Below are 454,955 nucleotides of genomic sequence, written 5' to 3' on the forward strand. Positions count from 1 at the left end.
TGACCGTCAAAGTCTATTCATAAGCTCGATATCTCTACCGAACCCGTCAAGCTCCGCCGCCCACGTTTCTCTTTCTTCTCTATATTCAATTGTCAAAAAACCGACTTGAGTTCTAAAACTCAGTCAAAACCTTACCGACGAGATAACCGCCTTTCAGCAAATCACCCCAACAAAGTCTGCAGTTTCATTCGAAACACCAGAGCGAAGTCGTTCGTCAGCGCCAGAAGCGCCGCCGTCTTCGTCAGTGAGCGGCTTATAGGCCCTCACCCTCGGAATAGTCAACAGGGGATTTGAAAGAAAATGAAATTGGTCGCCGAAATCCGCAGTTTTTATTCCCGGGCTGGACCCGCCGCACCCTGCAGATGCGATCTTTCGGGCAATTTACGGCAATCACAAGAGATTTCACGCTGTGCCACGCCCCACCGGCACCCGACAGCCAAATGATTGTGTGTGATTCGTGACGGTCGCGCGAATCACCGCCGCCCCTCTTGACCCGATCGTTTTGGCGTCACCTTCAGAATGGCAAGATAGCTGCTTGACAAATGTCGTGCGTAAACTGACTATTGTCAGCAGCAGCGTCGAAATGGAGATAGACGCTGCGACTGCCGTCCACCCGCCACCTGGGTCGACGGCCAGAGGAGGACAACAGCGTGGATTATCTTCTCGACGTCGAGGGGCTGAAGAAGTCGTTCGGGGGCGTTGCGGCGCTCAAGGACGGACGCTTTCAGCTGAAGGCCGGGTCGGTGCACGCGCTCTGCGGCGGCAACGGCGCGGGGAAGTCGACCTTTCTCAAGATCCTCATGGGAATTCACAAGCGCGATGGTGGCTCGATCCGCCGCAGCGGCAGGCTGGTGGAATTCGCCGGTCCCGGCGATGCGCTTGCTTCGGGCATCGCCATCATCGAGCAGGAACTCAGCCCGGTCCCGCACATGACGGTGGCCGAGAACATCTATCTCGGGCGGGAGCCCTCCCGGCGCTTCGGCGGCATCGATTTCGCCACGATGAACCAGAATGCGCAAAAGCTGCTCGACCAGCTGGAATTCCACATCCGCGCCAACCAATATATGATGAACCTTTCCGTGGCGCAGATGCAGCTGGTGGAAATCGCCAAGGCGCTCAGCCACGATGCCGAAGTCATCTTCATGGACGAGCCGACATCGGCCATCGGCGAGAAAGAGGCGCAACAGCTTTTCAAGACGATCGTCCGTCTGAAGGCCGCCGGGAAGGGCGTGGTCTATGTCTCGCACCGGCTGTCGGAAATTTTCCAGATTGCCGATGCCTATACGGTGTTTCGCGATGGCGCCTATGTCGGCAGCGGCGACCTTGCCGATATCGACCGGCCGAGCCTGATCCGGATGATCGTCGGCCGCGAGCTTGGCGAGGAATATATCAAGACCAACGTCCCGACGGACGACATCGGTTTCGAGGTTAAGGGCCTGACGGCTGCCGGCAAGATCGAGGATATTTCCTTCTCGGTGCGGAAGGGCGAGATCTTCGGCATCTACGGGCTGATGGGCTCCGGACGGACGGAGATCTTCAACTGCCTGTTCGGGCTCGACAAGGCAGATGCCGGCGGGGTGAAACTGCATGGCGAGGCTATTACCGTCTCGAAGCCGTCTGAGGCGATGAAGCACGGGATCGCCTTCGTCACCGAGGATCGGAAACTGACCGGGCTCAACCTCGACGACAGCGTGCGCGGCAATATCGCCATGGCGAGCCTGCCGGAGATGAGCCCCAATTTCCTCATGCGGCGGCGGGAAGAGCAGGCCGCCAGCACGAGGATGATCTCGCATTTCGGCATCAAGGCGGCGCGCGACACCATGCCGGTTTCCGGCCTTTCCGGCGGCAACCAGCAGAAGGTCGTGCTCGGCAAGTGGTTCCTGCGCGATCCGAAGGTGCTGCTGCTGGATGAGCCGACGCGCGGCGTCGACGTGGGAGCCAAGCGCGAAATCTACCGGATCATCTGCGATTTCGCGGCGGCCGGCGGCACGGTGGTGATGATTTCCTCCGAGATCGACGAGGTGCTCGGCATGTCGGATCGCATCCTCGTCATGCGTGACGGGCGCTCGGCCGGCATCTATCCACGCACCGAGGCGAATGCGGAGACGCTGGTTCATCTGTCGACTTAGCGGCCCCATGGGGCCTGCCCTAAATCATTCCATGCCCGGTACGTTCAAGAGGTTATGAAAAGTGTCACTCTCCGATAACAACACGACAACCGGCTGGTTCAATTCCGAGCGCCGGAGACTGCTGCTGCAGGAATACGGGATCTTTCTCGCGTTTCTACTGCTCTCGCTGATCCTGTCGGTTTCGAACGAATACTTCCTGACCTCGGGCAACATCTCGAACATCCTGTTGCAAACCTCGATCAACGGTGTGCTGGCAATCGGCATGACCTTCGTCATCCTGACGCGCGGCATCGACCTTTCGGTCGGCTCGGTCGTTGCCTTCGCCGGCATTGTCAGCGCCAGCCTGGCGACGACATCGGCGACTGCAGGCGTTTTCGGCGCACCCTATCCGCCCTATGTCGCGCTTGCCGTCGGAATACTCGTCGGCCTTGCCTGCGGGACAATCGTCGGGATCATCGTCTCTCGCTTTTCCGTCCCGGCCTTCGTCGCTACCCTCGGCATGCTGTCGGCGGCACGCGGCATGACCCTGATCTATGGCGGCGGCAAGCCTGTTCCGGGCTTGACGCCAGAATTCCGCTGGATCGGCACCGGCAATATCGTCGGCATTCCCATGCCGGTCGTCATCCTTGCCATCGTCTTCGTTGCGTCATGGTGGGTTCTCAACCGGACGCGGTTCGGCCGCTACATCTACGCCGTCGGCGGCAACCCGCACGCGGCCAAGACATCCGGCATCAACGTCACCCGCATCCGCTTCGTGGTCTACACCATCTCGGGCGCGCTAGCCGGTCTGGCCGGAATGATGCTGTCGGCGCGGACGGGGTCGGCGCTGCCGCAGGCGGGCGTCGCCTACGAGCTGGACGCCATTGCTGCAGTGGTCATCGGCGGCACGAGCCTTTCCGGCGGCGTCGGGCGGGTCACCGGCACACTGATCGGCGCCCTCATCATCGGCGTGATGAACAATGGCCTCGATCTGCTCGGCATCCAATCCTACTACCAGCAGGTCATCAAAGGAGCGCTCATCGTCGGCGCCGTGATGCTCGATCGCAAACGCAATCATGGTCAGTGACCAGGACATTCGGGTGGCAAACGCCGCCCGCAACGAAACGGCATGCCACAATGGCAGCCGGGAATCTCTATGGAGGAGAAAGAGATGAAGAGACTGCTGATTGGCCTTATCGCCAGCGTTGCCATCCTTGCCGCACCGGCGATGGCACAGGACAAGAAACTCAAGATCGGCGCCACGACCTATGGCCTGAACGCCGAATTCATGCAGCTCTGGTCGGCCGCGCTGAAACAGCACCCGGCCGTCAAGAGCGGCGATGTCGAGCTGACGGTGTTCGACGGTCGTTATGACGCGCTCGTCCAGCAGGAGCAGTTCAACACGATGATCACGCAGAAATTCGATGCGATCATCTTCGTGCCGATGGATGTCGAGGCCGGCGCGGCTGCTGTCCAGGCAGCCCATGATGCCGGCATCCCGGTCGTCGGTTCCAACGCTCGCGTCAATTCCGACCTGCTGACGTCCTATGTCGGCTCGAACGACGTGCTCGCCGGCGAGATGGAAGCCAAGGCCGTTCTCGACAAGATGGGCTGCAAGGGCAATCTCGTCATCCTCGAGGGCCCGATTGGCCAGTCCGGCCAGATCCAGCGGCTGGAAGGCAATCAGAAAGCACTGAAGGCCTGCCCGGACGTGAAGGTTCTTGAAATGCAGACGGCCAACTGGTCGCGCGCAGAAGCCCAGACGCTGATGGAAAATTGGCTGACATCCCATCCTGGCCAAATCAAGGGCGTCATCGGCCAGAATGACGAGATGGCACTGGGTGCGATCGAAGCCATCAAGGCGGCCAAGCTCAACGTCGCTGACTTCGCCATTGCCGGCGTCGACGGCGTGACCGATGCGATCAACGCCGTCAAGGCCGGACAGATGGCATCGATCCTGCAGGACGGCAGTGCCCAGGCGCAGGGTGCCCTCGATGTCGCCATCAAGGCAGCACGACCTGACTACAAGCCGGTCTCCAACGTCTGGACCCAGTATCCCGACATGAAGTGGGCCGACGGCAAGGAAAAGGACTACCTCGTCCCCTGGACCCAGGTCACAGCCGAGAACGCCGACAAGCTGCTGGAATCGCGCAAGTAGGACATGGGTGAGAGGGGCGGCCATGCCGCCCCGATCCCATCAGACCGAGAATGGAAACGATGACCGACACAGCCCCACAGATTGACCTCAACTTCCCGCTGACCGGCAAGATCGCCCTCGTGACCGGGGGAGCCTCCGGCATCGGCGCGGCGATCGCGGATGCCTTTGCCGCCAAGGGTGCCACCGTCGCGGTGCTCGATATCAATGCCGAAATAGCTGGGCAGAAGGCCGATGCGCTTGGCAATGGCGCACGACCCTTCGTCTGCGACGTATCGAATCCCGGCTCGGTCAGCACAGCGGTGGCCGATGTACTCTCCGCTTTCGGCGGGATCGATATCGCCGTCAACAGTGCAGGCGTCGTCTTCCTGGCGCCGGCCGAGGATCTGTCGCTCGATTATTGGGACAAGACGATCAACATCAATCTCAAGGGCAGTTTCCTGGTGACGCAGGCCGTCGGACGCGCGATGATCGCAGCCGGCAAAGGCGGCAAGATCGTCAACATGGCGTCCCAGGCGGGAACGGTTGCGATCGAGGACCATGTCGCCTATTGCGCATCGAAGTTCGGTGTCATCGGCATGTCGAAGACTTTCGCCGCCGAGTGGGGCAAACATGGAATTTGCGTCAACACGATTTCGCCGACCGTCGTGCTGACGGAACTGGGCAAGAAGGCCTGGGCCGGCGAAAAGGGCGAAGCCGCCAAGAAGAGAATACCGACAGGCCGTTTCGCCTATCCCGAAGAAATCGCCGCCGCCGCCGTGTTCCTGGTTTCGGAAGGCGCGAATATGATCAACGGTGCCGACCTGCTCATCGATGGCGGCTATACAATTCTCTGAGCGGCAGCTTCGGAGCCAAGGAGATATCATGCAACGATTTATCAATGATCCGGACCAGGTTGTCGAAGACACCGTCAAGGGGTTCGTCAAGGCCCATTCCGATATCCTTCGCCTCGGGGCGAACCCGCGCGTTGTTGTCGCCAAGGATGCCCCCGTTGCCGGCAAGGTCGGCGTTGTCACCGGCGGCGGCTCCGGCCACGAGCCCGGCTTCATGGGCTATACCGGGCGAAACATGTTGGACGCGGTTGCCGTTGGCGAGCTTTTCTCATCGCCGACCGCGAAGAGTTTTCACGATGCCATCCGCGAAGCCAATGGCGGCGCGGGCGTCGTCTGCCTCTATGGCAACTACGCCGGCGACAACATGAATGTGAAGATGGCCGTTCGGCTGGCCGCGAAGGACGACATCGAGGTTGCGACCGTGGTCGCGAACGATGACGTCTGCTCCGCACCGCCGCACGAGCGGGAAAAGCGGCGCGGTGTCGCCGGTGAAATCTTCATGTGGAAGATCGGCAGCGCGAAGGCTTCGCAGGGCGGCAGTCTCGAGGAGGTTCGCGCGATCGCGCAGAAGGCTATAGACAATTGCCGGTCCATCGGTGTCGGGCTCGGGCCATGCACGCTGCCGGCCGTCGGTCATCCGAATTTCCAGATCGAGCCTGGCACCATGGAGGTCGGCATTGGCCACCACGGCGAGCCCGGCGTTCGCGTCGAGCCGCTGAAGACGGCCGAAGCCATAGCCAAGGACATGGTACAGATCGTTCTCGACGATCACAACCTTGCTCCCGGAACCGAGGTCGCGGTACTGGTATCGGGTCTTGGCGCCACGCCGCTGAACGAACTCTACATCCTGAACGACACCATCGAGACGGAAATCACCGCCCGTGGGCTCGTCATCCACAAGACCTATGTCGGCAACTATTTCACCTCGCTCGAGATGGTCGGAGCAACGCTCACGGTGCTGGCGCTCGACGAGGAGATCAAGCCGCTGCTCGAGGTCGAAACCAACTGCACGATGAAGCTCTGAGGGTATCTCCATGCAAACATTCAAGAACGCGGCGAGCGCATCGATCGTCATTTCGATCGCCGACCGTATTATCGAAAATCGGGCCTATCTCAGCGAAATCGATGGAAAGATCGGCGATGGCGACCATGGCGTCAACATGGCCAAGGGCTTCGGCATGGCAGCTGAGCGGCTGAAGGGCCAGCAGGATGCGACGCTGGGAGAGGCTTTCGAACTTCTCGGCTCCGTCCTGATGAACGAAATCGGCGGCTCGATGGGGCCGCTCTATGGCGTCATGTTCACGGAGTTCGCCGAGCATCTGGCTGGCCGCGAAGACATCGATCCCCCGATCTTCAGCGCGATGCTGCATGGCGGGCTTGAGGGCATACAGTCGATCGGTTCCGCCAAGGTGGGCGACAAGACGCTGCTCGATGCCCTCGTTCCGGCCATCGACGCGTTCGACGCTGCGATTGGGGCGGGCGAGCCGTTCGACAGTGCCCTCGGCAAACTGGTGGTGGCGGCCGAGGACGGCCGCGATTCAACGCTCAATCTGGTTGCCAAAATCGGCAGATCGGCGCGGCTGGGCGATCGTTCGCTGGGCGTTCTCGACGCCGGCGCGACGTCCTGTGCGATTATCCTGAAACAGCTCTGCCAGTCGGTCCAGGAGCGACTTCTGTGATATTCAACGCTGAGACCGTCGCTATCCATCACGATCGGCCTTGAAGGCAACGGCCCTGCCCTCGGCTTGGCCGTTGCTTTTCGGCGATGTGCTTGATCTCTTGCAAAGCCACGCTATTGCTTCCAAACTCGGAGAGCGAACAGGGAGACGGCGCGGTTAAATGACAGTGAAACCATCCCAGCCGCGCAAAGCAGGGTTGTCCAAGCCGGAGCTCTCGCAAGCGCCGGAAGGCATGCCGCTGCGCTACGGCGACGATCCTTATGTCTGGGCCTGCTGGCTCTACTACGAAGACCGTATGACGCAAGGCGACATCGCCGATGCGATGGGCATCTCCCGCGCGACAGTCAACAGCTACCTGGCTGAGGCGCGTGAGCGCGGTATTGTCAACATTTCGATCGAACCCGGTCGGCTGGCGTCGCTGACCGTGGCCCAGGAAATCAAGCATCATTTCGGTCTTGCCGACTGTCTGGTCGTGCCGAGCGACGACAGCGCCCGCCCATTGATCGAGCGGCTCGGCGCGGCTGGCGCCCAGGCTCTGCAGCGCTTGCTAAAATCGGGCGATACGCTAGCCGTTTCCTGGGGCCGCACGGTGCTTGCCGTCGGCGAGCGCGCCTCCGCACCGGGGCTGCAGGACGTGACAGTCGTCCAGGCAACCGGCGGCACACGCGCCACTTTTGCCTATACACCGGAACTCTGCGCCTCGTCGATCGCCGAGGCGGTCGGCGGCCGGTTGATCAATATCTCCGCGCCGGCGATCGTCACCAACCCCGAGGTTCGCGACCTGCTGTTGCGCGAGCCGCTGATCGAAGGCCAGTTCGATATCCTCGCGCGCGCCAACAAGGCACTCTTCGGGATTTCGTCGTTGCGCCCGAACTCGACCATCCACACCAGCGGTTTCTTCGAATCGGTATCGCTGCAGGATTATCTGGCAAGAAATGCGGTCGGCGTCATTGCCGGCCGGTTCATCGACGGTCACGGGCGAGCGATCACCGGCCCACTCGATGATCGGACCATCGGCATCTCGCTGGAGACGCTGAAAAACATAGGGCTGCGTATCGCTATCGCCGGCGGCTTCGACAAGGTGCCCGCCATTCTAGCAGCGCTTCGCGGCGGTTACGTCGACATGCTCATCACCGATGCCGCGACGGCTCGGGGTATTCTTAATGCCGATGGCGTGCCGGACGTCGACCGGCGGATGTCGCAGCGGTCGAAGCCGGACGCCGCGCCGTCGCCGCCGTCGCACCAGCGGATCTACACGAAAAAGTTTCTGAACAACCCCGACAAGGTCGTCGAGCAGATGCTCGACGGGATCGTCAGGGCACATCAACGTCATCTCCATCCGCTCGACCGGGCAAAGCGGGCCCTGATTGCCCGCGATGGGCCGCGGCCCGGCAAGGTCGGTCTGGTGATTGGCGGCGGTGCCGGTCACGAGCCGGGTTTCTACGGCTATGTCGGCAAGGGGCTTGCCGATGCGGTTGCGATTGGCAACATCTTTTCATCACCGCCGCCCGCCCCCATCCTGCAATGCACGGAAGCCGCCTCCGGCGGCGAAGGCGTTCTCTACGTCTACGGCAACTATGCCGGCGATGTCATGAACTTCGAGATGGCGGCAGAACTGGCCGAAGCGAAGGGCATCCCGATCCGTACGGTATTGACGACCGACGACATTGCCTCTTCGCCGCTCGAGGACCGGGAGGGAAGGCGTGGCGTCGCCGGCAACTTCTTCACGTTCAAGGCGGCGGGCGCCGCCTGCGATCTGGGTTTTCCGCTCTCGAAATGCGAGGCGCTGACGCGCAAGGCCAATGCGCGTACCTATACCGTTGGCGTCGCCCTGGAACCATGCTCCATGCCGCAGACCCGTCGTCATAATTTCGATATCGGCCCTGACGATATCGAATTCGGCATGGGCATCCACGGCGAGCCGGGCGTCTCGCGGGAAAAGATGATGACTGCCGACGCGATCACCGACAAAGTCATCGATCGTATCTTCTCGGAAATGAAGCCCGCTGCGGGGGACAGGGTCGCCGTGCTTGTCAACTCATTTGGAGCGACACCGCTGATGGAGCTCTACATCCTGTTTCGAAGGGTCGAGCAGCGCCTGGCGGCCAGGGGTATTGAGATCGACGCGAATTGGGTGGGGCACTATTTCACGTCGCTCGACATGGTTGGCGCGTCGATTTCCTTGCTGCATCTCGATGACGACCTCAGCATGCTGCTGAACCATCCCTGTGACGGCGCGGCTTTGAAGGTTATATAATTTTGGATCGGGGAGGAGCCCGACCGATGGAGGATCGCAGATGTCTGTCAACACCGCGCGGGTTCTGGTGCGCATGTTCGGTGATATATCGTCGGCAATCGACGCCGAAAAAGATCGTCTGACCGCGCTCGACGGCGCGATCGGCGATGCCGACCATGGGATCACCATGTCGCTTGGCTTCAACGCCGTGACGATGGAGCTGGCTTCGATGGACCTCGAGCAGGCAACGGGCGGAGCAATTTTCACCCGTGCAGCCACGGCCTTCCTGAATGCCGTCGGCGCCTCCACCGGCCCTCTCTATGCAAGCGCATTCCTGAGAGCCGCCAATGTGCCCGAACCTGACGAAAGACTGACGACCGCCTACCAGGTCGGGCTGATTGAAGCCTTGGCTGTCGGGATAGGGGAACGCGGAAAAGGCCAGCGCGGGGACAAGACGATGCTCGACGCCTGGATCCCGGCGATGGAAGCGGCCATCCACGCCGAAGCCTGCGGCCTGTCGTCCGATCAGATGTGGCGCAAGATTATCGAGGCGGCGGATGCAGGCGCGCAGGCCACAGCATCCATGATCGCCGCCCGCGGTCGCTCGGCGCGGCTTGGCGAGCGATCGCTCGGCCATATCGACCCCGGCGCCGCTTCTGCCGCCATCATTCTCCACGCAATGAAGAGAAGTTTCGTCAATGGTGAGGAAGGGTGAGCTGGCAACATCACCGCACGGCTTCGCAGCGGCCAGCCACCACCCATAAACGCAAAAATCCCGCAGCCTTGGCTACGGGATCGTGTGATTGATTTGGTTGCGGGGGCCTGATGGCATGGAGACTTGTAAAATCGACTGCCTTAGTGGGATGCGGATAGAGGATCAGGATATTCCTGGTCCGCTTTCGAAGAGACTAAACAACCATAACAAGCCTTTAGCCTCGTCGCTCGATGCCGCTGCATGATGACTGTCAACAATAGTCGTCGATCGAGTCGCCAAGTTCCTCCCCGGCCAATTCGCAGAAGTGCTTGAGGGCACCGTTGAGACCAAAGAAAGTGTTTTCGCTTCTGTGATGGAAAAAACCGTCCTGGATTGAGATATGAGCCACCGCTCAATCCTTCACTGTTTTTCCAGCGAAGCGAGTGAGAACGATCAGATCATCGTCCTTAAGACGCCGGTCGACCACGAGGCTTGTGGAAAAATGATTGCGTGCGAACACGCTTCCGAAAGAGAGGCGCGACTCGTAAAGAAGTAGGGCGTCATCGGTTAATTCCTCTGGGCACGCTGGGAATTCGGTTGGGATCTTCCAGCGGACCTGAAGCGCAAGCGGGGTCAAGGAAGGATAGAGTTTTTCTGCCTCGTTGAACACTCCTCAATCCTCGCCTACAAACAACAATTCAAAGTTCTGGTATCCCGGCTTTCAAATGCCGTGCCGCCGACCGGCTGGTTCTCTCATTGGATTGTGAGACAACTCAACGCTCATGTTTCTTGAACAGGTCGTCTACACCGCGTAGATCCAACGTAAGCATCTGGTCGATGACGTCCAGCAGACGCCTCCGGAGTGCCGGATCACGCTCGGAATTTACATATTCCCGGTTCAACAAATCGTTGAGCTGATGCAACGACATATCATGTTGGCCTGCTCCCTCAGTCGCCACGGCTTGCAAGACCCTCTCCGCAGCCGCTACCACGAAGTTCGACACCGAAATTTGTGCTTCCTCGAGGAAGTGAAGAAATGCGAAGGTTTCCTCTCGAAAGGCATCGCTCGCAAGAAAGGGCGTCGCTAGTTCATCTGCTAGTTCCGGTTGATCGCGCGGAACATATCGGAAGACCTCAGCCGCCTTCCTGCGGACGCCCTCGTCCCCGTCATTGAAAAACTTCCGTACCTTATTGAAAGCGCGATCCCTGAAAGTTGCCTCAGCGACGGCGTTACAGGCGATATCTGCTGACAGGAGACGCGCGTTGATGTCTTGGTTTTCCAGCCGGTCGGCCCATTCGACATAATCGCCTTCGTGATAACTAGAGCGCATAACATGCCACGCAGCCACAAGTCTGATGCGTTCTTCGTTTGACGCTGCCATCCGCTCGATTAGGCGGCGACCAACATCCGGTATCTGGTGGACAATGTATGGCATCAACGACACCGCAGGTCGGGTCAAAAGAACGACAAGGCCGCTTTGTGAACCTGAGACCTCTCCGACGAGGGCCTCCAACAACTCGGCGCATCGTATCTTGTCGATATTGAACATTGGTGCCAGAGGCCCAACAAGGCAACATCGAACACTGAGGTCAGATTCCGCAACCACCCTTCGCTCAACCAAATCTCGGGCTTCCGCAGTCCGCGCCGGCACCTTCCACAATACCTGTGTTAGTGCTTCCAGCGCCGATCCCCGGACACTGTTGATTCCGCGAATAAGAATGTGCCCGCCTTGCTCCAGAAGATATTCGATCGTCACAAGTTCGGTGCTGGCAAAGCTTTCGCTCAGCTCAGCTTTTCCGGGTGCGCTGCCGTTTTCCGCGTACCATACAAGAGCGGACCAGAGTTCGTCACGTTCGCAAAGCTCAGGGTGATTGTGAAATGCGCGACATATGATGTCTCCGAACGGCCGATCTTGCCAACCATGAGCTATGAGCACGGCCGCCTCGAGATCGTTGACCTCTATTGCCTCGGAATCGAGTAATCCTTCGATGAATGCGCGGATGTATGAGTCGTCGGCATCTGAAGGCAACCTGCCTAATAGCGACCTGAAACGGCATGGATCGACTTTAACCGTGGCTTTCAGGACGGACGAGAGCTGACGCGCACCACCGATGTATCTGTCTTGCTGTTTCGATCTATGGTCGCCACCATATCGAGCCATTGCGTCGATCCAATTATCGTCGCTCATGTACCTGGCGCGACCAAGCGAAATCGGAGAATCAACGGACCTCATACGCGTGCTTGTTGGCTCATCAACCTCGTGCGTCTTGAATTTCCTACCAAGTTCCGCCAACCGCTTTCTCGCGGATGCTCCGAGATTTTCCTCTCCAATCGTGTGCAGGATGCAGAACTGTCTGTGCCCGGATACGGAAAGGTAGTGCATCGCGTGGGAGCGCTCTCCGGCGGAAGCCCTGGCTTGGGTGACCTCTGACGCTGCTTGGGCCGCGTAGTCTATCTCGGGCCAGTAACGTAGAAGGAAACATTCTACGTCGAGTGCCGAGACTGCATCCAAATGCGGGAGCGCTGCGCCAGCGGCGTCCGCGAACGACCTCCATTTGGCCCCCTCCCAGCCTGCTTCGAGAACTTCCGGCAACTCGACAAGAGGAAGCAGGAGATCGGCAAGTTGTTTCGGGTTTGCGCTAATTGTCTCGAGATGCAGGTGAATTGCGACCTCGTGCAGCCGCGGATCTATCCTGCCGAGCAACACCCGCGCTGTGTCAGGGTTGGTTGCTGCAACAGCCTGTAGAGCAGCGCGCATCAATTGGATCAAACGGTCCGCGCCGAAGCCGGCAGTCCCCATCTGACGGAAATAAAACGTGTAGTCTCGTTCGCCCCCTTCTTCTTTGGCATTGATCACAGCGAAAGATCGAGTCAATGCCTCAACAGTGCCCTCCAGCAAGGCAATGGGCGATTTCTTCCCCAGTTCAGCCAGAGAATGGATGTCTCTTTGCTTGAATACGTCGCGCGCGAACGGCTGATCACCCGGATTGGCGTCGTACCAGGTGTTAAAGTAAACCTTCAAAATCGAGGCTGCATCTTCGGCAGCTTCACTCGAAGCCCATCGCGCGATCAACAACTCCTGGCGAATGTCGTCGCCTGCGAATAGGTTCGAAGGTCGAGATGCGACGACGCGGCAACAAAGGCCCACAAGTGACGGCGCGGCAGTTTGCTGTCGCATATGGCTGAACCAGTTTAAAAGCTCGCAGCCTCGCGCGTCGTTTCCATCCCACCAATTATCGAGGAGCTTCGCTATAGCCTCCGACCTTTCGCCTGCGATTTTCTCCAGAAACCAAAGCAAAGCTCTCTTACGTGGCTCGGCTTCGCTATCCAGTTGCCTTGCGAGCCATTGGTGTTCAACAAGAACGTCGAACCAGCCACCAGTCCCCAGAATTGCATCCCGCACCAAAACCGGAAACGCGACATCCGGAGTGTCGAACGCCAAAACAATGTCTCGTTCTTCCGGGGCTGGCGAGGCTAAAGCGGCCAACCACTTGGCAACCGCGACCTTAATATGAACGCGGACGTAGCTGGAATTGAAGATGCCACTGAGTTCATCGAGATATCTTGAGAAGTCACTCTGCCTAATGCTCTCCAAGATCTGACGGACCTGCGTTCGTCGGAAAAGGTGTTGCTCGCTTGAAGTGAGGAGATCAACAATCGTCTGGTTTTTTGCCACGAAGGACCGGGCAAACATGTAGTCAAAGAAGCTTTCGTGAAAGAAGCTGACCGTGCCACGTGATCGCGAAATCAAGTGCTCCGAGGACAGAATGTCCGCGCTACGCGCATAATCGTCGAGTACCGCGACCGGAGCGTCAAGTTTTTGCCTTGAGCTCATCCAGTCACTCAAAGCGCGCAGGGGCAACGCCAGGGGCCAGTTTGGCGGCTCGCGATTGTCGTTTAAAGCCCGCTCCTTTTTCAATAGGAGCTTGCCGAACAGATCGTTGCGGCTGGAAAACTGGGTGTCCGTTTCGTTAGCAAGCTCGGCGAAGACCGCAAGGTTCAGCGGCAGGCAGAGTAACTCGCGCTGCGCCGCGTCCAGTTTATCGGCCTGCACACCGAGTTCTCCAAGCACGGGAGCAACATCGCTGTTCCACTGGAGCAATGGAACATCGAACTGTCGGAAATCCTGCCGTTGCCGCAGTAACTTAATGCGTTCATCGTTCTCTATGTCGAAGCTTCGACAGATCAGAACAACCCGAACCGTCGAATATCGGCGTGCCTCCTCCACAATCCTCATGACGGCATTGCGAGTAGTGCCGTTCCGGCCAGATATTTCACTGATCGCGTCGAGCTGATCGATCACAAGAACCGATAGTTTGTCCGGAGATAGTCCTTTCAAAATCGTCGCGGGGCTTTCGCATATGCCAAGAACAGATTCGCCGAGGGCTTCTGGCGACCGACAGTTCAAATGATAATCCACTCGAAACACCAGGTGCAGTATATCGCGCTCGGCTAGTCCGTTGACCAAATCCCGGACGATTCCCGATTTCCCCGACCCGGCAATGCCCGAAAGCATTACGACACCCGCTCCAGCTTTGTCTTCGAGAGAAGCGATTATCTCGGCCGCATGCGCACGCTTTATGAGGTGACCGGCTGCGCCGAATGGAATGTAAGACTCAAGATAACTCTTATTCTCGGAGGCAAGCCGCGCCCGAATTGTTGGGCGCAGAGACCAGTCTTTAAAGCGGAGCTCGGTCTTCGCGGTGAGCTCTTGCCGCACAACATCTGTGGTGAGGTCGCGGTTTAGTCTTTCCTCAAGGTACCCACGAACTACAGAAAATACAGTTTCCGGGTCATTCTGGAATAAGAGACCGGCATAATTCTCGATTGCCGCCTTGATTTCTTCCTGTGGCAACGTGCGAAATTCGCAATGTCGGAGAAGATTGAATGCACGCTCGGCATCCATCTCGGCGACCACTAGGAATTCTTGGAATTTTTGCCTTGGCGTTGCTGCCAAAGCGCCGTCAAAGTCTTGAAAATCTTCCGCGTACCGTGCCTTCGAAGCTAGTTCAAACAAATCGACGGCAGGGCTTTGGGACACGAAAACACAGTGATCGCCGGCAGCAATTCGCGACGAGAACGCCTTGACCACTCCCTCACGATGAAGTGCGCGAGGCGTCCAGTTCTGTCCCTGAGCGGTTATCTTGGTTTGGTGCCAAGCCTTCTGTTGTCCGTCATCGACGACGAATTCAAACCCGTTAAAAGCTTCGCTGATGCCTTCGAGGCGCATTGACACCGCACGCCCTTGAACGACATCCAAAAGCTGGCGAACCGCCCAATAAGCCTCGTAGATGTTCCCGAATTTGTCTGCTACGCCGCCGCCGAACAAGCTCCCTCCCAATCGACTTTTATGACGCCGCGTATCGACCAAATGCACGCGACTTAGCGGCCAATCACCTTGTCCACCATTCCGTGGAATCTAGTGCGTCTACCGAGTCGTTCTGGTGGCCCCGTGCTGCCCTAACCAACGCCCGATCCTCTTTCACCGTCGCCTATTTCTTGTTCCCAAGAGAGACCATTTGCAATGTATTGCCGAGAAAACGCAACCTACATCTGCGACTTGTTCAATGGTATCCGGGAATTCATTCCAGAACTGGTCGCACCCTCCGATAAAAAACGAAAGCTAGCGCGCCCTCATGTTACAGCAAGTTTGCAATTCTCGACCAAATGTCGGCAGCCACCTCCTCCTCTGCGCGGTCAGCATTCACTAGATGGCAGCGGTCGGGATCGTTCGCTGCGGCCGAACGGAAGCCATCTGCAATCTGCACGAAGTTCCGCCTGTCCTCAGCGGGATCGCCGGGACCGTCCTTCCGGATTGTCCTGCGTGCCGCAGCACTGTCTGGCGGCAAATCGAGAATAATAGTCGCATGCGGGCGGGCGTCACCGACAACAGCGTGCAGAACGGCGTCGTGGAGAGGTCTGAGATCCTCCGCCGCGCCAAAGACTTGCAGGGCGTAGGTCGAATCGAAGTAGCGATCCGAAACGACCCAGTCCCCGCGGGCCAAGGCAGGGCCAATCACGCTCCTGGCGTGGTCGTACCGTGCCGCGTTGACCAACAGCAGTTCCTCCACACGCTCAAGCTGCCGGTCACCTTGGGTCAGGATGGCGCGAATTTCTTTTCCGAGCCGGCCGCCGTCGGGTTCTTTCGTTTGCACGACGCTCCTGCCTTCTGCGCGCAAGCGCTCGACAAGGCGTTTGACCTGCACGGATTTTCCGCTTCCGTCTATTCCCTCAATACTTACAAACGGCAAGTTGAACTCCTATATTACTATGCCGCGCCGAAGGAGGGCAGCTCATGGCTCTATCAAATGTTGTTGTCTTTGTCTCCGCGGGTATGTCCGCCCCTAAAAAGCGCGACCACTCCCTCGCCCGCAGACAGCTCTATCTCAACTACGGCGCCTTGTCGTTGGCAACGACGTTGCAACTCAAGGGATATGAAACGTTTCTGCTTCATGGGGAGCATAATACGCCGGAGGTGGCAATGGAGCGCCTCGTGGCAAGGGGCGCGCTGCCCTCGTCCTTTCCACTTATGGTGTCTATCCCGAGCTTCTATGCCCTCGATTGGGCCAAAGCGTTCTGCGCGCTTGCAAAGAAGGCGGATCCAGACTGTCGGATCATTGTCGGAGGCAGGTGGGTGGTCGGGCCCGATGTCGCGTGGTTGCGGACCAAGTTGCCCGAGGCCGATATTCTCGTCGAAGGGCTTGGTGAGCCGATGGTCGAAAGCCTTCTGAGCGGGAATCCAGATCTTCGCAGACTGTCGGCGCCGACCCCCGGGTTCACTTTGAATCACCTGCTGGTGGACGGCTACGAGAGGTATCAACCGAGCGTGGAAACCTCTCGCGGTTGTGGCATGAAATGCGTCTTTTGCGAGGAGCGCGATATCCCGCTTGAGAAGCTGTGCGATCCGGACGACCTCGCCGCATCGATGGCTCTCGTCCAGGAGCAGTACCGCGGAGCTGCGATCCACCCTTACCTTCAGGCGTCGATGTTCGCGCCCAGCCGCCAATGGAGCGAGCGCCTCGCTTCGGCCATCGAGCGCATGGGGCTCCGAATCGAATGGCGGACGGAGACCCGGGTGGACGCCATGACACCTGAAACGGTCGCGGCGCTGGCGCAGGCGGGGCTGAAAGTCATCGACCTTGGGCTAGAGACAGCGTCTCCGACCCAAATTCTGGCCATGGGCAAGTCCCGTGATCCGGACAGGTATCTCCGACGCGCATCCGACCTCGTTGAGGCGTGCCGCAAACACGGCGTGCGGGTCAAAGCAAATGTGCTGCTCTATGCAGGTGAAACACAGCGGACCCTCGATGAAACGACGGCATGGCTTGACAACCACGCTTCGGCGATCGCAGGCGTGTCCGTCGGGCCCGTCATCGCCTACGGTCCGCCCAAGACGGCCGACCCGTTGCTTAGCGATTGGATTGCCCGAGGGGCAAGTCCTGTTGATCCGGCGAGCGCCGAAGCAACCGGCATCACGGTGATGCACTTGAGCAAGGACTTCGACGCCAGCGACGCCGAGGCGGTAAGCCTATCGTTGTCTCGCCGATTTATGGATACGAATTCCTATTTCGAGCTCAAGTGTTTCAGCTACTATCCGAGAGATTACACCCGCGCCGATTTCGACAGGGACGTCGCCGCTGCCGATCCAGCTCGACTGCCCTTCACGCTGGAGCCCGCGTGAGCCACTGGCAATACCTGCGAACCGACAGCGGGTGTTCGCATCGCACTCGCTGGCCAATGGCGGCTGCGCCAGACACGCTCTAATTCTGTATCTGCGCTTACATAACTGTCTTGACGGCGACTAACGTGATAGTTGTGGCGCACTGTTATTTGGAGAAACCCCGTGGATTGGCAAAACCTCCTCTACCGCAGGCGTTTATGCGACGCGAATTACGTTGAGAAAACCGATCGACCGACGTTCATTCAGGACGCCGACCGAATTACTTTCTCTGCTCCCTTCCGTCGTCTTGCCAACAAGACGCAAGTCCATCCCCTGTACGAAAACGACCACCTACACCATCGACTGATCCACAGCGTCGAGACGGCGAGCGTCGGCCGCTCCCTGGGCATTGCCGTCGGCGACTGGCTCGAGAAGGAGCACGGCCTCGGTGCCGGCGAAAAGTACGTCGTCGCCGGGATGACGCAGGCAGCTTGCCTTGCCCATGATATAGGGAATCCGCCCTTCGGACACTCGGGCGAGGCGGCTATCGGAAGCTGGTTCGCGGAGAGCTTCCGCGGTCCGTCCGAACTGTTCGGCGCGATCGAGACGCCGCTTCGATTGGAGTTCCAGGATTTCGAGGGGAACGCGCAGGGCTTCAGGATCATCAGCAGGCTTGAGATGTACCGGAACGAGGGCGGCATGCGCCTCTCGATGGGCGTGCTTGGCGCCTTCGCGAAGTATCCGGTGACCGCCAGGGTCCGCGCCAAGGCAAAGCAACCGTATCGCGGGCTCAAGAAATTCGGCGTGTTCGAAAGCGATGCCGAGCTGTTCGCCCAAGTCGCCGAAGCGGTGGGGCTGCCCGTGGAAACCATAGGCGCCGATCGCTGGTGGCGCCGCCACCCGCTTGTCTTCCTCGTAGAGGCCGCCGACGACATCTGCTACAACATCCTCGATCTTGAGGACGCCTACGCGTCCGGCGACTTCAACGAGGACATCGTCCTGAAGCATCTTCGGTCGCTCGCCGGCATCCCCAACGTCGACCTAGCCGACCGAACGACCGATGAGATCATCGCCTATGCCCGGGCGCGCGCTATCGGCTCGGCCATTGATGCCTGTGTCGCGGCCTTCAAGGAAAACTATGAAGCGATCATGTCGGGTTCTTTCTCGGGATCGCTTATCGAGGTCTCCGCTAGAAGCGGGGAATTCGCCGCGATTGAGAAGCTGTCCAGGCAGCGCCTGTTCACCTCTCCCCGCAAGACGGAGCTGGAAGTCTTCGGCCGGAACGTCGTACATGGGGTGCTTGATGGACTGATCGGCGTCATCGAGCAGTTGCGCGCTGGGAATTGGGAGCAGGCCGGGCTTGACGGTTACCACGAGCAGCTTCGCCGGGCGGCCAACCTCGATTTGCGCGACGTTAAAGACGAATACACAGCTCTCCACGCGCTGACTGACTATGTGTCCGGGATGACCGACCGTTACGCCGTCAAGATCGCCAAGCTCGTCGCCGGGGTCTAGGCGTCAAGTAAGCTGGCATTTAACTTGCGCGTGTCAATCCGCTCACTACGCGACGAGCGTCCCAAGATTCAGAAACCTACTGGATTTTCAATTTCTTGGATCATAACAGCACTCTCAACATGCTCTGATTGCTCTGCCCCCAAGACTGTCCCGAGAACTGGAGGGAAAGTTGGTCTCAGGTCACTTTGGAACGGCAACTTTGGGGCCGAGAGCAGCCCGTCAGCTTTAAGACTGTGGACTGACAAAGTGGACAAGTTCTATCGTAGTCGAGTGGCTTTACGACCATGCGTAAGTCATCACCTTTTTCCAACGGAGTGATGTAACGCCATGCTTTACGGCATAGGATGCACCGAGCGTACAGGCATGCAGATGGACGATCCGTGCATTCTTGACAATTGCTGTCTGCTGCGCCTCAGCGCCAATGTACCGCTCAATCAGGAAAATATGGGATACGTCGTTGGCTTGGTCTTGCCCGATTAATTCTGTGACTGCGAGGATATATCGGTTGGGGATCACCTTTGTATTTTCCAGATCGCGCGCGCCGTCGATCAGGCTGGTTATCGCCTGCTGGTAGAGTCGGTTGGCGTACTCGCGTACCGGCATGAAATGACGCGGGGCTGTGCCACCGATAAGACTTGAACTCCATGCGGCGAACGTAACCGGAATGGGAACCAAGGGCCTGAGCGGCGTTCCTTGAGAGATCGCCTCCTCTCGCTGAGCACCCCATTCCTCGAAGCGCTCACCAAGTGAAGCATCTTCAGGCATATAGATTCGAAATTTGGCCCACTCGTTGCGATCGAGTTCAGGAAATGTAAGCCCCACGATCGGGCTTCTCTCGCTCCCAGTGCTGTTCAGACGCGGCCGACCACTGAGGTAGAAATCGGAGCTCTTTCCCATCGGAGGCGCGGGTTTGACGAAGGTCTTGCCGTCGACCTCAAAGGCCGTATCAAGGATTGGTCCCTTCGTCATATCGGCTGACACGCCATTGATGATCGCATCCGTCATTGCGCACTCGGCGTAACCATGAAACGCCTTCCGCAGCGCTTCGTACTCCGGGAAGGCCATATCAAGGGAGATAGGAACATAATTGATCGGCCATAAAGCGATCGTATCGAAACCATCGCTGTGAAGGTAGGCGCCGGCAACAACAACGCCGTCGATTTGTTCAGTATCATTTCGTGCACGGCGGCCCGCCATTTCAACGATTTCATCATGATCAAGCGCCGTGTTGGCGTTGTTGACGATCATCAGAATTGATCGTTTCGTCTCCGGAAATTCGGATCGAGATTGTGCGAGCTGCCCCTTCGCGCTCTTAACCGCGCCCTTAATCGGGCCTTCCATCGTGCGATCGTAACTCCGCCGTCCGGCCAGATCGAGACGCTCGCGATCTAGGACATGAACCGGTCTTTCCGGGTCGAGCACGGTGAACAAAGCAGCAAGCTTGGCCTGCCGATCTGCTTTGCTCAGGCCTTCGTCATCAAGAATCTTTAGCTCGATCACTGCATTGCCGACGACGTAGTCGGCGTTTCTAGCAGCTCGCCGGTCGTGATCCGGATGGGCGCGTCGGCCACCTGCACGCTCCACAATATCATTCACAATCTCTTCGGTGAGAGGGCGAATCCTTGTTGTCGCAATCCCTAACATGCGTCGTAACCCGTTGGATGCTGTCCGTCCTCAACATGTGGGCCGATTGCGGGGAGAAGGTCGCGCCAGACCTGTGGTGGAACAGGCAGTCGGTGACATCGGCACGCTGTGAGCACGATCGGCCAATGGCCAAAGCGGACCGCGGACAAAGCATCGTAATGTGGGTTGTTGGTGGCCTCTTCTAATACGAAATTCAGTGCATCCCGCGAACCCGCTGTAACAGGAATGTCGGTGAGGACGGCACCGTGATTGTCCTGCCCCAGGTAAATGTTGTCTTCGCTGTCGTCGTCCGGGAACCATGTCTGAAATGTGCAATGGGCGAGCGATTTAGTCTTGAACTCCGCCAGTTCGTCGAAGACGTCCTGTTTGCCCCTAGCTGCTGCCCATTGCGCGAGCATCGGATACAGAATACTGCCCTCGGTGGAATTTTGACGATATTCCTCGCTACGTTCGGACGGATGAACGATAAGATCCCAATAGGACGGACTGATCACTGGATACCGACCATGAGCGTTGAATGCGAAAATACTACGGCTGACCAGTTCTTCCGTCCATTGATCTATCGCGCCGTGCATGGCAGGGCGGCAGGCGAGAAACGTGAAGGCAAGGCCAATATCAATTGCCTGCCAATCACCGATCGGAGACAATAGCGCGCGATTGTTGCTGACGATTTTCATAAGCTGTATGCAGAGTCCGTCGATCCGTGCCAGCGTTGCTTTGTTGACTTCGGCGAGCATTGTGGGGAGCGTTCCGAAATAAACCTCATCGAGCACGACAGGACCTCTGGTTGGCGCGAGTTGCCACACGAGCCATAAGCCTCGCAGCGCCAGGCGCCCGACCAATTCAAATAGCTTAAGGTTTACATCAAGCGATGCATAGGATCCAACTGCCGATGAAAGCGCGTGCCTGGCATCGGCGTGCGGCAAGATTTTTTTCTCGAACAATTCGTCCCAGATCGCGAAATGAAGCTCGAAAAGCTCGTTGATGACAAAGCCCGCTGCTTCTGCCGTCTTTCCTGAGCGCGCGACATCGGTCTTTAGCAGATGCCAGACCTCAAGCTTGGCGCGTTCACTGGCCCGATAAGGCGCTTCCACATTGTTCGCCTCGCGTGCCCACACGAACATGATCCACAGGCAAATATTTATCATCCGGGCCTGAGACAGCCGTGCCGTCGCGGTAGAGCCGGGCGTATCCGCCACCGCGCGCAGGAGCTTGCCAAAATGATCGAGTGCGATATCGGGTTCCTCAACCATCGCGACGCTCTTGCGCAGATGGCTTCGCAGTACGTGCGGCAGCAAGCCTTCGCGCAGTATACCGCGGAGGATGACGTCCGCTAATCGGTCTCCATTCCATTCTTCGTAGCTGACGCGTGCGGTGGTGTTTCGGGTCATATAGCCGGTCACTTCAGCTCGAACCTGCTCATCAATCGCACCGCCGAACGTAAGGCAAATAGCGATCGGCAGCGCTGCATACTCGGGCGGAATACGGCTAGCGATGTAGTGATCGAGTATTTCGTCGAGGGATGGCCTGAGACTTTGCGGCGAGGACGTATTCCACTCATTGCGGTCGAGGTCGCCAGATTTGACCGAGAACAGATGGACGCGGCGAACACCATCACGTCCGTTGCCGACTGCCGCGACGTCGACGCCATATTGGCGCGTTCCCCGCGCGGGACGCGAGTACACTGTAAATCCTAGCTCGGTAAGCAAATCGGGCAACACGGCGTCAAGTTCACCGCGTTCGCGCAAGGAAGCGAGATATTCACGAATGACAAGCTTCACGGCTGCGGGCCTCGCATGGCGCGGAAAACCCGCAGTTTGTAGTCAAGATCGAACGGTTCGAGAATGTCGAGACGTGGCGCCTCGATACTATGGCTGAAGCTGTGCATCTTGGTTTCGTTGCGTTGCTTCTTGCCGTCTGACCCTCCGAAGTAGCTGATCGAACGATTGCCATAAAGCAGGACCGAACGGCTCACAAGTGACATGAGCACCGACCTCTTCTCTGCTTGCTTGTGTACCTGCCGCATAGACTGTTGCTGGCGATGACCCTCGATCAGCCGCTCGCGTTCCGAAGGACGCAACTCCTTGATCCGACCAGCTTTGCGCAGACCCTCAATGTAAGACTCCAGCCGAGCGAGCAGATCTGTAATGATGTGATGTGCAGTGTCGTTTTCATCTTTGGCGCGTTCTTTTAGCCAATGCGCCAATGCGCCCGAAAAGTTGATCAACAATGGATCAAAGAGAAGCTCGACGAACACTTCGCGGCGGGCCTCACTGACGCTCGGAATAAGCCCGAGTATCAGTGAGGCAGCCGTGATTGGATGAATGAACAGATAGCCGATCGCACGATGGGCGAGCACGATTTTATCGGCATCTGGTCGCTCGAGAGTGGCATGGTCGACCCCAAGAATTAGCGCCGCATCGCCATGATGACTTCCAACAAGCGACATAGCTGCATGGCCCAAATTGTAACTGAGAGACAGCAGCCAGGCGATGATCACTTTCGCCAGTTGATCGGGTGGGAGTTGAAGCAGCGAATAGGAAAAGCTATCGAACTCTTTAAGTGAGCTAAGCTCGTCATGTGCCACGATCAGCGGCGAGATCAAAGAGAGCGCTTCATCCAGCCGTCCACTTGTAACAAGTTTACTGCCCGCGGCGTCGATATTGTCGAGCGTCCCGCGGTTGCCAGGCGCAACCCGTTGTAGAATTGCTGTGACGCATGCCACGATTTTCGGGGACAGTTCCTCGCCATGAAACATCAGTTCGAGCGAAAGCTGATGGATTGCGTGATCACCGACTCGTAAAGTAGCAGCCTTAAGCAACCTGACCGCCGAGGCTTCCACATCGGGATGGGTACGAGCTATCTCGCACATGGCGGTGACGATATGGCCGAGCGAATTGTCGTCGGCAGTAGGACTGGCGGAAAACAGCGCATCGACAGCACGGCCACACATCTCCTGGCTCCCGAGGGCGATGGTTCCGACTACTTTCGCTGCGGCCGAGCGCGCTGGTGCAGCCGCGCCTCCGAGGTATGCAATCGCCCTGGTGAGCGCCTCGTCAGGCGACCGCGTTGCGAGAACCTGGAGGCCTAGGAAAATATAGCTAGCATCCTCTGGGTCTTGTTCGTTTACCGCGGAGAGCGTTGCCCGAGCACGGTCACCTTGCTCGGCCCATGTTCGAAAAGCGCCATTCGGGCTTCCGGAGGCAAGATCATCACCCGCGCGTGCAACCAAAGACTTCACTGCGGAAACCATCGCGGGCACCTCGGCCTGAAGAGCCGGAATGAGTTCGCAATAGACGTGCATGGCCACAAAGAAGTCATGTTGATTTATCGAAGAACTGGAAATCGTACGTGCGGGTTCGAGAACGTCGATCATCCCCTCATTGTGGAGCTTGATAAGCGTTGCTTTAAACACTTTGCCAGCGTCATCACGGTGATGGCGTCGCATGCGCTCGACGAATAGCTCGAGGAGCTCGCCGCTCGCGTAACGCTCGATGATTTTTTGCTCGTCTGTCATTGTCCTCGTGCCGCCGAGCGGAAACTCCGCCCCCTCAGTATAGCGGACACTCAACCCTTAATGGAGGCCGCGTTACCGAACAATCACTTTGTCGTCGAAGAAAAAAGTGCTCTTCTGGACTAGCTCAAGCTCATCGTAGCTTTTTTCTCGACGCCAAATTTTTATATCGGCTGTCCACCCTACCTTCAGCCCAAAACGATCTGCGGCGGCGATTATGTCGGCGGGCCGCATTTCGCTAACGGAGCCACAGCGCGTGTTGCCGCCTTTTGGATAAAGATAATTCCAATGATCGTTCCAAGTCGTCCAGCGCCCAATTGGTTGGCCATTCATTTCTGTGAGGATCCCACCTCCTTTGCAGTGATAGGAAATGGGCTTATCGAATATATAGCTCGCTGGTAGGCTTAAGCCGAGGTGCAACAGATCGCCCATCCAATAGCCGAAAGGGAATGGGAAAATGTCTACGCAAAATGGCAGCCGTGTGCCCTGAAGTGTCGGCCGTGCGTAGTCATCGGCGGGCAGTGGACGTGACGAACCTGAAAAAAGCGATCCTTCAGGAAGATCCCACGCTGATGTCCGTAGTTCGGCATAGTCCGCATCTGTAGCGGGTGTAAAGTCTTCGCTCAGGAGCGCGCATGACACCGTCAGAGAGGAAAACTCCGAGATTTTCAATGAAAGCGGCGTCCGCAAGTGAACAGGAACTAAGCCGTCAGTTTTTGTCGCTGCCTTCAGCATCGCTTTGATGATGGGCTCAAGCGATGCGTTGTACGGAGCGAATTCATCGGGGAGTTCGCCGATCCACTGAGGGCGATCAACTGACCTTGCCCCCAAGTTTTATCCAGTTTTGAGTTCGCTCCAGCGGTTTTTGGTTTCTGTTGTTGGGTCGGTAGCGGCGGGTTGCGGTGCGGAGCCATTTCGGCTGCGCAGCACCGCATCACNTGAGTGTCCGAGCGAATTCGGCCGGTGTCAGCCAGCCAAGGCCTGAATGCGGGCGTTGATCGTTGTAATCGCTACGCAGTTTGAAAGTGCAGACCGGGCATGAGCAAGCGACGAGAACAGCGTTTCATTCAAGAATTCGTCGCGCAGCCGAAATGGCTCCGCACCGCAACCCGCCGCTACCGACCCAACAACAGAAACCAAAAACCGCTGGAGCGAACTCAAAACTGGATAAAACTTGGGGGCAAGGTCATCGTTTACTTTTGGTTGCTTGTTGGAAGCAGGATCAAATTCAAGCCGCGTTCAGCGGCCCTTGGTGAATTTGCGCCGCCGCCCGGTAATTTTTCACAGACCGCTACAATGACTCGGCGTGGTTTCCATTCGGTCCTTGTCGCGGTGGCGCGGTTACTTGGTAGGCGGTCGCGGTTTGAGCACTCGTTTGCGCATGGCTTTTTTTATGGGCTTGGTCGACGACCGTGTAACAACAGGGCGTTCTCTAATTTGCTCGTCGGTCGCTCGATTGAATTCCTCTTCCTCTTGGGCTGCGACATCGTCCCACAATTTGGTGGCGTATCTCCACTCTTCCCATAGTTCGAGTGGAGGCCCTACAGCATCGATCTCGCGCACGATGACGGCCCAACCGGAGAAAGAGATAGTCTCCCTAACAAAATAGCGACGTTGAACGGCGTAGAACTTGGGTTCTCCCAGCGTGCTGTCCACCACGGTATCGCCGACGTTCGGGCATGAGCCGTAATAGTCGAGAGGAAAGCAGGACAACTCATCAAGGGTGCCATCGGCGTTGATCCGGAGGATGCGGACCTCGATCCTGGGACGCTCGCCTGGAGGTGAAAGAGGGAATTTATCCCTGGGTGGCATGGTGCTGCCTGGTCATCGATGCTTACCTTTGCTCGCTTGTGGATCGGAGGATTACTGCTGCGCGTCGTTGGTCATTCACCTCCATCCTCATTAGGCCATGTAGGAGAGCAGTTTCTGCGCATCGTTGATCGCGTCCTCTTGTGTCGAAAATCTGCGGCTCGGCTGTGACTTAGTTTCCTTGAGATGGATGATGTAAATCCATTTGCCAAAGCGCGTTTGCTTTGTTTCGATTTTGCGGTCGGAAGCGAGATGGTGAATTGGCATAAAACACGGCCTCAATGCGCCAATAAATCTAATCTGCGGCAGGCAAACCATCAACGTTCACTTGCATCCAGGGTTAACGCGCTTCGATCCTGCGCCCTGCCCACAAATAAGGGCCCAAGTTGGGACAGGAAGCACTAATGTATCGTATTGGGAAACTGAATCGCAATTAACCATCAATGACTTAAGTTCTCGACAGACCATTAGGACAGGTTAATTGATAGTTACCTCATAGATTGAGTCCACCACATGACGTGGCTGGTCAAACTAAAGCATCGGCTCCGTACATGACGTTCGAGATCGTTCAGATCATCCAGGAATTCAATACCGCTGGGGGAGCGGAACGGGTCGCCTGGGACCTATCTATCGCCTTCAGCCACGTGGGCCAGGTGAACTCCGTGGTTGCATCGCATGTGCCGCAACATCCGCCGCAGCACGTCAGGATGCGGCCGATCGCTCCCTGGCTGTCGCACCTGCCAAAGAGGGGCCTGTTCCGGCACGTCGGCCGGTTGATGGTCGTGCCGGCCTTTACCATTGCTGCCAGCTTCGTGACGTTGCCCAAGCGCGACAATATCCTGATTAGCCATGGCGATACGCTCTATGGCGACATTCTCGTCGTTCATGCCGTCAATGCAGAAAACCTCAAGGAAAAGCGCCGGGCGGGACAGTGGGGCTGGATTCTCAATCCGCTGCATGCTTGGGTCGCGATCCGTGACCGCCTGATGATCGGGGGCCTGCGCTATCGCCGCTATGTCGCGGTATCCGACCGCGTCAAGCACGAGCTGATGGTCAACTACAGCGTGCCGGCCGAGCGCATCGAGATTATTCCGAACGGTATAGATCTGGCCAAATTCCAGGATACGCCCGATGTTCGGAAGGCCGTACGCGCGGAATTCAAAATACCGGATGGCGCCAGGCTGCTCCTTTTCGTCGGTCATGAATTCAGCCGCAAGGGTCTCGCCTATGTCATAGAAGCGATGCAGGCGCTGGATGACCTGTCGGTGTGGCTGCTGGTGGTAGGCTCTGATAACCGCAAGCCCTATATCAACATGGCAGGCTCGCTCGCCAACCGGATCGTCTTTGCGGGTGAGCGCCGGGATATGGAGAGGATCTATCCGGCAGCAGACGTCTTCGTCCTCCCCACGGCCTATGAAACGTTCTCGCTCGTATGCATGGAGGCGATGGCCTGCGGCATTCCCGTGTTGGCGACCAGGGTGGGCGGTATCGAGGAATATCTAAAGGACGGCGTCAACGGATACGGCATCAGCCGGGACGGCGGCGATATCGCAAAGAAACTCACGCGCGTCTTGTCTTCGAAAGAACAGCTTGAGACTCTGAAGGCTGGTTCAATTGCCACTGCGCGCAGCTACAGCTGGGTTGAAATCAGCCGACGCTATCTCACCCTGGCCGAGGATGTGCGCAAGGAGAAATATGCATGAGGCAGACGTTGCGCGGCTTGTCGGGTGCCCGCTCGACTATATCTGCAACCCGCTGCAGAACTTCATCGGTCCAATCCATGTGGTGTCGCCGCGCGGATACCATTCATCATTACGCCGAGCGACCCGCCGGCACCGGTCGAGCCCGGGCCGGATGGCTGATAATTCAGCTTTTTTAAGCGAAGAAGAGCCATTGTGTCTGTTAAAAAAGCCAACCAAGGCCGTGCCCGACTTGAAATAATGCCCAGACCGACCCGAAAAGCCATGCAACGGCGATGGCTATGATCAAGGCGGTATTGCGTATTGATTTTCTCATCTCAGATTCTCCGAGCCGGAGAACGTTTGAGCTCAGCTAAAGGTTCGCGGACAATTACGTGGAAAGCAGAGCTTCCAGCCGCACCCTTACTGGCTCTGGTAGGCAAAATAGAAGGCCAAGCCCCAACTGAACGCTGTCAAAATACCTAAGAAAAACAAGCCCGTTTTCAAGTGCGTCTGTCCTAGCTCTGCAACCTACCAAGGAGGTACGTGCATGAGCTAGACAAAGTTTCAGTGCGCACCCGAACGAACGTCACCGGTCTAGTGGGCAGTCGCGACCGTGGGCGACGCCGAGCTGTCAACCTGTCATCGCGTCTCAAAGAGGTCAGCAAGGAGATCAAGCACTGCAACTACCTCACTTGAGGAACAGGAATAGTAGATGTTGTTGCCGTCTCTGCGCGTGGTGACAAGCTTGGCCCTGCGAAACTTTATGAGTTGTTGCGACACTGTGGATTGGGACATCTCGAGCGTTGCCGCTAAATCAGTTACCTTTGTCTCGCCTTCGCGCAGCGCTGTGAACACTCGGAGGCGGTTTAGATTTTGCATATAAAGTAGTAGAGCTGCGCGCTCGTGGAACCCGTCTCCGGATCGAGATTTTGTTTTTCCCATCGGCAGTCCCAATTTTTAATTATGTGCTTATATACCAACAACCAAGCTTTTAGGACGAGCCGGTTCTATTTCCTTTCATTAGGCAAAATCAATACTATCAACACGCGACTGCATCGTAATGATGCCGAGCGAGCGTAGTAGGCAACTATGTTCTCTCAACGCAAAGCAGAGATTTTTATGAATAATAGCCCTCACGCCATCGACCTCCAAGTTGGCGCCAACATTCGCTCGCTCCGCCTTCGCAGTCGCGTATCGCAGGAAGCATTGGCCGAACGTCTCGGCATAACATTTCAGCAGGTGCAGAAATATGAGAAGGGAGCGAACAGGATCAGCGCGAGCCGAATGGTAATGGTGTGCCGAGCGCTTGGTTGCGAGATCGGCGACCTATTCGAGGGCACCGAAGATGTCAGCCTCGGCTCGAGCACCGACGCTGCCCCACTTCCCTCTCGCGCTCGGCAGTCTCAGGCCTCCATGAAGGGAGGGCAGTTGCTCGACGCCATATCGCGTAAGCAGCGGACTGCTGTGCTGTCGCTGCTCCGGACGCTTGCCAAGTCTGGTTCAACATCCGACGATGAGGGCGAAATCGACGACTAAGTGTGGCCGCTAGCTACTACTTTGCCGGTTCACTTTGCGTCATCACTTTCGCAAGTAGCTCTTGCCGCCGCTATCGGTGGTGCAAAAGTGTCCACCCCTCGGGCCTGTGCAATACTTGCCAGACCGGCATAAGCATTCGACGGCCGCCGTAGTTGGTCCAAATCGCTGGGACAAGATGAAAAGGGGTATTGTGCCTGTCGCTTCCAAAAGGCTGATAGAGCTTCGGCACTGGCGGCGGGACTTTTTATTTGCTGTGTTTTCTGCGACCAGTTCGCATGGTTACTTCGTCATGGATTTGGCGGCGCTTAATTTGATCAACCTCAGATACCGAAGACGTGGGGTCGATCGTCGTAGGCTCGAGGTATTCCGCAGGAATGTTGCCCTTGCCGAATATTTTCTCGAGCGAGAGCCGACGGAGTATTTCCGCGACCTCAGGGGTGTCGTCCTTGTTCGATTTAGGTGGCGTGGCTTTGGTCTCTGAAGGCGCCGGAACATCCAATCTAAGCTCCAATGTAAGGGCGACATGGATATCCTCGATAGGGTAGGCAATTTTTCCGCTTTTGCCGTGAAGATACCTGACACGGCCGGCAGCCCGCCACTTGTTCAACATTTGAGCGCTGAGCCACGTGTACTTCTCCAAGAGTTCATCGTGACCCACCATGTCTGAAAGCGTTACTGGGCCGAGGTTACCCATCCCGGTAGTCGTTCGCTGATCCGTCAAACCCTTTCCCCTTAGCCATTATTCCCCCTTCGGCTTTGCCAGCCGCACACCAGCGCCGCCACCGTTTTCGGGGATAAATTGGACCCCAGCCGCTTCAAAAGCTTGCTTCACTGCGGCCAGGTTATTGTGAGTTGGTACGCGGCGACCTTTTTCAAAGTCACGGATTGTAGAAAGCCCAAGGTGCGACGCGTGGGCTAACTGTTCTTGAGACCATTCGATAAGGCCGCGAGCGGCGCGAGACTGTGCTGATGTAATCATCCGGCAACCCTAGTCCAATAAACGATTTAAGTCCACAACCAACGAAAACCGTTGACTGGTAACGTTAATCAATGGTAATCGTTGGCAATAGACGAAAATCGTCGATTGGATATGGCAATGGTTACCGCATTTTCTTCGAAGTTTGATGTCCGCTCCATCATGTCAGAGGCTTGGGCCATTTACCGCCGCGACACGCGTATGAGCCGGCCAAGCCTCACCGCTGACCGCCGCAAGCTGTTTGCCCGCTGTCTCCGCACTGCCTGGGCTTGGGCAAAGCAGCGGATTGCCGACGCTATGAAGTCCCTGCAGCAGCGCGCCGCCGACCGCATCCACGAACTCACTCTGGAGCTGACGCGCATTGAAAGCCGTGGCTGGAAAATGCCGACGCTTGCCGATCGGCGCACCGTTCTCGAGGAAATCGCATCACTAGAAGGGAGAGCATAATATGACCTCACGCAAAGCAGGAAGGGGCCAGCAGCCCCGCCATGCCGTCGAGCTTTCGTTCATGGCGCCTAGATCGATCGGCGGCGGCGTCAATCACTTTCGCGCACAGACGACGGGCAGCTATTCCGGCGACTGGGACCATGGCCGCGCTTTGGCAATGGAATACCTCGACTATGTCGGCAAGCATCCGACCAACGGCAACACGACGCTGCTCGCCTGCATCGTGCTCGACATGATGAAGGCCGATACCAGCAAGGGCCTGATTATTGGCTTCATGGGCGCCGTCAACGAATACGCCATGTCGGTCGCTCGGCTGCTGTCCGACGAGACGCTGGCGAGCAATCAAGCCGCATCCCTGCCCAAATAATCCACGCGTGCCATCCGCATACCCGAAGCAATCGAAGGAGGAAACCAAATGCCAAAGACAACCCAGGCTGCCGGCACGCTTACCGCCGATGACATTCACAGCGATATTTCGCACCTGTCCCACCTTATCGGGACAGTGACCAACATCGTTATTGAGATACCTCGCGGGAGCGACGAGGGCGCAAATGCTGACCTCGACCGGGTGGGCTCTCTCCTATGGGTGGCGCGAGACATGGCAGAACTCAGCGAACGCAACATGGCCGCGAACATCGCCCGCTTTCGCTCGCCCAAAAGCCAAGCCACCTCAGAAATTCCAGCGCTGTTCCGCGAATGGAGCAAACAGTTAGAGCTTGCGAGCGACCCGCAGGAGTCAAAGGACGCAGACGCGGCACATGACCGCATGTTTGCCCTAAAGGCCCTGATTATGGCCATCCCTGCTGCCACTTTGGCAGATTTCGCTATGAAGGTCAGCGTCAGCTCTCAGGGTGGCAATAGTCAGCTCGACATGGCCATGATTGAAGAGGCAGACCGGATTGCCACCGCCCGCGCCGACACTATCACGGCAGCCGCCGCGTCGCGCCTTATGGGCGTTGAGGACAAGCTCACGTCAGCCCGTTCTCTCAATGAGGCAATCTTTCTCGCGGCCGCCGGCATAAATGATCCGACCCATATGCAGGCAATCCAAACGGTTGCCAACATCGTCAATGAAAAGCTAGGCGAGGTTCTAGCCGAGCTGCAGGCCATAGGGGAGGGCGTGTAATGAAGTCCGCAAGCCAAACCGTCTCAAGATACGCTGACAAGCTACACGACGCAGTCGCACGCTATCTCTCAGCAGAGCGGGCTTTCAACTGCCTCGACGTTATTCAGGGCGGGCCCGAAGAGGCGGCGCTACAGGCTATGGTCGCGGAAATCAGGAGCGCCGGCTATGTGGCCAGCACCGCGCCGGGGGCCATGGCAGCGCTACGCCTGTCAAAGAGGGAGCTGGAGGCCGTAGGCGACGGATCGATGGCGCAAGCCCTTGTCAGTGGCGCTATGGCCTATTTCGATAACATCGAAGGGGCGCTTGGCCGTGAAGGGCTCTGCGACGGGTTAAGGATGATGGAAGACATTGCTGCAGCTCCCCCCATCGCCGGCGGCGGCTACGCGGCGATCTATGACGGCCTGTCCACCTGCATACAAATGCTCGACGGCATTCTGTCCCAACCCCGTTGCGTGGAGACGGGACCGGACTGTAACCGCCTGACGTCTGCAGGCGAGTATCTTCACGTCATTGAGCAATACCTGAATTGCGAGCGTCGCCGCGTGATGGCGGCAGCAGCCAAAAACCTGCCATCCAATCATGGCGAGTGCAGCGACGCTTATCTTCAGGCTCTATTGGTTTTCTCGCTCGAAGAGGCCGATTTGTCTTTCGGTCAGAAAGTTGGCCTTTTCCATCAAATCAAGGCTATGGAGGCCGCCCAATAAACTATTCGATTGCGGCGGGCCCGCCTGCCTAGATCCTATCCAAAGCCACCCACGGTTAGCCGTCCGGGTGGCTTTGTCTGTAATCGAGTATGGTTGTCGCAACCCATCGGAGCTCATCATGGCCAATTACCGTAGTACGATATGCCATTTCATCTGCATCATGGCAGTAGCTGGCATTGCGCCGATCTCGGCATATGCCGGCAATTCATCTGTAACCGTCGCCACTTCGGTTTGCTTCACGCCAGCCCAACATTGCGAGCCCCAAATCGTCGAGGCGATCGACGCTGCCAGGAGCGCTATCAAACTGCAGGCATACGGCCTCACGTCTCTGCCCATCATCCACGCCCTGCAGCGCGCCGCTAATAGGGGCGTCGAGGTCCTGGCAATCTTGGACAAGGTCAACGAACGGCGGTATTCAGGCGCCACGCTTCTGGAGGCTGCCGGCATCCCCGTCTGGATTGATAGCCAGCCATTGCCCATAACAAGACCATCATAATCGATGACCATTTAGTAATCGGCGGGTCTTTCAATTACACGGCATCTGCAGAGAAGCGGAATGCCGAGAATGTTCTATTTATGGACAGCCAAGCCCTAGCGGGCCAGTTCACTGCAAACTGGCAAAGCCGGCTGACAGCCTCGAGGGAATTCAGCCCTGCAGAGAAGCCGGCAGATTAACGCAGCACTAGCGGCCGGGCTCGAAAGCGTTCGTCTGAAGTGGGCAGTTTAACGCACACCTACCGGCACTGTAATTGATGCTTTGAAAGCATCCAAGTCAAATCAAGAGCACCACTCGAATTCCCCTGAACCGACATGTCTTCACGGGAATGTGAAAGGATATTCGGGAGCGCCTATGGTCGCCACGTGGGGGGATACTAAGGGGGATAACCAGGAACAGCGTCAGCTAAAATGGTAGGAATTTCAATATATTGAGCCGGGAAAATGGTGCCGCTTAGAGGACTCGAACCTCTGACCCCATCATTACGAATGATGTGCTCTACCACCTGAGCTAAAGCGGCGATTGCGCTGTTTGAGGCAGCGCTGCGGTGTGATTGGGGCTGATACAGGCTCTGGATGGAGAATTCAAGGGCTCTGTCGGTGGATTGGAAAAAAACCGTACGCGCCTTGTGCCGCCTCAGGCGAGCAGCCGTGAGCGGGCGGCGTGATATTCCCGCTCCAGCCGGTCGACGAGGCTTTTGACCGGAACGACTGCATCGACGGCGCCGATGCCCTGGCCGCAGCCCCATATGTCCTTCCAGGCTTTTGCCCCTGAGGTCGCCTCTTCGAAATCCATTCTTGCCTTGCCTGCGGGCAGCGCCTCCGGATTGAGGCCGGCGGCAAGGATCGAAGCTTTCAGGTAGTTGCCGCTGACGCCGGTGAAATAGTCGGAATAGACAATGTCGGCAGCGCTCCCACTGACGATCGCCTGCTTGTAGGCCTCGCTCGCCCGCGCCTCGATCGTGGCAATGAAGGGCGAGCCGACATAGGCGAGATCGGCGCCCATTGCCTGCGCTGCCAGGATGCCGCCGCCCGTCGCAATAGCGCCGGCCAGAAGCAGCGGCCCCGCGAACCATTGGCGAATTTCCTGCACCAGGGCGAAAGGCGACAGCGTTCCCGCATGGCCGCCGGCGCCCGCCGCCACCGCAATCAGCCCATCGGCCCCCTTGGAGACGGCCGAATGCGCATGGCGCAGTGTGGTCACGTCATGCAGCACGATACCGCCATAAGAATGAATTGCCGCGTTGACCTCGGGCACTGCCCCGAGCGACGAGATGACGATCGGCACCTTGTATTTCACGCAGAGTTCCAGATCGCGCTCCAGCCGCCGGTTGGATTTGTGGACGATCTGGTTGACGGCATAGGGCGCCGCCGGCCGGTCCGGATGGGCCGCGTCATGGGCTGCGAGCGTCTCGGTGATCTCCGCCAGCCACGCGTCGAGCTGGCTTTCAGGCCGGGCGTTCAGCGCCGGAAAGCTGCCGACGACCCCGGCTCTGCATTGCGCCAGGGTCAGCGCAGGATGCGAAATGATGAACAGCGGTGAGGCGACCACCGGCAGCCGCAGGCCGTGTGTGAGGACAGACGGAAGAGCCATGGGCGACACCCTTTCCTGACTTGCCGCTGGAACAGCCGCAAACGCCACCTGTTGATAGCAGCTTAGAGGCGCCGGCAAAAGCAGCGCTCGGCTCGACGGCATCAGAGGTGCTGTCGACCATACCCTTGATGGTGGCTGGAGGGCCGCTATCTTGCTGCGAATGCCCAGCGGGCGTTTATCCCCGACCGAATGGCGTGGGGAAGGGACCGACACTTGCGTATCGGCGTATGGGGCATTACCGATTTTCGTTAGTAATGTGTAAAGATTGCGTGGCGTCAGAGTGAAGGACCGGATGTGAGCGGATTAGAGACGGCCATCAGAAATGCTCTGGAGCGATCCGAGCGCGATAATCCCGAGGTCCGGGCCCGCGTCTACCAGTCGGCCCGCCAGGCATTGGAAGCCGGTCTGCGCAAGCAGGACATCACCGATGTCGAAATCATCACCGCGCAGCGCCAGCGGCTGGAGATGACGATTCGCGGCATCGAAGGCGAAGAACGCGCGCGCCTGCGTGCCGCCGCGCCGACCGCTCCCGAGCCCGTTCAAGAGCAGCCGGTCCCGCCGGCTCGCCCTGTCGCCCCGCAGCCAGTCCCCCCTGCCGCCCCTGCTGGACCGATCGAGCCGCCCCTGGCGCCACCACCGCTCACGGGTGTCTCGCGCCAGGCGCCGCAGCAGGCAGCCTTGAGCGAGCCGGGTATGGAGTTGCGCGGCGAAACGCGCGGCACCGTTGCCTCCGCTGCCGATGTCCCGGATGACGGCGATCTTGGCGGCATGCGTGCAGACCCAACGGACCATCTTGCTGCCGATATTGGCGCCCCGGACGCTCCCGCGCGACCGGCCGCATCGCCGGGCCTCGATTTCAAGCCCGAGCGCGCGGTCAGCCGTCGCAAGCCTCGCAAGTTCTTTTCGCGCCTGCTGGTGTTCTGCATCCTCATTGCCTTTCTCGGAATGGGTGCCTGGTGGATCAAGACGTCAGGCGTGCTGCTGACCGCGGCCCAGCGCGATACGGCCGTGCACAACCAGCCGGCCCAGGTCACGCCGGAGGACGACGACGCCAACGACAACAATGCGGATCTCGATTCCGGCAGCAATGCAGGTCTCGCCACGATCGACCCGCAGGACAGGTTCTCGGCCGACTGGATCGAGATCCTTGGGCCGACCGATGCAGGCAAGGCCACGAGCGGCACCGAAGCCAAGGTCGAGAATGCCTCGGAGAACGAGGGGCCGACGGTCCGGGTGACTTCGCAGTCGTCGGGCACGACCGGCAATGTCGCCATCCCGGTGCCGACAGCGGTGCTGCAGAAGCTGTCGGGTAAGCCGGCAACCGTTGCCATGACGCTGCAGGCCATCACCGATGCACCGACGCAAATCACCGTCGAATGCAGCTTCGGTTCCTACGGCGGCTGCGGGCGCCACCGGTTCGATGTGACGCGCCAGAAATCCGACGCGCTCTTCCAGTTGCGCTTCAACGCGACTCTGCCCGCCGACGCATCCGGCAATCTGGTTTTCAACACGGATGTCGACGGCAAGTCGACCGGCGTCAATATCTATGCGATCCGCGTGCTGCCCGGAAACGCCGCGCCCTGAGGCGCGGCTGGCCGCCTATTTGAGGAAGGCAGGACCGGAGCCGAGGATCTTTCCGTCGATCTCGCCGATCGCGTCGCGGTCCTTGCCGGTATAATCGAGCGTCGTCAGGATATGGCGGATGAGGTTCAGCCGCGCCCGGCGCTTGTCGTTGGCGTGCACCACGGTCCAGGGCGCGTAGTCGGTATGGGTGTCCTTCAGCATCCTGTCGCGTTTTTTGCTGTAGTCGTCCCATTTGTCGAGCGCGGCGATATCCATCGACGACAGCTTCCACACCTTGCGCGGGTCGTGTCGTCGATCGTGGAAGCGCTTCAGCTGCATTTCCCGGCCGATATCGAGATAGAACTTGAAGAACAGAATGGCTTCATGGTCGATGACCTTTTCCATCTGCGGCGCCTGGTGCAGGAAGGCCTCGTATTGCTCCGGCGTGCAAAAACCCATGACCGGCTCGACGCCGGCCCGATTGTACCAGGAGCGATCAAACAGGACGAATTCGCCTGAGGTCGGAAACTGATCGACGTAGCGCTGGAAATACCACTGTCCGGCCTCGCGGTCGTTCGGCTTGCTCAGCGCCACCACGCGCGCCAGGCGCGGGTTCATGTGGGATGAGGTCGCGAAGATGGCGCCGCCCTTGCCGGCCGCGTCGCGCCCCTCGAAGATGCTCATGATCCGCTTGCCGGTTGCCTGCAGCCAGAACTGCACCTTCACCAACTCGATCTGCAGCGACTTCAGTTCCTTCATGTAGTCGCTGCTCTTCATCTTCTTCTTGTAGGGAAAATCCCCGGAGGAGAGCGCCTTCTCTTCGACCCAGTCGGGCAGGATCGGATCGTCGACATCAAAGATGCGGCTCTTGCCATGCAGCTCGAGTTCGACGGCCCGGCTTTCCCCTTGCTCGCCCATGCTTCCTCCTCGGCCACGCCGGCCCTCGCCCCTGAAAGGTTTAGTAATAATTTATACACAAGCCTGAAAGGCACATATTTGCTGTTTTGTTTCAAGCCTTCAGGCTCTTTGAGACGTCGATAGGGAGGAACCTCGGCAGTAGAGTGGATGGAGCCGGAAACTTCTGTCATGAATTTGCTATATGAGTCCGAGCCTTGGGCAACATGGACGGAAGAATCGGACAAGCGGCGTTGGAAGAAAACAGACCACTTTGGAAGACGCTCGCGCGAAGGCTTAGGCAGGAAGGGATAATCCTGCTTTTGGCCCTCATGGTCGCATCGCTGGCGCTGGCAGAAGGCGCCGATGCAACGCTCGTTTCCGTCGTGCTGCTGCTGGTCGTGATCGTCGCCCTGCTGCGTGCGCCGCTTGTCGCCGACGACAAGCCGCAGGAGAGTGCCCAGCCGGTGCCGATCGACCTTGAGCGCCTGCTGCAACCAATGACAGCCGGTCTTGCAGGCCTCGACATGCCGGTCCTGGTGCTCGACCGGGAGGCGTCGGTTGTCTACCAGAACCCTGCGGCCGAGCGCGCCCTCGACAGCTTTCCGCTCGGCGCCCATCTCTCCGCCAAGCTCCGCTCGCCGGGCATTCTCGACATGGTGCGGGAAACGATTGCCACCGGGGTGCCGAACCAGATAGAGCATTCCGAGCGGCTGCCGTCCGAGCGCGTTTTTATCGTCCGCATAAAGCCGATCGATCTTCCGCCGCATGAATATGGCGGCCATTCCTTCTTTCTGCTGAGCTTCAAGGATGTCTCCGAGCTTCGCCACATCGACCGCATGCGCTCCGACTTCGTCGCCAATGCCAGCCATGAGCTGCGCACGCCGCTGGCCTCGCTGCGCGGCTTCATCGAGACGATCCAGGGCCCCGCCCGCAACGATCCGAAGGCCCAGGAGCGGTTCCTTGCCATCATGTTCGACCAGGCAACGCGCATGAGCCGTCTGGTCGACGACCTGCTGTCGCTGTCACGCCTCGAGCTGAAATCGCACCTGGCGCCGGACCAGAAGGTCGATCTCGTGCCGCTGCTCGGACATGTCCGGGATGCGCTGTTGCCGCTCGCCATGGATCTCGACGTCGCCATCAATCTCCACATGCCATCAGGCAAGGCGGAGGTCACCGGCGACCGCGACGAACTGGTGCAGGTGTTCGAGAATCTCATCGAGAATGCCTGCAAATACGGCCAGGAAGGAAAGCGTGTCGACGTGACGTTGCGCAATGCACCCGGAGAGCCGATCGAGGTTACCGTGTCTGATCGGGGTGGCGGTATCCCGGCGGAGCACGTGCCACGCTTGACGGAGCGCTTCTATCGCGTCAGCGTCGAAAACAGCCGCTCGAAAAAGGGTACAGGTCTGGGCTTGGCAATCGTCAAGCACATCCTTACGCGCCATCGGGCCCGCCTGATCGTGAAATCGGAAGTGGGTCGCGGCACCGATTTCACAGTCCGCTTCTGACGGTGCCGGACGAGTAAAAGTTTAGTTATTGGATCACCTTGTAAATCAGTGATTTAGCCTGTCATAATTGTTTCATTGCCCTGACATAAAAGGGCGTGGATTAGCCCGATAACAAAGAAGGCCTCGAATAGGCGAATTGCGATGTCGTCGCCGCGACGAGCAGACCAGCTTCCCTTGACGCCCTTCAATTTGAGGATAGAAACATGGCTTCGACACATATTCATTCAGCTTATGACGAAGATCTTAAGTTCCTGACGCGCCGCATCTCCGAAATGGGCGGTCTGGCAGAACAGATGGTTGGCGAATCCGTTCGGGCGTTGGTCAATGGCGACGTCGGTCTGGCCCAGAAGGTCATCTCCGACGACACGATTCTCGATCACGCCGAGCGCGAAGTCGGCGACAAGGCGATCCTGACCATTGCCCGTCGCCAGCCGATGGCCGCCGACCTCCGCGAAATCATGGGCTCGATCCGTATCGCAGCCGATCTGGAGCGCGTCGGCGATCTTGGCAAGAACACAGCCAAGCGCGTCTTGGCCGTGCAGGGCACCGGCGTACCGCGCAGCCTGGGCCGCGGCATCGAGCATCTCTCCGAACTGGCATTGGTCCAGCTCAAGGAAGTCCTCGACGTCTACACCACCCGTTCGCCCGACAAGGCCGTCTCCATCCGCGAGCGCGACGAGGAAATCGACGCGATGTACACCTCGCTGTTCCGCGAGATGCTCACCTACATGATGGAAGATCCGCGCAACATCACCACCTGCACGCATCTGCTGTTCTGCGCCAAGAACATCGAACGCATCGGCGACCACGCGACCAACATTGCGGAAACCATCTTCTACATGGCGACCGGCGCACTGCCCGAGGGCGACCGCCCGAAGGACGACACTGCCAATACCGTCGGCGCGATGACGGAATAAGCCCAAAAGGCTGTTGAAGGAGAGCGGGCCCCATGGTTCCGAGAGTTGCCGTCGTTGAAGACGAAGAAGCGCTCAGCGTCTTGCTGCGTTATAATCTCGAGGCTGAAGGCTTCGAGGTCGACACGATCCTGAGGGGCGATGAAGCCGAGATGCGCTTGCAGGAGCGCATCCCTGACCTCCTCATCCTCGACTGGATGCTGCCAGGCGTTTCCGGCATAGAGCTTTGCCGCCGGCTCCGGATGAAGCCGGAGACTGAGCGTCTGCCGATCATCATGCTGACGGCGCGGGGCGAAGAGAGCGAGCGCGTTCGAGGCCTTTCCACCGGTGCGGACGATTATGTGGTCAAGCCGTTCTCGACGCCTGAACTGATGGCACGCGTGCGCGCCATGCTGCGCCGCGCGCGTCCGGAAGTCCTGTCGAGCGTTCTTCGCTGCGGCGACATCGAGCTTGATCGCGAAACCCACCGCGTTCACCGCAAGAGCCGCGAAGTCCGGCTTGGGCCAACGGAATTCCGCCTGCTGGAGTTCCTGATGACCTCGCCTAGCCGCGTATTTTCTCGCTCGCAGTTGCTCGATGGCGTCTGGGGCCATGACATTTATGTCGACGAGCGGACTGTCGACGTCCATGTCGGGCGCCTGCGCAAGGCATTGAATTTCTCCAACATGCAGGACGTCATCCGCACCGTGCGCGGTGCCGGCTATTCGATGGAAGTCTGACGCACTACCAGCCATCAACAATTGGAAACGGGCCGCTTGGCCCGTTTTTTTATGGGTTCTCCGCGTTTGTCCAGGCGTTCAGGTCCTGCGCGAGGCGGCTTCCCTGCGGCGATGGCCCCAAGGCTCGAACTCGCTCCGTCCCAAACGCAAAACGGGCCTCGCGGCCCGTTTTCGTTATTCCTGACGGCCTTTGCCTAGCGGGCAGCGCGACGGCGCTCGTGGACCGGCTGATAGGCCATTTTCTGGTGATAGGTGCAGTATGGCGACTGGTCAGGCGATTCATGGCCGCAAAAATGGAAATCGTCCTTCAGCGGGTCGCCGACAGGCCACTTGCAGGTGCGCTCCGTCAGATCGGTGAGGCCGAGGCGGCGAGCGACCGGGACGACGGCGTTCGAGGTTGGGCGAAACTGCACGGGGGCCGTTGCGTCGAGCTCGGCGTCTTCCTTGACCATCGTAGCGCCTTCGGCACGAACGGTCGTGCGCGGGGCGGCAGGGCGGGTGCCGAAAGTGGTCGGACGGGCGGGTGCGACATTCCGCTTTGTCGAGCGTGCCGTCGAAGACGTGCCGCCGGCTTTCGCGCGCCCTGGCAGGCAAAGACGATGAACCTTGCCGATGACGGCGTTACGGCTGACGCCGCCCAGCTGCGCGGCGATCTGGCTGGCGCTCAAACCCTCGGCCCAAAGTTTCGTGAGCCTTTCGACGCGCTCGTCTGTCCAATTCATGCTTGTCTCCGACTGCGTTCCCAATGGCGGAATCCTTCGCCATTGCCTCGCATTCAATCGAGGCACAAAACGCTTTTAAATTGTGGTGACTAGGTCCGCCGCATTGCAGTCTAGTAATCAAGATTTAACCTAGTGTGAGGCTGACTCCGTGACAAGAGTCGCAGGAATCGCGGGGAATCGATTTCCGGGTTTTCCCCAACTTGCTGCCTAGTGTGATATTTCTGCAATAGCTTTATTACAGTCTCGAAGACCACATGAAACGCCATTTTCCGCAAGGCTAAAATCAACTATTCGTTGACCAATCCCCCGTTTGTTGACATCGTTCTGCGAAACGACAATAGTGCCCCGGCCGCCGCAAGGCGGCATTTTTCATTGCCGACGGCGGCTTTGCGGAACTGCAGCCGTCACGTCCTGATCGATCGAAGGAATAGCGCCATGGCTGAAGCCGCGCCACTCTATGACACCTACATGCGCGCACCCCTCAGGTTCGAGCGAGGCGAGGGCGTATGGCTGATCACGGAAACCGGCGAACGATATCTCGATTTCGGGGCTGGCGTTGCCGTTTCCTCGCTCGGCCATGGCCATCCGCATCTGGTGGGTGCGCTGAAGGCGCAGGCCGACAAGGTCTGGCATCTGTCGAACCTCTATGAGGTTCCCGGCCAGGAAATGCTTGCCAAGCGGCTGACCGACGCGACCTTCGCCGACAAGGTGTTCTTCACCAACTCCGGTGCGGAAGCGCTAGAATGCGCCATCAAGACGGCCCGCCGCTACCAGTTTTCCAAGGGCCATCCGGAAAAATTCCACATCATCACCTTCGAGGGTGCCTTCCACGGCCGGACCCTGGCGACCATCGCTGCCGGCGGCCAGGAAAAATATCTCGAGGGCTTCGGCCCGAAGGCCCCCGGCTTCGACCAGGTGCCGTTCGGCGATCTCGAAGCGGTCAAGGCTGCCATTATCGAGGCCACGGCAGGCATCCTGATCGAACCGGTGCAGGGCGAGGGCGGTGTCCGCCCGGTCGCCAAGGAATTCATGGTGGCCCTCCGCGAACTCTGCGACGAGCACGGGCTGCTGCTGATCCTCGACGAGGTGCAGTCGGGCGTCGGCCGCTCCGGCAAGTTCTTTTCGCATGAATGGTCGGGCATCACGCCTGATATCATGGCCGTCGCCAAGGGCATCGGCGGCGGTTTTCCGCTCGGCGCCTGCCTTGCAACCGCAGAAGCCGCTTCCGGCATGAAGGCCGGCACCCATGGCTCGACCTATGGCGGCAATCCGCTGGCCATGGCCGTCGGTGGCGCGGTGCTGGACGTGATCCTGGCTGAGGGCTTCCTGCAGCATGTCAACGATGTCTCCCTGGTCTTCCGCCAGGGCCTGGCATCGCTCAAGGACCGCTACCCTGACATCATCGAAGAGGTGCGCGGCCAAGGCCTGCTGCTCGGCATCAAGGCGGCCATCCCGGCGGCCGAGCTGCTGCAGGCGATCCGGGCCGAGCACCTGCTCGGCGTTCCGGCTGGCGACAACGTCATCCGCCTGCTGCCGCCGCTGATCGCCACCGCCGAGGACGCCCGCGAGGGTCTGGCCCGCGTCGAGCGTGCCGCCGAAGCGCTGCGCGCCCGGACATCCCGCAAATCGGCTTGATTTCTGCGTCCGTGGCTTCTGGGCTTCGTGCCCGCCACGGGCGTTTTCATTTTTGGAGCACAGGTAGACATGGCTTCCCCGAAACACTTCCTCGATCTCTCGGCTGTCCCGGCAGGCGATCTGCGCAGCATTCTCGACGATGCCATCCTCCGCAAGAAGGCGACCAAGGACGGCACTGCCGGCCGCCCGCTGGAAGGCAAGATGCTGGCGATGATCTTCGAAAAACCCTCGACCCGCACCCGCGTCTCGTTCGACGTCGGCATGCGCCAGCTCGGCGGCGAAACGCTGTTTCTGTCAGGCACCGAAATGCAGCTCGGCCGGGCCGAGACCATCGGCGACACCGCCAAGGTGCTGTCGCGCTACGTCGACGCCATCATGATCCGCACGACCCAGCATTCGCGCATGCTTGAAATGGCCGAGCACGCCACCGTGCCTGTCATCAACGCGCTCACGGACGATACCCATCCCTGCCAGGTCATGGCCGACATCATGACCTTCGAGGAGCACCGCGGCCCGATCAAGGGCAAGACGGTCGCCTGGACGGGCGATGGCAACAACGTGCTGCATTCGCTGATCGAGGGCTCGGCCCGGTTCGGCTATCGCATGAATATGGCGGTGCCCCTTGGTTCGGAGCCGAGCGATCACTATTTGAACTGGGCCCGCAATCAGGGCGCCGAAGTCATGCTCACCCATGAAGCCGAACGTGCGGTTAATGGCGCCGATTGCGTGGTGACCGATACCTGGGTTTCCATGAACCAGGAGCACCGGGCCCGTGGTCACAACGTCTTCCAGCCCTACCAGGTCAATGCCGCTCTGATGGCAGAGGCCAGCAAGGATGCGTTGTTCATGCATTGCCTGCCTGCCCATCGCGGCGAGGAGGTGACGGATGAAGTGATCGACGGCCCGCAATCCGTTGTGTTCGACGAGGCGGAAAACCGTCTCCATGCGCAGAAGTCCATTCTTGCGTGGTGCCTGGGCGCGATCTGAGATCAACCAAGCCGCCGTTGCAAACGGTGGCTGCCGTGGCGCGACCCGCCCGGCAGCAAGGAGTAGACCCATGGCAGACAGTGCAGCAGCGCTGGGAGAGTTCGGTTATGCCGGCGACGATCATGTCGTGCCGTTCCAGGTGGAGAGCCTGGATGTGCGCGGCCGTGCCGTCCAGCTCGGCCCGATGCTCGACAGCATCCTCGAGCGCCATCATTATCCGGCACCGGTTGCAAGGCTGCTCGCCGAAACCATCGTGCTGACGGTGCTGCTCGGCACGTCGCTGAAGTTCGAGGGCAAGTTCACCGTGCAGACCAAGGGCGACGGACCTGTCGACCTGCTGGTGGCCGATTTCTCGACGCCTGAAAATGTCCGCGCCTATGCCCGCTACGATGAGGAGGCACTGGCCGCAGCGGTCAAGGCTGGCCAGACCGAACCGGAGCAGCTGCTCGGCAAGGGCATCCTCGCGTTCACCATCGACCAGGGGCAATATTCGCAGCCCTACCAGGGCATCGTGCCGCTCGACGGCTCGTCGCTGGAAGATATCGCCGGCGTCTATTTCCGTCAGTCGGAACAGATCCCGACCCGCGTGCGCCTGGGTGCTGCCGAACTGTTCGACCGCGACGAGGCCGGCAAGCCGCGCCATCGCTGGCGGGCCGGCGGTGTCATCGCCCAGTTCCTGCCCGATGCACCCGAGCGCATGCGCCTGCCGGACCTGCATGGCGGCGATGGCGACGAGAACGCCGTCGACCACACCGACGACGATGCCTGGGCCGAAGCCCGGTCGTTGCTGGAGACCGTAGATGCCGACGAGCTGACCGATCCCCTTGTTGGCACCGAGCGGCTGCTCTACCGGCTGTTCCACGAACGCGGTGCGCGGGTTTATGCGCCACAGGCGGTCTTTGACCGGTGCAGCTGTTCACGCGACAAGATCAAGGGCGTGCTGCAGGGGTTCTCCGCCGAGGAAATGGCAGAGAGCGAGGAAGACGGGTTGATTTCGGTGACCTGCGAATTCTGTTCGACAACCTACCGCTACGAGGCGGCGGAAATCCTGGTCAAGTCCTGAGGCCGCTGACGTCGCCGCCTGGCGGCGTCAGTTCAACGTCCGCATCAGGCCGGGCGAATCCAGCGAGAAGGCCGGGATGTCGACCTCGAACGTCTCGCCCTCGTCGTTCTCCATCGAGTAATGGCCGAACATCATGCCCGAGGGCGTGTCGAGCGGGCAGCCTGACGAGTATTCATAGGTGTCGCCGGGGTTGAGCTGCGGCTGTTCTCCGACGACGCCGGGACCGGTGACTTCATCGACCTGTCCGTTCTGGTCGGTGATATGCCAGTAGCGCGTGATCAGCCGCACCGCAGTCGTCGAGTGGTTGGAAATGACGATCCGGTAACCCCAGACATAGCGGCTGTCTTCCGGGTCGGATTGCTCCTCCAGATAGAACGGCTCGACGATGACTTCGATATCTCGTGTAAGGGCGCGGTACATCCCAGCCACCTTCAATGAATTTGGTTACGATATCCTATAGGCTTCAACCTTGGTCAAGGAATTGAAGGCGAATATGTGTCCAAATGGGAAGGCTGATGCGGCCTTTTGAATATTAAGGGTAATATCTTCAGTTAATTGCTGACGGAGTAATGCCGGAACGCACTGCCCGGCCTAGCCGGGCAGCGCTGCAAGACATGCGATCAGGCCGAGACTTTCGCCAGCGCCTTGGCAAAATCCTCGATCAGGTCGTCGGTGTCCTCGATGCCGGCCGAGAAACGCACCGTGCCCGGCGAGATGCCGAGCTCGGCGCGGGCCTCGTCGGTCAGGTTCTTGTGGGTGGTGGTTGCCGGATGGGTGATCAGGCTCTTGGAATCGCCGAGATTGTTGGAGATCTTCACGATCTCGAGCGCGTTCTGCAGCGCAAACGCCGCTTCCTTGCCGCCCTTCAGCTCCATGCAGACCAGCGTCGAGCCGCCGGTCATCTGCTTGGCGATGATATCGGCCTGCGGATGGTCCTTGCGGCCGGGATAGATGACCTTGGCGACCTTGCCCTGGTCGGCCAGGAAGTCGGCGATACGGCTGGCATTTTCGGTCTGCTGCTTGACGCGCAGCGGCAGGGTCTCGATGCCCTTGAGCAGCGTCCAGGCGGTAAAGGGCGACATGGCGGGGCCTGTGTGGCGGTAATAGTCCTGCAGGTGCTCGTCGACCCATTCCTTGTCCGACAGCACGACGCCGCCGAGCGAGCGGCCCTGGCCGTCGATATGCTTGGTGGCCGAGTAGACGACGATATGGGCGCCGAGTTCGAGCGGCTTCTGGAAGAGCGGTGTCGCAAAGACGTTGTCGACGACGAGCTTGGCGCCGATCTGGTTGGCAAGCCTGGCAACGCCGGCAATGTCGACCACTTCGAGCGTCGGGTTTGTCGGGCTTTCCAGGAAGAACACCTTGGTGTTCGGCCGGATGGCCTTTTCCCAATTGGCCAGATCGCGACCGTCGACCAGCGTGCATTCGATGCCATAGCGCGGCGCCAGCGTTTCGACGACCCAGCGGCAGGAACCGAACAGGGCGCGGGCGGCAACGATATGGTCGCCGGCCTTGACCTGGCAGAGAATGGCGGCGGACACCGCAGCCATGCCCGAGGCGGTCGAGCGTGCCTCTTCGGCGCCTTCCAGCATGCACATGCGCTTTTCGAACATGTCGTTGGTCGGGCTGCCGTAGCGGGCGTAGATAAAGCCCTCGGTTTCGCCCTTGAAGCGGGCTTCGGCCGCTTCCGAGCTGTCGTAGACAAAACCCTGTGTCAGATAGATTGCTTCGGATGTCTCGCCGAACTGCGAGCGCAGCGTGCCGCCGTGAACGAGTTGCGTTGCGGGGCGCCAAGTCTTGGTCATGCCATCACCACCTTCGTGATACAAAAAAACCGGTCGCACAAGCAGACCGGTTTTCAACCCGGCCTTTTTAGCTACTTATTTAACGTGGCTGCAAGCCGACCGGCCAAATCACCACGGGATAAGACTGCAATACTGCCGTTGGCCGCTTGCGTCAATTCCCTGCATTTGGTTTTGTCTGCGGCAAAACAAGGCCCGTATATGGTTTTGTCTGCGACAAAACAAGGATTGAGCAGATGGCTCGCGACACTGGAATCTTGGCGGATCGCGCCATTGCCGCCCTCTTCGATCAGGGCCGGCTGACGACGGAAAGGGATCTCGATTTCGATCAGATCCAGCCGGCCAGTCTTGACCTCAGGCTCGGGGCCAAGGCCTTTCGCGTCCGCGCCAGCTTCATGCCGGGTCCGAAGAACCTCGTCTCCGACAAGCTCGACCGCCTGAGCCTGCACGTCATCGACCTGACCGAAAGCGCCGTGCTCGAGACAGGCTGCGTCTACATCGTGCCACTGATGGAGCGTCTCGACCTGCCGCAGGACATGTCGGCCTCGGCCAATCCGAAGAGCTCGACCGGCCGTCTCGACATCTTCACCCGCGTCATCACCGATTACGCCCAGGAGTTCGACAAGATTCCTGCGGGCTATTCCGGTCCGCTCTATCTGGAAATCTCGCCGCGGACCTTCCCGATCGTCGTGCGTCGCGGCTCGCGCCTGTCGCAGATCCGCTTCCGCATCGGCCATGCGATGCTCTCCGAGCCGGAATTGCTGGCGCTGCACGAGACCGAGACGCTGGTCGCCAGCAAGAAGCCGAACGTCACCGGCGGCGGCATCGCCCTGTCGATCGACCTCACCGGCGACCGAGACGGCCTGATCGGCTATCGCGGCAAGCACCACACGGCCGTGGTCGACGTCGACAAGAAGGCCCAGCACGACATCTTCGATTTCTGGGAGCCTCTCTACAGCCGCGGCCGCACCGAACTCATCCTCGACCCCGACGAGTTCTACATCCTCGTCTCGCGCGAGGCCGTGCACGTGCCGCCCGACTATGCCGCCGAGATGACCCCCTACGACCCGCTGGTCGGCGAATTCCGCGTTCACTACGCCGGCTTCTTCGACCCCGGCTTCGGCCATGCGCCGGCCGGCGGTCGCGGCAGCCGGGCGGTGCTCGAGGTCCGCAGCCACGAGGTGCCGTTCATCCTCGAGGACGGCCAGGTCGTCGGCCGCCTCGTCTACGAGCACATGCTCGAACTCCCCGCCAGCCTCTACGGCACCAGCGCCGGCTCGAACTACCAGGCGCAAGGCCTGAAACTCTCCAAGCATTTCCGGCTTTAGAAGGCAGCGCGGACTGAGCGTTGCGTCTTGACAGCCCGCCCGAACTGTTGGAAGGCTTGCCGCTGCGCGGGTGTAGCTCAATGGTAGAGCAGCAGCTTCCCAAGCTGAATACGAGGGTTCGATTCCCTTCACCCGCTCCAGTTTCAGCAACGACTTAAAGAAAAGTGGTGTTGCTCGTGGTTCTCGTTGCGAGCTTCAGCGACTTTACTACCACGGTCAATCCGTCGCCTCCGCATGGCGTGTTGCCATCCCATCGTTCTCAGGTCCATGCCGGCGACTCAATTCGCTTGCCAATAATCGTAGTAGATGATTTTTTGTTGAGACTGCGCAATCTGAAGATGCTTGTTGCAATAGAGAGGGAAGCTCATGCCGGAGGACGGTTCAACTACTTCTTCCCAAGACCTTGATTTTTTGCGTCCGTTTCTCGGAGACAAGGTGGTCGATACGATGCGCGCCATCAACGAGATCTCAGGTCATGAGATGAACACAGATCAGCGAGCGCCATTCGTCGGATTTCTAATGTGGCTCAATACGAGACCTTATTTCATCGAGCAATGGCGCTCATCGGAAACCGACGAAATCGAAAAATACGGAAGATTTGCCAATGGCGTGGAATATTGTGGGCGCGCCATGGCAGAGTGCTATTACAGGCTCGAATTGATCAGCGATATGGACGCTCGCTTACGCGAAGCGCTTTCGCAAAGCGGCATTTCAAGTCAAATGACTCCCGGGTCGACAATGTCCCTGGGTAATACAGCAAAGATCGATTTCGAATACAGGTCATTCGTGATGGCGTACCGTAGGGCCCTAGAATATCTGTCCTACGGCTTGTCGACATATTTCAAAGAATGTCAGCATTCGTTCAATAAATTCGCGAAGAATATCCTGAAGTCTCGTCCCAAGGCTGTCTCCGCAGCGCTCGATCCTATTTTGCAAAAGTACCTACCTGACTTCTCTTTCGTGATAGGGGATGAGAGAGGCTGGTCTACACGCGACATCATCGCTCACAAAGCTGCTCTGGACGCTGGCACCATCAACATCACCAGCAATGGTTTCGTGATATTCGGCGGCGGCGAGAACCTAGGGATGAACAAGGAACGCGGTGACGATTTTCACAATCCGCCGAATTTGCCCAATATACTCGCGACCAGAATGGCGTTACTGCAAGGTTGCGTCAATGAATTGTTAACAGCTTCCCAGGCTGCAGTCTGCGAACATGAAAAATCCCAGGGATGGCGTTAGGGAGCCGGAGTTCACAACCCTTTCATATGGTACACGATGCTCGCCGCCAAACCTCGAGAAATATTAAGGTCGCGCTCGGTCAAAGGCTTCGTTTCTTGTGAACGGGTAGCGGCTTTCAGGGCGTGCGATTTCGTGTGAAATTGGCCCCTTGCCGGTGTTCGAATGCAATTTCAACGTTTCGACGCTGTTATAAAAAAAAAGGGTGAGATTAAATTCTCTCGCCAAACTAAAATGGTGCTCGTGAATTACCGCGTCAAAGATTTGGATGGCCGCACCAGCAGACCAGCTAACGATCAGCTCCCTGGCCGTTTCAAAAGAAATAGAAATAAGGCTCGTCAATTTGAGCCTTTAAGCGGGAAAATTTATGGATCCGTTGCAAATTTCTTCACCCGCTCCAGTTTCAGCAGCGAGCTACAAGTAGCCCCTTCACGCCATTTCAGCACCAGTTTCCGGCTGTCGATTTACGACGATCGCCACCGAATTTTCATCCGGTGGCGATCAGGACCTGAAACATGACGGACAGGCTGACCTATTCAGCCGGCACGATCTTGCCGTCGTTCCACTTGTAGAGTTCGAAACTCTGCGATGTCAGGTCTCCGGTCTCGCCATAGGTCACGCTACCGATTGCGGTGACGATAGGCTCTCCGGTCTTCAGCGCCTTGGCAACTGCCTCAGCGTCATCGGCGCTGCCTGCCTTCTCTATGCCTGCCTTCAGCACCTGGACTGCAGCGTAGGCATTGAGCGTAAACGCCTCGGCCGGAATGTTCCTGGCTTTCAGCGCATCGGCAGCAGCTTTGGAATCGGGGCTCTTGGTGGCATCGGATGCGTTGGTGAACAGCGTTCCCTGCGCTACGTTGGTCCCGATGTTCCAGAATTCGGAGTTCGACAGGCCGTCGCCCCCAATGAGCGTCGCCTTGACCGACAGATCGGCGAGTTGTCGCACCAACAGGCCACCCTCAGGATGGTAGCCGCCGAAATAGATGACGTCGGCCCGCTCGGATTTGAGGCGGGTGGTGAGAGCGGAGAAATCCTTGTCGCCCGGAGTAAGAGCGTCGTCCATGACTTCCTTGGTGCCCGCTGCATTCAGGGTCGCCTTGAACGCCTCGGCGAGACCCTTGCCGTAGGTTCCCTTGTCATTGATGATCGCGATCCGTTTGCCTGGGAAGTTTTTGAGGACATACTTGGCAGCGACTTCGGCCTGCTGATCGTCGCGGCCGCAGGTCCGAAGCACATTTGTCAGGCCACGCTTCGTCAGATCCGGAACGGTCGCGGTAGGCGTGATCATCAAGACGCCGTTCTCGGCGAAGACGTCGGACGCCGGGATTGCGACGCCTGAGGTGACGGGACCGACGACAAAGCGAATTCCTTGACCCACCAGCTGGTTTGCCGCGGAGACGCCTTGCTTCGGCTCACCCGCGTCGTCGGCAGCCTTCAGGATGACCTTCTGGCCGAGGATGCCGCCGTTCTTGTTGATCTCCTCGACGGCGGTTCCGGCGCCGTTCTTCACCTGATCGCCATAGGCGGCAACCGGGCCGGTGAGCGGTGCCACCAGGCCGATCGTTATGTCAGCGCGCGCTGCCGAAGCGAATGCGACGCACGAGGCCAATGCGACGCCAGTCAAAATTCTAAGTTTCATTCTCTTCCATCTCCCTGGACCGAGGTTTCCATCCGATATTCAGAACTGCGCCTGTATCGGAATTTTTTTCGTGCATATAGCGCCCCACACATGGATAGATAGGGTGCGGTTGCTGGTTCTCCCGGCCATTTTCAACCTCTGGAAATCACGGACGCCTCTTGGACACGGTTCCAGTGGACCCGCTCCAGTAAAACTTGCAGACCGAAGCAATGTGCAGTGCTGCACGAACAGCGCCGGCAAGATCGGGATGCGTCTTCAGCGCAACGTCCCGTCTGGACGTGTTCGTGGAACCCAGCGGCTGGAGGGTTATCTTTGTCTCCTCGGCGAGGGAGCGGCCCGAGGCACAGGAAATTGCCTGGACAAAGGATTTTATTCCTCATTCCATCTTTACGAATGTTAACGCCTCGGATAATCTCCTTCCCGGATAGGGATAGGACGCCCGGATCCAAGGGCGAAGCGATGACGCTGTCACACGATCAGATCTGGAGTGCGATCGACGGGCTTGCCGAAAGGCACGACCTGACGCCGTCGGGCCTTGCCCGGCGTGCTGGCCTCGACCCCACATCCTTCAACAAATCCAAGCGGCTGAGCGCCGATGGCCGGCAGCGCTGGCCGTCGACGGAATCGATCGCCAAGGTGCTGGAGGCGACCGGCGCCAGCGTCGAGCAGTTCATGGGTCTGCTGCGTCCCGGCTCGACGCCGCTCGGCATGCCGGACGGCGCCTTTCCGCCGCAGGCAGGCTCGATCCCTCTGCTGGGTTTCGCGCAAGCCGGCGCCGGCGGCTTCTTTGACGACGGCGGTTTTCCGGCGGGGCAGGGCTGGGATGTCGTCGAGTTGCCGGCGCAGAAGGCGGGGGTCTATGCGCTGGAAGTGCAAGGCGACAGCATGATGCCGCTTTATCGCGACGGCGACGTCCTGATCGTCGAGCCCGGTGCCCAGGTCAGGCGCAATGACCGGGTGGTGGTCAAGACGCGTGAAGGCGAAGTCATGGCCAAGGTGCTGCTGCGTCAGAGCCCGAAGTCGATCGAATTGCTGTCGCTCAATCCGGCCCATCCCAACCGCAGCATCGAGCTTGTCGACGTGGAGTGGATGGCGCGGATTATCTGGGCGAGCCAATAGGAAGTGTTGTGATGCGTTCCCCCACTCTTCTGACCGGCGTCACCGGCGCCGTTGCCGTTCTGGTGCTGGTCTATGTCGGGCTGACGGCCATGAACCTGCAGCCGCACATCACCTTCGGCGATCCGCCCGTGCGGGTCGCAAATGTCGACCAAACGCCCGCAAAGCCGGAGGCACAAGTGGCCGCAGCGACCGCGGCGCCGACGACGCCCAATTTTCCAGCAGCAGCGCCGGCCCCCTCCGGGCCACCGGTATCAGCTCCCCCCGTCTCGTCAGCGCCGGCATCCTCGGAGCCCGCATCGCCAGGCCCAGCGGCGGCTGTGGTCGAGCAGCCATCGCAGGGAAGCAATGCGCCTGTTGCGCCCGCGACCTCGGCCGCTGCGCCCACGGTTACCGCTGGGTCGCCAGCAGAGACCCCTTCAGCCCCGTCTTCCAATCCTTTGCCACCGGCCCCGGCGGCCCCAGAAGCCACGCCGCCCGTTGCGGCAGTTGCATCACCTCCGCCGCCATCGGTCGCTGTGCCTGTCGTACCTCCGCAAGCCGCGGCGTCGAAGCCTGAGCCAACAGGCGTCGGTACCCCAGCTTCGCCACCCCTAGTGGCTTCGCCACCCCCGGTCGCGATCGCACCGCCAACGGCCCCCATCACCGTGACCGGTCGTACGGACAGAGATGAAGTGCCCCAGCCATCGGCTTCGATAACGACACCGTCTGGCCCCGTCGCCTCAGTCACGGCGCCGGCCACTGATGCCGAGAGCCGCAGCCTGTCCGAACGGATGGCGCCGCCTGTGTCCTCGGCCCCTTCGTCCATACCGCTTGCATCGACCGTGCCCACGCCGCTGGCAAGACCGCGGCCGCCGGAGGCCGAAAAGCTGGCCAGTGCCGAGACACGGCCGGTAGGGGACAAGGCCGAGAAGGAGAGGGCTGGAAAGGACGGAGCGGAGGAGGACAAGTCGATCCAACCGTCGCCGCCCGAGACCAAGCCGGGCCCCGTTCAATCTGCCGCGCTGGCGCCGCAGCCGGAAAAGCCGGATGAAGGAGCCACAGGCGAGGCCGAGCCAAACGGTACTCTCAAGCCTGTGGATCTGTCGCGTCCCTTCGCCGAGCGTGCCGGGGTCCTCACCGTGGGCGGCAGAAGCGTGCAACTGGCGGGCATCGTCCCCACCGATCCGCAGCGCACCTGCACCGGAACAGACGGCAAGGAATGGCCCTGCGGAACCCTGGCACGCACGGCTCTGCGCTCGTTTCTGCTTGGCCGCACCATCACCTGCGACGTCTCGGACCCGGCCTGGAAAGGATCGATCACCGCCGAATGCCGCTTTGCCAAGCTGAGCATTGCCGATTGGCTGGCGCGCAATGGCTGGGCCGAGGTGGCAAGCGGTTCGCCCTTGACTGCAGCTGCCGAGGAAGCGCGCAAGGCCGGTCGCGGTGTCTATGGCAACGATCCACGCAAGAGGCACCAGTCGACGCTGGCCCCGGAGCCGCCGAAGGAGGATCCGCTCAACCCGATCTGATGTCGGCTTGGGCTATGTGCCGCCCCGAATGCGATCTTTGCCCTTGTCATCGTCGAAGCGACCACCCACTCTCCGGGAACCCACACTTTGAACAGCAAGAGAGACATCCTGTTATGAAGACACCGCTTTCCGCTCAGGAAGCCATGATCTATGTCATGGTGATGGCATCGGCCGTCGACCGGAAGATGAACGATCGGGAGCTGGGCCGGATCGGCGAGTTGATCCATGCGCTGCCGGTTTTCAAGGGCTTTGACGAGGAGCGGCTGATCACCGTCGCGCGCGATTGCGCCACACTCCTTGCGGGCGCCGAGGGGCTCGATATTGTGCTTGAGACCGTGCGCGACACCCTGCCGAAGCACCTCTACGATACCGCCTATGCCGTTGCCGTCGAGGTTGCTGCGGCTGATCTGTCGGTGACGGCCGAGGAACTCCGGCTCCTCGCGCTGCTGCGTGATCGCTTGGATCTCGACAAGCTCACCTGCGCTGCCATCGAGCGCAGCGCCATCGCCCGCTACCGGCATCCGTGAGTTCTGCGCCTGCTGCCTTGTGCGGCATGGTGCTGCAACGGGCTGCGGCGCAATCAGCGGATAAAAGGCTTAATACAGGCTGTTCGGGAAGTATCGTCGATAGATTTCCTGCAGCCGGCCATTGCGCGAAAGCGACGCCAGCGCGTGGTTGATGGCGGCCGTCAGGTCGCTGTCCTGTTGCCGGAGCATGACGGTCATGCCCTCACCAAGGAAATTTTCTGACATATAAGGTCCGTCAAACAGGGCGCAGCATGTTTCCGCAGCCGGTGACGCGGTCCAGAAGGCCAGCTGCAATCCGTCGCCAAACCCGGCGTCGATCGCTCCGGTCTTGACGGCGGTCAGCAATGCCGCGCTGTCCTTATAGGCCACCGGCGTGATGGCGGGGAAGAATGCCGTCAGCATGGCGGCATGGGCGGTGTCCTTGACGACGCCGACCCGCTTGCCGGCAGGGGCGGCGGCAGTGGTGCCGCCGGGATCGTTCTTCAGGTTGCGAACGAACCGTGCCGGCAGCATCAGATAGGGTCGTGAAAAGGAAAACTCCGTCCTCAATGCCGGCGTGACAGCAATGCCGGCCAGAATGGCATCGCCCTGTGAGGTGCTGAGGGCCTGCTGTAGATCGGCAAAGGGCAGGGTTTGGATCTGGCATTTGTCGGCGATGCCCAACTCGGCGCAGATTTCCCGGGCGAGATCCACATTGAAGCCGCCGAGCTTTCCAGCCTGATCAAGGAAGTTGAAAGGCGGGAAATCGGTCGCCGTCAGGAAGCGAAGCCGCACCAGCGAAGACAGATCCGGCTTTGGCAGGCGTTCACGTGCATCGAACAGGATTGGCAGACTGGATGCCGGCTGTTCCGCTGCAGCAGCGGGAGGCACGTGCAAAGAGGAAAAAATAATCGCGCATGCCGTGTAAAAACCCCGAATACTGAGAGGTGAAATAGGCCAGCGCATCATTATCATCCAGGCGTTTTCAGCGTTGCGGGTTCTATCGGGTAGGGATGTATCAGTTTGATGCGCTGGGGGGAATATCCACTGAAGGGACCGCAGGTGCTGCCGCCAATTCCGGTGGACCTTACAAGCGAAGTTCTCTCTACAAGCGCGGCCGTTCCTTATATCTTTGGGCGCCTACAGTCGGAAGTTGCGGCGTTGGCCAGACTTGGCATAGGCCGCCCCACCCTGGAAAAGGCAGCGGCAGCCGCGGCCCTTAACGGCACGTCGGTCGAGCAAGAGCTGCTGGCCGGGACATTTCTCCAGGAGGCACCCTATTACGGGGCCATTGCCCGCGAGTTGCGGCTACCATTTACCGACACCATCCGGGACGGCGGCATGGTCGATCTGGCCGGGCTCGACAGCCAGTTGCTCCGTCCCACCACGGCGAGGGTCCAGCATCCGCTGCATCTGCCACTGACCCTCATTGCACCCGAGATCGGCCGCCTGCAGGAGGTCCATGATCTGCTTGACCGCCACCCCAGCCTCAGGCGCAGCCTGATGGTAACCACGCCCTCAGCCATTCGCGCCGCCACCTGGCGGGCCGGGGCTGATCGTAGGGTTCGCGAAAGCGTGGGCAAGTTGTTCGAGAGCCAGCCGCAACTCAGCGCCCGTGTCGTGTTTCACGGACGCCAGGGCTTTTATGCCGGCATCGGCCTCTGCTTGCTGGTCGGCTGCCTCGCTTCCGGTTCCACGACCCAAGACCTACTGCATGTGCTGCTGTCGACGGTCTATCTTGCAACCCTGCTGCTGCGGGCCCACGCAGTCGTGCAGCGTCGCCGCCGGCGCCCTCGGGCGCCAGCTACGCCGGGTGGACCCTGTCCTGTCTACACAGTCATGGTGGCTGTCTACCACGAGGCGGAGGTCGCGCGGCAACTGGTGGCGACCTTGAAGCGGCTGGATTGGCCTGCCTCCAGGCTCGACATCAAGTTCGTCTGCGAAGCCGACGATGTCGCGACGATTGCGGCCCTCAGGGCCGAAACCCTTGGTCCGCAGTTCGAAATCGTCGAAGTGCCGCCGATGCACCCGCGCACCAAGCCGAAAGCGCTGAGCTACGCGCTCGCCGGTGCCCGTGGGCAATATGTCGCGGTCTACGACGCAGAGGACCGCCCACATCCCCAGCAGTTGCGCGAGGCATACGCAAAATTCTCCTGCGCGTCCTCCGATATTGCCTGCCTGCAGGCGCCGCTGGTGATCGGCAACGGCGGGGAGAGCTGGATCAGTGCTTTGTTCGCGTTGGAATATTCCGCCTTGTTCCGGGCACTCCTCCCGATGCTGGCGCGGCACCGGATGCCGCTGCCGCTCGGCGGCACATCCAATCATTTCCGCACGGACATCCTGCGTTCATCGGGAGGGTGGGACCCTTTCAATGTCACGGAGGATGCCGATCTTGGCATGCGGCTTTACCGCCTCGGCTATCGCTCCGACGTGATAGAACGGCAGACCATCGAGGACGCGCCGACCACGATCGGTGTTTGGTCGCGGCAGCGGACGCGCTGGTTCAAGGGATGGCTGCTAACCTGGCTGGTGCTGATGCGGGCGCCGCGCAGCCTTTGCAGGGAGATGGGCTTCAAGGCGTTCTGCGTGTTTCAGCTGCTTATCGGCGGAATGCTGCTGTCGTCACTCGCCCATCCGCTTGTCATGTTCTTCCTGCTACATTCGATAGCGACAATGCTGGAGGCGCCGACTGAGAGCGTGTCGCTGTTTGACAGCGCGATGTTCGTCGTCGATTCCATCAACATTCTCGGCAGCTACGCAATCTTTCTGCTGCTTGGCACTGCCGCGATGATCGCGCCCGAGAAGAAACGTATCGGTCGGCGCTGGCTTGCCGTGCCTTTGTACTGGATGATGGTCTCGGTTGCAGCCTGGCGCGCCGTCATAGAGCTACGCACCAATCCCTTCCACTGGCACAAGACACCGCACCGCGCGTCGAATCCGTCTCCTTAAGGTACAGACGGCGCGCGAGCGTCTGCACCTGTCATGACTAAAATCGGCCGAAAGTTGTCGGTGCGCTTTAGTCCCTTCCCGATAATATTACTGGCACGGCAGTGGACATGACGCCTGCTTTTCGGCAAAGCGCTAGGGAACATTAAACTTGCCGCGGAGGCGCCTCAGATGCCCTTGATTTACAAGATCGTGCCGGAAATGGCCTGGGAGGAAGCGAAGGCGGAGGGCATTTTCCACGGCGCGTCGATCGACCTGGCCGATGGCTACATCCACCTCTCGACATCGGCGCAGGTAAAACAGACGGCCGCGCTCTATTTCGCTGGCCAGGCGGACCTGCTGCTGGTCGCCATCGATAGCGATACGCTCGGCGACGGACTGAAATACGAGCCATCGCGAGGCGGTGAGCTCTTTCCCCATCTCTACGGGCTGCTCCCGATGACATCGGTGCTCTGGGCTAAACCGCTACCGATCGACAAGGACGGGACGCACCAATTTCCGGAGATGTCGGCGTGATCGATATCTTCAAGACAGTCGGGCGGCGCGGTCTTTTCATGTTCGATCCGGAAACAGCGCATGGAATGTCGATTGCGGCATTGCGCTCCGGTGTGGTTCCGGCATGTCGCCTGCCGGCCGATCCGCGCCTGCGCCAGACGGTGGCCGGCCTCGATTTCGCCAATCCGCTCGGCATGGCGGCCGGTTACGACAAGAACGCCGAGGTGCCCGAGGCTTTGCTTAGGCTTGGTTTCGGCTTTACCGAAATCGGCACCGTGACGCCCAAGCCGCAGCCCGGCAATCCGCGTCCGCGAATTTTCCGCTTGGTCGAGGACGAAGCCGTCATCAACCGGCTCGGCTTCAACAACGAAGGCCATGATGCCGCTTATGCAAGGCTGGCAGCGATCCGCACCCGCGGGATGATCGGCGTCAATTTCGGCGCCAACAAGGACAGCGCCGACCGTACTGCCGACTACGTCGCCGGCATCCGCCGCTTCTATTCGGTAGCCGGCTATTTCACGGCCAACATCTCGTCGCCAAACACTCCCGGCCTGCGCGACCTGCAGGCGCGCGAGAGCCTGGCCGCACTGCTTACAGCCGTCCTTGGCGCCCGCGACAGCGAAGCGGCGAAAGCCAACAGGCGGGTCCCGGTCTTCCTGAAGATCGCTCCCGATCTGACCGAGGAGGGCATGGACGACATCGCCGACGAAGCGCTGGTGCACGGTCTCGACGGGCTGATCGTCTCCAACACGACGTTGGCGCGCGACGGGTTGAAGGACCCGCGCCAGGCCGGCGAGGCTGGCGGGCTCTCGGGCAAGCCGCTGTTCGATCCGTCCACGGCGGTGCTTGCCCGGATGCGCAAGCGGGTCGGCCCGTCGATGGCGATCATCGGTGTCGGCGGCGTCTCTTCGGCCGAGACAGCCCTGGAGAAAATCCGCGCCGGCGCCGATCTGGTGCAGCTCTATTCCAGCATGGTCTATGGCGGTCCGGGTCTTCCCGGCAGCATCGTCGCCGGCCTGTCGAAGCTGCTGGACCGCGAACAGGTCAAATCGATCGGCGAACTGCGCGACAGCCGCGTTTCTTACTGGGCAAGCCGGAAGGTCTGATCGGCCTTCGGCCTGACGCGCGTCAGCAGGAAGACGCCCCGAAACAGTAGGAAGCCGTTTATCGAGAGCCACAGGCCGGTGTTGCCGAACAGCGGGACCAGGACGGCGAGCGCCGCGAGGTAGCAGACGAAAGAGAGCAGCATACGGTTGCGCATCTCGTCGGACCACGTGGCGCCGATGAAAACACCATCCATCAGATAGGCCAGCGCACCCGTGAGCCCGGTCACGGCCGCATAGGGCAGATATTGCAGCGCCACGGTCCGCACCTCGGCAGACGTGGTCAAAACGCCAACGATCGCCGCTCCGAAGACCAGGAAGACAAGGGCGGCAATGGCGGCAAGGCCGAAGGACCACAGCATTGTGAGCTTTAGCCCGCGATCGAAGGCCGTCCGGCTGCCGGCGCCGATCGCCCGTCCGGTGATCTGCTCGGCGGCGTTGGCGAGACCGTCGAGGTAGAAGGCCGAGATCAGCACGAAATTCATCAGTACCGCATTCGCCGCCAGCGTGATCGCGCCGAAATAGCTGCCGATGCGCGTCATCAGCGTGAAGGCAGCCAAAAGTACGAAGGTGCGGATGAGGATGTCGCGGTTGAGCGCGAAAAGCTGCAAGAGTTTCGACCGCGACAGGATATCGGCGCGGGCAGGGCGGTTGCGACCGGCAAAGCCGCGCAGCACGATCAAAAGGCCGGCAAAAGTGCCGACCGTCTCGCCAATCATCGTGCCCCAGGCGACGCCCGCCACACCCCATCCGAGCCAGAGGCCCAGGGCTAGGGCCAGCACGATGTTGATGCCGTTGATCAGCGTCTGCAGGAAAAGCCCGATGCCGCCCTGGCCGCGTCCGAGCACGAAGCCGAGAATAGCGTAGTTGGCCAGCGCCGCCGGCCCCGCCAGCATGCGGATCGAGAAATAGCTGCGCGTGGCAACCGCGACGCCCCCATCCGGCCCCATCAGCGCCAGGCCTGCGGAGAGCAGCAGCGGTGAAAGCAACAGCAGCACGCAGCCGCAGGCCAGCGCCGAAAGCAGCGCTCTCCAGAAGATCGCCTGCTGCTCCTTGGCATCGCCGCGACCGAAGGCCTGCGCCGTCAGGCCGGTTGTCGAGGCGCGCAGGAAATTGAAACTGGAGAAAATCAGGTCGAACAGAACGGCGCCGATCGCCAGACCTGCCAAGGCATCGGGCTGGCCAAGCTGGCCGACGACGGCTGTATCGGTCAAGCCCAGCAGCGGCGTCGTCATGAAGGCAAGGGTCATCGGCAGCGCAATCGACAGCACCAGCCGGTGCGTGACCGCAAAGGCAGGGCCGGGAGTGCCGTTCGCGGTGCGATCCATCGTCGTGCCTTCAGGACTGGGTGGTTAGATGCGCGAGAGAACCATGGACCAATAGGGCATCTGGCCGGGGCCGAAGCCCGGCGAGACCGCGACACCGAGGCCGGTATAGGGGCCGAGCATGTTTTCGAGGTGATGCGGCGAGTTGATCCAGGCATGCACCACCGCGTCGACGCTACGCTGGCCCTCGGCGATGTTTTCCGCTGCCGGGAGTTTGACGCCGCTGGCCTTGACGCGCCGGCCGAAATCGTCGCCGAAGCCGATCAGATGGGCCATCTTCTTGAGGTTCGCCATGCGCTTGGCCTGGTAGAGCGCCGCGTCGGTGGCCGCCGGGTCGATGGAAAGCGGCGGCAAGCCGTGCTTGGCGCGCAGGGCATTGACCAGCGGCAGCGCCGCCGCCGTCTGGTCGGCGCCGGGCAGGTTCAAGGCGACAGGCAGCGGCTTGCTGGCGCAGCTGGCGACGCCGGCGGCCAGCGCAACGAAGCCGAGGCGCAGGGCGTTGCGCCGGGTGAGGAGAGAATTGTTCTGGGTCATGATCAGCGGCGATAGTTGAAGATGCGGAAGAGGACGAAGAGCGGAATGACGATGGTGGCACCGAGGATCAGGTAGTCGCCGATGCTGCCGAGGGCTGCAAAGCCCGTATGCCAGAGATCGAGGATGAAATGGCGGACATTTTCGATCAGATCCATCGGCCGCCAGCCGAAGATCTTCATCACGAAGCCGACGATCAGCGACACGACGATGAGCTTGACGATGGTCCGCCCCAGCGAGTCTCCGAGAAACCTGTTCACCTGATCCGACATTGATCTCTCCTGTTCGCCCTGAAATAAGCCGGGCAATCGCGACCCGCAAGCGGTTTCGGACCGCTGCTGCGATCCCTGCCTGAAATAGGACTTGAGTTTTTTTGTGGCCGCGCCCACAGCCTGTGGCGAACAGGGGTTGCCCATCATGCTGCCGAGCCAGCTTTCTTCCGGAGATGTCACGGCCGACCGGCGCGCCGACTACGCAAAAATGCTCGACGAGAACGGCGAGCCGGCCAGCGCCGCCGAGCTCATGGAACAGGCGCTGGAGCGGGCGCCTGCCTGGGCGGCCGGCTGGTTCAACCTCGGCGTCTACCGTGAAAAGGCCGGCAATGTCGCAGGCGCTGCGGCCGCCTTCGAACGCGTCCTGCCGCTCGACCGCGACGATCTCTTCGGGGCGCCGCTGATGCTCGCCTCGCTCGGCTCCGCCGCCGTCCCGGACCATCCCTCCAGTCTTTATGTCGAGCGCCTGTTCGACGACTATGCCGAGCGCTTCGAGCATGCGCTGCTCAAGAAGCTCGCCTACAGTGTGCCGCGCAAGCTGGCGGCGCTGATCACTGAAACGCCTGGCCTGCCGCAGCATTTTCGGCTTGCTGTCGATCTCGGCTGCGGCACCGGCCTGCTCGGCCCGGAAATCCGCAGCCGCACCGACCGGCTGGAGGGCTTCGACCTGTCGGCCAACATGCTGGCCAAGGCGGCGGAAAAGCAGGCCTATGACCTGCTCGCCGTGGCCGATCTCTCCAGGCCTGCCGAACGCTCCGGCCTGTTCGGTCCCGGCATGGACGAGCACCGCGCCGACCTCGTCACCGCCTCCGACGTGCTGATCTATCTGGGCGCGCTGGAAAATCTCTTCGCCTTGCTGCAGCCGCTCTCGGCGCCCGGTGCCGTCTTTGCCTTTTCCGTCGAGGATGCGGGCGAGGGGACGGGCTTCCGGCTGGGCCGCTCGCTGCGCTATGCCCATACGCCGGCCTATGTGTGCGACGTCTGCGCCCGTTTCGGCTTTGCGATTCGGGCCGAGGTGCGCACCGTCATCCGCCTCGATGCTGGCCTGCCGGTCAATGGCCTGCTGTTTATTGCGCAAACGGCCGCCTGATATCCGCTTTGTTGCAAAGACGAGATAGGTCAGCACCGCTTACGTTTTAGCGCTTGATTGTCGAAGCGGCTTTCCGCAGAATTTTGAAAAAAAGGGGATGCCTATGTCGAAGATCAGAAGTGCCTTAGGCGTCTGGAACACCAGTGCCACCCGTCATTCGCTGGTCGAGGACATCCAGGGCGTGCTGACCGGCAGCATTGTCTCGTCACTGGGTTTGTTCATCCTGTCCTCCGCCGGGCTCCTGACCGGCAGCACCGCCGGCATCGCCTTCCTGCTCCATTACGCCATCGGCGTGAATTTCGGCCTGGCCTTCTTCGTCGTCAACCTGCCGTTCTTCTACCTGTCGCTGAAACAGCTCGGCCGCGCCTTCACCATCAAGACGTTCGTCGCCATCGCGCTGACCTCGCTGCTGACTAACCTGCAGCCTCGGATGTTCGAGATCGCCCATATCCATCCGCTATGGGCAGCCATCCTCGGCGGCGTTCTTCTCGGCTTCGGGCTGCTGGCGCTCTATCGCCACCGCGCCAGCCTCGGCGGTGTCGGCATTCTCGGCATCTATCTGCAGGAGCGCTTCGGCATCCGTGCCGGACTGGTGCAACTGGGCGTCGACATGGGCGTGCTTGCCGTCGCTTTCGCCGTCACCACCCCCTATATCGTGCTGTGTTCGGTGGCCGGCGCCGTGGTGCTTAATCTCTTCGTCGCCATCAACCACCGCTCCGACCGTTACATCGCCCTTTAAATCGGCATCAGACTAAAATCCGTTCACCTGCGTCAAACCGTCGCTCTTGTCGTCCGATTAACCATTGTGGCAGCCGTCACAAAGGGTTGACAAGCCGGCCGGCATATCGGACGTTTTCAATCAGGTTTACGAGAAGGTAGAACGCACAGGCTTTGTCATCCGCCTGTCGCAGAATTTACCCTACACGGGGCAACGTCCCGGTGTCTGCCGAAGCTGTTCCCGCAGTCTTTGGGCAACCGAGCGAAAGCAGGCCGCACCCTTGGGTGACGGCGTGTTTCACGACAGCGGCAATGAGGGAAACGATGCCTAAAACCGAAGAACGTCTGCTCGACGCCATCAAGAGCGCCACGGGATTTCACGGACAGGTCTATCCGATGCGTCTCGCCGACCGCCAGATGGCCCGCAAGCTGGTGTCCGACGGCCGTATCGTCGAGACTGCAGGCTCCTGGGGCACGACCATGTGCATCGGCTATCGCCTCAAGTAGGCGAGGCGAGAGCCTTTCGCGTCGATCCTTCTTCCTGACCAACATGACGCGTGCCTTGTCCGTCTCACGCAGCGTCGGATCGTATTCTGGACGTTCGGGCCTCAGTTGTGAGTGCTGAGACGCCCTGTTCCGGCAATTTGCTCGTGTTGGAAGGCAATTAAGCTGACATAGACAACAAAACCGTCTGGCGTCCTGGACGACGGGAGGTTATCGCTTGGCTAAAGACTGCTCCATGCAGTCGCGAGGCCAATTGGAAAAGACTTTAGGCATGAGCAGTTTCATCCCGTCACCCCTGATCCAGGAAAACATCAATTCAGCCGTGGACTGGATGACCGCCGATGACGACTTCCTGGCGGAAGTGCATCTGAGCTCGCCGACCGGCCGTCAAGTGCTGCGTTTCGGCGATACCGAGATGCATGGCGGGGTGTCGAGACTGAAGGCCATGATCAAGGCGATTTCAACCGGCAAGGATCACATCAAGGCCATCCCGCTCAAGCAACGCTTCCTGTTCAAGCTCGATCACGCCGGTCGCAGCAATCACGCGCTCGCCAAGGACCTGCAGCAGACACTGGCCTGGGCGGAAGAAAACGGTCTTTTGACCAGCGGCATGATCTTCAACCAGCTGCTCAGCAAGAATATCGCCGAAGGCTTCGTCTGGTTTGGCTTTCCAGACCCGCAAAAGGCCGTGCTGTTCAAGCAGTCCGGCTATGAGCCGAGCTCGATCTAGACGGGACCGCGTCATTTGGCGGGCTCTCTTGGGTCTGCCGAAACCCCAGGGCGGACGGCGCCACGCTAAGCCCCGATGAATAAGCTGCTGAACTATCTGGTCGCTGACAGATAGCGCGGAAGAGAGCAGTCGTCCCGCAGAGCTCCCCTTTTAGGTTTGCATCCCGTGCGGGTCGCTCTAGATCTACTCCCCAAGGCGCTTTCCGCGCATCGTTCCTACACCCCGGGAGGAGAAAATCGTGTCAGACCCATCCGGCGCTGAAGCAGTGCCCCATTATACGCCTGAGGAAACGCGCCACCGCATCACCGCGATCATGGCGGCATCGTCGGGCAATCTCGTCGAGTGGTTCGATTTCTACGTCTACGCCTTCACGGCGCTGTATTTCAAAAGTTCGTTCTTCCCCAACGAAGATCCGACCGTCCAGCTGCTGCAGACGGCTGGTGTCTTTGCGGCTGGCTTCCTCATGCGGCCCATCGGCGGCTGGCTGTTCGGCCGCGTCGCCGACCGCCTGGGACGCAAGACGTCGATGCTGATCTCGGTGTCGATGATGTGCGGCGGGTCGCTGATGATTGCGATCTTGCCCACCTATGCGCAGGTCGGCGTCCTCGCACCCTTCCTGCTGCTGGTCGCGCGGCTGATCCAGGGTCTGTCGGTCGGCGGCGAATACGGCACCACAGCCACCTATATGTCGGAGGTCGCGCTGCGCGGACGTCGCGGCTTTTTCTCGTCCTTCCAGTATGTGACACTGATTGGCGGGCAGCTGCTGGCGGTTCTGGTGATCGTCGTCATCGAGGCTCTGATGACCACCGAGCAGATCACCGCCTGGGGTTGGCGCATTCCATTCGCGATCGGCGCTGTCGCCGCCGTCGTGTCGATCTTCCTGCGTCGCACCCTGACCGAGACGCAGAAGGCCGAAACCCGCAACAGCAAGGAAGCAGGCTCGCTCTCGGCCCTGTTCCGCAATCACACCCCGGCCTTCCTGACGGTGCTCGGCTATACCGCCGGCGGGTCGCTGATCTTCTACACTTTCACCACCTACATGCAGAAGTATCTGGTCAACACCGCCCATATGCCAGTGAAAACAGCCAGTTACGTGATGACCGTGGCGCTGTTCCTCTACATGTGCATGCAGCCGGTGTTCGGCGCCCTGTCCGACCGGATCGGCCGCCGCAACAACATGCTGCTGTTCGGTGCGCTAGGAACGCTCTGCACATTGCCGATCCTGCTGACCCTGCACACGGTCACCAGTCCGGTGCTGGCCGGTGTCCTGATCGTGTTCGCGCTGGCCATCGTCAGCTTCTACACGTCGATCAGCGGCATCGTGAAAGCGGAGATGTTTCCCCCGGAAGTCCGCGCGCTCGGCGTCGGCCTTGCCTATGCGGTCGGCAACGCCATCTTCGGCGGCTCCGCCGAATTCGTGGCGCTCTACATGAAGTCGGCCGGCAACGAGCAACTGTTCTACTGGTACGTCACCATCATGATGCTCATCGCCTTCCTCGTCGCGCTGCGCCTGCCGCGCCAGGCACCTTACCTGCACCACGATCACTGAGATCGGGGCGCAGGCGCACCAGGGGGCCGCGGCTGGCGTAGCGAGCCGCAGCCCTCTGTCTCCGCTCAGGCAGCAGCGGCGATGCTGTCGACCGGATGTTGGGAGCGGAGCTAAAGCCGACAGCCAGCCGGTTCCAGACATTGATCGCGCCGATCGCCACGGTGATCTTGACCATCTCCTCCTCGGAAAAGTGCTGCAGAAGCCCTTCGTAGGCCGCGTCCGGTATGCCGGTCTGGGCAATGTTCGTCACAGCGTCCGTCCAGCCCAGCAGAGCCCTTTCGCGGGCGTCGTAAACAGGCGACTCATGCCAGACGCTGAGCATGTTGATCCATTGTTCGCCCAGTCCGTCGTGGCGCGCTTCCTTGACGTGCATATCGACGCAGAAGGCGCAGCCGTTGATGATCGAGGCGCGCAGCTTGATCAGGTGTATGAGGCGTTTTTCCAGGCCCGAATGCTGCACATGGATTTCCAGCGCTGAAACGGCCTTGTAGGAGGAGGGAGCAGCTTCGAAAAAATTGAGGCGCGGTTGCATGATGTTCATCCTTTGCTTTGAGCTTCACGGCTTGTTTTGCGTTCATGGATTGCCACAAAGGCGCAGCCTCTGGCGGCTATGCTGCCGTCGTCGAGGGCAGTGAGTTCGTCGATGAGATCGGCGATCGTCGTCTTGGCAAGCTCCGCCCTGTAAACCCGCTCGGCCCGCAGCATGGCCGAAGAGATGTTGCAGGGCTTGTCAAAGAAGCGCCCCGGCACCGGATTGGGCCCGCGCTGGCGGATCTCGCTGCAGCGGAAGGCGGGTGCCGGTCCTTCGACGGCCAGAACCACGTCGAGCATCGTGATCCCCGAAGCTGGCTTCGCCAGCCGGTAACCACCCTTCGGCCCCGGAAAGGTCTCCAGGATGCCTGCTCCCGAAAGCGCCTGCAGATGCTTGAGCAGGTAGCTCGTCGACACCCCATGAAATTCCGCCAGCGCTGCGGCCGATAGCACGCCGCCATCCGTCAGTCCGGCCAGCATCGCGACGCTGTGTAGAGCCTGCTCGACCCCGTCTCCCAGTTTCATCAGACGCCCTTTCATATCGTAGATAAATAATATCGATGATATGAAAGGGTGTCAACCGGCCCTTTCGTTTGTCTGTCGTGACAGCCGCGTGCCGCTAGGATTTTCCGCCATCTAGCCTACATATGTCGCGTGGATCGCATCGAGACTGACACGCTTCCGGCCCTGCCCATTCCCTTCACCCGCTGGTTTGCGGAAAAGGGCTGGCAGCCGCGCGCCCATCAGCTGGAATTGCTGGCCCGGGCGGAGGCCGGCGAGAGCACGCTGCTGATCGCGCCGACCGGCGCCGGAAAGACACTGGCCGGTTTCCTGCCATCCCTGACGGACCTCGCGCGGCGCGGCAAGATCCCGCCCGGCTCGGCTTTCACCGGTATCCACACGCTCTATATTTCGCCGCTGAAGGCACTGGCCGTCGATATCGAACGCAACCTGATGAAGCCGGTCGACGAGATGGGGCTCGCCGTCACCATCGAGAACCGCACCGGCGATACGCCGAGCGGCAAGCGCCAGCGCCAGAAGCTCTCGCCGCCCGATATCCTGCTGACGACGCCCGAGCAGGTGGCGCTGCTCTTGGCCAACACCCAGGCGACCCGGTTCTTCAAGGACCTGAAATACATCGTCCTCGACGAGCTGCATTCGCTTGTTTCCTCCAAGCGTGGCCACATGCTGGCGCTCGGCATCGCGCGGCTGCGGCGGCTGGCACCTAGCCTGCAGACCATCGGCCTGTCGGCCACCGTCGCCGATCCCATGGATCTGCAGAAATGGCTGGTCGGCCAACGCGAGGGGGAGGACCGGCATGCCGGCCTCGTCACGGTCGCCGGCGGCGCCAAGCCCAATATTTCTATCCTGTCCACCGATGAGCGCATTCCCTGGGCCGGCCATTCGGCGAAATACGCCATCCCCGATGTCTACAAGCATCTGCTCGACCACCAGACGACGCTGCTGTTCGTCAACACCCGCAGCCAGGCCGAGATGTTGTTCCAGGAGCTCTGGACCGTCAACGACGAAAACCTGCCGATCGCCTTGCATCACGGTTCGCTCGACGTCGGCCAGCGCCGCAAGGTCGAGGCTGCGATGGCGGCCAACAAGCTGCGCGCCGTTGTCGCCACCTCGACGCTCGATCTCGGCATCGACTGGGGCGATGTCGATCTCGTCGTCCATGTCGGCGCGCCGAAGGGTGCCAGCCGGCTGGCGCAGCGGATCGGCCGCGCCAACCACCGCATGGACGAACCGTCGAAGGCGATCCTGGTGCCGGCCAACCGCTTCGAGGTGATGGAGTGCCAGGCAGCGCTGGATGCCAACTATCTCGGCGCGCAGGATACACCACCGGTCGGCCACGGCACCCTCGACGTGCTGGCCCAGCATGTGCTCGGCATGGCCTGCGCCGAACCGTTCGATCCGCTGGAACTCTATGACGAGATCACCAGTGCTTCACCCTATGCCGATCTCTCCTGGGAACGTTTCGAGCAGATCGTCGACTTCGTCGCCACAGGCGGCTATGCGTTGCGCGCCTATGAACGCTACGCGCGTATCCGCAAGCAGGAGGACGGGCGCTGGCGCGTTTCGAACCCGGCAGTGGCGCAACAATACCGGCTCAACTCCGGAACGATCGTCGAATCGCCGATGCTGAACCTGAAGATGGTCAAGCGCGGCGCTGGCGGTCGCATCGGTCGCGGCGGCGCGACGCTCGGAAAGATGGAGGAGTATTTCTTCGAGCAGCTTTCGCCCGGCGATACCTTCATCTTCTCCGGCAAGGTGTTGCGCTTCGAGGGTATTCGCGAGAATGAGGCGCTGGCGAGCCAAGCCTATTCCAACGATCCGAAGATCCCGTCCTACAATGGCGGCAAGTTTCCGCTGTCGACCTATCTCGCCGACCAGGTCCGCTCGATGCTGGCCGACCCCGACCGCTGGCACGAGCTGCCCGACCAGGTGCGCGACTGGCTGGCGCTGCAGCGCGAGAAGTCGATGGTGCCGAAGCGCGACGAGTTGCTGATCGAGACCTTCCCGCGCGGCAGCCGCGCCTACATGGTGGCCTATCCCTTCGAGGGCCGGCTGGCGCACCAGACGCTCGGCATGCTGCTCACCCGCCGCATGGAGCGGGCCGGCGCCAAGCCGCTCGGCTTCGTCGCAACCGATTATTCGCTCGGCATCTGGGGGCTGGAGGACATGGGCGCGATGATCGCCTCGGGACGGCTCAGCTTGTCCTCCCTGTTCGACGAGGACATGCTGGGCGACGATCTCGAGGAGTGGCTGAACGAGTCCTTCCTGTTGAAACGCACGTTCCGCAATTGCGCCGTCATTGCCGGGTTGATCGAGCGCCGCCATCCTGGCAAGGAAAAATCCGGCCGCCAGGTGACGGTGTCGGCCGATCTGATCTATGATGTGTTGCGCAGCCACGAGCCTGATCACATTCTTTTGCAGGCAACCCGGCAGGATGCGGCAACGGGGCTTTTGGATATTGCCCGGCTTGGCGATATGCTGCGGCGAATCAAGGGCCACATTACCCACAGGGCGCTCGACCATATTTCGCCGCTGGCCGTGCCGGTCATGCTGGAGATCGGTCGGGAATCCGTACCGGGCGAGGCGCATGACGCACTGCTGGCCGAAGCCGCCGACGATCTGATCGCCGAGGCAATGAGCTGATAGTGGTGTTCAGTCCGGGTGAAGGGGAGGGTTCCATTCCTCATCCCGTGCCTGTCATAAGAATGAAGAAAACGGGAAGAGCATAATTGATAACCCGCCTGGCGCTCGCGCGTGACATGACCAGCCTTGCAGCGATTGCCGGCGCCGAGACCACTGTCCATGGTGTCGCTGCAGTCTGCGATCCGCTCGGCGCGCTGTATCTGCCGGATGCCGCCATCCTGGTCGTGTCCGACCTGCACCTGGAGAAGGGGGCCGCCTTTGCGCGTCGCGGCATGATGCTGCCTCCCTATGACACGCTGGCGACGCTAACGGTGCTATCCGCCGTCATCGCGCGCTACGATCCGAAACTGGTCATCTCGCTGGGCGACAATTTCCACGACCGCAAGGGCTCGATGCTTCTGCCTGATGCCTTCCGGCAGCTGATCGTCGGCCTGGCGCGGGGCCGCGAATGGATCTGGATCAACGGCAACCATGACCCCGACGGCGCGGTCGATCTTCCAGGCCAGTCGCTCGACGAACTCGTTCATAGCGGACTGACATTTCGCCACGAACCGAAAGCGGGACGCCAGGTCGGCGAGATCGCGGGCCATCTGCATCCCTCGGCCACCGTGCGCCGCCGCGAGAAATCCATCCGCAGGCCTTGTTTTGCCACGGACGGCGGTCGGTTGCTGATGCCGGCCTTCGGCCTTATGAGCGGCGGCCTCGACCTGCGCCACAAAGCGATGGCTGGCCTCTTCGATCATCCGAGCCTGATCGCCCACCTTCTCGGCCGCGACCGGATCTACTCCGTCCGCTTCGGCAGCCTGCTAGCCTAAAAGGCCACCCGCCGTTGCTGTGCCGCAGGAGCGGCACGCTTTTGATCGGTAGATCTTCGTTGGATCAATTTTCGAACTCGACGACCACGCCCGGCTTCACCATCCCGGCCAGTTCCTCTGCATCCCAGTTCGTCAAGCGGACGCAGCCATGCGATCCGCCCTTGCCGATCATATCGGGTTCCGGAGTTCCATGGATGCCGTAGGTCGGCTCGGTCAGATCGATCCAGACGGTGCCGACAGGGCCATTTGGGCCCTTCGGGATCGTCAGGACCTTGTCGTTCTTGCCCTGCTTGAAATTCTTGTCGGGATCATAGCGATAGACGGGCATACGAGCCACGCCCTTGACCTTGTGCATCCCTTTCGGAGAGGGGTTCTCGTCGCTGCCGACGCTGGCGGGATAGACGGCGATCGCCTTGCCGTCTTCGTTGTAGGCAAAGACCTGACCGATCTTCTTGTTGGCTTCGATGCGTTTCACCTGGCCCTGCATGGCAGGTCCCGGCACTACCGCCTGGATGGTCTTGCCCACCGCAAAATCGTTGCCTTCGTTGAGTTTTTCCAGCAGCGCCTGGCTCATGTGAAAGCGCTCCGCCAGCTTTTCGGCAACGCTGGTATAGCCCATGCTTTCCATCTTCGCCTTCTCGGCGTAGTCGTCCGGGATATGGTCGACCAGCCCGGCTGCGTCCTCGGCCGTGATGACATAGCTCTCGACAACAGGCGTTTTGCTGTCGAGGCGGCTCGTCACATCGGGGCCGACCTTTCCGTCCGCCGAAAGGCGGTTCATCGCCTCGAAGCCGGCGATCGCCTTGCTGACATTCTCCCCGTAGAAGCCGTCAATCACACCTGGCGAGGCACCGGCGCGGTCCAGCAGCACCTGCAGACGAACAATGGCGGGATCCGGATCGTCGGTAGCCGTGGCGGGACGCGTCGCGGCGATGGACGCCAGCGACGAGGCGTTGATGGCCTCGGCCTGCAGTGCCTGCGCAGAGGCCGAGAAAGGGACGAGGAGGGCGAGGGTAGTGATCAGCGCTGATGTCTTCATGGCTGCTCAATGGTCTCGGCCTCATCTTGTTCCGTCGCGCATAAAAGAGAACAGAGGGTTGCTCTCCGAAAGCACGGCAGGGTGTTGGTCAGCCATAATGGCTAGCCCGATCAGCGCCGGAAAAATCTGTTCGGCTAGCTCTTGCGGAAGACGAAACTCGCGGTCCAGCCGGTGAGGACGGCAAGCAACACCGCAAAACAGCCATAGGCGATCGGCTGCTCGTGGGCGGCATCGGTGATGGTCTGCTCGATGCCGGTCTTGATGACCCGTAGCGGCAGTGACTTCTCCGTCACGAACTTGCCGCTCTTGAACAGGTAGGCCCTCACCGTATGGACGCCGTTCGGCACGTTCGCAGGCAACCTCAGCGTCGCCTTGAACAGGCTGGACGAGACGAAGCGCACACCGCTCGGATCGCGCTCATAAAGCCCGCCGGTTTCCTGCAGCCGCCGGAAGGCGTCGCGGAATTCCCGCATGTTCGCAACGTCGCCGATGAAGCCGATCGGATTGAGCGGGATATGGTCGAGGCCGATGCCGCGGTCGTTCAGTTCGAGCGGCGTGGTGACGCTGTCTATGGCGCGTGTGCTCGAAAGCGAATAGGCCTCGGGCACGTGCTCGAAGGTCATCGACTGGGTGTTGACCCAGATCCCGAACACCCGCTCCTTCTTGCGAACCGTGGCGTTCTCGCGTGGCCCTTCCAGGAGAACCACGACATCGTACTGGCCGATTGCCAGCAGAAGCTGGTCTGTATTGCCGAGCGCGCCGAAGATGGTCAGATCGGCGCCGGCGAAATCGGAAGTGATGGCGATCTCGCCGGTCGAGGTTCCGATCTCCATGGTTTCAGGGAGCACTGCCGTCGCCTGATCAAGCATCACCTGCGCGCTGGCAACAAGCGGGGCAAGCAGCAGTGCCGCGCTGAGGAGGAGGGTGCGCACGATCATTTGTTGATGCCCTCCATGACGATCGAATAGATGTCGGTGGGGGTAACTATCAGCGCGATCGCGAGGCGCACCCCGACTGCAAGCACCAGCAGCCCAAGCAGGGCGCGCAACTGCTCGCCACGCAGCCTTTGGCCGACCCGGACGCCATATTGCGCGCCGATGACGCCGGCCACCATCAGCACGAAGGCAAGCACGATATCGACGGAGTAGTTGGTCGCGGCCTGCACGATGGTGGTGTAGCCGGTGACGAAGATGACCTGGAAGAGCGAGGTGCCGACCACGACATTGGTCGGGATGCGCAACAGATAGATCATCGCCGGCACCAGGATGAAGCCGCCGCCGATCCCCATGGGCGTCAACACGCCGACGAAGAAGCCGAGGCCGAATACGGGGATGACGCTGAGATAGAGCTTCGATTTCTTGAAGCGCATCTTCAGGGGCAGCCGTTGCACCCAGTTGTGGTGGCCGGGCTTCCGCGCCAGCGGCTTGCCCTTGCCGGCTGCGCGACGCATCGCATTGACGCTCTCCCACAGCATCAAAGTGCCGACAGTGCCGAGCAGGAAGACATAGAGCAGCGAGATGATCAGGTCGATCTGGCCGACCCGGCGCAAAACGACGAAAACCCAGAGGCCGAGGGTCGAGCCGACGAGACCGCCGGCCAGCAGGATCGATCCGAGCTTGAGATCGAGGGATCCCCGCCTGAAATGGCTGATGGCGCCTGACACGGAGGAGGCAACGACCTGGTTTGAGCCAGTGGCAACGGCAACGACGGGTGGGATGTTGTAGAAGATCAAAAGCGGCGTGATCAAGAATCCGCCGCCGACGCCGAACATGCCGGACAGGAAGCCAACGGCCGCACCCATGCCGAGGATTACGAAGATATTGACCGATAATTCCGCTATCGGCAGGTAAATCGACACGGCCGGACCCCAACTGAACTGCGCTCGTCCAAGACACCCGGCGCCTGTGAAATTTCCCCTGTGAACGCGCAACGCTCAGCCGAAACCCTAGCCGGAACCCGTTAAGGAAAGTTTGGGTTTGGCAGTGCGAAGTCAATCTTCATGTTTGGGCGGACGTGTTTTTCCGCGGGACTGTGGCAAAACCCGCCCCTTGCGCGCACTGCACCTCCCGTAAAGCCCGAATTCCTCTGCCGCGAAAACGAAAACGCCCGGCGGGACCATGTCCGACCGGGCGCTTATGGGCTGTTCAGGCTGCTCAGGCCGGCTTGTTGCGGGCCAGAAGCTGCTTGACGACTTGGTCGGTGATTTTGCCGTCTGGCGTCAGGCCGACCGACTTCTGGAAGCTCTTCAGCGCCGAGACCGTCTTGTCGCCCATGTTGCCGTCAGGGGTGCCGGCATCAAAGCCATTGTTGTTGAGGATCGCCTGGATGTTACGGACGGCTTTCTTCATGTCGATCGAGGCCGTGTGGACGCCTTTGCCGGACCACGCGTCCGGGATCTCGGCGCGATTGGCCTTATCGTCGAGCGGCTGTGGCTTCCAGAGATCGGCGTTCGCCTTGGCAGCCTGGAGCTGGTCGTTGGTGAGGGCATTGGCGACCTCGTCGCGCTTCTGGGCGGCATCCTTGTCGCCGGCCTTGGCGGCAATGGCGAACCACTTGTAGGATTCGCCGAGGTCCTTCTTCACGCCGTTTCCGCGTGCATAGAGAATGGCGAGGTTGAACTGGCTGTCCGAGACGCCGAAGTTGGCGGCCTTGGTGAACCAGTCCGCTGCAGCTGCATAATCCTGAGGCCCGACGGCGCCCGAGGCGAACAGCACGGCGAGATTGTGCATGGCGCTGGCATTGCCCTGATCTGCGGCCTGCTGATAATATTGCTTGGCCTTGGCGAGATCGCGATCGATGCCATTGCCTTTTTCATACATGCTGGCCAGGCGGTACTGGGCAGGCGCGAAACCCTTGTCGGCCGACAGCTGGTACCAGCTTGCCGCCTGCTTCAGATCGGTCGGCAGGCCGCGGCCTTCGGTGAAGCGTGCACCGATTTCGAACAATGCCAAGCCGTCGCCATTGCGGGCCGCGTCGGCGAGCGCCGGCGGCTGAATGCTGTCGGGAACCGTGATCGCGGCTGCGGGAGCAACGGGCGTTGCCGCGGGTTGGCCGCCGGCGCTGGCGGCTGCGGGATCGGCTGTTATCGTCGCCGCTGCCGGCTGTCCGGATGCGCTGGTATCCGGCGACATCAGTGACTGGCCTGCAGGATCGCTGCCGGCTGGAACGGGCGACGTGAGCGGATTGGCCGGTGCCGCCGTTCCCGTCTGCGCGGGGACAGGGGGTGTCGTGTCCTGCGAGGTCGCGGTCGTCTGGCTCTGTTCGGCGGCGGGGCGATCAGCGGCGGCCGGAACGGTTGCTGGAGGGGTCGGTGTCGCGGCGGAGGTCAGGGCCGAGACTTCGGCGGGCGCAGGCGCTGCCTTGTGGGTCAGCGACTGGACCAGAGGGAAAGCCATGAGGGCGAGCAGCGCCGCACCGACGGCCAGCAGGATCGGCCGACGGTAGCGCGCGAATGTGCCCGATTTCCCGGGTGCTTTGGCGGCCGGCGCGGCCCGTGTCTGGCCGACTTCCATGGCGGCGGCCTGCGCGGCGCGGCGGGCAGCGGCGATATAGTCGGCACGTTCGTTTTCGGTCTGTGGCTTGGGGGCTCCGTTGCGCGCAGCGTTCTGGCTTGCCCTGACCTTCTCGAGGATCTTTTTGATATCGGGCGCGCCGGAGCCTGGCTCCAGCAGCTCGTTGCTCTCGTCCGCATGCATCATGTCGCCGGAATCGATCGAGGGGGTCGGATCGATCAGCTGGCGGTCGGCGACAACGCCGGCTTCCGGCTTGCGGCCCGGACGCAGACGTTTGCCGAGGGCCGCGAAAAGGCTGCTCTTGCCGCCTTCCTTGCGAACATCCGCCTTGATGCGCGCCTTGCTTTCCGCATCCATCGGAATGCTGTCGGCAGAGGCGAGCTCGGTCTCGTTGGTGCTGGCAACGGCAGCGGTACGAATGATCGGGCCGCTCTTTTGAACAGCCGCCGGCGCGGCGGCGCGAGCTGCTGTGGCAGGTGCGGCGCGGGCCTGGGGTGCATCGGCAAATTCGAGCGGCGGCGGATTGAACTCGGCAACCGGCATGCGGGCCGCTGGCTTGCTGCGCTCCATATTGTCGAGCCGATCGGCGATTTGCACCAACGTGTCGTGCAGCGCCTCGAAGGTCCGCTGGGTGCGCTCGTCGCTGCTGCGGCTGATGGTCTCGAGATGGCGCAGATCCTCGGCAAGCGCTTCGAGCGCCGCCATTTCGGCAGCCGGCGCGGCGCCATTCATCGAGCCCTGCCGGGAATAGGCCTGGACGACTGCGTCGGCAGCCTGACGGGCAGCCTCGATGACGTATTCGTCGTTGGTGCTCATGTAATCTTCGATGGCGCTCATGCGCTGATCGAATTCGGCGGGGAAGCCAGAGCGTGGTTCGCTGAGCAGGTCCGAGAGATGGGCGATCTGGTCTTCCAGGCTGCGCAAGGCATGGCTGTCGGTCGGAGCTGCGGCGGTGCTCTCCTCCAGCCGCGCGGCGATGTCGGCAAGCCGGCCTTCCAGGCGAACGACCACAGTATCGTCGAAGGCGGATGCGGGGGGAGAAAGGTCGATCTGATCGATGCGCCGTGCGAGATAGTCCAGCCGCTCGGCAAGCGCCTCGTTGACCGCACCCTGGTCGAGCGCGTCGATCTTCTGCGAGATATCGGCAAGATAATCCGTCAGATCCGGCTGCGGCGCGTGGCTGTGCGTCGCTTCCATCAGCCGCGAAAGCTCGTTCAGCCTCTCCTCGAGATTGATGGCCGTCTCGGCATGGGCCATGTCGTCGATACGAGTGCTCAGTCCCTCGATGCGATTTGCCAGATCGACCGTCGGCTCGTAGCGCAGCATGGCCTCGCTGCTCATCACGTCTATCTGGTCGGCAAGGCTGCTGATGCGGTTCTCCAGCCGCTGGATGAGCGCCGGATCGGCATTGGTGGAGGCTGTGCGGCCACTGGCGGCGATCGCCCGGCTGATCTCATCCAGGCGCATGTCGATGGCTGTGAACTGTTCGGCCATGGCACGGTCGCGCGGCTGCATCAGGTTGCCCAGCTGCTCCATCGCCGTGGCGATCGAGATCAGCTTTTCTTCGAGAGCGTGGACGGCAGGGCTGTCGTTCATGCCACCGAGCTGACGCTTGATGTCATCGATCCGGTAGGCGAGCGATACAAGTTCTTCCTGCAGGCCCGATGTGTCGATCGCCTGCAGCCGGTCCTCGATGGTGTCCCAGCGGGTTTCCATGCCGCGCACCGAATCCTCGCGGGCAAGCCCATCCATCAGGGCACGAAGATCGTCGAACTCTGCCTTGAGCGCTGATGCCTCCGAACCGTGGCCGGTGCCGCTGTCGCCCAACTGGTCGATGCTGGCAGCCAGACGTGCGAGGTCGGCGCGCATGCTGTCGGCGAAGTCGCGGTCTTCGGCGGCGCCCTTGATGGTGCGGATCTCCGATCTCACGGCTTCCATCTCGCGGGCAACGCCTTCGGCGATATCCTTCTTGAGGTCGTGGCGAAGATCGACCAGAGCCTGGGCGATCTCGGTCATGCTGTCTGTGGCAGGGCGGCGGGCGGTGGCAACGGCGTGCCGGGTTGCAACCGGTTCTGCTGCGCGCTGCATCATCGGCGCGCGGATGGATGCCGTGTCCTGGACGGCGGGGGTGCGTTCGCGGCGGCTGTCGAGCGAGCGCTGGCGCTGGCGGATTTCGGCAAAGGGGTCCGCCCGGGTAGGGGCAGCCTGCGTGGGCGCGCGTGCCGGGCGCTCATAGGTTTCGCGGCTGGTCGCCGGACGTGCTGGTCGCTCCGCCTGGACTGGCCGTTCCTCGGGCTTGTTCGCATGGGTGGCCACGGGTGCGCGCGGCGCAGCGAGACCGGTGGCTGCGCCCACCAGGCCTTCTATGCGCGCCTCCAGTCCCTCGATGGTGCGACTCAGCGCATCCAGCGACGTCCTGTCGCGCATCAGGGGAGGATTTGATCGAGTTCCGCTCATCATGTTGCTCGCTTCGACATTTGACCCTTGCGGGCTTTTCCCCCGACGCTCCCAATCGCTGCCATCGAAATGGCTTCGACTGTAACGCACCAGACGCCAGGGAAAATTATAGGCGCTCCTGAAATCGGATGACGACCCGGTAAAGCCGTGATGCCGGACGACGACACGGATTACGGACCACACCGCTCACACTGCAAAATCGCAAAACGTGGTAAAGAAGCCGTTAACTTTTGCGAAATTTCTTTAACCTTTGTTAGTGCGGCACCAACCGCTCATGGTTACGCAGACGCTCTCATGCATTGAGGTTGTCGAAGGGATGGTGACCGATCTCGATAGGGTTTCTCTTGACCGGACACACAAAATTTATCCTCGGAAAACCGATTTGACGTTTACGCGCACGTCAATATTTTATAGGCTCAAAGTTGCTCCGGGCTATGGGCAGCCCTTTTGCGATTGGGAGGATTTGGAAGATGCCGGTCTACCGGGCACCTGTCAGCGATACGCTCTTCATTCTCAACGACGTGCTCGGCCTCGAGCGCTATAGCGACCTGCCGGGCTTTGCCGACGCGACGCCAGAGATGATCGAGGCGATCCTCGGCGAAGCCGCCAAGATGGCCGAGGAAGTACTGTTTCCGTTGAACTATTCCGGCGACCAGGAAGGCTGCCGGCGCAGCGACGACGCCAGCGTCACCACCCCTACTGGCTTCAAGCAGGCCTATGATGCCTATTGCGCCGCGGGCTGGACCGGCCTTGCCGTGCCGGAAGAATTCGGCGGCCAGGGGCTGCCCTATACGCTGCATGCCGCCGTCGGCGAATACACGTCGGCCGCCAACATGTCGCTGATGATGTATCCGGGCCTGACCCAGGGCGCGATTGCCGCGATCCTCGTGCACGGCACGGAGGAGCAGAAGCGCACCTATCTGCCTAAGATGGTCGAGGGCAGGTGGTCGGGGACGATGAACCTCACCGAACCCCATTGCGGCACCGATCTCGGCATGCTGCGCACCAAGGCCGTGCCGCAGCCGGATGGCAGCTACAAGATATCCGGCCAGAAGATCTTCATCTCGGCCGGCGAGCACGATCTGACGGAAAACATCGTGCATCTGGTGCTCGCCCGCATCGAAGGTGCGCCCGAGGGCACCAAGGGTATCTCGCTGTTCATCGTGCCGAAGTTTCTGGTCGGTGCCGACGGCACGCTCGGCGCCCGCAACGGGGTGACCTGCGGCGCGCTCGAGCACAAGATGGGCATCCACGCCAATGCGACCTGCGTGATGAACTACGACGACGCCACCGGCTATCTGATCGGCACCGAGAACCGCGGCCTGCCCGCCATGTTCGTGATGATGAACGAGGCGCGCGTCAGCGTCGGCCTGCAGGGCGTCTCGATCTCGGAAATCGCCTATCAGAATGCCGCCGCCTACGCCCGCGACCGCATCCAGGGTCGCTCGCTGTCGGGCCCGAAGGCGCCGGATAAAAAGGCCGATCCGATCATCGTCCATCCCGATATCCGCCGGACGCTGATGACCATCCGCGCCTTCAACGAGGCCGGCCGCGCCTTCCTGCTGTGGACGGCGCTGCAGTCCGACATCGCCCATCGCTCGCCGGACGAGAAACAGCGCCAGGTGGCAGACGATATCCTCGGCCTGGTCACGCCTATCCTCAAGGGCGTGATGACCGACAAGGGCTTCGACCACGCCGTCATGGCCCAGCAGGTGCTGGGCGGCCACGGCTATATCGAGGACAATGGCATGAGCCAGTATGTCCGCGACGCTCGTATCACGATGATCTACGAGGGCGCCAACGGCATCCAGGCACTCGATCTGGTTGGCCGCAAGCTCGGGCTCAATGGCGGCCGCGCGGTCATGGCGCTGTTCAAGGAGATCGGCGATTTCTGCGCTGAAAACCGCGCCGACGAGGCGATGACGCCGTTCACCAAGGCTCTGAAAAAGAGCCTCGACGACGCCCAGGCAGCAACCATGTGGTTCATGCAGAACGCCATGGCCAAGCCCGACAACGCCGGCGCCGGCTCGACCGACTACATGCACCTCCTCGGCCTCGTCGTCCTCGGCTACATGTGGGCAAGAATGGTCAAGGCGGCCCAGGCAGGCCTTGCCTCCGGCGACGGCGCGCGCACGGATTTTCTCGACGCCAAGCTTATCACCGGACGCTTCTTCATGGAGCGCCTCCTGCCGGAAACGGCCTTGCGCCGTCACCGCGTGGAGGCTGGTGCCGATACGATGATGGCGCTGCCGGCGGAGGCGTTTTGAGATGCCATTGAAAGTCGAGTCGAAAAGTTATACATAAATATAACTTCTGATGGAGGTGATTATGGTGGCATCGACTTTACGCAACGTCGGCGGCTCTTTGGTGATGACTGTTCCAAAGGCGATCACCGATGAGCTCGGCCTCCAGGCCAATACCAAATTCGACGTGACGGCGCAGGATGGAAACATCATTGCCGCACCACGCCGTAGGCCAAAATACACGGTCGAGCAGCTCGTTGCCGAATGGGAAGTTTGGCCTGAACGGACAGCCGAAGAACAGGAGTGGCTCGACATGCCATCTGTTGGCAACGAGATTATCGAGTGATGGAACGAGGTGAGATCTGGTTTGTCGATCTGGAGCCGACACGCGGGCGCGAGCAAGCCAATGAGCGTTACGCCATGATCTTGTCCCCGAAGGTCGTCAACCAGCACGGAACCCAGATCATTGCGCCTATCACCAGCGGCGGCCAGTTTGCGAGGACCTCCGGCTTTGCCGTCTCGCTATCCGGCGCTGGAACGCGATCGACCGGAGTGGTGCTGTGCCACCAGATTCGCGCCGTCGATATCAAAGCAAGAGGGGGGCGTTTCGTGGAGAAGGCTCCAGACTTCATCGTCGACGAGGTCTTGGCGAGGGTCGCGGCGCTGTTCGACTAGACGTGAAAAATCGCTCGGCGGCCCACCGTCGACAGGGAGAGAGACGATGACCGAGGTTTTCATTTACGATCATGTCCGCACGCCGCGCGGCCGCGGCAAGAAGGATGGCGCGCTGCACGAGGTGCCGTCGGTCCGGCTGGCCGCCAGAACCCTTGAGGCGATCCGCGACCGGAACGGGCTGGATACGTCGACCGTCGACGACATCATCATGGGCTGCGTCGATCCGGTCATGGAAGCCGGCGCCGTCATCCCGAAGGCGGCTGCGTTCGAGGCCGGCTATTCGACCCGGGCGCCCGGCATGCAGATCTCGCGCTTCTGCGCCTCGGGCCTCGATGCCATCAACCTTGCTGCCGCCAAGATTGCGCAGGGGGCCGACGACATCGTCGTTGCGGGCGGCGTGGAAAGCATGTCGCGCGTCGGGCTCGGCATGGGCGGTGGCGCCTGGTTCATGGACCCTTCGGTAAACTTTCCGGCCTATTTCATGCCGCAGGGCGTGTCCGCCGACCTGATCGCCACCAAATACGGGTTCTCGCGCAGCGATGTCGATGCCTATGCCGTCGAGAGTCAGAAGCGCGCGGCGCATGCCTGGAAGAGCGGCTGGTTCGACAGGTCCGTCATCCCGGTCAAGGACCAGAACGGCCTGACCATCCTTGCCCATGACGAGCACATGCGCCCCGGCACGGATATGCAGGCGCTCGGTGCCCTCAATGCCTCTTTCCAGATGCCGGGCGAGATGGGCGGTTTCGAGGCCGTCGGCATCCAGGCCCATCCGGAAATCGAGCGGATCAACTATGTCCACCATGCCGGCAATTCGTCGGGCATCGTTGATGGCGCGGCTGCCGTGCTGCTCGGTTCGAAGGCCGGCGGAGAGAGCATGGGCCTGAAACCGCGGGCCCGCATCAAGGCCTTTGCCAATATCGGCTCCGATCCGGCGCTGATGCTGACTGGCCCCGTCGATGTCACCCAAAAACTTTTCGAGCGCTCCGGCCTGTCGCTTGCTGACATCGACCTGTTCGAGCTCAACGAAGCCTTCGCCGCCGTGGTTCTGCGCTATATCCAGGCCTTCGAGATCGATCCCGAAAAAATCAATGTCGCGGGCGGCGCCATTGCCATGGGCCATCCGCTTGGTGCCACCGGCGCGATGATCCTCGGCACCGTGCTTGACGAGTTGGAACGCCGCGACCTCAACACCGCGCTGGTCACGCTCTGCATCGGCGCCGGCATGGGCACCGCAACCATCATCGAGAGGGTTTGAGCATGGCGTTCAATACGGGGTCCATCGAAGCCGAATATGCCGGGATCAGCGAGCACTGGTCGCCGCGGGTCATCGCCGATCTCAACGGCCAGAGCGTCAAGCTCGCCAAGGTCCGGGACCAGCTGACCTGGCACGCCCACCAAGACGAGGACGAGCTGTTCCTGATCTGGAAGGGCGCGCTCACCATCGAATATCGCGATCGGCCGCATGTGCATCTCAAGGCCGGCGATTTCCACGTCGTGCCGAAGGGTGTCGAGCACAATCCGGTGGCCGAAGAGGAGTGCTGGATCATGCTGTTCGAGCCCTCCGAGACGAAGCACACCGGCGATGTCGTGGTCGAAAAGACCAGAACGCTGGACGCGCAACGCAGCCATCTGTCGGCCTGACCGCGGCGCCTCGTCCTCCTCGGCCTTGAGCCGAGGATCCAAGCCGGGAGGCTGGAGGGGCGGCAGCGCGGAACGGGCGAGTGAAAAACAGTCAAAGGGAGAGGAATCCCATCATGAGCAGCTATACCAATTTCACCGTTGAGACGGACGAGGACGGCATCTCGCTGGTCACCTGGGACATGCCGGGCAAGTCGATGAACGTCTTCACCGCTGCTGTCATGGACGAACTCGACGCGATCATCGACGGCAGCGTCGCTGATCCCACTGTGAAGGGCGTCGTCATCACCTCGGGCAAGACGAGCTTCTCCGGCGGTGCTGACCTGTCGATGATCCAGTCGATGTTCAGCTTTTATCATGACGAAAAGGCGAAGGACCCGGCGACGGCGGCCCAGAAACTGTTCGACCTCGTCGGCCGCATGACCGGCCTGTTCCGCAAGCTCGAGACCTCCGGCAAGCCCTGGGTCTCGGCGATCAACGGAACCTGCATGGGCGGTGCCTTCGAGATGTCGCTTGCCTGCCACGGCCGCGTCGTCTCGAACGCCAAACACGTGAAGCTGGCGCTGCCGGAGGTCAAGGTCGGCATTTTCCCGGGCGCCGGTGGCACCCAGCGCGTCTCGCGGCTGGCCAATGCCCAGGACGCCCTGCAGATGATGACGACAGGGGCCTCGCTGTCGCCGGCCCGCGCCAAGGCGATGAACCTGGTGCATCAGGTGGTCGAGCCTGACCAGCTGATCCCGGCTGCCAAACAGATGATCAAGGATGGTCTCAAGCCCGTCGCTCCCTGGGACGAGAAGGGCTTCAAGGCTCCGGGCGGCGGCATCTGGACGCCGGCCTCGGCCCAGCTCTGGCCGGCAGCGCCCGCCATCCTCCGCCGCGAAACTTCAGGCAATTATCCGGGTGCCCTCGCCATCCTGAAATGCGTCTACGAAGGCCTGCAGGTGCCCTTCGACACGGGCCTCAAGATCGAGCAGCGCTATTTCACTGAAGTGCTGCAGACCACCGAAGCCTTTTCGATGATCCGCTCGCTGTTCGTCTCGATGCAGGAACTCGGCAAGGGGGCCCGGCGCCCGGCCGGCCAGCCGAAGACGGTGCTCAACCATGTCGGCATCGTCGGCGCCGGCTTCATGGGCGCCTCCATCGCCTATGTGACGGCTGCCGCCGGCATCCGCGTGACGCTGATCGACCGCGACATGGATGCTGCCAGCAAGGGCAAGGCGACGGGCGAGGGCCTCGTCAAAGATTCCGTCAGCAAGGGCCGGCTGACGCAGGACGAGGGTGCCGCCCTCATCGCCCGCATCACGCCGTCGGCCGACTACAACGACCTGCGCGATGCCGATCTGGTGGTCGAGGCGGTGTTCGAGGATCGGGATGTCAAGAAGGCTGTCATCGAGGCCGTCGAGGCCGTGCTGCCGGAAACCGCCATCTTCGCCTCCAACACCTCGACGCTGCCGATCTCCGGTCTGGCCGAGAGCTCCCGGCGCAAGGAAAGCTTCATCGGCATCCACTTCTTCTCGCCGGTCGAAAAGATGATGCTGACCGAGGTGATCATGGGCCGCGAGACCGGTGACCGGGCGCTCACTGTCGCGCTGGATTTCGTTGCGGCGATCCGGAAGACGCCGATCGTCGTCAACGACACCCGCGGCTTCTACGTCAATCGCTGCGTCTTCCGCTACATCCACGAAGCCTACGACATGCTGATCGAGGGCGTGCCGCCCGCGATGATCGAGAATGCTGCAAAAATGGCCGGCATGCCGGTCGGTCCGCTGTCGCTCAACGACGAAGTCGCCGTCGATCTCAGCCAGAAGATCCTGAAGGCCACCGTTGCCGATCTCGGCCCCGAGGCCGTGGACCCCGCGCATCTGCAGCTGATCAACCGGATGGTCGACGAACTCGACCGCCGCGGCCGCAAGAACGGTCGTGGCTTCTATGATTATCCGGCCAAACCGGCCAAGAAGATGCTTTGGCCCGGCCTCAAGGAATTTTATCCGCAGCGCCGGCCCGAGGATGTCGACGTCGCGGTGCTGAAGCAAAGGTTCCTCGTCACCATCGCGCTCGAAGCAGCGCGCACCATGGAAGAGGGGATCGTCACCGATCCTCGCGAGGCCGATGTCGGCTCGATCCTGGGCTTCGGTTTCGCCCCTTATACCGGCGGCACGCTGTCCTACATCGATGGCATGGGCGCGGCAGCCTTCGTTTCGCTCTGCGATTCGCTGGCGGAAATGTATGGCCCGCGCTTCATGCCAACGCCGCTGCTGCGGGACATGGCCGCCAGGGGCCAAACCTTCTATGGGCGGTTCGATCCCTATGGAGTAAAATCAGCAGCCTGAATCTCTTGGAAGTTGGGCGGGCAAAGGCGTTCGAGGAACACTCGTTCGCCGCTCGACGCCTTCTCGGTAAAGTCAGTCGCAGCCGCCCGAGCTCTGACTGGTGCCATCGCACGGTTTCGACTGGGCCAGCGCAAGGCAGGCGCTGCTAGAGACTGCTCCAGACGATAAGCCCGATAGCCGCCCAGATGCAGGCCGACAGCTCGAAAGCTATCATATAGCCTTTCACACGATCGCTCATATCCACCTCCCACGACGGTCCTCCAACCGCCCGACCATTTTATTGTAGTGATTTTCTATATGTCAAACAACTATCCGGCAGACAGCTTGTGAATGCATTGCCTATCCTAACAAGCGACAGCCCCGGCGTGGGCCGGGGCTGGTGAGCTGACATCGTCTAGGGGCGCGCAGTTACTTGCAGTTGGCTGCCTGCGCCGCGTCGGCTTCCGCGCCGGATTTCATGTTCGTGGTGTTCTTGTTGGTGACAGTGGCGTTGCAGTCTTGCGACTTGCCGCTGCCGTTTGCGCCACCGGCTGCATCAGCTCCGCCGTTCGTGCCGGCTGCGCCGCTGGAACTGCCGTCGCTCGAGCCGGACGTGCCGGTGTTGGAGCCGGGCGAGGTGCCGTTGGCGCCAGTTGCGCCGCTGCCGCTGGCGCCGTCAGAGCCGCTCGAACTGGAGCCACCAGAGCTTGTGCCATTCGAACTGCCTGGGCTGCCTGTCTGGGCCATAGCTGAGGTTGCCATGGCCAGCGAAAGCGCGGCTACAGCGAAGATCTTCGAATAATTCGTATTCATTGTTTCTCTCCCTGTTCAGTTGTTCACGGAAGAGAAAACCAGTGGATTCCCCAGATGTTCCTCAAAAATTCTGCGGCTTTCCGACACTTATTTCAATTTTCATCCGGAACTTCCGGTGTCGTTGCGTGTTCGCGCACCTCGCCCGCCAGCATAAATCGACCGTTGTCGAAGCCATCCATTGTCAATGGCGGAGGGCATCTGCCGGCGGCGCCTCTGTGTCGTTGGAACCAACGCAGGCGGTAACGGTTATTGACGGTAAGAAAAAGGAGCTTCCCATGCCACGCGATGTAGAAAATGAGCCAGGCCTTGCGCCTTCGGCAGACACGCATGCGGAAAAAAGCGAAAAGGTTCGTGCCGGCAAGGGTGCAGCCGGTGTCCTGGGTGGAGTAGCCCTGGCTTTCGTCCTGGGCTTTGTCGTCATCATCGTTGGCGCGCTCTTGTTTGGCCTGCATATTCTCTGATCCGGAAAGCCGGCCGCCAATTGCTTGGCGACCGGCTTCCTGGTGATCTCGGCGGAAAGACCCGCCTGCAAATTTCAGATCGCCGTCTAGAACTCTTCCCAGCTTTCCGCTGCGGCTGCGCTGCCGCCTCCCATCCCGACTGCACCCGCCACCTTAGCAAGCATGCGTCGCGCTGGCGACGTCACGGCCTTATGGTTGCTGTGGGCAACCTCCGGCCTGCGCGAAGCGGGCGCTTCGCGGGCTCCGCCGATGTTGAATTCGCCAACGATCTCCCGCAGGCGGTCGACTTCGCCTGCAAGCGCCGCGCTTGCGGCTGTCGATTCCTCGACCATCGCTGCGTTCTGCTGAGTGACCTGGTCCATCTGGTTGACTGCAGTGTTGACTTCCGCGAGGCCCACCGACTGCTCCTTGGCGGATGTAGCGATGGAATCAAGCTGGTTGTTGATGGCGACGACCTGTTCCTCGATGACTTTCAGGGCCTGCCCTGTCTCCTGCACCAGCTTGACGCCGTTGCTGACTTCGTCGCCGGAATTGCGGATCAGGTCCTTGATCTCCTTGGCCGCCTGCGCGGAACGCTGGGCCAGTTCCCGGACTTCCTGGGCAACGACAGCAAACCCCTTGCCCGCCTCGCCGGCACGGGCGGCCTCGACGCCGGCGTTGAGTGCCAGGAGGTTGGTCTGGAAGGCGATCTCGTCGATAACACCGATGATGCTGGAGATCTGGTTGGAGGATTGCTCGATACGCTGCATGGCGATGACGGTGTTTGAGACGACCTCGCCGGAACGCCGTGCCGATTTGTTTGCCTCAATCGCGACGTGCCGGGCTTCTTCCGTCCGCTTGGCGGAATTCGTCACGTTGATGGTGATCTGGTCGAGGGCTGCGGCGGTTTCCTCCAGCGAAGCGGCCTGTTGCTCCGTGCGCTTGGAGAGATCGTCGGCGCTACGGCTGATTTCGCGAGACCCGCTATCGATAGAGCCCGTGGCTGCAGACACGGAGCGCATGCTGGTTGCCAGCTGGTCGACGGCGGCGTTGAAGTCCGCGCGCAGAGCCTCGAAGTCGCTGGCAAAGGATTCATTGAGGCGGAAGGTAAGATCGCCGCTCGAGAGGCGCTTGAGGCCGTCCGCAAGTCCGGAGGTTGCCTGGGCCATCTCTTGAACGCGCTGGCGATCCGCCTGGGCGACGCGGCCGCGTTCCGCTTCGTTGGCCAAGCGGCTCGATTCTGAATCCCGTTCGAGTTCCTTTGCCCGCAGCCCATTGTCCTTGAAGACCTGAACGGCCTTGGCCATGGTGCCGACCTCGTCGCGACGCTCAACGCCATCTACGGAAGCCGTCAGATCGCCGTTGGCAAGCACGTTCATCGTCTTTGCCAACTGCTGGATAGGCCTGACAAGCCAGCCGCGCACCGCAATGAAGCCAAATGCCAAGACGGCCACAAGGCCCACGGCGACAATGGCCAGCGTCGTCATGACGGTGCTGTTGGTAACCTCTGCGAGCCGATCACTTTCCTTCGAGGAAGACTCGGTGACACTTGTCGTAAAATCGGTAAGCTTCGGAGAAATGACCGCAAAACCCAACTGGCATTGGTCAATGAACATTTGCTGTGATGCCAAAACGTCAGCGTCGGAGGTTGCCTTTAACGCGGCCGCCATCGCGGGTCCGCAGGTGATGTTCAGCAACTGAAGGCCCTCGGTCTTCAACTGGTTCGCCTCAGGCCGATCTGGCAAGGCTGCGATCGTCTGGTCGATGAACTTTACAAACGATTTCTTGCTTTCTTCTAGAACTTTGTACGAGCTTTGGTTGAGTTCGTCGGTCCGAGACATAAGCAGGTCTCCCATGGAGGCACGGGCCGCCTGGAGACTACGGTTCGCACGGGCAGTCGAGAGCGCTGCAGCCGATTCGTGCTCCAGCAGCGAACTGTAGCCAGCGTCTATCAGGCTGAGTTGCCGGCCCGAATAGAGCGATACGCCGAGCGCAAAAAGCCCGAAGCCCGCCATGATGATGAGAAATTTCCCAATGATAGATATGTGTTTCACCGCCAACTCCGGCATATCTGTTGTTTCGGGGGGAGGGCGCCGCAAGCAAATCATTCACTGGGCAGACCGTGACAGGCGAACAGGGGAAACGCGCCAGGGGATGACCATGGCGCAATCCAAGAAGCCCGCCGACCGTTGCCGGGTAACGAATCACTCGTGCATATCAGTCGAACGAAATGTAGAACGTACTTTCTAAGTAATTATTAATTCTGAAGTACAGTGCGCTTGTATTAGGTAGTTTCAACGATAGGATGCAATGTATCGAGAAAATAGGGGTCTGAAAGATGGAAAAACCAGCGGAATAACCCGCATAAAGTAGGTGTAGACTTGAAAAACAAAGCTTAGCCGATTGTTTATACGCTAATTATAAGCAGCCAGGTATCCGCGGGCGAATAGGTTCGCCGCGCATGGTGTGGTACTCTTTGTTCGCGCGACGTGGGCGTCGGTCGTGCGCTGAGGTGAGCGAGAAATCCAGAGGCGGGATGCCGTGCTCGGTTGAATTCGCACTTTTATACACCGGCATCATTTCCATGTCCGGCTCGTCGAAAGATCCGGCATTCAGGGGCTTCCGGCTTTGCCGTGGCGAACGTGCTTCGGTAAGCGTCTGTCATTAATTGGACTTTGCAATCAGCGTGGCTTGAATGACGGGCAGAGGTCGGTTATAACGCCCGCCATCGATCTTGCTAGATGAACTTTGTTGCGGCCCCGTGCCGTTGCTTGCGAACTTCCCTTCAAAATCGGTTTCACCGCTATTCGGGAGAATTCCGGGTGGCGTACTTTTCTACACACGATTCGAAAGGATATCGTTATGGCTTCAGGTACAGTTAAGTGGTTCAACGCAACCAAGGGCTTCGGCTTCATTCAGCCTGACGACGGCGCAGCCGACGTTTTCGTTCACATCTCGGCCGTTGAACGCGCCGGCATGCGCGAACTCCAGGAAGGTCAGAAGATCTCCTACGAGCTCGTTGCTGACAAGCGTTCGGGCAAGATGTCTGCAGACCGCCTTCAGGCTGCCTAAGACATTCAAGCAGGTGTTTCGGCTTCAGGGCCGAGTATCTGCGGAAAAACTACGAAAGGTCGGGCTTGTCCCGGCCTTTTTGTTTTTGCGGGTCTTTGTCCAGCCCGCTGCGGGCTTCTTGCGCCAATCGCAGAAGGCGATGAGGCGCGCCGAGCCTGCCGGCGCCCCTCATCTCTGTCAGAAGCGGTAGGTGATGCCGGTGCCGATCATCAGCGGATCGAGGTTGGCCTTGCCGCTGACATGGCTGCCGCCAACGGTGGCATCGAAGTCCGGCCGCAGGATCAGCTTCTTGACGTCGACGTTGAGACCCCAATGCTGGTCGACCATGTAGTCGAAGCCGGCCTGGAAGGCGACGCCGAAGGCATTCTTGACGTCCAGGCTTTCGGCGCTCTTGCCGGACTGGTTGTAGAACATGGTGTAGTTGACGCCGGCACCGACATAGGGCCGGAAAGCGCCGAGGCTGGTGACGTGGTACTGCAGCGTCAGCGTCGGCGGCAGTAGCCATGTCTTACCGATATTGCCGAGGCCCGCGATCGAACCTTCCCCATGCACCGTTGATTTCGTGGTGCCGAGCACCAGTTCGGCGGCAATGTTGTCGTTGAAGAAATAGGAAACGTCCATTTCGGGAATGATCGAGTTCGAGAACGACAGGTTTGAGCCGTCGATGCCGTCCACCCGTCCCGAATCGCGCGTTATGACGCCAAGCGCGCGCAGCCGGATTTGCCAAGGGCTCTGAGCCGCCGCCGTATCTGCATTGAGATCGGCCGCGCCTGCGGTCGAGGCCGCGAGGGTCAACATCGCTGCGGCGGCCAACAATGTCAGAGGCTTTGAAGAAGTCATGGTTGTCTGTCCTTTGTTTTGAAATGATTTTTCGACAGGTACCTTTTGCGCTCCTCCTTCCCGCAGGATTTGAGCGAGATCAAACGGCAGGCACTCGCTTTCCCGTTTGGAGCACTCGCCGGAATTCTGTCGCATTTGAGCAACAGCGACACCGATACCGGGCAAGCGTTTTGCCAGCCGGCCAGTCGATCGTCGAAGTCCCTTGAAAAAATTCTGTCTTGAACAAAATGGCAAAAGATGTTGCTAATCAATCGTCAGCGGGTTCACCGCTAAGCCAGAGGGGGCGGCCTATGCTCAATGAATTCAAAGCCTTTATCGCACGTGGCAATGTCATGGATCTCGCCGTCGGCGTGATCATCGGCGGTGCCTTCGGCGGCATCGTCAAGTCGCTGGTCGACGACATCATCATGCCAATCGTCGGCGCCATTTTCGGTGGGTTCGATTTCTCGAACTATTTCATCGGTCTTTCCAGCGCCGTCAACGCGCCGACGCTGGCCGCCGCGCGCGCGCAGGGCGCTGTCTTTGCCTACGGCAACTTCATCACCGTGCTGATCAACTTCCTGATCCTCGCCTGGATCATCTTTCTGATGGTGAAGGGCCTCAACACGCTGCGCAAGCAGCTCGAGCACAAGGAAGAGAAGGAGACTGCTGCAGCGCCGCCGCCGGCTGACGTCGCGCTGCTGACCGAGATCCGCGACCTTCTCGCTCGTCGCCCGGCGGTCTGACTGGGGCTGGAGCCTCCTCTCGATTGACGAGGCTCCATTCATCACCGAAATCGATCGGTGGTCTCTGCGAAGTCATGGGATTTTCGGGCCGAATTCCTCTAAGAAGGCGCGAAACGGAGACTTCGCATGTCAATCTTGAATAGCCTCAGCCCGCGCGCGCTGGCCGCCCCTGAAAGTGGCATCGTAGAAGTCCTGAACTATGCCCGGGGCCGGGAGGGACTTCTGCCTCTCTGGGTCGGCGAGGGCGATCTTTCGACCCCGGATTTCATCAACCGCGCCGCCATGGCTTCGCTGGCTGCAGGCGATACATTCTACACCTGGCAGCGTGGCATTCCGGAATTGCGCCAGGCGCTGTCCGACTACTACGCCCGCCATTTCAACGTCTCCCTGTCGCCTGACAATTTCTACGTCACCGGCTCCGGCATGCAGGCGATCCAGCTTTCCGTCCAGGCGATCACGTCGCCCGGTGACGAGATGATCTACCTCACCCCGGCATGGCCGAATATCGCGGCCGCTCTCGAGATTGCCGGTGCGCGCTCTGTCGGAGTGCAGCTTGATTTCGACGGCGGAAAATGGGCGCTTGATATCGGCCGCATCGAAGCTGCCATCACCCCAAGGACCAAGGGGCTGTTTCTCAACACGCCGTCCAATCCAACCGGCTGGACGGCGACCCACGAGGATCTCACCACCATTCTGGCGCTCGCCCGAAAGCACGGGCTGTGGATCATGGCGGACGAGATCTATGCCCGCTTCTACTATGGCGGCACCCGCGCGCCTTCGCTTCTCGACATCAAGCAGGAGGATGACCGCATCCTCTTCGTCAACTCCTTCTCGAAGAACTGGTCGATGACCGGCTGGCGCATCGGCTGGATCGTCGCGCCGCCGGAGACAGGCCAGGTGTTGGAGAACCTCGTCCAGTATTCCACCTCGGGCGTGGCCCACTTCATGCAGATGGGCGCCGTTGCTGCGCTCAATGAAGGCGACGATTTCGTCCGTTCCAACATCGAGAAGGCGACGCGCTCGCGCGACATTCTTTGCGATGCGCTGGTAGCCACCAATCGTGTCGAGACGCTGAAGCCAGACGGCGCCCTCTATGCCTTCCTGAAAATCGACGGTGTCACCGACAGCCGTCAGGCAGCGCTAGACATCGTTGACAAGACCGGCGTCGGCCTGGCGCCCGGGACTGCCTTCGGGGCCGGCGGCGAACTCTTCCTGCGCGCCTGCTTCCTGCGCGACCCGGGGCAGATCACCGAGGCGGCGGAGCGCCTGAGGGGCTATATTATCAGCCTCTGATTGTAAATGATGGTTAAGACCGGAAAGTCCGCCATTGCGCGGGCTTTTTCGTCTGGCCGGCCGATATCGCTCAAATTCTAATGACTTATGCAATATTCTACTAACCACGCCACCAGTCTTGCTCTTCCGAATTGGCTGAAAAGGTCAATTGATAATCAAATTTCAAAGGAAGCGGGCCCAATGCTCTCCCTAGAACAAGCCAGGGATGCAAGACATGGCGATTTTGGTAACAGGCGGCGCCGGCTACATCGGCAGCCATATGGTCTGGACTTTGCTGGATGCCGGCGAGGACGTGGTTGTGATCGACCGCTTGTCGACCGGTTTCCGCTGGGCGGTAGCGCCGGCCGCGCGTTTCTATCTCGGCGATGCCGCCGACGAGTCGGTTCTCAAGAAGATATTCACGGAAAATGATATCGAGGCGATCATCCATTTCGCCGGCTCCGCCGTTGTCTCTGCCTCGATCACCGATCCGCTGGCTTATTACGAAAACAACACCGGAAAGACCCGGGTGCTGATGAGCGCTGCCGTCGACGCCGGCGTTCGCCATTTCGTCTTCTCTTCGACGGCCGCAGTCTACGGGCCGCAGCCATCGGACAAAGCGGTTGCCGAGCATGCCTCGTTAAATCCGGAGACGCCTTACGGTCTGTCCAAGCTGATGTCGGAATACATGCTGCGCGACGCCGCTGCCGCCTATGACTTCCGCTATGTGGCGCTGCGGTACTTCAATGTCGCCGGCGCCGACCCGCAAGAGCGCACCGGCCAGTCCACGGAAGGCGCGACGCATCTGGTCAAGGTTGCCTGCGAGGCAGCCCTCGGTCGCCGCCGGAAAGTCGATATCTACGGCACGGATTACGCAACCCATGACGGCACTGGGGTGCGCGACTATATACACGTCAGCGATCTCGCAGACGCCCACCTGCGGGCTCTCTATCACCTGAGGGCCGGCGGCCGCTCGCTCGTCGCCAATTGCGGCTATGGCATGGGCTATTCCGTGCTCGACGTTCTCAACATGGTGACCCGCGTCCATGGCCGCACCTTCAATGTTCACCTCGCGCCGCGCCGGCCCGGGGATGCTGCGAGCGTGGTTGCTGATTCCACCTTCGCGCGCGAGACGCTCGGCTGGACGCCGCGACTCAACTGCCTCGAGACCATCGTCCGGTCTTCCCTCGCCTGGGAGGGCCATTTGGCCGAGCGGCTGAACATCGCCTATCCCGCACCCCGCCTCCCATTGGCCGCCGTCGGCTAAAGCTGGCGGTCTTATCCGCGCTCCCAATGCGGTTCTTGACCGTCTCCGTCTACAATCCTGCGTCTTGCTGCCTGCAGCCGCTGGACAGATCCACACGCCTTGCCCATTTTCACCAGCTGAGATGGCGGAGATTGGCAATGCAGGCATCGCACGAAATCATCATCGAGCGCAACGGATCGGCCGCCGTCATCCGTCTCAACCGGCCGCGCGCGCTGAACAGCCTGACGCTGCCAATGGTGCAAACGATGGCAACGGCGCTTGAGCTTTTTGCCGCCGATCCGTCGGTGACCAGCGTCGTCGTCATGGGCGAGGGCGAGCGCGGCTTTTGCGCCGGTGGCGACATCCGTGCGCTGCATCAGAGCGGCAGCACGGGCAGCGGGGATGCCACCAGCTTCTGGGCGGAGGAGTTCTGGCTCAACCGGACGATTGCCGAATATCCCAAACCCTATGTGGCGCTGATGGATGGCATCACAATGGGCGGCGGCGTCGGCCTGTCCGCCCATGGCAGCCACCGCATCGTCACAGAACGCACCCGCCTGGCGATGCCTGAAACCGGCATCGGCTACTTCCCCGATGTCGGCACCACCTGGCTGCTGCCCCGGGCACGCGGCGAGACAGGCACCTGGCTGGCGCTGACCGGCCTTGCCGTCGGCGCCGCCGATGCGATCCATGCCGGCCTCGCTGACTATCTCTTGCCGTCGACAGATCTCGCCAACGTCGTCGACGCCATCGGGTGCTTGCGCCCGGGCGCATCGAGTGCAGATGTGCACGCGACCATCGCCGCGCGGGCCACCCTGCCGGGAGACGGCCTTTTCGCCGTCCAAGCCGAGTTGATCGCCCGCAGCTTTGCCCATGACAGCGTCGAGGCCATTCTCGCGGCACTCGACGCCGAGGCCGAGCCCTTCGCCGCCGACAGCCTCAAGGCCATCGCCACCCGTTCGCCGACCAGCCTGAAGCTGGCATTGCGCCTGCTGCGCGAGGGAGGACGCAGCAGTGACCTCAGCGAATGCCTGGAGCGCGAATACCGCGCCTGCCGCCAGATCCTGCAGACGCCGGACTTCTACGAAGGCATCCGCGCCGCCGTCATCGACAAGGATCGAAACCCACAATGGTCGCCGGCCCGCCTGGATGGGGTGAGTGAAGCGGAGATCGAGCGGTATTTTGGGGTGGATGGCGCGCGCTTGTTTGCAGAGTGAGGGGGGGTGGCGAGGGATAGCCGGTAAGCTTGGGATTGAGGCAACCTCCGCCCTCGACAGCGAATCGGCGGCCGCGATCCAGGAGAAGCTCGACCTGGTGATGGAGGGGAAGACAGTCATCGCCATCGCCGATCGTCTCTCCACCATTGCGATGATGGACCGTATCGTCGTTCTCGATGACGGACGTAACGTGGAAGAAGGCACCCCGGACGAACTGATGGCCGAGGACGGCCTGTTTGCGCGTCTGGCCAAGCTTCAGACCGGAGGTTTTATACCCGATGACATCGACTGACTCCCATATGGAAAAAACTGGCGGGCTTCCGGCGACAAGCCCGAATCTGGTCTGTTGACAATGATTTCCCGCAGTGATTGAAGTGAGCGAGGTTACGAGCACCTGCCGCCTGCGGACGCAAGTCACGGTAAAGCTCGTGATATAGATTATCCTCACCCTCGAAGCATTTCGGTGGTGGGCAATGCGGGCGCCCATCCAAGTCGAAATGCCTCTCTGGAGGAGTGAGCAATGTCTACCGGACATTCGCACGACAACCGCTTTTTGACTGCGCCCGTGCACACACTATTTGCCGCCACCGCTCTGCCCATGGCGGCCATCATGCTGATGAACGGGCTTCTCGGTATCGTCGACGCCGCTTTCCTCGGCCAGTTCGTCGGCTCGCAAGCCATGGCTGCCGTCGGCATCGCTTTCCCCGTGCTGATGTTCACCATTGCCCTCTCGACGCTCGTCAGCGCCGGGATGTCGAGTCTGCTGGCCCGCCAGCTTGGCGCCGGTGCCCGCGAGGCCGCTGGCGCGACCTTTGCGGCTGCCCATGGGCTTGCCCTCTTCATCGCGGCGATCCTGATCCTCGCCTTTCTGGCCGGAGGATGGACCTTCGCCCTGCGCAGTGCCGGATCAAACCGCGCGGTTGCCGAGATGGTCTGGGTCTTCCTGGCGATCAGCATAATCGGCACGCCGGTGCAGTTCCTGCTGGGCGTTCATGCCGACGCCTGGAGAAACGAAGGCAAAGCCGGCTTGATGGCGCTCATGTCGCTGGGCGTGACGCTCGCCAATATCGCGCTGAACTACATCCTGATCGTGCCGCTCAAGCTCGGGATCGCCGGATCGGCGCTCGGCACGATCCTCGCCCAGGCCATCGGCCTGGCTCTCTTGATCGGCTTGCGCCCCTTTGTCGAAGGGATGATGCCGCTTGGCAGCCTCTGGCAGAACCGCTGGACGGGCGAGTGGCGAAGGCTGGTGGCGCTCGGTGCACCGGTCAGTCTGGGCTTCGCAGGCATTGCCCTTTCGGGAACGGTCGTGCTTCTTGCCTTGCGTCTCGGCGACGCTGCGGATTACGAAAGATCCGTAGCCGCCTACGGCATCGTCACCCGCGTCTTCGGTTTCACCTTCTTGCCGATCATGGCGATCGCGATGGCCATGCAGAGCATTGTCGGCAACAATGTCGGTGCGCGCCTTTACGCGCGTTCGGATAAGGTCCTGGGGATCGCGGTCGCAACGGCCCTGGTCTACTGTTTCACGGTAGAGTTTTGTCTGCTCCTCGCGGGGAGCAGCATCGGCGCATTGTTCGTCTCCAACCCCGATGTTGTCGCTGAAACCGGAAGGCTTTTCCGGCCGATGGCGGCGCTCTATCTAGTTTCGGGGCCGGTTTTCGTGTTCGGACTGTATTTCCAGGCTGTGGGCCAGCCGGCGCTTGCGGGCTTCCTGACCGTGGCCAAGCCTTTCGTGCTGCTGCCGGTTCTCATTGCTACCATTGCGGCCTCGGGGAGCGCCGATTTGATCTGGTTCGCCTACCCGCTGGCCGATAGTCTCGCCGCAATTGTTGCTGTCCTGGTGCTGTTCTCCGCCTTGAAGACGCGGAGGCGTACAGGCGCAATGGGCGTTGAGGGAATGGAGCGCGCGTCATGACTGTCAGAACCATTGCCGAAGCCAAGGCGCAGGCCAAGATACTGAAGACCGCTTTGGCCGCCCAGGAGGTGAGCCTCGGCCATGCCCAGGCGCTCGAAGTGATCGCCCACCAGTCCGGCGCGCGCGACTGGAACACCCTGTCGGCACGCCTGGCAAAGGCAGCCCCTGTACCTTTTGTCCTGGGCCAAAGGGTACAGGGCCGCTATCTCGGGCAACCCTTCAAGGGCGAGATCAAAGCTCTGTCGTCCATGGGGAACCAGTATGCCGTCTCCGTCCGGCTCGACGAGCCGGTGGATACCGTGACCTTTGCCGGCTTCTCCAACATGCGCCGCGCCGTCAGGAGCGTTATCGACAGCGACGGAAACTCGATCCGGAAGACCTCGAACGGAACGTTCCACCTGACCTTGGCACCGTTGTGAGGCGCCTATCGCAGGCTTCGGCCCTTTGAGCCTACACGGGTTGCTCTTTCGAAATTCTCGATCAGTTCGCTTGCGGAGACAGAGGCGAACTGATCGAGAAGGAGCATCGCGCAGTCAATGCCTCAAGTCGTTGCCGGCATGCGGGCGATCACCTTGATCTCGAAATCAAACCCGGCGAGCCATGTCACTCCGACCGCGGTCCACGTCGGATAGGGCTTTTCGCCGAAGAGCTGCTGTTTGACCGGCATGATGGTTTCGAACTGCTTTTGCGGATCGGTATGGAATGTCGTGACATCCAGCACATCCTCGAACGTGCAGCCGGCAGCTCCGAGCACGGCAGCGAGGTTGGTGAATGCAAGTTTTACCTGGGCCTGGAAATCGGGCTCGGGTGTTCCATCGGCGCGGCTGCCGACCTGGCCGGAGACAAACAGCAGGTCGCCAGACCGGACGGCTGCCGAATAGCCGTGCGCTTCGTAGAGCGCATGTCTGTTTGGAGGAAAAATGGCGGTACGCTGGGTCATTGTGTTCCTTATACTCGCCGGGAAAGCCTTCTCAGGCTTCCCACGCACGGCAGTTCGAGATACGTTACGTATACGAAAATAGTTTATATACGCGCCGTATGTCAATCCGGATACGGTGCGTATCAAAAACGGACCTAGGAATGGCAAAACGACGTTCTGAGACGATGGAAGAAAACCGGGCGAAACTGATAGCCGCCGCACGCAGGGCGTTTGCGGAAAAAGGCTACGCGGCCGCGTCCATGGACGACCTGACGGCCGATGCTGGCCTGACGCGTGGCGCGCTTTATCACAATTTCGGCGATAAACGCGGGTTGCTCGCCGCCGTTGTCAATCAGATCGATTCCGAGATGGCCCAGCGTGCCAAGGAGATCGCTGCGGCGAAAAAAGACGAATGGCAGGGGCTGCTCGCCGAGGCGACGGCCTATATCGAGATGGCGCTCGACCCCGAAGTCCAAAGGATTGTCCTGCTCGATGGGCCGGCGGTGCTGGGAGACCCATCGAAATGGCCCAGCCAGGACAGCTGCCTTGAAGTGACGAGGCAGACGGTGGAAAGGCTGATGGAGAAGGGAATCATCAAATCCCTCAATGCCGAAGCGGCAGCCCGCCTTCTCAGCGGGGCTGCGCTGAATGCTGCGCTATGGGTCGCCGCAAGTGAGGATGCCGAGGCCGTTTTGCCGAAGGCCGTGGAAGCCTTTCAAGCCCTGGCCACAGGTCTCCTGCGAAAACCGATGTAAGGCGACCTGAGTTTCATCTTGTAACCCGGATACAGCACTGCCCAGATTGCAAGACGTGCGCCGCTGGCGTCTTGCGTTCCCCCAACACCCCTACCGCCACATCCCACGCATCCGCGCCCCGACGTCCACCCTTATCTGCCGTGCCTGCTGGGCGGCGGGGGAATCGGAGCGGGCTGTTGGCCAGCCGCAGACTTCGAAGAATTGCAGCAGGGTCGCGGGGATGAAGCGGGTGCGGTTGGCGTAGACGTGGCGGTCGCCCTGGGCGTTCTGGCCGTGGACGAAGAAGCGTTGCGGCAGGACCAGGTCGAGATTGTCCTTGGCGCGGGTCATGGCGACATAGAGCAGGCGGCGCTCTTCCTCGATTTCGGCCGATGTGCCGACGCCGAGGTCCGAGGGGATGCAGCCGTCGATGACGTTGAGCATGAAGACCTTGGTCCACTCCTGGCCCTTGGCGGAGTGGATGGTCGACAGGATCAGATAGTCCTCGTCGAGCAGCGGCACGCCGGCCTGGTCGCTGGTGGCATCCGGCGGATCGAGCGTCAGTTCGGTGAGGAACCGTTCGCGCGAGGGGTAGCCGGAGGCGATCTGTTCGAGCTGCAGGAGATCGGCCTGCCGTGTCGAGGCGTCCTCGTGCAGGCGCTCCAGATGCGGCGCATACCATTCCCGCACCAGGCCGATCTCCGCCGGCCAGCCGGCCTTGCCTGATTTTACCGCCTGCAGCGTCTCGACGAAGGCCGTCCAGTCGTCGCCGCTGCGCGGAGGGGCCGGGATTTCGGTCAGCGCCGTGATCGGGCTCGCCTCGTCGTCCATGCGGTCGAGCACCTTCTGCGCCGTCGAGGGGCCGACGCCGGGTAGCAGCTGCATCAGCCGGAAACCGGCAACGCGGTCGCGCGGGTTCTGGGCAAAGCGCAGGGCCGCCAGCATGTCCTTGACATGGGCGCTGTCGAGAAACTTCAGCCCGCCGAACTTGACGAAGGGAATGTTGCGCCGCGTCAGCTCGATCTCCAGCGGGCCCGAGTGATGAGAGGCGCGAAACAGCACCGCCTGCTGCTTCAAAATCGTGCCGCCCTCGCGGTTTTCCAGCACCATGTCGGCGATATAGCGGGCCTGGTCGGCCTCGTCGCGCACGGTCACCAGCCTCGGGCGCTGCGCCGAGGTCCGCTCGGTGCGCAGGTTCTTGGTAAAACGCTCCGAGGCGAGATCGATGACGGCATTGGCGGCGGCAAGGATCGGCTGGGTGGAACGGTAGTTGCGGTCGAGGGTGACGATACGGGCGGCCGGCGAGAAGGCGGCGGGGAAATCGAGGATGTTGCGCACCGTCGCGGCGCGGAAGGAATAGATCGACTGGGCATCGTCGCCGACGACGGTCAGACCTTCGCCGCCGGGCTTCAGCGCCATCAGGATCGAGGACTGCAGGCGGTTGGTGTCCTGGTATTCGTCGATCATCACATGGTCGAAGCGGCCACCGATATCCTCGGCGATGAGGGGCTCGTGCACCATGTGCGCCCAGTAGAGCAGCAGGTCGTCGTAATCGAGGACATTCTGCACCTGCTTGGCCTCGACATAGGAGGCAAACAGCTCGCGCAACTGGTTCTCCCAGGTGGCGCACCAGGGAAACGCGTCCCGCAAAACCTGATCCAGCGGCGTCTCCGAGTTGACCGCGCGCGAATAGATGGCGAGGCAGGTGCCCTTGGTCGGAAAGCGGTTCTCGGTCTTGGAGAAGCCGAGGTCGTGCCGGATGAGATTCATCAGGTCGGCGCTGTCCTCCCGGTCGTGGATGGTGAAGGCCGGATCGAGGCCGATCTGTTCGGCATAGTCGCGCAGCAGCCGCGCGCCGATGCCGTGGAAGGTGCCGCTCCAGGCGAGCGCGTCGGTCATGACCCCGGATTTCGCACCCAGCACCTGGGCGCAGATCTTTTCGACGCGCCGGCCCATCTCGGACGCGGCCCTTCGGGAAAAGGTCATGAGCAGGATGCGGCGCGGATCGGCACCCCTAACGATCAGATGGGCAACGCGGTGGGCGAGCGTGTTGGTCTTGCCGGAGCCGGCACCGGCGATGACCAGCAGCGGGCCGGAGACATGGCTGCCGTCGGTATCGGTGCCGTGCTCGACGGCCAGCCGCTGCTCGGGGTTCAGTTTTTCCAGATAGGCGGCGGTCATGGGCTCTCCTCGATTGCTCCGGAGCGGCCGCTGCCATGCCGTGTCGAATTTCCGAAGATTATCAGGCCATCATTAGATTGCCCGAATGTTCGTTAAATGTTCTGAATCGGCGAATTCTGTCAAGACGCGTGGCCCGCTTTGAGGCAAGGATGCAGCGGACAAAACCTGGATGTTAGCTTTTGCTTAACGAATTGGAAAGGTTAGCCATGATTAACATATCACCGTCTGCCTCGGGGGATGCTTCCGAATGAATGAGACGATTGCAGTCGGCTTGCACCAGCCCGATGGGCCGGTCGGACTGCAGGACGGCCGCGTTGCTCTGGTTGAAATGGAAGATGGACACCGTTGCCTGACGGTGCTCGAGCAGGATGGCAGGCGCCGGGAGATTTGCAGGCCTGGCGGACGTCCGACTGGGCTCGTCACCGATGGCGATGGATGTTTCTGGGTCGCCGGCGGTCCGGAAAACTCGCTGGTTCGCTTGTCGCCCGAAGGCCGCATGTTGCAGATGATAGAAGGCAGCGACAGGGGACCCTTCGTCCTGCCGCACGATCTCGCCTTTGGTCCGGACGGCTTGCTATATATGAGCGATTCCGGCGTCCGGATTGCTGACCTCGTCATCGGCCAGACCATTCGCCCGGATTTCCTGAATGCCGCCTACAATGGCCGTATCTACCAGATCGATCCCGCCGATGGCCGCGTGCTGCGATCGCTGGCGACGGGGCTGCTGCTTGCCAGCGGCATCGCCTTCGATTCCAAAGGCATGCTCTATTACAGCGAGATGCTGACCGGCAATATCTACCGGCAGGTGGTGGGTGGCCGCCAGGAAGTCTTTGCCCAAGCGCTGCGCTCGCCGATCGGCGGAAGCCTCAGGGGCCCAGTCGGGCTCGCTTTTGATCGAGACGATACCCTTTATTGCGCGATCTACGGGCAGGGCGACATCTCCCTGATCGACGCCTCCGGCAAGGTCTCTGGCCATATCCGCACCAATGGCGCGCTGCCCAGCAACGTTGCTTTTACGCCGGATGGCAAGCATGTGCTGATCACCGAGCAGCAGCACGGGGCGGTCGAGCGCATCCCCGCTCCGAAACCAGGCCTCGCGCTGCACAGGCCGACGATCTGATCCGGCTTTAGCCGGCATGCAAAAAGGGCGCCTCCAACCGGGGCGCCCTTTTCTGTCTTATTCAGCCGCCGGAAGCTGCTTCGACTTGGCCTTCTCGTCTTCGGCTGCCTTTGCATCATTGGCAGCGCCAGCGACGCGGTGGCGGGTGCGCCAGTCGCCGAGGAACAAGAGAATCGGCGCCGCGATGAAGATCGACGAGGCACCGGCGACCAGAATGCCGAAGACCATCGGAATGGCGAAGCTCGAGACGGCACTGCCGCCCCAGATCGCCATCGGCAGCATCGCCAGCAGAGCCGTAGCGTTGGTGTAGAGGCTTCGGGCAAGCGTCTCGTTGATCGACTTGTCGATCAGCTCGCGCAGCGGCATCGACTTGTAGAGCCGCATGTTTTCGCGCATGCGGTCGTAGACCACGACCTTGTCGTTCACCGAGTAGCCAACCATCGTCAGCACGGCGGCGATAGCCGTCAGGTTGAAGTCGAGCCCTGTGATGGCGAAAAAGCCCACGAGCTTGGTGACGTCGAGCACAAGCGTGACGATGGCGCCGACGGCGAAGGGCCATTCGAAGCGGAACCAGATATAGAACAGCATCGCCAGGCTGGCGATGACGACGGACAGGATACCCGCCCATGCTAGTTCGCCGGAGACCTTCGGTCCGATGACGTCAGTGCCTTCGACAGTGGCGCTCGGATCGATCTTGGTCACTTCTGCCTTCAGCTTGGTGACCGCCGCCGTCTGCGCTTCCTCGCCGCCTTCCTGACGTTGGGCGCGAACGAGGATGGTGTTCTTGTCGCCGAACGACTGCAGCGTGATTTCGCCGAGGCCGAGGTTGTTGAGACCCTCGCGGAAGGTCGAAAGATCGGCGCCGTCATTGGTCTTGACGGTCATCTGAATGCCGCCACGGAAGTCGACGCCGTAGTTGAGGCCCGGGTAGATGAACAGCCCGATGGAAGCGAGCGACAGCACAGCCGACACCGTGACGCCGAAGAAGCGGGCCTTCATGAACTGGATGTGCCGGTCATAGGGCGAGAACCGGAACAGCGACTGGATGTTGATCACCTTCAGCTTGCGGCGACGCGCAATCGCGATCATCACGACGCGCACGAAGGCGACCGAGGTGAACATCGAGATGATCAGGCCGAGACCCATGGTGACGGCAAAGCCGCGCACCGGACCGGAGCCGAAGTAGAACAGGATGGCGGCAGCGATCAGCGCCGTCATGTTGCCGTCGATGATGGTCGAGTAGGCGCGGTTGAAGCCGTTGTCGATGGCAGCGAAGGCACCGCGTCCCTTGCGGGTTTCCTCGCGGATACGTTCGTTGATCAACACGTTGGCGTCCACCGCAAGGCCGATGCCGAGCACGACACCGGCGATGCCCGGCAGCGTCAGGGTGGCGCCGACCAGCGTCAGGGCCGAGAAGGTCAGGATCGTGTGGATCAGCAGCGCGACGTTGGCCAGGATCCCCCATGTGCCGTAGAGCACGAAGATGAAGAGGGCGACCAGGGCAAAGCCGACAAGGCCGGAATAGATGCCCATCTTGATGGCGTCGGCACCAAGGTCGGCGCCGACGGTGCGTTCCTCGATGACGGTGAGCTTGGCCGGCAGGGCGCCGGCGCGCAGCAGGGCTGACAGCGTGGTTGCGCTTTCAGCCGTGAAGTTGCCGGAGATCTGGCCGGAGCCGCCGGTGATCGGTTCGCGGATGACCGGTGCGCTCAAAACCTTGTTGTCGAGAATGATGGCAAACGGCTTGCCGACATTGGCGCGGGTGATTTCGGCAAAGCGGTTGGCACCCGCGCTGTCGAAGCGGAAGGTGACCAGCGGCTCGTGGGTGTTCTGGTCGAAGGAGACGCGGGCATCGGCCAGACGGTCGCCGGAAAGCTCGACGCGATCCTGGATCGCATAGCTGTTGCCCTTGTCGTCCTTCATGACGGTGACGCCGGGACCGGGATTGGTGAGATCGCCGCTATCGGACAGCATGTGGAACGACATCTTGGCGGTCGAGCCGAGCAGTTCGCGCAGGCGCGACGGGTCCTGGGTGCCCGGGAGCTGTACGAGGACGCGGTTGTTGCCGATGCGCTGGATCGTCGGCTCGGACACGCCGACCTGGTCGACGCGCTGGCGGATGATCTCGAGGCTCTGCTGGACGGCGGCGTCGACATTGGCGTTGATGCCGACCTGCGAGTAGGCCAGCGTGATCACGCCGTTGTTGGCCGCGACGTTGAGGTCCGACTGGCCGGCGCTGATGCCTGTGGTGAGGGTGTTCGCCAGGGTCTTCAACTCGGTGACGGCCGCATCGCTCTGGGTCGGGTCGGTCAGCGAGATGACGACCTGCGTGGCGTTCTGGACGACCGACTTGGTCTGGATGCCCTTAGCCCGCAGAACGCGGCGTGCATCCTGGACCAGCGTCTGCAGCCGCTCATGGACCAGATCGCCTTCGTCGACTTCGAGAACCAGATGGGACCCGCCGCGAAGGTCGAGGCCGAGCGCGACCTGATTATGCGGTAGCCAGGCGGGAATGCGGTTGAGAGCCGATTGCGGCAGCACGTTCGGCAGGGCGATGAGCATGCCAAGCACGATGATCACCGCATAGGTGAACACCAGCCATGGGGAGGTGCGCATAATGTCTATCCTTGAATAAGCATCTGCCAGCGGCAAGAGCGCTGGCGCGTGGGTCTGATGTAAAGGGGGATGCGCCGAAGCGCGCGTTCTGTCAGGCGGAAGGAGCCGGCGGTCCCTGGGCCAGATAGGCCCCGACATTGCCGTCCGTGATCGGAGGTGACGCTGGCGACATAGGCAAGGCGACACCGAAAAGCGATGGTGCGGTCTGCATGCCCGAAGCGATCAGCGCCGCGTTACCGTCATGCCAGCTCGCCTTCGGCTCGTTGTCGCCGGCAGCGACGACGATGCCGCGGGTGTTGTCGCGAAGCGTCAGGTAGTGCGGCTGCTGGCTACCCTTGGCTGCGGAGAAATTATTGGTCTCGGTGCTTGCAAACGTCCCGAAGCCGCCGCCGAGGGCGAGGCCCAGATAGGCAAAGAACGCAACGATCAGCGAGGCCATCACGCGGGGCATGGCGCCGCGGGGATGTCTGGTCTCGTCGCTGTCGGCAATGCCGTCGTCGGACAGGCTCAAGGGCTAAACGACCTATTCACGCGGAGTTACAAGCGTGTCGGCCAGTCTATCAACCGACGGCGCATCTTCATAGAGAGGTCTGTCATGATGCACTTGGCGCAGCCGGTCAACCATGCCCAGTGCGATTTCACGCTCGCCCATGATCACCGTATCGGCGCCATAGCGGGTCAGTTCGTCGATTTCCGCGTCGGAATGGGCGCGTGCGACGATCAGGATCGAGGGATTGAGCTGGCGTGCTTGCTCGGCGATGCTGCAGGCCTCGAACGCGTTGGGGATGGCGACGACCAGGCTGCGGGCGGCCGCAATATTGGCAAATCCGAGGACCTCGGCCGAGGCCGCATTGCCGGAGATCGCCTCGATGCCGCGCGCGCGCAGGTCGATGACGCGCTTGTCGGTGTCCTCGATGACGAGGAACGGTGTGCCTGACGACAGCAGGTTCTGGCCGACGATGCTGCCGACACGACCATAGCCGACGACGACGGCGTGGCCCCTGAGCGTCGAGGGGCCAGGATCGCGCTCCTCGCCGATAACAGGCACTTCGGCCTCCACGGCCGCGGGCTTTGCTGCCGCCGCAGTCGCCGCTTCGGCCTGCGCCGTTGCCTCCTCTTGCAGCCGGGTCTTGTTGCCGAGATGGCTTTTCAGACGGGCGCAGCCGTAGAAGACCAGTGGATTGAGGATGATCGAGATGATCGCGCCGGCAAGGATCAGGTCTCGACCCTGTTCCGGCAACATCTTGAGCTCAACGCCCATGGCCGCCAGGATGAAGGAGAACTCACCGATCTGCGCCAGACTGGCCGAAATCGTCAGCGCCGTCCCAACCGGTTTGCGGAAGGCAATGACGATGAGGAAGGCCGCCAGCGACTTGCCGACCACGATGATGAATACCGTCGCGAGCACCAGCAGAGGATGTTCGAACAGGATGTTCGGGTCGAACAGCATGCCGACGGAAACGAAGAACAGCACCGCAAAAGCGTCGCGCAGCGGCAGGCTTTCCTGGGCGGCCCGATGGCTGAGCTCGCTCTCGGCGAGAACCATGCCGGCAAAGAAGGCACCGAGCGCGAGCGACACGCCGAACAGCTTTGCCGCACCGAAGGCGACGCCGAGCGCGATCGCCAGCACGCCGAGCCGGAAGAGTTCGCGCGAACCGGTATGGGCGGTGCGATGCAGAATCCAGGGAATGACGCGGCGGCCGAACACCAGCATCAACGCCACGAACAGCGCGACCTTCAAAAGCGTCATGCCGATGATGCCGCCGATGCCAAGATCAAGGCCGAACAGGCGGTTGACCGCCGCCGAAAGCGGCTCGACGGGCCCGTGGCCGTCGCCGGAAATGCTGGCGGCGGCCGGGATCAGCACCAGCGCCAGAACCATGGCCAGATCCTCAACGATCAGCCAGCCAACCGCGATCTTGCCACGCTCGGTCTCGACCAGCCGCCGTTCCTGCAGCGCCTTCAACAATACCACCGTGGAAGCGACCGACAAAGCCAGGCCGAACACAAGGCTGCCCCCGATCGACCAGCCCAGCAGCGTGCCCAATCCCCAGCCGAGCAGCGTCGCGAAGGCGATCTGGACGAGGGCGCCGGGAACGGCAATGAAGCGCACCGATAACAGGTCCTTGAGGGAGAAGTGCAATCCGACGCCGAACATCAGGAGGATTACGCCGATCTCAGCCAGTTCCGGGGCGAGCCCCTGATCGGCGACAAAGCCCGGCGTATAGGGCCCTGCCAGCACGCCGGCGACGAGATAGCCGACGAGCGGCGGCATGCGCAACTTGTTGGCGATAGCGCCGAAGATGAAAGCCAGCACGAGCCCCATGACGATCGTCGAAATCAATGGTGTATCGTGTGGCATCTTCTTTTCCCCCGCTGGAAATCCCGTGCTCAATATGACATATATGGCTTAGAGTGACCAATATGGGTATTTTTGCATCGTGAATCAAGGCAGTAAGTCAGCTATTCTGACACCGGCGCATTGTCGAGCCGCCCGTGGTTTCCTGGATTGGACACAGAACGATCTCGCCGAAAAGGCAGGCGTTTCCCGCAGCACGATCCGCGACTACGAAGGCGCCCGCCACGATATCCACCGTGCGACCGAGGCGCAGCTGAAATTGGCGTTCGAGCAAGGCGGCGTGGTTTTCGTCGAGATCCAACCCATCGGCTGGGCGGTCGCGCTGGAGCAACAGAGCAAAGCCATGCCGGCAAAAGTTTAACCGCAGAATTTGTTCGACGCCTTCACGACCTATACTTTGAGGCCTGCTCAGCCGCGAGCAGCCGATGCGACGCGCATCCATGCTCTGGTCGCCGACGGGCGCGCCTCGTTGAGAGGTGCTGAGCCTAAGCGTCAGGTGGATTCGGGCTATCCCGGCTCTGTCAAAAAACCCTCAGCGGGACCTTCTGCCGAGACTCGTCGAGACGGCTCAGGAGGGCGAATGCAGACAGCGTTATGCTGGCAATAAGTGAAGCACTCAGTCCAAGAACAATCATTGCTCTTTCCTCATAGGGATGTGGATGTGACCTAACCTTTGCTTCTAAACAACGAAGCTTGCTTGTGACTGTCTTTCGGCCCCGCCAATGCCGATAGTCTCGTGGAAGAAAGATTTATTCGAATTCGCTCACCTTCGACGCAATGTTAACCTTCAGGCAAGGAATTAACCATAAACATTGCAGTACACGTTGGAATGGGAAGATGTCGCTCCTCCCCACCAGGCATGATGCCGCCCCTTCGTACCGGATTTTGCCCCGGATTCTCTCCAGACAATTTCAACCTCGATGAACGAGTGGCGCTGAGCCGGAGGATCGCTAGATCCCCGAGGCCGTGTTCCGTCCAAAGCCGTTGATATTGGAAAGCTTACACAATTCAGCCAGGACATCCGTCCAGGCATCGCGGCGGGAACGGTTTTGACACAGGACTCGATACCAGAGCAGGGACATCGGACGCAGGCAGGTAGCCTACGTGACCGCTTGCGCTTTGCCGGCCTCGATGCCAATCAGTGCGAGACGCTCCGTCGTCACCGGCCGCTTCTCCAGACGCACATGAAGGCCGGCCTTCGCGATCTCTTCCATCGCTTCCAGTCTTTTCCCGATGCGGCCCGCAATTTTACCAGCGATAATCAGCTCGAACGGCTGCACGATCTGCAGTCTTCCCACTGGGATGTGCTGACCGACGCGCGGTTCGACAGCCTCTACGCCGAGCGGGTCAAGGTGCTCGCCGATTCCGAAAGCAAGATGGGTCTCGAGCCGCGATGGCAGGTGGCAGGCCATGGCGTCATTCTGGAACACCTTCTGGCGGGCGTCATCGGCGACATGGCTGGCGGTTCGATGCTGCCGGGCGGCAAGCGCCGGGCTAAGGAATCCGCCGACCTGGTTGCGGCTCTGGTGCGGCTCGTCATGGTCGATGTCGAGATCGCCGTGTCGCTGCGCTTCAACGAGATGCGCATCCAGCACCAGCGGGCCTTGGCCGACCAGCGCGTTTCCGATCAGGCCGAGGCGAGCGCCGTCTTCGCCGATGTCATCCGGAGCCTTGGCGAGCGCGATCTGACGGTACGTGCTCCAGCGGTTGTCCCCGATGCCTACAGTGAACTGGTCTCTCTGCTCAACGCCGCCTTGGAGGCCATGCAGAAGGATTTCACGCAGCTTGCTGAACGGGTGAAGACGACGGAAGACGCCGCCGGCCAGATCTCCATCGACAGCCGCACGCTCGACGAAGCCGCGACCGACCACGCGCAGCAACTGGGCGTCAACGCTCGACTGCTTGCAGGGCTTGCCGGTCAGGTGCGAGACAATGCCGCTACCACGCGGTTGGCAGAGAAGGACGCGGCAACGACCCGCAAGGCCGCTGAAGACAGCGGCCACATCGTCGGCGAGGCAATAGCCGCCATGGCCGATATCGAGACATCGGCCGAAAAGATTGGGCAGATCATCGGCAGCATCGACGAGATCGCCTTCCAGACAAACCTTCTGGCACTCAACGCCGGGATTGAAGCGGCACGCGCCGGCGACAGCGGCCGCGGCTTTGCCGTCGTCGCCCAGGAAGTCCGGGCCCTGGCCCAGCGTTCCGCCGACGCCGCGCGCGAGATCAAGGCACTGGTCACAGGCACCAAGGCGCAGGTCGTGGCCGGCGTGCAGATGGTCGGCCGAACCCAGGCGGCCATCGGCGGCATCGTTCGCCAGGTCACCACCATCAACGATACCATTTCCGGCATCGCGGCAGCAGCCGATGCGCATGCATCCGACCTGCGCTCGGTGACAGCGGAGGTCGATACCATTGGCGGAAAGCTCGCCGAGTCGAGCGGTCTTGCCCGCAGCACTGGCGAAACAGCCGACCACCTGCACACCGTCGTTCTGGAGCTGGGCCAAACCATCCGCGAATTTCGCGTGGCGCGGGCCAGGGAGTTCTCCAGCGAGCGCGCTGTCCCGATACGGCCGGAAATCAAGATCGGGCCAACGCATCTCGAGGATGCAACCGAGCATTTCGATTTTCCGCTGCGGGTCGCAAGCTTCGGAGGTGACAGAAGTGTCTACTAACGACTGCATCAGAAACCCCGGGCAACGTGGTCTGAATTCAACCGACAAGGAAGGCATTAATGGCAGTGAAGAAGGCAGATAAGAAAATCAGCCTGGCGGCAGTGCTAGACCTCAACGAGGCCTCCACGCTGCGCAGCAAACTACTCGGCCTACGGGGTAACAACGTGGTCATCGACGCTTCCGGCGTCGAGCGCGCCGGTGCCCTGTGCGCGCAGGTTTTGATGGCCGCGGCCAAGACCTGGGATGAGGACAAGCATTCCCTCACCTTTTCGAAGGTGTCGGATTCATTTCAGAAAACGATGCAGCTGATCGGTGTCAACATGGATCACCTGCTTGCCAAGGAGATCCATCAGTGAAGAAAAAAGTACTTACCGTCGATGACTCGCGAACGATCAGGAACATGCTGCTCGTGACCCTCAACAATGCCGGCTTCGAGACCATTCAGGCCGAAGACGGCATCGAAGGCCTGGAAGTGCTGGAAGGCGCCAATCCGGATGTGATCGTCACTGACATCAACATGCCCCGTCTGGACGGCTTCGGCTTCATCGAAGGCGTTCGCCGCAACGAGCGGTTCCGGGCCATCCCGATCCTGGTGCTGACCACGGAAAGCGACGCGGAGAAGAAAAACCGCGCTCGCCAGGCTGGCGCCACCGGCTGGATCGTCAAGCCTTTTGATCCAGTCAAACTGATCGATGCTATCGAGCGTGTAACCGCTTAAACAGGATTTCTTCCGATGGATATGAACGAAATCAAAGAGATCTTTTTCCAGGAGTGCGAAGAGCAGCTCGCTGAACTGGAATCCGGTCTTTTGAAATTGAATGATGGCGACCGCGATCCGGAAACTGTCAACGCCGTTTTTCGTGCCGTTCATTCCATCAAGGGTGGGGCAGGGGCGTTCGGTCTGGAAGACCTGGTCGCTTTCGCCCACGTCTTCGAGACAACGCTCGATTGCGTGCGATCGAACAAGCTCGAGCCGAACCAGGATGTCTTGAAAGTCATGCTGAAGGCGGCCGATGTTCTTGCCGACCTTACCAATGTCGCCCGCGACGGCGGCACTGTCGACCAGGCGAGAAGCCGCGGCCTCGTCAAGGAGCTTGAAGCCTTGGCCCAGGGCGTGATGCCATCTGCATCGTCGCACCACGAAGCTCCGGCTCCTGCTCCGGCACCAAAGCCCGTCGCGGCCGCAGCACCTGTATCGCCCCCGGCACCGAGTGATGAAAGCGGCTTCCAGCCCATTCCCTTCACCTTCGACGAGTTCGACGGCGCCGAGGATGTGGTGGCCGAACTGCCGGAATATGAAATCAGCTTCAAGCCACGCGGCGCGCTCTACGCCAAGGGCAATGACGCGACGCTGCTGTTGCGCGACCTGTCGCGCCTCGGTGAAATGACCATCAACTGCAACATGCAGACGCTGCCGGCGCTGCAGGACCTGGATTCGGAAGGCGCTTACTTCAGCTGGAAGATCCTGATCAAGACCGACAAGGGCGAGGACGCCATCCGCACGGTCTTCGAATTCGCCGAATGGGATTGCGAACTCGAAGTCAAGATCGCGGAAGAAACGGTCGACAACGGCGCCGACGAAGAATTGCCGATGATACCGGTTCCCTTCGACCTTTCGTCGCTGGATGACGAACCAGCCCCTGCCGAGGAAGAGCATCAAGCCACGCCTGCCAGCGATGTCGCAGCAGCCGTCTCAGCCGCTGAAACTGCGAGCAATGTCACGCAGCTCGCGTCCACTGCGGCCCGCGCCGAAAAGAGAGAGCCGCCGGCCGCTGCCGCCGCCGCTGCTGCCAATGCCGCCGGTGCCAACAGCGCGCTTGCTGCCGGCCAGACCATCCGCGTCGATCTCGACCGCGTCGACCGCCTGATCAACCTGGTCGGCGAATTGGTTATCAACCAGGCGATGTTGTCCCAGAGCGTCGTCGAGAACGACAGCAACGGTACGTCATCGATCAACATGGGCCTCGAAGAGCTCCAGCAGCTCACCCGCGAGATCCAGGATTCGGTCATGGCGATCCGCGCCCAGCCGGTCAAACCCGTCTTCCAGCGCATGTCGCGCATCGTCCGCGAAATCGCCGACATGACCGGCAAGCAGATCCGCCTCGTCACCGAAGGTGAGAACACCGAAGTCGACAAGACCGTCATCGACAAGCTGGCCGAACCGCTGACGCATATGATCCGCAACGCCGTCGACCACGGCGTCGAAAGCCCGGAGAAGCGCGTTGCGATCGGCAAGAACCCCGAGGGCACGGTCCGCCTGACGGCAAAGCATCGCTCCGGCCGCATCCTGATCGAGCTTGCCGACGATGGCGCGGGTATCAACCGCGAACGCGTCCGCCAGAAGGCCATCGAAAACGAGCTGATCGCCGCCGATGCCAACCTCACCGACGAAGAAGTCGACAACCTGATCTTCCTGCCTGGTTTCTCGACCGCCGACAAGATCTCCGACATTTCGGGTCGTGGCGTCGGCATGGACGTGGTCAAGCGTTCGATCCAGGCGCTCGGTGGACGCATCAACATCACTTCCAAGCCAGGCCATGGCTCTGTCTTCACTATGAGCCTGCCGCTGACGCTTGCCGTCCTTGACGGCATGGTGGTGACGGTCGCCGGCCAGACCCTGGTCGTGCCGTTGACCGCGATCGTCGAGACCTTGCAGCCGGAAGCCGCCGCCATCCATTCCTTCGGCGCCAACCATCGCCTGATCTCGATCCGCAATTCCTTCTGCCCGCTGATCGATGTCGGCCGCATTCTCAACTTTCGGACCACGCAGGCCAACCCCGTCGAAGGTGTCGCCTTGCTGGTGGAATCCGAAGGCGGCGGCCAGCGGGCGCTGATGGTGGATGCCATCCAGGGCCAGCGTCAGGTCGTCATCAAGAGCCTCGAGGCAAACTACACCCATGTCCCGGGCATCGCAGCCGCGACCATTCTGGGCGACGGTCGCGTGGCCCTCATCCTCGACGTCGATGCGGTCGTCGCGGCGTCGCGCGGGCAGGTCCTGAAGGCTGAAATGTCTTACGCGGCGGCGGGGTAAGATCATGTCGCAACCGCTCAAGGCCGCCGCGCAGGGCATGCGCGAACTGATCGCCTTCCGCATCGGTGACCAGGAGTTCTGCATCGATGTGATGTCGGTTCGCGAAATCCGCGGCTGGACGCCGGCAACGGCTATTCCTTACGCCCCACCCTATGTTCTGGGTGTGATCAATCTGCGCGGCGTCGTGCTGCCGATCATGGACCTGTCGGCCCGGCTCGGCATGCGGCCATCGGAGCCCAGCGTGCGTCACGTCATCATCGTCACGCAGGTTCGGCGGCACACGGTCGGCCTGCTGGTCGAAGCCGTGTCCGACATACTGACGATCAACGAGGAGATCATCCAGCCGACACCGGAAATCTCCTCTGAGCTGCAAAAGCAATTCGCCCGGGGCATCCTGTCCATCGATCGCCGGATGATCTGCATGATCGAACTCGAAACCCTTTTCCCGGACGTTGAAAGCCAAGCAGCATGAGTGTCATGGGTTTTGCGGATAGCCGGCAGTCGCCGGACGAGGTCTTGGCCAGCGGAGAATATCCGCTGACGCGCCGCGACCTGAACGAAGTGGCGGCGATGATTTATGCCGATGCTGGGATCTCGCTCAACGAGACCAAGGCGTCGCTCGTCTATTCGCGCCTCTCCAAGCATATCCGCAACCTTGGCATTTCGGGCTTCCGGGAGTACTGCGCGCTGGTCTCGTCGCCCGCCGGCGCTGCTGCCCGCAAGGACATGCTCTCGCATCTGACGACGAACTTCACACGGTTTTTCCGCGAGAACCACCATTTCGACCATCTCCGCACCGACGTGTTGCCAGGGCTTCTCGCCCGCGCCAAGTCCGGCGGCCGGGTTCGGATCTGGTCAGCCGCCTGCTCGGATGGCCAGGAGCCCTATTCGATCGCGCTGACTGTGCTGGGCCTTATGCCCAACGCCGCGGACTATGACTTCCGCATCCTGGCAACCGATATCGACCCCAAGATCCTGGCGATCGCCCGTACCGGCGCCTATGACGAGGCCGCCCTTGAAACCGTATCGCCGGCCATGCGCAAGCAATGGTTTCAGGAAGTCGACGTCAAGGGCCGGCGCAAGTTCCAGGTCGACGACCGCGTCAAGCGGCTGATCACCTTCAACGAGCTGAACCTGATGGCGCAATGGCCATTCAAGGGCAAGTTCGACGTGATCTTCTGCCGCAACGTCGTCATCTACTTCGATGAGCCGACCCAGGTGAAGATCTGGCAGCGTTTCGCAGGCCTCCTTCCGGATAAAGGCCATCTCTACATCGGCCATTCCGAGCGCGTGTCGGGCGACGCCAAGAACGTCTTCGACAACATCGGCATCACGACCTACCGTTACCACGGCAAGAATGCGGGGACCAAATCATGAGCGCACCTGCACGCGTCCTCGTTGTCGATGACTCCGCCACCATGCGTGGCCTGATCACGGCTGTTCTCAGTTCCGATCCTGACGTCAATGTCGTTGGCCAGGCGGGCGATGCTATGCAGGCCCGCGCGGCGATCAAGGAACTCAATCCGGATGTGATCACGCTCGACATCGAGATGCCGAACATGAACGGCCTGGAGTTCCTCGAAAAGATCATGACGCTGAGGCCCATGCCGGTCATCATGGTCTCGACCATGACCCATCACGGCGCCGAGGCAAGCTTGGCGGCGCTCGAGATCGGAGCCTTCGATTGCGTCGGAAAACCATCGCCCGGCGAGCGGTTCCCGTTCGGCGATCTCGCTGAAAAGGTGAAGGCTGCGGCATGGTCGCAGCGCCGAGTGGCGCGGCCATCATCTCCACAGGCGCCGGTGAGCCCGACGGCGGTTGCCGACTTCAGGGTCGGTCGCAAGATCGTCGCCATCGGCTCCTCGACCGGCGGCGTCGAGGCTCTGATCGCAGTGCTGCAGAAGTTTCCGGCCAACTGCCCGCCGACCGTGATTACCCAGCACATGCCTCACACCTTCACCAGGAGCTTTGCCGAGCGGCTGAACCGGTTGTGTGCGCCGGTGGTGCAGGAAGCAACCGACGGAGCGCGTCTCGAGATCGGCAAAATCTATCTGGCGCCGGGCGGCGACCGCCATCTCCAGGTCGTCAGTTCATCTGCGCCCCAATGTCGCCTGATCGAGCGAGACCCTGTCAACGGCCATCGCCCGTCCGTAGACGTGCTGTTTGACTCGGTTGCCGAACTCGCTGGCCGCAACGCTGTGGGCGTGATTTTGACAGGCATGGGCCGCGACGGAGCCGCAGGTCTGTTAAAAATGAGACACGCAGGCGCTAGAACGATCGGACAGAACGAAAAAACCTGCGTTGTTTACGGAATGCCAAGGGTTGCGCATGAACTTGGCGCCGTTGAGCAGCAGCTTGCGCTGTCTGCGATCGGCGAAGAAATATTGAAAATGACAGCCGCCCGAAAGGAGAGCGAATAATGTCTCTTGCGGAGAAAATCAAAGTCCTGATCGTCGACGATCAGGTCACCAGCCGCCTACTCTTGAGCGACGCTCTGACACAGCTCGGTTTCAAGCAGATCACCTCGGCGGGCGACGGCGAACAGGGCATGAAGATCATGGCGCAGCAGCCCCATCATCTGGTGATCTCTGATTTCAACATGCCTAAGATGGACGGCCTCGGCCTGCTCCAGGCGGTTCGCACCAACCCGGCGACCAAGAAAGCAGCGTTCATCATCCTGACAGCCCAGGGCGACCGTGCCCTGGTCCAGAAGGCGGCGGCGCTTGGTGCAAACAACGTACTCGCAAAGCCCTTTACGATCGAAAAGATGAAGGCGGCAATCGAGGCTGTATTTGGAGCTCTCAAATGATAACCGAAGGTGCAGCCCGACGCGTGCACATCATACAAGGCGAGTACAAGGTTCTCAGCGACCCGGATGCTGTGATCTCGACCATTCTCGGCTCGTGCGTGGCTGCTTGCCTACGGGATCCTGTCGCCGGTGTCGGCGGCATGAATCACTTCCTGCTTCCAGGCAATGCCGGTTCTCCCATGACCGGCGGAGATGCGACGCGCTATGGCGTGCATCTGATGGAATTGCTGATCAACGGGCTCCTGAAGCAGGGAGCCCGCCGTGATCGCCTGGAGGCGAAGATCTTCGGCGGGGCCAAGACCATCGCCACCTTTTCGAATGTCGGCGAACAAAACGCCGCATTTGCCGTGCAGTTCCTGCGCGACGAAGGCATCCGTGTCGTCGGCTCCAGCACGGGCGGCGAACACGGACGCAAGGTGGAGTTCTGGCCCGTGTCGGGACGGGCCCGGCAGTATCCGTTGACCGGTGCCGAAGCCAAGAAGACGGTGGATCTGGAACGCAAGCCGATCGTTGCGGCCAAGCCTGTCGAAAACTCAATCGAATTCTTTTGAAAAGCGAGGTCTACCCATGAACGCTATCTCGTCTTCGGAAGCTTCGATTGTCGAAGAGGCTTTGCCAGCCATTCTGATGCGCATCGTGTCGGAACTGCACGACGTGGCCTATCTGATCGAGCGTATCGAGCCACAATTGCTGGAACTGAACGGCATAGACGCGCAGTCGGCCGACTCGATGAAAGTGATGCAGGGTATCGATCTCGCGGTGCAAAAGACGCGCGGCATCGCCGAGTTCATCGATACGATAACCGCCGATATCCCGGAGGCATGGATCGTCGATGTGGCAACTGCCCTGAGCCTTGTAAAGCTTGCTGAAATGCAGAAGGCACTTGGCGGCGGCGTGCGCCATGGACACTCACAGCCGCTAACGAAGGCGGCAGGCGACTTCGATTTCTTCTAGCCGCATCAGGCAGCGCCCGCTCGCCTAGATTGGGCATGGTGCGCAATTCCCTCTCCTTAATCGACACCTCGACGCGCCCGAAGAAACGCTCGCGCAAGCTTCAATGCCTATTTCCTTAAATGGGCACAAAGCCAGTTGGTCTTTGACGAAGCGTGCGAGAACAGAATGAATCTGTTAAATCAACTACTTCAGATACTGAAGAATGTTCAAAACCTTGGCCGGAACCGGTTGATGGCCATGGCAGGCGTCGCTGTGCTTTCCATCGCCGTGGTCCTCGGCGCCGCAATGTATGTCAACAAGCCAGCCCAAGAAACGCTCTATGTCGGGCTCGACAAGCCGGACCTGAACCAGATCAGCATAGCCCTTGCCGAAGCCAATATCGCTTTCGAGGTCGGTACCGATGGCACCAGCGTCACCGTTCCCGCCGGCACCACGGGCAAGGCCCGCCTTCTGCTCGCCGAAAAGGGCCTGCCCAACAGCAGCAACGCCGGTTATGAATTGTTCGACAATGTCGGATCGCTTGGCCTGACATCCTTCATGCAGGAAGTGACGCGCGTGCGCGCACTGGAGGGCGAGATCGGGCGTACGATCACCTCGATCAACGGCATCAGCGCCGCGCGTGTCCACATCGTCATGCCTGACGTCGGAAATTTCCGAAAAGCGGGCCAGAAGCCCACAGCCTCCGTCATGATCCGCGCCGGCTCAGAAGCCGGCCGCAAGGCTGCTCAGTCCATCCGTCATCTCGTCGCCTCCGCCGTGCCCGGCCTCGAAGTCGACGACGTGACGATCCTCGATTCGACCGGCCAGTTGCTCGCTTCCGGCGACGATCCCGGCAACAGCGCCCTCAACCGCAACCTGAGCATCGTCCAGAATGTCCAGGGCGAAGTCGAAAAGAACATCGACAAGGCGCTCGCTCCCTTCCTCGGCATGGACAATTTCCGCTCCAGCGTCACGGCACAGCTCAACACCGACACGCAGCAGATCCAGTCGACCGTCTACGACCCGGAATCGAAGGTCGAGCGATCGGTTCGCACCACCAAAGAAAACCAGAAGTCGCAGCAGCAGCAGTCTGATACGGCGGCGACCGTCGAACAGAATATCCCGCAGGCGGCCCCGGCCTCTGGCGGTGCTGGTCCGCAGAACAGCGACCAGACCGACAAGAAGGACGAGCAGACCAACTACGAGATCAACAGCACGACAACGGCCACTGTCCGCAACAGCTACAAGCTTGAGAAGCTTTCGGTCGCCGTGGTCGTCAACAAGGGCCGTATCGCCAAGATGGTCGGCGAACCCGCCGACCAGGCGAAGGTCGATGCCTATCTGGCCGACATGCAGAAGATCGTCGCCACCGCGGCAGGTCTCGATCCGAAGCGCGGCGATATCATCACCGTCAACGCCATGGACTTCCTCGACAACCAGTTGCTCGACGACGCAGCCTCCGGCCCCGGCATCATGGACATGCTCAGCCGCAACATGGCTGGTATCATCAACTCGCTGGCCTTCGTGGTTGTCGCCTTCCTGATCATCATGATGGGCTTCCGTCCGCTGATCCGCTCGGTAACAGGTGGTCGTGGGGCAGATGCAGATACGGCAAACGGCCTGCCCGATGCTGCCGGCCTGGAACTGCCGGACTTCGCTCCGGGTGGCGCGGGTGCCGGTGGTGCCCTGATGGACGGCTTCGGTTCCGACTTCGGCTTCGACAGCACGGACGACCTGCTGACGATGGGCGACGACGACGGCAACTTCAACCGCCGCGTCAAGGAAGGCCCGGAGCGTCGCCTCTCGCGCATGGTCGAAATGAGCGAAGAGCGCGCCGCGAAGATCCTTCGAAAATGGGCGGTCGACGTCGCAGCCTAATACTAAGGCCGGGTTCATCCCCGGCCTTGTTCGTTTTCAGGCGGATGTTGCAGACGACGGAGGCTCTACAACCCGCCGCATACGCTCGACGGCACCTGCACCGGTTGCCCGGTATGGTGCGTTGCCCCCTTCCAAGAATCGATTTATCTTGCTTCAAGCAACAGGAGTGGCGCGGCCTGAAATCCGGCTGCGGTTAATAAAATCTTAAAGCGTAGAGGAGCGGGGCTACAGCGTGTAAGTTGATCTATAGTGATTCGCACAGGCGACTATGGTCATCTCAAAGGTAAAGCTGCTTCTGAGGCTGGCGTTAAACGTTTAAAATGGCAGGAAATGCAATGGACATGCATATGCTTCACGCCACCAGACGCGACAGCGAGGCAGTCATTCCGACGATTGCCGCCAGAACAATGACCCGTGATCAACTGATTCTCCGTTTGACGGATGTGGCGGGTTCGCCGCTCATTCACTCCGGTCTTCGCGCCCTGACGGATTATCTCGGCGCATCTCATTACATGTTGGCCCGCTGCGACCTTCTCCAGGAGAGCGGGCTCGATTTTGTGATGTCATCCGACTGGCCTTTCGATCTCGTCAGGCGGCTGGCTTCCGATCTCGTCAGTACCTATGTCCGCACGACCGAGTTCGAGAAGTGCCTGATGCTTTTCCAGCCGAGCTTCTCGGTCCTGCCGGATGACGTAACCCTGCCGGAGGGCTCAAGCCGTCAATATTGCTCGCTGACGTTCAATGTCGGTCGGACGCGGCTGTCGTTGATGCTGCTTTATCGTGATGGTTTCATCCTTTCGCCTGAGCGCCTGCGCGAGGTCGGCCTGCTCACAGGTTATTTCGCCAGCTTCGGCCACTGCGTCGAGGGCAAGGGAGAGCGCAGCTTCGAACTCACGGATCGCGAACTCGAATGCCTTTTCTGGATTGCCGAAGGCAAGACCAGCGACGAAATTGCGATGATTCTCGGCATCTCCCGCAACACCATCAACAATTACATCACAAGCGTCATGCGCAAGACCGCAACGAAGACCCGGTCGGAAGCTATTGCCTTTGCGGTAAGAAACAATCTGGTCTGAGGGCTGTCGATGAAATACGCACCGGAAAGAAGCACGGTGTCACGTGAACTCAAGATGACGCGGGTCCACCGCATCTCCAGCCGCTCCGATCTCTTCCCGCGACTGGTGGCGATGCAGAAACTGATGGACGCGCAGAACTTCGCGATCTACCGGGTGGCCGGCTCGGGACTGCCAAGCCGCCTGCACCTGGTCTGCGAACTTGAGAACTGGGGTCCCGGCAATCTCACTGCCAGCAAATCCATCGTGGATGCCTATGGTGAAGATATGCTCGAGCATATCGAGAAATCCCTGCTTCCATTGATGTGGAACGGCATCGACGACGACCGCACGGCCGAGGCAATTGATTTCACGCAGTTTACCCAGCGTCTGAAGTCGAAGATGTTTCCCTGCGCCGGCGTCGCATTCCCGGTCCGGCTTGGAACGGTCGGCAACGGCTTTGTCGTGTTCACCGCCAACTTCATCGACCTGACCAGCGAACTGATCATCGACCTGCATGGTCGCAGCTGCCAGATCATGATGGATCTTTTGTCTCTGGACGAGCGCCGCAGTTCGGCAGTGGAATCGCTGAGCGAGCGCGAGATCGCATGCCTCCAGCTCGCCGGCGATGGTCGCATCAGCGAAGAAATCGCCGAGAAACTTGGACTGTCGGTCCACACGGTGAACGCCTATCTCGGTTCGGCAACGATCAAGCTCGACAGCGTCAACCGCATCCAGGCGATCGCGAAGTCCATCCGGCTCGGTTACATCAGCTGAGGCTTTCGCGCATCCGAGCGCCAAGAAACCACATGTTCCCATGTCTTCGCCGAGGGCGGAGGGACTTCCTGCAAGACAAAACGCCGGGCTTCCGCCCGGCGTCGTCTTATCGAAGAGCGCTTGCAGACTTGGCTCACGCGGCGGCGAATGGCACGGCCACAAAGGTCTTGTTGCCGGCGCGCTCGATCATAAGCAGCACGGACTTGCGCCCCTCCTTGCCGGCTTCGGCCACCCTTGTCTGGACATCGTGGGCATTGCGGGCCGGCTTCTGGTTGACAGAGACGATCACGTCGCCCGGCTGGATGCCGGAGGCAGCAGCCGATTTGTCCGGATTGACGCTGGCGACCACCGCACCGGTGGCATTGTCAGGCAGGTTGAGCGACTGGCGCATCTCCGGCGTCAGGTCGGCAAGACCGATACCGAGCGAAGGCTGATGGCTCTGCGAGTGATCGCCATCGAGCGCCGATGCCTGCTGTTCGCCATTGTCGTTGCCGCCAACGGTGAACGGTAGATTGATCGATGCTCCGTCGCGCCAGACCGTCAGGCTCTCCTTGGTGCCAGGCGTAAGGTCGGCCACGAAGCGCGACAAATCCTTCGGCATTTTCACCGCCCGTCCGCCGAGCCCGGTGATGATGTCTCCCGCCTTGACGCCGGCCGCTGCTGCGGGTGTCCCTTCACTGACCTGGGCCACGAGCGCGCCCTGCGATTGCGTGAGGCCGACGGCGTCGGCGATGTCAGCTGTCACCGGCTGGATCTCGACGCCGAGAAAGCCATGGTCGATCGAGCCGTTCTTTTCGAGCTTGGCGACGATGGCCTTTGCCTCATCAGACGGAATGGCGAAGCCGACGCCGACGCTGCCGCCGTTGGGCGAATAGATGGCGGTGTTGATGCCGACGACCTGGCCGCTGCTGTCGACCAGCGGGCCGCCGGAATTGCCATGGTTGATCGGTGCGTCGATCTGGATGAAATCGTCGTAGGGGCCGCTGTGCAGGTCGCGGCCGCGCGCCGATACGATGCCCGAGGTAACCGTCGTGCCGATGCCGAAGGGATTGCCGATCGCCAGGATCTGGTCTCCGAGCTTCAATTTGTCGGAATCGCCCCAGGCGATCGTCGCAAGCGGCTTCGGCGATTGGATCTTGATGACGGCAAGGTCCGACTTCGGATCGGCGCCGATCAGCTTGCCGGGAAGCTCCGTGCCATCGTCGAGCGTCACCTTGATGTCGATCGCCTTGTCGATGACGTGGTTGTTGGTGACGATGTAGCCGTCAGGGCTGATGATGAAGCCGGAGCCCAGCGCCTGGCTATGGCCCTGATGGGCCTGGGGCGGCATCGGCATGCCCTGGCCACCGAAGAACTGGCGGAACTGCTGGTCCATAGGCGAATTGTCGCCATCATCGCTGACGTTGTCCGCTTTCATGGTCGTGGTGATCGTGACCACGGCAGGCTTGTCGGCGGAGACGACAGGCGCAAACGAGCCGCTGGAGGCGACGCTGCCGACCACGGGGTTGGCCTGTGGCGCCGCGTCGGCGGTGGTGATGTTGAGTGCCAGGGGCAAGGAGGCAGCCCCGAGAATGAAGGCGGCACCGACGAGGGCGGCGGTACGGTGTTTTTGCAGAATGGATGGCATGATATCTGTCCCTTGCGAGCATATGAACACGATGCCGGGGCCGCCTGTCTCGCGTGCGGTCGAACGGATCAAAGGCTCAGATCCCTCCGTTTGCTAGGCTGCAAGGATCTGAACTTCACGTCCAAGTAATCACGGCCGAGAGATGGTGTCATGTTAAACAATAATAATGAAAAATAGCAGGATCCGATCTTATTTTTGCCTATAATGGCGCATTCATGGCAATTATTACATCAATTTAACGGATTTATTACTTTCATGTAATGGCGCCGCTGAAGAGCCTATCGGGCAGGGTCGTCACCTGTCGTCCGAAGGTGAAATGCAAAAAAACCAAGGCGATGCCGCGCGGCGCCTTGGTTCTTGCAGGTTCTGAGCTCGTCAGGGTTTGAGGCGCTATGCGCTCAGTGCCCCCGGCTCCGGCAGAGCGTAGCGGGCCTGGCTCAATCTGTGAGCCAGCATTGCAGTGTTCTCATCCGGATCGCTCGATGGATTGTCGAAGGCGATGTGGTTGATCTCGACCCCGGCATGATGCTCGGTGAGCGCCAGCTTGGCATAGACGGTAATGCCGACCGGCTTGATCTCGAGGTCGATGCTGACCTCGGCCGGACCGCCCCAGTCGAGGGCATAATCGCCCCCAAGTCCAAAATTGACCGTGCCTGGCAGAAAATAGAGTTCGGCTGCGGAAGCAACCAGATCGGCAAGGTTGCCGTAGGATTCAAAACGCAGCAGGGAAATCAGGTCAGCTGCATCGAGCAGTCGTAGCTCGCTTGCGACGGGGCTAATGGCCTCGGCAAGAATCTGTTCGCGTTTGGCGGAGTAGGGGCATCTCTTCATTCTTTATGGTACCCGCTTATTATTCGATTTCGCCGCGTAGATCCGATGGATCAATTCCGCGACGGCCTTAAAAAATACTGACGGGATGACACTATCGACCGAGACTTGCGCAAACATGGAGCGCGCAAGGGGTGGATCCTCGAAGACCGGGATGTTGTTTTCCTCGGCAAGCTCCCTGATTCTGAGAGCAATCAGGTCCTGGCCCTTGGCAACCACAACCGGGGCGTCGTTCTCCGAACGCACGTAGCGCAGTGCGACCGCAAAGTGGGTCGGGTTCGCGATCACCAAGGTTGCACGCGACACATTCTTCATCATTCGCCGCCGTGCGCGGTCGCGGGCGATCGACCTCTGACGCGCCTTGACGATGGGATCGCCTTGCGCCTGCTTGAACTCGTCCTTGACGTCCTGCTTACTCATGCGCAGCTGCTCGTACCAATGATGGCGCGTCCAGAACAGGTCGATGATGCCGACGATCGCGGTCGCCAGCAGCACCACGATGAGGATTTTCCTGATGATGCTCGCCAGCCGCACAAAAATCGTCTGTGGGTCGGAGAACATCGAATCGATCGAGCTGAAGAACTCGCTGCGCAGCACGAAGAACATGACGATGCCGACCACGACGATCTTCATCATCGACTTGCCGAATTCCACCAGGCCGGGCACGCTGAATATCCGCTTCCAGCCCTCTATGGGGGAAATGCGCGACATCTTCGGACTGATTCGATCCAGCACCACGCTTGGCAGATTCTGCGCGACGGAAGAGCTGATGCCGAACAGGAAAAACAGCACGACGGCCGGCAGCAGAAGATTGGCGATTTCCCAGCCGATCTTGACAAACAGCGACATCACGTCGGAGCCGGTGTCCAGGCGCCACTGGTCCGGCTGCTCGAAGAGGTCGCGCAGGGTTTCGCCCATGCGCCCCATGCGCTCCGGCAGGAAAAAGATCATGTAGATGAAGGTGGCGAGCATGGAGGCGAACAAGGTCGCCTCTCGTGACGATGGAATATTGCCCTTGTCCGCCGCTTCCCGAAGTTTTTTCTCGGTCGGATTCTCGGTCTTGCTGTCTTTGTCCTCGTCGGCCAAATCCGCTGCCCTCTACAAAACCGAAAGGCCGCGCATCATGCGCAGCCGCGTCGGGAGAGCCTAGACCTCTCGCCTGTCGGGTTCAACTCGCGCCTGAGGCGACAGCCACCTTGTCAACAGTCGCGGCTTAAGCGGCGGCGTTGTCGGCTGCCGGCGGCTCCTTCAGCTGGATCTGGCCGGAGTTGGCAAGCCGAATCGCTTCCTGGGCGATGGCGCGGCGGGCAATGGCGATTTCGCGCGGGTTGATGCCGGTCGCGCCGGACGCCAGATCGGACTCGATCATGCGGCGCTGGCGTGGGCTGATCGAGGCCAGCACGGTCTCGCGCATTTCCGTCGACGAGCCGCGCAAGGCCATCGTCAGGATGTCGGCGGAGATGTCGTTGAGCAGCAGCACGCGGCCACGCTGCGGCATCAGCATGAGGTCGTCGAACAGGAAGATCTTCGGGCGGACCTTGTCGACCGATGCCTGGCTGAGGGATTCGAGCGAACTCAGCAGCGTGTCGACCTGCGGCTTGTCCATCTCGTTCATCAGTTCCGCCACCTTGGCCGAACCGCCGGCATTGCGTTCCATCTCGATTTCGGCGAGCAGGGCGACAACGCGGTTCTCGATGATCTGGGCCGCTTTCGGGCTGACGTCCTTGAGGTTGACGGTGCGGTTCATGATGTCGGCGCGCTGGGCGTCGGGGATCTGCATCAGCACCTTTGCACCGAAGGAGGACGGCATCATGGAAAGAATGTAGGCGATCGTCTGCGGGTGTTCCTTCAACAGGAAGGTGCCGACGAAAGCGGGATCGCCTTCGCCCAGACGATCCCAGATTGAGGTTTCGAAAGCTTGGAAAGCGGTCCGGCGGCCGAGCAGGCTGTCGACCTCGTCAGGCGTCAGGCCTTCCTCGAGAATGCTCTCGATGGCCTTCGCGTTGTCCATAAGGCCTGCGCCTTCGGTGAACAGGTCTTCGAATTCCGCGACCAGCACCGCCAGCTCATCCGGAGGAATGACGCGGAGCGACTGGGCGGATGCGATGATCAACTGCAATTCGTGCTGGGTAAAATATTTCAGCAGACGTCCCGCAACTTCCTTGCCCATAGCAAGCAGAACGGCTGCGGCTTTTTCAGCCTGAGATAACGGTTTCTCGGCCACTGCGCCGCCGAAATCGTCAAAGTCCATCATGGTCTTCTCCGTCCCAGACTTGGGGGGTACTAGGCTTTCTTCGAGCTCAAGACTTCAATCAGCTTGATCCCGAAACGCGTATCGTCATTTTCCAGCACGGTGATTTCGCCCCGGGCGATCCTGCGGCCGTTGACCGTGATCTCGACAGGCTCGCCGATCTTCTTGTCGAGGGCGATGATCGCCCCTTCCGTCAAATTCATCAGGCCGGAGACCTGCATGCGGCTGCTGCCAAGTACGATCTGGACATCGATCGGGATGTCCATGATCAGGTCCATGTTCGACGTCAGGGCGCTGCCTGGCGCCTGATGCGTCTCAAACGATGAATCGCCGAAGCCGCCCAGGTCCGAATCTGTTGTCGCTGCATCATCGCCGAAATCTCCAAAACTGGAAAGACCCATTGGAGCGGCAGCGACGTCGTCGTCATCTGAGCCGAAATCTCCGCCGAAATCAGAGAGATCGCCCGAATCCTTCTTCAGAACGCCGCGAAGTCCGTCGATCGCCTCGTTCAGTTCGTCCTCGTTCCCCGGCAGGTCGAGGGCGTCTTCGCCGATAGTTTTTGTTTTCCTGGGTGCCATGACATTACTATTCCAGTTGAAACTTGCCTCAGGCTGCCGTTGGCTGCTCCGGGCTTTCGAAACCGATTAATTCATCAAGTGTTTAAGAAGCTCGCTATCGGAATTTATGGTGTCCTTGACGCGTACCGTGTAGTTCTCGCCTGATCTGCCAAACTCGCAGACATAGAGGTCCTTGCCATTGGCACTCACCTCCACCTTGACGTCCTCGCTATCCAGGAATGGGATGACGTCTCCCACGGCAAGCCTGGAGATGGTCTCCAGCGTCAGCGACTGCAGCCGGATGCGGGCGTCCATCGTCACCTCAGAGCGATGGACCTGATGGGTCAGCTGTTGCGTCCAGGCTTCGGACTTCACCGTCGGCGCCTTGGCCTTTGGTGGCGTGACGACCGTCTTCAGCAGCACCTTTTGCGGTACGACAAGCGTGAAGTGCGAGACGCACGTACCGAGCTTCACCGACATCTTGATCGCCGCTGCATATTCGTCCGGCTGCCCTTCCGGCGGCGGAAGCCGATCCTCGATGTTGCGTGGCGCCTCCAGATAGGGTTCGAATGCGCCTGGTGCGTTGACGGCCGACCGCAGGACATTGGCGATCTTGTCGAAGACCATGACGGCCAGATCGAGTTCCATCAGCGACAGCGGCCGAAGCGCCGGCGGAGCCATGGTCTCCGGCATTGCCCCGAGCATCCGCTCCATCAAGGTCAACACGAACCCGTTGCCGCAGCCGAGAACGAAGTTCTGCGACCAGTTGCGCAGCGAGCCGTTGACGACCGAGACGTTCGGACCAAGTCCGGCGATCAACTCGTCCATCGCGCCCGTCTTGCTGCCGGCATAGGCAACGGTGATGTCGAGGCCGAGCTCGCTCTTGATAAGATCGGGAAGAAACTCGGCATAGACCAGGCCCATCGAGGAGCACAGCTTTTCGACCCGCTGGTGGTCGCCAAGCCCGCCGGTCAGCTTGGCGAGGAGGGTCGGGCTCATCGGCGCGCGGGGTGTGTCATTCATCGTCAAGCTGCCTTGTTCTCGCCGCCCGGGTTCATCATTTCCTGCTCGACGGCGTCGATCGAAGGACGCTCATAGGCCGAAATGGTCTTCCGCCCGTATTCCAGCGCCACCTGCGGCACGGAGCCGTTCATGTAGGCGAGCAGCGTCTGTTTGACGATGACATAGAGGCGATGCTGCTTGCTGCGGACGATCTTGATCTGGGAGACCAGCGGCGCGCAGACCGAGTAGGACAACAGAATGCCGAGGAAGGTACCGACCAGCGCCGAGCCGATCAGCTCGCCCAGCACTTCGGGTGGATCGTTGATGTGGCTCATGGCCTTGATGACGCCCAGCACGGCGGCAACGATACCGATGGCCGGAAAGGCGTCGCCCATGGTCGAGATCGCGTAGAATGGCTTCATCTTGTCATGGAGGATGGTGTTGATTTCCTCGTCCATCAGCGCCTCGATCTCGTGGCTGCGGGCATTGCCGATGATGATCAGGCGAACATAGTCGCAGATGAAAGCCGTCAGTTCCTTGTTCTTGAGGATCGTCGGCGCGGTCTGGAAGATCGAGGATTCATCGGGATTGTCGATATGCGCTTCGATTTCGTTGCGCGACTTGGTGCGCAGATCGCGCATCAGGGCGTAGAGCACGCCCAGCACGTCCAAGTAATTGCGCTCCTTCGGCACCGAATGCTTGAAGGCCTCACCCAGCGCCTTACCGGAATCCTTGATGACTTTCATGGTGTTGGCCATGATGAAGCCGCCAAAGCCGGCGCCGCCGATGACGAGAAACTCGTATGGCTGCATCAGCGCTCCGAGATGGCCACCCATGGCCATAAAGCCACCGATGATGCAACCGAAGGTCACAACAAATCCGATTATGATATTCATCGACGGTCCAAACCTGATGTTGTTTCTACGGCTTGAAGTAGGGCGCCTATCTTGCGTGAAGCTGTTTCCACGCCGCTTTGCCAAGCCCTCCATAGTGTCAGCCTCGCGCAAGCAAGCGCTGGCATAAGGCAGGCCAAGGGCATCGATGCCCAGCTAACGAATGGATGACGCACGCCACGAGCGGCCGCCATTTCCGTTATTCTCCAATGTCCGGAGGGCGTTGCTATGCAGTCTGGTATTTATGTGTCCCTATCGTCTCAGATGGCTCTCGAGCGACGTCTGACCACGATCGCCGACAACATGGCCAATGTGAACACCACGGGCTTCCGCGGTACGGAAGTCAAGTTCAACCAGGTGCTCAGCAACACGGACAACAAGCTTGGCTCCAAGGTCGCCTTCGTCACCCAGGGCAACGACTACCTGTCCAGCGATAACGGCGAACTGCAGAACACCGGCAGCTCCTTCGATTTCGCGGTCAAGGGCGAGGCCTGGTTCGGCATCAATACCCCTGCCGGCACCGTGCTGACCCGCGACGGCAGGTTTTCGATGACATCGACCGGCGCACTCGTATCGGAGCGCGGCTTCCCGGTTCTCGACCCGAACGGCGGCCAGATCCAGCTCAATCCGCAGGGCGGAGAGCCGAGCGTCACGTCCAACGGCGAGATCTTTCAGAACAACAAGCAGATGGGCACGATCGGCCTTTACTCGGCGGATATCAGCAAGGGCTTCGTGCGCTATTCGAACAGCGGTGTCATTCCGGTGGAAACCCCGCAGGCCGTCGTCGACAGTTCGAAGGTCGGCATTGCCCAGGGCTATCTTGAGAATTCCAACGTCAACGGCATGCGCGAAATGACCCAGCTGATCGAAGTCAGCCGTGCCTTCGACAACATATCGACGCTCACAGGCGCCAGCGAAAGCTCCCTCCAGGAAGCGATCAAGACCCTCGGCAGCAAGTCATCTTAAAGGTTAGCCGATGGATCAGCTCGCAGATCAGGCACTCGACCTGGACATCGACCAGGAACAGGATCCCGACGCCGTAGCGGAGGAATTGCCGGCGGCGTTCAAGCTGCCGCCGGTCCCGATGTCGCCGAAGCTGTCGCAACTGGCCGATCTCGCCCGCTATTACAGCCTTCCCGCCAATGCCGTCGCCCATGGCGGTCATGTCCGCACGATCGCGGCAGGCCACTATACGGTGTCAGGCCTATCCCGGCACGTCCGGCTCGGCGAATTCGTGGCCCACCGCTCCGCCACCGGCGATCATCTCGGCGAAGTGGTGCGGGTCGAGCAGGACCTCATTTTCGTCTGCCCGATCGAGCCGGGGGAGCCGATTGGCATCCACGATACGGTCATCCAGAAGGGCGCGTTTCGCATCAGCCCCTCGGCCGACTGGTGCGGCCGGACGATCAATTCGCTTGGCGAGCCGATCGACGGTTTGGGGCCGCTGACGCAGGGTTCGACGCCGCGCTCGATCTCCAACATCGCGCCGCCGTCGATGACGCGCCAGCGCGTCGATACCGGCTTCAAGACGGGTGTGCGGGCCATCGACATCTTCACGCCGCTCTGCCTCGGCCAGCGCCTCGGTATCTTCGCCGGTTCCGGCGTCGGCAAGTCGACGCTGCTGTCGATGCTGGCGCGGGCCGAAGCCTTCGACAAGGTCGTCATCGCACTCGTCGGCGAACGTGGTCGTGAGGTGCGGGAATTCATCGAAGATACGCTCGGGCCGCATATGAGCAAGTCGGTTGCTGTCGTGGCGACCAGCGACGAGAGCCCGATGCTGCGCAAGATGGCGCCGCTGGCCGCCATTACGATCGCCGAACACTTCCGTGACGCCGGCGACAACGTGCTGTTGATCGTCGACAGCGTCACCCGTTTTGCCCATGCCATCCGCGAGGTGGCAACGGCGTCAGGCGAGCCGCCGATTGCGCGTGGTTATCCGGCCTCCGTCTTCACCGAGCTGCCGCGATTGCTCGAACGCGCCGGTCCCGGCCCAGAAGGCACCGGTACGATCACCGCGATCATTTCGATCCTGGTCGACGGCGACAACCACAACGACCCGATCGCCGACAGTACTCGCGGCATTCTCGACGGCCACATCGTGCTTCAGCGCAGCTTGGCCGAAGAGGGACGTTATCCGCCGATCGATCCACTGGGCTCGGTCTCGCGTCTTGCGCGAAAGGCGTGGACGCCCGACCAGGAAAAACTGGTGTCGCGGCTGAAGTCGCTGGTGCATCGCTTCGAGGAGACACGCGACTTGCGCCTGATCGGCGGCTACCGGCAAGGCAGCGATCCCGATGTCGACATGGCAATCAAACAGGTTCCGATCATCTACGACGTCCTGAAACAACTCCCGACAGACCGTCCTTCCCTCGATGCGTTCACCGATCTGGCGACGGCATTGAAGAATGGTGCCGCCAACCCGGCCACAGCAAGACCCAGAGGCTGACGTGAAAGCAATCGAGATAGACGAAACGGTGAAGCCGGCAAAAGCCCCGAGACGCAGGCGCCTTCTTCGCACCGACAACGCGCTCAAGGCGGCGGGCCTCTGCCTCGCCGCCCTGTCGGCCTTCTTCCCATGGTATGTTTTCCTCAATCCCGAAAAGTTCGGCATTGCCCAGACGGATGGTGATCGAACCCGGGCGTTGCCGGAAGGCTGGGCGGCGCGCAACGTCTTCAGTGTCTCGCCGATGGCGCTGACAAACAGCAACAGGACCGACAGCACGCCCCCTGTCGATATCGACCGACTGACGACCGCCACCACCGCTCCCACCGCGCCGGGCGATATCAAGGGCCCCGACGCGGAAAACCAGCCGTTCCCCGGCGGCTCTGACTTTCGCCTGCTGCACGTCTCCAACGGCCGGGCCCTCATCCAGGATGCGGCCGGCATGTATGTCGTCCGGATCGGCTCCGTTCTCCCGGACAACAGCCGCCTCTCGCGCCTCGAACAGCGCAAGGGCAAGTGGGTGATGATCACATCGACCGGCGCGGTCTACGGCGACGAATAACGGGCTCGCCGTCGGCTGCCACTTCCCGAACCCTATCGAAAGAAGCCCTGCGCACCGCCTTTGCGCAGCTGCGCACCGATGCCCATCGCCTACATTCAAAATCGCGCAATAAAGCGAGTATCCCGCAAGTCCCACGCAAGATTACCCGCCTAGTGTGCAAGCATAAGAATGGAGATGATCCCCATGCAACCGATTCAACTTTTTGACCTAGCATCGCGACAAGCAGAATGGCTGTCGGTTCGTCAACAGGTGGTTGCAGGCAACATCGCCAACGCCAACACCCCCAAATTCCGTGCCAAGGACGTAACGCCCTTCGAAGCCGTGCTCAGCAACCAGTCGGTTGGACTGGCGCGGACCAACCCGTCGCATCTGTCGGGCATGGACATGGATACCGGGGGGGTCGGCGTCGAAGAAGCTCCTCTCGCGCAGGAAATCGGTGTCCAGGAATCGGGCAACACCGTTGGCCTGGAGTCCGAACTGACCAAAACCGGTGAGATTCAGCGGCAATACGGTCTGAATACCGCCCTCGTCAGTTCCTTCAATCGCATGATGATGATGGTCGTAGGGAAGTAAGAAAATGGATCCATTAACTGCCGCCATGAAGGTGGCGGGCTCAGGTCTCGAGGCTCAATCGACCCGCCTGCGCATCGTATCTGAAAATATCGCCAACGCACGCTCGACCGGCGATACGCCGGGCGCCAGCCCCTACCGCCGCAAGACGGTCACCTTCGGGGCGGAACTCGATCACACCAACAACCTGACGACAGTCGGCGTCAAGAAGGTCGGCCAGGATCAGGGCAAGTTCGTCGAGGAATACGATCCCGACAGTCCGGCCGCGGATACACGGGGCTACGTCAAGATGCCGAATGTCAACGTGCTCGTCGAAATGGCGGATATGCGCGAAGCCAATCGCTCCTACGAAGCCAATCTCCAGACGATCAAGCAATCGCGCGATCTTATCAATTCCACCATCGATTTGTTGAAGTCCTGATCATGATTGACGCTATCAAAAGTCTCTCCTCGCTGTCGATGACGCGCGACCTCAACAGTATCTCGGAGGACACCTCGTCCTCCCTGACCGGCGGCTTGACGCCTCCCGCTGCAACGCCGGGTACAGACACCGGCATGAGCTTTGCCTCGGTCATGAGCAACATGGCCAAGGACACGGTCAGCACCCTGAAGGGCGCGGAAGCCGCATCCTTCGCCGGCATCAAGGGCACCATGGGCACCCGCGAGGTGGTCGATGCCGTCATGCAGGCCAATCAGACCCTGCAAACAACCATCGCAGTCCGTGACAAGATCGTTTCGGCCTTCCTAGACATCACTAGAATGCAGATTTAACGGGATCGGACGAAGACATGAGAGCGCTTGCCATTGCGGCTACGGGCATGGATGCCCAGCAGACCAATCTCGAAGTCATCGCGAACAACATCGCGAACATCAACACGACGGCTTACAAGCGCTCCCGCGCCGAGTTTTCGGATCTTCTCTACCAGACAGAGCGCGCCAAGGGCATCTCCAACCGTCCGAACCAGGCAGCGGTGCCGGAAGGTGCCAACATCGGTCTCGGCGTACAGACCTCGGCCGTCCGCAACATCCATATCCAGGGCGAGTTGTCGCAGACCGAGAACGACCTCGACGTTGCGGTCGTCGGACGCGGCTGGTTCCAGATCCAGATGCCCGACGGCACGACGGCCTTTACGCGCGCCGGCTCGTTCAACAAGAGCGACACTGGCCAGATCGTTACCGTCGACGGTAACATTTTGCAGCCCGGCATCACCGTGCCGAACAATGCCAGCAAGATCACGATCAGCAGCTCCGGCGAAATTGCCGCCACCATCGGTACGGCGACGACGCCGACGGTGCTCGGCCAGCTTCAGCTTGCCAACTTCGTTAACGAGGCCGGCCTGCAGCCGATGGGCAGCAACCTGTTCACCCAGACGCCGGCGTCAGGCGATCCGGTGGTGTCCAATCCCAATCTCGACGGCTTCGGTGCCATCAAGCAGGGCTACCTGGAATCGTCCAACGTCGACCCGGTGAAGGAAATCACCGAGCTTATCACCGCCCAGCGCGCCTATGAAATGAACTCCAAGGTCATCACGACGGCCGACGACATGGCCTCCGTGGTCAGCAAAAACCTCAAGTAAACGAAGAGAGGGCCGGACATGACGTTTCGCCAGGCAAAAAGCATAGCAGTCGCGTCGCTCGCGGTGGCGAGCCTGGCATTCGGGCTCGTCTCGGCCCCTCGCGTGAGCGCCGAGGACCTCGGGCTTGGCAAGGCCGTCGTCCCGACGGAAGCCATCTATCCCGGCGACATCATCAGCAGCGGTCAGTTGGAGGAGGTGCAGATCACCAATCCCAACCTGACCGGCGACTTTGCCCGCTCGATCGACGAGGTGGTCGGCCGCGTCTCCAAGCGGACATTGCTGTCCGGCCGGACGATCGCAATCTCCGCTCTCCGTCAGCCTTTCGCTGTCACCCGCGGCTCCAATGTCCGCCTGGTGATGAGCATGGGCGACATGACGATATCCGCCGCCGGCACGCCGCTGGACGACGGTTCGATCGGTGACAAGGTGCGTGCGCGCAACATGGATTCCGGCATCATCGTCAACGGCACGGTCCTCGAAAACGGTACAATCCGTGTGGTAGCGAAATGAAAAGCCTGCGCCTCCTCCTTGCCGTTCTCATCGCGTTGCCAAGCCTGATCGTCCCCGGTCCAGCGGCGGCGATGAGCTCGCGTATCAAGGACATCGCCTCGCTCCAGGCGGGGCGCGACAACCAGTTGATCGGCTACGGCCTCATCGTCGGCCTGCAGGGAACCGGCGATGGGCTGCGCTCGTCGCCCTTCACCGAGCAGTCGATGCGCGCCATGCTGCAGAACCTCGGCATCTCGACGCAGGGTGGTCAGTCCAGCGCCAAGAACACGGCGGCCGTCATGGTCACGGCCAATCTTCCTCCTTTCGCCAGCCCCGGCAGCCGCATCGACGTCACCGTCAGCTCGCTCGGCGACGCCTCATCGCTCCGGGGCGGCACGCTGATCATGACGTCGCTCAGCGGCGCCGACGGACAGATCTACGCGGTTGCGCAGGGCTCCATCATCGTTTCCGGCTTCCAGGCCCAGGGCGCGGCCGCCACCGTCACCGAAGGCGTCACCACCGCCGGACGTGTTCCGGGCGGCGCGATCGTCGAACGGGAGCTGCCGGCGCGCTTCAAGGATTCCGTCAATCTGGTGCTGCAGCTGCGCAACCCTGATTTCTCGACCTCGATCCGCATCGCCGACACCGTCAACGCCTATGCGTCCTCGCGCTTCGGCGCGCCGATTGCCGAAGCCAAGGATTCGCAGGAAGTCGCCATCGCCAAGCCGAAGACGGCCGATCTTACACGGCTGATGGCCGATCTCGAAAATCTCGAGGTTCAGACCGACACGCCGGCCAAGGTTGTCATCAACGAGCGCACCGGGACGATCATCATCGGCGCCGATGTTCGCGTCTCGCCGGTGGCCGTCAGCTATGGGACATTGACCGTGCAGGTCAGCGAGAACCCGCAGGTCATCCAGCCGCAGCCCTTCAGCAACGGCGAAACGGCGATCCAGGACCAGACCGACATCTCCGCGACCAAGACCGGTGGCCGCGTGGCCGTGCTGCAGGGACCGGATCTGAAAACGCTGGTTTCCGGCTTGAACAATATCGGCGTCAAGCCTGACGGCATCATCGCTATCCTCCAGGGCATCAAGTCGGCTGGCGCACTCCAGGCGGAGCTTGTTCTCCAATGATAGGCTCAAAGCTAAACTCCCATCTCCGCGCAAACGGTCGGACCCTTGCCCTTGCGGCGGTCGGGGCAGTGCTGATGGTCATCCCCGGCGCCTTTGCCGAGGAGGCCGCCAAGCCTGCGGCCGATCCCTCCGGTAGCCAGGATGAAATCCGCCAGTTCTGCACCAGCATCGCCGATCCCGCCCGCGACCAGCGCTATCTGTTGCAGAAGCAGGCTCTCGAGAAGCTGCAGTCCGATGTCGACGCGCGCATCGCCATCATGGACCAGCGCAAGGCAGAATACGAAGATTGGCTGAAGCGCCGCAACGACTTCCTCGCCAAGGCCGACGACGGCCTTGTGCAGATCTACAAGAACATGAAGCCGGATGCGGCGGCAGCCAGCCTAGACAACGTGAAGATCACCATCGCCTCGGCGATCATCATGAAGCTGAAGGCCAGCCAGGCGAGCCTCATCCTCAGCGAAATGGACCCGCAGAAGGCGGCGACCGTGACCAACATCATGTCCAGCGCGTCCGATCCGAACACGTCGAAGACGAAGGACACACAATGAAGAAGTCTCTTCCGGTCACCATCGCCGCCGTGGTGATGCTTGCGGGCTGCCAGTCCCAGGCGATCAAGGAAATCGGCCGCGCCCCGGCCATGAGCCCGATCGGCAGCGGCCTGCAGTATGCCCAGACGCCGCAGATGTCGCTGTACCCGAAACGACCGCATCAGGTGGCGCAGGGCTATTCACTGTGGAGCGATTCGCAGGCGGCCCTGTTCAAGGATGCCCGCGCGCTCAATGTCGGCGATATCCTGACGGTTAACATCTCGATCAACGACAAGGCCAACTGGGACAACGAAACCAATCGCGACCGCACCAACAAGAGCGGCATGAACTACGATGTCAACGCCAATATCCTCGGCTGGAACCCGAAGACGTCAGGCGCCGGCACATACGGTTCTGACACGTCAACGGACGCCAAGGGCAAGATGCAGCGCTCCGAGCAGGTCACGCTGCTGGTCGCGGCCGTCGTCACCGGGATTCTGGAAAACGGCAACCTCGTCATCAGCGGCTCGCAGGAAGTCCGCATGAATCAGGAAATCCGTATTCTGAACGTCGCCGGTATCGTCCGGCCGCAGGACGTGACCGCCGAGAACACGATCTCCTACGAAAAGATTGCCGAGGCGCGCATCTCCTACGGTGGCCGTGGCCGCTTGACCGAAATTCAGCAGCCGCCGCGCGGCCAGCAGGCCGTCGACCTTCTGTCGCCTCTATAACGGCAGCGGGCGAGACAAAGGAAAAGGCGGACGGCGATGGCAGACGAAGAAGACGGCAAGAAAAAGAAGAGTTCGCTGGTCCCGTTGATCGGCGGCGTCGTGCTCCTCACCCTGGTCGGCGGCGGCGCCGGCTGGGCGATCGGCAAGATGGTCGCGCCGAAGATCGTCTCGGCCGAAAAGGCCAAGGAGGCTGCGGCACCGAAAGCCGCTGAAGGCAAGAAGGGCGAGGGAGAAGGGCTGCCGACGATCGTGCCCGAAGCCAACGGCATCGTTCAGCTCGACCCGATCACATCCAACCTTGCCTATCCCTCCGAAAACTGGGTTCGGCTCGAAGTTGCGCTGGTGTTCAAGGGGCCGACAGACGTCAAGATGGCGGAGGACATCCACCAGGATATCCTGGCCTATATCCGGACCGTTTCGCTGCAGCAGATCGAGGGTCCGCGCGGCTTTCAATATCTTAGGGACGACATTCAGGAACGTGTTGACCTGCGCTCGGAAGGGCGCGTATCGAAGGTGATGTTCAGAACCTTCGTCATCGAATGATTCGATTCTTATGCCTTTTCATCGCCATCATGGCGATACCCGAACTGGCGTCGGCGCAACAGCTTCCGACGGACCTTTTTAGTGCGCCGGTGAGCGGCTCTGCCGCCTCCTGGATCATCCGCACCTTCGGCCTGCTGACGATCCTGTCGATCGCTCCGGGCATCCTGGTGATGGTCACCAGCTTTCCGCGCTTCATCATCGCGTTTTCGATCCTGCGCTCGGGCATGGGCCTGTCGACCACACCGTCCAACATGATCCTCCTCAGCCTTGCGCTGTTCATGACCTTCTACGTCATGGCACCGACATTCGACCAGGCTTGGAAGGAGGGCGGCGCGCCGCTGCTGGCAAACCAGATCAACGAGACGGAAGCCGTCCAGCGCATCGCCGAGCCGTTCCGCACCTTCATGGCCGCCAATACGCGCGAGAAGGACATCAAGCTCTTCGTCGACCTTGCGCAGGAGCGCGGCCAGACGGTCGTCGTCGACAACAAGGTCGACTACCGCGTCATCATCCCGGCCTTCATGATTTCAGAGATCCGCCGCGGCTTCGAAATCGGCTTCCTGGTCGTCCTGCCGTTCCTGGTCATCGACCTGATCGTCTCCACCATCGTCATGGCGATGGGCATGATGATGCTGCCGCCGACCTCGATCTCGCTGCCGTTCAAGATCCTGTTCTTCGTCCTGATCGACGGCTGGAACCTGCTGGTCGGCAGCCTGGTCCGATCGTTCCACTAGCTTTAACCCGACGTTAACCCGTCACCGGTCCGCGCCGAGGTTTTCCCCCCGGCGCGTCTCGTCGCTATTCGGCTGCGATCGCGTGCGGTGTCTCGTCCTCGACCATGAACGGCACGGTGCGGGCGGGGAGGGCGGGGACGTCGAAGTGGTCCGGCTCCAGCCCCTGCCTGCCGCGCGCATACATCGTCTCGTAGGCAGCCTCCAGATGGCTGCAGAAGCGCTCGGCGTCGAACAGCGGCTGGATGTAGCGATTGCGGATCAGGCGGTCCTTGTATTCCTGGACGCGGCCCCGATCGCTGGCGAGTTCAACCGCCAGGTCCTCGTAGCCCTGCATGTCGGCGGCAACCAGTTCCGGGACGCCGATGGCATTGAGCAGGCTTTCGCTGACGCGGGAGGCGAAGTTGGTGCCCTTCAGCGTCAGGACCGGCAATCCGCCCCAGAGCTGCTCCGAAGTGGTCGTGTGGCCGTTCACCGGGAAAGTATCGATGCCGAGATCGGCAAGCGCCTGGCGATCGATGTGCTCGTCATAGCGAATGCGGGTGGTGTAGACGATGCGCTTGCGGTGGATGCCGCGGGCGTCGAAGCGGGCGGCCAGATTAGCCTCGGCGCGCGGCCCGTTGCACAGGATCCACAGGACCGTGTTTTTGGTGCGCTTGAGGATATTGCACCAGACATCGACCATCTGCGAGGTGATCTTGCGGTTGCCGTTGAACGACGCAAACACAAATGCGTCTTCCGGCAGGCCGTGCGCGGCCCTGGTCGTCGGCCGTGGCTTCGGACGGTGGATAGGATCGTTCGGCTGATAGCACTCGGGAAGGCGGCAGAACTTCTCGTGGAAATGCGCCTTGGAGTGATCCGGCAGCACAAAGTGATCGCCGATGATGTAATCGAGGTCGATGTTGACAGTCGTGCCGGGAAAGCCGAGCCAGGCCACCTGTATCGGCGCCGGCATATGGTTGAGGATCTTGGCGCGCGTGTCCTTGGTGTGCCCCTTGAGGTCGACGAGGATATCGATGTCGTTCGACCGGATGAGCTGGGCAGCCGCCTGGTCGCTCATATCGCGCACGTCCACTACCTTGCCCCATTTCGAGAAGTCGAAGGGTTGCTTCTGCTGGCTGTCCAGCGGCGAGTGGTCGAACAGGACGATTTCGAAACGATTGGTGTCATGGAGCTCGAGAATGCGCTGCATCAGCTTCATCGTCGCGTGCCCCGGCCAGAAGTCCGAGGAAAGGTAGCCGACGCGGATCTTGTCGCCCCAGACGTGCGGCATCTTCCGGCGCACGTCGCTGTGGCCTTCCGGGATCGGTGTCGAGTCATGCACGGCGAGCTTGTTCAGCGCCTCGTCGCCGCACCAGTGAAGGTGGAAGAAGGGGTTGTCGAGCCGGATATAGTCCAGCTTGCCGGCAGCCGTTGCTGCGAAGATCGGTGCTGCCTGGACGTCGATGGCGGCGAGGTCGGAAAATTCGCGGCAGAAGATCAGGCTGAGCGTGCGGAAGGTGATGTTCTCTGGATATCTCTTGAAGAGCGTCGCGGAGATATGCCGGTTGCCGTCGTCGTAGAGATCGTCGGTCAGGAGCTTTGCCGCCAGCGTCAGGTGGCGCAGGTGAGAGCCGTTGGCCAGGACCTTCTTGAGGCCGCCCAGCAGTTCCTTCTGCTGGCGCGCAAGCAGGATGGTCGCGAGCACGAAGGCCACGTCCGGATCCTTGAGCGCCATCTGGAAGATCAGCGATCCGATCGCCAGGGCTTCGTCCTCGTTGCCGCTTTCGAAATGCAGCAGAATAGCTTCGCGAAGATATTCCTCCCGAATGGGCTTCTGTCGACCTGCGAGTTCGAAAGAGCTGGCCGCCTCGGATTTAAAGCCGAGCTTCTGCAGCGTCTTGCCGAGCAGGGCGTAGACCTTCGGCGACTTGTCAACGTCGATCAACCCGTTCAGCGCTTCAAGCGCGCGGGTGTACTGGCCCTTCCGGTAAAGATCTGAGGCGATCGAGATAGTCGGTTTGTTGCTCAAGGGTGCCAAACTCCACGCGGATCGGGACGGAAATCGGGGACGGCGAAGGCTGTCTCCGGGGATTCGTCTGCCATCATCGCGTGCGTAGCTTGCGTCAGGCCGGTGCAGTAAATTAACCGATTCAGCCGGTGTTAATGATGACTCGATGCACTCCGGCCCGCCAGGCCCCGGTTAAGTAGTTGGAAACAAATAGATGTGATTTTGAGCCCACATGACGGGTTTGGTGTCCAAAATGATGACACCGAGGCATGATGCCGCTCCGTGATCGCCGGTATTGAAGTCCGGTAATGTCCTCCATTTGTATCCAGTTCAGGGGACAACCTATGACGAGCATTAACACCAACAGCTCCGCAATGGCGGCGCTGCAGACGCTGCGAAATGTCAACAGCAACCTGACCTCCACGCAGACTGCCGTATCCACCGGCCTGCGTATCTCCAAGGCATCCGACAATGCCACCTACTGGTCGGTCGCCACAACCATGAAGTCGGACGTCGGTGCTCTCGGTGCCGTTTCCGACGCTCTCGGCCTCGGCGCAGCCAAGGTCGACACGGCCTACACTGCGATGGACAGCTCCATCAGCATCGTCAGCCAGATCAAGGACAAGCTCGTCACTGCCAAGGAAGGCAGCGTCGACAAGACCAAGGTTCAGGCTGAACTGAGCCAGCTCCAGTCGCAGCTGAAGAGCGTTGCCCAGTCGGCCTCGTTCAACGGCGAAAACTGGGTCGCTGCCGCTTCCGGTGGCGATGCCTCGGTCGTTTCTTCCTTCGTCCGCGACTCCTCCGGCGGCGTATCGGTTTCTTCCGCGACCTACACCTTCAATTCGGGTGCCAAGGGCAACGTATTGTTCGGCGCGAGCGGTGGCAGCATCGACACGACCAAGGGCATCCTCGGCACGGTTGACGCAAGCGCCGGCGGCTACTCCGTATCCAGCCTGGATATCTCGAGCATGACTGGTGGCCAGATCGACAGCGCCATGACCATGGTCGAAACGGCTCTTTCTGCCATGACCAGCGCTGCAGCCCAGCTTGGTTCGCTGTCCAGCCGTATCGATCTGCAGACCTCGTTTGCCTCCTCGCTGAGCGATGCAATCACATCGGGTGTTGGCAAGCTGGTCGATGCCAACATGGAAGAGGAATCCAGCAAGCTTTCGGCTCTGCAGACACAGCAGCAGCTCGCAATCCAGTCCCTGTCGATCGCCAATTCCTCGTCGCAGGGCATCCTCTCGCTCTTCCGTTAACCGACGGAACAAGGTTTCCGCAAAACGGGTAACCTTCCTAAACAAAAAGTTAAACCGCGCCCTGCTAAGGCGCGGTTTTTTTATGCAATTTGTTCTTGTCCATTTCACCTTCCTTAACTGTATTGGTGTCATCTAGGCTCATGAAACGGCGAGTTAACCCTACTGACTACGGTTAACAGGCATGACGCTGGATGCCGTTTCCGGCCCTGACCCGGAATGTCCCTTCTATTAACCAGTGCCAAAGGGGCAAGTAATCCTATGACGAGCATCAACACCAATAACGCTGCAATGGCAGCTCTGCAGACGTTGCGTAATGTCAACAGCAACCTGACGAGCACTCAGACCGCCGTATCGACCGGCCTGCGTATTTCCAAGGCGGCCGACAACGCTACCTATTGGTCCGTTGCCACCACCATGAAATCAGACGTCGGCGCTCTCGGCGCCGTTTCCGACGCTCTCGGCCTGGGTGCCGCGAAGGTCGACACAGCTTACACCGCAATGGACAGCTCCATCAGCATCGTCAGCCAGATCAAGGACAAGCTCGTCACTGCCAAGGAAGGCAGCGTCGACAAAGCCAAGGTTCAGGGTGAACTGAACCAGCTGCAGGCGCAGCTGAAGAGTGTAGCCACATCGGCTTCGTTCAACGGCGAAAACTGGGTCGTCGCTGCTTCGGGCGGTTCCGCCTCGGTTGTTTCGTCCTTTGTTCGTGATGCTTCGGGCGGCGTTTCGGTAACGACATCCGCATTCGAATTCAAAGCCGGTTCCATGGGCAACGTCCTGTTTGGCTCCGACGGATCCGGCGGCGCCGATCTCAGCACCGGTATCCTCGGATCCGCCAAGACGATCGGCTCTTCGAGCTTCTCGGTCTACAGCCTCGACATCCAGGGCATGACCGGCTCTGGCATCGACAGCGCAATGAACATGGTTGAATCGGCTCTCTCTGCCATGACCAGCTCCGCAGCCCAGCTCGGTTCGCTTTCGAGCCGTATCGATCTGCAGACCTCGTTTGCCTCGTCGCTGAGCGATGCCATCACGTCTGGCGTCGGCAAGCTGGTCGATGCCAACATGGAACAGGAATCCAGCAAGCTGTCCGCTCTGCAGACGCAGCAGCAGCTGGCGATCCAGTCGCTCTCCATCGCCAATTCCTCGGCGCAGAGCATCATGTCGCTGTTCCGTTAAGCGAACAGGCTCAGCCGGCACTGACCGGCTGATCGATCTCCTAACAAAAAGTTAACCGCGCCTCGCTAAGGCGCGGTTTTTTTTATCTAATTTTTATTAGTTCTTCAGTTTTCATTAACCATGATGATGTCATCTAGGCTCATTGAAACGGCAAGTTAACCATAAGCGATTTGGGTTGACAGGCATGACGCTGATAGCTGTTACCGGCCTAGACCCGGAATGCCCTTCTAACCAACGCTGCCAAGGGGCAAGATTTCTATGACGAGCATCAACACCAATAATGCTGCAATGGCAGCTCTCTCCACACTGCGTGGCATCAACAGCAACCTCCAGATGACGCAGAGCGCCGTTTCCTCGGGCCTGCGTATCTCCAAGGCTTCCGACAATGCCGCTTATTGGTCGATCGCAACGACCATGAAGTCCGACACCGGCGCCATCGGCGCCGTTTCCGACGCCCTCGGTCTTGGCGCTGCCAAGGTCGATACTGCCTACACAGCGATGGATAGCGCCATCGACATCGTCGGCAAGATCAAGGACAAGCTCGTCACCGCCAAGGAAGGCAGCGTCGACAAGTCCAAGGTTCAGGAAGAGCTCAGCCAGCTCCAGGCGCAGCTGAAGAGTGTTGCCGAATCGGCATCGTTCAACGGCGCCAACTGGGTCGTGGCATCGAATGGCGGCTCCGCTTCGGTCGTTTCGTCCTTCGTCCGTAACGCCTCCGGCGGCGTTTCCGTCACCGAATCGGCCTACGCCTTCAACACAGGCTCCCAGGGCAACGTTCTGTTCGGCGTCAACAATGTCGGCGGCGCCGACACGGCCTCCGGCATTCTCGGTAGCGTCGAAACCTTTGGCGCCTCCAGCTTCTCGGTCTATAGCCTGAACATCAAGGGCATGACCGGTGGCGGCATCGACACGGCAATGAACATGGTGGAATCCGCCATGCAGGCCATGACCACCGCTGCCGCCCAGCTCGGTTCGCTATCGAGCCGCATCGATCTGCAGACGACGTTTGCCTCGACACTCAGCGACGCGATCACCTCCGGTGTCGGCAAGCTGGTCGATGCCAACATGGAACAGGAATCGAGCAAGCTTTCGGCTCTGCAGACGCAGCAGCAGCTGGCCGTCCAGTCTCTGTCGATCGCCAACTCCTCTTCGCAGAACATCCTGTCGCTCTTCAAGTAAGCGCCGGATTATCACCTCTTCGACCATCAACCGCGCTCCTCGGGGCGCGGTTTTTTTAATTTGATCACATCCTATACTCCGCATTAATATCTCGTTAACCAATTTGATGTCATCTGCCGTCAGCGCAACGGTTGGTTAACCTGTCCTAATGGCCCGTTAATAGGCATGAAGCTGATCTCCGTTCCCGGCTCTTCCGGAATGTCCCTACCTTTCACCGACCAAGGGGCAATACGACATGACCAGCATTTTGACCAACGTTCCCGCCATGGCTGCCCTGCAGACGCTGCGGAGCATCAACACCAATCTCCAAGATACGCAAAGCCGTGTGTCCTCCGGCTATCGGGTCGGCAAGGCCTCCGACAACGCGGCCTATTGGTCGATCGCCACGACGATGCGGTCCGACAACGGCGCGCTTTCCGCCGTTGCGGATGCTCTCGGTCTCGGCGCCGCCAAGGTCGATACCGCCTATACGGCCATGGATAGCGCCATCGAAGTGGTCCAGAATATCAAGAACAAGCTCGTGACCGCCAAGGAAGGCAGCGTCGACAAGCGGGATGTGCAGGAGGAAATCTCCCAACTCCAGCAGCAGCTCGAAAGCGTTGCCGAATCGGCCTCCTTCTCCGGCCAGAACTGGATGATCGCATCCGACGGCGCCTCCGCCTCCGTCGTCTCGTCCTTCGTGCGAACCAGCACCGGCGGCGTCGCGGTCAACAGCACCAGCTACCGGTTTGATGCGAGCTCGCAGGGCAACGTGCTTTTCGGCTCCGACGCATTCGGTGTGGTCAATACTTCGTCGGGCATTCTCGGCAGCCAAATCGGTTTCGGCACATCGAATTATTCGGTCTACAGCCTCAATATCGAAGGAATGACCTCGGGACAGGTCGACAAGGCCCTGACGTTGGTCGAATCCGCGCTGCAGGTCATGACCACGGCGGCCTCCCAGCTGGGATCGCTTTCGACCCGTATCGATTTGCAGACAAGCTTCGTATCGGCGCTCGGCGACACGATCGATGCCGGCGTCGGCAAGCTCGTCGATGCGAACATGGAAGAGGAATCGAGCAAGCTGACGGCACTGCAGACGCAGCAACAGCTGGCCATCCAGTCGCTCTCCATCGCCAACAGCAGCGCGCAGAACATCCTCTCGCTGTTCAAGTAAAGCGCATCGCTTCTTGGCCCGAATCCTGGCCAATGCGGCGGCGTGCCCGTCATCGCATTGGGCAAGCCTTGAGCGTGGCTTGCGCGGCAGATGCTAAGTCGCAATTAGCGCTTGCCGCATGCGTTGATGGATTGTTAAGCATGATACGCAGCGATTTGCTGTAAGCGACAGGCCATGCCGGGAGACCTCGGCAGGCTGGCATGAAGCCGCAAAGTCGCCGCCGGTCCAGCCCGGCCTGGCACATTCACACAGATCGCGGGCATTGATTCATGAGCAGCTTGACCTCGAACGCTTTTGCGCTTGGCGCCCTCACGGTTTTGCGCGGCGTCAACAAGGAGCTGACCTCGGCGCAGCTGCAGGTCTCTTCCGGATACCGCATCGGCAGCGCCGCCGACGATCCGTCCTACTGGTCGATGTCCATGACCATGAAGTCGGACAGCGCGAGTCTCAAGACCTTTGGCGATGCCATGTCGCTCGGCGCCAGCAAGGTGGATACCGCCTATACTGCCATGACTTCTGTCGTGGACACTCTGACGGAGATCCAGGCTAAGCTGGTAAGCGCCTCTGAAAACGGGGTCGACAAGGATAAGCTCAACACAGATATCCAGGCCCTTAAGGCGCAGTTGACCTCGAGTGTGGAATCCGCCTCGTTCGCGGGCTCGAACTGGCTGTACAACACGCAGTCGGTCGCCGAGACCAAGCAATCGGTCGTCAGCAACTTTGTGCGCGGGACGTCCGGAGAGTTGACGCTCAACACCATCGATTACGACGCTTCGCAATCGCTGATGATCGATACCGCCGACCCAAGCCGCGGGTTGCTGACCAGAAACATCGACGCGAATACCATTTCTTCCGACGGGACGAGCACCGCGCGCAACTATTACATGCTGGCGCCAAACGGCGCGGCTGGGGCAGCGGGTGGCAAGGAGATTGCGCTGAGCGCCAGCACCACGTCCGGCGATATCAGCGACATGCTCAACGTCACGCACTCCATGTTGGCAGCGGCAACGACTGCAGCGTCGAACATGGGTATCATGAAAGCGCGGCTCGACAGTCAGTCGACCTACCTTTCAGGGCTTCAGGATGCAATCGACACCAGCGTCGGCGACCTCATCGACACCAACATGGAAGAGGCATCGGCGCGGGTCACCTCGCTAAAGACCGCCCAGCAACTGGGCGTCCAGTCGCTGTCGATGGCCAATACCATGGCAAGCAAGATCCTCACGCTTCTCCAGAATGGTTAGCACCGCATGCTGGGCGGCATCATTCACCTTCGCACAAGTTTGACCGCCTACTTTGCCACCATCGGGCGCACCCTGTCGACAGACGCGACGAGCCCGACCGATTTGCAGTGGCTGACGGAACCGGAAGCGGAATGATCAACGTCTTGAGCAGAAAATCACCAGCGCTACGGCCCCATGCCGCGCGCCAAGAAGCTGTTTGCCGGAAACCGGCCGGAGTTCAATCATGAGCCGAATGATCTCCCGATACCTCAAGGATTTTGGCGCAGAGCCGTCGGCACCGGCGCCGGTTGCCGCCGTGATGCCAGCCATGGCCTTCGATGACGCGATGAGCTTCACCGCCGCCCCTGCGCAGGAGACGCTGGTCGATCTCGCCGCCGAACGTCGGGAGGCCTATGCCGAGGGGCACGAGGCGGCAACGCTTTCCCTGACCGAGCTGCACCAGGCGGAGCTGGACGCGGTGATGGTCGCCCATGAGGCGGCACTTGAAGAACTAAAGGCGCATTTCGAGACGGCAGCGATCGAGCGCATCGATGCCTGTATCGCGGAAATGGCCAATGCGATCGGCATCGCCGTCAGCGCCGAAGTTGCCAAGCCCTTGTCGACGATCATGACGGAAACCGTGACGGCCAAGGCGGTAGAAGAACTGGCCGCCCTGGTCACGGCGTCCATCCTCGATGGTGCCGTCGGGACGATCACCGTCAGCGGCCGCCGCGCGATGTTTGACAGCCTTGCTGCCAAGGTCGATCCAGACGGCGTGCTGCTTGCGTTCGTCGAATCGCAAGACGTGGATCTCAGCGTCACCATTGGCGACACGGTTCTTGTGACGCGCATGTCGGCCTGGGCCGATAGCCTGCGGGACGTCCTTTCATGAGCGACAGCGAAAACCATCACAACGGCAAGAACGAAATCATCGTCATCAAACGCCACGGCGGTGGTGATCACGAGGGTGGCCATGGCGGCGCCTGGAAGATCGCCTATGCCGACTTCATGACGGCGTTGATGGCGTTCTTCCTGGTCATGTGGCTGGTGAATGCCTCGAACGCCGAGACCAAGGCAGCCGTCGCCTCCTATTTCAATCCGATCAAGCTTGCCGACACCAAGCCGACTCAGAAGGGTCTGAAGAAGCCTGTCGATGCGGCCGAGGGCGAGCAGAAGTCCGAGAAGTCGAAGGAGCAGGAGGACCAGCAGACCAACGGTGCCTCTGCGGCCACCGGCGAGGACCAATCGTCCACGTCAGGCGACCAGACCAACTACTCGGAAGCGGATTTCTTCGAGAATCCCTACTCCGTGCTGTCTGAGATCGCTCAGGAAGTCGGCCAGCAGGCCAATGTCAGCGCCAAGGGTGACGGCGGTGCCAGCAACTCCGGTCCTGCCACCGGTGCCGATGGCGGCCCTGCCTACCGTGATCCCTTCGATCCGGATTTCTGGACGAAGCAGGTCAAGATCTCGACGGAATCGAAGCCGGATGGCGGCGAGGCCAGCAAGACCGACGAGGCGCCGAAGGGCGAGGTCATCGCCATGGCCAAGGCGACTGCCTCCGATAACGGTCCGTTGACCGACAAGCCCCAGACGCCCGAAATTCAGGATACCACTGTCGCGCAGCCAGAGCCGCCCGCCAACCCGCCGATCCCGGAAAAGATGCCGGAGGGAATGCAGAAGCCGATGGATGCCTCCGAAAAGGCTGCCGCTGACGCTGCGCAGGCCGCAGAAAAAGCCGCTGACGCCTCGACGCCGGCGGCCGACAAGGCGGCTTCCACCGCGAGTGCCGCCGAGCAGGAAGATGCCAAGCAGTTGCAGCAGGCAATCGAAAAGCAGATCACCGGGGTCGCTGGAAAGCTCGCCGAGGGCCTGGTGGTGACGCCGGCCGAAGGTGGGCTGCTGGTAACGATTTCCGACCAGAGCAACGACCCGATGTTCAATGTCGGCTCCGCAGTGCCGCGCAAGGAAATGGTGCTGGCCATGGCGAAGATCGGTAAGATCCTTGCCGACCGCAAAGGCGCCATCGTGCTGCGCGGTCATACCGACGGTCGGCAATACAAGGCCGGCGAGATCGACAACTGGCGTCTCTCGCTGGATCGCGCGCAGAGCGCCTATTACATGCTCGTGCATGGCGGGCTGGATGAGAAGCGCATCTCGCAGGTGTCCGGCTTCGCCGATCGTCGGCTGAAGATACCGGACGACCCCTTCAACAACGCCAATCGCCGCATCGAGATCCTGGTCCAGGGGAATCAAGGATAATTCATGACGCGAGGGACGCTTCGATACACTTTGGCGCTGTCTGTCGCCCTCGGTGCCCTGGCGCCGGGGTGCGGCTATGCCGATGACAAGGATCTTGCACCCTACAAGATGCTGCGGTCGCTGCAGTTCGTCCAGGACTCCGTGGTGCTCGGCGATCACTCCGCTGGCGAAATGCAGCGCTTCATGCTGTCCACGATCGACGAGCGCTTCCGCTCGGCCGACAAGTCCGTGTTCGAAGATGCACGGAACGTCGATGCCGCGCTTATCTATACGATGAGCGGGGGCAACCCCGCGACGCTCGAATTCCTGATGTCGAAGGATGTCGACGGAAACTTCGACAACAGGGTCGCCGACGTTCTGCGCAAGCATCTGAGCGGTAAGGGACTTCTCGTCGTCAAGACCATGGCCAATACAGCCAAGGAGTACCGCGACAAGAAGATCGGCCCCTACCTGTCTCTGGTGGCGGCCAACGTGATGAGCGCGAAGGATCCGAAAGCAGCTTTGAAGCTTTACGACTGGGCGCGACTGACAAGCCCCGGTACGATTGTCGAGGAAGCCGCGTTGCGCCGGTCCATGTCGCTGGCGACAGAGGCCAAGATGGTGCCGGCGAGCCTTTTCTATTCGCAGATCTACGCGCGTCGCTTCCTCCATTCGCCCTATGCCAGTCAGTTCGCCGACCTCTTCGTGCAGCTGGTGGTCGACCACAACACAGAGATCAAGCCCGAGGACATAGTCGATACGCTCGGCTTCATGGATGGCCCGCGGCAACGCGAAGTTTACCTGCGTATCGCCCGCAGCGCGACCATCGCCGGCAAGAACGATCTAGCCCGAATGGCATCGACGCAGGCCGCCGCCGTTCCGAGCGATGGCAGCGATTCCTTCGGCCAGCTGGCGACCTTCTACAAAGGCGTCTCCAACGTCTCGACTGACAAGGCGAACGATGCCCTGCGCGACATCAGCCAGATCCCCGACGGAGAGCTTAATCAGAAAGATCGTGCGCTTCGCGATGCCGCAAGGGCGGTCGCAGACGAAGTAACGCGATTGCCAGACGCGCAAAGCCTGACACAAGTTTCGACCGATACCCCTGTAAACGAAGAGGTTCAACACGATGGAGCTGCAGGCGTCGAGACGCCAGGGACCACACCCGCAGCGGCAGTTGTTGAGCAAGGAGCCACCGCGCAGGCGGCTTCAACCCGAAAGGGAGAGGGGCAGGACGCCGACTCTTCGTTCAACACATTCGTCAAGACGAACCAGTCGAAGCTAGACGCGCTCGATGGTCTTTTGAAGCAGTAAGGTCGCTGATCATGGTCGCTATTGGTGTTTCCACCGCATCCTCTGCTCCCGACGCCCTGTCGCTGTCGAGAAGCGGCAGCCGCGGCAAGGCAGGCAACGACGACTCGCACGGATTTCAGGATGTCCTGGACAGGTCCGGCAGCCCTCGGGATACTGGAACGACACCCGCCAGTTCCCCCGCCAAGGCCGGCACAGGCGACACGGACGCAGGCAGTTCCGTACCCGGCAAAGCATCGCAACCTCCAGCGTCCGACGTAAAAGGCAGTGGTCCGGCAGCATCGGCGGGCGCCGCTCCGGCGAACGTCGCCGGGGAGACTCAAAACCCCGTAGTTCCGGCTGAAGACATCGTCCCGCCTGAAGCGATGACGCCTGAAATTGATCCGGGCAAACTCTCGACCGCAGACATTGCCGAGCAGCTCGCCGCAATGGTGGCCGACGGGAGCGCCGGCCAACCGGTCGCCGACGGCAAGGCTGGTGCCGCGCCGGTCAAGGGCGGCAAGACAACGCCGGCAGCGGACGGCGCCGACGATGATGCGGCCTCATCCGATGCCAAGACCGCGAACGGTGCCATTGCCGACGCTCTGACCCTTCTTGGCGGAGTCTTGCCGGTTCCTGCCCAGACGGCGCCGGGCGTTCTTGCGGCGGCCGGGCAGCTTCATGGCAGCAACGTCAAGGTCATGCCTGGTTCTGATGCCGGCGTCAGCGCGATACCGGTCGATGCCGCCGATGATCAGCCTACCGCCGCAGAAACCGGCATGGCGATGCTTGCGTCGACCTCCGGCACGCTCGGCAACGCAAGCGTCGACGCCGGGACGAGCAATTCCGACCAAGCAACGAAGACATTCAGCCTGGAGCGCGTCAGCGGCAAGGCACAAATTCAGGATCTGGCGGGCGCCAGGGCCGCCGCCGATGCTCAGCAGCTCGAGATCAAATCGACAGCGGCCGACAGCATTGGCACGGTCAACGTCCTCGAGTCCCGACGCTTTGTCGGTCTCGCCGATGGGTCGAACTCGGCACTGGTCGCCAATGCGTTGACGGGCAACAAGGACTGGGCCGCAGCCATGCAGCCGAGCGCGGCGCTGACCGGCGCGTCAGCCACGACCAGCGCAAGCAAGGTCATGAACAGTTTGAAAATCCAGATGAATCCTGAAAATCTCGGGATTGTCACCGCGACGATGCGGCTCTCGGGTGAGCAACTGTCGGTGGACCTGAAGGTGCACACGGCAGAGGCCTACCGACAACTTAGCAACGACCAGAGCGCGATGATCGATTCACTGCGTCAGCAGGGCTACACCGTGGATCGAGTGACGGTCACCTACTCGTCATCGGATACGTCTGGCAACAACAACCAGCCGAGCGCCCAGGGCCAGCAGCAGCAGTCCGGCGCGAGCCAGGGGCAGGGCAGTGACGCCCAGGCCCGTAAACAGAATTCAGGACGACAGGCCGGTGATCAGGATGGTGTGTGGAGCACGGGGAACTTGGCGACGGATGATATCGCTGCTGGCAGTGCTCAGCGGGCCCGCGCTGGCGGCGTCTACCTATGATGTACACGCTTCGACCACAGATGGTATGTGCGAGCGGGAAATTCAGTCCGCAGCTCAAAAATACGGCATCCCGGAAGGCATTCTATACTCCGTTGGCCTGACCGAAACGGGCCGCAAGGGCTCGCTTTATCCCTTCGCCATGAATATCGAAGGCAAGCCATTCTTCCCGGCATCTGAAAATGCGGCCATTCAGTTGTTCGCGCAAGCCCACCAAAGCGGCGCGAAATTGATCGATATCGGTTGCATGCAGATCAACCAATACTTTCATGGAGAGAACTTTGCGTCCGTCGAAGCGATGTTCGATCCGCATAGCAATGTCGAATATGCGGCCAAGTTTTTGAGTGTTTTGCACGACAAGCATGAGACCTGGACGATGGCCGTCGCCCGTTATCACGCGGGTCCAAACAACGACCCCGCACAGAAGGTGTATGTCTGTCGCGTGATCGCCAACTTGGTCGCCACCGGATACGGAAAATGGACGCCCAACGCGGCAACTTTTTGTCGCGATTGACCAGCCATAAAGTTGTATTTATGCCACATTTGCCGTCTCTCAAATGTGGCGGCAAGGTGGACCAAAAATGGCTGGCAAGAGACATCGTGAAAATGTATTAATTTTTCCACCGCTTTCTTGTGTCGAATTGGCACGGGACCCACTAGATGTGGTTCAAATCGGAGTGGTTATCTTAAGCAATTATTAACTATCGCCACTCACTTCCTACAGTTGTTCGCGATTCGCTCGATTCGTACCCATTGCATCAGTGGAAACCCCACAACTGATTCGGAGGCGGACGAATGATCGTAGTGGTTGACGAGCGCGGGCTCGTAAAAGACGGCTATACATCCCTGTTTGGGCGAGAAGGAATTCCTTCGACGGGGTTCGATCCCAAGGAGTTTGGTGAGTGGGTGCAGACGGCAGCAGATAGCGATATCGCGGCGGTCGAAGCATTCCTGCTTGGTCAAGGCGAGCACATGCAGCTGCTCCCTCGCGCCATCCGCGACCGGACGCTTGCACCTGTCATCGCGGTCAGTGATCATCCTTCTTTGGATGCGACCCTTGCACTTTTTGATTGTGGTGTCGACGATGTCGTCCGCAAGCCTGTGCATCCTCGCGAGATCCTGGCACGGGCAGCCGCCATCCGCCGTCGCCTCAAGGCCGTTGCCAATTTCACCGACGTCGGCGCCATCCGGGTTTTCTCCGATGGTCGCGATCCGGAAGTCCACGGCGAAGTCTTCGCTCTGCCGCGCCGCGAGCGCCGCATCCTGGAATACCTGATTTCAAACCGCGGCCGTCGGGTTACCAAGACGCAGATCTTCAACGCGATCTACGGCATCTTCGACGAAGAAGTCGAAGAGAACGTCGTCGAGAGCCATATCTCCAAGCTTCGCAAGAAGCTTCGCAAGAAGCTCGGTTTCGACCCGGTCGATTCCAAGCGTTTCCTCGGCTACTGCATCGACTGGGCCTGAGTGAATTCCCTCGACTGGAAGATGATTTCCAGTCGATCTAGCCTACCCCGAAAAGCCGCTTCATGATGACCTGCTTTTCCTCTCCCCACCAGACAGCTTCACGCAAGGCCCATTGAATAGTCTTGCGATAACGGGAAAACGAGGATTTCAGATGAGTCTTTTCGGTAGCATGAAAACAGCGGTTTCAGGGATGAATGCCCAGGCGAACCGCTTGAGCACGGTCTCTGACAACATCGCGAATTCGGCGACGACAGGCTACAAGTCAGCTTCCACGAGCTTCTCTTCGCTCGTTCTGCCAACCACCGCAGGCGCCTACAACTCGGGCGGCGTGGCGACTTCCGTGCAGTATTCGATCTCCCAGCAGGGCGGTCTTTCCTACACATCCTCGACGACGGACATGGCCATCCAGGGCAACGGCTTCTTCGTTGTCCAGGACGCTGCCGGAACCCCTTATCTGACGCGAGCAGGCGATTTCTCGCCGGATCAGAACGGCAATCTCAAGAACGCGGCCGGCTACACGCTGATGGGCTACTCCTATGGCTCAGGTTCTCCTTCCGTAGTCGTCAACGGTTTTGATGGGCTGGTTCCGATCAATACCGAGTCGCAGGGCCTTACGGCTGTGGCGTCAACGACCGCATCCTTCTCCGGCAACCTCGATTCGAGGGCCGCTATCGCCACGGGCAATCTTCCGGCTAGCAACACGGCTCCGGTGACCACCGATACCCAGAAGACCTCGCTGATCTCATACGACACCCTAGGCAATAAGGTTCAGTACGACTTCTACTACACCAAGACCGCCGACAACACCTGGGATGTCTCTGTCTACCGTGGCGCCGACAAGGCGACCGGTGGCACCTCTTCCTTTCCCTATTCGAGCGCGGCGGTTGGTTCGGGTACGGTCTCGTTCGACCCCACCACCGGCAAGATGACCAGCGGTGGCACGGTCGCCATCAGCGATCCGAACGCGGTCAGCGGCACGCAGGATATCTCCGTCGACATCTCGGGCTTTTCGCAGCTGGCCTCTGCCTTTGGCGCCACCGGTAAGGCCGACGGACAGGCGCCCAGCGCCGTCAACAAGGTGACGGTCGGCACCGATGGCACCGTCACGGCCCAATATGCCGATGGCACCAGCAAGCCGCTCTATCGCATCCCTCTGGCAAATGTCGCCAGCCCGGACAATCTGACGGTTCTCAGCGGCAACGTTTATTCCGCCAACGGCCAGTCGGGCGTGACGGTGACGGGATTCCCCCAGGCCAGCGGCCTTGGCTACATCCAGTCCGGCGCGTTGGAAGAGTCTAACGTCGATCTCGCCGGCGAACTGACGACGATGATTCAGGCACAGAAGAGCTACACGGCCAATTCCAAGGTGTTTCAGACCGGTTCGGATCTGATGGACGTTCTTGTGAACTTAGTCCGATAGTCAATTAAGGTACTGCCGAGCATGACACTCACCCAGGCACTCAATACCGCGCAGGCGATTTTCAACAATACCGGCAAGCAAAGCTCGGTCGTGTCGAACAACATCGCCAATGCAAGCAATCCGGACTATACGCGACGTCAGGCAATGACGACGATTTCGTCCGACGGTGCGACGGTGGTGCAGATTGCCCGCTCGGCAGAACCGACCCTCCAGCGTCAGCTTCTCTCGTCCACATCGGCGGATGCCGCTCAACAGCGGCTGCTCACCGGCTACGGCGACATACAGGCTACGATCGGTGGCAACGACAGCGAAACGGCGCCCTCGACCTATCTGTCCAACTTCCGCAAGGCCATCCAGGCTTTTGCAGCGGCTCCCAACAGCAATACGACCGCCCAGGCAGCCGTGACTGCAGCGCAGGACGTTGCCAATTCCCTCAACCAGTCGACGGCAGCAGTGCAACAGGTTCGCACCGACGCCGACAAGGAAATTGCCACAACCGTCACCTCGCTGAACGACCTTCTAAAGCAATTCCAGACGACCAACGATGCTGTGCGGACGGCGACGGCTTCCGGCGCTGATCCGAGCAACGCGCTCGACCAGCGCGACGGGGTTCTGAAGCAGATCTCCTCGATCGTTGGCATCAAGACGGTCAATCGCGCCAATGGCGACATGGCGCTCTATACATCCGACGGCGCCACCCTGTTCGAGACCGTTCCACGGGATGTAACCTTCGTACCGACAAACGGCTACTCGGCCGGCAGCACCGGCAACGGCGTGTACATTGACGGCGTCGCGCTCGCTCCGGGCGACGGCGCGAACACGACGGCCAAGGGAACGCTTCAAGCACTGCTGCAGATCCGCGACGTCGCGGCTCCGACCTACCAGAAGCAGCTGGACGAAATCGGCCGCAGCCTGGTGACGATGTTTTCCGAAACGAACACCGTGGACGGCTCCAAGCTGCCTGGCCTGTTCACCTACACGGATGCCAACGGCAATCCGGGAGAGACGCAGACGTCCTCCACGACCATCGATGGCATGGCAGCGGCAATCACCGTGAACCCGGCGGTGATTACGTCGGCGGGCGGCAACCCGAACCTGCTGCGCGACGGCGGCATCAACGGCACCGACTACATCTCCAATCTCGCTGGCGATGCAGGCTATTCGACGCGCCTCGATGCCCTGGACACGGCGATGGGCACGCCCATGGATTTCGATCCCAACGCCGGCGTCGACAGCAATTCGAGCATCATGGATTTTGCCTCCAACTCGGTTGGCTGGGTCGAAAGCGCGCGCAGTGCAGCATCGACCGCAGCGGAAAACACGGCGGCATCTTCCTCTCGTTCGAGCGAGGCCTATTCCAACGGGACGGGTGTCAACCTCGACGAAGAACTCACTCTGATGATGGACATCGAGCAGTCCTACAAGGCCGGCACGAAAATCCTGAGCGCGGTCAACGACATGCTCACCGCTCTCCTGCAACTGAATTGATGAGTTAAGCCATGAAACTTTCCGCCATCTCAAGCAGCGCCATTCAGAATGCCATGCGACTGACGATCAAGCAGTCGCAGAACGAAATGACGAAGTCGTCGCTGGAGGCAACAACGGGCGTCTATGCCGACATGGGTGTATCGCTCGGGGGCAACATCTCGCAGAGCATCGACATGACGCGCGACGTGTCGCGCCTGGACGCGATCACCGCCAGCAATTCGACGGCAGCAGCGCGCATGACCGCGACGCAAAGCGGATTGGCGGACATGACGTCGCAATCGCAGACGTTCCTGGACCAGCTGGTGGCATTGCAGGGCAACCAGGATGGCAGCAGCATCGCATTGTCGCAGACAACCGCGACATCAACCATCTCGACCTTCGTCGCGGATGCCAACACGATGCTGAACGGACAATACATCTTTGCCGGCACGAACACCGACGTCCAGCCGATCTCCGACCAGACCACCGCGGCCACTGCCGCAATCCAGTCGGCGCTGACCGACTACATGGCGGCTCAATCGCCGCCGGTAACGGAAAAAAGCGATCTGACCGCCGACCAGATGACCGACTTCATCTCCAACAAGGTCGCGCCGATGTTCCTGGACGACAGTTCGCCGACGCCGAACTGGACCAGTTGGTCGAGTGCATCGGACCAGAACATGACCAGCCGGATCAATAACTCCGAGGTCGTCGAGACGTCCACGAATGCCAATGCCTCGGGCATGCGCTACATGGCGCTGGCAGCCACGGTGGCGAAGTCCTTGATGGGAACCGATCTCAGCAAGGCGGCGCTCAGCTCCGTGACCTCGAGCGCCATCAGCTACGCCCGTCAGGGCATCGACGGCATGAACGCCCAGGCAAGCCAGCTCGGCCTATCGCAGTCGCGGGTCACCAAGGCCAACGACGCGATTGGAGCCCAGAAAGACATCATCAACAACCGGATCGTCGACCTTCAGGGCGTCGATCCATACGAGGCCTCGACCAAGGTCAACAGCTTGGAAACCCAGCTGCAGACCGCCTACACGATCGTCTCGAAGATACAGCAGTTGAGTCTCGTAAATTACCTTTGATGATCAAAGGGCGTAAATGACCAGGAAGGATGCATGAATGTATCAGTTCTCATATGCAGAAATCATGCAAGACGCGGTGGCCGACGCCAAGGAGCGGGAGCGCCAGGTCCTCGATCGGTCGATCTCCCTTCTGACGGAAGCAATGAATAAAGCCAAATACGGTCGAGAATCGATCGAGGCACTTTTCTATACAAGACGGGTCTGGGTGGCTTTTATCGAGGACCTCAAGAACCCGGAAAATCAGCTCGACGTCACGTTGCGCGCCAACCTGATCTCCATCGCCATCTGGATCTTGAAAGAGTGCGATTTGATCAGGCGCCGGAAATCGACGAACTACCAGGGCATCATCGACGTCACAACCATCATCAGGGATGGACTTAAATGAAAAGTACACTTCGAATATCGCTAAAAGCCGGCGAGCGGATCTTCATCAACGGGGCCGTGTTGCGCGTCGATCGAAAGGTCGCACTGGAATTCCTGAACGACGTGACATTCCTCCTGGAAAATCACGTTCTCCAGCCGGAAGATGCAACAACGCCGTTGCGCCAGCTCTATTTCATCGCCCAGATGATCCTGATCAACCCGGAAGGCAAGGATCAGTCGACCGCGCTGTTCCGCAAGTCGATCGTCATGCTGCTCAACTGCTTCAAGAACGAAGAGGTTCTGGCCGAGCTGAAGCGCATCGATGGTCTGGTTGCGACCGGCAAGGCTTTCGATGCTCTGAAATCGATCCGCGGTCTCTATGTCGTCGAAGACAGCATTCTCAACAACCAGGAAATGCCTGCAGCCACGATCGAGCACATCCGTCGAGAAATCGCGCCATGGCGGTAGATCCGGTCACCGGCGCGACTGCCACCGCGACCGCCCCCACCACAAGCGGAGCGGCTGCGTCGAATTCCTCGACGGCAGCAGCAAGCGCGACGCTCAACTACAACGACTTCCTGCAGCTGCTGATCGCCCAGATGAAGACGCAGGATCCGACGTCTCCGATGGATGCCAGCGCCCAGATCTCGCAGCTTGCCAGCTTCTCGCAGGTCGAGCAGCAGATCAAGACCAACTCCCACCTGGAGACGGTGCTGTCGAACCAGATGCTGTCGCAGGCGGCAAGCTATGTCGGCAAGACGGTCGTCAGTGCCGATGCTTCGATCAGCGGCGTCGTCAAGGAAGTCAGCGTCTTTTCAGACGGCATCCTTGCAATTACCGCTTCGGGGGCTAAGGTTCTCATACAGCCGGGAATCAGTGTCACGGACGGAACGGTGGCCACGCCGACCGGAACGAGCACACCGACGGATACCGCCTCGACGAACACGCCCACTCCATAGCGATGGAGCGGGTGCAGCCGGGACTGGATGTACAGTCTTCGGCCTGATGTCGCGGATGGAAATTTTGACGCGCTCGTTGGAAGCGATCGCGTCGTGCAGACAAGGAAATTGGCCGAGATGAACGAAGCCGATGCATTGGATATCTTTCAGGCGGCGATCTGGACCGTGCTGATTTCGTCAGGCCCGGCGGTTCTGGCTGCGATGGTCGTCGGTGTCGTCATTGCTCTCATCCAGGCGCTGACCCAGGTCCAGGAAGCGACATTGACCTTCGTCCCGAAGATTGTCGCCGTTTTCGTGACCATCGGCATCACGGCGCCCTTTGTCGGTTCGCAGATCGGCATTTTCACCAATCTGGTGTTTTCGCGCATACAATCCGGCTTCTAGCCGGGCCGCTGGCCCTTGCGGATGCTTGGTCAGCCATCCTCGCGCAAGCTTCGTCCCGTAACTCGACTGGGTATTAGGGTAAGCGGCTCGTCCGCCTCCCTCCTCTCATGAAGAGACGGATCTGAAGCATGGCGTTACCTCCTTCACTACCGCTGCCCAAAGTCGCCCCGAGTTTCCGGGACGTAGCGTTCGCTGTCGCCATCATCATGATGCTCTGCATCCTGTTCTTGCCGATACCGCCGTTCCTCATCGACATGGGCTTGGCTTTCTCGATCGCGCTGTCGGTGCTGATCCTGATGGTGGCCTTGTGGATTCAGAAGCCACTCGAATTCTCGTCCTTCCCGACCATCCTGCTGATCGCCACGATGACCCGGCTGGCGCTGAACATCGCCACGACGCGCGTCATCCTGTCCCATGGCTATGAAGGCGATCATGCGGCCGGCGGCGTCATCGCCGGCTTCGCGAGTCTCGTCATGGCCGGCGATTTCGTCATCGGTCTGATCGTCTTCCTCATCCTCATCACCATCAATTTCATCGTCATCACCAAGGGTGCCACGCGTATCGCCGAAGTCGGCGCCCGCTTCACCCTGGACGCCATCCCCGGCAAGCAGATGGCCATCGACGCCGACCTGTCGGCCGGCCTCATCGACGAGCGCGAGGCGCAGCGCCGGCGCAAGGAACTGGAAGAGGAAAGCTCCTTCTTCGGGGCGATGGACGGTGCGTCGAAGTTCGTGCGCGGCGACGCGGTCGCCGGCCTGATCATCACCTCGATCAATATCTTTGGCGGCATCATCATCGGCTATTTCCGCCATGGCATGCCGATCGGCCAGGCGGCCGACGTCTTCGTCAAGCTCTCGGTCGGCGACGGTCTGGTCGCCCAGATGCCCGCCCTGATCATTTCGCTTGCCGCCGGCCTGCTGGTTTCGCGTGGCGGCACGTCGGGCTCGACGGACCAGGCGGTCGTCAACCAATTGAGCGGCTATCCCCGGGCACTCGGCGTTGCTGCGGGCATGATGTGCCTCCTCGCCGTCATGCCCGGCCTGCCGTTCGTCCCCTTCATGATCTTGGGTGGGATCATGGGTGCCGGCGCCTGGGTCATTCCGCGCCAGGCCGAAGCGCTCAACAAGCTGCGCCGGGATGCCGAGGAGCACAAGGTCAGCCAGTCCAAGGATCTCGAGAAGGATTCGGTCAAGAACGTCCTCAAGACCTCCGAGATCGAACTGGCACTCGGCAAGATCGTCTCCACACGCCTGCTTGGCGCCCATCAGGAATTGGCCTTCCGCGTCGGCAAGATGCGCAAGAAGTTCGCCTCGCAATACGGCTTCGTGGTTCCGGAGATCAAGGTCACCGACGACATCGCGATTGCCGACAAGTCCTACCAGATCCGCATCCACGGCACGACCATCGCCTCCAATCTGCTGCGGGTGGGCGAAGTCCTTGTTGTCACCGGCGCCGGTCGCAAGCCGACCGTACCGGGCGACGAGATCCGCGAACCAGCCTTCGGCATGCCGGCCGTCTCCGTCCTGGAAGCCTTCACCGAGGATCTGAAGCGGGAGGGCTTCCAGCCGATCGACAATGTCTCGGTTGTGCTCACCCATATGAGCGAGGTCATCCGAAACAATCTGCCGCAGCTTCTGTCCTACAAGGACGTCAAGATCCTCATCGATCGCCTCGATCCGGAGTACAAGAAGCTGGCCGACGAAATCTGCTCGTCGCATCTCTCCTATTCCGGCCTACAGGCCGTCCTCAAGCTGCTGCTGGCCGAACGCGTTTCGATCCGCAACCTGCATCTGATCCTCGAAGCCGTGGCCGAACTGGCACCGCATGTCCGCAAGACAGAGCAGATCGTCGAGCATGTTCGCGTCCGCATGGCCCAGCAGCTCTGCGGCGACCTGGCCGACAACGGTGTGCTCCGCGTTCTGCGACTCGGCTCGAAGTGGGATCTGGTCTTCCACCAGGCGCTGAAGCGCGATCCGAAGGGCGAAATCATCGAATTCGACATCGACCCGCGCAATCTCGAGGAATTCAGCGAGAACGCAACGCGAGTTATCCGTGAATTCATGGACAAGGGCCTGCCTTTCGTACTTGTCACGTCGCCCGAAACGCGCTCCTATGTGCGCATGATCATCGAACGCTTGTTTGCGACGCTGCCTGTGCTGTCGCATGTGGAATTGGCCAAGGGAATCGAGATCAAGATTCTGGGCGCTATTTCATGATCACTGACCCTCAGGGGACCGTCCTCGCGCTGTTTCTCTGCTTCTGCAGGATCGGTGGATGCGTGATGGTCCTGCCGGGGTTTTCCTCTGCCCGCGTGCCGCAGCAGGTCCGCCTGCTGATCGCCGTGGCACTGTCGATGGCCGTGTTGCCGGTACTCTGGGATTCGGTCTATCCGAAGGCTTCGGCGGGCGGGGCGCAATATGTGATGCTCATCGCCACCGAATCGCTTGTTGGCGTGATGTATGGAATGATGGCCCGGCTTTATACGCTCGGTCTGCAGTTCGCCGGAACCATCATTGCGATGATGATCGGTCTGACATCGCCAGGCGGCGCCGATCCGGTCGAGGACGGTAGCGAGACGGCGATTTCCGGCGTCATCACCTTTTCCGGCCTGATGATCCTCTTCATCATGGACTTTCATCACTATGTCTTCCGCGCCCTCGTCGATTCCTATACGCTGATCCCTTTCGGGGGGCATATCGAAATGCAGGCGACGCTGATCTCGTTCACCGACACGTTGCAGGCAACGACCTACATCATGCTGCGGCTTGCCAGCCCCTTTCTGATCTACGGGCTGATGTTCCAGGTATCGATCGGCTTCATCAACAAGCTGGCGCCGCAGATACCGGTCTACTTCATCTCGACGCCCTATCTGCTGATGGGCGGTCTCTTCATGCTTTATCTCAGCCTGGCGGCGATGATCAGCCAGTTCTCCGATGCGTTTCTCAGCGTCTACAACGGCCATTAGCAAGGGTAGGGCACCCGATGACGGACCAGAATCGATCGAAGAAACTGAAGCGTCTTGTCGCCGTCCAGCGCCACCTCGAGCAGATGGCGGAGCAGGAATTGGCGGAAGCGACGCGTACTCGCAATGAGGTTGGGCATTCGATCGATCAGGTTGTCGATGCGATTGGATCTGTCGATATCGTTCACACCGCTTTCGCCCAGCAATATGCCTGGCGGCTGGGACGCCTGACGCTACGCGACCAGCAGCTCGAGGCGATGCAGCGGCTGATCGAGATGAACGTGCTCAGGGAGCGCACCAAGGCTGACCGGCTCGAGGAGCATATGCTCGAAGCGCGCGCCGCCGAATTGCGCGAATCCGACGACAATGCTGTCTATGACATCATCGATCAGCGCTTTGCGTCCGTCGCACCAGCCTCCAGCAAGGTTCAAAAACCATAGTCGTCACGAGTTCATACGAAAGGAACGTGACGTGGCTATTTCGCCTCCAAGTGATTTGGTCCTTGATGTTGTCAGGGCAGCCGACCCGACGGATCTGCAGGCCGCGCAGGCGAAGCTGCAGGCCAACCGCGCCGCTTTTGCCGCCACGAGTCTTGCCGAAGCCGGCAACGGCTTTGCATCGACCGTCGATGTTCTGAACAGGACCAGCACCCAGGCCGCCACCCAGGCAGGCCTTGCCAACGCCAACGAACGCAGCACGACCAGCAAAGTCCCGGCCGCCTATCAGAAATTCGAGGCGATGGTGCTGCAGAATTTCGTCAAGAACATCCTTCCGGACAGCGAAAACCTCTACGGCAAGGGCACTGCCGGCGAGATGTGGAAGGGCATGATGGCCGAGCAGCTCGGCAATACCATGGCCAAGGACGGCGGCGTCGGCATCGCATCCAAGATGTATCACGAGCAGCTGGAAAAGACCCGCGGCACCGGCGCCGACCACATCACGACCAGTGAAAACGACAAGAAGCAGGCATTGAGCATGATTGACGAGTTCGAGCGCAAGACGTTCGGGACCCCATCTGCGGAAGCCAACAACAACAGCGGAACGACAGTGACCAATCAAGGTTCGCTGACGTCGCAGAAAGTGTAAGTGGGCAGGATCATGGAAATCATCTCGAACGACTACCGCATCAAATCCGTACTTGGCCGCCTGGAATTGATTATCGACAATGAAAACAATCGCATCGGCAAGGATGCGGAGTTCGATCTCAAGGTCTCCAACACCCACAAGAGTCGCTGCCTCTACGAACTGTCGATGCTGTTTCGCGATACCGATCCGGCTGAGATGGCGGCGGCCCATATCGAGCAGCTGCATGGCCTGAAAAAGAAGCTGGTGCTGAACGCGCGTCGCGTCGAAGCCCATCTTGAAGCTGTGCGCGCCGTGGCGGAAATCCTTAAGAACGCCGTGCAGGACGCCGATGCCGATGGCACCTACTCGCAAGAGCAGTTTGTGGTGCGTCAGGCCGGATGATTAAGCTCGTCGTCACAGGCCTGTGGGTATGTGCCGTCACCTTGGTGGCGGTCTACTTTTCCGTGCAGATGGCGACGGCCCCGGCAGCCAGCCCTGAGCCGAAGCCGCCCGAGGAAGAATTCGTCAAGGGCGAATCGATCAACGTGCCGATCATCGGCGACACGGGGGTCACCGGTTATTTCATCACCAAGATTTCCTACATGATGGACAAGGCGAAGGCCAAGGATGAGGCGACACCGCTGCCGGCCTTGACGACGGATGCGCTGTTCACGCTGCTGGTCGGCGACAAGATGATCGACATGTCGAAGCCCAAGGCCTTCAACCTCGAAGCCTTCCGAGGCGAGATCAAGAAGAACATGAACGAGCATCTCGGCGGCGACTACGTCAAGAGCGTGGTCATCGAGCAGCTCGACTATCTCTCGAAGGACGAAGTTCGCGCGAGCGAATCCGCCCCGGCCAAGAGAAACATCAAGACGGTGCCACTGGTGCCGCCAGAAGCAGCACCGACCGCCGCCGAGCAAACGCCCGCCAAGACGCATTGATCGATCCGCCGGGTTTCGTCCATGCCCCCGGCAGTTGCAGCGCGTTAACCATTTCTTTGCCATCAAAATTTACAGTCGGTTAATCATCCGAATCTGCGGCCGATGGTTTGACGGTCCTGCGCGCGAGATTGGCTGTCATGGCACAGAGAGATTTTAACGACGGCGCCACTCGGCTTGGCAACGACCAGGACCGGCCGGGCTACTCAGTCTGGACCTCAGCGCCCGTCGATGCCAGACCGGAAGCTTCGTCGCTGAGTGATGCCCAGTTGCTCGATTATCTCAAGCGCTCCCTGGCAGGCGAACCGTTCCCCCTATCCGCGCCGCGCAATCCGGCCGGCGAGATGCCGCTTGCCATGCGCGTGCGCGGCATCCTCAGGGCCGAGAACGAAAATGCGCGACTTGCGCCGCCGCTCGCCGAAAGTCTCCCCGAGATCGAGGCGTCCCGTCCGTCCGAAGCAACCCCGCCATTGCCGACTGCGCTCGCCTATCCCGTCGAAGCGGACCTGCCTTTCCTGGCAGCCATTCCTTTGCGGCGGCGGTCGAATCTCGGATGGGGCTCCACCGCCCTCATTCTCTTCATGACTCTCGGCGCAGCCTATATTCCAAGCCTGTTTGCCTCGCCGCCGCGCTATGCGGCGGAAGCGCGACTTGAGGTTCAGGGTGCCGCCCGCGCAATTCCCGGCTTTCTGGATGCTGCGACCCAGCGCCTGACATCGCCGCGCCTTCTCTCCCAGGTGGTAACCAGGCTGAAACTCGACCGCGATGACGAATTCACTGGCGGGGAGGCGACAGCCTACAGCGTCGTCAAGGATCTCTTCACCGACAGCGGCGCTGCCGCCGACGGGTTTTCGCGCGCCCAGACGGCGCTCCGCCAAAGGCTGTCGGTGACGCCGGACGCGCGGTCCGGCAGCCTCGCGCTGGTCGTGCAATCATCGGATCCGAAGACGTCCGCGCGCATCGCCAATGACCTGGCTGATGCCGCCGTGCGCGACGCAGCGGCCAAGCCTCCGCTCACGCCGAATGCCGCCGAACAGGCGATGGAAAGCGAGCGGAAGACCTACGATGCTGCCAATGCCGCACTGACCGCTTTCAAGGCGCGTACCGGCGATGACAAGATCGCTGCCGCCAGCGAGCTGATGGCGCGCCGGGAGGCCTTGGGCCATCAGCTGGCCGCCGCCGACAAGGAGGCGCAGGCCGCCTCGATCCGCCTGACGGCCGCGAAATCCGTAAAAATGTCGGACGTTCTGGACGGAGCGATTTCGCCCGATCTCGGCTCCCCCGCGGTGCTGGAGGACCTGCGCAACCGCTACGCCGCCGCACGTACGACGCTCGGGCAGCTGTCGACACAGCTTGGGCCTCGCCATCCGCGCCTGCTCGCCGCCCAGTCGGTGCTCGACGCGCTGAGTGCGTCGATGACAACCGAGATTCGCAAGATAGTGGTCGCGGCGGACGCCGATGTGAAGAGCGCCGCAAGCCAGGCCAGGCTGCTGAAGGACCGGGCTGCCGAACTCGATCGTCAGCCGACATCGGTGGATCTGGTCGCCTTCGGCAAGCTGCAGGCCGATGTCGAGACCGCGCGGCAGGCTTATGAGACGGCGTTGACAGCGACGCAGGATGTCCAGCCGGACGTAAAATCGGTCGCTCCGCTAGCGCTGGTCGCGCCCGCAGTCCCGGCCACGCTGCCGGTCGAGGACAACCGCCTCGGTCGCACACTGATATCAGCCGCCATCGGTTTTGGCATGGCTCTGGCGCTGATCGGGTTCCGGTTCCTGATGAGCCGCAAGCCTCGTCACACATCATTCGATGAGGATGCCCTTGACCTTGAGATGGCGGATCTGCTGGCCGATGTGCGGCAGGCGGCGCCATTTCGCGCTCCTCTCGATCAGCCCCTGCAGAGGTTCAATGCCGGCATCCCCGTTGCCAATGACCGGCTGACGGAAATCGTCGAGCAGCAGCAGCCTGCCCCGGAGACGGCCTTGACCGCGATCATCGACGATGTCGCGTCCTTGCGTGAAAGAGTGGCTACATATGCCATGCGGCGCCACGCAGCCGGTCGCTGATCCTGGGCTTGCATTCGCCTTGCAAATTGTCGTCTTTTGACATCAAAGGGCGTAGGCAGGCAAACTCCTGCCGCAGGGCGGCGCTAGGTTGCCGCCGATGACATTCGGGAGAAAATGCGTGGCAACAGTGATCGACGGCAAGCACGTGGCGGCTTCAGTTATCGAGACGGTGAAGTCGGCAGCCGCCGCCCTGACGACCGAGACCGGCAAGACGACCGGACTTGCCGTGGTCATCGTCGGTGACGATCCCGCCAGCCACACCTATGTCGCTGCCAAGAGCCGCATGGCCAAGGAGTGTGGCTTCAACTCGATCCAGCACACTCTCCCGCTTGAGACGACACAGGCTGAACTGGCCGCGCTCGTCGCATCGCTGAACGCGGACCCGGCCATCAACGGCATCCTGGTGCAGTTGCCCCTGCCGAAGCATCTTGATTCGGATGCGATCATCCAGTCGATCCTGCCGGAGAAGGACGTCGATGGGCTGCATGTCGTCAATGCCGGCAAGCTTGCCACCGGCGACCTCGCCACAGGCCTGATTTCCTGCACCCCGGCGGGTGCGATGCTGTTCGTCCGCCGCACCCATGGCGAGGATCTGTCCGGTCTCAACGCCGTCGTCATCGGTCGTTCTAACCTGTTCGGCAAGCCGATGGCGCAGCTTCTGCTCAATGCCAATGCCACCGTGACAATTGCCCATTCGCGTACCAAGGACCTGCCGGCCGTTTGCGCCCGCGCCGATATTCTTGTCGCCGCTGTCGGACGCCCCGAGATGGTCAAGGCCGATTGGGTGAAGCCTGGCGCCACGCTGATCGATGTCGGCATCAATCGCATCGATGCGCCGGAACGCGGAGAGGGCAAGAGCCGGTTGGTCGGCGACGTTGCCTTCGGAGAATGCGCGGAGGTTGCGGCCGTCATCACGCCGGTACCGGGCGGCGTCGGTCCGATGACCATCGCCATGCTGATGGCCAATACGGTTATTGCCGCCTACCGCGCCGCCGGCAAGAGCGCGCCGACATTCTGAAGAACGTTCACGAAGGTGGAGCCGCACCTGTGGAGGCGCGGACAATCAACTCTGTTTTCCACAGTTCTTGATCGGGGAAGGGGCCCAGGTTCTTGATCCCGCCGATAAGCCGCTCGGCGATGCGAACGCCGGCGGCCCTGAGAGACGAACGGGTCGTCGTCAGCGGCACGGAAAAGTTTTCCGGCTTCAACAGCGGCAGCACGTCGTCATGGGCGATCAGCGAAATATCCTCGCCGAGCTTCAAGCCCGCCTGGTTGACCGCCCGGATGGCGCCAAGTGCCAACACGGTGCTCGAACAGAGGATCGCCGTCGGCCTGTCGGGCAATTGCAGGAAGCGTTCCATGGCAATCAGCCCCTGTTCGTCGGTCATCGCCGTCGTGCTGGTACAGGCCCGCTCCAGCCTCAGCCCGCGTTCGGCCAGCGCCGAAACGACACCGTCATGGCGGCGCATGGCAAAATCGAGATGGGCCGGACCGTTCATCACCGCGAAACGTCGATGGCCGAGTTGCAGCAGCAGCCGTGTAGCGTCGTAGAAGGCCCCCTCGTTATCGATGTCGAGAAACGGATAGTCCGGCTCGCTGCCGAAGGAACGGCCATGCACCACGAAGGGGACGGACAGCGACTTCAGCATGGCGACGCGCGGATCGTGGGCGCGCATGTACGCGACGAACAGCGCGTCGACATTGCCGCTCACCGCCAGCCGCCGCAATGCCGCCACCTCGTCTTCCGGATCGGCCGGCATGATGACGAAATGGAAATCGTGCCGCAGCGCCTCCTCGCCGAGACCGGTCAGGAATTCGCCGAAATGCACGTCGGACGGATGGCCCGGCGCCGTCGGCATCACCAGACCGATCGATCCGGCTTTGCCGGTTGCCAGCCGCTGCGCCGCCTTGTTGGGCCGATAGCCGGTATCGCGCGCGGCGCCCAGCACCCGTTCGCGGGTTTCGCGGCTGACTTCGGGGTATCCGTTGAGGGCGCGGCTGACGGTCGTCTGGGACAGACCCAGCATCTTCGACAATTGTTTCAGGTTCACACCCGTACCCTCCCCATGCGCCGCTACGGGAGGAAAACGATCATCGTCCGATGCCGCCCTCGTGCTCTCAACGTCTCCCAAAGCGCTTTCAATTATGGGATGGGCGCCCACCTTGACTCAAGAAAAATCGCGCCATATTGCCGTTATTCGATGCTGCATTGCGAGATTTCGTCTCTTGGGATGCCGTTTCGTAAAATCGCTTGACTCACAGCGGTGGCAGTAGAATGAATTCGAGAGCCAAAGCGCTTTGAGGATAGCGTATCACTCGCTGTTTTGTGGGAGATGCCTTTGGATATTGTGACGGGAGGGAAACGCACATGAAGACATCATTTCTGATGAGCCTTGCTTTGGCTGCAGTTATGGCAGGCACAGTATCGGCCGCCGATCTCAAATTTAAGCCCAACGAAGATTCCAAGTTCAACTGGAAGAGCTATGACGCCTTCAAGGCGGCCCATGCCGACCTGAAGGGCCAAACGATCACCATCTTTGGCCCCTGGCGTGGCGAAGACGAAAAGCTGTTCAGCAGCGTTCTCGCCTATTTCACCGAAGCCACCGGGATCGACGCGAAATACTCGTCGTCGGAAAACTACGAGCAGCAGATCGTCATCGACACCCAGGCCGGCTCGCCGCCGAACGTCGCGATCCTGCCGCAGCCGGGCCTCTTCGCCAATCTCGCCAGCAAAGGCTACCTGACGCCGCTCGGCGACGACCAGGCCAACTGGGTCAAGACGAACTACGGCGCCGGCGACAGCTGGGTCAGCTACGGCACCTACAAGGGCAAGGACGGCAAGGATGCCTTCTACGCCTTCCCCTACAAGGCCGATTTGAAGTCGCTCGTCTGGTACGTGCCTGAAAACTTCGAGGAAGCCGGATACAACGTTCCGAAGACAATGGAAGAGCTGATGAAGCTCTCCGACCAGATCGTCAAGGACGGCGGCGTGCCGTGGTGCATCGGGCTGGGTTCTGGCGGCGCGACCGGCTGGCCGGCGACCGATTGGATCGAAGACCTGATGCTGCGCACGCAGTCTCCGACCGACTACGACAAATGGGTCACCAACGAACTCAAGTTCAACGACCCCAAGGTCGTCGGCGCCATCGAGGAATTCGGCAAGATCGCCAAGAATCCGAAATATGTCGACGGCGGCGTCGCAGCGGTTGCTTCGACCGATTTCCGCGACAGCCCCAAGGGTCTCTTCGCGGTTCCGCCGAAGTGCTACATGCACAAGCAGGCGTCCTTCATCCCGTCCTTCTTCCCCGAGGGAACCAAGCTCGGCCAGGACGCCGATTTCTTCTACTTCCCGCCTTACGCCTCCCATCCTGAACTCGGCAAGCCGGTTCTCGGGGCCGGCACACTGGCAGCGATCACCAAGGATTCGAAGGCCGCCCGTGCGTTCATCGAATTCCTGCAGACCCCGATCGCCCACGAAGTGTGGATGGCGCAGTCCGGCTTCCTGACGCCCTACAAGGCCGTCAACACCGGCACCTACGCCAACTACACGCTGAAGAAGGAAGGCGAATTGCTGACCTCCGCGACGGCCTTCCGCTTCGACGGATCCGACCTGATGCCGGGCAAGATCGGCGCCGGCGCGTTCTGGACCGGCATGGTCGACTTCGTCGGCGGCAAGTCCGCGCAGGCCTCGGCCGACGACATCCAGAAGGCCTGGGACGGCATCAAGTAATACGCCACCAAAGGCCGCCGCTGGTGTTTCAGCGGCGGCCCCGGATGCCATCGACGTTGTGGGGACGACGTCGTTCGCTGCATAGCGGCAGCAGGAGACTGCTCAACGGGAGGGACGTATGATCTGGCAGATTGGTTCGGCACTGGGTGCCGTGGTATTGGGCGTGGGCGCCTGTGCGGCCTACTTCCTGTTTTCCAACAAGTTGCTCGATTTCGCCCTTCCGGCGCGAGAAGGCGATGATGTGTTCGTCGCGTCGCGCAACCTTCGCCGCCGCTCGATTATCCGGCCCTGGCTGTTCATCGGCCCCGCCCTGTTTCTTCTCGCCGTCTATCTCGTCTATCCCGTCATCGCCACTTTCATCCTGTCGTTCTACGACAAGGGCGGAGAGCAATATGTCGGGCTTGCCAACTACCAATGGGCGATCGGCGACCGTGAATTCCGCCAGTCCATCTTCAACAACATCCTCTGGCTGGCCGTCGTGCCCGCCGCCTGCACCTTCTTCGGCCTCGTCATTGCCGTCATGACCGACCGGATCTGGTGGGGCAATATCGCGAAAAGCATCGTCTTCATGCCGATGGCGATCTCCTTCGTCGGTGCCTCCGTCATCTGGAAATTCATCTACGAATATCGCGGCGGCAACGACACCCAGATCGGCCTGCTGAATGCCATCGTGCAGCTGTTCGGCGGCACGCCCGAAGTCTGGATCTCCATTCCCTTCTGGAACAACTTCTTCCTGATGATCATCCTCATCTGGATCCAGACCGGCTTTGCCATGGTCATCCTGTCGGCGGCGCTCCGCGGCATTCCGGAGGAAACGATCGAGGCCGCCGTCATCGATGGCGCCAATGGCTGGCAGATCTTCTGGAAGATCATGGTGCCGCAGATCTGGGGGACGATCGCCGTCGTCTGGACGACGATCACCATCCTCGTTCTGAAGGTCTTCGACATCGTGCTGACGATGACCAACGGCCAGTGGGATTCCATGGTTCTCGCCAACCTGATGTTCAACTGGATGTTCCGTGGTGGCGGCGACAGCGGCCGCAGCGCCGTCATTGCCCTCATCATCATGCTCGCCGTCATGCCGATCATGGTCTGGAACGTCCGGCGCGCCAACCAGGAAACGGGAGATAACTGAGATGACCTTCGACAGGAGCTTCTTCCGCATCGGTCCCGCCCGGCTGTTCGTCCACGCCATGGTGCTTCTGATCGTCATCGTCTGGCTGGTGCCGACCCTCGGCATCTTTGTCACTGCGCTTCGCGACAAGGACCAGATCACCGTCTCCGGCTGGTGGACGGCCTTTTCCGGCTCGACGCAGACAACCGCTGTACGCCTCGATGGCGGCGACAAGGCGCAGCCGGACGGCCCCAACTACGTGATCTCGGGCTCGGTCTTTGCCGCTGCCGGGTCGCTCGGCAAGGTCAGCGCCTTCGGCGTTAAGGCACAGGACCCATCGGCGTTCAAGGTCGGCGAGCCCGCTGAAATCGGCAACGGCGAAACGCTGCTGATCAACACGGACGGCAGCTACAAATATACGAAGAACACCGCCTTCGACGATACGCGCGGCAAGCGCATCTATATCTCCGTCGCCTCGCCGCCGGCCTTCACGCTGCAGAACTTCAAGACGGTGGTGACGGGCGAGGGCATTGGCCAGTCCTTCATCAATTCGCTGACAGTCACCATCCCGGCCACCATCATTCCGATCCTGATCGCCGCCTTCGCCGCCTATGCGCTTGCCTGGATGGAGTTTCCCGGTCGCTCGCTGATGATCGCGCTGGTGGTCGGCCTGATCGTCGTGCCGCTGCAGATGTCGCTGATCCCGCTGCTGCGCCTCTATAACGAGATAGGCTCCTTCCTCGGCGTGCCGTCGAAGACCTATCCCGGCATCTGGCTCGCCCACACCGCCTTCGGCATGCCGCTCGCCATCTATCTGCTGCGCAACTACATCGCCGGCCTGCCAAAGGAGATCATCGAATCCGCCCGCGTCGATGGCGCCAGCGATTTCGACATCTTCGTCAAGATCATCCTGCCCTTGTCCTTCCCGGCGCTCGCATCTTTCGCAATTTTCCAGTTCCTCTGGGTCTGGAACGATCTTCTGATCGCCATGGTCTTCCTTGGCACCGGCAAGGAAGAACTGGTGCTGACCGGAAGCCTCAATGCACTGCTCGGCTCGCGCGGCGGCAATTGGGAAATCCTCACGGCCTCGGCCTTCGTTACCATCATCGTGCCGCTCCTCGTCTTCTTCGGTCTGCAGCGCTACCTCGTGCGCGGTCTGCTGGCCGGATCGGTCAAGGGCGGCTGACGTTCACGCTTCGCATTCACACAGGATCTCCCAGGAATGACTATCGCGACCCCATCGATCACGGCGCCCGACAAGAACTGGTGGCGTGGCGCCGTCATCTACCAGATCTATCCGCGCTCCTTCCAGGATTCCAACGGCGACGGCATCGGCGATCTCAAGGGCATCGCCGCGCGCCTGCCGCATGTGGCAAACCTCGGCGCCGACGCCATCTGGGTGTCGCCCTTCTTCATGTCGCCGATGCGCGATTTCGGCTATGATGTCTCCGACTACGAGGACGTCGATCCGATCTTCGGCACGCTGGCCGATTTCGATTCGCTGATCGCCGAAGCTCATCGCCTCGGCATCAAGGTGATGATCGACCTGGTCATCTCCCACTCCTCCGACCGTCACCCCTGGTTCGTCGAAAGCCGCTCCAGCCAGAACAACCCGAAATCCGACTGGTATGTCTGGTCGGACGCCAAGCCCGACGGCACCCCGCCCAACAACTGGCTGTCGATCTTCGGTGGTTCGGCCTGGGCCTGGGATCCGACCCGCATGCAATATTACATGCACAACTTCCTGACCTCGCAGCCCGATCTCGATCTCCACAATCCGGAGGTCCAGGATCGCCTGCTGCAGGTCGTCCGCTTCTGGCTCGATCGCGGCGTCGACGGCTTTCGCCTCGACACCATCAATTTCTATTTCCACGACCGCGAGCTGCGCGACAATCCGGCGCTCGCCCCGTCGCGCCGCAACGCCTCGACGGCACCGGCGGTCAACCCTTACAATTTCCAGGAGCACATCTACGACAAGAACCGCCCGGAAAACATCGCCTTCCTGAAGCGCTTCCGTGCCGTGCTGGAAGAGTATCCGGCGATCGCCGCCGTCGGGGAAGTCGGCGACAGCCAGCGCGGCCTGGAGATCGTCGGCGAATATACCTCCGGCGATGACAAGATGCACATGTGCTACGCCTTCGAATTCCTCGCCCCCGACGCGCTGACGCCGGGTCGCATCGAGGAAGTGATGAAGGATTTCGGCGCTGCCGCCCCGGATGGCTGGGCGTGCTGGGCCTTCTCCAACCACGACGTGGTGCGCCATGTCAGCCGCTGGGGCAGCCTGGTCGCCGATCGCGAGGCCTTCGCCAAGCAATATGCCTCGATCCTGATGACGCTGCGCGGCTCCGTCTGCATCTACCAGGGCGAGGAACTCGGCCTGACGGAAGCCGAGATCGCCTATCAGGACCTGCAGGATCCCTACGGCATCCAGTTCTGGCCGGAATTCAAGGGCCGTGACGGCTGCCGCACGCCGATGGTCTGGGACAGCCAGAGGGTGCAGGGCGGGTTCTCCACCGAAAAGCCGTGGCTGCCTGTTCCGGTCGAGCACATCCTGCGTGCCGTCAGCGTCCAGAGCGGCGACGAACACTCCGTGCTCGAGCACTACCGCCGTTTCCTCGCCTTCCGCAAACAGCATCCGGCCTTTGCCAGCGGCGAGATTTCTTTCTATCCGCCGCAGGACGATGTGATGCTCTACACGCGGACGTTCGGCAACGAGACGATCCTTTGCGTCTTCAACATGAGCGCTGCGGATGGTTCGGCCGAACTCCCGGAGGGTGCCTGGGAGGCGCTGGCCGGACACGGTTTTGCCAGCAACATCTACGGCAACAAGATCGATATTCCGGCATGGGGCGCCTATTTCGCGCGCCTCGCCTGACACAACAAAAAGGGAGGGGCTTGCGATGACGGGACTGGTTCTGAAGGATATCCGGAAATCCTACGGCGCAGTGAATGTGCTGCATGGTATCGATCTTGAGATCGAGCACGGGGAGTTCATCGTCTTCGTCGGCCCGTCCGGTTGCGGCAAGTCGACGTTGCTGAGGATGATCGCCGGGCTGGAGAGCATCACCGGCGGCGAGATGATCATCGACGGGCGGGTGGTCAACGAGGTGCCGCCCTCGCGGCGCGGCATCGCCATGGTGTTCCAGTCCTATGCGCTCTATCCGCATATGACCGTCTACGACAACATGGCGTTCGGCATGCGCATCGCGCACGAAAGCAAGCAGGAGATCGATCGCCGCGTCAGGGCTGCGGCCGACAAGCTGCAACTGACGCAATATCTCGACCGGCTGCCGAAGGCGCTTTCCGGCGGCCAGCGCCAGCGCGTCGCTATCGGCCGCGCCATCTGCCGCAATCCGAAAGTCTTCCTGTTCGACGAGCCGCTGTCGAACCTCGACGCGGCCCTGCGCGTCGCCACCCGCATCGAGATCGCCCGGCTGAACGACTCCATGCCGGATACGACGATGATCTACGTCACCCACGACCAGGTGGAAGCGATGACGCTTGCCGACCGCATCGTCGTGCTGTCGGCCGGCCGCATCGAGCAGGTCGGCCCGCCGCTGGAGCTCTATGAGCGTCCCGCCAACCTGTTCGTCGCCAAGTTCATCGGCTCGCCCGCCATGAATATCATCCCGGCAACGATTGCCGAGGCCGGGGCGCAGACGGTGGTAACGCTGACCGGCGGCAAGTCGGTTACGCTCGATATCGCAACCCCCGCGTCGGAAAAGGGCGCCACGGCAAGCTTCGGCGTACGGCCGGAAGACCTCAGGCTCGCAGAGGGCAACGACTATCTGTTCGAGGGGGAGGTCGCGATCGTCGAGGCCCTGGGCGAGGTGACGCTGCTTTACATCGAGGGCCTGGTCGACGGCGAGCCGATCGTGGCCAAACTCCCGGGCATCGCACCGATCGAGCGTGGCCAGAAGATGCGCTTCGTGGCGGACCGGGACAAGCTGCATCTGTTCGACAGCGGGGGACGAACTTACCGTCGGTGAGAAAAGCGGCGCCGTCAGCGCAACTTATGCGGCGCAAGCTTCACGCATTGAACAATCTGTTAAAGATCGGCTGCTAGTTTCTCGGGTGCAAAATCATTTAAGGGCCCACGATCATGGCAGCTTCCGTGCCGAACCAGCCGTCCCATTTCCTGAACAAGGAAGAATCCTTCATGTACGACCGCGAAGGTCGCTACAAGATGCAGGACACGATGAATGCGGCGCGGATCGAGTACACCGAAAAGGGCGTGATGAACCTGGCCTCGCGCCGCTGCGATATCGTCAAGATCTCGATGAGCGGCGCGATACTGGCCATCCTGACGCAATATAACCTGCCCAAGCAATTCTACCTCGACATTCCCGACGCGCGCATCAAGAAGGTTGGCTGCGTGCTGATGAAGGTCTTCCCCAACAACACGATCGAAGTACGCTTCCTGTCGCTGCTGACGGAGAAGGAAATGAACAAGATCTTCGTCTACAGCACCCACCCGGCCCACCGGAACCACGTCCTGGATATCAGGGGGTAGGGCGAGGTTAGACAGGATGCCTTGCGCAGTGAGGCGCTCAAAGTTCCTGCCTAGATAGCGACTGGCGATTTTTTCGCCAGCCTAGGTGCGTGTGAAGCTTGAGTCGCGGATACCGCTTCGCCAGGCGTGCAGCAAAGAGTCGACATTCGCCTCCGTTTCCGCCGTCGATTGCAACGTGATGTCGTAGGTCTTTCCGACGTGTATGGTCTCGAAATCCCGCTTGGCGCTGCCCAACGGTCTGTCACCACGCGCACTTTCCCGTTCAATGAGAAGTGGGAGAGGGCAATGCACCGCGGCGAAGAAAACGTCATGCCCCGCGAGAAGTCCGCGGAGTGTCGGCAGCCAGCCGTCGTTGTCGAGGATGTGCTCGAGAATGAGGTTGTTCCCGGCGTCCGCATAGGCTTTCAGGGAAGTATGGAAGCCTTCGAAAAACGCGGCCCGCGAGTCCGACCAGCGAAAATCGCCGCTCTTGAACCGGCTCGTGGGAAGCACGCCCGCGTCGCGCAGATGATCGATTGAGACGTGCCAGAAGGGCTCCTCGATGCGTGCCTGCAAGGCTTTCGCAAGGGTGGATTTGCCGCTGCTCGAAGCTCCGTGCAGAAAGATTACATGCGCCATGACGATCCCTCCGGTTTGCGCGTGTCGGTACGGCAGATGTTGCATCAGAGACGTCGATGCCGTCCGGGCACCGCAGACCGCATCGGCCCGCGGTCCGTCTTCAGAGCCTGCGCGCTGCCAGGCGCCGCCTGTCGTGTTCGACATGATCGAAGCCGCGCTCGGTCAAACGAAATTCGCGTTTCTGAAATTCGCCACGGATCAGGATGAAACCCTGCTCCTCGGCTTCCTTCAGCGTTTTGAGACTTGTGCCCTTCGGGGGAGACTGCCAGTTCATGCCTTCGGCACTGTGCAGCAAAACCATGATCTTGATAATGTCGTCTCTCCCTCGTTGAACGACGCGCAAAGGCAGCGACATAACCCCGGAGCTGCGCCTTGGATAAGGCTCGATGGTCCCGGCAGCGCGCCGTATCGCAACGAGACCCCTATAAGAGCTCCGGTCAGAAGGGTCAATTGCACGGGAAGACGCCCGCCTCGGCGGCTGCCTGGCGGCGACCCACCCGCATCATTCTGCGAAGACAGGGCCAATCTCCTATCGCGCACTTTCGGCAAGGGCGCCGGCGAGCAGGGATTTCGCAGTCCATCGAAGGAGATCGGCAGCGGCGCCATTATCCAGCTCGCAGATATCCTGCGTCACCACCAAGGCCTCGATACCTGTGACCAGCGACAGCGCATTGACCAAGCGGTCGAGATCTTTGGGCGGCATGCTGTCCGTCAAGGGTGCGAGGGCGGCCCGGAGCCATGTGAGACGACGTCCACCACGACGCGCGTTCGACTGCCCGGTCGCCGAACTGGCAAGCAGCGCCCGAAAAACGCTCTCGTTTGCCACGACCATATCGAAGATCTGCGTCACTAGCCGGTCGAGCCTTTCCGCCGCGGCCTCAGGGCCATCGCCATCCCTGGCAAGCGGCACCTCGATCACCCCTGCGACCCCGTCAAGCACAGCCTCGCGGATCAGTTCCTCGGAGGCTGAAAAGTAACGGTACGCCGTCGCGCGTGAGATCTGCGCCTTGTCGGCCACCTCGCCAACAGACGGATTTTGATTGCCGCCCTCGATGAGCTCCCGCGTGGCCCGCAGCAGTTCGGAACGCGTTCTCCTCTTCTGGTTGACCCGCTCAAAACTTTTCGCTTGACTGTCCATGTTCATCCAATTACGAGATAAGTGTCTCATGACGATTTCAATTTATCATAAACAGAAAAGGACGCAAGCCTAATGACCGCAGATGTTTCGACAAATCACGTCGATGCTCGTGACCCCCTGACAATTCATTTTCTTGGAAATATCCTGACGTTTCGCGCACGCTACGCCGACACCGGGCGGAATTTTACGGTGATCGAGGTGACGACAGCGCCGGGCGCAGGTGCGCCGCCCCATACCCAGACGGACCAGGAAGCTTTTCTCGTTCTCGATGGACAGTACGAGATTAGCGTTGGCGGCAACGTCACCCTGTGTGGCCCCGGCGACTTCGTTCACGTCCCACCAGGCCAGCTTCACCTGTTTCGCAACAATGCGCCGACGAATTCGAAGATGCTGCTTATCAACTTCCCGGGGGATCTCCACGAGGAGTTTTTCAAGGCGGTGGGTGAGCGGCTCGAGTTCGGAAGCACCACATTTCCTGAAATGGCGGCACCGGACATTCCTAGGATAATCGAGGTGGCTGCGCGTTTCGGCATCGTGATCCCGCCGCCGCCGATCCATTGAAGCCCGACCAAAGCCGATTGCTGCCATCCTATCGCCTGGTGGGATAGCAGCAATCCAATATCCGCAGGCTGTCTGCCGCTGAGCGAGGGCAGGACAAAAGGTGAGGAAGCAGCCGATGACCCGAAATAGTGCGCAGGCTGCCGCTCGGCAGGGGACGCAGCCGCAGCTACCTGCACTCCGCGCCGACGCCAACACCTACCAGCCTGCAACCATCCTGTTTGTCGATATGATCGGCTTCACCGCCTTCTGTGCAGAAAACGATCCACCGACCGTTAGGACCGTCCTGCAGGATTTGCTGCGCCTTCTCAGCGAGCAGGTCCTGGCCTGTGGTGGGACAATCGAAAAATATCTTGGCGATGGACTGATGGCTCGCTTCGATGGATCGAGCTTCGGAAGCCGCGACGCGGCGAACGCTGTCCGTTGCGGAGTAGCCATGACGGAGAAGGTTGCGCAATGGAACGCCAGCTCAGGTCGGCACAGTGAAAGCGCAATCCGCGTTGCGATCGGGGTGCACTCTGGAAGTGTCATCATTGCGCCCGTCGGTGGCAGCAGGCACGGAGAACTCGCCGTTTTCGGGGATACGGTCAACATCGCCAGCCGGCTGGAAGGCAAATGTCGCTGCCTCGATGCCGCCATCCTGATCACGGCGCAGGTCGCGGAAAAAGTCGTCTCCGAGGGACGCTCAGATCTTCTCGGAGGCTTTGCAGCCTTCGGGTTCCACGAATTGCGCGGCCGCAGCGGCTACCTGCATCTTCACGGTCTGCCCCGTTCGTCCTCGGACGTTTAGTCGTTAGACGGCGAGCCAAAGAGGAGGTTGCTGACCTTCATTGTCCGGCATGCGTGGCGCGAGGCAGATCAGCAACCGGGCGACGGATTTACGAAAACACGCCGGCGCCCTGGTCGGCCGGACCGGCGGCACGGCGGAAGGGAGCGAAGAGCTCGCGGCCCATGCCGAATTCGTTTTCCGACAGGTCGATCATGACGGGTGTGCGTTCGGCCAGATCGGCAGCATCGACCATCAGTTCGAGCGTTCCGGCGATGGCATCGATACGGATCATGTCGCCTTCCCGGATGCGGGCAATCGGGCCTCCATCGACGGCCTCGGGCGTCACGTGGATTGCCGCCGGGATCTTGCCCGAGGCGCCGGACATGCGCCCATCGGTAAGCAACGCCACGCGGAAACCGCGGTCCTGCAGGACGCCCAGCGCCGGGGTCAGCTTGTGCAACTCCGGCATGCCGTTGGCCTTCGGTCCCTGGAAGCGCACGACGGCGACGAAATCGCGGTTGAGCTTGCCCTCTTTGAAGGCTTCCTGCAGTTCCTTTTGGTCGTGGAAGATTACCGCCGGCGCTTCGATAATATGGCGCTCCAACTTGACGGCGGAGATCTTGATGACGGCCTTTCCGAGATTGCCGCGCAGCATCTTCAGCCCGCCGTTACCCTGGAACGGTGTTTCGATGCTGGCCAGAACTTTCGGATCGGCGCTCTTGTCAGACGATGCCTGACGGACGACGGCTCCGTTGCCGTCTAGCATGGCATCGACGGTGTAGGCCTCGAGCCCGTGGCCGAAGACGGTGCGCACGTCGTCGTGCACAAGGCCGTTCTTCAAAAGCTGCTTGATGAGGAAGCCCATGCCACCGGCGGCGTGGAAATGGTTCACGTCGGCCTGACCGTTCGGATAGACGCGCGCGAGCAGCGGCACGGCGTCGGAGAGCTCGGAGATATCCTGCCAGGTCAGCATGATGCCAGCGGCCCGCGCCATTGCCACCAGGTGCATGGTATGGTTGGTCGATCCGCCCGTCGCATGCAGGCCGACGACGCCGTTGACGATCGACCGCTCGTCGATCATCTCGCCGGCGGGCGTGTATTCGTTGCCGAGTGCTGTGATCGCCAGCGCCCGCTTGGTGGCCTCGCGGGTGAGCGCCTCGCGCAGCGGCGTGCCGGGGTTGACGAAGGAGGCGCCGGGCATGTGCAGGCCCATGATCTCCATCAGCATCTGGTTGGAGTTTGCGGTGCCGTAGAAGGTGCAGGTGCCGGGCCCGTGATAGGACTTCGATTCCGCCTCCAGCAGTTCCGGACGGCCGACTTTGCCTTCGGCAAACAGCTGGCGGACGCGCGATTTCTCGTCGTTCGGCAGGCCCGAGGTCATCGGTCCGGCCGGAATGAAGATCGCCGGCAGATGGCCGAAGCTCATGGCGGCAATGAACAGGCCCGGCACGATCTTGTCGCAGACCCCCAGATAGACCGAGGTGTCGAACATGTTGTGCGACAGGCCGACGGCTGCGGACATGGCGATCAGGTCGCGCGAGAACAGCGAGAGCTCCATGCCGGGTTGGCCTTGCGTGACGCCATCGCACATGGCCGGCACGCCGCCCGCCACCTGGGCAATACCGCCGGCCTCGTTGGCAGCAGCCCTGATGATGTCGGGATAGCGCTCGAACGGCTGGTGGGCCGAAAGCATGTCGTTATAGGAGGTAATGATCCCGAGATTGACGACCTGGTCCGCCGCCAGTGCATCCTTCTCCGAGGGGGAACAGACAGCAAAGCCATGGGCGAGGTTGGCGCAACCGAGCGCGCTGCGCTGGGCGCCCTTGCTGCCGACGCTGCGCAGACGACCGAGATAGCGTTCGCGGCTCGCCTTCGAGCGTTCGACGATGCGGGCGGTAATCGCGGATATGCGTGCGTCAGCGGACATGAGGAACCCCTGTCTTCTATCGGTTGCCGTATTTTTCGTGGCGGCGCGTGCGCGGCCCTTGGGCTCCGGTCAGGGAGCCCAGTATATCTCGACCGGAGACGTGGCCCGGCGCAGAATGGCGCGGATCGGCATCTCCGTCTCTTCGCCGGCCGATTGGGCCTTGGCTAAAACGTCCTTCTTGCTCTCACCCTCGATGTGCAGCACCAGAAGGCGAGCATCCTGCAGGCTGGAGAAGGTGAATGTCAGGCGCGGTTCGCCGGCACCCTCGGCTTCCATGGTGATGATGCCGCGCGGTGTTGCGGGATCGAGCGCCTTGGCGAGATTGCTGCCGCCGGGGAAGAAGGAGGCCGTGTGGCCATCACCGCCCATGCCGAGGATGGCAATATCGAACGGGTTGTCGATGCCCTTGGTCTCGGAAGTCGCGATGACGGCGGATTTTTCCGCGTCTTCGGCCGGCTGGTACAGCGGCAGGAACTTGGCTGCCGCCGCGTTATTCTTCAGCAGGTGCTGCTTGACCAGCAGATGGTTCGAGCGCGGGTTGTCCGACGGCACGAACCGTTCGTCGACCAGGGTGATCGTCACCTTGCTCCAGTCGAGGTCGCGCGATGACAGCGCTTCGAAGAAGGCCTTTGGCGTGGAGCCGCCAGACACGGCGAAATTCGCCGTGCCGCGCGCGGCGATGGCCGCGACGAGCGTTTCGGCAACCTTGTCCGCCAGACCGGCGGCCAGTGCCGCGCCACTTTCAAAAGCATGCATGTTTGCTGTCATCGCCGCTGCCTCAGATTTCGTCGTGCCAGGTGCGACCATCCCGCTCGATCAGCGCGATGGACTGGCTCGGGCCCCAGGTGCCGGACGTATAGCCCTGAACCTGCTGGCCCGTGGTTTCCCAGCCCTTGAGGATCGGGTCGACCCATTTCCATGCGGCTTCGACTTCGTCGCGGCGCATGAACAGGGTCTGGTTGTTGCGGATGACGTCCATCAGCAGCCGCTCATAGGCATCGGCGCTGCGCACGTGGAAAGCGTTGGCAAAGCTCATGTCGAGCGAGACGTTGCGCAGGCGCATGCCGCCCGGACCCGGATCCTTGATCATCAGCGACTGCTTGACGCCCTCGTCAGGCTGCAGGCGGATGATCAGCTGGTTCTGCTGAACGCGGCCAGCTGCGGCGTCGAAGATGACGTGCGGCAGCGACTTGAAGGTGATGATGATTTCCGACATGCGGCCGGCAAGACGCTTGCCGGTGCGGATGTAGAAGGGAACGCCGGCCCAGCGCCAGTTGCCGATCTCGGCCTTGATGGCGACGAAGGTCTCGGTGTTGGAAACGCCGCCTTCCAGTTCGTCGAGGTAGCCCTTGACCGGGCCGCCCGCCGAGGCGCCGGCGCGATACTGGCCGCGCACGGTTGCCTGCTCGACATTCGAAGCGTCGATCGGCTTCAGGGCGCGCAGCACCTTCAGCTTCTCGTCGCGCACCGCTTCCTGGTCCATCGACGACGGAATTTCCATCGCCACCAGGCAGACGAGCTGCATGATATGGTTCTGGACCATGTCGCGGAGCGCGCCAGCCGTGTCGTAGTAACCGGCACGACCTTCGAGGCCGACGGATTCGGCAACGGTGATCTGCACGTGGTCGATGTGGTTGGCGTTCCACAAGGGCTCATAGAGCGCGTTGGCGAAACGCAGCGCCATCAGGTTCTGGACGGTTTCCTTGCCGAGGTAATGGTCGATGCGGAAGATCTGCTCTTCCTTGAAGACCTTGCCGATCGTGTCGTTGAGTTCGAGCGCCGAGGCGAGATCGCGGCCGATCGGCTTTTCGACGACGATGCGCGTCTGCTTGGTGATGAGTTTGTGATCGCGGATCTTTTCCGAGATATCGCCGAAAATGGCCGGCGCGACGGCGAGGTAGAAGGCGCGAACGCGGTCTTTGCCGTCGTCGAGCAGCTTCTTCAGCTTGTCCCAGCCGGCATCGGACCTTGCGTCGACGGGAACGTAGAACAGCCGGGCGAGGAACTTTGCGACTTCCTCGTCCTTGTACTCGCCCTTCTTCAGGTGCTCCTTGAGGGCCGCCTGCGCGAAGTTGCGGTATTCCTCGTCGGACAGCGCGCTGCGCGATGCGCCGATGATGCGGGTCGGCTCGGTGAACTGGCCTTCGATCTGGCGGTGGTACAGAGCCGGCAGGAGCTTGCGCTCCGCAAGGTCGCCACTGCCGCCAAATACGACATAGTCAAAGGGATCAACGGGGATGATTTGGCTGCTCATGAGGTATCTCTCAATCAGACTTGGGTGGGGTCTTTTTAATCTAATCGATTTAAAAAGGCCAGTGTGCGTTGCGGTGAATTTCTACCTTGCTTGTAAAACGAATTGCGACGGGCGCAAACCGCTATTGGTCAGAACCTGTCCCGCAGCGCGAACCAGGTAAGTGCGAGGAACAGCAGCGGTGCCCGTAGCCGGCCTCCTCCGGGGAAGGCGGGGATATCCAGCCCCCGGAAAAGATCGAGATCGGTGGAGCCGCCGAGCACCATGTCGGCGTAGAGCTTGCCGCAATAGTTGGCCAGCATAACGCCATGGCCGGAATAGCCGCCGATCGAGGTGACGCCAGGCATGACTTCGCGTACGAAGGGCTGCCGCGTCATGGTGATGCCGACCGAGCCGCCCCAGGCATGGCTGATCTCGATGTCCTTCAGCGCCGGATAGACCTCGGCGATCTGCCGGCCGATATGCTGCTTGATGTCGCGCGGATTGTCCGCTGTGTAGGCCTCGCGCCCGCCGAACAGCAGCCGCCCGTCCTTTGACTTACGGAAATAGCGCACCACGAAGCGCGAATCGGCCACAGCCTCGCCGCCAGGCAGGATCGTGGGGAACTTGTCGAGCGGCACGGTCGCGCCGATGAATGAGCGCAGCGGCATGACATGGCCCGAGGTGACCGGTTCAAGGTTGCCGATATAGCCGTTGCAGGCGATCAATACGCGGTCGGCGGTGATCGTGCCGGCAGCGGTGTCGATCAGCGTCTTGCCGCCGGACTGGCGGATCGCCGTGGCCCTTGTCATTTCGAAGATCATTGCCCCCGCCGCCTGCGCCACGCGGGCAAGCCCGATCAGCAGCTTCAGCGGATGTATGTGGCCGGTGCCGGTGTCGCGCACGCCGAAGAAGAAGCGGTTCGATCCCATCCGTTCCCGCGTCTCTTCCTCGTCCATGAAGCGCAAGTGTGGATAGTCGTAGCGGCTGGCGGCGACCTCGGCATTGGCGATATAGGATTTCCGGTAGGCTCGCTTGTGGGCGACGTTCATCTGCCCCGGCATGTAGTCGATCTCGATGCCGTTGGCAGCGGCGAAGTCGAGGAGATTGTGCTTGGCCCGCTCGGCAAGGTCGAACAGCGCCTTCGACCGCTCGTAACCCAGCGTTTCCTCCAGCTCTTCCGGCCACCAGCGCTGGCCGGTGCCGAGTTGGCCGCCGTTGCGCCCGGAAGCGCCGTCGCCGAACCGCTCCGCCTCGATCAGCACGACGCTAACGCCGCCCTTGGCCAGGTTATAGGCGGCCTGCAATCCGGTATAGCCGCCGCCGATGATGGCGACGTCGGCGCTCCGCGAGCCGTCGAGGCTCGGATAGACCGGCCGCTCGCCTGCCGTCGCCTGATACCAGGAAAGACCGGGAGCGATGGGGCTCTGCCATGTTTCGGATAGAGTCATCGGACGCTCTCCTCAGACGTTGAGAAGGAGGAATTCGCGTTCCCACGGGCTGATCACCTGCATGAAGGTCTCGAACTCGCCGCGCTTGACGCCGCAGTAGAGGCCGATGAACTCGCTGCCGAAGACTTCCTCGAAAGCAGGTTCGTTTTCCAGCAGCGCGATCGCCTCGAGCAACCCGCGCGGCAGGTCGATCGAGCCCTCGTTGGCCGAATCCTCGGTCGGCGCGGTCGGCTCGATCTGGCGGGTGATGCCAAGCAGGCCTGAGGCGAGAGAAGCTGCGAGAGCCAGATAAGGATTAGCATCCGAACTCGGCAGCCGGTTCTCGACGCGGCGCGCCTGCGGGTCGGAGACCGGCACACGGAAGGCCGTGGTGCGGTTGTCGTAGCCCCAGGCATTGTTGACCGGGCAGGACATGTTCGGCATCAGCCGGCGGTAGGAATTCACGTAGGGCGCCAGCATCGACAGCGCGCTCGGCACGTATTTCTGCATGCCGCCGATAAAGTGGAAAAACTCCTGCGACGGCGAGCCGTCTTCGTTGGAGAAGACGTTGCGTCCGGTTTTTTCACTGACGATCGACTGGTGGATATGCATGGCAGAGCCAGGCTGGGCCTGCATCGGCTTGGCCATGAAGGTGGCATAGATGTCGTGCTTCAGCGCCGCCTCGCGAATGGTGCGCTTGAACATGAACACCTGGTCGGCCAGTTCGATGGGATCGCCGTGGCGCAGGTTGATTTCGAGCTGAGCCGGGCCTTCCTCGTGGATCAGCGTGTCGATCTCGAGCCCCTGCTTTTCCGAGAAATGGTAGATGTCGTCGATCAGTTCGTCGAATTCGTTGATGCCGGCGATCGAATATCCCTGGCCGCCGAGGATGGTACGGCCCGAGCGGCCTTTCGGCGGATGCAGCGGATAGTCGGGGTCATCGTTCTTGGCGACCAGATAAAACTCGATTTCGGGCGCAACCACCGGCTTCCAGCCGCGCGCCTTGTACAGCGCCATGACCCGCTTCAGCAGATTGCGTGGCGTATAGTCGACCTGATTGCCTGCGGAATCGACGATGTCGCAGATGACCTGCGCCGTCGGATCGGTTTCCCAGGGAACCACCGAAAGCGTCGAAAGATCGGGCACCAGCTTCAGGTCGCTGTCGCGCGGCTCATAGCGGAAGCTTTCGGTTTCTTCCGGATATTCGCCCGAGATGGTGTGGCGGTAGATCGCCGAGGGCAGGGCCAGCGACGTGTTGGAGGTGAACTTCGAGGCCGGCATCATCTTGCCGCGTGGCACGCCGGCAAGGTCGGGGGTGATGCACTCGATATCCTCGATGCCCCGCACCCGCAGCCACTGGATTGCTTCCTTCCAATCGGACACGCCGCGCGCCGAGCGCAGGCTCGGCGGAACTGTTGCGGCTTTCGACACGGCTTTGGCGGGTTTAAGCAGGCTCTTTTTGGATGGCATGAAACACCGGGTTTGCATTGAACTGGCGACATCATAACGGCAGTTTGCTAATTGGCGAGTGACAACCTGCCGTGTTTTCAGCAAATGGCAAGTTAGATGCCGGTTCTTCGGTAGAACCGGCACGCAGGAAGGATGGGAAAGTGGATCGGAAATGTGATGTCGTCATTATCGGCGCGGGCGCTGCCGGCATGATGTGCGCGATCCGCGCCGGCCAGCGGGGCCGCTCCGTCATCGTTCTCGACCATGCAGCCGCTCCCGGCGAAAAGATCCGCATTTCGGGCGGCGGCCGCTGCAATTTCACCAATATCCATACCGCGCCGAAGAACTTCCTCTCTGCCAACCCACATTTCGCCAAGTCGGCGCTGGCGCGGTTCACGCCGCAGGACTTCGTCGCCATGGTCGATCGCCATTGTATCCAATGGCATGAGAAGACACTCGGTCAGCTGTTCTGCGATGAAAGCGCCAAGGACATCGTCCGGATGCTGATGGAGGAGATGCTGGCGGCGGGCGTCACCTTGAAGCTGAAGACCAGCGTCTCCTCCGTCGCTGCAACTGCGGCCGGCTTTCGCATCTCGACCGACGAGGACACGATAGAGGCGGCGTCGCTGGTCATCGCCACCGGTGGCAAATCGATCCCGAAAATGGGCGCCACCGGTTTCGCCTATCGCATCGCCGAGCAGTTCGGTCTGCCGCTGGTCGAAACTCGACCCGGCCTAGTGCCGCTGACACTCGATCCAGCGCTGCTGGAGCGGCTCGCGCCCCTGGCCGGCATCGCCGCGCCGGCGGAAATCCGAAGCGGCAAGACCGGCTTTCGCGAGGCGCTGCTCTTCACCCATCGTGGCATCAGCGGCCCCGCCGTGCTGCAGATCTCCTCCTACTGGCGCGAGGGCGAAGAGATAACCATTGCCATCGAGCCCGACATCGACGTGCTTTCGAGGCTGAAGGCCGCCAAGCAGGCGAACGGGCGGATCGCCGCGCAGACGGCCCTTGCCGAATTCCTGCCGAAGCGCCTGGCGCAGTATGTCGCGGAGGCTGAAGGGTTCACGGGAAATCTGGCCGACCAGGCCGACAAGCAACTGCAGCGGCTGGCAGGCGCCGTCCAGGCGTGGAAGATCAAACCGGCCGGATCGGAAGGCTATCGCACGGCCGAGGTGACGCTCGGCGGCGTCGATACCAAAGCGCTGGATTCCCGGACGATGGAGGCAAAGGCGGTGCCAGGGCTCTATTTCATCGGCGAATGCGTCGATGTGACCGGCTGGCTCGGCGGCTACAATTTCCAGTGGGCCTGGGCCTCGGGCCACGTTGCCGGGGAAAACGCCTAGGTTTTATTAGCTGAACAAGAGATTCAAGACTTGTTAACGGCCGTGCCTCATTATGCCACCATACCGATGTTTTAGGCTCAGCCCATATTTTGGGTTGCCGGCCGGGCAAATTAGCGGTTATCGTGTCAGTGTCGAAATGGGATATGTGCTCATGAATAAGACATCGCGTCGCGCGCGCGCCATCGCCATCGCCGAAACTCAGGATAGCGCCAAGCTTATGGCGATCCGCCTGGCTATGCTTGCCACGGGCGCGACGGCCGCGTGTATTGCCTTCATGGCCTTCCGCGCGATCTAATATACGGGACTAATCCCGTAATCTGTCGGCGCATCTGCGAAGTCCTCCGTCGACTTCATTCTCGATGCGAACCGCGGCGTTTTACCTGTTTGGTCCGCAGCATTTCGACCTGAGCGCACCAAAAGCCTTTATCCGAATATTAACAGATTATCGTCACAATTCGTTCAATTGAGGGGCGTTTTCCTGTCCACCGGAAACGACGCAATGATTGCCGCCCGCCTTGGTGTGGGACCCTGCTTGTTATCCAGAATGCGAGTGACACACCCAGTCGGCGCCTGCTGCGCGGACGGAGCGGCTGTGTGCTGGGAGGCAAAGCCCGAATGTTGATTGATAAAGTTCTATCCCGCTTCAAGATTAAGACAAAGGTTCTGATATTTGTTCTGCCCTTCGTCATCAGCATCTCGGCCGTTGGGCTGACCGGCCTCTATGCCTCGGGCCTGCTGCAGGGGCGGATGGAAATTTCCAACAGTGTGTTGCAATCGCTGACGGGCTTCAAGAATCTCTATGGCTCGATGGACGATTTCCTGCGCATCACCAGCGAGCAGGCGCGCGACAAGCTGTATGCCGACATTCGTTCGCAGCAGGCGGTTCTCGCAGCGACGCTCGCCCAGGTCGGCGAAGGCGCCGAGGGCCACGAGGAGATTGCCGACGCCACCGCCAAGACAGCCGAGATTTCCAACGTCGTCGGCAAGCTCTGGACCCTGCATGAGCAGGAACTGGCTGTTCGCCAATCCATCGACGATGCCAAGCGCGTCCTGATCGGAACGCGCTTCAACGTCAATTTCCAGGCGCAGCAGTTGCAGGATGCGATGCGCAGCGACGAAGCCGATGCGACCTCGACGCTCCGCTCCGCCGATCGCCTTCTGAGGGGTGGCGATGCCCTGGTCAGCGTGACCGACGAGTTCAGCAAGGGTGCGACGCCTGCTGACAAGATCAAGGGCGTCAAGGATCGCCTGCCCGATATCGCCAAGGCGCAGCGCTCGATCGAACTCGCCATCCCGCAGAACCAGAAGAGCATGGTGACCTCGCTCGCCGGCACGATCAAGGACCTGACGACGCTCGTTAACGGCATCGATCCAGCCAGCGCCACGGACCAGACGGTGACCGATGTCGGCCGTCTCCTGTCGCGTTTCCGACAGATGTCGACCTACACCCAGCTGGCCGCGACCCAGATGATGCGCAAGGCAACGACAACCTTTGTCGAGATCGACACCCGCATCGCTCAGACCAATTCCGTTCTCGAGGACATCCGTCATCTCGAGGCATCGATCTATTCGCTGCAACTCGTGCTCGGCGAATTCCTCGCTGGAACCACCAAGGACAATCTCGTCCGCCTCCGCCAGGAACTCGCCAAGCTCGGCACCGACATGAACACGCTCGACCAGAGCGCCAAAGGCATGGATTTCGCTGCTGACATAGACACCGCCATCGCACCGGTGGTCACGTCGATGGATAGCGACGGCGGCAAGCTCGTCGAGACCCTCAGCCAGAGCGTCGTCGAATATGCTGACGCCCGTCAGCAGCTCGATCAGATCTGGGGCCAGCTGACCGCCTTCGCCCAAACGCAGAAGCAGAGCGCCGGCGCCGAGCGCGAGCAGGCCAACTCCATCTCCGTCCTCGCTACGGCACTCGGCATCATCCTGTCGATCGCCGGTGGTATCGCTCTGGTGCTGACGCTGCAGCGGCCCATCGGCCAGATCACCGCCGCCATGCGCCGGATCGCCGAGGGCAGGCTGGAAACCGCCATTTCAGGCGAGCAGCGCCCCGACGAGATCGGCGACATCGCCCGGGCCCTTGGCATCTTCAAGGAAAATGCCATCGCCAAGATCCGCATCGAGGAGCAGAGCGACGAAGAGCGGGCTGCCGCCGACCACGAGCGCCAGCGCAATGACGCCGAGAAGCGCGAACTCGACCGCCAGATCGACTTTGCCGTCACCGCCCTTGCCAGCGGTCTCGGCCGGCTCGCCCAGGGCGATATCTCCTCGACCATCGAAACGCCGTTCGTCGGCCGGCTCGAGCAGTTGCGCCAGGACTTCAACTCGTCGATGGCCCGCCTGCAGCAGACCCTCAGCCAGGTCCGCGACAATGTCGAGATGATCCAGAACAACGGCAACCAGATGGCCGCCTCCGCCGAGGACCTGTCGAAGCGTACCGAACAGCAGGCAGCCTCTCTGGAAGAGACAGCCGCTGCCGTCGAGGAGATCACCGTCACCGTGCGCTCGTCGGCCGAGCGCGCCAAGGATGCTGATGTCATCGTCCGCGAAGCCAAGCGCAGCGCCGACGACTCGTCCGTGGTCGTCAACAATGCCATAGACGCGATGAGCCGTATCGAAGATGCCTCCCGGAAGATCGAGCAGATCATCGGCGTCATCGACGAAATCGCCTTCCAGACAAACCTTCTTGCCCTCAACGCAGGCATCGAGGCCGCGCGGGCAGGGGAGGCCGGCAAGGGATTTGCCGTTGTCGCCATGGAAGTCCGAGAACTGGCGCAGCGGTCTGCCGCCGCCGCCCAGGAGATCAAGGCGCTGATCAACAAGTCGACCACCGAAGTCAGTTCCGGCTCCGAGTTCGTACAGCAGACCGGCACGGTGCTGGCGCATATCAGCACCCAGATTGTCACCATCAGCCAGCATGTCGAAATGATTGCCCGTGCCAGCCACGACCAGTCGAACGCATTGCAGGAGGTCAACTCGACCGTCAACCAGATGGACCAGATGACCCAGCAAAACGCCGCCATGGTCGAGGAGACGACCGCCGCCAGCCGCGAATTGGCAACGGAGGCCGATGCGCTGATGAGCCTGATCCAGCAGTTCAAGATCGACGCGGATTCTGGCCGCGGCTACTCGCGGGCGGCGTAAGCGCACTTCAGATGTGACCATTGCATCAGGACCGGGGTTTCGCCCCGGTCCTTTTTATTGTGGCGCTCTCTCAAAGGCCGTCTGCGGGGACGGAGAAGTGGCAAGGTCTCGAGGCAGCGGGGGAAGGCGAAGGGCAGGCTCTGCCGGAAATGCGACGCTTCACGGGTGCAATGCGAAAAAGCTCAGCCCAGCTGACCGTTTCCTCTTGTGGCCATCCGAAATCCTTTCTAGGCTGGCATGAAAAACAGAGGGTTGGGCGCCGCGCGGTGCTCTTGAACGGAACAGGAGAAAAGATGAAAGCCATTATCGCACGCCTGGCTGCGACCGCTTTTGCGGTGGCGGGCCTGGTTGCCTCGGCTCATGCCGCAGATCGCGTCGTGAATGTCTATAACTGGTCGGATTACATCGACAATTCCATCCTGACCGATTTCACCAAGGAAACCGGCATCAAGGTCGTCTATGACGTCTATGATTCCAACGAGACGCTGGAAGCCAAGCTTTTGGCGGGCGGCACCGGTTATGACGTCGTTGTGCCGACGGCGACCTTCCTGCAGCGTCAGATCGCGGCCGGTGTCTACCAGAAGCTCGACAAGTCGAAGATCCCGAACCTGTCGAACATGTGGTCCGAGATCACCGATCGCGCCCAGAAATACGATCCGGGCAACGACTACGCCGTCGACTACATGTGGGGCACCACCGGCATCGGCTACAACATCGACAAGATGAAGGAGATCCTCGGAACCGACGAGCGGCCGAGCTGGGATGTCCTGTTGAAGCCGGAAATCGCCGCCAAGTTCAAGGATTGCGGCATCTACATGCTGGATTCGCCCTCCGACGTTCTGCCGTCGGTGCTCGCCTATCTGGGCCTCGACCCCGACAGCCGCAATCCAGCCGATCTCAAAAGGGCGCAGGATGTCCTCACCGCGGTTCGCCCCTTTATCCGCAAGTTCGATTCGTCCAACTACATCAGCGCCCTCGCCCAGGGCGACATCTGCCTCGTGCTTGGCTATTCCGGCGACATCTTCCAGGCCCGCAGTCGTGCCGAGGAAGCCAAGAACAACGTCAAGATCGGCTACTCCATTCCTTCGCAGGGCGCGCAGATGTGGTTCGACATGATGGCGATCCCGAAGGATGCACCGCATGTGGCCGAAGCGCATGAATTCATCAACTACCTGATGAAGCCGGAAGTGATCGCCAAGGCTACCAACTTCGTCTTCTATGCCAATGGCAACAAGGCCTCGCAGGCCTTCGTCGACAAGGAGATCATGTCCGATCCGGTCATCTATCCACCGGATGACATGATGAAGAAGCTCTTCACCACGACGCCCTACGACAACAAGATCCAGAAAACCGTGACACGGCTCTGGACGACGGTCGTCACCGGCCAGTAAAAAAACATCGGCCCGGACCATTCGATCCGGGCCTTTTCATGTGACGCCACCGCACGCGCTATTCGGGGATCCCTGATGAAGTCTCTCGGCAATATCCGTCGTTCTTTTGCGCCCTGGACGGATCCCACGGCAAAGCCATTCATTTCTGTCCGCAACGTCACCAAGAGGTTCGGCGATTTCACCGCCGTCGACAATCTTTCGCTCGACATCTACCATCGCGAATTCTTCGCGTTGCTCGGTGCCTCGGGTTGCGGCAAGTCGACCCTGCTGCGCATGCTCGCCGGCTTCGAGCAGCCGACCTCAGGCGAGATCATCCTCGACGGCCAGGATCTGGCCGGCACGCCGCCCTATCGCCGGCCGGTCAACATGATGTTCCAATCCTACGCTCTTTTCCCGCATCTGACTGTCGAGAAGAACATCGCCTTCGGCTTGCGCCAGGACGGCATGAGCAAGGCGGAGATCGGCGAGCGGGTCACCCAGATGCTGAAGCTGGTCAAGCTCGAGCAGTTTGCCAGCCGCAAGCCAAACCAATTGTCCGGTGGCCAGCGTCAACGCGTCGCCTTGGCCCGGTCGCTTGCCAAGCAGCCGAAAGTGCTGCTGCTCGACGAACCGCTCGGTGCGCTCGACAAGAAGCTGCGCGAAGAGACCCAGTTCGAGCTGATGGATCTGCAGCAGAGCCTCGGGCTTACCTTCGTCGTCGTCACCCACGACCAAGAGGAGGCCATGACGATGGCCGACCGGATCGCGGTGATGAGCCATGGCAAGGTGGCGCAGGTGGCGACCCCCGCCGAAATCTACGAGGCACCGAACTCGCGCTTCGTCGCCGGCTTTATCGGCGACGTCAATATTCTGGACGGCAACGTCGCGGCGACACCGCCGGGCCAGGTAGAGATATCAGTCGACAATGCCTTCACGCTGCGCACCGCGACCGGCGATACCCGTACGGTCGGTAGCCGCGCCGGCTTTGCCATTCGTCCGGAAAAGCTGCGGGTCACCCGCAACCCTCCCGCCGACGTCACGGTGAATGCGGCAAAGGGTGAGATCTGGGACATTGCCTATCTCGGCGACATGACGGTGTTCCATGTCAAGCTGCAGGGCGGCCAGGTCGTCAAGGCCTCGTCGCTGAACGCGGTGCGTGCCGTCGAGGATCCGTTCGGCTACGACCAGGAGGTCTGGGTCTCCTTCGATGAAAATGCCGGCGTGCTGTTGAAGGATTGAGACCATGGGAACGATCGGTTCGGCCCTCTACCGTCGCCTCGTCATCATCATCCCCTATCTGTGGCTGCTGATATTCTTCCTGGCGCCGTTCTTCATCGTTTTCCGCATGTCGCTGTCGACCTCGGCAACGGCAATGCCGCCCTATACCCCGGTGTTTTCGACCTCGGATGGCCTCAGCGGCTTCATCGACAATGTCAGGCAGCTGTCCTTCGACAACTACATATGGCTGACCGGTGACCCGCTCTATTTTAAGGCCTATGTCTCGAGCGTCACCATCGCGGCCATCTCGACCCTGCTGACGCTGCTGATTGCCTATCCGCTCGCCTACGGCATGGCGCAGGCACCGCGTTCGATCCGCCCGACGCTGCTGATGCTGGTGATCCTGCCGTTCTGGACGAGCTTCCTCATCCGCGTCTATGCTTGGATTGCCATCCTCAAGCCGGAGGGCCTGCTCAACCAGGTGCTGCTTTCTCTCGGCATCATCCATGAGCCGCTGATCATCCTGAACACCAACACGGCCGTCTATATCGGCATTGTCTATTCCTATCTGCCATTCATGGTCCTGCCGCTCTATTCGGCGCTGGAGAAGCTGGACCATACGCTGATCGAAGCGGCGCAGGATCTGGGCTGCCGGCCGATCACCGCCTTCTGGAGGGTGACCTTTCCGCTGTCGCTGCCGGGCGTCATCGCCGGCTGCATGCTGGTATTCATTCCGGCCGTCGGCGAGTTCGTCATCCCCGATCTTCTGGGCGGCTCGCAGACGCTGATGATCGGCAAGACCCTTTGGAACGAGTTCAACGCCAACCGCGACTGGCCGGTGTCGTCGGCCGTGGCAACGATCCTGCTGCTGCTGCTTGTCGTGCCGATCATGTTCTTCCAGAATATCCAGGCGAAAGCCGACGAGCAGGGGAGATAGACGATGGTCAGATGGTCCCGCTTCAACGTCGCTTCCGTCATGCTCGGCTTTGCCTTTCTATACCTGCCGATCGTGCTGCTGGTCGTCTTCTCCTTCAACGAGTCGAAGCTGGTGACGATCTGGACCGGCTTTTCCTTCAAGTGGTATGTGCAGCTGATGCAAAATCAGGCGCTGCTCGACGCGGCCTGGGTGACGGTGCGGGTCGGATTGCTTTCGGCGACGCTGGCAACTGTTCTGGGCACGCTCGCTGCCTTCTCGCTGGTACGTTACACGCGCTTCCGCGGCCGCATGCTGTTTTCCGGCATGGTCTATGCACCATTGGTCATGCCCGACGTCATCACCGGATTGTCGTTGCTGCTGCTCTTCGTCGCCATCGGCTTCGACCGCGGTTTCTGGACGATCACGCTCGCCCATACGACGCTGACCATGTGCTTCGTTGCCGTCGTCGTGCAGTCGCGGCTGGTGAGCTTCGATCAGTCGATCGAGGAGGCGGCGCTGGATCTCGGCGCCACGCCACTGAGAACTTTCATCGAAATCACCCTGCCGATCATCTCGCCGGCGGTGTTCTCAGGCTGGATCCTGGCTTTCACCCTGTCGCTCGACGATCTCGTCATCGCCAGCTTCACTTCGGGCCCCGGTGCGACGACGCTACCGATGAAGATCTACAGCCAGGTGCGTCTCGGCGTGACACCGGAGATCAACGCGGTCTGCACCATCCTGATCGCCATCGTCACCGTCGGCGTCATCTGCGCTTCGATTGTCACCAAGCGGCGGGAAATCCAGCGCCAGCGCGATGAGCACGCCGCCAACGCCCATTGATCACGGTGCCGGCGCTTTTTGCAGCAGCGGCGTGGCCGGGGAAATGATCGCGTCCGGCCAGGTGCCGCCGATGAAGAACGGCAGCGACGGCAGATCCGCCTGGCTAGCCGGGTCGGTTGCCTTCAGGGTACCGGAGAGCGCCAGGGAATTGCTGCGAAACGGGACGACCCCGGACAGGTTCAAGCTCTCGTTCCGCCCGACGATCTCCGCATTCTGGACTTCGGCGGACCCCTTGGCAAAGCTCGCATCCAGCTCGATGCTGTTGAAGTCGAAGGCCGTATCGCCGACGTCGCTCATGCGGAAGAAATTTTTCTGGGTCGCGAGCGCGCGAAAGGTCGAGACGTTGAACTGACGGAAGCTGCCCGACTTGGACCAGAAGCGGAGCTTGCCTGCGACATCGCCAAGGTTGGCGGCCCAGATCGGCCGGTCTGTGCTCAGCGCCAGATCGAGCGAGCCGGTGGCAAGCGGCAGCGGACCTTGCAGCTTGAGACGCGTGAACAGGCCGCCAAAGTCGGCGTCGCGGATCGAGATCTGCAGCTTGCCGCCGCCGTTGAAGTTCTGCTCGGTGACTTCCAGATGCGCAGTCAGCCGGCCGCTCTCGAAGCCGCTGTCGCCGATATCGAACTTGGCCTTGCCGCCGGACACGAGCAAGCTTGCACCGATATTGTCGAACTGGAACGGCCCAAGCGCCGCCGTCTTTGCCGACAGCCTCAGGTCCAGATCGAGCCGCTGCAGCGGGTTGCCGTAGAGCAGCGTATCGATTGCCGTGCTCGCCGCAAGTCGCATGGAAAAGGCGGCCAGGAATGGATTGAGATTCATCGTGTCGAAGGCAAGGGTGCCGGAAATCTTCGGCTTCTCGGTGCCGCTGTAGACGTAGTCCATGACACCGGACGCTGCCGCATCGTTGAGCACGAAGTTCAGGTTGTTGAAGCGCATGCCCTCGCGAACGGTCGAGATATCGGCGTTCAAGGACAGGTTTTTCAACGTCGCGCTGCCCGGCAGCCGCTCGCCGCTCCAACTGAGGAAGGACGGCATGTCCGGAATTGCGAGATCGAGATTGCCGGCCAGCGCCGAATAATCGGTAATGTTGGTGATGCCGGTGAACGTGCCATGGATCAGAGGCGACGAGAAGGTGGTCTTGGCCTGGACGTTCTTGCCGGCAAAAAGCAATAGCGGCTGCTCGGAGGAGAAGTCGACCTTGATATCCTGACCGTTCAGCCGCGCGAGCAAAACGGCCGACATCGGCTTGGAGAGCCGCGGCCAGGAGATGTCGGCGTTAACGCCGTCGAGGCGAAACAACCGGCCGCTTTTGTCATCGGTCATTTCGACCGTGCCGTCTTCGACCGTGACGCCGCCGATCTTGGCATCCTGCGACGAACTGATGACAGGACTGCCAATCGGCGACTTTTCGATCCGATCGATGGCGCGGCCGAGCAGTCCGGCATTGGTCCAGTCGATCAGCCCGGTGTCGTCGCGCCTGACGTAGATGACCGGCCGAAGAAAATGAAATTCGTGGAAGTCCGCCCGTCCGCGCAGGGCGGCCAGCAGGGAAAAATCGGCGGAGAGGCTTTCGACATGGCCGATCACCTTGCCGTCCGCCTTCCGCTCGCGGATCGTCACCTGGTTGAGCGTGACGCGTGGCGTCGGCCAGAAGTCGATGGTGGGTGCCCCCTGGATTTCCGCGCGGTACCCGGTCCATCGCGACATGTCATCCTCTATGCCTGTGCGGACGATGCCGATGGAGATCAGGAAGGGCGCAGTTGCGCGAAACACCACGGAAATGATCACGAGTGTCAGAAGTGTGATGCCCACCGTCCGCGCGACCGACGGCAACCAGCGTCTCGTCGAATGCAGCGCACGCCGCCAACCTTTATTACCTGACGCCGTCATGGTGATACAGAAACTCTCGAACAGTTGTGCATGATTTTGCCTGCGTTTGGCGGATATAGGAATTGGTGAGCATATGCAAACGTCGCAACCGGACCACAGTGTCATCCCGCGATCTTTATACTAACAGGCGCAATGCCGATCTTGAATGAAAAGGGGAGCCGAATGCTGGACGAACGTCCCTTGTGGGAGCTGTCGGAGGCCGACCGCCTGCAGACGCCGATGTTTGCCTTCATGCAATATTGCAGCAGCGCCTATGGCGTCTCGCTCTCCGACTTTCCGACGCTGCAGGCCTGGTCAATCGCCGAGCGCGCGCACTTCTGGACCGCCGTTTGGGACTTCTGTGGCGTCAAGGGCAGTCGCGGTGCACGGGCTCTGGTCGATGGCGACGATATGCTTGAAGCCCGCTTCTTCCCGGAGGCGGAGCTGAACTTTGCCGAGAACCTCCTGAGCAGACGCGGGGCCTCCGACGCGCTCATTTTTCGCGGCGAAGACAAGGTGAGAGACCGCTGGTCCTGGGACCGACTGAGGGACGAGGTGTCGCGCCTGCAACAGGCCTACCGCGCGATGGGCATCGCCAAGGGCGATCGCATCGCGGCGATGATGCCGAACGTGCCTGAAACCATCGCCTGCATGCTGGCCGCCGCTTCGATCGGTGCCATCTGGTCCTCCTGCTCCCCCGATTTTGGCGAGCAGGGCGTCATGGATCGGTTCGGCCAGATCGAGCCGAAGCTTTTCATCGCCTGCGACAGCTACTGGTACAACGGCAAGCGTCAGGACATCGCCGGGAAGATTGGCGCCGTCACCAAACGGCTCGGCGTGCCGACGCTGATTGTCGGCTATGCAGGCGATGCGGCCGGCGTCGCAGCGATGGTTGCGGGGGCGACGACGTGGGAGGCCTTCCTGTCGCCGTTCACGCCGCGGGAGGTGGATTATGTGGCGCTGCCTTTTGCCCATCCGCTGTTCATCCTGTTCTCGTCAGGCACCACGGGCGTGCCGAAATGCATCGTCCATTCCACAGGCGGCACGCTGCTTCAATTGGTCAAGGAGCACCGCCTGCACTGCGGCGTCGTTCCCGGCGACAGGGTCTTCTATTTCACCACCTGCGGCTGGATGATGTGGAACTGGCTCACGGCAGGCCTTGCCGCCGGGGCAACGCTCTGCCTCTATGACGGCTCACCCTTTGCCCCAGACGGCAATGTCCTGTTCGACTACGCCGCCGAAGAGCAATTCGCGATCTTCGGCACCTCCGCGAAATATCTCGACGCCGTTCGCAAGAGCGGGCTGGTGCCGGCAATGACGCACGACCTGTCGAAGCTGCGGCTCATCACCTCCACCGGTTCGCCCTTGTCGCCCGAGGGCTTTTCCTTCGTCTACGAGGGCATCAAGGCGGATGTCCAGCTGGCGTCGATTTCCGGCGGCACCGACATCGTCTCCTGCTTCGTGCTCGGCAATCCGCTGCAGCCGGTGTGGCGCGGCGAAATCCAGGGCCCGGGTCTGGGGCTGGCGGTCGATGTGTGGAATGAGGAGGGTGTGCCCGTGCGCGGCGAAAAAGGCGAGCTTGTCTGCACGAAAGCTTTTCCATCAATGCCGGTGATGTTCTGGAACGATCCAGGCCGCGTCAAGTATCGCGCCGCCTATTTCGAGCGTTTCGACAATGTCTGGTGCCATGGCGATTTCGCGGAATGGACAGAGCACGGCGGCCTCGTCATCCACGGCCGATCCGACGCCACCCTCAACCCTGGCGGCGTCCGCATCGGCACGGCCGAGATCTACAACCAGGTGGAGCAGATGGCTGAGATTGCCGAAGCTCTGTGCATCGGCCAGGAGTGGGAGGACGACGTGCGCGTCGTGTTGTTCGTGCGCCTGGCTCCGGGTCAGGATTTGACCGAGGAACTCATCCAATCGATCAAATCCCGGATCAGAAGCGGCGCCACACCACGCCACGTACCGGCCAAAATCATCGCCGTCGCCGACATCCCGCGCACCAAGTCCGGGAAGATTGTCGAGCTGGCGGTGCGCGAGGTCGTGCATGGCCGCGCGGTCCGCAACAAGGAGGCACTGGCCAATCCCGAAGCCCTCGAACTTTATGCCGGATTGAATATATTAAAGAATTGACCGACCCAACCGTCATTCCCGGCAGGGTAGAGATTGCCTCGGCTTTTAGGCTTCCGTTAACTTCTAGAGTCCAAGGTATCGAAAGTTGCGTTCGCGCCTACGTGCACGTTTCGTAATGTACGACCAGACGGAAACTCCCCAACCGATGGTCTATCCTAGTTCAACAGCATGACTTCGGGCGGCCATTGGCCGCCCTTTTTTGCGTTCTCAAGGTTTGATTTAATCCGCCAAAACCCGGGGCGAGGGGAAGGTCACCTCGACCAGCGTCCCTTCGTTTGGTGCGGAGTGGATGGAAAACAGCGCCCTGTTGGCGTCGACCATCGCCTTGGTCAGCGGCAGTCCGAGGCCGGTGCCGTCGCCGCGCTGGCGGGCGTTGGTGGCAACCTGGCGGAACGGCTTCATGGCCTGTTCCAGCTCCGTGCGGGTCATGCCGATGCCGGTATCGCGGATCCGCAGCACGACGCTGCCATTGCCCTCGTAGGATGTCGACACCACGATCTGCCCTCCCGACGGCGTGAAGCGGATCGCATTTGACAGGATATTCAAGGCGATCTGCTTGATCGACCTCAGGTCCGCGACGACGTTCGGAACGGATTGGGAAAGGCCGGTGCGGATGATGACACGCTGGCCGTTGGCCTGCGGCTGGACGATCGAAACGGCTTCGGCAATTGCCTCGTTGAGGCCGACGGCGCCGAATTCCAGCTCCATCTCGCCGGCTTCGATCTTCGAGATATCGAGGAGGTCGTTGACGATGTCGAGCACGTGCCGGCCAGACCGGCCGATGTCGCCCGCATATTCGACATAGCGGGCATGGCCCATCGGCCCCAGCCGTTCGCTCGCCATCATGTCGGAGAAGCCGATGATAGCATTGAGCGGCGTGCGGATTTCGTGACTGACCCGGGCGAGGAAGTCGCTCTTGTGCGCATTGGCCGTCTCGGCCGCACGCTTGGCGTTGCGCAACTCTTCCTCGGTGCGCTTCCACTGCGTGATGTCGCGGATGACGGCGCAGTAGCCGTTCGACGAGGTCAGCACGCCCATGGTCATGAACAGCGGCACGAAACCACCCGAAGCCTCGCGACCGATCACTTCGCGTCCGTCATTCAGGACGCTGGCGACGCCATTGCCGGTGAGGCCGCTCAGGTAGTCGAGCACAGCCTTCTGGCTTTCATGGGCAAACAGCATGACAAACGGTTTGCCGCGGGTTTCCTGCTCGTCGTAATTGAAGAGCGCGCTGGCCGAGCGGTTCATCGAGCGGATATCGCCCTCCGGCCCGATGATCGCAACCCCATCGGTCGCCGTCTCGAGGATCGACTGCAGTTCTTCGACCTCGACCTGCAGCTTGGCGACCTTTTCCAGCATGCGTTCCGGGCGCGCTTCGTCGCGACTGTCCGACCTTGCGGTCACCAGGGCATCGCCGTCCTTGTCCACAGGCATCAGTGCCAGCATCAGGGCGCTGGTGTCTTCCCAGCGGATGGACTGCAGACGCGCCGTTACCGGTACCAATACGTCGTCGGCCCTGACCACCACCATCACGCCCGAACGCTCGGTCTTGCCTTCCAGATCCTGGCGCTGCAGCAAGGCATCGAGGCCACCGACGCCTTCGACTTCCTCCAGCGAGGAATAGCCCGTCAGCCGCATGAACTCGGAATTGGCGTGAATCAGCGTGTCGCCGGCATGGATAAGGATCGCAACGGGGAGCTGGTCGACAATGGAAGCCGAAAGACCATCCGTCATCTTCACCCGCGGCGGGATGGCCGTGTTGAGCACGTCGAGCGCATTGAAATCGGTTTCCGGCAGATCCGTGCTTTCGTCGGCTCCGGCATGCTCGAGCGACGCTGCGCCCTCCTTGTCGTCGTTGGCGGCAGCCGGCGGCAATGTCGAGGCCGTAGGTTCTCCCTCGTGCATTTCCGTTCGTGAACCCGGATCTTGAACCGCGTCTTCCGTCGTCTGCTCCGGCGGCTCGCCGCGCTTGCCGAATGGTTCGAGTTGCTTGGCGATTTCTCGAAAGGCAGCCTGTTCGGCCAGCGACAGGCCTTCGCTGACGGTCAGCCGACGCTCATGCAGCTGGATCACCTTGTCCGAAAGCCGCCGGTTCGGCGTCTCCGCGATCTGCAACGCCGGCCGCTCCACATGGAACGGCAGCTCAGGCTCGTTGGGTTCGAAGATCTGCTCCGTCTGTCCCTGCGAGGGTGCGGCCACATGCTCTTCGGACGACTCCTCGGCGTCAGAGCCGGGCAGGTCTTCCTCGGCGGTTGCCTGGTCGACGACCAGCGCCTCTTCCGGTCGGTCCTCGCTTTCCGACGTCGTCGGAACGACTTCCGCCAAATCCTCCGGTTCGCCGTCGACGGCGGGTCGGTCGCCAAGCGTGAGGCCTGTTTCGCGCGGGTCTTCTGCCGCATCCGACAGGCGTACGACGCCGAAGCCTCGGAATCCGTCAAACTCGCGATTGCGCGTATAGGTCGGTAGAGCGGCAAGATCCACCGGCACGGTCAGCGTCGTGCCCTCCACCGGCCAATGGATCGTCCGCCCGGACCAGGTGTCGCGACGGGCCAGCAGCTCGGCGATCTTGCCGTCGGGATCGAGGTTGAACAGCGCTGCGATATCGACAAAAGCAACGCCGGTTATGGCCTTGGCATGCGGGCCGACGGCTTCGGCGAACTCACGCGAAATCTCGCTGAACCGACCTTCTGCGTCGATCTTCCAGACGAAGCGCGTCGCGCGGCCATGGCGATTGAACACGAAAGGTTGCGGCTGTTCGGGCGTGGCGACAACGTCACCGGCAGCGTCCGGCTCCGTGCCGGAAACAGCTGCCGCTGCCTCGACAGGCTCGCTCGTTGCCTCGACGGCAGCCGGCTCGTCGCCGTGGCCTGCATGATCTTCCGTGTCTGCATCGGTCATCGAAGCCACAGTCGCGGCGTCGTCGGCCTCGGCGGGCGTAATCCCGGCCTCTTCCGCCCCTGGCTGTTCCGCAGCGCCCGCCTTGTCCACTAAAATGTCGCTCGGTGCCGATGTCTCGTCACTTTCGGTGACGGGCTCGCTGATGACATGCTCGATAGCAGGCCCGGCCGGATCGGTCGGCTCGGAAGGGTGATCTCCACCAGCCGCGACGTCACTATCCCCGTCGGGAATGTGCTCACCAACCTCTGCAGGCTGCTGTTCGGCTTCGCTGTCGACGACGTCCGGAGCTGCCTCGATATCGGCGATCTCCTCGGGCGCCTCCTCGACATCCTCGATCTCGGCAACGGCGTCGATTGCTGCCGCAAAGCCGGGCTCTTCAGGCGCTGGAGCCTCGCTTGCGGTCTCCTCTATTGCCGGCGTGGGCGAAACGTCGTCCCGCTCAGGCTCGCAGAGCAATGCATCTGCTTCCTGTTGGCTGTCAGCAGCGGCTTGGACTGGGGCTTCCCCCGAAAGCCTATCGACGGCTTCACTCAAAGCGATTTCGCTGCCCACTGCTTCATCACCGAGCGGCTTGGCTTCTTCGGCTTCCGTCGCTTTCGGACGTTCGGCCGACTCCAAGGCCAATCCTTCAGTGCCGGCGTCCGCGGGATGTTCATCCACCACAGCATGCGCTTCGGGAGCGACCGCGCCTGACTCCAGCTCGACCGCCGCGGCCGCCGCGACGTCCGAAGCAGGCGCTGGAACCGCCAATGCGGCCGGTGCGGTTTCGACTGGATCGAGATGGCCGATGACCATTTCGACGACGAAAAGGAGATTGAGGGCAGGCGTGTCGGACAGCCGACCGATCGCCGCGGGCAGAAAACCCTGGCCTGTGCGGATCGGGCGCTTGATCAGGCGTTCCGGCTGGGTGCCTGCCATGGTCACCAGCATGCCGGCCGTCTCCGTGGTGATGCCGAGCGCCCGGAAGCCGGGGGAGGCGGCAATGATCTCGCCGTCGCGGCCGATGACGGCGATATGCGTGTCCGGATCGTCGAAGCCGTCGAGCATGCGCTGGGCGCGCTCGTTCGTCTCAAGCGGCTTGGCGGAGATCGGGCAGGAGAACAGGATGGCGTCCTCGCCGGCCGGCGTGCGGATCATCTCGACGCTGGCATTGGCGACGATGCGCTGGAAGCCGGAGGCGACGCGGATCAGGAAGCCGCGCGTCTCGCCGACGGCATGAAGCTGGTGGGCCGTGGCCGAAATCTGGCGAAAGGAAACATCGCCCGGCCGGGCACCCTGGTCGAGGAAATCGTAGATGGCGGCATAACCGAAGAGATCGGCGCCCGCACCATTGGCCCAGAGCACGCGGTCGAGCCCGACGGAAAACAGCGCCATCGCCTCGCCGCGCGCAAACCGGTCGCGAATGCGCGGATGCACGGCAATGTCGATGAACGGATACTGTACTGCCGGCATTTTCCAACCTGATGTTCGAGCCGATGGCCTTCTCGCATTAACAATTTATTAATATAGGTGCCGTCTCGTCCGGTCCAGCAACAGCCGATGCTTTCGCCGGAGAGGGTTAACGGACGCTTGGTCGGCGGCTCTGCTACCTTCGTGACGCAGATCTTGGAATTCACCGGTCACGCACAACGATCGCCCATGTCCAAATTCCGGCCGAACGCGACCGGAGGCCGAGACGACATGGATATTCCAAGCATATCGACGAGCGCCGACTTTTCAATCGCCACCCCTGCGTCATCCACCATCTTGGCGCCGAAATGCCGTATTTCCGCTCCCCCGACGATGAAGAGACACACGCCGTCCGCAATTTGTCTCGCTCCAGTCCGGGCCAATCGGCGGCATTCTTCCCATTGCCGAGGCGCCTGTGGACGCCGCTGGCGACTTTTTGTCGATTAGCCGAGATAGGACTTGAAAAAAATATGAACTCCCCGTATTTCACCCACGTCGCGCCGATGCGCGGCATGTGCGGTTGTAGCTCAGTTGGTTAGAGCGCAGGTTTGTGGCACCTGAGGTCGGAGGTTCGAGACCCCCCAACCGTACCATTATTTCCACGATAAGACGTATCCCTTGAGTTTCAGGTGTCGGCGCAGGCTGCGGTCAGCCTTGCCAAATCCTACCCATCCGCCATCTCGCAACCTTCCCCATCCCCCTCGCTGCCCTTCTCCCCGCCCGGGGGCTTGGAAGACCGCTGGAACATGATATCGATAACGTCGGTACAGTGTGGAGGATTATGGATGTTTGGAGAGTTGGAAGGAAGCGGGTTCGAGGTTCTTGATCCGCGGTTCGAGGTTTGCTTTGTCGGGCATGCGCGGGTGGAGCGGCTGTGGACGGGTGGGCGCTGGCTCGAGGGGCCGGCCTGGTTTGCTGCCGGGCGATACCTGGTTTTCTCCGACATTCCCAACAACCGGATGATGCGCTTCGACGAGACCAGCGGTCAGACTTCGGTTTTCCGTTCGCCCTCGAACAATTCCAACGGCAACACGGTCGATAATGTTGGTCGGCTGGTCACCTGCGAGCACCTGACGCGGCGCGTCACGAGGACGGAGTTCGATGGCTCGGTCAGCGTCCTCACCGATAGCTTCGGCGGAAAGCGGCTCAATTCGCCGAACGACGTCGTCGTCAAATCCGACGGCTCGATCTGGTTCACCGATCCGAGCTACGGCATTCTTACGGATTATGAAGGCGACTATGGCGAGGCGGAACTCGACGGCTGCCATGTCTACCGCCACGATCCGGCGACCGGTACGACGAGGGTCGCATCGGATTTCGTCAAGCCGAACGGGCTGGCCTTCTCCCCGGACGAATCCATCCTCTACGTCGCCGACACCGGCGCCTCGCATGAGAAGGATGGGCCGCGCCATATTCGCAAGCTCTCCGTCGGCGAAAATGGCGCGCTTACAAACCGCGGCCTGTTTGCAGAGTGCACCGCCGGATTGTTCGACGGCTTCCGCGTCGATCAGAAGGGCCGTATCTGGTCCAGCGCCGCCGATGGGGTCCATGTCTTCGATCCGGACGGCACGCTGATCGGCAAGGTCCGCATCCCGGAGGGTGTCTCCAACCTGACGTTCGGCGGGCCGAAGCGGAACCGGCTGTTCATAACAGGCACGACCTCGCTCTATGCCGTCTATGTCACCGCCAACGGCAGCAAGCTGGGGTGAGCCGGCGCGGAGCCCGAAATAGAGGGCGCGGCAGCGCCGGGTCGCCGTTGTTGCCTCGCCTTGGCGCCAGCCATAAATTCAGCGCAGATGCCCAATAGCGACAGTCGCAGATCTCGAACCCATCATTTGCTCCGTAAAGGCCCCCATGCGTATCCTGCTCATCGAAGACGATCAGATCCTCGGCTCATCGCTGAAGAAGGCGCTGGAAAAGCATGCTTATGGCATCGACTGGCTGCGGGATGGCGAGTCCGGGCTGGCGGCGGCGGAATCCTCGGAATTCGCCGCGATCGTGCTCGATCTTAATCTGCCGAAGCTCAACGGCATCGGGGTTCTCAAGGCGCTTCGCAAGAAGGGCAACCATGTGCCGGTCCTGCTGCTGACCGCGCTCGACAGCGTGCTGCAGAAGGTCGATGGCCTTGACCAGGGTGCCGACGACTACATGGTCAAGCCCTTCGACCTCGACGAGTTGCTGGCACGGCTGCGCGCTCTCATCCGCCGTCGCGAGGGGCGGGTGGAAACGACGATCCGCTGTGGCGATGTCGAGATCGATCCCGCCGCCATGGTCGCGCGCCGCAACGGTGCGCCGGTTCCCCTGACGGCCAAGGAGTTTCATCTGCTGAAGCTGCTGATGGAGCGCAGCGGGCGCTATGTGACGAAGAACGATATCGAATATGCCCTCTACGATACCCAGAGCACCGTCGAGAGCAACACCACAGAAGTCACCATATACAATCTGCGCAAGAAGCTCGGGCCGGAATTCATCAAGTCGATCCGCGGTGTCGGGTACATGATCGAGCGATGACCCGGACAACGCTGAGCCGCAACCTCTATCTTCGCATCATCCCCGTCCTCCTCGTGGCCATCGGCCTCATCGGCCTGCTGGCGTTCAAGAGCGCCCGGCACGAGATCGACAATATCTACGATGCCCAGCTGATCAACGAGGCGAATGTCCTCTGGGGTCTGCTGGAGCGACCTTTGCTGCGGCAGGCCGACGATCCCCCGCGCCGCATCGAGGACATCGACTTCAAAATGGACAACCAGCTGGCTTTCAACCAGGACGCCGACGATTATGCCGACGCCCACATGGTGCGGGCCTGGAAAAACGGCAAGATCGAGGTCTTCAGCAGCAATGCCTTCCAGGCCGATCTGCCGCAGCAGAAGGCAGGATTCCATACGATCAGCTACCAGAGCCAGCGCTGGCGGGTCTATTCCCTGCCCATTCCCAACACCGCGATCACCATGGAGGTCGGCGAGAAAATCGCGCTGCGCGACAAGTTGATTTTCAACATTGTCGAAAACCTGATCTTCCCGCTGTTTATTCTGCTGCCGATCATTGCCTTTCTCATCTGGCTCGGGATCAACAGCGGTCTTGCTCCGATGCGCGATTTCGTTCGCCATATTCGCCGACGCTCGCCGGACGACCTTTCCGCCATACCGATCGGCAAGCTGCCGCTCGATCTTCTGCCGCTCGGCAGCTCGATCAACCAGCTGCTCGAGAAGCTGGGCCATTCGCTGACCCTGGAGCGTCGATTTTCCGACCTCGTCGCCCACGAATTGCGCACCCCGCAGGCAGGCGTCAAACTGCTTCTGCAGATGCTGCGCGACAGCGAGGATGGCAGGGAACGCGAGACGATCGTTGCGAACCTCGTCGCCAGCAACGATCGGGCCATGCATCTGATCGAACAGCTGCTGCGCCTGGCAAGAGTGAGCCACCATCCGCTGAATGTCGGCCCGGTGCCCCTCTATCACGTCGTCGCATCGATCGCCGCCGGCTTCGGCAACCGCATCACTGCAAAGAGGCTCGACCTGTCGTTGCGCGGCAGCGAGCAGGCTGAGGTGCTGACGGATGAATCGCTGCTGCAACTGATGATCAGCAACCTCATCGACAATGCGCTGAAATATACGCCCTCCGGCGGGCGGGTTGAAGTGTCGATCGAGCCGGAAGGCGAAGCCTGGCTGCTGACCATCGACGACACCGGACCGGGTATTCCGGAAGACCAGCGGCTCGCGGTTTTCCAGCGCTTTTACCGGGTAGACTCGCCCCAGGAGGAAGGCTCGGGGCTCGGTCTTGCCATCGTCGCCGACGTTGCTACGCGTCTTGGTGCGATCATCGATCTGTCGACGCCCGATTGGGGACACGGTCTGCGCGTTGCGGTCCGCTTCGCCCCCGGCTGAGTGCGATCAGTTTGAGCTCATCTGTCTTTGCTAGCCGCACAAGCTTCTTCAAAGGAGAGGCACCCCGTGTCGCGTAAAACGGCCGTCATCATCGGCAACGGAAAGCTGGGGCGGGATCTGTCTCCGATGGTGGACGCCGCCGATTTCGTGCTGCGCTTCAATGAGCCCAAACTCTCCGTCGGCATGAGCGGGACCCGGACCGACCTGCTGATGCTGGCCACCTCCAGCAAGCCGATGCAGCGGCGCCTGAACGATCCGGATTTTTACGCCAGTCCGACTTTCCGGGCGGCAGGCGCCGTCATGCTCGTCTACCACCCGATCATCCTGCGCACATACCATCCCAAGCCGAATATTTTGTCGTGGCTGAAAGGCCGCCGTTCCGACTGGACGCAGCAGACGATCGAAGGCGTCGGCGGCGCCGGAAAGGAAATCCGGATCATGCCACCACAGTTCTATCGGGACGGCTGCGCGACGCTTGGTCTTTCCGAGGCGGAGATGCATCGCGTCTTTCCGAGCACGGGCTTTTTCGGCGTCTACCATTGCTTGGACCGCTTTCAGGCTGAAGAGTGGGACGTCAAGCTCTGCGGCTTCAGTTGGGAAGGCTGGAAGCGTCACAGCTGGGACGGCGAGCGCCGTTTTGTGGCGGATCATGTCGAAAGCGGCAGGCTGACGCTGATCGAATCTTGAGGTGCGCAGGGGCGAAACGGCATTTCAGTTTCGGCTCATCCCTACCTAAGGCGTCCATCAGTTCTGACGTCTAGACCGTCCAGGAGTTCAATCCGAGGACGTCCGCATGCAGAACACCTATCACCTGGAGCAGCCGGGAACACTGGGCCTGCAGAAGCGGAAGGCGGGCTTCAGCGACATTTCGATGCTTGCCGCAGTCTCGGCCAAGCCGCAGACCGTCAAGGCCTTTATCATCCACCTTGGCCGAGCAACGCAGCGTGCAGCGCAGGTGGAGAGGTTGGTTGATACCCTGCCTGTGCCCGCCGAAGTTATCGACGCTGTCGATGGGTTGATGCTCAGCGACGCTGACCGCGACCGCGTCTATCGGCGTCGCCTGCACAAGCCCGCCTATCCGTTTACGTTGAGCAATTCCGAGATCGCCTGCTTCCTGTCGCATCGCAGGGCCTGGGCAGCCATCGTCGAGCAAGGTCTGGATGCCGGCTTTGTCATTGAAGACGATGTCGAGCTCACGGCGGATTTTCCGGCCGCCTTTGCGGCTGCGCTGAACTGCCTGACGCCGGGCGCCTTCGTGCGTTTCCCGTTCCGCGCAGATCGCGAGACGGGCGTCGAAGTCTTGTCGCAGGGCGCAACCCGGGTCATCCGCCCCAGGACGACGGGACTTGGAATGGTTGCCCAGCTCGTCAGCCGCGGTGCGGCTATCCGCCTTCTCCAGGCAACGGAAATCTTCGACCGGCCGGTGGATACGACGGTGCAGATGGAATGGCTTTTGAACCTGTCGCCGCTTGCCGTGCTGCCCGGTGGCGTCGCGGAAATCTCGTCGACGCTCGGCGGCACCAGCATGAAGCGCCAAAGTAGCTTTTCGGAAAAACTCGCCCGGGAAATCCTGCGTCCGCTCTACAGGGCCAAGGTCGCCTTCCGTTCCAGATACGAAAGTTAAGGTTCGCTGATTGCCCGTTCCGATCCTAGTCTATCACCAGATTGCTATCCCGCCCGCCCGTCGTGCCCCGTTCCGGAGCATGGCCGTGCACCCGCATGCCTTTCGCCGGCAGATGCGGCTGTTGAAGCGGATCGGTTTCCAGGGACTGTCGCTGCGCGAAGCGCTTCCCTACGTCAACGGCCGGAAGACGGGCAAGGTTGTCGCCATCACCTTCGACGACAGCTACGCCAACGTCCATGAAAACGCTTTGCCCGTGCTGCGGGAATGCGGGTTCACGGCGACGAATTTTGTCGTCGCCAACCAGATCGGTGGCCGTAACGAGTGGGATCTGCCGCTCGGCGTCGCGCCGTCGCCCTGCATGGATCTGGCGCAGCTGCGCGACTGGATCGCCGCCGGAAACGAGGTGGGGTCGCATACGATGGATCATGCCCGGCTTCCCGAACTCTCGACGGAAGCGGCCTGGAACCAGATATTCCTGTCCAGGATGACGCTGGAGGATACCATCCAGTGCGAAGTTTCGGCCTTTTGTTTCCCCTATGGCGATCAGTTGCCGGTGCACCGCGATCTCGCTGTCGAGGCGGGCTACAGCGTCGCAACGACCACATCGCGCCGTCGGGCCATGAAACTGGATGATCCCTTCGGGCTGCCGCGCCTCACCATTCGTCGCAACGACACCTGGCTGCACTTTTTGAGGAAATGTCTTGTCGGTTAGGCCTGTCGCCTTACAATTAAAGACGTCCTGGCAGACGGCAACGGGCTGGCTCCTGACGGCTCTCTGGGTTGTCACTGCCTCGGCCACGCTCATCGAAAACGATGCGTACCGCTACAGCGGCATTGTCCTGATGATCTATGGCGGTGTGGCCTACTGCGCGATGCGCCCACGCCCACCCGTCGGTGGGCCGGCATGGCTCTGCATCGGCTGGGGCAGCTACGCGCTCGGCCGGTTCCTGCTGCAATATCTCCTTGAGGCAGGTCATCCGCAAGGGGATGGCGAATTGATGTACGCCATGCCCCTGGCCTTTCCGAGCCTTGCCTTCGCCTTGTATCTGGGCTGGTCGAGAATCCAGCAGATCGTCGCCACCTATTTCGGCGTGGCGCTGGCCATGCTTGTCTTCACCACCCATTACCGCGCGGTGATCGACGGCGAAACGGTTCGGCCGCTGATCCAGCACAATCCGATCCACGGAGCCGTCTGCTGTGGTGTCATCCTGATCATGGCGATCTTCTGGCTCATCCACTGCCGCACGTCTGCCAATGTTTCGAACCGGATGCGGTCTTACGCCACCGTCGTCGCGCCGTTGATAGCCCTGCTTTGCCTGTTCTGCATCTATGGTGCCAAGTCGAAGGGGGTATGGCTGGCGCTGGTCTGCTGCGCGCCCTTCCTGCTGTTCTCGATTGTCGGATGGTTTCGTACGACGAGTGGCTTGATCGCCATCGGCTGCCTGATGCTGACGGCGACGATTGGCGGCTATGCGGTCCACCGCAATCTCGAGAAAACCGCAGGCCCGACCTTTGTCGCGACCTCGGGATTGTTCGGCGACATCATCTCGGGCGATCCCGTCGGCGCGGCGGTGGCGAGCCGCATCGACGACCGGACGACGCCTGTTGCCATGGATGAACGGCTACAGCTTTGGTCAAACGCTTATGAGCTGCTGTCCAGCGCGCCAATCTTTGGCCTTGGCAATGCCTGGGAGCCGCGCTGGCACCAGACGCACTACAGGGCGGTGGACTACGCCGCCATGCACAATGGCTATCTCGAGATATTGGTGCGTTACGGGGTTGCTGGCGCGCTGTTCCTGGCCGGTATGGCTTTTGCCTTTCTGCGCCGGGTCGAGAAGGCGGCGCAGATGGGGCTGATCCCCACGGCCGTCTCCCATGGCTATCTCATCGTGCAGATCTTCTTTGGCCTCACGCTTCTCAGCAACTCCAACAATCGCCTGGCCATCGGTGAGACCATCATCATGCTGAGCTTCACATTTGCCTTGACCTGCCACCTGCTGATCCGGGCAGCGTCTGCGCCCAGTCACCTTCCGGCCGGTCGCGACGCGTGATACGCGGTCACGTCATCGCCGTTGCAGCAAAGACGTGAACCGCCAGCAATGGAGCGAGCGCGAGCAACAGGTAAAGCCGGATCGCCGCCTGCTGGCCCGTAGCGATGCAGCCTAGCACCCCGAGGCTCAGCGAGGTCCAGAAGCCATGCTGAGTTTCGCCCATCCAGGCATAGGACACAAAGAACAGCGCTGCCCCGACCGTCGTCCGCCTGATGATGGCGCAGGGGTCGCCGGCTACATCGGTGACAGTGTCGCTGAACTCCATAAATTCCCCCTCATCGCCGTCTCAGACAGTGGCTGTGCCCAGGGTCGGCTGGACATCAGAATGAGATGTCAGTCTTAAGGCTCGGTTAGAAACTTTGCGATGACGGTGGTTTTAAGCAATGCCGTTGATAAGGCAGAAGCGTCTTAGCCGCCGCCCGCCCGGATAGTGGCCGGGCAAGGCGGCATTTTCGATGGAACTGCGTACACCCCACCACGTTTCTCTGGGTGAGGGAGACGCAAATGAGCAAAACTCTTCAGTACGGCGCCGCGAAGGTGCAGGGTGATACGGCTGTGTCGAGTCTGCAGCAGTTCCAGTGGATGAGCCGCGTTCTGGTGATCTTCGCGGATGCCGACAATGCCAAGGCCAGCCGGCAGGAAAACCTGCTGATGGCCGAAAAACAGGGTTTGACCGAGCGTGACCTTGTGGTTTTGCGCGTCGCCTCTGGGGCTGTCGCACCGCTGTTCGGCTCGTCCGAGGCGCTCGACGCAGAGAAACTTCAGGTCGATCTGGAGGCGCCTGAGGTCGGCGTTTTCGCCGCCATTCTCGTCGGTAAAGACGGCAGTGTGAAATTGCGGGCTGTCGAGCCCATGGCGAGCGACGAACTCTTTTCCACCATTGATGGAATGCCGATGCGGGCAGCCGAGGCGAGCCGCGACCGCGACCTTTAGCGTCACCCGTTCAATCCCCCGCAAGGAGAAAGCCATGTCTGTACCCCAGGAACCAAGCCAGCAGCCACCCATGCCGGCCCCCGGCTGGAAGCCCGAGCCGCCCATCGTTGAGCCGGAACCCGACAGCCTTCCCGACGAAACACCTCTGCCCAATCCCGATGAGACAAGAGAGCCTCCCATGCACGTGGTGACAGCTTAGAGAAACATGCTGCGCTCTGCGCCCACCAGTTCCTGAAGGTAGTCCACCACGGTTCGCACCCGGACCAGTTCGCGCGCCGACTCGTGATAGGTCGTCCAATAGGCGCGCCGGATGCTGATATCCGGCAGGATCCGCACAAGTCCCGGATATTGCCGGGCGATATAGTCGTGCAGGATGCCAATCCCTGCGCCTGAGCGCACCGCCTCTGTCTGGCCGATGGAGGTAGAGATCTCGAACGAGGCATCCCAGTTGCGCATAACCTCGTTGGTAAATGCCAGCGAGGCCGTGAAGATGAGGTCCTCGACATAGCCGATGCGCGGATGCGCCTTCAAAGCGTCCACGCTGTCCGGCATCCCGGCGCGTCCGAGATAGGGCTCGGAGGCGTAGAGTCCGAGTGTGTAATCGGTGAGTTTCGCGGAAATGAGCCGTCCCTGTTCCGGCCGCTCGAGCGTGATGGCGATATCGGCCTCCCGCTGCGACAGCGAAAACGAGCGCGGAACCGGAACCAGCTGGATACGCAATTCGGGATGCCGCGCGATCAGCCTGCCAAGCCGCGGTGCCAGGAAGGAGACGCCGAACCCATCCGGCGCGCCGATCCGCACGGTGCCGGCAACCGTGCTGTCGAGATGGCCGACGCTTGCCTGCGCTTTCAGCATCTCCGCTTCCATCCGCTCGGCGGCATGAAGAAAGATCTCGCCCTCGGCCGTCAACTCGCAGCCATTGGTCCGGCGAACCAGCAGCCGTGTCTTCAGCCGTTCTTCCAGCGTCGTCACCCGGCGGCTCAGGGTCGCGTGGTTGACCCCCAGTCGTTTGGACGCGGCAAGGATCTGCCCGGTGCGCGCAACGGCCAGGAACATGCGCACATCATCCCAATCCATGAGAAAACCTTATGTCGATAAATGCACAACGGTTGATTACAACAGGCAATTGATTTGTGCAAATTGAAGTGCGACTATCCAGTATCAACAAAACAAGGGTAGGAGCCATCATGCGCGAGATCGGTCATTTCATCGGCGGCAAGGCCGTTGCTGGCACCAGCGGCCGCACCAGCAACATCTTCAATCCGGCTACCGGCGAAATCCAGGCGACCGTGGCGTTGGCCAGCGTCGACGAGATGCGCGCAGCCGTTGCCAACGCCAAGGCAGCGCAGCCGAAATGGGCCGCCACCAACCCGCAGCGCCGCGCCCGCGTCTTCTTCAAGTTCGTCGAACTGCTCAACAAGCACATGGACGAACTGGCCGAACTCCTGTCGCGCGAACACGGCAAGACCATCGAGGATTCCAAGGGTGACATCATCCGCGGCCTGGAAGTCTGCGAATTCGTCTGTGGCATCCCGCACCTGCAGAAGGGCGAGTTCACCGAGGGCGCAGGCCCCTCCATCGACATGTACTCCATGCGCCAGGCCGTCGGCATCGGCGCCGGCATCACGCCGTTCAACTTCCCGGCCATGATCCCGATGTGGATGTTCGCGCCGGCGATTGCCTGCGGCAATGCCTTCATCCTCAAGCCTTCCGAGCGCGATCCGTCCGTGCCGATGCGCCTCGCCGAACTCATGATCGAAGCCGGTCTTCCGGCCGGCATTCTCAACGTCGTCAACGGCGACAAGGGTGCGGTCGACGCGATCCTCACCGATCCCGATATCGGCGCGGTCTCCTTCGTCGGCTCGACGCCGATCGCCCGCTATGTCTATGGAACGGCTGCGATGAACGGCAAGCGTGCCCAGTGCTTCGGCGGTGCCAAGAACCACATGATCATCATGCCCGACGCCGATCTCGACCAGGCCGCCAATGCCCTGATGGGTGCCGGCTACGGCTCTGCCGGCGAACGCTGCATGGCGATCTCGGTCGCCGTCCCCGTTGGCGAGGAAACCGCCAACCGGCTGATCGCCAAGCTGACGCCGATGGTCGAGGCGCTCCGCATCGGCCCCTACACCGACGAAAAGGCCGATCTCGGGCCGCTCGTCACCAAAGAAGCCCAGGCCCGCGTCACCGGCCTCATCGACCGTGGCGTCGAGGAGGGGGCAAAGCTCGTGGTCGACGGCCGTGGCTTCAAGCTGCAGGGTTATGAGGACGGCTATTTCGTCGGCGGCTGCTTGTTCGACAACGTCACACCGGAAATGGACATCTACAAGACTGAAATCTTCGGACCTGTCCTCTCCGTCGTTCGCGCCAAGAACTACGAAGAAGCCCTCGAGCTGCCGATGAAGCACGAATATGGCAATGGCGTCGCCATCTACACCCGCGACGGCGATGCTGCCCGCGACTTCGCATCGCGCATCAACATCGGCATGATCGGCATCAACGTGCCGATCCCCGTGCCGCTCGCCTACCACTCCTTCGGCGGCTGGAAGGCCTCGAGCTTCGGCGACCTCAACCAGCACGGCACGGACTCGATCAAGTTCTGGACCAAGACCAAGACGATCACCGCCCGCTGGCCGTCCGGCATCAAGGACGGCGCCGAATTCGTCATGCCGACGATGAAGTAAGTTCGTCGATCGATAACAGAATGGCGGGCTTCCGAAAGGGAGCCCGTTTGCATTTCACGTCCGATTTTGCCATCGTCTAAACGTGATCGAAATTTTCATCTTTTTGGAATTGTTCAAAACTGGCATTGGTCCTATATAGAGTCCGCAAGGCTGTGATTCAGGAGACTGGCATGCGTTTGACCAAACAGACCAACTATGCGGTTCGCATGCTTATGTACTGCGCTGCCAACGAAGGCTATCTCAGCCGCATTCCTGAGATCGCCAAGGCCTACGGCGTGTCCGAGCTTTTCCTCTTCAAAATCCTGCAGCCGCTGACCAAGGCCGGCCTGATCGACACCGTTCGTGGTCGCAACGGCGGCGTGCGCCTTGGCCGTGCTGCCGACAAGATAACGCTGTTCGATGTGGTCAAGGTCACCGAAGACAGCTTTGCCATGGCCGAATGCTTCGAGGACGGCGCCGTCGAGTGCCCGCTGGTCGATAGCTGCGGCCTGAACTCGGCGCTGCGCAAGGCGCTGAATGCCTTCTTCGACGTGCTGACCGAGTATTCCATTGACGATCTCGTCAAGGCCCGCCCGCAGATCAACTTCCTGCTCGGCATTACCGATCGCGATCACAAGGCGCTGAACAAGCGCATCGCCATAGCGGCCCCTGCCGCCTGAGGCGCTCCTCCCTCGCTTCGTCGTTTGAGATGACAACGCCTCCGCCATTGCGGAGGCGGCGAGTTTGGCGTTGACACGGCCATGCTGGCGCATCTTCCTTGGGCCTGGCCAGAAGTACTTTAACCCGCTTCAATTCGGAATTGTCTGGTCGGCTGTCTAAAGCACATAGGCAGATTTTGTTGTGTCTGCAGAAAGCACGAATAAAACATCTGCTAAACTTGACCATCCGGAAAATTTTTGCCTTTGACATGTTGCTTTCGCCGCACAAATGTCGTTCCATCGCCTCGCTCTGCGGATTGCATGGCCGCAAACACACAACTTCGAATAAGAACAAATTTGGGAAACGGCACCATGAAAAAGATTTCTGTTCTCCTGGCTGCGACGGCCCTGGCTTCGGTCATGGCAACGTCCGCCTGGTCTAAAACCCTGGTATACTGCTCGGAAGCATCGCCGGAGGGCTTCGACCCTGGCCTTTACACCGGCGGTCAGACTTTCGATGCGTCTTCCCGGACGGTTTATAACCGTTTGGTCGAGTTCAAGCATGGCGGCACCGAGATCGAGCCAGGTCTTGCCGAGAGCTGGACGATTTCGCCTGATGGCAAGGAATACACCTTCAAGCTGCGCCCGGGCGTCAAGTTTCAGACCACCGATTTCTTCACCCCGACCCGCGAGCTGACCGCCGACGACGTGATCTTCTCGTTCAATCGCCAGCTGAAGGCTGACGATCCGTGGAACAAGTACGTCGAAGGCGCCTCCTGGGAATATTCCGCAGGGATGGGTTTCCCGGACCTGATCAAGTCGATCGAGAAGGTCGACGATCACACCGTCAAGTTCGTGCTGAACAAGCCGGAAGCGCCGTTCCTCGCTGACCTCGCGATGGACTTCGCATCGATCCTGTCGAAGGAATATGCCGACAAGCTGCAGGCCGACGGCAAGATGCCAATGCTCAACCAGATGCCGCTCGGCACCGGTCCTTTCACTTTCGTCGCCTACCAGCCAGACGCCGTCATCCGCTACAAGGCCAACGACACCTACTGGCATGGCAAGGAAAAGATCGACGATCTCGTCTTCGCCATCACCACGGACGCTGCCGTTCGCGCCCAGAAGATGAAGGCCGGCGAATGCCACATCATGCCTTACCCGAACGCTGCCGATGTTCAGGACCTCAAGAAGGACCCGAACCTCAACGTGCTCGAGCAGCCTGGCCTGAACGTCTCGTTCCTCGCCTACAACACGATGGTCGCCCCTTTCGACAAGCCTGAAGTGCGCCGCGCGCTCAACATGGCGGTCAACAAGCAGGCCATCGTCGACGCCGTGTTCCAGGGTGCGGCTGCCGTTGCCAAGAACCCGATCCCGCCGACAATGTGGTCGTACAATGACGCTGTGAAGGACGACAAGTACGATCCGGAAGCCGCCAAGAAGGCGCTTGAGGCCGCTGGCGTCAAGAACCTGAAGATGAAGATCTGGGCCATGCCCGTGTCGCGCCCGTACATGCTGAACGCCCGTCGTGCAGCTGAACTGATGCAGTCGGATCTTGCCAAGATCGGCGTCACCGTCGAAATCGTCTCCTACGAATGGGCCGAATACCTGAAGCTGTCGAAGGACAAGGCCCGTGATGGCGCCGCCATCCTCGGCTGGACGGGCGACAATGGCGATCCGGACAACTTCCTCGACACGCTGCTCGGCTGCGATGCCGTCGGCGGCAACAACCGCGCGCAGTGGTGCAACAAGGACTTCGACAAGCTGGTAAAGGCTGCCAAGCAGACCTCCGACCAGGCCGAACGCACCAAGCTGTACGAAGAGGCTCAGGTCGTCTTCAAGCGCGAAGCCCCGTGGAACACGCTCGACCACTCCATCGCCTTTGCGCCGATCAGCAAGAAGGTCACGGGCTACTTCATGGACCCGCTCGGCATTCACCGCTTTGACGGCGTGGATATCGCTGAATAAGATAGTACCCTAAAATCCGGTTCCCGGGCTTCATCCGGCGGTCAGGTCTCCTGATCGCCGGTGAATTTTTTGGATATATACGCCATGTTGCGCTTTCTTCTCGGACGCATCGCCATTCTGATCCCCACCTTTCTCGGGGTCTCGCTGATCGCGTTCTCCTTCATTCGACTGCTTCCCGGCGATCCGGTCATGCTGATGTCCGGCGAACGGGTCATGTCAGACGCCCGCCATGCCCAGATCATGCACGATCTCGGTTTCGACAGGCCGATGTACATACAATATTTCGACTATCTCGGCGGTTTGCTGCATGGAGATTTCGGTACCTCGATCGTCACCAAGCGCTCGGTGCTCGGCGAATTCCTGACGCTGTTTCCAGCCACCCTCGAACTGTCGCTCTGCGCCATCATTCTGGCGGTCTGTCTTGGGGTGCCCGCCGGCGTGTTCGCAGCCGTCAAGCGTGGCACCTGGTACGACCAGTCGATCATGGGTGTGGCGCTGGTCGGCTATTCCATGCCGATCTTCTGGTGGGGCCTGCTGCTGATCATCTTCTTCTCCGGCTATCTGCACTGGACGCCCGTCTCCGGCCGCATCTCGCTGATGTATTTCTTCAAGCCGGTGACTGGCTTCATGCTGATAGACAGCCTGCTGTCCGGCCAACCCGGCGCCTTCAAGTCGGCTGTGAGCTACCTGATCCTGCCGACAGTCGTGCTCGGCACGATCCCGCTCGCGGTCATCGCCCGCCAGACGCGTTCGGCCATGCTCGAAGTGCTCGGCGAAGACTATGTCCGCACCGCCCGCTCCAAGGGCCTGACGCCGTTTCGCGTCATCGGCGTGCATGCGCTGCGCAATGCCATGATCCCGGTTATCACCACCATCGGCCTGCAGATCGGCGTCCTCTTGGCCGGCGCTATCCTGACGGAGAGCATCTTCTCCTGGCCCGGTATCGGCAAATGGATGGTCGACTCGGTGTTCAAGCGCGACTACGCGGTCGTCCAGGGCGGCCTGCTGCTGATCGCCGGCGTCATCATGCTCGTCAATCTGCTGGTCGATGTCACCTATGGTTTCATCAACCCCCGCATTCGTCACTAGGAGAGGCTGCATGAGCTCGGTCAGCACCAACACCGGCCATCCCTCCGCGCTTTCGGAGTTCTGGTACTATTTTTCCCGCAACAAAGGCGCCGTCATCGGACTTGCCGTGTTCCTTATCGTCCTCTTCCTGGCGATTTTCGCGCCATTCGTGGCACCGCATGGCCCGAGCGACCAGATCCGCGAAAAGCTGCTGATGCCGCCGGCCTGGATGGCGGGCGGCGAGTGGTCGCATCTGCTCGGCACGGACGCCGTCGGCCGTGACATCCTGTCGCGCCTGATCTTCGGCGCCCGCTTTTCGCTGTTCATCGGCCTCGTCGTGGTGACGCTGTCTGTTCTGACGGGCGTCGTCATCGGCCTGATCGCCGGCTTTTTCCGCGGTTGGCTCGACATCGCCATCATGCGGGTGATGGACATCATCCTGGCCTTCCCGTCGCTGCTGCTGGCCCTTGTGCTGGTGGCCGTCCTCGGTCCCGGCCTCGTCAACGCGATGATCGCCATCTCGCTCGTCAACCAGCCGCATTTCGTGCGCCTGGCGCGTGCCTCTGTCATGACCGAGCGCGAGAAGGAATATGTCATCGCCTCGCGGGTGGCCGGTGCCGGCACGATGCGGCTGATGTTCAAGACCATCCTTCCGAACTGTCTCGGGCCGCTGATCGTCCAGGCGACGCTCGCCTTCTCGGCGGCGATTCTCGATGCGGCCGCCCTCGGCTTCCTCGGCATGGGCGCCCAGCCGCCGACGCCGGAGTGGGGCACGATGCTCGCCGAAGCCCGCGAGTTCATTCAGCGCGCCTGGTGGGTGGTGACTTTCCCGGGTCTTGCCATCCTGATCACGGTGCTTGCCATCAACCTGATGGGCGACGGCCTTCGCGATGCCCTCGATCCAAAATTGAAGAGGTCGTGATGTCCCTTCTCGATATCCAAAATCTTACCGTCGAATTCCAGACGTCATCAGGCGTGTTCCGCGCTGTCGACGGCGTCTCGCTCACCTGCGACAAGGGCGAGATCCTGTCGATCGTCGGCGAATCCGGCTCCGGCAAGTCGGTGGCGATGCTGGCCGTCATGGGGCTTCTGCCCTGGACGGCGAAAATCACGGCCGATCGCATGATGTTCGACGGCAACGACCTGCGCGGCATGTCCGGTCGCCAGCGCCGCAGCATCGTCGGCAAGGACATGGCGATGATCTTCCAGGAGCCGATGTCCAGCCTCAACCCGTGCTTCACGGTCGGCTTCCAGATCGGCGAGACCCTGCGCGTCCACATGGGCCTCGATCGCAAGGCGCGGCGCGCCCGCTCCATCGAATTGCTGCAGCTGGTCGGCATTCCGGCGCCGGAAGAGCGCCTGTCCAACTTTCCGCACCAGATGTCCGGCGGCATGAGCCAGCGCGTGATGATCGCCATGGCGCTTGCCTGCGACCCGAAGCTTCTGATCGCCGACGAGCCGACGACCGCGCTCGACGTCACCATCCAGGCGCAGATCCTCGACCTGCTTGTGCGGCTGCAGCAGGAAAAGGGCATGGCCCTCGTCCTCATCACCCACGACATGGGCGTGGTGGCCGAAACCGCCGAGCGCGTCCAGGTGCAGTATGCCGGCCAGAAGGTCGAGGAACAGCCGGTCAAGGCGCTGTTCCGCGATCCGCATCATCCCTACACTGCAGCGCTTCTGTCGGCATTGCCCGAAAGGGCTGTCGTCGGCCAGCGCCTGCCATCGATCCTCGGCGTCGTGCCTGGGCAGCATGACCGTCCGCCGGCCTGTCTGTTTGCGCCGCGCTGTTCGTTCAAGACGGACGCTTGCGACCGCGCGGTCGTCCGCCAGGGTGCCGATCTCGGCAACGCGCTGTGCAACTATCCATTGATCAAGGGCGTTCCGCAGGGTCACCCCGGCATGCTTGTCGCAGAATCCGCAGGAGACGTCCGATGACCGGCGCCGTTCTCGAAGGGCGCGATCTCGCCCGTTACTACACCGTCAATCGCGGCATGTTCAAACCGGAGGCGACCGTCAAGGCGCTGAACGGCGTCAGCTTCAGCCTCTATTCCGGCAAGACGCTGGCTGTCGTCGGCGAATCCGGCTGTGGCAAGTCGACGCTTGCACGCCTGGTGACGATGATCGAGGACCCGACAGCAGGCGAATTGCTGATCGACGGCAAGCCCGCCCGCATCGGCGACCGCAGCCTGCGCAGCCAGGTACAGATCGTTTTCCAGAATCCCTACGGCTCGCTCAATCCGCGCCAGAAGGTCGGTGCCATCCTCGAAGAGCCGCTGAAGATCAACACCTCGCAGGACGCTGCCACCCGCCGCGCCAAGGCCGAGGCGATGATGGAGCGCGTCGGATTGCGGCCCGAGCATTACGACCGCTATCCGCACATGTTCTCAGGCGGCCAGCGCCAGCGCATCGCCATCGCGCGTTCGCTGATGCTGCAGCCGAAGGTGCTGGTACTCGACGAGCCGGTCTCGGCGCTCGACCTGTCGATCCAGGCGCAGGTGCTCAACCTTTTGATGGATCTGCAGAAGGAGATGGGGCTTGCCTACCTGTTCATCTCCCACGGCCTGTCGGTCGTGCGTCACATCGCCGATGAGGTGATGGTCATGTATCTCGGTCGGCCGGTCGAAACCGGCAGCGCTGCCGATGTCTTCGCCCATCCGCGCCATCCCTATACAGCGGCACTCCTGTCGGCGACGCCGATCGCCGATCCGGACCGCGAAAAGACCCGCATCCGGCTCCAGGGCGAGCTGCCATCGCCGCTCAATCCGCCGACCGGCTGCCACTTCAATCCCCGTTGCTGGAAGGCGCAGGACCTCTGTCGGACGGTCGAGCCGGTGCTCGATCCGAATGCCTCCCATGGCTTCGCCTGCCACTTTCCGCTAGATTGAGTCGGATAAGCAGGAGGATTCGTGCGTGAGAACTGAAGCGGCCTATCCGCGCGCCATCGTTGTCATGGGCGTCAGCGGCAGCGGAAAGACGTCGATTGCCGAGGCGATAGCCGGCCGGCTCGCCCTGCATTTCATCGAAGGCGATGCCCTGCATCCGGTTGAAAACGTCGAAAAGATGAGCCACGGCATTCCGCTCAACGATGACGACCGCATGCCCTGGCTCGACCGGATCGGCGCCGAGATTGCCGCAGCTCTCGGGCGGGGCGAGGGGATCGTCGTGTCCTGCTCTGCCCTCAAGCGCAGCTATCGCGACCGGCTACGGCGCGAGGCCGGCGGTCCGCTGGCCTTCGTCTATCTAGAGGGCTCCAAGGAGCTGCTCACCAAGCGCATGGGCGAGCGCAAGGGCCACTTCATGCCGACGTCGCTGCTGGAAAGCCAGCTGCAGACGCTGGAGGTGCCGACAGGCGAGCCCGGCGTCGTGACTGTGGATATCGACAACAGCATCGACGGGATCGTCGATGCTGCCGTTCATGGGCTGGCGCTTTAGTCGGATGGCTGATCAGCCATCCGCCCGGGACAGCACCTTTCTTTCGAAAAAGAAGTAGGGACGTAGCCTGACGCCGATGATGTTGCCGGCAAAGGCCGCAACGGCCCAGAGATAGCCATGCAGGCTGCCCGAGGCGATACCGGAGAAATAGGCGCCGATATTGCAGCCATAGGCGATCCGGGCGCCATAGCCGAGAAGCAGCCCGCCGACCACGGCGGCCATGATCGAGCGCAGCGGAATGTCGAGGCTGGGTGCAAACCGCCCGGCGAGCGACGAGGCGAGCATGGCACCAGCGATGATGCCGAAATCCATGACAGTCGTGACATCAGCAAAGATGCTGGCCTGCAGCGCCTTGGCGTTTGCCGGTGTCTGCCAATAGGCCCAGGCGGACGGGTCGAGGCCAATCACGGCGGCGCCCTTTGCGCCCCAGAGCGCGAAGGCGGATGTGATCCCCCATGGGCGCCCAGCGATCGACAGCGTCGCAAAGTTCAGGAGGGCAAGGGCCACGGCGCCGAGAACGAGCGGCCAGGGACCACGCAACAGCCGCTGCAGGCCTTGGCGCTTGGCCGGCGCCTCTGTTTCCAGCGTCCCGTGGCGGCGCTTTTCGATCAGCACCGTCAAAGCAGCGATCAGCGCGAAGATGGTCAGCGATACGGCGATGCCACCGACTGCGCCGAAGCTCTGCACGAGCGAGATCGGCGGCAGCGAAGGCAGGCTTGCCCACCAGTCGAAATTGACGGTGCCGAGCACCGAGCCGACGATGAAGAAGAACAATGTCACCAGCATCCGGGCATTGCCACCGCCGGCGGTAAACAACGTGCCGGAAGCGCAGCCGCCGCCGAGCTGCATGCCGATCCCGAACATGAAGGCACCGACGATGACGCCGACGCCGGCCGGCGAAACCGAGCCTTTGACCTCATGGCCGAACAGCGATCCGCTCGCCAGAAACGGAAAGAACAGAATGACGGCAAGGGCCAGCAGGATCATCTGCACGCGCAGCCCACGTCCCCGCCCGTCGACGATGAAAACCCGCCATGCGGAGGTGAAGCCGAAGGCGGCATGGTAGAGGGCGATCCCGAGCGCCCCGCCGACCAGAAACAGTGCTCCCTGCGCCGGCCCATAGAAATAGCCGAGGAGGAGGGTCCCCAAAACCAAGACAGCGAGCGAGCCGACGCCCGGCGCGCCCAGCATCGGGTCTTTCGTTTCGGTGAAGGATGGCGAGGCGACGGACATGGCATGCTCCTGAATTCGAGAAGCATTTTTACGCCTGTTTCGCGGCGAGTAAGAGAAACGATATTCTCCAATTCACCGCGAAAGCGAACCAGCCTACCCAGTCCGCCGGCATAGAGAACATGCCTTGCCGACGACTAGGGCCTGAAACGCTCCGGCGCATAGGCCGAGACATCGATGAACGGTGCCTCGCCGGTGATCATCTCCGCCAGCACCCGGCCTGTCACGGGTCCAAGCGTCAGGCCGTGATGGGCGTGGCCGAATCCGAACCAAAGCCCTTCGTGACGAGGCGCCTTGCCGATGACAGGCATCATATCAGGCGTGCATGGCCGGGCGCCCATCCAGGGCTCGGGGCTCAGCCGCTCTCCGAGCGGGAAGACGGTGCGCGCGACCGCTTCGGCGCGGTCGAGCTGGACCGGCGTCTTCGGCGCATCGCGCGAGGCGAATTCGGCGCCTGTCGTCAGGCGGATTCCCTGGTTCATCGGCGCCAGGAAATAGCCTCGCTCCTTGTCCAGCGTCCAGTTGTTGAGCACCGCATTGCCGGCGGTCGCATAGTGCATGTGGTAGCCGCGCTTGACGCCGAGGGGGAAGTTGTAGCCGAGGCGGTAGGTAGCGGTGTCGGCCCAGGGACCGAGCGCCAGCACGGCGTCATCGGCCTGCAGCGGACCCTCCGAGGTCATGATCCGCCAACCCGAGCCAGCCTGGCCGAGCGAGGCGGCATCGCCACGCACGAAGCGGCCACCGAGGCTCTCGAAATAGCGCATATAGGCGTTGGTAAGGCCGGCCGGATCGAGCACCGACCAAGGATCCTTCCAGCGCAGCCCGCCGACGAACTGGCCGATGATGTTCGGTTCTGCGCGGGCAACGTCGGCCGAAGTCATGCCTTCGAAATCGACGCCGAATTCGCGTTTCAGCCGCGCTGCCTCGGCAAATTCCGCATCGCGGACGGCCTCGGTGCGAAAGATCTCCATCCAGCCGTCCTTGCGGATCAGGTGCTCGGCGTCGGAAGCCTTGATCAGGTCGGCATGTTCCAGGATGGAGTTCTCGATGAGGGGCGCATAGGCCCGGGAAATCAGCTCGTGGCGCTTGGCGTTGGAGTTCCACCAGTATTTGGCAAGGAATGCCAGCTGGCCGGGTAGGGCGCGTAAATGGTAATGCGCGTCGATGCGGTTGTTGAGCGCATATTTGAGCAGCAGCCCAAACTGCTGCGGGAAACCATAGGGCACGACGCCTTCGCGCTGGATCAGTCCGGCATTGCCAAAGGAAGTCTCCTGGCCGGGCTGCTTGCGGTCGATCAACGTCACCTGCCGACCGCGCCGTTGCAGATGGATGGCCGTCGATACGCCGACGATGCCGGCGCCAAGCACGATTGCGTCTTTTTTCATATTTCCCTGCGGTCGGTCAGCTTTTCAAAGTCGGAAATTGCCTGTCGAACCGCCGCGTTGCAAACGAAAAATGAGACATTGCAAGCCTAAAGCATCGCATCCCTTAATGCTCTGTTCTCGGCCCTGATGCGCATCGTCAGCATGGCCGCGTTGAGGATCGAAAAAACCAGCGCGAAGAGCGGCAGTCCGAAGGCCAGGGGGAGTGCTGCGATCTCGCCGACCACGATCACATAGTTCGGATGACTGAACAGGCGATAGGGGCCGGAGACGATCCTTGGTGCCTTCGGCAGCACGATGATCCGGGTCGTCCAGCGTCCGCCGAGCGTTGCCAGGACCCAGACGCGCAGCAGCTGCAGGATCATGAAGACACCGAACCAGAAGGGGTTGATCGGCTGGTTGAAGCCGAAGACCCACAGTCCGACCAGCCATGCCGCATGCATGACGACCATGAAGGGATAGTGCTCGGCGCCAACCTCGCGTCCGCCCTTGGCGAGCAATGCGCGGGTGTTGCGCTTGGCATGGACGAGCTCGGCCAGGCGCTGCAGCGTGACGAAGGTTAGAAGCGCAATGGCAGGCAACATCAGGCAACCCTCTTCAATGTGACGCAACTGGCGGTGAAGCCGGGGCCGAGTGCTGCCATGGCCGACCTCTCCGGTAGCCCCGCAGCGATGGCTCTCTGCAGCACGAACAGCACGGTCGGCGACGACATGTTACCGTATTCGGAGATGATCTCCCGCTCGTGGTCGAGCGATTCTGGTGCCAGACCAAAAGTTGATTCAAGTGCCGCCAGCACCTTGGTCCCGCCGGGATGGCATATGAAGCGGTCGACATCGGAAAGGCGGAGACCGGAGCGCGCCAGGATCGAAGCCATGGCCGGGCCAACCTCTTTTTCGGCAAATGGCGGGAGCGATTGTTCGAGGATGATGCCGAAGCCGACGTCGTCGATCTGCCAGCCCATGATACCGAGCGTATCCGGGAACAGGTGTTCGCCCGACGATTCCACCTCGGCAATCCCGCCGGGGCCGCAGCGCAACAGGCAGGCTGCCGCGCCGTCGCCGAAAAGGGCGGTGGCGATGATATTGGGCTTGGTCAGTTTATCCAACCGGAAAGCCAGCGAGCAGAGCTCGATGGCGACAAACAGCACCAGGGCTCCGGGCCGCGCCTTGGCCATCCGGGCGGCGATGGCAAAGCCGGAAACGCCGGCGGCGCAGCCGAGCCCGAACACGGGAACGCGCTCTATGTCGGCGCGAAAGCCCATCTGGCCGGCCAGCCGTGCCTCGAGGCTCGGCGTCGTGAAGCCGGTCGAGGAAACGGTAACGATGCAATCGACGTCGGAAGCCTTCAGCCCGGCATGATCGAGGGCTTTGGTCGAAGATTCGATGAACAGAGCACTGGCGACCTCGGCATAGGCTGCCATCCGATCCTCCCAGGCATGCGGCTCTGAGAACCAGGACAGGGGCCGCGCCGCGTAGCGCTTGTTTATCCCGGCATTGTCGAAGACGCGCGACAGCGGCTTGAACTCGCGGTAGCGGTCGGAGAACAAGCGGGTTGCCATCTCCTTGGCTTCCGATTGCAGAATGACGTGTTCGGGCGTGGCGATGGCCAATCCCAGCAGCTTGGCATTTTCAGTCAATATAGGTCCTCCGGAGCTGAACGCGGCTCGAGGCGTGAACACGTCAAATGTTCGGATATTCATTTCGGATGATCACTTAGGTGTGATCTTGCAAAACGACCGAGCCGAAGAAATAGTTGCAGGGTCACCGAATAAACGAGCGGCATGGCGTGTTCTCCAATTGCAACGTTCATTTTGCCAAGGAGCCATCCCATGACGACCAACGCTATTCGCCTCGCCTCGATCGCGCTCGGCGCTTGCCTCACCCTCGGCGTCTTCACTGTTCCCGTTTTTGCGATCGGGGATGACGAGAGTGCGCCGCCGACCTGCAAGAAGGGCGAAGTCTACGACAAGAAGCAGAAGAAGTGCGTCAAGCAGTCGAGCGCTAACATCACCGACGAAAACCGCGCCGATTATGCCTATGCCCTCGCCAAGGAAGGGCGCTACGACGAAGCGCTTGCGATGCTCGACACCGTCAAGGACCAGAACAACGCCGAGGTGCTCAACTATCGCGGCTACGCGACCCGCAAGCTCGGCCGCACCGATGAAGGCATTTCCTACTACCTGAAGTCGGTCCAGCTGGATCCGAAATATGCCAAGGTCCGCGAATATCTCGGCGAAGCCTATGTCATCAAGGGCCAGATCGATCTCGCCCGGGATCAGCTGGCGACCATCCAGTCGCTGTGCGGCACCGGCTGCGAAGAGTATCAGGACCTGCACGAGGCCATCGAGAACCCAGCAAAGATCTGATGCCGGTTCGCCTGACTGGGCGGGGCGTCGAAAGATGAACAGCGTTTGCGAAAGGGCATCCGCGTGTCAGTGGTTCGTTTGACATTTCCCGCCTATAGTCAGGCAACAGCGCGGTCGCCGGTTACCCCGGCGACCAGCGCGATCAGGCCTGCGGAGGGTGCCATCGCCAGCGAAGACGACATCAGGACCGGCCTGTCGCAACATTTGAAACGCCTGTGGCGCTACGCCATGGTCCTTTCCCGCCAGCGCGACGTCGCCGACGACCTCGTCCAGGCGACCTGCGTGCGGGCGCTGGAACGGACAGGGCAGTACAATCCGGGCACGCGGCTGGACCGCTGGCTGTTCTCGATCCTGCATTCCATCTGGCTGAACGAGATCCGTTCACGGCGGGTGCGACTGGGGCAGGGCTTCGTCGAGGCCGATGAAACGCTTGTCTTCGATGGTGCTGGGCAGGCGGAAACGCATCTCCTGGCATCGCAGGTGATGCGCAAGGTGCAGGACCTGCCGGAGGCGCAGCGCAGCGCGGTGTTTCTGGCCTATGTCGAAGGCCTCTCCTATCGCGAGGTGGCGACTGTGCTCGACGTGCCGATCGGCACCGTCATGAGCCGTCTTGCAGCCGCCCGCGCAAAGCTGGCGCAGGACATGGGGTCGCTAGAGGGCGGCGGAAGATCGAATGGGGAACGACCATGACCATGCCAAACATCGACCAGTTGCCCTTGGACGAAATGCTGACCGCCTTCATCGACGGGGAACTGGATGGCGAGGACGCGGCCACGATCGAGGCGCTGATCGATAGCGACCCTTCGGTGGCTGCCCGCTTCGACCAATTGAGCCGTGCCGACCTTCCCTATGCCAAATCGTTCGAAACCCTTCTTGCCGTCGCCCCGGTGGATAGGCTCGAGGGCATGCTCGCAGACATTCCGCCGCAGGCAAGGCAGCCCCGTTCCATCATGGGCCGGCGCGGCTTTCTGGCGGCCGCCGCAGCCTGCGTGATCGCTGGCATCGCCGCCGATCGCGCCTTCATTGGCATCGACCGCCGACTGAAGCGGCCGGGCGAAGGGGAGGAGTGGCGGGCCGTCGTCGCCGAATATATCGAGCTTTATACGCCCGACACGCTGAGCGCGCCTGCCGGTGACAGGGCTGCGCAGATGGCCCAGCTCGATCTCGTCGGATCGAAGATCGGTCTGTCGCTCAGCCCGGAAGCCGTCGCCTTGCCGGGTGCTGACTTTCGCCGCGCCCAGGTGCTCGAATATGACGACGAGCCGTTGGCGCAGCTTGCCTATCTCGATCCTAAGGATGGCCCGATGGCGCTTTGCATCGTCAAATCGACGCGCGGCGCGGCGGGTCCGGAGATGGAGCGTCGGCGCGGCATGAATGTCGTCTATTGGTCGACAGGCGCCCACGCCTTCATGCTGATCGGCCACGCCGATGCCTACCGCATGAACTCCGTTGCCGACGACGTGCGGGCCAGGCTTTCGGCTTGATCAATTGCGACGGCCTGATGGCTGTATTCAAAAAGAATTTGGCGAAAGCCACGCATGCTGGTATCCTGGTGCCAACGAAAATCAAATGAGTGCCTGCTGCATGCCATGATGGCCTTGCGCGGCGCGATGGAAAAAGCACGTGGAAGACCCCGACAGCGGCTCTAAGCCGCAAACAGGCGGGGCGTCGGTGGCAGAGCGCGGGAAAAAATCTTCCCGACGCGCAAGGCGAAAGCGTGGCGGACTTCCGCGCGATCTAGCCTCTTCTGCGGAACCAGGCCAGATCAGCAGCGCTGATCCCGCCAAACGCCCCCAGGATAGCAAAAACACACGTCCGCCCGGCAAGCGCAGGCGCCGCCGTCGCGCAAATGGTGGACTCAGTCCCGATCGACCACAGACGTCCGCAGCGGATCAGCCAGCTGTCGCCCCGATGGCCGTCGTGGCGGATCTCGTGCCGCATCCGCCGGTCGTTGTGCCGAAGAGCGGCGCCGGACGGCGCAAGCATCGTGGCAAGCGTGGCCTCCAGGGTCGTCCGCTTGCGCAGGAAAAAGCGGCGCCTCTGGTTGCCCCAAACCATGGCACGCCGGCGGCGCGCAACGGGCCGCCGCATCACAGCCATGGCCGGCACGCGCCGCAGGTCCATGCCGACCCGAAACCGGCCGCCGACAGCATCGACCATCATCACCATCAGCCGGTCGATCTCTACGCCGCGCTCGATCTCGGGACGAACAATTGCCGGCTGCTGATCGCGCAGCCGACACGGCCTGGTCAGTTCCGGGTCATCGACGCCTTCTCCCGCATCGTCCGCCTGGGCGAGGGGCTCGGCGCCAGTGGGCGTCTCTCCGACGACGCAATGGACCGCGCCGTCGAGGCGCTGCGCATCTGCGCCTCCAAGCTCAAGGCGCGCGACATCCGCCGCATGCGCCTGATCGCCACCGAAGCCTGTCGGGCGGCCGAAAACGGCGAACTGTTCCTTAGCCGCGTGCTCGAGGAAACCGGCCTCGAGCTTGAGATCATCGACCGCGAGACCGAAGCCAAGCTCGCCGTCTCCGGCTGCTCCTCGCTCGTCGGCCCCGAGGCGCGCTCCGTTGTGCTGTTCGACATCGGCGGCGGCTCCTCGGAGATCGCCGTCATTCGCATCGAAGACCATCGCTCCAGTCGTCTTGCCAATCACATCACCCATTGGACATCGCTTCCGGTTGGCGTCGTGACCCTGTCGGAGCGCCATGGTGGGCGAGACGTCAGCCCCCAGGTGTTCGAGGCGATGATCAACGAGGTCGAGGGCATGCTCGACAAGTTCGATTGCCCGCCATCGCCGCTTGCCATGCGCGACAGCACCGATTTCCACCTGATCGGTACCTCCGGCACGGTGACGACACTGGCCGGGGTCCATCTCGACCTGCCGCGCTACGACCGCCGCAAGGTCGATGGCGTCTGGCTCTCCGACGACGAGGTGACGGCCATGCAGGCCAAGCTCCTGTCCTGGGATTTCGCCGGTCGCGCCGCCAATCCGTGCATCGGCCCGGATCGCGCCGATCTGGTGCTGGCCGGTTGTGCCATTCTCGAGGCCATCAGGCGGCGCTGGCCGAGCCCGCGCATGCGCGTGGCCGACCGAGGATTGCGCGAAGGCCTGCTCACCGACATGATGGCGGAAGACGGGGTCTGGCGGCGCGGTCGCTCGCGCCGCAGCTACCGTCCGAACAATTGAAAGGGTCGCAGTCATGACCAAACCACCCGTCGGCGCCAATCGGACCGGCCGCAAGCTCGGACAGCGCGTCACCAAGAAGAAGATGAAGGCGTCGTCGCGCCAGTGGCTGCATCGTCATATCAACGATCCCTATGTGCAGCGCGCCCAGCTCGAGGGATATCGTGCTCGCGCGGCCTTCAAGCTGCTGGAGATCGACGAGAAGCATCACATCCTCAAAGGCGCCCAGCGCATCATCGACCTTGGTGCTGCGCCGGGCAGCTGGTCGCAGATCGCCGCCAAAGTGACGGGTTCGACGGACGAAGACGTTCGCGTCGCGGCCATCGACTTCCTGGAGATGACGCAGCTGCCGGGAGTAAAGATCCTGCAGCTCGACTTTCTCGATGAAAACGCACCCCGTCTCCTAATCGAGGCGGTGGGCGGCCAGCCGGATATCGTGCTCTCAGACATGGCAGCACCGACGACCGGCCACCACCGCACCGACCACTTGCGGACCATGCATCTTTGCGAGGTTGCAGCCTATTTCGCCATCGAAGTGCTGGCCGAAGGCGGACACTTCCTGGCGAAGACCTTCCAGGGCGGCGCAGAACGCGATCTGCTGACGCTGCTGAAGCAGAATTTCAAGCAGGTCGTGCATGTGAAGCCAGCCTCATCGCGGCAGGAATCCGTCGAGATGTTCTTGCTGGCCAAGGGCTTCAAGGGCCGCAAGGCAGAAGGCGACGAAGAGACGGATTAAGCCTACTTTCTAATTTAATCGAAAGATGGCTATCAATAGTCAGTCTCTCTGATTAACCTGCCCCTATGCTTCTATACGTCACCCTCGGTACCAACGACATCCATCGCGCTGGCCATTTCTACGACGCGGTCCTGACAGGTCTCGGTTATCGGCGTCAGCGCGATTCCGAGGAAGAGATCGGCTATGCCGCAGATGGCGATACCCGCTGTCGGCTTTGGATAGTAACGCCCTTCAACCGGCGGGCCTCAAGCATCGGCAATGGCTCGATGGTGGCGCTGGAGGCCGTGAGCCGCGCCGCGGTGGATGCCTTCCATGAAGCCGCGCTTGCCCATGGCGGTATCGACGAGGGAGCTCCGGGCCTGCGCTCCTACCATGCAAACTTCTACGCAGCCTATGTCCGCGACCCAGACGGCAACAAGATCTGCGCTGTCTGCGAGCGGACCTAAAGCCCGCATCGCTATTTGACGACAGGCGTTTCCGGCGCGGCGAGGACCTCCGCCTTGCTCGGTCGGTCGGCGTGACCGGAGAGAACGGCACCGGCGTTGCGATCCATGCGGATGAAGGGGATCGTCGCCACCACTGTCAGCACCGAGATCGCAAAGAAGGCGATGTGGAAATCTGCGACCTGCAGGCTCGTGCCGCTGAAATAGGTCGTCGTTTCGAGGATGGCTGCGGCAACGGCGACGCCCAGCGCCAGGCTGACCTGCTGCATCACGGAACTCATCGACGTCGCCTGGCTCGCCTCCCTGTCGTCGACATCGGCAAAGGCGAGGGCATTGATGCCGGTGAAGAAGAACGAGCGCGAGAATCCGCCCAGGAGGAGCACGCCGATGATGATGAGATGTGGTGTCGTTGGCTCGAAGAAGCCGATCGCAATCGTCGTCAGCGTCGTGACACCGGCAGCCCCCAGTAGGGCTGTCTTGAAGCCGAAGGCGGCAAAGACCCGCCTGGCGATGAACTTCGTGCTGATGGCGCCGATGGCTCCGGCAAAGGTGATCAGCCCCGACTGAAAGGCGTTGAGGCCGAAGCCCAGCTGCAGCATCAGCGGCATCAGGAACGGCATGGCGCCGATGCAGATGCGAAACAGCGTTCCGCCCGTTACCGATGCGCGAAAGGTCGGTTTACGCAAGAGTTCGAGGTTCAGGATCGGTGCGGGGTGGCTGCGCGCGTGCCTGATATAGAGAAAGCCGCAAACGAAACCGATGACGACGGCGGATATGCCGACAGAGGACGGCAGCGCCGGAAGGCTGATGACGGACATGCCGAAGACGATGCCAGCCGCCGCAAACGATGTCAGCAGGAAGCCCGTGACATCGAGCTTCGGCGGCGCCATTGCCTCCATCTCCGGCAGGAAGATTGTCGCCAGGATCACGCCGATAATGCCGACCGGGACGTTGATCAGGAAGATCCAGTGCCAGGAGAAATAAGTGGTGATGAAGCCGCCGAGCGGCGGTCCGGCCAGGGGCCCGACCAGGGCTGGAATGCTGAGCAGCGCCATGGCGGACACGAGGTCGCTGCGCTTGGTGCTGCGCACCAGTACCAGGCGCCCGACCGGCGTCATCATCGAACCGCCGACGCCCTGCAGGAAACGGGAACCGACAAATTCCAGCAGGCTGCCCGAGGCGGCGCAGAGGATCGAGCCAATGATGAAGACGCAGATGGCGATCCGGAAGATCCGCTTGGCGCCGAAGCGGTCGGCCATCCAGCCGCTGATCGGAATGAAGACCGCCAATGCGACCATGTAGGAGGTCAAGGCTAGCTTCAGCGTGATCGGCCCGACATGCAGATCGGCGGCAATGGACGGCAGCGCGGTGGCGATCACCGTAGAGTCCATCTGTTCCATAAATAGAGCGACGGCCAGGATCAGGGGGACGATGCGATTCATAGGCTGCTGCCTTGGACAGGATGGCGTCTGCACGATGCCACTGACGCGGCATCCGCTCTCTATTCCTCTGTCTAAGCCCTGCCAATCCCCTAAACGAGCTCGTTGGACCCGCGAGATCACGACTTCGTGAGGAGGCTTGTCAGTATGCGTGGTCAGGCAAATTTTCGTATGCCAACGGCACGGAAGTGCTAAACGCATCCAGACCTCCACGGATCACCCGTTGTCGACAAGGAAGAATTCGTGGGTCGAAACGACACGCGGTTTGGCCGCGCACGAGGAGATAGACTGCATGACCGTTCTGCCGCTGCCGAATATCCACCAGTTCAAGCTTGGCGCCCTGAAGTTCACGGTGATCAAGGACGGCACCAGCATTCTCGAAAATCCATGGGAAACCTTTGGCGCCAACCAGAAGCCAGAGACGGTAAAAGCGCTGCTGGCAAATAACTTCCTGCCGACCGACCGCTTCGTGAACAGCTATTGCCCTGTCATCATCGACAGCGGCTCGGAGGTTGTTCTCGTCGATACCGGCTTCGGCGCGGGCATGCGCGAGAAGGGCGGCGGCCAACTCGCCGCCGGCATGAAGGCTGCCGGCTATGGGCCGGAGCAAATCACCCGCGTCGTCCTCACCCATCTGCACGGCGACCATGTCGGTGGGCTGATGGAGGACGGCAAGCCCGTTTTCTTCAACGCCTCCTATACAGTTGGACGCATCGAGTATGACTTCTGGACGGACCCGGCACGAAAAGGAACGCCGGTCGAGGGCAACCAGAAAAGCGTGCTTGCAAACGTCGTACCGCTCGCCGACAGGATCACCTTCATCAACGACGGCGATACCGTCGTGGAAGGCATGACGGCGATGCTCGCCCCCGGCCATACGCCAGGCCACATGGTGTTTCATATCCAGTCGGAGGGAGAGCAGATCGTGCTGACGGCAGACACCGCCAACCACTACGTGCTTTCGTTGCAGCAGCCCGATTGGGAAGTCAGGTTCGATCTGGACAAGACGCAGGCGGCCCAGACGCGCCGCCGCATCTTCGATCTGATCGCCAAGGACAGGATACCGTTCCTCGGCTACCATATGCCTTTCCCAGCTGTTGGCTTCGTCGAGAAGATCGACACGGGCTTCCGCTTCGTGCCGAAGAGCTACCAATACGATTTCTGACGGCCTTTATTGACCTCGCGGACACCGTTCATATGAGGCTGCTGGCTGCCCGGCGCATAGCTGGTTTGCAGCCAGCCAGCTGCGTTTTGCTATTTCCAACTGGCAACAGACGTGGTACCAGCCCTCGCCAACTTCTTAATCAATTCTTGCATCACCGCCGGGGCGGATAATCATTCCGGGGGTGCTCCGCATTTTCTTAAAGACGAAGGAATTGGCATGGCCCGCATCATTGAAACGGCAACCGGGCTCGAAGCCCTGACCTTTGACGACGTGCTTCTGCAGCCGGGGCATTCCGAAGTGATGCCTGGTCAGACCAACGTCGCCACCCGCATTGCCCAGGATATCGAACTTAACCTGCCGATCATCTCGGCAGCGATGGACACCGTGACCGAAGGCCGGCTGGCGATCGCCATGGCGCAGGCCGGCGGCATCGGCGTCATCCACCGCAACCTGACCCCCATCGCCCAGGCCGAGCAGGTTCGCCAGGTGAAGAAGTTCGAAAGCGGTATGGTCGTCAATCCGGTGACCATCGGTCCCGACGCAACGCTTGCCGATGCGCTCGGCCTGATGAAGCACTACCACATTTCCGGCATCCCGGTCGTCGAAAGCCCCGGCAGCGACACCCAGAAGCCAGGCCGCCTGGTCGGTATCCTCACCAACCGCGACGTCCGCTTCGCCTCCGACCCGAACCAGAAAATCTACGAGCTGATGACCCGTGAGAACCTGATCACGGTCAAGGAAAACGTCAATCAGCAGGAAGCCAAGCGTCTCCTCCATTCGCACCGGATCGAGAAGCTGCTGGTGGTGGACGCCGAAGGCCGTTGCGTCGGCCTGATCACCGTCAAGGACATCGAGAAGTCCCAGCTCAACCCGAATGCCTCCAAGGACAGCCAGGGCCGCCTGCGCGCCGCCGCCGCCATCAATGTCGGCGACGATGGTTTCGAGCGGGCCGAACGGCTGATCGAGGCCGGCGTCGACCTGCTCGTGGTCGATACGGCCCATGGCCATTCGCAGCGCGTTCTCGACGCCGTCACCCGGGTCAAGCGCCTCTCCAATTCCGTTCGCGTCATGGCCGGCAATGTCGCCACCTATGACGGTACCCGCGCCCTGATCGATGCGGGCGCCGATGCCGTCAAGGTCGGTATCGGCCCGGGCTCGATCTGCACCACGCGTATCGTCGCCGGTGTGGGCGTGCCGCAGCTGGCCGCTATCATGTCGGCCGTCGAAGCGGCGAAGGCCCAGAACATCCCGATCATCGCCGATGGCGGCATCAAGTTCTCCGGCGATCTGGCCAAGGCCATCGCCTCCGGCGCCTCAGCCGTGATGATCGGCTCGCTGCTGGCCGGCACGGACGAAAGCCCCGGCGAGGTCTATCTCTACCAGGGCCGCTCGTTCAAGGCCTATCGCGGCATGGGCTCCGTCGGCGCCATGGCGCGCGGCTCGGCCGATCGCTATTTCCAGGCCGAAGTCCGCGACACGCTGAAGCTCGTCCCGGAAGGCATCGAAGGCCAGGTTCCCTACAAGGGCCCGGCCTCCGGCGTACTGCACCAGCTCGGTGGCGGCCTGAAGGCGGCGATGGGCTATGTCGGCGGCAAGGACATCGCCGATTTCCAGGAAAAGGCGACCTTCGTGCGCATCTCTAACGCGGGCTTGCGCGAAAGCCACACCCACGACGTGACGATCACCCGCGAAAGCCCGAACTATCCGGGCGTCGGCCTCTGATCGATGGTAGATGACACCAGGCCTTCGATGACGACGATCGCAGGCCTGGCCGCTGTCTGCGCAGCCCTTGCGGCGTGGATCTATCTCGGCTTCGTTCTGCCGTTCCGTGCGGTAGCGGCTGGCCGTGAAATGCTGGCGATGCGGATCGAGGGATACGAAAGTGCCGACGTGTACGCCGCGCTCGAGTTCCTGCGCGGCCATCCCGACGCGGCCAATATCCAGCATGCCTTGAGCTTTGGTCCGGCGCTCGCCCTGGCAGTGGCGTCGTCAGCCCTGCTTTTCCTGGTCCTGAAATGGGTGAAGCCGGGCGGCATCTTCTTCGGCAGGCCCATCCCTCCCGCCGGTGTCATGGCAATGTTCTGCCTGCCCATCCTCTACGGTCTGGCCGGTTGCGGCGAGATCGTTCTCGGCATGCTGATCTTCCCGCCGGCTATGCCATCCGAGCGGACCATAACGCTGGCTGCCGATATGATGCCAGTCCTCGCAAAGCTGAAATTTCTGACGCTAGCGGTCACGGCGATCCTGCTCCTCCGCTTCGTACTTCTCAGCCGCCGTCCTGAACAGGATTGATCGATACAGCCCCTCTGACCTTTACGCCGCCACGGTCGCGCTTTTCCTCGCCCGACGTATCCGGCTGTTTGCCAAGCGTGGGCACGCACCAGTCGGTGGCCACACGGTATCCGCCGCGCGTTTGGCGGATACCCGTTGGGAGCGCTGGCAGGCTGAGTTTTTTTCGATTACAGCAACGCCATATCCCGCGTTTGATGGAGTTGCAGCATGACCGGCTACGAGATGTTTTGGCCCCTGGTGGCGCAGTCCGTTTTGATATTGGTTCTCTACGGCCTGCTTGGCTTGCGCCGATCGGCAGCGGTAAAGGCCGGCAGGGCCAAGGTCGAGCAGTTCCGCGAGAATCGCGAAGAGCCGTCGGAAAGCCTGGTGGTACGCAACGCGATCGCCAATCAGTTCGAACTGCCGGTCCTGTTCTACGCGGTGTCGATCATCCTGTTCATGACGCAGGCCGACAACCTGCCGGCGGTCATCATGGCATGGATCTTCGTCGCCGCCCGCTATGGCCATGCCTACGTCCACGTCACCAGCAACAATCTGCGCTATCGCAGCCCACTGTTCGCGCTTGGCTTCCTGGCCCTTGCCGGCCTCTGGATCTGGCTCGGCGTCTGGCTGGCCTTCTCCTGATCAGGCCGGGAGCGGCACGGGACTGGCGGCAATGACGGCCTCCGCCAATGCCTGCATGTCCGGATCGCGCTGATTGTTGCGCCGCCAGGCAAGCCCGATCTGGCGGCTCGGCTGCGGCTCGGCGAAAGGCACGATGCGGATGCTGTTGCGCCCGGTTTCGGTCGCGACGGCCATCTCCGGGATCAGCGTCGTGCCCATGTCGTGCGCCACCATCTGCAGCAGCGTCGTCATCGAGGTCGCTCCGAAGTTGACGAGGCTTCGCTTGCCGGCGCCGCAGACGGATAGAGCCTGGTCGCGCAGGCAGTGTCCTTCTTCGAGCAGCAGCAGTCTCTCGACATCCACGTCGTTCTCGGTGAGCGGCGACATCAGCACATCGTCGCCGTTTTCGGCCACCGCCATGAAGAACCGGTCGGTGAACAGCGAGCGGGTGCGGATGCCGTCACCTTCCAGCGGTAGCGCCGCGATGACGGCGTCGAGCCGGCCCTCGTTGAGATCGGCAATCAGCCGGCTGGTCACCGCCTCCTTCAGTTCGATCTCGACATTGGGATAGGCGCGGCGAAGGTAGGGCACGAACTGCGGCACGAGATAGGGCGCAACGGTCGGAATGATGCCGATGCGGATCAGCCCGTCCAGCACGCCGCCCTGGCGCCTGACCGAGCGCTCCAGCCGATCCACTTCATGCAGGATGGTGTGGACGTGGCCGAGAACTTCTTCGCCCTTGCGGGTGAGGATGGTGCTGCCGCGGGTGCGCTCGACCAGCTTGGCACCAAGATAGGTCTCCATCTCCATGATCTGGGTCGACAGCGCTGGCTGGCTGATATGCACGAGTTCGGCCGCCCGGCCGAAATGCCGGGTTGTTGCCAGGGCCTCGAAATAGCGCATCTGGCGCAAGGTCAGCATGATAGTTTTTCCCAATCGAAAATCGCAGCCATTACAGCTTCCAATTATCGAAAGTCAACGCTACCGTCCGGCGATGACCAGGGGCGGGAGCCGGTTTTACCAGCTCGGCAGAACCAGCGCGGCCTTGGAGCGCGGCAGGTAGCGGTTGAGGTTCTTGGCATCGGCATCGCCATCGTCGCTGGTGCCGGCCGGCGTGATATTGTCGAGGCAGGCGGATATATGGGCGGTGATGGCGTTCATCAGCGATGCCGACACGCCGGGACGCTTCATGATGCCGATCTGTACCGGCGGCAGTGCCGGAAAGCCGTCTGCCTGGCTCAACACCTTCATCCCATTGCGCAACGCCGATTCCGGCATCACCGAAACCGCCATGCCGGCGAGCACGGCGGAGGCGATGACGGTGCAGGACCAACTGGTAAAGAGCACCTGATATTCGCGGCCGACGGCATCAAGCGTTGAGCAGCTCATCTGCCGCCAAGGGCAATCCCTTCGTCCAAGGGCCAGCGGCACCGGCGCATCGTCGCGCAGCGGATGGTTGGCTGAACTCACCCAGCAGAGCGGCTCGGTGCGCACCACGTCCGACACGCGCTCGCGTGGATTATGGGTCACGAGGGCAATGTCGAGCTCTCCGCGCGCCATCTTTTCCGCAAGATCGACCGAGGGTTCGCAGACGATGTACAACTCGACATTGGGATGGGTCTTGGCAAAGCGCCCGATGATCTCCGGCATGTAGCGGTCGGCGTAATCGTCCGGCGTACCGATGCGCAGCGTACCCTCAAGGCGATTGTCGTCGAAGGCGGCGATGGCCTCGTTGTTCAGGCGGATGATGCGGCGCGCATAATTCAGCAGCTTCTCGCCTTCAGCGGTCAGCCGGTTGCCACGGCCGTCCTTGATGAACAGCTGCTTGCCGACGCGTTCCTCGAGACGGCGCATCTGCATCGAGACGGCCGACTGAGTCTTGAAGATGCGATCGGCCGCCTTGGTGAAGCTGCCGGAATCGACGATGGCGATAAAAGTTTGCAACTGGTCGATATCAAGCGGCGCGGCCATCGTCTCACCTATGAAAAGAGTTGATGACAAGCATTAGAAACATTCGTTGGACTGATCAATAGCCGTTTGACATCTTCGGGATGCAAATCGCATCGCAATCGAACGACCATGTCGTCCGCGCCCGATCAACACCATTGCTTCCCCCGGATCCTCGGCTGGGAGGGTGGTTTTTGCGTGCCCTGAGGAAGGATAGTCACATGAGCACGACGGAACTGAGAATGCCATCGAAGACTGCTGGACGGAGCCTGCCGGTGGCAGCCCTGGTGACCACGCTTTTCGCAATGCTGATCTCGGTGTATCGCGTGTTCCGCAACCGCACCCAGATCAACCGGTTGCATGATCTTGACGACAATCAGCTGCGCGATATCGGCCTGTCGCGGGGCGATCTCAATCGCGCTGTTCTGGGGTCGTCCTTCTTCGAGGACCCGTCGTCGCACCTGACCCAGTCAGCCCGCGATAGGGTTCGCAACCTCGGCAAGGACGGACTTTGTAACTGAAGCTTCAAGTTTCCCCGCAGGGTATAGCCAAACCCCTGCCGCTTGCCCGGTGCTCGGCTCAGCCGACACCGGGTTTTTTCTTGTCCGTGACCAAGCCTCGACCCAGAATCAGTATTGATACTCTTCGAAAACCGGTTCGACCGACTGGTTCCAGCGGCCATTGTAGAGCATCAGCAGGTCGTCGGAGAGGGTGGCTTTCTTGGCAAGCACTTCCTCGAGCGGTGCCAGGAAGAGGCTTTCGTCCTGACCTTCGCTGTTCAGCCGCGCGCGCGACTTCAGGCCGGTGCGCGAGATGTCCACCACGTCGCGGGCGATTTCCAGCAAGGGACGCCCGTCGAAGCTGGCGGCAAGACCCTGCGCCGGGACGGCATTGCGCAACGTCTCGACGGCTTCGTAACTCCAGCTCTTCGTCAGTTCATCGGCCGCTGCCAGCGCCGCATCGTCGTAGAGCAGGCCGACCCAGAAGGCCGGCAGCGCACAGATTCGCCGCCATGGTCCGCCATCGGCGCCCCGCATTTCGAGGAAGCGCTTCAGGCGCACGTCGGGGAACAGGGTCGAGAGATGGTTTGTCCAGTCGCCCATCGTCGGTTCGAACTCGGCGACTTCGCCCTTCAATGCGCTATTCATGAATTGCCGGAAGGTGACATGGGTACAGTCGTGATAGCTGCCGTCGCGGACGATGAAATACATCGGCACGTCGAGCGCCCATTCGACATATTGCTCGAAGCGGAAGTCGTTGCCGAAGGTAAAGGGCAGCAGGCCCGAGCGGTTGTTATCGGTGTCGCGCCAGATTTCGCCGCGCCAGGAAGAAAGACTGTTCGGCTTGCCTTCGGTGAACGGCGAAGCGGCAAACAGCGCTGTTGCCAGCGACTGCAGCTTCATCGAAACGCGCATCTTCTGGCGCATGTCGGCTTCGGAGGAGAAGTCGAGGTTCACCTGGATCGTGCAGGTGCGGTACATCATGTCGAGACCCTGGCTGCCGACCTTCGGCATGTAGCGGGTCATGATGTCGTAACGTGACTTCGGCATGCGCGGCGTTTCGGCCAGCGTCCACTTCGGGCTGCCGCCGATGCCGAGGAACCGGATGCCCATCGGCTCGGCGACTTCGCGCACGGTGGCCAGATGCTGGTTGGATTCCTTGCAGGTTTGGTGGATGGTTTCAACAGGCGCGCCCGAAAGCTCGAACTGGCCGCCCGGCTCGATCGAGATGGCGCCCATGCCAGCCGGTTCGGCAAGGCCGATGATATTGCCGGCATCGATGATCTCGTCCCAGCCTAGCTTGTCGCGCATGCCTTTCAGCAGCGCGGAGATGCTGGCTTCGCCGAAATAGGGGACTGGGCTGTTGTCGGCGCGGAAAAATGCGAACTTCTCGTGTTCGGTGCCGATGCGAAAGCTGTCCTTCGGCTTGCTGCCGGCATCCAGATATTCGCTCAGTTCCGAAACCGATGAGATCGGGGTCTGGTCGGTTGTGTCGCGGGCCATGAAGTTACCTTGATCTCGGAACGGCGCCTGGTCTGAACGCAGGCCTAGTGGAAGGCTGATAGGGCTGGAGTGAGGTACGGTGCAAGTGAATTTGTTTCAAGCCTCGTTCAAAAATATACGACCTCGACGGCCTTCAGATCAAGGCGCGGGCGTCGTTATTGCCAGTCGCCGATCGTTGCCTGGATAACCGCCATTGCCGCCACGGCAGCGGTGTCGGCCCTGAGAATGCGTGGGCCGAGGGGGATGGCGGTGACGAAATCATGCCCCCGAAGGCGCGCGCGTTCATCCTCGGAAAACCCGCCTTCCGGCCCGACCAGCAGCGCCAGCCGCCTCTCCTTGATCTCGCGCAGCAAGGGCAAGGGGTTCTGCCCCGCATCGCCTTCGTCGCAATAGATAATCCGCCGGTCGGTCGGCCAGCGATCGAGCAGATCGCCGAGCTTCACAGGCTCCGCCACGTCAGGAATGGCAAGTATGCCGCATTGCTCGGCCGCTTCGACGGCATTGGCGCGCAGCCGGTCGATATTGCCGATCTTGCCCTGAACATGCTGGGTCATGACCGGTTGCAGCACACCCGCACCCATTTCGACCGCCTTCTGGATCAGGTAGTCCAGCCGACCGACCTTCAAGGGGGCAAAGAGATAGTGCAGGTCGGCAGGGATCGGCTGCGGCCTGGTCTGTTCTCGCGGGATCAGCAGCAGGCGCTTGCGGGTGGGGTAGGCGAGCGTCGCCTGCCACTCTCCGTCGCGGCCGTTGAAGATCAGGATTTCCGCGTCGCTCTCGAGCCGCAGCACGTTGCTCAGATAGTTGAACTGCTCGACGCTGACCGGAACGGCCTGGCCCTCGGAAATATTGGCGGCGACGAACAGCCGCTGCATTCGAAAATTGGCGCGCATGGGATCCCTAGGTCGTTACAGGAAGACGGCGACCATAACCAAATATACCGTCGCCGCAAGCGCAGCCGCAACGGGAACGGTGATGCCCCAGGCGCCGATGATCGTCAGGAAATGCGACCGGCGGACCAGGCGACGGCGGCTGACCTCGTCGGGATTGTGCTCGTCCGGTTTGTCCATGTCCCAATGATCGGCCTTCATGCGCATGTAGGACATCCGCCGTTGCGAGGTGCGGGTATACCATTCGCGGAAGAAGCCGACGCCGAACACTGCGCCGATGGCGACATGGGTGGAACTGACCGGCAGCCCAAACCAGGAGGCAACGATGACGGTCAAGGCTGCCGACAGGGCAACGCAGTAGCCCCGCATCGGGTTGAGCTTGGTGATCTGCTCGCCGACCAGCCGGATCAATCTCGGGCCGAACAGGAGAATCCCGACAGAGATGCCGCAGCCGCCGATCAGGATTACCCAGAAAGGCGCCGCTCCCGATGGTTCCGCAGCGCTCAGGCCGGCGGTGCGCACGATGGCCGCAAGCGGTCCGATGGCGTTGGCAATGTCGTTGGCACCATGGGCAAAGGAGAGGAGCGCCGCCGAGCAAATCAACGGCAGGCGGAAGAGGCTTCGCAGGGCGCTGTTCTTGTTTTCGAGACCCAACGACTGTCGGGCGACCAGCGGCCTTGCCAGAAGCCAGACGAACAGCCCGAGAGCCGCGCCCGCCGCAAGGACGATCACCGGTGGCAGCGGCGCGGCGCGGGTGAGCACCAGCAAGAGATAGGCGAAAAACGTTCCCGCCATGGTTCCGGTCAGAATCGGGATCCAGAAACGTGCGGCGCGGATCTTGTCTTCGCGGTAGATGATGAAGGTCTTGATCAGGTAGAGAAAGCCGGCGGCAATGGCACCGGCCAGCAGCGGCGTCACCATCCAGGTCAGCGAGATCGCCACGACCGTCCGCCAGTGGATCGTATCGACGCCGACGCTGGCAATGCCCGCGCCGATGACGGCACCGACGATCGCGTGCGTGGTCGAAACGGGCGCCTTCAGCCAAGTGGCAAGATTGATCCACACGGCGGCCGCCGTCAGGGCCGAAATCATGATCCAGGCGAGCAATCCACTATCGACGAGCCGCGACGTGTCCACGATCGACGAGGATATGGTTTGGACCACCGGTCCGCCGGCGATCGTTGCCCCCAGAACCTCGAAGATCGCCGCCATCACCAGCGCATGGCGCATGCTGAGCGCGCGGGCCCCGACAGCCGCCCCCACGGTGTTGGCGACATCCTTGGCGCCGATGTTGAGTGCCATGTAGCCCGCGAGCGCCACGCCGGCGATCACCAATGTCGCACCCGGTCGGTCAAGCACATAGCTGCCGGCAAACAGCATGGCGATGCCGAGAAAGATCAGCGCATAGCCAGGGGCGATCAGCCAGTTGCCGACATGCTCGGCAGCGCCCTCGACATAGCTCAGCTTGTCGAGATCCTTGTCGAGCGTCGGCTTGGTCAATGGCGAGGGCTGGTTGGGCATGGTCTTCTCTCTCTGTCGGGAACCGCATCGAGCACCCTGGAAAGGAGGCTCTAACCTGTGCGGTTACGGCATCGAGCGCGCCGGGGGAGCGCCTGCGGCCAGGGCATCTGCCATCCGCGCCTGAAACATCAGGATGAGGTCGCGCAGTTCCGGTTCGTGGACCCGCTTGGCGGCTTCGCTAAAGGATATCCACTCAAGCTTGCGCTCGCCTCTTTCCTTGAAGTTCTTTGCCAGTTCGGTGACCGCAAGCGCATAGACCTGAACCCGGCATGGCACCTTGATGCCGTCCTTCAGAACCTTCGGATAGGTGAACGAGCCCAGCGCTTCCGTTTCCACCGTGCCGCGAACGCCGGCTTCCTCGAAAGCCTCAATGGCGGCGACCTCGTGCGACAGCTTGCCCGACATGGGCCAACCCTTGGGAATGACCCAGCGACCCGTATCGCGGCTGGTCATCAACAGCATTTCCGGCTCGCCCGTCTTCTTTTTGAAGCGATAGCACAGGGCCGCGTATTGCTGCCTCGGCGGGCGGCGAAACATCAGGCGCATATCTGCAGCCAATCGGTCGAGTAGCGTCAAGGGTCGTGTCACCTTTACAATTTCTGGTGGGAATCAATCTTCGGCACCAGTTTACGTCAAACGCAACCAGAACCTACTGAGATAGCAAAATTCGATCCGATTTTACCGTGTTGATTATCAATAAATACACTGCTTCATCTTCAAAAAGCGTCGTCCGCCGTCCTGGAGACGACGAACTGCGACATACACGGACTGTTGATGTCTAGAATCTCTAATATATGTCGGAGACGATGCGTTTCAATTCCCGGCAAGTCGTCCAGACCAACGTTTTAAAATAGGGCAAAAATTAAAGAGTTTCCCTTACTGTTTGAGCATCACTGATGAGCGAACCGTGGGGGTTGCCAGCTCAAAATATAGGAATTGCCGACCATGTGGCATGGACGACTGCTCTCGATCGGCATCTGCCTCTTTGCAACGCAAGGTCTGGCTGCCGAGCGCTATTATTGTGCAGTGGACGATGCCAACATCAAGCTCAGCATCGATGCTGGCTTTGTCGATGCGCCCGGCCGCAAGCTCAACCATTTTCGGGGAGCGCTGATCGCCAAATCGGCGCAGGTGCCGGACGATTTTCGCAAGTTGATGCTGGACTCCAGCCAGTTGAGCGAAAACTGGTCCTTCGGCGACGACCTGCGCCTTGCGATCGTCGCCTACAATGGCAACGGCGACAACGCTGCCAGCGCCGAATTGGTGGTCCTAGCCTCCGGCAAGGGAAATGCTGCGCCGATGCAGGGGAGCTACACGCTTACCTTCGGCACGCCCGATAATGCCAAGCCCGTCAAGCTCACCGGACGCCTGACGTGCAACGCCCAGTAATCGGCTTCAGAATTTGAAAGACACACCAAAGTTGACGGCATTGGTGAAGACCCGCGTCTTCAGCGTGTCGCCGCTGTCGATGGAGACGTTGTCGACGAAGGAATAGTTGCCCTTGTACTCGACGAACGTCGCCCAGTGTTTGCTGATCTCGTAGCTGACACCGGCCTGCGCCTGCAGGGCCAGGCCGCCGAACTCATAGTCGAACGTACGTCCGGAGGCGCGGGTCACTTCCACATGCGGCACGTTGATGCCGGCACCGGCGCCGAGATAGGGCGTCCATTTGCGGGACGGGTCCTGAAAACGATAGAGCGCATTGGCAGTCAGAAGATTAAGACCGTCGGTGAATTCGAAGTGTGACCAGCCCGGCGTGTTTCCGAGGTCGCCATAGACCTTGGCATGGGTGTAGTCGAGCGAGACGCCCCAGTTGGGCGCGTTCAGCTCATCCAGCCACCAGGTGCCGCGAACGCCGTAATAGGGCGGGTTGCTGAAAGACTTGCCGGACCAGTTCGGGTCGAAGTCGGCACCGTCCGATGTCGTGACATTGCTGCCGGTCGCTCCTTGCACACCGCCATAGGCGGAAAACACCATGTCGGCGAAGGCGTCGTCGGCAGTCGCCCAGACAGCGAGAAATGTCAGTGCGGCAAAGGCAGGCTGGCGAATGCTGTTGGCAAGATGCATGCGAGATCCCCCGAACTATTCAGGGATGTATTGATGTCCCGCTTTGATGACAGGGCTATTACAACACCCCCGCCAGGATCGCCCTTGGAGATGCAATGCCGTCAAAGACAAAGAAAGGCGGCCCATTGGCCGCCCTCGCTGGTGGTCACTCACACACAATCAGCCGCCTAAGCCGCCGAACAATGTCCGAAGCACATCCATGCCGTGGTCCTTGTAGCTGACCTCGCCCTGCTTGTTACCGGGGCCGACGACGATCACCTTGGTGCCGACAGGCACATGGCCGTAGAGGTCGGCGACATCGGCATTCATCATCCGGATGCAGCCGGACGACAGGTTGAGGCCGATGGTCCAGGGCTGGTTGGTGCCGTGGATGCGGAAAATCGTGTCGTGGCCGTTCTGGTAGAGGTACATGGCGCGCGCGCCGAGCGGATTGCTCTCGCCGCCGGGCACCGACGCCGGAAGCGGATGGCCCTCCCTGGCTTCGCGCACCCGCATTTCCGCCGGCGGCGTCCAGACAGGCCACTCGGCTTTGCGGCCGATGGTGACGATGCCCGACCAGCCGAAACCATCGCGACCGACACCGATCCCATAACGGGTGGCGCGGTTGTTGCCCTCGACGAGGTAGAGAAACTTGTTGTTGGTATCGACGATGATCGTGCCGGGTGCTTCATTGGTCACCAGCCGGACCAGACGCTTGTGGAACTGCGCGGGCACGGTCCGGTTCGGTTTGACGTTGCGAACCGCATCGTTGGCGGTCGTCATCGGCGCGGCGGCGGCCACGGCGAACATGCATGACAGCGCGACGGCGCTTGCCGCCATCAGCCGAATAACTTGCTTCATCCTCGATGTCCTCTGATCTAAAGTTCGAGAGGCTAATCAAACGGATTGGAATTTCAAGGTCGACGGATGGGGCTTGGGGCTTTTTGACCGATGGCGGCCGGCTTTTCCATCAGCCGGTCGCCATCCATTGCAAAATTACATCACTATGACGCGCGTAATTACATCACTATGACGCGCGTACCGACCTTCACCCGGTCGAACAGGTCGCTGACGTCTTCGTTGCGAAGACGGATGCAGCCGGACGAAACGGCGCTGCCGATGGTCCAGGGCGCGTTGGTGCCGTGGATGCGATAAAGCGTCGATCCGAGATACATGGCGCGGGCGCCGAGGGGATTGCCGGTGCCGCCTTCCATGTGTGCCGGCAGGTAGTGGCCCTTGGCGGCTTCGCGCGTGATCATCTCCGATGGCGGCGTCCAGCCCGGCCATTCCTCCTTGCGGGTAATGGTGTGGGCGCCAGCCCATTCGAAGCCCGGCTTGCCGACGCCGACGCCATAGCGCCGCGCCTTTCCACCGTCCATGACGAGGTAAAGGAAGCGGTTGTTGGTATCGATGACGATCGTGCCCGGGCGTTCCTTGGTCTGGTAATCGACCATCTGCGGAAAATATTGCGGATCGAGCGTCGAGCGTATGACGGGAAGGTTCGGCCGCACATTGGCCACCGTCTGCACCGGCCTGCCGCCGAACAGCGGCCGCGAGGCGCGCTGCTGGAACAAGCCGCGCGGCTGGGGAGCCACTGGCCGCGGATAGACGACGGGCTGCACAGTGCTGCCGCCGAGCTGCATCACCCACGGAGCGCTGAGATCGGCGCTGATGATGACGGGCGGGCGGGTTTGGTAGCGGTCGGTGGCAAGGGCAGGGGCGGCCAAAAGGGTGGCAACACCGAGGCCAAGCAAAATAGACTGTTTCATCATCGGACGGACTCTCTACAATGGACCGAGGATCGGGCGTTATCGCGCACGGTTCGACGATAATCGTGACATCAGCCGGCCAGCGAATGGTAAACGGCGGTTCACGAAAATGCCGCTGATCTGGTAAACCTTTCGTCAGGGTTACCGGTTGGTTTGGAAATACGGTTTGCAAATCGTAAACTTGGGAAGGAATGCATTCCGCGATGACTGCAACGGGACTGATTACGGGAGAGGATGGCCGGGAGCGCTGCTTCTGGCACGGCAATCTGCCGGAATATCTGCGCTATCACGACGAGGAATGGGGCCGTCCCGTCACCGACGATGTGAGGCTGTTCGAGAAGATCTGCCTCGAGGGGTTCCAGTCAGGTCTCTCCTGGCTGACGATCCTGCGCAAGCGCGACAATTTCCGCGCCGCCTTCGCAGGCTTCGATTTCAACCGGGTCGCGCTGTTCGATGACGCCGATATCGAGCGCTGCGTTGCCGATGCAGGGATCATTCGTCATCGCGGCAAGATCGTTTCGACCATCAACAATGCCCGCCGCGCCATCGAACTCAAGGACGAGTTCGGGTCGCTCGCCCGCTACTTCTGGAGCCATGAGCCGAAACCCGAAGAGCGCCCTCCAGTCGTCGACCGTGCGACGCTCTCGGCCAACCCGACCACGGCTGCGTCCGTGCGTTTCTCCAAGGACCTGAAGAAACGTGGCTGGACTTTTGTCGGCCCAACGACGATCTATGCTTTCATGCAGGCCATGGGTCTGGTCAACGATCATCTTGAGGGCTGCTATTGCCGGGACAGTGTGGAAAAGATGCGCAACGCCCTGGTGCGGCCATGAGGCCGCTGCTCCTGGCGGTTAGCGTATGGCTCGCCATCACGGCTTCCATGATCCCGGTTCACGCCGAGGACAGCAAGGCGCCGCCCCTGCAGGTGCCCGAACTCGACCGTGGCGAAGAGCTGGAAAAGCTCGGCTTCCCGGCCGTCACCGAGAAACTGACCGGCTGGACCAAGTTCGGCAAGGGCAAGGTCTACACCCTGCCGATCAAGGCCGGGCAACATGTCAGGATCACCTTCGCCTCGAAAAGCCGCTACGCGTTCATGGCGATCTTCGACCTGACCTCGAGCGCCGACGAAGCTTTCTTCGGCACCGACGAGGATGGAATGACCGCCGACGTCACCGTCAGCGCCGATACCACCTGGTTCATCAAGCCCTATTATTCCCGCGTCACCCGCCGCCGAGGCCTCGGTGCGCCCTATTCGATCCTGATCGAGCCGCTGCCGCCAGGAACACCACAGCAGTCGGCACCGGCGCCAACGCCGGCCCCCGACAAGCCCTCGCTTTTTCCGCCAAGGTGATAGGAGTGACGGCATGGTAAGCATTTCTTGACAACGGCAGGCTATCCATCTCCGATCGTCGGAGGTCGCCATGGTTGTGCTTCATCAGGGAATGCTGGCGCATTTCAGCTGCAATCAGCGCATGGGCATACTCTTTCTTGCGGCAGTCGCGCTGCAAGGGCTGATGCTGGCATAGCTGGCGTGGGGCGTTTACTATCCGAGATCCGACTACGGATATCGTGAAGCCTATAGGATTTCGACATTGGACGGACAATCCCCGTTCTCCCGCCATCGCATCATCGCACTGGCGGTCTGGATGGCTGTCGTGTCCTTGGTTGCCGCCGTCTGCATGGCGTCACGTACCGAAACCCTGCTGTCTATGGACGACCGTTTTATCACAGAGACCAGCTGCATCGGTCCCTTTGCGCAGGAGTACAAGCTGGACCGCCCGCTCGCTTTGGTGGAACACAGGACCGAAAGGGAGTGGCTGCCCCGGCGCAAAGGGCCGGACCACTATCTCGCCATTTTGCAGCCTGGAAAGCCAAGAACATTGTTCATCGATCTGAAGGGCCGCCGGAACGCGCCTGAACTGGTTACTCTTGCGCCGCGCGCCATGCAGGAATACGCCGCTGCCTTACGCAACTCGGGCGAGATGAAGCCACTGAGCCAGGTTACACCTGTGCCAGCCCCTCGATCAGCGCCCTGAGCTCCCCGAGATCAGCGATCTTGCGAAACCGGGGTGCATCCTTCGGCTCCTCGACATGCTCGTAGACCCAGGTGAGCGCATGCGGCACGAAGACGCCGTAGCTGCCGGCGGCGATTGCCGGCACGATGTCGGACTTCAGCGAGTTGCCGACCATCATAGCCCGCTCCGGCCCGTCGCCGAGCTTGGAGAAAATGCGGCGATAGGTGGTTGCCGTCTTGTCCGAGACGATCTCCACCGCGTCGAAGAAATCGCCGAGCCCGGATTGCGCCAGCTTGCGCTCCTGGTCGAATAGGTCGCCCTTGGTGATCAGCACCAGCAGGTAATGCCCGGCCAGCGCCTCCAAGGTCTCGCGGGCATGGGGCAGGGTCTCTACCGGATGCGACAGCAAATCCCTGCCGATGTCGAGAATGTCGGCAATGACTTTGGCGGGCACCGTGCATTCGGTGATTTCGATCGCGGTCTCGATCATCGACAGGGTAAAGCCCTTGATGCCGAAACCATAATGGGCGAGGTTGCGGCGTTCGGCAGCCAGCAGCCGTTCGGACACCCTGTCGCCCTCGGCATAATCTGCAAGAAGTTCGGTGAAGTGCTTTTCTGTCAGCTGGTAGAATTGCTCGTTCTGCCAGAGCGTATCGTCGGCATCGAAGCCGATGGTCGTCAGCGGACGGAGGGCCATGGCCATCTTCCTCGTCGGTTTGCAGAGCCCGATCTTATCGGGTCCACGCGCAGAGACAAGATGTTTGGCTGGCATCACGGATGCGTGAGTGCATCCTGACCCTTCGTTGCAATCCGGTCCCCCCGCGTTATGTCCGGGAGGCAATGCGCTGGCATTGCGGCCCGTGGCGGCCCCACCGCCGAAGATTTATGAAAATTCATGAGATTTAGATCCTGCGGCCGAATAAGAGGAAATCCACATGCGCTATAATCAGCTTGGCAATACAGGCCTGTTCGTCTCCGAACTCTGCCTCGGCACCATGACCTTCGGCGAAGCCGGCGGTGGCAGCACCTGGGGCGCGATCGCCGATGTCGACCAGGACGCGGCCGACAAGATCGTCGAGAAATCGCTCGCCGCCGGCGTCAACTTCATCGATACCGCTGACGTCTATTCCTTCGGCGTCTCCGAGACCATCCTTGGGCAGGCGCTGCAAAACCTCGAAGTGCCGCGCAAGGACGTCGTGATCGCCACCAAGGTGTTCGGCGTCATGGGTGAGAAGCCCAACGACCGCGGCGCCTCGCGCGGCCACATCATGGATTCGGTCGAGGCCAGCCTCGAGCGGCTGCAGGTCGATCATATCGATCTCTACCAGATCCATGCGACCGACTCGGTCACCCCGATCGACGAGACGCTGCGCGCCCTCGACGATCTCGTCTCGGGCGGCCTGGTGCGCTATGTCGGCGTCTCCAACTGGCAGGCCTGGCGCATCGAAAAGGCGCTCGGCATTTCCGAGCGGCGCGGCTTTGCCCGCTTCGAGACCGTGCAGGCCTACTACTCGATCGCCGGCCGCGACATCGAGCGCGAGATCGTGCCGATGATGGCGGAGGAAAAGATGGGCCTGATGGTCTGGTCGCCGCTGGCCGGCGGGCTGCTGTCCGGCAAATATGGTCCGGGCGCACCCGGCAATGGAGAAGGCCGCCGCGCCAGCTTCGACTTTCCGCCCGTCGACAAGGACCGCGCCTGGGCCTGCGTCGCCGCCATGCGCGACGTCGCTGCCAAGCACGATGCCAGCGTTGCCGAAGTCGCTCTCGCCTGGATCCTCGCCAAGCCCTTCGTCACCAGCGTCATCATCGGAGCCAAGCGCGTCGAGCAGCTCGACCAGAACCTCAATGCCGTCGACCTCAAGCTCGATGCGGAAGACATGGGCATGCTCGACGAGATCAGCGCCCTCGATGCCGAATATCCGGGCTGGATGATGCCGCGCCAGAACGCCGGTCGTCGCCCGCAGCCCTTCGACCCGAAGGCCTGATGGTTCGCCGCCGCCGCTCCGGTTTGCCGGGGCGGCGCTTATCTTCAGGAACGTCTCCGAAAACGGTGCGGCGGGTCGCAGGAAGCCGGTAAATCGGGCGCTACTTTTTATGCGCCTTCAGCCAGGCTTCCATGTCCTTGATTTCCTTTTCCTGCGCGGCGATCACGGCCTTGGCCAGCTTGCGCAGCTCCGGATCCTTGCCATATTGCAGCTCGACCTTGGCCATGGCGATCGCGCCCTGGTGGTGGGGTATCATGCCGCGCACGAAATCCGTATCGGCATCGCCGCTATAGGTCAGCGCCATGTCCTTGTGCATCTTGGCATTGGCATCCGCATAGGCGCGGCTCGAAGGCCCCTGGTCGCCCATCGGCTTGCTCATATCCATATTGGCCATGTCATCGGCAAAGGCTGCCGAAGAGCCGAGCATGACGGCGAAGGCGACGAAGAGAGTTTTCATGGGCGGGGCTTCCTTGTTCGATAGGGAGTTGTCGGGTGGAAACAAGCGGCTCGGCATAACGCTGCTCAGATCTTGGCCGCCTTGCGCAGCGCATCGTTGATGCGGCCCTGCCAGCCCTTGCCGGTGGCCTTGAAGGCATCGATGACATCGGGATCGAGCCGCAGCGAGATCTGCCGCTTCGGCGCTTCCACCGCAGGTCGGCCTCGGGCACGCCGGATGCTTTCGGCGAGATCCGGAAAAACCTCGGCGAATGGCCTCGCGTTCTTGAAGTCTTCCTCTGTCCATTCCGGATTGTCGGGATCTGCGGCAATTCCTTCCTGAATTCTCGCTTCTTCGGCGTCAGTGAGGATACGGCGTCTGTGACCTATATCTTTCATAGAGGCTCCTTTCCTTACGGCTCGCAGGTCGCAGCGAAATCAGCGACATTCCCTCAATTCCAAGTCTGACGAAGATGACGGCCACCGTATCTTCAGCGAGGTCGCCGATTGCCTTCAGGCGTCCGTCTCGTGCGTTGAGGATCATCGCCTCGGCAAAGAATCCCAACTCGAGTTCGCGAAAATCAAGCCGATGCTTCTCGACGTTTTTGAGGCGCTTGCGTTCGTCCCAGATGATCTTCATCGCGATCATACCTGCTTCATGAATACGTGTCGATAATAAAAGTACTACATTAAAACAGTCCGGGGCCCGATGTCATCGGGGCGATAGCCGGGAGGCTATGACGTCGTGGACGATCTGGTAGTCCTTGCTTTCCTCGCCGAGCGGCGCCACCGGCCAGCGCCAGCGATCGATCGCCGCAGGCGGGGAGATGCCGAGCAGCAGGTCAGATCTCTCGTGCGTCCGCCCGGTGCGGTCGATGACGGCATAGGCGATATCAGTGACGAGGCATGTGCGGCAGGCAAGGGCGGAAAGACCCCGGAGATGGGCTTCGACCAGCACAGCGGCGGTATCGTCCGGCATGCGGCCCTTGGCCTCCGCCGCCAGCCGTCTCTGCACACCGCGCCCGATCTGCGACAGCAGGTTGGCCGAGACGACGAAATCCAGATAGGGAACCTGCCTGAGGAAGCCGAGCGGCTCCAGCGGTTCCCGAGCCTCGATCTGGTCATAGCCGGAGACGTCGCGCTCGATCAGCCTGACAGCGCCGAGGCGCCGGGCCTTCAGCGAAAGCCTCACCGAAGCCAGATGCACGAGATCGATGAGCACCACGGTGTCGAAGGCCTCCACCAACGCCTTGATCGGCACGTCACGCAACAGCCCGGAGCCGAGCACCACGGCAGTTCGCCGCTGTTTCAGATCGGCTATTGCCTCCAGCATCGCCTTCTGGCTCCGCCTCTCGTGCTCCGCCCAGGCCTTGCGGCAGCGCCTGGCGCGCGACCAGAGGCTGACGGACGAGCGGATGAAACGCCTGTGCGATGGTGAGGTGAGGGGAAGTGTGGCGAGGTGCAGGAGGGCCTCGGCGATCATCGGCGATAATCGCGCTCAGTCGGAAGCGCGCCTTCAGCCCGAAGTCCGATGTCTTCCAAATGCCGCCAAGCGACTCGCTTTCTCATTCACACCGCCTCGACGCATCTTATATCGGTGAAACTGGCATTTTTCGCAGGCAACCGCCAGTCGCCGAATTCCGAGCCCAACCCTTGCCGCAATCGGCCCGATCCGCTAGGAAACCGCCACTGTCACAGGACCGGAATGCAGCGCCATGAACGACAAGCAGAAGAAGCCCCAGAAGCTGAGAGCCCGCCTGCCGCGCGGCTTTGGTGATCGCACTGCCACCGATATCCATGCCACCAACGAGATGATCGCGAAAATCCGCGAGGTCTACGAGCGCTATGGCTTCGACCCGATCGAGACGCCGCAGTTCGAATATACCGATGCCCTCGGCAAGTTCCTGCCCGACAGCGATCGCCCGAACGAGGGCGTGTTCTCGCTGCAGGACGACGACGAGCAGTGGATGAGCCTGCGCTACGACCTGACAGCGCCGCTCGCCCGTCATGTCGCGGAGAATTTCAACGAGATCCAGCTGCCCTACCGCACCTACCGCCAGGGCTACGTCTTCCGCAACGAAAAGCCCGGCCCCGGCCGCTTCCGCCAGTTCATGCAGTTCGACGCCGACACGGTGGGCGCGCCGGGCGTGCAGGCCGATGCCGAGATGTGCATGATGATGGCGGATACCATGGAAGCGCTCGGTATCAAGCGCGGCGACTATGTGATCCGGGTGAATAATCGCAAGGTTCTGGACGGGGTCATGGAAGCGATCGGCCTCGGCGGCGAGGAGCATGCTGGCCGCCGGCTAAATGTGCTGCGCGCTATCGACAAGCTCGACAAGTTCGGTGCCGAAGGTGTCAGGTTGCTGCTCGGGGCAGGTCGCAGAGATGAGAGCGGCGATTTCACCAAGGGCGCAGGGCTGGACGAAGAACAGCAGAGCGAAATTGTTAAGTTCATCGAAGCTGCACAGAACGGTGGAGCGCCAAGCTTCTTTCAGGATCTGGAATCGACGCTGCTGACGAAGAGCGTAAGCGGTTTGCAAGGTCTCGAAGAACTGGCAACCATGAGTAACCTATTTTATGCAGCCGGTTATTCTGGGAATCGCATCAAGATCGACCCATCAGTCGTCCGCGGCCTCGAATACTACACCGGCCCTGTCTACGAAGCCGAGCTCACCTTCGACGTCACCAACGAAAAAGGCGAAAAGGTCGTCTTTGGCTCGGTCGGCGGCGGCGGTCGCTATGATGGCCTCGTCTCGCGCTTCATGGGCCAGCCGGTGCCGGCCACCGGCTTCTCCATCGGCGTGTCGCGCCTGATGACGGCGCTGAAGAACCTTGGCAAGCTCGGGCAGGACGAGGTGCTTGCGCCCGTCCTCGTCACCGTCATGGATGGCGATGTCGACAGCATGGGGCGCTACCAGCGCTTCACGCAGGATCTTCGCAATGCCGGCATCCGGGCCGAAATGTACCAGGGCAACTGGAAGAAATTCGGCAACCAGCTGAAATATGCCGACCGTCGCGGCTGCCCGATCGCCATCATCCAGGGTGGCGACGAGCGCGCCGAGGGTGTTGTTCAGATCAAGGACCTGATCGAGGGCAAGCGGCTCTCGGGCGAGATCGAGGACAATGTCGCCTGGCGCGAAGCGCGGGTTGCGCAGGAAACGGTGCCGGAAGCCGATCTCGTCGCCAAGGTGCGCGAGATCCTGGCGGCCCAGGCCGAAGACCGCAAGCAGGCCGGGCAGGGCCGATGAGCGCAGCGACAGTCAATCGCCTCGAAATCGCCGTCTCCAAGGCCGTCCTGCAGGAGGCAGCACCTTGCCGTTGATCGACCTTCCCGCCTTCGCGCCCGATCTGCTCTCCGAGTTTGCGGCGCGCCGCACCACGCGGGTCGATACGCCCGTGATCCAGCCGGCCGAGCCGTTTCTCGACATGGCCGGCGAGGACCTGCGGCGCCGGATTTTCATGACCGAGAGCGAGACCGGCGAAAGCCTCTGCCTGCGCCCGGAATTCACCATTCCTGTCTGCCTGCGCCACATCGAAACGGCGACAGGCACGCCGAAGCGCTATTCCTATCTCGGCGAGGTGTTTCGCCAGCGCCGCGACGGTAGCCATGAATTCTACCAGGCCGGTATCGAGGACCTCGGCGATATCAGCATCTCCAGCGCCGACGCGCGGGCGATCGGCGATGCGACCGGCATCCTGACCCGTCTGCTTCCGGGTCGCCGCCTTCAGGTAACCCTAGGCGACCAGGCGGTGTTCGAAGCCGTCGTTCAGGCCCTTGGCCTGCCGCTCGGCTGGCAGAAGCGGCTCATCCATGCCTTCGGCAATACCGAACAGTTGCAGGCCCTGCTTGCCCGGCTGGTTAGCCCGCAATTCGTCACCGACATCGATGACGATGTCGCCCGGCTGGTCGGCGCCGATGACGAGACGGCCCTGATCGCCCATATCGACAACACCATGCAGGCGACCGGCTATTCGAGCAATGCCAGCCGCTCGCCGGCCGAGATCGCCCGGCGGCTGAAGGAAAAGCTGGTGCTTTCCGAAACCAGGCTCGACGATGCGGCTTACGGTGTTCTCGAGGAGTTCCTGTCGCTGAAAGTGCCGCTGTTCAACGCATCGGCAGCCTTGGCCGGCTTTGCTGATGCCGCAGGTCTGCGCCTCGGAAACGCCCTGTCGCGTTTCGACGGCCGTGTCGCGGCGCTTGCCAATGCCGGCGTCGATCTGACCACCATCGAATACCGCGCCGCTTTCGGGCGGCCGCTCGATTATTATACCGGCCTCGTCTTCGAGGTCACGGCGGAGGGATCAACGGCGGTGCTGGCCGGCGGCGGCCGCTTCGACCGGCTGATGGCGCTGCTCGGCGCGCAGAACCGCATTCCGGCCGTGGGCTTTGCGCTCTGGCTCGATCGGATACAGAGCGAGAGGGCACCGGCATGACCATCACCATAGCCCTGCCGTCCAAGGGCCGCATGAAGGACGATGCTTCCGATATTTTCGCCCGTGCGGGACTGCCGATCGTCGCCGTCGGCAACGATCGCTCCTATCGCGGCCGCATCGAGGGCCGGGATGGTATCGAAATCGCATTCCTCTCCGCCTCGGAAATCTCGCGCGAGATCGGCAATGGCAGCGTCGATTTCGGCGTCACCGGCGAGGACCTCATCCGCGAAGGGCTGGCGGAAGCTGACCGTCGCGTCGAGTTCTGCGCCCGGCTCGGCTTCGGCAAGGCGGATGTCGTCGTTGCCGTGCCGGAGATCTGGCTCGATGTAGACACCATGGCCGACCTCGGCGATGTTGCTGCCGATTTCCGCAGCCGTCGCGGCCGTCGCCTGACCATTGCCACGAAATACGGGCGCCTGACCCAGCAGTTCTTCTCCAGCCAGCACGGCATCCAGCTCTATCGGATCGTCGAGAGCCTGGGCGCTACAGAGGGTGCGCCTGCCTCCGGTTCGGCCGATATCATCGTCGATATCACGTCGACCGGATCGACCCTCCGGGCCAATCATCTGAAGGTCTTGTCTGACGGCATCATCCTGCGTTCCGAGGCCTGCCTGGTCCGGGCCCGAAAGGATGGCCACGCGGACGATCCTCAGGTGGCCGAAATCATTGCCGCGGTGAGCGGCGCCCTTTCCGTTTAAGTCGACTGACAATGCAAACAGCCCGCCGTGCGAACGGCGGGCTGTTTGGTCAGAAGAATGTTTCGTCCTTAGGCGGCGACGGCGTAGGAGCCGCGGCGGGCGTCGAGGGAGTAGAGGCCGGGGCCGAAGGTAGCGAGCATGATATATGCGCCGGCCAGCGTGAAGTTCTTCATCACCATGATCTGGTTCAGCGCGTTGATCCAGCCGAGTGCTGCATCCGGAAAGCCCGGGACGCTGACGGTGGGAAGATGGAACACCAGGGCGGTAAAGATGCAGAAGGCGGCCAGCGCCCAGCCAACGATGCGTGTCTGGAAGCCCACCAGCACGCAGACGCCGGTGACGAGTTCAAACAGGCCCGCAAGGTAGGTCAGAAGCGTGGCTGCAGGCATGCCGGCGCCGGCGATCATGCCCGAGGTTCCAGTCGGGTCGGCAAGCTTGCCGAAGCCGGCAAAGATGAACATGAAAGCCAGCAGGATGCGGGCGACGAGAATAACAATATGATTGGTGTTGGACATCGGTGGCTCCAAATTCCATTGCCGAACGCGGCAATTCCTGGGAGCGATATTGGCCATTTTTCGCTGGCTGAATAGATGAACGGTAAAAGACATATCGTTTACTAAAGATGAACAACCTGCAGATCATCTGCCTTTTGCTTTTCGAGACAAAGCACTATCATCTCGCCTGTCATTTCACTTTTACCGATAGGGCAATCCGATGGCCGATCTCTCCTCGTTTCCAATCACCCAGCGCTGGCCCGCCAGCAATTCCGATATCATCCAGCTCTATTCGCTGCCGACGCCGAACGGCGTCAAGGTGTCGATCGCGCTTGAGGAACTGGGACTCCCCTACGAGCCACATCTCGTTTCCTTCGGCACAAACGATCAGAAAACGCCGGAATTTCTGTCGCTGAACCCCAACGGGCGCATCCCGGCGATGATCGATCCGAACGGACCGGATGGCAAACCCATTGGCCTGTTCGAATCGGGCGCCATCCTCGTCTATCTCGCAGAGAAGACGGGCAAGCTTATGCCGACGGACGCAGCGGGGCGATACGAAGTGCTGCAGTGGGTGTTTTTCCAGATGGGCGGCATCGGCCCGATGTTCGGTCAGTTCGGCCACTTCTTCAAGTTCGCAGCCGACAAGGTGGCCAACAACAGTTATCCAGTCGAACGCTATCGCGATGAAAGCAAGCGGCTATTGGGTGTCCTCGAAGATCGGCTGAAGGACCGCCAGTGGCTGATGGGCGATCTCTACTCCATCGCCGACATCGCGAGTTTCCCCTGGGTGAGGGGCGTCGACGTCTTCTATGGTGGCAAGGACGTGCTCGAGCTCGAAAGTTTCCCACGGGTGATGGATTGGGTCGCCCGCGCCACCACCCGCCCAGCCAGTCAGAAGGGCCTGAATATCCCCAAGCGTGATTGATGCTGCTGTCGCGCGGCTACCGGTGCACTCTCGCCGGTAGCTATGGATTCGAAAGACTTACTGGCGGCTGACGAGCCTGTCGGATTCGCCGAGCTTGAAGCGTGGGAACAGAAAGACGCCGACCATGCTGCCGGAATGCTGCTCCTCCGTGCCGATCGATTCGCCAACGCAGAAGATTGGCTGGCGCTGGTAGCCTTGGGTGAGCACGGTCGTGGAAAAGCAAAAGGACGAGGATGCTGTCGCTGCTTGCTCGAACAATTGGAGGATGCGCGCGTGATCATGAGTGTCGTAGCAGCGCATCAGTTTCAGCAGGCCGCATTCCGTCGATGACAGGCCATGCAGGATCGAGCTCAAGTGGCCCATCTTGATGACGCCGTTGGCGAGGTCCCCGATCCACCCCTCGGAAACGCAGAATTGAGCAAGGAGTTCCTGGTCGCCACTTTCCATCTCGAGCGATCCCGATATGAAAGGTGCAGCAAGATTGGCTTTGGCAATCTTAAACAAACGTTCCTCACTCCCGTCCGATTAACTGGTAACCACTTACACCATCAGATTGCAATTTGCCGTTCAGACCTGTTGTCGTGCCGGAGCCATCAAACATCATCTCGGCAACTTTTGCCACCAGCAGCCGTCTCAACGCTGACAAGCGATGGTCGTGTCGTCCACACTTTAGTGGTCGCGGGCTTTTCACGCATCCTCGTTGCCGAAGGTTATCCTCCGACGACCGGGTGCATTTCCATCCCCTGTAACCACACGCAAAAATTTTATAGAAGATTTATGAAAAACAGCAATACAATTTAAATGAAATATTGTTTATATTCGCTTTAACGAATATATTTACTGTATTGGAGCTAGCTCTCTCTAAAAATGCCAAAATCGAATTTTTGCTATTCTAGCGGAGTGCTTGAAAACACATTCAGATAAGCGACGGCGTCCATATGGGGTGAAAAGAAATCCGCTGTGAACTATTCAATCGCACCAGTGAGACTTAATGTTCCGATCCTTTGCCACTTTCAATCGATACGCTATCGCTATGGCGGAGCGTACCGCAAACGGGGTGTTCAATACCAGCCCGTGGCGGCGGCGTCAAATCTGAACTGGCGACTCCAGTACATGTGAATATCCGGAGTACCTCGTAAAAATTCAATTTCTGATAGAGTGCGATGCTGCTCAAATTGCGGGCCGCTGGCATCTCAACAAAAAAGGGCGACCCGAAGGCCGCCCTTTCCGTCTCAGCGATGATCCGATGGGATCACATCATGTCCATGCCGCCCATGCCGCCCATGCCGCCGCCCATTCCGCCGCCCATGCCGCCAGCCGATTCCTTCTTAGGAGCTTCGGCAATCATGGCTTCGGTGGTGATCAGGAGCGAGGCAACCGAGGCTGCGTTCTGCAGAGCCGTACGGACAACCTTGACCGGATCGACGATACCCATGGCGATCATGTCGCCATATTCGCCGGTCTGGGCATTGTAGCCGTAGTTGTCGGTGTTGCTTTCGAGGATCTTGCCGACGATGATCGAGCCTTCGTCACCAGCGTTTTCTGCGATCTGGCGAACCAGCGACTGCAGGGACTTGCGGATGATGTTGATGCCGGCCGTCTGGTCGTCGTTGGCGCCCTTGATGTTGAGGACGACAGAAGCGCGCAGAAGTGCGGTACCGCCGCCGGGGACGATGCCTTCCTGTACGGCAGCGCGCGTTGCGTTCAGCGCGTCGTCGATACGGTCCTTCTTTTCCTTGACTTCAACTTCCGTTGCACCGCCGACGCGGATAACGGCAACGCCGCCAGCGAGCTTGGCAAGACGTTCCTGCAGCTTTTCGCGGTCGTAGTCAGAAGTCGTCTCTTCGATCTGAGCCTTGATCTGCGCGACGCGGCCTTCGATGTCGGACTTCTGGCCCGAACCGTCGACGATCGTCGTGTTTTCCTTGGTGATCGATACCTTCTTGGCGCGGCCGAGCATTTCGAGCGTAACCGACTCGAGCTTGATGCCGATGTCTTCGGAGATGACAGTGCCGCCCGTCAGGATTGCGATGTCTTCCAGCATGGCCTTGCGGCGATCGCCGAAGCCAGGAGCCTTGACGGCAGCAATCTTCAGGCCGCCACGCAGCTTGTTGACGACGAGCGTTGCAAGAGCTTCGCCTTCGACGTCTTCAGAGATGATGAGGAGCGGCTTGCCGGTCTGAACGACGGCTTCGAGAACCGGCAGCATGGCCTGCAGGTTGGAGAGCTTCTTCTCGTGCAGGAGAATGTAAGCGTCTTCCAGTTCGGCAACCATCTTTTCAGGGTTGGTTACGAAGTAGGGGCTGAGGTAGCCGCGGTCGAACTGCATGCCTTCGACGACTTCGAGTTCGGTTTCGGCGGTCTTGGCTTCTTCAACCGTGATGACGCCTTCATTGCCGACCTTCTGCATCGCTTCAGCGATGTACTGGCCGATTTCCTTCTCGCCATTGGCAGAGATCGTGCCGACCTGGGCAACTTCTTCCGAAGTGTTGATCTTCTTGGCCTTGGAGACGATGTCCTTGACGACTTCGGCAACAGCAAGATCGATGCCGCGCTTCAGGTCCATCGGGTTCATGCCGGCAGCAACAGCCTTGCCGCCTTCGCGAACGATAGCCTGGGCGAGAACGGTTGCCGTCGTGGTGCCGTCGCCGGCGATGTCGTTGGTCTTCGAAGCAACTTCGCGGACCATCTGGGCGCCCATGTTTTCGAACTTGTCTTCGAGTTCGATTTCCTTGGCGACAGAAACGCCGTCCTTGGTGATGCGCGGAGCGCCGAAGGACTTGTCGATGATGACGTTGCGGCCCTTAGGACCGAGCGTGACCTTCACTGCGTCAGCGAGGATATCGACGCCGCGCAGCATCTTTTCGCGCGCAGTACGGCCGAACTTAATTTCTTTAGCTGCCATGTTAAAAACTCCCGGGCTGGTGCCCAATTGGTTTTATGGAATTGGTGACGAAGACGACCGGCTGGATTAGCCGATGATCCCCATGATGTCGGCTTCCTTCATGATCAGAAGGTCTTCGCCGTCGAGCTTGACTTCAGTGCCCGACCACTTGCCGAACAGGATGCGGTCGCCAGCCTTGACGTCCAAAGGAATGATCGTGCCCTTGTCGTCACGAACGCCGGTGCCGACAGCGACGATTTCGCCTTCCTGCGGCTTTTCCTTGGCGGTGTCAGGAATGATGATGCCGCCCTTTGTCTTGGCTTCAGATTCGACGCGGCGTACAACGACGCGGTCGTGCAGCGGACGGAAATTGGTGGTTGCCATTGTCTAATCCCTCGATCGAATGACATTCACGGATCACGGGGGATCCGTATGGGTGATGTTGGCACTCAGCCTCGGCGAGTGCTAACAACCTGCATGTAAGGACGGTGTCCGGGGGAGTCAAGAATGACCCTAGCGATTTTTTGTGCTGGAATTGTGAACCGGCGATCGATGCGGCGCGCGGCTTCTAGCGCCGTTTTTGCTGTGTCGGCGACCGTGCCGGCCGATCCCCGAGAGCCCGGCCAGCGGTTTTTCAGACTTGTAATCTCCGAGCCGGTTTGCGATGTGAACCGCAACGCGTATCATCGGAAGAATTCAGAGCATGGCCAAGCGTATCGACAGCCTCCGCGATCTCACCAATGACTATGATGTCGTCTTGTGCGACGTCTGGGGCGTATTGCACAACGGCGTCGTTGCCAATGCCGATGCATCTGCGGCGCTGGAATCCGCCCGCAGTCGCGGCCAGACGGTGGTGCTGATCACCAATTCCCCGCGCATCTCGTCGCAGGTCGTGCCGCAGCTGCGCACGATCGGCGTTTCCGACGGCGCCTATGACCGCATCGTTACCTCGGGCGACGTCACCCGCACCCTGATTGCCGAGGGTCCGAAGAAGGTGTTCCTGCTCGGTCCCGACCGCGACCTGGCGCTGATCGAAGGCATCGGCGTCGACCGGGTTTCCGCCGACGAGGCGGACTCGGTGGTCTGCACCGGCTTCTTCGACGACGAGACCGAGACGCCGGAAGACTATACGGACATGCTGAAGGCCTTCCAGGCGCGCAACGTGCCGATGATCTGCGCCAATCCAGATTTGATCGTCGAGCGCGGCCACCGGATGATCCCCTGCGCCGGCGCCATGGCGGCCTATTACAACCAGATGGGCGGCCAGACCCGCGTCGCCGGCAAGCCGCATCGGCCGATCTACGAGGCAAGCCTTGCCGCCGCCCGAGCTGTCAGGGGCGATTTCGACCTGTCGCGCGTCGTTGCCATCGGCGACGGCATGCCGACGGATGTGCGCGGCGCGCTCGGCTACGGGCTCGATCTTCTCTATATCAGCCAAGGCATCCATGCTGCGGAATACACGATCAACGGCGAAGCGGATGAGGCGATCCTGCACGCTTTCCTGGACAGAGAACAGGCGGCACCGAAATGGTGGATGCCGGCACTTGCCTGATGCAGTCGGAACAGTGACCCCATGACCGTTTTCCACCGCAACGAGACCCGCGAGCCGCTGCCTCCGCACCTGAAGGGCGGCGTCATCGCCATCGGCAATTTCGACGGTGTCCATCGCGGCCACCAGTCGGTGCTGGAGCGGGCACTGGAGATCGCCAGGGCGCGCGGCGTGCCGGCGCTGGTGCTGACCTTCGAGCCGCACCCCCGGACCGTCTTCCGCCCCGACCAGCCGGTGTTCCGCCTGACGCCTGCGCCCTTGAAGGCGCGCATCTGCGAGGCGCTCGGCTTCGACGCCGTCATCGAATATCCGTTCGACCGCGAGTTCTCGCAGCGCTCGGCCGATGATTTCGTCCATTCCATCCTGATCGACTGGCTCGGTGCCTCCGAGGTCGTCACCGGCTTCGATTTCCATTTCGGCCACGGGCGCGAGGGCGGTCCGGCCTTCCTGATGAACGCCGGCAGCCGCAACGGTTTTGGCGTGACGCTGATCGACGCCTTCCGCGACGAGAATGCCGAGGTGGTGTCCTCGAGCCGCATTCGGGCGCTGCTGGTGGACGGCGAGATGGCGGAGGCAGCCGGCCTGCTCGGCTATCGCTATCTGGCCGAATCCGAGGTCATCGGCGGCGAGAAACTGGGCCGGACGCTGGGTTATCCGACCGCCAACATGCGGCTGCCGGCGGAGACCGAATTGCGCTCCGGCATCTATGCCGTGCGATTTCGCACGGCCGACGGCGTCATGCACGATGGCGTCGCCAGCTATGGCCGTCGCCCGACAGTTACCGAAAACGGCGCTCCGTTGCTCGAGACCTATGTCTTCGATTTCAGCGGCGACCTCTATGGCCAGCTCTGCTCCGTATCGTTCTTCGCCTACCTCAGGCCTGAACTGAAGTTCGACGGACTTGAGCCGCTGATCGCCCAGATGCGCAACGACGAAGCCGAGGCGAGGGCGCTGCTTGCAGGCGTGATGCCGCTGGGCGCGCTGGATCGCATCCTCAATAGCTGATGCCGCGCTGCACAATCGAATTGTGTGGTTTTCAAGGCAAAATACTTGCGCAGCCAAGCTTAGCGTTTATGCCTTGATAATCGTCAAGCGGATTCGCCGCGTCAGGAAACGTCTGAAAGGCAGTACCCAGCATGGACAAGCGTTCTGGAAAGGCAGCCCTCTGGCTGCTTGTCATTCCCTATATCGGGCTCCTCTGGGTGCCGTTTTACAATTTCCGTGACCCGGTCCTGTTCGGGTTTCCGTTCTTCTACTGGTATCAGCTGCTCTGGGTGCCGATCACCGCTCTCCTGACCTACATCGCCTACCGGAGCGTTCGCCATGACGACTGATATCAATCCCACGGCGCTCGCCGTCTTCCTGTTTTTCTTCGCACTGGTCACCGTCATGGGCTTCGTGGCCTCTCGTTGGCGCAAGCCCGAGACGCTCGCCCATATCGACGAATGGGGCCTCGGCGGCCGCAATTTCGGCACCTGGATCACCTGGTTCCTGGTCGGCGGCGATTTCTACACCGCCTACACCATCATCGCCGTGCCGGCGCTGGTCTACGCCGTCGGCGCCTATGGCTTCTTTGCGCTGCCCTACACGATCGTCGTCTATCCCTTCGTCTTCATGGTCATGCCTGTTCTCTGGAAGCGCGCCAAGGATCATGGCTATGTCACGGCCGGCGACATCGTCCACGGCCAGTACGGCTCGCGTGCCCTGGAGTTGGCGGTGGCGATCACCGGTGTCATCGCCACCATGCCCTATATCGCGCTGCAGCTGGTCGGCATGACCGTCGTACTGAAGGCGCTCGGCCTGCACGGTGAACTGCCTCTCGCCATCGCCTTCATCATCCTCGCGGTCTACACCTACTCGTCCGGCCTTCGCGCCCCGGCGCTGATCGCCTTCGTCAAGGACATCATGATCTATATCGTGGTGATCGTCGCGGTCGCGGCCATTCCGATGAAGCTCGGCGGCTACGCCAGCGTCTTTGCCGCAGCCGACGCCGATTTCCAGGCGAAGGGATCGGGCAGCCTGCTGCTCGGCAGCAACCAGTATGTCGCCTATGCCAGCCTTGCGCTCGGCTCGGCGCTCGCCGCCTTCATGTATCCGCACACGCTGACCGGCATCTTCGCCTCCAACAGCGGCAACACGATCCGCAAGAACGCCGTGCTGCTGCCCGCCTACACCCTGCTGCTCGGCCTGCTGGCGCTGCTCGGCTACATGGCGCATGCCTCCCATCTGACGGTCTCCAGCCCGAACGAAGTGGTGCCGGCGCTGTTCCAGTCGCTGTTTCCGAGCTGGTTCACCGGCTTTGCCTTCGCCGCGATTGCCATCGGTGCTTTGGTGCCGGCCGCCGTCATGAGCATCGGCGCCGCCAACCTCTTCACCCGCAATTTCTGGAAGGCCTACGTCAATCCCGACGTCAGCCATGCGGGCGAGGCGCAGGTCGCCAAGATCGCCTCGCTGGTGGTCAAGGTCGGCGCGCTCTTGGTCATCCTGTTCCTGCCGACGCAGTTCGCCCTCGATCTGCAGCTGCTCGGCGGCATCTGGATCCTGCAGACCCTGCCGGCCCTCGTGTTCGGCCTCTACACGAACTGGTTCCGCGCGCAGGGCTTGCTCGCCGGCTGGTTCGTCGGCTTCTTCGGCGGCACCTATCTGGTCTGGATCAACGGCTGGAAGCCAATGCAGGCCATCGCCTTCGGCGGCGCGCCGGTCACGATCTATATCGGCCTGCTGGCCCTTGCGGCCAACATCGTCGTCGCTTCGGCGGTGAACGCTGTGACCAAGGGCAGGGCTGTCGCACAGGCGTGACGGATCGACCTTGGCCGTGGGCGGCAACGCCCGCGGCTCAGACTGCGGACAAACCCTGAAGAAGCTTGTTTGACGAGAGCGATACCCCACTCTCCCTCATCCTCGCCCTTGTGGCGGCGATCCAGCGGCACGACGTCTGTCGTGTCAAAAGACTCTTTCAGCTCAAGGACTTGAGCTGACTGGATCCCTGCAACAAGGGCGAGGATGAGGGGAGTTTGACAACCGCCTCAATTTCCCGAGTGACGTCCAGAGTTGTCGGATAAGGCCCTTGTAAGCCGTCTGGGCCGTGGTCTGCCCAGCAGTCCGGGCCGTGGGGGCAACGCTTGCTTTCTCCCGCTGCCAGCACACTACGGCTGCAGGAGACGGCTGTCGAAGGGATAGGATTTTATATCGACGATCCGGATTTCGTGGGCGCGGGGATGCTGCGGGTTGATGAGAATGTTGGCCGCCGCCGGCATGATTGCCGAGGGCACGCGGATCAGGCAGGCCTCGGCGCTCTGCAGGAGCTTGCTGCCTTTCGACCGGGTGCGATGGATGTCGTCGAAATCGTCCTGATCCATCGCAATGTCGACCAATGGCAGATCGTCGGGAGCTAAAATCCGCAACAGCTGGAAGGTCTCCGGAATCAGCTGGAGACTGACCTGCACGAGCGTCTCCAGCAACGCCGTCGAAGGGTGGTCGCAGCAATAGACGACAGCTGTGCCCATCTCGTGCCATCGGCCCGGCGCGACCAGCCCGCCGCGACCGGAGAGGTCCGCGTAGTTGGATATGCGCCAGAGGATCGTCATCAGACATAAATGCCGTAGTCTATCTGATACAGCGACGTCTCGACCAGACGGGCCCCGGTCTCCGATTCCAGCAGGTCGATCGGAGCGATCCCTTTCAGGGCGCGATTGGGATTGCGCAGCCAATGGTGGGCCTTGTCATGGTCGCCAAAAACCTTGTCTGCCAGCTCGCTGATGCGGAGAAGGCGCTGGGCGCTATCGTTTTCGGCAAGCGTCAGGGGCTCGCCTTTCTCGACGCGGCGTGCAAGCGTTCTGCGCGGCGCCACGAAACGATGGATCTCCTCCGTCGAGAAGCCATGCTCTCTGAGTTGACCGACTGCCTTCGCCTCGAATGATGGCCAGGCATTGTCGGTCACCATGACAAGGGCTGCCTGTGTCGACCGGCCGCCGGCTATCGGAAAACTGTCTGCCATGGGGATGCTCCGTGCCATTTGCCTCCCACCATACGCGCAAATGGCCAAATCTTCAATCGCCGCGTTTGGTCGCCGCCGGCCTCTTCCTTTTCCCCCGAAAACCGCTTATTAACCGCCGGCAATGACCCATTTTTGGCTGGCAGTAGCGATACGAATTATTGGCCCGGCCTTCCGCGCGCTTTAGCTGCCGGAAGGTCCGGGTTTTCGGCGCTCTGCCGAGCGCTCTCCGCCACCAAACATTTCCCGATTGGATGCGCCCGCCAGGGGCTGCAAGAGACGATTGTCAGCACAATGACCGATACGCCTGAAAAGATCGACTATTCGAAGACCCTCTACCTTCCCGAAACCGAGTTCCCGATGCGCGCAGGCCTGCCGCAGAAGGAGCCGGAAATGGCGGAGAAGTGGAAGCAGATGGGGCTCTACAAGCAGCTCCGTGCCTCCGCCGCCGGCCGCAAAAAATTCGTCCTGCATGACGGCCCTCCCTATGCCAACGGCAACATCCACATCGGCCATGCGCTGAACAAGGTGCTGAAGGACGTCATCACCCGCTCGTTCCAGATGCGCGGGCGCGATGCCAATTACGTGCCGGGCTGGGATTGCCACGGCCTGCCGATCGAATGGAAGATCGAGGAAAAATACCGCGAGAAGGGCAAGGACAAGAACGAGGTCCCGGTCAACGAATTCCGCAAGGAATGCCGCGAGTTCGCGCAAGGCTGGATCGACATCCAGTCGAACGAGTTCCGCCGCCTCGGCATCGAGGGCGATTTCGACCATCCGTACACGACGATGGCCTTCCATTCGGAAGCCCGCATCGCCGGCGAGCTCTTGAAGATCGCCAAGTCCGGCCAACTCTATCGCGGCTCCAAGCCGATCATGTGGTCGGTCGTCGAGCGCACGGCGCTGGCAGAGGCCGAGGTGGAGTATCAGGAGGTCGAGAGCGACACGATCTGGGTGAAGTTCCCTATCCGCTTTGTGACTAAAGCTATTGCAGCCAAACCAGGCAGCAAAGAGCTTGAGGAGCAAAATGAACGTGCGTACAGACTAGGCGCGCCTGTGTCTTCGGATATGGCAGGAGCCTCCGTCGTCATCTGGACTACTACTCCTTGGACGATCCCCGGCAACCGCGCGATCTCCTTCTCGTCGAAAATCGAGTACGGGCTTTATCAAGTCACTGACGCGGTCAACGACTTCGGTCCGCAGCCAGGTGAAAAACTAATTTTCGCCAACCGCCTCGCCGAAGATGCTGCGACCAAGGCGAAGCTGACCTTTAAACTGATCCGTGACGTCACTGGCACGGAGCTCGGCGCAATCACTTGCGCCCATCCGCTGAAGGATCTTGGCTACACCTTCGACGTCCCACTCCTCGACGGCGATCACGTCACCGATGACGCCGGTACCGGCTTTGTCCACACCGCTCCAAGCCACGGCCGCGAAGACTTCGAGGCTTGGATGTCGAATGCAAAACTGCTTCAAGATCGTGGGGTCGACACCAAAATCCCGTTCCCGGTCGACGATGCCGGCTTCTACACCGAGGATGCGCCCGGTTTCGATCCCTCCGCCGAAGGTGGCGCTGCCCGCGTGCTGGATGACAACGGCAAGAAGGGCGATGCCAACAAGCGCGTCATGGAGGCTTTGATCGCTGCCGGCAATCTCTTTGCCCGTGGCCGCATCAAGCATGAGTACCCGCATTCCTGGCGCTCCAAGAAGCCGGTCATCTTCCGCAATACGCCGCAGTGGTTCGTCTACATGGACAAGGAACTCGGCGATGGCACGACGCTGCGCACCCGTGCCCTCTCGGCCATCGACGACACCCGCTTCGTGCCGGCAGGCGGCCAGAACCGTTTGCGCGCCATGATCGAGCAGCGCCCGGATTGGGTACTCTCCCGTCAAAGAGCCTGGGGCGTGCCGATCTGCGTCTTTGCGGATGTCGATGGCAACGTGCTGCAGGACGACGAGGTCAACGCCCGCATCCTCGAAGCCTTCGAGAAGGAAGGTGCCGATGCCTGGTTTGCTGAAGGTGCCAAGGAACGCTTCCTCGGCAACGCTCATGATGGCGAGCGCTGGCAGATGGTGTCCGACATTCTCGACGTCTGGTTCGATAGCGGCTGCACCCACACCTTCACGCTGGAAGACCGTCCGGACCTGAAATGGCCGGCGGATGTCTATCTCGAAGGCTCAGACCAGCATCGCGGCTGGTTCCATTCGTCGCTGCTGGAAAGCTGCGCGACGCGCGGACGCGCGCCCTACGACGCCGTCGTCACCCATGGCTTCACCATGGCCGAAGACGGTCGCAAGATGTCGAAGTCGCTCGGCAACACGGTGACCCCACAGGAAATCATGGGCCAGTCCGGCGCCGATATCCTGCGCCTCTGGGTGATGAACACCGACTACTGGGAAGACCAGCGCCTCGGCAAGACGATCATCCAGACCAATATCGATGCCTACCGCAAGATCCGCAACACTATCCGCTGGATGCTGGGAACGCTTGCCCACGACCACGGCGACGACATCGCCTATGCCGATCTGCCGGAGCTGGAACAGCTGATGCTGAACCGCCTGTCCGAGCTCGATAAGGTCGTGCGCTCCGGCTACGACGAATTCGATTTCAAGCGGATCGTTCGCTCGCTGTCGGATTTCGCCAATGTCGAACTGTCGGCCTTCTATTTCGACATCCGCAAGGACGCGCTCTACTGCGACGCGCCGTCGAGCCAGAAGCGCCGCGCGGCCCTCTATGTCATCCGCAAGCTGTTCGATTGCCTCGTCCTCTGGTTCGCACCGATGATGCCCTTCACCACGGAAGAGGCATGGCTGTCGCGCGATCCGAACGCGGTATCGGTGCATCTCGAGCAGTTCCCGACGATCCCTTCGGAATGGGCAAACGAGCCCGTCGCCGAAAAGTGGAAAAAGGTCCGCACCGTCCGCCGCGCTGTCACCGGCGCGCTGGAGATCGAGCGCAAGGAAAAGCGCATCGGCGCCTCGCTGGAAGCAGCCCCGGTCGTCCACGTCGGCGATTCCGAACTTCTGGCGGCGCTGGATGGTCTCGATTTCGCGGAAATCTGCATCACCTCGAACATATCGGTCGTGGCCGGCGAGGGGCCTGCGGAGGCCTTCCGGCTGGAGGACGGCACCAAGGTCGCCGTCGAGCCGAAGCTCGCGGAAGGCACCAAGTGCGCCCGCTCCTGGCGCATCACCACCGATGTCGGGTCCGATCCGGCCTATCCGGACATTTCCGCCCGTGATGCGGCGGCCATGCGCGAGCTTGCCGCTATCGGCTGAAGAAATTTACCGGATGAATTGCGTTAACCGCGTTCATCCGGTAAAAGTGCCTGAAATTGGCCGGATTTTCGCGCGAAGGGGCGTAAGGATCATGGCGGGCGATAGATGCACCGGCGTGGCTGGGAAGGGTTTTCATGAAAGCGTTGCATAGGGTTCGTGTTGGCGTCTGCTTGGCTGCTTTGGTGGCGGGCTGCGGCGCGATGTCCGGCTGCATGAGCAGCCCGACCTACGGCACCGACAAGACCTCGGGCGAGCAGTTGTTCGACGATATCGCCGATATCGGCTCGCTTTCTGCCGCCACGCCCAAGGAAAACACCGTCAAGTACCCGCCGCGCCCAGGCCTCGTCGTTCCTCCGCCTGCCGGCCGCGAGACGCTCACTCAGCCGCAGCAGTCGCTGGCCTCGTCCAACAACCCGAACTGGGTGGAATCGCCGGAAGAAGCCCGCAAGCGCCTTGTTGCCGATGCCGATGCCAACAAGAATTCCGCGAATTACCGCTCGCCGCTGGTCTATTCCGACAGCCATGCGACACAGCAGACCCAGGCGCAGCAGACCGCCGCCTACCGCGAAGCCCGCAAGAATCAGGACGGCACCTATATCGACCAGCGCCGCTATCTGATCGATCCGCCGGCCCAGTACCGCCAGGTTGCCGATCCGGCCGCCCTCAACGATCTCGGCACGCCGGAATCGAAGAAGGAAAAGAAGCGCCTGAAGGATGCCGAGGCAGCCCAGCAGTCGAGCAGCTGGTGGAAGCCCTTCCAGTAAGAAGGGTGAGCTAGCCCTCGTCGACGCGTCGGGCTCGAAAGAAATCCTTGAGAATGTCGCTGGCCTCGCTTTCGGCCAGCGCCGAATAGACCTCCGGGCTGTGATGGCAGGTCGGCTGCGAAAAGAAGCGGACGCCGTTGTCCACAGCGCCGCCTTTCGGATCTTCGGCGCCGTAGTAGAGCCTGCGGATGCGCGCAAAAGAGATCGCCGCCGCACACATGGTGCAAGGCTCCAGCGTCACGTAGAGATCGGCCCCCATCAGGCGCTCGTTGCCGAGCGTCGCAGCGGCAAGGCGGATCGCCACCACTTCAGCATGGGCCGTTACATCATTGTCTTCCCGGGTGCGGTTGCCGGCCTTCGCAACCACGGCATTGTCGAAAACCACCACGGCGCCGATCGGCACTTCGCCACGAGCACCGGCGGCGCGGGCCTCGTCCAGCGCCAGCGCCATGAACTGATTTGTCTTCGCCATCAAGATTTTCCACTTAACCGAAGCGGCGTGACCTGATAGGACACGCCAAAGACCAATTTGGTCTAAAAACTCAGGCAAACATCAAATGACATTCAATGACAAGCCCAAGCGGCCTGGGTCCAAGCCCTTTCTTCGCGACAAGCCGATGCCGAAGCGCGAAGACACCAATGCCGCCAAACCCGCGCCGTCGAAGCTGACGAAGGCCAATATTCCCGATGACGCGGAGCGTATCTCCAAGGTGATGGCGCGCGTCGGCGTCGCCTCCCGTCGCGATATCGAGCGGATGATCATGGAAGGCCGCGTCAAGCTGAACGGCGTGCTGCTCGACAGCCCGGTGATCAACGTGACGCTGAACGACAAGATCGAAGTCGACGGCGTGCCGATCCGGGGCATCGAGCGTACCCGCCTGTGGCTCTATCACAAGCCGGCCGGCCTCGTGACGACCAATGCCGATCCGGAAGGCCGCGCCACCGTCTTCGACAACCTGCCGGACGACCTGCCGCGCGTCATGTCGATCGGCCGCCTCGACATCAACACCGAAGGCCTGCTGCTGCTCACCAACGACGGCGGCCTTGCCCGCGTGCTCGAACTGCCGACGACCGGCTGGCTGCGCCGCTACCGCGTCCGCGCCCATGGCGAGATCGACCAGGATGCGCTCGACAAGCTGAAGGACGGCATCGCCGTCGACGGCGTGCTCTACGGCTCCATCGAAGCGACGCTCGACAAGGTCCAGGGCTCCAACGTCTGGATCACAATGGGCCTGCGCGAAGGCAAGAACCGCGAAATCAAGAACGTGCTGGGCGCCCTCGGTCTCGAGGTCAACCGGCTGATCCGCATTTCCTACGGCCCGTTCCAGCTCGGCGACCTGCCAGAAACCCAGGCCGTCGAAGTGCGTGGACGCACGCTGCGCGACCAGCTCGGCCCGCGTCTCGTCGAGGACGCCAAGGCGAATTTCGACGCACCGATCTACAATGTCTCAGGTGGCGATGCCGCTGACGAGGACGATGCGCCCGCCGCCCGTCCGCAGCAGCGCGACGATTGGGTCAAGCGCGAAAAGTCCGCAGACAAGCGTGCGCCTGCCCGTGGTCATCTCGACACCAAGCGCGAAGACAGCAAGGGCGGTGCCCGTGGCAAGGACGACGATCGTCCGAAGCGCGCCCCCATGACGACGCCGCGCCGCAGCGCCAATGTCTGGATGGCGCCCGGCGCCCGTCCGCTTGGCGAAAAGGCGGCCGAAAAGGTCGCCAAGAACCTCGAGAAATACGGCCCGTCGACCCGCGGTCCCCGCGCTCGCCCCGGCTCGGACCGTCCCGATGAAGGTCCACGCGTTCGCGTCAGCCGCGTCAGCGACAGCGAAGGCGAGTGGATCCGCGCCACCGACGACAGCGATGACGGCAAGGGCAAGGGTGGTGGTTTCGGCCGCAAGAGCGCCGGCGGCGAACGCCCGGCACGCGGTGATCGTCCGCAGGGCGCAAAGTCTTTCGGTGACCGGCCGCCGCGTGGCGACAAGCCGTTTGGTGAACGCGCGCCGAGGGGCGACAAGCCTTTTGGTGACCGGCCACGGGGTCCGAGCCGTCCCCGTGCCGAGGGCGAAGATCGTCCCCGCACGAGCTCCTTCCGCAGCGACAGCCGCTCCGACGCCCCACGCGGCGACCGCCCACAGGGCGACCGGCCACCCCGCGGTGACCGTCCGCAGGGCGCAAGACCGCAAGGCGATCGCCCCTATACCGGCAGGCCGCGTGCCGAGGGCGAGGATCGTCCCCGCGCAAAGCCGTTCCGCTCCGACGCGCCCCGTGGTGACCGTCCAGTTCGCAGCGAGCGCCCGCAAGGCGACCGGCCCTATAGCGGCAGGCCTTCAGGCGATCGCGCACCGCGCGCCGACGGCGACCAGCGTTCCGAGCGTCCGGCCAGAAGCGAGCGGCCATCCGGCGAGCGCAGCTACGGCGACAAGCCGGCGGGTGCCAAGCCGGCCGGCCGTCCCTACACGGGCAAGCCAGCCGGCAAGTCCTTCGGCGGCAAGCCAGCGGGCAAGCCGGGTGCCAAAAGCTTTTCCGGCAAGCCACGCGACGGTGGCGGCAGCGGCCGTCCGGCAGGGGGTGCTCCGAGAGGCGGCCCTAGAGGCAAGAGGGGCTAACGGGCGGTGAGGATTGTCGGCGGAGAGTTTCGCGGTCGGTCTCTAGCCGTGCCCAAATCCAATGCGATCCGTCCGACGGCGGATCGCACGCGGGAAAGCCTGTTCAACATCCTGAGCCATGCCTATCCCGAAGCGATCGACGCCACCCGCATGATGGACCTCTTCGCCGGTACCGGCGCGGTCGGTCTCGAGGGCGCATCGCGGGGTTGCCGCCACGTGCTGTTCGTCGAAAGCAGCGTCGAGGGCAGGGGGCTGCTCTGGGAGAATATCGATGCGCTCGGCCTGCACGGCCGCACACGCATGCTCCGCCGCGACGCCACCGATCTCGGCGGCGTCGGTAATCTCGAACCTTTCGACTTCCTGTTCGCCGACCCGCCCTATGGCCAGGGCCTGGGCGAAAAGGCGTTCGCGGCAGCCGCCAAGGGTGGCTGGCTGGTGCCTGGCGCCCTTGCCATTCTGGAAGAGCGGGCCGACGTTGTCGTCAACGCACCCAGCGATTATGTCCTGCTCGAAGTACGCACCTTCGGCGACAGCAAGATGCATTTCTTCCACTATCAGCCGGCTTAGCGATGAGCGCGATGGTCAACCCAGATTTCCCGATCGTCTCGGAGCTTCCGCTCCGGACATCGACGTCGCCCTCCGTGGCGATCTCTTTCGGCGGCGGCGGCGCCCGCGGCCTTGCCCATATCCACATCATAGAAGCGCTCGATGAACTCGGCATACGGCCGGTCGCCATCTCCGGCTCGTCGATCGGCGCGATCATGGGCTCGGGCATGGCCGCCGGCATGACCGGCATCGAGATCCGTGATCATGCGCTCTCCAGCATCGGCAACAAGAAGGCCGTGGCCAACCGCATCTGGGGCCTGCGGCCGAAATCTGTGCGTGGCCTCAGGCTTGGTCAGTTCGATCTGGAACGGGTGCTGCGCGCCTTCCTGCCGCATCAAGTGCCGGACAACTTCGATGGCCTGCGCATCCCGATGAAGGTGATCGCAACCGATTACTATGGCCAGTCCGAGGTGGTGATCGAAAACGGCGATCTCATTCAGGCCCTGGCCGCGTCGGCCGCGATTCCGGCCGTCTTCATGCCGGTGCGGCTGAACGATCGCATCATGATCGACGGCGGCATCATCAACCCCGTGCCCTACGAGCATCTGATGGACCTGGCCGACATCGTCATCGGCGTCGATGTCGTGGGGGCTCCCGATGGCGACGGTACGCATGTGCCGAACCGCATGGAAAGCATTTTTGGCAGCGGCCAGTTGATGATGCAGACGGCGATTGCTCTGAAGCTGCGTCTGCGGCCGCCGCAGATCTTTCTCTGCCCGGCCGTCGGCCGCATCGGCGTCATGGATTTCCTGAAAGCCCGGGAAATCCTGGCGATGTCGGTGGGCGTCAAGGACGAGCTGAAATACGCCCTCGACGAAATCCTGACGGCCCGTGGCGCCTAGACACTCGCCGGTTCGGACAAGTCGTCGTTCTCGTCGACAACATCGACCGCACGCTTCGGCTTGATCAGCGGTTCCGGCTTGACCGGCTTTGAAAACAGCATGTCGGTGCCCGCCTGCGGTCCTTCCGTGGTCTGCAGCTCGAGCCGCTGCTCATCGCGCCTGCGGATGTCCTCCTGGATCGCCATGGCATCCGCTTCGCCGATCCCGAGTTCCTCAAGCGTCTTGCGGCCGAACAGCAGGCCCGATTCCAGTGTCTCGCGCAGTTCGTAGTCGACCCCCATCTTGCGCAGAGCAATCGAGTGGATACGGTCATAGCTGCGCACGAAAATCCGCGCATGCGAATATTCGGTCTGCACCAGTTCGACGATCTTGTCGGTAATCTCCCGCGTGTGGGTACAGATGACCACGATCTTGGCGCGGTCGATGCCGGCCGAGCGCAGCACGTCCTTGCGGCTGCCGTCGCCGAAGTAGATACGGAAGCCGAAGGAGGAGGCCTGGCGGATACGGTCGGCGGAGAAGTCGATGACAGTCACGTCGCGGCCGCCGGCAAGCAGGATCTGCGCGGCGATCTGACCGAAACGCGAGAAGCCGATCATCAGCACGTCGGCCCCGGCACCCTCGAAATTCTCGTCGATCTCCTCATGGGCCTCGCCGGTGAGCAGTCGCTTCGACAGCGCCACGGCAAGCGGCGTCAGGGCCATCGACAGCGTGACGACCGCGATCAGCAGCGAGGCGATGCTGTCCGACAGAAGGCCGCCGGTCGAGGCGGCGGTGCTGAACAGCACGAAGCCGAATTCGCCGCCCTGGGGCAGCAGGAAGGCGATACGGATGGCATCGTTGTGGGCAGAGCCGGACAGGCGGCAGATGGCGTAGATGACCAGACCCTTGATCACCATCAGCACCGGCACCGCCATCAGAATGAACAGCGCGTTGTCGTAGATCACCTGCAGCTGCAGCGACAGACCGACTGCAATGAAGAAAATGGCGAGCAGCACGCCGCGGAACGGCTCGATATCCGCTTCGAGCTCATGCCGGTAGGAGGATTCCGCCAGCATCACGCCGGAGAGAAAGGCACCCATCGCCATCGATAGCCCCGCCATCTGCATCAGCGTCGCCGAACCGAGCACCACGAACAGCGCGGCCGCAATCATTGCCTCGCGGGCACCGGTGCGGGCGATGACCTGGAAAAGCGGTGTCAGCAGGTAGCGGCCGACGACGATCATGGCGGCCACGGCGCTGACGGCAATCGCAAGATCGGCAAGCGGATTGGCGTCATCCTTGGGGCCGTCGAGGATGGTGATGAGCGCCAGCAGTGGCACGATGGCCAGATCCTGAAACAGCAGCATCGAGAAGGAGCGCTGGCCGTATCGTGTGTTGAGGTCGCCCTGGTCGTCGAGGATCTGCATCGAAAAGGCGGTCGAGGACAGCGCCAGGCCGAAGCCAGCGATCAGGCTGCCACGCCAATCGACCATGCCGGTGATCCAGGCTGCATAGGTGAGCGCCATACCGGTGAGGATGACCTGTGCGCTACCCAGGCCGAAGATGTCCTTGCGCATCTGCCACAGGCGGGTCGGTTTCAACTCGAGGCCAATGATGAACAGCAGGAAGACGACGCCGAGCTCGGCCACCCCGAGCACGGCTTCGCCGTCGCCGATGCCATGCAGCACCGGGCCGATGACAACGCCGGCGGCGAGGTAGCCAAGCACCGTACCCAATCCGAGCTTCTTGAAGATCGGGGCGGTGACGACGGCGCCGCCAAGCAATAGTAGCGTTTCCGTGAAGAAGGCATTGGGGGCTGACATGGTCTGTATCTTTCCGCAGGCAGGCAGTGCATATGCAGTCGAGCCCAAGAATCGACATGCTCGGCCTTGATGCTTTTGAGTGTGCACAATAAATGGAAGGCGAAGGAAAGGCCAACTCATGTCCTCTGAAATCGACTCCGTCACACTTCTTTCCCGCGCCAGTCAATTGATCGATCTCGCCCGCAAGGCCGGTGCCGATGCCGCCGACGCCGTCGTCGTGCGCTCCCGGTCGCAATCGGTGAGCGTCCGTCTCGGCAAGGTTGAAGGCACGCAATCCTCCGAAAGCGACGATTTCTCGCTCCGTGTCTTCGTCGGCAACCGGGTTGCCAGCGTTTCGGCCAATCCTGGTTTCGACCTGCAGGTGCTGGCAGAGCGCGCCGTCGCCATGGCCAAGGTGTCGCCGGAAGATCCCTTCGCCTGCCTCGCCGATGACGACAAGCTGGCCCGCAACTACCCCGATCTCGATCTCTACGATCCGACCGAAGTCTCCACCGACGAGCTGCGCGACGCGGCGCTGGCGATGGAAGAGGCCGGCCTCGCGGTCAAGGGTGTCAGCAACTCCTCCGGCTCGGGTGCCTCCTCGGGCATGGGCGGCATGGTGCTTGTCACCTCGCGCGGCTTCGAAGGTAGCTACAGGGGCTCGCGTTTCGGGCGTTCCGTCAGCGTCATCGCCGGCGAGGGCACCGGCATGGAGCGCGATTACGATTTCGACAGCCGCCTCTATTTTGCCGACCTGGATACGCCAGAGGATATCGGACGCCGCGCCGGCGAGCGGGTCATCAAGCGCGTCAATCCGCGCCAGGTGCCGACCGGCAAGAATGTCACCGTCATCTTAGACCCCCGCGTCGCGCGCGGCTTCGTTGGGCACATCGCCGGCGCCATCAATGGTTCCTCCGTTGCCCGCAAGTCCAGCTTCCTGCGTGACAAGATGGGCCAGCAGGTGCTGAAATCGGGACTGTCGATCACCGACGATCCGCTGATCGTGCGTGGCTCCGCTTCGCGCCCCTTCGATGGCGAGGGTGTGGCTGGCGAACGCCTGGTGATGATCGAGGACGGTGTGCTGAAGCACTGGTTTTTGTCGACGTCCACCGGCCGGGAAATCGGCCTGCCGACCAATGGACGCGGCGTGCGCGGTGGAACCACGGTAACGCCGTCCTCCACCAACCTCGCGCTCGAGCCTGGCGAGATGTCGCCGGAAGAGATGATCAAGGGCGTCAAGGATGGCTTCTACGTCACCGAGGTGATCGGCCAGGGCGTCAACATGATAACAGGCGAATACAGCCGCGGCGCGACCGGTTTCTGGATCGAGAATGGCGAACTGACCTTTCCGGTGTCGGAGGTAACTGTTGCCTCCAACCTCAAGGACATGTTCATGCGCGCCACGCCGGCCAACGACATTGACCGCTCCTTCGGCACCGCGTCCCCGACCATCGCCATCGAGGGAATGACGCTGGCCGGCCTCTAGGCCGAGATGGAATAACAAGCATGTCCGACACGACAACCTACAGCTGGCAGAGCGACCTTGAGCTGATCGTCGATGCGGCAAAGCAAGCCGGCGCGGTGGCGCTGGGATTTTTCAGGCAGGCGAACGAGGTCTGGTGGAAGAATGGCGGGCAATCCCCAGTCAGTGCCGCCGACTATGCTGCCAACGACATTCTGTCGAAGATCCTGCGCCAGGCGAGGCCGGACTACGGTTGGCTCTCCGAGGAAACCGACGATGCGTCCGACCGGCTGGAGAGACGCACCCTTTTCGTTGTCGATCCGATCGACGGCACGCGCGGCTTCCTTGCCGGTTCTGAAATCTGGTGCATCAGCGTCGCCGTCGTGACCGACGGGCGACCGGTCGCAGGTGTATTGTTCGCGCCTGCCCTGCGTGAACTGTTCGTCGCTGGTCTGGAAGGACCATCGCTGAAGAACGGCGAGGTCCTCAAAGTCTCCGAAGCCGGAACGGGCGACATTCACCGCCTCGCGACGGCTGAAGACATGATCGCCGGCTTTGGCGCCGAATTCCGGCGCACGGTCGAGCGCGTCAAGCACATTCCGTCGCTTGCCTACCGACTGGCGATGGTCGCCGACGGGCGCCTCGAAGGCACGCTCGTCAAGCGTGACTCCCACGACTGGGATCTGGCCGCCGCCGATCTCATCCTGCAGCAGGCCGGCGGTGCGCTTGTCGACCTTTCCGGCGAGCAGCTCCTCTACAACAAGCCTGTGGTCAAGCATGACGAACTCTGCGGCGCCGCAACGGCTTCGATGCCTGAATTCCTGCACCAGCTCGCCTCTCGACGAGCCAGTTGACCTTTCCGCCAAAATCGCTCAGATGAAGGCCGGGAGAGAGACAGCAAAGAAAGACCGATATGACTGACTCCAGCGGTAAAAAGCAGCTCCTGCACCTCGTGTTCGGCGGTGAGCTCGAAAATCTCAGCGAAGTGAATTTCCGCGATCTCAGCGGCCTCGATATTGTCGGGATTTTCCCCGATTACGCCTCCGCCCATATGGCGTGGAAGGCGAAGGCCCAGCAGACTGTCGATAATGCTCACATGCGCTACTTTATCGTCCACATGCATCGCCTGCTCGACCCGCAAACCGACGCGTCTATCAAGGGCTGAGCCAAACCCGCGGGTGCTTCGGGCCGCGATTTCTGCGGTCGTCATCATATTATTGCCAAGCATTTGATTTTACTGTTCTGTTCGAACTGAACTTCATTTTATACGATCGCAACACTTGGGATTTGGCATCGATGACGATCACTGAGGATCCGAGGCATCCGAGATGAGCAGCTTTAGGGCGCGCTTGGCGCTGAAAGCCTATCGTCTTGGCGGCATTGCGATCTCACCTTTGATGTCGCCCTACCTGGCCTTGCGCGCAGCCAACGGCAAGGAAGACGGTGCCCGGCGCGGCGAGCGTTTCGGCCATCCGAGCGCAAACCGCCCGCAGGGGCCACTGATCTGGTTTCATGCCGCGAGCGTCGGCGAAACGTCCGCGGTCGTGCCGCTGATCCGCGAAATCCGCCAGCGCAACATCCATGTTTTGCTGACCACGGGCACGATGACGTCGGCCCAGGTGACCCGCGAGCGTCTCGGCGAAGAAGTTATCCACCAGTACGTGCCGCTCGACCTGAAGCCGTCGGTCGCCCGCTTCCTGGAATATTGGCAGCCGGATTGCGCCATCATCGCCGAATCCGAAATCTGGCCGACGACTATCGGCGAGCTCGGAAAGCGCGGCATTCCGCAGATTCTCGTGAATGCCCGTATGTCCGACAGGTCGTTCAGCCGCTGGCAGCGAAGCCCGTCTTTGGCGGCGGCCCTGATGGAGAAGATGGCGCTGGTCCTCGCTCAGTCCGATGTCGATGCCGAGCGCTTTCGCGACCTCGGCGCCTTGCAGGTTTCCACGTCAGGCAATCTCAAGGTCGATACCGACGCACCGCCCTACGATGCCGCGGTTCTTGCCGAATACAGCAATCAGATCGGCACGCGCCGGACCTGGGCTGCCGTGTCCACCTTCGAGGGCGAAGAGAATGCCGCTGCCGTCGTGCACCGCACGCTGAAGGCCCGCGACGATTTGCTCACCATCCTCGTGCCGCGCCATCCGGAGCGTTGCGACGACATCGAGAAAATGCTGTTGGCGCAGGGATTGAAGGTTGCCCGCCGCACCCGCAACGATCCGCTGACGCCCGACGTCGATGTTTTCCTGGGCGATACGATCGGCGAGATGGGCCTCTATTTGAGGCTGACGCAAGTGACCTTCGTCGGCCGCTCGCTGTTCGAGAACAAGGGCGGGCAGAACCCGATCGAGCCGGCAATGACGGGTTGCGCCATCCTCACGGGTGGCCATGTCCAGAATTTCCGTGAAGCCTATCAGACGCTGGCCCGAAACGGCGGCGCCCGCATGGTGCGCGATACCGAGATGCTGGCCAAGGGCGTCCATTACCTCCTGACCAACGACACCGCTCGCGCGACGATGATCGAATCCGGCTTCACGGCCGTGCACGAGATGCGCGGCGCGCTGACAGCGACGATCAAGGGGCTGGAACCCTACATCAACCCATTGACCCTTAAGGCTCGGCTGCTGCCAAAGGGTGCGCAAGCTTGAGGTGTTTAGCGTGACGAGCGAAAAGCTGGCCGCTGTCAGGGGCATTCTCTTTGACAAGGATGGGACGCTGCTCGACTACGATGCGAGCTGGCTGCCGGTGAACCGCGAATTGGCGCGGATTGCCGCCAAGGACAATGCCGATCTTGCCGACCGTCTGCTGAGTGCCTGTGGTATGGACCCGGTCTCAGGGCACGTCGTTCCCGACAGCCTTCTGGCCGCAGGCAACACGCGGCAGATCTCCGAAGGGCTCGTCGCTGCTGGCTCCGCGCTTGATGTCGACGATCTCACTCTTCGGCTGGACGAACTCTTTGCCGATGCCGCGCAATTTGCCGTTCCGGTCACCGATCTCGGCGTGTTTTTCCGTCGCATGAAGGAGCGCGGCTACTGTCTTGGGGTTGCCTCCAGCGATAATGAGGCCTCGATCCGCCGGACGGCGCAACGTTTCGGGTTTCTCGATTGCCTGGACTACGTCGCCGGCTACGACAGCGGCTTTGGCGTCAAGCCTCAGCCCGGCATGGTTCACGGGTTCTGCCAGGCGACTGGGCTGTCACCCGATCAGGTGGCGATGGTCGGTGACAACAATCATGATTTGCATATGGGCCGAAACGCCGGTGTGCGGCTGAATATCGGCGTCTTGACGGGCACGGGGTCGATCGACAGCCTCTCCGAGGCAGCCGACTTTTGCCTGGAGGACATCACTGCATTGGAATCGCTGTTGCCCGCGCTGCCGGCCTTATCGTAAGCGGGGTTGCATTGTCGGCCGTTCTCCTTTTTCCTTGCCGCGGGTTGAACAGGGCTTGCGGCGGCCACTACCGAAGGGCGGAGACAGATATATGGTATCGGAAGCACCGCCGTTCTGGTGGACGAAGCCAGATTGGCGCGCCCGCTCGCTATGGCCCATTTCCTTCGTCTATGGCCGCATTGCCGGTTCCCGCATGGCGAATGGAGAACGCGCTTCGGTGCCCATTCCGGTCATCTGCGTCGGGAATTTCACGGTCGGCGGAGCCGGCAAGACGCCGACGGCGCTGACCCTTGCCCGGGCGGCGAAAGACAGGGGACTGAAGCCCGGGTTTCTCAGTCGCGGTTATGGCGGTTCGGCGCGAGGCATCACCGTTGTCGATCCTGCCATACACACGGCAAAATTGGTCGGCGACGAGCCGCTGCTGCTCGCCCGCGAGGCGCTGACGGTGATCTCGCGCCGCCGCGTTGACGGGGCGCGTCGTCTGGTCGAGGAGGGCGCCGATCTCATCATCATGGATGACGGTTTCCAGAGCGCCCGCCTGGCGATCGACTATGCGTTGCTGGTGATCGATGCCGGCCGTGGCATCGGCAATGGTCATCTGTTGCCGGGCGGACCCCTGCGGGCGCCAATCGCCGAACAGCTTCGACAGACCTCGGGCCTGCTGAAGGTTGGCAACGGCAAGGCTGCCGAGCCGCTGGTTCGGCTTGCAGCCCGCGCCGGGAAGCCGTTCTTCACGGCAAGCGTCGAGGTCTGCGGGCAGGAGGATCTGGCCGGCGGCAGCGTGCTCGCCTTTGCCGGTATCGCCGATCCGCGCAAGTTCTTCCGCACCGTCGAATCTCTGGGCGCCAAGATCGTCGTCCACCGGCCTTTCGGCGATCATCAGCATCTCAGCGACGTGCAGATTGGCGATATTCTCGACACGGCGGAGCGTCACGCTCTGCGCATCGTCACGACATCAAAGGATTACGTGCGTCTGTTGGGAAGAAAAGGTCCGGCAGAACAGCTAGTCGAGCAAAGTCGCGTCATCGAGGTCGAGATGACCTTCTCAGACCGGAGCGCTCCCCGGCGGATCATCGACGCGGCCATCGCCGCCTGTCGTCAGCGGCGGCTTGCGGACGCTAAGGGTAGCACCGTTTCTTAGCGGCGCTGGTTGGGCAAGACGCCGGCGCGCTTGTCAGCCTCGAGCGAAGCGACGACATCGGCGTAGGGTTCCTGCCGCGCCACGCTCCAATAGCGCAGCTCGTCAAGCGCGATCCGTTGGCCGGTCATGGCGCAGACCACATAGGAGCCAGGCGCGAGGATCTGAAAGTCGCCGTCGAGATAGCGCACCTTCGCCTCGCGATTGCCATTTCCCTCAAAAAGATTCATTGCCACCATTCTCCAGTCATCACCGTCCGCGACCCGAGTTCGGCCGTTAGCGCGGCTTTTGCAAGCATCAGACGCTCTATCGCGGCGGCGTCCAGATTTCCAGCCTTTTCAGCTGCGTCCGAACAGCCGTTCGATGTCGGTCAGCTTCAGCTCGATATAGGTCGGCCGGCCGTGATTGCATTGCCCCGAACCCGGCGTTGCCTCCATCTGTCGCAACAGCGCATTCATTTCCTCCGGACGCAGTCGTCGGCCGGAGCGGACCGATCCGTGGCACGCCATGGTCGCGGCGACATATTCGAGCTTGGCACCGAGCAGCGAGGCCGTGTCCCATTCGGCGATCTCGTCGGCCAGTTGTCGGATCATCCCCTGAGCATCGACCTCTCCAAGCATCGCTGGTGTCTCCCGCACGGCGATGGCGCCTGGGCCGAACCGCTCGATTGCCAGCCCCAGATTGCCGAGACTTTCCGCGTGCACCATCAGCCGGTCGCAGTCCTCTTCCGGCAGGTCGACGATTTCCGGGATCAATAGGACCTGAGACGGCATGCGCCTGGAATGCAGCGCCTTGCGCATCTCTTCGAAGACCAGCCTTTCATGGGCAGCGTGCTGATCGACGATGACGAGCCCGTCCTCCGTCTGGGCGACGATGTAATTCGCGTGGATCTGCGCCCGCGCGGCCCCCAGCCGATAGTGTGCCGGCGGCTCGTCGCGAACGACGTCGGCGGCGACAGCTTCCATCCGCGCCGTCGGCATCGACACGCCGCCGAACATGGACTGGGACGGTTCGGCAAAGCCGAAGGCGCCTGACGGGCTGTAGGGACGGGAAGGGGACGTCTCTGCCGACCAGGGTGCCGAAGGTGGAGCGGCGCGCCAGCCGGACGGCGAGGCGCCGCCCCGGAAGGCGCGCAGCAGGCCATCGCCTCCGGTGGTCGCCGCCCGGTCGCCATCGCGCGCCAGCGCCTCGCGGATGGCGCCGACGATCAGGCCGCGCACCAGTCCCGGATCGCGGAAGCGAACGTCGGACTTGGCCGGATGGACGTTGACGTCGACAAGCGCCGGATCGATGGTGATCGACAGGACCGCGACGGGATAGCGACCTGCAGGTATGGTTTCGGCATAGGCGCCGCGAATGGCCGAGAGGATCTGCTTGTCCTGCACCGGCCGACCGTTGACGAAGGCATACTGATGCGCGCCATTGCCGCGATTGAAGGTAGGGACACCGGCAAATCCCGTCAGCCCGACGCTTTCCCGCTCGGCATCGAGCGCGATGGCGTTGTCCTTGAAATCGGCACCCAGCACCTGCGCCACACGCGCCAGGCGGTCGTCGCCGGTAGCGGGGAACTCCAGCGTCGTGCGGTCGGAGCCCGAGAGCACGAAGCGCACATGCGGAAAGGCAATGGCCATGCGCTTGACGACCTCGGTGATGGCAGCAGCCTCGGCCCGCTCCGTCTTCAGGAATTTCAATCGTGCCGGCGTGGCAAAGAACAGGTCGCGGACCTCGACAATGGTGCCGGGATTGGCCGCCGCCGGACGAAGATGCAAGAGCCTGCCACCGGCCACGGCGATCTCGGCGCCGTCGGCCCCATCGGGCCTGCGGCTCGAAATCGTCAGGCGGGCCACCGAGCCGATCGACGGCAATGCCTCCCCGCGAAAACCAAGGGTGCGGATATCGTCCAGGGTGTCCGAGATCTTCGACGTGCAGTGGCGCCGGATCGCCAGTTCCAGATCGGCCCGGTCCATGCCGCTGCCGTTGTCGCTGACCCGCAGCAGCGCCTTGCCGCCGCCGGCCGTCGCGATGTCGATGCGGGTGGCACCGGCGTCGAGCGCGTTTTCGATGAGTTCCTTGACTGCGCTCGAAGGCCGCTCGATGACTTCGCCGGCGGCGATCTGGTTCACCAGGGTTTCGGAAAGTTGCTTGATGTTCATGGCGGCATTTTCCCGGATTCTGGTCGCCGTGGAAAGGCCAAACTGCGTCCGGCCGCCGCCGTCCACCCAATTCCGCAAAACAACGCGCTTCGCCGGCCATTAATTTGAATTTAATACTAAATCGGCAAGTATCGGCGATACTGTTTGAAATGATCGCAGGCGGTGCTCAGCACCTTTCTCGGCCCGTGACGGCTTACTGGATACCGTCATAAATACCGGTCGGCATTCGCCTGTTTCAGACAGCATGCCAGTATGCACTCCGAAATTCGGCGCCGGGTCTCTTCTGTCTCCCAGGCGCCTCACAGTGATAAAAGCTATGTGGGAATCGGGCCAATGACTGCCGAGTTTGAGAAGGCAGTCCTTGACGTCAGCGACGAAATGCCCGCTGATGCAACGCTTCAGGCGGCCCTGTTCGATACGATATGCGAAGGGCTGCAGTCGGCATTCTTTGTTTATGACAAGCACGATCTTCTGCTGTTCGCCAGCCGTCAGGTGCTGAACTTCTATCCGTTATCTGCAAATCTGCTGCGGCCGCAGACCCGCCTGCGCGATTTTCTTGGCGCGGTCTTCGACACCGGCATCCGCCAGCGCGATATTGCCGGCCGGCGGCCCGTACCCAGCAGCCGCGAAGACTGGTTGTCGCAAACCATCGCCACCCATTGGCGCGAGCGCTACGAATTCACCGAACGCCACGGTGCTGACCGGTGGGTGCGCTTCACCAAGCGGCGCCTATCCAGCGGCTACGGCATCTGCATCATTTCCGATATTACCGAGAGCCGCAAACGCGAGGAGCAGTGGAGGGCGGACCTCGAGCGCGTGCAACTGACCGAGGATATCCTCGATAACCTCCCCTTTCCGCTGTTCGTCAAGGACAGGGAGATGACCTATGTCGCGGTCAACAAGGCGCTCTGCGCCAAGTACCAGCGGACGGCCGACGAGATCCTCGGGCGCAAGGGCAGCGACCTGTTCTCGACGGACGTCGCCGAGCGATACGGACAGAGCGATCAGCACGTCCTCGACAGCGGCGACCTGTCGATCTCCCGGCAGCGCCAGATGGACCGGGATGGCGTCGAAGGCGACGTCGTCACGCGCAAGATTCGGATCGGCAAGCCGGGCCGCTATTTCCTGGTGGCAACCATGCAGGATCTTCCGAAGGACGGCGCCGACTTCACCGAGTTCGCAATCGCTTCCTCGATGAAGGAGTCCGAGGATCGCAGCTACCGGCGCGCCTATGTGCCGGCAGATACGCTGCAGGCCGCGTTCTATAGACCGCCTGCGATGGAAACCTTCCTGCCTGAGAAATTCGCAGGCCAGAAGATCCTGTTGGTCACCGCCGATAAGGCCGCTGAATCATCGGCATTGAAGATGCTCGGCAAGTACGGCTTCGAAGCCTGCGTCGTGCGCAGTGAGAGCGAGGAGGCAGCCTTTCTCGACATCGCCAGCTCGCTTGGTGTGCGCATCGACCTGGTTGTGGTCGACAACCAGATGGGTGTGCGGGCCATGGAGCTGGCAGAGCGCCAGAGCATCCCGGCCCTCTGCCTGGACGGCACACAGCTTGCCAATGAGCTGACCTTCCGCATCGCCCGCTTTTTCAATCGCAATATTCGGGGTCTGGCCACAGACGCCAAGACGATGGAAGAGCAGAGCTGGCCGATCTCGATCAGCACCGAGGACGAGGGCTGCGAAATCCTCGTGGCCGAAGACAACGCCATCAACCAGATCGTCTTTTCGCAGATATTGGAGGGTCTCGGCTATCGCTACAAGATCGCCGCAAGCGGCGACGAAGCCGTGCGGATGTGGACCGAATACAGGCCAAGGCTTGTGCTGATGGACATTACCTTGCCCGGCTTCAACGGCTTCGAGGCAGCCAAGCTGATTCGCCAGATGGAAGCCGGCGGGACCGGCAGAACGCCACTGATCGGTGTCCTCACGCAGGCGATCGAGCGGGATCGGGAGGCGTGCCTGGCGTCGGGTATGGATGACAGCATTCTGAAGCCGGTCAGCCCGGATATGCTGCAGCTGGTCTTTAACAAGCATCTCGGAAAGACGACGGAGCGAGCCACCGCCTAGTAAAACCCCAAACCGAAATCTTTTGCCTGATGGTGCGCTCTCGAGGACCGCGACCACGCTATTCAATTGTTAAGACTTAATCCGCATTCTCGTCCACGGTGGTAGAAGTCTCGGAATTACAGATGAAATTGACGGAATTGCCGCCTTTGCCCGAGAGCCAGACGGCGCTCCAGGCGATGGCCTACACGGATCCGTTGACCGGGTTGGGGAACCGCTATCGCATGCGTGACCGCGTTCGCCTGCTTGTTGCGGAACGCGCCAGCGATCCGGCGCCTTTCACCATCGCCATCGCCAACCTCGACGCCTTCAAGCCCATCAACGATTTGTTCGGCACGGAAGCCGGTGACGAAATTCTCTGTCAGGTGGCCCATCGCCTCAAAGCCTGCGTTCCCGACGGAGCCACGGTGACGCGCCACGCGGGGGATGAATTCGCCTTTGTTCTGCCCCTGGTGTTCGAGCGGGTCGGTGGCGAGAAATTCGGCCAGATGATCCGCGAAGTCCTGTCGGCGCCATACGACCTTGGCGACCGCAATGTCCGCCTTTCGGCTTCCTTCGGCCTGGCCATACACCCGTTTGCAGGCGAGGATTTCGACTCCCTGCTGAAAAGTGCGGAAACGGCCCTCTACCGCTCGAAGCGCCGCGGGCGCGGCCAGATCACCGTCTATTCCGACGATATCGCGCGGGAGATGAAGCGCGCGACGCAGCTTGAACAAGCGCTGCGAAATGCCATCATCTCGGACTCCATCGATGTCCACTTCCAGCCCATCGTGTCGCTTGGCAACAACGCAATTTTGGGGTTCGAGGCCCTGGCGCGCTGGAACGATCCGGATCTCGGCTTCATTTCGCCGGCGGTCTTCGTGCCGCTCGCCGAGGAGCGGGGCTTTATCGACGCGCTGTCGGAAGCGCTGTTGCGCAAGGCGGCCGAGGCGGCCCTTGCCTGGCCGCGCGAACTTTTTCTATCGTTCAATCTATCATCCGCGCAGCTGATGGACCCCAATACCAGCAGCAGTGTCCTTGCGATCCTGGCGCGTGTCGGCTTCGACCCGCACCGGCTCGAGCTGGAAATTACCGAAACGGCGGTCATGAGTTCGACCGAGACTGCCCACCAGATCATCGGCGATCTGCGCGTCGCCGGCGTCCGGATCTCGCTCGACGATTTCGGCACGGGCCAGTCGAGCCTCGGCCGGCTGCGCGATTTCGCCTTCGACAAGGTCAAGATCGACCGTGCTTTCGTGTCCCGCATCAACACCGATCGGGCATCCGAACACATCATCAAGGCCATCCTGTCCATGTGCGAAGGCCTGGACCTGAAAGTCGTGGCCGAAGGAATAGAAAATCGCGAAGAGGCCGAGAAGCTGCGCACCCTCGGCTGCGGCATGGGGCAGGGTTACTACTACGGCAAGCCGGTCGATGGCGTGGCGACGCTGCGCTATCTACAAGAGCACTATTACGATTTCGGCGAACGCGGCAGCGCTCGAGATTGATTGCCGAAGGTCTTTGCCCATCGCGCCGCGCGACGGCCAGTGCGCGCCGCCATTAGGCCTCGCATTCAGCGTCAGGCTCGGCAATGATGGCTCGTCCTGTCCGAAGCGGAAGATCCCAATCATGGCCCTTACGACCGATCCATTGCTACAGCCCTACCAGTTGAAGCATCTGACGCTGAAGAACCGTATCATGTCGACGGCTCACGAGCCGGCCTATTCCGAAGGCGGCATGCCGACCGATCGCTATCGCCTTTATCACCGGGAAAAGGCGCGGGGCGGCATCGCCCTGACAATGACGGCGGGCTCGGCGGTGGTCTCAGCGGACTCGCCCCCGGCATTCGGCAACCTGCACGCCTACAAGGACGAGATCGTGCCTTGGCTGAAGGCGCTGACGGACGACTGTCATGAGTTCGGCGCGGCCGTGATGATCCAGCTCACGCATCTCGGCCGCCGGACCGGCTGGAACAAGGGTGCCTGGCTACCTGTGCTTGCGCCATCCGCCATCCGCGAGCCCGCCCACCGCGCCTTTCCCAAGGAAGCGGAGATCTGGGACATCGAGCGCATCGTCGCCGACTATGCCTCTGCCGCTGTCCGGATGCAGGCAGCGGGCCTCGATGGCATCGAGTTCGAAGCCTATGGTCACCTGATGGACGGCTTCTGGTCGCCGGCCACAAACCATCGGGATGACGAATTCGGCGGGTCGCTGGAGAACCGCATGCGCTTCTCGACCATGGTTACAAAGGCGGTTCGCGACGCCGTCGGCCCGGATTTCATCGTCGGCATCCGTCTTGTCGCCGACGAAGATTGGGACAAGGGGCTTTCGCGGGAGGAGGGCGTGGCCATTGCCCGAACACTGGCAGCCTCAGGCCAGATCGATTTCCTCAACATCATCCGCGGCCACATCGACAGCGACGCTGCGCTGAACGAAGTCATCCCGATCCAGGGCATGCCGGCTTCGCCCCATCTTGATTTCGCCGGCGAAGTCCGGGCGGCAACGAAGTTTCCGGTCTTTCATGCCGCCCGTATCGCCGATGTCGCCACCGCCCGCCACGCGATCGCCGAGGGCAAGCTCGACATGGTCGGCATGACGCGGGCCCATATCGCCGATCCCCATATCGTCAACAAGATCGTCGCCGGGCAAGAAGCCCGCATCCGCCCCTGCGTCGGCGCCACCTATTGTCTCGACAGAATTTACGAGGGTGGCGAAGCCCTGTGCATCCACAATGCCGCGACCAGCCGTGAAGCTGAGATCCCGCATGATATCCCCAAAGCCGAGATTGCTCGCCGTGCGGTCGTGATCGGGGCCGGGCCGGCCGGCCTCGAGGCTGCCCGCGTCTTGGCCGAACGCGGCCACCAGGTCACCGTTCTTGAAGCCAGTGGTCAGGCAGGTGGCCAGGTCAATCTCCTGATCCGCAACCCACGCCGCAGGGAGATGGTCGGCATCGTCGACTGGCGGTTGGCCGAACTCGAGCGGCTCGGCGTTGCCATCCACTACGACACTTATGCTTCAGGCGATGATGTCCTGCCCTTCGCTCCCGATCTCGTCGTCGTCGCCACGGGAGGCATTGCCCAATCTCCGGAGCTGGAGGCTGGAGACGAGCTGGTGACCTCGAGCTGGGATATCCTGGCCGGCGCCGTAAAGCCGGAGGGTAGCGTCCTGCTGTTCGACGACAATGGCGGCCACCCCGGCATGTCAGCTGCGGAACTCATCGCCAACACCGGCGCCGAGCTTGAACTGGTCTCGCCGGAGCGGTTTTTCGCGCCTGAGATGGGCGGCATGAACCATGTCCCCTATGCCAAGGCCTTCGCGGAAAAGAACGTCCGGGTCACCATCAATACGCGCCTGAAATCCGTGCGCCGCGAGGGCAACGGCCTGGTGGCCGTGCTCGGCTCCGATTATGCACCGACCTTGAGAACCGAACGTCGTGTCTCGCAGGTGGTGGTCGAGCACGGAACCATGGCGAATGCCGAACTCTATGAGGAGTTGAAGCCCATGTCGCGCAACCTTGGGGCCGTTGATTACGGCGCGCTGATCGCCCGTCGCTGGCCGCTGCAGGACCGCAACCCCCAAGGTAGCTTCGATCTCATCCGGATCGGTGACGCCGTGTCCAGCCGGAATGTCCACGCCGCCATCTACGATGCGCTGCGCTATTGTTCGTTGCTCTGAAGCATCAGGTGAATATGACCCTCAAACGCAAAACGGCGGCGCTGATAGCGCCGCCGTTCGTTCGTAATTCAGATGCCGTTATGGCGCGGTTGTCGAACCCGCCGCACCGCCGTTGGCGGGAGTGGTACCCGTTCCGGTCCCTGTAGCAGGCGCGGTGGAGCCGTCAGACGTGGAGCTGCCGTTCGACATGGTGTTCGGAGCCGACTGCGATGCCTGCATGGCCAGCGTCTTGTACTCTGGTGCGGCCTTCAGCGAATCCACCGATTCCGAGGTCGTCAGGCGGACCGTACCGTCCTTGTTCTGCGCGACCGAAATATTGGCGATCGGCACGGCAACGTTTTTCGCGCCAATGCCGAGGAAACCGCCGACGCCGACCACAGCCGCGACAATGCCGCCCTGCTTCTGCATGATCAAGTCGCTGACGCTACCGATGCTCTCGTTGGCGCCGTTGTAGACGGACTGGCCGATATAGGTGTTGGCGCTGACTTGCTCAGGCGACTGCTCTGTCAGGTAGGAACCAGTTGGTGTGCTGGCCGCTGCGCCACCGGCTGCATCGGTTGTGGCCGGTGTGGTGGTGGTTGCCGGCGCTGTGGCCGAAGGCTGCGTTGCGGTCTGTGCGAACGCGGCAGGCGACAGGACGGATGCGGTAGCAAAGACTGCACCAGCGGCAACGGTGGTAAGGAACTTGGATTTCATCGTGAATCTCCCTTTCTTCTGGATCGGTTGACCCCCCGATACGAGCGGCGCCTCTTTCAGGCTGACCATCACGCTTCGGTCACAAGGAGAATGACCAAATATCCGCATTGTTCCTAAAAAAGTAAGAAAACTGTAGCGCGAGCTGCTGTTGTGTCAGCATTACCTGTGCGCGTCGGGCCGACCGGCCGGTGTCAAGCGAAGCATGTCACTTAGAACTATTAGCCGATTGAAGCTTTTTGCGTGCGCTGACAGCCAAGGCAAAATTCACGCCTGACATTAAGATTGTCGTTACGGCGAACTGCCGAAACATGATGGAAAGGTCCGAGTGCATTTCCGGCTCCAGCAGGTCACGGATAAAGAGCATGAACGCTCCAAATACCAGTCCTTGCAGCACGGCATTTTCCGCCATCCGGCTTGTCGAACGGTGGACTAGATTTTCGGGCGGAAAGAATCCTCCTACGCCCTTCATTGCGAGCGCGAAAAGAGGCACCAACAGGCCCATCTTTACGAGGTTTTGCGGTGAGATTGAATTGTCCAACAAGTAGACGAACGCCGGGATTACAAATGCAGGTGCAAGGTATAACAGGTAATCATTGAGGACCTGATTCTTCATGACGCTGCCTCGTCAGCTGTTGCCACAAAGAGATTAACCTCGACTCAACCGATGTCAACGGCGGTGAGATGGTGCTGCAAATCTCGAGCTGGGAGGCTATGGCCTGAATTAGCTGAAAGCCAATTGCGATATTGCCGTAGGCATCGCTAGCGACCCTTTAGCTCGTGTAGTGCTGATTCTATTTGCTCCCTAACGTCCAAGCGCCGAAATCTTGCCGGCGCCTGGAATTTGCCGTGTCTTCAGAGGATGTAGGCCGGGTCGAACACGCCCTTGACCGTCACGCCGAGCTCCAGCAGCGCGCCGGCTTGAGGCTGCGTCGCGCGGGCTTCGTCGTCGAGCCCTTCCCAGGCGGTGGTTACCACCAGGCGGTCGGCATTCGTGCCGACGAAAGCCGGGCAGGAGGGCTGCATGGCGGGCACGCGGTGGCGCTCGATGCGCAATCCGTCGGGGCTGTAGCGATCGACGAAACCCGATCCCCAGCGGGAATTCCAGATGTAGCCATCGGCGTCGCAGACCGAGCCGTCTATCCCACCGATGTCTTCCGAGCTGTCGACCAGGACCGTCGGCTCGCCGATCGGGAGGCCTGTTGCCGGATCGACAAGGACGCGCATGAGGCGGCTGATCCGCGTATCGGTGTAGTAGCCGAAGGAACCGTCGGGCGAGAAGCAGATCGAGTTCGGGATGCTGATGCCATCGAAGATCTTCGTCACCTTGCCGGCGGCGACATGGTAGATCGCGCCGGCCTGCATCTCCGCGCGCTTGCCCATCGTGCCGATCCAGAGCGCTCCCGACTGGTGGGTGCGGCCGTCGTTGGAGCGGTTTTCCGGCTTGTCGGCCTCGAGCGGCAGGTAGAAGGTCAGCGCGCCGGTGGCGATATCACGAATGAACAGGCCCTGTTCCGTTGCCAGCAGCTGCCTGTGCGCATCGATGCGCGCAAGTACGCTCGCCATCATCGGCAGTTCATGGACCTTCTTAGTCCCAGTGCCAAGCTGCAGCTCGTGCAGTTCCTTGCCGAGGATATTGAACCACCAGACCGTGTCGGTATCCGGATCATAGGTCGGACCTTCGCCCAGCACAGACGCCGTGTCGCAAAGGATGTTGCCCTGGAACTCATGAATATCCGTCATGCCGTTACGCTCCGATTGCTGCATCATAGGCAGAGATGGTCACGCGCGCCCGCTCGGCAACCTCGGTAGCCGTCATTCCCGGCTTGTAGAGGCTGGTCCCGAGCCCGAAGGCAAGGATTCCTGCCTTGGTGTATTCGGAAAAATTCTGGTCGGAGACGCCGCCGACGGCGGCAATCGTCAGCTCCGGCGGCAGCACGGCCCGGATTGCCGTGATCCCGGAAGCGCCAAGCACGCCGGCCGGGAAGAACTTCAGGCCCGTCGCACCGGCGCGCGCGGCGGACAGGGCCTCTGTCGCCGTAAAGCAGCCAGGCATCGACACCATGCCGAGATCGCGGGCGCGACTGATCACGGCTGGCTCGACATTCGGTGTCACCAGCAGCTTGCCGCCGGCAGCGTCGAGCCTGTCGACATTCTCGACATCAAGAACAGTACCGGCGCCGATCAGGCAATCGGCCGGTGCCATCTTTGCTGCCATCTCGATGGAGCGGAAGGCGTCGGGCGAGTTTAGCGGAATTTCGATGGCCGTCAGGCCGGCTTCGATCAGTCCGCCAACGATGGCTTCCGCTTCTTCGGGCTTGATACCGCGCAGGATGGCGATCAGCGGGCGCTTCATGGGAGGGAAGGGGATGCGGGTCATGCGACTGTTCTTTCATCATTAGGCCAGATCGCCTTGGCGGCTGCGGAAAGCCCGCGGCGGACAGCGGCATCGGCGTCAATTGTCTGATAGGAGATAGATAAGCATTGGAACGCGGTTTCATAGAGCGTTTGCAGGCCGCCCGAGGCCACCAGCGTAATCCTGGCGTCATGGCCGGCCGATGACAGCGCACCGGTAATCTCGCTGCCGATGAGGGTTCCCGAGATCCACGCCTTGGCGCCTGAAGGCGACAGCCCGTGCAGCAGCTGGCCTGATCGAGCGCCGAACAGGAGGCTTGTCGCCATTGCCGGCTGCTTGAAGATGGCGCCAACGGCCGCCTTGAAGGCAGCGCCATCCGGCTCTCCGGCACCGGCAATAGCCTGCGCAAGAATGCTGTGCTTGCTGATCACGTCGAAGAGTTCGCCGGTCATGAAAGTCGAAAAGCCGGTGACCATGCCGTCGACAACCCGCACCCACTTCGAGTGCGTGCCTGGCATGCAGACGATCTGCTCGCCCTGGCTCTCGCCGGCAAGTGCGCCGAGCAACTGGGTCTCTTCGCCACGAATAACGTCCGGGGCCTCTGCCGAGCGCTGGGCAAGGCCCGGAAGGATCCGGATATCGCGGCTCTGGCCGGGCACCGAGACGGCGCCCGTCAGGATCGCCCCCAACGAGGTTGGTGTATCGATATATCCGGCTTCGACCCAGCCCTGCCGGGCGCCGGCCATGCCGCAGATGATCACCGGGATTTCGGCCGGGACCGACAGACTGTCGAGATGTGCCTGCAGCACGCCGGCAAAGCCGAGGCTGGCCGCCGTCGTCATGCCTTCTGCGCTGCGATGCTCGCCGAGAATGCCGCCATCGACGCCAATCAGCCACAAGCGAAAGCTGCTGGTACCCCAATCGACAGCCACATAGGCTGGTTTTTCCATCAGAAGATGCCTCCGTCAACGATAATGGACTGCGCGGTGATGCTGGCTGCGAGGTCCGATGCGAGAAACAGGCAGGGACCGACAAGGTCCTGCGCCGTCAGGATATGTTTAAGGCATTGCCGATCGACCATCCGGGCGATGCTCTCATCGGTCAGCCACAGGGCCTTCTGCCGTTCGGTAACGATCATGCCCGGCAAGATCGCGTTGACCCGGATGTTTTCCGGCCCCAATCGCCCGGCCATGCTCTTGGTCAGGCCGATGATGCCCGCCTTGGCTGTGGCGTAGACAGGCACTTCAGGCATGTTGAGCATGAAGGCGATCGACGAGAAGTTAATGATAGATCCGCCGCCGGCTGCCCGCATCAGAGGAGCGACCGCCTGCGATACAAAGAACATCTGCTTCAGGTTGATCGCCTGGCTGTTGTCCCAATCGGCTTCCGACACGGTGTCGAACTCATGGCGGTCGTCCCAGCCGGCATTGTTGATCAGCACACGAATCGCCCCAAAGTCGGATTCGATGGCAGCGACTGTGTTCCTGATGGCTGCAACGTCGCGCAGATCGGCATGGTAGTAGGCGACAGGATGAGCGGAAATGGCCGACAGTCGTGCCGCCAGCGCCCGGCTCGGCGCTTCGGCGATATCGATGAACGCCACGCGTGCGCCACGCATGGCAAAGCCCTCGACGAGGGCCGCGCCGATGCCCGAGCCGCCACCCGTGATGAGGACGGCGCTATCCTGGAGATCGCCGGTCAATGTGGTGGGTTCCGTCAACATTTACTCCCGTCATTAGTTCCATTATTTGGAACCTAATTTGACTATTTGGAATTATCCAACTACTATCCATCCCTGTCAACGGTCTGGAATGGCCGTCATCAGCGGGGCATGGAATGACGGAAGAAACGCAGCGGACGTTGCCCGACACCGGCACGCTTGGCAAGATCATTGCCTTGCTCGACCTCGTTACGCTTGCGGATGCACCGATGCGCTTCACCGATATTCTCGAACTCTCGGAGCAGCCGCGCGGCACGCTCCACCGGCAACTCACCCACATGGTGCGCGAAGGACTGCTGGAGATGGACAGGGAGGGTCGCTATCTGCCCGGCGTTCGCCTTCTCACCTTCGCCGCGCGCAGCTGGGCAGGTAGCGACCTGCGTCGTATCGCCGAGCCGCATCTCGGCCTCCTCCACGAGCAGACCGGCGAGACCGTTCATCTCGGCGTCCTCAGCGACCTTCAGGTCATCTACCTGGATAAGGTCGAGGGCAGGCAATCGGTGCGGATGTATTCCCATATCGGCAATGCCGCGCCTGCCTACTGCACCGGCGTCGGAAAGGCAGCGTTGTCGAGCCTCGATGATCGGTCGCTGAATGCCGTTGCGGCGCGTCTCGAACTTCGTGCCTTCACCACCCATACCCATCGGACGATAGTATCGCTTTTGGACGACATTCAGGACATCAGGGCGCGTGGCTATGCCTTGGATCGCGAGGAGCATGAGGAGGGGATATGCTGCGTTGCCGCCGCGATCCCGCCAGTCGGAGGCCGAGGTCCATCCGGCGTCTCCGTCACCGCCCCGGCCTACCGCGTAAGCCTGCAGCGCTTGCAGGATTGGGCGCCGCTGGTGCAGAGGACCGCACAGTCTATCTACGAGGACGTTTCCGTGCGGCTGGGACCACGTCGTTGACTTGCGCATGATGCGAAAATTTACCTTCAGACGAACGCGCTTGTTTCGATAGCAACTTGAAATTGCTAGTTGAGTCTTGGTCGTATAATGGCCATGTTAGGGATGTCCCCGGGAGAGCAAAAGCTCCGATGGATGAGGCCACGGCATCGATCCGATGCAGCGTGTAAAGATTGTATGATGGCAATATTGGATAAGACAGTCGCCAGCGCCGGCTTGGACGGCATTGTGTTCGAAATTGCGGAGCTTAAAACGCAATTCGACGTCTTCAGGTTCATGAAGCGGGTCACGGACGCCTATCGTAGCCGGTACTTCATGGTTCTAAACCTGCCGCCCGTCACATCCTCCGTCTTGCAGAGCAACACGGTGCTCAGCAACTGGCCACCGGAGCTTCTGAGCAACTACGACCAGGAGCGCCTTCTCCTCAACAGCAACGTCATGCGACAATTGCGCAATTCGACGCTGCCCTTCCATGTCGACACCTCGAGCGCCGATATGGAGCGGGAGGACGGCAAGACAAAGCTCATCATATCGCTGCTGGAGCGCTTCCACATGCCGCGCAGCGCGCACTTTCCGACCCACGATGCATCGGGCCTGCGTGGCGCGGTGTCTTTTTCCGGCGATCGCGAGACCTTTGCGCCGCACGAAATGCGCGACCTCTGCTATATCGCCATCCACATTTTCGAGCAGCTCGGCAGGATCCGCAATTCCGATACGCGCGTGACCGACGCGTTGACCACCCGCGAGATCGACTGTCTCACCTGGACGGCAGCGGGAAAGACAAGTGCGGAAATCGCCGAAATTCTCGGGCTGTCCGAGCACACCGTCAATCACTACCTCAACCGCACCACAAAGAAGCTCGACACCGTCAACCGCACCCAAGCGGTCGCGAAAGCGTTGCGCATCGGCATCATCAAGTAACGCTGCGCATTATTTGGGCTATCAGCGCGCTGCAGCTTACAAAACAGGCAATTCTTCGCCAATTGCGGCTGCGTCATGCCGGGATATTTTCTATCCCTTTGATTTTTCTAAGCATATGATGCTGGTGAAAACTGGCATGCTTTCTGCTTTCTATTAGTCGCGAAGTCCAGAGGGGGCTTTGATAACAGCGCCAGGCAAATGGTGCGGGTCAAGGTGGCCGCTGTCAACGATGTGATGCTCCTCCCAGCACCGTCGGCGACAGCGGCCTTTGCGTTTTGAAATACCGAGCAGGTAAAATACGTCTCGGCCCTTGGCAGGCGCGTATGAAGGTCTATGAATGCGGGCATAACGCAGGGAGTTTTTGCCGCATGGCCGAAGTCACCAAGGAACAGGTTCTCGAAACGCTGAAGACCATTCGGGCCCCGGACCTGGAGCAGAGCATCGTCGAGCTGGGAATGGTCTCGGATATCTTCATTTCCGATGGGAAGGTATATTTTTCCATCACGGTTCCGGCCGACAAGGCGACGGCTCTGGAGCCGACGCGTCTGGCGGCCGAACAGGCCGTGAAAACCATTCCCGGTGCCACCGGTGCACTGGTGACACTGACTGCCGACAAGAAGGCCGGCACCAGCGAGCCGAAGCCTACCCGTTCCCCCGCGCCGCACGCTCATCCGCATGCCCATGCACCTCAGCCAAGCGCGCCGCAGACCCGTGGCGCCAAGATCGGCGTTCCCGGCATCGGTGCCATCATTGCCGTTGCCTCCGGCAAGGGCGGCGTCGGCAAGTCGACCACCGCCGTCAACCTGGCGCTGGCATTTCTCGCCAACGGCTTGCGCGTCGGCATCCTGGACGCAGATATCTACGGCCCGTCGATGCCGCGCCTCCTGAAGATTTCGGGCCGCCCCCGGCAGATCGAGAACCGTATCATCGTGCCGATGGAGAATTATGGTCTGAAGGTCATGTCGATGGGCTTCCTCGTCGAGGAAGAGACCGCGATGATCTGGCGCGGTCCGATGGTGCAATCCGCCCTGATGCAGATGCTGCGCGAGGTTGCCTGGGGAGAACTCGACGTGCTGGTCGTCGACATGCCGCCCGGCACGGGCGACGCGCAACTGACCATGGCCCAGCAGGTGCCATTGGCCGGCGCCGTCATCGTCTCGACGCCACAGGACCTGGCCCTGATCGACGCCCGCAAGGGTCTCAACATGTTCCGCAAGGTCGAAGTGCCGGTCCTCGGCATCGTCGAGAACATGAGCTATTTCATCGCACCCGACACCGGCGCGCGCTACGACATCTTCGGCCATGGCGGCGCACGGCTCGAGGCGGAGCGCATCGGCGTCCCGTTTCTGGGCGAGGTTCCCCTTACCATCAACATCCGCGAGACCTCGGACGCGGGTACGCCTGTCGTCGTCTCCGATCCGGATGGCGTCATTGCCGGTGTCTATCGCGATATCGCCACCAAGGTCTGGGCGCAGGTCAAGGAAAAGCCGCAGCGCGCCGCGCCGAACATTGTCTTCGAATAAGCGGAAAGAAGCGCTGAGCCGGTGCGGCGGTCTTGCCTTGTCGGCGGCATGTGCTAGGCATTGCACTGCAGCGAAATTGCCGTGAATGCGGGCTGGAAAAGGCTTGGGCTTGATTCTTCGTTCGCATTGCTGCATATGCGCCGCCGATGCGATGGTCTGCGGATAAGCCTGAAGATAGGGCGGACGGGATTGTCTGAAACTTCGGTTCGCTGATGCGTCGAGAATTGAGCGTCGGCCTGAATTGGTACTGCAACGCAGTGGAGCACGGATACGCCTTTCCGACATCATCGGCAGAACGCGTCCTAGAGTTTGATGACCCTTTCAGAGATTTCGCCCATGGGCTTGCGAGTATCCCGCCGGCTGCCCCGTGACGTCAGTCGCCAGGCATCGATCCCTGCGAATGTCCGTCCTGGCACACGGGTGATCCGTTGATCACTGCCTATCGCTCGAACTGCCAGTCCGTGTCGATGCCGGATATCGTGGCAGCCTCCACATTGTCTGACGACGTCGTCTGGATCGATATGGTCGATCCCACGCGCGAAGAGGAAGACAAGCTGGAAGCCCTGCTCGGTATCCAGGTCCCGACCCGCGACGACCTCAAGGACATCGAGCCATCCAGCCGCCTCTACAACGAAGGCGGCGCTGTCTTCCTGACGGCATCGCTCGTCTGGCGCGCCGATTCCGAGGTGCCGAGCCTGACCGACGTCGGTTTCATTCTCGTCGGCAACCGTCTGGTGACGATCCGCTACGCTAATCCGAAATCCTTCGCCTTGTTCATTGCGGCGCTCCATCGCATCCCGGAAGACATGCGCAGCGGCGCGGCTCTGCTCGCCAAGTTGATGGAAACGATTGTCGACCGCACCGCCGAAATCCTCGAGCAGGCTGTCGCCCGTATCGATATCCTGTCGACCCATGTGTTCGGGGACAAGGCACGCAAGGTCCGCCGCCCATCGAACTACCTCGAGGACAAGCTGCGCGACGTGGCAGGCCATCATCGTCTGGTGAGCAAGTCGCGCGACAGCTTGATGTCGCTGTCGCGACTTCTTACCTTCATGCATACGATCCCGGCCGTTCAGCAGGATCGCGAGACCAAGGATCTCTGTCGCAACGTGACGCGGGATGTCCAGTCTCTCTCCGAACATGCTTCCTTCATCGCCGGCAACATTACCTTCCTGCTGGATGCCTCTCTCGGCCTGATCAACATCGAGCAGAACTCCATCATCAAGATCTTCTCGATCGCGTCAGTCGTGTTCCTGCCGCCGACGTTGGTGGCTTCCGTCTACGGCATGAATTTCGAACATATGCCGGAGTTGCACTCGACATTCGGGTATCCGGCCTCGCTGTTGTTGATGGTGGTCTCGGCCATCGTCCCATTCTTCTTTTTTCGTTGGAAAGGCTGGCTCTGAGAGCCGAGTGATCCCGAATGTCCCAACATACCGAGCATTCTCCCGAACGGAAAATGAGCCCGCGCAAGCTTTTCTACCTCACGCTTGGCTCGGTCGGCGTCGTCTATGGCGACATCGGCACCAGTCCGCTCTACGCCTTTCGCGAGGCGCTGAAGCCTGTTGCCGCCGATGGCCTGACGCGTGGCGAGGTCATCAGTCTCGTGTCGCTGATGTTCTGGGCGCTGACGATCATCGTCACGTTCAAATACGTGCTTTTCCTGCTGCGCGCCGACAATGACGGCGAGGGCGGCACGCTTTCGCTGCTGGCGCTGCTGTTGAAGACCGCCAACGGGCATACGGCCGTGCTGATGTTCCTAGGCCTCAGCGGCGCCGCCCTGTTTCTCGGCGACGCGATGATCACGCCTGCGCTGTCCGTGCTTTCGGCCGTCGAAGGCCTGAAGCTGGTGACGCCGCATCTGGCGCCCTATGTCGTGCCGATCGCGGTTGCCATCCTGGCACTGCTCTTTGCCATCCAGTCGCACGGCACCGGTGCGGTCGCGCGCTATTTCGGTCCGATAACAGCACTCTGGTTCATCGTCATCGGCCTTGCCGGCCTGCTGCATATTCCGGATGACTACGGCATCCTCAATGCGTTCAATCCCTGGTACGGCATCTCCTTCCTGATGAACGAGGGCATTCTCGGCATCATCGTGCTGGGTGCCGTGTTCCTGACGGTAACGGGGGCGGAGGCGCTATACGCCGATCTCGGCCACTTCGGACGCCGGCCGATCCAGTGGGCCTGGTTCGTAGTGGTCTTTCCGTCGCTGACCCTGAATTATCTTGGCCAGGGCGCCATGGTGCTGCGCGAGCCGTTGAAGATGTCGGATCCGTTCTACCTGATGTTTCCGCATTGGGCGCTGCTGCCGGTCGTCTTCCTCGCGACCTGCGCCACCATCATCGCCAGCCAGGCGGTCATAACGGGCGCCTTCTCGCTCACCCGTCAGGCGATCCATCTGGGCTTCCTGCCGCGCATGGAAATCCTCTTCACGTCGGAGACCAACACCGGCCAGATTTTCCTGCCGTCGGTCAACACGCTGCTGTTTTTCGGCGTCATCTTCCTGGTGATCACCTTCCAGACCTCGGATTCGCTCTCCACGGCCTATGGGATCTCGGTGACCGGCGCGATGGTCGTCACATCGGTCATGGCCTTCGAGTTCGTCCGCGTCCGCTGGAACTGGTCGCTGCCGCTGACGCTCGTCGTCTTGATGCCGCTGTTCCTGCTCGAAATGGTCTTCCTCGGCGCCAATCTCCTGAAGATCCATGACGGCGGCTACATCCCCGTGATGATCGCCACTTTCTTCACCGTCGTCATGTGGACCTGGCGCCGTGGGACGGCAATCCTGATGGAGAAGACCCGCCACACGGACATCCCGCTGCCGTCCTTCGTCAGTTCCATCGAACGCAAGAGCGATCATTCGCCGGCAGCAGTGCCCGGAACGGCCATCTTCCTCACCAGCGACCCCGAATCCGCACCGGCCGCCCTGCTGCACAATCTGAAACACAATCACGTCCTGCACGAGAAGAACGTCATCCTGACGATCCGCACCGTCAACAAGCCGAGGGTGGCAAGCAGCGACCGTTACACAGTGGAAAAGATCTCCGATCGTTTTTCCAAGGTGGAACTGCGCTTCGGCTTCATGGAATCGCAGAACGTCTCGCAGGCGCTGGCCGCGTTGCGCAAGTCCGGGCTGAAGTTCGATATCATGTCGACCTCCTTCTATCTCGGACGCCGCAAATTGGTACCGGATGCAAAATCCGGCATGCCGCACTGGCAGGATCGGCTGTTCATCGCCTTGGCCAACGCCGCCACCGATCCCTCCGACTATTTCCGCCTGCCGGCCAACCGCGTCGTCGAACTCGGCTCGCACGTCATCATCTGATCCGTGGGAACGGCCGGAAAGACCGCCAATACCAGGTGCGGAGCCCTATCCACTCTTCCATTAACCATCCATCAAGGTTAATGGGAGATTATTGTCGCATGTTCCCGTCGGTCGTGGAGTCCGGTGTTGCGTCCCATGCGTTCGTTCGAAAACAAGCCGCCTCGGCACTCGCGTAACTGGCTCTCGCCCACCGTCTTCGGTTGCTGCGCCTGGCTGATCTTCCCCTCCATCGTTGCCCAGGCCGATGTCGCCGGCATGCTCTCCGGCATCGACGACGGCGACAGCAACTGGCGCATGGTGCTCACCACGTCGCCGGCCGGCTCCATCCACCAGGCAGAACTCGCCTTCACCAATGCATCGGCTACGGGAAGCGCCGAGGATGGCGGCATGCTCCTGCCGGACGGTCGCCGCATCGCCTTCCAGTCCAAGGAGAAGGGTAGCGACCCGCGCCCCGACGAAGATCGCGTCCGCCGCCGTGACAAGAAGGGCAGGGTGGCGAATGTCGTCCCCATGGCTCCTCCGAAGGATTTTACGGCCGGCTCGATCCTGCAGCGCACCACACTGTTCTTCCGCCCGGAACTCGACGTGCCGTCGTCGACGGGCGCGCAGAGGACCGCCTTCATCAAGGATGATCTCGGCGCGACGGGCCTCGAAACAGCCTTCCTGTTTTCCAAGCAGGAGCCGCTGAAGGCCGATGGCGGCGTTCCGCCGATCCTGGCAAGCCTCGTCACCAACCCGCGCGCCGATAGCCTGGCGATGGGCTATGCCGAGCCGGGACCCGACTATGCGGCGACCTCGCCCTTCGACAGCATCCTCGGCAAGGAGCCGGCCGACAGCGGCCGCTTCGTGCCGCAGATCGGCGCCAAGGACCACGCCTGGGCGGCGAGCGTGCTGCCCGCCGAAGTCTTCTCGTCCGACGAGCAGCAATGCCTGGCGACCGGCATCTATTTCGAGGCGCGCGGCGAATCGGTGAAAGGCCAGGCTGCCGTTGCCCAGGTGATTCTCAACCGCGTCCGCAATCCAGCCTATCCGAAAACGATCTGCGGCGTTGTCTACCAGAACGAGGACTGGACCAACGCCTGCCAGTTCTCCTTTGCCTGCGACAAGGTCAAGGACAGGGTGAATTCCCCCGCCCATTGGCAGATCGCCCGCCAGGTGGCGATGGCCGTGACGGCAGGCAAGATCTGGCTTCCGGAAGTGGGCTCCGCCACCCATTATCACGCCGTTTACGTCAAGCCGCGCTGGGCGGGCGAGATGGTCAAGGTCGGGCGGATCGGCATGCACCTGTTCTACAGAACCTATGGCGGCGGCTGGAGTTGAGCGACGAACCGCCCCCGGCGCTTTGGGTGCGACTTTCTGTCATGTTTGCGCAGACGACCTCCGTGGCACCCATAAGCCGATGATTTGCCTGCCTTTATTAATGGCGGGACATGTGCTTTCTACGTCTTGACTATGCTTTTCCATAAAACTATGTTCGCCCGAGTTCAAAACGGGCCGATAGGTGGCTAAACCTGCAGTTCGTTCTTACGGTTATCGGGGTAGGGTAGCGTAAGGAACGGTAGCAGGGAGGGCGCCATGGTGGGGGACCAAGACGAAGGTCTGGAGCAGCGTAGGGCGCAATTGGGAGCCGAACTGGCGAACAAGCGTGCTGCGACCGGCGAAGTCGAACGGGGGGAAGCGCGCGCCCAAGCCAGCCGGAAAGGCTACGCTCAGGCGCTGAAACTCTCCAGCGAATTCGTTTCTGCAATCATCGTGGGCGCGCTGATAGGCTACTTCTTGGACCGTTTGGTTGGCACTGCGCCGTGGGGCATGATCGTCTTTCTGCTGCTCGGATTTTGTGCTGGCGTTCTGAATGTCTTGCGTATGGCCGGCAAGGTGTCCACACCTTCGGTCGGTGGCGACAAGGCAGACAAGAAATGAGCACGGGGGTTGTGCGTCAGCGCGGTCTTCCAGGCATTCATATCCGTCTCTAAGGCGGGCAAGTGAGAGAGAACACGCGGTGGCCAACGGTCCGATTCATCAATTCCAGATCAATACGATCGTTCCGATCGAAATTGGCGGGCTGGATTTTTCCTTTACCAACTCGTCGCTGTTCATGGTCGTATCCGTTCTTCTGGCCGGCAGCTTTCTCTATTTCGCCACCGCATCGCGCAGCCTGATCCCGGGTCGGGCCCAGTCGGTCGCCGAAATGTCCTATGAATTCATAGCCAATATTCTGCGCGAAGGTGCCGGTTCCGCCGGAATGAAGTTCTTCCCGCTTGTCTTCACGCTGTTCATGTTCGTGCTGACCGCGAACCTTCTCGGCATGTTCCCCTACTTCTACACCGTCACCAGCCAGATCATCGTCACCTTTGCGCTGTCGATGCTGGTGATCGGCATCGTCGTTGTCTACGGCTTCTTCAAGCACGGCTTCGGGTTCCTGAAGTTGTTCCTGCCATCGGGCGTCCCCGGCGTTCTGCTTCCGCTCGTCGTTGCGATCGAGGTTATCTCGTTCCTTGCCCGTCCGATCAGCCTCTCCGTTCGTCTGTTCGCCAACATGCTGGCAGGCCATATCACGCTCAAGGTGTTCGCGGGCTTCGTTGCCTCGCTTGGAGCCCTTGGCGCGCTCGGCATAGGCGGCGCCATCCTGCCGCTCATCATGACCGTCGCCCTGACGGCCCTCGAATTTCTCGTGGCATTCCTGCAGGCTTACGTATTTGCCGTGCTGACATGCATGTATCTGAACGATGCGCTGCATCCGGATGGTCACTGAGAAGTAAAGTCGTTGGTGCCGCGTGCACCAGTCAAAGCCAAACCTATCAATCTAAGGAGTTTTTAACATGGACGCAGAAGCAGCAAAGTTCATCGGCGCCGGTATCGCTTGCATCGGCATGGGTGGCGCAGGCATCGGCCTCGGCACGATTTTCGGCAACTACCTCTCGGGCGCGCTTCGCAACCCGTCGGCTGCCGATGGCCAGTTCGGCCGTCTGATCTTCGGCTTCGCCGTTACGGAAGCTTTGGGCATCTTCTCGCTGCTCGTCGCTCTCCTCCTGCTCTTCGCCGTTTGATTTCGACGGTTTGATGGATCACGGCTTGCGTAGAGCGGGCCGTGATTCTTCGTATTTGCGCCACTGGAGGTGAGCATGTTTGTAACTCCGGCTTATGCTGAAGAAGCCGCGCCGGCATCAGGCGAAGTGCATACGGAAACGGGTGTGGCTCCGGCCCATCACGCGTCATTCCCGCCCTTTGACCCCAAGACTTTTCCGTCCGCGCTGCTTTGGCTGGTGATTACCTTCGCCACCTTCTACATCGTCATGCAGAAGGTCCTCGTTCCGCGCGTCGGCGGCATTCTGGAAAGCCGGCATGCACGGATCGCCCAGGACGTCGAGGAAGCCGCGCGCCTGAAGGCCGAGGCGGACGCTGCCGTCGCGACCTATGAACGCGAACTGGCCGAAGCCCGTGCCAAGTCGAATGCGATCGGGGCGGCTGCCCGTGCCGATGCCAAGGCAAAGGCGGAAGCCGAGCGTCGCGCCATCGAGGCGAGCCTTTCCGAAAAGATCAAGGCTGCCGAAGTTCGGATCGCCGAGATCAAGGCCAAGGCCTTTGCCGACGTCGGCGCCGTCGCCGAAGAGGCAGCGACCGTTGTCGTCGAGCAGTTGATCGGCACCCAGGCTTCGCAGGCGGACATTGCCACGGCCGTGGCCAACGCCAAGCAGGAGGGTTAAGCCATGGAATTCCATCTCGACGAAACCTTCTTCGCCCTCGTTGGCCTGATCCTCTTCATCGGCGTTATCGTCTACATGAAGGTGCCGGGCATGATGGCGAAGTCGCTCGACGAGCGCGCCGACCAGATCCGCAACGATCTGTCGGAAGCCAAGCGCCTGCGCGAAGAGGCCCAGCACCTGCTGGCCGAATACCAGCGCAAGCGCAAGGAAGCCGAAGTCGAAGCGGCCAACATCGTCGCCGCAGCAGCCCGCGAAGCCGAGCTGCTGACCGCTGAAGCCAAGAAGAAGACGGAAGAGTTCGTCGTCCGGCGCACTGCGATTTCCGAGCAGAAGATCAAGCAGGCAGAACTGGACGCCATCAAGGAGGTCCGTTCTACCGCCGTCGATCTGGCTATCGCTGCTTCGCAGGCGGTCATCGCCGGCAAGGCAGATGCCGGCATTCAGGCGAGACTGTTCCAGGAAGCGCTTGGCGAAGTGAAGGCCAAGCTCAACTAGCAGCAGGCATATATTAGTGGAGAAGGCCGGGCATTGTCCCGGCCTTTTGCGTTAAGGCAGGTCTTCGACGACCTCGTCCTTGCGCATCGGTCGGAAGCTCATCCGATGGAGGCGACAAGGACCGACCCGCTCGATGCTGCTCCGGTGGACAGCGGTGGCATAGCCCGCATGGGCGGCAAAGCCATAGGCTGGAAAGACAAGGCCGGCCCGCACCATCATCCGGTCACGTGTGACCTTGGCGAGAATGGAGGCGGCGGCGATCGACAGGGAGCGCGAATCGCCCTTGACGACGGCCTTGCCGGGGCAGGGGAGACCGGGCGGCACGTCGAGACCATCCGTCAGCACGAAGCTTGCCGGGATGGCGAGGCCGCACACGGCGCGGCGCATGGCGTCGAGGCTCGCCTTGCGGATATCGGTGGCATCGATGCGTCCGGCGCTGGAAGAAGCGATCGAGACAATGGCCGTGGCGATGATCGTATCGAATAGTTCTTCGCGCCGTGCTGCCGACAACTGTTTCGAGTCGTTGAGGCCCTCGGGAATATTGTCCGGATCGAGGATGACCGCAGCAGCCACCACAGGCCCCGCGAGCGGGCCCCGCCCGGCTTCATCCGTGCCGGCGACCGGCCAATGGCCAGCCTTGCGCGCAGAGAGTTCCAGGGTGAAATCGGGGACGATCGGACCTTCTTCGAAGAGCCGAGGAGAATCGGGTGGCGTGCGACGTGTCATGCGGCTGACCCTCGCACGCCAACCCGATTTCCTGCAAGTCCCCCGGCTCAGGGCGGTGAGCCGGGGGACATCCGTCGCACAGGTAGGGCTACCCGTCCGCCGGAATGGTCAAATCAGAGCAGCGACAATTGCACGCCGCTGCCGTCAGGCGGCACGAACAGATCGCTGCGCAGCTGGATGCTGCGGCGGGTAAGCCCGAGGCGTTTCGTCGCCATCTCGAAGCGGCGACTGATCTGCCAGGCATAGGGCCCCGCACCCTTCATCCGCTTGCCGAAATCCGCGTCGTAATCCTTGCCGCCGCGCATCTCCCGTACCAGCGACATGACGTGGCGGTAGCGATCCGGATAATTTTGCAGCAGCCAGTCGCGGAACAGCGGGCTGACTTCGAGAGGCAGACGCAGCATGACGTAGCCGGCCTCCAGCGCACCCGCGGCCTTGGCCGAATCGAGGATCCGCTCGAGCTCGTGGTCGTTGAGTGCCGGGATCATCGGCGCTACCATTACCGATGTCGGGATGCCGGCTTCGGACAGTGCCCGGATCGCCTCCAGCCGGCGTGACGGCGTCGAGGCGCGTGGCTCCATTGTGCGTGCGAGCTTGCGGTCGAGCGTCGTCACCGAGAGTGAGACCCGTACCAGCTTCTTCTCAGCCAATTCCGTCAGAATATCGAGGTCGCGCAGCACCATGGCGGATTTGGTGACGATCGAGACCGGATGGTTGGCCCTGTTCAGTACCTCGAGGATCTGGCGCATGATCCGCCATTCCTTTTCGATCGGCTGGTAGGGGTCGGTGTTGGTGCCGATGGCAATGACCTTCGGTTCATAGCCGGGCTTGGCCAGCTCGCGTTCGAGCAGCTTTGGGGCGTCCGGCTTGGCAAAAAGCTTTGCCTCGAAATCGAGACCGGCGGAGAGGCCCATATAGGCATGCGTCGGGCGGGCGAAGCAGTAGATGCAGCCATGTTCGCAGCCGCGATAGGGATTGATCGAGCGGTCGAAGGGGATGTCCGGCGAGGTGTTGCGGCTGATCGCCGTGCGCGCCTTCTCGATCTGGACTTCGGTCTTGAACGGCGGCAGGTCTTCCAGCGACTGCCAGCCGTCGTCGATGCTCTCCCGGCTGGATGGCTCGAACCGGCCGCCGGGGTTCAATCCGGCACCGCGCCCACGCCGCCGATCGACGTCGATCCGAAGACCGGACGAAACGATCAGTGCATCAGCCATATCTGCCGTGTTGGCAGGCGCGAATGCGGCCTGCCCTGCAAGGGACTGTTGGTTCATCGGTGGCTCCAGCGGCGGGAAATGCACCTGCATCCTGCGTCTAACCTTGACTAAATTCCTAACCGGAAGATGGGAACAATGCAAGAACAAAATGTGGAAAACTCGCACTGGCAATCGATTGTGCACCGCTCTATAAATGGGCGATGTTGACAGTCATTATCGAATGCCGGGACCAGGAACCCGAATTGGCCCAGACCCTTGCGGCGCTCGTATCGGGGGCTATCGAGGGGCTCGTATGCGACGTCGTGGTCCTCGATCACGGCTCGCGCGACGGCACATCGCGGGTTGCTGATGCAGCCGGATGCCGCTTTTATTCCGAGTGGGACATCCGCGAGATCTTGGGTTCGGCGCGTGGCGAGTGGCTGCTGCTGGTGGAGCCCGGTTCCCGGCCCCAGTCCGGCTGGATCGACGAAATCGGTGAGTACATGGCGTTGAACACGCTACCGGCGCGCTTTACCGCCTCACGCGGCTACAGGCGGCCGCTGATGCAGCGGCTGCGCCGGATGTTTTCGCCGCTCGAATTCGGCTTTCTGATCTCCAAGGTTGAGGCGATGGCTGTTGCCAAAAGCGGCATGGCCCTGGCGGAATTCACCAGGGGTCGGAAGCCCAAAAGACTGGCGAGCGAGATGATCCCTTCCTGGGTGGCGGCGCGCGCGGTGCGCTGAGACCCCCGATGCGCGTCTCCGACTGGCTCTCTAGGCCGTCTGAGCGCCACGCTTCAGATGTTCGTCCAGCCGCGGCATGATCTCGATGAAATTGCAGGGCATGTGACGATAGTCCAGCTGCGCCTTCAGAATGCCGTCCCAGGCGTCCTTGCAGGCCCCGGGTGAGCCTGGCAGCACAAAGATGAAGGTGGCGTTAGCGACCCCCGCCGTCGCCCGCGACTGGATCGTCGATGTGCCGATCTTGTCGTAGGAAATCCGGTGAAACACGGCGGAAAAGCCCTCCATGCGCTTCTCGAACAGAGGCTCCAGCGCATCCGGCGTGACGTCGCGGCCGGTAAAGCCGGTGCCGCCGGTGGTGATCACGACATCGACCGTCGGGTCCCTGGTCCAGTTCTCGACGATCGCCCGGATCTGCGCCTTGTCATCCGGAACGATGGCACGCGCAACGAGGCGATGCCCCGCCTCGGCGATGCGGCCCGCCAGGGTATCGCCCGATTTGTCGTCCCCGGATGTCCGCGTGTCGGAGACGGTGAGCACAGCGATGCCGACGGGAACGAAGGGGCGCTCTTGGCTGATGCCTGCCATTATAGATCTCCTGCAGTTGTTGTCGTTGCCTGAAAATACCAGTCCGGCCTCTTCAGGCGAAGCGAAGTTGCGGCGGCCTCGGCGGCCCTCAGATCATCGAACAGCGCAAAGCAGGTCGCGCCCGAGCCGGACATTCTGACAAGCCTCGGTTCCTGTTCCGCCAGAAGCGTCGATAGCGCACCGATCTCGCCACAAAGCGCTCGTGCCGGTGGCTCCAGATCGTTGCGCAAGCTGCCGATCAGCGAAATCCAGTCCTCGGCGCTGCCGCGCCTGGATGGTTGGAAATCGAAACAAGGATTGGTCTTGTCCTGCAGGCGCCGAAAGACTGCCGGCGTCGAGACACCGACGAGGGGATTGCCGAGAACGATACCGAAGGACGGGAAGGCCGGCAGCAAGGCGATGTCCTCGCCGATCCCGCGTGCGATCAGCGGCCGGCTGTAGAGGCACATCGGTACGTCGGCGCCGAGTTGCAGTGCCAGTCCTTTGAGTGCCTCCGGTGTCAGGCTGACATCCCAAAGCCGCATCAGTCCCCGCAGCGCTGCGGCGGCATCGGCAGAGCCGCCGCCGATCCCGGACGCGACCGGCAGGTTCTTTTCAAGGTGGATGCGCACGGGCGGAGCATCGGCGCCGCTGTCGCGGCAGACGCTGCGCAGCAGATCCCGCGCTTTGACAATGAGGTTGCCGCCCGACTGGCCCTGCTCGCCGAGATCAGCGGCGAATTTCCCCGAGACCTCGAAGCTGTCGGCCTCCGATCGGCTGAAGCCGATGCGGTCGCCATGACGGGCGAAGGTTACCAGCATATCGAGAAGATGATAGCCGTCCGCCCTCAGGCCCGTGACATGCAGGGCGAGGTTGATTTTCGCGGGCGCATCTTCCTGGAGGTCGAAGGCGCCCGCGTCGAACATCGATGGCATCAGCCTTTAGGACTTCTTGTCGGCAGGCGGATTTTCCACCGGCACAGCTGCCGGCGGCTTCGATTTGTCGGCGGCCTTGGGATCGTCGATCGGCGGCAGTCCGTTGGCAATCTTGTCCTTCAGGCGTGGCAGGTCGGCTTCCTCGGGCTTGTAGGTGATCGCCCGGTTCCACTGATAAACAGCCTCCAGGCGCCGACCGACACGCCAGTAGGCATCGCCCAGATGGTCGTTGACCGTCACGTCGCCCGCTTCCAGCTGCACGGCGCGTTCGAGTTGCCTGACCGAATCGTCGAAGCGGTTGAGCCGGAAATAGGCCCAGCCGAGCGAATCGACGATGTAGCCGTCGTCTGGCCGGGCATCGACGGCCTTCTGGATCATCGCCAGGCCTTCATCGAGGTTGCGGTTCATGTCGACCCAGGAGTAGCCGAGATAGTTCAGCACCTGTGGCTGGTCGGGGTTCAGTTCGAGCGCCTTCTTGAAGTTCGGCTCGGCGATATCCCACTTCTTCAGGCGCTCGTAAGCGATGGCGCGCTGGTAGAAGATGTTCCAGTCGACCTTGGTCGGCACCGGACCGATGATCTCGACGGCCTTGTCGTAGTTTTCGGCCATCGCCTGGTAGTTCTTGGCCTGCGACAGCACGTTGCCGTAGGCGAGATAGCTGCGAATGTCCTTGGGGTCGGAGTTGATCAACGCCTTCAGGTGCTTCAGTGCGTCGTCCGACTTGCCGCCCTGCGCCAGCGCCAGGCCGAGCTGCAGCTCGGAGATGCGGGCCATCGGCGAATCCGAAGGAACCTGCCTGTAGAAGGCGATGGCCCGGTCCATCTGGTCCTGCTTCTCGGCAATACCGCCCAGCAGAACGAGAGTATCGGGGCTCGTCGGATCAAGTGCCCTGGCGGTCTGGAGGTAAAGCGAGACCACATCTTCAGCGCCGTCTCGGTTCAGCGCAGCTGCGACGGAGAACAGCACCGAAGCAGCCCCCTGAGCAGCGTTGCCGACCGCCTGCTCGGGAATCTCGCCCTTGCCGATGCGGTCGCGCAGCGCGTTCAACGGCGCGAAATTGCTGATCATGCTGTCGCCGACCGAGATGGCGTCGAGCGCCTTCTGCTTGTTGCCTTCCTTGGCCTCGAGCGAGGCCAGCGCCATGACGGCGCGCATGTAGGTATCGGGTGCAGTGGCGCCGCCATCCTTGTCGAGGATGGCGCTGTTCAGATGCGAGCGGGCCGATCTTGTGTCGCCGATGACGAGCGCGACCATGCCGGCCTGATAGTTCTTGAAGATGTCGAACCAGTTCGGCCCCTGCATCTTGTCGACCGTCGCCAGGGCCTCCTTGCCCCGTCCGGCGCCAACCTGTGCCCAGGCGGACAGCAGACTGTTCATCATCCGGTCAAGATCGTTCGGGCCGGTATATTTCAGGATCGCCTGCGAAGCCTTGTAATCATGGCGGCGCAGGGCATCCATGCCGCGAACGATGGTGGTTATCCGTTCAACGGTCGGGTCGCCCTTCAGATCGTTGGCGTATTTCACGCCTTCGTCCATATTGCCGTTCAGCAGCAGGGAAATCATCAGGCGCTGGCGGATTTCCGGATTGCCCGGCTCGATCATCAGCGCCTTTTTGTAGAGCGCGATGGCATTGTCGTAGTCATGGTCGACATCGGCTGTCCGGGCGGCAAGGAATGCGCCGGAGAAGGTGTCGACGCGGTCGGGCTGGAACGTCACCGTGTCGCTTGCGGTATCGGGCTTTTTGGCGGCATCCTCGGCGCGCACAGCGGTCATCGCGGTGACTGAAAGCAATGCCGCCAGAGCTGCGCTCGAAAGCAAACGGATGGCAAGTCTTTGCCGCATTAGAAAACCTTTCTTGGAGGGCAACCGGCAGCCGGTCGCACCATGCATACTGTCAGCACTGATTCACAACAGGATGGCTTTTTTGAAGCGGGCCCGCAAGAAATACAGCTGGCGCTTCTCAGTGAACGCGCTCGATGCTGAAGTCGATGACCTCAAGCAAGGCCGATTTCCAGGGGCTTTCCGGCAGCGGTGCCAAGGCATCGCGAGCGATCGTGCCATAGTGCACAGCCCGGCCTATGGTGTCGTTGAGCGCACCATACTTGGTGATCAGGCCCATCGCCTTTTCGAGATTGGCCTCGCTGCTGTTGCCGCCCTCGATCGCGTCGCGCCAGAAGGCCCGTTCGTCCTGGGTGCCCCGACGGTAGGCGAGGATGACGGGCAGGGTGATCTTGCCTTCGCGGAAATCGTCGCCGACATTCTTGCCGAGATCGGCAGCCTTGCCACCATAGTCGAGCGCATCGTCGACAAGCTGGAAGGCGAGGCCGAGATTGGTGCCGTAGGACTTCATCGCATTGCGGCCGGACTTGCCGGTATTGGCGACAATCGGGCCGACTTCGGCAGCGGCGGCAAAAAGTGCTGCCGTCTTGGCGCGGATGACCGACAGATAATCGTCCTCCGTCGTTTCCATGTTCTTGGCGACAGACAGCTGCAGGACTTCGCCCTCGGCAATGACGCAGGCCGCCGTCGACAACACGTCGAGGGCCTCGAGCGAGCCGACATCGACCATCATGCGGAAGGCCTGGCCGAGCAGGAAGTCGCCGACCAGCACGCTTGCCTGGTTGCCCCAGATCATCCGGGCGGTGGAGCGACCGCGGCGCAGGTCGCTCTCGTCGACCACGTCGTCATGCAGCAGCGTTGCCGTGTGCATGAACTCGACTGAAGTCGCCAGCTTGATGTGGTTATCGCCCTTGTAGCCGAACAAGCCCGCAGAGGCGAGTGTCAGCATCGGCCGCAGGCGCTTGCCGCCTGAGGAAATCAGATGCTCGGCCACCTCCGGAATCATCTGTACATCGGACCCAGCCTTGGAAAGGATCAACTGGTTGACGCGCTCCATGTCCGCCTTGGTGAGGTCGATCAGCGGAGTTACGGAGGCCAATTTGTTTTTGCTTTCTTCAAGCGGTATCACGACGCCCAACGACCCGGACTCCTGTTCATTTCGTGAAAACGACAATAAGAAGGGACAGGAGGCGCGGCAAGGGGCGAATTGTTCGGTCGCGCAGATTTGACAGGAAACGCCAGGTTCATGCACGAATTGATACGCACCAACGACCCCGTGACGCTGTCCTTCGCCGAAAGCCTGATGAAGGAGGCGGGTATCCGTTGCATGATCGCGGACGAGGCGATGAGCATTCTCGAGGGATCTCTCGGCATGCTGCCGCGTCGCTTCCTGGTTGAAGAGGACCGTGCCACGGAGGCTCGCCGCATCCTCGTCGATGCCGGACTTGCCGACGAATTGCGCGACGACCGGCGTTAGGGGCGAAAGAGGCTGAGATGTCCGAGCCCGCCGAAACCATCGATGCCTTCCATCGCGGCGCCTTCCATATTGTCCAGCCAAAGGGGCGGGGCCATCGTGCCGGCATGGACGCCATGCTTCTGGCCTCCCTCGTCAACGACATCAGGGCCATCCGGGTCGCCGATCTCGGCGCCGGGGCCGGCGCTGCTGGCCTGGCCGTTGCCTCCAGGCTCGAGCATGCCGAGGTCACGCTGTTCGAGCGCTCTCCCGACATGGTCGCCTTTGCCCGAAAAGGCCTGGCTCTTGTCGAAAACAGCCGCTTCGCCGGACGTGTCTCGGTCGTGAGTGCCGATGTTACCCTGACGGGCCACAGCCGCAACGCGGCCGGGTTGATCGACAATACCTTCCACCACGTCATCATGAACCCGCCCTTCAACGACGGCAGCGACCGGCTGACGCCGGACCCCCTGAAGGCTGAAGCCCATGCGATGACGGAGGACCTGCTCGAAACCTGGCTCCGCACCGCCAGCGCCATACTGATGTCGGGCGGCCAGCTGTCGCTGATCGCCCGGCCGGAATCGGTGGGGGACATCATCGCTGCCTGCGGCCGACGTTTTGGCGGCCTGGAGATCACCGCCATCCATCCGCGTCTCGGCGAGGCCGCCGTTCGCATCCTGGTGACTGCGATCAAAGGATCACGCGCGCGCCTCACCCTCCGTTTCCCGCTCGTCATGCACGAGGAGGGGGGGCACAACTTCACGCCCTTCGTCGACGATCTCAACAACGGCCGGACGGCCTACCGCCGCCGCTGACGGCCTTTAGAAGAAGATGTCGGCCAGCAGTTTGACGTTCAGAAGCGCGATAGCGACGGCGATTAGATAGGCGATGACGCTCAGCCATCGCGGCGCGACCAGGGCGCCCATCTTCGCCTTGTTGGCGGTGAACATGACAAGCGGAAAGACTGCAAAGGACAGTTGCAGGCTGAGCACCACCTGGGTCAGGATCAGTAGTTCCGACGTACCCTTGTCTCCGAACCAGATCGTGACGATCGAGGCTGGAATGATGGCAAGCCCCCGGGTGACCGCGCGGCGGATCCAGGGCTTGAGCTTGATCTGCAGAAAGCCTTCCATGACGATCTGGCCGGCAAGCGTCGCCGTCACCGTCGAGTTTATGCCGCAGCAGAGCAGCGCAATACCGAACAGCGTCGGCGCGATCGCCATGCCGAGCAGCGGCGCCAGCAGCGAACTCGCGTCGCCGAGTTCGACCACTTCGGTCTTGCCGTGGGCATGGAAGGCAGCGGCGGCAAGGATCAGGATGGCGGCGTTGATCAGCAGCGCGAAGGTCAGCGCCAGCGTCGAATCGATGGTTGCGAAGGTCAGCGCCTCGCGCTTCTCGGGCAGGGTTTTGCCGTATCTGCGGGTCTGCACGATGCCCGAATGCAGGTAAAGATTGTGCGGCATGACGGTCGCGCCGAGGATGCCGAGCGCCAGGTACAGCATCTGCGGATCGCGGACGATATCGGTCGTGGGCAGGAAGCCACGCACGACACCGCCCCAGTCAGGGTCGGCCAGCACGATCTGGAAGGCGAAACAGAAGGCAATGACACCGAGCAGCGTGATGATCAGCGCCTCGATCCAGCGGAAGCCGAGGCGCTGCAGATAGAGTATGAGAAACACGTCCAGCGCCGTCAGCAGCACACCCAGTTCCAGCGGCAGGCCGAAAATCAGGTTGAGGCCGATGGCGGTGCCGATCACCTCGGCAATATCGGTGGCGATGATGGCGATTTCCGCCAGCGCCCAGAGCGGCACTGCCACATAGCGCGGAAACGCATCGCGGCATGCCTGCGCCAGATCGCGGCCGCTGGCGATGGCAAGCCTGGCGCAAAGGGACTGCAGCACGATCGCCATGAGGTTGGATAACAGCGCCACGCTGAGCAACGCATACCCAAACTTGGAGCCCCCGGCGAGCGATGTCGCCCAGTTTCCGGGGTCCATGTAACCCACGGCAACAAGATATCCCGGTCCGGCGAAGGCCATCATGCGGCGCAGCTTGGAGCCGCCGTTATGGGTGTTCACGGAACCGTGCACGTCGGCAAGGCTGAGGTCGAGACTGTCCTGTCGCCATCCGGCCGCAGGTTTCGGTTTGATCGCGTCCATCATTTCCTCGCGTGCAATATTGCAGTGCAAGAGTAGCTTTTTAGAATGATAATGCAAGTCATTCGCAATAAGAATTTTAAAGCTCGTTTTTCCGTTCCGAAACTCGTTCCCGGCGCGTGGTTGATGGCGAGAGTTGAAGCAACTGCTGCCGGTCAGTCGTTCTCCTGACTACTTCCCAAGCTTCTTTTAGATTGTTGTTAATAACCGTGGTGTCATATCAATGTCATCGATCGGTCATGAAGACTCGTCTTTGGCCCGCGCCTATTAAGGGGCGACAGCGGGTTTCGGAGGGGCTTCCGTGGCGATGATTTGCTTTGCAAATAGTGGACGGGGAATGGGTGGACGCGCTGCGGCCGCCGTTGCCGATGAGCTGTTGCAGAGCGGCGTCACGACGGCCTTGTACAGATGCCTGCGGGGCGCGGATCGCGAAGCGGCTTTTCAGCCCGAGCATGTCGACACTCGTCGGGCATCGGTCTGCGGGCGGCAATTCATCGAGGACACGCGGCGGCTGAGGTCTCTGCATGAGCATCTCCTTGTCGATCTCTCCGATGCCAGCGATCAGATCTCCGCCATCGCGTTTGCCAGCGCGGATTTGATCCTTCTTCCATTTCTTCCCCACGAGGCGAATGCCGAGCCTTTTCTCCGCAGCATCGAACTGCTCGAAATTATGTCCTCCCACCGCCCGCAGCCGCTGAGGCATGCCGTCTTCCTTGCCAGCAGCGACAGCATCGGTCCCGCCCTGCATCTGGAAATTTCGGGCCAGTTGATCCGCCGTGGCCTGATGACACTGGCCGTCCCGTTCCGCGAACAGCGGCCGCGTGCGAGTGGTAGCGCTTCAGTATCGATGAGGCCGCTTGCCGAACTCGGCAATAACGGCAACGTGCCCTTCGCGAAAACCGATATCGCCCGCTTTGTCGAATGCGCCCTCGACGCAGCGCGTCATTCGCGGCAGCCCACCATGCCAGGCGCATTGGCCTCAGGCTGACGGGCAAGCACCGAACGTGGCATATGCCAGAGGTTGACGCCTGGCGCGGCGCTCAAAAACGTCTCCGATGAAAGCAACGCACGTTCCTTGAATTCAGCTTGATTTCATTCCGGGGCGCTACTGGCAAGATGCTCATAATGTATCTGCCGGCAGGCTGCTCCGCAAAGATGATCCCAATGAAAGCCAATCTGCTCTCTCGGTCGTGTCGCATGTCACCCGCTACGGTCGGAAAATTGACCGTTCAAGCGCTTATGGGGACGGCGAGCATCCTATGCCTTGCCGGCGAAAGCCACGCGGATCAACCCTTGGAGCGGGTGTCGAGCATCCATTACGAGGTGGCCCCGGACTGTAGCTACAAGTTCACGCTGGTGATCGACGACTTCGTGCGAAAACAGGCCGAAATCAAGGATCTCTCGCAACTGGCGCTGACCTACGATCCGGAAAGAACGACGTTCCGTTTTGTAAAGGGCTGGGTCGAGGGGGCCGACGGCGTTCGTCACGAGCCGGCAGCGAATGCCGTCTTCACCCGCCCAAGCACCGCCTCCCGCGATGCGCCGGGCTTCGTCTCCTCGGTGAAGACGACGGTCGTCATGCCTGCCGTGACGACCGGTAGCCGTGTTCACTACGAGATCGAGGAGGTCGTCTCCAAACCGTCCGTGGTCGGCTTCAATCCGTGGGCGTGGCTTGATCCGTTCGAAAATGCCAGCGTGCATGTCGTCATCGACATGCCTTCCACTCTCCCCCTTAACGTCGCCGGACAGGGCGGCTTCGTGATCACCGACACAACCACGAACGGCATGCGCCACATCGTGGCGGATGCCAGCGTGAGAAACGTGTCGGCCGGCGACAGAGAACAGCACATGGCAGCTCTTCTGGAGTTTCAGCCGCTCTTTCTCGGTACATCGCTGCACGGTTACGAGGACCTCGGCGACATCTATTATCGCTTGAACAGGAACAAGCCTGCCGTCACGCCTGAGATCGAGGCGCTCGCAAAGCAGATCGTCGGAGACCGCAAGGGGGTCGATGCGGCCCGCGCAATTTATGACTGGTGCGCCAAAAACATCCGCTATCTCGCGGTCTCCATGAGCGTCGACGATGGGTGGGTATCGCATGACGCGGCGACGGTTTTGAAGAACGGCTATGGCGACTGCAAAGACCACGTCACCTTGATGCAGGCACTTCTGTCGGCAACAGGCATCCGCTCCGAGGCGGCCCTGATCGACTGGAGCGACCGTGCGAGACCCCTGCCGCTGCCGTCGCCCGGTGAGATCAATCATGCGATCATCTACCTTCCCGACTTCGACATTTTCGCCAATCCGACGAGCCCCTTCACGCCGTTCGGCGTTCTCGATCAGGGACTGAGCGGCAAGATCGCGATTGTCGCAGGCGACCATTCAAAAGTGCGTCGCACGCCCGAAATGAAGCCGGAGACCGCCCAATTCGTCACCACGGGCTCCATCCACATCGGCGGCGACGGAACCGTTGGCGGCAAGGCGACCGCGACGATGTCCCCGAGCATCGAGGAGCCGCTCCGCTCGGCGCTGCAGAACCCCGACGAAAATAATCGCCGTATCGACAGAAAGCTCCGCAACACGCCCGAAGGCGGCTTCGGCCACCTTGCGACGAGCGGGCCCTATGACTTGGATCATCCTTTTCAGCTGACCATGAACTGGCACAGTCCGCACGGCATCGATCCGACGGCCGGTGCCTTCGTCTTGCCGGCACCGCCCTCGTTCGATCCGATCGATGGACCGCGGTCGTTTCTCGACCGGAAGGGCCGGCGGTTGACGCCGATGGCGCTGCCCGTGCGCGATCTCACCTGGAATTTCAGCGTTGATGTACCGCCGGATCTGACAATTTCCAATGCACCCAAGGGCGTTGATGTCAGCAACGCCGCCGGCTCCTACAAGGCGGTCTATGAGCACCGGGACAATTGCCTCGTGGTGCATCGCCAGCTGGTCCTGAAGCAGCGGGAGCTGGAACCTGCCGCCTACGACGACCTGGAGCGTCTCGTCTACGCAGCTCAGAACGACTTCACAGCCATCGTAACGACGGCGGCGGCTGTGTCGTCTGGGGCTAGCGCGGATGGCGGCAATTGCCACCCGTGACACGGGCGGGCGCTTGGTCCTGATCGTGCCAATACGGCAGTGGCGGCACATACTTCCGTCGCTCGCCTGAAGCCGTGGATATGCGCGGTCCATCAGGCGTCGAACAATGACGCTTGCCTGGGTTCAAGCTCTTTCGTCACGTCGGGGATTGTGTTTGCCGTGGCAAACCATACATGCAGCTGACAATCGGGACGAAACAAGGGTTTGACTATGGCCGGACTGCTGAGACGACTGCTGCCGAAGCGCTTTCGCAAGGAAGGTACGGTCATCCCCGTCGTTCGCTTGAGTGGAACGATCATGGCAGGCGGCAGTCCATTTCGGCCGGCGCTCAATCTGGCAACCGTGGGGCAGGCGCTCGACAAGGCGTTTTCGGTGAAGGCGGCGCCCGCCATTGCCATCGTGATCAACTCGCCCGGCGGCTCGCCGGTGCAGTCACGGATGATCTACAATCGCATTCGTGATCTTGCTGTTGAGAAGAAAAAGAAGGTTTTGGTCTTCGTCGAGGACGTGGCGGCCTCCGGCGGCTACATGATCGCTTTGGCCGGCGACGAGATCATTGCCGACCCGACCTCCATCGTCGGCTCCATCGGTGTCGTCTCCGGCGGCTTCGGCTTTCCCGAGCTTCTGAAGAAGATCGGCGTCGAGCGACGCGTCTACACGGCCGGCAGCAACAAGGTGATCCTCGATCCATTCCAGCCGGAGAAAGAGAAGGACATCGAGTACCTGAAGAGCCTGCAGCTCGAGATCCATGCGATCTTCATCCACATGGTGCGCGAGCGGCGCGCCGGGCGGATCAGGGCTGACGACGATACCGTGTTCTCCGGCCTGTTCTGGACGGGGACGCGCGGACTGGAGCTTGGCCTCATCGACGGGCTCGGCGATCTGCGCGGCGAACTGAAGAAGCGCTACGGTGAAAAGACGAGGCTCGAACCCGTCTCCGCCGGCCGCAGCCTGTTCGGCAGGCGCGCCCCGAGCATCGCCTTGCCCGGCTTTGACGCCATTGCCGCAGGCCTTGCATCCGGGCTTGCGGAGGCCGCCGAAGACAAGGCATTATGGGGCCGGTACGGATTATAGGATCGGAACAGCCCCGGCATGGCGCAGCTCATTTTCATCATCGTCATCGGCAGCGTCTGCTGGCTGATCTACAAGCGTTTCGTCGTGGCGGCGCAACGGCTGCAACAGAAATCGCAGCGCCAGGAACGCGAGCGCAGCACCGGCGCGATGGGCACGCTGGTGAAGGATCCGGTGACGGGGGAGTATCGGGTGAAGCGCGACGAGGAGTAGGCGGGCGGAAGCGGGTCAATGCTTTCCGGCACATTGCAACAATCCGCCGCTTCCGGAATTGGACAGGCATTTTGTCGGGTGACCGCTAACCCCGGTCCCGAACCCGTGAAACCCAGTCGGCCCCCGCATAGCTGATGCAGATGACATGGATCGTGCGGGTCTGGTCGTCGACGGTGAAACACACGACTGCTTTTTCGGAAGCCGGTATGGCGCGCAGCCCGGGATAGATGTCGTTGCGCACCGTCCCGATTTTCGGAAAGTCAGCAAGCGTCGCGATGAAGCTCACGATCTCGTCTGTCTTGGCCTCGCCGACTTTGACGCCAGCATAGGCCGAGATCATCGAGGCGGTCTCGAAAAGATCGTCTTCGACGGCCGGATGCCTGCGGATCGTGTAGCGCATGTCGGACCTACATCTTGTGCCGCAAGTGAAGCTTCTGCTTCACGCGCTCGGCCATGTCCGTACCGTCCCACGGCAACCATTCTTCCTCGGGCAGCGCCATCCGTCGCCCAATTTCATCGGTCAGTCCCGTATGTGTCTCGATCGTCGCTTCGTCCTGAATCATCATCCGGGCGATGCCGGCTTCAACGACGCTTGAGATCGAGGGATAGCTACCCTCTTTGACCAACCGTTCCGCATAACGCAATTGGTCTTCTGTCAGCGAAATCTCTGTCTTGACGTTCATTGTCCTTCTCCGGTGAAACAGGTGTTCTATATACTTGTTATCTTGACCCCTGTCCCCTCCCATGGCACCTGTCGCGCTTCTTACCGCAATTCGGATCCCTATCATGACGGCTGCAGCCATCCCCGATCACATGAACCCGAAGCGCTCCTTCCAGGCGCTGATCCTCACCCTGCATGCCTATTGGGCGGACAAGGGTTGTGCGGTTCTGCAGCCTTACGACATGGAGGTCGGTGCCGGCACGTTCCATCCGGCAACGACCTTGCGCGCGCTCGGCCCCAAGCCCTGGAAGGCCGCCTATGTGCAGCCGTCGCGCCGCCCGTCCGATGGCCGCTACGGTGAAAACCCCAATCGCCTGCAGCACTACTACCAGTACCAGGTCATCCTGAAGCCCAACCCGCCGAACCTGCAGGAGCTCTATCTCGGCTCGCTGGCCGCCATCGGCCTCGATCCGCTACTGCACGACATCCGCTTCGTCGAGGACGACTGGGAAAGCCCGACGCTGGGCGCCTGGGGCCTCGGCTGGGAGTGCTGGTGCGACGGCATGGAAGTCTCGCAGTTTACCTATTTCCAGCAGATCTGCGGCATCGAATGCGCCCCCGTCGCCGGTGAACTGACCTATGGCCTGGAGCGGCTGGCCATGTATATCCAGGGTGTCGATTCCATCTACGACCTGAATTTCAACGGCCGCGAGGGCGACGAGAAGATTTCCTATGGAGACGTCTTCCTGCAGGCCGAGCAGGAATATTCGCGCCACAATTTCGAATTCGCCAACACCGAGATGCTGCACCGGCACTTCATCGATGCGGAGAAGGAATGCCAGGCGCTTCTGGCCTTTGGCGCGCCGGGCGAGGGCGACAACCAGGTCCTGCATAAATGCGTTTTCCCGGCCTATGACCAGTGCATCAAGGCCAGCCATGTCTTCAATCTGCTCGATGCGCGCGGCGTGATCTCGGTCACCGAGCGCCAGAGCTACATCCTGCGTGTGCGCACGCTGGCCAAAGCCTGCGGCGAGGCCTTCCTGCTGACGGATGCCGGCGGTGCCAACTGGAACAGGCAGGCCGCCTGAGAACGCCGCGATAGACCCCGAAATGACACATGACAAAGCCACCGTGACCGCATAGTCTCCGGCGGAATTTGGTGTCGTTCTGGGGGCTTAACGATGTATGTTGTTCTGGGCATTGCGGCCCTTGCCGCGGTCTATGTGATCTTTGTCTACAATGGTCTGGTGCGCGCCCGGCAGATGGCCGAAGAGGCATGGTCCGGCATCGACGTGCAGTTGAAGCGGCGCGCCGATCTGATCCCCAACTTGATCGAGACGGTCAAGGGCTACGCCACCCACGAAAAATCGACGCTCGAGGAAGTCGTCTCCCTGCGCAACCAGGCCCAGGCCGTACCGTCCGGCGACGTCGCCGCCCGCGGCGTGGCCGAAGGCCTACTCGGCCAAGCCCTCGGCCGGGTCATGGCGCTCGCCGAAGCCTATCCGGACCTGAAGGCCAACCAGAACTTTTCCGAACTACAAGCCTCGCTGGAAACCATGGAAAGCGAGCTTCAGATGGCCCGGCGCTACTACAATGGCGCTGCCCGCGACTTGAACGTCAAGGTCGAGACCTTCCCCAACAATCTCGTCGCCGGTCCATTCGGCTTCTCCAAGCGGCCCTATTTCGAAATCACCAACGAGGCCGACCGGGCCGTTCCGACCGTCAAGTTCTGAACCTTTTTTGCTTTCGGATTGGCACTGCGACGGGTAAAGGAGGCCATGGCCCCGCTGGTCGGGGCAAGGTTCCCTTTGCAGATGGAAGAGATTGACGATGGGCAGAGCGAAACTCACGATTATTCCGCCGGGCAAGCCGCTCACCGGCCGCGCCATGCCGCCCGGATCGAAGTCGATCACCAACCGTGCGCTGCTTCTGGCAGGCCTTGCCAAGGGCACCAGCCGGCTGACCGGCGCGCTGAAAAGCGACGACACCCGCTACATGGCGGACGCCCTGCGCGCCATGGGCGTCAACGTCGAGGAGCCCGACGATACGACATTTGTGGTGACCGGCAGTGGTAAGCTCACGGCGCCCGCCGGTCCTCTTTTCCTTGGCAATGCCGGCACTGCGACGCGCTTCCTGACGGCCGCAGCGGCCTTGGTTGACGGCACCGTCGTGGTCGATGGCGATGCTCATATGCGTAAAAGGCCGATCGCGCCGCTTGTGGCTGCCCTCCAGTCTCTCGGCATCGATGCGTCAGCGGAGACCGGCTGCCCGCCCGTCACCGTCCACGGCACAGGGAAATTCCAGGCGAGCAAAATCCAGATCGATGGTGGCTTGTCCAGCCAGTACGTCTCGGCGCTGCTGATGATGGCTGCCGGCGGCGACAGGACGGTCGATATCGAGTTGCTGGGCGAGGATATCGGTGCGCTCGGCTACATAGACCTGACGACGGCGGCGATGCAGGCTTTCGGTGCCAAGGTCGAGCGCATCAGTGCCGTGATCTGGCGGGTCGAGCCGACCGGCTACACGGCCACCGATTTCCATATCGAGCCCGACGCTTCCGCTGCGACCTATCTATGGGCTGCCGATGTGCTGACGGACGGTGCCATCGATCTCGGGACGCCGGCCGACGCGTTTACCCAGCCCGACGCCAAGGCGCATGCGGTGATTTCGGCCTTCCCGCATCTGCCGGCTGTCATCGACGGTAGCCAGATGCAGGATGCGATCCCGACCATCGCGGTCCTTGCCGCCTTCAACGAGACACCGGTGCGGTTCGTCGGCATCGCCAATTTGCGCGTCAAGGAATGCGACCGTATTCGCGCGCTATCGACCGGCTTGAACGCGATCCGGGAAGGGCTGGCGACGGAGGAAGGCGACGATCTGGTCGTCGCCGCCGACCCGAGCCTTGCGGGACAGCGTCTAGAGGCATCGATCGATACCTTTGCCGATCATCGGATCGCCATGAGCTTCGCGCTGGCCGGCTTGATGGTGGACGGGATTACCATTCTGGACCCCGATTGCGTTGCCAAGACATTTCCCACCTACTGGCAGGTGCTGGCATCGCTCGGGGTGACTTTCGAAGACGACGCCGGCTAGCGAAAGCATTTCGCGGGGCGCCAAACTGGGTTCGGGGGAACGCACCGTGATAGCGAATGCCGCACGCCTTTGCATGATGGGCCTGGCGCTGATTTTTGCGCAGGGCGCATCTGCGCGCGAGGTCATCAACGACTTCCAGCAGGCCATTGTCCTCGATGCCGACGCATCGATGGATGTAACCGAGACAATCAGCATCACGTCCGAGGGCAGGGACGTCAGGCACGGCATATTTCGCGATTTTCCGCTCACCTTCCGCGACGGCGCCGGCAAGCTGGTGACCGTCGACTTCACGGTCCAGTCCGTGCGCCGCGATGGACGACCGGAAGAATGGCGCAGTGAAAGGATCGACGGCGGCACGCGGATCTACGTAGGATCGGCCGATGTGACGCTCGATCCTGGTCCTCACGAATATGTGCTGACCTACAAGACCGACCGGCAGGTCCGCTATTTCGATGACCATGACGAACTCTACTGGAACGTCACCGGCAATGGCTGGCTGTTTCCGATCCTGCGAACCTCGGCAACGGTAACGCTGCCCGAAGGCGTGACGCAGCAGGGCCTTGCCTTTTCGACTGGCCCGCTTGGCGCCAAGGAAAAAAACGCGAGGGTCCGGGAAGATGGCAGCGACATCGTTTTCGCAGCCACAAGGCCGCTCGCCCCCGGCGAAGGCCTGACGATTGCGGTCAAGCTGGCAAAGGGCGCCGTGGCAGCCCCCAGCGCCGGCCGGCAACGCAGCTGGTTTCTACGCGACAACAGCGATCTCATCATCGCCGGCAGCGGATTGCTGCTGGTGCTGCTCTATTACGGCCGTAGCTGGGTCAAGGTCGGACGCGATCCGGATCGTGGCGTCGTCGTGCCGCGCTGGGACGCCCCGGAGGGCGCATCGCCGGCATTGGTCAACTATATCGACAATCGTGGCTTTTCCGGCGGCGGCTGGACGGCGGTGTCGGCCACTGCGCTCAATCTCGCCGTCAACGGCTATGTGGTGCTGGAGGATCTCGACAGCAGCATCGTCATCCGCCGAACGGCAAAGGCTGCAGACGCCAAGCTGGAGACAGGAGAGCGAACCTTGCTCGAGGCGATCGGCGGCAAGGACGATAGGCTCGTGATCGACAAGGCTCACGGTGAGAAGGTCCAGACAATCGGCGGCCAATTCCGCGACGCCATCGAAAAGGAGCATCGCGACCGCTACTACAAAAGCAATGCGCTCTATACCTTTGGCGGCATGATGCTGTCGCTTGCCGTCTTCGTCTGCATCGTCGTCTTCGGGCGACTTCATGAAAACGCCGTTCCGCTGATCATTGTGCCGGCGATCCTGTCGGTTCTGGCGGTGTTGGTGGCCGTCTTCCTCGGCAAGTCCTTCCGGTCGAGCGGCGGTGCCGTGCGCAAGGTCTTCTCGGTGCTGGTCGCTGCCGTCATCGGCTTCGTCGTCGTCTCTGTCATCTCCATCCTGATCGCGACGCTGACTTCGACGCCCGACATGAGCGGCGAGCTACCGCTGACGGTGGCGATCATCGGCATCTTCGCAGCCAACTGCGTGTTCTTCTTCCTGATGGGTGCGCCGACGGCGCTTGGCGCGAAGATGATGGACGGCGTGGCCGGGCTCCGGCAATACCTGACGCTGGCCGAAAAGGACCGGATGAACATGCAGGGTGCGCCGATGATGTCGCCAAGACATTTCGAAACCCTGCTGCCTTACGCGGTGGCGCTCGGCGTCGAAAAACCTTGGTCGAAAAGTTTCGAGAGCTGGTTTGCCGCCGCAGCAGTAGGGGGCGTCGCTTACGCACCTGTCTGGTATGTCGGCAGCTTCGGTCCTGACAGCTTTTCAGACCGCATCGGCGGCTTTTCCGGATCGATGGCCTCGACAATCGCCTCCACCATCCCGGCCCCGGTCTCAAGCTCGGACAGCGCCTTCTCCAGCAGCGGCGGCGACAGCTCGTCCGGCGGTGGCGGCGGCGGCGGGGGCGGAGGCGGATGGTAGGAGCGCCGTGCTGTGCGTGAGAAGCGGGCTTAATGCGTTAACCTCCCCCTTGAGGGGGGAGGTCGCGGCGAAGCACCAAGGATACCGCGTCATCCGATTTTGGAACACCGAGGTTCATGCTGAACTCGACGCTGTTTTGGATACTATATTTGCCATTGTGCAGCAGCCGCAAATTTTGCTAGCAGAAGCCGACAGTTTTCACCCCACCCCGGCACCGCGTGCCGACCCTCCACCTTACGGGGAGGGTGAGGAATAGTGACATGCCCGATCTCCTGCTTGAACTCCGCTCCGAGGAAATCCCGGCCCGCATGCAGCGCAAGGCTGCCGGCGATCTGAAGAAGCTCGTCACAGACGCGCTGGTCGAAGCAGGGCTGTCCTACGAAGGCGCGCGGGAATATTGGACGCCCCGGCGGCTGACGCTCGACATTCGCGGGCTGACGGCGCGCTCCGCCGATGTGCGCGAGGAACGCAAGGGTCCGCGCCGCGACGCCAACGCCCAGGCGATCGAAGGTTTTTTGCGGGCTGCCGGCCTGTCGTCCATCGAAGAGGCGGAAATCCAGAGCGATCCGAAGAAGGGCGAGTTCTACGTCGCCATCATCGCCAAGCCCGGTCGGGCCGCCGAGGAAATCATTGCTGACGTGATGCCCGGCATCATCCGCAGCTTCCCATGGTCCAACACCATGCGCTGGGGCGCCGCTTCGGCCAGACCCGGCTCCTTGCGCTGGATCCGCCCGCTGCAGTCCATCGTCTGCACCTTCGGCACGGAGCATGAAGGCACCGTCGTCATCCCCTTCGAGATCGACGGCATCGTGGCGTCGGATGTCACCTATGGCCATCGCTTCCACGCCCCCGGCGCACTCACCGTCAAGCGCTTCGACGACTATGTCGCCGGCCTTGAAAAGGCGAAGGTCATCCTCGATGCCGAACGTCGCAAGGAAATCATCGCCGCCGATGCCGCCAACCTGGCGTTCGCCAGCGGACTTGAATTGGTGGATGACCCGGCGCTGCTCGAGGAGGTCTCGGGTCTCGTCGAATGGCCGCAGGTGTTGATGGGCGAGTTCGAGGAAGATTACCTGACGATCCCCTCCGAAATCATCCGCCTGACGATCAAGACCAACCAGAAGTGCTTTGTCACCCGCCCGCAGGGCAGCGAGACGCTGTCGAACAAGTTCGTGCTGATCGCCAATATCGAGGCGAGCGACGGCGGTGCCGAAATCATCCACGGCAATGGTAAGGTCGTACGCGCGCGTCTCTCCGACGCGCTGCATTTCTGGAAGCGCGACCAGGGCGACCTGCCCGACCTCGAAACGCTGCAGGCTTCTGCTGCCAAGTTCGATCTCGACCTCAAAAAGCCGCTCGACCAGCGCATGGCCAAGCTCGACGCCTTGAACGTCACCTTCCATGCCAAGCTCGGCAGCCAGGGCGAGCGGGTTGCCCGCATTCGTGCGCTCGCCGCCGATCTTGCCGAGGTCACCGGCGCCGACAAGGCGCTGCTCGACCGCGCCGTGGTGCTGGCCAAGGCAGATTTGCGCACCGAGGCCGTCGGCGAATTCCCGGAACTGCAGGGGCTGATGGGCCGCAGATATGCTCTGCTGCAGGGCGAAGATGCCTCCGTTGCCGCTGCGATCGAGGACCACTGGAAGCCGAACGGCCCGTCCGATCGGTTGCCGGAAGACAAAGTCGGATTGACGGTAGCGCTCGCCGACAAGCTGGATACGCTGGTTGGCTTTTGGGCGATCGATGAAAAGCCGACAGGCTCCAAGGATCCGTACGCGCTGCGCCGCGCGGCGCTTGGCGTCGTGCGGATCTTGCTGGAACGAAAGGTGCGGCTGCCGCTTCGCCGCGTCGTCAAGGATGCCGACCTGCTGTCCTTCTTCCACGACCGGCTGAAGGTCTACCTGCGCGACCAGGGCGCCCGCTACGATCTGATCGATGCGGTGCTGACGCCGGAGACGGACGATCTGTTGATGGTGGCGCGTCGTGTCGAGGCGCTCACCTTCTTCATCACCTCCGAAGACGGCAAGAACCTGCTGGCCGGCACAAAGCGGGCAACCCAGCTTCTGGCGGCCGAGGAGAAAAAGGGAACGGTGGTCAAAACGTTGGTGGACTCCGAGTTGTTGACGCATGCCGCTGAAAACGAACTTTTCAATGCTGTCATGCGTGCTTCCTCAGAAGGCGCCACGGCTATCCAAACTGAAAATTTCCGTTCGGCGATGACTGCGCTCTCCACGCTGCGCCTGCCGGTCGATCGTTTCTTCAACGATGTTCTGGTCAACGACTCGGACGAGGCGGTTCGTGCCAACCGTCTGGCCCTGCTGCGGATGATCCGGCAGGCGACCGGCATGGTTGCCGATTTCTCGAAGATCACCGGCTAGGCCGGATCAGCCAAATCGGCGGCGTTCTGCGCCGCCGATGGCAAGATTACGTCTGGTTCCAGCGGCGGATCACCGGTTCGCTGAGGTCGTGCTCATAGCCGAGGACGCTGATGCTCGTGGTGTCGAGCGTGAACCGCGCGCCGTCTTCCGGCGGCAGGCCGACCCAGCGGGCGGCGAGCACACGCAGGATATGCGCGCTCGAAAAGATCAGCACCCGGTCGTTGCGCTGCCGCAGTGCTGCGATGATGCCATCCGCCCGCGCCCCGACAGCGGCCGCGTCTTCGCCTTCGGGCGCCCCGTCGCGAAATATGCGCCACCCCGGTCGGGTTTTCTGGATGTCTTTTGTCGTCACCCCCTCATAGGCGCCGTAATCCCACTCCGCGAGATCCTGTTTGATCTCGCGCTGCTCGCCGAAGCCGGCCAGGGTGCAGGTGGTCGACGCGCGCATGGAGGGGCTCGACCAGACGGCATCGAAATGCTGGCCCTTCAGCCGCTCGGCGACCGCGACGGCAGCCGCTTCGCCGGCCGGCGTCAGCGGTATGTCGGACCGGCCAGTGTGCTGGCCCGACAGGCTCCAGGCCGTTTCACCATGCCGCACCAGGGTAATTTCAGGCCATGCACTGCTCATAAAGAACTACCTTTCGCTCGTCTGCGGACGTCCTATCCGCCCGCCGCATAACAAGGCGACGGCGCCGCCGAGTCAACCGTTCGCCTGAGATTCCCGTGCCGCTGACCGAGCCCGGGATCGGCCCGGCTGGAACTCGAGGCCGCCAGGCGCTATCACAGGCGATGATCAAGATTCTCGTCAGCGCCTGCCTCATGGGGCATGCAGTCCGCTACGATGGCAAGGCCAAGCCGCTGCTGCACCCGGCTCTCGAGCGCTGGCAAAGGGAGGGGAGGCTGGTGACGATCTGCCCGGAGATGTCGGCCGGCATGAAGGTACCGCGACCGCCTGCCGAGATCGCGGCTGGCATGAATGGCGAGGACGTTTTGTCAGGCACGGCGCGCGTGCTGGAAATAACCGGCGGCGACGTCACGGACGGGTTTATTGAGGCCGCGGACAATGCCCTGAACCTCGCCCTTCACAGCGGTTGCACCTTCGCCTTATTAATCGACGGCAGCCCGTCATGCGGCTCCGGCTTCATCTACGATGGTGCCTTCACAGGCGTTCGCCATGCGGGCCATGGCGTGACCGCGGCGCGGCTGGCGCAGGCCGGCATCAAGGTGTTTTCCGAACGCGACATCGACCGCTTGGTCGAACAGGTCGACGTACTGTCCTGACGGCTGGACGTTCGGACGGAACAAGCCGCCGGATCGCTCCGGCGGCTAGTCAATGTCGTGGACATGTTCAGGCGCGGTGCCTGGCAGTTGTCAGGCGGCGCGGCGCGTCTGTTGCGTGGTCGGGCGGCCGTTGCCGATGCGGAACCCACGGATCAGATCGAGCAGCTCTTCGGTGTCGTTGGCGAGCGTTTCGGCCGAGGCCGTCGTCTCTTCCGCCATGGCCGCGTTCTGCTGCGTGGCGGCATCCAGCTGGTTCATGGCAGACGAGATCGAGCGCAACGTGGTGTCCTGCTCGGAGGCGCTGTGGGCGATCTTCGAGACGATCTCGTTCGCGGATTTGATCTGGTCGGAAATCCGCTTCAAGGCTGCGCCGGCGTCGCCGACCAGGCGAACGCCATGGCCGACCTCCGTCGAGGAGCGGGCGATCTGTTCCTTGATTTCCTTGGCGGCAGCGGCCGAGCGCTGTGCCAGCTCGCGGACTTCCTGCGCGACGACGGCGAACCCCTTGCCGGCTTCGCCGGCTCTGGCGGCCTCGACGCCGGCATTCAGCGCGAGCAGGTTGGTCTGGAAGGCGATCTCGTCGATAACCCCGATGATCTTGCCGATCTCGGTCGAGGATTGTTCGATGCCGCTCATTGCCCCAATGGCTTCCGACACGATGCCGTCGCTGCGCGAGGCTTCGGCGCTGATGGTTTCGACGCGCTTGCTCGCCTCATGGGCGCCTTCGGCGGTCTGGCGAACGGCGACGGTCAATTCGTCGAGTGCCGCCGAGGTTTCCTCCAGGCTGGCTGCCTGGCGTTCGGTGCGCTGCGACAGCTCGTTGGAGGCGCGGCGGATCTCTTCCTTGGAGACGCCGATGTCCGTACCCTTGGAGTTGACGCGTGTCATGGCTGCTTCGAGATGCGAAAGCGCCTCGTTGAAGTTATTGCGCAATCCGGCATAGCTTGTGCCGAGATCGCTGCAGCGCACGGTGAGGTCGCCCTTGGCCAGCTGCTCCAGCGCTTCGCCGATGGTGGCGACAACCTGTTCCTGGTGCTCTGCCTGGCCCTGCTGTTGGCGGATGTTCTCCTGGCGTTCGGCATTGATCTGACGCTCCTGCGCCACCTGAAGATCGGCCAGCGCCTGACGCTCGCGGAGCTTTTCCTGCAGCGACTGTGTCGCCTTGGCCATCATGCCGACCTCGTTGCTCATGCCGATGTGGGGGATCTGCACGTTGACATCGTCGTCGGCAACCGCGTTGAGCGCACCGCGTACGTCGGCCAGCGGCTGCGATATTCCGCGAATGACATAGAATGCGGCGCCAAGCGCGGCGGCGAACACTGCAAGGCCGACGAGCAAGGTCTGCCAGATCGTCGATCTGATCTGCGCCTCCAGGTCATCCATGTAGACGCCCGTCGCCAGCGCTATGTTCCACGGCGCGAACCGCTTGGTGTAGACGCTCTTGCGGAAGAAGGCGTCGGCCGGATGCTGGGGCTTCGGGCCATAGAAGTCGACCACGCCGCCACCGGCCTGCGCCACCTTGACGATCTGGTCGCGATACATGTTGCCCTTGGGGTCCGGCTTGCCCTTGCTGCTCAGGCCGAGCTTGGCCGCGTCGTAATGAACTCTGAGAACGACATCGTCGTCGTAGCCGAAGAAGTATCCGTCCGGCTCATATCGAACATGGGAGAGCTCGTTGAAGGCCTGCGATTGCGCCTCCTCATGCGTCAGCTTGCCCGCTTTCTCGCGGTCGTAATATTGCTGCATAATGGAGATTCCGGATTCCACCTGGGTGCGCAGCAGAGCATAGCGCTCCTGGTAGATGGCCGCTGCCGAAGTTTGGATTTGGTAGAAGGTGACGCCGGCGAAGGCGATCATCAGGCCAGTGACAAGCACCATCAGTTGGGTGGAGATTCTCAGGTTTTTCATTGCGCCTCGCAACAGAGCAGGTTCACGTGTGCCGGTGCGGTATCCTACCGCTCGTGAACGCGTCGTGGGTGGACGCGTCTGTTGCTGCTGAAAATCACATGCTGCTGCCGGTTGCATATCCATGCAGTATATCAGCTAACAAGTGCTTAAGAATAAGAACCTTATAATAGGCAGCAAATAAGGACAGTTGTCAGGCGGCGGACCTGCTCGCGTTATTGGCCGCGAAGCTGAAAGCCGGAGGTATCGAGCGTGGACAAGGTCTGAGGGGGGCTCGGCACTGCGGCGGTCTTTGCGCCGAGATCGATGCCATCGGTCGATACGCCGGCTGCGGCAAGAGCTTCCGGCGACGCTTTGCTGAAGAAGACCACTGGTGATCCGCCGAGCCAGGCTTCGGTCCGAACGACCTTCTGTTCGCCGTTGATCTCGCGAACGATCATGGTCTGGGTGCCGACCGGCAGCTCCGGAACAACATAGCCGCGATTGACGATCTTAGGCTCGGCTGCCGGGCAATCGACGCAGACCCGCGTTTCTATGCTGTTGCCACTGGTATTGGTCGCTCCGTCCACCGACAGGAACGAGGAAGCCATGGCAGAGCTTGCGGTCAGCAGAAACACTGTGGTCAGGATCATGGGGCGCATAGAACTCTCCATCGGGACTTGCGAGGAGACTAGCGCGCCTTCATTTCCAACCCGTCAGAGGATTCGCTAAACATTTAGCGGAACGGCTGATTTTCAGCCGAACTCGGCCCGTTTGTCAGCGCCCTTCGCGCTCGATTGCCCGCCAGCCAATATCGCGGCGGCTGAAGCCATTGTCCCAATGCACCTGATCGGCAAGCGCATAGGCGCCTTTCTGGGCATCCCCGACGCTCGGACCGATGGCCGTTACCCCCAGCACCCGACCGCCTGTCGCCACCAGCGCGCCGTCCTTCAGGGCTGTGCCGGCATGAAACACCTTCGCCGTATCGCTGTCGGCGGGCAGGGCTGATATGACCGAATTCTTCTCGTAGGCGCCGGGATAGCCCTTCGAGGCCATGACCACGGTCAGCGCCGCATCGTCGCTCCACTCAGCAGCGACCTGGTCGAGCGTGCCGTTGGCGCAGGCCAGAAGCAGCGGCAGCAGATCGCTCTTCAGCCGCATCATCAGCACCTGGCATTCCGGATCGCCGAAGCGGACATTGTATTCGATCAGTTCCGGCCCCTTGGCGGTGATCATCAGCCCGGCGAAGAACACGCCGGTAAACGGCATGCCGCTCTCGGCCATGCCGCGCATCGTCGGTTCGATGATCTCCTTCATCGTCCGCTCGATCAGCTCGGGCGTCATCACGGCGGCAGGCGAATAGGCGCCCATGCCGCCGGTGTTCGGGCCGGTATCGCCGTCGCCGACGCGCTTGTGGTCCTGGGCGGTGGCGAGCGCCAGCGCGTGCGTGCCGTCGCAAAGGCAGAAGAAGCTGGCCTCCTCGCCGTCGAGAAAGGCTTCGATCACCACCTCTGCGCCAGCCGATCCGAAAGCGCCGTCGAAACAGTCGTCGACCGCCGCAATCGCCTCGTCCAGGGTCATCGCGACCGTCACGCCCTTGCCGGCCGCAAGCCCATCGGCCTTGACGACGATGGGCGCGCCTTCGGCCAGAATATAGGCCTTGGCCTTGCCGGCATCGTCGAAGCGCTGGTAGGCGCCGGTCGGAATATTGTAGCGGGCGCAGATATCCTTGGTGAAGCCCTTCGAGCCCTCGAGCTGGGCCGCAGCCGCAGACGGACCGAAGACGGCGATGCCGGCGGCGCGCAACGGGTCGGCAAGACCGGCGACGAGGGGGGCCTCGGGGCCGACGACGACGAAATCGATCGCCTCTTCGAGACAGAAGGCGGCAACCGCCTCATTGTCTTCCGTATCGACGGCAATGAGCGTGGCATGCTCGGCGATGCCGGGATTGCCGGGGGCGGCATAGAGCTTGCTCAGCAGCGGCGATTGCGCCAGCTTCCAGGCCAGCGCATGCTCGCGTCCGCCCGATCCGATCAACAGAACTTTCATCGCCTGCCCCTTTGTTGCCAGAACTTGGCGGTTAAGCAGCCCTGCCGCAAAGGTCAAGCGGCAAATCCTGTGGAGGCGTCCGCAACGCCCGGTCAGGATCATTGCCTTGCCTCTTTCTGCGGCTATGGTCGCGCCAACAGAACCGAACGCAGAGATCCCCATGGCCGCAGACATCCGCTCCATCGCCGCAATCATTTCCGCCGAGATCAATGCCCGGCCGGAGCAGGTGGTGTCCGCGGTCGGCCTTCTCGACGAGGGCTCGACGGTGCCGTTCATTGCCCGCTACCGCAAGGAAGTGACGGGCGGGCTGGATGACGGGCAGTTGCGGACGCTGGCCGAGCGGCTGGTCTACCTGCGCGAGCTCGAAGCCCGCCGCGCCTCGATCCTCGACAGCATAACCGGCCAGGGCAAGATGACGGAGGAGCTTCAGCGCAAGATCGCCGGCGTCGCCACCAAGGCGGAGCTGGAGGATCTCTACCTGCCGTTCAAGCAGAAGCGCCGCACCCGCGCCGAGATCGCCCGCGAGCGCGGCCTTGGACCGCTGGCGGAAGCGATCCTGAAGGATCGCAGCCGCGAACCGGCCCAGCTTGCGGAAACCTATGTCGTCGGCGAGGTGGCCGACGTGAAGGCGGCGCTGGAAGGCGCCCGCGACATTATTGCGGAAGGCATCGCCGAAAACGCCGACCTGTTGAAAACCCTGCGCGCCCACATGCGCCAGAATGCCCAGCTGCGCGCCAAGGTCGTCGACGGCAAGCAGGAGGCGGGCGCAAAGTTCTCCGATTATTTCGATCACACCGAGCGCTGGGCAACGGCACCCGGCCACCGAGCGCTCGCCATGCTGCGCGGCTGGAACGAGGAGATGCTGACGCTGACGATCGAGATCGATGCCGATCTTGCCTCGCCCTTCAAGCCGGTCGAGCGAATGATCGCCACCGCCTACGAGATCGGCGCCCAAAAGCCCGGCGACCGCTGGCTGATGGAGGTCGCCAGTTGGACCTGGCGCGTCAAGCTGTCGATGTCGTTGTCGCTCGACCTGATGCGCGAGTTGCGCGAAAGGGCCGAACAGGAGGCGATCCACGTCTTTGCCCGCAATCTGAAGGACCTGCTGTTGGCAGCCCCCGCCGGCGCGCGCGCCACCATGGGGCTCGATCCCGGTATCCGCACCGGCGTCAAGGTCGCCATCGTCGATGCGACAGGCAAGCTGCTTGACACCGCCACCGTCTACCCGTTCCAGCCGCGCAACGATGTGCGCGGCACCCAGGCGACGCTGGCGGCCCTGATCGTCAAGCACAAGGTCGAGCTGATCTCGATCGGCAACGGCACCGGCAGTCGCGAGACGGAAAAGCTGGTGGGCGACATGCTGGCCGAGCTGCCGGGCACCAAGCCCACCAAGGTCATCGTCTCCGAAGCCGGCGCCTCGATCTATTCGGCCTCCGAAGCGGCCGCACTGGAATTCCCCAATCTCGACGTGACGCTGCGCGGTGCCGTGTCGATCGCCCGCCGCCTGCAGGACCCGTTGGCCGAGCTCGTAAAAATCGAGCCGAAGTCGATCGGCGTCGGCCAGTACCAGCACGATGTCGACCAGCAGAAGCTGTCGCGCTCGCTGGATGCCGTGGTCGAGGATGCCGTGAATGCGGTCGGCGTCGATCTCAACACCGCCTCGGCACCGCTTCTGGCCCGCGTCTCCGGCCTCGGTGCATCCATTGCCGAATCCATCGTTCGCCACCGCGACGAAGCCGGCCGTTTCGAAAGTCGCCGCGATCTTCTGAAGGTCGCCCGTCTCGGGCCGCGGGCTTTCGAGCAATGCGCCGGCTTCCTGCGCATATCAGGCGGCAAGGAGCCGCTGGATGCGTCAAGCGTACATCCGGAAGCCTATGGCGTCGCCAAGAAGATCGTCGCCGCATGCGGTCGCGATCTCAGGACCCTGATGGGCGACAGCGCGACGCTGAAGTCGGTCGATCCCCGCGCCTTCGTCGACGAGCGTTTCGGCCTGCCGACGGTGCGCGACATTCTTGCCGAACTGGAAAAGCCCGGCCGCGACCCGCGTCCGAGCTTCAAGACGGCGACCTTTGCGGAGGGCGTCAACGAGATCGGCGACCTGAAGCCGGGCATGATGCTGGAGGGCACGGTCACCAATGTCGCGGCGTTTGGGGCATTCGTCGATATCGGCGTCCATCAGGACGGACTTGTCCACGTCTCGCAGCTGGCGGATCGTTTCGTGAAGGACCCGCATGAGGTCGTGAAGGCCGGCGACGTCGTCAAGGTGCGTGTCGTCGACATCGATGCCAAGCGCAAGCGGATCGCGCTGAGCATGCGCAAGGACGCCGGCGACGACGCTGTGCCGCCGGCCCGTGAGAACCGGACTGGTGCCGCTACCCGCGCCGTTCCCGCCAAGCAGCAGGGCAGCCGCCCACCGGCCCAGACGCAGGGCAGTTTTGGCGCAGCGCTTGCAGATGCGCTCAAACGAAAATAGGCACTTAGCTTATATATTGGCAAGAATGTCACACTCCGGCAACCTTTTGCCGGAGTGCTCCGGTGGGCCGTGGCGTGCGCTTGCCAGCCGAATGAGAGACGATACTGTCGCCTTATTGTCCTGTCATTTCATTGCGAGGCGTCATGGCGTCGTCACTGCTTGCACTCATCACCAAAATTGTCCGCAAGGGTTCCCTGCAGCTCACACTCAGCAACGGCGAGACGCATGTGCTCGGCGATGGTACCGGCGAGACCATCGTCGTGCGCGGTGCAGACCGGGAGGCGGAAGACGCCATCGCCACGGATCCGACGCTGAAGCTCGGCGAGATGTTCATGCAGGGGCGCTTCATCATCGAGCAGGGGGATATCTACGACTTCCTGTCGCTGGTGAAGCTGAATACCACGGACGAGCTGTTCGATTTAAAGATCGCCATGAAGCTGGTCGGGCGGATCGCCTGGCAGCAGCTCAAGAGCCGGCTGCCGATCAATCGCAGCAAGCACAACGTCGCCCATCACTACGATCTCTCGGCCAAACTTTTCGACCTCTTTCTCGACGAAGACTGGCAATATTCCTGCGCTTATTTCGAGCCGGCGGGCATCAGTCTCGATGCGGCCCAGCTTGCCAAGAAGCGTCACATCGCCTCCAAGCTCCGCCTTCAACCGGGCCAGACCGTGCTCGAGATCGGTTCCGGCTGGGGTGGCATGGGCCTGTACCTGGCGGAGTCAACCGAAAACATCGACTTTACCGGCATCACGCTGAGCGAGGAGCAGTTGAAGATCTCGCGTGACCGCGCGGCCAAGCGCGGGCTCTCCGACCGGGTTCGCTTCGAGTTGCAGGACTATCGCTATCTCGCCGGCCGCAAGTTCGACCGGATCGTTTCGGTCGGCATGTTCGAGCATGTCGGCATCGGCAATTACCGAAAATTCTTCAACAAGGTCTCGGAACTGCTGGCAGACGACGGCGTCATGGTGCTGCATTCCATCGGACGCCCCAAGCCGAGCCTGGCAACGAACGCCTTCATCGAGAAATACATCTTTCCCGGCGGCTATATTCCATCGCTGGCCGAGACGACGCCGGCGCTCGAGAAAGCCAATCTGCTGGTCAAGGATATCGAAATCCTGCCTATGCACTACGCCTACACGCTGCGCCACTGGCGCGAACGTTTCGTCGCCCGCAAGGCGGAGGCCGTCGCCCTCTATGACGAACAGTTCTTCCGCATGTGGGAGTTTTACCTGGCAGGTTCCGAAATGGCGTTCCGCTGGGAGCAACTGTTCATTTTCCAGATCCAGATCACCAAGGACCAGTTCGCCGTCCCCGACAACCGCAACTACATCGCCGAAGGCGAGGCGAAGCTGAAGGAATTCGAGGCGACCCGCGCTCCCTTGGAAAAAGTGGTCTTCTGACCGCCGACGCTGTGCCGAGCTTGGCTCGCACTTCGGGAGGTCGGCAGGATACTTCGCTGTCTTGGTTAAGCAAGTGGTAATGCGATCCGGATAGGGTGTCGCATTCCGGGCACGTGCCTTTGTATTGAGTACAGGATCTCCCATGGCCAAGACATCGCGTCTGCTGATTTCGTTCGCCTTTTTCGCGACAACGGCGGGCGCTGCGGCGGCGCAGGACGGCCAGCACTGGTGGTCCGGCGATTGGTATGTGAGCGTCGGTGCGGCTGGCTTCCTCGGCCCAAAGTTCGAAGGCGCCAAGCATAACAAGCTGCAGTTCTCGCCGCTGATCTCGCTCGGCAAGCAGGGTCCCGCACCGCGATTTTCCTCGCGCAACGACAATCCCGCGTTCGCGCTGCTCGATACCGGGACATTTCGCGCCGGCATCGTCGGCAAGTTCGTGCCAAGCCGGGATTCGGGCGACGGTCGCGAACTGCGCGGGCTGAAGGACGTCAAATGGGGTGCAGAGGCCGGCGGCTTCGTCGAGCTTTATCCGACCGACTGGATCCGCGCCCGCGCCGAGTTGCGCCAGGGTATCCGCGCTCATAACGGGCTGGTCGCCGACGTCGCCGTCGACGCCTTTACCGACATCGCGCCCAACCTGCGCCTATCGGGCGGGCCCCGGGCCACCTTTGCCACGGCCAAATATATGGATGCCTACTACGGTGTCGACGCCAAGGAGTCGGCCGCCAGCGGCCTCGATCGCGACAATCCCGGCGGCGGTTTGAAATCCGTCGGTGTCGGCGGCGCGCTGACCTGGCAGGCAACCAAGAACTTCAGCACCAGCTCCTTCGTCGAATACCAGCGGCTGAAGGGGTCCGCCGCCGATAGCAGCCTGGTGCGCGAGCGTGGCGACAGGAACCAACTGGTCATCGGCTTGTCGGCCACCTACCGCTTCGGATTTACGCTCAACTGACGCCGGAATCCTCGCAAGCGTCACGTGATCGCCGGGTGGACTCCGTTAATGGCGTCTCTTCCAGCGCGATGCGAAACGCACTAGACATGCGTCATGAGCAACAGTCACGATTCCCGCGGCCGCGTCGCCGATGCGCCATCCGATAACTTCGTCTACCGGGCCCTGCCGCCCTGGCTGTGGCCCTATGCCCAGCTGGCGCGCTGGGACCGGCCGATCGGCTGGCAGCTGCTGCTTTTGCCTTGCGTCTGGTCGGTGACGCTTGCCGCCGGTGCGGCAGCGCAGCTCGGGCAATTCGTCGGCCCGCAGCTGCTGTATCATCTCATTCTCTACTTCATCGGCTCCGTCGCCATGCGCGGCGCCGGCTGCACCTTCAACGACCTCATCGACCTTGAGATTGATTCTGCCGTGGCCCGCACGCGGTCGCGGCCGCTGCCGTCCGGGCGCGTCTCGCGCAATCAAGCCAAGAAATTCATTGCCTTGCAGGCATTGGTCGGGCTGCTCGTGCTGTTGCAGCTCAACTGGTTCTGCTTCCTGCTCGGCCTGTTGTCGCTCGGGCTGGTGGCGCTCTACCCCTTTGCCAAGCGCTTCACCGACTGGCCGCAGTTTTTCCTCGGGCTCGCCTTTTCCTGGGGCGCGCTGATGGGCTGGGCCGGCATTTTCGGCAGCCTGTCGCTGGCGCCGATCCTGCTCTACATCGCCGCCGTCCTCTGGACCATCGGCTACGACACGATCTATGCCCATCAGGACAAGGAAGACGACGAGTTGATAGGCGTCCGCTCGACCGCGCGGCTGTTCGGCGACCGCACCAAGTTCTGGCTGGCCGGCCTCTACGGCATGGCGCTGCTGCTGATGTTCATCGCCTTCGGGTTGGCGGGCGCCGGTGTGGTTGCCTTTCTCGGCCTGGTCGTCGCCGGGTGCATGTTCGCCTACCAGGTCATCGTTCTCGACATCGACGATGCCGCCCAATGCCTGACGCTGTTCAGGTCGAACGGCAAGGTCGGCTTCGTCATCTTCGTGGGCCTGATGCTGTCGTTTATCCTGACCGTTCCCTGACAAACGAAAAACCCGGCGCGGGCGCCGGGTTTCGCGGGGAGGGATAGGTCGGTGTTTAATCGCGGGCGATGATCTCGCGTCCGGCGATCTTCAAGGCTACGCCCATCTTTCCCGATGTCCTGCGCACCAGGAAGCGCGGGCGGCGATCGGCGAAGAAGGAGTGGCGACGGCGCGGCTGGGTTTCATTGGTGCGAACGCCGCCCAGATGATCTTCGAGCATGCGTGCCACACCATCGGCTTCGACCATCATCATCGGAATGGCGAATGCTTCCGACCAGGTGCGCCAATCGGCGGCGATATCGCTGAGATCGTGGGCGACGAGCAGCGGAATGCAGAGATCCGGATCGTCGTGATGCAGTTCGAGCGTCACGGTGACTTCGCCGTCGCCATGGTCGATGGCGCGGGCTGCGACGCCCTTGAAGGCGCGCTTTGGAAGGGCGATCGACAGCGGCAGGCCGCTCGACGGCAGGACCTTTCGCAGGACGGCGCCACGGGCGTCAATGGTGATCGTTACGTCGCCGGTAGCACCGCGCATGGCATAGCTGACATGCTGAGGAAAGCGGTTTGGATCGAGCCGCAGGGTCGTTGCAGCCCAAGCGGGCTTAAGGACGGTGTTGGTCATCGTTTTCTACCCTTGTCTTACCTGAGAGCCGGTTTTCCGGTCTTTTTGACGGAGGACTTCTGCCCTCTCGATAGCCCAAGACTAGGCCTGCCCCCTTCCAGACAGCTTAAAAATTGCGGTTAAGAAAACTTTGCATCCTCAAATGGTTAGCAAAAGCCAAGCCGCCAGGGTTTCCATAAGGTGAAGATGTGCCGGCCTGTGGCGTGCCAGCCTGGCGCAGTCGCGCGGCCGCATATGTAAAGTCTCGAGTAAGGTTTGAAGTCGATAATCCGACCGATTGATTTATGATTTTAAGCCAAGTCTTTAGGGCGCTCGCGGATGACCTCGACCTATCTCAGCTATACCTTGGACACCAAGAACATGACGTCGACGCTGGCGCGGGTTGCCTCCCAGCCGTCCACCAAGCGCGAGGCGGACTACTACAAGGCCAATATCGGCAAGGTCAAAACCGTCGATGACCTGATGAACAACTACCAGCTCTACAGCTATGCCATGAAGGCGTACGGGCTGGAGGACTTCACCTATGCCAAGGCTTTCATGAAACAGGTGCTGACCAGCGATCTCAGCGATACTTCGAGCTTTGCCAACCGCCTGAACGACCCGAAATACAAGCAGATCGCCGCCGCCTTCAATTTTGGCACATCCACAAGCACGACCGCCCAGTCCAGCGCGACATTGACGACGATGTTCGGCTCCACGACATCCACATCCAGCTCGAGCACCTCAGACACGACCGATGCCGCGATCGGCCTCTATCAGCAATCCTTCATCGACGAGGAGGCTGCGGCCAAGACGACCACCGAGAGTTACGATGCCGCCATCGGCTCGGTGAAGAATGTCGACGATTTCCTCAGCGATACGGAGCTGAGGGACTACGTGCTGAAGGGCTACGGGATCGACCCGACCAACATCTCGAACAGCTTCCTGAAGTCGATGCTAACAAGCGACGTCTCGGATCCGAACAGCTTCGTCAACGTCAACGGCAGCGCGGCCGACAAGGCGATGGCGGCACAGTTCAGCTTCAACGCCGACGGCTCGATCGCGACCACGACACCGGATGCCGACAAGACCTATTACGAGGCCAACATCGGCAATGTCACCTCGGCCGATCAGCTCGTTTCCGATTCAAGGCTGTTCGACTACGTCAAGACCGCCTATGGCATCGATCCCGGCCTCACCGGCGCCGCCTTCGTGGCTGCGGTCAAGGATGCGGGAACGGCTTCCGACAAGGGCCTCACCAGCGTCCTTTCGCAATTCAACTTCCAGAGCGACGGGTCAGTCGCTGCTGGCGCTTCTGCCCAGACCGCAGACCAGATCAGCACCACCTCGACCAATTATGTCGCCAACTATACCAGCAAGATCCAGACGCTCAGCCAGAAAGCTGCGGTCATGGACGCCTACAACACAACTGTCCCGTCATTCGTCACAACCGTGGCCGCAGCCGACGATGCCGCCTACTACAAGGCGCATATCGGCTCGGTCAAATCGGTCGAGGATCTGACCTCGGACAGCCGGCTCTTTGATTACGTCAAGATCGCCTACAATCTGCAGTCGCGGGATCCGCAGGGGACGGACAACACGCTGAAATACGACCTCGAGACATCGGTGGAAGACCCCAGCTATGCCAAGCTCTCCGGCTTTTCGGATGTCGTTGCCCAGTTCAATTTTCAGTCGGACGGCACGGTGGCATTCGGCAGTTCGGCGCAGACGGCGACCCAACTGGCAGCCGCCACCACCGCCTTCTCGAGCAACTACCAGTCCGAGCAGACGACGGCCGAGGCAGACGCTGTAGCCAATTATGAGACTCGTATCGCCAAGGTGAAGAATATCAAGGATTTCTTCGCCAGCAATGCCACGGCGGATACCAGCACCACCAACAACAGTCTGCCTGAGCTCTATCAGATGGCGCTGCGCTCCTTCGGCATCGGCGAAACCGAGATCTCGAAAGCGCAGATGACGAAGATCATGGAGAGCGATCCCTATGACCCGAAAAGCTACGTCAACAGCTTGAAGGACGATCGCTTCGTCAAGTTGGCAAAGGCCTTCAACTTCGACAGCGACGGCAAGCTCAAGCAGCCGGTCACGGCGCTCTCGACGACGCAGGTCAACAGCTACGTCTCCGAATATTCGACCGAGCAGAAGCGTGGCCTGTCGGGAGCGGCGCTGACGGCGGCGACCACCAGCATCAAGAAAGACGCCACCTATTTTGCCACCAATATCGACAAGGTCACGAGCGTTTCCGACCTTCTGGCCGACAGCAAGCTTACCGATTTCATCCTGAAGGCGAGCGGCATCGACCCGAAGAAGGTGACGACCGAGACGCTGAAAAAGGCCTTCGCCTCCGATCCGGATAACTCGAAGAGCTTCGTCAACACGGCGGATGGCGCCCAGTTCAAGGACATCGTCGAAGCGTTCAACTTCGGCACCGATGGCGCCTTGGTCGACACGAAGATCGGCACGGCCCAGAACAAGGGCGCCCTCGACGCCACTAACGAGCTCTACCTCCACCAGACGCTCGAATCGCAGGAGGGCGACACCAATGACGGCACGCGCCTTGCGCTCTATTTCCAGCGCCAGGCGCCGAACATCAATTCGGTTTACGACATCATGTCCGATACGGCGCTCTATTCCGTCATCACCACCACATTCAGCCTGCCGAGCGGCATCTCGGCAATGAACGTCGATGACCAGGCGGCGCTCTTGAAGAAGTTCGTCAACGTCGACGACCTTCATGATGCGACCAAGCTGAACAAGCTGTTGGAGCGCTTTTCGGTCGAGTATGATTTGCAGAACAATTCCGGCAGCACCTCTTCCGCCCTGTCGATCCTGCAGTCGTCGAAATCGGTTGGCATCAGCGCCGACACCCTGCTGTCCATCGCCCAGCTATCGAATTCCTGACGCGCCAGTAACGCACACTGAAAGGCGTCTCCCTGCCGCTGCAAGGCAGGTTAAACGGCGCCCGAGCGCCGCGCCCTCATCGCATTGTCGCGCCGCTGGACGAAAGTCGCCGCAACAAAAATTTAATCGAAGCCTAATGATGAAAAAGCCCGGAAATCCGGGCTTTTCGCAGTCGTCGTCTCAAAATCGCGTCGTTTCGGAAGGAACTTATTAACCGTCCCTGGCCTATTCGAATGAGGTTAGCCATCGGCAAATCAATGACTGGATTGCAGGTCTTATGCGTTTTTCCAAGACGAACTTTTCCAACGGCGAGACGGGTTTCGAGCGGGACGTCCAGGGTGACGCCGAGCGGGCCGCAGCCGAAGCCCGCGAGGCCCAGCAGATCGCCGAACGCCGTGCCTATCTGGAGCAGAAGCTGATCCAGGCGCGCGAGGCCAAGCGCCGCTCGGAGATCGCCCATCAGCAGCGGGCCGACCAGCTGAAGGCCGAGCAGTTGCGCCAGGCGCAGCTCGGTCACCCGGCGGCTCCCGATATGGGCATGGCCTCGCCGGTCCGGACCAATATGCCGCTGGTGCCGCCCCTGGTGCCGGCCGATGCCGTGCAGGATTGGCAGACCGCCTTTTCGCTGGCACCGAATGTCCGCTTCACGCGGACACCTGAAAGTCTGATCACCCGCAAGAAATCGCCTGATCAGGATGTCAACGAGACGGAGCAAACCATCGATACGCGTGCCGCCAAATCATCCGCTGTCCGCGAGCGCGACCTGTCGCCGCCAGCAACGCAGCCGGTCACGGAGGCGCCTGCCGCCCCAACGCCTGAAGTGACGGAGGCGCCGCGTCCGGCCGCGCCCATGCCCTGGAACAACAGGCTGGTCGAGGACATCTTCACGCCGCCGACAGTCGAAGTCCCGCCTTTGACGGCCTGGGAGCGCCAGCCTGTTGCCGTCGTGCCGCAGGCGCAACTCGCCTCGCACTTGGCCAATCTTTCGGACTACGCCTTCTGGGATGTCATGCCCTTCGATGGCGATATCGCACCGTCGGCAGCGCCCGCACCGGCTGTCGTCGCGCCGCCAAATGCAGCCCCATCCGCCGAGGCGCCGCAGAATGCGGCCCTGTCGCTCTATCGCATCATCGACTGGCAGCCGACAGGCCGTACGCCAGTCCTGCCCGTTGCGGCCGATCCGGCACCTCTCGCCCCCCCGCAGCAAGCCGCAGCGGTGGAACTGACGCCGGTTGCCGAGCCGATCGTGCTTACGCCCGTCGCGCCGGCCGAGATCGTGGCACCTGTGGTTGCCGCCGTCGTCCTGCCGAAGCCCGCCGCATCCGTCGCCGCAGCTCCGGCAAAGGCCGCACCCGTAGCGCCGGTCGCAGCACCGGCGCCGAAGGCTGCCGTCGTCGAGCCGGCCCCAAGCCGCCGCATCCCGGTCGCGACCCGTGCCGACCGGCCGGTCAGCCCCGCGCCGATGGAATGGCGTCCGGTTTCGATCGCCAGCGATGGCGAATACGAACTGCCGCCGCGCGAGCTGCTGCAGGAGCCGCCGGAACGCGTCGGCGTCATCATGACCCAGGAAGCCCTGGAGCAGAATGCCGGCCTCTTGGAAAACGTGCTGGAAGATTTTGGCGTCAAGGGCGAGATCATCCATGTCCGCCCCGGTCCCGTCGTCACCCTCTATGAATTCGAGCCGGCGCCAGGCGTCAAGTCCTCGCGCGTCATCGGCCTTGCCGACGACATCGCCCGCTCCATGTCGGCCCTGTCGGCCCGTGTCGCCGTCGTCCCCGGCCGTAACGTCATCGGCATCGAACTGCCGAATGCGACACGCGAAACCGTCTACTTCCGCGAGATGATCGAATCGGAAGATTTTGCCCAGAGCAGCTTCAAGCTGGCGCTCGGCCTCGGCAAGACGATTGGCGGTGAGCCCGTCATCGCCGAACTCGCCAAGATGCCGCATCTGCTGGTCGCCGGCACCACCGGCTCTGGCAAATCAGTTGCCATCAACACGATGATCCTGTCGCTGCTCTACCGGATGACGCCGGAAGAATGCCGCCTGATCATGGTCGATCCAAAGATGCTCGAACTCTCTGTCTATGACGGCATTCCGCACCTGCTGACCCCCGTCGTCACCGATCCGAAGAAGGCCGTGCTGGCGCTGAAATGGGCCGTGCGCGAGATGGAGGATCGCTATCGCAAGATGTCGCGCCTCGGCGTCCGCAATATCGACGGCTACAATGCTCGCGTCGCCATCGCCCGCGAGAAGGACGAGACCATCCTCGTCACCGTCCAGACCGGTTTCGACCGGACCACGGGCGCGCCGACGGAAGAGAGCCAGGAACTCGACCTCTCGCGCATGCCCTATATCGTCGTCATCGTCGACGAGATGGCCGACCTGATGATGGTCGCTGGCAAGGAAATCGAAGGCGCCATCCAGCGTCTGGCGCAGATGGCCCGTGCCGCCGGCATCCACCTGATCATGGCAACCCAGCGTCCGTCCGTCGACGTCATCACCGGCACGATCAAGGCGAACTTCCCGACCCGCATCTCCTTCCAGGTCACCTCGAAGATCGACAGCCGCACGATCCTCGGCGAGCAGGGTGCAGAACAGCTGCTCGGCCAGGGCGACATGCTGCACATGCAGGGTGGCGGCCGCATCTCGCGCGTCCACGGTCCCTTCGTCTCCGACGAGGAAGTCGAGAAGGTCGTGGCCCACCTGAAGATGCAGGGCCGTCCGGAATATCTCGATACGGTCACCGCCGGCGAAGAGGACGAGGAAGAGGAAGAGGACGGCGGTGCCGTCTTCGACAAGAGCGCCATGGGGTCCGAAGATAGCGACGACACCTATGAGCAGGCGATCAAGATCGTCATGCGCGACAAGAAGTGCTCGACCTCCTACATCCAGCGCCGCCTCGGCATCGGCTACAACCGCGCCGCCTCGCTGGTCGAGCGGATGGAAAAGGAAGGCCTCGTCGGCCCGGCCAACCACGTCGGCAAGCGCGAGATCATCTCCGGCAACCGCAACGCCCAGCCGCCGGCGCCGCCACAGGAAGACATGGACTGAGTGAGAACCTCCTCCCGAAAGGGAGGAGGGGACCCGCGCTGTCTGCCGACTGCGCCGCCTAAACCGTGACGACCTTGCCGGGGTTCATGATCCCGGCCGGGTCGAAGCTGCGCTTGATGCGGCGCATCAAGTCGATCTCGATCTCCGAGCGCACCGAGGCGAGTTCGTCGCGCTTCAATTGCCCGATGCCGTGCTCGGCCGAAATCGAGCCCTCGTGCTTCATGACAAGCCCATGGACGATGCGGTTCATCTCCCGCCAGCGTCCGATGAACTCAGCCTTGTCCGCGCCGACTGGCTGCGAGATGTTGTAGTGGATATTGCCGTCGCCCATATGGCCGAAGGCGCAGATCCGGGCACCCGGCATGGCCGCCATCACAGCCGCTTCCGCCTCGTGCATGAAGGCGGGGATCTCAGACACCGGCACCGAGACATCGTGCTTGATCGAGCCGCCCTCCGGCTTCTGCGCGTCGGACATGCTTTCCCGCATGTGCCACAGCGCCTTCTGCTGCGTCTCGGAGCTCGCGATCGTCGCATCCTGCACCAGCCCGGCCTCGAACCCCTGTTCCAGCAGCGCCGTCATCATCCGCTCGGCGGTCTCCGCCGAATCCGACGTCGAGATGTCGATCAGCACATACCAGGGATGGACGGTCTCCAGCGGATCGCGCACGCCGTCGATATGGCGGGTGGTGAACTCGACGCCGATGCGCGGCATCAGCTCGAACCCGGTCAGCGCCGGACCGCAGAGGCCGGCGGCATTCCTGAACAGCGCCAAGGCATCCTCGACCGACCGGATGCCGGCAAAGGCCACCTGATGGCCGAGCGGCTGCGGAAAGAGTTTCAGCACCGCGCCGGTAATGATGCCGAGCGTCCCCTCCGCGCCGATGAACAGGTCGCGCAGGTCGTAGCCGGTATTGTCCTTCTTGAGGCGACGCAGCCCGTTCCAGATTTCCCCCGTCGGCAGCACGACCTCGAGGCCGAGGCAGAGCTGGCGCATGTTGCCATAGGCAAGCACCGCCGTGCCGCCGGCATTGGTGGCAAGATTGCCGCCGATCCGGCAGGAGCCTTCGGAGCCGAGCGACAGCGGAAACAGCCGCCCATGTTCCTCCGCCGCCTTCTGCACGTCAGCCAGAATGCAGCCCGCATCGACAACCATGATGCCGGCAACCGGATCGATGTCGCGAATACGGTTCAGCCGCTCCAGCGAGACTATCAGATCGAACCCGCCTTCACGCGGCGTCTGGCCGCCAACGAGACCGGTGTTGCCGGTCTGCGGCACGATGGCCGTGCCGGTCTCCGAAGCGAGCTTGAGGATGGCCGAAACCTCCTCGACCGAACCGGGCTTCAGCACCATCGGCGAGGCGCCGTGATAAAGGCCGCGGTTTTCGACCAGGCGCGGCGCGATTTCGGAGGCCTCGCGCAAGACGTGGGCGGCGCCGACGATGTCGGCAAAACGGTCGAGCAGGGCAGGAGAGGGGATGGCCATGCGTGCGGGTCCTTGTGCTGGCGGTCTAGTCGCGCGGTGCCGCCGCGCGGCGCAGGCGGTCGTTGATCGCCTCGCCAAGACCGTCGTCGGGAATGGTGGTGAAGGCCAGACCGATAACGCCCATGGCATCGGCCCGTTTCATGACGTCGAAAAGATTGGCCGCAGCTTCCGCGAGATCGCCCGACGGGCTGAGGTTGAAGACGGCGGCGGCCTTGTCATCTCCTGCGACCTGTCGCTCGCCGAACCGGATCAGCGCCTCGCCGGCGACGACCTCGGTGGCGTCAAGTCGAACCTTGGCTTCAGGCGCATAGTGGGAAGCCATCATGCCAGGCGCTTCGATGGTCGCTGTGGCACCTTGCCTGCGGATCAGCGCCATGCCGGCCACCCGCTCGATGTCCTCTGCCGCCAACCCGCCGGGGCGCAGCAGCCGGATGCCGTCGCCATCGATCTTGACGATCGTCGATTCGACACCGACGCCGCAGGGCCCGCCGTCGAGGATCAGCCCGATCCGGTTGCCGAGATCCGCCGCGACATGCTGGGCGGAGGTCGGGCTGATGCGCCCGGATGTATTGGCGCTGGGTGCTGCGAGCGGCCGGTCGAGGGCGCGGATCAGATCGCCGGCAAAGCCTTCGGGCACCCTGATCCCGACGCTGTCGAGACCCGCCGTCGCCAGCGGATGAATGCCGCTGTCGGGCTTCAACGGCAGCACCAGCGTCAGCGGCCCCGGCCAGAAGGCCTCGGCCAGCTTACGCGAGAGCGGGTCGAGCACGGCGTAGCGCTCCGCCATGGCCAGATCGCTCATATGGCAGATCAGCGGATTGAAGCTCGGCCGCCCCTTGGTCTCGTAGATGCGGGTGATCGCCAGAGGATTGGTGGCGTCGCCCGCAAGCCCGTAAACGGTCTCGGTCGGCAGCGCCACCGGAAAGCCTTCGACCAGCAAAGCCAAGGCTTGCGCGATCGCGCCGTCGTGGTCTGTGAAAATGTCGATGATCTTGGCCATGGACGGTCCGCTTCCTGAGGACCCGTCCATAGGCCTTTCGGCCGCCGCGATCAATGCGCAGGCTCAAAGCTGGCGGATGATATCGCGCAGTTGTTCGTTGCGGGCACCGAGCAGCAGGACATTGCGGATGGCGGCCTGGGGATCGGCGGTTCGGAACAGCACGCCGTTGCCGCGCACAGCGCGGTTGATGCTCAGCGTCTTGTCCTCGGCCGTCTGCATCCGCTCGACGGCGACGGCGAAGTACATGCGGGAAAGCCGCTGGTCGATCTTGACGAAGCTCGCCTCGCTGTCGTCGATCTCCGCGTAGAAATTGGCGATGTAGAAGGCCCAGCTGACATTCTTGTATTCGGCGAATTGGGTCCTTGCGGCGGTCACATGGCAGTAGCCGAGATGCGGCAGATCGGCCAGCGTCCGGTGGAAGATCAGCTTCGGGAAGCGGATAGACTGATGAAAACTGTTCAGCCGGTCATGTGTCTTCTCACCGGCTGCCTGCAGGCGCATCGCGGTGCGCGCGGCCACGGCGTCGTAGCTGAGATAGCGGCGCTCCTGCTCGCGCGGCGTTTTATCGCGTGTGATACGGCCTGTGCGGAGGAATTCGCTGTGGATCGCGGCCGGCGCGGCCGGAGGTGCCGCTGCTTCGGCCCTGGCGTCGAAATATCTGAGCTTGGCCATGTCGCACGCTCTCGCTCTGTGAACCTGTCCACAGACTATGTTTGCATCGTTAAAGAACGATGAAAATGCAATCGAATGGAGAATTCTGCTGTTCAGGCCGCCAGGCACCGATTGCGCCCCCTCCGATGGGATTATGTCGCAAATAGACATTTGGAGGCTTTGCACCTGTCCGGGTGGTTCGTCCGTGGAGTGCTAGCAGCCGCTTGGTCCGCATAAACCGTTGATCGACATGGGCTGCAGCGATTTCAGCTGAGCAATTCCGAGCTGTCGGTTCTGTCGTCAATTTCCGTGGTTATGTCGCATTAAAGCCACGTCGGGATGGAGCGCGGTGGTTATATAGAAATACGGCCTCAAGGGTTATTCTGCCGGGGAGCCGCATCCGATCGGGTACTCTCAAGCGGGGACTGGTCGGGTTCGGCGAAAACGCCTCTGGTCGTAGGTCTGGAAAGGCGGCATGATGTTCTTTTGGACGGAGCCTCTTTTGGCCTCGAGCCTTGGGCAACGCGTTTATGGGGCCGCCTGAGGCGGCCGAAGGGTCACGGGGCAGGTCGGTATCGGCTCGTTCGCATCATTTTTCATCGCGCTGGTCGGCGATAGGCATGAGGACATTCAGATGGATATTCGCAATACGATGCTGCGGCAGCTGAAGAACCGCCGCGAAGGGTTCAGCCTCGAGCAGCCCTTCTATATCGATCAGGATTATTTCAAGATCGACATGGAGATGATCTACTATCGCGACTGGCTGTTCATGGGCCACGACTGCGAGATCCCGCGCGCCGGCAACTACATCACCGCGCAGGTCGGCGATTATCCCATCGTCATCGTCCGCGGCCGCGACAAGGTCATTCGCGCCTTCCACAACAGCTGCCGCCATCGCGGCTCGCGCGTCTGCACCTCGGAGCGCGGCTCGGCTGCCAAGCTCGTCTGTCCCTACCACCAGTGGACCTATGATCTCGACGGCTCGCTGCAGTTCGCCCGCCAGATGGCCGACAGCTTCGACAAGAGCGAGTACGGCCTGAAGCCGATCCATTGCGAGAGTGTCGCCGGCTACATCTTCATCTCGCTGGCCCATACAGCACCCGACTTCCAGCCTGTCCGCGACAGCATCGCCCCCTACATGGCGCCCCACCGCCTCAGCGAAGCCAAGATCGCCTTCCAGAGCACCATCATAGAGAAGGGTAACTGGAAGCTCGTCTGGGAAAACAACCGCGAGTGCTATCACTGCGCCGCCAATCACCCGGAACTCTGCCGCACCTATCCGGAAGCCCCGACGGCCACAGGCGTCCAGGGCGCCGGCGACGATCCTGTGATCGCCGCCCACTGGGCCCATTGCGAAGCCGGCGGCCTGCCGAGCGAGTTCAAGATGGATCCGACCGGCCAGTTCCGCGTTGCCCGCATGCCGCTGATCGAAGGCGCAGAGAGCTACACCATGTCCGGCCAGCGCGCCGTCAAGAAGCCGCTGTCGGACGACGTGACGATGAGCAACATCGGCACCATGCTGCTGTTCCACTATCCGACGACCTGGAACCATCTATTGGTCGACCATGCGATTTCCTTCCGCGTATTGCCGCTGAATGCCGAGGAAACCGCCGTCACCACCAAATGGCTGGTCCACAAAGATGCCGTCGAGGGCGTCGACTACAATCTCGAAGAACTGACCCATGTCTGGACCGAAACCAACGACCAGGACCGTCGCATCGTCGAGGAAAATGCCTTCGGCATTCACTCGCCGGCCTACGAGCCCGGCCCCTATTCGGAGCTGCATGAGGGCGGCGTCGCGCAGTTCGTCGAATGGTACGCGGACTTCATGACCAGCCGGCTGCAGGGCGACCAGGCCAAGCTCTCGGTCGTGGCCTGAGCATGAGCGTGTCGGTACCGCCGCGTCACGTGCACCTGGATCAGATGCAGCCCTGGAGCGACAGGCAGCACTTCCTCGAATGCCTTTCGGTCACGCCGGAAGCGCCCGATGTGATGACCTTCACCTTCCGCTCCGACAAGGACAACTGGTTCCGCTATCTGCCGGGCCAGTTCGTCACGCTGGAAATCCCGGTGGGTCCTGAGCCGCTGATGCGCACCTATACGCTGTCGTCGACGCCGACTCGGCCGTTTTCGGTCGCGGTCACGGTCAAGGCGCAGAAGGACAGCATCGGCACCCGCTGGATGTTCGACAACCTGAAGCCCGGAATGCGCCTGCGCGCTTTCGGGCCGCTCGGCGACTTCACGCATATCCGCCATCCCGGCGAAAAATACCTGTTCATCTCGGCCGGCTCGGGCATCACGCCGATGATGTCGATGACGCGCTACATGAGCGATGTCGCGCCGCTGTCGGATATCTCCTTTATCAATTGCGCCCGTGGCCCGTCGGAGATCATCTTCCGCTCGGAGCTGGAATATCTCGCCCGCTTCATGCCCAACCTCAGTCTCGGCTTCATCGTCGAGGAGCGTGGCCAGATGGAGCTGTGGTCCGGCCTTCGCGGCCGCATCGACAAGGCAAAGATTGCCCTGTTGGCCCACGACTTCCTGGATCGGACTGTGTTCTGCTGCGGCCCGGACGTGTTTATGAACTTTGTGAGCTCCAGCCTCGAGGCAGCAGGCTTCGACATGAGCCGCTACCACCAGGAAAGCTTCCGCCCGGCCTCGGCAGAGCTAGAGCCGGAACCGGCCGTCAGCGCGGACGGCGAAGTCGCCACCTCGATCCGCTTTACCATGGCCGGCAAGGACGTCGCCTGCGCACCTGGCCAGACCATCCTGCAGGCTGCCCGCGGTGCCGGCATCCGCATCGGTGCGGCCTGCGAATCCGGCCTGTGCGGCACCTGCAAGGTGATGAAACTCGCCGGCGAGGTTGAGATGCACCACAATGGCGGCATTCTCGATGACGAGATCGACGAGGGCTATATCCTCGCCTGCTGCTCGCGCCCGAAGACGGATGTCCAGATCGAAGCCTAGACGACGCGCATCTCGTCAGAAATCCTGGTAATTGAAAGCCGTAACCTGTTGCTTTTGGATCGGCTCCGGCGACCCGGCGAGCATGGACGGCGTATCGAAGCGCGGCGGCACGAGGTCGCCATGCGGCCAGATCCGCGCCAACTCGCTTTTCGTCATCGGTGCGAGATTGACGTCGATATCGGGCAGGGTGCCGGGAACCCGGTAGGGGCAGCGCCGGGTCGTGCAGTTGTCCGCCGACGAGAACTGCCACATGGCGTAGTTTGTCCAGTTTCCAAGCGGGAAGGTGCCTTCGACATCGGCCTTGTAGCGGGCATACCAGAGCGGCAGCCGCGACAGGATCCCGTAGTCGTCGCGATGGTCGGCGATATAGTTGGCGACAACGTCATTGGCGTAGAGGATCGGATAGCGGCTCGTGCGCTCCTTGATGTGGATCGCGAAGATCTGCGCATCGGCCGGCGACATGAACTGCTTCGGGTCGAGCCCGTCGAGATCGAGCACCATCAGTTCGTCGGCTTGCGGATCGGCATAATCGAGAAAGTGATTGGCCTGGTCGATCGGGTTGCCTGGGCGGCCGAGATGGTAGGCGCCCCAGAGCATGCCGTTCGATTTTGCGATCAGCCGCCGGCTGCGGAACAGCTCGCGGCTGACGGCATATTTGCGCCACATGGTCCGGCAGTGGGAGACGGTGTCGCCGGAGTGATCGCTCGGTTTGCAGGCATAATCTTCGGGCAGTCCGTCCGAGGCTTTGGCGACAAAGCCGTTGACGCGCGTGTCGCCCAAAAGCGCGTCCCAATCGATGGCATTCAGCTCGTAGGCGTCGATGATGAGCGCACGTTCGGGATTGTTCCAGGGCTCACGCTCGCCGGCCAGCGCCAGTCTCATCGCACCCGGCAGCGCCAGGATCATCAGAGAGCCGACTATCAGGGTCAAAACGCTTCGCTTTCCCATAATCTGGAAAGCCTACGCCGCCATGGTTAATGAAACCTTAGCAGGATCTGACACGATCGTGTAAGGTTGTGAGGCGACAAGCGCTGGAACTTTCCGCGTGATTGCCCATTTAAGACGATTGGATTTCGGAACGGAGACCACAATGTCAAACATGCGTAGCAGGGCTCTCACGTTCGCTGTCACGGCAGCGATCGCTCTGACGAGCTTTTCACCATCCTTCGCCATTCAGATGCCCGCCGCGCCGGTCGCGATCGCACCCGCCGCCGCACCTTCATCGGATGTGCAGCAAGTTCAGTACTGGCGCCATCATCGCGGCGGCTACTACCGTGGCGGCGGTTATCGCGGCGGCGGATATTACGGCGGATACCGTGGTTACAACGGCTACCGTCACGGCTATCGCTACCACAATGGCTACTGGTTCCCGCTGGCGGCCTTCGGCGCCGGTGCGCTGATCGGCGGCGCGATCGCCAGCGACCAGCCGCGTTACGTGCGTCCATCGAATGGCATCAACCCGCGTCACTACGAATGGTGCGCCAATCGTTACCGGTCCTATCGCGGCTACGACAACACCTTCCAGCCGAATAACGGCCCGCGCCAGCAGTGCCTGTCGCCCTTCTATTGATCGCGAGTTAAAGCAAAGAGAAATGCCCGGCCCCAAGCCGGGCATTTTGCGTTAGAGGATGCGCACCCGCCGCAGCAGCCACCACGCCAGCAGAATAGAGAACACGATGATGACGACCGCATAGGCGGTGGCGTGCTCATCGCCGGCAAACGGCAGGTTGGCGGTGTTCATGCCGAAGAAGCCGGTGACCAGGGTCGGCGGCAGAAGGAAGGCCGTCATCAGCGACAGGATGAAGAGGTGCCTGTTGGTCTCCGAGGAGAGCTTCGAGTCGATTTCCTCGTGAAGAAGCCGCGCCCGTTCCTGAAGCGCATAGACATCATGGTCGACGGTCTCGAGCCTTGAGGTCAGACGCCCGGCGACATCGTCGAACCCCTCCGGCATTTCGTCATCGTCGGATGCGGCCGCACGGCGCATCAGCGACAGGATGGTGCGCAGGTGTCGATGAACGCGAACGATGGTCCGCCGCACGGGCGCCAAGCGCCGCCGTTCGTCGCGGAAGGAGGCATCGTAGACGACATCCTCGATCTGGTTCATCTCCTCGGTGGTCTCGATGACGAGCGAAATCAGCGTCCGCTGGAACTCGACGACGAGTGCTTCGAAGATGTCCAGGGGGCGATGGAAGCGGGCCGGGTTCTTCTCGATGGTGGCGCGCACCCTTTCGACGCTGCGCAAGGGCTGCAGCCGGGTCGTGATGATGAAGCGCTCCGAGATCGCAAAATGCAGCCAGCCGATATCGCGCGTGTCCTGATCGAAGTCGCGCTGGAAATCGACCAGCGTCCCGAAGATGACTTTCTCGTCGACGGTGATGGTCGCATGCGTATCGTGGCTTGTCAGCGCCTGCCGCATGTCTTCCGTCAGGTCGGGGAAGTCCTCCAGGAACGAGACGACGCGGGTGTCGACCAGGTTGAGATGCAGCCAGAAAAAGCCCTCCGCCGCGATGAGCTCGGATTTCTCGATGGTGTCGGGAAGGCGTTGGGCGCGTCCCGAATGCGGCAAGAGATGATGTGCCCAGACAAAGCCCGGAATTGTCGGATTGAATGTTGTCGTCATGCCGCATCGCCGTTTAAGATGAACAAGTCCATAGGCTCCGCTTGTGACAGTTTCTTGGCTGCCGTGCGAGCCGTCTGTTGGAAAAATTTGCTCCTGCCGCCGCCAGGCGACAGCTGTGCCATCGGGAGGAGACAGCATGTATAAGGCGCCCGTCGCGGAGATCGCCTTTACCTTGAGCCATGTCGTCGGTTCCAATGTCGCCATCGATACGGGCGAGGATGGGGAACTGACGGACGATCTCGTGAACGCCATTCTCGCGGAGGCAGCGCGTTTTGCCGAGAACGAGATTGCGCCGCTAGCCGAAGTCGGCGACTTCGAAGGCGCGCGACTGATCGACGGGGCCGTGAGGCTTGCCGAGGGCTGGCCGCAGCTTTACCGCGATTGGGCCGCTGGCGGCTGGAACGGCCTGACGGCATCGCCTGAGTTCGGGGGGCAGGGCCTGCCGCAACGTCTCAACGTCGCGACGCTGGAAATCTGGAATGCCGCGTCCATGGCCTTCGGCCTGGCCCCGACCCTGACCATGGGTGCCATCGAAGCGCTGTCGGCCCATGGCAGCACGGCGCTGAAGGAAAGCTATCTCGCCCGGATGATCTCCGGCGAGTGGACAGGCACGATGAACCTGACGGAGCCGCAGGCCGGTTCCGACGTCGGCGCGCTGACCGCGCGCGCCGAGCGCAACAAGGACGGCAGCTATCGGATCTTCGGCCAGAAGATCTACATCACCTGGGGCGATCACGACGCCGCCGACAACATCATTCATCTGGTGCTTGCCCGCTTGTCCGATGCGCCGCCAGGCACACGCGGTATCTCGCTGTTTCTGGTGCCGAAGTTCATGGTCGAGGCGGATGGATCGCTCGGTGCGCGCAACGATCTCTTCTGCCACTCGCTGGAACACAAGCTCGGCATCCATGGCTCGCCGACCTGCACCATGATCTACGGCGATGGCAGGTTCGGTGAAACGCCCGGCGCGATCGGCTGGCTGGTCGGTGAGGAGAACCATGGCCTCGCCTGCATGTTCACGATGATGAACAATGCACGGCTCGCCGTCGCGATGCAGGGCGTCGGCATCTGCGAGGCGGCGACGCAGAAAGCGCTCGCTTACGCCCGGGAGCGCCGCCAGGGACGGGCGGCTGGACAACGTGCCGCCGCGATGAGCCCGATCGTCGATCACCCCGATGTCGCCCGCATGCTGTTGACCATGAAGGCACTGACCAAGGGTGCAAGGGCCATCACCTATGCCTGCGCCCATGCCATCGACCTTTCGCACGGATCAGTCGACACCGCCCATTGGCAGGCGCGGGCGGCACTGCTGACCCCGGTCGCCAAGGCGTTCGCCACCGATTGCGGCGTCGACGTCGCCTCGCTCGGCATCCAGGTGCATGGCGGCATGGGCTATATAGAGGAGACCGGAGCCGCCCGGCTCTGGCGCGATGCCCGGATCGCGCCGATTTATGAAGGCACCAACGGCATCCAGGCCATCGATCTCGTCACCCGCAAATTGCCGCTCGGCGGAGGTGCGGCCGTGCGTGGCTTGATCGATGAGATGCAGGCCATTGCGACAGCCGTCGAGAACTCTGCGATCGAGGGTTTGGGTGCGACGGCCGGCAAGCTGCAACAGGCGCTTGCCGATCTCACTGCTGCGACCGAATGGCTTCTGGCGATGCAGGCCGAGAAACGGATCGAGGAAGCGCTTGCCGGCGCCACACCTTATCTGCGCCTGTTCGGCCTGTCACTCACCGGCTGTTATCTCGCCAAGGGCGCATTGGCGGACGCTGGCGACGGGGCGGAAGAGGGGCGAATCGCCCTTGCCGCCTTCGCCGCCCAGAGTTTGCTTGGTGAAACGGCAGGCTTGAAGGACCAAATCGTCCATGGCGCTACCAGCCTGCTGGCCGCCCGAATTGCGCTCGACTGAGAGGATCTATGACAGAGCATATCCTGACAGAAAATCCCGATACGGCGCCGAACGTCCGGGTCATCCGCTTCAATCGTCCGGACAAGAAGAACGCCATCACCCGCGCCATGTATGCGGCGATGACGGATGCGCTGCAGGCGGCCAGTGCGGATGCCTGCGTGCATGTCGTTGTCTTCCTCGGGCAGCCGGGGTGTTTTTCGGCCGGCAACGACATGGCCGATTTCCTCGCCTTTGCCAGGGAAGGGGCAATGGGCAGCGAGGTGCTCGACTTTCTCACTGCGCTTGCCACCTTCGACAAGCCGCTGGTCTCAGGCGTCGATGGCCTGGCCATCGGTATCGGCACGACTATCCACCTGCATTGCGACCTGACCCTTGCTTCCGAGCGCAGCGTCTTTCGCACACCCTTTGTCGATCTGGCGCTGGTGCCTGAGGCGGCCTCCAGCCTGCTCGTACCGCGGCGGATGGGCCATCAACGCGCTTTCGCGTTGCTGGCGGCCGGTGAGGCGCTGACGGCAGCAGAGGCGTGCCGCGACGGGCTGATCTGGCGGGTGACGAGCCCGGAGGCATTGGAGGCCGAGACATTGGCGGTGGCGTTGAAGCTTGCCGCCAAGCCACAGGGCGCATTGCGGATCGCCCGCAACCTGCTTCGCGGCCCACGCGAGGATATCCTCGAGCGCATTGCCGAAGAGGCGACCCACTTCGAAGCGCAACTGCGCAGCGCGGAAGCGCGCGCCGCCTTCGAGGCTTTCCTGAAACGCTGAGCTAGTCAGCCGGTCAGGCGTCGCGCCTATTTCTCGAGCGCGACGACTATCTCGACATGGGAGGTCCACAGGAACTGGTCGATCGGGGTCACCCGCTTGATGCGGTAGCCTGCCTCCACGAGGATGGCGAGGTCGCGCGCAAGCGTCAGCGGATTGCAGGAGACGGCGACGATCTTCTTGACCGCAGAGCGAGCCAGTTCCTTCACCTGCGCCTCGGCGCCGGCGCGCGGCGGATCGAAGACGACGGCGTCGATATATTTGAATTCGGCCGTCATCAGCGGCCGGCGGAACAGGTCGCGTCGCTCGAAGCTGACGGGCTTCAACCCCTGCGTCGTGCGGGCGGCGAGATCGAGGGCCGCCAGCGCCTTGCCGTCGGATTCGGCGGCATGGACACGCCCCAGCCGGGCCAGCCGCAGTGCGAAAGTGCCGGAGCCGGCAAACAGGTCGACGATGCGCTTGGACTTGCCGACATGGGCGACGACGAGTTCGGCCATCGTGTCTTCGGCTTCCTTCGTCGCCTGGGCAAAGGCCCCCGGCGGCGGCGAGACCTGGACGCCACCGAAATCGATCATCGGCTTGGTCTTTTCGATGATGATTTCGTCGTTGAGCGAAATGCGCGCGATGCCGCGCAGCGACAGGATGGTCTCAATGGCAGCGCGGCGCTGTTCGTCCGAAAGCGCCTTGATGCCGTCGACTGAAATATCGAGGCCAGCCAGCGTTTCGAGCACGCTGATGCGAAAGGCTTCGGCGTTGATTGCCAGCGCCTTTGCCACCATGCGGATCGCCGGCAGCTTGCCGACGATATCGGGTGACGAGATGGGACATTCCTCGATGGCGACGATGTGGTGGCTGTCGGCCTGATTGAAGCCGATCAGCACATCCTTCTCGGTCCGACGCGCGGCAAACACCACCCGCCGGCGCTGGCCCGGATGGGCTGGAACGAGATCGTCCACTTCGGGCGTCAGGCCCTTCGATTTCAGCGCATCGACGACCAGCTGCCGCTTGAAGGCGCGGTAGGGAGCGTCTGCATAATGCTGCAGCGTGCAGCCGCCGCAGGTGCCGTTGACACCATCCGGGCCAAAGTGGCGGCACGGCGGCTCCTGGCGATCCGGCGAGGCCTTGGCGATCGACATCAGCGTGCCCTGGTCCTTGACCCGGGCGATGGCGACGCTTTCGCCTGGCAGCGTGAAGGGCACGAAGATCGGGCCGCTGGCATCGTGGGCAATGCCGTCGCCCTGGCCGCCGAGCTTGTTAATGGTGACTGTTTCGGCGCTCATGGCTTGCGTCCCGCCAGCAAGAATTCATGGTTTCCGTCGCCGCCTGCGATGGGCGAAGGGATCAGGCCAAGCGTTTCCCAGCCCATGTCTTCCACCAGCCAGCGCTCCAGTTCGGCCGCCACATCGGGCGCCGTCTCCGGAAGTTTCAACAGGCCGGCCTTGCTCACGGCCTCGCGGCCTGCCTCGAACTGCGGCTTGACCAGCAGCACGCAAAAGGCACCGGCTTCGGCCAGCTCGAGCGCCGGCACCAGGGCCAGCTTCAGCGAGATGAACGACACGTCGGAAACGATGAAGGTGATGGCGCGGTCGTCGATATCTTCCGACGTCAGATAGCGGGCGTTAAGGCCCTCGATGCTTGTGACCCGCTCGTCGCCGGCCACACGCGGATGGATTTGTCCGTGCCCCACGTCGATCGACACGACATGCACAGCACCGCGCTGCAGCAGCACCTCGGTAAAGCCGCCGGCGGATGCGCCGACGTCGAGACAGTCGTGGCCGGCCGGATCGAGCTTGAAGTGATCGAGCGCCGCGACCAGCTTCAGGGCGGCGCGCGAGACGTAATCCTGAGCCGGATCGTCGATCTCGAGCACGACATCGTCGGCAAAGGTAAGGCTCGGCTTGGTGACGACCTTGCCGTCGACCTTGACGGTGCCGCGCTGGATGGCGTCACGGGCGCGCGACCGGCTGGCGACGAGGCCGCGCGATAGGACGAGCTGATCCAGACGGTACTGGGTTGGGAATTGTTCTGACATGGCCTGTCCATGACCGCCAATGCCCTCAGTTGCAAGCTTTTTGTGGCTCGGCGTGCGATATCAGGGGCCTTTCGCCGCGCCGCCATCGGATTGCTACGCGCCACGGTGGTTCCGGTCGCGGCGCTCGCCCAGACCTTCCAGCGCCCTGCATGGGCTTTCAGCGGTCGGAAAAACTGCGCCTTCCCAAGCGAAATCTGCCCAGGAATGCATGTTGACGCGGTCCTCACGGCTGGCATAGTGGGCGCCGGGGACAGGTTGGATGGGTGGAATTCATGCGCAGGATTTTAGGGTTGGTGAGCGCGGTATCGGCGCTCGCATCGCCGGCTTTTGCCAATGACACCATGGCGGTGCTGAAAACCGGCGGGCTCGAATTCGTGCGGTCGGGCGAAATTACCATGACTGACGAGAGCCTGTTCATTTCCCCCGATCAGGTCCGCGTCGATTATCTATTCACGAACACGGCCGACAAGCCGGTCGAGAGTGTGGTCGCCTTTCCGATGCCGGACGTCGTGGGCAGCTTCGAGCAGAATATCGCCGCCGGCAACGTCGATTCCGACAACTTCCTCGATTTCACCGTCAGCCAGGATGGCCAGCCGATCCAGCCGAAGCTGCAGCAACGGGTTCTCGCAACCAATATCGACGTGACGGATGACCTCGTTGCGCAGCACATTCCGCTGCTGCCTCTGAGCCAGGCGACGGGTGCCGCCCTCGACAAACTGCCTCCCGAAGTGCAGGCCGACTGGATAGCGCGCGGCATCGTGATGACGGACGAGTATGATCAGGGCAAAGGGATGGAGCGCCATCTGGTGCCGATCTGGACGCTGCGCTCGACCTACTGGTGGCGCACCACCTTTCCGGCCAAGGCGTCCGTGCGGGTGCAGCATCGCTACAAGCCGAGCGTCGGCGGAACGGTCGCGATCACTTTCCTCGACGATGGTTTGCCCAAGGGAGAGACCTATCGCACCTATGCGCAACGCTATTGCCTGGACGAAAGCTTTGTCAAAACCGCGCAAAAGCTTGCCAAGGCTGCCGAAGCGGGTGGGATGAACTACACGGAAAGCTGGATTTCCTACATCCTGACAACAGGCGCCAACTGGAGCGGCCCGATCGGGCATTTCAAGCTGACGGTCGACAAGGGCGATCCGGAAAACTACGTCAGCTTCTGCGGGACGGGGGTAAAGAAGGTCGGGCCGACAACCTTTGAGATGACCGCCACCGACTTCTCCCCGGAGAAGGATCTCGACATCCTGATCCTGAACGCCGTGAAGCCGGAATAAGGCTGTCCGCTGCGCGTCTGCAATCCGAAGTTAAGTGAATGGAAAGCTCTCCGCCCTAACGTAGCCCCATTGCGACGGTCCGCTGGGCCGAGCCCGCCATGACGGCGTGTGCCACGTCGCGTCCTTGGATCATATTTTTTCGCTTTTGGAACTCCAGCGCGCGCCGATCGCCGCCGGACATTTCCGTAATGGCGCTGAGGAGGCGCGGCGATGTTTGCAAAGAATTTTTCCCTGAACGGCAAGTTGGCAATGACCTTTGTCGCTCTCATCCTGCTGTTCGTCTCGGTTTCCGCCTTCGTCTATTCCAAGGCACGGGTCTCGGCATCCGCCGCCGCCCAGCAGGCGCAATCGCAGACCCTGGTCAATTTCATCGACGACTCGCTGCAGGCGATGCTGGAGCAGGCCGTCAACCTGCGCGGCTTCCTTCTCTTCCGCAGCGACAGCACCTATGGCGACATCTTCGCCAATCGCGATCGCATGCTGAAGAGCATCGCGGCGGCGAAAACGGCAGCAAGCGGCCAGACGGACGTGCTGCAGGCGATCGACGATATGCAGAAGACCGCCGACCTTTATTTCCACCAGCTGGCTGAGCCTCAGGCCAAGGCCCGCAAGGAAACCGAGATGCCGCTCGACCAGGTTGTCAAGATCGGCGTCAACGAGGCGAAGGGCCAGCTGGATGGCTTCCGCGCTGCGGCTGCGAAGATCAAGGGAATTGCCCGGACCACGGCAGACCATCTTGCTGCAGTTCAGGCCAAAGCCAACAACGACCTCAGCCTGACGCTGATCGTCGGCGGTCTCATTGCCTCGCTGGCGGCAGGCATCCTGGCCTGGCTGCTGTCGCGCACCATCGTCCGCCCGATCGTCGGCATGACGGCGGCCATGGGCAGGCTTGCCGGCGGTGACAACAATGTCGAGATCCCGGCTTCCGACCGCCGCGACGAAGTCGGTCGCATGGCCGATGCCGTTCGCGTGTTCAAGGATTCGGCCATCGAGAAGCTGCGACTTGCCGGCGAGACCGAGCGCATGCGCAGCGATGCCGAAAGCCGTCGCCACATGGACGACGACCAGAAGGCCCGCGAGGAAGCCGAATTGCGCTTCGCCATGGATGCCCTGGCGGCTGGCCTCTCGACGCTTGCCGGCGGTGACGTCGCCGCCCGCCTCGAGCAGTCCTTCGCGCCGCAGTTCGACAGCGTTCGCGTCGATTTCAACAACGCCGCTGAAAAGCTCGACATCACCCTGCAGTCGGTTGGCGAAAATGCCGCGGCCATCAACGCCGGCGCCGATGAAATCCGCACTGCCGCCGACGATCTGGCCCGCCGCACCGAGCAGCAGGCCGCCTCGGTCGAGGAAACAGCCGCAGCCCTCGAGCAGGTCGTCACCACTGTGCGCGATTCCGCCAAGCGCGCCGAAGATGTCGGCGGCCTGGTCGAGCGCGCCCGCCTCGGCGCGGAGCGCTCGGGCGAAGTCGTCCGCAAGGCCGTCTCGGCCATGCACGAGATCGAGAAGTCATCGGGCGAAATCAGCAACATCATCAGCGTCATCGATGACATCGCCTTCCAGACCAACCTGCTGGCCCTAAACGCCGGTGTCGAGGCGGCCCGTGCCGGCGAGGCGGGCAAGGGCTTTGCCGTCGTCGCCCAGGAAGTACGCGAGCTCGCCCAGCGGTCGGCCAAGGCCGCCAAGGAAATCAAGGCGCTGATCAATACCTCGGGCACGCAGGTCAATGCCGGTGTGTCGCTGGTCGGCGAGACCGGCAAGGCGCTCGAAGCGATCGTTTCGGAAGTCCGCGAGATCAACCAGAACATCGCCGCCATCGTCATCTCGACGCGCGAGCAATCGACGGGCCTGCAGGAGATCAACCTCGCCGTCAATGCCATGGATCAGGGCACCCAGCAGAACGCCGCCATGGTCGAGGAACAGACGGCCGCCAGCCATTCGCTCGCCAGCGAGGCCAGCGCCCTCAATGACCTGCTCAGCCAGTTCAAGCTCAGCAAGGAGCGCTCGGCTTCGGTCTCAAAGCCCGTCGCCGCGCAGCCAAGGTCAGCCGCGGCCCCCGTGCGGTCGCTCGGCTCCGCCTCCAAGCCGGCCGTCGCGGACAACCGTTCGCGACCCATCGCCTCTCCGGCACGTGCGCTCGGCCAGTCCATCGCCAACGCCTTCGGCGGCGGCAAGGCTGCTGCCTCCGCCAGCTCCAGCCAGGGCAATTGGGAAGAATTCTAAGCCTGTCGGGTCATCCGGACGAAGGGAGAAGGGCGGTGCAGTAGCATCGCCCTTTTTCAGTTCTGCGTGGCAAGTGAGACCATGCCGCGCATCCGCGCCACGTCGCGTCTCGGCGTTGCCTGGTGGGCGCGCCGATAGTCGCGGCTGAACTGGGAGGGGCTGTCGTACCCCACCCGGAAGCCTGCCTCCGCCGCAGTCAACCCCTCGATCATCATCAGACGCCTTGCTTCCTGAAGACGGATCAGCGTCCGGAATTGCAGCGGGCTCATGTCCATCGTCGTGCGGAAATGTTCGTGGAATGAAGACGGGCTCATGCCGGCGACCGCTGCGAGATCCCGGATCGCGAAGGGAGCGTGGAAGTTCCGGCAGACATAGTCGATCGCACGGCCGATCTGGTTCAGGCGGCTCTCGCCATTGGCAATCTGGCGCAGCATCGGTCCCTGGGGCCCGCGCAGAAGGCGATACAGGATCTCCCTCTCCAAAAGCGGCGCCAGCGCTGCGGCATCGTCGGGTTCGTCGAGCAGCATCAGCATCCGTGCCGCCGCGTCGACGAGCTTGGGCGTTGCCATGCTGACGCCTGCTGCCGCCAGCTGGTCGCTGGGGGAAGACGGGGATGGCATCATCTCGGCGATCAGGCTCCGGTCGAGCTCCAGCTTGAAGCAGAGATAGGGCCTGTCGGCATCGGCCTCGATGACGGCGCCGATGACAGGAAGGTCGACGCCGACGACCAGATAGTGAGCGCTGTCGTAGACGAGGGTCTTCCCCCCGACCACCGCCTGTTTTCTCCCCTGCGCGACGATGCAGCATGATGGCCGATAGAGCGTGTGCAGCGGCTCGGTTTCGGCCGAGGAACGGATCAGCCCGATGCGCGGGATAACGGTATCATGGCTGCCGTCGACGGTGGCATGCCGGGCAATTAATCCTGCGAGTTCTGTAATGTCGTGCATGCCGCCATCTTGAGCCGTCAATTGCGCATTGCCAAGGGCTCACATCGACCTTCGGAGGATCGTGCAAGAATTTCGGAAGACATGTCTACCCCATTGGCGGCATTGCCGCGCAATTTGTCCGCAGGCGCAAACAGCGTGGGGGAAAGCGATCAAGCGCTTCCCGGTCGAAGCAAGGAACATTGAGATGATGGGCATCAAGGACAAGGTCATTCTGATCACCGGGGCAAGCAGTGGCATCGGCGCCGCCTTGGCAATCGAACTGGCAGCGGCTGGCGCGCGCGTCGTTATCGGGGCAAGACGGAAGGATCGGCTCAAGGCACTCGCGGCCGAGATAGATGCCAGCGGCGGAACGGTCCGTTACCATGCGGTCGACGTGACGAGCCGCAGCGATGTGGTGGCTTTCGCCGCTGCGGCCGAGGCGGACTTCGGTCGCATCGACGTTCTCGTCAACAATGCGGGCGTGATGCCGCTGTCGCCAATGGCGGCGTTGAAGGTGGACGAGTGGGACCGAATGATCGATGTCAATATCAAGGGCGTCCTGTATGGGATCGCGGCTGTGCTGCCGATCATGAACCGTCAGCAGAGCGGACAGATCATCAATGTGTCGTCGATCGGCGGTCTTGCGGTGTCGCCCACCGCTGCCGTCTACTGCGCGACGAAATATGCCGTCCGGGCGATTTCAGACGGATTGCGTCAGGAAAACTCCAGGCTGCGCGTCACCTGCGTCTATCCGGGCGTGGTCGAGTCCGAACTTGCAGATACGATCACCGATTCCGCCACGGCCGAAGCCATGGTCGCCTATCGCAGCATTGCGCTGAAGCCGGACGCGATCGCGCGGGCCATTCTCCATGTCATCGCTCAGCCCGAAGACGTCGATACGAGCGAGATCGTCGTCCGCCCCACCGCCGCGTCCTGAGCGCACCCTGCGCGGGACAGAGATCCATCCGCTAGCAACAAGGAGGACAGGCAATGTCCCATCCCTATATCGGCATGTGGATGACAGCCGACGGCTTCATCCGACACAGGCTCCTCGCCGAGGGTCGGTATGATGAAGCTCGTGGCAAGACGGAAAGTGCCTACCGCGGCCGTTATGCGGTGCGCGGCGATCATATCGACTATTGGGACGATACCGGCTTCACCGCCGACGGTGATTTCATCGACGGCGTGTTGTACCACGCCGGGATGGTTCTCTACCGGATCGATGAAGAGCGCGAAGTCGGCTGATGCAGGGTGTCGCCGCGCGTCAGCCGGCGACCCCGACGATGTTGGGACGGCCCAGCGCCCGGAACGCCGTTGAAACGATCTTCGAGCGATCGAGGCCCGCATAGGTCAGCATCGTCTCGGGTTTGGCCTGTTCCATCCAGATATCGGGCATGACCAGCGACCGGACCTTTAGGCCGTTGTCGAGCAGGCCGTCAGTGGCAAGGAATTGCAGCACATGGCTGGCGAAGCCGCCGACTGCGCCCTCTTCGACGATGATCAGCACTTCATGATGGCGGGCCAGCTGGCGGATCAGGTCGTGGTCGAGCGGCTTTGCAAAGCGCGCATCGGCAACGGTCGTCGACAGGCCGGCGGCATCGAGATCCTCGGCTGCCAGCAGGCTGTCGGCGAGCCGCGTGCCGAACGACAGCAGTGCGACCTTCGAGCCCTGCTTGACGATGCGGCCCTTGCCGATCTCCAGAATTTCGCCGCGCTCCGGCATCTCGATACCGATGCCTTCGCCACGCGGATAGCGGAAGGATATCGGGCCTTCGTCATAGGCAGCGGCTGTGCGCACCATATGCTTCAGCTCCGCCTCGTCGGATGCCGCCATCACGACAAAACCGGGGAGGGTCGCCAGGAAAGTTGTGTCGAATGAGCCCGCATGAGTCGGACCGTCGGCGCCGACGAAGCCGGCCCGGTCGATCGGAAAGCGCACCGGCAGCCCCTGGATCGCCACGTCGTGCACCACCTGGTCGTAGGCGCGCTGCAAGAATGTGGAGTAGAGGGCGGCGAAGGGCTTGAAGCCCTCCGTGGCAAGACCGGCGGCAAAGGTAACCGCATGCTGCTCGGCAATGCCGACATCGAAACAGCGCTTCGGGAAGATGTCGGCCAGCTTGTCGAGCCCGGTGCCGTTCGGCATGGCGGCGGTGATGCCGACGATCTTGTCGTCGAGCTTGGCTTCCTGGACGAGCGCGTCGGCAAAGACGCTGGTGTAGCTCGGCGCGTTCGGCTTCACCTTGGCCTGGGCACCGGTGATGACGTCGAACTTGTTGACGCCGTGATACTTGTCGACGGCGGCTTCGGCAGGCGCGTAGCCCTTGCCCTTCTGCGTCACGACATGGATCAGCACGGGCCCCTGCGCATTGTCGCGGACATTACGCAGCACCGGCAGCAGGTGCTCGAAGGAATGACCGTCGATCGGGCCGATGTGGTAGAAGCCCATCTCCTCGAACATCGTGCCGCCGGTCACATAGCCGCGCGCATGCTCGACGGCGCGGGTGATGGCGCGGTCGACGCTCTTGCCGAGATAGGCCGTCATCTTCTTGCCGAGTTCGCGAAAGCCCATGTAGCTCCGGCCGGAGGCGAGGCGCGCGAGGTAGGCGCTCATCGCGCCGGTCGGCGGGGCGATCGACATGTCGTTGTCGTTGAGAATGACGATCAGCCGCGCGTCCAGCGCGCCGGCATTGTTCAGCGCCTCATAGGCCATGCCGGCCGACATGGCGCCATCGCCGATCACGGCAATGACTTTCCGGGCGGTACTGTCGAGTTCGGCTGCGACCGCCATGCCGAGACCGGCAGAGATCGATGTCGAGGAATGGGCAGCCCCGAAGGGGTCGTATTCGCTCTCGGCCCGGCGGGTAAAGCCGGAGAGCCCGCCCTCCTGGCGCAGGGTGCGGATGCGGTCGCGGCGACCGGTGAGGATCTTGTGCGGATAACACTGGTGGCCGACGTCGAAGATCAGACGGTCGTTCGGCGTGTCGAAGACTTTGTGGATGGCGATCGTCAGCTCGACGACGCCAAGGCCCGCGCCCAGATGGCCGCCGGTGCGCGACACCGCGTCGATCATCTCGTCGCGGAGTTCGCGGGCAAGCTGCGGCATGTCGCGGTCTTCCAGCTTTCGAAGGTCGGCAGGAAAGTCGACCTGATCCAGCAGGGGCGTCTTCGGCAATGATGTCACAGGCTGGAGCCTCTTCTTATGTTCTTGGACGGGCGGCCCGCCTTTACCCCAAAATAGATCGTCGCGAAAGAAGCCGTTTCAAGGGGCTGCGGCAAGATGATCCCGATCAGCCCTCGGGCAGCGGAATGAACTCTTCCTCGTCACCAGGCACGATGTCGAAGCGGCCGGTGCGCCACTCTTCCTTCGCCTGCTCGATGCGTTCCTTCGAGGACGACACGAAATTCCACCAGATATAGCGCTTCGACCCCAGTGCTGCACCCCCGAAAAGCATCAGGTGACAGCCATTTTCACCGGCCGTCAAGGTCATGGCGTCACCTGGGCGAAACACCAGCAGCTGGTCGGCCTCGAACCGGTCGCCCGCCACGATGAGCGAGCCGGCAAGGATATAGGCAGCCCGTTCCTCGTGATCGGCGCCAAACGGAAAGGTGCGCCCCGGCTGCAGCTGAAGATCGACATACAGCGTATCGGAAAAGACTTTGACGGGCGAGGACAGCCCTTCGAAGCTGCCGATGATCACTCGCCCGCTCGCACCGTCGCTGTCGATGACAGGCATGGCGCTGCGATCCGTGTGGTTGAAGGAAGGATCGATCTCCTCCTTGTCGTCAGGCAGCGCCAGCCAGGTCTGGACGCCCGATATAGACAGCGGATGGCCGCGCAGCTTGTCCGGCGTCCGCTCGGAATGGACGATCCCGCGTCCTGCCGTCATCAGGTTGAGATCGCCGGGCCGGACGATCTTCTCGGTCCCGAGGCTGTCGAGGTGGCGGATTTCGCCGTCGAACAGATAGGTGACGGTGGAAAGCCCGATATGCGGATGCGGACGGACGTCCATCGCCTGGTCCGCCCGCAGCACCGCCGGCCCCATCCGGTCGAAGAAGATGAACGGCCCGACCAGACGCCGCCGGCTGGTCGGCAGCGCGCGGCGCACGGAAAAGCCGCCGATGTCGGCGGTGCGCGGAATGATCAGCTGGGCAATGGCGTCGGAAGCAGTGGCATCGCCGGGAGCGGGATCTTTGCCGGGGAAAAAGGACATCGCAGGCTCCTGTCTGTGGTGCCAGACTATCCAAAGATCGCAAGCCCGCCCAGCAAAACTTCTGGCTCTTTCGCCGCACCACGCGAACAGCGCAGAGCCTCCGGCGGTCTCGATCTCGGCAGCATCACGATGTGGACGGGCAATAGACGGTCGGTGCGATCGCCGCCGTCACCCCGTCAACGCCTACTGGCCGTCGAGCGGCTCGACGCCAACAGGCTTGCCGGCCCGGTCGAGGCGGATTTTCTCGATACGGTTTTCGGCGGCCGAGAGCAGGGCTTCGCAATGCTTCTTCAGCGCTTCGCCGCGCTCGTAGATTTCGATCGATTCGTTCAGCGCCACGTCGCCGCGCTCCAGCCGCGCAACGATGCTCTCGAGTTCGGCCACGGCCTTCTCGAAGGAGTAGTCGGACACATCCGGCTTGGCACTGTCAGTCATCGTCAACCCTTCATCATCCGCAGAATATGCAGGCCCGCCGATTCGGCCAGCCCTTCCAGATCATAGCCGCCTTCGAGCAGGCTGACGACCCGGTTCTTGGCGCTCTTGTCTGCCATTTCCAGCACCCGGCCGGTCGCCCAGTCGAAATCCTCGCCAGTGAGGTTGATCTGCGCCAGCGGATCGCGGTGATGGGCGTCGAAGCCGGCCGAGATGATGATCAGGTCCGGGCGAAACTCGTCGAGCGCCGGCAGCACCCGGGACTTGAACGCCTCGCGAAAATGGTCGCTGCCGCTGTTGGGCGACAGCGGCGCATTGACGACGTTGCCTGTCTTGCCGGTTTCCGTCTTGGCGCCCGAGCCCGGATAGAGCGGCATCTGGTGCGTCGAGCAGAACAGCACCGAGGGGTCGTCCCAGAAGATATCCTGCGTGCCGTTTCCGTGGTGGACGTCCCAGTCGACGATGGCCACCCGTTCGGCACCATATTTCCGCTGGGCATGGCGGGCGGCAATGGCGGCGTTGTTGAAGAAACAGAACCCCATCGCCTTGTTCTTTTCGGCATGGTGGCCGGGCGGGCGGGAAGCGACGAAGACGTTGTCGGCCGCCCCGGTGAACACGTCGTCGACCGCAGCCATCGCTCCGCCGACACCGGTCAGGGCCGCCTGCAGGCTCTTCGGACTGGCATAGGTATCGGCTTCCAGCTGGTTGATCTGCCCTTCACCATCCTCCGCATCGGGGATGGAGCGCATGACGAAGGCCAGGTGCTCCTCCGGATGCGCCAGGAGAATGGCGTCCTCATTGGCCTGCGGCGCCTCGCGACGCTCAAGGCGGGAGAAATTCGGATGCTCCAGTGCGATATTGAGCGATCGCAAGCGGTCGGAACGCTCGGGATGACCCTCAGGAGTGATATGCTCCAGAAAGATCGCGTGTTCGTAAAGACGTGTGCTCATTCTATCAGCCTATCGATCATAGCGCTCAACTACCACGGAAGATCGGAACGATCACCATAATGTCAATGCACCCTCTTAACCACGAAGACCCGAACCCGGTTTACTTTCGCTGAGGCCGGTGCTTAAGCTTTCGTTAACAACAGAATGTTGTCAGGGTTCAGTATATGAGTAGCGTACAGCGATTGGATGTCACGGAGATGCGCGTCCCACCGCGCGATGTTGACCGCTTCGGCCAGATGTTCATTGCCTCCTACATCTCTGAAGCCGAAACTGCGCTGTCGAAATTCTGGCGTGGCCGTCCCGAGGTCAGCGATGAACCAATCTATATTCCGACCCGCGCGTCCTGTTCGCTGCGTCGCGGCTTGCGCTACGACGAACTCGCCCGGTTTTCGGTGAGCGTCAACAAGATCGGCGGCAAGTCGGTCGGTTTCATGGTGATGGTCGAGGCCGGCAACGAGATCGCGGCCGAGGTCGAGATCTTGTGGCTGGCCGTGCGCGGCGAGGAGCACGAACCGTCGCCGCTGCCGGAAGACACCCGCGACTGGCTCTATCAATATCTCGACTGATCAGCCGCGCTGCGGCAGCAGCGGATAGCCGGCCATGACGGCGCGTCCCACGAGAGCGGCGACGACGGCCTTCACCACATCGCCCGGTACGAAAGCGAGCGAACCGAAGAATGCCTTGCTGAGGTCGATATGGGCAGCAAGCGCCAGGTAGGCGATGCCGAAGGCATAGAGCACGACGACGCCGCCGGCGACCGAGGCGATGAAGAAGCCGATCCCTTGGGCGATGCTCGACTGCTCAGGCTTCACCAGCAGTTCCGACATATAGCCGGTCACCAGGGCCGCGAAGATCCAGCCAATGAGAAAGCCTGCTGTCGGTGCCGCGAAGACCGCAAGGCCGCCGCGTCCGCCCGAGAGTACCGGCAGGCCGATGGCCACCAGCAGCACGACGATCAGCGCCGCCAGCGCACCGCGTTTGCCGCCCAAAACGACGCCCGCCATCATCACGCCGAGCGACTGCGCGGTGATCGGCACGGGGATCACACCAAGCGAGATCGGCGGAAGCAGGCCGAGCGCAACGATGATCGCGGCGAAGAGGGCGGACAGAACGAGGTCGCGGGTGCTCATCACGGGCTCCAGATAAAGGACGTCCTTGTTCAATGCCGACGAATGCCACGCGCGTCAATCGCTGCGGCGATGTTGTCCGCATCCCTCAGCGTCAGGATAACAAGCGGCACCAGCACGGTGCGCAGCCGGATTTTCAAGCCGCGCGCTTCATGCGCCTCGCGGATGGCTGCATAGCGACCGACGATCAATGGCACGAAGCGAACCACCAGCCCGACGGTCAGCCCGATATCGGCGGCTTTCACCAGGCCGATCCGTTCGAGGGGTGTCGCTGCCCAGGTGATTTCGTCGACGAAAGCGGCAATCGTTGTCGTTGCCGTCAGTGTGGCGGCAAACAGCGTCAGCGTCACCAATCTGAAGACAGTGACGGCTGCCTCGTGCCAGGGGTTGAACAACAGGCTGAACAGCGTCACGAAGGCGATGGTCAGCAGCACCGGCTGCAGGCGCCGCAACGCTTCCCGCCAGGTCATCCCGACATTGAGATAGAGAACCCCGCCGGCAAGCAGCGTGACGGCAAGGCTGCGGAGATCCGTCGTCGCAAACAGTGCGACGCCAAGGACGGCAAGGCTCCCCAGCTTCAGGCGCGGCGAGGCGCGGTGCATCCAGCTGTCGGCGTCCACATAGAGCGATTGCATCAGCGCGCAATCTCCCGGTAGCGGGCGATACTGTCGCCAGGGGCGCCATCGGCGACAAGCCGGCCCTGGTCGAAGACAAGCACGCGGTCGAAATTGTTGATCAGGGCCAGGTCGTGGCTGATGACGATCACCTTTTCCGGCAGATCTCCGATCATCGTCTCGACGCGCCCACGGTTTCTGAGATCGAGCTGGTTGGTCGGCTCGTCGAGGATGAGGATGTCGGGACCGGTGACCAGCACCGCGCAAAGCGCCGCCAGCTGCAATTCTCCGCCGGAAAGCTCGTGTGCCCGCCGGTCCGCCAGATGGCGCGCGCCGAGCCGCTCGAGCACGGCTTCGACGGCAGCTTCGACAGCCGGCTTGGCAAGGCCCCTGTTCTTAAGACCGAAGGCGATATCGTCGCGCACCACCGGTAGAATGATCTGGTTCTGCGGCGACTGGAAAATGAACCCCACCTTGCCGAGCACGGCCTTGGCATCGGCGATGGTATCGAGGCCGCCGACGATAACCCGGCCGGTGGTCGGCTTCGCCAGCCCGTTGATCATTCGCGCAAAGCTGCTCTTGCCGGAACCGTTGAGGCCGATGATGCCGATGCGTCGCTCGGACAGAGTGAGGGTGAGGGGCTGCAACGCGATCTGCGGCCCGTAGCGCAAGCCGGCCTGCTCGAAGCGAATATCCAAACGCCGGTCTCCTTGAGTGAAGTGGCTCCTATATCGCGTAAACCTGCTTCGGCAAATATCGAAGGTCATCGTTTGATATCGGGAGGAGAACAGGCCATCCTCCTCGCATGACGATTCTGATCGCAAATGCCGATGCCCGTCGCGTCTTTCTGGCCAAGCAGGGGCTGGCCAGTCCGCCCAACCGCGCCTTGAGCAAGGCCGGCCTGCTGCAGCTGATCACCGACATCGGCTTCGTCCAGGTCGACAGCATCGGCACCGTCGAGCGGGCCCATCACCAGATCCTGTTTTCCCGCAACCAGACCTATCGGCGCGAACACCTGACCGAACTCCTCGAGAAGGACGGCGCGCTGTTCGAGCACTGGACGCACGATGCCTCGATCCTGCCGAGCGAATTCTTTGTCTACTGGAAACACAAGTTCCGCCGCGAGGACCAATCGATCCTCGAGCGCTGGCGCAAATGGCGGGGCGAGGGGTTCGAGGCCGCCTTCGAGGAGACCTTTGAGCGGGTGCGGAGCGGCGGGCCCATCATGGCCCGCGAGATCAAGGCGGACGGCCATGTGTCGGGCGGATGGTGGAACTGGCATCCCAACAAGACGGCGCTGGAATATCACTGGCGCACCGGAAAATTCGCCATCGCCGGCCGCCGCAATTTCCAGAAAATCTACGATCTCACCGAGCGCGTTATTCCAGCGGAGTTCCTCACAGGCGAGGTGGAGCACGACGCCTTTGTCGACTGGGCCTGCCGCAGCGCGCTGCAGCGCCTCGGCTTTGCGACATCAGGCGAGATCGCCGCCTTCTGGAACCTCTTGTCGCCGCAAGAGGCCAGGGCCTGGGTCGATGGCCACAGGGATGAACTCTGCGAGGTGCTGATCGAACCGGCGCTCGGCGGCAAGCCGCGACCGTCCTTTGCCTTCGCGGATTTCGACGCGACGCTCAAGGACTATCCGGAGCCGCCGGCACGCCTGCGGGTCCTGAGCCCCTTCGATCCGGCGCTGCGAGACCGCGACCGGACCGAGCGGTTGTTTGGCTTCTTCTACCGAATCGAGATTTTCGTGCCGGAAGCCAAGCGCGAATACGGCTACTATGTTTTTCCGTTGCTGGAAGGCGACCGTCTGATCGGCCGGATCGACATGAAGGCCGACCGCCAGGCCGGCACCCTCGATGTCAAGCGCCTATGGCTCGAGCCGGGCGTGCGACCATCGAGCGGCCGGCTGGAGAAGCTGGCGGCCGAGCTCGACCGCATTGCTCGCTTTGCCGGCGTCGAGCGGGTGGTGCTGCAGGACGGCTGGCGCGGTTGATGCCATCCGCCCCTGTCTCTTTTCACCGGCTCCAGGCGACCTCAGCAGATCTCGGTCTTGGAGATCTTGATGCCAAAACCCTCGAGCCCGACATAGTGGCGCGAGCGCGTCGTCAAAAGGTTGATCGAGGTGACGCCGAGATCCTTGAGGATCTGTGCGCCGAGGCCGATTTCCAGCCACTCGCTGTCACGGCTCTGCGCTTCCGCATGGGCTTCGCGATCCTGGCGCGCCTTGCGGCCATTGTCCTGATGGCCGACGCCGACGGAGCCCTCGCGCAGATAAACGATGATACCGCGGCCGGCATCGGCGATCTTCTTCATGTAGTGCTCGACCGGGCGACCCTTGCCGAAGACGTCGCTGGCGACGTTCTCCGGGTGCAGGCGGACCGGCACGTCGGCGCCGTCGCGGATATCGCCGAAGACGACGGCCAGATGCTGCATGGTGTCCCAGGGCAGCGAGTAGGTGTGGGCGCGCGCCTTGCCGAAGGCGGTCTCGATGTCGAAGCTCGATCCGAGTTCGATCAGCGTTTCCTTGCGCTGGCGATAGGCGATGAGGTCGGCGACAGAGATCGACTTGAAACCGTGGGTGTCGGCAAAGCTCATGACCTGCGGACCGCGCATCACGGTTCCGTCGTCGTTGACGAGTTCGCTGATGACACCGATGGGCGGCAGGTTGGCGAGCCGGCAGAGGTCGACCGCGGCCTCTGTGTGGCCGGAGCGCATCAGCACGCCGCCCTCGCGCGAAATCAGCGGGAAGATATGGCCCGGACGGACGAAGTCGGCGGGGCCGACATTCGGGTTGGCGAGGTTGCGCACCGTCAGGTTCCGGTCGTCGGCGGAAATGCCTGTTGTCGTGCCGTGCTTGAAGTCGACCGAGACGGTGAAGGCGGTGGTGTGGGCGGAATCGTTCTCGGCCACCATGGCGTTGAGGTTCAGCCGCTTGGCTTCCTCGCGCGGCATCGGCGTGCAGACGATGCCCGAGGTGTGGCGAACGATGAAGGCCATTTTTTCCGGCGTGCAGTGGACGGCAGCGACGATCAGGTCGCCTTCGTTCTCGCGGTCGTCGTCATCCATGACGACGACGATCTCGCCGGCTTCGAAAGCTCGGATGGCATCGACGACGCGCTTCTGGTCGTAGGGCATGGAAACGTCCTTATTTCAGCCGGCCGGTCTGGCCTCGGTCTCTCAGATAATGATCGGCAATGGCGCAGGCAACCATCGCCTCGCCGATCGGCACGGCGCGGATACCGACGCAGGGATCATGGCGGCCCTTGGTGCGCAGATCGACGTTGCGACCGTCCTTGTCGATGGTCTGGCGCTCGGTGAGGATCGACGATGTCGGCTTGATGGCAAAGCGGGCGATCAGCGGCTCGCCGGTCGAGATGCCGCCGAGCACGCCGCCGGCGTGGTTGGACAGGAAGATCGGCTTGCCGTCGTTGCCCATCCGCATCTCGTCGGCATTTTCCTCGCCGCTCAGTTCCGCCGCCGCAAATCCGTTGCCGATCTCGACGCCCTTGACCGCGTTGATCGACATCAGCAGCGAGGCGACGTCCTGGTCGAGCTTGCCGTAGATCGGTGCGCCAAGACCGGCGGGAACCCCTTCGGCAATCACCTCAACCACGGCGCCGATCGACGAGCCGGCCTTGCGGATGCCGTCGAGATACTCCTCCCAGACGGGCACGATCTCGGGGTCCGGCGCGAAGAACGGGTTCTGGTCGACCTGCGCCCAGTCCCAGTTGTCGCGGTTGATCTTGTGCTTGCCTATCTGCACCAGAGCGGCGCGAACCGTGACGCCGGGCACGACAAGCCGGGCAATGCCGCCGGCCGCCACCCGTGCCGCCGTTTCACGGGCCGACGAGCGTCCGCCGCCGCGATAGTCGCGGATGCCGTACTTCACGTCATAGGTATAGTCGGCATGGCCGGGCCGATACTGGTTGGCGATCTCGCCGTAATCCTTGGAGCGCTGGTCGGTGTTCTCGATCAGCATCGAGATCGGCGTTCCCGTCGTCGTCATGGTCACGCCGTCCTCGTCCAGCATCACGCCTGAGAGCACTTTGACGATATCGTCCTCGCGCCGCTGGGTGACGAACCGCGACTGGCCCGGCTTGCGCTTGTCCATCCAGACCTGCAGTTCGGCCAGCGTGAAGTGCAGCCCCGGAGGGCAGCCATCGACGACGCAGCCAAGCGAAGGCCCGTGACTTTCGCCCCAGGTGGTAACGCGGAACAGATGACCGAAGGTGTTATGCGACATGGAGAATGACCGGCTTGCCTCTGAGCCGGCCTGTCGTTCCGACGGGCAGGCTTCTTCTATGAATTGCGGCACACTCTTAGGACAAAATCATGCCGAGGCAAAAGGCTTTCTTTGCCGCGGATCGGCCGCAGAAACACAATTGCCTGCGTCTTGCGACTGCGCTGCGATCTCCGCGCCGCTCGCGTATGCGGCGAGGCCGCGGCGCTACAATCAGAGTTTGAAGTGCTGTCGGCCGGCCGAATGCCAAGTGGCCGAGCCGGCCAACGCGATAGCCCGCAAGGAAACGGGACTGCATTTCCATCCGGATATCATGAAGCGCTTAAAAACGATTCATCATTAAGGCGGTGAAAGCCTTTGTTGCGAGCAACTTCAGCCATATTCGGAAGGCATTTGGTGAACATCGGAATGACCGGATATTGGAAGAGGTTGGTAAAATGCGATTTTTCGTTGCCACATTATTGGCCACAGCCAGCTTTCTTGCGCCGGTTGCAGGCTTCGCTGAAAGCGCCGACGTCGAGGCGACGATAAAAAGAGTCGATCTGAAAAATCGGAGCATCACGCTGGACGACGGCAGGACCTACCAGGCATCAGCCGCTTTCGAGTTCGAGGGACTAGCAGTCGGCCTCAAAGTTATCGTCTTCTATACGGAAGTCGATGGACGCCGCCTCATCAACGATCTCGATATCGTCTAAAACCAAGCAATGGATCAGTCGATCCAGCCGATGGTCTTTGCCCCGAGATCGATCTTCAGAATGCGGTCCTGCGGGATCTGGCCCTCGGCGGCCTCATTCTTGGGGGTATCGGCGATCAGGCGAAACAGCGCGCGGATGACGCCGCCATGGGCAACGCAGACCGTCGGCTTGTCGACCGACTGCAGCCAGGCCCCAACCCGCCACGACAATATTTCATAGCTTTCGGCATCCTCACCAGGAGGAATGAAGTCCCACTTGGCGGCATTGCGCTCCGCAAGCCGATCCGGCTGCGTCAGCTTGACTTCCTTGAGCGTGGAGCCCTCCCAGGCCCCGAACGACACTTCGACCAGCCGCTCGTCCGTGCGGTACGCCTCCGGTGGAAGCCCCATCGCAGCGCGCACGATTTCCATCGTTGCGCGCGTGCGCTTGAGAGGGCTTGCGACATAGTCGAAGGTCCCGGCACTGTCGCCGAGAATGGCGGCCAGCGTCAATCCGTTGACGCGGGCCTGCTCGCGACCGACCTCATTGAGTTCGATATCCCGCTGCCCCTGCAGCCGGCGCTCGGCGTTCCAGTCCGTCTGGCCGTGGCGGATGACGTAAAGCGGCAAAAGCAGTTCCTGTCTAAGGTCAGTCCTTGATGACGGAGATGTCAGGCGCATCGACGGCCTTCATGCCAACGACGTGATAGCCGCTGTCGGCGTGATGGACTTCGCCGGTGACCGAACGCGACAGGTCGGACAGCAGGTAAAGACCGACATCGCCGACTTCCTCGATCGTCACGGTGCGACGCAGCGGCGCGTTGTACTCGTTCCACTTCAGAATATAGCGGAAGTCGCCGATACCGGAGGCGGCCAAAGTCTTGATCGGGCCGGCCGAGACAGCGTTGACGCGGATGTTCTTCGGTCCGAGGTCGACGGCGAGGTACTTGACGCTGGCCTCGAGAGCGGCCTTGGCCACGCCCATGACGTTGTAGTTCGGCATGACCTTCTCGGCACCGTAATAGGTGAGGGTCAGCATCGCGCCGCCATCGGTCATCAGCTTCTCGGCGCGCCGCGCAATCGAGGTGAACGAGAATACCGAGATCTGCATGGTCTTGGCGAAATTGTCGGGCGACGTATCGACGTAGCGACCGGTCAGCTCGTCCTTGTCGGAAAAGCCGATGGCGTGAACCACGAAGTCGATCTTGCCCCACAGCTTTTCGACGGTCGTAAAGACATCGTCGATCGTGCTTTCATCGGACACGTCGCAGTGACCGACCAGATGTCCGCCGATTTCGGCAGCCAGAGGCTCGACCCGCTTCTTCAGCGCATCGCCCTGATAGGTTAAGGCAACCTCGCCGCCCTGTGCATGGATTGCCTTGGCAATGCCCCATGCAATCGAGCGGTTGTTGGCGACACCAAAGATAACGCCGCGTTTGCCTGCCATCAGGCCTGTCGCTTGAGCCATAGTCTGCTCCCTTGAACTTCAATCGACCCTGCCTATGGCATAGGCGGTTCGAGGGTTCAAGCTTGGCTGACATCATCAACTGTTAGGGAGCGTAATAAAGGGTGTGCGCTGCAAAAATATCAGAGAAACAGCCCGTCTTTCATGCTCCGCATCAGGTCGGTCATCTTGTGATCGGGTTTTTCCCACAGCATCAACCGTAGTTCGACCACAAGATCCCCCTTTCCGCCCGTTTCGTCCGGCAGACCTTCGCCGGTGATGCGGATCGTATGGTCGGAGCCGGACCATGCGGGGACGCTGACAGCGACCGGCCCTCGAGGCCCCTCGATGCTGGTCTCCCAGCCAAGCACGGCATTCTCGATCGTGACCGGAAGCGGGGTATGGAGGTCGGAGCCCTTCACGGCAAACCGTTCGTGCGGTTCGAGATGCACTGTGACCGCCACATCCCCGCGCATCATGCCCTGCAGCTTCAATCCCTGGCCCTTCAGACGAACGACATGGCCGTCGCTCATGCCGGCAGCGGCCTGGAAGCGCACTTCCTTGCCGTCGGCAAGCGGCACGGTGATCCAGCGGTTGCTGATGATATCGTCGAGCGTGATGCGCGCTTCGGCGGCAATCTCCGGCGCCTTTTCCTGGGCGGGGGGCGCAATGCCTGTAATCCGACGCACGAAGGAGGTCAGGATGGCGAATGGTGGCAGCCCGATGATGGCGGCGATGGCGCTGGTGGCGACCGCCGGCTCGGCACCGTCAGGGCCGGCATCGACGACTTCCGGTTCGGCTGGCTCGCTGGCCTGCTGCGCGGAGGCTGGCTTTTCGACGGGGGAGGCGGCGGCGCGGGCGCCGAAAATGCGCTCGACCATATCCTCCGCCGTTTCCGGCGCGGCGGCGTCGGCAGCGGATGCGGTCCCCGATGGTGGCGGTTGCGCGGTCGACGACGAAGCCTTCGCGGCTGCAGCGGCAGAGGCGCTGGCGGCAGCACTTGCCGCCTTCTGGGCTTTCTGCGCGGCGGCGCGGGCGAGTTCTTCCATGACCCGTTCCGCGTTGGCACGGGCGACCTTGGCGCGCTCCTCGGCCTCGCGGGCGGCCTGGCGCTGCTGCATGATGGTCGGGCCGTTGCCCTTTGCGGAAGACGACATGTTGGTCACCTGATCGTAGCGACTACGTTTCTTCGGATCTTTCAATGTTTCATAGGCACGACCGATTTCGGCAAAGCGTGCAGTTGCCGTCGGGTCGTCGCGATTGTGGTCGGGATGGACCGCCTTGGCCATGGTCCGCCACGCTGCCTTGATCTCGTCAACGTCGGCGTCCTGTCTGACGCCCAGGGTCTTGTATGGATCACGCATTCTTCGATCGCCGCTTTTCATCGGCAGGGTCAAAAGGCCCTGCCGTACTCACTCAACGCACGCCACGGCTCATCCGCCAGAAGCGGAATCCGTCACGCATATATTGTGATCCTGCTGGACAGTTGCTAATCAGGCGTTACAGTGCGCCTTCGGCCTCAGGCGAACTTCGGCAATGGTTATTCATTCACTAAAAATTGGGGTAATAAACGGCCGGACGGTTAACTCTGCCGGTCTCTTCCGCCATTTTGAAGCATCTCATGCATCGCCGGCGCGCACCCCAAGCCGGTAAAGGACAGGACGGCCCATGCAGGAAATCTGGATCGATTATCTCAACGCTCTCGATGTGAAGGCCCTGGCGCTGACCAATGACGACATCCTCGATGCGGTGTCCAAGGCGCTCGATGCCCAGGGGCGGGGCGAGACCGTCATCGAGCCACGCGTCCACCTTGTGCCTGAGAGCTCCGACAAGGGGCACTTCAATGTGCTGCGCGGCTATGTGAAGGCGCTCGGCTATGCCGGCGTCAAGGTGGTCGGGGATTTCGTCGACAACTACAAAGTCGGCCTGCCCTCCGAGATGGCGGTGCTCAATCTGTTCGACCCCAATACCGGCGTGCCCAGGGCCATCGTCGATGCCACCGCCATCACCGACATGCGCACCGGTGCCGTGACCGCCATCGGCGCTCGCCACTTGGCCCGCAAGGACAGCAAGATCCTCGGTCATGTCGGCGCGCGCGGCACTTCTTATTGGAACGTCCGGCTGCTCGACCACATCTTCGATTTCGACGAAATCCGCATCCATTCCCGCCGCCCCGAAAGCCGCAATGCCTTCGCGGCCCGGCTAGAGCAGGACTTGGGCAAGAAGATCGTCGTCACCGACAACTGGCAGGGCTGCCTTGACGGCGCAGACATCCTTATCGAGGCGAGCCGCCTGCCGGAGCCCACGCCGCTTCTGAAGACCGCCTGGGTCAAGAAGGGTGCCTTCGTCGTTCCCTATGGCACGATGAGCGCGCTGGAATTCGATCTCACCGACATCATGGACAAGGTGGTGGTCGACGATTGGGGCCAGTGCGGTCCCGGCCGTCCCTACGGGGCGCTGCGCCGGCATGTCGACGAAGGCAAGGTGACGGCGGAAAATCTGCACGCCGAAATCGGCCAGATCGTCTGCGGCGCGCGGCCCGGCCGCGAGAGCGATGATGAAACCATCCTGTTCTGGCATCGCGGCCTCAGCACCACCGATATTGCGCTAGGGGCTGCCATGGTCGATAAGGCGCGGCAGCTGGGCATCGGCCAGCGCCTGCGCTTCGCCTGAGGTCGTTGGCGCATGGAGGCCAGCATGGATAGCAGCAGCGTCACCTTCACGCCCACGGGCGGCAGCGTCGAGGCAGTGTGCGCCATCTCTAGGCTCTGCGCCAAGGTGGAGATCGGTGCAGACGCCGTTGCCGCTATCGACGCCGCCTATGCCTGTCTCCTTCGTCATGCGGGAAGCGGGGAGGCGATCTACGGCGTCAGCACCGGTCTCGGCGCCGCCGTCGACACCCGCCTCGATCCCTCATCCGGCTCCGCCCAGTATCGCATACCGCGCCCCCGCGCCGTCGGCGTCGGCCGGTTTGCGGAAGTGGAGGAGGTGCGCGCCATGATGGCGGTGCGGATCGCCCGCTTCTGTCTCGGCTATTCCGGGGTCTCCGCGCCTGTCGTGCAGACGCTCGCCGACATGCTCAACCATCGCATCCACCCGCGCGTGCCGATGACCGGCTCGCTCGGCGAGGCAGACCTGGCGCCGCTCGCTCACATCGCGCTGACGCTGATCGGCGAGGGTGCCGTCCTTGCCCCGCAAGGCGCTGTCATGTCAGGCGCCGAAGCCTTCGCTGCATCAGGCCTGCCTCTGCCGGCCTTCGGAGTGAAGGACGGGCTGTCGCTCATCTCCTCCAATGCTGCCTCGATCGGGCTCGCCTGCCTTCTGCTGCAGGATGTCAGGCATGTCCTCGACGCCCATCTCGGCGCGGTCGCCCTGTCCTTCGAGGGCTTTCGCGCGAATGTCGACCCTCTCCATCCCTGGGCAGATCGCCTGCGGCCGGGCCCGTGCCAGGGCGAAGCGGCGGCGGCCATCAGGACGCTGCTCGAGGGCGGCGACCTCGTCGCAACAAAGGCCGCGCGCCGACTTCAGGATCCGCTCAGCCTGCGCTGCGCCCCAGCCGTATCCGGCACGGCCCTTCACGCATTGAGGGCTGCCTATGCCGCCACCGAACTTGAACTGCGCTCCAGCGACGACAATCCCTCTGTCATCGCCGATCAGGATCTCGTTCTGCCGACCGGCAATTTCGATCCGACACATATGGTGCTTGCCTTCGACACCCTCGGTCTGGCGCTTGCGCGACTGGCGGCGATGGCGGCGGAGCGGATGATGAAGCTTCTGTCGCCAGGCTTCTCCGACCTGCCGCGCTTCCTTGCGCCTGACGAACCGGGCGCCAACGGCTTTGGCGCGCTGCAAAAGACGATTGCCGCATTGACGGCGGAGATCGGCCATCTGGCTCTGCCGATGCCGTTTGCCGTCACACCCGTCGCGGATCGGGTCGAGGACTATGCATCCATGTCGATGTCGGTGATCGACAAGACGCAGCGGCTGGTCGAGAAGCTGCGTTATCTGACCGCGATAGAGCTGATCATTGCCGCCCGTGCCATCGATCTGCGAGGCAACATCGCTCTTGGACAGGGTGCGAAAACCCTGATGGCAAAGGTGCGGACGATCGTCCCGCCGCTGGATCGGGACCGGTCGTCGAGCGACGACATCTATGCTCTCTCCCGTGCCGTCGCTGCCGGACGTTTGCTGCCGCCCCAGTTCGACCTGTAGCGCCGCCGCTCCATTGCGAGCAATCGCCTGCGTGACATCGTAAAGTCTCAGGTAAGCTTAGGCTGCTATCATGAAGGGTAATCTTCTTCGACTTGACGCAAGCTGTGGGGCCACGCGATCATGACATCAACCTATCAGAGCTTTACGCTCGATACGCGAAATATGACGTCGACGCTGTCGCGGGTGGCTTCGCAGACCAGCACCAAGCGTGAAATCGACTACTACAACGCCCACATCGGCAAGGTGAAGACGCTCGACGACCTGATGGGCAACTATCAGCTCTACAGCTACGCCATGAAGGCGCATGGTCTCGAAGACTTCACCTATGCTAAAGGCTTCATGAAGAAGGTCTTCACCAGCGACCTCAGCGACCCCACCAGCTTTGCCAACCGCCTGAACGATCCCAAATACAAGCAGATCGCCGCCGCCTTCAATTTCGGCGCGACGGGTGCCGCTACTGCCCAGACCGCAAGCACCCAGACGAAGATGTTCGGCACGGCCGCCACCAAGACGACCGATGCGTCCATCGGTCTCTATCAGCAGTCCTTCGCCACGGAGGAAGCGGCCGCCAAGACCGAGACCAACTACTATGACGCCAATATCGGCTCGATCAAATCAGTCGACGACCTCCTCAAGAACAGCCGTCTCAGGGACTACGTGCTGAAGGGCTACGGCATCGACCCGAAGAACGTCTCCACCAGCTTTCTGAGATCGATGCTGACAAGCGACCTCAGCGACCCCAATAGCTTCGTCAATGTCAGCGGCAGCGCGGCCGGCAAGACCATAACCGCGCAATTCAATTTCAATGCCGACGGAACCATCGCGACGACAACGGCCGATAGCGACAAGGCCTATTACGAGGCGAATATCGGGGCGGTGAAGTCGGCAAGCAATCTCGTCTCCGACGCCCGGCTGTTCGATTACGTCAAGGCCGCCTATGCGATCCCGTCCGGCATCACCGACGTGCAGTTCACCGCATCGATTGCCGATGCCGGCACGGCGGCGCGATACGGCCTGACCTCCGCGCTGGCGCAGTTCAACTTTCAGCCGAGCGGCGCCGTTCCCGACGGTGCCTCTGTGCAGACGGCCGACCAGATCGCAACCACATCGCAGAATTACGTCGCTCAGTACAAGAGCCAGGCCCAGACGCTCGGGCAGAAGGCGGTCATCATGGACGCCTATAACGACACGGTGCCGACCTTCGTGACGGCAGCCGCCGCCGCCGACGATGCCGCCTACTACAAGGCCAACATAGGCTCTGTCACCTCGGTCGAGGAACTGACCCACAACAAGCGTCTCTTCGACTATGTCAAGATCGCCTACAATCTCGAGGCGCTGGACGGGCAGGCGACGGAAAACACGCTGCGCTACGATTTCGAGACGGCCATGGAAGATCCGACCTATGCCAAGCTGATCGGCTTTTCCGACGTGGTGGCGCAGTTCAACTTCCAGTCTGATGGCACGGTGGCTTCCGGTCAGAAGGCGCAGACTGCCACGCAGTTGGATGCCGCGACAAAATCCTATGCGGCAAACTACGCGGCGGAACAGACGGCAACCACCGTCGACGCCGTCGCGAACTACAAGACCCGCATCGCCGACGTCAAAACCATCGAGCAGTTCTTCGCCAGCAACGCTGCCGACAAGAACAAGAAGAACGACAATCTTCCCGAACTCTACCAGATGGCGCTGCGCACCTACGGCATCGGCGAGAACGAGATCTCCAAGGCGGAGATGAAGAAGATCATGGAGAGCGATCCCTATGATCCAAAGAGCTACGTGAACAAGCTGAAGGACGACCGCTTCGTCAACCTGGCCAAGGCCTTCAATTTCGATAGCGAGGGCAAGCTGAAGCTGCCCGTAGCTGCGCTCTCGACCACGCAGATCAACAGCTATATCTCGGAATACTCCAAGGATGCGAAACGCGGCCTGACCGGAACTGCGCTTACCAAGGCCGTTGCCGACATCAAGACCACTGCCACCTATTTCGCCACGCACATGGCCGACGTCACCAACCTTGACGACTTCCTGAAGGACAGCAAGCTGACGAGTTTCGTGCTGACGGCCAACGGCTTCGACCCCAAGAAGGTGACGGCCGATACGCTGAAGAAGGCCTTCACCTCGGATCCCGACAAGGCCAAGAGCTTCATCAACACCCCCGATGGCGCCCCCTATAAGGCCATCGTCGAGGCATTCAACTTCGGCAAGGACGGCAAACTGGTCGACACCAAGCTTGGAACGGCGCAGAACAAGGGCGCGCTCGACGCGACCAACGATCTCTATCTGCACCAGACGCTGGAAAAACAGGAGGGCGAGGCCAATGACGGCATCCGCCTGGCTCTCTATTTCCAGCGGCAGGCGCCCAATATCAACTCGGTCTACGACATCATGGCCGATAGCGCTCTCTACTCGGTGGTAACAACCACCTACAGCCTGCCGAGCGCCATCTCCTCGATGGACGTGGACGCGCAGGCGAAGCTCCTGAAGAAATTCGTCAACGTCGACGACTTGCACGACTCCAAGAAGCTGAACAAGCTGATGCAGCGCTTCTCCGTCGAATACGACCTGAAGAACGGCAACGGCGGCTCGTCCTCGGCGCTGACCGTCCTGCAATCGAACGGCACCTTCGGCATCAGCGCGGATACGCTGCTTTCGATCACCCAATTGAAGCGCGGCTGACCGGCCGATTTGCGGCAACGCGCGATCCCGCATCGCAATCCTGCGATGCGCCATAGGCTGATTCTGTTTTAAACGTCCGGATCGGGAAAGAGGCTTCAGCTCTGTGGCTGAAAAGCCAGAACCTGCCAGTCATTGTCGCCGACGAGGCAGGCCTTGCCGTAGAAATTGGCGATCCCGTCATAGGCGTGGCGGGTGGTGCGGAACTGCCGGCAGACCTGGCCGGTGGCATTGTTCTCAACGATGGTATCGATGACGCCGGCACTGCCGGTCGAGGCGTTGGCCCAGGCGAGCGGCTGGCCCTTGAGCTTGCTGAGATCGGCGGAGGTTACGGCGTTGCGAACGGTCACTTCGTCGGAGACCGTGTCGGGCGCGGACGCGGGTTTTGGAACAGCGCTTGTCGTAACCGACCTATCGACCTTGGTGGAGCTGAAGAGATCCATGCCGCCGGTCGTGCAGCCTGTAAGCGACAGAAGAACCATAACGGTGGCGGCGATCATGCCGCGCTTTGATAGCAGGCCCTTTGTATAGACTGTCGACTTTGCTATGACTTCCACCGTGTGCTGTTGTCAGAAAACTGACAAGTTGATTAAATGCGGAGCGTTTCAGGAATATGTCGGAAAACGAGTTAACAAGCAGTGACTTCACCCTGCAAAACGAACCGTTTGTGCTATTTTCGAGCTGGTTGGAGGAAGCCAAGGCTTCCGAGGTAAACGATCCGAATGCAGTTGCGTTGGCAACGGTCGATGAGGATGGGTTGCCTAACGTTCGGATGGTCCTCCTGAAGGGTTTCGATCATCAAGGATTCGTATTCTATACAAATTTTGAAAGTCAGAAAGGCCAAGAACTCCTTTCCCAGAAAAAAGCAGCCATGTGTTTCCACTGGAAATCGCTGCGCCGGCAGGTCAGGCTGCGCGGACCGGTTGAAGTCGTCAGCAATGACGAGGCAGACGAGTATTTCAAGAGCCGGGCGCGCGGCAGCCGGATCGGCGCCTGGGCGTCCAAGCAGTCGCGCCCGCTGGAAAGCCGATTCGCGCTGGAAAAGGCGGTTGCCGAATACACCGCCCGTTATGCCATCGGCGAAATCCCGCGTCCCGAATATTGGTCCGGCTTCCGGATCAGGCCGCAATCCATCGAGTTCTGGAAGGACGGCAAGTTCCGGCTTCACGATCGCATCGAATTCCGTCGGGCAACGCTGGAGGCCAACTGGGACAAGGTACGGATGTATCCTTGAGGCCGGCTAACCAGTTTTTCCGAACATCCGCATCGGAATGCCTGAGGCCAGCGCTTCGACATAGCGGGCTTTCTGGTAGAAGCCATTCAGTGAGATGCGCGGCAGAAGGGTCATCGCCCCCGCTGCCGTTTCCATGACGGTGCCAGGCCGCGTCGTCACCCCGACCTCGAAACCGAGGCTGGCTGCGATCTGCCCCTCCCGCAGCGATATCGCCTCGCGGGTGCCGTAGGGATAGGCGATCGTCGTCGGCAGCACCCCGGTCAGTGCCGCGACATAACCGGCGGATTCGCGAATCTCGAAGGCGACTTCCGCTGTGCTCAGCCGCGCCAGCGCCCTGTGGCTGACGGTATGGGCGCCGAGCGAGACGAGAGGATGGGTTGCCAGCGAGCGCAGCTCGCGAAAATCCATCACCAGCGAGCGCACGATCTCCAGCGGCTGAATGTCATGTGCCTCCGCCAGTGCGTCGATCGCCGAGACCGCCTGCATTTCGTCGTGCTGGTGAACGAAGGCGGCAAAGCGGTCGAAGGCCAGTTGCTTGGCGTCGGCATCGGCGAGATCGAGCCGCTCCTTGCCCTGGCCGAAGTCGAACACGAGCGACTGGTGCGTGCCCAGCAGCACCGTCAGCGTCTCCCACCACATGGTATGGGTGCGCTCCGAAAGCCCCTTGGCGACAAAGATGGTGAAGGGTACGCCATGGCGCTCGAATACCGGCAGCGCATGTTCGAGATTGTTGCGGTTGCCATCGTCGAGCGTGAAGGCGGCAAAGCGCTGCTGCCTGCCCCGGGCTTCGGCGATCCGCTTCGGCAGCGCCTCGAGCGTTAGGAATGTCCGGCCCTCCGCCTTCATCTCGCGGATGGTCCGGTCGAGGAACTCGGGCGAGATTTCGAGATGACGGTTCGGCTCGAAGGGCAGGGGGGTATGCGGACGGACATGGTGCAGGGTGAAGATGGCGCCAAGGCCGGCGGCATCCTTCATGGCGCCAAGCGATTTCAGCAGCAGGGCCGCATCCAGCCCGCCCGCTATCGCTGCCTGTTTGAGCCGGCGCTGAAGCCCGCGGCTGATGAGATGTCCCATGATGTCGATCCGGCTCGCAGAATCCCGGCCTATGGCCGACAGTGGGAGACTAGCGCATCAGCCTTAAGCCTTGCTAAATTCTGCTTAAATTTGTTGATATTAACCCCGCCTTTACCCTGACCCGCAAAATAGAGCCTAAGTTGTCGCGATCGTCTCGAAATCGCGGCAAAAAGGCGCTTCTGTCGCTAAATTGGACATGAAGCCGATCGCGGCGCATTGGCATTTGTTTCGATTGGGGACATCGATGAAGAAATTTTGGGTCGCTCTATCGGCAGCGGTCGTGCTGGCAAATTCGTCCATCGCAGCCTATGCCGGCAGCGCCTACTTCATCATGGATGCCAAGAATGGCAAGGTTCTCGCTTCCGAGAGCGCCGATACGCTCAACCACCCGGCATCCCTGACCAAGATGATGACCCTCTATCTGGCCTTCGAGGCGCTGCATCGCGGCAAGCTCGGTTGGAACTCCGAGCTCAGGGTGTCGAGCAATGCCGCCGGCAAAAGCCCGACCAAGCTCGGCCTGCGCCCCGGCAGCACCGTCAGCGTTCGCGAAGCCGTCAACGGCATGATCATCAAGTCGGCCAACGATGCCGCCACCGTCGTCGCCGAGGCGCTCGGCGGCAGCGAAAGCGGCTTCGGACGGATGATGACCGCCAAGGCCCGCCAGCTCGGCATGAGCCGCACCACCTTCGTCAATCCGTCGGGCCTGCCAGATCCCCGCCAGATCACCACCGCCCGTGACATGTCGACGCTCGCCGTCGCGCTGATGAACGACTACCCGACCGAATACCGCCTGTTCTCGCAGACCGGCTTCGTCTATCGCGGCCGCCCGGTCCGTGGCCACAACAACCTGATGTATCGCTACAAGGGCATGGACGGCATCAAGACCGGCTACACCAATGCCTCCGGCTTCAACATCGTCAGCAGCGTTCGCGACGGCAATCGTCGCCTCATCGGCGTCGTTCTCGGCGGCGCCACCGCCCGCGCCCGCGACGACAGGATGGCAGGCCTTTTGAACCGCTACATGAGCCAGGCATCGTCGGGTGGCAGCAGCCGCATGGTGGCCAGCATCGGCGGTCGCAGCAGCATCAGCCGCACGCCCGAGGTGGAAGTTGCCTCCGCGTCGCCAGATCTCGACATTCCTGTACCTGTCGCGCCACGCCATACGGCCACCATCAGCCGCACTGTCCCGACCGACCCCGGTTTTGCCGTCCCGGTGGACCGTCCGCAGCCGATGCCGGTGATGGCAAGTGCTGCCCCGCCGGCAGCCATTCCCTCAGCCCCGGAAATTTCCGCGTCCAGCGAATCCTCGGGCGCCTGGCAGGTCCAGATCGCCGCCACTCCATCGGCTGCCGAAGCCAAGGAGCTGCTTGCCAAGGCCCAGGCCAAGACCGGCGGCCCGTTGCTCAACGCCTTCGCCTATACGGAAGAAGCCGGCAAGGGCAAGAAGAAGGTCTACCGCGCCCGCTTCGTCGGCTTCGACAGCCGCGCCGCCGCCGACAACGCCTGCAGCGCGCTGAAGAAGCACGACTACAAGTGCACGGCGATGCCGGGCTGATGCCGCTTGCGGCCGGGCATTCCGGTCGCCCATACTGCATGGACGCCGAGGGGTGAATCAGGCATGTCTCCATGAGAACGGATGGGGAACGATAATGCTTGATGAGTTGACGGATCAGTTTGAAAAGGCATCACAATCCTATGCGGCGGCAAACGGCTTCGTTCGCGATGCGGACTGGTTCATGCTGAAGCTTCAAGAAGAGGTCGGCGAGCTGACGCAGGCCTTCAACCGAAAGACCGGCCGCGGCCGCCGCAAGGGTTTAAGCGATGAGCAGATGGCCGTTGCGCTGGCCGACGAGGCGGCCGATGTGCTTGGCCATGTATTGCTGCTCGCGAAGGCTCAGGATCTTGACCTTCTAGCGGCGATTGAACGGAAGTGGCGGTTTAGGCCTGGTTTTGCCTGACCACACAGTAAGGGCCGGTTATCGCGCCCCAGATAGAAGCGTTCGATAGAATTTCGTGTCTACAGCCATGATTGGAAATGGGGCTGGCAGGGCGAGCTTCGTGATTTCCTCAAACCCATTCTTCTCATAGAATCGGTGCGCGGCGAGAAACTTGGCGGTCGTGCCGAGATAGATCTCGGCGACATCCTGCCTCACAGCATGTTCGAGAAGCGTCTTGAGCAGTCGCCCGGCCAGGCCATGGCCGCCACCACGAAAGTCTGCGGCAACGAACATCTTTCGCAGCGCCGCCTGACGGTTGCCGATGTCCTTCAATCCGATCGTCCCGACGATCACCCCATCGGCTTGCGCAACCCAGAAGTTGCCGTTCCCCGACTGATAGAAGGCTGGTATTGCAGCGAGATCCGGCTGTTCCTCGGCTGTCACCGCAATGCCGAATTCCTCGCGCTGGATCGGCAGGATGACGCCCATCACAGCCGTCATGTCCTTGATCTCGAACGGTCTGATGGCGATATCGACCACGGCCTAGCTCCGACCTTTCCAACCCTCAGGCCTTCGTCCCACCCACAGTCACCTGGTCCATCCTCAGATGCGGCTGGCCGACGCCAACGGGGACCCATTGGCCGCCCTTGCCGCAGTTGCCGATGCCGGTGTCGAGGCTGGTGTCGTTGCCGATCATCGAGACGCGCTTCATCGCATCCGGGCCGTTGCCGATCAGCATGGCGCCCTTGATCGGCGCGCCGATCTTGCCGTTCTCGATCATGTAGGCCTCGGTGCAGCCGAACACGAACTTGCCGGATGTGATGTCGACCTGGCCGCCGCCGAAGGAGACGGCGTAGATGCCCTTCTTCACGGAGGCGATGATTTCGGCAGGGGTCTTGTCGCCCGACAGCATGAAGGTGTTGGTCATGCGCGGCATCGGCACATGGGCATAGCCCTGGCGGCGTCCGTTGCCGGTCGGCTTCATGCCCATCAGCCGGGCATTCTGGCGGTCCTGCATGTAGTTGACCAGCTTGCCGTTCTCGATCAGCACGTTGTAGGCCGACGGCGTGCCCTCGTCGTCGATGGTGATCGAGCCGCGGCGGTTTTCGATGGTGCCGTCGTCGACGACGGTGACGCCGGGGGCGGCAACCATTTCACCCATCAGTCCGGCAAAGGCCGAAGTCTTCTTGCGGTTGAAATCACCCTCGAGCCCGTGCCCGACGGCCTCGTGCAGCATCACGCCCGGCCATCCGTTGCCGAGCACGACGTCCATCGTACCGGCCGGTGCTTCCATGGCGTCGAGATTGATCAGTGCCTGGCGCAGCGCTTCGTCGGCGCCGTAGTGCCAGCTGTCCTCGGTGATGAAATCGGTAAAGCCGACGCGGCCGCCGGTGCCGTAGGAGCCGGATTCCTGCCGGTCGCCATCGCCGACCATGACTGAAATGTTGATGCGTGTCATCGGCCGGACGTCGCGGACACGGTGGCCATCGGCGCGCAGGATGTCGACGACCTGCCAAGAGGCGGCGACCGATGCGGTGACCTGGCGAACCTTGCCGTCCTTGTCGCGCAGATAGCTGTCGATCTGCTGCAGGAGCTTGGCCTTGTCCTCAAAGCTCGGGCTGCCGATCGGGTTCTCGTCGCTGTAGAGTTTTGTGTTCGTCCGCTGCGGCGCCGCGGCATAGGAGCCGGCATAGCCGCGCGTCACGGCGCCGACGGCATCGGCGGCACGCTTCAGCGCCGCTTCCGAGAGGTCGCCGGCATGGGCATAACCGACCGCTTCGCCGGCAACGCTGCGCAGGCCAAAGCCCTGTTCTGTGTTGAAGCTGCCGCCCTTCATCCGACCATTGTCGAAGGTCAGCGATTCGGACTGGACGTGCTCGACGAAGAGTTCGCCGTCATCGGCGCCATTGAGCGCGTCGGCAACGATGCCGCGCAGCTTGGTTTCATCCGTGTCGAACAGGGTAAGCAGATCGGTGTTCATGAGATTGGTGCTCCGTTCATGCCGATGTAGGTCCGCCGCGCGGGCAGAGCAAGGCCCGCCGATCAGGGAAGGGCGGTATAGCCTTCGGCAAAGCCTTTGAGGTCGACGGGAATGCCGATGCCTTCTTCCTGGGTCTGGAAGACCGTGAAGGTCGCGGTCGTGCCCTTGCGCAAGGTGCCGAGCAACTGCTCCTCGAGCACGACCTCCGCATAGCAGCCGTCGGAGAAGCAGCGGGCGAAATAGGCGTTACCGATATCGTTGCCGTCGACGTAGAGGCCGAGGCCGTTCGGCAGCAGCACACTCAGTGGCGCCTGCACGCGCAACAGCCCGGTCTTGCCACCGGGCGCCTTGGAAATGGCCACGGAGATCTGCATCTCCGGTCGTTCCTGAGAAACCACCGTCTGGATCAGGACGCATTTCTTGGCCGGACTGCCGTCTGCCGTGCCGCAGACTTCCGTCCAGGCCCCGAATGTCGTCTTCGACTGACCGGCAGCGGGAGCGGCCGGTACTGGCTCGGCAGCCGGTACTGGCTCGGTGGCCGGAGCGGCTGTCGCCGGCGCGGTAGCAGGCGGCGTTGCGGGCTGGGCGGCAGGTGCGGGGCTCGGCTGCGGGGTCGGCGCCGTCTGGGCAGAAGCCGGCGCCACGCCGGACAAGACCAGCAGCGCCGCAGCGACCGTGCGGGGTACCCAAAAGCCGGCAGAAGAACCAAACCGCATCGAAGCCTCTTGTAAATGCGCCGCCCCGCAGAAGGCGGGGCGTCGTGAACCGTCATGACTCGGCAATCATGCCGCAACCGTCACGGCAGGACGTCGTAGCCCTCGCCGAAACCCTTGAGATCGACAGGGATACCGATCTTATCCTTATCCGCAGCCTCGCGAACGGAAAAGACCGCAGTCGATCCCGAACGCAGCATTTTCAAAAGATTATCGTCCAAAGCCACTTCCGCATAGCAGCCATCGGCAAAACAACGCACGAACTGGGTCTTTCCCAGATCTTTTCCATCGACAATCAGGCCAAGACCGCCATCGGTCGGCTGAAATGGATTGAGCAGGACGCCGAGCGGCGCAAGCACGCGCAGGATCTTGGCCTTGCGATCAGCCGTCTTCAGCACGACGACGGAAAGGCCGACTTCAGGCCGATCCTCGGCAATGACGTTCTGCATCAGCGCGCACTGGTTGGTCTGGGCACCGGCCGGCTTGTCGCAGATGACGGACCATGCGCCATGCATCGATTGAACGGTGCCGGGCGGCTGCTGACCGACCTGTGGCGTGCCCTGAGCCGGTGCCGGTGCCGGCGTGGCGGCCTGAGGCTGCTGGGCAAAAACGGGCAGTGAAGCCGAAGCGGCGATACCTGCCGCCAGCAATCCCAGCCGCGCGAGCGTACGAAAACCCATGGAAACCCCTAGTGTCGAATCATTGCGGCCATTCTTGCGGCTGTACCCGGCAAATGAAAGCCCTTGAGCCTGGATTCCATTTTCACTGCGGCGGAAATAGGACCTGCGAGGGCATTTGTCGAAGCCCGGGCCAGGATAGACGTCTGATTTTCCGTCATATCCAACAATACTTGGCATTTGAGGGCTGCCGGAAAGATTAGATCGAGCAAAAATGCCGCACGGGCAAAAAGCGGGAATTGTTGCTGCTTCGACGAAACTGTGGTTTGAAGAGCGTGAGGAATGGTGGGATTCTGCGTTTGAACGGAGAGGGTTCAGGCGCTTTAGGGAGATACATCGTCATGAAGAGGACCAATGCAGTTCTGGCGTCGCTCGCCTGTCTGCTCTTTACGACCCGTAGTTTTGCCGATCAACCGCAGCCGTGGCAGATGGGGATGCAGCCATCGGCAACGCCGATCATGAGCCAGGTGCGGTGGTTCGAGCAGTATACGCTCTGGTTCATCGTGCCGATTACGCTGTTCGTCCTCGCCCTCCTGATCATCGTCATGGTGAAGTTCCGCGCCAGCAAGAACCCCGTGCCGTCGCGCACCAGCCACAACACGCTGATCGAAGTGGCCTGGACTGTCGGTCCGGTGCTGGTGCTGCTGTTTCTGGCCGTCCCGTCCTTCGACCTTCTGACCGCGCAGCTGACTTTCCCGAAGAATCCCGACGTCACCGTCAAGGTCACGGGGACGCAGTGGCAGTGGAACTACGAATACGAAAACTCCGGCGATACGCCGCTGGCCTTCGATTCCTACATGCTGAAGGATCCAGACCGGGCCGCTTCCGGCAAGACCGACAAGTCGATCTATCCGCGTCTGCTGGCCGTCGACAACGAGCTGGTGCTGCCGGTCAACAAGATCGTCCGCGTGCTCGTCACCGCAGCGCCGACCGATGTCATCCATTCCTTTTCCATGCCGTCCTTCGCCATCAAGACCGACGCCGTGCCCGGCCGCCTGAACGAGACCTGGTTCAAGGCCGAGCGCGAAGGCATGTTCTACGGCCAGTGTTCGGAGTTGTGCGGCAAGGACCACGCGTTCATGCCGATCGCCATCCGGATCGTCTCCGAGGACAGGTACAAGCAGTGGCTGACGGTCGCCTCGACCGATCTGAGCAAGGCCAACAAGGCGCTGATGGCCGAGGTTGACGCACCGTCGCAGACGGTCGATGTCGCCGCGAACGTCGCGCAGTAATCCGGGGGGAGATGATTAACATGGCTGGTTCCGCCACACACGACAAGCTGACCGATGCCCACGATCATGGCGACGCCCATGCCCATGGCGGCGATCACGCGCACAAGCCGAGCTTTGCCAATCGCTGGCTGTTCTCGACCAACCACAAGGACATCGGCACGCTCTACCTGATCTTCGCGATCATCGCCGGCGTCATCGGCGGTATCCTGTCCGTGCTGATGCGCATGGAACTGCAGGAGCCCGGCATCCAGATCTTCAATGGTCTCGCCGCCATGGTCTACGGCTATTCGGGCGATGCCGCCATCGACGGCGGCAAGCAGATGTATAACGTCTTCACGACCGCTCACGCGCTGATCATGATCTTCTTCATGGTCATGCCGGCAATGATCGGCGGTTTTGCCAACTGGATGGTGCCGATCATGATCGGCGCGCCTGATATGGCCTTTCCGCGGCTGAACAACATCTCCTTCTGGCTGATCGTGCCGGCCTTCATCCTGCTGTTGCTGTCTATGTTCGTCGAAGGCCCGGCCGGCGCCTATGGAGCCGGTGGCGGCTGGACGCTCTATCCGCCGCTCTCCTCGACGGTCGGCCATCCCGGCCCGGCGGTCGATCTGGTGATCTTCGCGCTGCACATCGCCGGCGCCTCGTCGATCCTCGGCGCCATCAACTTCATCACCACCATCCTCAACATGCGCGCCCCCGGCATGACGCTGCACAAGATGCCGCTGTTTGCCTGGGCCGTGCTGATCACGGCCTTCCTGCTGCTGCTGTCGCTGCCGGTTCTCGCCGGCGCGATCACCATGCTTTTGACCGACCGCAACTTCGGCACGACCTTCTTCGCGCCCGAAGGCGGTGGCGATCCGATCCTGTTCCAGCATCTGTTCTGGTTCTTCGGCCATCCGGAAGTCTACATCCTGATCCTGCCCGGCTTCGGCATGATCAGTCACATCGTCTCAACCTTCTCGAAAAAGCCGATCTTCGGCTATCTCGGCATGGCCTATGCCATGGTGGCGATCGGTGCCGTCGGCTTCGTCGTTTGGGCGCATCACATGTATTCGGTCGGCCTGTCGCTCGACACGCAGCGCTACTTCGTCTTTGCGACGATGGTCATTGCCGTGCCGACGGGCGTGAAGATCTTCTCCTGGATCGCCACCATGTGGGGCGGATCGATCTCGTTCCGCACGCCGATGATCTGGGCGATCGGCTTCATCTTCCTGTTCACCGTCGGTGGTGTCACCGGCGTCCAGCTGGCCAATGCCGGCCTCGACCGGCCGGTCCACGACACCTATTACGTCGTTGCCCACTTCCACTACGTCCTGTCGCTCGGTGCCGTATTTGCAATCTTTGCTGCCTGGTACTATTGGCTGCCGAAGATGAGCGGCTATATGTACAACGAGAAGATCGGCAACCTGCACTTCTGGGTGATGTTCGTCGGCGTCAACATGGTGTTCTTCCCGCAGCATTTCCTCGGTCTTGCCGGGATGCCGCGCCGTTACATCGACTATCCCGATGCCTTTGCCGGCTGGAACTTCGTTTCGTCGATCGGCTCCTACATTTCCGGCGTCGGCGTCCTGATCTTCCTCTACGGCGTCTATGACACGTTTGCGAAAAAGCGCGTCGCCGGCAACAATCCCTGGGGCGAGGGTGCCACCACCCTCGAATGGCAGCTGTCGTCGCCACCGCCCTACCACCAGTGGGAAGAACTCCCGCGTATCAAGTAATCGCGTGTCAAAGCGCCGCCGGTCGGGCGGCGCTTTGCTCGCGGCAACACTGGACTGAGTAATGACCGTTATCGACACCAACGAGATCCTGGCTTCCGAAGGCGACATTGGCCTTTCGAAGGCGAGCGCGCGCGACTATTTCGAGCTTCTGAAGCCCGGCGTCATGCAGCTCGTGGTGTTCACGGCGTTTGCAGGCCTGATGCTGGCGCCCGGTCACATCAATCCGTTTCTCGCTGTCATCTCGATCCTCTGCATCGCCGTCGGTGCCGGTGCCTCCGGCTCGCTCAACATGTGGTATGATGCCGATATCGACGCCATCATGACCCGCACCGCCAAGCGTCCGATCCCGTCGGGCCGCGTGACCGGCGCGGAAGCGCTTGGCTTCGGGCTGGTGCTGTCGGGCTTCTCGATCGTCATCCTTGCGCTCGCTGTCGGCTGGCTGCCCGCCGCCATCCTTGCCTTCACCATCTTCTTCTACGCCGTCGTCTACACCATGTGGCTGAAGCGCTCGACGCCGCAGAACATCGTCATCGGCGGTGCTGCCGGCGCCTTTCCGCCCGTCATCGGCTGGGCCTGCGTGACAGGCACCGTGCCGATGGAGAGCATCGTCCTGTTCCTCATCATCTTCCTCTGGACCCCCGCCCACTTCTGGGCGCTGGCGCTGTTCAAGATGAAGGACTACGGCGCCGTCGGCGTGCCCATGCTGCCGAATGTCTCGGGCATCCCCACCACCAAGAACCAGATCGTCGTCTATGCCGTGCTGACAGCCATCGTCGGCGTGGCGCCGACCATGATGGGCATGTCTTCGATCGGCTACGGTATCGTCGCCGGCGTTCTCGGCGCCATCTTCGTCTACTGTTCGATCACGGTCTGGCGGATGCCGGAAACCGATGTGAAGATGGTCCCGGCCAAGCGGATGTTCGCCTATTCGATCTTCTATCTTTTTGCCATCTTCTCCGCCCTGATGATCGACCGGCTGGTGACAGTCCTGTCCTCGGGAACTGGAGGCTGGTTCTGATGGAAACCATCAAGCTGAGCGACACCCAGAAGAAATCGAGACGCGGGCGCAATATCGCGCTCGGTCTGGTGCTCGCCGGTCTCGTGGTGATTTTCTACGTGATGACGATCATCAAGATCGGCACAGGACATTAGGGGAGAGGCTCTTTGGAGGAGGAGACATCGGGGAGAGCAAGGTCGGCCGGTCGCAACAACGGCCTGATCGTGATGATGTGCCTGAGTTTCGTGGTCGGCATGGGCGCGATGAGTTATGCGGCGGTGCCGCTCTACCGCATGTTCTGCCAGGTCACCGGCTTCAACGGCACGACGCAGCGCGTCGAGCAGGCCTCGACCGTCATTCTCGATCGGCATGTCCGCGTCACCTTCGATGCCAACGTCGCCTCCGGTGTACCCTGGGACTTCAAGGCCATGCAGCGCGAAGTCGATCCGAAGATCGGCGAGACGGTCATGATCAAGTTCGTCGCCGAAAACAAATCCGACCAGCCGACCCGCGCCCAGGCGATCTTCAACGTCTCTCCGGTCGAAGCCGGGGCCTATTTTAACAAGGTGCAGTGTTTCTGCTTCAACGAGACCGATCTTGCGCCGGGGGAAAAGCGCGAGATGCCGGTGGTCTTCTACATCGATCCAGAGATCACCAAGGCGCCGGAGACCAAGGACATCGGCACGATGACGCTGTCCTATACATTCTATCCACGGGACGATGCCAAGCCCGTGGCGTCGAAAGAGGACCCGGCCAAGGCCGTGGTGAAGAAGCTTTAGGGAGGAGGGCGCCCGGTTCGCCGGCGTCTTAAGGGAAAAGTTATTCGGGGATTGCTGACATGGCCGACGCACACCAGAAGAACCACGATTATCACATCATAGATCCAAGCCCCTGGCCGATCCTCGCGTCGATAGGCGCGCTCGTCGTCACCTTTGGCGGCGTCGCCTATATGCGCTACCTCAACAACAGCCCGTTCAAGCTGTTCGGCTTCGATTTCGCCGGCCCCTGGCTGTTCTTCATCGGGCTCGCCGTCATCCTCTATGTCATGTACGCTTGGTGGGCCGATACGGTGAAGGAGGCCCATGAGGGCGCCCATACCCGCGTCGTGTCGCTGCACCTGCGCTACGGCATGATCATGTTCATTGCCTCAGAGGTGATGTTCTTCGTCGCCTGGTTCTGGGCCTATTTCGACGTCAGCCTGTTTCCCAACGAAGCCATCCAGGCCTCGCGTGTCATCTTCACCGGCGGACAATGGCCGCCGAAGGGCGTCGAGGTGCTCGATCCCTGGCACCTGCCGATCTACAACACCATCATCCTTCTCCTGTCCGGCACGACAGTCACCTGGGCCCACCACGCGCTGCTGCACAACGACCGCAAGGGCATGATCCAGGGCCTCGCCCTGACCGTGGCGCTCGGCGTATTGTTTTCCGCCGTCCAGGCCTACGAATACGCGCACGCCCCCTTCGCCTTCAAAGCCTCGATCTACGGCGCCACCTTCTTCATGGCGACCGGTTTTCACGGCTTCCACGTGCTGATCGGCACGATCTTCCTGCTGGTCTGCCTCATCCGCGCCATCCGTGGTGACTTTACTCCGAAACAGCATTTCGGCTTCGAAGCCGCCGCCTGGTACTGGCACTTCGTCGACGTGGTCTGGCTGTTTCTGTTCTTCGCCATCTACATCTGGGGCGGCTGGGGCGCGCCAGTTGCCGGCTGACGCAAGGGAGTGAGGACTTGGGGAAGAGGGTGCATCCCCATCCTCCCTCATTCCTGTGCTCGTCACAGGAATCCAGCCACGGCGCGTCCGCGACGTGAGAGACCCTCTCGCGCTCAGCGATCTCGAGCGCTGTGAGGGCCCTCGCGCCTAAAAATTTAGCGGCAATCGGAAAGCAAATGCTTTTCGTCCCCCGCCCTGGAAGGCATGACAGCATGACGGAAGACACCGCCCATTACCCGCCGGTCGATCCCTTCAAGGTCGGCCTCAGTGGCCGCTGCCCGCGCTGCGGCCAGGGCAAGCTGTTCGACGGCGTACTGGCCCTAAGGCCCCGCTGCGCCGCCTGCGGCCTCGACTATTCGTCCGCCGACTCGGGCGATGGCCCGGCGGTCTTCGTCATCCTGATCGTCGGCTTCATCATCATCGGCATGGTGCTCTGGCTGCAGGTCAACTACGGCCCGCCGATCTGGGTACACGGCGTCCTGTTCGGCCCCCTCACCATCCTCCTGTCGCTGCTGGCCCTGCGCTGGAGCAAGGGCATTTTTGTCGCCCTGCAATACCGCAACAATGCCAGCGAGGGTCGCATCGAGCGTGAGTGATATCGCAACCGAAAAGCCGAGGGCGTCGATCGTCTGGCAGGTGGCGAAAGCCGCCATCCTTCTGGCCGTGCTGGCGATCCTGCTGGTGCTCGGCACCTGGCAGGTCCAGCGCCTGCATTGGAAGGAAGGCCTGATCGCCGATATCGCCGCAAGGCAGGCCGCAGCACCCGTCGCACTCGCCGAAATCGAGGCAATGGCGGCAAAGGGCGGCGATATCGAATATCGCCGCATGACCGTCTCCGGCCGCTATCTCAACGACAATGAGCGGCACTTCTTCGCGACCTACAACGGCATGTCGGGCTTCTACATCTACACGCCGCTGCTTCTTGCCGACGGCCGCACCCTGTTCGTCAACCGCGGCTTCGTCCCTTACGACCAGAAGGAGTCGAAGACGCGCGAGAAGGGTGAGCTCGCCGGCGAGCAGACGGTGGCCGGCCTTGCCCGGGCAAAACTGCCGGGCAAACCGTCCTCGCTGCTGCCCGACAACGATCTTGCCAAGAATATCTTCTACTGGAAGGACCTCGACGCGATGGCGGCGAGCGACGGGCTTGATCCGGCAAAAGTCCTTCCCTTCTTCGTCGATGCCGACGCAACGGCCAATCCCGGTGGCCTTCCGGTCGGCGGCGTGACGATCGTCGAACTGCCCAACGACCATCTGCAATATGCCGTCACCTGGTATGGCCTGGCGGCAGCGCTGGTCGCCATCGTCGCCATCAGCTGGTTCCGCAAACGTCATCCAGACGCCCCGTCGCAATAGCGGGATTTTGCCGGCGCCTGTGCGCAGACAATAGAATTGCTTCAATTCACTGACGGTTTAGGCTAGATGGGCGGGCAGGGCGCACCTATCTGTAGTCTGCCCCTCCTGACCCGGACTTTTGGAAAAGACATGAACATCGCGGTTTCGAAACCTGCCCTGACCATCCGGCTCTGCGGCCCGCGCGGCTTCTGCGCCGGCGTGGATCGGGCGATCCAGATCGTCGTGCTGGCGCTCAAGTCCTATGGCGCGCCGGTCTATGTTCGCCATGAAATCGTCCACAACCGCTATGTCGTCGAGGGTCTCGAGGCCAAGGGCGCGATCTTCGTCGAGGAGCTCGGCGAAATCCCGCCGGAGCACCGCAAGCAGCCGGTCGTCTTCTCGGCCCACGGCGTGCCGAAATCCGTGCCCGCCGATGCCGACAGCCGCAATCTCTTCTATCTCGACGCGACGTGCCCGCTGGTCTCCAAGGTGCACAAGCAGGCGATGCGCCATAACAGGCTCGGCCGCCACGTCGTGCTCATCGGCCATGCCGGCCACCCGGAGGTGATCGGCACGATGGGCCAGCTGCCCGAAGGCACCGTGTCGCTGGTGGAAACCATCGACGACGTCGACGCCTACGTGCCCGTCGACCCGGACAATCTCGGCTATGTCACGCAGACGACGCTGTCGGTCGACGATACCGCCGGCGTCATCGCGCGGCTGCAGGAGCGCTTTCCGAACCTGACGGCGCCGTCTGCCGATTCGATCTGCTATGCCACCACCAACCGCCAGGAAGTGGTGAAGCAGGCGGCTCCGGGCTGCGACCTGTTCATCATCGTCGGCGCCCCCAACTCGTCCAATTCCAAGCGGCTGGTCGAAGTGGCGCTGCGGGCCGGCGCAAAACAATCCGTTCTTGTCCAGCGCGCGTCGGAAATCGACTGGGACAATATCGGCGACATAGCTACGGTCGGCCTCTCCGCCGGCGCGTCTGCACCGGAGGTCATCGTCAACGAGATCATCGAGGCTTTCCGGATGCGCTATGATGCGCAGGTCGAGCTGGCCGAAACGGTCAAGGAAACCGAGAACTTCCTGGTCAATCGCGAGCTGCGGGATGTCGAATTGACATCCGCCGACATGGCCTTCGTCAACGGCGAATAGAACACGATTATCGACGCCAACGCAGGAAGCATCCGTGGCCGTTTACACCGATATTACCGAAGACGATCTGAAGACCTTTTTGACCCAATATGATTGCGGCGAACTGACATCCTACAAGGGGATCGCCGAGGGCGTCGAGAATTCCAATTTTCTGCTGCACACCACGCGCGATCCGCTGATCCTGACGCTCTACGAAAAGCGCGTCGAGAAAAACGACCTGCCGTTTTTCCTCGGCCTGATGCAGCATCTGGCCGCGCGTGGCCTGTCCTGCCCGCTGCCGCTGCCCCGCAACGACGGCGCGCTGCTCGGCGAACTCTCCGGCCGGCCGGCCGCCCTGATCTCCTTCCTCGAAGGCATGTGGCTGCGCAAGCCCGAGGCGCGGCACTGCCGCGAAGTGGGCGTTGCGCTGGCGCAGATGCACGTCGCCGGCGAAGGCTTTGCCATCGAGCGGCCGAACGCGCTCTCCTGCGCCGGCTGGCAGCCGCTCTGGGACAAGTCGGAGACTCGAGCCGACGAGGTCGAGCCCGGCCTGCAGGACGAAATCCGCGCCGAACTCGCCTTCTTCGATGCCCACTGGCCAACGGATTTGCCCACGGGCGTCATCCACGCCGACCTGTTTCCCGACAACGTCTTCTTCCTCGGCGACACGCTTTCCGGCCTTATCGACTTCTATTTCGCCTGCAACGACATGCTGGCCTACGATGTGTCGATCTGCCTGAATGCCTGGTGCTTCGAGAAGGACGGCGCCTACAACGTCACCAAGGGCACGGCGATGCTCGATGGCTACCAGAGTGTACGGCCGCTGAGCGAGGCGGAGATTGCCGCGCTGCCGACGCTGGCGCGCGGCTCGGCGCTGCGCTTCTTCCTGACGCGGCTCTACGACTGGCTGATGACGCCGGCCGGAGCCCTCGTCACCAAGAAGGATCCGCTCGAATATCTGCGCAAGCTGCGCTTTCATCGTCAGGTTGCCACGGGCGCCGAATATGGGTTGGCTAAAGCATGAAACATGTCGATATCTTCACGGACGGTGCCTGTTCCGGTAACCCCGGCCCGGGCGGCTGGGGCGCCGTCATGCGCTATGGCGATGTCGAGAAGGACCTCTGCGGTGGCGAGGCCGAGACGACCAACAACCGCATGGAACTGATGGCGGCGATCTCCTCGCTCGGTGCGCTCAAGGATGCCTGCGAGGTCGATCTCTACACGGACTCGAAATACGTCATGGACGGCATCTCGAAGTGGATTCACGGCTGGAAGAAAAACGGCTGGAAGACCGCCGACAAGAAGCCGGTGAAGAACGCCGAGCTCTGGCAGGCGCTCGACGCCGCCCACAGCCGCCATAAGGTCACCCTGCACTGGGTCAAGGGCCACGCCGGCCACCCCGAGAACGAACGCGCCGACGAACTCGCCCGCAAGGGCATGGAGCCGTTCAAGAAGCGCTGATTGGCCACCGTCTCCCGGCAGTCCGCGCGCCTGCCGGGCGCTCATCTCCGCCCGGCTCTTTCGACCGTCGCCACCAAATCAGGTTGCCGCCTGTCGATTTCGCTCTATGGTGCGGCGGTCATCTGGGAGGTTTCACATGATCCTGCATTGCGTCTTCCTGCGCTTCAAGGCGGCCATCACGGCACCGGAAAAGCAATCCATCTTTGAGGCGGTCGTCGCGCTGAAGCAGGTGATCCCGGGCATTCTCGACGTCAAATACGGCCCCAACGTCTCGCCGGAAGGCCTGCACGGCGGCTTCGTCGACGGCTTCGCGGTGATTTTCGAAAGCGCAGAAGCCCGCGACGCCTACCTCATCCACCCGGAACACGTGGCCGTCGGCGAGCGCATCGTCTCCTCGACGGATGGCGGACTTGCCGGGCTGCTGGTGTTCGATCTGAATATCTGAGGCACCCCGCCTTCAGCTATCCAGTACCGTGGCAAGCCTCGCGTTGCGAAGACCATGCAGTTTCACTATCGTCTGCGGGGGCCAAGAGGTCGCGCATGAAAATCTCCATTGACGAACGCTTAGAAAAATTTGTGGAGAAGAGCGTCGAGGACGGTTTCTCCCGCTCGGCCAGCGAAATCGTAGAGGTAGGCCTGCGGCTCATCGAGGCCCGCGACGCGGCATTGTCGCGCGCCAGGCAACGCCTTGAGCGATCGATTGCCAATGGCTGCGATATTTCGCAATCCGAAATGGACGATGCCCTGGACGCGACAACTGCGGAACTGAAGTCCAAGGGCTATTGATGTGCCCCGTCTTAGATATCTGAGTGGAGTCCGGGGGGGACGCAGGCCCCCCGGACTCCAACCAATCAGAGCTGGCCAATCATCGTGGCTGCAGCCGAAACCGTGGCTTCGCCCGGGTTTTCCTCGACGTTGAGGCTCTTGACGACACCGTCTTCCACCAGCATCGAATAGCGCTTCGAGCGCACGCCGAGGCCGCCGCCTGACAGGTCGGCGTCTAGGCCGAGCGCCTTGGTGAAGGTGGCATCCCAGTCGGCGAGGAAGTGGATCTTGCCCATGCCGCCCGATTGCTGCGCCCAGGCGCCCATCACGTGCCAGTCGTTGACCGATACGACCGCAATGTCATCCACGCCCTTGGCGAGGATGGCGTCGCGGTTTTCGAGATAGCCCGGCAGATGGTTTAGCGAGCAGGTCGGGGTGAAGGCGCCGGGAACGGCAAAGAGCACGACGCGCTTGCCGGCAAACAGCGTATCGGTCGAGATTTCCGTCGGGCCGTCGACGGTCTTTTCCTTGAAGGTCGCGGCGGGAATCTTGTCGCCGATGGCAATGGTCATGGGTTGCTCCTGATCGTTGTTGTCGCCGCAAGGCGAGATACCCTGCGAGGTTTAAATGGCTTTCACGGGAAGGCAAGTGTCGTTTCCATAGCCCGCCCGCCGTCGACCGCCAGGATGCCCCAGCTCTTGCCATGGATCGTGTAGCTCTTCGGCAGCTTGCCGATGGCGACCATTATGTCGGCGTTGCGGCCGTGGCGCTGGGCGCTCACCTGCCTGGAAAACACCGTCCCGCTGGGCCCCGTCAAATAGATCTGCGGGATGGCGTCGCCGTCGTCAGGCAAGGTCAGCTGCAGAGACAGCGTCTTGCTGTCTGCCGACAGGGCGAAGTTCCGGACGGAAAAATCATTGGAGGCGGCCTCGGGCAGCGCAGCCTTGGCGGCATCGACGATGGCCGTGTCGGCTGTTTCCGGCGTGCCTGATGGCGCCAACGTAACCGTTAGCTTCGCCTGAAAAGGAATACAGATATCCTTGCAGACGCCGATAAAGGCGGTGACGTCGAGCTTGCTGTCGCCATTCGCCTGGATGTCGAGCGGCAGGCTGATCGGCGCGTCGTAGCCGACTTCGCGGATCGAGCCGAGCGTGATCAGCTTCGGCACGGGATAACCGACCTTCTCGATGATCGCCTTGCTATCAGGCTCCACCGTCAATTGCGGCGGGATGCCGCTTTCGCCCGGTTCCCGCCAGTAGGTGATCCAGCCTGGGCCGGGTTCGATCTGCAGCGCTGCCCGCACATGACCGTCGACATCGGGTGCAAGCGCCACCAGCCGCATGCGCCCGCCTTCACTGGTTGCCCAGTCGCTGGTGGCGGCCTCAGCCGTCGAGAAAAAAGCGACGGCAAGTGCGAGCGCACCTGCGGCCTGTCCGAGCACTCTGAGGGATTGTGTGATGGCGTTCATGGCGTAAGCGTTAGCCGAAGGGGAGGCCACGTGCATTAGCACAATTCGCGAATCCGATCATTTTCAGTTGATTGATCCCCTGCCTTGCCCCATCTTTATTAGGGGGCGGCCAGGAAACAATCAGGAGGCACGATGTCCTTATCGACGCTGAAGAACAGAGGCGAACGCGGGTTTCTTGACGGTCAGTTCCTGATCGCCATGCCCGGCATGGCGGACAGCAATTTTGCCCGCACGGTCGTCTATGTCTGCGCGCATTCGGACGCTGGTGCCATGGGCTTCATCATCAACCGGGCGCAAAACCTGAGCTTCGCCGAGGTGCTGACACACCTCGACATGGTCAAGGGCGAAGAGGCGATCGTTTTGCCCGATCAGGCCCGCGAATTCCAGATCCAGACAGGCGGGCCCGTTGAAAGCGGGCGTGGCTTTGTGCTGCATTCCGACGACTACCGGAGTGACAGCAGCATCCCGGTCAGCGACGATATCAGCCTTACCGCTACTCTCGATATCGTTCGCGCCATCTACAAGGGTGCAGGACCGAAGCGGGCGACTATGCTGCTCGGCTATGCCGGCTGGGGAGCCGGGCAGCTTGAGGCCGAGATCGGCAGCAACGGCTGGCTGAATTGCCCGCCGAGCGAGGACCTGATCTTCGATCGCAGTCTCGACGACAAGTACGAGCGAGCCCTTGCCCTTATGGGCGTCACCGCGGCGATGCTCTCCAGCGAAGCTGGGCATGCCTGAATTAGAAACCGACCGCCGGAACGAAATCGACAAGCCTACGTTCTGCTCACAAGACGACGCGCAATGTCGTACGTCGCCAGCCAGGGAGTAGAATGATGGGTAGCACCAGCGATAAAGTTTCCGGTAAGGCCAACGAAATGACCGGCAAGGCCAAGCAGGCTGTCGGCGAGGCCACGGGCGACAACGAAATGCGCGCCAAGGGCGCCGTTCAGGAAACCAAGGGCAAGGCCCAGGTTGTCGAGGGCAAGGCCAAGGATAAGGTCAAGGATGCCGTCGATAAGGTCTGATCCCTATCTCTGACGATCATAAAACCTGCCGTGCGCGAGCTCGGCGGGTTTCGCTTATGTGCAAGCCTGCGGCCAAGAGGAAGATAAAACATGCGACTGTTTGACTGCGATCACTGTGGACAGTCCGTGCACTTCGACAACCGCCAATGCGTCCGCTGCGGCTATCGTCTTGGCTTCCTTCCCGACAAGTTCGCAATGTTCGCCCTGGAGCCTGCTGAAGAACCCCTTTGGCACATCGTTTCGCAGCCTTCGCGTACGGTGCGCTTCTGCTCGAATGCGGGGCTGGATATCTGCAACTGGCTGGTGGATGCCGACGATCCGCAGCACCTCTGCAAGGCCTGCCGCCACAACAGGCTGGTGCCCAACACCGGCACGCAGGAGGGTATCGATCGCTGGCGCCGGATCGACCAGGCGCAGCGTCACCTGTTCTATTCCCTTCTCCGCCTCGACCTTCCGCATCCCGACCGCACGGAAGATCCGAACGGCGGGCTGGTCTTCGATTTCCTCGAAGACACCGTCAACAGCGCCGGCTTCGTCGTTCCCGCCATGACCGGCCATGACGACGGACTTATCGCCATCCGCGCCGCCGAGGCGGATGACGTCACCCGCGAGATGGCGCGTATGTCCATGCACGAGCCCTATCGGACGCTGCTCGGCCATTTCCGCCACGAGACCGGTCACTTCATCTGGAACAAGCTCGTCCGCGACGTCAATAACTTCGACAGCTTCCGCGAGGTCTTCGGCGACGAGCGCGAAGACTACGGAGCCGCGCTGCAGCGCCATTATGAAAACGGCGCTCGGCCGGATTGGCAGATGAGCTTCATCAGCGCCTATGCGAGCTCTCACCCCTGGGAAGATTTCGCAGAGTGCTTCGCCCACTATCTCCACATCGTCGATACGCTGGAAACGGCCCGGGCATTCGGCATCGCCGTCGATCCGCGCGGCCATGGAGAGATGGCGTCCGAGGTGGATTTCAATCCCTACCAGGCGCGTAATGCGGAGCGGTTGGTTTCCGCCTGGGTGCCGCTCAGCGTCGCGGTCAACAGCATTCAGCGTAGCATGGGGCAGCCGGATTCCTACCCTTTCGTGCTGTCGCCACCCGTCGTCTCCAAGCTTGATTACGTGCTGCGGCTGATCCGCGATGCCGCTTCCGTGTCTAAGATGCAGGCGGCATAAGGCTGCTCCAGCCTCAAGCCCGTTTCGTTAGCGGAAACCGCTCCTTCAGCAACCGCATCACCGATTCCGACCCCATCGGTGGCCCGAAAAGGAAGCTCTGGCCGTAGGCGCAGCCCATCTTGGCAAGTTCGAGCGCGTCTTCCTCGGTCTCTATGCCTTCGGCGACGACCTTCATGTTGAGTTCGCGCGCCATCGAGATGACAGAGCGGAGCAGCACCGAGCGCTTGTCGCTCTCGTCGCGCACCAGTCCCTTGTCCAGCTTGATCGTGTCGAAGGGGAAACGGGTGAGGTAGGAGAGCGACGAATAACCCGTGCCGAAGTCGTCGAGCGCCAGCCCAAGCCCGGCGTCCCGCAGTTTCGCCAGCACCAGCCGCGCCTGTTCCGGGTTCTCCATGACCATGGTCTCGGTCAGCTCGAGCTTGATGCGCGAGGGGTCGCAATGGGTCTTGGCGAGCAGCGCTCGGACGTCGTCATAGAGTTCGTTGTTGAGCAGCTGCGAGCTGGAGAGGTTGATCGATACGAACAGCGGCAGCTCGCCGGTCTGGCGCGTCCAGGCCATCAGGTCGTTGGTCGCCTGCTCCATGGCAAACATGCCGAGCGGTCCGATGATGTCGGTCGCCTCCGCAATCGGAATGAATTCCGTCGGCGAGATATTGCCGCGCTTCGGATGATCCCACCGCATCAGCGCTTCGAAGCCGGCAATCTCTGCATCCTCCAGCCGGACGATCGGCTGGTAGACCATCGACAGTTCCTTGCGCTCGACGGCGCGGCGAAGGTCGGATTCCAGCTGCAAGCGGTCGGTGCCGAAGTTGCGGAAGGCGGGCAGGAACGGCTCGACCTTGTTGCCGCCGGCGCGCTTGGAGCGATACATGGCTAGTTCGGCGTCGCTGAGAAGCCCAGCTGCCGTTTCCTGCTGGTCGACCCAGGAGGTGAGGCCGATCGAGGCGGTCAGGATGATCTCGCGATTGGCGAAGTTCAGCGGCACCATGATCGCCTTGCTGATGGCATCGGCGAAATCGGCGACCTTGGCCGGATCGCGCTCCGAGACGAGGATGAGGCCGAACTGGTCGCCGGAGAGGCGCGCCAGCGTGTCCTGCGGCTTCAGCAACCGGCGCAGGCGACGGGTCAGGGCGACGAGGATGTTGTCTCCCGCCGCGACGCCGAGCGCGTCATTGACCATCTTGTAGCGGTCGATGTCGATGACCATCACGGTCGGGCGCACGAGATCGCCGAGCGGCGCCAGCGCCAGCACGCCCTCCAGCCGGTCGAGGAAGACCTGGCGGTTCGGCAGGCCGGTCAGATTGTCATGCAACGCATCGTGGAGCAGGCGCTCGATGGAGTTCTTCTGTTCGGTGACATCGACGACCGTGCCGACGCAGCGGATGATTTCGCCGTTCGACCCGAGCACGGGGCGGGCGCGGATGGCCAGCCAATGAAAATGCCCGTCCTCGGCGCGGATCCGGAATTCGTGGTTGAGCCTGCCGCGCCTGTGTTCGAGCAGCACGTCCAGCGTCGCCCGGAACCGGTCGCGGTCGTCGGGATGCAGGCGTGGCAGCCAGTTGCGCGCCGCGCCATGCATGCTGCCGGGCGACAGGCCGAGTTTTTGCGAAATGTCGGGGATGGTGACGACGCGGTCGCGGGCAACATCCCAGTCCCAGACGGTGTCGCCCGATCCGGTCAAGGCCAGCGACTGGCGCTCGAGATCGGAAAACAGCCCCTGCTGGAAGGCGCCGCCGGCAAAGGCATGCTGCATGACCGTGAAGCCGATCAACAGCACGATGAGCACGAGACCGCCGCCCAGCGCCGGCTGGATGATGTCGTTGTCGAGCTTGCCGGTGACCGTCATCCAGGCGCCGAACAGCCAGACGAGAATGAGTATCCAGGCAGGCACCAGAAGGATCGCGCGGTCGTAGCGGTTGATGCCGAGATAGATGATCAGCAGGATACCAGCCGTCGCCGTCAGGGCCATGGAGAGGCGCGCGATACCGGCCGCGATCGACGGGTCGTAGATCGCCACGCCGAACAACAGCGCGAGACCGAGTATCCAGGCGAGCGTCACATAGCCGAGATGCGCGTGCCATCGGTTGAGATTGAGATAAGTGAACAGGAAGATGACAAGACTGGACGCCAGCGCCACCTCGACGCAGGCCCGCCATATTCGCTGGTCGCCCGATGTGATGCTGATCAGCTTGCCGAGGAACCCGAAGTCGACGCAGATATAGCCGAGCACGGCCCAGGCGAGCGCTGCCGTCGCCGGCAGCATCGACGTGCCCTTGACGACAAAGAGAATGGTGAGAAAGACCGCCAGCAGCCCGGAAATGCCAAGCACGATGCCGCGATAGAGTGTGAACGCGTTAACCGTGTCCTTGTAGGCATTGGGCTCCCAGAGATAGATCTGCGGCAGTTCGGGCGAGGAAAGCTCGGCCACGAAGGTGATGACGGCGCCCGGATTGAGCGTGATGCGGAACACGTCCGCCTCGTCGCTCGGCTGCCTGTCGAGCGCGAAACCTTCGCTCGGGGTAATGGCGGTGATGCGCTGCGAGCCGAGGTCGGGCCAGAACATCTTGGAATTCACCAGACGGAAATGCGGGGCGACGATGACGCGCTCCAGCTGCTCTTCCGAAACGTTGGCCAGCGCGAAGACCGCCCAGTCGCCCTGATGCCCTGGAGAGCTGGAACGCACCTCGATGCGGCGGCGGATGCCATCGGCGCCTGCAGCGGTGGAAACCTGGAAGGCTTCGCCCTGATTCCTGTAGATTTCGGTTGTCTTCGTCAGGTCAAGCGCCGTGTCGTCGCGCGATATCTTCACCGGTTCTGCGGCACGTGCTGCAACGGCTGAGAAGGCCAGCATCCCGATCAGGGCAACGGCAAAAGCAATCAGCGAAGAGCGCAGGAGCTTGGGGCGGGACAAGGTGTCGGCAATCATCAGCGTGTGGTCTTCCCCAGCGGATCGATGTCCGTGGCCAAACGGGAAAACATAACGTGATCGCGCCATTGGCCGTTGATTTTCAAGTAGCCGCGCAAATGACCTTCCCGTTGGAAGCCGGCCTTCTGCAACAGCCGCATGCTACGTTCGTTGTCCGGAATACAGGCTGCCTCAATACGGTGCAACTCCAGCCCGGAAAAGATGTAGGGTATAACTATCTGAAGTGCGGCGAACATATGGCCCTGGCCCGAATAGCGCTCTCCCATCCAGTACCCGATCATGCAGCTCTGCGCGGCACCTCGCCTGATGTAGCCGACGGTCAAGCCGCCGAGCAGGACCGCATTCTGCCGTTTGAACAGCAGGAAGGGGACGGCCTGTCCGGAATTGTATTCCTGCCTGCCGCGCTGGACGCGCGTCCGAAAGGCGCTTTCGGACAGTTCGTCGCGCCGCCAGGTCGGCTCCCAGGGCTCGAGAAAGCGACGGCTTTCGGCCCTCAGCTTTTGCCATTGGGTAAAGTCGGAATTGCGTGGCAAACGAAGAAAATGGTCGGCGCCCTCAAGTTCGATCGTGTCCGGCTGCCGTGACAGGAACCGAAAAACCGACTTTGGCATTCGTCCATCTCTCCCGGACTGGCGATCTTGAGGGGCCGCGACCGGGATCAGCCGTTGGCGGCTTTTGGCGCGTGAGCCGGCATCGACAGCGAGGTGATGATGTCTTCCATCGGCGCCAGCTGATCGAGGGGGCCGATGGCCGACAAGGTCGGTACCGCGTCGAAGAACAGGCGGCCGGCAAGGTCGGTCAGACGCTGGATGGTGATGCCTTCGAGCCGCTCCATCATTTCCGGATTGGGGATCGGCCGGCCGTAGAGCATCATCTGCCGGGCGACCTGGCCGGCGCGCGAAGCAGGGCTTTCCTGGCCCATCAGCAGCTGGGCGCGGATCTGGGCACGGGCCCGGTCGATTTCCTGCTGGTGGATGGTCTCCGACGACTTGCGCAACTCGTCGACGATGACGGGCAGCAGTTCCGGCAGGTTTTCCCCGCCGGTCGCGGCGTGGATGCCGAAGATGCCGGTGTCGGAGAAGCCCCAGTGAAAGGCATAGACCGAATAGCAAAGGCCACGCGTCTCGCGCACTTCCTGGAACAGCCGCGAAGACATGCCGCCGCCGAGGATGTTGGCAAGGATCTGCGAGCAATAGAAGTCACGCGCATGGTAGGCGCGGCCTTCGAAGCCGAGCAGGATCTGCGCGTCCATCAGGTCGCGCGTCTCGCGAACGCTGCCGCCGATATAGCGCGCCGGCTCGATGACGGGTGCCGCCGAAGGCGCGGTGGGCAGGCTGGCAAAGCGCTCTTCGACCTGCTTGACGAAGCTGTCGTGATCGACGGCGCCGGCAGCCACCACGAACATCCGGTCACACGTATAATTGCGGCCGAGATAGCCGCGAATCTGCTGTGGCGTGAAGCCGAGCACCGTCTCCGGCGTGCCGAGAATAGCGCGGCCGAGCGTCTGGTCGCGGTAGGCAACTTCCGAAAACTTGTCGAACACGACATCGTCCGGCATGTCGTTGGCGGCGTTGATTTCCTGCAGGATGACCTGCTTCTCGCGCTGCAACTCGTCCTCGTCGAAGGCAGATTCCGTGAGGATGTCGGCCAGGATGTCGACCGCCAGCGGCACGTCTTCCTTCAACACGCGCGCGTAGTAGGACGTCGTTTCCGTCGAGGTCGCGGCATTGACTTCGCCGCCGACATTCTCGATTTCCTCGGCAATTTCGCGCGCCGTGCGACGCGCCGTGCCCTTGAACGCCATGTGTTCGAGAAGATGGGCAATGCCGTGTTCGGTTTCGGTCTCGTTACGCGACCCGGACTTGATCCACACCCCGAGTGCGACGCTTTCAAGATGCGGCATCAACTCGGTCACTACCGTCAGCCCGGATTTAAGCCGGGTGCACTCAACTGTCATCATAGATCTTTCTGCGCTTAACCTCTCGAGGCCCGAACATGGTCACCGATAAAGCTTTCGACGGCTTTAAGGTCGGGATCCAGGATGTCGAAGCGCTCCTCCCTGTGCATCAGATCAGCAAGCCACGTCGGAAGCGCCGGGTCAATACCGGAGGCTGATTTTACTGCGGCGGGGAATTTGGCCGGGTGGGCGGTGGCCAATGTCACCATCGGGCTGTTCGGCTTCTCGAATTTCTTCGCGACGAAGACGCCAATCGCGGTGTGCGGGTCGAGCAGATAGCCGGTCTCTTCGAAGGTCTCGCGGATGGTCGCCGCCACCTGCTTTTCCGTCGCCCGGCCGGCCCGGAAGTCGCGTTTCATGAAGGCCATCGCCTCTGGCGCGATCTCGAAACCGCTCGATTGCTTCAGGCTTTCCATCGCGGCGCGCACCTTCGATGCGTTCCGACCATTGGCTTCGAACAGCAGGCGTTCGAAGTTGGAAGAGATCTGGATATCCATCGACGGAGAGGTGGTCGCCTTGACGGATCGCATCTCGTAGCGGCCGGTCTTCAGCGTCCGTGCCATGATGTCGTTTTCATTGGTGGCAACGACGAGCTTGTCGATCGGCAGGCCCATGCGCTTGGCGACGTAGCCGGCGAAGATGTCGCCGAAATTGCCGGTCGGCACGGTGAAGGAGATCTTGCGGTCCGGGCTGCCGAGGGCAACCGCAGTGGTGAAGTAATAGACCACCTGGGCCATGATGCGCGCCCAGTTGATGGAGTTGACGCCGGAGAGGCTGACGCGGTCTCGGAACGGCGCGTCGTTGAACATCGCCTTCACCAGGTTCTGGCAGTCGTCGAAATTGCCGTTGATGGCAAGCGCATGCACATTGGCCGATGTCGAGGAGGTCATCTGCCGCTGCTGCACCGGCGAGACCTTGCCGTGCGGGAAGAGGATGAAGATGTCAGTGCGCGCGCGGCCGGCAAAGGCATCGATGGCAGCGCCGCCTGTGTCACCCGACGTGGCGCCGACGATGGTGGCGCGGGCCCCGCGCTCAGCCAGCGCATAGTCCATCAGCCGCGCCAGAAGCTGCATCGCGACATCTTTGAAGGCCAGCGTCGTGCCGTGGAAAAGCTCCACGATGAAGCTGTTCGGGCCGGTCTGGACCAGCGGCGCGATGGCCGGATGGCGGAAGGTGCCATAGGCCTCGTCGATCATCCCCCGGAAGGTCTCTTCCGGGATCTCGCCGTTGGTGAACGGCAGAAGCACGCGGAAGGCAATCTCCTGATAGCTCTTGCCGCGAAAGCCCCGGATGTCCTTCTTCGTCAGCTGCGGCCATTCGCGGGGAACGTAGAGGCCGCCGTCGCGGGCAAGGCCGGCCAGCAGCGCATCGCAGAAACCGAGGGCAGGGGCTTCTCCCCGGGTCGAGATATATTCCAAGGTCTTTACCTCTGATATGGATGATCGGTGGGAAGATGGGCTTCTATTGGAATTCTAGGTCGAAAGCGACGTGTTGGTGCGCCTTTTTGCGCCAAATACCGGGTCTGGTTTTCGCAACCATGTCAATCTCGCCTGAGCATCCGGAGCACGCTGTGTTTTACCGCGACCGGGCCGTGTCGAAAAGTGAACCAAAACGAAGCCTACCCAATCGATTTTTTGAAACGCCGCTGATATAGACCATCGCCAAGTGCGATGAAAGGCCCGGAGATTAACCTGGGCTCGGCAAATTCATATTGTGTTCAGGGTGAAATATCGTGTCAGGCAGAGCTTCGCGTCTTCTTCTCACCGCATCGTTGATGGTCGCGCTCAGCGGCTGCAGCTCGCTTGGCCTCGGCGGTAAGGACAAGGACCCCACGCCGATCACCGTTGCGCCGCAGCAGGCCGCCGATTCCGTTGCACCGCCTGCGGTCGGCGCCGTCTACGTCGCCGGCAAATGCCCGCAGATCGTCATCCGCGACGAGGGCGCGATTTTCAAGAGCTACGCCAAGGGTGCCAAGGACGATCCGGCGCAGCTCGCCTACCAGGCGTCGCTGGTACAGGGCACCCGCCAGTGCACCACGGATGGCACGGCGCTCAACATGACGATCGTCGTCCAGGGCCGGCTCGTGGCCGGGCCGATGGGTGGTTCCGGCAGCGTTACCATGCCGATCAAGGTATCGGTGATGGATGGCGAGACCGTGCTCTACAGCGACACGACGAACTTCCAGGCGTCGATTCCACCCGGCGAAGGCTCCGCGCAGTTTCTCTACACCGACAACAAGATCCACGTGACCGGCGGTGCCGCAGGCTTCGTCAGCGTGTACGTCAGCTTCGACCAGGGCGCATCCGCGCCGGTCAAGGGCGCACGCACCGTCCGCAAGAAGAAGTAAGGACGGCGCGCCCCACAACGGCGTCAACTGTCGAGGATATCGAAACCGGTCGCGAACCCTCGCGACCGGTTTTTTACTGCGAAGGTTTAGAAAACGCCGTCCCACTCGGCCAACGCCGCGACCACGCCGGGCAGGTCGTTCATGCGTGAGATGACGGTTTCGGCGCCGGCATCCGTCAGTCTGTCGGCGTGGGATGGATAGGTGTGCGACGCACCGGTGAAGCCGATGACCCGCATGCCGGCCGCACGCGCCGCAGTGACGCCATGGACGGAGTCCTCGACGACCACGACCTGCGACGGCGCCAGATCGAACTGCGCCGCGCCATGCAGGAAGATATCGGGTTTCGGCTTGACGCGATCGGGCCCGAGGTCCTTGGCCGAGTAGATATGTGGTGCGAAGGACGAGATGAGGCCGACCTTGGTCAGCATCATGTCGAGCCGGGCCAGGCTCGAATTGGAGCAGATGCACCGCGGCAGATCGATCTTGGCGAGTGCGAACTCGATGCCGGGAATGGCGGTGACTTCGCTGGCCAGCCGCTCGTCAAGCAGCTTCTCGGACTGTTCGAGCAGCGATGCCGAGAACGGAATGCTGGCCTCGCGCTCGACCTCGAAGAGGATGTTCTGCCAGGTCATGCCGGCGAAGCGCTCGCCCATTTCCTCGGCGCTGATCGGATAGCCGGCCCCGGTGAGCAGTTTGGATTCGACATCCGCCGCGATGACTTCGGAATCGACGAGCACGCCGTCGCAATCGAAGATGATGAGATCGAAGCCAGTGTTCATGTCAATAATGCCTTTGGATGAGATCGTGCGGCTTTACACGACGGGGTCGGAAACCTCAACCGACGGGGCGGCATGTCTGGCCTGCGGGGAGAGGGAGGCTTTCGGCGCTCGACAAGCTTGCAGTGCCTGATTAAGGATCGCGGCATGAGCCGGGGAAAAGACGACACGATTGCGAACCGAATCAGCCGGGTGCTTGCCGAGCGCATCATCCACGGCGAGCTGGCACCCGGCCTCCGGCTCCGCCAGGACCACATCGCCGAGGAGTTCGGCGCTAGCCATGTGCCTGTGCGCGAAGCCTTTCGTCTACTCGAGGCGCAAGGGCTGGCGATCAGCGAGCCGCGACGGGGAGTGCGGGTTGCCGCCTTCGACCTGCGGCAGGTCCGCGAAGTCGCTGAAATGCGCGCGGCGCTGGAAGGCCTCGCCTTGAGGCATGCCGCACCCCATCTGACGGCGGCCATTCTGGATGCTGCCGAAGAGGCGACCAGGGAGGGCGACGCGGCCGCCGACGTGCGCGCCTGGGAGGCAGCCAACCGCCGTTTCCACCGGCTCATCCTTGCGCCCTGTGACATGAAGCGGCTGCTCGCCGCCATCGATGACTTGCATGCCGCCAGTGCCAGGTTCCTGTTTTCCGCCTGGCAGTCCGGCTGGGAAACGAGAACCGATCAGGATCACCGCGCCATTCTCGCTGCTCTTCGCCAGGGGCAGACCGACACGGCGGTGGCTGTCCTGCAGCAGCATGTGAATCGGATCGGTCGGGCGCCATCCCGCGCTATCAGCGGCGCACCGGTGGAACTTTTTGCTATCGTCGGTTAAATGGAAAATTATAGATAATTATGAATTGGTCCTCCTGTGGGCGGTGATTCATGCGCTTTTGGCCGGTGTGGCGGCGTAATTTTTGTCGGCTATCTGTGTAAAATCTATAATTCATGCTTGCGCCATAGCTTAGTTCCGCTCATAAAATAGATAGTCAGACAAATTATCTATAATTTAGGAGCGCACATGTCTCAGTCTCACGCCATCTCGATTTTCGATCCGCTGCGGCTCGGCGACCGTTCGAGGATCATGCAGGCGATTTTCGTCGTTGCCGGCACGCTCGTGCTGGCAGTCGCCTCGCGCATCTCGGTGCCGATGATCCCAGTGCCGATCACCATGCAAACCTTCGCGCTGACCATGATCGGTGCGCTCTACGGCTGGCGTCTCGGCGGGTTGACCGTGCTGGTCTGGCTTGGGGAAGCTGCCCTTGGCATGCCGGTGCTGGCGAACGGCGCAGGCGGGCTGGCCCCCTTCATGGGTCCGACCGCCGGTTACCTGGTTTCGTTTCCGATCGTTGCCATGGTCGCCGGATGGCTGGCCGAAAAAGGTTGGACGGGCGAGCGCTATATCAGCAGCTTCGCGGCCCATCTCCTTGCCAACCTCGTCTGCCTTGCCATCGGCGGTGCGTGGCTGGCTGTTCTGCTCGGTGCTGAAAAGGGCTGGATGTTCGGCGTTGCACCTTTCATCCTCGGCGGCGTCCTGAAGTCGGCATTGGCCGCGGCAGTCCTGATGGGTATCCGCAACTATGGCGGCAGGAAGACCGCGCATTGACCGTCAGGCTGCGTCCGCATCACCTGCTGTGCATGCTGACCTTCATCGGTGAGGGCTACGATCCAGCCTTCACCGACAACTACCGCCGCATCGCGCGGCGGCTGACGGAAGGCGAGGATATTCTCCTCGTCTCCGGCCCGGACGATGTCTGTGCACCTTTGCTGGATGGGGCTGATCCCCATTGCCTCAAGGCCAGCGTCGAGGTCCGGGATGCCGCCGCCGCGCGCTCCATCTCCGCGCTTCTTGGGCAGCATATCGCGCCGGGTGCGATGGTGCAGCCGGACGCCGTTCTGCTTTCGACGTTGAGAACGGCCTTTGCCGGCGGCGGAATCCGCCAGGCCTGCGGCGGTTGTGAATGGGATGGACTGTGCAGCCGCATCGCGTCCCGATGCTATCAGGGGATACTGGTCGATCCGGCCGCGTGATCGAGCGGGAAGTGCCTGAGGAACTGACGCTCGCCATCGGGCGAGAAAACCACCGAGCGGCTGCCGTCCAGCCGCTTTGCCCAGCCGGCATCGAAGACATGGCCGAGCAAGGCCTTGCCGAGACTGCCGGCCATATGCGCGCGTCGTTCGCTCCAGTCGAGACAGGAGCGGCACAGCGGTCGCCGCGAGGTTTTCAGCGACGAGGCATCGATGCCGAACTGGCGGAGATGGCCTTCACCCTGCGGCGTCAGCGACAACCCTTCGCCAAGCGTCTCGATGCATCCGCTGGCGACCAGGCTGTCGAGCATCCGCACGCCGTAATCGCCGGCCAGATGGTCGTAGCAGATGCGCGCCTTGCGCAGCGCTGGCTCCTTTGGGCCCGGCTGGTGGCGCAGGTGCCCGCGCCCGGCGGCAAAACCCATCAGGCTTTCCAGGAGCTTGCCGACGCTGTCGTCAGCCAGCGTGAAATAACGATGCCGACCCTGCTTGCGCTGCGCGAGCAGCCGTCCGGCCTCGAGCTTCGCCAGATGCGAACTTGCAGTCTGCACGGTGATGCCGCCCGCTGCCGCAAGCTCGGTTGCGGTCAGCGCCTTGCCGCCCATCAGTGCAGTCAGCATGTTGGCACGCGCGGGATCGCCGATGAGCGCGCCGATCTGGGCTATGTCCGGTCCTTCTTTCATACTTCGATCGTAGCCGAAGCATTGTCGTTCTGCAACATGTCAGAAAGAGGCGGCACAAAAGGAACCGTCCCATGATCACCTGTTTCATCCGCTACGAAATCGACCCCTTCGGCCGCGAGGCATTCGCTGAATACGCCCGCAACTGGGGCCAGGCCATTCCGCGCTGCGGCGCCGATCTCATCGGCTATTTCGGACCGCACGAGGGGTCGGCAACGACAGCCTACGGCGTCTACTCCGTCGAAAACCTGGCCGCCTACGAGGCCTATCGGGCCCGACTGGCCGAGGACCCGATCGGCCGCGAGAACTACGCCTTCGCCAAACGCGAGCGCTTCATCCTGAAGGAAGACCGGATCTTCCTCAAGAACGTCTCGCTGCCGCATGCCGGCAAGGTGCAGCCATGATCGCCGTCATTTTCGAGGTGGTGCCCTATCTCGGCGAGCGGCACACATATCTCGATCTCGCCGGCGAGTTGAAGGCTGAACTCGAGAAGATCGACGGCTTCCAGTCGATCGAGCGCTTCGAAAGCCTGACCTTGCGCGGAAAGCTCCTGTCGCTCTCCTTCTGGCGCGACGAGGAAGCGGTCAAAACCTGGCGCAACCTCGAAGCCCACCGCGCCGCCCAGCACGCCGGCCGCAACGGCATCTTCGCCGACTACCGCCTGCGCATCGGCTACGTCGTCCGCGATTACGGGATGAAGGATCGGGCGGAGGTGCCGTCTGACAGTCGTGAAAGGAATGATGCAAATATGAAAACAGCTTAGCAGCGATTTCACACAGGCTGTGTCCTCGATTTCATCTCATGGTTTGCACGCTTTAGATCAGCGATGTCGCCGATGATTGTGTCCCAGATAATCTCGTCGGCGATGCTGTGATATTCGTGCCTCAATATATTTCCGATCGCCCGGATCGCTTGCCACTCAATATCAGGTGTAAGGCCCTTCAGGTCCTCAGGGATGTGACGGCTTGCCTCCGAAACAATTTCAACAGCCCGTTGGAGAGCGAGTTCGGTTAGGCGGTCCTTCATGACCTCCTCGCGGCTTCTTCCCGCAATAGTTCCTTCAATAAATTCTATCGTGCCAAGTATGTCGTCAAAGATAAGTTGAATATCTCTCGGCGTCTAAAATATCCGGATTGCTGACTTTTCTATTCGGTCTTTCAACTTTTGATGCAGACTATTCCGGGTCGTGACATCAATGTCTGATGGCAGCGCATCTTCTAGTAGAAGCTTGATGCGAGCAAGATTAACCAAGGAGAATTTTTTCGTAGGATCGTAGTCAACAAACAGATCGAGATCGCTTGCGGGCCCGGCCTCGTCGCGGGCCACCGAGCCGAACAGAAAAAGCGAGGTCGCGCCGAGCGCCCTCAGCGCTTCGGCCTACTGTTTCAACGCTTCGATGGCCTGATCTCGTCTCATGATGCCACCATACCAAACAAGCCGATCGCGTTCCACGCGGAAATAAATTCCCAAATCGCTCCGCGGTTCAGGGTTTGGTAACCAACTTAGGTAACCATACCGGGTAGTTAAAGCGTAATGCGTAAGCGTAAGAGCGAGTATCCCATGGCGTCAGTTTTCCCGCTTGCCGACCTCAAGATTTCCGAGAGGCCGGGGTCTTGGATCGACACGATCATCAAGGGCGACTGCGTCGCCGCGTTGGAGGCACTGCCCACCCATTCGGTCGACGTGATCTTTGCCGACCCACCCTACAATCTGCAGCTCGGCGGCGCCCTCCACCGCCCGGACCAGTCGCTGGTCGACGCGGTCGATGACGAATGGGACCAGTTCGCCTCCTTCGAGGCCTATGACGCGTTCACCCGTGCCTGGCTGCTCGCCTGCCGCCGCGTGCTGAAGCCGACCGGCACCCTCTGGGTCATCGGCTCCTATCACAACATTTTTCGCGTCGGCTCAATGATGCAGGACCTGAGCTTCTGGATCCTCAACGACATCGTCTGGCGCAAGACCAACCCGATGCCGAACTTCAAGGGCCGTCGCTTCCAGAACGCTCATGAGACGATGATCTGGGCAAGCCCGAGCGCCAAGGCCAAGGGCTATACCTTCAACTACGATGCCCTGAAGGCGTCCAACGATGACGTCCAGATGCGCTCCGACTGGCTGTTCCCGATCTGCAGCGGCGGCGAGCGGCTGAAGGGCGAAGACGGCAAGAAGGCCCATCCGACCCAGAAGCCGGAAGCCTTGCTCGCCCGCGTCATCATGGCCTCGTCGAAGCCCGGCGACATCATCCTCGATCCGTTCTTCGGCACCGGCACGACCGGCGCCGTCGCCAAGCGCCTCGGCCGCCACTTCGTCGGCATCGAGCGCGAGCAGGAATATATCGACCACGCATCGGCCCGCATTGCCGCCGTCGATACGCTGGGCAAGGCCGAGTTGACGATCATGACCGGCAAGAAGCAGGAGGTGCGCGTCGCCTTCAACGTGCTGGTCGAGAACGGCATGATACGCCCCGGCCAGGTGCTGACCGATAGCCGCCGCCGCTACAGCGCCATCGTGCGCGCCGATGGCACCGTGGCTTCAGGCGGCGAAGCCGGCTCCATTCATCGCCTGGGCGCCAAAGTCCAGGGCCTTGATGCCTGCAACGGATGGACCTTCTGGCATTTCGACGATGGGCAGTCCCTGCGCCCGATCGACGAATTGCGGTCCATCATACGCAACGACCTGGCGAAAGCCGAAGCCTGACGGTTTCGCCGGATCGCATGGTCACCGTCTGCCGATTGTACCTCCAGTTGCGGCGGACGGCGCGAAGACGCCCAGGGTGATAAGCCCTGGGCGTCGTGCATTTCAGCTGAGATTCGAACGGCCTAGAACGCCTGGTAATCCGTCACAGCGACGCTGACGACCTGGCCGTCTTCGTTGAAGGTGATGGTTTCCTCGCCTTCGCGCACCAGCGGCTTGCCGGTCGTGGCATTCGTCGCCCGCACCGACCAGACGGCACGACCGGAGAGCGGCGTCAGCGTTTCGACCAGGCTGTTGACGCCCACCTGGTCCGGGTAGGTCTCGAAATAGTTTCTGATGGCCGCAAGCACGGCCTCGCGCCCGACCAAGCTGCCGACGCCGTTCGAAACATAGGTGGCCTCAGGCGCGAAAAACCGCTCCATCGCCTCGTAGTCCATGCCGTTGACCGCTTCGTGAAACAGTTCGATGCGTTCCGCTGGGTCGAATTTCATCAGGTCACACCTCGATGCCGAAGGTTGCAAGATCGGCGCGCAGCTTCTCGGCGCCGGTGAAGTGGATGGCCTTCCAGCCAGCGGCCCTGGCACCCTCGACGTTCGGGAGCGAGTCGTCGATGAAGATCGTCGAGGCCGGATCGAGATCGAAACTCTTCGCATGGCTGTCGTAGATCGCCACGTCGGGCTTGATCAGCTTGATATCGCCGGAGACGGTCACACCGCGCGTCCTGGTCAGGAAGGGAAAGCGCTCCTGGGTCTCGCGAAAGGTGTCGGAGGCAAAATTGGTGAGCAGCGTCACGTCGCGACCCTCGGCGATCAGCTTTTCCATGATCTCGACGCTGTCTTCGTAGTGATGCGGCACCATCTCGTGCCAGTTCTTCCGAAAGGCGCGGATCTGCTCGGCCCGCTCCGGATGCTCGGCGATCAGCAGTGCCTCGGCGTCTTCCCAGCTGCGGCCGCGATCCTGCTCGATGTTCCAGTCATGGGTGCAGATATTGGCGAAGAACCACTGGCGCTCCTCCTCGTCCGGAATGACGCGGCTGAACGGCAGGTTGGGGTCGTAGTGGATGAGAACCTTGCCGATATCGAAGACAATATGTTTGATTTCAGTCGTCATGCGGGCCTCTTGGCGTTGATCGGAGAAAAGGTCTGGCGGGTCAGTTGAAGGCATGCGGAATAGCCTGGGCGATTGCCTTTTTCATGACTGTCGGCAAGGCCTGGGAGTCAAGATTTGTAACCGGCTCCCACCATCCGTCATCAGCGCCGGACGTAGCACCGACCGCTGCCCGAAAGATCGACAAGCGCAGCTCGAAATGGGTGAAGACATGGACGACTATGCCGCAGGCCTGCCAGTCGGCTTCGAAGGGTGCCGCCTCGAGCGTCGTTTCGCCATCGAGACGCGCCGTCCAGGCGGTCGTCGGCACCTCCGTCATGCCGCCGAGCAGGCCGCTGTCGATCCGCCGCCGCAACAGGATTTCGCCGTCGCGGTTGACCGCGACAAAGGCCGCCCCCTGGCGCACCGGCTTTGTCTTTTTTGGCGCCTTCACCGGGAAATACTCAGGATCGTGCAGCCGCAGCGCCTCGCAACTGCCATTGAACGGACAGAGCGAGCAGGCCGGCCGCTTCGGTGTGCAGATCGTCGCGCCGAGATCCATCATCGCCTGGGCAAAGTCGCCGGGCCTGATCGGAGGGGTCAGCGCCACCACCTTCTGCTTCATCAGCGGCTTGGCAGCGGGTAGGGGTGTCGAGATGGCGTAGAGCCGGGAAATCACGCGCTCGACATTGCCGTCCATGACCGCCGCCTGCCGGTCGAAGGCGATGGCGGCAACGGCTGCCGAGGTGTAGTCGCCGATGCCAGGCAAGGCCCTCAGACCCTCTTCCGTATCGGGAAACCAGCCGCCATGCTCGTTGGCAACGGCGTCGGCGCATTTCTTCAGGTTGCGCGCCCGGGCGTAGTAGCCAAGCCCCGCCCACGCCGCCATGACGTCGTCGACAGGCGCCGCCGCAAGATCGATCACTGTCGGCCAGCGTCCGATGAACTTCAGGAAATAGGCTTTGACCGCAGCGACTGTCGTCTGCTGTAGCATCACTTCCGACAGCCAGATATGATAGGGATCGGGCCGCACGCCGCGCGCCGCCATGGCAGGTGAAACCCGCCAGGGCAGGTCGCGGTGATGCCGGTCATACCAGGCAAGCAGAGGTGCGGCGGAGGGCGGGGTAGGCTGTTTCTGGGTCATCATTTGCCGCATGCGGGGAATATGCCCTATACTTGGCCGAGCTGCGTCGACGGATCAAGGTCCGCTGCGCCAAACAGCAAGTCCGAGGCCTGTCGTCGATGAGTTATCCCCGCAAAGGCGCCAAGCAGATATCCGAAGTGGCGAACGGCCTGATCGATCCGGTGCTTGCCCGCAGGGCCGGCATCAACACCGCGCTGCTCGGCTCCTGGGACGATATCGTCGGCGCCGATTTCGCCGATTGCACCCGCCCGGAAAAAATCGCCTGGGCCAAGCGCAACGGCCCCGGCGAGGGCGGCTACCAGCCGGGTGTTCTCACCATCGCTTGCGAAGGCGCCCGCGCGCTGTTCCTCACCCACGCCCAGGGCGAGCTCATCCAGCGCATCAACAGCTTCTTCGGCTTTGCCGCCGTCCACCAGATCCGCATCGTCCAGAAACCGGTCTCGCAGTATGCCAAGCGCTCCCGCACGCCGGTGCCGCTGAAGGGTGCCGCAGCGTTGAAGCTGGAGGGAATGATGGAGGGGATCGAGGGCGACAAGCTGCGCGCCGCCGTGCAGCGGCTCGGCACGGCGGTCCTGGGTAACCGCAAGCCGGGCAGGTGATCTGGCCATGTGCGCATTGGTCTGAGCACGGTCGAAAATGCCGGTCCTTTCATTCGCCGCCTGGAAGCGTTCGAGCTGCTGCTCGCCTTCAATACAAGTCCATACCTGCCGGCAGTAACCCGAAATGCTTTATCGCGACGTAGATCAGCGAGAAGAGGATCAAGACCATCAGGAGATATAGAGCGACCTCCAGCGCGACTTTCATCACGTTTTTCGGCTCGGTCGAAGTCCTTTGGTCGTAATGCCACTTGATGGCAAAGAACATGCCGGTGCCCAATGCGAGAACCTTGAACGTGATGAAAACTATAGGGACCCAATCCATCGATTTGAATATTTCCTAGCTTTTAACTGCTACTATCTGTCGCGAGGAGCACGACCGCAAAACTGCTGGTTCAACAGCTTCATTTTATAGCCAGACATCGTGGGAGCTGGTTTCGCGCTGATGCAGCGAAGCCTCTCGAATGTCTCGAGATGACCGCGCTCCCGATTTCCGGGATGATCTCGCCCCCCGTCTGGTGGGGTTGTCAGGCTGCGGTTGTTGTCAGTCCATTGAGCGGAGGTGTCAAGCAATTGGGGAGGAGTTTCGGCTCGGAGGCGCTGCGCAAATTGACGCGGTGGGCGTTGCTGAATGAGGCTACCCAGAATGACTTCAGCCGAAATGGGTCTCCTGTCGCGCTATGCGGACACCGTAGGCAGGCTCGTGATGAGGATTGATCGATGCCGCTGCGGTAGCCTGCCCGACGGCCGATGGCCTGTGCGTCACGAAATGACGGCGTATCCATGACCGGGAGTTCGCCCCGTCCCCTCCATCTGCTGCTCTCACAATTCTTTGAAGAAAGTTCCGTTACCCCGCCTTGTTCGCGGCGCAGAGCCGTTATATCGCAGTATCAACAAGAGTTTCTCTCAAAACGGGTGATATATGCCGATGTCCGACATGCTTCTGACCAAACGCCATCTTCTCGGCGGTGCCGCGCTGGGTGCTCTCGCCATGGCGGTGGCCGCGACCGGAGCCGGCAATGCCTTCGCCGCGACCGCGCCAACCCAGGAAGGCACGGTCGACATGGCCCAGGCCCTGCAGCCCGGCAAGTCGCCGGACATGGCGGTCGGCGATCCGAACGCCAAGGTCAAGATCATCGAATACATGTCGACGACCTGCCCGCATTGCGCCCATTTCGCCGCCACCACCTTCGATGCGATCAAGACCAAGTATATCGATACGGGCAAGGTCTATTTCATCATCCGCGAATTCCCGATTGCCAGCCAGGACCAGGATCCGGCCGCCTACGCCGCCTTCATGCTGGTGCGCTGCGCCCCGAACGGTCCTTCCGTGCCGCTTCTGGAGACTTTCATGAAGCAGCAGATGCAGTGGGCCGGTCCCGCGGTCACCGATGTGCGCGCCTCGCTGCTGCAAATCTCCAAAATTGCCGGTTTTACACAGGACAGCTTCGAAGCCTGCTTGAACAACGGCGCACTTGTGGATGATATAAACGCCGTGCGGGCTCGCGGCGTCACTTTCGGCGTCAACGGCACTCCCACCTTCCTGATCAACGGGAAGCGTTACTCCGGGGACATGTCGGTTGAATCTATGTCGACCATCATCGACAGCATGCTCTGACCCGCGCCACGTTTTCATGACGGGCGGCGGTAGCAGTGCTGCGCCCGTCGTTTATTGCGCTAGGGGACTGCTCTCGAGGCGGGGCCATGGCCGTTGGCCACGCGTTGGGACTCCCCCCTTCGGCCGGCCTGTTTCCTCCCCTCATTCCTGTGCTCGTCACAGGAATCCAGCCAAGGCGCGTCTGCGCCTTGAGGGGACTTTCTCGCAGCCAAATGACCTCCCGCGCCCACGGACGTGGGCGCACTGGATTCCTGTGACGAGCACAGGAAAGAGGAAGGAGAGTGGGTCGCTCTCCCTGCACGTCTGCGGCCTGTGGCGGCCACGGGTTGGAGAGCCACCGTTCAGCCGCGCCGTTTCCTCCCCTCATTCCTGTGCTCGTCACAGGAATCCAGCCAAGGCGCGTCTGCGCCTTGATAGGACTCTCCCACAATCGCAAAGCCACCTCTCGCGCCCAAGGACTTGGGCGCACTGGATTCCTGTGACGAGCACAGGAATGAGGGAGGAGAGTGGGTCGCCCTCCCTGCACGTCTCCGGCAGAGGCGGGTGCTTCACCCCGGCCGCCCGATGAAATTCAACAAGCTTCGCCTTGTCGGCTTCAAGTCCTTCGTCGAACCGTCCGAATTCGTCATCGAGGGCGGCTTGACGGGTGTTGTCGGCCCGAACGGCTGCGGCAAGTCCAATCTTGTCGAGGCCCTTCGCTGGGTGATGGGCGAGAATTCCTACAAGAACATGCGCGCCTCAGGCATGGACGACGTGATCTTCTCCGGCTCCGGTCACCGCCCGGCGCGCAACACGGCGGAAGTGGCGCTCTATCTCGACAACGCAGACCGTACCGCGCCTGCCGCCTTCAACGATAGCGACGAGATCCAGATCACCCGCCGCATCGAGCGCGAGCAGGGCTCCGTCTACCGCATCAACGGCAAGGAAGCCCGCGCCAAGGATGTGCAGCTGCTGTTTGCCGACGCTTCCACCGGCGCCCGCTCGCCATCGATGGTGGGCCAGGGCCGGATCGGCGAGCTGATCCAGGCAAAACCCCAGGCGCGCCGCCAGCTGCTGGAAGAGGCCGCCGGCATTTCCGGCCTGCATTCCCGCCGCCATGAAGCCGAGCTCAGGCTGCGCGCCGCCGAGACCAATCTCGAACGCCTGGACGACGTCACGACCCAGCTCGACAGCCAGATCGAGAGCCTCAAGCGCCAGGCCCGCCAGGCCAATCGCTTCAAGATGCTGTCGGCCGATATCCGCGCCCGCGAGGCGCTGCTCTTACATATCCGCTGGGTCCAGGCCAAGCAGGCGGAGGGCGAGGGCGAAAGCGCGCTCAACCAGGCAACCAACATCGTCGTCGAAAAGGCGCAGGCGCAGATGGAAGCGGCAAAGGCGCAGGCCATCGCCAGCCTGAAGATGCCGGAGCTGCGCGAGGCCGAGGCCAAGGCCGCCGCCGGCCTACAGCGTCTGCAGATCGCCCGCACCCAGCTCGAGGAAGACGTCGGTCGCATCCTGCGCCGTCGCGATGAGCTGATGCGCCGGCTGGCCCAGCTCGGCGAGGATATCCGCCGCGAGGAGCAGCTGGTGGTCGACAACGCCGCCATCCTCGACCGTCTCGATGCGGAAGAGGCGGAGCTGTCCGAAATACTGGGCGATTCCGGCCGATTTTCCGAGGAAAGCCGTGCTGGCTTTGAGGCCGCCGCCGCGACGCTCGCCGAAAGCGAAGGACTGTTTGCCCGGCTGACGGCGGAACGCGCAGAGGCCGCTGCCGTGCGCAACCAGCTGGAGCGCGCCATTCGCGATCTCGGCGACCGCAAGATGCGGCTCGAGCGGCAGATGGCCGAGGCAAACGGCGAGCTTGCAGCCATCGGCGAGAAGATGGCAAGCCTGCCGGATCCGGACGAACGGCGCGAGCAGGTGGAGGCGGCCGAAATCGGTGTCGAGGATGCCGAGGAGGCCGCCCAGGTTGTCGAAGCGGCGCTGGCCAAGGCCCGCAGCACAGAGGCCATGGCCCGCCCGCCGGTGGATCAGGCCCGCACCCGCCTCAATGCTCTTGAAACCGAGGCCCGCACCATCGCCCGCATGCTCGACGGCGGCGCCGCTGCCGGTGGCTTCCCGCCGGTGGCCGACGATATCAGCGTCGATCGTGGGTTCGAGACGGCGCTGGGGGCAGCCCTTGGGGATGACCTCGACACGCCGCTCGATCCGGGGGCGCCTGCCCACTGGTCGGATAACGGCGACGGCTCCGAAGATCCCGAACTGCCGGAAGGTGCCGTGCCGCTGACGGCCCATGTCGGCGCGCCGCCGGCCCTGAACCGCCGCCTGCGCCAGATCGGCCTCGTCGACGGCGGCGATGCCGTACGTTTGATGGCGGTGCTGAAACCGGGCCAACGGCTGGTCACCCGCGAAGGTGCCGTGTTCCGCTGGGACGGCCATATCACCGGCGCCGATGCGCCGAGCGCCGCAGCCCTGAGGCTTGCCCAGAGAAACAGGCTCACCGAGCTGCAGGCAGAAGTCGAGCTTGCCGCCGATATCCTTACAGAGGCCGAGGAGCAGCTGGCGCGTGCCGGGGAGGCGATCCGGGCCGAAGAGCGCCGCCTGATTGAGGCCCGCGAGCGCAGCCGCATTCTGGCCCGCCAGCTGACCGAAGCCCGCGAGGCGCTGGCCGCAGCCGAGCGCGCCTCCGGCGATCTCATGCGCCGTCGCGACGTGCTCAACGAGGCGGCCAGCCAGTTGCGGACCCAGATCGAGGACCTCGCCATCCAGGACGAGAATGCCCGCATCGAGATCGAGGATGCACCGGACCTCACCCTGATAGACGAACAACTGCGCGACCAGCAGGCTGCGGTTGCCACCGATCGCGGCGCGCTGGCCGAGGCGCGCGCCCGCTACGAGGGGCTGAACCGCGAAAACGAGGCCCGCCAGCGCCGCCTGCTGGCGATCGGGCAGGAGCGTGAGACCTGGCGGCAGCGGGTCGCGAGCGCCGATGGCCACATCCAGACGCTGCGCGACCGCGAATCCGAGGCCCGCGAGGAGGCCGCCGAACTGGAGATGGCGCCCGACGAATTCGACGACAAGCGCCGGGCGCTGATGAGCGAGCTCTCGAAGATGGAAGAGGTGAGGCGGGGTGCCGCCGACCGGCTGGCAGAGGCCGATATCGTCCAGCGCGAGGCCGACAAGAAGGCGACGACCGCGCTCTCGGAACTCGCCGAAAGCCGTGAGCAACGTGGTAGGGCCGAGGAGCGGCTGGTGTCGGCGCGCGAAAGGCGGTTGGAAGCCGAAGCCCGCATCCGCGAGGCACTCAACGTCGACCCGCACGAGGCTTTGCGTATCGCCGGCAATCCGGCAAAGACCGAACCGGACTTGCGCGAGGTCGAGCGCGAACTGGACCGGCTGAAGATCGAGCGCGAGCGGCTCGGCGCCGTCAACCTGCGCGCCGAAGAGGAGAGCAAGGAACTCAGCGACAAGCTGGCAGCGCTCATCAAGGAGCGCGACGACATCATCGATGCCATCCGCAAGCTGCGCGGCGCGATCCAGAGCCTCAATCGCGAAGGCCGCGAGCGACTGATCGCCGCCTTCGACATCGTCAACGTCCAGTTCCAGCGCCTCTTCACTCACCTTTTCGGCGGCGGCACGGCCGAGCTGCAGCTGATCGAATCCGACGACCCGCTCGAGGCCGGCCTCGAAATCCTTGCCCGCCCGCCCGGCAAGAAGCCGCAGACCATGACGCTGCTGTCGGGCGGCGAGCAGGCGCTGACGGCGATGGCGCTGATCTTTGCCGTCTTCCTCACCAATCCGGCGCCGATCTGCGTGCTCGACGAAGTCGATGCGCCGCTCGACGACCACAATGTCGAGCGCTACTGCAACCTGATGGACGAGATGTCGGCCTCGACCGACACCCGCTTCGTCGTCATCACCCACAATCCCATCACCATGGCCCGCATGGACCGCCTGTTCGGCGTCACCATGGCCGAGCAGGGCGTCTCGCAACTGGTCTCCGTCGACCTGCAGACAGCGGAACGGTTGCGCGAAAGCGCCTGAGCCAAGGGCTGGCCTGCGTTCCCACCGCTGCGGATTGCCGGGCGGACCGGCCGGCGCGACAAGAGTTCGAGAGACCTGAGAAGCGAACCGTCATGGTTCACGCTGCGGCGTCCAACCGGCGATCCAGAGCGCCCGCAGCCGATCTCCATCATTTTCGAAGTGGTCTCCCGTCGGGCTGCAGCGCGCCACGCGGTCGGCCCGGAAGTTGCGGATGGCCTGGCGCAATTCACACCATCCGACGATGACGGCGACCTCGGCGTAGTAGATCAGCGCGAGCGGCCGGATCGTCCGGGTGGTCGTCGTGTGATGTTCGTCGCGATAGTCGATCGCCAGCTTTTCTTCATCGCGGATGGCACGCCGGACAAGCGCGAAGTCGGCAGCCTCGGGGACGGGGGCAGTGGTGCCCCATGCATGCAGCGCCTGTGACGACAGGGCGTGACGCATCGGCATGGGAACAGCGGCTGCAATCTTGGCGACCACCTGTGCGGAAGCCTTGCGGAGTTCCAGGTCGCCAGTCCGCTCGATCAGCGCCATCCCGAGCACGATGGCTTCGGTTTCCTCGACGGAGAACATCAGCGGCGGCAGGTGAAACCCTGGCCTGAGGATATAGCCGATCCCGCGTTCGCCCTCGATCGGCACGCGCATGGCCTGGAGGGCGGCGATATCGCGGTAGATCGAGCGTTGCGTCACCTCCAGCCGCGTTCCCATCGCGGCCGCAGTCACGGGCGATCTGGCGAGCCGCAGGATCTGGATGATTTCAAACAGTCTCGACGCCTTGCGCATCCCGATCGCCCCATCACAACTGACACATCGCTGTCAGTTGCTCCTCTGTATAGCACGCAGCAACACCCTGACAGCCGCTGATATTGCGGTGATCGCGGGCGAACGGCACGAGGCGCAACTGACATGACCTACGATCAAAATCTCTGGCTATTTTTCATCCTGCTGACAGGCATTATCGCTGTTCCCGGCATGGACATGGTCTTTGTGCTTGCCAATGCGCTTACGGGCGGACGACGGGCAGGCCTTGCGGCAACGTTCGGCATGATGGCTGGCGGTCTCTGCCACACGGTGTTCGGCACCATCGCCGTGGTCGGTCTGAGCAGGCTGCTTCCGGCTGTTTCAGGACCGATGCTGATGATCGGCTCGGCCTACATGATCTGGATCGGAATTTCGCTGATGCGCAGCGCCATCGTGGTCGACCGGATCGAGGGACCCGGGACCTCCTCTTTGGTAAAGGTGTGTCTGCAGGCGATCGTCACCTGCCTCCTCAATCCAAAGGCATGGCTTTTCATTCTCGCGGTCTATCCGCAGTTCATGAAGCCGATCTATGGCCCGCTATGGTCGCAAGCGGTTGTCATGGGCGTCATGACGATGCTTGTGCAATTTGTCATCTATGGCGGGCTTGCTTCGGCTGCGGCGCTCGCGCGCGATAACCTCGTCTCAAATCCCCGCGTGACGATATGGCTGGGCCGAGCCACAGGCATCTGCCTTGCCGCCATCGCGTCCTCGATGCTGGTGGCGGGATGGCGGGCGCTTTGAATAGAGCCCGCCACGCCCCGCAGCGGAGCGTTTCCAGCGATTGAAGGACTACGAGGAGAGGACATGGCCGAAAGGGCGCCTCGGCGGTCTCCGTGGGCGGCCAGCCCCGCGAACGCGTCCACGAGAGCGCTTAAGATGCTCGCTCATTTGACGTGCAGCCCTCCCATGGAACCCTTTTGCCGATGAACCGTTATCTATCCAGCAGTTGACCTCTGCTTCAATCAACCGGTTCCCCCCTAGCCGGTCGCAAAAGCCTTCCAGAAACGGTAAAGCGTTCTGGGAGGCTTTTTCATGCGTATGCTACCGGCTCACCCTGTGCCAACTAACTCGGCACGCGCGACCTACGCAATGACGGCGACCCTGTCCGGAAAGAAGCTCTCAACAAAAGACACCGCCAGACACGTCGGCGGTGTTCGAAGCGCATTTACCGGACCATAGGCCGGACGGTATCGCTCAGTATTGGTCGTCGTCGGAGCGGGCAGAGGCGCCACCGCCGAGCTTGTCGATGATCTGCATCAGCGTATCGGCGCAGACCTTCGTCGGTTCATCGTCTGCACATTTGACGTCGATCTTGGTGCGGCCATCCTCGATCCGGAAGTGGGCAGCCTTCGAGGGCGGCGGTGGGCGGTGGTGGCCGCGCATGCCGTCTTCGCGAGGGCCGGGAGGCGGGGGTGGCGGAGCATCGCGGCCCGGCATGGGCGCGGGCGGCGTTTCGTTGGCCTCGTTCATCACCTCAGGCACGACCGAGTGCGGCGGCGGGTTCACCTTTTCCTGGGCCGCCGGTGGCGCAGGCGGAGCCGGCTGCGGCGCGGCAGTCTGGGCGAAAGCCGATGTCGTCAGGGCGGCGACGGCTAATCCAGTCACTATGAGAGACTTCATGGGTTTTCCTCGTGTTGATCGCATCTCCTAAACACCGGGTAAGGCTGTTTCGTTCGAGGTTGCAGACGATTTATCTTGAGCCGACCTGCTTGTTCAGCACGCCCCTGCAGTATGGGGATATTGGCAGAATGCAGATGTCTTAGCAGCATCCGGGCCCCGATTTTGGCGAGAAGCGCCGTGTAGAATGTCCCACGAGCATCATTCTCGACCATTTGGCCGCTATGCTATAGCCTCGCCAGCAAGAGAGAGGCGGTCAACCATCCCCCGAACCTCTGATAATCCTACCGCACTGCAACATTCCGCCGCATTTGTCGCCTTTCAATTCCCCCGCAATCGATTACCATCGGCCTTCAAGGGGCGTAAGCAATGGTGAAGTGGGTCTATACATTCGGCGACGGCAAGGCGGAGGGCCGGGCTGGCGAGCTAGAGTTTCTGGGCGGCAAGGGTGCCAATCTGGCAGAGATGTGCAACCTCGGCCTTCCGGTGCCCCCGGGCCTGACCATCGTCACCAGTGCCTGCGGTCTCTACCTCGGCAATGGTCGTCAACTCCCCGACGACCTGAAGCTCCAGGTCATGGCTGGCCTCGAGCATATGGAAGCCATCGCCGGCCGCCGTTTCGGCAGCGCCGAGCGACCGCTGCTCGTCTCCGTCCGCTCCGGTTCGCGCGCCTCGATGCCCGGCATGATGGATACGGTCCTCAATCTCGGCCTCAACGACCAGGCCGTCGAGGCGCTTTCCGCCGATAGCGGCGATCCGCGCTTTGCCTGGGACAGCTACCGCCGCTTCATCCAGATGTATGCCGATGTCGTCATGGGCGTCGACAACGAGGTTTTCGAGGAAATCCTTGAGGACGAGAAGGGCAGGCTCGGGCACGAGGTCGATACCGACCTCACCGCCGGCGAATGGCAGCAGGTCGTGCTCCGCTACAAGGAGGTCATCGAGGACGATTTCGGCAAGGTCTTTCCGCAGGAGCCCGAGGTGCAGCTCTGGGGCGCCATCGGCGCGGTTTTTGCCAGCTGGATGAACCCGCGCGCCGCTACCTATCGGCTGCTGCACAATATCCCGGAGGCCTGGGGCACCGCCGTCACCATCCAGGCTATGGTCTTCGGCAATCTCGGCAATGAATCCGCCACCGGCGTTGCCTTTACCCGCAATCCCTCGACCGGCGAGAAAGCGCTTTACGGCGAGTTCCTGGTCAAGGCGCAAGGGGAGGATGTCGTCGCCGGCATCCGTACGCCGCAAAGCCTGACCGAGGCCGGCCGCATCGCGTCGGGCTCCGACCGTCCGTCGATGGAAAAGCTGATGCCCGAGACCTTCTCGAGCTTCACACGCATCTGCGACCGGCTCGAGGCCCATTACCGCGACATGCAGGACATCGAGTTCACCATCGAGCGCGGCAAGCTGTGGATGCTGCAGACGCGGGTTGCCAAGCGCACCACCCAGGCGGCAATGAAGGTCGCCGTCGACATGGTGGACGAGGGCGTCATCGGCGAGGAGGATGCCGTCGCCCGCATCGATCCCGCCTCGCTCGACCAGCTGCTGCATCCAACCATCGATCCGCGTGTCTACCGCGAGGTGGTCGGCAACGGCCTGCCGGCCTCGCCGGGGGCCGCCACCGGCGCCATCGTCTTTTCCGCCGACGAGGCCGTGGCCGCCAAGGCGGAGGGCCGCAAGGTCATCCTCGTGCGGGTCGAGACCAGCCCCGAGGATATCCATGGCATGCATGCGGCGGAGGGGATCTTGACCACCCGCGGCGGCATGACCAGCCATGCGGCGGTCGTCGCCCGCGGTATGGGCATCCCCTGCGTCGTCGGCGCCGGCAATCTGCGCCTCGATGTCCGCAACGAGCGGCTGATCGGCCCGAGCGTCACCTTCGGGCGCGGCGATGTCATCACCATCGACGGCTCGGCCGGCCATGTCGTCAAGGGCGCGGTGCCGATGACCCAGCCGGCGCTGTCGGGCGATTTCGCCCGCATCATGGCCTGGGCCGACCGTACCCGCCGGATGACCGTGCGCACCAATGCCGATACGCCCGCCGATGCCCGCGCCGCCCGCGCCTTCGGCGCCGAGGGCATCGGTCTCTGCCGTACCGAGCACATGTTCTTCGAGGGCGACCGTATCCATGTGATGCGCGAGATGATCCTTGCCGAAAACGAGGCCGGCCGCCGCACGGCGCTCGACAAGCTGCTGCCGATGCAGCGCTCCGACTTCACCGAGCTGTTTGCCATCATGCACGGCATGCCGGTCACCATCCGCCTGCTCGACCCGCCGCTGCACGAATTCCTGCCGAAGACCGATGCCGAGATATCGGAGGTGGCGGCGGCCATGGACATGCCGGAAACAGCGCTGCGCCAGCGGGTCGACGCGCTGCACGAGTTCAACCCCATGCTCGGCCATCGCGGCTGCCGCCTGGCGATCTCCCATCCCGAGATTGTCGAGATGCAGGCGCGCGCCATCTTCGAGGCCGCCGTTGCCGCCGCCCGCGCCACGGGAGCCGCCGTCGTGCCCGAGATCATGGTGCCGCTGGTCGGCCTCAAATCCGAACTCGATTACGTCAAGGCCCGCATCGATGCCATCGCCACGGCGGTCATGGCCGAGGCGGGCATGACCATCGATTATCTCGTCGGCACCATGATCGAATTGCCGCGCGCCGCCCTTCGCGCCCATGTCATTGCCGAAGCCGCCGAATTCTTCTCCTTCGGCACCAACGACCTGACGCAGACCACCTTCGGCATATCGCGCGACGATGCCGCCGCCTTCATCCCGACCTATCAGCGCAAGGGCATCATCGAGCGCGATCCCTTCATCTCGCTGGATCTGGATGGCGTCGGCGAACTGATACAGATCGCCACCGAGCGCGGCCGGCGCACCCGCAACGACATGAAGCTCGGCATCTGCGGCGAACATGGCGGCGACCCGACGTCCATCCACTTCTGCGAATCGATCGGCCTCGACTATGTTTCCTGCTCGCCCTTCCGCGTGCCGATCGCCCGCCTTGCCGCCGCCCAGGCGACGCTGAAGGCCCGGCTCTAAGAAAGTAGCCTCCACCCTGCGGTTCCCCGGCAGAACGGCTACCAGGCAGCCTTTCCCGGCCGTGGCGCGCCGGCGGCGCCGGCTGTCAACAACCGCAGGCAAGCCAGCCGTTTCGTTTTCACCGCTTCTGCTCTACACAGAGAAAGCCCTGCCTGCCCGGCACCGATCCGATGAGCCCTTGATGACTATTCGCTTTGATCGACCCCTGTCCCGTGCCGCCCGCCTTGGGCATCAGATGGCCGCTTTCGCGCTGGTGCTGTGCATCCTGGTGCTGCTCGGCCACCGCTTCGGGTCGTTGACGACACCTTACCTCGTGCTCTTTCTGCTGCTGTCTGCGGGCCTTGCCCTCATTGCCGTGCTGCTTGCCTTCGCGGGTCTCGTCCAGCTTTGGCGGTTCGGTGCGGTCGCCGGGGTCTCGGCGCTCAAGACGCTGGTCTATGCCGCCCTGCCGCTGGCGCTGCTGGGCTTCGCGGCGGAGCGCTACGTCACCCGACCGGCGCTCTTCGACGTGACGACGGATCTCGCCGATGCGCCGGCCTGGCTGGTCCCGCCTCGGCCTGAGAGGCTATGGCTGAGCCGCGATCCGACGATCTCCGACGCCACCCGCCAGGCCCAGAGCCTTGCCTACCCCGAACTGACCGGCCGACGCTACGAAGGCGCAATGGACCGTGTGCTGCTTGCCGTCAGAAAGGTCGCCCGCCAGCGGGGGATCGTTCTCGTCAAGGCGGAAGGCACTGAAGTACGTGACCCGACCATAGACGATCTGCCGGCCAAGCCGCAGCGCGGCGGCCCCATCGTCAGGGCACCGGATATCGGCCCCATCCCGATTCCGCGACCCGAGGCGACGCTGGAGGACAACGATCCCATCGCCGCCCTGATCCAGCGCGTCACCGACGTGACGCTGCAGGGCGAGACGCGCACAAAGATTTTCGGCCTGCCTCTGGATGTGGTGATCCGCCTGCATGAGGAGGCGGAGACGACGCTGGTCGACATCAGGGTCGCCTCGCGCTACGGCGCCCATGATCTCGGCGTCAGCGCTTCAGTCGCTGCGGCCTATCTGAAGGCGCTGGATGCCGAGCTCCTCGGCATCGTCGGCAATTGACCGTCAAGACAGGAAGCGGCCGCGCTCCTCTGCCGTCGGCAGATAGCAGCTGTCGCGCCGGCCGGCGATGAGCAAGCGGCGGCGGGCAATGAAGCCGTAGATCGCATCGCGCAGCGCCCCGGGGATGAGGCGAAGAATGCCGGCCATCGACCAGGGCAAGCCAAGCCCGGTCAGCATGCGGATCGTGCCGTCGGATTTGAAATAGGCGCGGCCGTGCGCGAGCAGCATGTTGGTCTCGTAGTCGCGCGTGTCGAGGCCGTAATGCCGGTAGAGCGCGTCGCCGAGCGGCGTCTGCGCTGCGATGAAGCGAAAGCGTTGCCGCCGATCCTGGCTAAGGACGAAACGGACCCAGGCGGAGCAGAAGACGCAGTGACCGTCGAAGACGATGATCGGTCGGCTGTCGTCGAAATCGGGGACCGCTTCATCGTCCCGATAGCTGAAGTCTCGCTGGCGTGGCATGCTCGTCCCCATCAGATGATTGTTGCGACCCAAGATCGATCAGGCCGGGCGGTAGGTGCCGTTCAGCGACGGAGGCCCGTCGGTTGCGACCGTCCCCTTGTCCACCAGATCCTCGAGATGTGCCAGCACGGAAAGTGCTGCGGCGCCATGCAGCCGTGCATCGGTGTCACGGTAGATTGCCCCAACCATCTCGAAGATCGATCGGTCGCCTGCCTTGATGCGCTCGAAGATCGCCCGCTCGCGCATCCGCCGGTGGGCGCGGAGGCCACGCATGAAGGCGGCGGGCTCGCGCACCGGGCCGCCATGGCCGGGCAGGAAGAGGCTGTCGTTTCGCGCCAGCATCCGCTCCAGCGAGGCCATGTAATCCGCCATCGAGCCATCGGGCGGCGCGACGATACTGGTCGCCCAGGCCATCACATGGTCGGCCGAAAACACGATGCCGGTGCCCTCGAGGGCAAAGCAGGCATGGTTGGCGCAATGGCCGGGCGTCAGCAGCGCCGTCAGCGAAAACCCGTCGCCGACGATGGTCTCGTCGTCGCCGATGGCGATATCGGGCACGAAATCCCGGTCGGCGCTTTCGTCGAAGGGGTTGGTCTCGCCCTTGTGCAGCGGCCGCGCCGCCCGGTGCGGCCCTTCGCCGACGGTGAGCGCCCCCGTCGCCTGCTGCAGCCGCCTTGAAAGCGGCGAGTGATCGCGATGGGTGTGGCTGACGAGGATGTGGCTGACCGAGCGGGTGCCGAGCGCTGCCATCAGCGCATCGAAATGTGCGTCGCCTTCCGGCCCTGGGTCGATCACCATCACCGATCCGCCGTGCCCGACGATATAGCTGTTGGTGCCATGAAAGGTGAAGGCGCTCGGATTGTTGACCGTCAGCCTTTCGACCCCCGGTGCTGCGGGCACGGCGCGGCCATAGGCCGGATCGAAGGAACGGTCGAAATTGGGGCTCGCCATGTCATTGCGCCTGGTTGTCGCCGAGGCAGGTGCCACGGGCAATCCGAAGATGGTCTCGCTCCCGCCCTAGCATAGCGCCCGGATGCGTCCATAAAAATATCGTGCTGCACAAAACTTAGTGATTGTGACGGGCGCCGTGCTTTGCTAATCAGGCCTCGGTTCGGCGGCAGCGTCGCCGGACCATGCTGGGGCGTCGCCAAGCGGTAAGGCAACGGCCTTTGATGCCGTCATACCCTGGTTCGAATCCAGGCGCCCCAGCCAATATTTGTCATCATCGCGACGTCCGCACATTTCCGTCAACACCTCTCATCGCCTTTCTCCGCCGCTTGTGCCGGGATCGCCTCTCGTGGCATGAGGGGATCCTTCTGAGGAGCCTGGTGCATGATGAAATTTCCAATGTCGGGGTGGTGGCAAAAAGCGGGGATGGTCTTTGCCTTCCTTTCCACCTCGGTGCCCGCTGGCGCGACGCCCGTGCTCGTGGTCGATACGGCCACGCGCCAGGTTCTCTATCAGGAGGACGCCGGCGTGCCGTGGTATCCGGCTTCGACGACGAAGCTGATGACAGCGCTCGTGGTTTTCGAAGCGCTTCGCTCCGGTGAAGTCACGCTTTCGACGCCCGTGACGATGACGCGCAATGCGACGAAGCAGGCCTTTCTCGAATCCGGCCTCACCTACGGCAGGACGATGACGCTGGAAGATGCGCTGTTTGCGGCGATCACCGCCTCGGCCAATGATGTCGCCGTTGCGCTGGCGGAGGCCGTTGCGCCGAATGAAGCGTCCTTCGTCGAGCGGATGAACAAGGAAGCCGTGCGCCTCGGCATGACAGGCACCCACTTTTCCAGTCCGAACGGGCTCTTCGACCGCAACAACTATACGACAGCGCGCGACTTAGCGATCCTCGGAATGGAAGTCGAGAAGCTGTTTCCCGAGTATCGGCGCTTCTTTGCGGCAACGGCTGTCGTCATCGACGGCAAGGAGATCAAGTCGAACAACGCGCTGCTGACCAGTTTCAGCGGCACGATCGGCATGAAGACCGGTTTTCTCTGCGCATCCGGCCGAAATTACGTGGGCCTTGCCACCCGAAACGGCCGAAGCGTCATGGTTGTTCTTATGGGAGCGACGACGGAGCGGGAGCGCAACGAGCGCTCCGCGCAATATCTGACCCAGGCATTCGAGGGGCGCTTCGCGGGCTCGGGTCCCGTCGACGGTGTGCAGAATCGCCGGGATGTCGCGCCCGAGGACATGCGCATCCGCCTCTGCACCCCGAAAGGCGCCGCCTATGAGGCAAGCCGCGATGCGCTCTATCCGATGGGCCTGCCTGGCCACGAAAGCTACCTGACGGACCATCTCCCCGAACAGGTTCACGAAGTCCGGACCTGGCCGGGTGCCGACACGGCCGATGTTCCCAAGCCCAGTCAGCGCCGTTCATAGGAGCAGCGCTGTCTTCGGAGAGGCATCAGGGCCGGTGGCTGATCAGGCGAACGCCTGCGCCCGATGATTCGGCCCTTTTAAACTGCAGCGTCATTCCGACGGCTTCTGAACCGCATAGCGCAGATGCACCGCGCCGTGGCCAAGGGGATCGCAGGAGATCAGCGACAGCTCGGCCTTGCCCGCCAGCCCTTCGTCGCCGAACTCGATGATCCTGTCGCTGTCGCGCTTGCCTTCCAGCGCCGGCGCGACGACGAAGCTGAGTTCGTCCACCAGGCCGGCCGCCATCAGCCTGCCGTTGACGTTGGCACCCCCCTCGAGAAGGATCGTGTCGATGGAAAGCTCTCGCCCCAGAAGGTCGAGCATCGCGCCGGTATCCATCTCGCTCGTTTGCGAAACCACGTAGGACACGCCGTCGGCCGCCAGTTCGGCCAGATGGCTGTCGGGGACGTCTGATCCAAGCAGCACCACGACATGGTCGCCATAGAGCGCGTCGCCGGAAAAATGCAACTTGGCCGAAGGGTCGAGCGCGATGGCGAAGCTCGCCGCATCAGGCTTGGCAAAATGGTGCGGCCGCCTGACGTCGAAGGGCCCGGAAGGCGGGTGCGCCTCGGCCTTGGAGATTTCGGCCATCGTCACCCGGCCGACCATCCATGCCTTGCCATTATGCGACTTGTGGAGCTGCTCGTAGAGCGCCGACCAGTCGGCGCGGCTGCCATCCGGGCTCTTGGTCCAGCGGCTCGGATGCAGGCTACCATCCGGCGATGTCATCATCAGGCAGATTACGCGCGGTCTCATCGGGCTCGATCCTCTTCGTTGTCTTCGTCAGGAGGCCATATAGGCGGCGCCGGCGCCGCGCAAAGGCTCGAGCGGGACACTTCCTCCTCCACTGCCCGACGCGCGGAGTGCGCCGATAGCCGAACAAGGGACGGCTGCCGTATCGAGCGCTCCGCTGGCACGACGCGATCTCGCAAGCCTCCATCTGCAACAAATCCTGACGATTCGCCCGCGAATGGCCTTAGTCCGACAAAATCGCTGCCGCAATCCTGGCGCTCAATGGCACCGATGCAGCGAACAAGGAGGTTCTGATGAGCCCGCAGTCGGAGACTTGGTACAGGACCGGAAGCGACATGATCGCAAGGGCCGCATTTTCGATCGTCATGTGCGGTGCGCTTGCGCTGGCAGCTTACGCCACTCACCAAGGCGCCGCGCCGCAACAGGCATCGGTGGCCAGCGTTGCTCCGAAGATTGCAACGGTGGTGGCGAGCTTCGAGGACAGTCCCGGCATCTCCCAGTCCCAGGCGGTGGTCGATGCGAGCCCGACTGCGAACCTCTTGCCGGCCACCATCCCGATCCCGATCGCCAGGGTCGCGGAAGCGCGGCCGGTCGCCGCCCGACACGCCTCGTCACCGGCACGGAAGCCTGTTCGCGAGCCGGTCGCGGAAGCGCCTGAAGTGGTCAGCTTCGAGAGCTGCCTGCCGGGCTGCGAAACGCAGGATCCATTGATCGTCGGTCGCGACGGCGCCGCGCCCGAGGGTGCCGTGATGTCAGATGCCGCCGTTGCGCCGATGGAGACGGTGAGCCTCGCAGAGCCGAGACAAGGGCTTGTCGGGATGGCGCTGCACGCCCCGCGCGCCGTCTATCAGACAGGCCGCCACGCCCTGGCAAGCCTGGTCGAAACGGCATTCTAAGGCAGGAAGAATCCGCGTCAGCCCAGAATCTCGCGCACCATCGGCACGACCTTTGTGCCGTAGAGCTCGATGCAGCGCATCAGTTTTTCGTGGGGCAGGGGGCCGGCGCTGTATTTGAGGTCGAAGCGGGAGAGGCCGAGCGCCTTGACGGTGGCGGCGATCTTGCGGGCGACGGTTTCCGGCGAGCCGACATAAAGCGAGCCGTGCTCGATTTCCTGCGCGAATTCCGCTTCTTGCATCGGCGGCCAGCCGCGCTCCGCGCCGATCTGGTCGCGCATGCGCTTGTAGTCCGGCCACAGTTCCCTGCGGGCCTGCTCGTCGGTATCTGCGACATAACCCGGCGAATGCACGCCGATCGGCTGCATCGGTAGCTTCAACTGGTCATAGGCGCGCTTCGACAGGTCGACATAGGGCGCAAAGCGCTTCGGGTCGCCGCCGATGATCGCCAGCATCAGGGGCAGGTTGTAGCGCGCGGCCCGGACCACGGATTCCGGGCTACCGCCGACCCCGATCCAGGTCTTGAGGCTGCCGGTCTCGATCGGCGGAAATACCTGCTGGTTGACGAGCGGAGGACGGATCGTGCCTTTCCAGTTCACCTCTTTCTGGGTGATCAGGGCGGAGAAGATCTCCAGCTTTTCCTCGAAAAGCGTCTCGTAGTCGCGCAGCGGAAAACCGAAGAGCGGAAAGGATTCGGTGAAGGAGCCGCGTCCGAGAATGACCTCGGCGCGGCCGTTGGACAGCGCGTCGATCGTCGAAAAGCGCTGGAAGACGCGGATCGGATCGTCGGAGGAGAGGACGGTGACGGCCGAGCCAAGCCGGATGCGGGTCGTGCGCACCGCCGCCGCGGCGAGCAGCACTTCGGGGGCAGAGACGGCGAAATCGGCGCGATGATGTTCGCCGATGCCGATGAAGTCGATGCCGACGGAATCGGCCAGCACGGCCTCCTCCACGACATTGCGCAGCACCTGCGCATGGCTCAGCGGCACGCCGTCGAGCGACGATGTGACGTCGCCGAAGGTATCAAGTCCGAATTCGATGGGGTTCATGATCGCGCTCCGCTGAAGTTAGGCCGGGTGCCGTGTGGCGGGATGCGTTTAGCATGGGCTGGCCGCCAGCCCTAGAGCCGTTCCGGCGACAGTGCGTAGCGGTTTTGCGTCACGAAGTGCGTCGTTAAAGAAAGGCAGGGAGTACAGTATTGAAGCTAGGCGCTGAAATGCGCTGATACACACAGGCGGCTGAGAGCCGCCTGTGTGATGTCGTGCGGGTGGCTGCGAAGTTAGCTGGCGGCGGGCGTCGGCGCGGGGATCAGCAACTCCTGGCAATAGGATGGGCCATTGACACCAGGCATGTCGCCGAGGATGCGCACGGAGCGGATGACATAGTCCGACGAGGTGGTGATGTCGGCCTTGCAGCTCAAGTTGACGGTGCGGGCAGGCTTGCCGCCGTCTGCCGTCTGGCCGCCGATGCGGGCTTTCTTGTAGCCGCCGCGCCAGTTGTAGACCCGGCCGCCACCGTCGTCATGGTCGGAGATCGGCGGGCCGTAGGCGGCGAAGAACTTGCCGGCCGACTTGCCGGACCAGTAGGCTTCCACTGGGTTGGCCTTCATGATCGGTATGGCGGTGGAAACGGTCGTGCAACCGGCGAGGGCTGTAAGCAGCCCTGCCGCAGAAATCATGCGGATGTTCATCATATCGTCCTTGAGCTCATTCTCGCGCATTGACGGTCGGAAAAGCCGCTGTCCCGCGCCGTTCCCGTCTGTCCCGCCCACGGCTTTAGCGCGTCGCTGCGAAAAAGAAAATTGCCATTAGCGGGCTAAAGGCGAATTTGCAGCCTGTGTTGCACTAATTGTCCGCCGCCGGCACCCATCCGCCGCGGATCGGGTGCTGGCTCCGTGAGAACCGCTTACTTGACGGGGACGAGCGAGGAAAGGATGCCGGTCAGTTCCTTGTCGTGCTTGCTGCCCGTGTCCTTGGAGCCCCAGTAGGTCACGACCAGCAGCTTGCCGGGCGCCGGCGACAGGAAGGCCAGTTCGACATCGACGGCACCGTCATTGTCGGTGCCCTGCCAGCCGAGCGTCGACATCTTCATGCCGTTGATCGTGCTGTCGCCTTCATCCTTCTGGGTGGCCGGATCGATCTTCACGCCGCTCTTGGTCAGAAAGTCGATGGCGTCGCTCACGACCTTGTCGGTGGACTTTTCATCGGCGACATCGATCGAGAAATAGATTGCGGAATCATCCGAGGTCGCGTCGATGCCGCTATCAGTTTCCTTCGGCGCCCAGCTGTCGGGAATGGTGACGGATGCGATCGGCGCATCGCTCGGAAACTTGAGCGTTGCAGCCTGCGCGAGAAGCGGCAGCGCGAGCGTGAAGGCGAAGGCGGTGAGAAGCGTCTTTTTCATGGGAAATCCTTTGGTCGTGTCGCCTGATTGCGGAAGGCAGCAAAGGGCAACCCTGTCTTTGCGCGGCCGCTACAGTGGTCCATTTTTCCCTGAAAATCGATAGGGCCGCGCCTCTGGCAAGCGATCAAAAATGGGTGGATCAGCGCCTCTCTGATGCTGAAGAGCTATGCTTCGAAATGCAGGCGGTTGCGCATTGGGAGACGCCAGGCTGCATCCTGCCGGAACCAAGCCCGGCCACAGTGGTTCATGTTGGGAGACGATAAACAGACAAGGCTACGCGCTCTATCAGAGCGACCAAGTGGAACGGAAAGGCAGTGACATGGCAACTCCAGACAATCCCGGCACCGGCGACGCGAAGACCCCGGAAGCGGATGCCAAGGGTCAGTACCGCAAGCTGCTGAAAAGCAGCGACAACGACGGGCTCCACAGCGCCCGTCCGCGCGTCGTCACCGGCTCAGAGGATGCAACGCTCGACAAGAAGCCGGCTGGCGAGAAGGAAGCGGGCAAGGATTGGGACGTCAACTACGATCCGGCCGACATGAATGAAGGCAAGTTCCGGGGTTAGTTTAACCGCATTCGAGCCGGGGGACACGCCATGAACGAGCCGCGTTTTGTGGCGAAGAGGGACCGCAGCGGTACATGGTCCGTCATCGACAACGCCAACCACATGGTCGCCGAGATGCGCGGTGTACCGCTCATCGCGCTCGGCCGCGACCTCGCCAAGGACATAGCCGCCTTGCTCGTCATCGAGGCCAACGACAACCGCCCTGACGAGCTCGGCTGAGCCTGCTTCGGTGATTTTGATGCGGCTGCCGTAGCGTCGCTTTGCCCGTTTTCCTTCAAATGATGCATCATCGCAATTGCCATCCTCCGCCTGCGCCTGTGTCCTGAGCGAGGAGAGTGAGGTCGTTGAAAGGGTTATGGGCAAAGATCGGCTCTTATCGTCAAGGCTGTATACGCATGAAGTCATATGCAACTTAAGCACTTGAAATTCGCCCAAAAGTTGCTATCCCCCGTTTATGCGCGTTTTACTTCTGAGTATGATTTTTTTGTGTGCTCTTGCCGTCAGGGCTCCCGATTTGTGGCCGCCCAGGTTCTGGGCTGAGGATGCGTCGATGTTCCTAAGCGACCAGCTTCGGTTCGGCTGGCAGGCCTTTTTCTTTCCCTATGCCGGTTATCTCCATGCAATTCCCCGGCTCTCTATGATGCTTATCGACCTTTTTCCACTGAGTTGGGCAGCTAGCCTGTCGATGATCATCGTCGTGGCAATGACAGCTTGGAGCGCATCCATCATCATTCGAGTCTGCGGCGCCGGCGCGGGGGGCGCAATCGCCGCAATCGCCCTAGTTCTCGCCAGCGGCTGGACGGAGCCTGTCGGAAGCGTCACCAACCTGCAATGGGTGATTGCGCCGGGACTGCTGGCTTTAATTTTGAAGACAAGCGCGATTGGCCGAGCAGAAGGGCTTGTTTTTGCTTTTCTGGCATCGCTATCGGGCCCATTCGCTGCAGCCTTCGCGCCATTGACGGCGATCGTCGTCGCCACTCAGTTCTATCGTTACAGGTCCATCAATTGGGTAGCGATCATCGCCGGCATTTCCGGTCTCGTACAGGTGCTGGTTATAGTTCTGTCCCCCGAGTCTACGGGCTCTCAGAAAGCAGAGCCCGTCTGGCTGTTTGCAAGATTGCTGGCGCTGCCGTTCGGCTATTCACCTTTGCCGCTTGTTGCCGCGTTGCTTCTGGTTGCAACCTTGTTTGCCGGGGAAAGTCGATGGCTTCGGGCTGGGCTTGTTTCGGGCGTGCTTCTGCTGACGGCGATAGTTTGCGTCAAATTCAACCATCTACCGCGAATTTTTGAAGCTGGCACAGTGGGACAGAGATACTGGTACGTCCAAGGCGTCTTGTGGGTCATGGTCGCCGCCTCAGCTCTGTCAGATGTGTCGAAGATTGGAAAAGCGCTGGCAGTGAGCGGCCTGTTGTTGACGTTTCTGCAGGTCAACAAAGAGCCACTCAGGCGAGAATGGCCATGGCCGACGCAGAGTTGGAGCGGCTTCGTATCAGAAGCTCAAATGAGTCCCGCAACACATCACTACGCCCCTGGCTGGAATTTTGACCTGGATTTGAGCGGCAGCAAAAAATAGTCGCTGGAATTCACTTGGCGCTTGCTTCGTAGCCGCCGAGGATGGCGCGACTTGTCAAGTCGCTCTGGACGAATGGCAGATGCCATTGGCAGCAGAAGCGTTTTGCCTGACATCAGCCGGGTTTCATCCTCGTGAAAGGCCAGCTGCGGTCTGTCGGTTCGCCAGCTTTTACCTGCCTGCATCAACCATATAGGCCACGGCTGCCCGGTGAATCGTCGCTCGCGCGGAACGATCACAGCCTTCCTTCGTTTCACGTCCGGGATCACCAAACGGAGCCGATGATGTCCAGTTTGCATGTTGAGCACGGGAAAACACTACAGCCGTCCTCCGGCTTTGCCTCTTCGACTTCGCAGCCGCAGTTCGCCCATGGCGGCAACGGCAGTTGCGGCAACGCCCAGCCTGAGCCCGCCGCTCGCCTGGAAAGCCGGCAACCACATGGCGCCGATGCCCTGGTCATGCTGCAGCTCGCCTCCTTCGAAGGAAGGGCGCTCTGAACGAGGGGCTCGTCGCCCAGCCTATGCCTGCGCCGCCGGAGGACGGATCGCGGCAATAGAAGAAAGTGTGAATTCGCTTGAAATAAGGCGCGCCGCAAGAGCACGCCATCAGGGAGAAGCCCATGAACGACGTCCGAGATCAAGCCCCGGCGCCTGACGACGCACCCCATTCCGCATCCGAGCTGGCAAGCATCAGGAGACTGCTCCGCGCCAAGGAACAAGCCTGGCTGCGCCTGCAGAAGGAAGCTCAAGCGCGGGACCAATGCCGGCAGCTTTGAGCGTCTGCGAACAGAGTTCGCGTGTGTCGGAATGAAATTCGGGATGTTTTTAAGACTGGTCGGAGTGGAGTGATTCGAACACTCGACCCCCACGTCCCGAACGTGGTGCGCTACCAGACTGCGCTACACTCCGTGACCAGCGGCGTCTTCATAGACCAGCGTTTTTGGTTAGACAAGACCAAATCGATTGGTCCCGATTTTTTGCGAGGCGTGGCCGGGCTGCCTGCAAGGGCGGCCTTGGGCGCAGGCTGGAAGAGGGCGGACGGTGGTGCCGCCCGTCCTCTTTCAGGGCGACCTTATTTCCGGGAGAGGCCAGGAATGGTGACCTGGAAGACCTGGAACATGGTGTCGACATCAGCGCCGCCGTCGCCCTTGTAGGCGGCGCCGACCTGGAAGCCGTCCTGGGTCAGGAAGTCGTTGTCGTTGGCGACGAACAGGAAGTAGTCGTCCGGGAGTTTCTGGTCGAGGACGCTGGCAAGCGACATCGCTTCCCATTTTTCCGAAAGATTGTTGCGGTCGTTCGGGGCGCCGTTGTGAAGGCCGAAGCGGGCAAGCGCAGCCGCGTCGTTGAGGTCGATGAACGGCGTCCGGGTGGCCGGGGTGACCGATGGGTCCAGCACGCCCTTGGGCGCCACGGGCTTGTCGGCATCGAAGGCCGAGCCGGCGATGTCGGTGGCCTTGGAGAGGTCGACGAGGTCGATCCCGCGGTGGAGAGAGGTGTCGCCTTTCTGGCCGTAGCCGTTATTGCTGTCGCGCGCGAGCATGAGGAACGAGGTCGGCGACAGCGCGACGATTTCGCTCTGGGCGGCCACCGCCGTCTTTCCCTTGGCATCGGTGAAGACCGGCAACTGCACTACATATTCGTGGATCAGCTTCAGGTGATCGACGTCGCTGGCGTCATAGACGAGGGCGCGGGTGTTCTGGCGGGTGCTGCTGCTGTCGCCGCCGTCCTGGCGGGTCGCCGACTGCAGCACGGCGATCAGCGTCTTGCCGTCGGGCGTCAGCGCCATGCCTTCGAGGCCCTGGTTGTTCTGCCGGCCGGTCTGCGGGTCCTTCGGGTCGGGCGCGCTGTCGCCGGGGCCGGGATTGTTCGAGGCGAAATTCGGCTTGCCGTTGCGCATCGGGACCAGCGCGGCCGGTGGCTGCGTCGCCGATACGAGACGGCCGTCGGCGGCAAAGTGATAGATGTTCGGGCCATATTCGTCGCTGATCAGCATCGAGCCGTCGGCAAGGCGCGCGATCGCTTCGTTGTCGAGCGAGATTTTGCCGTTCGAGGCCTGTGGCAGCATCGGCAGTGTACCGCTTGCGGCGCGAACGCCCGACGAAGGGTCGAGCCCGGTCATGTCGGCGCCCTTGTCGTCATGCAGCAGCATCGTCTTCGTCAGCTTTGCGTCCACGCCCGATTGTTCCTTGCCGGCGACCGGCGCAGCACCGGGGGCGGTGGGTGTCAGCTGGATGTCGATGGTGTTGATGCGCGGGCGGTAATCGGTGGTGCCGGCAACATTGTAGCCGCGGTCCGGCAGCAGCCAGAGGCTACCCTTGTAGCCATCGGCGGTGCGCGTCCAGCTCTGAGGATCGATCGCCATGCCCGAGCCGGAGCCGAAAGTCTCGCCGAAGGAATCGCGCTGGTTGGCCGGAATACGGCCGATGCCGACAAGGCCTTTGCTAATCGGTGACGGACCGGCCATCGACGATGCGTCCTCGGCGTGAACGGGCATGATGGTTGCCGCCACCAGCAGGCTGGTGGAAAGCAGCAGTCTCTTCAGGGAAATGGTCATCGTCTCGATATCCTCCGGAATCTGATGCCGAGCGGGCGTTGCCTGCGCGATGGAAACATCCCGCAGGTTGCAGCAGTCGGTCGGTCTCACGGGTTCTAGGGCGGTTGTGTGATAGCTGGATGACGGGCTTCAGCGACCTCTCACGCGGCAATCGCAGCGCGGCAAGCCACGTACGGGAATGGCGGCGAGGTCAGCCAGAGAAGGCGCAACGACAGGCGTTGAGCCTATTCGGCGGCAGTGGTTCGAAAAGGCGAGGGGAGGCGGATCTTGCGGATTGCACCGCCGAGAACGACGCCCCACATGCCGCTCGCCATGTCGATGATGATGTCGAACGGCCGACCGTCATCGCCTGTCGTGACCACATGGGCGAGGCCGAGTGCGCAGACGGTGCCGATGACCATCAGGAATGCGAAAGAGGGCGAGTCCGGATAGGCGACGCGCGCCAGGCAACCTGCTGCACAGAGTGCGATGATGCGGTAGATATCGAAGGGATTTCCAATCTCGGCCTGCCAGTTAATATGCGCCAGCGTCAGAGCGACGAGAGCTGCCACATAAAGCCAGACGCTTATTTTCAAGAGCCGATTGGTATCCATGGAGGCAGCATATAGCAGCCGAAAAAGACAAAACTAGCGTCCTGCCGTCCTAAAGCGTCTCTGGCAGCACACAAATTGTGACGATCCGATACAAATGCGAAACTCGACATATGCCACTGATCCAGGTGGTGCGTGAAACTTCGAAGCCGGCAGGCTGCTGTCACGGTGATCCAAAAAAGCTTGCATGCGTATTGAAAAGCCGACTGGGCGCTGCACACTGGCAAGCGCAACGTCGGCATGGCATGGATGGGTGCATGGTTTTAAAACGGACCGGAACGGAAGCGGCAACGCGGCGAAACAAGCGATCGCGCGTGAGGCTGAGCGACGTGGCGGAAAGGGTGGGCGTCAGCGCAATCACTGTCTCGCGCGCCCTGCGAGATCCAGACAAGGTGTCCGTCGATCTCCGTCGCGACATCCTGCAGGTGATCAAGGAGATGGGCTATGTGCCGGATCTTGCGGCGCGTGCGCTGGCGGGTCGGCACAGCGGCATCATTGCCGTCCTGGCGCCGGCGATCAACACCCAGATCCTTGCCGACATCATGTGCGGTATCGAAGCCCGCATCCGCGACACCGGTCTGCAGACGCAATATGCCAACACCATGTACAGCGGCGAAAACGAGCTGGAACAGGTCCGCAGTTTCCTCGCCCAAAACCCGGCAGGCATGATTTTCGTCGGAACGGAGTCCTGCGAAGAAACCGCCGCCACCGCGGCCAGTGCCCCCTGTCCCATTGCCTATATCCTCGATCACAGCCAGGAACCCGGCCAGATGGTGATGACCGTCAGGCATATGTCGGCCGGCGAAGCGGCCACCCGCTATTTATGGTCGCGCGGCTATCGCCGTATCGCCCTGATCGGCGGCTGCCCGGACGTCCGGGTCCGCCAGCGCCTGAAGGGATACGAGAATGTTCTGCGTTCGGAAGGGGCTCTTGATTCGGCGCTGGTCATTCACGAGGCGCGCCCGACCAGCGTCGCGCTCGGCTGCAAGCTGTTTTCGGAGTTGCTGGACCGCGCGCCTGATATCGATGCCGTGCTTTGCCAGAATGACGATCTGGCGCTGGGCGTCCTCTTCGAATGCCAGCGTCGCGGCATTCGCGTGCCCGAGGACCTCGGCATATGCGGCGTCAACAATCTGGAGTTTTCCGCCTCCACCCATCCGCCGCTGACGACGGTCCACATGCCGCGTTTCGATCTCGGTTTCCAGGCAGCCGACATGCTGGTGCGCGCCATCGCGGGCGAAGGTCTGTCGCCGAAAACCGCCCTGGATTTCACGCTGATCGCGCGCGGGACGACCCGCTAGGCGGCTGCGGGGTGCAAGAGATCCCGCTGCCGCCGAGGTCCTTCAGATGTCGCTGGCCGCATTCGCCCACAACTCGGCCGCCTGCGCCGAAGTCATGTGGCGGATCTCCGCCTCGTCGCGGCGGCTGGCAAATAGTTCGCTTGCCATGATCTGTTCGGCAAGATCGGCCGGCAGCGACAACAGCACGCGCCCGTTGCCCTGATCCATCGAATCGATGCTCGCCCGCTTTCCCGACACCATGCCGCCAGCCACCGTGTTGTTGGTGTCGGCGTCGATCAGGATGAAGGCGCCGGTCGAGCGGTTCTGATCATAGGGGTCGAAGATCGCCTGTTCATCGAACATCAGGCGGACCTTGCCAATGGCGTTCATCGGCAGCGAGGTTGCCGCCTTCCATGCGCCGCTCTTAAGCTCCAGCTGACTGACGGGCATGACCTGTACCCGCTGGCGGCGGCTACCGCTTTTCAGCCAGTAGCGCTTGCCAGAATGAATGCCTTCCGGCTGCAGCGCCACGATCTGCGCGTCGAAGGAAAGGCCTACCTGCGGCTGGTTGTCGATGGCGACGATCATGTCGCCGCGCGACACATCGACCTGGCGGTCGAGCACCAGCGTGATCGCATCGCCGGCAACTGCTGCGTTGCGAACGAGGTCGAAGGTGACGATCTTGGAGACATTGGCAACCATGCCCGAGGGCAGGATCATGACGCTGTCGCCAGGCTTGACCGCGCCGCCGGCAACCGTACCCTGATAGCCGCGGAAACTCTCGCCGGGCCGCGACACGCGTTGCACCGACAGGCGGAAGCCGACCGCCTGCGACGAGCGCACGGTGGCAAGCTCCAGCGCCTCGACCAGCGTCGGGCCCGTATACCAGGGCATCGAAGCGGCGCCGGAGTAGACGACGTTTTCGCCCTTCAGTGCCGACATCGGGATCGTGGTGATCTGCCTGATCCCGAGCGTATCGGCAAATTCCTTGAAATCATGGGCGATCTTGTCGAAGCCGGCGCGGTCGTAATTGGTGAGGTCGATCTTGTTGATAGCCAGCACGAACTGCTTGATGCCGAGGAGCGAAGCGATCGTCGCGTGACGGCGCGTCTGCTCCAGAATGCCGACACGCGCATCGATCAGAAGGATGGCGAGGTCTGCCGTCGAGGCGCCGGTCGCCATGTTGCGGGTGTACTGCTCGTGGCCCGGCGTGTCGGCGACGATGAAGGAGCGGTTGTCCGTCGCAAAATAGCGGTAGGCGACATCGATGGTGATGCCTTGTTCGCGCTCGGCCTGCAGGCCGTCGAGCAGCAGCGCGAAATCGGGCAGGCCGAGGTCGTTCTGCTTGCCGGTGGAATCGCGGCGCAATGTTGCGGCCTGGTCTTCCTTGATGGCCTTGGTGTCCCAGAGCAGGCGACCGATCAGCGTCGACTTGCCGTCATCGACGCTGCCGCAGGTAATGAGGCGCAAGGGGCGGCTGTCGCGCACGGCTTTCGCGGACTCGCTCAAAGGGAGGGTGAGGACGTTTGCAGCGGTCATCTCAGAAATATCCTTCACGCTTCTTCTTTTCCATGGAGCCGGACTGGTCGCGGTCGATGGCGCGTCCCTGCCGCTCGGAAACCGTTGCAATCTCGAGTTCGCCAATCACCTCGTCGAGCGTGGTCGCCTCGGAGCGGATGGCGCCGGTCAGCGGGAAGTCACCGAGCGTACGGAAGCGGATCATGCCTTCCTGGCGCACTTCGCCGGGGAGCAGTTCGAGCCTTGGGTCTTCGGCCAGGATCATCATGCCGTCGCGTTCGACGAAAGGACGCTTCTTGGCGTAGTACAGCGGCACCAGCGGAATGTCCTCGGCCTGGATGTAGCGCCAGATATCGACTTCGGTCCAGTTCGACAGCGGAAAGGCGCGCACGCTTTCGCCCTGGCGGATCATGCCGTTGTAGATGTCCCAGAGTTCCGGGCGCTGGTTGCGCGGGTCCCAGCGGTGATCGGGCGTGCGGAACGAGTAGATGCGCTCCTTGGCGCGGCTGGCTTCCTCGTCCCGCCGCGCGCCGCCGAAGGCAGCGTCGAACTTGCCGGCATCGAGCGCCTGCCGCAGCCCTTGCGTCTTCATGATGTCGGTGAAGACAGACGATCCGTGGGTGAAAGGCGTAATGCCCTCTTCGGCACCGCGCGGATTGATGTGTTCGATCAGGTCGAGATCGTAGGTCTTCGCAATCTTGTCGCGAAAGGCGATCATCTCTGAGAACTTCCAGCCGGTATTGACGTGCAGCAGCGGGAAGGGAACGCGCCCGGGATAGAAGGCCTTGCGGGCGAGATGCAGCAGCACCGACGAATCCTTGCCGACCGAATAGAGCATCACCGGTCGCTCGAATTCCGCCGCCACTTCCCGAAAGATGTGGATGGATTCGTTCTCAAGGGCTTTCAGATGCGGATCGAGCGGCGGCTTGATGCTCTGCGGATTGCTCAGTTCCGTATCCGGGCGGCTGTCGGGCATGATGAATTCCAACTCTGTCGTCGCCGACCGCTTGGGGCGGCCGGAATAAAGGAAATGTCTTTGAAGGCGGGATGGGGTGGTGCTGCGAGGGTGTCTCAGGAAGCGACGACCGGATCTTCGGCGACATGCAGGCCGCATTCGCGGGTCTCGTCGTTTTCCCACCACCATCGGCCGGCGCGCTCGGGCTCGCCAGGCTTGATGGCGCGCGTACAGGGCTCGCAGCCGATCGACGGATAGCCGCGTGCATGCAGCGGATTGACCGGTACGGCATTGTCCGCCACGTAGGCGCGGATGCGATCGATGTCCCAGTCGGCCAGCGGATTGATCTTCAGCAGACGCCGCTCGGCATCGTATTCGGCAAACGGGGTATCGGCGCGATTGGCGGACTGACCGCGGCGCAGGCCGGTGACCCAGATGGTCGCGCCTGCCAGTGCGCGGGCAAGCGGCAGAACCTTGCGCACACCACAGCAGGCATGACGGGCCTCGACGCTCTCATAAAAGCCGTTCATTCCGTATCGCGCCACGAAGGCGTCGACATCGCTCTGCTCGGGTTCGAAACGCCGGATGGATATATCGTAACGGCTCTCCGTCTCGTCGATCAGCGCCAGCGTCTCGGGAAACAGGCGCCAGGTCTGGAGGGTCGAAACCTCGATCGGGAACCGGTGGGTGCCGATTTCGGCGGTGATGACCTGGTCTTCGATGCCAAGGCTCGTGGTGAACACCGCATGGCCGAGGGTCGCCGCCAGCGACAATCGGCCGGCAAGGTCGAGTTCGCCAAGCCTGTCGTTCAATGCTTCGGTATCTTCAATCGGATTGATGGCAGTCATCGAAAAACCCTGTCCTCACGGTGCTGCAATATCGCAGACCTGAATGCACAAAGACAGAAATTCGATTTCTAAAATGCCCTGCCGTGAGCAAATATCTCTCACGTTGGCAAATACCGCGGAAAAGCAACCGCCTTAACCGCTTTCGGCAAACATCTCCGCCGCCCACGACGGGTGTCGTCGTGGCTATATCTACCAATCTAGTAGAGTTATAGTCTGCTTGTCAAATGGATTTCCATCCCTGCGCGTGGCGCCGTCAGCCAGATCCCCCAGCGTTCAAATTCCGTTCAGGCGGCGTGCGCCATAAGGAATAAGGACTCTTATAAGGTGCGCTTGGCGACCATGGGTGAGTAGCGATCGAATGATAACGCAGAAGGCAAAATACGCGTTGCGGGCGCTGACCATCCTTGCCCGGGCGGATGCAGGCGTACCGGTGTTGATTTCCGAGATCGCTACGCAACAGAAGATCCCGAAGAAGTTTCTGGAGCAGATCCTGCTCGAACTCAAGCACCGCGACATCGTCGAAAGCCGGCGCGGCAAGCAGGGTGGCTATCTGCTGTTGAAGCCGGCCGAGGAAATAACCTTCGGCGAGATCCTGCGGATCATCGACGGCCCGATCGCGCCGCTGCCTTGCCTGTCGCTGACAGCCTATCGCCGATGCAGCGATTGCGACGGCGAGCAGGGCTGCGAAATCCACCACGTCTTCTCCAAGGTCGCCGACGCCATGCGCAAGGTGCTGTTCAACACCACGATCGCCGACGCCCTCCGACGTCCCGAAAGCGCCACGGTCACCCGTCTGCTGGCCTGATCCTGGTTCTGTCACCGCTTTGCTGCGGACAGCATGTCATCACTGCGCACGCCGCGCCCGGATGGCGGCGGCGATGAAGACCCGCGACAGGCCGTGATAGAGCGGCTCCGGCGACAGCATGCGTGACGTCACATATCCGAGCATCGATACCGCCATGATCGGAATGACCGCCTGATGGTCGCCGGTCATCTCGAGAATGATGACGAAGGCCGTCATCGGCGCCTGCACCACACCCGCGAAATAGCCGGCCATGCCAAGAATGGCGGCGAGCGCGATACTCGTTCCCATCAGTGCCCCGACCGTGCTGCCGAAGCCCGCTCCGACCGCCAGAGACGGCGCGAAAATGCCGCCCGGAATGCCTGAGATCATCGACAGGAAGCTTGCCAGCAGTTTTTCGGCGAAGAACAGGTGCGGCAGCGCATGGCCTTCGACGGCGCCACGCGCCTGGTCATAGCCGGTGCCGAAGGTATTGCCGCTCGAGACGATCCCGATCATCGCCACGGCAAGGCCGCAAGCGCCGGCAAGAAAAAGCATCCGCCTCAGCGGTTGCGGCTGTGCCCAACGGCGGATGCGCAGCCCGCAATAGAGCGCCATGCCGCTGAAGCCGGCACCGAGCGCGCCGCCGCCGATGCCGCAGACCAGCACCAGGCCCCAATCGGCCAGAAGGGTCGGCGCCGTCACCGCCGTGCCGAAATAGTTGTAGCTGCCGGAAAGCCCGAGCGCGGCGAGGCCGGCGAGAATAACGGCCGTCAGCACCAGGCCATTGGCGCGGGCCTCATAGGTCCGGCTCATCTCCTCGATGGCAAAGACGATGCCGGCGAGCGGCGTGTTGAAGGCCGCCGCGATCCCGGCGGCGGAGCCGGCGAGAATCAGCCCGCGCGCCTGCGCCATGCCGCCGAACCGCGCCGCCGCCAGCATGATCGCGGCGCCGACCTGGACCGTCGGCCCCTCGCGGCCGATAGAAGCGCCGGACATCAGGCCGAGGACCGTCAGCAGGATCTTGCCGAACGCAACGCGGAGAGACAGCAGCCGCACCCGGTCATCCTCCTGGTGCAGGTGCCGGGCGGCGATCGCCTGCGGAATACCGCTGCCCTGCGAATTCGGAAACAGCGTGATGGCCAGCCAGGCCGACAGCACGAAGCCAATAGGCGTGATGACAAGCGGCAGCAGAAAGCCCCACGTACCCGCTGTGGTGACCGCGCCGAACAGATGCTGGGCCATGTCGGCGAGCTTGGCGAAGCCGACGCTGATCAGCCCGATGGCCACGGCCCCCGCCCAGAACACGAGCCGCGGCCGCCAGGCACCATAGGAGCCCCAGATAATCCGGGATCGGCGTATAAATTTCGATTTTCGATAGAAGGCGGACATGGCGGCTCTTGGAGGCAGAAAGCGGGGGCTGCGCGGGGTCTATGGGGCGCCCCGGTTAGGGTGCCCTTATCGACCCGCCTCGCGCGCCTTGCAAGGCGGAAATGGTCAAGGGCACGGACAACCGCTCGTCCGAGCCACTCACCGAAGTCGACGGTCGATGGGCAATGTGAAGGACCAGGCGCTGGCCCGTTTGCGCACACGACGCCGGAAGATCGCTTGCAGGACAAGAACGGCAAACCCCTCCGACGCGGCCGGAGACTGCCTTGCTTCCTCAGGTTCCGGATCGTCCGGGTCGCCAAATCGCTCGATGTAGAGGTCGGCATAGAGGCGCGAGATCGATGACATGGCGGTCACTCCCTTCAGTCGGCAGTAAATGGAGACGGATTTTGAATCGATTCAATAATCGCGCCCGACCGATCGCCTGTCAAGGGAAAGTTGAATCGATACAAAGCGCGCGCTATGCTCTGAATCAACCGCAGTCGGAGAACGGTATGAAGGAAAAAAATGCAAAGCTGGCCGATGTTGCGCGGGTAGCGGAGGTGTCGCAGGGAACGGCCTCCAACGTCTTCAACCGGCCGGATGTGGTGCGCGAGGAAGTTCGCGAGCGCGTGCTCAAAGTGGCCGCCGCATTGGGCTACAGGGGCCCCGACGTGAAGGGCCGCTTGCTCAGGGCGGGCAGGGTCAACGCTATCGGCGTGGCAACGGTCGAGCCGCTATCCTATTTCTTCGATGACCCATGGGCGCGCGCGATCATGACGGCGATTGGCGACGTCTGCGATCTCAGCGGCACCGGGATCGCGCTGGTGTCGGCCAAGAGCCAGGAAAAGCTGGCCTGGAACGTCAACAGCGCCCTGGTCGACGGGTTCATCCTGCTCTGTGTCGAGGGCGGCGAGAAGCTTGTCGAATTGACGCGCGAACGACAGTTGCCGTTTGTCGCACTGGCGCTGGGCGAGGAAGACGTCTCGATCCCGAAGATCGGCATCGATAACAGGGCAGGGGCAGCCATTGCGGCGCACCACCTGGGTGAGCTGGGACACAGGCAGGTTGCGGTGCTTGCGATCGGACACGACGACGTGCCGCCGGGGCAGATCTCGCCGGCGCTGCTCGACACTGCCATGGGAGGGAGCATGCGGGAGCGCATGCGTGGCTACTGGCAGGGCATGGAGACCTTCGGTGTCGGGCCGGACGACATTCCGGTGTTTTCGACGCTGAACGACCAGCCGACGGTCGAGGCGGCACTTTCGGCCTTGTTCGCCGCTCCGGTGCGGCCGACCGCGATTCTCGCCATGTCCGACCGCATCGCGATGCTGGCGCTGCACTGGCTCTCGGATCGCGGCATCGCCGTGCCCGGTGAGGTGTCCGTCGTCGGTTTCGACGGTGTGCCTGAGGCGGCGCTGTCGCAGCCACCTTTGACGACCATCGCCCAGCCGCTTGCGGAAATCGGGCGGCGGGCAGTGGCGGCGATACTCGAAGGCGCCGGCCCGGTGCATTCCGACGTCGTTGCGGTAGACCTGATCGTCCGCAAGAGCACGGCTGCCCCGAGCAGATAGGTCTCGTGCGTTGGACGCCGCAATCCCTACCGGTCGCTCACCTCCCAGCGCGGGTTGATCCAGGGTTCCTGGTTGGAGCGGGCCAGCGGCTGGCGGCCAAGGATGTGGTCGGCGGCTTTTTCGCCGGTCATGATCGAGGGACCGTTGAGGTTGCCATAGGTCAGCGATGGGAAGATCGAGGAATCCGCGACACGCAGGCCTTCCACGCCGATGACGCGGGTCTCGGGATCGACCACGGCCATCGGGTCATCCTTGGCTCCCATCTTGCAGGTGCCGCAGGGGTGGTAGGCGCTCTCCAGGTGCTCGCGCAGGAAGGCGTCGATCTGCTCGTCGGTTTCGACTGTAGCGCCCGGCTGGATTTCCGGGCCGCGATAGTGGTCGAAAGCCTGCTGCCCAAAAATCTCGCGCGTCAGCCTCACGCAATGGCGGAATTTCTCCCAGTCCTCGGGATGGCTCATATAGTTGAAGTTGATCACCGGGTCGGCCATCGGATCAGACGACCGCAGCGTCACCGCGCCGCGCGACTTCGACAGGTTATAGCCGACATGCACCTGGAAGCCGTGGCTCTTGGCGGCCGCCTTGCCGTCGTAGCTGATGGCGACCGGCAGGAAATGGTACTGGATATCGGGCTGCTTGACGCCGGGGGCCGAGCGCAGGAAGGCGCAGGCCTCGAACTGGTTGGAGGTGCCGAGGCCAGAGCGGGTGAACAGCCATTGCGCGCCCGCCACGCCCTGCCAGAACCAGGGCAGCCACGAATAGAGCGACACCGGCTTGGTCGACACCTGCTGGAAATAGAATTCCATATGGTCCTGCAGGTTGGCGCCGACGCCCGGCCGGTCGACCTTGACCTCGATGCCCATCTCCTTGAGGTGGGCCGCCGGCCCGATCCCCGACAGCATCAGCAGTTTTGGCGAATTGAACGAGGAAGCAGCGACGATGACCTCCCTGGTGGCCTTGATCACCTCGATCTTGCCTCCGCGTTCCACCTCGACGCCGACGGCCCGGCCGTTCTCGATCACCACCTTGCGGGCAAAGCAGCGGACCAGGGTGACATTCGGCCGCTTCAGGGCCGGCCGCAGATAGGCGTTGGCAGCCGACCAGCGGCGGCCCTTGTAGATGGTCTGCTCCATCAGCCCGAAACCCTCCTGTTTCGAGCCGTTATAGTCGTCGGTCGCCTCGAAGCCCGCCTGCTTGCCGGCCTCGATGAAGGCGTGGAACAGCGGATTGCGAAAACCGCCGCGCTGCACATGCAGCGGCCCGTCGGTGCCGCGCCAGCCTTCCTCGCCGCCATGGCTGTTTTCCATCCGCTTGAAATAGGGAAGCACGTCGGCATAGCTCCAGCCATGGGCGCCGAGATCGTCCCAGCGGTCGAAATCCTCTGCATGGCCGCGGACATAGACCATGCCGTTGATCGAGGACGAGCCGCCGATGACCTTGCCGCGCGGCGCGGTGATCCGCCGGTTGTTGAGGTTCGGCTCGGGTTCGGACAGGTAGCCCCAGTTGTAGCGATCCATGCTCATCGGCCAGGCGAGCGCTGCCGGCATCTGGATGAACGGCCCGAAGTCCGTGCCGCCATATTCCAGCACGATCACCGAATGCTTGCCGTCTTCCGACAGCCGGTATGCCATGGCCGAGCCGGCCGAGCCGGAACCGATGATGACGAAGTCTGCTTGCATGGTCATGTCTCTTTTTGATCTCCCCCCTTGTGGGGGAGATGTCACGAAGTGACAGAGGGGGGTGATGCGGCAAACTCGACGTTTGCGGAGGCCACCCCCCTCTGTCGGCTAGCGCCGACATCTCCCCCACAAGGGGGGAGATCGGCCAGACAATTCAATACGGCGCCTGCACCGGCCCCATCGCGACGTAAACCGTCTTCAGCTCCGAATAATGCTCCAGCGCCGCCAGCGAGTTCTCGCGGCCCAAGCCGGATTGCTTGGAGCCGCCGAAGGGGATTTCGACGGGGCAGAGATTGTAGGTGTTGATCCAGAGCGTGCCGGCTTCCAGCCGGTCGACGACGCGGTGGGCGCGGGTGATGTCCGACGTGAAGACGCCGCCGGAGAGGCCGAATTCGGTGCCGTTGGCGCGCGCGATCACCGCGTCCTCGTCGTCGAAGTCGAGCACGCACATGACGGGCCCAAAAATCTCCTCGCGGGCGATGGTCATTCCATCCGTGACGTCGGCAAAGACCGTCGGCTGGATGTAATAGCCTTCGCCGGAGACATCGTTCGGAATGCCGCCGCCTGTGATCAGCGTCGCGCCCTCGGCCTTGCCCTTGTCGATATAGGAAAGAACCTTGTCGCGTTGCGCGAGCGATACCATCGGCCCGACCTGCGTTGCCTCGTCCATGGGATCGCCGATCACCATCGCTTCGGTACGCGCCTTCAGACGCTTCAGGAACTCGGACTTGATCTTCGAGTGGACGAAGACGCGGGTGCCGTTCGAGCAGACCTGGCCGGTCGAATAGAAATTGCCGAGCATGGCGCCGCCGATGGCGCTGTCGATGTCGGCATCGTCGAAGACGATCAGCGGCGATTTCCCGCCGAGCTCCATCGTCACATGCTTCAGGCTGCCGGCCGCGCTGGCTGCCACCTTGCGGCCTGTTGGCACCGAGCCGGTCAGCGACACCTTGGCGACGTCAGGGTGGTTCACCAGCAACGGGCCGGTGGTGCGGTCGCCCTGGATGACGTTGTAAAGCCCCTTCGGCAGCCCGGCCTCAACAAGGATTTCGGCGATCTTCAGGGCGCCGAGCGGCGTGTTTTCGGATGGCTTGAAGACCATGGCATTGCCGGCGATGAGGGCGGGCGCGCCCTTCCAGCAGGCGATCTGTTGGGGGTAGTTCCAGGCGCCGATGCCGACGCAGACACCGAGCGGGACGCGCTTGGTATAGGCGAAATCGCCGCCGAGCGGGATATAGCTGCCGTTGAGCCCGGCTGCCGCGATGCCGCCGAAGAATTCGAAGCTGTCGGCGCCCGAGGTTGGGTCGGCGACGATGGTCTCCTGGATCGGCTTGCCGGTATCCAGCGTCTCCAGCTCGGACAGTTCGCGGTTGCGCTCGCGCATGATGTCGGCGGCGCGCTTCAGGATGCGGCCGCGCGCGGTCGGGCTCATGGCGGCCCATTCCGGCTGGGCGCGCTTGGCCGCGGCGATCGCCATCTCGACGATGGCCGGCGTTGCCGCATGCAGCCGGGCGATCACCTCGCCGGTGGCCGGATACAGGCTTTCGAACACGGCGCCAGCCGCGTCCTCCACATATTTGCCGTCGATGAAGTGCGAGGCTTTCGGTTGGGCTTTCATCTTATTCTCCGCGCGGATAGCGTTTGGATTCTTCCAGGGTGTCGAGGTTCATGTGGTTGCGCATGTAGCGCTCCGAGGCCTTCTGCAGCGGCTGGTAGTCCCAGGGATAATAGGAGCCGTTGCGCAACGCCTCGTAGACAACCCAGCGCCGCGCCTGGCTTTCGCGCACGGCGGCGTCGAAGGCGCCCATGTCCCAGCGCTCCTCGCGCTTGCGCCGGAACAGGGCGACGACCTCCTCGAAATCCGGGTCGTCGGCCAGATTGGTGAGTTCCAGCGGGTCGGCCTCGAGATCATACAGCAGGTCGGGGTCGAGCATGCAGTGGATGTATTTCCACTTGCCCTCGCGGATGCAGACGAGCGGCGCATAGGAGCCCTCGGCGGCATATTCCATCAGCACCGGCTCGGTACGCTCCGCGCCGTTGATCAAGGGCACCAGGCTCATGCCATCCGTCCAGGGCTCGATGTCGTCCATCGAGATGCCGACCAGCTCGGCCATCGTCGGGGTCACGTCGAGATTGGAGGTGGGGGCTAGATGCAGGCCGGGCTCAACGCCGGGGCCGGCCACCATCAGCGGCACCCGGGCGGACCCCTCGAAGAAGTTCATCTTGAACCACAACCCGCGCTCGCCGAGCATGTCGCCGTGATCAGAGCAGAACAGGATGAAGGTGTTGTCCAGCATCCGCGTGCGCGTCAGCGTGTCGATCAATTCGCCGACTTTCTCGTCGAGATAGGAAATATTGGCGAAATAAGCCTGGCGGGAGCGTCTGATATGCGCGTCCGTGACCTCGAAATTCTTGTAGTCGCAGGAGTGAATGATGCGTTTCGAATGGGGGTCCTGCTCTTCGTCCGGCAGCATGCCGACCTCGGGCATCAGCTGGTCGCAGCCCTCATAAAGGTCCCAGAATTTCCGGCGCGCCACATAGGGGTCGTGCGGATGGGTGAAGGACACGGTGAGGCACCACGGCCGACGATCCGCGTCGTCGTTCTCGCGGCTGAGGTGGAACAGCTTCTGGTTGGCCAGAAACGCCACCTCGTCGTCATATTCCATCTGGTTGGTGATCTCGGCGACGCCGGCGCCGGTGACCGAGCCGAGGTTGTGATACCACCAGTCGATCCGCTCGCCAGGCTTGCGGTAATCCGGCGTCCAGCCGAAATCGGCCGGATAGATGTCGGTTGTCAGTCGCTCCTCGAAGCCGTGCAGCTGGTCGGGCCCGACGAAATGCATCTTGCCGGACAGCGCCGTGTAGTAGCCGGCGCGCCTGAGGTGGTGGGCATAGGTCGGGATCGACGAGATGTACTCGGCGGCATTGTCGTAGACCCGCGTACGGCTCGGCAACTGGCCGGCCATGAAGGAGGCGCGGGCAGGGGCACAGAGCGGCGACGAGGTGTAGTTGTTGCGAAAGCGCGCCGAGCGGGCGGCGAGCGCCTTCAGATGCGGCGCATGCAGAAAATCCGCCGGCCCGTCCGGAAAGAGCTTTCCGTTCAGCTGGTCGACCATGATGATGAGGATATTCGGCTTGGTCTCGGTCACGGGGTCGGTCCTTCGGCAAGGGCTGTCAGCTGGGTGGTGATGTAATCTTCCGTCAGCGCGATCGAGGCTTCAATCCCTGTCGGCACCGAGCGCAGACTTTGCCGGATATAAAGTCCGTCGATCATCGCAGCCGCGCCCTCGGCGATGCGTTCCGCGTCATCGGCGGCGCAAAGCGGCCTGAGGTTGGCAATGAGGTTCGAGCGCAGCCGGCGCGCATAGATCACCAGGAAGCGACGGGTCTCCTCGGAGCGCTGCGCCTCGGCATAGAAGGCGAGCCAGGCGGCAATCGTTTCCGGCGCGAACTGTTCGGCCTGGAAGCTGACGCGGATCAGCGCCGACAATTTCTCGCGATGGGCCGACGCTGCCGCAAGGGCTGTCACCGTGTCGTTGCGCAGCTGGCGTAGGAGGGAGCGGATGGTTTCCTGCAGCAGGCGCTCCTTGCTGCCGAAATAATGGTGGGCAAGCGCTGCCGAGACACCGGCCTCCCGGGCGATTTCGGACATGGTGACAGCAAGCGATCCGTGATCGCCGATCACCCTGAGGGCGGCATTGACGAGCGCCTTGCGGCGCACCGGCTCCATTCCGACTTTCGGCATCGAGATCTCCTGATGGCGGCATCGTATTTTTGATTGAGCCATCAATCAACGAAAATCGACGCCCGCGGGATTGATTTCGATCAGTCCGGCCCCGGGGGCTTCAAGTTAGGGTTCTGTGCGCTATGTCGCTATCAACAGGAGGGGTGTCGTCATGGTCTTCGGTATCAATGAACTTCCGCACTCAACCGCCCGCGCTAAGTGGGGGTGGTTCGTCGGTCTCGGCGTCCTCCTGCTGCTGTTGAGCGGTATCGCCTTCGGCAACCTGTTCGTCGCCACCGTCGTTTCCGTCTACTATATCGGCATGCTGATGCTGTTCGGCGGCGCCATCTATCTCGTCCATGCGTTTCAGTTGCGCGGCTGGGATCACGTGTTTCCCTGGGTCGTCAGCGGCATCCTCTATACGCTGGCCGGCATTTTTGCCTTCATGA

435 protein-coding genes, 5 tRNA genes, 4 pseudogenes and 1 riboswitch (1 of these 445 running past the window's edge) are annotated in these 454,955 nt (G+C 61.7%); of the genes and pseudogenes, 275 read left to right on the top strand and 169 right to left on the bottom strand.

Going from position 1 to position 454,955, the window contains the following annotated elements; all coding sequences use genetic code 11:
- Positions 1-650: 650 nt before the first annotated feature.
- The 8 genes from VH564_RS00005 (at position 651) to dhaL (VH564_RS00040) (ending at position 9,726) form a co-directional block, all read left to right on the top strand.
- Positions 651-2,129, top strand: a complete 1,479-nt coding sequence (locus VH564_RS00005; RefSeq protein ID WP_423337787.1) for a sugar ABC transporter ATP-binding protein — start codon at positions 651-653, stop codon at positions 2,127-2,129.
- A 61-nt stretch (positions 2,130-2,190) separates the two neighbouring features.
- Positions 2,191-3,195 carry an ABC transporter permease gene (locus VH564_RS00010; protein WP_423337788.1) on the top strand — a complete coding sequence of 335 codons (1,005 nt, stop codon included), beginning with the start codon at positions 2,191-2,193 and terminating at the stop codon, positions 3,193-3,195.
- 84 nt (positions 3,196-3,279) lie between these two features.
- Complete coding sequence (locus tag VH564_RS00015) at positions 3,280-4,266, top strand: substrate-binding domain-containing protein (RefSeq protein ID WP_423337789.1); 987 nt, start codon at positions 3,280-3,282, stop codon at positions 4,264-4,266.
- Between the two features lie 59 nt (positions 4,267-4,325).
- Positions 4,326-5,099: an SDR family oxidoreductase gene (locus VH564_RS00020; RefSeq protein ID WP_423337790.1), complete on the top strand. Its 774-nt coding sequence runs from the start codon at positions 4,326-4,328 to the stop codon at positions 5,097-5,099.
- Between the two features lie 28 nt (positions 5,100-5,127).
- Positions 5,128-6,120: a dihydroxyacetone kinase subunit DhaK gene (locus tag VH564_RS00025; protein WP_423337791.1), complete on the top strand. Its 993-nt coding sequence runs from the start codon at positions 5,128-5,130 to the stop codon at positions 6,118-6,120.
- A 10-nt stretch (positions 6,121-6,130) separates the two neighbouring features.
- Positions 6,131-6,775, top strand: coding sequence for a dihydroxyacetone kinase subunit DhaL (gene dhaL / locus VH564_RS00030; protein ID WP_423337792.1), 645 nt, complete (start codon positions 6,131-6,133; stop codon positions 6,773-6,775).
- A 160-nt stretch (positions 6,776-6,935) separates the two neighbouring features.
- Positions 6,936-9,032, top strand: a complete 2,097-nt coding sequence (locus tag VH564_RS00035) for a bifunctional sugar-binding transcriptional regulator/dihydroxyacetone kinase subunit DhaK (protein WP_423337793.1) — start codon at positions 6,936-6,938, stop codon at positions 9,030-9,032.
- Positions 9,033-9,072: 40 nt separating this feature from the next.
- Positions 9,073-9,726: a dihydroxyacetone kinase subunit DhaL gene (dhaL, locus tag VH564_RS00040; protein WP_423337794.1), complete on the top strand. Its 654-nt coding sequence runs from the start codon at positions 9,073-9,075 to the stop codon at positions 9,724-9,726.
- Between the two features lie 391 nt (positions 9,727-10,117).
- Here the strand turns inward: dhaL (VH564_RS00040) and VH564_RS00045 are convergent, their stop codons facing one another.
- The 3 genes from VH564_RS00045 to tmk form a co-directional block, all read right to left on the bottom strand.
- Positions 10,118-10,375 carry a hypothetical protein gene (locus VH564_RS00045; RefSeq protein ID WP_423337795.1) on the bottom strand — a complete coding sequence of 86 codons (258 nt, stop codon included), beginning with the start codon at positions 10,373-10,375 and terminating at the stop codon, positions 10,118-10,120.
- 103 nt (positions 10,376-10,478) lie between these two features.
- On the bottom strand, positions 10,479-15,035 hold the full coding sequence (locus VH564_RS00050; protein ID WP_423337796.1) for a hypothetical protein: 4,557 nt from the start codon (positions 15,033-15,035) through the stop codon (positions 10,479-10,481).
- Positions 15,036-15,345: 310 nt separating this feature from the next.
- A complete protein-coding gene (gene tmk, locus VH564_RS00055; protein ID WP_423337797.1) occupies positions 15,346-15,957 on the bottom strand; it encodes a dTMP kinase in 612 nt (203 codons plus the stop codon).
- A gap of 44 nt (positions 15,958-16,001) precedes the next feature.
- Here tmk and VH564_RS00060 point away from each other — a divergent pair, with 44 nt between their 5' ends.
- Positions 16,002-17,387, top strand: a complete 1,386-nt coding sequence (locus VH564_RS00060) for a B12-binding domain-containing radical SAM protein (RefSeq protein WP_423337798.1) — start codon at positions 16,002-16,004, stop codon at positions 17,385-17,387.
- A gap of 162 nt (positions 17,388-17,549) precedes the next feature.
- Positions 17,550-18,881, top strand: coding sequence for a dGTP triphosphohydrolase (dgt, locus tag VH564_RS00065; RefSeq protein WP_423337799.1), 1,332 nt, complete (start codon positions 17,550-17,552; stop codon positions 18,879-18,881).
- Between the two features lie 276 nt (positions 18,882-19,157).
- On the opposite strand, the gene VH564_RS00070 is transcribed toward dgt, so the two are convergent.
- The 6 genes and pseudogenes from VH564_RS00070 to VH564_RS00095 all read right to left on the bottom strand — a co-directional run bounded on the left by VH564_RS00070 (position 19,158) and on the right by VH564_RS00095 (position 25,851).
- A complete protein-coding gene (locus VH564_RS00070; RefSeq protein WP_423337800.1) occupies positions 19,158-20,525 on the bottom strand; it encodes a hypothetical protein in 1,368 nt (455 codons plus the stop codon).
- The gene (locus VH564_RS00075) at positions 20,519-22,306 is read right to left on the bottom strand and encodes a hypothetical protein (protein WP_423337801.1); all 1,788 of its coding nucleotides are present in this window, start codon (positions 22,304-22,306) and stop codon (positions 20,519-20,521) included. Before VH564_RS00075 ends, VH564_RS00070 begins: the two co-directional genes overlap by 7 nt.
- Positions 22,303-24,042, bottom strand: coding sequence for a hypothetical protein (locus VH564_RS00080; protein WP_423337802.1), 1,740 nt, complete (start codon positions 24,040-24,042; stop codon positions 22,303-22,305). Before VH564_RS00080 ends, VH564_RS00075 begins: the two co-directional genes overlap by 4 nt.
- A 72-nt stretch (positions 24,043-24,114) precedes the next feature.
- Positions 24,115-24,870 (bottom strand): hypothetical protein, encoded by a 756-nt coding sequence (locus VH564_RS00085; RefSeq protein WP_423337803.1) that lies wholly within the window; start codon positions 24,868-24,870, stop codon positions 24,115-24,117.
- Positions 24,871-24,873: 3 nt separating this feature from the next.
- Positions 24,874-25,128 (bottom strand): annotated as a pseudogene (locus VH564_RS00090) (integrase core domain-containing protein); the annotation flags it as partial.
- Between the two features lie 252 nt (positions 25,129-25,380).
- Positions 25,381-25,851, bottom strand: a complete 471-nt coding sequence (locus tag VH564_RS00095) for a hypothetical protein (protein WP_423337804.1) — start codon at positions 25,849-25,851, stop codon at positions 25,381-25,383.
- Positions 25,852-26,399: 548 nt separating this feature from the next.
- Between VH564_RS00095 and VH564_RS00100 the strand changes: the two genes are divergently transcribed.
- On the top strand, positions 26,400-27,551 hold the full coding sequence (locus tag VH564_RS00100; protein WP_423337805.1) for a glycosyltransferase family 4 protein: 1,152 nt from the start codon (positions 26,400-26,402) through the stop codon (positions 27,549-27,551).
- A gap of 618 nt (positions 27,552-28,169) precedes the next feature.
- Here the strand turns inward: VH564_RS00100 and VH564_RS00105 are convergent.
- Positions 28,170-28,472: an ArsR/SmtB family transcription factor gene (locus tag VH564_RS00105; protein ID WP_423337806.1), complete on the bottom strand. Its 303-nt coding sequence runs from the start codon at positions 28,470-28,472 to the stop codon at positions 28,170-28,172.
- Positions 28,473-28,619: 147 nt separating this feature from the next.
- Between VH564_RS00105 and VH564_RS00110 the strand changes: the two genes are divergently transcribed.
- Positions 28,620-29,066: a helix-turn-helix domain-containing protein gene (locus tag VH564_RS00110; protein ID WP_423337807.1), complete on the top strand. Its 447-nt coding sequence runs from the start codon at positions 28,620-28,622 to the stop codon at positions 29,064-29,066.
- Between the two features lie 244 nt (positions 29,067-29,310).
- Here VH564_RS00110 and VH564_RS00115 read toward each other — a convergent pair whose 3' ends face one another.
- Both VH564_RS00115 and VH564_RS00120 read right to left on the bottom strand, forming a co-directional pair.
- Complete coding sequence (locus tag VH564_RS00115; RefSeq protein WP_423337808.1) at positions 29,311-29,760, bottom strand: hypothetical protein; 450 nt, start codon at positions 29,758-29,760, stop codon at positions 29,311-29,313.
- A 45-nt stretch (positions 29,761-29,805) separates the two neighbouring features.
- Positions 29,806-30,045, bottom strand: a complete 240-nt coding sequence (locus tag VH564_RS00120) for a helix-turn-helix domain-containing protein (RefSeq protein ID WP_423337809.1) — start codon at positions 30,043-30,045, stop codon at positions 29,806-29,808.
- A gap of 81 nt (positions 30,046-30,126) precedes the next feature.
- On the opposite strand from VH564_RS00120, the gene VH564_RS00125 reads away from it, so the two are divergent.
- The 6 genes from VH564_RS00125 to VH564_RS00150 all read left to right on the top strand — a co-directional run bounded on the left by VH564_RS00125 (position 30,127) and on the right by VH564_RS00150 (position 32,994).
- Positions 30,127-30,489, top strand: a complete 363-nt coding sequence (locus VH564_RS00125) for a hypothetical protein (RefSeq protein ID WP_423337810.1) — start codon at positions 30,127-30,129, stop codon at positions 30,487-30,489.
- Position 30,490: 1 nt separating this feature from the next.
- On the top strand, positions 30,491-30,856 hold the full coding sequence (locus VH564_RS00130) for a hypothetical protein (RefSeq protein WP_423337811.1): 366 nt from the start codon (positions 30,491-30,493) through the stop codon (positions 30,854-30,856).
- Positions 30,857-30,904: 48 nt separating this feature from the next.
- Entirely contained in the window at positions 30,905-31,615 is a 711-nt protein-coding gene (locus VH564_RS00135) for a hypothetical protein (RefSeq protein WP_423337812.1), read from the top strand.
- Positions 31,615-32,319, top strand: a complete 705-nt coding sequence (locus VH564_RS00140; RefSeq protein ID WP_423337813.1) for a hypothetical protein — start codon at positions 31,615-31,617, stop codon at positions 32,317-32,319. Before VH564_RS00135 ends, VH564_RS00140 begins: the two co-directional genes overlap by 1 nt.
- A 118-nt stretch (positions 32,320-32,437) precedes the next feature.
- On the top strand, positions 32,438-32,815 hold the full coding sequence (locus tag VH564_RS00145; RefSeq protein ID WP_423337814.1) for a hypothetical protein: 378 nt from the start codon (positions 32,438-32,440) through the stop codon (positions 32,813-32,815).
- 17 nt (positions 32,816-32,832) lie between these two features.
- On the top strand, positions 32,833-32,994 hold the full coding sequence (locus tag VH564_RS00150) for a hypothetical protein (protein WP_423338690.1): 162 nt from the start codon (positions 32,833-32,835) through the stop codon (positions 32,992-32,994).
- A gap of 265 nt (positions 32,995-33,259) precedes the next feature.
- Here VH564_RS00150 and VH564_RS00155 read toward each other — a convergent pair.
- Together VH564_RS00155 and VH564_RS00160 are read right to left on the bottom strand one after the other, a co-directional pair.
- Positions 33,260-33,335 (bottom strand) — tRNA-Thr (locus tag VH564_RS00155).
- 116 nt (positions 33,336-33,451) lie between these two features.
- Positions 33,452-34,408, bottom strand: a complete 957-nt coding sequence (locus VH564_RS00160) for an NAD(P)H-dependent flavin oxidoreductase (protein WP_423337815.1) — start codon at positions 34,406-34,408, stop codon at positions 33,452-33,454.
- Positions 34,409-34,702: 294 nt separating this feature from the next.
- Between VH564_RS00160 and VH564_RS00165 the strand changes: the two genes are divergently transcribed.
- The gene (locus tag VH564_RS00165) at positions 34,703-35,992 is read left to right on the top strand and encodes a hypothetical protein (RefSeq protein ID WP_423337816.1); all 1,290 of its coding nucleotides are present in this window, start codon (positions 34,703-34,705) and stop codon (positions 35,990-35,992) included.
- 15 nt (positions 35,993-36,007) lie between these two features.
- Here VH564_RS00165 and ppk2 read toward each other — a convergent pair whose 3' ends face one another.
- On the bottom strand, positions 36,008-36,889 hold the full coding sequence (ppk2, locus tag VH564_RS00170; RefSeq protein ID WP_423337817.1) for a polyphosphate kinase 2: 882 nt from the start codon (positions 36,887-36,889) through the stop codon (positions 36,008-36,010).
- 203 nt (positions 36,890-37,092) lie between these two features.
- On the opposite strand from ppk2, the gene phoR reads away from it, so the two are divergent.
- The 3 genes from phoR (at position 37,093) to phoB (ending at position 40,009) form a co-directional block, all read left to right on the top strand.
- Positions 37,093-38,376: a phosphate regulon sensor histidine kinase PhoR gene (phoR, locus tag VH564_RS00175; protein ID WP_423337818.1), complete on the top strand. Its 1,284-nt coding sequence runs from the start codon at positions 37,093-37,095 to the stop codon at positions 38,374-38,376.
- Positions 38,377-38,579: 203 nt separating this feature from the next.
- Complete coding sequence (gene phoU / locus VH564_RS00180) at positions 38,580-39,293, top strand: phosphate signaling complex protein PhoU (protein WP_423337819.1); 714 nt, start codon at positions 38,580-38,582, stop codon at positions 39,291-39,293.
- 32 nt (positions 39,294-39,325) lie between these two features.
- Complete coding sequence (phoB, locus tag VH564_RS00185) at positions 39,326-40,009, top strand: phosphate regulon transcriptional regulator PhoB (protein WP_423337820.1); 684 nt, start codon at positions 39,326-39,328, stop codon at positions 40,007-40,009.
- A 194-nt stretch (positions 40,010-40,203) separates the two neighbouring features.
- Here the strand turns inward: phoB and VH564_RS00190 are convergent, their stop codons facing one another.
- On the bottom strand, positions 40,204-40,731 hold the full coding sequence (locus VH564_RS00190; protein ID WP_423337821.1) for a GcrA family cell cycle regulator: 528 nt from the start codon (positions 40,729-40,731) through the stop codon (positions 40,204-40,206).
- 435 nt (positions 40,732-41,166) lie between these two features.
- Between VH564_RS00190 and VH564_RS00195 the strand changes: the two genes are divergently transcribed.
- The 3 genes from VH564_RS00195 to VH564_RS00205 all read left to right on the top strand — a co-directional run bounded on the left by VH564_RS00195 (position 41,167) and on the right by VH564_RS00205 (position 44,416).
- Positions 41,167-42,366 (top strand): aspartate aminotransferase family protein, encoded by a 1,200-nt coding sequence (locus tag VH564_RS00195; protein ID WP_423337822.1) that lies wholly within the window; start codon positions 41,167-41,169, stop codon positions 42,364-42,366.
- Positions 42,367-42,435: 69 nt separating this feature from the next.
- The gene (gene argF / locus VH564_RS00200) at positions 42,436-43,353 is read left to right on the top strand and encodes an ornithine carbamoyltransferase (RefSeq protein ID WP_423337823.1); all 918 of its coding nucleotides are present in this window, start codon (positions 42,436-42,438) and stop codon (positions 43,351-43,353) included.
- Positions 43,354-43,423: 70 nt separating this feature from the next.
- Positions 43,424-44,416, top strand: a complete 993-nt coding sequence (locus tag VH564_RS00205) for an Hsp33 family molecular chaperone (protein ID WP_423337824.1) — start codon at positions 43,424-43,426, stop codon at positions 44,414-44,416.
- Positions 44,417-44,443: 27 nt separating this feature from the next.
- On the opposite strand, the gene apaG is transcribed toward VH564_RS00205, so the two are convergent.
- Both apaG and VH564_RS00215 read right to left on the bottom strand, forming a co-directional pair.
- A complete protein-coding gene (apaG, locus tag VH564_RS00210; protein WP_423337825.1) occupies positions 44,444-44,836 on the bottom strand; it encodes a Co2+/Mg2+ efflux protein ApaG in 393 nt (130 codons plus the stop codon).
- 200 nt (positions 44,837-45,036) lie between these two features.
- Positions 45,037-46,221, bottom strand: a complete 1,185-nt coding sequence (locus VH564_RS00215; RefSeq protein ID WP_423337826.1) for an O-succinylhomoserine sulfhydrylase — start codon at positions 46,219-46,221, stop codon at positions 45,037-45,039.
- A gap of 46 nt (positions 46,222-46,267) precedes the next feature.
- Positions 46,268-46,346, bottom strand: a riboswitch (SAM riboswitch).
- Positions 46,347-46,454: 108 nt separating this feature from the next.
- Between VH564_RS00215 and VH564_RS00220 the strand changes: the two genes are divergently transcribed.
- The 4 genes from VH564_RS00220 to VH564_RS00235 all read left to right on the top strand — a co-directional run bounded on the left by VH564_RS00220 (position 46,455) and on the right by VH564_RS00235 (position 49,304).
- Positions 46,455-47,546 (top strand): 2'-deoxycytidine 5'-triphosphate deaminase, encoded by a 1,092-nt coding sequence (locus tag VH564_RS00220; protein ID WP_423337827.1) that lies wholly within the window; start codon positions 46,455-46,457, stop codon positions 47,544-47,546.
- Positions 47,547-47,612: 66 nt separating this feature from the next.
- A tRNA-Gly gene (locus VH564_RS00225) sits at positions 47,613-47,686 on the top strand.
- Between the two features lie 226 nt (positions 47,687-47,912).
- Complete coding sequence (locus tag VH564_RS00230) at positions 47,913-48,788, top strand: hypothetical protein (protein WP_423337828.1); 876 nt, start codon at positions 47,913-47,915, stop codon at positions 48,786-48,788.
- 162 nt (positions 48,789-48,950) lie between these two features.
- Positions 48,951-49,304: a hypothetical protein gene (locus VH564_RS00235; RefSeq protein WP_423337829.1), complete on the top strand. Its 354-nt coding sequence runs from the start codon at positions 48,951-48,953 to the stop codon at positions 49,302-49,304.
- Positions 49,305-49,317: 13 nt separating this feature from the next.
- Here VH564_RS00235 and VH564_RS00240 read toward each other — a convergent pair whose 3' ends face one another.
- Positions 49,318-50,424 carry a branched-chain amino acid ABC transporter substrate-binding protein gene (locus tag VH564_RS00240; RefSeq protein ID WP_423337830.1) on the bottom strand — a complete coding sequence of 369 codons (1,107 nt, stop codon included), beginning with the start codon at positions 50,422-50,424 and terminating at the stop codon, positions 49,318-49,320.
- Between the two features lie 459 nt (positions 50,425-50,883).
- Between VH564_RS00240 and VH564_RS00245 the strand changes: the two genes are divergently transcribed.
- The gene (locus VH564_RS00245) at positions 50,884-51,543 is read left to right on the top strand and encodes a S24 family peptidase (RefSeq protein ID WP_423337831.1); all 660 of its coding nucleotides are present in this window, start codon (positions 50,884-50,886) and stop codon (positions 51,541-51,543) included.
- Positions 51,544-51,613: 70 nt separating this feature from the next.
- Here the strand turns inward: VH564_RS00245 and VH564_RS00250 are convergent, their stop codons facing one another.
- Positions 51,614-52,348: a hypothetical protein gene (locus VH564_RS00250; protein WP_423337832.1), complete on the bottom strand. Its 735-nt coding sequence runs from the start codon at positions 52,346-52,348 to the stop codon at positions 51,614-51,616.
- Here VH564_RS00250 and VH564_RS00255 point away from each other — a divergent pair.
- On the top strand, positions 52,326-53,051 hold the full coding sequence (locus VH564_RS00255; RefSeq protein ID WP_423337833.1) for a thermonuclease family protein: 726 nt from the start codon (positions 52,326-52,328) through the stop codon (positions 53,049-53,051). The two genes, VH564_RS00250 and VH564_RS00255, sit on opposite strands and share 23 nt — an antisense overlap.
- Before the next feature lie 113 nt (positions 53,052-53,164).
- Positions 53,165-53,578, top strand: a complete 414-nt coding sequence (locus tag VH564_RS00260; RefSeq protein WP_423337834.1) for a tellurite resistance TerB family protein — start codon at positions 53,165-53,167, stop codon at positions 53,576-53,578.
- Positions 53,579-53,647: 69 nt separating this feature from the next.
- Here VH564_RS00260 and VH564_RS00265 read toward each other — a convergent pair whose 3' ends face one another.
- Complete coding sequence (locus VH564_RS00265; protein ID WP_423337835.1) at positions 53,648-54,526, bottom strand: transporter substrate-binding domain-containing protein; 879 nt, start codon at positions 54,524-54,526, stop codon at positions 53,648-53,650.
- A 57-nt stretch (positions 54,527-54,583) separates the two neighbouring features.
- Here VH564_RS00265 and VH564_RS00270 point away from each other — a divergent pair, with 57 nt between their 5' ends.
- The 3 genes from VH564_RS00270 to VH564_RS00280 all read left to right on the top strand — a co-directional run bounded on the left by VH564_RS00270 (position 54,584) and on the right by VH564_RS00280 (position 58,104).
- Positions 54,584-56,506: a glycosyltransferase family 2 protein gene (locus tag VH564_RS00270; protein ID WP_423337836.1), complete on the top strand. Its 1,923-nt coding sequence runs from the start codon at positions 54,584-54,586 to the stop codon at positions 56,504-56,506.
- Positions 56,507-56,674: 168 nt separating this feature from the next.
- Positions 56,675-57,019, top strand: coding sequence for a DUF952 domain-containing protein (locus tag VH564_RS00275; protein WP_423337837.1), 345 nt, complete (start codon positions 56,675-56,677; stop codon positions 57,017-57,019).
- Positions 57,016-58,104, top strand: a complete 1,089-nt coding sequence (locus VH564_RS00280) for a quinone-dependent dihydroorotate dehydrogenase (RefSeq protein WP_423337838.1) — start codon at positions 57,016-57,018, stop codon at positions 58,102-58,104. Before VH564_RS00275 ends, VH564_RS00280 begins: the two co-directional genes overlap by 4 nt.
- Here the strand turns inward: VH564_RS00280 and VH564_RS00285 are convergent.
- Genes VH564_RS00285 through VH564_RS00295 form a run of 3 tightly spaced genes read right to left on the bottom strand, consistent with a single transcriptional unit; the run spans position 58,080 to position 60,229 of the window.
- Positions 58,080-59,429 (bottom strand): MATE family efflux transporter, encoded by a 1,350-nt coding sequence (locus tag VH564_RS00285; RefSeq protein WP_423337839.1) that lies wholly within the window; start codon positions 59,427-59,429, stop codon positions 58,080-58,082. The two genes, VH564_RS00280 and VH564_RS00285, sit on opposite strands and share 25 nt — an antisense overlap.
- Positions 59,430-59,453: 24 nt before the next feature.
- A complete protein-coding gene (locus VH564_RS00290; protein ID WP_423337840.1) occupies positions 59,454-59,960 on the bottom strand; it encodes a CAP domain-containing protein in 507 nt (168 codons plus the stop codon).
- A gap of 2 nt (positions 59,961-59,962) precedes the next feature.
- A complete protein-coding gene (locus VH564_RS00295) occupies positions 59,963-60,229 on the bottom strand; it encodes a DUF6460 domain-containing protein (RefSeq protein ID WP_423337841.1) in 267 nt (88 codons plus the stop codon).
- A gap of 145 nt (positions 60,230-60,374) precedes the next feature.
- Between VH564_RS00295 and VH564_RS00300 the strand changes: the two genes are divergently transcribed.
- The 5 genes from VH564_RS00300 (at position 60,375) to VH564_RS00320 (ending at position 64,819) form a co-directional block, all read left to right on the top strand.
- The gene (locus tag VH564_RS00300; protein ID WP_423338691.1) at positions 60,375-61,319 is read left to right on the top strand and encodes a class I SAM-dependent DNA methyltransferase; all 945 of its coding nucleotides are present in this window, start codon (positions 60,375-60,377) and stop codon (positions 61,317-61,319) included.
- Positions 61,320-61,422: 103 nt separating this feature from the next.
- Positions 61,423-62,058 carry a YitT family protein gene (locus VH564_RS00305; RefSeq protein WP_423337842.1) on the top strand — a complete coding sequence of 212 codons (636 nt, stop codon included), beginning with the start codon at positions 61,423-61,425 and terminating at the stop codon, positions 62,056-62,058.
- A gap of 302 nt (positions 62,059-62,360) precedes the next feature.
- Positions 62,361-62,543, top strand: a complete 183-nt coding sequence (locus tag VH564_RS00310) for a hypothetical protein (RefSeq protein WP_423337843.1) — start codon at positions 62,361-62,363, stop codon at positions 62,541-62,543.
- Positions 62,544-62,811: 268 nt separating this feature from the next.
- Positions 62,812-63,270 (top strand): hypothetical protein, encoded by a 459-nt coding sequence (locus tag VH564_RS00315; protein ID WP_423337844.1) that lies wholly within the window; start codon positions 62,812-62,814, stop codon positions 63,268-63,270.
- Positions 63,271-63,505: 235 nt separating this feature from the next.
- Positions 63,506-64,819, top strand: coding sequence for an MFS family transporter (locus tag VH564_RS00320; protein ID WP_423338692.1), 1,314 nt, complete (start codon positions 63,506-63,508; stop codon positions 64,817-64,819).
- Positions 64,820-64,884: 65 nt separating this feature from the next.
- Here the strand turns inward: VH564_RS00320 and VH564_RS00325 are convergent.
- Both VH564_RS00325 and VH564_RS00330 read right to left on the bottom strand, forming a co-directional pair.
- Positions 64,885-65,351, bottom strand: a pseudogene (locus VH564_RS00325) (carboxymuconolactone decarboxylase family protein).
- 5 nt (positions 65,352-65,356) lie between these two features.
- Positions 65,357-65,875 carry an RrF2 family transcriptional regulator gene (locus VH564_RS00330; protein WP_423337845.1) on the bottom strand — a complete coding sequence of 173 codons (519 nt, stop codon included), beginning with the start codon at positions 65,873-65,875 and terminating at the stop codon, positions 65,357-65,359.
- A gap of 129 nt (positions 65,876-66,004) precedes the next feature.
- Between VH564_RS00330 and VH564_RS00335 the strand changes: the two genes are divergently transcribed.
- Positions 66,005-68,515 (top strand): ligase-associated DNA damage response DEXH box helicase, encoded by a 2,511-nt coding sequence (locus VH564_RS00335; RefSeq protein ID WP_423337846.1) that lies wholly within the window; start codon positions 66,005-66,007, stop codon positions 68,513-68,515.
- Positions 68,516-68,601: 86 nt separating this feature from the next.
- Entirely contained in the window at positions 68,602-69,330 is a 729-nt protein-coding gene (gene pdeM, locus VH564_RS00340; protein ID WP_423337847.1) for a ligase-associated DNA damage response endonuclease PdeM, read from the top strand.
- A gap of 64 nt (positions 69,331-69,394) precedes the next feature.
- Here pdeM and VH564_RS00345 read toward each other — a convergent pair whose 3' ends face one another.
- From VH564_RS00345 to VH564_RS00360, 4 genes are all read right to left on the bottom strand, one after another.
- The gene (locus VH564_RS00345; RefSeq protein WP_423337848.1) at positions 69,395-70,369 is read right to left on the bottom strand and encodes a L,D-transpeptidase family protein; all 975 of its coding nucleotides are present in this window, start codon (positions 70,367-70,369) and stop codon (positions 69,395-69,397) included.
- Positions 70,370-70,503: 134 nt separating this feature from the next.
- Positions 70,504-71,307, bottom strand: coding sequence for a TIGR02186 family protein (locus VH564_RS00350; RefSeq protein WP_423337849.1), 804 nt, complete (start codon positions 71,305-71,307; stop codon positions 70,504-70,506).
- Positions 71,304-72,227 carry a sulfite exporter TauE/SafE family protein gene (locus VH564_RS00355; RefSeq protein ID WP_423337850.1) on the bottom strand — a complete coding sequence of 308 codons (924 nt, stop codon included), beginning with the start codon at positions 72,225-72,227 and terminating at the stop codon, positions 71,304-71,306. Before VH564_RS00355 ends, VH564_RS00350 begins: the two co-directional genes overlap by 4 nt.
- A gap of 295 nt (positions 72,228-72,522) precedes the next feature.
- Positions 72,523-76,338, bottom strand: a complete 3,816-nt coding sequence (locus VH564_RS00360) for a peptidoglycan-binding protein (protein ID WP_423337851.1) — start codon at positions 76,336-76,338, stop codon at positions 72,523-72,525.
- A gap of 470 nt (positions 76,339-76,808) precedes the next feature.
- On the opposite strand from VH564_RS00360, the gene VH564_RS00365 reads away from it, so the two are divergent.
- The 6 genes from VH564_RS00365 to VH564_RS00390 all read left to right on the top strand — a co-directional run bounded on the left by VH564_RS00365 (position 76,809) and on the right by VH564_RS00390 (position 83,224).
- Positions 76,809-78,605, top strand: a complete 1,797-nt coding sequence (locus tag VH564_RS00365) for an acyl-CoA dehydrogenase C-terminal domain-containing protein (protein WP_423337852.1) — start codon at positions 76,809-76,811, stop codon at positions 78,603-78,605.
- A 64-nt stretch (positions 78,606-78,669) separates the two neighbouring features.
- Positions 78,670-78,927, top strand: coding sequence for an AbrB/MazE/SpoVT family DNA-binding domain-containing protein (locus VH564_RS00370; protein ID WP_423337853.1), 258 nt, complete (start codon positions 78,670-78,672; stop codon positions 78,925-78,927).
- A complete protein-coding gene (locus VH564_RS00375) occupies positions 78,927-79,256 on the top strand; it encodes a type II toxin-antitoxin system PemK/MazF family toxin (protein ID WP_423338693.1) in 330 nt (109 codons plus the stop codon). The genes VH564_RS00370 and VH564_RS00375 overlap by 1 nt, the downstream gene beginning before the upstream one ends.
- A 46-nt stretch (positions 79,257-79,302) precedes the next feature.
- Positions 79,303-80,511, top strand: coding sequence for an acetyl-CoA C-acetyltransferase (locus tag VH564_RS00380; protein WP_423337854.1), 1,209 nt, complete (start codon positions 79,303-79,305; stop codon positions 80,509-80,511).
- Positions 80,512-80,513: 2 nt separating this feature from the next.
- Positions 80,514-80,897, top strand: coding sequence for a cupin domain-containing protein (locus VH564_RS00385; RefSeq protein ID WP_423337855.1), 384 nt, complete (start codon positions 80,514-80,516; stop codon positions 80,895-80,897).
- A gap of 113 nt (positions 80,898-81,010) precedes the next feature.
- On the top strand, positions 81,011-83,224 hold the full coding sequence (locus tag VH564_RS00390; protein ID WP_423337856.1) for an FAD-dependent oxidoreductase: 2,214 nt from the start codon (positions 81,011-81,013) through the stop codon (positions 83,222-83,224).
- Between the two features lie 408 nt (positions 83,225-83,632).
- Here the strand turns inward: VH564_RS00390 and VH564_RS00395 are convergent, their stop codons facing one another.
- From VH564_RS00395 to VH564_RS00405, 3 genes are all read right to left on the bottom strand, one after another.
- The gene (locus VH564_RS00395; protein WP_423337857.1) at positions 83,633-84,016 is read right to left on the bottom strand and encodes a hypothetical protein; all 384 of its coding nucleotides are present in this window, start codon (positions 84,014-84,016) and stop codon (positions 83,633-83,635) included.
- A gap of 92 nt (positions 84,017-84,108) precedes the next feature.
- The gene (locus VH564_RS00400; RefSeq protein ID WP_423337858.1) at positions 84,109-84,468 is read right to left on the bottom strand and encodes a hypothetical protein; all 360 of its coding nucleotides are present in this window, start codon (positions 84,466-84,468) and stop codon (positions 84,109-84,111) included.
- A 95-nt stretch (positions 84,469-84,563) separates the two neighbouring features.
- Positions 84,564-86,510, bottom strand: coding sequence for a methyl-accepting chemotaxis protein (locus tag VH564_RS00405; RefSeq protein ID WP_423337859.1), 1,947 nt, complete (start codon positions 86,508-86,510; stop codon positions 84,564-84,566).
- A gap of 808 nt (positions 86,511-87,318) precedes the next feature.
- Here VH564_RS00405 and VH564_RS00410 point away from each other — a divergent pair.
- Positions 87,319-87,528, top strand: a complete 210-nt coding sequence (locus VH564_RS00410) for a cold-shock protein (protein ID WP_111216728.1) — start codon at positions 87,319-87,321, stop codon at positions 87,526-87,528.
- 177 nt (positions 87,529-87,705) lie between these two features.
- On the opposite strand, the gene VH564_RS00415 is transcribed toward VH564_RS00410, so the two are convergent.
- Entirely contained in the window at positions 87,706-88,368 is a 663-nt protein-coding gene (locus VH564_RS00415; RefSeq protein WP_423337860.1) for an OmpW/AlkL family protein, read from the bottom strand.
- A 290-nt stretch (positions 88,369-88,658) separates the two neighbouring features.
- On the opposite strand from VH564_RS00415, the gene mscL reads away from it, so the two are divergent.
- The 7 genes and pseudogenes from mscL (at position 88,659) to VH564_RS00450 (ending at position 95,165) form a co-directional block, all read left to right on the top strand.
- Positions 88,659-89,093, top strand: a complete 435-nt coding sequence (gene mscL / locus VH564_RS00420) for a large conductance mechanosensitive channel protein MscL (protein ID WP_423337861.1) — start codon at positions 88,659-88,661, stop codon at positions 89,091-89,093.
- A gap of 126 nt (positions 89,094-89,219) precedes the next feature.
- The gene (locus tag VH564_RS00425; RefSeq protein ID WP_423337862.1) at positions 89,220-90,386 is read left to right on the top strand and encodes a pyridoxal phosphate-dependent aminotransferase; all 1,167 of its coding nucleotides are present in this window, start codon (positions 89,220-89,222) and stop codon (positions 90,384-90,386) included.
- Between the two features lie 214 nt (positions 90,387-90,600).
- Entirely contained in the window at positions 90,601-91,632 is a 1,032-nt protein-coding gene (gene galE / locus VH564_RS00430) for a UDP-glucose 4-epimerase GalE (RefSeq protein WP_423337863.1), read from the top strand.
- Between the two features lie 137 nt (positions 91,633-91,769).
- The gene (locus VH564_RS00435; protein WP_423337864.1) at positions 91,770-92,828 is read left to right on the top strand and encodes an enoyl-CoA hydratase/isomerase family protein; all 1,059 of its coding nucleotides are present in this window, start codon (positions 91,770-91,772) and stop codon (positions 92,826-92,828) included.
- Between the two features lie 37 nt (positions 92,829-92,865).
- A pseudogene (locus VH564_RS00440) lies at positions 92,866-93,120 on the top strand (ABC transporter ATP-binding protein); the annotation flags it as partial.
- A 228-nt stretch (positions 93,121-93,348) separates the two neighbouring features.
- Positions 93,349-94,746: an MATE family efflux transporter gene (locus tag VH564_RS00445; RefSeq protein WP_423337865.1), complete on the top strand. Its 1,398-nt coding sequence runs from the start codon at positions 93,349-93,351 to the stop codon at positions 94,744-94,746.
- Entirely contained in the window at positions 94,743-95,165 is a 423-nt protein-coding gene (locus VH564_RS00450; RefSeq protein WP_423337866.1) for a glyoxalase superfamily protein, read from the top strand. Before VH564_RS00445 ends, VH564_RS00450 begins: the two co-directional genes overlap by 4 nt.
- Before the next feature lie 122 nt (positions 95,166-95,287).
- Here VH564_RS00450 and VH564_RS00455 read toward each other — a convergent pair whose 3' ends face one another.
- Positions 95,288-95,686 carry a RidA family protein gene (locus VH564_RS00455; protein WP_423337867.1) on the bottom strand — a complete coding sequence of 133 codons (399 nt, stop codon included), beginning with the start codon at positions 95,684-95,686 and terminating at the stop codon, positions 95,288-95,290.
- Positions 95,687-95,826: 140 nt separating this feature from the next.
- Here VH564_RS00455 and VH564_RS00460 point away from each other — a divergent pair, with 140 nt between their 5' ends.
- Positions 95,827-96,420: a TetR/AcrR family transcriptional regulator gene (locus tag VH564_RS00460; protein WP_423337868.1), complete on the top strand. Its 594-nt coding sequence runs from the start codon at positions 95,827-95,829 to the stop codon at positions 96,418-96,420.
- A gap of 90 nt (positions 96,421-96,510) precedes the next feature.
- Here the strand turns inward: VH564_RS00460 and VH564_RS00465 are convergent, their stop codons facing one another.
- Positions 96,511-98,580: an ATP-dependent helicase gene (locus VH564_RS00465; protein WP_423337869.1), complete on the bottom strand. Its 2,070-nt coding sequence runs from the start codon at positions 98,578-98,580 to the stop codon at positions 96,511-96,513.
- A gap of 247 nt (positions 98,581-98,827) precedes the next feature.
- On the opposite strand from VH564_RS00465, the gene VH564_RS00470 reads away from it, so the two are divergent.
- A complete protein-coding gene (locus VH564_RS00470) occupies positions 98,828-99,700 on the top strand; it encodes an SMP-30/gluconolactonase/LRE family protein (RefSeq protein ID WP_423337870.1) in 873 nt (290 codons plus the stop codon).
- A 57-nt stretch (positions 99,701-99,757) separates the two neighbouring features.
- Here VH564_RS00470 and secD read toward each other — a convergent pair whose 3' ends face one another.
- The 3 genes from secD to ybaL all read right to left on the bottom strand — a co-directional run bounded on the left by secD (position 99,758) and on the right by ybaL (position 104,678).
- On the bottom strand, positions 99,758-102,316 hold the full coding sequence (gene secD, locus VH564_RS00475; protein WP_423337871.1) for a protein translocase subunit SecD: 2,559 nt from the start codon (positions 102,314-102,316) through the stop codon (positions 99,758-99,760).
- Between the two features lie 91 nt (positions 102,317-102,407).
- Entirely contained in the window at positions 102,408-102,827 is a 420-nt protein-coding gene (locus VH564_RS00480) for a hypothetical protein (protein WP_423337872.1), read from the bottom strand.
- 12 nt (positions 102,828-102,839) lie between these two features.
- Positions 102,840-104,678 (bottom strand): YbaL family putative K(+) efflux transporter, encoded by a 1,839-nt coding sequence (gene ybaL, locus VH564_RS00485; protein WP_423337873.1) that lies wholly within the window; start codon positions 104,676-104,678, stop codon positions 102,840-102,842.
- A gap of 76 nt (positions 104,679-104,754) precedes the next feature.
- On the opposite strand from ybaL, the gene VH564_RS00490 reads away from it, so the two are divergent.
- The 14 genes from VH564_RS00490 (at position 104,755) to visR (ending at position 117,830) form a co-directional block, all read left to right on the top strand.
- Positions 104,755-105,036, top strand: coding sequence for a helix-turn-helix transcriptional regulator (locus VH564_RS00490; RefSeq protein WP_423338694.1), 282 nt, complete (start codon positions 104,755-104,757; stop codon positions 105,034-105,036).
- 688 nt (positions 105,037-105,724) lie between these two features.
- A complete protein-coding gene (locus tag VH564_RS00495; protein WP_423337874.1) occupies positions 105,725-107,350 on the top strand; it encodes a globin-coupled sensor protein in 1,626 nt (541 codons plus the stop codon).
- 59 nt (positions 107,351-107,409) lie between these two features.
- Complete coding sequence (locus VH564_RS00500; RefSeq protein WP_423337875.1) at positions 107,410-107,706, top strand: STAS domain-containing protein; 297 nt, start codon at positions 107,410-107,412, stop codon at positions 107,704-107,706.
- The gene (gene cheY1, locus VH564_RS00505; protein ID WP_423337876.1) at positions 107,703-108,068 is read left to right on the top strand and encodes a chemotaxis response regulator CheY1; all 366 of its coding nucleotides are present in this window, start codon (positions 107,703-107,705) and stop codon (positions 108,066-108,068) included. The genes VH564_RS00500 and cheY1 overlap by 4 nt, the downstream gene beginning before the upstream one ends.
- A gap of 15 nt (positions 108,069-108,083) precedes the next feature.
- Positions 108,084-110,381 carry a chemotaxis protein CheA gene (locus VH564_RS00510; RefSeq protein ID WP_423337877.1) on the top strand — a complete coding sequence of 766 codons (2,298 nt, stop codon included), beginning with the start codon at positions 108,084-108,086 and terminating at the stop codon, positions 110,379-110,381.
- A gap of 4 nt (positions 110,382-110,385) precedes the next feature.
- Positions 110,386-110,853 (top strand): chemotaxis protein CheW, encoded by a 468-nt coding sequence (locus VH564_RS00515; RefSeq protein ID WP_423337878.1) that lies wholly within the window; start codon positions 110,386-110,388, stop codon positions 110,851-110,853.
- Positions 110,850-111,758: a protein-glutamate O-methyltransferase CheR gene (cheR, locus tag VH564_RS00520; protein ID WP_423337879.1), complete on the top strand. Its 909-nt coding sequence runs from the start codon at positions 110,850-110,852 to the stop codon at positions 111,756-111,758. Before VH564_RS00515 ends, cheR begins: the two co-directional genes overlap by 4 nt.
- The gene (gene cheB, locus VH564_RS00525; RefSeq protein WP_423337880.1) at positions 111,755-112,801 is read left to right on the top strand and encodes a protein-glutamate O-methylesterase CheB; all 1,047 of its coding nucleotides are present in this window, start codon (positions 111,755-111,757) and stop codon (positions 112,799-112,801) included. Before cheR ends, cheB begins: the two co-directional genes overlap by 4 nt.
- The gene (locus tag VH564_RS00530; RefSeq protein ID WP_111216784.1) at positions 112,801-113,190 is read left to right on the top strand and encodes a response regulator; all 390 of its coding nucleotides are present in this window, start codon (positions 112,801-112,803) and stop codon (positions 113,188-113,190) included. The genes cheB and VH564_RS00530 overlap by 1 nt, the downstream gene beginning before the upstream one ends.
- Complete coding sequence (cheD, locus tag VH564_RS00535; protein WP_423337881.1) at positions 113,187-113,741, top strand: chemoreceptor glutamine deamidase CheD; 555 nt, start codon at positions 113,187-113,189, stop codon at positions 113,739-113,741. Before VH564_RS00530 ends, cheD begins: the two co-directional genes overlap by 4 nt.
- A 16-nt stretch (positions 113,742-113,757) precedes the next feature.
- Positions 113,758-114,144 carry a chemotaxis protein CheT gene (cheT, locus tag VH564_RS00540; protein WP_423337882.1) on the top strand — a complete coding sequence of 129 codons (387 nt, stop codon included), beginning with the start codon at positions 113,758-113,760 and terminating at the stop codon, positions 114,142-114,144.
- A gap of 165 nt (positions 114,145-114,309) precedes the next feature.
- Positions 114,310-116,001, top strand: a complete 1,692-nt coding sequence (gene fliF, locus VH564_RS00545) for a flagellar basal-body MS-ring/collar protein FliF (RefSeq protein ID WP_423337883.1) — start codon at positions 114,310-114,312, stop codon at positions 115,999-116,001.
- Between the two features lie 335 nt (positions 116,002-116,336).
- Positions 116,337-117,077 (top strand): transcriptional regulator VisN, encoded by a 741-nt coding sequence (visN, locus tag VH564_RS00550; RefSeq protein ID WP_423337884.1) that lies wholly within the window; start codon positions 116,337-116,339, stop codon positions 117,075-117,077.
- A 9-nt stretch (positions 117,078-117,086) separates the two neighbouring features.
- Positions 117,087-117,830 carry a transcriptional regulator VisR gene (gene visR / locus VH564_RS00555; protein ID WP_423337885.1) on the top strand — a complete coding sequence of 248 codons (744 nt, stop codon included), beginning with the start codon at positions 117,087-117,089 and terminating at the stop codon, positions 117,828-117,830.
- A gap of 133 nt (positions 117,831-117,963) precedes the next feature.
- Here the strand turns inward: visR and VH564_RS00560 are convergent, their stop codons facing one another.
- The 7 genes from VH564_RS00560 to motA form a co-directional block, all read right to left on the bottom strand.
- Positions 117,964-119,457 (bottom strand): DegQ family serine endoprotease, encoded by a 1,494-nt coding sequence (locus tag VH564_RS00560; RefSeq protein ID WP_423337886.1) that lies wholly within the window; start codon positions 119,455-119,457, stop codon positions 117,964-117,966.
- Positions 119,458-119,847: 390 nt separating this feature from the next.
- Positions 119,848-120,288, bottom strand: coding sequence for a hypothetical protein (locus tag VH564_RS00565; RefSeq protein WP_423337887.1), 441 nt, complete (start codon positions 120,286-120,288; stop codon positions 119,848-119,850).
- Positions 120,289-120,291: 3 nt separating this feature from the next.
- Positions 120,292-121,371, bottom strand: coding sequence for a flagellar biosynthesis protein FlhB (flhB, locus tag VH564_RS00570; RefSeq protein WP_423337888.1), 1,080 nt, complete (start codon positions 121,369-121,371; stop codon positions 120,292-120,294).
- Between the two features lie 127 nt (positions 121,372-121,498).
- A complete protein-coding gene (fliG, locus tag VH564_RS00575) occupies positions 121,499-122,539 on the bottom strand; it encodes a flagellar motor switch protein FliG (RefSeq protein WP_423337889.1) in 1,041 nt (346 codons plus the stop codon).
- Positions 122,540-122,568: 29 nt separating this feature from the next.
- Complete coding sequence (gene fliN / locus VH564_RS00580) at positions 122,569-123,114, bottom strand: flagellar motor switch protein FliN (protein WP_423337890.1); 546 nt, start codon at positions 123,112-123,114, stop codon at positions 122,569-122,571.
- Between the two features lie 66 nt (positions 123,115-123,180).
- Positions 123,181-124,122 (bottom strand): FliM/FliN family flagellar motor switch protein, encoded by a 942-nt coding sequence (locus tag VH564_RS00585; protein WP_423337891.1) that lies wholly within the window; start codon positions 124,120-124,122, stop codon positions 123,181-123,183.
- Positions 124,119-124,991 (bottom strand): flagellar motor stator protein MotA, encoded by an 873-nt coding sequence (gene motA / locus VH564_RS00590; RefSeq protein ID WP_423337892.1) that lies wholly within the window; start codon positions 124,989-124,991, stop codon positions 124,119-124,121. Before motA ends, VH564_RS00585 begins: the two co-directional genes overlap by 4 nt.
- A 225-nt stretch (positions 124,992-125,216) precedes the next feature.
- On the opposite strand from motA, the gene flgF reads away from it, so the two are divergent.
- The 13 genes from flgF (at position 125,217) to fliP (ending at position 134,300) form a co-directional block, all read left to right on the top strand.
- A complete protein-coding gene (gene flgF, locus VH564_RS00595) occupies positions 125,217-125,954 on the top strand; it encodes a flagellar basal-body rod protein FlgF (protein ID WP_423337893.1) in 738 nt (245 codons plus the stop codon).
- Positions 125,955-126,072: 118 nt separating this feature from the next.
- Positions 126,073-127,434, top strand: coding sequence for a flagellar protein export ATPase FliI (fliI, locus tag VH564_RS00600; protein ID WP_423338695.1), 1,362 nt, complete (start codon positions 126,073-126,075; stop codon positions 127,432-127,434).
- Complete coding sequence (locus VH564_RS00605; RefSeq protein ID WP_423337894.1) at positions 127,394-127,993, top strand: flagellar protein; 600 nt, start codon at positions 127,394-127,396, stop codon at positions 127,991-127,993. Before fliI ends, VH564_RS00605 begins: the two co-directional genes overlap by 41 nt.
- Before the next feature lie 183 nt (positions 127,994-128,176).
- Positions 128,177-128,566 (top strand): flagellar basal body rod protein FlgB, encoded by a 390-nt coding sequence (gene flgB, locus VH564_RS00610; RefSeq protein WP_423337895.1) that lies wholly within the window; start codon positions 128,177-128,179, stop codon positions 128,564-128,566.
- A 4-nt stretch (positions 128,567-128,570) separates the two neighbouring features.
- On the top strand, positions 128,571-128,984 hold the full coding sequence (flgC, locus tag VH564_RS00615; RefSeq protein ID WP_423337896.1) for a flagellar basal body rod protein FlgC: 414 nt from the start codon (positions 128,571-128,573) through the stop codon (positions 128,982-128,984).
- Between the two features lie 2 nt (positions 128,985-128,986).
- Positions 128,987-129,334, top strand: coding sequence for a flagellar hook-basal body complex protein FliE (locus tag VH564_RS00620; RefSeq protein WP_423337897.1), 348 nt, complete (start codon positions 128,987-128,989; stop codon positions 129,332-129,334).
- 17 nt (positions 129,335-129,351) lie between these two features.
- Positions 129,352-130,140, top strand: a complete 789-nt coding sequence (gene flgG / locus VH564_RS00625; RefSeq protein ID WP_423337898.1) for a flagellar basal-body rod protein FlgG — start codon at positions 129,352-129,354, stop codon at positions 130,138-130,140.
- 18 nt (positions 130,141-130,158) lie between these two features.
- A complete protein-coding gene (gene flgA / locus VH564_RS00630) occupies positions 130,159-130,650 on the top strand; it encodes a flagellar basal body P-ring formation chaperone FlgA (protein ID WP_423337899.1) in 492 nt (163 codons plus the stop codon).
- Positions 130,647-131,765 (top strand): flagellar basal body P-ring protein FlgI, encoded by a 1,119-nt coding sequence (locus VH564_RS00635; RefSeq protein ID WP_423337900.1) that lies wholly within the window; start codon positions 130,647-130,649, stop codon positions 131,763-131,765. Before flgA ends, VH564_RS00635 begins: the two co-directional genes overlap by 4 nt.
- On the top strand, positions 131,762-132,313 hold the full coding sequence (locus VH564_RS00640) for a MotE family protein (protein WP_423337901.1): 552 nt from the start codon (positions 131,762-131,764) through the stop codon (positions 132,311-132,313). Before VH564_RS00635 ends, VH564_RS00640 begins: the two co-directional genes overlap by 4 nt.
- A complete protein-coding gene (gene flgH, locus VH564_RS00645) occupies positions 132,310-133,023 on the top strand; it encodes a flagellar basal body L-ring protein FlgH (RefSeq protein WP_423337902.1) in 714 nt (237 codons plus the stop codon). The genes VH564_RS00640 and flgH overlap by 4 nt, the downstream gene beginning before the upstream one ends.
- A 36-nt stretch (positions 133,024-133,059) precedes the next feature.
- Positions 133,060-133,566 carry a flagellar basal body-associated FliL family protein gene (locus VH564_RS00650; RefSeq protein ID WP_423337903.1) on the top strand — a complete coding sequence of 169 codons (507 nt, stop codon included), beginning with the start codon at positions 133,060-133,062 and terminating at the stop codon, positions 133,564-133,566.
- Positions 133,563-134,300 (top strand): flagellar type III secretion system pore protein FliP, encoded by a 738-nt coding sequence (gene fliP, locus VH564_RS00655; RefSeq protein ID WP_423337904.1) that lies wholly within the window; start codon positions 133,563-133,565, stop codon positions 134,298-134,300. The genes VH564_RS00650 and fliP overlap by 4 nt, the downstream gene beginning before the upstream one ends.
- 64 nt (positions 134,301-134,364) lie before the next feature.
- On the opposite strand, the gene VH564_RS00660 is transcribed toward fliP, so the two are convergent.
- Positions 134,365-136,308, bottom strand: a complete 1,944-nt coding sequence (locus tag VH564_RS00660; protein WP_423337905.1) for a glycosyl transferase — start codon at positions 136,306-136,308, stop codon at positions 134,365-134,367.
- Between the two features lie 323 nt (positions 136,309-136,631).
- On the opposite strand from VH564_RS00660, the gene VH564_RS00665 reads away from it, so the two are divergent.
- From VH564_RS00665 to folD, 27 genes are all read left to right on the top strand, one after another.
- Complete coding sequence (locus tag VH564_RS00665; RefSeq protein WP_423337906.1) at positions 136,632-137,546, top strand: flagellin; 915 nt, start codon at positions 136,632-136,634, stop codon at positions 137,544-137,546.
- 258 nt (positions 137,547-137,804) lie between these two features.
- Positions 137,805-138,725 carry a flagellin gene (locus VH564_RS00670; protein WP_423337907.1) on the top strand — a complete coding sequence of 307 codons (921 nt, stop codon included), beginning with the start codon at positions 137,805-137,807 and terminating at the stop codon, positions 138,723-138,725.
- Between the two features lie 258 nt (positions 138,726-138,983).
- On the top strand, positions 138,984-139,904 hold the full coding sequence (locus VH564_RS00675; protein ID WP_423337908.1) for a flagellin: 921 nt from the start codon (positions 138,984-138,986) through the stop codon (positions 139,902-139,904).
- 235 nt (positions 139,905-140,139) lie between these two features.
- On the top strand, positions 140,140-141,060 hold the full coding sequence (locus VH564_RS00680; RefSeq protein WP_423337909.1) for a flagellin: 921 nt from the start codon (positions 140,140-140,142) through the stop codon (positions 141,058-141,060).
- A 269-nt stretch (positions 141,061-141,329) separates the two neighbouring features.
- Entirely contained in the window at positions 141,330-142,304 is a 975-nt protein-coding gene (locus VH564_RS00685) for a flagellin (protein ID WP_423337910.1), read from the top strand.
- Positions 142,305-142,310: 6 nt separating this feature from the next.
- Entirely contained in the window at positions 142,311-142,439 is a 129-nt protein-coding gene (locus VH564_RS00690) for a hypothetical protein (protein ID WP_423337911.1), read from the top strand.
- An 88-nt stretch (positions 142,440-142,527) separates the two neighbouring features.
- Positions 142,528-143,175: a hypothetical protein gene (locus VH564_RS00695; protein WP_423337912.1), complete on the top strand. Its 648-nt coding sequence runs from the start codon at positions 142,528-142,530 to the stop codon at positions 143,173-143,175.
- Positions 143,172-144,542 carry a MotB family protein gene (locus VH564_RS00700; protein ID WP_423337913.1) on the top strand — a complete coding sequence of 457 codons (1,371 nt, stop codon included), beginning with the start codon at positions 143,172-143,174 and terminating at the stop codon, positions 144,540-144,542. The genes VH564_RS00695 and VH564_RS00700 overlap by 4 nt, the downstream gene beginning before the upstream one ends.
- Positions 144,543-144,545: 3 nt before the next feature.
- Positions 144,546-145,835: a chemotaxis protein MotC gene (motC, locus tag VH564_RS00705; RefSeq protein ID WP_423337914.1), complete on the top strand. Its 1,290-nt coding sequence runs from the start codon at positions 144,546-144,548 to the stop codon at positions 145,833-145,835.
- Between the two features lie 11 nt (positions 145,836-145,846).
- Positions 145,847-147,379, top strand: coding sequence for a flagellar hook-length control protein FliK (locus tag VH564_RS00710; protein ID WP_423337915.1), 1,533 nt, complete (start codon positions 145,847-145,849; stop codon positions 147,377-147,379).
- Entirely contained in the window at positions 147,324-147,890 is a 567-nt protein-coding gene (locus tag VH564_RS00715; protein ID WP_423337916.1) for a transglycosylase SLT domain-containing protein, read from the top strand. The genes VH564_RS00710 and VH564_RS00715 overlap by 56 nt, the downstream gene beginning before the upstream one ends.
- A gap of 281 nt (positions 147,891-148,171) precedes the next feature.
- A complete protein-coding gene (rem, locus tag VH564_RS00720; protein WP_423337917.1) occupies positions 148,172-148,843 on the top strand; it encodes a transcriptional activator Rem in 672 nt (223 codons plus the stop codon).
- A 151-nt stretch (positions 148,844-148,994) separates the two neighbouring features.
- Entirely contained in the window at positions 148,995-150,263 is a 1,269-nt protein-coding gene (locus VH564_RS00725) for a flagellar hook protein FlgE (RefSeq protein ID WP_423337918.1), read from the top strand.
- A 21-nt stretch (positions 150,264-150,284) separates the two neighbouring features.
- Positions 150,285-151,751, top strand: a complete 1,467-nt coding sequence (gene flgK / locus VH564_RS00730) for a flagellar hook-associated protein FlgK (protein WP_423337919.1) — start codon at positions 150,285-150,287, stop codon at positions 151,749-151,751.
- Between the two features lie 11 nt (positions 151,752-151,762).
- Positions 151,763-152,821: a flagellar hook-associated family protein gene (locus VH564_RS00735; protein WP_423337920.1), complete on the top strand. Its 1,059-nt coding sequence runs from the start codon at positions 151,763-151,765 to the stop codon at positions 152,819-152,821.
- A gap of 37 nt (positions 152,822-152,858) precedes the next feature.
- Positions 152,859-153,206 carry a flagellar biosynthesis regulator FlaF gene (gene flaF / locus VH564_RS00740; RefSeq protein WP_423337921.1) on the top strand — a complete coding sequence of 116 codons (348 nt, stop codon included), beginning with the start codon at positions 152,859-152,861 and terminating at the stop codon, positions 153,204-153,206.
- Positions 153,203-153,652: a flagellar biosynthesis repressor FlbT gene (gene flbT / locus VH564_RS00745; protein WP_423337922.1), complete on the top strand. Its 450-nt coding sequence runs from the start codon at positions 153,203-153,205 to the stop codon at positions 153,650-153,652. Before flaF ends, flbT begins: the two co-directional genes overlap by 4 nt.
- Positions 153,643-154,143, top strand: a complete 501-nt coding sequence (flgD, locus tag VH564_RS00750; protein ID WP_423337923.1) for a flagellar hook assembly protein FlgD — start codon at positions 153,643-153,645, stop codon at positions 154,141-154,143. The genes flbT and flgD overlap by 10 nt, the downstream gene beginning before the upstream one ends.
- Before the next feature lie 117 nt (positions 154,144-154,260).
- Entirely contained in the window at positions 154,261-154,527 is a 267-nt protein-coding gene (gene fliQ / locus VH564_RS00755; RefSeq protein ID WP_423337924.1) for a flagellar biosynthesis protein FliQ, read from the top strand.
- 128 nt (positions 154,528-154,655) lie between these two features.
- Positions 154,656-156,743 (top strand): flagellar biosynthesis protein FlhA, encoded by a 2,088-nt coding sequence (flhA, locus tag VH564_RS00760; RefSeq protein WP_423337925.1) that lies wholly within the window; start codon positions 154,656-154,658, stop codon positions 156,741-156,743.
- Positions 156,740-157,492, top strand: a complete 753-nt coding sequence (fliR, locus tag VH564_RS00765) for a flagellar biosynthetic protein FliR (protein ID WP_423337926.1) — start codon at positions 156,740-156,742, stop codon at positions 157,490-157,492. The genes flhA and fliR overlap by 4 nt, the downstream gene beginning before the upstream one ends.
- 17 nt (positions 157,493-157,509) lie before the next feature.
- On the top strand, positions 157,510-157,929 hold the full coding sequence (locus VH564_RS00770) for a hypothetical protein (protein WP_423337927.1): 420 nt from the start codon (positions 157,510-157,512) through the stop codon (positions 157,927-157,929).
- Between the two features lie 31 nt (positions 157,930-157,960).
- Positions 157,961-158,575 carry a rod-binding protein gene (locus tag VH564_RS00775; protein ID WP_423337928.1) on the top strand — a complete coding sequence of 205 codons (615 nt, stop codon included), beginning with the start codon at positions 157,961-157,963 and terminating at the stop codon, positions 158,573-158,575.
- Between the two features lie 12 nt (positions 158,576-158,587).
- Positions 158,588-158,956, top strand: coding sequence for a hypothetical protein (locus tag VH564_RS00780; RefSeq protein ID WP_423337929.1), 369 nt, complete (start codon positions 158,588-158,590; stop codon positions 158,954-158,956).
- Positions 158,953-159,498, top strand: coding sequence for a hypothetical protein (locus tag VH564_RS00785; protein ID WP_423337930.1), 546 nt, complete (start codon positions 158,953-158,955; stop codon positions 159,496-159,498). The genes VH564_RS00780 and VH564_RS00785 overlap by 4 nt, the downstream gene beginning before the upstream one ends.
- Before the next feature lie 137 nt (positions 159,499-159,635).
- A complete protein-coding gene (locus tag VH564_RS00790; RefSeq protein WP_423337931.1) occupies positions 159,636-161,558 on the top strand; it encodes a hypothetical protein in 1,923 nt (640 codons plus the stop codon).
- Between the two features lie 118 nt (positions 161,559-161,676).
- Complete coding sequence (gene folD, locus VH564_RS00795; protein WP_423337932.1) at positions 161,677-162,576, top strand: bifunctional methylenetetrahydrofolate dehydrogenase/methenyltetrahydrofolate cyclohydrolase FolD; 900 nt, start codon at positions 161,677-161,679, stop codon at positions 162,574-162,576.
- Between the two features lie 7 nt (positions 162,577-162,583).
- Here folD and VH564_RS00800 read toward each other — a convergent pair whose 3' ends face one another.
- Complete coding sequence (locus tag VH564_RS00800; RefSeq protein ID WP_423337933.1) at positions 162,584-163,609, bottom strand: LacI family DNA-binding transcriptional regulator; 1,026 nt, start codon at positions 163,607-163,609, stop codon at positions 162,584-162,586.
- A 317-nt stretch (positions 163,610-163,926) separates the two neighbouring features.
- Between VH564_RS00800 and VH564_RS00805 the strand changes: the two genes are divergently transcribed.
- The 6 genes from VH564_RS00805 to VH564_RS00830 all read left to right on the top strand — a co-directional run bounded on the left by VH564_RS00805 (position 163,927) and on the right by VH564_RS00830 (position 170,915).
- Entirely contained in the window at positions 163,927-165,288 is a 1,362-nt protein-coding gene (locus tag VH564_RS00805) for an ABC transporter substrate-binding protein (protein ID WP_423337934.1), read from the top strand.
- Positions 165,289-165,406: 118 nt separating this feature from the next.
- On the top strand, positions 165,407-166,423 hold the full coding sequence (locus VH564_RS00810) for a carbohydrate ABC transporter permease (RefSeq protein WP_423337935.1): 1,017 nt from the start codon (positions 165,407-165,409) through the stop codon (positions 166,421-166,423).
- 1 nt (position 166,424) lies between these two features.
- Entirely contained in the window at positions 166,425-167,588 is a 1,164-nt protein-coding gene (locus VH564_RS00815) for a carbohydrate ABC transporter permease (RefSeq protein ID WP_423337936.1), read from the top strand.
- Between the two features lie 36 nt (positions 167,589-167,624).
- Positions 167,625-169,277, top strand: coding sequence for an alpha-glucosidase (locus VH564_RS00820; RefSeq protein WP_423337937.1), 1,653 nt, complete (start codon positions 167,625-167,627; stop codon positions 169,275-169,277).
- A 25-nt stretch (positions 169,278-169,302) separates the two neighbouring features.
- Positions 169,303-170,391, top strand: a complete 1,089-nt coding sequence (locus VH564_RS00825) for an ABC transporter ATP-binding protein (RefSeq protein ID WP_423337938.1) — start codon at positions 169,303-169,305, stop codon at positions 170,389-170,391.
- A 113-nt stretch (positions 170,392-170,504) separates the two neighbouring features.
- Positions 170,505-170,915 (top strand): hypothetical protein, encoded by a 411-nt coding sequence (locus VH564_RS00830; RefSeq protein ID WP_423337939.1) that lies wholly within the window; start codon positions 170,505-170,507, stop codon positions 170,913-170,915.
- A gap of 81 nt (positions 170,916-170,996) precedes the next feature.
- Here VH564_RS00830 and VH564_RS00835 read toward each other — a convergent pair whose 3' ends face one another.
- The 3 genes from VH564_RS00835 to VH564_RS00845 all read right to left on the bottom strand — a co-directional run bounded on the left by VH564_RS00835 (position 170,997) and on the right by VH564_RS00845 (position 172,671).
- A complete protein-coding gene (locus VH564_RS00835) occupies positions 170,997-171,533 on the bottom strand; it encodes a chloramphenicol phosphotransferase CPT family protein (protein ID WP_423337940.1) in 537 nt (178 codons plus the stop codon).
- A gap of 100 nt (positions 171,534-171,633) precedes the next feature.
- Entirely contained in the window at positions 171,634-171,834 is a 201-nt protein-coding gene (locus VH564_RS00840) for a hypothetical protein (RefSeq protein WP_423337941.1), read from the bottom strand.
- Positions 171,835-172,062: 228 nt separating this feature from the next.
- Positions 172,063-172,671 carry a TetR/AcrR family transcriptional regulator gene (locus VH564_RS00845; protein ID WP_423337942.1) on the bottom strand — a complete coding sequence of 203 codons (609 nt, stop codon included), beginning with the start codon at positions 172,669-172,671 and terminating at the stop codon, positions 172,063-172,065.
- Between the two features lie 72 nt (positions 172,672-172,743).
- Here VH564_RS00845 and VH564_RS00850 point away from each other — a divergent pair, with 72 nt between their 5' ends.
- Complete coding sequence (locus tag VH564_RS00850) at positions 172,744-173,232, top strand: cupin domain-containing protein (RefSeq protein ID WP_423337943.1); 489 nt, start codon at positions 172,744-172,746, stop codon at positions 173,230-173,232.
- Between the two features lie 115 nt (positions 173,233-173,347).
- Positions 173,348-174,019: an adenylate/guanylate cyclase domain-containing protein gene (locus VH564_RS00855; protein ID WP_423337944.1), complete on the top strand. Its 672-nt coding sequence runs from the start codon at positions 173,348-173,350 to the stop codon at positions 174,017-174,019.
- Between the two features lie 88 nt (positions 174,020-174,107).
- On the opposite strand, the gene edd is transcribed toward VH564_RS00855, so the two are convergent.
- The 5 genes from edd to VH564_RS00880 form a co-directional block, all read right to left on the bottom strand.
- Entirely contained in the window at positions 174,108-175,925 is a 1,818-nt protein-coding gene (gene edd, locus VH564_RS00860) for a phosphogluconate dehydratase (protein WP_423337945.1), read from the bottom strand.
- A gap of 69 nt (positions 175,926-175,994) precedes the next feature.
- Entirely contained in the window at positions 175,995-176,693 is a 699-nt protein-coding gene (gene pgl, locus VH564_RS00865) for a 6-phosphogluconolactonase (protein WP_423337946.1), read from the bottom strand.
- A 10-nt stretch (positions 176,694-176,703) separates the two neighbouring features.
- On the bottom strand, positions 176,704-178,179 hold the full coding sequence (gene zwf / locus VH564_RS00870; RefSeq protein WP_423337947.1) for a glucose-6-phosphate dehydrogenase: 1,476 nt from the start codon (positions 178,177-178,179) through the stop codon (positions 176,704-176,706).
- A 128-nt stretch (positions 178,180-178,307) separates the two neighbouring features.
- Positions 178,308-179,606 (bottom strand): NAD(P)/FAD-dependent oxidoreductase, encoded by a 1,299-nt coding sequence (locus VH564_RS00875; RefSeq protein ID WP_423337948.1) that lies wholly within the window; start codon positions 179,604-179,606, stop codon positions 178,308-178,310.
- Positions 179,607-179,618: 12 nt separating this feature from the next.
- The gene (locus VH564_RS00880; protein ID WP_423337949.1) at positions 179,619-181,055 is read right to left on the bottom strand and encodes a glutamine synthetase family protein; all 1,437 of its coding nucleotides are present in this window, start codon (positions 181,053-181,055) and stop codon (positions 179,619-179,621) included.
- A 140-nt stretch (positions 181,056-181,195) separates the two neighbouring features.
- Between VH564_RS00880 and VH564_RS00885 the strand changes: the two genes are divergently transcribed.
- The 7 genes from VH564_RS00885 (at position 181,196) to VH564_RS00915 (ending at position 189,874) form a co-directional block, all read left to right on the top strand.
- Positions 181,196-182,377, top strand: a complete 1,182-nt coding sequence (locus tag VH564_RS00885; RefSeq protein WP_423337950.1) for an NAD(P)/FAD-dependent oxidoreductase — start codon at positions 181,196-181,198, stop codon at positions 182,375-182,377.
- 151 nt (positions 182,378-182,528) lie between these two features.
- Positions 182,529-182,672 (top strand): hypothetical protein, encoded by a 144-nt coding sequence (locus tag VH564_RS00890; RefSeq protein ID WP_423337951.1) that lies wholly within the window; start codon positions 182,529-182,531, stop codon positions 182,670-182,672.
- Positions 182,673-182,992: 320 nt separating this feature from the next.
- Positions 182,993-185,530: a methyl-accepting chemotaxis protein gene (locus VH564_RS00895; protein WP_423337952.1), complete on the top strand. Its 2,538-nt coding sequence runs from the start codon at positions 182,993-182,995 to the stop codon at positions 185,528-185,530.
- A 293-nt stretch (positions 185,531-185,823) separates the two neighbouring features.
- Positions 185,824-186,921, top strand: coding sequence for a polyamine ABC transporter substrate-binding protein (locus VH564_RS00900; RefSeq protein ID WP_423337953.1), 1,098 nt, complete (start codon positions 185,824-185,826; stop codon positions 186,919-186,921).
- A gap of 75 nt (positions 186,922-186,996) precedes the next feature.
- On the top strand, positions 186,997-188,139 hold the full coding sequence (locus tag VH564_RS00905; RefSeq protein WP_423337954.1) for an ABC transporter ATP-binding protein: 1,143 nt from the start codon (positions 186,997-186,999) through the stop codon (positions 188,137-188,139).
- A 4-nt stretch (positions 188,140-188,143) separates the two neighbouring features.
- Complete coding sequence (locus tag VH564_RS00910) at positions 188,144-189,055, top strand: ABC transporter permease subunit (RefSeq protein ID WP_423337955.1); 912 nt, start codon at positions 188,144-188,146, stop codon at positions 189,053-189,055.
- A gap of 3 nt (positions 189,056-189,058) precedes the next feature.
- Entirely contained in the window at positions 189,059-189,874 is an 816-nt protein-coding gene (locus tag VH564_RS00915; RefSeq protein WP_423337956.1) for an ABC transporter permease, read from the top strand.
- On the opposite strand, the gene VH564_RS00920 is transcribed toward VH564_RS00915, so the two are convergent.
- A complete protein-coding gene (locus VH564_RS00920) occupies positions 189,875-191,764 on the bottom strand; it encodes an AsmA family protein (protein WP_423337957.1) in 1,890 nt (629 codons plus the stop codon).
- 162 nt (positions 191,765-191,926) lie between these two features.
- Between VH564_RS00920 and VH564_RS00925 the strand changes: the two genes are divergently transcribed.
- A complete protein-coding gene (locus VH564_RS00925) occupies positions 191,927-193,879 on the top strand; it encodes an acetoacetate--CoA ligase (RefSeq protein WP_423337958.1) in 1,953 nt (650 codons plus the stop codon).
- Positions 193,880-194,098: 219 nt separating this feature from the next.
- Here the strand turns inward: VH564_RS00925 and VH564_RS00930 are convergent, their stop codons facing one another.
- Positions 194,099-198,229, bottom strand: coding sequence for an ATP-binding protein (locus tag VH564_RS00930; protein WP_423337959.1), 4,131 nt, complete (start codon positions 198,227-198,229; stop codon positions 194,099-194,101).
- A 513-nt stretch (positions 198,230-198,742) separates the two neighbouring features.
- On the opposite strand from VH564_RS00930, the gene VH564_RS00935 reads away from it, so the two are divergent.
- From VH564_RS00935 to VH564_RS00970, 8 genes are all read left to right on the top strand, one after another.
- A tRNA-His gene (locus VH564_RS00935) sits at positions 198,743-198,819 on the top strand.
- A 192-nt stretch (positions 198,820-199,011) separates the two neighbouring features.
- Positions 199,012-199,935: an SMP-30/gluconolactonase/LRE family protein gene (locus VH564_RS00940; protein WP_423337960.1), complete on the top strand. Its 924-nt coding sequence runs from the start codon at positions 199,012-199,014 to the stop codon at positions 199,933-199,935.
- Between the two features lie 145 nt (positions 199,936-200,080).
- Positions 200,081-200,737, top strand: coding sequence for a response regulator (locus VH564_RS00945; RefSeq protein ID WP_423337961.1), 657 nt, complete (start codon positions 200,081-200,083; stop codon positions 200,735-200,737).
- Positions 200,734-202,110 (top strand): sensor histidine kinase, encoded by a 1,377-nt coding sequence (locus tag VH564_RS00950; protein WP_423337962.1) that lies wholly within the window; start codon positions 200,734-200,736, stop codon positions 202,108-202,110. Before VH564_RS00945 ends, VH564_RS00950 begins: the two co-directional genes overlap by 4 nt.
- A 21-nt stretch (positions 202,111-202,131) precedes the next feature.
- Positions 202,132-202,797 carry a glycosyltransferase family 29 protein gene (locus VH564_RS00955; protein ID WP_423338696.1) on the top strand — a complete coding sequence of 222 codons (666 nt, stop codon included), beginning with the start codon at positions 202,132-202,134 and terminating at the stop codon, positions 202,795-202,797.
- Positions 202,798-202,981: 184 nt separating this feature from the next.
- Positions 202,982-203,734 (top strand): glycosyltransferase family 25 protein, encoded by a 753-nt coding sequence (locus tag VH564_RS00960; protein WP_423338697.1) that lies wholly within the window; start codon positions 202,982-202,984, stop codon positions 203,732-203,734.
- Between the two features lie 10 nt (positions 203,735-203,744).
- A complete protein-coding gene (locus tag VH564_RS00965) occupies positions 203,745-204,446 on the top strand; it encodes a polysaccharide deacetylase family protein (protein WP_423337963.1) in 702 nt (233 codons plus the stop codon).
- The gene (locus VH564_RS00970; RefSeq protein ID WP_423337964.1) at positions 204,436-205,785 is read left to right on the top strand and encodes an O-antigen ligase family protein; all 1,350 of its coding nucleotides are present in this window, start codon (positions 204,436-204,438) and stop codon (positions 205,783-205,785) included. Before VH564_RS00965 ends, VH564_RS00970 begins: the two co-directional genes overlap by 11 nt.
- A 7-nt stretch (positions 205,786-205,792) precedes the next feature.
- On the opposite strand, the gene VH564_RS00975 is transcribed toward VH564_RS00970, so the two are convergent.
- Positions 205,793-206,050 (bottom strand): hypothetical protein, encoded by a 258-nt coding sequence (locus VH564_RS00975; protein WP_423337965.1) that lies wholly within the window; start codon positions 206,048-206,050, stop codon positions 205,793-205,795.
- A gap of 239 nt (positions 206,051-206,289) precedes the next feature.
- Between VH564_RS00975 and VH564_RS00980 the strand changes: the two genes are divergently transcribed.
- Complete coding sequence (locus tag VH564_RS00980; protein WP_423337966.1) at positions 206,290-206,718, top strand: DUF4174 domain-containing protein; 429 nt, start codon at positions 206,290-206,292, stop codon at positions 206,716-206,718.
- A 34-nt stretch (positions 206,719-206,752) separates the two neighbouring features.
- Positions 206,753-206,917 carry a hypothetical protein gene (locus VH564_RS00985; RefSeq protein ID WP_423337967.1) on the top strand — a complete coding sequence of 55 codons (165 nt, stop codon included), beginning with the start codon at positions 206,753-206,755 and terminating at the stop codon, positions 206,915-206,917.
- Here VH564_RS00985 and VH564_RS00990 read toward each other — a convergent pair.
- On the bottom strand, positions 206,914-207,795 hold the full coding sequence (locus VH564_RS00990) for a LysR family transcriptional regulator (protein WP_423337968.1): 882 nt from the start codon (positions 207,793-207,795) through the stop codon (positions 206,914-206,916). The genes VH564_RS00985 and VH564_RS00990 overlap by 4 nt on opposite strands.
- 110 nt (positions 207,796-207,905) lie before the next feature.
- Between VH564_RS00990 and VH564_RS00995 the strand changes: the two genes are divergently transcribed.
- From VH564_RS00995 to VH564_RS01030, 8 genes are all read left to right on the top strand, one after another.
- Positions 207,906-209,402, top strand: coding sequence for a CoA-acylating methylmalonate-semialdehyde dehydrogenase (locus VH564_RS00995; RefSeq protein ID WP_423337969.1), 1,497 nt, complete (start codon positions 207,906-207,908; stop codon positions 209,400-209,402).
- A gap of 170 nt (positions 209,403-209,572) precedes the next feature.
- Positions 209,573-210,061: an iron-responsive transcriptional regulator RirA gene (gene rirA / locus VH564_RS01000; protein ID WP_423337970.1), complete on the top strand. Its 489-nt coding sequence runs from the start codon at positions 209,573-209,575 to the stop codon at positions 210,059-210,061.
- 351 nt (positions 210,062-210,412) lie between these two features.
- Entirely contained in the window at positions 210,413-212,008 is a 1,596-nt protein-coding gene (locus VH564_RS01005) for an ABC transporter substrate-binding protein (protein WP_423337971.1), read from the top strand.
- An 84-nt stretch (positions 212,009-212,092) separates the two neighbouring features.
- Entirely contained in the window at positions 212,093-213,097 is a 1,005-nt protein-coding gene (locus VH564_RS01010) for an ABC transporter permease subunit (RefSeq protein ID WP_423337972.1), read from the top strand.
- 10 nt (positions 213,098-213,107) lie between these two features.
- Positions 213,108-213,998 (top strand): ABC transporter permease subunit, encoded by an 891-nt coding sequence (locus VH564_RS01015; protein ID WP_423337973.1) that lies wholly within the window; start codon positions 213,108-213,110, stop codon positions 213,996-213,998.
- Positions 213,998-215,014, top strand: coding sequence for an ABC transporter ATP-binding protein (locus VH564_RS01020; protein WP_423337974.1), 1,017 nt, complete (start codon positions 213,998-214,000; stop codon positions 215,012-215,014). The genes VH564_RS01015 and VH564_RS01020 overlap by 1 nt, the downstream gene beginning before the upstream one ends.
- A complete protein-coding gene (locus VH564_RS01025) occupies positions 215,011-215,964 on the top strand; it encodes a peptide ABC transporter ATP-binding protein (RefSeq protein ID WP_423337975.1) in 954 nt (317 codons plus the stop codon). The genes VH564_RS01020 and VH564_RS01025 overlap by 4 nt, the downstream gene beginning before the upstream one ends.
- Positions 215,965-216,028: 64 nt before the next feature.
- Positions 216,029-216,511 carry a gluconokinase gene (locus VH564_RS01030; protein WP_423338698.1) on the top strand — a complete coding sequence of 161 codons (483 nt, stop codon included), beginning with the start codon at positions 216,029-216,031 and terminating at the stop codon, positions 216,509-216,511.
- A 12-nt stretch (positions 216,512-216,523) separates the two neighbouring features.
- Here VH564_RS01030 and VH564_RS01035 read toward each other — a convergent pair whose 3' ends face one another.
- From VH564_RS01035 to VH564_RS01050, 4 genes are all read right to left on the bottom strand, one after another.
- On the bottom strand, positions 216,524-217,744 hold the full coding sequence (locus VH564_RS01035) for a YeeE/YedE family protein (RefSeq protein WP_423337976.1): 1,221 nt from the start codon (positions 217,742-217,744) through the stop codon (positions 216,524-216,526).
- Positions 217,745-217,878: 134 nt separating this feature from the next.
- A complete protein-coding gene (locus VH564_RS01040) occupies positions 217,879-219,126 on the bottom strand; it encodes an NAD(P)/FAD-dependent oxidoreductase (RefSeq protein ID WP_423337977.1) in 1,248 nt (415 codons plus the stop codon).
- Positions 219,127-219,212: 86 nt separating this feature from the next.
- On the bottom strand, positions 219,213-219,710 hold the full coding sequence (locus VH564_RS01045; protein ID WP_423338699.1) for an isoprenylcysteine carboxyl methyltransferase family protein: 498 nt from the start codon (positions 219,708-219,710) through the stop codon (positions 219,213-219,215).
- Positions 219,707-220,759, bottom strand: coding sequence for a type III polyketide synthase (locus tag VH564_RS01050; protein ID WP_423337978.1), 1,053 nt, complete (start codon positions 220,757-220,759; stop codon positions 219,707-219,709). Before VH564_RS01050 ends, VH564_RS01045 begins: the two co-directional genes overlap by 4 nt.
- 192 nt (positions 220,760-220,951) lie before the next feature.
- On the opposite strand from VH564_RS01050, the gene VH564_RS01055 reads away from it, so the two are divergent.
- The 6 genes from VH564_RS01055 (at position 220,952) to VH564_RS01080 (ending at position 225,856) form a co-directional block, all read left to right on the top strand.
- The gene (locus VH564_RS01055) at positions 220,952-221,488 is read left to right on the top strand and encodes a tetratricopeptide repeat protein (protein ID WP_423337979.1); all 537 of its coding nucleotides are present in this window, start codon (positions 220,952-220,954) and stop codon (positions 221,486-221,488) included.
- 63 nt (positions 221,489-221,551) lie between these two features.
- Positions 221,552-222,178: an RNA polymerase sigma factor gene (locus VH564_RS01060; protein WP_423337980.1), complete on the top strand. Its 627-nt coding sequence runs from the start codon at positions 221,552-221,554 to the stop codon at positions 222,176-222,178.
- A 2-nt stretch (positions 222,179-222,180) separates the two neighbouring features.
- Complete coding sequence (locus tag VH564_RS01065) at positions 222,181-222,972, top strand: anti-sigma factor family protein (RefSeq protein ID WP_423338700.1); 792 nt, start codon at positions 222,181-222,183, stop codon at positions 222,970-222,972.
- 139 nt (positions 222,973-223,111) lie between these two features.
- Positions 223,112-224,677, top strand: a complete 1,566-nt coding sequence (locus VH564_RS01070) for a Ppx/GppA phosphatase family protein (protein WP_423337981.1) — start codon at positions 223,112-223,114, stop codon at positions 224,675-224,677.
- A 13-nt stretch (positions 224,678-224,690) separates the two neighbouring features.
- A complete protein-coding gene (locus VH564_RS01075) occupies positions 224,691-225,410 on the top strand; it encodes an RlmE family RNA methyltransferase (RefSeq protein ID WP_423337982.1) in 720 nt (239 codons plus the stop codon).
- 65 nt (positions 225,411-225,475) lie between these two features.
- Positions 225,476-225,856: a VOC family protein gene (locus VH564_RS01080; RefSeq protein WP_423337983.1), complete on the top strand. Its 381-nt coding sequence runs from the start codon at positions 225,476-225,478 to the stop codon at positions 225,854-225,856.
- An 11-nt stretch (positions 225,857-225,867) separates the two neighbouring features.
- On the opposite strand, the gene VH564_RS01085 is transcribed toward VH564_RS01080, so the two are convergent.
- Entirely contained in the window at positions 225,868-227,295 is a 1,428-nt protein-coding gene (locus tag VH564_RS01085) for a DHA2 family efflux MFS transporter permease subunit (protein WP_423337984.1), read from the bottom strand.
- A 289-nt stretch (positions 227,296-227,584) separates the two neighbouring features.
- On the opposite strand from VH564_RS01085, the gene VH564_RS01090 reads away from it, so the two are divergent.
- The 4 genes from VH564_RS01090 (at position 227,585) to VH564_RS01105 (ending at position 231,373) form a co-directional block, all read left to right on the top strand.
- Entirely contained in the window at positions 227,585-228,457 is an 873-nt protein-coding gene (locus tag VH564_RS01090) for an MBL fold metallo-hydrolase (RefSeq protein ID WP_423337985.1), read from the top strand.
- Between the two features lie 216 nt (positions 228,458-228,673).
- Complete coding sequence (guaB, locus tag VH564_RS01095; protein ID WP_423337986.1) at positions 228,674-230,179, top strand: IMP dehydrogenase; 1,506 nt, start codon at positions 228,674-228,676, stop codon at positions 230,177-230,179.
- Between the two features lie 27 nt (positions 230,180-230,206).
- Positions 230,207-230,749 (top strand): hypothetical protein, encoded by a 543-nt coding sequence (locus VH564_RS01100; RefSeq protein WP_423337987.1) that lies wholly within the window; start codon positions 230,207-230,209, stop codon positions 230,747-230,749.
- Between the two features lie 207 nt (positions 230,750-230,956).
- Positions 230,957-231,373 (top strand): MAPEG family protein, encoded by a 417-nt coding sequence (locus VH564_RS01105; protein ID WP_423337988.1) that lies wholly within the window; start codon positions 230,957-230,959, stop codon positions 231,371-231,373.
- On the opposite strand, the gene VH564_RS01110 is transcribed toward VH564_RS01105, so the two are convergent.
- Together VH564_RS01110 and VH564_RS01115 are read right to left on the bottom strand one after the other, a co-directional pair.
- Positions 231,374-232,273 carry a LysR substrate-binding domain-containing protein gene (locus tag VH564_RS01110; protein ID WP_423337989.1) on the bottom strand — a complete coding sequence of 300 codons (900 nt, stop codon included), beginning with the start codon at positions 232,271-232,273 and terminating at the stop codon, positions 231,374-231,376.
- Between the two features lie 96 nt (positions 232,274-232,369).
- Entirely contained in the window at positions 232,370-233,323 is a 954-nt protein-coding gene (locus tag VH564_RS01115; RefSeq protein WP_423337990.1) for a LysR substrate-binding domain-containing protein, read from the bottom strand.
- Positions 233,324-233,541: 218 nt separating this feature from the next.
- Between VH564_RS01115 and VH564_RS01120 the strand changes: the two genes are divergently transcribed.
- Positions 233,542-233,820 carry a DUF1127 domain-containing protein gene (locus VH564_RS01120; RefSeq protein WP_423338701.1) on the top strand — a complete coding sequence of 93 codons (279 nt, stop codon included), beginning with the start codon at positions 233,542-233,544 and terminating at the stop codon, positions 233,818-233,820.
- Positions 233,821-233,928: 108 nt separating this feature from the next.
- Here the strand turns inward: VH564_RS01120 and VH564_RS01125 are convergent, their stop codons facing one another.
- The 4 genes from VH564_RS01125 to VH564_RS01140 form a co-directional block, all read right to left on the bottom strand.
- Positions 233,929-235,302 carry a glutamate--cysteine ligase gene (locus VH564_RS01125; protein ID WP_423337991.1) on the bottom strand — a complete coding sequence of 458 codons (1,374 nt, stop codon included), beginning with the start codon at positions 235,300-235,302 and terminating at the stop codon, positions 233,929-233,931.
- Between the two features lie 155 nt (positions 235,303-235,457).
- A complete protein-coding gene (locus tag VH564_RS01130) occupies positions 235,458-236,195 on the bottom strand; it encodes a 16S rRNA (uracil(1498)-N(3))-methyltransferase (RefSeq protein ID WP_423337992.1) in 738 nt (245 codons plus the stop codon).
- 15 nt (positions 236,196-236,210) lie between these two features.
- On the bottom strand, positions 236,211-237,713 hold the full coding sequence (locus tag VH564_RS01135) for an inorganic phosphate transporter (RefSeq protein WP_423337993.1): 1,503 nt from the start codon (positions 237,711-237,713) through the stop codon (positions 236,211-236,213).
- Positions 237,714-237,776: 63 nt separating this feature from the next.
- On the bottom strand, positions 237,777-238,289 hold the full coding sequence (locus VH564_RS01140) for an NUDIX hydrolase (protein WP_423337994.1): 513 nt from the start codon (positions 238,287-238,289) through the stop codon (positions 237,777-237,779).
- Between the two features lie 369 nt (positions 238,290-238,658).
- On the opposite strand from VH564_RS01140, the gene VH564_RS01145 reads away from it, so the two are divergent.
- Positions 238,659-239,102 (top strand): hypothetical protein, encoded by a 444-nt coding sequence (locus VH564_RS01145; RefSeq protein WP_423337995.1) that lies wholly within the window; start codon positions 238,659-238,661, stop codon positions 239,100-239,102.
- 6 nt (positions 239,103-239,108) lie between these two features.
- Here VH564_RS01145 and VH564_RS01150 read toward each other — a convergent pair whose 3' ends face one another.
- The 3 genes from VH564_RS01150 to VH564_RS01160 all read right to left on the bottom strand — a co-directional run bounded on the left by VH564_RS01150 (position 239,109) and on the right by VH564_RS01160 (position 241,531).
- Entirely contained in the window at positions 239,109-239,780 is a 672-nt protein-coding gene (locus VH564_RS01150; RefSeq protein ID WP_423337996.1) for an outer membrane protein, read from the bottom strand.
- A gap of 159 nt (positions 239,781-239,939) precedes the next feature.
- A complete protein-coding gene (locus VH564_RS01155) occupies positions 239,940-240,620 on the bottom strand; it encodes a L,D-transpeptidase (RefSeq protein ID WP_423337997.1) in 681 nt (226 codons plus the stop codon).
- Between the two features lie 158 nt (positions 240,621-240,778).
- On the bottom strand, positions 240,779-241,531 hold the full coding sequence (locus VH564_RS01160; protein WP_423337998.1) for a L,D-transpeptidase: 753 nt from the start codon (positions 241,529-241,531) through the stop codon (positions 240,779-240,781).
- 200 nt (positions 241,532-241,731) lie between these two features.
- Here VH564_RS01160 and VH564_RS01165 point away from each other — a divergent pair, with 200 nt between their 5' ends.
- The 3 genes from VH564_RS01165 to VH564_RS01175 all read left to right on the top strand — a co-directional run bounded on the left by VH564_RS01165 (position 241,732) and on the right by VH564_RS01175 (position 243,564).
- Complete coding sequence (locus tag VH564_RS01165; protein ID WP_423337999.1) at positions 241,732-242,361, top strand: DNA-3-methyladenine glycosylase I; 630 nt, start codon at positions 241,732-241,734, stop codon at positions 242,359-242,361.
- Positions 242,358-242,879: a hypothetical protein gene (locus VH564_RS01170; RefSeq protein WP_423338000.1), complete on the top strand. Its 522-nt coding sequence runs from the start codon at positions 242,358-242,360 to the stop codon at positions 242,877-242,879. Before VH564_RS01165 ends, VH564_RS01170 begins: the two co-directional genes overlap by 4 nt.
- A 241-nt stretch (positions 242,880-243,120) precedes the next feature.
- Positions 243,121-243,564, top strand: a complete 444-nt coding sequence (locus VH564_RS01175; protein WP_423338001.1) for a hypothetical protein — start codon at positions 243,121-243,123, stop codon at positions 243,562-243,564.
- Here the strand turns inward: VH564_RS01175 and VH564_RS01180 are convergent.
- Positions 243,530-244,240: an HAD family hydrolase gene (locus tag VH564_RS01180; RefSeq protein ID WP_423338002.1), complete on the bottom strand. Its 711-nt coding sequence runs from the start codon at positions 244,238-244,240 to the stop codon at positions 243,530-243,532. The two genes, VH564_RS01175 and VH564_RS01180, sit on opposite strands and share 35 nt — an antisense overlap.
- 238 nt (positions 244,241-244,478) lie before the next feature.
- On the opposite strand from VH564_RS01180, the gene VH564_RS01185 reads away from it, so the two are divergent.
- Positions 244,479-245,528: an aldo/keto reductase gene (locus tag VH564_RS01185; RefSeq protein ID WP_423338003.1), complete on the top strand. Its 1,050-nt coding sequence runs from the start codon at positions 244,479-244,481 to the stop codon at positions 245,526-245,528.
- Between the two features lie 100 nt (positions 245,529-245,628).
- Here the strand turns inward: VH564_RS01185 and copM are convergent, their stop codons facing one another.
- The 4 genes from copM to VH564_RS01205 all read right to left on the bottom strand — a co-directional run bounded on the left by copM (position 245,629) and on the right by VH564_RS01205 (position 247,446).
- Complete coding sequence (gene copM, locus VH564_RS01190) at positions 245,629-245,985, bottom strand: CopM family metallochaperone (protein ID WP_423338004.1); 357 nt, start codon at positions 245,983-245,985, stop codon at positions 245,629-245,631.
- A gap of 65 nt (positions 245,986-246,050) precedes the next feature.
- Complete coding sequence (locus VH564_RS01195) at positions 246,051-246,362, bottom strand: BrnA antitoxin family protein (RefSeq protein ID WP_423338005.1); 312 nt, start codon at positions 246,360-246,362, stop codon at positions 246,051-246,053.
- Positions 246,325-246,612 carry a BrnT family toxin gene (locus tag VH564_RS01200; protein ID WP_423338006.1) on the bottom strand — a complete coding sequence of 96 codons (288 nt, stop codon included), beginning with the start codon at positions 246,610-246,612 and terminating at the stop codon, positions 246,325-246,327. Before VH564_RS01200 ends, VH564_RS01195 begins: the two co-directional genes overlap by 38 nt.
- Positions 246,613-246,675: 63 nt before the next feature.
- Positions 246,676-247,446 carry a hypothetical protein gene (locus VH564_RS01205; protein ID WP_423338007.1) on the bottom strand — a complete coding sequence of 257 codons (771 nt, stop codon included), beginning with the start codon at positions 247,444-247,446 and terminating at the stop codon, positions 246,676-246,678.
- A gap of 232 nt (positions 247,447-247,678) precedes the next feature.
- Here VH564_RS01205 and hisS point away from each other — a divergent pair, with 232 nt between their 5' ends.
- From hisS to hisG, 3 genes are all read left to right on the top strand, one after another.
- Positions 247,679-249,214 carry a histidine--tRNA ligase gene (hisS, locus tag VH564_RS01210; RefSeq protein WP_423338008.1) on the top strand — a complete coding sequence of 512 codons (1,536 nt, stop codon included), beginning with the start codon at positions 247,679-247,681 and terminating at the stop codon, positions 249,212-249,214.
- A 64-nt stretch (positions 249,215-249,278) separates the two neighbouring features.
- Positions 249,279-250,400, top strand: coding sequence for an ATP phosphoribosyltransferase regulatory subunit (locus tag VH564_RS01215; protein WP_423338009.1), 1,122 nt, complete (start codon positions 249,279-249,281; stop codon positions 250,398-250,400).
- On the top strand, positions 250,397-251,098 hold the full coding sequence (gene hisG, locus VH564_RS01220; RefSeq protein ID WP_423338010.1) for an ATP phosphoribosyltransferase: 702 nt from the start codon (positions 250,397-250,399) through the stop codon (positions 251,096-251,098). Before VH564_RS01215 ends, hisG begins: the two co-directional genes overlap by 4 nt.
- Before the next feature lie 68 nt (positions 251,099-251,166).
- Here the strand turns inward: hisG and VH564_RS01225 are convergent, their stop codons facing one another.
- Positions 251,167-251,613 carry a DoxX family protein gene (locus VH564_RS01225; protein WP_423338011.1) on the bottom strand — a complete coding sequence of 149 codons (447 nt, stop codon included), beginning with the start codon at positions 251,611-251,613 and terminating at the stop codon, positions 251,167-251,169.
- Positions 251,614-251,812: 199 nt separating this feature from the next.
- Between VH564_RS01225 and VH564_RS01230 the strand changes: the two genes are divergently transcribed.
- Positions 251,813-252,520 (top strand): glutathione binding-like protein, encoded by a 708-nt coding sequence (locus tag VH564_RS01230; RefSeq protein WP_423338012.1) that lies wholly within the window; start codon positions 251,813-251,815, stop codon positions 252,518-252,520.
- A 57-nt stretch (positions 252,521-252,577) separates the two neighbouring features.
- On the opposite strand, the gene VH564_RS01235 is transcribed toward VH564_RS01230, so the two are convergent.
- The 3 genes from VH564_RS01235 to groES form a co-directional block, all read right to left on the bottom strand.
- Entirely contained in the window at positions 252,578-253,024 is a 447-nt protein-coding gene (locus VH564_RS01235; RefSeq protein WP_423338013.1) for a hypothetical protein, read from the bottom strand.
- Positions 253,025-253,772: 748 nt separating this feature from the next.
- Positions 253,773-255,425, bottom strand: coding sequence for a chaperonin GroEL (groL, locus tag VH564_RS01240; protein ID WP_423338014.1), 1,653 nt, complete (start codon positions 255,423-255,425; stop codon positions 253,773-253,775).
- A gap of 66 nt (positions 255,426-255,491) precedes the next feature.
- Positions 255,492-255,788 (bottom strand): co-chaperone GroES, encoded by a 297-nt coding sequence (groES, locus tag VH564_RS01245; protein ID WP_142824105.1) that lies wholly within the window; start codon positions 255,786-255,788, stop codon positions 255,492-255,494.
- Between the two features lie 319 nt (positions 255,789-256,107).
- Here groES and VH564_RS01250 point away from each other — a divergent pair, with 319 nt between their 5' ends.
- From VH564_RS01250 to mctP, 4 genes are all read left to right on the top strand, one after another.
- Entirely contained in the window at positions 256,108-256,956 is an 849-nt protein-coding gene (locus VH564_RS01250; RefSeq protein ID WP_423338015.1) for a TIGR01459 family HAD-type hydrolase, read from the top strand.
- A gap of 21 nt (positions 256,957-256,977) precedes the next feature.
- Complete coding sequence (locus VH564_RS01255) at positions 256,978-257,958, top strand: bifunctional riboflavin kinase/FAD synthetase (protein ID WP_423338016.1); 981 nt, start codon at positions 256,978-256,980, stop codon at positions 257,956-257,958.
- A 131-nt stretch (positions 257,959-258,089) separates the two neighbouring features.
- Positions 258,090-258,287 (top strand): DUF3311 domain-containing protein, encoded by a 198-nt coding sequence (locus tag VH564_RS01260; RefSeq protein WP_423338017.1) that lies wholly within the window; start codon positions 258,090-258,092, stop codon positions 258,285-258,287.
- Positions 258,277-259,752 carry a monocarboxylate uptake permease MctP gene (gene mctP / locus VH564_RS01265; RefSeq protein WP_423338018.1) on the top strand — a complete coding sequence of 492 codons (1,476 nt, stop codon included), beginning with the start codon at positions 258,277-258,279 and terminating at the stop codon, positions 259,750-259,752. Before VH564_RS01260 ends, mctP begins: the two co-directional genes overlap by 11 nt.
- A 347-nt stretch (positions 259,753-260,099) precedes the next feature.
- Here the strand turns inward: mctP and VH564_RS01270 are convergent, their stop codons facing one another.
- Complete coding sequence (locus tag VH564_RS01270) at positions 260,100-260,540, bottom strand: RES family NAD+ phosphorylase (protein ID WP_423338019.1); 441 nt, start codon at positions 260,538-260,540, stop codon at positions 260,100-260,102.
- A complete protein-coding gene (locus tag VH564_RS01275; RefSeq protein ID WP_423338020.1) occupies positions 260,540-260,950 on the bottom strand; it encodes an antitoxin Xre/MbcA/ParS toxin-binding domain-containing protein in 411 nt (136 codons plus the stop codon). Before VH564_RS01275 ends, VH564_RS01270 begins: the two co-directional genes overlap by 1 nt.
- A gap of 390 nt (positions 260,951-261,340) precedes the next feature.
- On the opposite strand from VH564_RS01275, the gene ileS reads away from it, so the two are divergent.
- Positions 261,341-264,226: an isoleucine--tRNA ligase gene (ileS, locus tag VH564_RS01280; RefSeq protein ID WP_423338702.1), complete on the top strand. Its 2,886-nt coding sequence runs from the start codon at positions 261,341-261,343 to the stop codon at positions 264,224-264,226.
- Between the two features lie 134 nt (positions 264,227-264,360).
- A complete protein-coding gene (locus tag VH564_RS01285; RefSeq protein WP_423338021.1) occupies positions 264,361-264,990 on the top strand; it encodes a hypothetical protein in 630 nt (209 codons plus the stop codon).
- A gap of 10 nt (positions 264,991-265,000) precedes the next feature.
- On the opposite strand, the gene VH564_RS01290 is transcribed toward VH564_RS01285, so the two are convergent.
- Positions 265,001-265,462, bottom strand: coding sequence for a nucleoside deaminase (locus tag VH564_RS01290; protein ID WP_423338022.1), 462 nt, complete (start codon positions 265,460-265,462; stop codon positions 265,001-265,003).
- A gap of 85 nt (positions 265,463-265,547) precedes the next feature.
- On the opposite strand from VH564_RS01290, the pseudogene VH564_RS01295 reads away from it, so the two are divergent.
- The 3 genes and pseudogenes from VH564_RS01295 to VH564_RS01305 form a co-directional block, all read left to right on the top strand.
- A pseudogene (locus VH564_RS01295) lies at positions 265,548-267,619 on the top strand (pseudouridine synthase); the annotation flags it as partial.
- Positions 267,603-268,163, top strand: coding sequence for a 16S rRNA (guanine(966)-N(2))-methyltransferase RsmD (gene rsmD, locus VH564_RS01300; protein WP_423338023.1), 561 nt, complete (start codon positions 267,603-267,605; stop codon positions 268,161-268,163). The pseudogene VH564_RS01295 and the gene rsmD, both read left to right, overlap by 17 nt.
- 11 nt (positions 268,164-268,174) lie before the next feature.
- Positions 268,175-269,044, top strand: coding sequence for a patatin-like phospholipase family protein (locus VH564_RS01305; protein WP_423338703.1), 870 nt, complete (start codon positions 268,175-268,177; stop codon positions 269,042-269,044).
- Here the strand turns inward: VH564_RS01305 and VH564_RS01310 are convergent.
- The gene (locus VH564_RS01310; RefSeq protein ID WP_423338024.1) at positions 269,041-270,846 is read right to left on the bottom strand and encodes a monovalent cation:proton antiporter-2 (CPA2) family protein; all 1,806 of its coding nucleotides are present in this window, start codon (positions 270,844-270,846) and stop codon (positions 269,041-269,043) included. The genes VH564_RS01305 and VH564_RS01310 overlap by 4 nt on opposite strands.
- A gap of 118 nt (positions 270,847-270,964) precedes the next feature.
- Here VH564_RS01310 and VH564_RS01315 point away from each other — a divergent pair, with 118 nt between their 5' ends.
- The 6 genes from VH564_RS01315 (at position 270,965) to lpxK (ending at position 276,818) form a co-directional block, all read left to right on the top strand.
- Positions 270,965-272,311, top strand: a complete 1,347-nt coding sequence (locus tag VH564_RS01315; RefSeq protein ID WP_423338025.1) for a TldD/PmbA family protein — start codon at positions 270,965-270,967, stop codon at positions 272,309-272,311.
- A 20-nt stretch (positions 272,312-272,331) separates the two neighbouring features.
- The gene (locus VH564_RS01320) at positions 272,332-273,141 is read left to right on the top strand and encodes a 3'(2'),5'-bisphosphate nucleotidase CysQ (RefSeq protein WP_423338026.1); all 810 of its coding nucleotides are present in this window, start codon (positions 272,332-272,334) and stop codon (positions 273,139-273,141) included.
- Between the two features lie 59 nt (positions 273,142-273,200).
- Positions 273,201-273,452, top strand: coding sequence for a DUF4170 domain-containing protein (locus VH564_RS01325; RefSeq protein WP_423338027.1), 252 nt, complete (start codon positions 273,201-273,203; stop codon positions 273,450-273,452).
- A gap of 163 nt (positions 273,453-273,615) precedes the next feature.
- On the top strand, positions 273,616-274,935 hold the full coding sequence (gene waaA, locus VH564_RS01330; RefSeq protein ID WP_423338028.1) for a lipid IV(A) 3-deoxy-D-manno-octulosonic acid transferase: 1,320 nt from the start codon (positions 273,616-273,618) through the stop codon (positions 274,933-274,935).
- A 10-nt stretch (positions 274,936-274,945) separates the two neighbouring features.
- Entirely contained in the window at positions 274,946-275,677 is a 732-nt protein-coding gene (locus VH564_RS01335) for an HAD family hydrolase (RefSeq protein WP_423338029.1), read from the top strand.
- A 91-nt stretch (positions 275,678-275,768) separates the two neighbouring features.
- A complete protein-coding gene (gene lpxK, locus VH564_RS01340) occupies positions 275,769-276,818 on the top strand; it encodes a tetraacyldisaccharide 4'-kinase (RefSeq protein ID WP_423338030.1) in 1,050 nt (349 codons plus the stop codon).
- Here lpxK and VH564_RS01345 read toward each other — a convergent pair.
- Together VH564_RS01345 and mutL are read right to left on the bottom strand one after the other, a co-directional pair.
- On the bottom strand, positions 276,815-277,045 hold the full coding sequence (locus tag VH564_RS01345; protein ID WP_423338031.1) for a DUF2093 domain-containing protein: 231 nt from the start codon (positions 277,043-277,045) through the stop codon (positions 276,815-276,817). The genes lpxK and VH564_RS01345 overlap by 4 nt on opposite strands.
- Before the next feature lie 108 nt (positions 277,046-277,153).
- The gene (gene mutL, locus VH564_RS01350; protein WP_423338032.1) at positions 277,154-278,968 is read right to left on the bottom strand and encodes a DNA mismatch repair endonuclease MutL; all 1,815 of its coding nucleotides are present in this window, start codon (positions 278,966-278,968) and stop codon (positions 277,154-277,156) included.
- A gap of 333 nt (positions 278,969-279,301) precedes the next feature.
- On the opposite strand from mutL, the gene VH564_RS01355 reads away from it, so the two are divergent.
- The 3 genes from VH564_RS01355 to VH564_RS01365 all read left to right on the top strand — a co-directional run bounded on the left by VH564_RS01355 (position 279,302) and on the right by VH564_RS01365 (position 284,689).
- Positions 279,302-281,038, top strand: a complete 1,737-nt coding sequence (locus tag VH564_RS01355) for a response regulator (RefSeq protein WP_423338033.1) — start codon at positions 279,302-279,304, stop codon at positions 281,036-281,038.
- A 122-nt stretch (positions 281,039-281,160) separates the two neighbouring features.
- Positions 281,161-282,522, top strand: a complete 1,362-nt coding sequence (locus VH564_RS01360; protein ID WP_423338034.1) for a putative bifunctional diguanylate cyclase/phosphodiesterase — start codon at positions 281,161-281,163, stop codon at positions 282,520-282,522.
- Positions 282,523-282,643: 121 nt separating this feature from the next.
- Positions 282,644-284,689: an FAD-dependent oxidoreductase gene (locus VH564_RS01365; RefSeq protein WP_423338035.1), complete on the top strand. Its 2,046-nt coding sequence runs from the start codon at positions 282,644-282,646 to the stop codon at positions 284,687-284,689.
- Between the two features lie 78 nt (positions 284,690-284,767).
- Here VH564_RS01365 and VH564_RS01370 read toward each other — a convergent pair whose 3' ends face one another.
- The 6 genes from VH564_RS01370 to VH564_RS01395 form a co-directional block, all read right to left on the bottom strand.
- Complete coding sequence (locus VH564_RS01370; protein ID WP_423338036.1) at positions 284,768-285,385, bottom strand: PRC-barrel domain-containing protein; 618 nt, start codon at positions 285,383-285,385, stop codon at positions 284,768-284,770.
- A 205-nt stretch (positions 285,386-285,590) separates the two neighbouring features.
- The gene (locus VH564_RS01375) at positions 285,591-285,998 is read right to left on the bottom strand and encodes a hypothetical protein (protein WP_423338037.1); all 408 of its coding nucleotides are present in this window, start codon (positions 285,996-285,998) and stop codon (positions 285,591-285,593) included.
- A gap of 239 nt (positions 285,999-286,237) precedes the next feature.
- Positions 286,238-287,125, bottom strand: coding sequence for an SMP-30/gluconolactonase/LRE family protein (locus tag VH564_RS01380; protein ID WP_423338038.1), 888 nt, complete (start codon positions 287,123-287,125; stop codon positions 286,238-286,240).
- Between the two features lie 4 nt (positions 287,126-287,129).
- On the bottom strand, positions 287,130-287,762 hold the full coding sequence (locus tag VH564_RS01385; protein ID WP_423338039.1) for a 2-dehydro-3-deoxy-6-phosphogalactonate aldolase: 633 nt from the start codon (positions 287,760-287,762) through the stop codon (positions 287,130-287,132).
- Positions 287,759-288,688: a 2-dehydro-3-deoxygalactonokinase gene (locus VH564_RS01390; protein ID WP_423338040.1), complete on the bottom strand. Its 930-nt coding sequence runs from the start codon at positions 288,686-288,688 to the stop codon at positions 287,759-287,761. The genes VH564_RS01385 and VH564_RS01390 overlap by 4 nt, the downstream gene beginning before the upstream one ends.
- Positions 288,688-289,458, bottom strand: a complete 771-nt coding sequence (locus tag VH564_RS01395) for an SDR family NAD(P)-dependent oxidoreductase (RefSeq protein WP_423338041.1) — start codon at positions 289,456-289,458, stop codon at positions 288,688-288,690. The genes VH564_RS01390 and VH564_RS01395 overlap by 1 nt, the downstream gene beginning before the upstream one ends.
- A gap of 116 nt (positions 289,459-289,574) precedes the next feature.
- Between VH564_RS01395 and VH564_RS01400 the strand changes: the two genes are divergently transcribed.
- From VH564_RS01400 to VH564_RS01450, 11 genes are all read left to right on the top strand, one after another.
- Complete coding sequence (locus tag VH564_RS01400; protein WP_423338042.1) at positions 289,575-290,366, top strand: IclR family transcriptional regulator; 792 nt, start codon at positions 289,575-289,577, stop codon at positions 290,364-290,366.
- 174 nt (positions 290,367-290,540) lie between these two features.
- Positions 290,541-291,284 (top strand): helix-turn-helix transcriptional regulator, encoded by a 744-nt coding sequence (locus tag VH564_RS01405; protein WP_423338043.1) that lies wholly within the window; start codon positions 290,541-290,543, stop codon positions 291,282-291,284.
- 368 nt (positions 291,285-291,652) lie between these two features.
- A complete protein-coding gene (locus VH564_RS01410) occupies positions 291,653-292,807 on the top strand; it encodes an Mrp/NBP35 family ATP-binding protein (protein ID WP_423338044.1) in 1,155 nt (384 codons plus the stop codon).
- Between the two features lie 428 nt (positions 292,808-293,235).
- Positions 293,236-294,213: a magnesium transporter CorA family protein gene (locus VH564_RS01415; protein ID WP_423338045.1), complete on the top strand. Its 978-nt coding sequence runs from the start codon at positions 293,236-293,238 to the stop codon at positions 294,211-294,213.
- Positions 294,214-294,230: 17 nt separating this feature from the next.
- Positions 294,231-296,132 (top strand): potassium transporter Kup, encoded by a 1,902-nt coding sequence (locus VH564_RS01420; RefSeq protein ID WP_423338046.1) that lies wholly within the window; start codon positions 294,231-294,233, stop codon positions 296,130-296,132.
- 135 nt (positions 296,133-296,267) lie between these two features.
- Positions 296,268-297,452: a cell wall hydrolase gene (locus VH564_RS01425; RefSeq protein WP_423338047.1), complete on the top strand. Its 1,185-nt coding sequence runs from the start codon at positions 296,268-296,270 to the stop codon at positions 297,450-297,452.
- Between the two features lie 255 nt (positions 297,453-297,707).
- Entirely contained in the window at positions 297,708-298,052 is a 345-nt protein-coding gene (locus tag VH564_RS01430) for an AtpZ/AtpI family protein (protein ID WP_423338048.1), read from the top strand.
- A gap of 79 nt (positions 298,053-298,131) precedes the next feature.
- Entirely contained in the window at positions 298,132-298,884 is a 753-nt protein-coding gene (locus VH564_RS01435; protein WP_423338049.1) for a F0F1 ATP synthase subunit A, read from the top strand.
- Between the two features lie 67 nt (positions 298,885-298,951).
- Positions 298,952-299,179, top strand: coding sequence for a F0F1 ATP synthase subunit C (locus VH564_RS01440; protein ID WP_111217634.1), 228 nt, complete (start codon positions 298,952-298,954; stop codon positions 299,177-299,179).
- Between the two features lie 75 nt (positions 299,180-299,254).
- Positions 299,255-299,836, top strand: a complete 582-nt coding sequence (locus tag VH564_RS01445; protein ID WP_423338050.1) for a F0F1 ATP synthase subunit B — start codon at positions 299,255-299,257, stop codon at positions 299,834-299,836.
- Between the two features lie 3 nt (positions 299,837-299,839).
- Positions 299,840-300,331 carry a F0F1 ATP synthase subunit B gene (locus VH564_RS01450; protein ID WP_423338051.1) on the top strand — a complete coding sequence of 164 codons (492 nt, stop codon included), beginning with the start codon at positions 299,840-299,842 and terminating at the stop codon, positions 300,329-300,331.
- A gap of 51 nt (positions 300,332-300,382) precedes the next feature.
- Here VH564_RS01450 and VH564_RS01455 read toward each other — a convergent pair whose 3' ends face one another.
- Positions 300,383-301,057 (bottom strand): ribonuclease HII, encoded by a 675-nt coding sequence (locus VH564_RS01455; protein ID WP_423338052.1) that lies wholly within the window; start codon positions 301,055-301,057, stop codon positions 300,383-300,385.
- A gap of 113 nt (positions 301,058-301,170) precedes the next feature.
- Entirely contained in the window at positions 301,171-302,328 is a 1,158-nt protein-coding gene (locus VH564_RS01460; RefSeq protein WP_423338053.1) for a PA0069 family radical SAM protein, read from the bottom strand.
- Positions 302,329-302,471: 143 nt separating this feature from the next.
- Here VH564_RS01460 and VH564_RS01465 point away from each other — a divergent pair, with 143 nt between their 5' ends.
- The gene (locus tag VH564_RS01465; protein WP_423338054.1) at positions 302,472-302,993 is read left to right on the top strand and encodes a glycosyl transferase; all 522 of its coding nucleotides are present in this window, start codon (positions 302,472-302,474) and stop codon (positions 302,991-302,993) included.
- A 30-nt stretch (positions 302,994-303,023) separates the two neighbouring features.
- On the opposite strand, the gene moaB is transcribed toward VH564_RS01465, so the two are convergent.
- From moaB to VH564_RS01485, 4 genes are all read right to left on the bottom strand, one after another.
- Positions 303,024-303,578 carry a molybdenum cofactor biosynthesis protein B gene (gene moaB, locus VH564_RS01470; protein ID WP_423338055.1) on the bottom strand — a complete coding sequence of 185 codons (555 nt, stop codon included), beginning with the start codon at positions 303,576-303,578 and terminating at the stop codon, positions 303,024-303,026.
- Positions 303,578-304,492 (bottom strand): 4-(cytidine 5'-diphospho)-2-C-methyl-D-erythritol kinase, encoded by a 915-nt coding sequence (locus tag VH564_RS01475; protein WP_423338056.1) that lies wholly within the window; start codon positions 304,490-304,492, stop codon positions 303,578-303,580. Before VH564_RS01475 ends, moaB begins: the two co-directional genes overlap by 1 nt.
- Positions 304,493-304,498: 6 nt before the next feature.
- Positions 304,499-306,334 carry a tetratricopeptide repeat protein gene (locus VH564_RS01480; RefSeq protein ID WP_423338057.1) on the bottom strand — a complete coding sequence of 612 codons (1,836 nt, stop codon included), beginning with the start codon at positions 306,332-306,334 and terminating at the stop codon, positions 304,499-304,501.
- Between the two features lie 118 nt (positions 306,335-306,452).
- Positions 306,453-307,469 (bottom strand): polyprenyl synthetase family protein, encoded by a 1,017-nt coding sequence (locus VH564_RS01485; RefSeq protein WP_423338058.1) that lies wholly within the window; start codon positions 307,467-307,469, stop codon positions 306,453-306,455.
- A gap of 108 nt (positions 307,470-307,577) precedes the next feature.
- Here VH564_RS01485 and VH564_RS01490 point away from each other — a divergent pair, with 108 nt between their 5' ends.
- Positions 307,578-307,808 carry a DUF2007 domain-containing protein gene (locus VH564_RS01490; protein ID WP_423338059.1) on the top strand — a complete coding sequence of 77 codons (231 nt, stop codon included), beginning with the start codon at positions 307,578-307,580 and terminating at the stop codon, positions 307,806-307,808.
- A 17-nt stretch (positions 307,809-307,825) separates the two neighbouring features.
- Complete coding sequence (locus tag VH564_RS01495) at positions 307,826-308,599, top strand: tRNA1(Val) (adenine(37)-N6)-methyltransferase (protein ID WP_423338060.1); 774 nt, start codon at positions 307,826-307,828, stop codon at positions 308,597-308,599.
- Between the two features lie 6 nt (positions 308,600-308,605).
- Here the strand turns inward: VH564_RS01495 and VH564_RS01500 are convergent, their stop codons facing one another.
- Positions 308,606-309,943: an Nramp family divalent metal transporter gene (locus VH564_RS01500; protein WP_423338061.1), complete on the bottom strand. Its 1,338-nt coding sequence runs from the start codon at positions 309,941-309,943 to the stop codon at positions 308,606-308,608.
- Positions 309,944-310,277: 334 nt separating this feature from the next.
- Here VH564_RS01500 and VH564_RS01505 point away from each other — a divergent pair, with 334 nt between their 5' ends.
- The 4 genes from VH564_RS01505 (at position 310,278) to VH564_RS01520 (ending at position 314,320) form a co-directional block, all read left to right on the top strand.
- Positions 310,278-310,928: a hypothetical protein gene (locus tag VH564_RS01505; RefSeq protein WP_423338062.1), complete on the top strand. Its 651-nt coding sequence runs from the start codon at positions 310,278-310,280 to the stop codon at positions 310,926-310,928.
- 209 nt (positions 310,929-311,137) lie between these two features.
- Positions 311,138-313,036: a DUF3857 domain-containing protein gene (locus VH564_RS01510; RefSeq protein ID WP_423338063.1), complete on the top strand. Its 1,899-nt coding sequence runs from the start codon at positions 311,138-311,140 to the stop codon at positions 313,034-313,036.
- A 210-nt stretch (positions 313,037-313,246) separates the two neighbouring features.
- Entirely contained in the window at positions 313,247-314,110 is an 864-nt protein-coding gene (locus VH564_RS01515; RefSeq protein ID WP_423338064.1) for a S49 family peptidase, read from the top strand.
- A gap of 18 nt (positions 314,111-314,128) precedes the next feature.
- On the top strand, positions 314,129-314,320 hold the full coding sequence (locus tag VH564_RS01520) for a hypothetical protein (protein ID WP_423338065.1): 192 nt from the start codon (positions 314,129-314,131) through the stop codon (positions 314,318-314,320).
- A gap of 85 nt (positions 314,321-314,405) precedes the next feature.
- On the opposite strand, the gene VH564_RS01525 is transcribed toward VH564_RS01520, so the two are convergent.
- On the bottom strand, positions 314,406-314,720 hold the full coding sequence (locus VH564_RS01525; protein ID WP_423338066.1) for a type II toxin-antitoxin system RelE/ParE family toxin: 315 nt from the start codon (positions 314,718-314,720) through the stop codon (positions 314,406-314,408).
- A gap of 7 nt (positions 314,721-314,727) precedes the next feature.
- On the bottom strand, positions 314,728-315,003 hold the full coding sequence (locus tag VH564_RS01530; RefSeq protein WP_423338067.1) for a hypothetical protein: 276 nt from the start codon (positions 315,001-315,003) through the stop codon (positions 314,728-314,730).
- Between the two features lie 103 nt (positions 315,004-315,106).
- On the opposite strand from VH564_RS01530, the gene VH564_RS01535 reads away from it, so the two are divergent.
- The 6 genes from VH564_RS01535 (at position 315,107) to glyS (ending at position 322,430) form a co-directional block, all read left to right on the top strand.
- Positions 315,107-316,069: a glycine--tRNA ligase subunit alpha gene (locus tag VH564_RS01535; RefSeq protein WP_423338068.1), complete on the top strand. Its 963-nt coding sequence runs from the start codon at positions 315,107-315,109 to the stop codon at positions 316,067-316,069.
- A 93-nt stretch (positions 316,070-316,162) separates the two neighbouring features.
- Positions 316,163-316,714: a LemA family protein gene (locus VH564_RS01540; protein WP_423338069.1), complete on the top strand. Its 552-nt coding sequence runs from the start codon at positions 316,163-316,165 to the stop codon at positions 316,712-316,714.
- A 97-nt stretch (positions 316,715-316,811) separates the two neighbouring features.
- On the top strand, positions 316,812-318,074 hold the full coding sequence (locus VH564_RS01545) for a 3-phosphoshikimate 1-carboxyvinyltransferase (protein WP_423338070.1): 1,263 nt from the start codon (positions 316,812-316,814) through the stop codon (positions 318,072-318,074).
- Between the two features lie 73 nt (positions 318,075-318,147).
- Complete coding sequence (locus VH564_RS01550) at positions 318,148-320,055, top strand: DUF2207 domain-containing protein (RefSeq protein WP_423338704.1); 1,908 nt, start codon at positions 318,148-318,150, stop codon at positions 320,053-320,055.
- A gap of 16 nt (positions 320,056-320,071) precedes the next feature.
- Complete coding sequence (locus VH564_RS01555) at positions 320,072-320,311, top strand: DUF559 domain-containing protein (RefSeq protein ID WP_423338071.1); 240 nt, start codon at positions 320,072-320,074, stop codon at positions 320,309-320,311.
- A 4-nt stretch (positions 320,312-320,315) separates the two neighbouring features.
- Complete coding sequence (gene glyS / locus VH564_RS01560) at positions 320,316-322,430, top strand: glycine--tRNA ligase subunit beta (RefSeq protein ID WP_423338072.1); 2,115 nt, start codon at positions 320,316-320,318, stop codon at positions 322,428-322,430.
- A 46-nt stretch (positions 322,431-322,476) separates the two neighbouring features.
- Here the strand turns inward: glyS and VH564_RS01565 are convergent, their stop codons facing one another.
- Positions 322,477-323,058 (bottom strand): histidine phosphatase family protein, encoded by a 582-nt coding sequence (locus VH564_RS01565; protein WP_423338073.1) that lies wholly within the window; start codon positions 323,056-323,058, stop codon positions 322,477-322,479.
- Positions 323,059-323,219: 161 nt separating this feature from the next.
- Between VH564_RS01565 and VH564_RS01570 the strand changes: the two genes are divergently transcribed.
- Positions 323,220-323,711 (top strand): DUF523 domain-containing protein, encoded by a 492-nt coding sequence (locus VH564_RS01570; RefSeq protein WP_423338705.1) that lies wholly within the window; start codon positions 323,220-323,222, stop codon positions 323,709-323,711.
- A gap of 90 nt (positions 323,712-323,801) precedes the next feature.
- On the opposite strand, the gene VH564_RS01575 is transcribed toward VH564_RS01570, so the two are convergent.
- The 3 genes from VH564_RS01575 to purD form a co-directional block, all read right to left on the bottom strand.
- Positions 323,802-325,619 (bottom strand): methyl-accepting chemotaxis protein, encoded by a 1,818-nt coding sequence (locus tag VH564_RS01575; protein WP_423338074.1) that lies wholly within the window; start codon positions 325,617-325,619, stop codon positions 323,802-323,804.
- Positions 325,620-325,831: 212 nt separating this feature from the next.
- A complete protein-coding gene (locus VH564_RS01580) occupies positions 325,832-326,257 on the bottom strand; it encodes a plant virulence effector HPE1-like domain-containing protein (protein ID WP_423338075.1) in 426 nt (141 codons plus the stop codon).
- Between the two features lie 115 nt (positions 326,258-326,372).
- A complete protein-coding gene (gene purD / locus VH564_RS01585; RefSeq protein WP_423338076.1) occupies positions 326,373-327,644 on the bottom strand; it encodes a phosphoribosylamine--glycine ligase in 1,272 nt (423 codons plus the stop codon).
- Positions 327,645-327,804: 160 nt separating this feature from the next.
- On the opposite strand from purD, the gene VH564_RS01590 reads away from it, so the two are divergent.
- The 4 genes from VH564_RS01590 (at position 327,805) to ubiA (ending at position 333,525) form a co-directional block, all read left to right on the top strand.
- Entirely contained in the window at positions 327,805-330,117 is a 2,313-nt protein-coding gene (locus VH564_RS01590) for a Tex family protein (RefSeq protein ID WP_423338077.1), read from the top strand.
- Between the two features lie 143 nt (positions 330,118-330,260).
- Positions 330,261-331,520: a class I SAM-dependent methyltransferase gene (locus tag VH564_RS01595; protein ID WP_423338078.1), complete on the top strand. Its 1,260-nt coding sequence runs from the start codon at positions 330,261-330,263 to the stop codon at positions 331,518-331,520.
- Between the two features lie 142 nt (positions 331,521-331,662).
- The gene (locus tag VH564_RS01600; protein ID WP_423338079.1) at positions 331,663-332,472 is read left to right on the top strand and encodes a MipA/OmpV family protein; all 810 of its coding nucleotides are present in this window, start codon (positions 331,663-331,665) and stop codon (positions 332,470-332,472) included.
- Positions 332,473-332,565: 93 nt separating this feature from the next.
- Positions 332,566-333,525 (top strand): 4-hydroxybenzoate octaprenyltransferase, encoded by a 960-nt coding sequence (gene ubiA, locus VH564_RS01605; protein ID WP_423338080.1) that lies wholly within the window; start codon positions 332,566-332,568, stop codon positions 333,523-333,525.
- 55 nt (positions 333,526-333,580) lie between these two features.
- Here ubiA and VH564_RS01610 read toward each other — a convergent pair whose 3' ends face one another.
- Positions 333,581-334,147, bottom strand: a complete 567-nt coding sequence (locus VH564_RS01610) for a DUF6101 family protein (protein ID WP_423338081.1) — start codon at positions 334,145-334,147, stop codon at positions 333,581-333,583.
- A 318-nt stretch (positions 334,148-334,465) separates the two neighbouring features.
- Between VH564_RS01610 and VH564_RS01615 the strand changes: the two genes are divergently transcribed.
- Both VH564_RS01615 and VH564_RS01620 read left to right on the top strand, forming a co-directional pair.
- Complete coding sequence (locus tag VH564_RS01615) at positions 334,466-337,045, top strand: DUF1217 domain-containing protein (RefSeq protein WP_423338082.1); 2,580 nt, start codon at positions 334,466-334,468, stop codon at positions 337,043-337,045.
- A 277-nt stretch (positions 337,046-337,322) separates the two neighbouring features.
- Positions 337,323-340,097, top strand: coding sequence for a DNA translocase FtsK (locus VH564_RS01620; protein ID WP_423338083.1), 2,775 nt, complete (start codon positions 337,323-337,325; stop codon positions 340,095-340,097).
- 58 nt (positions 340,098-340,155) lie between these two features.
- On the opposite strand, the gene VH564_RS01625 is transcribed toward VH564_RS01620, so the two are convergent.
- The 3 genes from VH564_RS01625 to VH564_RS01635 all read right to left on the bottom strand — a co-directional run bounded on the left by VH564_RS01625 (position 340,156) and on the right by VH564_RS01635 (position 343,252).
- Positions 340,156-341,580, bottom strand: coding sequence for an FAD-binding oxidoreductase (locus VH564_RS01625; protein WP_423338084.1), 1,425 nt, complete (start codon positions 341,578-341,580; stop codon positions 340,156-340,158).
- Positions 341,581-341,605: 25 nt separating this feature from the next.
- The gene (locus VH564_RS01630; RefSeq protein WP_423338085.1) at positions 341,606-342,580 is read right to left on the bottom strand and encodes an L-threonylcarbamoyladenylate synthase; all 975 of its coding nucleotides are present in this window, start codon (positions 342,578-342,580) and stop codon (positions 341,606-341,608) included.
- Positions 342,581-342,643: 63 nt separating this feature from the next.
- Positions 342,644-343,252, bottom strand: coding sequence for a DUF6656 family protein (locus tag VH564_RS01635; protein ID WP_423338086.1), 609 nt, complete (start codon positions 343,250-343,252; stop codon positions 342,644-342,646).
- A gap of 613 nt (positions 343,253-343,865) precedes the next feature.
- On the opposite strand from VH564_RS01635, the gene VH564_RS01640 reads away from it, so the two are divergent.
- Together VH564_RS01640 and VH564_RS01645 are read left to right on the top strand one after the other, a co-directional pair.
- Positions 343,866-345,110 carry an aromatic ring-hydroxylating oxygenase subunit alpha gene (locus VH564_RS01640; protein WP_423338087.1) on the top strand — a complete coding sequence of 415 codons (1,245 nt, stop codon included), beginning with the start codon at positions 343,866-343,868 and terminating at the stop codon, positions 345,108-345,110.
- Between the two features lie 2 nt (positions 345,111-345,112).
- The gene (locus VH564_RS01645) at positions 345,113-346,198 is read left to right on the top strand and encodes a 2Fe-2S iron-sulfur cluster-binding protein (protein ID WP_423338088.1); all 1,086 of its coding nucleotides are present in this window, start codon (positions 345,113-345,115) and stop codon (positions 346,196-346,198) included.
- A gap of 15 nt (positions 346,199-346,213) precedes the next feature.
- Here the strand turns inward: VH564_RS01645 and VH564_RS01650 are convergent, their stop codons facing one another.
- On the bottom strand, positions 346,214-347,104 hold the full coding sequence (locus tag VH564_RS01650) for a glycoside hydrolase family 25 protein (RefSeq protein ID WP_423338706.1): 891 nt from the start codon (positions 347,102-347,104) through the stop codon (positions 346,214-346,216).
- Positions 347,105-347,288: 184 nt separating this feature from the next.
- Here VH564_RS01650 and VH564_RS01655 point away from each other — a divergent pair, with 184 nt between their 5' ends.
- Positions 347,289-347,768: a BA14K family protein gene (locus VH564_RS01655; protein WP_423338089.1), complete on the top strand. Its 480-nt coding sequence runs from the start codon at positions 347,289-347,291 to the stop codon at positions 347,766-347,768.
- 51 nt (positions 347,769-347,819) lie between these two features.
- Here VH564_RS01655 and VH564_RS01660 read toward each other — a convergent pair whose 3' ends face one another.
- The gene (locus tag VH564_RS01660) at positions 347,820-348,818 is read right to left on the bottom strand and encodes a transporter (protein ID WP_423338090.1); all 999 of its coding nucleotides are present in this window, start codon (positions 348,816-348,818) and stop codon (positions 347,820-347,822) included.
- A 136-nt stretch (positions 348,819-348,954) separates the two neighbouring features.
- Here VH564_RS01660 and VH564_RS01665 point away from each other — a divergent pair, with 136 nt between their 5' ends.
- A complete protein-coding gene (locus VH564_RS01665; protein ID WP_423338091.1) occupies positions 348,955-350,730 on the top strand; it encodes an acyl-CoA dehydrogenase in 1,776 nt (591 codons plus the stop codon).
- Positions 350,731-350,738: 8 nt separating this feature from the next.
- On the top strand, positions 350,739-351,491 hold the full coding sequence (locus VH564_RS01670) for a crotonase/enoyl-CoA hydratase family protein (RefSeq protein ID WP_423338092.1): 753 nt from the start codon (positions 350,739-350,741) through the stop codon (positions 351,489-351,491).
- A 26-nt stretch (positions 351,492-351,517) separates the two neighbouring features.
- Here VH564_RS01670 and VH564_RS01675 read toward each other — a convergent pair whose 3' ends face one another.
- Positions 351,518-352,768: a class I SAM-dependent RNA methyltransferase gene (locus tag VH564_RS01675; protein WP_423338093.1), complete on the bottom strand. Its 1,251-nt coding sequence runs from the start codon at positions 352,766-352,768 to the stop codon at positions 351,518-351,520.
- Positions 352,765-353,520 (bottom strand): TlyA family RNA methyltransferase, encoded by a 756-nt coding sequence (locus tag VH564_RS01680; protein ID WP_423338094.1) that lies wholly within the window; start codon positions 353,518-353,520, stop codon positions 352,765-352,767. Before VH564_RS01680 ends, VH564_RS01675 begins: the two co-directional genes overlap by 4 nt.
- 272 nt (positions 353,521-353,792) lie before the next feature.
- On the opposite strand from VH564_RS01680, the gene VH564_RS01685 reads away from it, so the two are divergent.
- Positions 353,793-354,797 carry a DUF4424 domain-containing protein gene (locus tag VH564_RS01685; protein WP_423338095.1) on the top strand — a complete coding sequence of 335 codons (1,005 nt, stop codon included), beginning with the start codon at positions 353,793-353,795 and terminating at the stop codon, positions 354,795-354,797.
- 210 nt (positions 354,798-355,007) lie between these two features.
- On the top strand, positions 355,008-357,017 hold the full coding sequence (locus tag VH564_RS01690) for a methyl-accepting chemotaxis protein (RefSeq protein WP_423338096.1): 2,010 nt from the start codon (positions 355,008-355,010) through the stop codon (positions 357,015-357,017).
- Between the two features lie 56 nt (positions 357,018-357,073).
- Here the strand turns inward: VH564_RS01690 and VH564_RS01695 are convergent, their stop codons facing one another.
- Positions 357,074-357,964, bottom strand: a complete 891-nt coding sequence (locus VH564_RS01695) for an AraC family transcriptional regulator N-terminal domain-containing protein (RefSeq protein ID WP_423338097.1) — start codon at positions 357,962-357,964, stop codon at positions 357,074-357,076.
- A gap of 184 nt (positions 357,965-358,148) precedes the next feature.
- Here VH564_RS01695 and VH564_RS01700 point away from each other — a divergent pair, with 184 nt between their 5' ends.
- Together VH564_RS01700 and VH564_RS01705 are read left to right on the top strand one after the other, a co-directional pair.
- The gene (locus VH564_RS01700; protein ID WP_423338098.1) at positions 358,149-358,880 is read left to right on the top strand and encodes an SDR family oxidoreductase; all 732 of its coding nucleotides are present in this window, start codon (positions 358,149-358,151) and stop codon (positions 358,878-358,880) included.
- A 53-nt stretch (positions 358,881-358,933) separates the two neighbouring features.
- Positions 358,934-359,188 carry an Atu4866 domain-containing protein gene (locus VH564_RS01705; RefSeq protein ID WP_423338099.1) on the top strand — a complete coding sequence of 85 codons (255 nt, stop codon included), beginning with the start codon at positions 358,934-358,936 and terminating at the stop codon, positions 359,186-359,188.
- Between the two features lie 19 nt (positions 359,189-359,207).
- Here VH564_RS01705 and dxs read toward each other — a convergent pair whose 3' ends face one another.
- The 4 genes from dxs to VH564_RS01725 all read right to left on the bottom strand — a co-directional run bounded on the left by dxs (position 359,208) and on the right by VH564_RS01725 (position 363,536).
- The gene (gene dxs, locus VH564_RS01710; protein WP_423338100.1) at positions 359,208-361,124 is read right to left on the bottom strand and encodes a 1-deoxy-D-xylulose-5-phosphate synthase; all 1,917 of its coding nucleotides are present in this window, start codon (positions 361,122-361,124) and stop codon (positions 359,208-359,210) included.
- Between the two features lie 106 nt (positions 361,125-361,230).
- Complete coding sequence (locus tag VH564_RS01715) at positions 361,231-362,154, bottom strand: pirin family protein (protein WP_423338101.1); 924 nt, start codon at positions 362,152-362,154, stop codon at positions 361,231-361,233.
- Between the two features lie 183 nt (positions 362,155-362,337).
- The gene (locus tag VH564_RS01720) at positions 362,338-362,589 is read right to left on the bottom strand and encodes an exodeoxyribonuclease VII small subunit (RefSeq protein WP_209182995.1); all 252 of its coding nucleotides are present in this window, start codon (positions 362,587-362,589) and stop codon (positions 362,338-362,340) included.
- Between the two features lie 2 nt (positions 362,590-362,591).
- Positions 362,592-363,536 carry a histone deacetylase family protein gene (locus tag VH564_RS01725; RefSeq protein ID WP_423338102.1) on the bottom strand — a complete coding sequence of 315 codons (945 nt, stop codon included), beginning with the start codon at positions 363,534-363,536 and terminating at the stop codon, positions 362,592-362,594.
- A 164-nt stretch (positions 363,537-363,700) separates the two neighbouring features.
- On the opposite strand from VH564_RS01725, the gene VH564_RS01730 reads away from it, so the two are divergent.
- Entirely contained in the window at positions 363,701-364,102 is a 402-nt protein-coding gene (locus VH564_RS01730) for an acyl-CoA thioesterase (RefSeq protein ID WP_423338103.1), read from the top strand.
- Here VH564_RS01730 and VH564_RS01735 read toward each other — a convergent pair whose 3' ends face one another.
- Genes VH564_RS01735 through VH564_RS01745 form a run of 3 tightly spaced genes read right to left on the bottom strand, consistent with a single transcriptional unit; the run spans position 364,103 to position 365,975 of the window.
- Positions 364,103-364,666 (bottom strand): biotin transporter BioY, encoded by a 564-nt coding sequence (locus tag VH564_RS01735; protein ID WP_423338104.1) that lies wholly within the window; start codon positions 364,664-364,666, stop codon positions 364,103-364,105.
- Between the two features lie 29 nt (positions 364,667-364,695).
- The gene (locus tag VH564_RS01740; RefSeq protein WP_423338105.1) at positions 364,696-365,298 is read right to left on the bottom strand and encodes an energy-coupling factor transporter transmembrane component T family protein; all 603 of its coding nucleotides are present in this window, start codon (positions 365,296-365,298) and stop codon (positions 364,696-364,698) included.
- Positions 365,298-365,975: an energy-coupling factor ABC transporter ATP-binding protein gene (locus VH564_RS01745; protein WP_423338106.1), complete on the bottom strand. Its 678-nt coding sequence runs from the start codon at positions 365,973-365,975 to the stop codon at positions 365,298-365,300. The genes VH564_RS01740 and VH564_RS01745 overlap by 1 nt, the downstream gene beginning before the upstream one ends.
- A 107-nt stretch (positions 365,976-366,082) precedes the next feature.
- Here VH564_RS01745 and VH564_RS01750 point away from each other — a divergent pair, with 107 nt between their 5' ends.
- Positions 366,083-367,273, top strand: a complete 1,191-nt coding sequence (locus VH564_RS01750; protein WP_423338107.1) for a winged helix-turn-helix domain-containing protein — start codon at positions 366,083-366,085, stop codon at positions 367,271-367,273.
- 41 nt (positions 367,274-367,314) lie between these two features.
- On the opposite strand, the gene ribB is transcribed toward VH564_RS01750, so the two are convergent.
- Positions 367,315-368,415, bottom strand: coding sequence for a 3,4-dihydroxy-2-butanone-4-phosphate synthase (ribB, locus tag VH564_RS01755; RefSeq protein ID WP_423338108.1), 1,101 nt, complete (start codon positions 368,413-368,415; stop codon positions 367,315-367,317).
- 10 nt (positions 368,416-368,425) lie between these two features.
- Positions 368,426-369,523 (bottom strand): chorismate synthase, encoded by a 1,098-nt coding sequence (gene aroC, locus VH564_RS01760; RefSeq protein ID WP_423338109.1) that lies wholly within the window; start codon positions 369,521-369,523, stop codon positions 368,426-368,428.
- On the opposite strand from aroC, the gene VH564_RS01765 reads away from it, so the two are divergent.
- A complete protein-coding gene (locus VH564_RS01765; protein ID WP_423338110.1) occupies positions 369,522-369,863 on the top strand; it encodes a hypothetical protein in 342 nt (113 codons plus the stop codon). The genes aroC and VH564_RS01765 overlap by 2 nt on opposite strands.
- 94 nt (positions 369,864-369,957) lie before the next feature.
- A complete protein-coding gene (locus tag VH564_RS01770; RefSeq protein ID WP_423338707.1) occupies positions 369,958-370,215 on the top strand; it encodes a DUF1344 domain-containing protein in 258 nt (85 codons plus the stop codon).
- Between the two features lie 14 nt (positions 370,216-370,229).
- Here VH564_RS01770 and VH564_RS01775 read toward each other — a convergent pair whose 3' ends face one another.
- The 3 genes from VH564_RS01775 to VH564_RS01785 form a co-directional block, all read right to left on the bottom strand.
- Complete coding sequence (locus VH564_RS01775) at positions 370,230-370,823, bottom strand: histidine phosphatase family protein (protein ID WP_423338111.1); 594 nt, start codon at positions 370,821-370,823, stop codon at positions 370,230-370,232.
- Positions 370,824-370,842: 19 nt separating this feature from the next.
- Positions 370,843-371,661 carry an enoyl-ACP reductase FabI gene (fabI, locus tag VH564_RS01780; RefSeq protein ID WP_423338112.1) on the bottom strand — a complete coding sequence of 273 codons (819 nt, stop codon included), beginning with the start codon at positions 371,659-371,661 and terminating at the stop codon, positions 370,843-370,845.
- 119 nt (positions 371,662-371,780) lie between these two features.
- On the bottom strand, positions 371,781-373,001 hold the full coding sequence (locus tag VH564_RS01785) for a DnaJ C-terminal domain-containing protein (protein ID WP_423338113.1): 1,221 nt from the start codon (positions 372,999-373,001) through the stop codon (positions 371,781-371,783).
- A 304-nt stretch (positions 373,002-373,305) separates the two neighbouring features.
- Here VH564_RS01785 and VH564_RS01790 point away from each other — a divergent pair, with 304 nt between their 5' ends.
- The 3 genes from VH564_RS01790 to VH564_RS01800 all read left to right on the top strand — a co-directional run bounded on the left by VH564_RS01790 (position 373,306) and on the right by VH564_RS01800 (position 378,525).
- Positions 373,306-374,310 carry an ornithine cyclodeaminase family protein gene (locus VH564_RS01790; RefSeq protein ID WP_423338114.1) on the top strand — a complete coding sequence of 335 codons (1,005 nt, stop codon included), beginning with the start codon at positions 373,306-373,308 and terminating at the stop codon, positions 374,308-374,310.
- Between the two features lie 24 nt (positions 374,311-374,334).
- Complete coding sequence (locus tag VH564_RS01795) at positions 374,335-375,849, top strand: HAL/PAL/TAL family ammonia-lyase (RefSeq protein WP_423338115.1); 1,515 nt, start codon at positions 374,335-374,337, stop codon at positions 375,847-375,849.
- A 120-nt stretch (positions 375,850-375,969) separates the two neighbouring features.
- Positions 375,970-378,525, top strand: coding sequence for a DUF1217 domain-containing protein (locus VH564_RS01800; RefSeq protein WP_423338116.1), 2,556 nt, complete (start codon positions 375,970-375,972; stop codon positions 378,523-378,525).
- A 95-nt stretch (positions 378,526-378,620) separates the two neighbouring features.
- On the opposite strand, the gene VH564_RS01805 is transcribed toward VH564_RS01800, so the two are convergent.
- Positions 378,621-379,079 (bottom strand): RT0821/Lpp0805 family surface protein, encoded by a 459-nt coding sequence (locus VH564_RS01805; protein WP_423338117.1) that lies wholly within the window; start codon positions 379,077-379,079, stop codon positions 378,621-378,623.
- Positions 379,080-379,135: 56 nt separating this feature from the next.
- Between VH564_RS01805 and pdxH the strand changes: the two genes are divergently transcribed.
- A complete protein-coding gene (gene pdxH, locus VH564_RS01810; RefSeq protein WP_423338118.1) occupies positions 379,136-379,756 on the top strand; it encodes a pyridoxamine 5'-phosphate oxidase in 621 nt (206 codons plus the stop codon).
- A gap of 6 nt (positions 379,757-379,762) precedes the next feature.
- Here pdxH and VH564_RS01815 read toward each other — a convergent pair whose 3' ends face one another.
- Positions 379,763-380,818 carry a polysaccharide deacetylase family protein gene (locus tag VH564_RS01815; RefSeq protein ID WP_423338708.1) on the bottom strand — a complete coding sequence of 352 codons (1,056 nt, stop codon included), beginning with the start codon at positions 380,816-380,818 and terminating at the stop codon, positions 379,763-379,765.
- Between the two features lie 256 nt (positions 380,819-381,074).
- On the opposite strand from VH564_RS01815, the gene VH564_RS01820 reads away from it, so the two are divergent.
- Together VH564_RS01820 and VH564_RS01825 are read left to right on the top strand one after the other, a co-directional pair.
- Positions 381,075-382,385, top strand: coding sequence for a serine hydrolase (locus VH564_RS01820; RefSeq protein WP_423338119.1), 1,311 nt, complete (start codon positions 381,075-381,077; stop codon positions 382,383-382,385).
- A 94-nt stretch (positions 382,386-382,479) separates the two neighbouring features.
- On the top strand, positions 382,480-382,788 hold the full coding sequence (locus VH564_RS01825; RefSeq protein ID WP_423338120.1) for a MazG nucleotide pyrophosphohydrolase domain-containing protein: 309 nt from the start codon (positions 382,480-382,482) through the stop codon (positions 382,786-382,788).
- 18 nt (positions 382,789-382,806) lie between these two features.
- Here VH564_RS01825 and VH564_RS01830 read toward each other — a convergent pair whose 3' ends face one another.
- The 4 genes from VH564_RS01830 to VH564_RS01845 all read right to left on the bottom strand — a co-directional run bounded on the left by VH564_RS01830 (position 382,807) and on the right by VH564_RS01845 (position 386,141).
- Complete coding sequence (locus VH564_RS01830; protein ID WP_423338121.1) at positions 382,807-383,307, bottom strand: GNAT family N-acetyltransferase; 501 nt, start codon at positions 383,305-383,307, stop codon at positions 382,807-382,809.
- Between the two features lie 25 nt (positions 383,308-383,332).
- Complete coding sequence (gene tldD, locus VH564_RS01835; protein ID WP_423338122.1) at positions 383,333-384,748, bottom strand: metalloprotease TldD; 1,416 nt, start codon at positions 384,746-384,748, stop codon at positions 383,333-383,335.
- Positions 384,749-384,810: 62 nt separating this feature from the next.
- Positions 384,811-385,464, bottom strand: a complete 654-nt coding sequence (locus VH564_RS01840) for an invasion associated locus B family protein (RefSeq protein WP_423338123.1) — start codon at positions 385,462-385,464, stop codon at positions 384,811-384,813.
- Positions 385,465-385,544: 80 nt separating this feature from the next.
- Positions 385,545-386,141, bottom strand: a complete 597-nt coding sequence (locus VH564_RS01845; protein WP_423338124.1) for an invasion associated locus B family protein — start codon at positions 386,139-386,141, stop codon at positions 385,545-385,547.
- A 338-nt stretch (positions 386,142-386,479) separates the two neighbouring features.
- On the opposite strand from VH564_RS01845, the gene coxB reads away from it, so the two are divergent.
- The 13 genes from coxB to VH564_RS01910 all read left to right on the top strand — a co-directional run bounded on the left by coxB (position 386,480) and on the right by VH564_RS01910 (position 396,518).
- On the top strand, positions 386,480-387,370 hold the full coding sequence (coxB, locus tag VH564_RS01850) for a cytochrome c oxidase subunit II (RefSeq protein ID WP_423338125.1): 891 nt from the start codon (positions 386,480-386,482) through the stop codon (positions 387,368-387,370).
- 20 nt (positions 387,371-387,390) lie between these two features.
- Positions 387,391-389,091, top strand: coding sequence for a cytochrome c oxidase subunit I (gene ctaD / locus VH564_RS01855; RefSeq protein WP_423338126.1), 1,701 nt, complete (start codon positions 387,391-387,393; stop codon positions 389,089-389,091).
- Positions 389,092-389,152: 61 nt separating this feature from the next.
- The gene (cyoE, locus tag VH564_RS01860) at positions 389,153-390,109 is read left to right on the top strand and encodes a heme o synthase (protein ID WP_423338127.1); all 957 of its coding nucleotides are present in this window, start codon (positions 389,153-389,155) and stop codon (positions 390,107-390,109) included.
- Positions 390,109-390,243, top strand: a complete 135-nt coding sequence (locus VH564_RS01865) for a hypothetical protein (RefSeq protein WP_423338128.1) — start codon at positions 390,109-390,111, stop codon at positions 390,241-390,243. The genes cyoE and VH564_RS01865 overlap by 1 nt, the downstream gene beginning before the upstream one ends.
- A 72-nt stretch (positions 390,244-390,315) precedes the next feature.
- Positions 390,316-390,867 (top strand): cytochrome c oxidase assembly protein, encoded by a 552-nt coding sequence (locus VH564_RS01870; protein ID WP_423338709.1) that lies wholly within the window; start codon positions 390,316-390,318, stop codon positions 390,865-390,867.
- 59 nt (positions 390,868-390,926) lie between these two features.
- Positions 390,927-391,802 carry a cytochrome c oxidase subunit 3 gene (locus VH564_RS01875; RefSeq protein WP_423338129.1) on the top strand — a complete coding sequence of 292 codons (876 nt, stop codon included), beginning with the start codon at positions 390,927-390,929 and terminating at the stop codon, positions 391,800-391,802.
- A gap of 212 nt (positions 391,803-392,014) precedes the next feature.
- Positions 392,015-392,398, top strand: a complete 384-nt coding sequence (locus VH564_RS01880) for a DUF983 domain-containing protein (protein WP_423338130.1) — start codon at positions 392,015-392,017, stop codon at positions 392,396-392,398.
- Complete coding sequence (locus VH564_RS01885; RefSeq protein ID WP_423338131.1) at positions 392,367-393,155, top strand: SURF1 family protein; 789 nt, start codon at positions 392,367-392,369, stop codon at positions 393,153-393,155. Before VH564_RS01880 ends, VH564_RS01885 begins: the two co-directional genes overlap by 32 nt.
- 129 nt (positions 393,156-393,284) lie before the next feature.
- Positions 393,285-394,292: a 4-hydroxy-3-methylbut-2-enyl diphosphate reductase gene (ispH, locus tag VH564_RS01890; RefSeq protein WP_423338132.1), complete on the top strand. Its 1,008-nt coding sequence runs from the start codon at positions 393,285-393,287 to the stop codon at positions 394,290-394,292.
- Between the two features lie 34 nt (positions 394,293-394,326).
- Complete coding sequence (locus tag VH564_RS01895) at positions 394,327-395,295, top strand: homoserine kinase (protein ID WP_423338133.1); 969 nt, start codon at positions 394,327-394,329, stop codon at positions 395,293-395,295.
- Positions 395,292-395,732: a ribonuclease HI gene (gene rnhA / locus VH564_RS01900; protein WP_423338134.1), complete on the top strand. Its 441-nt coding sequence runs from the start codon at positions 395,292-395,294 to the stop codon at positions 395,730-395,732. Before VH564_RS01895 ends, rnhA begins: the two co-directional genes overlap by 4 nt.
- Before the next feature lie 136 nt (positions 395,733-395,868).
- Entirely contained in the window at positions 395,869-396,177 is a 309-nt protein-coding gene (locus VH564_RS01905; protein ID WP_423338135.1) for a Dabb family protein, read from the top strand.
- Between the two features lie 95 nt (positions 396,178-396,272).
- Positions 396,273-396,518: a ribbon-helix-helix domain-containing protein gene (locus VH564_RS01910; protein ID WP_423338136.1), complete on the top strand. Its 246-nt coding sequence runs from the start codon at positions 396,273-396,275 to the stop codon at positions 396,516-396,518.
- A 65-nt stretch (positions 396,519-396,583) separates the two neighbouring features.
- Here VH564_RS01910 and VH564_RS01915 read toward each other — a convergent pair whose 3' ends face one another.
- A complete protein-coding gene (locus VH564_RS01915; protein WP_423338137.1) occupies positions 396,584-397,069 on the bottom strand; it encodes a peroxiredoxin in 486 nt (161 codons plus the stop codon).
- A 62-nt stretch (positions 397,070-397,131) separates the two neighbouring features.
- Entirely contained in the window at positions 397,132-397,965 is an 834-nt protein-coding gene (locus VH564_RS01920; protein ID WP_423338138.1) for a protein-disulfide reductase DsbD domain-containing protein, read from the bottom strand.
- A gap of 132 nt (positions 397,966-398,097) precedes the next feature.
- Between VH564_RS01920 and VH564_RS01925 the strand changes: the two genes are divergently transcribed.
- The 3 genes from VH564_RS01925 to VH564_RS01935 all read left to right on the top strand — a co-directional run bounded on the left by VH564_RS01925 (position 398,098) and on the right by VH564_RS01935 (position 400,166).
- Positions 398,098-398,703: a YqgE/AlgH family protein gene (locus VH564_RS01925; RefSeq protein ID WP_423338139.1), complete on the top strand. Its 606-nt coding sequence runs from the start codon at positions 398,098-398,100 to the stop codon at positions 398,701-398,703.
- A 95-nt stretch (positions 398,704-398,798) separates the two neighbouring features.
- A complete protein-coding gene (locus tag VH564_RS01930) occupies positions 398,799-398,990 on the top strand; it encodes a CsbD family protein (protein ID WP_423338140.1) in 192 nt (63 codons plus the stop codon).
- A gap of 90 nt (positions 398,991-399,080) precedes the next feature.
- Entirely contained in the window at positions 399,081-400,166 is a 1,086-nt protein-coding gene (locus VH564_RS01935; RefSeq protein ID WP_423338141.1) for a zinc-binding metallopeptidase family protein, read from the top strand.
- Between the two features lie 13 nt (positions 400,167-400,179).
- On the opposite strand, the gene VH564_RS01940 is transcribed toward VH564_RS01935, so the two are convergent.
- The 4 genes from VH564_RS01940 to thrC all read right to left on the bottom strand — a co-directional run bounded on the left by VH564_RS01940 (position 400,180) and on the right by thrC (position 406,467).
- Complete coding sequence (locus VH564_RS01940) at positions 400,180-403,017, bottom strand: EAL domain-containing protein (RefSeq protein WP_423338710.1); 2,838 nt, start codon at positions 403,015-403,017, stop codon at positions 400,180-400,182.
- A 74-nt stretch (positions 403,018-403,091) separates the two neighbouring features.
- Entirely contained in the window at positions 403,092-403,703 is a 612-nt protein-coding gene (locus tag VH564_RS01945; protein ID WP_423338142.1) for a GNAT family N-acetyltransferase, read from the bottom strand.
- Positions 403,704-403,750: 47 nt separating this feature from the next.
- Positions 403,751-405,049, bottom strand: a complete 1,299-nt coding sequence (locus VH564_RS01950) for a M16 family metallopeptidase (RefSeq protein ID WP_423338711.1) — start codon at positions 405,047-405,049, stop codon at positions 403,751-403,753.
- Positions 405,050-405,066: 17 nt separating this feature from the next.
- Entirely contained in the window at positions 405,067-406,467 is a 1,401-nt protein-coding gene (gene thrC, locus VH564_RS01955; RefSeq protein ID WP_423338143.1) for a threonine synthase, read from the bottom strand.
- Positions 406,468-406,781: 314 nt separating this feature from the next.
- Between thrC and VH564_RS01960 the strand changes: the two genes are divergently transcribed.
- Complete coding sequence (locus VH564_RS01960; RefSeq protein WP_423338144.1) at positions 406,782-407,396, top strand: hypothetical protein; 615 nt, start codon at positions 406,782-406,784, stop codon at positions 407,394-407,396.
- A gap of 86 nt (positions 407,397-407,482) precedes the next feature.
- Here the strand turns inward: VH564_RS01960 and VH564_RS01965 are convergent, their stop codons facing one another.
- Positions 407,483-408,175, bottom strand: coding sequence for an HAD-IA family hydrolase (locus VH564_RS01965; RefSeq protein ID WP_423338145.1), 693 nt, complete (start codon positions 408,173-408,175; stop codon positions 407,483-407,485).
- Between the two features lie 144 nt (positions 408,176-408,319).
- Between VH564_RS01965 and VH564_RS01970 the strand changes: the two genes are divergently transcribed.
- The 3 genes from VH564_RS01970 to VH564_RS01980 all read left to right on the top strand — a co-directional run bounded on the left by VH564_RS01970 (position 408,320) and on the right by VH564_RS01980 (position 410,184).
- Entirely contained in the window at positions 408,320-408,988 is a 669-nt protein-coding gene (locus VH564_RS01970; RefSeq protein ID WP_423338146.1) for a GntR family transcriptional regulator, read from the top strand.
- 186 nt (positions 408,989-409,174) lie between these two features.
- Positions 409,175-409,759, top strand: a complete 585-nt coding sequence (locus tag VH564_RS01975) for a biotin transporter BioY (RefSeq protein WP_423338147.1) — start codon at positions 409,175-409,177, stop codon at positions 409,757-409,759.
- Entirely contained in the window at positions 409,756-410,184 is a 429-nt protein-coding gene (locus tag VH564_RS01980) for a DUF1284 domain-containing protein (protein ID WP_423338148.1), read from the top strand. The genes VH564_RS01975 and VH564_RS01980 overlap by 4 nt, the downstream gene beginning before the upstream one ends.
- Here the strand turns inward: VH564_RS01980 and VH564_RS01985 are convergent.
- Positions 410,154-410,864: an ArsR/SmtB family transcription factor gene (locus VH564_RS01985; protein WP_423338149.1), complete on the bottom strand. Its 711-nt coding sequence runs from the start codon at positions 410,862-410,864 to the stop codon at positions 410,154-410,156. The two genes, VH564_RS01980 and VH564_RS01985, sit on opposite strands and share 31 nt — an antisense overlap.
- A 71-nt stretch (positions 410,865-410,935) precedes the next feature.
- Between VH564_RS01985 and VH564_RS01990 the strand changes: the two genes are divergently transcribed.
- Together VH564_RS01990 and VH564_RS01995 are read left to right on the top strand one after the other, a co-directional pair.
- Positions 410,936-411,265, top strand: coding sequence for an NIPSNAP family protein (locus VH564_RS01990; RefSeq protein WP_423338150.1), 330 nt, complete (start codon positions 410,936-410,938; stop codon positions 411,263-411,265).
- The gene (locus tag VH564_RS01995) at positions 411,262-411,624 is read left to right on the top strand and encodes an antibiotic biosynthesis monooxygenase family protein (RefSeq protein ID WP_423338151.1); all 363 of its coding nucleotides are present in this window, start codon (positions 411,262-411,264) and stop codon (positions 411,622-411,624) included. The genes VH564_RS01990 and VH564_RS01995 overlap by 4 nt, the downstream gene beginning before the upstream one ends.
- A gap of 8 nt (positions 411,625-411,632) precedes the next feature.
- On the opposite strand, the gene VH564_RS02000 is transcribed toward VH564_RS01995, so the two are convergent.
- On the bottom strand, positions 411,633-411,968 hold the full coding sequence (locus VH564_RS02000; protein WP_423338712.1) for a DUF86 domain-containing protein: 336 nt from the start codon (positions 411,966-411,968) through the stop codon (positions 411,633-411,635).
- A 12-nt stretch (positions 411,969-411,980) separates the two neighbouring features.
- Complete coding sequence (locus VH564_RS02005) at positions 411,981-412,229, bottom strand: nucleotidyltransferase family protein (protein WP_423338713.1); 249 nt, start codon at positions 412,227-412,229, stop codon at positions 411,981-411,983.
- Between the two features lie 192 nt (positions 412,230-412,421).
- Here VH564_RS02005 and VH564_RS02010 point away from each other — a divergent pair, with 192 nt between their 5' ends.
- Positions 412,422-413,555, top strand: a complete 1,134-nt coding sequence (locus VH564_RS02010; protein ID WP_423338152.1) for a site-specific DNA-methyltransferase — start codon at positions 412,422-412,424, stop codon at positions 413,553-413,555.
- 122 nt (positions 413,556-413,677) lie between these two features.
- Here VH564_RS02010 and VH564_RS02015 read toward each other — a convergent pair whose 3' ends face one another.
- The 3 genes from VH564_RS02015 to mutY are packed head-to-tail and all read right to left on the bottom strand — an operon-like array spanning position 413,678 to position 415,785.
- Positions 413,678-414,043: a nuclear transport factor 2 family protein gene (locus tag VH564_RS02015; protein WP_423338153.1), complete on the bottom strand. Its 366-nt coding sequence runs from the start codon at positions 414,041-414,043 to the stop codon at positions 413,678-413,680.
- 4 nt (positions 414,044-414,047) lie between these two features.
- Entirely contained in the window at positions 414,048-414,662 is a 615-nt protein-coding gene (locus VH564_RS02020) for an HAD family hydrolase (RefSeq protein WP_423338154.1), read from the bottom strand.
- 40 nt (positions 414,663-414,702) lie between these two features.
- The gene (gene mutY / locus VH564_RS02025; RefSeq protein ID WP_423338155.1) at positions 414,703-415,785 is read right to left on the bottom strand and encodes an A/G-specific adenine glycosylase; all 1,083 of its coding nucleotides are present in this window, start codon (positions 415,783-415,785) and stop codon (positions 414,703-414,705) included.
- Between the two features lie 95 nt (positions 415,786-415,880).
- On the opposite strand from mutY, the gene VH564_RS02030 reads away from it, so the two are divergent.
- Positions 415,881-416,381: a DUF721 domain-containing protein gene (locus tag VH564_RS02030; protein ID WP_423338156.1), complete on the top strand. Its 501-nt coding sequence runs from the start codon at positions 415,881-415,883 to the stop codon at positions 416,379-416,381.
- 88 nt (positions 416,382-416,469) lie between these two features.
- On the opposite strand, the gene VH564_RS02035 is transcribed toward VH564_RS02030, so the two are convergent.
- A complete protein-coding gene (locus VH564_RS02035; protein WP_423338157.1) occupies positions 416,470-416,703 on the bottom strand; it encodes a hypothetical protein in 234 nt (77 codons plus the stop codon).
- Positions 416,704-417,300: 597 nt separating this feature from the next.
- Here VH564_RS02035 and VH564_RS02040 point away from each other — a divergent pair.
- Together VH564_RS02040 and VH564_RS02045 are read left to right on the top strand one after the other, a co-directional pair.
- Positions 417,301-417,996 (top strand): DsbA family protein, encoded by a 696-nt coding sequence (locus VH564_RS02040; protein WP_423338158.1) that lies wholly within the window; start codon positions 417,301-417,303, stop codon positions 417,994-417,996.
- A gap of 564 nt (positions 417,997-418,560) precedes the next feature.
- On the top strand, positions 418,561-422,019 hold the full coding sequence (locus VH564_RS02045; protein ID WP_423338159.1) for a chromosome segregation SMC family protein: 3,459 nt from the start codon (positions 418,561-418,563) through the stop codon (positions 422,017-422,019).
- Between the two features lie 90 nt (positions 422,020-422,109).
- Here VH564_RS02045 and VH564_RS02050 read toward each other — a convergent pair whose 3' ends face one another.
- Positions 422,110-422,802: a helix-turn-helix transcriptional regulator gene (locus VH564_RS02050; RefSeq protein WP_423338160.1), complete on the bottom strand. Its 693-nt coding sequence runs from the start codon at positions 422,800-422,802 to the stop codon at positions 422,110-422,112.
- Positions 422,803-422,925: 123 nt separating this feature from the next.
- Between VH564_RS02050 and VH564_RS02055 the strand changes: the two genes are divergently transcribed.
- Positions 422,926-423,561 (top strand): LysE family translocator, encoded by a 636-nt coding sequence (locus VH564_RS02055; protein ID WP_423338161.1) that lies wholly within the window; start codon positions 422,926-422,928, stop codon positions 423,559-423,561.
- Positions 423,562-424,014: 453 nt separating this feature from the next.
- On the opposite strand, the gene VH564_RS02060 is transcribed toward VH564_RS02055, so the two are convergent.
- A complete protein-coding gene (locus VH564_RS02060) occupies positions 424,015-424,440 on the bottom strand; it encodes a hypothetical protein (protein WP_423338162.1) in 426 nt (141 codons plus the stop codon).
- 366 nt (positions 424,441-424,806) lie between these two features.
- Between VH564_RS02060 and ppdK the strand changes: the two genes are divergently transcribed.
- Both ppdK and VH564_RS02070 read left to right on the top strand, forming a co-directional pair.
- On the top strand, positions 424,807-427,473 hold the full coding sequence (gene ppdK / locus VH564_RS02065) for a pyruvate, phosphate dikinase (RefSeq protein WP_423338163.1): 2,667 nt from the start codon (positions 424,807-424,809) through the stop codon (positions 427,471-427,473).
- A gap of 181 nt (positions 427,474-427,654) precedes the next feature.
- Positions 427,655-428,575 carry a DUF1499 domain-containing protein gene (locus VH564_RS02070; RefSeq protein WP_423338164.1) on the top strand — a complete coding sequence of 307 codons (921 nt, stop codon included), beginning with the start codon at positions 427,655-427,657 and terminating at the stop codon, positions 428,573-428,575.
- Between the two features lie 3 nt (positions 428,576-428,578).
- Here the strand turns inward: VH564_RS02070 and VH564_RS02075 are convergent, their stop codons facing one another.
- On the bottom strand, positions 428,579-429,034 hold the full coding sequence (locus VH564_RS02075) for a thiol-disulfide oxidoreductase DCC family protein (RefSeq protein ID WP_423338165.1): 456 nt from the start codon (positions 429,032-429,034) through the stop codon (positions 428,579-428,581).
- 39 nt (positions 429,035-429,073) lie between these two features.
- On the bottom strand, positions 429,074-429,985 hold the full coding sequence (locus VH564_RS02080; RefSeq protein WP_423338166.1) for an MBL fold metallo-hydrolase: 912 nt from the start codon (positions 429,983-429,985) through the stop codon (positions 429,074-429,076).
- Positions 429,986-430,171: 186 nt separating this feature from the next.
- Here VH564_RS02080 and VH564_RS02085 point away from each other — a divergent pair.
- Positions 430,172-430,246, top strand: a tRNA-Gln gene (locus tag VH564_RS02085).
- A gap of 120 nt (positions 430,247-430,366) precedes the next feature.
- Positions 430,367-431,416 (top strand): D-alanyl-D-alanine carboxypeptidase family protein, encoded by a 1,050-nt coding sequence (locus VH564_RS02090; protein ID WP_423338167.1) that lies wholly within the window; start codon positions 430,367-430,369, stop codon positions 431,414-431,416.
- A gap of 90 nt (positions 431,417-431,506) precedes the next feature.
- Here VH564_RS02090 and VH564_RS02095 read toward each other — a convergent pair whose 3' ends face one another.
- Positions 431,507-432,211 carry a dihydrofolate reductase family protein gene (locus tag VH564_RS02095; RefSeq protein ID WP_423338168.1) on the bottom strand — a complete coding sequence of 235 codons (705 nt, stop codon included), beginning with the start codon at positions 432,209-432,211 and terminating at the stop codon, positions 431,507-431,509.
- Positions 432,212-432,501: 290 nt separating this feature from the next.
- On the opposite strand from VH564_RS02095, the gene VH564_RS02100 reads away from it, so the two are divergent.
- On the top strand, positions 432,502-433,104 hold the full coding sequence (locus VH564_RS02100) for a hypothetical protein (RefSeq protein ID WP_423338169.1): 603 nt from the start codon (positions 432,502-432,504) through the stop codon (positions 433,102-433,104).
- Positions 433,105-433,121: 17 nt separating this feature from the next.
- Here the strand turns inward: VH564_RS02100 and VH564_RS02105 are convergent, their stop codons facing one another.
- From VH564_RS02105 to VH564_RS02115, 3 genes are all read right to left on the bottom strand, one after another.
- Positions 433,122-434,150, bottom strand: a complete 1,029-nt coding sequence (locus VH564_RS02105; protein WP_423338170.1) for an LLM class flavin-dependent oxidoreductase — start codon at positions 434,148-434,150, stop codon at positions 433,122-433,124.
- A 230-nt stretch (positions 434,151-434,380) separates the two neighbouring features.
- Entirely contained in the window at positions 434,381-434,791 is a 411-nt protein-coding gene (locus tag VH564_RS02110) for a hypothetical protein (protein WP_423338171.1), read from the bottom strand.
- Positions 434,792-435,006: 215 nt separating this feature from the next.
- Entirely contained in the window at positions 435,007-435,504 is a 498-nt protein-coding gene (locus VH564_RS02115; RefSeq protein ID WP_423338172.1) for a histidine kinase, read from the bottom strand.
- A gap of 319 nt (positions 435,505-435,823) precedes the next feature.
- Between VH564_RS02115 and VH564_RS02120 the strand changes: the two genes are divergently transcribed.
- From VH564_RS02120 to VH564_RS02140, 5 genes are all read left to right on the top strand, one after another.
- Positions 435,824-436,069, top strand: a complete 246-nt coding sequence (locus VH564_RS02120; RefSeq protein ID WP_423338173.1) for a hypothetical protein — start codon at positions 435,824-435,826, stop codon at positions 436,067-436,069.
- A gap of 30 nt (positions 436,070-436,099) precedes the next feature.
- Entirely contained in the window at positions 436,100-436,288 is a 189-nt protein-coding gene (locus tag VH564_RS02125) for a hypothetical protein (protein WP_423338174.1), read from the top strand.
- A gap of 331 nt (positions 436,289-436,619) precedes the next feature.
- A complete protein-coding gene (locus VH564_RS02130) occupies positions 436,620-437,642 on the top strand; it encodes a hypothetical protein (protein ID WP_423338175.1) in 1,023 nt (340 codons plus the stop codon).
- 281 nt (positions 437,643-437,923) lie between these two features.
- On the top strand, positions 437,924-438,136 hold the full coding sequence (locus VH564_RS02135; protein WP_423338176.1) for a hypothetical protein: 213 nt from the start codon (positions 437,924-437,926) through the stop codon (positions 438,134-438,136).
- Between the two features lie 122 nt (positions 438,137-438,258).
- A complete protein-coding gene (locus VH564_RS02140; protein ID WP_423338177.1) occupies positions 438,259-438,414 on the top strand; it encodes a hypothetical protein in 156 nt (51 codons plus the stop codon).
- 56 nt (positions 438,415-438,470) lie between these two features.
- Here the strand turns inward: VH564_RS02140 and VH564_RS02145 are convergent.
- The 3 genes from VH564_RS02145 to VH564_RS02155 form a co-directional block, all read right to left on the bottom strand.
- A tRNA-Pro gene (locus tag VH564_RS02145) sits at positions 438,471-438,547 on the bottom strand.
- 163 nt (positions 438,548-438,710) lie between these two features.
- Positions 438,711-440,192 carry an esterase-like activity of phytase family protein gene (locus VH564_RS02150; protein WP_423338178.1) on the bottom strand — a complete coding sequence of 494 codons (1,482 nt, stop codon included), beginning with the start codon at positions 440,190-440,192 and terminating at the stop codon, positions 438,711-438,713.
- A 224-nt stretch (positions 440,193-440,416) separates the two neighbouring features.
- A complete protein-coding gene (locus VH564_RS02155; protein WP_423338179.1) occupies positions 440,417-440,785 on the bottom strand; it encodes a hypothetical protein in 369 nt (122 codons plus the stop codon).
- 254 nt (positions 440,786-441,039) lie between these two features.
- On the opposite strand from VH564_RS02155, the gene VH564_RS02160 reads away from it, so the two are divergent.
- A complete protein-coding gene (locus VH564_RS02160; RefSeq protein WP_423338180.1) occupies positions 441,040-442,083 on the top strand; it encodes a LacI family DNA-binding transcriptional regulator in 1,044 nt (347 codons plus the stop codon).
- 42 nt (positions 442,084-442,125) lie between these two features.
- Here VH564_RS02160 and cysN read toward each other — a convergent pair whose 3' ends face one another.
- From cysN to VH564_RS02175, 3 genes are all read right to left on the bottom strand, one after another.
- Positions 442,126-443,601: a sulfate adenylyltransferase subunit CysN gene (gene cysN / locus VH564_RS02165; protein ID WP_423338181.1), complete on the bottom strand. Its 1,476-nt coding sequence runs from the start codon at positions 443,599-443,601 to the stop codon at positions 442,126-442,128.
- Between the two features lies 1 nt (position 443,602).
- Positions 443,603-444,556: a sulfate adenylyltransferase subunit CysD gene (gene cysD / locus VH564_RS02170; RefSeq protein WP_423338182.1), complete on the bottom strand. Its 954-nt coding sequence runs from the start codon at positions 444,554-444,556 to the stop codon at positions 443,603-443,605.
- Between the two features lie 95 nt (positions 444,557-444,651).
- On the bottom strand, positions 444,652-445,383 hold the full coding sequence (locus VH564_RS02175) for a phosphoadenylyl-sulfate reductase (RefSeq protein ID WP_423338183.1): 732 nt from the start codon (positions 445,381-445,383) through the stop codon (positions 444,652-444,654).
- Between the two features lie 358 nt (positions 445,384-445,741).
- Here VH564_RS02175 and VH564_RS02180 point away from each other — a divergent pair, with 358 nt between their 5' ends.
- The gene (locus VH564_RS02180; RefSeq protein ID WP_423338184.1) at positions 445,742-446,188 is read left to right on the top strand and encodes an RrF2 family transcriptional regulator; all 447 of its coding nucleotides are present in this window, start codon (positions 445,742-445,744) and stop codon (positions 446,186-446,188) included.
- Positions 446,189-446,227: 39 nt separating this feature from the next.
- On the opposite strand, the gene VH564_RS02185 is transcribed toward VH564_RS02180, so the two are convergent.
- Positions 446,228-447,556, bottom strand: coding sequence for a chloride channel protein (locus tag VH564_RS02185; protein WP_423338185.1), 1,329 nt, complete (start codon positions 447,554-447,556; stop codon positions 446,228-446,230).
- A 138-nt stretch (positions 447,557-447,694) separates the two neighbouring features.
- Entirely contained in the window at positions 447,695-447,901 is a 207-nt protein-coding gene (locus VH564_RS02190; RefSeq protein ID WP_423338186.1) for a hypothetical protein, read from the bottom strand.
- Between the two features lie 146 nt (positions 447,902-448,047).
- Here VH564_RS02190 and VH564_RS02195 point away from each other — a divergent pair, with 146 nt between their 5' ends.
- Entirely contained in the window at positions 448,048-449,106 is a 1,059-nt protein-coding gene (locus tag VH564_RS02195) for a LacI family DNA-binding transcriptional regulator (protein WP_423338187.1), read from the top strand.
- A gap of 26 nt (positions 449,107-449,132) precedes the next feature.
- On the opposite strand, the gene betA is transcribed toward VH564_RS02195, so the two are convergent.
- From betA to betI, 4 genes are all read right to left on the bottom strand, one after another.
- Positions 449,133-450,782 carry a choline dehydrogenase gene (gene betA / locus VH564_RS02200; protein WP_423338714.1) on the bottom strand — a complete coding sequence of 550 codons (1,650 nt, stop codon included), beginning with the start codon at positions 450,780-450,782 and terminating at the stop codon, positions 449,133-449,135.
- Between the two features lie 154 nt (positions 450,783-450,936).
- Positions 450,937-452,400, bottom strand: a complete 1,464-nt coding sequence (gene betB, locus VH564_RS02205; RefSeq protein WP_423338188.1) for a betaine-aldehyde dehydrogenase — start codon at positions 452,398-452,400, stop codon at positions 450,937-450,939.
- A gap of 1 nt (position 452,401) precedes the next feature.
- On the bottom strand, positions 452,402-453,931 hold the full coding sequence (betC, locus tag VH564_RS02210) for a choline-sulfatase (protein WP_423338189.1): 1,530 nt from the start codon (positions 453,929-453,931) through the stop codon (positions 452,402-452,404).
- A complete protein-coding gene (gene betI, locus VH564_RS02215) occupies positions 453,928-454,527 on the bottom strand; it encodes a transcriptional regulator BetI (protein WP_423338190.1) in 600 nt (199 codons plus the stop codon). Before betI ends, betC begins: the two co-directional genes overlap by 4 nt.
- Positions 454,528-454,678: 151 nt before the next feature.
- Here betI and VH564_RS02220 point away from each other — a divergent pair, with 151 nt between their 5' ends.
- On the top strand, positions 454,679-454,955 hold the 5' portion of the coding sequence (locus VH564_RS02220) for an HdeD family acid-resistance protein (RefSeq protein ID WP_423338191.1). 272 nt of this gene lie beyond the right edge of the window; only the first 277 of its 549 coding nucleotides appear in the window; the start codon lies at positions 454,679-454,681; its stop codon lies beyond the right edge, outside the window.

The organism is Rhizobium sp. HT1-10 (genome assembly GCF_049472505.1).
In the GTDB taxonomy this organism is placed as follows: domain Bacteria; phylum Pseudomonadota; class Alphaproteobacteria; order Rhizobiales; family Rhizobiaceae; genus Rhizobium.

Coding starts and splice junctions, on each gene's coding strand:
- VH564_RS00015 (WP_423337789.1), top strand. CDS start 3,280: ATGAAGAGACTGCTGATTGGCCTTATCGCCAGCGTTGCCATCCTTGCC.
- VH564_RS00020 (WP_423337790.1), top strand. CDS start 4,326: ATGACCGACACAGCCCCACAGATTGACCTCAACTTCCCGCTGACCGGC.
- VH564_RS00025 (WP_423337791.1), top strand. CDS start 5,128: ATGCAACGATTTATCAATGATCCGGACCAGGTTGTCGAAGACACCGTC.
- dhaL (WP_423337792.1), top strand. CDS start 6,131: ATGCAAACATTCAAGAACGCGGCGAGCGCATCGATCGTCATTTCGATC.
- VH564_RS00035 (WP_423337793.1), top strand. CDS start 6,936: ATGACAGTGAAACCATCCCAGCCGCGCAAAGCAGGGTTGTCCAAGCCG.
- dhaL (WP_423337794.1), top strand. CDS start 9,073: ATGTCTGTCAACACCGCGCGGGTTCTGGTGCGCATGTTCGGTGATATA.
- VH564_RS00060 (WP_423337798.1), top strand. CDS start 16,002: ATGGCTCTATCAAATGTTGTTGTCTTTGTCTCCGCGGGTATGTCCGCC.
- VH564_RS00070 (WP_423337800.1), bottom strand. CDS start 20,525: ATGTTAGGGATTGCGACAACAAGGATTCGCCCTCTCACCGAAGAGATT.
- VH564_RS00080 (WP_423337802.1), bottom strand. CDS start 24,042: ATGACAGACGAGCAAAAAATCATCGAGCGTTACGCGAGCGGCGAGCTC.
- VH564_RS00095 (WP_423337804.1), bottom strand. CDS start 25,851: ATGCCACCCAGGGATAAATTCCCTCTTTCACCTCCAGGCGAGCGTCCC.
- VH564_RS00100 (WP_423337805.1), top strand. CDS start 26,400: ATGACGTTCGAGATCGTTCAGATCATCCAGGAATTCAATACCGCTGGG.
- VH564_RS00105 (WP_423337806.1), bottom strand. CDS start 28,472: ATGGGAAAAACAAAATCTCGATCCGGAGACGGGTTCCACGAGCGCGCA.
- VH564_RS00110 (WP_423337807.1), top strand. CDS start 28,620: ATGTTCTCTCAACGCAAAGCAGAGATTTTTATGAATAATAGCCCTCAC.
- VH564_RS00115 (WP_423337808.1), bottom strand. CDS start 29,760: ATGGGTAACCTCGGCCCAGTAACGCTTTCAGACATGGTGGGTCACGAT.
- VH564_RS00120 (WP_423337809.1), bottom strand. CDS start 30,045: ATGATTACATCAGCACAGTCTCGCGCCGCTCGCGGCCTTATCGAATGG.
- VH564_RS00130 (WP_423337811.1), top strand. CDS start 30,491: ATGACCTCACGCAAAGCAGGAAGGGGCCAGCAGCCCCGCCATGCCGTC.
- VH564_RS00135 (WP_423337812.1), top strand. CDS start 30,905: ATGCCAAAGACAACCCAGGCTGCCGGCACGCTTACCGCCGATGACATT.
- VH564_RS00140 (WP_423337813.1), top strand. CDS start 31,615: ATGAAGTCCGCAAGCCAAACCGTCTCAAGATACGCTGACAAGCTACAC.
- VH564_RS00145 (WP_423337814.1), top strand. CDS start 32,438: ATGGCCAATTACCGTAGTACGATATGCCATTTCATCTGCATCATGGCA.
- VH564_RS00160 (WP_423337815.1), bottom strand. CDS start 34,408: ATGGCTCTTCCGTCTGTCCTCACACACGGCCTGCGGCTGCCGGTGGTC.
- ppk2 (WP_423337817.1), bottom strand. CDS start 36,889: ATGGGCGAGCAAGGGGAAAGCCGGGCCGTCGAACTCGAGCTGCATGGC.
- phoR (WP_423337818.1), top strand. CDS start 37,093: ATGGACGGAAGAATCGGACAAGCGGCGTTGGAAGAAAACAGACCACTT.
- phoU (WP_423337819.1), top strand. CDS start 38,580: ATGGCTTCGACACATATTCATTCAGCTTATGACGAAGATCTTAAGTTC.
- phoB (WP_423337820.1), top strand. CDS start 39,326: ATGGTTCCGAGAGTTGCCGTCGTTGAAGACGAAGAAGCGCTCAGCGTC.
- VH564_RS00190 (WP_423337821.1), bottom strand. CDS start 40,731: ATGAATTGGACAGACGAGCGCGTCGAAAGGCTCACGAAACTTTGGGCC.
- VH564_RS00195 (WP_423337822.1), top strand. CDS start 41,167: ATGGCTGAAGCCGCGCCACTCTATGACACCTACATGCGCGCACCCCTC.
- argF (WP_423337823.1), top strand. CDS start 42,436: ATGGCTTCCCCGAAACACTTCCTCGATCTCTCGGCTGTCCCGGCAGGC.
- VH564_RS00205 (WP_423337824.1), top strand. CDS start 43,424: ATGGCAGACAGTGCAGCAGCGCTGGGAGAGTTCGGTTATGCCGGCGAC.
- apaG (WP_423337825.1), bottom strand. CDS start 44,836: ATGTACCGCGCCCTTACACGAGATATCGAAGTCATCGTCGAGCCGTTC.
- VH564_RS00215 (WP_423337826.1), bottom strand. CDS start 46,221: ATGACCAAGACTTGGCGCCCCGCAACGCAACTCGTTCACGGCGGCACG.
- VH564_RS00220 (WP_423337827.1), top strand. CDS start 46,455: ATGGCTCGCGACACTGGAATCTTGGCGGATCGCGCCATTGCCGCCCTC.
- VH564_RS00230 (WP_423337828.1), top strand. CDS start 47,913: ATGCCGGAGGACGGTTCAACTACTTCTTCCCAAGACCTTGATTTTTTG.
- VH564_RS00235 (WP_423337829.1), top strand. CDS start 48,951: ATGCAATTTCAACGTTTCGACGCTGTTATAAAAAAAAAGGGTGAGATT.
- VH564_RS00240 (WP_423337830.1), bottom strand. CDS start 50,424: ATGAAACTTAGAATTTTGACTGGCGTCGCATTGGCCTCGTGCGTCGCA.
- VH564_RS00245 (WP_423337831.1), top strand. CDS start 50,884: ATGACGCTGTCACACGATCAGATCTGGAGTGCGATCGACGGGCTTGCC.
- VH564_RS00250 (WP_423337832.1), bottom strand. CDS start 52,348: ATGGACGAAGGGGCCGAGGACACAGGCGGCGCCATCCGTTCGGACAGG.
- VH564_RS00260 (WP_423337834.1), top strand. CDS start 53,165: ATGAAGACACCGCTTTCCGCTCAGGAAGCCATGATCTATGTCATGGTG.
- VH564_RS00265 (WP_423337835.1), bottom strand. CDS start 54,526: ATGATGCGCTGGCCTATTTCACCTCTCAGTATTCGGGGTTTTTACACG.
- VH564_RS00270 (WP_423337836.1), top strand. CDS start 54,584: ATGCGCTGGGGGGAATATCCACTGAAGGGACCGCAGGTGCTGCCGCCA.
- VH564_RS00275 (WP_423337837.1), top strand. CDS start 56,675: ATGCCCTTGATTTACAAGATCGTGCCGGAAATGGCCTGGGAGGAAGCG.
- VH564_RS00285 (WP_423337839.1), bottom strand. CDS start 59,429: ATGGATCGCACCGCGAACGGCACTCCCGGCCCTGCCTTTGCGGTCACG.
- VH564_RS00290 (WP_423337840.1), bottom strand. CDS start 59,960: ATGACCCAGAACAATTCTCTCCTCACCCGGCGCAACGCCCTGCGCCTC.
- VH564_RS00295 (WP_423337841.1), bottom strand. CDS start 60,229: ATGTCGGATCAGGTGAACAGGTTTCTCGGAGACTCGCTGGGGCGGACC.
- VH564_RS00300 (WP_423338691.1), top strand. CDS start 60,375: ATGCTGCCGAGCCAGCTTTCTTCCGGAGATGTCACGGCCGACCGGCGC.
- VH564_RS00305 (WP_423337842.1), top strand. CDS start 61,423: ATGTCGAAGATCAGAAGTGCCTTAGGCGTCTGGAACACCAGTGCCACC.
- VH564_RS00310 (WP_423337843.1), top strand. CDS start 62,361: ATGCCTAAAACCGAAGAACGTCTGCTCGACGCCATCAAGAGCGCCACG.
- VH564_RS00315 (WP_423337844.1), top strand. CDS start 62,812: ATGAGCAGTTTCATCCCGTCACCCCTGATCCAGGAAAACATCAATTCA.
- VH564_RS00330 (WP_423337845.1), bottom strand. CDS start 65,875: ATGAAACTGGGAGACGGGGTCGAGCAGGCTCTACACAGCGTCGCGATG.
- VH564_RS00345 (WP_423337848.1), bottom strand. CDS start 70,369: ATGAAGACATCAGCGCTGATCACTACCCTCGCCCTCCTCGTCCCTTTC.
- VH564_RS00350 (WP_423337849.1), bottom strand. CDS start 71,307: ATGATCGTGCGCACCCTCCTCCTCAGCGCGGCACTGCTGCTTGCCCCG.
- VH564_RS00360 (WP_423337851.1), bottom strand. CDS start 76,338: ATGAGCGGAACTCGATCAAATCCTCCCCTGATGCGCGACAGGACGTCG.
- VH564_RS00365 (WP_423337852.1), top strand. CDS start 76,809: ATGCCGGTCTACCGGGCACCTGTCAGCGATACGCTCTTCATTCTCAAC.
- VH564_RS00375 (WP_423338693.1), top strand. CDS start 78,927: ATGGAACGAGGTGAGATCTGGTTTGTCGATCTGGAGCCGACACGCGGG.
- VH564_RS00380 (WP_423337854.1), top strand. CDS start 79,303: ATGACCGAGGTTTTCATTTACGATCATGTCCGCACGCCGCGCGGCCGC.
- VH564_RS00385 (WP_423337855.1), top strand. CDS start 80,514: ATGGCGTTCAATACGGGGTCCATCGAAGCCGAATATGCCGGGATCAGC.
- VH564_RS00390 (WP_423337856.1), top strand. CDS start 81,011: ATGAGCAGCTATACCAATTTCACCGTTGAGACGGACGAGGACGGCATC.
- VH564_RS00395 (WP_423337857.1), bottom strand. CDS start 84,016: ATGAATACGAATTATTCGAAGATCTTCGCTGTAGCCGCGCTTTCGCTG.
- VH564_RS00400 (WP_423337858.1), bottom strand. CDS start 84,468: ATGCAGGCCAAACAAGAGCGCGCCAACGATGATGACGACAAAGCCCAG.
- VH564_RS00410 (WP_111216728.1), top strand. CDS start 87,319: ATGGCTTCAGGTACAGTTAAGTGGTTCAACGCAACCAAGGGCTTCGGC.
- VH564_RS00415 (WP_423337860.1), bottom strand. CDS start 88,368: ATGACTTCTTCAAAGCCTCTGACATTGTTGGCCGCCGCAGCGATGTTG.
- mscL (WP_423337861.1), top strand. CDS start 88,659: ATGCTCAATGAATTCAAAGCCTTTATCGCACGTGGCAATGTCATGGAT.
- VH564_RS00425 (WP_423337862.1), top strand. CDS start 89,220: ATGTCAATCTTGAATAGCCTCAGCCCGCGCGCGCTGGCCGCCCCTGAA.
- galE (WP_423337863.1), top strand. CDS start 90,601: ATGGCGATTTTGGTAACAGGCGGCGCCGGCTACATCGGCAGCCATATG.
- VH564_RS00435 (WP_423337864.1), top strand. CDS start 91,770: ATGCAGGCATCGCACGAAATCATCATCGAGCGCAACGGATCGGCCGCC.
- VH564_RS00445 (WP_423337865.1), top strand. CDS start 93,349: ATGTCTACCGGACATTCGCACGACAACCGCTTTTTGACTGCGCCCGTG.
- VH564_RS00450 (WP_423337866.1), top strand. CDS start 94,743: ATGACTGTCAGAACCATTGCCGAAGCCAAGGCGCAGGCCAAGATACTG.
- VH564_RS00455 (WP_423337867.1), bottom strand. CDS start 95,686: ATGACCCAGCGTACCGCCATTTTTCCTCCAAACAGACATGCGCTCTAC.
- VH564_RS00460 (WP_423337868.1), top strand. CDS start 95,827: ATGGCAAAACGACGTTCTGAGACGATGGAAGAAAACCGGGCGAAACTG.
- VH564_RS00465 (WP_423337869.1), bottom strand. CDS start 98,580: ATGACCGCCGCCTATCTGGAAAAACTGAACCCCGAGCAGCGGCTGGCC.
- VH564_RS00470 (WP_423337870.1), top strand. CDS start 98,828: ATGAATGAGACGATTGCAGTCGGCTTGCACCAGCCCGATGGGCCGGTC.
- secD (WP_423337871.1), bottom strand. CDS start 102,316: ATGCGCACCTCCCCATGGCTGGTGTTCACCTATGCGGTGATCATCGTG.
- ybaL (WP_423337873.1), bottom strand. CDS start 104,678: ATGCCACACGATACACCATTGATTTCGACGATCGTCATGGGGCTCGTG.
- VH564_RS00500 (WP_423337875.1), top strand. CDS start 107,410: ATGGCAGTGAAGAAGGCAGATAAGAAAATCAGCCTGGCGGCAGTGCTA.
- VH564_RS00510 (WP_423337877.1), top strand. CDS start 108,084: ATGGATATGAACGAAATCAAAGAGATCTTTTTCCAGGAGTGCGAAGAG.
- VH564_RS00515 (WP_423337878.1), top strand. CDS start 110,386: ATGTCGCAACCGCTCAAGGCCGCCGCGCAGGGCATGCGCGAACTGATC.
- cheR (WP_423337879.1), top strand. CDS start 110,850: ATGAGTGTCATGGGTTTTGCGGATAGCCGGCAGTCGCCGGACGAGGTC.
- cheB (WP_423337880.1), top strand. CDS start 111,755: ATGAGCGCACCTGCACGCGTCCTCGTTGTCGATGACTCCGCCACCATG.
- VH564_RS00530 (WP_111216784.1), top strand. CDS start 112,801: ATGTCTCTTGCGGAGAAAATCAAAGTCCTGATCGTCGACGATCAGGTC.
- cheD (WP_423337881.1), top strand. CDS start 113,187: ATGATAACCGAAGGTGCAGCCCGACGCGTGCACATCATACAAGGCGAG.
- cheT (WP_423337882.1), top strand. CDS start 113,758: ATGAACGCTATCTCGTCTTCGGAAGCTTCGATTGTCGAAGAGGCTTTG.
- fliF (WP_423337883.1), top strand. CDS start 114,310: ATGAATCTGTTAAATCAACTACTTCAGATACTGAAGAATGTTCAAAAC.
- visN (WP_423337884.1), top strand. CDS start 116,337: ATGGACATGCATATGCTTCACGCCACCAGACGCGACAGCGAGGCAGTC.
- visR (WP_423337885.1), top strand. CDS start 117,087: ATGAAATACGCACCGGAAAGAAGCACGGTGTCACGTGAACTCAAGATG.
- VH564_RS00560 (WP_423337886.1), bottom strand. CDS start 119,457: ATGCCATCCATTCTGCAAAAACACCGTACCGCCGCCCTCGTCGGTGCC.
- VH564_RS00565 (WP_423337887.1), bottom strand. CDS start 120,288: ATGAAGAGATGCCCCTACTCCGCCAAACGCGAACAGATTCTTGCCGAG.
- fliG (WP_423337889.1), bottom strand. CDS start 122,539: ATGATGGACTTTGACGATTTCGGCGGCGCAGTGGCCGAGAAACCGTTA.
- fliN (WP_423337890.1), bottom strand. CDS start 123,114: ATGGCACCCAGGAAAACAAAAACTATCGGCGAAGACGCCCTCGACCTG.
- motA (WP_423337892.1), bottom strand. CDS start 124,991: ATGAATATCATAATCGGATTTGTTGTGACCTTCGGTTGCATCATCGGT.
- flgF (WP_423337893.1), top strand. CDS start 125,217: ATGCAGTCTGGTATTTATGTGTCCCTATCGTCTCAGATGGCTCTCGAG.
- fliI (WP_423338695.1), top strand. CDS start 126,073: ATGTCGCCGAAGCTGTCGCAACTGGCCGATCTCGCCCGCTATTACAGC.
- VH564_RS00605 (WP_423337894.1), top strand. CDS start 127,394: ATGGTGCCGCCAACCCGGCCACAGCAAGACCCAGAGGCTGACGTGAAA.
- flgB (WP_423337895.1), top strand. CDS start 128,177: ATGCAACCGATTCAACTTTTTGACCTAGCATCGCGACAAGCAGAATGG.
- flgC (WP_423337896.1), top strand. CDS start 128,571: ATGGATCCATTAACTGCCGCCATGAAGGTGGCGGGCTCAGGTCTCGAG.
- VH564_RS00620 (WP_423337897.1), top strand. CDS start 128,987: ATGATTGACGCTATCAAAAGTCTCTCCTCGCTGTCGATGACGCGCGAC.
- flgG (WP_423337898.1), top strand. CDS start 129,352: ATGAGAGCGCTTGCCATTGCGGCTACGGGCATGGATGCCCAGCAGACC.
- flgA (WP_423337899.1), top strand. CDS start 130,159: ATGACGTTTCGCCAGGCAAAAAGCATAGCAGTCGCGTCGCTCGCGGTG.
- VH564_RS00635 (WP_423337900.1), top strand. CDS start 130,647: ATGAAAAGCCTGCGCCTCCTCCTTGCCGTTCTCATCGCGTTGCCAAGC.
- VH564_RS00640 (WP_423337901.1), top strand. CDS start 131,762: ATGATAGGCTCAAAGCTAAACTCCCATCTCCGCGCAAACGGTCGGACC.
- flgH (WP_423337902.1), top strand. CDS start 132,310: ATGAAGAAGTCTCTTCCGGTCACCATCGCCGCCGTGGTGATGCTTGCG.
- VH564_RS00650 (WP_423337903.1), top strand. CDS start 133,060: ATGGCAGACGAAGAAGACGGCAAGAAAAAGAAGAGTTCGCTGGTCCCG.
- fliP (WP_423337904.1), top strand. CDS start 133,563: ATGATTCGATTCTTATGCCTTTTCATCGCCATCATGGCGATACCCGAA.
- VH564_RS00665 (WP_423337906.1), top strand. CDS start 136,632: ATGACGAGCATTAACACCAACAGCTCCGCAATGGCGGCGCTGCAGACG.
- VH564_RS00670 (WP_423337907.1), top strand. CDS start 137,805: ATGACGAGCATCAACACCAATAACGCTGCAATGGCAGCTCTGCAGACG.
- VH564_RS00675 (WP_423337908.1), top strand. CDS start 138,984: ATGACGAGCATCAACACCAATAATGCTGCAATGGCAGCTCTCTCCACA.
- VH564_RS00680 (WP_423337909.1), top strand. CDS start 140,140: ATGACCAGCATTTTGACCAACGTTCCCGCCATGGCTGCCCTGCAGACG.
- VH564_RS00685 (WP_423337910.1), top strand. CDS start 141,330: ATGAGCAGCTTGACCTCGAACGCTTTTGCGCTTGGCGCCCTCACGGTT.
- VH564_RS00690 (WP_423337911.1), top strand. CDS start 142,311: ATGCTGGGCGGCATCATTCACCTTCGCACAAGTTTGACCGCCTACTTT.
- VH564_RS00695 (WP_423337912.1), top strand. CDS start 142,528: ATGAGCCGAATGATCTCCCGATACCTCAAGGATTTTGGCGCAGAGCCG.
- VH564_RS00700 (WP_423337913.1), top strand. CDS start 143,172: ATGAGCGACAGCGAAAACCATCACAACGGCAAGAACGAAATCATCGTC.
- motC (WP_423337914.1), top strand. CDS start 144,546: ATGACGCGAGGGACGCTTCGATACACTTTGGCGCTGTCTGTCGCCCTC.
- VH564_RS00710 (WP_423337915.1), top strand. CDS start 145,847: ATGGTCGCTATTGGTGTTTCCACCGCATCCTCTGCTCCCGACGCCCTG.
- VH564_RS00715 (WP_423337916.1), top strand. CDS start 147,324: ATGATATCGCTGCTGGCAGTGCTCAGCGGGCCCGCGCTGGCGGCGTCT.
- rem (WP_423337917.1), top strand. CDS start 148,172: ATGATCGTAGTGGTTGACGAGCGCGGGCTCGTAAAAGACGGCTATACA.
- VH564_RS00725 (WP_423337918.1), top strand. CDS start 148,995: ATGAGTCTTTTCGGTAGCATGAAAACAGCGGTTTCAGGGATGAATGCC.
- flgK (WP_423337919.1), top strand. CDS start 150,285: ATGACACTCACCCAGGCACTCAATACCGCGCAGGCGATTTTCAACAAT.
- VH564_RS00735 (WP_423337920.1), top strand. CDS start 151,763: ATGAAACTTTCCGCCATCTCAAGCAGCGCCATTCAGAATGCCATGCGA.
- flaF (WP_423337921.1), top strand. CDS start 152,859: ATGTATCAGTTCTCATATGCAGAAATCATGCAAGACGCGGTGGCCGAC.
- flbT (WP_423337922.1), top strand. CDS start 153,203: ATGAAAAGTACACTTCGAATATCGCTAAAAGCCGGCGAGCGGATCTTC.
- flgD (WP_423337923.1), top strand. CDS start 153,643: ATGGCGGTAGATCCGGTCACCGGCGCGACTGCCACCGCGACCGCCCCC.
- fliQ (WP_423337924.1), top strand. CDS start 154,261: ATGAACGAAGCCGATGCATTGGATATCTTTCAGGCGGCGATCTGGACC.
- flhA (WP_423337925.1), top strand. CDS start 154,656: ATGGCGTTACCTCCTTCACTACCGCTGCCCAAAGTCGCCCCGAGTTTC.
- fliR (WP_423337926.1), top strand. CDS start 156,740: ATGATCACTGACCCTCAGGGGACCGTCCTCGCGCTGTTTCTCTGCTTC.
- VH564_RS00770 (WP_423337927.1), top strand. CDS start 157,510: ATGACGGACCAGAATCGATCGAAGAAACTGAAGCGTCTTGTCGCCGTC.
- VH564_RS00780 (WP_423337929.1), top strand. CDS start 158,588: ATGGAAATCATCTCGAACGACTACCGCATCAAATCCGTACTTGGCCGC.
- VH564_RS00785 (WP_423337930.1), top strand. CDS start 158,953: ATGATTAAGCTCGTCGTCACAGGCCTGTGGGTATGTGCCGTCACCTTG.
- VH564_RS00790 (WP_423337931.1), top strand. CDS start 159,636: ATGGCACAGAGAGATTTTAACGACGGCGCCACTCGGCTTGGCAACGAC.
- VH564_RS00805 (WP_423337934.1), top strand. CDS start 163,927: ATGAAGACATCATTTCTGATGAGCCTTGCTTTGGCTGCAGTTATGGCA.
- VH564_RS00810 (WP_423337935.1), top strand. CDS start 165,407: ATGATCTGGCAGATTGGTTCGGCACTGGGTGCCGTGGTATTGGGCGTG.
- VH564_RS00815 (WP_423337936.1), top strand. CDS start 166,425: ATGACCTTCGACAGGAGCTTCTTCCGCATCGGTCCCGCCCGGCTGTTC.
- VH564_RS00820 (WP_423337937.1), top strand. CDS start 167,625: ATGACTATCGCGACCCCATCGATCACGGCGCCCGACAAGAACTGGTGG.
- VH564_RS00825 (WP_423337938.1), top strand. CDS start 169,303: ATGACGGGACTGGTTCTGAAGGATATCCGGAAATCCTACGGCGCAGTG.
- VH564_RS00830 (WP_423337939.1), top strand. CDS start 170,505: ATGGCAGCTTCCGTGCCGAACCAGCCGTCCCATTTCCTGAACAAGGAA.
- VH564_RS00835 (WP_423337940.1), bottom strand. CDS start 171,533: ATGGCGCATGTAATCTTTCTGCACGGAGCTTCGAGCAGCGGCAAATCC.
- VH564_RS00840 (WP_423337941.1), bottom strand. CDS start 171,834: ATGGTTTTGCTGCACAGTGCCGAAGGCATGAACTGGCAGTCTCCCCCG.
- VH564_RS00845 (WP_423337942.1), bottom strand. CDS start 172,671: ATGGACAGTCAAGCGAAAAGTTTTGAGCGGGTCAACCAGAAGAGGAGA.
- VH564_RS00850 (WP_423337943.1), top strand. CDS start 172,744: ATGACCGCAGATGTTTCGACAAATCACGTCGATGCTCGTGACCCCCTG.
- VH564_RS00855 (WP_423337944.1), top strand. CDS start 173,348: ATGACCCGAAATAGTGCGCAGGCTGCCGCTCGGCAGGGGACGCAGCCG.
- edd (WP_423337945.1), bottom strand. CDS start 175,925: ATGTCCGCTGACGCACGCATATCCGCGATTACCGCCCGCATCGTCGAA.
- pgl (WP_423337946.1), bottom strand. CDS start 176,693: ATGACAGCAAACATGCATGCTTTTGAAAGTGGCGCGGCACTGGCCGCC.
- zwf (WP_423337947.1), bottom strand. CDS start 178,179: ATGAGCAGCCAAATCATCCCCGTTGATCCCTTTGACTATGTCGTATTT.
- VH564_RS00875 (WP_423337948.1), bottom strand. CDS start 179,606: ATGACTCTATCCGAAACATGGCAGAGCCCCATCGCTCCCGGTCTTTCC.
- VH564_RS00880 (WP_423337949.1), bottom strand. CDS start 181,055: ATGCCATCCAAAAAGAGCCTGCTTAAACCCGCCAAAGCCGTGTCGAAA.
- VH564_RS00890 (WP_423337951.1), top strand. CDS start 182,529: ATGAATAAGACATCGCGTCGCGCGCGCGCCATCGCCATCGCCGAAACT.
- VH564_RS00895 (WP_423337952.1), top strand. CDS start 182,993: ATGTTGATTGATAAAGTTCTATCCCGCTTCAAGATTAAGACAAAGGTT.
- VH564_RS00900 (WP_423337953.1), top strand. CDS start 185,824: ATGAAAGCCATTATCGCACGCCTGGCTGCGACCGCTTTTGCGGTGGCG.
- VH564_RS00905 (WP_423337954.1), top strand. CDS start 186,997: ATGAAGTCTCTCGGCAATATCCGTCGTTCTTTTGCGCCCTGGACGGAT.
- VH564_RS00910 (WP_423337955.1), top strand. CDS start 188,144: ATGGGAACGATCGGTTCGGCCCTCTACCGTCGCCTCGTCATCATCATC.
- VH564_RS00915 (WP_423337956.1), top strand. CDS start 189,059: ATGGTCAGATGGTCCCGCTTCAACGTCGCTTCCGTCATGCTCGGCTTT.
- VH564_RS00920 (WP_423337957.1), bottom strand. CDS start 191,764: ATGACGGCGTCAGGTAATAAAGGTTGGCGGCGTGCGCTGCATTCGACG.
- VH564_RS00925 (WP_423337958.1), top strand. CDS start 191,927: ATGCTGGACGAACGTCCCTTGTGGGAGCTGTCGGAGGCCGACCGCCTG.
- VH564_RS00930 (WP_423337959.1), bottom strand. CDS start 198,229: ATGCCGGCAGTACAGTATCCGTTCATCGACATTGCCGTGCATCCGCGC.
- VH564_RS00940 (WP_423337960.1), top strand. CDS start 199,012: ATGTTTGGAGAGTTGGAAGGAAGCGGGTTCGAGGTTCTTGATCCGCGG.
- VH564_RS00945 (WP_423337961.1), top strand. CDS start 200,081: ATGCGTATCCTGCTCATCGAAGACGATCAGATCCTCGGCTCATCGCTG.
- VH564_RS00950 (WP_423337962.1), top strand. CDS start 200,734: ATGACCCGGACAACGCTGAGCCGCAACCTCTATCTTCGCATCATCCCC.
- VH564_RS00960 (WP_423338697.1), top strand. CDS start 202,982: ATGCTTGCCGCAGTCTCGGCCAAGCCGCAGACCGTCAAGGCCTTTATC.
- VH564_RS00975 (WP_423337965.1), bottom strand. CDS start 206,050: ATGGAGTTCAGCGACACTGTCACCGATGTAGCCGGCGACCCCTGCGCC.
- VH564_RS00980 (WP_423337966.1), top strand. CDS start 206,290: ATGAGCAAAACTCTTCAGTACGGCGCCGCGAAGGTGCAGGGTGATACG.
- VH564_RS00985 (WP_423337967.1), top strand. CDS start 206,753: ATGTCTGTACCCCAGGAACCAAGCCAGCAGCCACCCATGCCGGCCCCC.
- VH564_RS00990 (WP_423337968.1), bottom strand. CDS start 207,795: ATGGATTGGGATGATGTGCGCATGTTCCTGGCCGTTGCGCGCACCGGG.
- VH564_RS00995 (WP_423337969.1), top strand. CDS start 207,906: ATGCGCGAGATCGGTCATTTCATCGGCGGCAAGGCCGTTGCTGGCACC.
- rirA (WP_423337970.1), top strand. CDS start 209,573: ATGCGTTTGACCAAACAGACCAACTATGCGGTTCGCATGCTTATGTAC.
- VH564_RS01005 (WP_423337971.1), top strand. CDS start 210,413: ATGAAAAAGATTTCTGTTCTCCTGGCTGCGACGGCCCTGGCTTCGGTC.
- VH564_RS01010 (WP_423337972.1), top strand. CDS start 212,093: ATGTTGCGCTTTCTTCTCGGACGCATCGCCATTCTGATCCCCACCTTT.
- VH564_RS01015 (WP_423337973.1), top strand. CDS start 213,108: ATGAGCTCGGTCAGCACCAACACCGGCCATCCCTCCGCGCTTTCGGAG.
- VH564_RS01020 (WP_423337974.1), top strand. CDS start 213,998: ATGTCCCTTCTCGATATCCAAAATCTTACCGTCGAATTCCAGACGTCA.
- VH564_RS01025 (WP_423337975.1), top strand. CDS start 215,011: ATGACCGGCGCCGTTCTCGAAGGGCGCGATCTCGCCCGTTACTACACC.
- VH564_RS01030 (WP_423338698.1), top strand. CDS start 216,029: ATGGGCGTCAGCGGCAGCGGAAAGACGTCGATTGCCGAGGCGATAGCC.
- VH564_RS01035 (WP_423337976.1), bottom strand. CDS start 217,744: ATGTCCGTCGCCTCGCCATCCTTCACCGAAACGAAAGACCCGATGCTG.
- VH564_RS01040 (WP_423337977.1), bottom strand. CDS start 219,126: ATGAAAAAAGACGCAATCGTGCTTGGCGCCGGCATCGTCGGCGTATCG.
- VH564_RS01055 (WP_423337979.1), top strand. CDS start 220,952: ATGACGACCAACGCTATTCGCCTCGCCTCGATCGCGCTCGGCGCTTGC.
- VH564_RS01065 (WP_423338700.1), top strand. CDS start 222,181: ATGCCAAACATCGACCAGTTGCCCTTGGACGAAATGCTGACCGCCTTC.
- VH564_RS01075 (WP_423337982.1), top strand. CDS start 224,691: ATGACCAAACCACCCGTCGGCGCCAATCGGACCGGCCGCAAGCTCGGA.
- VH564_RS01080 (WP_423337983.1), top strand. CDS start 225,476: ATGCTTCTATACGTCACCCTCGGTACCAACGACATCCATCGCGCTGGC.
- VH564_RS01085 (WP_423337984.1), bottom strand. CDS start 227,295: ATGAATCGCATCGTCCCCCTGATCCTGGCCGTCGCTCTATTTATGGAA.
- VH564_RS01090 (WP_423337985.1), top strand. CDS start 227,585: ATGACCGTTCTGCCGCTGCCGAATATCCACCAGTTCAAGCTTGGCGCC.
- guaB (WP_423337986.1), top strand. CDS start 228,674: ATGGCCCGCATCATTGAAACGGCAACCGGGCTCGAAGCCCTGACCTTT.
- VH564_RS01100 (WP_423337987.1), top strand. CDS start 230,207: ATGACGACGATCGCAGGCCTGGCCGCTGTCTGCGCAGCCCTTGCGGCG.
- VH564_RS01105 (WP_423337988.1), top strand. CDS start 230,957: ATGACCGGCTACGAGATGTTTTGGCCCCTGGTGGCGCAGTCCGTTTTG.
- VH564_RS01110 (WP_423337989.1), bottom strand. CDS start 232,273: ATGCTGACCTTGCGCCAGATGCGCTATTTCGAGGCCCTGGCAACAACC.
- VH564_RS01115 (WP_423337990.1), bottom strand. CDS start 233,323: ATGGCCGCGCCGCTTGATATCGACCAGTTGCAAACTTTTATCGCCATC.
- VH564_RS01120 (WP_423338701.1), top strand. CDS start 233,542: ATGCCATCGAAGACTGCTGGACGGAGCCTGCCGGTGGCAGCCCTGGTG.
- VH564_RS01125 (WP_423337991.1), bottom strand. CDS start 235,302: ATGGCCCGCGACACAACCGACCAGACCCCGATCTCATCGGTTTCGGAA.
- VH564_RS01130 (WP_423337992.1), bottom strand. CDS start 236,195: ATGCGCGCCAATTTTCGAATGCAGCGGCTGTTCGTCGCCGCCAATATT.
- VH564_RS01135 (WP_423337993.1), bottom strand. CDS start 237,713: ATGCCCAACCAGCCCTCGCCATTGACCAAGCCGACGCTCGACAAGGAT.
- VH564_RS01145 (WP_423337995.1), top strand. CDS start 238,659: ATGTGGCATGGACGACTGCTCTCGATCGGCATCTGCCTCTTTGCAACG.
- VH564_RS01150 (WP_423337996.1), bottom strand. CDS start 239,780: ATGCATCTTGCCAACAGCATTCGCCAGCCTGCCTTTGCCGCACTGACA.
- VH564_RS01155 (WP_423337997.1), bottom strand. CDS start 240,620: ATGAAGCAAGTTATTCGGCTGATGGCGGCAAGCGCCGTCGCGCTGTCA.
- VH564_RS01160 (WP_423337998.1), bottom strand. CDS start 241,531: ATGATGAAACAGTCTATTTTGCTTGGCCTCGGTGTTGCCACCCTTTTG.
- VH564_RS01165 (WP_423337999.1), top strand. CDS start 241,732: ATGACTGCAACGGGACTGATTACGGGAGAGGATGGCCGGGAGCGCTGC.
- VH564_RS01170 (WP_423338000.1), top strand. CDS start 242,358: ATGAGGCCGCTGCTCCTGGCGGTTAGCGTATGGCTCGCCATCACGGCT.
- VH564_RS01180 (WP_423338002.1), bottom strand. CDS start 244,240: ATGGCCCTCCGTCCGCTGACGACCATCGGCTTCGATGCCGACGATACG.
- VH564_RS01185 (WP_423338003.1), top strand. CDS start 244,479: ATGCGCTATAATCAGCTTGGCAATACAGGCCTGTTCGTCTCCGAACTC.
- copM (WP_423338004.1), bottom strand. CDS start 245,985: ATGAAAACTCTCTTCGTCGCCTTCGCCGTCATGCTCGGCTCTTCGGCA.
- VH564_RS01195 (WP_423338005.1), bottom strand. CDS start 246,362: ATGAAAGATATAGGTCACAGACGCCGTATCCTCACTGACGCCGAAGAA.
- VH564_RS01200 (WP_423338006.1), bottom strand. CDS start 246,612: ATGATCGCGATGAAGATCATCTGGGACGAACGCAAGCGCCTCAAAAAC.
- VH564_RS01205 (WP_423338007.1), bottom strand. CDS start 247,446: ATGATCGCCGAGGCCCTCCTGCACCTCGCCACACTTCCCCTCACCTCA.
- hisS (WP_423338008.1), top strand. CDS start 247,679: ATGAACGACAAGCAGAAGAAGCCCCAGAAGCTGAGAGCCCGCCTGCCG.
- hisG (WP_423338010.1), top strand. CDS start 250,397: ATGACCATCACCATAGCCCTGCCGTCCAAGGGCCGCATGAAGGACGAT.
- VH564_RS01225 (WP_423338011.1), bottom strand. CDS start 251,613: ATGTCCAACACCAATCATATTGTTATTCTCGTCGCCCGCATCCTGCTG.
- VH564_RS01230 (WP_423338012.1), top strand. CDS start 251,813: ATGGCCGATCTCTCCTCGTTTCCAATCACCCAGCGCTGGCCCGCCAGC.
- groL (WP_423338014.1), bottom strand. CDS start 255,425: ATGGCAGCTAAAGAAATTAAGTTCGGCCGTACTGCGCGCGAAAAGATG.
- groES (WP_142824105.1), bottom strand. CDS start 255,788: ATGGCAACCACCAATTTCCGTCCGCTGCACGACCGCGTCGTTGTACGC.
- VH564_RS01250 (WP_423338015.1), top strand. CDS start 256,108: ATGGCCAAGCGTATCGACAGCCTCCGCGATCTCACCAATGACTATGAT.
- VH564_RS01255 (WP_423338016.1), top strand. CDS start 256,978: ATGACCGTTTTCCACCGCAACGAGACCCGCGAGCCGCTGCCTCCGCAC.
- VH564_RS01260 (WP_423338017.1), top strand. CDS start 258,090: ATGGACAAGCGTTCTGGAAAGGCAGCCCTCTGGCTGCTTGTCATTCCC.
- mctP (WP_423338018.1), top strand. CDS start 258,277: ATGACGACTGATATCAATCCCACGGCGCTCGCCGTCTTCCTGTTTTTC.
- VH564_RS01270 (WP_423338019.1), bottom strand. CDS start 260,540: ATGACGATCCTCTGGCGCATATCCAACTACGCGGACCTCTCCGGTCGC.
- VH564_RS01275 (WP_423338020.1), bottom strand. CDS start 260,950: ATGGCAGACAGTTTTCCGATAGCCGGCGGCCGGTCGACACAGGCAGCC.
- ileS (WP_423338702.1), top strand. CDS start 261,341: ATGGCGGAGAAGTGGAAGCAGATGGGGCTCTACAAGCAGCTCCGTGCC.
- VH564_RS01285 (WP_423338021.1), top strand. CDS start 264,361: ATGAAAGCGTTGCATAGGGTTCGTGTTGGCGTCTGCTTGGCTGCTTTG.
- VH564_RS01290 (WP_423338022.1), bottom strand. CDS start 265,462: ATGGCGAAGACAAATCAGTTCATGGCGCTGGCGCTGGACGAGGCCCGC.
- VH564_RS01305 (WP_423338703.1), top strand. CDS start 268,175: ATGGTCAACCCAGATTTCCCGATCGTCTCGGAGCTTCCGCTCCGGACA.
- VH564_RS01310 (WP_423338024.1), bottom strand. CDS start 270,846: ATGTCAGCCCCCAATGCCTTCTTCACGGAAACGCTACTATTGCTTGGC.
- VH564_RS01315 (WP_423338025.1), top strand. CDS start 270,965: ATGTCCTCTGAAATCGACTCCGTCACACTTCTTTCCCGCGCCAGTCAA.
- VH564_RS01320 (WP_423338026.1), top strand. CDS start 272,332: ATGTCCGACACGACAACCTACAGCTGGCAGAGCGACCTTGAGCTGATC.
- VH564_RS01325 (WP_423338027.1), top strand. CDS start 273,201: ATGACTGACTCCAGCGGTAAAAAGCAGCTCCTGCACCTCGTGTTCGGC.
- waaA (WP_423338028.1), top strand. CDS start 273,616: ATGAGCAGCTTTAGGGCGCGCTTGGCGCTGAAAGCCTATCGTCTTGGC.
- lpxK (WP_423338030.1), top strand. CDS start 275,769: ATGGTATCGGAAGCACCGCCGTTCTGGTGGACGAAGCCAGATTGGCGC.
- VH564_RS01345 (WP_423338031.1), bottom strand. CDS start 277,045: ATGAATCTTTTTGAGGGAAATGGCAATCGCGAGGCGAAGGTGCGCTAT.
- mutL (WP_423338032.1), bottom strand. CDS start 278,968: ATGAACATCAAGCAACTTTCCGAAACCCTGGTGAACCAGATCGCCGCC.
- VH564_RS01355 (WP_423338033.1), top strand. CDS start 279,302: ATGACTGCCGAGTTTGAGAAGGCAGTCCTTGACGTCAGCGACGAAATG.
- VH564_RS01360 (WP_423338034.1), top strand. CDS start 281,161: ATGAAATTGACGGAATTGCCGCCTTTGCCCGAGAGCCAGACGGCGCTC.
- VH564_RS01365 (WP_423338035.1), top strand. CDS start 282,644: ATGGCCCTTACGACCGATCCATTGCTACAGCCCTACCAGTTGAAGCAT.
- VH564_RS01370 (WP_423338036.1), bottom strand. CDS start 285,385: ATGAAATCCAAGTTCCTTACCACCGTTGCCGCTGGTGCAGTCTTTGCT.
- VH564_RS01375 (WP_423338037.1), bottom strand. CDS start 285,998: ATGAAGAATCAGGTCCTCAATGATTACCTGTTATACCTTGCACCTGCA.
- VH564_RS01380 (WP_423338038.1), bottom strand. CDS start 287,125: ATGACGGATATTCATGAGTTCCAGGGCAACATCCTTTGCGACACGGCG.
- VH564_RS01385 (WP_423338039.1), bottom strand. CDS start 287,762: ATGACCCGCATCCCCTTCCCTCCCATGAAGCGCCCGCTGATCGCCATC.
- VH564_RS01390 (WP_423338040.1), bottom strand. CDS start 288,688: ATGGAAAAACCAGCCTATGTGGCTGTCGATTGGGGTACCAGCAGCTTT.
- VH564_RS01400 (WP_423338042.1), top strand. CDS start 289,575: ATGACGGAAGAAACGCAGCGGACGTTGCCCGACACCGGCACGCTTGGC.
- VH564_RS01405 (WP_423338043.1), top strand. CDS start 290,541: ATGATGGCAATATTGGATAAGACAGTCGCCAGCGCCGGCTTGGACGGC.
- VH564_RS01410 (WP_423338044.1), top strand. CDS start 291,653: ATGGCCGAAGTCACCAAGGAACAGGTTCTCGAAACGCTGAAGACCATT.
- VH564_RS01420 (WP_423338046.1), top strand. CDS start 294,231: ATGTCCCAACATACCGAGCATTCTCCCGAACGGAAAATGAGCCCGCGC.
- VH564_RS01425 (WP_423338047.1), top strand. CDS start 296,268: ATGCGTTCGTTCGAAAACAAGCCGCCTCGGCACTCGCGTAACTGGCTC.
- VH564_RS01430 (WP_423338048.1), top strand. CDS start 297,708: ATGGTGGGGGACCAAGACGAAGGTCTGGAGCAGCGTAGGGCGCAATTG.
- VH564_RS01440 (WP_111217634.1), top strand. CDS start 298,952: ATGGACGCAGAAGCAGCAAAGTTCATCGGCGCCGGTATCGCTTGCATC.
- VH564_RS01445 (WP_423338050.1), top strand. CDS start 299,255: ATGTTTGTAACTCCGGCTTATGCTGAAGAAGCCGCGCCGGCATCAGGC.
- VH564_RS01450 (WP_423338051.1), top strand. CDS start 299,840: ATGGAATTCCATCTCGACGAAACCTTCTTCGCCCTCGTTGGCCTGATC.
- VH564_RS01455 (WP_423338052.1), bottom strand. CDS start 301,057: ATGACACGTCGCACGCCACCCGATTCTCCTCGGCTCTTCGAAGAAGGT.
- VH564_RS01460 (WP_423338053.1), bottom strand. CDS start 302,328: ATGAACCAACAGTCCCTTGCAGGGCAGGCCGCATTCGCGCCTGCCAAC.
- VH564_RS01465 (WP_423338054.1), top strand. CDS start 302,472: ATGTTGACAGTCATTATCGAATGCCGGGACCAGGAACCCGAATTGGCC.
- moaB (WP_423338055.1), bottom strand. CDS start 303,578: ATGGCAGGCATCAGCCAAGAGCGCCCCTTCGTTCCCGTCGGCATCGCT.
- VH564_RS01475 (WP_423338056.1), bottom strand. CDS start 304,492: ATGCCATCGATGTTCGACGCGGGCGCCTTCGACCTCCAGGAAGATGCG.
- VH564_RS01480 (WP_423338057.1), bottom strand. CDS start 306,334: ATGCGGCAAAGACTTGCCATCCGTTTGCTTTCGAGCGCAGCTCTGGCG.
- VH564_RS01490 (WP_423338059.1), top strand. CDS start 307,578: ATGCACGAATTGATACGCACCAACGACCCCGTGACGCTGTCCTTCGCC.
- VH564_RS01495 (WP_423338060.1), top strand. CDS start 307,826: ATGTCCGAGCCCGCCGAAACCATCGATGCCTTCCATCGCGGCGCCTTC.
- VH564_RS01500 (WP_423338061.1), bottom strand. CDS start 309,943: ATGGACGCGATCAAACCGAAACCTGCGGCCGGATGGCGACAGGACAGT.
- VH564_RS01505 (WP_423338062.1), top strand. CDS start 310,278: ATGGGTGGACGCGCTGCGGCCGCCGTTGCCGATGAGCTGTTGCAGAGC.
- VH564_RS01510 (WP_423338063.1), top strand. CDS start 311,138: ATGTCACCCGCTACGGTCGGAAAATTGACCGTTCAAGCGCTTATGGGG.
- VH564_RS01515 (WP_423338064.1), top strand. CDS start 313,247: ATGGCCGGACTGCTGAGACGACTGCTGCCGAAGCGCTTTCGCAAGGAA.
- VH564_RS01520 (WP_423338065.1), top strand. CDS start 314,129: ATGGCGCAGCTCATTTTCATCATCGTCATCGGCAGCGTCTGCTGGCTG.
- VH564_RS01525 (WP_423338066.1), bottom strand. CDS start 314,720: ATGCGCTACACGATCCGCAGGCATCCGGCCGTCGAAGACGATCTTTTC.
- VH564_RS01530 (WP_423338067.1), bottom strand. CDS start 315,003: ATGAACGTCAAGACAGAGATTTCGCTGACAGAAGACCAATTGCGTTAT.
- VH564_RS01535 (WP_423338068.1), top strand. CDS start 315,107: ATGACGGCTGCAGCCATCCCCGATCACATGAACCCGAAGCGCTCCTTC.
- VH564_RS01540 (WP_423338069.1), top strand. CDS start 316,163: ATGTATGTTGTTCTGGGCATTGCGGCCCTTGCCGCGGTCTATGTGATC.
- VH564_RS01545 (WP_423338070.1), top strand. CDS start 316,812: ATGGGCAGAGCGAAACTCACGATTATTCCGCCGGGCAAGCCGCTCACC.
- VH564_RS01550 (WP_423338704.1), top strand. CDS start 318,148: ATGATGGGCCTGGCGCTGATTTTTGCGCAGGGCGCATCTGCGCGCGAG.
- glyS (WP_423338072.1), top strand. CDS start 320,316: ATGCCCGATCTCCTGCTTGAACTCCGCTCCGAGGAAATCCCGGCCCGC.
- VH564_RS01565 (WP_423338073.1), bottom strand. CDS start 323,058: ATGAGCAGTGCATGGCCTGAAATTACCCTGGTGCGGCATGGTGAAACG.
- VH564_RS01570 (WP_423338705.1), top strand. CDS start 323,220: ATGATCAAGATTCTCGTCAGCGCCTGCCTCATGGGGCATGCAGTCCGC.
- VH564_RS01575 (WP_423338074.1), bottom strand. CDS start 325,619: ATGAAAAACCTGAGAATCTCCACCCAACTGATGGTGCTTGTCACTGGC.
- VH564_RS01580 (WP_423338075.1), bottom strand. CDS start 326,257: ATGCGCCCCATGATCCTGACCACAGTGTTTCTGCTGACCGCAAGCTCT.
- purD (WP_423338076.1), bottom strand. CDS start 327,644: ATGAAAGTTCTGTTGATCGGATCGGGCGGACGCGAGCATGCGCTGGCC.
- VH564_RS01590 (WP_423338077.1), top strand. CDS start 327,805: ATGGCCGCAGACATCCGCTCCATCGCCGCAATCATTTCCGCCGAGATC.
- VH564_RS01595 (WP_423338078.1), top strand. CDS start 330,261: ATGGCGTCGTCACTGCTTGCACTCATCACCAAAATTGTCCGCAAGGGT.
- VH564_RS01600 (WP_423338079.1), top strand. CDS start 331,663: ATGGCCAAGACATCGCGTCTGCTGATTTCGTTCGCCTTTTTCGCGACA.
- ubiA (WP_423338080.1), top strand. CDS start 332,566: ATGAGCAACAGTCACGATTCCCGCGGCCGCGTCGCCGATGCGCCATCC.
- VH564_RS01610 (WP_423338081.1), bottom strand. CDS start 334,147: ATGACCAACACCGTCCTTAAGCCCGCTTGGGCTGCAACGACCCTGCGG.
- VH564_RS01615 (WP_423338082.1), top strand. CDS start 334,466: ATGACCTCGACCTATCTCAGCTATACCTTGGACACCAAGAACATGACG.
- VH564_RS01620 (WP_423338083.1), top strand. CDS start 337,323: ATGCGTTTTTCCAAGACGAACTTTTCCAACGGCGAGACGGGTTTCGAG.
- VH564_RS01625 (WP_423338084.1), bottom strand. CDS start 341,580: ATGGCCATCCCCTCTCCTGCCCTGCTCGACCGTTTTGCCGACATCGTC.
- VH564_RS01630 (WP_423338085.1), bottom strand. CDS start 342,580: ATGGCCAAGATCATCGACATTTTCACAGACCACGACGGCGCGATCGCG.
- VH564_RS01635 (WP_423338086.1), bottom strand. CDS start 343,252: ATGGCCAAGCTCAGATATTTCGACGCCAGGGCCGAAGCAGCGGCACCT.
- VH564_RS01640 (WP_423338087.1), top strand. CDS start 343,866: ATGGATATTCGCAATACGATGCTGCGGCAGCTGAAGAACCGCCGCGAA.
- VH564_RS01645 (WP_423338088.1), top strand. CDS start 345,113: ATGAGCGTGTCGGTACCGCCGCGTCACGTGCACCTGGATCAGATGCAG.
- VH564_RS01650 (WP_423338706.1), bottom strand. CDS start 347,104: ATGATCCTGGCGCTGCCGGGTGCGATGAGACTGGCGCTGGCCGGCGAG.
- VH564_RS01655 (WP_423338089.1), top strand. CDS start 347,289: ATGTCAAACATGCGTAGCAGGGCTCTCACGTTCGCTGTCACGGCAGCG.
- VH564_RS01660 (WP_423338090.1), bottom strand. CDS start 348,818: ATGACGACAACATTCAATCCGACAATTCCGGGCTTTGTCTGGGCACAT.
- VH564_RS01665 (WP_423338091.1), top strand. CDS start 348,955: ATGTATAAGGCGCCCGTCGCGGAGATCGCCTTTACCTTGAGCCATGTC.
- VH564_RS01670 (WP_423338092.1), top strand. CDS start 350,739: ATGACAGAGCATATCCTGACAGAAAATCCCGATACGGCGCCGAACGTC.
- VH564_RS01675 (WP_423338093.1), bottom strand. CDS start 352,768: ATGAGCGCCGAAACAGTCACCATTAACAAGCTCGGCGGCCAGGGCGAC.
- VH564_RS01680 (WP_423338094.1), bottom strand. CDS start 353,520: ATGTCAGAACAATTCCCAACCCAGTACCGTCTGGATCAGCTCGTCCTA.
- VH564_RS01685 (WP_423338095.1), top strand. CDS start 353,793: ATGCGCAGGATTTTAGGGTTGGTGAGCGCGGTATCGGCGCTCGCATCG.
- VH564_RS01690 (WP_423338096.1), top strand. CDS start 355,008: ATGTTTGCAAAGAATTTTTCCCTGAACGGCAAGTTGGCAATGACCTTT.
- VH564_RS01695 (WP_423338097.1), bottom strand. CDS start 357,964: ATGCACGACATTACAGAACTCGCAGGATTAATTGCCCGGCATGCCACC.
- VH564_RS01700 (WP_423338098.1), top strand. CDS start 358,149: ATGATGGGCATCAAGGACAAGGTCATTCTGATCACCGGGGCAAGCAGT.
- VH564_RS01705 (WP_423338099.1), top strand. CDS start 358,934: ATGTCCCATCCCTATATCGGCATGTGGATGACAGCCGACGGCTTCATC.
- VH564_RS01715 (WP_423338101.1), bottom strand. CDS start 362,154: ATGTCCTTTTTCCCCGGCAAAGATCCCGCTCCCGGCGATGCCACTGCT.
- VH564_RS01720 (WP_209182995.1), bottom strand. CDS start 362,589: ATGACTGACAGTGCCAAGCCGGATGTGTCCGACTACTCCTTCGAGAAG.
- VH564_RS01725 (WP_423338102.1), bottom strand. CDS start 363,536: ATGAGCACACGTCTTTACGAACACGCGATCTTTCTGGAGCATATCACT.
- VH564_RS01730 (WP_423338103.1), top strand. CDS start 363,701: ATGAGTAGCGTACAGCGATTGGATGTCACGGAGATGCGCGTCCCACCG.
- VH564_RS01735 (WP_423338104.1), bottom strand. CDS start 364,666: ATGAGCACCCGCGACCTCGTTCTGTCCGCCCTCTTCGCCGCGATCATC.
- VH564_RS01740 (WP_423338105.1), bottom strand. CDS start 365,298: ATGCAATCGCTCTATGTGGACGCCGACAGCTGGATGCACCGCGCCTCG.
- VH564_RS01750 (WP_423338107.1), top strand. CDS start 366,083: ATGACGATTCTGATCGCAAATGCCGATGCCCGTCGCGTCTTTCTGGCC.
- ribB (WP_423338108.1), bottom strand. CDS start 368,415: ATGCCCTACGACCAGAAGCGCGTCGTCGATGCCATCCGAGCTTTCGAA.
- VH564_RS01765 (WP_423338110.1), top strand. CDS start 369,522: ATGGAGAATGACCGGCTTGCCTCTGAGCCGGCCTGTCGTTCCGACGGG.
- aroC (WP_423338109.1), bottom strand. CDS start 369,523: ATGTCGCATAACACCTTCGGTCATCTGTTCCGCGTTACCACCTGGGGC.
- VH564_RS01770 (WP_423338707.1), top strand. CDS start 369,958: ATGCGATTTTTCGTTGCCACATTATTGGCCACAGCCAGCTTTCTTGCG.
- fabI (WP_423338112.1), bottom strand. CDS start 371,661: ATGGCTCAAGCGACAGGCCTGATGGCAGGCAAACGCGGCGTTATCTTT.
- VH564_RS01785 (WP_423338113.1), bottom strand. CDS start 373,001: ATGCGTGATCCATACAAGACCCTGGGCGTCAGACAGGACGCCGACGTT.
- VH564_RS01790 (WP_423338114.1), top strand. CDS start 373,306: ATGCAGGAAATCTGGATCGATTATCTCAACGCTCTCGATGTGAAGGCC.
- VH564_RS01795 (WP_423338115.1), top strand. CDS start 374,335: ATGGATAGCAGCAGCGTCACCTTCACGCCCACGGGCGGCAGCGTCGAG.
- VH564_RS01800 (WP_423338116.1), top strand. CDS start 375,970: ATGACATCAACCTATCAGAGCTTTACGCTCGATACGCGAAATATGACG.
- pdxH (WP_423338118.1), top strand. CDS start 379,136: ATGTCGGAAAACGAGTTAACAAGCAGTGACTTCACCCTGCAAAACGAA.
- VH564_RS01820 (WP_423338119.1), top strand. CDS start 381,075: ATGAAGAAATTTTGGGTCGCTCTATCGGCAGCGGTCGTGCTGGCAAAT.
- VH564_RS01825 (WP_423338120.1), top strand. CDS start 382,480: ATGCTTGATGAGTTGACGGATCAGTTTGAAAAGGCATCACAATCCTAT.
- tldD (WP_423338122.1), bottom strand. CDS start 384,748: ATGAACACCGATCTGCTTACCCTGTTCGACACGGATGAAACCAAGCTG.
- VH564_RS01840 (WP_423338123.1), bottom strand. CDS start 385,464: ATGCGGTTTGGTTCTTCTGCCGGCTTTTGGGTACCCCGCACGGTCGCT.
- VH564_RS01845 (WP_423338124.1), bottom strand. CDS start 386,141: ATGGGTTTTCGTACGCTCGCGCGGCTGGGATTGCTGGCGGCAGGTATC.
- coxB (WP_423338125.1), top strand. CDS start 386,480: ATGAAGAGGACCAATGCAGTTCTGGCGTCGCTCGCCTGTCTGCTCTTT.
- ctaD (WP_423338126.1), top strand. CDS start 387,391: ATGGCTGGTTCCGCCACACACGACAAGCTGACCGATGCCCACGATCAT.
- cyoE (WP_423338127.1), top strand. CDS start 389,153: ATGACCGTTATCGACACCAACGAGATCCTGGCTTCCGAAGGCGACATT.
- VH564_RS01865 (WP_423338128.1), top strand. CDS start 390,109: ATGGAAACCATCAAGCTGAGCGACACCCAGAAGAAATCGAGACGCGGG.
- VH564_RS01870 (WP_423338709.1), top strand. CDS start 390,316: ATGATGTGCCTGAGTTTCGTGGTCGGCATGGGCGCGATGAGTTATGCG.
- VH564_RS01875 (WP_423338129.1), top strand. CDS start 390,927: ATGGCCGACGCACACCAGAAGAACCACGATTATCACATCATAGATCCA.
- VH564_RS01880 (WP_423338130.1), top strand. CDS start 392,015: ATGACGGAAGACACCGCCCATTACCCGCCGGTCGATCCCTTCAAGGTC.
- VH564_RS01885 (WP_423338131.1), top strand. CDS start 392,367: ATGCCAGCGAGGGTCGCATCGAGCGTGAGTGATATCGCAACCGAAAAG.
- ispH (WP_423338132.1), top strand. CDS start 393,285: ATGAACATCGCGGTTTCGAAACCTGCCCTGACCATCCGGCTCTGCGGC.
- rnhA (WP_423338134.1), top strand. CDS start 395,292: ATGAAACATGTCGATATCTTCACGGACGGTGCCTGTTCCGGTAACCCC.
- VH564_RS01905 (WP_423338135.1), top strand. CDS start 395,869: ATGATCCTGCATTGCGTCTTCCTGCGCTTCAAGGCGGCCATCACGGCA.
- VH564_RS01910 (WP_423338136.1), top strand. CDS start 396,273: ATGAAAATCTCCATTGACGAACGCTTAGAAAAATTTGTGGAGAAGAGC.
- VH564_RS01915 (WP_423338137.1), bottom strand. CDS start 397,069: ATGACCATTGCCATCGGCGACAAGATTCCCGCCGCGACCTTCAAGGAA.
- VH564_RS01920 (WP_423338138.1), bottom strand. CDS start 397,965: ATGAACGCCATCACACAATCCCTCAGAGTGCTCGGACAGGCCGCAGGT.
- VH564_RS01925 (WP_423338139.1), top strand. CDS start 398,098: ATGTCCTTATCGACGCTGAAGAACAGAGGCGAACGCGGGTTTCTTGAC.
- VH564_RS01930 (WP_423338140.1), top strand. CDS start 398,799: ATGGGTAGCACCAGCGATAAAGTTTCCGGTAAGGCCAACGAAATGACC.
- VH564_RS01935 (WP_423338141.1), top strand. CDS start 399,081: ATGCGACTGTTTGACTGCGATCACTGTGGACAGTCCGTGCACTTCGAC.
- VH564_RS01940 (WP_423338710.1), bottom strand. CDS start 403,017: ATGCTGGCCTTCTCAGCCGTTGCAGCACGTGCCGCAGAACCGGTGAAG.
- VH564_RS01945 (WP_423338142.1), bottom strand. CDS start 403,703: ATGCCAAAGTCGGTTTTTCGGTTCCTGTCACGGCAGCCGGACACGATC.
- VH564_RS01950 (WP_423338711.1), bottom strand. CDS start 405,049: ATGACAGTTGAGTGCACCCGGCTTAAATCCGGGCTGACGGTAGTGACC.
- VH564_RS01965 (WP_423338145.1), bottom strand. CDS start 408,175: ATGAACACTGGCTTCGATCTCATCATCTTCGATTGCGACGGCGTGCTC.
- VH564_RS01970 (WP_423338146.1), top strand. CDS start 408,320: ATGAGCCGGGGAAAAGACGACACGATTGCGAACCGAATCAGCCGGGTG.
- VH564_RS01975 (WP_423338147.1), top strand. CDS start 409,175: ATGTCTCAGTCTCACGCCATCTCGATTTTCGATCCGCTGCGGCTCGGC.
- VH564_RS01985 (WP_423338149.1), bottom strand. CDS start 410,864: ATGAAAGAAGGACCGGACATAGCCCAGATCGGCGCGCTCATCGGCGAT.
- VH564_RS01990 (WP_423338150.1), top strand. CDS start 410,936: ATGATCACCTGTTTCATCCGCTACGAAATCGACCCCTTCGGCCGCGAG.
- VH564_RS01995 (WP_423338151.1), top strand. CDS start 411,262: ATGATCGCCGTCATTTTCGAGGTGGTGCCCTATCTCGGCGAGCGGCAC.
- VH564_RS02010 (WP_423338152.1), top strand. CDS start 412,422: ATGGCGTCAGTTTTCCCGCTTGCCGACCTCAAGATTTCCGAGAGGCCG.
- VH564_RS02015 (WP_423338153.1), bottom strand. CDS start 414,043: ATGAAATTCGACCCAGCGGAACGCATCGAACTGTTTCACGAAGCGGTC.
- VH564_RS02020 (WP_423338154.1), bottom strand. CDS start 414,662: ATGACGACTGAAATCAAACATATTGTCTTCGATATCGGCAAGGTTCTC.
- mutY (WP_423338155.1), bottom strand. CDS start 415,785: ATGATGACCCAGAAACAGCCTACCCCGCCCTCCGCCGCACCTCTGCTT.
- VH564_RS02030 (WP_423338156.1), top strand. CDS start 415,881: ATGAGTTATCCCCGCAAAGGCGCCAAGCAGATATCCGAAGTGGCGAAC.
- VH564_RS02035 (WP_423338157.1), bottom strand. CDS start 416,703: ATGGATTGGGTCCCTATAGTTTTCATCACGTTCAAGGTTCTCGCATTG.
- VH564_RS02040 (WP_423338158.1), top strand. CDS start 417,301: ATGCCGATGTCCGACATGCTTCTGACCAAACGCCATCTTCTCGGCGGT.
- VH564_RS02045 (WP_423338159.1), top strand. CDS start 418,561: ATGAAATTCAACAAGCTTCGCCTTGTCGGCTTCAAGTCCTTCGTCGAA.
- VH564_RS02050 (WP_423338160.1), bottom strand. CDS start 422,802: ATGCGCAAGGCGTCGAGACTGTTTGAAATCATCCAGATCCTGCGGCTC.
- VH564_RS02055 (WP_423338161.1), top strand. CDS start 422,926: ATGACCTACGATCAAAATCTCTGGCTATTTTTCATCCTGCTGACAGGC.
- VH564_RS02060 (WP_423338162.1), bottom strand. CDS start 424,440: ATGAAGTCTCTCATAGTGACTGGATTAGCCGTCGCCGCCCTGACGACA.
- ppdK (WP_423338163.1), top strand. CDS start 424,807: ATGGTGAAGTGGGTCTATACATTCGGCGACGGCAAGGCGGAGGGCCGG.
- VH564_RS02070 (WP_423338164.1), top strand. CDS start 427,655: ATGACTATTCGCTTTGATCGACCCCTGTCCCGTGCCGCCCGCCTTGGG.
- VH564_RS02075 (WP_423338165.1), bottom strand. CDS start 429,034: ATGCCACGCCAGCGAGACTTCAGCTATCGGGACGATGAAGCGGTCCCC.
- VH564_RS02080 (WP_423338166.1), bottom strand. CDS start 429,985: ATGGCGAGCCCCAATTTCGACCGTTCCTTCGATCCGGCCTATGGCCGC.
- VH564_RS02090 (WP_423338167.1), top strand. CDS start 430,367: ATGATGAAATTTCCAATGTCGGGGTGGTGGCAAAAAGCGGGGATGGTC.
- VH564_RS02095 (WP_423338168.1), bottom strand. CDS start 432,211: ATGAGACCGCGCGTAATCTGCCTGATGATGACATCGCCGGATGGTAGC.
- VH564_RS02100 (WP_423338169.1), top strand. CDS start 432,502: ATGAGCCCGCAGTCGGAGACTTGGTACAGGACCGGAAGCGACATGATC.
- VH564_RS02105 (WP_423338170.1), bottom strand. CDS start 434,150: ATGAACCCCATCGAATTCGGACTTGATACCTTCGGCGACGTCACATCG.
- VH564_RS02110 (WP_423338171.1), bottom strand. CDS start 434,791: ATGAACATCCGCATGATTTCTGCGGCAGGGCTGCTTACAGCCCTCGCC.
- VH564_RS02115 (WP_423338172.1), bottom strand. CDS start 435,504: ATGAAAAAGACGCTTCTCACCGCCTTCGCCTTCACGCTCGCGCTGCCG.
- VH564_RS02120 (WP_423338173.1), top strand. CDS start 435,824: ATGGCAACTCCAGACAATCCCGGCACCGGCGACGCGAAGACCCCGGAA.
- VH564_RS02125 (WP_423338174.1), top strand. CDS start 436,100: ATGAACGAGCCGCGTTTTGTGGCGAAGAGGGACCGCAGCGGTACATGG.
- VH564_RS02130 (WP_423338175.1), top strand. CDS start 436,620: ATGTTCCTAAGCGACCAGCTTCGGTTCGGCTGGCAGGCCTTTTTCTTT.
- VH564_RS02135 (WP_423338176.1), top strand. CDS start 437,924: ATGTCCAGTTTGCATGTTGAGCACGGGAAAACACTACAGCCGTCCTCC.
- VH564_RS02140 (WP_423338177.1), top strand. CDS start 438,259: ATGAACGACGTCCGAGATCAAGCCCCGGCGCCTGACGACGCACCCCAT.
- VH564_RS02150 (WP_423338178.1), bottom strand. CDS start 440,192: ATGACCATTTCCCTGAAGAGACTGCTGCTTTCCACCAGCCTGCTGGTG.
- VH564_RS02155 (WP_423338179.1), bottom strand. CDS start 440,785: ATGGATACCAATCGGCTCTTGAAAATAAGCGTCTGGCTTTATGTGGCA.
- VH564_RS02160 (WP_423338180.1), top strand. CDS start 441,040: ATGGTTTTAAAACGGACCGGAACGGAAGCGGCAACGCGGCGAAACAAG.
- cysN (WP_423338181.1), bottom strand. CDS start 443,601: ATGACCGCTGCAAACGTCCTCACCCTCCCTTTGAGCGAGTCCGCGAAA.
- cysD (WP_423338182.1), bottom strand. CDS start 444,556: ATGCCCGACAGCCGCCCGGATACGGAACTGAGCAATCCGCAGAGCATC.
- VH564_RS02175 (WP_423338183.1), bottom strand. CDS start 445,383: ATGACTGCCATCAATCCGATTGAAGATACCGAAGCATTGAACGACAGG.
- VH564_RS02180 (WP_423338184.1), top strand. CDS start 445,742: ATGATAACGCAGAAGGCAAAATACGCGTTGCGGGCGCTGACCATCCTT.
- VH564_RS02185 (WP_423338185.1), bottom strand. CDS start 447,556: ATGTCCGCCTTCTATCGAAAATCGAAATTTATACGCCGATCCCGGATT.
- VH564_RS02190 (WP_423338186.1), bottom strand. CDS start 447,901: ATGTCATCGATCTCGCGCCTCTATGCCGACCTCTACATCGAGCGATTT.
- VH564_RS02195 (WP_423338187.1), top strand. CDS start 448,048: ATGAAGGAAAAAAATGCAAAGCTGGCCGATGTTGCGCGGGTAGCGGAG.
- betA (WP_423338714.1), bottom strand. CDS start 450,782: ATGCAAGCAGACTTCGTCATCATCGGTTCCGGCTCGGCCGGCTCGGCC.
- betB (WP_423338188.1), bottom strand. CDS start 452,400: ATGAAAGCCCAACCGAAAGCCTCGCACTTCATCGACGGCAAATATGTG.
- betI (WP_423338190.1), bottom strand. CDS start 454,527: ATGCCGAAAGTCGGAATGGAGCCGGTGCGCCGCAAGGCGCTCGTCAAT.